Origin of the sequence: Methylobacterium sp. 1973 (assembly GCF_040545035.1) — a bacterium.
Lineage (GTDB): Bacteria > Pseudomonadota > Alphaproteobacteria > Rhizobiales > Beijerinckiaceae > Methylobacterium > Methylobacterium fujisawaense.
Genome location: NZ_JBEPLA010000002.1, coordinates 1 through 449,087, shown reverse-complemented (window position 1 = coordinate 449,087; position 449,087 = coordinate 1). Strand labels below are relative to the sequence as shown.

At 70.3% G+C, this 449,087-nt stretch carries 437 protein-coding genes, 4 tRNA genes, 1 rRNA gene, 2 pseudogenes and 2 riboswitches (1 of these 446 running past the window's edge); of the genes and pseudogenes, 225 read left to right on the top strand and 219 right to left on the bottom strand.

Going from position 1 to position 449,087, the window contains the following annotated elements; all coding sequences use genetic code 11:
• Positions 1-1,373: the 3' portion of a L,D-transpeptidase family protein gene (locus tag ABIC70_RS06135; protein ID WP_043383066.1), read on the top strand. Its footprint begins 145 nt before the window's first position; only the last 1,373 of its 1,518 coding nucleotides appear in the window; the start codon falls outside the window, past its left edge; its stop codon occupies positions 1,371-1,373.
• Between the two features lie 4 nt (positions 1,374-1,377).
• On the opposite strand, the gene ABIC70_RS06130 is transcribed toward ABIC70_RS06135, so the two are convergent.
• From ABIC70_RS06130 to ABIC70_RS06090, 9 genes are all read right to left on the bottom strand, one after another.
• The gene (locus tag ABIC70_RS06130) at positions 1,378-1,551 is read right to left on the bottom strand and encodes a YqaE/Pmp3 family membrane protein (protein ID WP_012318839.1); all 174 of its coding nucleotides are present in this window, start codon (positions 1,549-1,551) and stop codon (positions 1,378-1,380) included.
• 131 nt (positions 1,552-1,682) lie between these two features.
• Positions 1,683-3,275, bottom strand: coding sequence for a c-type cytochrome (locus ABIC70_RS06125; RefSeq protein ID WP_043353934.1), 1,593 nt, complete (start codon positions 3,273-3,275; stop codon positions 1,683-1,685).
• A gap of 31 nt (positions 3,276-3,306) precedes the next feature.
• Complete coding sequence (locus tag ABIC70_RS06120) at positions 3,307-3,660, bottom strand: hypothetical protein (RefSeq protein WP_354439206.1); 354 nt, start codon at positions 3,658-3,660, stop codon at positions 3,307-3,309.
• Positions 3,660-4,154 carry a TspO/MBR family protein gene (locus ABIC70_RS06115; RefSeq protein ID WP_043383069.1) on the bottom strand — a complete coding sequence of 165 codons (495 nt, stop codon included), beginning with the start codon at positions 4,152-4,154 and terminating at the stop codon, positions 3,660-3,662. Before ABIC70_RS06115 ends, ABIC70_RS06120 begins: the two co-directional genes overlap by 1 nt.
• A complete protein-coding gene (locus ABIC70_RS06110; protein ID WP_043353930.1) occupies positions 4,151-5,377 on the bottom strand; it encodes a geranylgeranyl diphosphate reductase in 1,227 nt (408 codons plus the stop codon). The genes ABIC70_RS06115 and ABIC70_RS06110 overlap by 4 nt, the downstream gene beginning before the upstream one ends.
• A 4-nt stretch (positions 5,378-5,381) precedes the next feature.
• Positions 5,382-6,776, bottom strand: a complete 1,395-nt coding sequence (locus ABIC70_RS06105; RefSeq protein WP_342143464.1) for a BCD family MFS transporter — start codon at positions 6,774-6,776, stop codon at positions 5,382-5,384.
• Entirely contained in the window at positions 6,776-7,660 is an 885-nt protein-coding gene (gene chlG / locus ABIC70_RS06100; RefSeq protein WP_043353924.1) for a chlorophyll synthase ChlG, read from the bottom strand. The genes ABIC70_RS06105 and chlG overlap by 1 nt, the downstream gene beginning before the upstream one ends.
• Before the next feature lie 292 nt (positions 7,661-7,952).
• Positions 7,953-9,401, bottom strand: coding sequence for a transcriptional regulator PpsR (ppsR, locus tag ABIC70_RS06095; protein ID WP_111473995.1), 1,449 nt, complete (start codon positions 9,399-9,401; stop codon positions 7,953-7,955).
• A gap of 40 nt (positions 9,402-9,441) precedes the next feature.
• A complete protein-coding gene (locus ABIC70_RS06090; RefSeq protein ID WP_354439204.1) occupies positions 9,442-10,332 on the bottom strand; it encodes a cobalamin B12-binding domain-containing protein in 891 nt (296 codons plus the stop codon).
• Positions 10,333-10,649: 317 nt separating this feature from the next.
• On the opposite strand from ABIC70_RS06090, the gene bchF reads away from it, so the two are divergent.
• The 14 genes from bchF (at position 10,650) to hemA (ending at position 26,253) form a co-directional block, all read left to right on the top strand.
• On the top strand, positions 10,650-11,156 hold the full coding sequence (gene bchF, locus ABIC70_RS06085; RefSeq protein ID WP_354439203.1) for a 2-vinyl bacteriochlorophyllide hydratase: 507 nt from the start codon (positions 10,650-10,652) through the stop codon (positions 11,154-11,156).
• Positions 11,153-12,427 (top strand): ferredoxin:protochlorophyllide reductase (ATP-dependent) subunit N, encoded by a 1,275-nt coding sequence (locus tag ABIC70_RS06080; RefSeq protein ID WP_053608302.1) that lies wholly within the window; start codon positions 11,153-11,155, stop codon positions 12,425-12,427. Before bchF ends, ABIC70_RS06080 begins: the two co-directional genes overlap by 4 nt.
• A 4-nt stretch (positions 12,428-12,431) precedes the next feature.
• On the top strand, positions 12,432-14,030 hold the full coding sequence (bchB, locus tag ABIC70_RS06075; protein WP_043383081.1) for a ferredoxin:protochlorophyllide reductase (ATP-dependent) subunit B: 1,599 nt from the start codon (positions 12,432-12,434) through the stop codon (positions 14,028-14,030).
• Positions 14,005-17,709 (top strand): magnesium chelatase subunit H, encoded by a 3,705-nt coding sequence (locus ABIC70_RS06070; protein ID WP_354439202.1) that lies wholly within the window; start codon positions 14,005-14,007, stop codon positions 17,707-17,709. Before bchB ends, ABIC70_RS06070 begins: the two co-directional genes overlap by 26 nt.
• Positions 17,706-18,599, top strand: coding sequence for a ferredoxin:protochlorophyllide reductase (ATP-dependent) iron-sulfur ATP-binding protein (gene bchL, locus ABIC70_RS06065; RefSeq protein ID WP_043346558.1), 894 nt, complete (start codon positions 17,706-17,708; stop codon positions 18,597-18,599). The genes ABIC70_RS06070 and bchL overlap by 4 nt, the downstream gene beginning before the upstream one ends.
• A 16-nt stretch (positions 18,600-18,615) precedes the next feature.
• The gene (gene bchM / locus ABIC70_RS06060; protein ID WP_043757049.1) at positions 18,616-19,368 is read left to right on the top strand and encodes a magnesium protoporphyrin IX methyltransferase; all 753 of its coding nucleotides are present in this window, start codon (positions 18,616-18,618) and stop codon (positions 19,366-19,368) included.
• Positions 19,365-20,795 (top strand): BCD family MFS transporter, encoded by a 1,431-nt coding sequence (locus ABIC70_RS06055; RefSeq protein WP_043383090.1) that lies wholly within the window; start codon positions 19,365-19,367, stop codon positions 20,793-20,795. The genes bchM and ABIC70_RS06055 overlap by 4 nt, the downstream gene beginning before the upstream one ends.
• 18 nt (positions 20,796-20,813) lie before the next feature.
• A complete protein-coding gene (gene puhA / locus ABIC70_RS06050; RefSeq protein ID WP_043757045.1) occupies positions 20,814-21,593 on the top strand; it encodes a photosynthetic reaction center subunit H in 780 nt (259 codons plus the stop codon).
• Positions 21,590-22,240: a photosynthetic complex putative assembly protein PuhB gene (puhB, locus tag ABIC70_RS06045; protein ID WP_043757042.1), complete on the top strand. Its 651-nt coding sequence runs from the start codon at positions 21,590-21,592 to the stop codon at positions 22,238-22,240. The genes puhA and puhB overlap by 4 nt, the downstream gene beginning before the upstream one ends.
• Before the next feature lie 11 nt (positions 22,241-22,251).
• On the top strand, positions 22,252-22,746 hold the full coding sequence (puhC, locus tag ABIC70_RS06040) for a photosynthetic complex assembly protein PuhC (RefSeq protein ID WP_052083600.1): 495 nt from the start codon (positions 22,252-22,254) through the stop codon (positions 22,744-22,746).
• On the top strand, positions 22,746-23,042 hold the full coding sequence (locus ABIC70_RS06035) for an O2-dependent cyclase accessory protein (protein ID WP_020095258.1): 297 nt from the start codon (positions 22,746-22,748) through the stop codon (positions 23,040-23,042). Before puhC ends, ABIC70_RS06035 begins: the two co-directional genes overlap by 1 nt.
• Positions 23,039-24,127, top strand: a complete 1,089-nt coding sequence (gene acsF / locus ABIC70_RS06030) for a magnesium-protoporphyrin IX monomethyl ester (oxidative) cyclase (RefSeq protein WP_043354266.1) — start codon at positions 23,039-23,041, stop codon at positions 24,125-24,127. Before ABIC70_RS06035 ends, acsF begins: the two co-directional genes overlap by 4 nt.
• 1 nt (position 24,128) lies before the next feature.
• On the top strand, positions 24,129-24,923 hold the full coding sequence (gene puhE, locus ABIC70_RS06025) for a putative photosynthetic complex assembly protein PuhE (protein ID WP_043354267.1): 795 nt from the start codon (positions 24,129-24,131) through the stop codon (positions 24,921-24,923).
• 112 nt (positions 24,924-25,035) lie between these two features.
• On the top strand, positions 25,036-26,253 hold the full coding sequence (hemA, locus tag ABIC70_RS06020; protein WP_354439200.1) for a 5-aminolevulinate synthase: 1,218 nt from the start codon (positions 25,036-25,038) through the stop codon (positions 26,251-26,253).
• 7 nt (positions 26,254-26,260) lie between these two features.
• Here the strand turns inward: hemA and ABIC70_RS06015 are convergent, their stop codons facing one another.
• Positions 26,261-27,772 carry a hypothetical protein gene (locus ABIC70_RS06015; protein ID WP_279897928.1) on the bottom strand — a complete coding sequence of 504 codons (1,512 nt, stop codon included), beginning with the start codon at positions 27,770-27,772 and terminating at the stop codon, positions 26,261-26,263.
• Positions 27,773-27,975: 203 nt separating this feature from the next.
• On the opposite strand from ABIC70_RS06015, the gene bchI reads away from it, so the two are divergent.
• Together bchI and ABIC70_RS06005 are read left to right on the top strand one after the other, a co-directional pair.
• Complete coding sequence (gene bchI / locus ABIC70_RS06010) at positions 27,976-28,986, top strand: magnesium chelatase ATPase subunit I (RefSeq protein ID WP_354439198.1); 1,011 nt, start codon at positions 27,976-27,978, stop codon at positions 28,984-28,986.
• 226 nt (positions 28,987-29,212) lie between these two features.
• Entirely contained in the window at positions 29,213-30,883 is a 1,671-nt protein-coding gene (locus ABIC70_RS06005) for a magnesium chelatase subunit D (protein ID WP_182592345.1), read from the top strand.
• A gap of 31 nt (positions 30,884-30,914) precedes the next feature.
• Here ABIC70_RS06005 and ABIC70_RS06000 read toward each other — a convergent pair whose 3' ends face one another.
• The gene (locus ABIC70_RS06000; RefSeq protein WP_164706391.1) at positions 30,915-31,061 is read right to left on the bottom strand and encodes a hypothetical protein; all 147 of its coding nucleotides are present in this window, start codon (positions 31,059-31,061) and stop codon (positions 30,915-30,917) included.
• Between the two features lie 219 nt (positions 31,062-31,280).
• On the opposite strand from ABIC70_RS06000, the gene bchO reads away from it, so the two are divergent.
• From bchO to ABIC70_RS05975, 5 genes are all read left to right on the top strand, one after another.
• A complete protein-coding gene (gene bchO, locus ABIC70_RS05995) occupies positions 31,281-32,189 on the top strand; it encodes an alpha/beta fold hydrolase BchO (protein ID WP_043383113.1) in 909 nt (302 codons plus the stop codon).
• A 109-nt stretch (positions 32,190-32,298) separates the two neighbouring features.
• A complete protein-coding gene (locus ABIC70_RS05990) occupies positions 32,299-33,084 on the top strand; it encodes a gamma-glutamyl-gamma-aminobutyrate hydrolase family protein (RefSeq protein WP_043757034.1) in 786 nt (261 codons plus the stop codon).
• 209 nt (positions 33,085-33,293) lie between these two features.
• Positions 33,294-33,539: a ferredoxin gene (locus tag ABIC70_RS05985; protein ID WP_043383119.1), complete on the top strand. Its 246-nt coding sequence runs from the start codon at positions 33,294-33,296 to the stop codon at positions 33,537-33,539.
• Positions 33,539-34,810, top strand: coding sequence for an NAD(P)/FAD-dependent oxidoreductase (locus ABIC70_RS05980; protein ID WP_354439196.1), 1,272 nt, complete (start codon positions 33,539-33,541; stop codon positions 34,808-34,810). Before ABIC70_RS05985 ends, ABIC70_RS05980 begins: the two co-directional genes overlap by 1 nt.
• 9 nt (positions 34,811-34,819) lie before the next feature.
• Entirely contained in the window at positions 34,820-36,073 is a 1,254-nt protein-coding gene (locus ABIC70_RS05975; RefSeq protein ID WP_043383124.1) for a cytochrome P450, read from the top strand.
• A 43-nt stretch (positions 36,074-36,116) separates the two neighbouring features.
• Here ABIC70_RS05975 and ABIC70_RS05970 read toward each other — a convergent pair whose 3' ends face one another.
• Positions 36,117-37,856, bottom strand: a complete 1,740-nt coding sequence (locus tag ABIC70_RS05970; protein WP_354439194.1) for a methyl-accepting chemotaxis protein — start codon at positions 37,854-37,856, stop codon at positions 36,117-36,119.
• A 586-nt stretch (positions 37,857-38,442) separates the two neighbouring features.
• On the opposite strand from ABIC70_RS05970, the gene ABIC70_RS05965 reads away from it, so the two are divergent.
• Positions 38,443-39,045: a hypothetical protein gene (locus ABIC70_RS05965; protein WP_354439193.1), complete on the top strand. Its 603-nt coding sequence runs from the start codon at positions 38,443-38,445 to the stop codon at positions 39,043-39,045.
• Here ABIC70_RS05965 and ABIC70_RS05960 read toward each other — a convergent pair.
• From ABIC70_RS05960 to ABIC70_RS05920, 9 genes are all read right to left on the bottom strand, one after another.
• Positions 39,012-40,784: a class I adenylate-forming enzyme family protein gene (locus ABIC70_RS05960; protein ID WP_354439192.1), complete on the bottom strand. Its 1,773-nt coding sequence runs from the start codon at positions 40,782-40,784 to the stop codon at positions 39,012-39,014. The two genes, ABIC70_RS05965 and ABIC70_RS05960, sit on opposite strands and share 34 nt — an antisense overlap.
• The gene (locus tag ABIC70_RS05955) at positions 40,781-41,551 is read right to left on the bottom strand and encodes an SDR family NAD(P)-dependent oxidoreductase (RefSeq protein WP_053608295.1); all 771 of its coding nucleotides are present in this window, start codon (positions 41,549-41,551) and stop codon (positions 40,781-40,783) included. Before ABIC70_RS05955 ends, ABIC70_RS05960 begins: the two co-directional genes overlap by 4 nt.
• Positions 41,552-41,771: 220 nt before the next feature.
• A complete protein-coding gene (locus tag ABIC70_RS05950) occupies positions 41,772-42,548 on the bottom strand; it encodes an SDR family NAD(P)-dependent oxidoreductase (RefSeq protein ID WP_075380116.1) in 777 nt (258 codons plus the stop codon).
• Between the two features lie 2 nt (positions 42,549-42,550).
• Positions 42,551-43,609: a phosphotransferase family protein gene (locus ABIC70_RS05945; RefSeq protein ID WP_354439191.1), complete on the bottom strand. Its 1,059-nt coding sequence runs from the start codon at positions 43,607-43,609 to the stop codon at positions 42,551-42,553.
• Positions 43,606-44,841 (bottom strand): acyl-CoA dehydrogenase family protein, encoded by a 1,236-nt coding sequence (locus ABIC70_RS05940; RefSeq protein WP_354439190.1) that lies wholly within the window; start codon positions 44,839-44,841, stop codon positions 43,606-43,608. Before ABIC70_RS05940 ends, ABIC70_RS05945 begins: the two co-directional genes overlap by 4 nt.
• A 295-nt stretch (positions 44,842-45,136) precedes the next feature.
• On the bottom strand, positions 45,137-46,642 hold the full coding sequence (locus ABIC70_RS05935; RefSeq protein WP_354439189.1) for an ATP-binding cassette domain-containing protein: 1,506 nt from the start codon (positions 46,640-46,642) through the stop codon (positions 45,137-45,139).
• Entirely contained in the window at positions 46,639-47,559 is a 921-nt protein-coding gene (locus ABIC70_RS05930) for a branched-chain amino acid ABC transporter permease (RefSeq protein ID WP_043345981.1), read from the bottom strand. The genes ABIC70_RS05935 and ABIC70_RS05930 overlap by 4 nt, the downstream gene beginning before the upstream one ends.
• A gap of 319 nt (positions 47,560-47,878) precedes the next feature.
• Positions 47,879-48,754: a branched-chain amino acid ABC transporter permease gene (locus ABIC70_RS05925; RefSeq protein WP_043386828.1), complete on the bottom strand. Its 876-nt coding sequence runs from the start codon at positions 48,752-48,754 to the stop codon at positions 47,879-47,881.
• A gap of 18 nt (positions 48,755-48,772) precedes the next feature.
• A complete protein-coding gene (locus ABIC70_RS05920) occupies positions 48,773-50,032 on the bottom strand; it encodes an ABC transporter substrate-binding protein (RefSeq protein ID WP_354439187.1) in 1,260 nt (419 codons plus the stop codon).
• A 314-nt stretch (positions 50,033-50,346) separates the two neighbouring features.
• Here ABIC70_RS05920 and ABIC70_RS05915 point away from each other — a divergent pair, with 314 nt between their 5' ends.
• Positions 50,347-51,372 (top strand): cyclase family protein, encoded by a 1,026-nt coding sequence (locus ABIC70_RS05915; RefSeq protein WP_354439186.1) that lies wholly within the window; start codon positions 50,347-50,349, stop codon positions 51,370-51,372.
• Positions 51,373-51,402: 30 nt separating this feature from the next.
• Here the strand turns inward: ABIC70_RS05915 and ABIC70_RS05910 are convergent, their stop codons facing one another.
• The 8 genes from ABIC70_RS05910 to ABIC70_RS05875 all read right to left on the bottom strand — a co-directional run bounded on the left by ABIC70_RS05910 (position 51,403) and on the right by ABIC70_RS05875 (position 57,864).
• On the bottom strand, positions 51,403-53,415 hold the full coding sequence (locus ABIC70_RS05910; protein WP_043757009.1) for an SDR family NAD(P)-dependent oxidoreductase: 2,013 nt from the start codon (positions 53,413-53,415) through the stop codon (positions 51,403-51,405).
• 101 nt (positions 53,416-53,516) lie between these two features.
• Complete coding sequence (locus tag ABIC70_RS05905; protein ID WP_164706392.1) at positions 53,517-53,675, bottom strand: hypothetical protein; 159 nt, start codon at positions 53,673-53,675, stop codon at positions 53,517-53,519.
• Positions 53,676-53,781: 106 nt separating this feature from the next.
• Positions 53,782-54,633, bottom strand: a complete 852-nt coding sequence (locus ABIC70_RS05900) for a DUF1206 domain-containing protein (protein ID WP_043345966.1) — start codon at positions 54,631-54,633, stop codon at positions 53,782-53,784.
• A 144-nt stretch (positions 54,634-54,777) separates the two neighbouring features.
• Entirely contained in the window at positions 54,778-55,119 is a 342-nt protein-coding gene (locus tag ABIC70_RS05895) for a hypothetical protein (protein WP_043345965.1), read from the bottom strand.
• A gap of 49 nt (positions 55,120-55,168) precedes the next feature.
• Positions 55,169-55,732: a Uma2 family endonuclease gene (locus ABIC70_RS05890; protein WP_354439183.1), complete on the bottom strand. Its 564-nt coding sequence runs from the start codon at positions 55,730-55,732 to the stop codon at positions 55,169-55,171.
• A gap of 69 nt (positions 55,733-55,801) precedes the next feature.
• Positions 55,802-56,050: a hypothetical protein gene (locus tag ABIC70_RS05885; protein ID WP_354439182.1), complete on the bottom strand. Its 249-nt coding sequence runs from the start codon at positions 56,048-56,050 to the stop codon at positions 55,802-55,804.
• A gap of 57 nt (positions 56,051-56,107) precedes the next feature.
• Positions 56,108-57,319, bottom strand: a complete 1,212-nt coding sequence (locus ABIC70_RS05880) for a M23 family metallopeptidase (RefSeq protein WP_502915950.1) — start codon at positions 57,317-57,319, stop codon at positions 56,108-56,110.
• 77 nt (positions 57,320-57,396) lie between these two features.
• The gene (locus tag ABIC70_RS05875; protein WP_354439180.1) at positions 57,397-57,864 is read right to left on the bottom strand and encodes a peroxiredoxin; all 468 of its coding nucleotides are present in this window, start codon (positions 57,862-57,864) and stop codon (positions 57,397-57,399) included.
• Between the two features lie 183 nt (positions 57,865-58,047).
• Between ABIC70_RS05875 and ABIC70_RS05870 the strand changes: the two genes are divergently transcribed.
• On the top strand, positions 58,048-61,497 hold the full coding sequence (locus tag ABIC70_RS05870; RefSeq protein WP_354439179.1) for a hypothetical protein: 3,450 nt from the start codon (positions 58,048-58,050) through the stop codon (positions 61,495-61,497).
• Positions 61,498-61,531: 34 nt separating this feature from the next.
• On the opposite strand, the gene ABIC70_RS05865 is transcribed toward ABIC70_RS05870, so the two are convergent.
• The 3 genes from ABIC70_RS05865 to ABIC70_RS05855 all read right to left on the bottom strand — a co-directional run bounded on the left by ABIC70_RS05865 (position 61,532) and on the right by ABIC70_RS05855 (position 63,527).
• Positions 61,532-63,106 (bottom strand): TROVE domain-containing protein, encoded by a 1,575-nt coding sequence (locus ABIC70_RS05865; protein ID WP_354439178.1) that lies wholly within the window; start codon positions 63,104-63,106, stop codon positions 61,532-61,534.
• A 221-nt stretch (positions 63,107-63,327) separates the two neighbouring features.
• A tRNA-OTHER gene (locus ABIC70_RS05860) sits at positions 63,328-63,459 on the bottom strand.
• Positions 63,460-63,527: transfer RNA gene (locus ABIC70_RS05855), tRNA-Ser, on the bottom strand. It lies immediately after the preceding tRNA gene.
• 646 nt (positions 63,528-64,173) lie between these two features.
• Here ABIC70_RS05855 and ABIC70_RS05850 point away from each other — a divergent pair.
• Positions 64,174-64,473, top strand: coding sequence for a helix-turn-helix domain-containing protein (locus ABIC70_RS05850; RefSeq protein WP_354439176.1), 300 nt, complete (start codon positions 64,174-64,176; stop codon positions 64,471-64,473).
• 25 nt (positions 64,474-64,498) lie between these two features.
• Here ABIC70_RS05850 and ABIC70_RS05845 read toward each other — a convergent pair whose 3' ends face one another.
• The 7 genes from ABIC70_RS05845 to ileS form a co-directional block, all read right to left on the bottom strand.
• Positions 64,499-65,272: a ferredoxin--NADP reductase gene (locus ABIC70_RS05845; protein ID WP_043346916.1), complete on the bottom strand. Its 774-nt coding sequence runs from the start codon at positions 65,270-65,272 to the stop codon at positions 64,499-64,501.
• 314 nt (positions 65,273-65,586) lie between these two features.
• Positions 65,587-66,537, bottom strand: a complete 951-nt coding sequence (locus tag ABIC70_RS05840; protein WP_354439175.1) for a ring-cleaving dioxygenase — start codon at positions 66,535-66,537, stop codon at positions 65,587-65,589.
• A gap of 291 nt (positions 66,538-66,828) precedes the next feature.
• The gene (locus ABIC70_RS05835) at positions 66,829-68,124 is read right to left on the bottom strand and encodes a M16 family metallopeptidase (RefSeq protein ID WP_043756983.1); all 1,296 of its coding nucleotides are present in this window, start codon (positions 68,122-68,124) and stop codon (positions 66,829-66,831) included.
• A 106-nt stretch (positions 68,125-68,230) separates the two neighbouring features.
• Positions 68,231-69,640 carry a M16 family metallopeptidase gene (locus tag ABIC70_RS05830; RefSeq protein ID WP_043346924.1) on the bottom strand — a complete coding sequence of 470 codons (1,410 nt, stop codon included), beginning with the start codon at positions 69,638-69,640 and terminating at the stop codon, positions 68,231-68,233.
• A gap of 159 nt (positions 69,641-69,799) precedes the next feature.
• A complete protein-coding gene (locus ABIC70_RS05825) occupies positions 69,800-70,462 on the bottom strand; it encodes a hypothetical protein (RefSeq protein WP_043346925.1) in 663 nt (220 codons plus the stop codon).
• A 160-nt stretch (positions 70,463-70,622) separates the two neighbouring features.
• Complete coding sequence (gene lspA / locus ABIC70_RS05820; RefSeq protein ID WP_043386857.1) at positions 70,623-71,138, bottom strand: signal peptidase II; 516 nt, start codon at positions 71,136-71,138, stop codon at positions 70,623-70,625.
• Between the two features lie 232 nt (positions 71,139-71,370).
• Positions 71,371-74,337, bottom strand: a complete 2,967-nt coding sequence (gene ileS / locus ABIC70_RS05815; RefSeq protein WP_354439172.1) for an isoleucine--tRNA ligase — start codon at positions 74,335-74,337, stop codon at positions 71,371-71,373.
• A gap of 333 nt (positions 74,338-74,670) precedes the next feature.
• Here ileS and ABIC70_RS05810 point away from each other — a divergent pair, with 333 nt between their 5' ends.
• Complete coding sequence (locus ABIC70_RS05810) at positions 74,671-74,940, top strand: hypothetical protein (RefSeq protein ID WP_043346930.1); 270 nt, start codon at positions 74,671-74,673, stop codon at positions 74,938-74,940.
• 30 nt (positions 74,941-74,970) lie between these two features.
• Here the strand turns inward: ABIC70_RS05810 and ABIC70_RS05805 are convergent, their stop codons facing one another.
• The 3 genes from ABIC70_RS05805 to ABIC70_RS05795 form a co-directional block, all read right to left on the bottom strand.
• Positions 74,971-75,924, bottom strand: coding sequence for a DMT family transporter (locus ABIC70_RS05805; protein ID WP_043346933.1), 954 nt, complete (start codon positions 75,922-75,924; stop codon positions 74,971-74,973).
• Between the two features lie 114 nt (positions 75,925-76,038).
• The gene (locus ABIC70_RS05800) at positions 76,039-76,422 is read right to left on the bottom strand and encodes a hypothetical protein (RefSeq protein WP_043386864.1); all 384 of its coding nucleotides are present in this window, start codon (positions 76,420-76,422) and stop codon (positions 76,039-76,041) included.
• Between the two features lie 578 nt (positions 76,423-77,000).
• Entirely contained in the window at positions 77,001-78,203 is a 1,203-nt protein-coding gene (locus tag ABIC70_RS05795) for a pyridoxal phosphate-dependent aminotransferase (RefSeq protein WP_043386866.1), read from the bottom strand.
• A gap of 201 nt (positions 78,204-78,404) precedes the next feature.
• On the opposite strand from ABIC70_RS05795, the gene ABIC70_RS05790 reads away from it, so the two are divergent.
• Both ABIC70_RS05790 and ABIC70_RS05785 read left to right on the top strand, forming a co-directional pair.
• A complete protein-coding gene (locus tag ABIC70_RS05790) occupies positions 78,405-79,430 on the top strand; it encodes an LLM class flavin-dependent oxidoreductase (protein WP_043756970.1) in 1,026 nt (341 codons plus the stop codon).
• A 108-nt stretch (positions 79,431-79,538) separates the two neighbouring features.
• On the top strand, positions 79,539-80,579 hold the full coding sequence (locus ABIC70_RS05785; RefSeq protein ID WP_354439171.1) for a fumarylacetoacetate hydrolase family protein: 1,041 nt from the start codon (positions 79,539-79,541) through the stop codon (positions 80,577-80,579).
• A gap of 239 nt (positions 80,580-80,818) precedes the next feature.
• On the opposite strand, the gene cysN is transcribed toward ABIC70_RS05785, so the two are convergent.
• Genes cysN through ABIC70_RS05770 form a run of 3 tightly spaced genes read right to left on the bottom strand, consistent with a single transcriptional unit; the run spans position 80,819 to position 84,008 of the window.
• Entirely contained in the window at positions 80,819-82,225 is a 1,407-nt protein-coding gene (gene cysN / locus ABIC70_RS05780) for a sulfate adenylyltransferase subunit CysN (protein WP_354439170.1), read from the bottom strand.
• Positions 82,225-83,187, bottom strand: a complete 963-nt coding sequence (gene cysD / locus ABIC70_RS05775; protein ID WP_043351851.1) for a sulfate adenylyltransferase subunit CysD — start codon at positions 83,185-83,187, stop codon at positions 82,225-82,227. The genes cysN and cysD overlap by 1 nt, the downstream gene beginning before the upstream one ends.
• The gene (locus tag ABIC70_RS05770; protein ID WP_345820358.1) at positions 83,184-84,008 is read right to left on the bottom strand and encodes a phosphoadenylyl-sulfate reductase; all 825 of its coding nucleotides are present in this window, start codon (positions 84,006-84,008) and stop codon (positions 83,184-83,186) included. The genes cysD and ABIC70_RS05770 overlap by 4 nt, the downstream gene beginning before the upstream one ends.
• 269 nt (positions 84,009-84,277) lie before the next feature.
• Here ABIC70_RS05770 and ABIC70_RS05765 point away from each other — a divergent pair, with 269 nt between their 5' ends.
• From ABIC70_RS05765 to ABIC70_RS05740, 6 genes are all read left to right on the top strand, one after another.
• The gene (locus tag ABIC70_RS05765; protein WP_043351854.1) at positions 84,278-84,793 is read left to right on the top strand and encodes an Lrp/AsnC family transcriptional regulator; all 516 of its coding nucleotides are present in this window, start codon (positions 84,278-84,280) and stop codon (positions 84,791-84,793) included.
• A gap of 111 nt (positions 84,794-84,904) precedes the next feature.
• On the top strand, positions 84,905-86,674 hold the full coding sequence (locus tag ABIC70_RS05760; protein WP_287089834.1) for a diflavin oxidoreductase: 1,770 nt from the start codon (positions 84,905-84,907) through the stop codon (positions 86,672-86,674).
• 262 nt (positions 86,675-86,936) lie between these two features.
• On the top strand, positions 86,937-88,769 hold the full coding sequence (locus ABIC70_RS05755) for an NADPH-dependent assimilatory sulfite reductase hemoprotein subunit (protein WP_043379496.1): 1,833 nt from the start codon (positions 86,937-86,939) through the stop codon (positions 88,767-88,769).
• A gap of 384 nt (positions 88,770-89,153) precedes the next feature.
• Complete coding sequence (locus ABIC70_RS05750; RefSeq protein ID WP_287091207.1) at positions 89,154-89,453, top strand: hypothetical protein; 300 nt, start codon at positions 89,154-89,156, stop codon at positions 89,451-89,453.
• Complete coding sequence (locus tag ABIC70_RS05745; protein ID WP_354439169.1) at positions 89,450-90,088, top strand: TetR/AcrR family transcriptional regulator; 639 nt, start codon at positions 89,450-89,452, stop codon at positions 90,086-90,088. The genes ABIC70_RS05750 and ABIC70_RS05745 overlap by 4 nt, the downstream gene beginning before the upstream one ends.
• A gap of 418 nt (positions 90,089-90,506) precedes the next feature.
• Positions 90,507-92,684, top strand: coding sequence for a TonB-dependent siderophore receptor (locus ABIC70_RS05740; RefSeq protein ID WP_354439168.1), 2,178 nt, complete (start codon positions 90,507-90,509; stop codon positions 92,682-92,684).
• Positions 92,685-92,865: 181 nt separating this feature from the next.
• Here the strand turns inward: ABIC70_RS05740 and ABIC70_RS05735 are convergent, their stop codons facing one another.
• The 6 genes from ABIC70_RS05735 to ABIC70_RS05710 form a co-directional block, all read right to left on the bottom strand.
• On the bottom strand, positions 92,866-94,074 hold the full coding sequence (locus tag ABIC70_RS05735; RefSeq protein WP_354439166.1) for a PepSY-associated TM helix domain-containing protein: 1,209 nt from the start codon (positions 94,072-94,074) through the stop codon (positions 92,866-92,868).
• A gap of 71 nt (positions 94,075-94,145) precedes the next feature.
• Positions 94,146-95,714 carry a galactarate dehydratase gene (garD, locus tag ABIC70_RS05730; RefSeq protein ID WP_354439164.1) on the bottom strand — a complete coding sequence of 523 codons (1,569 nt, stop codon included), beginning with the start codon at positions 95,712-95,714 and terminating at the stop codon, positions 94,146-94,148.
• 44 nt (positions 95,715-95,758) lie between these two features.
• Positions 95,759-96,646, bottom strand: coding sequence for a 2-hydroxy-3-oxopropionate reductase (locus ABIC70_RS05725; protein WP_354439163.1), 888 nt, complete (start codon positions 96,644-96,646; stop codon positions 95,759-95,761).
• 24 nt (positions 96,647-96,670) lie between these two features.
• The gene (locus ABIC70_RS05720) at positions 96,671-97,435 is read right to left on the bottom strand and encodes an HpcH/HpaI aldolase family protein (protein ID WP_043357688.1); all 765 of its coding nucleotides are present in this window, start codon (positions 97,433-97,435) and stop codon (positions 96,671-96,673) included.
• Positions 97,436-97,569: 134 nt separating this feature from the next.
• Positions 97,570-98,460, bottom strand: coding sequence for a LysR family transcriptional regulator (locus ABIC70_RS05715; protein ID WP_043379508.1), 891 nt, complete (start codon positions 98,458-98,460; stop codon positions 97,570-97,572).
• 141 nt (positions 98,461-98,601) lie between these two features.
• Positions 98,602-99,735 carry a branched-chain amino acid ABC transporter substrate-binding protein gene (locus ABIC70_RS05710; RefSeq protein WP_179698687.1) on the bottom strand — a complete coding sequence of 378 codons (1,134 nt, stop codon included), beginning with the start codon at positions 99,733-99,735 and terminating at the stop codon, positions 98,602-98,604.
• Between the two features lie 352 nt (positions 99,736-100,087).
• Here ABIC70_RS05710 and ABIC70_RS05705 point away from each other — a divergent pair, with 352 nt between their 5' ends.
• Positions 100,088-102,790, top strand: a complete 2,703-nt coding sequence (locus ABIC70_RS05705) for an MGH1-like glycoside hydrolase domain-containing protein (protein WP_210274700.1) — start codon at positions 100,088-100,090, stop codon at positions 102,788-102,790.
• 33 nt (positions 102,791-102,823) lie between these two features.
• Here the strand turns inward: ABIC70_RS05705 and ABIC70_RS05700 are convergent, their stop codons facing one another.
• Positions 102,824-103,147 (bottom strand): hypothetical protein, encoded by a 324-nt coding sequence (locus tag ABIC70_RS05700; RefSeq protein ID WP_043356119.1) that lies wholly within the window; start codon positions 103,145-103,147, stop codon positions 102,824-102,826.
• Between the two features lie 405 nt (positions 103,148-103,552).
• On the bottom strand, positions 103,553-104,098 hold the full coding sequence (locus tag ABIC70_RS05695) for a TetR/AcrR family transcriptional regulator (RefSeq protein WP_043379780.1): 546 nt from the start codon (positions 104,096-104,098) through the stop codon (positions 103,553-103,555).
• Positions 104,099-104,261: 163 nt separating this feature from the next.
• Between ABIC70_RS05695 and ABIC70_RS05690 the strand changes: the two genes are divergently transcribed.
• The 8 genes from ABIC70_RS05690 to ABIC70_RS05655 all read left to right on the top strand — a co-directional run bounded on the left by ABIC70_RS05690 (position 104,262) and on the right by ABIC70_RS05655 (position 110,835).
• Positions 104,262-104,825: a sugar O-acetyltransferase gene (locus ABIC70_RS05690; protein ID WP_043379513.1), complete on the top strand. Its 564-nt coding sequence runs from the start codon at positions 104,262-104,264 to the stop codon at positions 104,823-104,825.
• 595 nt (positions 104,826-105,420) lie between these two features.
• Positions 105,421-106,446: a taurine ABC transporter substrate-binding protein gene (tauA, locus tag ABIC70_RS05685; RefSeq protein ID WP_164706433.1), complete on the top strand. Its 1,026-nt coding sequence runs from the start codon at positions 105,421-105,423 to the stop codon at positions 106,444-106,446.
• The gene (locus ABIC70_RS05680; RefSeq protein ID WP_043349619.1) at positions 106,443-107,234 is read left to right on the top strand and encodes a taurine ABC transporter ATP-binding protein; all 792 of its coding nucleotides are present in this window, start codon (positions 106,443-106,445) and stop codon (positions 107,232-107,234) included. The genes tauA and ABIC70_RS05680 overlap by 4 nt, the downstream gene beginning before the upstream one ends.
• Positions 107,231-108,082: an ABC transporter permease subunit gene (locus ABIC70_RS05675; RefSeq protein WP_075380099.1), complete on the top strand. Its 852-nt coding sequence runs from the start codon at positions 107,231-107,233 to the stop codon at positions 108,080-108,082. Before ABIC70_RS05680 ends, ABIC70_RS05675 begins: the two co-directional genes overlap by 4 nt.
• 199 nt (positions 108,083-108,281) lie before the next feature.
• On the top strand, positions 108,282-108,881 hold the full coding sequence (locus ABIC70_RS05670; RefSeq protein ID WP_179698684.1) for a PAS domain-containing protein: 600 nt from the start codon (positions 108,282-108,284) through the stop codon (positions 108,879-108,881).
• Between the two features lie 310 nt (positions 108,882-109,191).
• Positions 109,192-109,701 carry a ferritin-like domain-containing protein gene (locus ABIC70_RS05665; protein ID WP_043756927.1) on the top strand — a complete coding sequence of 170 codons (510 nt, stop codon included), beginning with the start codon at positions 109,192-109,194 and terminating at the stop codon, positions 109,699-109,701.
• Between the two features lie 88 nt (positions 109,702-109,789).
• The gene (locus ABIC70_RS05660) at positions 109,790-110,434 is read left to right on the top strand and encodes a cysteine hydrolase family protein (protein WP_502915948.1); all 645 of its coding nucleotides are present in this window, start codon (positions 109,790-109,792) and stop codon (positions 110,432-110,434) included.
• Between the two features lie 203 nt (positions 110,435-110,637).
• Positions 110,638-110,835, top strand: a complete 198-nt coding sequence (locus ABIC70_RS05655; protein WP_012318739.1) for a hypothetical protein — start codon at positions 110,638-110,640, stop codon at positions 110,833-110,835.
• A 105-nt stretch (positions 110,836-110,940) separates the two neighbouring features.
• On the opposite strand, the gene ABIC70_RS05650 is transcribed toward ABIC70_RS05655, so the two are convergent.
• Positions 110,941-111,711 carry an SDR family NAD(P)-dependent oxidoreductase gene (locus ABIC70_RS05650; RefSeq protein ID WP_043756918.1) on the bottom strand — a complete coding sequence of 257 codons (771 nt, stop codon included), beginning with the start codon at positions 111,709-111,711 and terminating at the stop codon, positions 110,941-110,943.
• A gap of 152 nt (positions 111,712-111,863) precedes the next feature.
• Between ABIC70_RS05650 and ABIC70_RS05645 the strand changes: the two genes are divergently transcribed.
• Positions 111,864-112,493, top strand: coding sequence for a TetR/AcrR family transcriptional regulator (locus ABIC70_RS05645; protein ID WP_043379529.1), 630 nt, complete (start codon positions 111,864-111,866; stop codon positions 112,491-112,493).
• 301 nt (positions 112,494-112,794) lie between these two features.
• On the opposite strand, the gene ABIC70_RS05640 is transcribed toward ABIC70_RS05645, so the two are convergent.
• From ABIC70_RS05640 to ABIC70_RS05620, 5 genes are all read right to left on the bottom strand, one after another.
• On the bottom strand, positions 112,795-113,139 hold the full coding sequence (locus ABIC70_RS05640; RefSeq protein WP_043346068.1) for a DUF1330 domain-containing protein: 345 nt from the start codon (positions 113,137-113,139) through the stop codon (positions 112,795-112,797).
• A 64-nt stretch (positions 113,140-113,203) separates the two neighbouring features.
• The gene (pyrF, locus tag ABIC70_RS05635; protein WP_043346079.1) at positions 113,204-113,896 is read right to left on the bottom strand and encodes an orotidine-5'-phosphate decarboxylase; all 693 of its coding nucleotides are present in this window, start codon (positions 113,894-113,896) and stop codon (positions 113,204-113,206) included.
• A 70-nt stretch (positions 113,897-113,966) separates the two neighbouring features.
• Positions 113,967-114,584 carry a uracil-DNA glycosylase family protein gene (locus ABIC70_RS05630; RefSeq protein WP_043756914.1) on the bottom strand — a complete coding sequence of 206 codons (618 nt, stop codon included), beginning with the start codon at positions 114,582-114,584 and terminating at the stop codon, positions 113,967-113,969.
• Between the two features lie 137 nt (positions 114,585-114,721).
• Positions 114,722-116,917 (bottom strand): xanthine dehydrogenase family protein molybdopterin-binding subunit, encoded by a 2,196-nt coding sequence (locus ABIC70_RS05625; RefSeq protein WP_354439161.1) that lies wholly within the window; start codon positions 116,915-116,917, stop codon positions 114,722-114,724.
• A 50-nt stretch (positions 116,918-116,967) separates the two neighbouring features.
• Complete coding sequence (locus ABIC70_RS05620; RefSeq protein WP_043346072.1) at positions 116,968-117,423, bottom strand: (2Fe-2S)-binding protein; 456 nt, start codon at positions 117,421-117,423, stop codon at positions 116,968-116,970.
• Between the two features lie 284 nt (positions 117,424-117,707).
• Here ABIC70_RS05620 and ABIC70_RS05615 point away from each other — a divergent pair, with 284 nt between their 5' ends.
• A complete protein-coding gene (locus tag ABIC70_RS05615) occupies positions 117,708-119,243 on the top strand; it encodes a sensor histidine kinase (RefSeq protein ID WP_043346075.1) in 1,536 nt (511 codons plus the stop codon).
• A 24-nt stretch (positions 119,244-119,267) separates the two neighbouring features.
• Here the strand turns inward: ABIC70_RS05615 and ABIC70_RS05610 are convergent, their stop codons facing one another.
• Complete coding sequence (locus ABIC70_RS05610) at positions 119,268-119,684, bottom strand: EVE domain-containing protein (RefSeq protein ID WP_354439160.1); 417 nt, start codon at positions 119,682-119,684, stop codon at positions 119,268-119,270.
• A 264-nt stretch (positions 119,685-119,948) separates the two neighbouring features.
• On the opposite strand from ABIC70_RS05610, the gene ABIC70_RS05605 reads away from it, so the two are divergent.
• The gene (locus ABIC70_RS05605; protein ID WP_354439159.1) at positions 119,949-122,315 is read left to right on the top strand and encodes a bifunctional diguanylate cyclase/phosphodiesterase; all 2,367 of its coding nucleotides are present in this window, start codon (positions 119,949-119,951) and stop codon (positions 122,313-122,315) included.
• A gap of 359 nt (positions 122,316-122,674) precedes the next feature.
• Here ABIC70_RS05605 and ABIC70_RS05600 read toward each other — a convergent pair whose 3' ends face one another.
• The 5 genes from ABIC70_RS05600 to ABIC70_RS05580 all read right to left on the bottom strand — a co-directional run bounded on the left by ABIC70_RS05600 (position 122,675) and on the right by ABIC70_RS05580 (position 126,379).
• A complete protein-coding gene (locus ABIC70_RS05600) occupies positions 122,675-123,673 on the bottom strand; it encodes an NAD(P)H-dependent glycerol-3-phosphate dehydrogenase (RefSeq protein ID WP_354439158.1) in 999 nt (332 codons plus the stop codon).
• The gene (locus ABIC70_RS05595) at positions 123,670-124,527 is read right to left on the bottom strand and encodes a GNAT family N-acetyltransferase (protein WP_354439157.1); all 858 of its coding nucleotides are present in this window, start codon (positions 124,525-124,527) and stop codon (positions 123,670-123,672) included. The genes ABIC70_RS05600 and ABIC70_RS05595 overlap by 4 nt, the downstream gene beginning before the upstream one ends.
• A complete protein-coding gene (gene tsaD, locus ABIC70_RS05590; RefSeq protein WP_354439156.1) occupies positions 124,524-125,579 on the bottom strand; it encodes a tRNA (adenosine(37)-N6)-threonylcarbamoyltransferase complex transferase subunit TsaD in 1,056 nt (351 codons plus the stop codon). Before tsaD ends, ABIC70_RS05595 begins: the two co-directional genes overlap by 4 nt.
• A gap of 151 nt (positions 125,580-125,730) precedes the next feature.
• Positions 125,731-125,940, bottom strand: a complete 210-nt coding sequence (locus tag ABIC70_RS05585) for a TOBE domain-containing protein (RefSeq protein ID WP_043350594.1) — start codon at positions 125,938-125,940, stop codon at positions 125,731-125,733.
• 97 nt (positions 125,941-126,037) lie between these two features.
• Positions 126,038-126,379 (bottom strand): DUF2293 domain-containing protein, encoded by a 342-nt coding sequence (locus ABIC70_RS05580; protein ID WP_043756906.1) that lies wholly within the window; start codon positions 126,377-126,379, stop codon positions 126,038-126,040.
• 102 nt (positions 126,380-126,481) lie between these two features.
• On the opposite strand from ABIC70_RS05580, the gene ABIC70_RS05575 reads away from it, so the two are divergent.
• Positions 126,482-126,805, top strand: a complete 324-nt coding sequence (locus ABIC70_RS05575; protein ID WP_043379541.1) for a hypothetical protein — start codon at positions 126,482-126,484, stop codon at positions 126,803-126,805.
• Positions 126,806-126,916: 111 nt separating this feature from the next.
• Here the strand turns inward: ABIC70_RS05575 and rpsD are convergent, their stop codons facing one another.
• A complete protein-coding gene (rpsD, locus tag ABIC70_RS05570) occupies positions 126,917-127,534 on the bottom strand; it encodes a 30S ribosomal protein S4 (RefSeq protein WP_010686187.1) in 618 nt (205 codons plus the stop codon).
• A 192-nt stretch (positions 127,535-127,726) separates the two neighbouring features.
• Here rpsD and ABIC70_RS05565 point away from each other — a divergent pair, with 192 nt between their 5' ends.
• Positions 127,727-128,206: a GNAT family N-acetyltransferase gene (locus ABIC70_RS05565; protein ID WP_053608266.1), complete on the top strand. Its 480-nt coding sequence runs from the start codon at positions 127,727-127,729 to the stop codon at positions 128,204-128,206.
• 129 nt (positions 128,207-128,335) lie between these two features.
• Here the strand turns inward: ABIC70_RS05565 and ABIC70_RS05560 are convergent, their stop codons facing one another.
• Positions 128,336-129,970: an alpha-D-glucose phosphate-specific phosphoglucomutase gene (locus ABIC70_RS05560; RefSeq protein WP_111474008.1), complete on the bottom strand. Its 1,635-nt coding sequence runs from the start codon at positions 129,968-129,970 to the stop codon at positions 128,336-128,338.
• A gap of 219 nt (positions 129,971-130,189) precedes the next feature.
• Between ABIC70_RS05560 and ABIC70_RS05555 the strand changes: the two genes are divergently transcribed.
• Complete coding sequence (locus ABIC70_RS05555; protein WP_053608264.1) at positions 130,190-131,332, top strand: alpha/beta hydrolase; 1,143 nt, start codon at positions 130,190-130,192, stop codon at positions 131,330-131,332.
• A 204-nt stretch (positions 131,333-131,536) separates the two neighbouring features.
• On the opposite strand, the gene scpA is transcribed toward ABIC70_RS05555, so the two are convergent.
• From scpA to ABIC70_RS05510, 9 genes are all read right to left on the bottom strand, one after another.
• Positions 131,537-133,702: a methylmalonyl-CoA mutase gene (scpA, locus tag ABIC70_RS05550; protein WP_179698641.1), complete on the bottom strand. Its 2,166-nt coding sequence runs from the start codon at positions 133,700-133,702 to the stop codon at positions 131,537-131,539.
• Between the two features lie 56 nt (positions 133,703-133,758).
• On the bottom strand, positions 133,759-134,529 hold the full coding sequence (locus ABIC70_RS05545; protein ID WP_278306959.1) for an SURF1 family protein: 771 nt from the start codon (positions 134,527-134,529) through the stop codon (positions 133,759-133,761).
• A 14-nt stretch (positions 134,530-134,543) separates the two neighbouring features.
• Entirely contained in the window at positions 134,544-134,948 is a 405-nt protein-coding gene (gene cyoD, locus ABIC70_RS05540) for a cytochrome o ubiquinol oxidase subunit IV (RefSeq protein WP_043379552.1), read from the bottom strand.
• Positions 134,945-135,577, bottom strand: a complete 633-nt coding sequence (cyoC, locus tag ABIC70_RS05535; protein ID WP_043379554.1) for a cytochrome o ubiquinol oxidase subunit III — start codon at positions 135,575-135,577, stop codon at positions 134,945-134,947. The genes cyoD and cyoC overlap by 4 nt, the downstream gene beginning before the upstream one ends.
• 4 nt (positions 135,578-135,581) lie before the next feature.
• Positions 135,582-137,582 carry a cytochrome o ubiquinol oxidase subunit I gene (gene cyoB / locus ABIC70_RS05530; RefSeq protein ID WP_043346007.1) on the bottom strand — a complete coding sequence of 667 codons (2,001 nt, stop codon included), beginning with the start codon at positions 137,580-137,582 and terminating at the stop codon, positions 135,582-135,584.
• Positions 137,583-137,657: 75 nt separating this feature from the next.
• Positions 137,658-138,869, bottom strand: coding sequence for a ubiquinol oxidase subunit II (gene cyoA, locus ABIC70_RS05525; RefSeq protein WP_043379557.1), 1,212 nt, complete (start codon positions 138,867-138,869; stop codon positions 137,658-137,660).
• Between the two features lie 112 nt (positions 138,870-138,981).
• On the bottom strand, positions 138,982-140,319 hold the full coding sequence (locus ABIC70_RS05520; protein ID WP_043379559.1) for an MFS transporter: 1,338 nt from the start codon (positions 140,317-140,319) through the stop codon (positions 138,982-138,984).
• 167 nt (positions 140,320-140,486) lie between these two features.
• Positions 140,487-142,670, bottom strand: coding sequence for a glycosyltransferase family 2 protein (locus tag ABIC70_RS05515; protein ID WP_100793955.1), 2,184 nt, complete (start codon positions 142,668-142,670; stop codon positions 140,487-140,489).
• A gap of 2 nt (positions 142,671-142,672) precedes the next feature.
• Positions 142,673-143,716 (bottom strand): hypothetical protein, encoded by a 1,044-nt coding sequence (locus ABIC70_RS05510; RefSeq protein WP_043345999.1) that lies wholly within the window; start codon positions 143,714-143,716, stop codon positions 142,673-142,675.
• A 357-nt stretch (positions 143,717-144,073) separates the two neighbouring features.
• Here ABIC70_RS05510 and ABIC70_RS05505 point away from each other — a divergent pair.
• Positions 144,074-144,148: transfer RNA gene (locus ABIC70_RS05505), tRNA-Val, on the top strand.
• A gap of 102 nt (positions 144,149-144,250) precedes the next feature.
• Here ABIC70_RS05505 and ABIC70_RS05500 read toward each other — a convergent pair.
• The 25 genes and pseudogenes from ABIC70_RS05500 to ABIC70_RS05380 all read right to left on the bottom strand — a co-directional run bounded on the left by ABIC70_RS05500 (position 144,251) and on the right by ABIC70_RS05380 (position 155,224).
• Positions 144,251-145,297: a tyrosine-type recombinase/integrase gene (locus ABIC70_RS05500; RefSeq protein WP_354439155.1), complete on the bottom strand. Its 1,047-nt coding sequence runs from the start codon at positions 145,295-145,297 to the stop codon at positions 144,251-144,253.
• Between the two features lie 17 nt (positions 145,298-145,314).
• Positions 145,315-145,458 (bottom strand): annotated as a pseudogene (locus tag ABIC70_RS05495) (helix-turn-helix domain-containing protein); the annotation flags it as partial.
• The gene (locus ABIC70_RS05490) at positions 145,442-145,828 is read right to left on the bottom strand and encodes a hypothetical protein (protein WP_354439154.1); all 387 of its coding nucleotides are present in this window, start codon (positions 145,826-145,828) and stop codon (positions 145,442-145,444) included. The gene ABIC70_RS05490 and the pseudogene ABIC70_RS05495, both read right to left, overlap by 17 nt.
• 22 nt (positions 145,829-145,850) lie before the next feature.
• A complete protein-coding gene (locus ABIC70_RS05485; protein WP_354439153.1) occupies positions 145,851-146,396 on the bottom strand; it encodes an SPFH domain-containing protein in 546 nt (181 codons plus the stop codon).
• A complete protein-coding gene (locus ABIC70_RS05480) occupies positions 146,393-146,887 on the bottom strand; it encodes a DUF1643 domain-containing protein (protein WP_354439152.1) in 495 nt (164 codons plus the stop codon). The genes ABIC70_RS05485 and ABIC70_RS05480 overlap by 4 nt, the downstream gene beginning before the upstream one ends.
• Complete coding sequence (locus ABIC70_RS05475; RefSeq protein ID WP_354439151.1) at positions 146,884-147,111, bottom strand: hypothetical protein; 228 nt, start codon at positions 147,109-147,111, stop codon at positions 146,884-146,886. The genes ABIC70_RS05480 and ABIC70_RS05475 overlap by 4 nt, the downstream gene beginning before the upstream one ends.
• 1 nt (position 147,112) lies before the next feature.
• Complete coding sequence (locus ABIC70_RS05470) at positions 147,113-148,183, bottom strand: hypothetical protein (RefSeq protein ID WP_354439149.1); 1,071 nt, start codon at positions 148,181-148,183, stop codon at positions 147,113-147,115.
• Positions 148,176-148,376 carry a hypothetical protein gene (locus ABIC70_RS05465; protein ID WP_354439148.1) on the bottom strand — a complete coding sequence of 67 codons (201 nt, stop codon included), beginning with the start codon at positions 148,374-148,376 and terminating at the stop codon, positions 148,176-148,178. The genes ABIC70_RS05470 and ABIC70_RS05465 overlap by 8 nt, the downstream gene beginning before the upstream one ends.
• The gene (locus ABIC70_RS05460; protein ID WP_354439147.1) at positions 148,369-148,719 is read right to left on the bottom strand and encodes a hypothetical protein; all 351 of its coding nucleotides are present in this window, start codon (positions 148,717-148,719) and stop codon (positions 148,369-148,371) included. Before ABIC70_RS05460 ends, ABIC70_RS05465 begins: the two co-directional genes overlap by 8 nt.
• A 1-nt stretch (position 148,720) precedes the next feature.
• Positions 148,721-149,179: a hypothetical protein gene (locus ABIC70_RS05455; protein WP_354439146.1), complete on the bottom strand. Its 459-nt coding sequence runs from the start codon at positions 149,177-149,179 to the stop codon at positions 148,721-148,723.
• Between the two features lie 155 nt (positions 149,180-149,334).
• Positions 149,335-149,721 carry a hypothetical protein gene (locus tag ABIC70_RS05450; protein ID WP_354439145.1) on the bottom strand — a complete coding sequence of 129 codons (387 nt, stop codon included), beginning with the start codon at positions 149,719-149,721 and terminating at the stop codon, positions 149,335-149,337.
• Positions 149,718-150,185 carry a deoxycytidylate deaminase gene (locus ABIC70_RS05445; RefSeq protein ID WP_354439144.1) on the bottom strand — a complete coding sequence of 156 codons (468 nt, stop codon included), beginning with the start codon at positions 150,183-150,185 and terminating at the stop codon, positions 149,718-149,720. The genes ABIC70_RS05450 and ABIC70_RS05445 overlap by 4 nt, the downstream gene beginning before the upstream one ends.
• Positions 150,182-150,610 (bottom strand): recombination protein NinB, encoded by a 429-nt coding sequence (locus ABIC70_RS05440; RefSeq protein WP_354439142.1) that lies wholly within the window; start codon positions 150,608-150,610, stop codon positions 150,182-150,184. Before ABIC70_RS05440 ends, ABIC70_RS05445 begins: the two co-directional genes overlap by 4 nt.
• The gene (locus tag ABIC70_RS05435; RefSeq protein WP_354439141.1) at positions 150,607-151,224 is read right to left on the bottom strand and encodes an HNH endonuclease; all 618 of its coding nucleotides are present in this window, start codon (positions 151,222-151,224) and stop codon (positions 150,607-150,609) included. Before ABIC70_RS05435 ends, ABIC70_RS05440 begins: the two co-directional genes overlap by 4 nt.
• A complete protein-coding gene (locus ABIC70_RS05430; RefSeq protein ID WP_354439140.1) occupies positions 151,221-151,505 on the bottom strand; it encodes a hypothetical protein in 285 nt (94 codons plus the stop codon). The genes ABIC70_RS05435 and ABIC70_RS05430 overlap by 4 nt, the downstream gene beginning before the upstream one ends.
• Positions 151,502-152,197 (bottom strand): hypothetical protein, encoded by a 696-nt coding sequence (locus tag ABIC70_RS05425; protein ID WP_354439139.1) that lies wholly within the window; start codon positions 152,195-152,197, stop codon positions 151,502-151,504. Before ABIC70_RS05425 ends, ABIC70_RS05430 begins: the two co-directional genes overlap by 4 nt.
• A 2-nt stretch (positions 152,198-152,199) precedes the next feature.
• Positions 152,200-152,709: a siphovirus Gp157 family protein gene (locus ABIC70_RS05420; protein ID WP_354439138.1), complete on the bottom strand. Its 510-nt coding sequence runs from the start codon at positions 152,707-152,709 to the stop codon at positions 152,200-152,202.
• Positions 152,709-153,122, bottom strand: coding sequence for a hypothetical protein (locus ABIC70_RS05415; protein ID WP_354439137.1), 414 nt, complete (start codon positions 153,120-153,122; stop codon positions 152,709-152,711). Before ABIC70_RS05415 ends, ABIC70_RS05420 begins: the two co-directional genes overlap by 1 nt.
• Entirely contained in the window at positions 153,119-153,406 is a 288-nt protein-coding gene (locus tag ABIC70_RS05410; protein WP_354439136.1) for a hypothetical protein, read from the bottom strand. Before ABIC70_RS05410 ends, ABIC70_RS05415 begins: the two co-directional genes overlap by 4 nt.
• Positions 153,403-153,684: an XkdD/Y8K6 family phage-associated protein gene (locus ABIC70_RS05405; RefSeq protein ID WP_354439135.1), complete on the bottom strand. Its 282-nt coding sequence runs from the start codon at positions 153,682-153,684 to the stop codon at positions 153,403-153,405. Before ABIC70_RS05405 ends, ABIC70_RS05410 begins: the two co-directional genes overlap by 4 nt.
• Positions 153,685-153,687: 3 nt before the next feature.
• Positions 153,688-153,996, bottom strand: coding sequence for a hypothetical protein (locus ABIC70_RS05400; protein WP_354439134.1), 309 nt, complete (start codon positions 153,994-153,996; stop codon positions 153,688-153,690).
• 1 nt (position 153,997) lies between these two features.
• Positions 153,998-154,150 (bottom strand): hypothetical protein, encoded by a 153-nt coding sequence (locus ABIC70_RS05395; protein WP_286963891.1) that lies wholly within the window; start codon positions 154,148-154,150, stop codon positions 153,998-154,000.
• An 11-nt stretch (positions 154,151-154,161) separates the two neighbouring features.
• Positions 154,162-154,578: an HNH endonuclease gene (locus tag ABIC70_RS05390; RefSeq protein ID WP_354439133.1), complete on the bottom strand. Its 417-nt coding sequence runs from the start codon at positions 154,576-154,578 to the stop codon at positions 154,162-154,164.
• Entirely contained in the window at positions 154,578-154,838 is a 261-nt protein-coding gene (locus ABIC70_RS05385) for a DUF7352 domain-containing protein (RefSeq protein ID WP_354439132.1), read from the bottom strand. The genes ABIC70_RS05390 and ABIC70_RS05385 overlap by 1 nt, the downstream gene beginning before the upstream one ends.
• The gene (locus tag ABIC70_RS05380) at positions 154,838-155,224 is read right to left on the bottom strand and encodes a hypothetical protein (protein ID WP_354439130.1); all 387 of its coding nucleotides are present in this window, start codon (positions 155,222-155,224) and stop codon (positions 154,838-154,840) included. Before ABIC70_RS05380 ends, ABIC70_RS05385 begins: the two co-directional genes overlap by 1 nt.
• A 310-nt stretch (positions 155,225-155,534) precedes the next feature.
• On the opposite strand from ABIC70_RS05380, the gene ABIC70_RS05375 reads away from it, so the two are divergent.
• Entirely contained in the window at positions 155,535-155,741 is a 207-nt protein-coding gene (locus tag ABIC70_RS05375) for a hypothetical protein (RefSeq protein WP_354439129.1), read from the top strand.
• Here ABIC70_RS05375 and ABIC70_RS05370 read toward each other — a convergent pair.
• Entirely contained in the window at positions 155,738-156,223 is a 486-nt protein-coding gene (locus ABIC70_RS05370; protein ID WP_354439128.1) for a helix-turn-helix domain-containing protein, read from the bottom strand. The genes ABIC70_RS05375 and ABIC70_RS05370 overlap by 4 nt on opposite strands.
• Positions 156,224-156,366: 143 nt before the next feature.
• On the opposite strand from ABIC70_RS05370, the gene ABIC70_RS05365 reads away from it, so the two are divergent.
• The 35 genes from ABIC70_RS05365 to ABIC70_RS05195 all read left to right on the top strand — a co-directional run bounded on the left by ABIC70_RS05365 (position 156,367) and on the right by ABIC70_RS05195 (position 181,051).
• The gene (locus ABIC70_RS05365) at positions 156,367-156,522 is read left to right on the top strand and encodes a hypothetical protein (RefSeq protein ID WP_354439127.1); all 156 of its coding nucleotides are present in this window, start codon (positions 156,367-156,369) and stop codon (positions 156,520-156,522) included.
• Positions 156,519-156,809 (top strand): DUF2312 domain-containing protein, encoded by a 291-nt coding sequence (locus ABIC70_RS05360; protein ID WP_354439126.1) that lies wholly within the window; start codon positions 156,519-156,521, stop codon positions 156,807-156,809. The genes ABIC70_RS05365 and ABIC70_RS05360 overlap by 4 nt, the downstream gene beginning before the upstream one ends.
• Positions 156,809-157,153 carry a GIY-YIG nuclease family protein gene (locus ABIC70_RS05355; RefSeq protein WP_354439125.1) on the top strand — a complete coding sequence of 115 codons (345 nt, stop codon included), beginning with the start codon at positions 156,809-156,811 and terminating at the stop codon, positions 157,151-157,153. The genes ABIC70_RS05360 and ABIC70_RS05355 overlap by 1 nt, the downstream gene beginning before the upstream one ends.
• A gap of 136 nt (positions 157,154-157,289) precedes the next feature.
• Positions 157,290-157,514 (top strand): hypothetical protein, encoded by a 225-nt coding sequence (locus ABIC70_RS05350; protein ID WP_354439124.1) that lies wholly within the window; start codon positions 157,290-157,292, stop codon positions 157,512-157,514.
• Positions 157,515-158,060 carry a helix-turn-helix domain-containing protein gene (locus ABIC70_RS05345; RefSeq protein WP_354439123.1) on the top strand — a complete coding sequence of 182 codons (546 nt, stop codon included), beginning with the start codon at positions 157,515-157,517 and terminating at the stop codon, positions 158,058-158,060. It abuts the gene before it with no gap.
• 662 nt (positions 158,061-158,722) lie between these two features.
• Positions 158,723-159,001 carry a hypothetical protein gene (locus ABIC70_RS05340; protein ID WP_354439122.1) on the top strand — a complete coding sequence of 93 codons (279 nt, stop codon included), beginning with the start codon at positions 158,723-158,725 and terminating at the stop codon, positions 158,999-159,001.
• A gap of 20 nt (positions 159,002-159,021) precedes the next feature.
• Positions 159,022-159,477: a RusA family crossover junction endodeoxyribonuclease gene (locus ABIC70_RS05335; protein WP_354439121.1), complete on the top strand. Its 456-nt coding sequence runs from the start codon at positions 159,022-159,024 to the stop codon at positions 159,475-159,477.
• Complete coding sequence (locus ABIC70_RS05330) at positions 159,474-159,854, top strand: hypothetical protein (RefSeq protein WP_354439120.1); 381 nt, start codon at positions 159,474-159,476, stop codon at positions 159,852-159,854. The genes ABIC70_RS05335 and ABIC70_RS05330 overlap by 4 nt, the downstream gene beginning before the upstream one ends.
• 304 nt (positions 159,855-160,158) lie before the next feature.
• Positions 160,159-160,374: a hypothetical protein gene (locus ABIC70_RS05325; RefSeq protein WP_354439118.1), complete on the top strand. Its 216-nt coding sequence runs from the start codon at positions 160,159-160,161 to the stop codon at positions 160,372-160,374.
• Entirely contained in the window at positions 160,371-161,783 is a 1,413-nt protein-coding gene (locus tag ABIC70_RS05320; protein WP_354439117.1) for a replicative DNA helicase, read from the top strand. Before ABIC70_RS05325 ends, ABIC70_RS05320 begins: the two co-directional genes overlap by 4 nt.
• On the top strand, positions 161,780-162,754 hold the full coding sequence (locus ABIC70_RS05315; RefSeq protein ID WP_354439116.1) for a DUF1376 domain-containing protein: 975 nt from the start codon (positions 161,780-161,782) through the stop codon (positions 162,752-162,754). The genes ABIC70_RS05320 and ABIC70_RS05315 overlap by 4 nt, the downstream gene beginning before the upstream one ends.
• 263 nt (positions 162,755-163,017) lie before the next feature.
• The gene (gene nusG, locus ABIC70_RS05310) at positions 163,018-163,860 is read left to right on the top strand and encodes a transcription termination/antitermination protein NusG (RefSeq protein WP_354439114.1); all 843 of its coding nucleotides are present in this window, start codon (positions 163,018-163,020) and stop codon (positions 163,858-163,860) included.
• Positions 163,861-163,885: 25 nt separating this feature from the next.
• Entirely contained in the window at positions 163,886-164,404 is a 519-nt protein-coding gene (locus tag ABIC70_RS05305; protein WP_354439113.1) for a hypothetical protein, read from the top strand.
• A 601-nt stretch (positions 164,405-165,005) separates the two neighbouring features.
• Complete coding sequence (locus ABIC70_RS05300) at positions 165,006-165,152, top strand: hypothetical protein (protein ID WP_354439112.1); 147 nt, start codon at positions 165,006-165,008, stop codon at positions 165,150-165,152.
• 398 nt (positions 165,153-165,550) lie between these two features.
• Positions 165,551-165,715: a DUF3309 domain-containing protein gene (locus ABIC70_RS05295; RefSeq protein WP_354439111.1), complete on the top strand. Its 165-nt coding sequence runs from the start codon at positions 165,551-165,553 to the stop codon at positions 165,713-165,715.
• Positions 165,715-165,948: a hypothetical protein gene (locus tag ABIC70_RS05290; protein ID WP_354439110.1), complete on the top strand. Its 234-nt coding sequence runs from the start codon at positions 165,715-165,717 to the stop codon at positions 165,946-165,948. Before ABIC70_RS05295 ends, ABIC70_RS05290 begins: the two co-directional genes overlap by 1 nt.
• Positions 165,949-165,965: 17 nt before the next feature.
• Positions 165,966-166,379 (top strand): hypothetical protein, encoded by a 414-nt coding sequence (locus ABIC70_RS05285; protein ID WP_354439108.1) that lies wholly within the window; start codon positions 165,966-165,968, stop codon positions 166,377-166,379.
• Positions 166,380-166,402: 23 nt separating this feature from the next.
• The gene (locus tag ABIC70_RS05280) at positions 166,403-166,681 is read left to right on the top strand and encodes a hypothetical protein (RefSeq protein WP_354439107.1); all 279 of its coding nucleotides are present in this window, start codon (positions 166,403-166,405) and stop codon (positions 166,679-166,681) included.
• 35 nt (positions 166,682-166,716) lie between these two features.
• Positions 166,717-167,001, top strand: a complete 285-nt coding sequence (locus ABIC70_RS05275) for a hypothetical protein (RefSeq protein ID WP_354439105.1) — start codon at positions 166,717-166,719, stop codon at positions 166,999-167,001.
• Positions 166,952-168,298: a phage terminase large subunit gene (locus tag ABIC70_RS05270; protein WP_354439104.1), complete on the top strand. Its 1,347-nt coding sequence runs from the start codon at positions 166,952-166,954 to the stop codon at positions 168,296-168,298. The genes ABIC70_RS05275 and ABIC70_RS05270 overlap by 50 nt, the downstream gene beginning before the upstream one ends.
• 1 nt (position 168,299) lies before the next feature.
• Positions 168,300-169,781 carry a DUF1073 domain-containing protein gene (locus tag ABIC70_RS05265; protein WP_354439103.1) on the top strand — a complete coding sequence of 494 codons (1,482 nt, stop codon included), beginning with the start codon at positions 168,300-168,302 and terminating at the stop codon, positions 169,779-169,781.
• Positions 169,711-170,532: a phage head morphogenesis protein gene (locus tag ABIC70_RS05260; protein WP_354439102.1), complete on the top strand. Its 822-nt coding sequence runs from the start codon at positions 169,711-169,713 to the stop codon at positions 170,530-170,532. Before ABIC70_RS05265 ends, ABIC70_RS05260 begins: the two co-directional genes overlap by 71 nt.
• On the top strand, positions 170,532-171,911 hold the full coding sequence (locus ABIC70_RS05255; protein WP_354439101.1) for a DUF2213 domain-containing protein: 1,380 nt from the start codon (positions 170,532-170,534) through the stop codon (positions 171,909-171,911). The genes ABIC70_RS05260 and ABIC70_RS05255 overlap by 1 nt, the downstream gene beginning before the upstream one ends.
• 60 nt (positions 171,912-171,971) lie before the next feature.
• Positions 171,972-172,460 carry a structural cement protein Gp24 gene (locus ABIC70_RS05250; protein ID WP_354439099.1) on the top strand — a complete coding sequence of 163 codons (489 nt, stop codon included), beginning with the start codon at positions 171,972-171,974 and terminating at the stop codon, positions 172,458-172,460.
• 108 nt (positions 172,461-172,568) lie between these two features.
• Positions 172,569-173,576, top strand: a complete 1,008-nt coding sequence (locus ABIC70_RS05245; protein ID WP_354439098.1) for a DUF2184 domain-containing protein — start codon at positions 172,569-172,571, stop codon at positions 173,574-173,576.
• A gap of 13 nt (positions 173,577-173,589) precedes the next feature.
• Positions 173,590-174,084: a hypothetical protein gene (locus tag ABIC70_RS05240; RefSeq protein WP_354439096.1), complete on the top strand. Its 495-nt coding sequence runs from the start codon at positions 173,590-173,592 to the stop codon at positions 174,082-174,084.
• The gene (locus tag ABIC70_RS05235) at positions 174,081-174,476 is read left to right on the top strand and encodes a DUF4054 domain-containing protein (RefSeq protein WP_354439095.1); all 396 of its coding nucleotides are present in this window, start codon (positions 174,081-174,083) and stop codon (positions 174,474-174,476) included. Before ABIC70_RS05240 ends, ABIC70_RS05235 begins: the two co-directional genes overlap by 4 nt.
• Complete coding sequence (locus ABIC70_RS05230; protein ID WP_354439094.1) at positions 174,476-174,964, top strand: hypothetical protein; 489 nt, start codon at positions 174,476-174,478, stop codon at positions 174,962-174,964. Before ABIC70_RS05235 ends, ABIC70_RS05230 begins: the two co-directional genes overlap by 1 nt.
• Positions 174,964-175,371: a hypothetical protein gene (locus ABIC70_RS05225; protein WP_354439093.1), complete on the top strand. Its 408-nt coding sequence runs from the start codon at positions 174,964-174,966 to the stop codon at positions 175,369-175,371. The genes ABIC70_RS05230 and ABIC70_RS05225 overlap by 1 nt, the downstream gene beginning before the upstream one ends.
• Entirely contained in the window at positions 175,349-175,984 is a 636-nt protein-coding gene (locus tag ABIC70_RS05220) for a phage neck terminator protein (RefSeq protein ID WP_354439091.1), read from the top strand. Before ABIC70_RS05225 ends, ABIC70_RS05220 begins: the two co-directional genes overlap by 23 nt.
• A gap of 66 nt (positions 175,985-176,050) precedes the next feature.
• A complete protein-coding gene (locus ABIC70_RS05215; RefSeq protein WP_354439090.1) occupies positions 176,051-177,556 on the top strand; it encodes a DUF3383 domain-containing protein in 1,506 nt (501 codons plus the stop codon).
• A gap of 18 nt (positions 177,557-177,574) precedes the next feature.
• Entirely contained in the window at positions 177,575-178,033 is a 459-nt protein-coding gene (locus ABIC70_RS05210; protein WP_354439089.1) for a tail tube family protein, read from the top strand.
• A gap of 9 nt (positions 178,034-178,042) precedes the next feature.
• Positions 178,043-178,453 (top strand): phage tail assembly chaperone, encoded by a 411-nt coding sequence (locus ABIC70_RS05205; protein ID WP_354439087.1) that lies wholly within the window; start codon positions 178,043-178,045, stop codon positions 178,451-178,453.
• Between the two features lie 5 nt (positions 178,454-178,458).
• Entirely contained in the window at positions 178,459-178,641 is a 183-nt protein-coding gene (locus ABIC70_RS05200; RefSeq protein WP_354439086.1) for a DUF6889 family protein, read from the top strand.
• Positions 178,631-181,051, top strand: coding sequence for a hypothetical protein (locus ABIC70_RS05195; RefSeq protein ID WP_354439084.1), 2,421 nt, complete (start codon positions 178,631-178,633; stop codon positions 181,049-181,051). Before ABIC70_RS05200 ends, ABIC70_RS05195 begins: the two co-directional genes overlap by 11 nt.
• Here ABIC70_RS05195 and ABIC70_RS05190 read toward each other — a convergent pair.
• Both ABIC70_RS05190 and ABIC70_RS05185 read right to left on the bottom strand, forming a co-directional pair.
• Positions 181,048-181,410: a hypothetical protein gene (locus tag ABIC70_RS05190; RefSeq protein WP_354439082.1), complete on the bottom strand. Its 363-nt coding sequence runs from the start codon at positions 181,408-181,410 to the stop codon at positions 181,048-181,050. The genes ABIC70_RS05195 and ABIC70_RS05190 overlap by 4 nt on opposite strands.
• Before the next feature lie 11 nt (positions 181,411-181,421).
• A complete protein-coding gene (locus tag ABIC70_RS05185) occupies positions 181,422-181,883 on the bottom strand; it encodes a hypothetical protein (protein WP_354439080.1) in 462 nt (153 codons plus the stop codon).
• On the opposite strand from ABIC70_RS05185, the gene ABIC70_RS05180 reads away from it, so the two are divergent.
• The 18 genes from ABIC70_RS05180 to ABIC70_RS05095 all read left to right on the top strand — a co-directional run bounded on the left by ABIC70_RS05180 (position 181,877) and on the right by ABIC70_RS05095 (position 194,991).
• Positions 181,877-182,173: a hypothetical protein gene (locus ABIC70_RS05180; protein ID WP_354439078.1), complete on the top strand. Its 297-nt coding sequence runs from the start codon at positions 181,877-181,879 to the stop codon at positions 182,171-182,173. The two genes, ABIC70_RS05185 and ABIC70_RS05180, sit on opposite strands and share 7 nt — an antisense overlap.
• 25 nt (positions 182,174-182,198) lie before the next feature.
• The gene (locus ABIC70_RS05175) at positions 182,199-183,005 is read left to right on the top strand and encodes a phage baseplate protein (protein ID WP_354439077.1); all 807 of its coding nucleotides are present in this window, start codon (positions 182,199-182,201) and stop codon (positions 183,003-183,005) included.
• Entirely contained in the window at positions 183,002-183,319 is a 318-nt protein-coding gene (locus ABIC70_RS05170) for a phage baseplate plug family protein (protein ID WP_286963837.1), read from the top strand. Before ABIC70_RS05175 ends, ABIC70_RS05170 begins: the two co-directional genes overlap by 4 nt.
• Positions 183,320-183,325: 6 nt before the next feature.
• Positions 183,326-184,282, top strand: a complete 957-nt coding sequence (locus ABIC70_RS05165; protein WP_354439076.1) for a phage protein — start codon at positions 183,326-183,328, stop codon at positions 184,280-184,282.
• 9 nt (positions 184,283-184,291) lie between these two features.
• On the top strand, positions 184,292-184,930 hold the full coding sequence (locus ABIC70_RS05160; protein WP_354439075.1) for a Gp138 family membrane-puncturing spike protein: 639 nt from the start codon (positions 184,292-184,294) through the stop codon (positions 184,928-184,930).
• Positions 184,930-185,808, top strand: a complete 879-nt coding sequence (locus ABIC70_RS05155) for a hypothetical protein (RefSeq protein WP_354439074.1) — start codon at positions 184,930-184,932, stop codon at positions 185,806-185,808. The genes ABIC70_RS05160 and ABIC70_RS05155 overlap by 1 nt, the downstream gene beginning before the upstream one ends.
• A gap of 220 nt (positions 185,809-186,028) precedes the next feature.
• Positions 186,029-186,424, top strand: coding sequence for a contractile injection system sheath initiator (locus tag ABIC70_RS05150; RefSeq protein ID WP_354439072.1), 396 nt, complete (start codon positions 186,029-186,031; stop codon positions 186,422-186,424).
• A gap of 65 nt (positions 186,425-186,489) precedes the next feature.
• Positions 186,490-187,635 carry a baseplate J/gp47 family protein gene (locus ABIC70_RS05145; RefSeq protein WP_502915946.1) on the top strand — a complete coding sequence of 382 codons (1,146 nt, stop codon included), beginning with the start codon at positions 186,490-186,492 and terminating at the stop codon, positions 187,633-187,635.
• Position 187,636: 1 nt separating this feature from the next.
• Positions 187,637-188,548: a baseplate wedge 1 family protein gene (locus tag ABIC70_RS05140; RefSeq protein WP_354439071.1), complete on the top strand. Its 912-nt coding sequence runs from the start codon at positions 187,637-187,639 to the stop codon at positions 188,546-188,548.
• 73 nt (positions 188,549-188,621) lie between these two features.
• Positions 188,622-189,458, top strand: coding sequence for a glycine-rich domain-containing protein (locus ABIC70_RS05135; RefSeq protein ID WP_354439070.1), 837 nt, complete (start codon positions 188,622-188,624; stop codon positions 189,456-189,458).
• Between the two features lie 12 nt (positions 189,459-189,470).
• A complete protein-coding gene (locus tag ABIC70_RS05130) occupies positions 189,471-189,968 on the top strand; it encodes a hypothetical protein (RefSeq protein ID WP_354439069.1) in 498 nt (165 codons plus the stop codon).
• Positions 189,969-190,008: 40 nt separating this feature from the next.
• Entirely contained in the window at positions 190,009-191,421 is a 1,413-nt protein-coding gene (locus ABIC70_RS05125) for a hypothetical protein (RefSeq protein ID WP_354439068.1), read from the top strand.
• On the top strand, positions 191,421-192,407 hold the full coding sequence (locus tag ABIC70_RS05120; protein ID WP_354439067.1) for a hypothetical protein: 987 nt from the start codon (positions 191,421-191,423) through the stop codon (positions 192,405-192,407). The genes ABIC70_RS05125 and ABIC70_RS05120 overlap by 1 nt, the downstream gene beginning before the upstream one ends.
• Positions 192,408-192,413: 6 nt before the next feature.
• Positions 192,414-192,806, top strand: coding sequence for a hypothetical protein (locus tag ABIC70_RS05115; RefSeq protein WP_354439066.1), 393 nt, complete (start codon positions 192,414-192,416; stop codon positions 192,804-192,806).
• A complete protein-coding gene (locus ABIC70_RS05110) occupies positions 192,803-193,441 on the top strand; it encodes a hypothetical protein (protein WP_354439065.1) in 639 nt (212 codons plus the stop codon). Before ABIC70_RS05115 ends, ABIC70_RS05110 begins: the two co-directional genes overlap by 4 nt.
• Positions 193,438-193,887, top strand: a complete 450-nt coding sequence (locus ABIC70_RS05105; RefSeq protein ID WP_354439064.1) for a hypothetical protein — start codon at positions 193,438-193,440, stop codon at positions 193,885-193,887. Before ABIC70_RS05110 ends, ABIC70_RS05105 begins: the two co-directional genes overlap by 4 nt.
• Positions 193,888-193,890: 3 nt before the next feature.
• The gene (locus ABIC70_RS05100) at positions 193,891-194,628 is read left to right on the top strand and encodes a hypothetical protein (RefSeq protein WP_354439062.1); all 738 of its coding nucleotides are present in this window, start codon (positions 193,891-193,893) and stop codon (positions 194,626-194,628) included.
• Between the two features lie 3 nt (positions 194,629-194,631).
• A complete protein-coding gene (locus ABIC70_RS05095; protein WP_354439060.1) occupies positions 194,632-194,991 on the top strand; it encodes a hypothetical protein in 360 nt (119 codons plus the stop codon).
• A 2-nt stretch (positions 194,992-194,993) separates the two neighbouring features.
• On the opposite strand, the gene ABIC70_RS05090 is transcribed toward ABIC70_RS05095, so the two are convergent.
• The 4 genes from ABIC70_RS05090 to ABIC70_RS05075 all read right to left on the bottom strand — a co-directional run bounded on the left by ABIC70_RS05090 (position 194,994) and on the right by ABIC70_RS05075 (position 196,574).
• Positions 194,994-195,293 carry a hypothetical protein gene (locus tag ABIC70_RS05090; RefSeq protein ID WP_354439059.1) on the bottom strand — a complete coding sequence of 100 codons (300 nt, stop codon included), beginning with the start codon at positions 195,291-195,293 and terminating at the stop codon, positions 194,994-194,996.
• Positions 195,294-195,302: 9 nt separating this feature from the next.
• Positions 195,303-195,563: a hypothetical protein gene (locus ABIC70_RS05085; RefSeq protein WP_354439057.1), complete on the bottom strand. Its 261-nt coding sequence runs from the start codon at positions 195,561-195,563 to the stop codon at positions 195,303-195,305.
• Between the two features lie 176 nt (positions 195,564-195,739).
• The gene (locus ABIC70_RS05080) at positions 195,740-195,961 is read right to left on the bottom strand and encodes a hypothetical protein (RefSeq protein WP_354439055.1); all 222 of its coding nucleotides are present in this window, start codon (positions 195,959-195,961) and stop codon (positions 195,740-195,742) included.
• 82 nt (positions 195,962-196,043) lie between these two features.
• A complete protein-coding gene (locus ABIC70_RS05075) occupies positions 196,044-196,574 on the bottom strand; it encodes an HNH endonuclease family protein (protein WP_354439053.1) in 531 nt (176 codons plus the stop codon).
• 330 nt (positions 196,575-196,904) lie between these two features.
• Between ABIC70_RS05075 and ABIC70_RS05070 the strand changes: the two genes are divergently transcribed.
• Entirely contained in the window at positions 196,905-197,405 is a 501-nt protein-coding gene (locus ABIC70_RS05070) for an HNH endonuclease signature motif containing protein (RefSeq protein ID WP_354439052.1), read from the top strand.
• Positions 197,402-198,136 carry a hypothetical protein gene (locus ABIC70_RS05065; RefSeq protein WP_354439051.1) on the top strand — a complete coding sequence of 245 codons (735 nt, stop codon included), beginning with the start codon at positions 197,402-197,404 and terminating at the stop codon, positions 198,134-198,136. The genes ABIC70_RS05070 and ABIC70_RS05065 overlap by 4 nt, the downstream gene beginning before the upstream one ends.
• Before the next feature lie 485 nt (positions 198,137-198,621).
• On the opposite strand, the gene ABIC70_RS05060 is transcribed toward ABIC70_RS05065, so the two are convergent.
• A complete protein-coding gene (locus tag ABIC70_RS05060) occupies positions 198,622-198,846 on the bottom strand; it encodes a hypothetical protein (RefSeq protein ID WP_354439050.1) in 225 nt (74 codons plus the stop codon).
• A gap of 70 nt (positions 198,847-198,916) precedes the next feature.
• Here ABIC70_RS05060 and ABIC70_RS05055 point away from each other — a divergent pair, with 70 nt between their 5' ends.
• From ABIC70_RS05055 to ABIC70_RS05030, 6 genes are all read left to right on the top strand, one after another.
• A complete protein-coding gene (locus tag ABIC70_RS05055; RefSeq protein ID WP_354439049.1) occupies positions 198,917-199,405 on the top strand; it encodes a hypothetical protein in 489 nt (162 codons plus the stop codon).
• 8 nt (positions 199,406-199,413) lie between these two features.
• Positions 199,414-199,647 (top strand): hypothetical protein, encoded by a 234-nt coding sequence (locus tag ABIC70_RS05050; protein WP_354439048.1) that lies wholly within the window; start codon positions 199,414-199,416, stop codon positions 199,645-199,647.
• 9 nt (positions 199,648-199,656) lie between these two features.
• Positions 199,657-200,043 carry a hypothetical protein gene (locus tag ABIC70_RS05045; protein WP_354439047.1) on the top strand — a complete coding sequence of 129 codons (387 nt, stop codon included), beginning with the start codon at positions 199,657-199,659 and terminating at the stop codon, positions 200,041-200,043.
• Between the two features lie 283 nt (positions 200,044-200,326).
• The gene (locus ABIC70_RS05040) at positions 200,327-200,671 is read left to right on the top strand and encodes a hypothetical protein (RefSeq protein WP_354439046.1); all 345 of its coding nucleotides are present in this window, start codon (positions 200,327-200,329) and stop codon (positions 200,669-200,671) included.
• On the top strand, positions 200,668-200,988 hold the full coding sequence (locus ABIC70_RS05035) for a hypothetical protein (RefSeq protein ID WP_354439045.1): 321 nt from the start codon (positions 200,668-200,670) through the stop codon (positions 200,986-200,988). Before ABIC70_RS05040 ends, ABIC70_RS05035 begins: the two co-directional genes overlap by 4 nt.
• Positions 200,989-200,993: 5 nt before the next feature.
• Positions 200,994-201,575: a hypothetical protein gene (locus ABIC70_RS05030; RefSeq protein WP_354439043.1), complete on the top strand. Its 582-nt coding sequence runs from the start codon at positions 200,994-200,996 to the stop codon at positions 201,573-201,575.
• A gap of 158 nt (positions 201,576-201,733) precedes the next feature.
• On the opposite strand, the gene ABIC70_RS05025 is transcribed toward ABIC70_RS05030, so the two are convergent.
• From ABIC70_RS05025 to ABIC70_RS04980, 10 genes are all read right to left on the bottom strand, one after another.
• The gene (locus ABIC70_RS05025) at positions 201,734-202,075 is read right to left on the bottom strand and encodes a hypothetical protein (RefSeq protein WP_354439041.1); all 342 of its coding nucleotides are present in this window, start codon (positions 202,073-202,075) and stop codon (positions 201,734-201,736) included.
• Between the two features lie 230 nt (positions 202,076-202,305).
• Positions 202,306-202,671, bottom strand: coding sequence for a hypothetical protein (locus tag ABIC70_RS05020; protein WP_354439040.1), 366 nt, complete (start codon positions 202,669-202,671; stop codon positions 202,306-202,308).
• Positions 202,672-203,542: 871 nt separating this feature from the next.
• Positions 203,543-203,725: a hypothetical protein gene (locus ABIC70_RS05015; RefSeq protein WP_354439039.1), complete on the bottom strand. Its 183-nt coding sequence runs from the start codon at positions 203,723-203,725 to the stop codon at positions 203,543-203,545.
• Between the two features lie 158 nt (positions 203,726-203,883).
• Positions 203,884-204,333: an HD domain-containing protein gene (locus ABIC70_RS05010; RefSeq protein ID WP_354439037.1), complete on the bottom strand. Its 450-nt coding sequence runs from the start codon at positions 204,331-204,333 to the stop codon at positions 203,884-203,886.
• Positions 204,334-204,653: 320 nt separating this feature from the next.
• Positions 204,654-204,896: a hypothetical protein gene (locus tag ABIC70_RS05005; protein WP_354439036.1), complete on the bottom strand. Its 243-nt coding sequence runs from the start codon at positions 204,894-204,896 to the stop codon at positions 204,654-204,656.
• A 3-nt stretch (positions 204,897-204,899) separates the two neighbouring features.
• A complete protein-coding gene (locus ABIC70_RS05000; protein WP_354439035.1) occupies positions 204,900-205,217 on the bottom strand; it encodes a hypothetical protein in 318 nt (105 codons plus the stop codon).
• 45 nt (positions 205,218-205,262) lie between these two features.
• Positions 205,263-205,496, bottom strand: a complete 234-nt coding sequence (locus ABIC70_RS04995; protein ID WP_354439034.1) for a hypothetical protein — start codon at positions 205,494-205,496, stop codon at positions 205,263-205,265.
• Entirely contained in the window at positions 205,496-206,104 is a 609-nt protein-coding gene (locus ABIC70_RS04990) for a hypothetical protein (RefSeq protein ID WP_354439033.1), read from the bottom strand. The genes ABIC70_RS04995 and ABIC70_RS04990 overlap by 1 nt, the downstream gene beginning before the upstream one ends.
• 12 nt (positions 206,105-206,116) lie before the next feature.
• Positions 206,117-206,377 carry a hypothetical protein gene (locus ABIC70_RS04985; protein WP_354439032.1) on the bottom strand — a complete coding sequence of 87 codons (261 nt, stop codon included), beginning with the start codon at positions 206,375-206,377 and terminating at the stop codon, positions 206,117-206,119.
• Between the two features lie 51 nt (positions 206,378-206,428).
• On the bottom strand, positions 206,429-207,151 hold the full coding sequence (locus tag ABIC70_RS04980; protein ID WP_354439031.1) for a hypothetical protein: 723 nt from the start codon (positions 207,149-207,151) through the stop codon (positions 206,429-206,431).
• A 76-nt stretch (positions 207,152-207,227) separates the two neighbouring features.
• Here ABIC70_RS04980 and ABIC70_RS04975 point away from each other — a divergent pair, with 76 nt between their 5' ends.
• Positions 207,228-207,503, top strand: coding sequence for a helix-turn-helix domain-containing protein (locus tag ABIC70_RS04975; RefSeq protein WP_354439030.1), 276 nt, complete (start codon positions 207,228-207,230; stop codon positions 207,501-207,503).
• A 117-nt stretch (positions 207,504-207,620) separates the two neighbouring features.
• Here the strand turns inward: ABIC70_RS04975 and ABIC70_RS04970 are convergent, their stop codons facing one another.
• The gene (locus ABIC70_RS04970) at positions 207,621-208,103 is read right to left on the bottom strand and encodes a DUF2493 domain-containing protein (RefSeq protein ID WP_354439029.1); all 483 of its coding nucleotides are present in this window, start codon (positions 208,101-208,103) and stop codon (positions 207,621-207,623) included.
• 297 nt (positions 208,104-208,400) lie between these two features.
• On the opposite strand from ABIC70_RS04970, the gene ABIC70_RS04965 reads away from it, so the two are divergent.
• Together ABIC70_RS04965 and ABIC70_RS04960 are read left to right on the top strand one after the other, a co-directional pair.
• Positions 208,401-208,658: a hypothetical protein gene (locus tag ABIC70_RS04965; RefSeq protein WP_043379561.1), complete on the top strand. Its 258-nt coding sequence runs from the start codon at positions 208,401-208,403 to the stop codon at positions 208,656-208,658.
• Positions 208,655-208,858 carry a hypothetical protein gene (locus ABIC70_RS04960; RefSeq protein ID WP_182592195.1) on the top strand — a complete coding sequence of 68 codons (204 nt, stop codon included), beginning with the start codon at positions 208,655-208,657 and terminating at the stop codon, positions 208,856-208,858. Before ABIC70_RS04965 ends, ABIC70_RS04960 begins: the two co-directional genes overlap by 4 nt.
• Before the next feature lie 1,005 nt (positions 208,859-209,863).
• Here the strand turns inward: ABIC70_RS04960 and ABIC70_RS04955 are convergent.
• Entirely contained in the window at positions 209,864-210,118 is a 255-nt protein-coding gene (locus ABIC70_RS04955; RefSeq protein ID WP_354439027.1) for a hypothetical protein, read from the bottom strand.
• A 136-nt stretch (positions 210,119-210,254) separates the two neighbouring features.
• Complete coding sequence (locus tag ABIC70_RS04950) at positions 210,255-210,662, bottom strand: hypothetical protein (RefSeq protein WP_251982184.1); 408 nt, start codon at positions 210,660-210,662, stop codon at positions 210,255-210,257.
• A gap of 222 nt (positions 210,663-210,884) precedes the next feature.
• Here ABIC70_RS04950 and ABIC70_RS04945 point away from each other — a divergent pair, with 222 nt between their 5' ends.
• From ABIC70_RS04945 to ABIC70_RS04920, 6 genes are all read left to right on the top strand, one after another.
• A complete protein-coding gene (locus ABIC70_RS04945; RefSeq protein WP_043345988.1) occupies positions 210,885-211,394 on the top strand; it encodes a hypothetical protein in 510 nt (169 codons plus the stop codon).
• Complete coding sequence (locus tag ABIC70_RS04940; protein WP_043379571.1) at positions 211,391-211,885, top strand: hypothetical protein; 495 nt, start codon at positions 211,391-211,393, stop codon at positions 211,883-211,885. Before ABIC70_RS04945 ends, ABIC70_RS04940 begins: the two co-directional genes overlap by 4 nt.
• A gap of 593 nt (positions 211,886-212,478) precedes the next feature.
• The gene (locus ABIC70_RS04935; RefSeq protein WP_164706393.1) at positions 212,479-212,616 is read left to right on the top strand and encodes a hypothetical protein; all 138 of its coding nucleotides are present in this window, start codon (positions 212,479-212,481) and stop codon (positions 212,614-212,616) included.
• A gap of 130 nt (positions 212,617-212,746) precedes the next feature.
• The gene (locus ABIC70_RS04930; RefSeq protein ID WP_043379573.1) at positions 212,747-213,526 is read left to right on the top strand and encodes an SDR family oxidoreductase; all 780 of its coding nucleotides are present in this window, start codon (positions 212,747-212,749) and stop codon (positions 213,524-213,526) included.
• Positions 213,527-213,591: 65 nt separating this feature from the next.
• Positions 213,592-214,875, top strand: a complete 1,284-nt coding sequence (locus tag ABIC70_RS04925) for an amidase (protein WP_354439026.1) — start codon at positions 213,592-213,594, stop codon at positions 214,873-214,875.
• 793 nt (positions 214,876-215,668) lie between these two features.
• Positions 215,669-216,478: a class II aldolase/adducin family protein gene (locus ABIC70_RS04920; RefSeq protein WP_075380084.1), complete on the top strand. Its 810-nt coding sequence runs from the start codon at positions 215,669-215,671 to the stop codon at positions 216,476-216,478.
• A 195-nt stretch (positions 216,479-216,673) separates the two neighbouring features.
• On the opposite strand, the gene ABIC70_RS04915 is transcribed toward ABIC70_RS04920, so the two are convergent.
• Positions 216,674-217,573, bottom strand: coding sequence for a LysR family transcriptional regulator (locus tag ABIC70_RS04915; RefSeq protein WP_354439025.1), 900 nt, complete (start codon positions 217,571-217,573; stop codon positions 216,674-216,676).
• A gap of 141 nt (positions 217,574-217,714) precedes the next feature.
• Between ABIC70_RS04915 and ABIC70_RS04910 the strand changes: the two genes are divergently transcribed.
• Positions 217,715-219,877, top strand: a complete 2,163-nt coding sequence (locus tag ABIC70_RS04910; protein WP_354439024.1) for a malate synthase G — start codon at positions 217,715-217,717, stop codon at positions 219,875-219,877.
• Positions 219,878-220,034: 157 nt separating this feature from the next.
• On the opposite strand, the gene flhB is transcribed toward ABIC70_RS04910, so the two are convergent.
• The 6 genes from flhB to motA all read right to left on the bottom strand — a co-directional run bounded on the left by flhB (position 220,035) and on the right by motA (position 224,779).
• Entirely contained in the window at positions 220,035-221,096 is a 1,062-nt protein-coding gene (gene flhB / locus ABIC70_RS04905) for a flagellar biosynthesis protein FlhB (protein ID WP_354439023.1), read from the bottom strand.
• Between the two features lie 14 nt (positions 221,097-221,110).
• The gene (locus tag ABIC70_RS04900) at positions 221,111-222,139 is read right to left on the bottom strand and encodes a flagellar motor switch protein FliG (RefSeq protein ID WP_043348557.1); all 1,029 of its coding nucleotides are present in this window, start codon (positions 222,137-222,139) and stop codon (positions 221,111-221,113) included.
• A 14-nt stretch (positions 222,140-222,153) separates the two neighbouring features.
• Positions 222,154-222,546, bottom strand: coding sequence for a flagellar motor switch protein FliN (fliN, locus tag ABIC70_RS04895; protein ID WP_043348558.1), 393 nt, complete (start codon positions 222,544-222,546; stop codon positions 222,154-222,156).
• A gap of 91 nt (positions 222,547-222,637) precedes the next feature.
• A complete protein-coding gene (locus tag ABIC70_RS04890) occupies positions 222,638-222,979 on the bottom strand; it encodes a hypothetical protein (protein WP_236952921.1) in 342 nt (113 codons plus the stop codon).
• Positions 222,960-223,889, bottom strand: coding sequence for a flagellar motor switch protein FliM (locus ABIC70_RS04885; protein ID WP_043348563.1), 930 nt, complete (start codon positions 223,887-223,889; stop codon positions 222,960-222,962). The genes ABIC70_RS04890 and ABIC70_RS04885 overlap by 20 nt, the downstream gene beginning before the upstream one ends.
• A 2-nt stretch (positions 223,890-223,891) precedes the next feature.
• Positions 223,892-224,779 (bottom strand): flagellar motor stator protein MotA, encoded by an 888-nt coding sequence (gene motA / locus ABIC70_RS04880; RefSeq protein ID WP_043379585.1) that lies wholly within the window; start codon positions 224,777-224,779, stop codon positions 223,892-223,894.
• Between the two features lie 252 nt (positions 224,780-225,031).
• On the opposite strand from motA, the gene ABIC70_RS04875 reads away from it, so the two are divergent.
• The 16 genes from ABIC70_RS04875 (at position 225,032) to ABIC70_RS04800 (ending at position 238,654) form a co-directional block, all read left to right on the top strand.
• Positions 225,032-225,811, top strand: coding sequence for a DUF1217 domain-containing protein (locus tag ABIC70_RS04875; RefSeq protein WP_354439021.1), 780 nt, complete (start codon positions 225,032-225,034; stop codon positions 225,809-225,811).
• A 1-nt stretch (position 225,812) separates the two neighbouring features.
• Positions 225,813-226,553: a flagellar basal-body rod protein FlgF gene (gene flgF, locus ABIC70_RS04870; RefSeq protein WP_043348571.1), complete on the top strand. Its 741-nt coding sequence runs from the start codon at positions 225,813-225,815 to the stop codon at positions 226,551-226,553.
• A gap of 42 nt (positions 226,554-226,595) precedes the next feature.
• Positions 226,596-227,921 carry a flagellar protein export ATPase FliI gene (gene fliI / locus ABIC70_RS04865; RefSeq protein WP_081948567.1) on the top strand — a complete coding sequence of 442 codons (1,326 nt, stop codon included), beginning with the start codon at positions 226,596-226,598 and terminating at the stop codon, positions 227,919-227,921.
• A gap of 185 nt (positions 227,922-228,106) precedes the next feature.
• Entirely contained in the window at positions 228,107-229,315 is a 1,209-nt protein-coding gene (locus ABIC70_RS04860; protein WP_179698631.1) for a flagellar hook protein FlgE, read from the top strand.
• Between the two features lie 22 nt (positions 229,316-229,337).
• Entirely contained in the window at positions 229,338-230,795 is a 1,458-nt protein-coding gene (flgK, locus tag ABIC70_RS04855) for a flagellar hook-associated protein FlgK (RefSeq protein WP_354439020.1), read from the top strand.
• Positions 230,796-230,799: 4 nt separating this feature from the next.
• Positions 230,800-231,855 carry a flagellar hook-associated family protein gene (locus ABIC70_RS04850; protein WP_354439019.1) on the top strand — a complete coding sequence of 352 codons (1,056 nt, stop codon included), beginning with the start codon at positions 230,800-230,802 and terminating at the stop codon, positions 231,853-231,855.
• A 90-nt stretch (positions 231,856-231,945) separates the two neighbouring features.
• Positions 231,946-232,305: a flagellar biosynthesis regulator FlaF gene (gene flaF, locus ABIC70_RS04845; RefSeq protein WP_043348583.1), complete on the top strand. Its 360-nt coding sequence runs from the start codon at positions 231,946-231,948 to the stop codon at positions 232,303-232,305.
• Entirely contained in the window at positions 232,302-232,724 is a 423-nt protein-coding gene (gene flbT / locus ABIC70_RS04840) for a flagellar biosynthesis repressor FlbT (RefSeq protein ID WP_179698628.1), read from the top strand. Before flaF ends, flbT begins: the two co-directional genes overlap by 4 nt.
• Before the next feature lie 45 nt (positions 232,725-232,769).
• Positions 232,770-233,180, top strand: coding sequence for a flagellar hook assembly protein FlgD (gene flgD / locus ABIC70_RS04835; protein WP_043379601.1), 411 nt, complete (start codon positions 232,770-232,772; stop codon positions 233,178-233,180).
• 368 nt (positions 233,181-233,548) lie between these two features.
• Positions 233,549-233,830 carry a flagellar biosynthesis protein FliQ gene (fliQ, locus tag ABIC70_RS04830; protein ID WP_043348590.1) on the top strand — a complete coding sequence of 94 codons (282 nt, stop codon included), beginning with the start codon at positions 233,549-233,551 and terminating at the stop codon, positions 233,828-233,830.
• Positions 233,831-233,989: 159 nt separating this feature from the next.
• Positions 233,990-236,080, top strand: coding sequence for a flagellar biosynthesis protein FlhA (gene flhA, locus ABIC70_RS04825; RefSeq protein WP_354439018.1), 2,091 nt, complete (start codon positions 233,990-233,992; stop codon positions 236,078-236,080).
• A 6-nt stretch (positions 236,081-236,086) separates the two neighbouring features.
• The gene (fliR, locus tag ABIC70_RS04820) at positions 236,087-236,833 is read left to right on the top strand and encodes a flagellar biosynthesis protein FliR (RefSeq protein ID WP_179698627.1); all 747 of its coding nucleotides are present in this window, start codon (positions 236,087-236,089) and stop codon (positions 236,831-236,833) included.
• 1 nt (position 236,834) lies between these two features.
• Positions 236,835-237,350, top strand: coding sequence for a hypothetical protein (locus tag ABIC70_RS04815; protein WP_179698626.1), 516 nt, complete (start codon positions 236,835-236,837; stop codon positions 237,348-237,350).
• Positions 237,347-237,823: a rod-binding protein gene (locus ABIC70_RS04810; protein ID WP_043357241.1), complete on the top strand. Its 477-nt coding sequence runs from the start codon at positions 237,347-237,349 to the stop codon at positions 237,821-237,823. Before ABIC70_RS04815 ends, ABIC70_RS04810 begins: the two co-directional genes overlap by 4 nt.
• Before the next feature lie 41 nt (positions 237,824-237,864).
• Positions 237,865-238,200, top strand: coding sequence for a hypothetical protein (locus tag ABIC70_RS04805; protein ID WP_043357243.1), 336 nt, complete (start codon positions 237,865-237,867; stop codon positions 238,198-238,200).
• 4 nt (positions 238,201-238,204) lie between these two features.
• Complete coding sequence (locus ABIC70_RS04800) at positions 238,205-238,654, top strand: hypothetical protein (RefSeq protein ID WP_043357244.1); 450 nt, start codon at positions 238,205-238,207, stop codon at positions 238,652-238,654.
• A 562-nt stretch (positions 238,655-239,216) separates the two neighbouring features.
• Here the strand turns inward: ABIC70_RS04800 and ABIC70_RS04795 are convergent.
• On the bottom strand, positions 239,217-241,946 hold the full coding sequence (locus tag ABIC70_RS04795; protein WP_354439016.1) for a hypothetical protein: 2,730 nt from the start codon (positions 241,944-241,946) through the stop codon (positions 239,217-239,219).
• A 310-nt stretch (positions 241,947-242,256) separates the two neighbouring features.
• On the opposite strand from ABIC70_RS04795, the gene ABIC70_RS04790 reads away from it, so the two are divergent.
• From ABIC70_RS04790 to ABIC70_RS04705, 18 genes are all read left to right on the top strand, one after another.
• The gene (locus tag ABIC70_RS04790; RefSeq protein WP_043357246.1) at positions 242,257-242,940 is read left to right on the top strand and encodes a response regulator transcription factor; all 684 of its coding nucleotides are present in this window, start codon (positions 242,257-242,259) and stop codon (positions 242,938-242,940) included.
• A gap of 401 nt (positions 242,941-243,341) precedes the next feature.
• A complete protein-coding gene (flgB, locus tag ABIC70_RS04785) occupies positions 243,342-243,728 on the top strand; it encodes a flagellar basal body rod protein FlgB (RefSeq protein ID WP_043357248.1) in 387 nt (128 codons plus the stop codon).
• Positions 243,728-244,141 carry a flagellar basal body rod protein FlgC gene (gene flgC / locus ABIC70_RS04780; RefSeq protein WP_354439252.1) on the top strand — a complete coding sequence of 138 codons (414 nt, stop codon included), beginning with the start codon at positions 243,728-243,730 and terminating at the stop codon, positions 244,139-244,141. Before flgB ends, flgC begins: the two co-directional genes overlap by 1 nt.
• On the top strand, positions 244,141-244,473 hold the full coding sequence (gene fliE, locus ABIC70_RS04775; protein ID WP_043357251.1) for a flagellar hook-basal body complex protein FliE: 333 nt from the start codon (positions 244,141-244,143) through the stop codon (positions 244,471-244,473). The genes flgC and fliE overlap by 1 nt, the downstream gene beginning before the upstream one ends.
• A 92-nt stretch (positions 244,474-244,565) precedes the next feature.
• Positions 244,566-245,354: a flagellar basal-body rod protein FlgG gene (gene flgG, locus ABIC70_RS04770; RefSeq protein ID WP_043357253.1), complete on the top strand. Its 789-nt coding sequence runs from the start codon at positions 244,566-244,568 to the stop codon at positions 245,352-245,354.
• Between the two features lie 4 nt (positions 245,355-245,358).
• Positions 245,359-245,844 (top strand): flagellar basal body P-ring formation chaperone FlgA, encoded by a 486-nt coding sequence (gene flgA / locus ABIC70_RS04765; protein WP_354439014.1) that lies wholly within the window; start codon positions 245,359-245,361, stop codon positions 245,842-245,844.
• Positions 245,844-246,944, top strand: a complete 1,101-nt coding sequence (gene flgI, locus ABIC70_RS04760) for a flagellar basal body P-ring protein FlgI (RefSeq protein WP_043357256.1) — start codon at positions 245,844-245,846, stop codon at positions 246,942-246,944. Before flgA ends, flgI begins: the two co-directional genes overlap by 1 nt.
• The gene (locus ABIC70_RS04755) at positions 246,941-247,564 is read left to right on the top strand and encodes a MotE family protein (protein ID WP_043756838.1); all 624 of its coding nucleotides are present in this window, start codon (positions 246,941-246,943) and stop codon (positions 247,562-247,564) included. Before flgI ends, ABIC70_RS04755 begins: the two co-directional genes overlap by 4 nt.
• Positions 247,561-248,259 carry a flagellar basal body L-ring protein FlgH gene (flgH, locus tag ABIC70_RS04750; RefSeq protein ID WP_043357258.1) on the top strand — a complete coding sequence of 233 codons (699 nt, stop codon included), beginning with the start codon at positions 247,561-247,563 and terminating at the stop codon, positions 248,257-248,259. The genes ABIC70_RS04755 and flgH overlap by 4 nt, the downstream gene beginning before the upstream one ends.
• 20 nt (positions 248,260-248,279) lie before the next feature.
• On the top strand, positions 248,280-248,762 hold the full coding sequence (locus tag ABIC70_RS04745; RefSeq protein WP_043357260.1) for a flagellar basal body-associated FliL family protein: 483 nt from the start codon (positions 248,280-248,282) through the stop codon (positions 248,760-248,762).
• A 58-nt stretch (positions 248,763-248,820) separates the two neighbouring features.
• The gene (gene fliP / locus ABIC70_RS04740) at positions 248,821-249,558 is read left to right on the top strand and encodes a flagellar type III secretion system pore protein FliP (RefSeq protein WP_043357262.1); all 738 of its coding nucleotides are present in this window, start codon (positions 248,821-248,823) and stop codon (positions 249,556-249,558) included.
• A gap of 267 nt (positions 249,559-249,825) precedes the next feature.
• Positions 249,826-250,992, top strand: coding sequence for a flagellin N-terminal helical domain-containing protein (locus ABIC70_RS04735; protein WP_043357264.1), 1,167 nt, complete (start codon positions 249,826-249,828; stop codon positions 250,990-250,992).
• 169 nt (positions 250,993-251,161) lie between these two features.
• Complete coding sequence (gene fliF / locus ABIC70_RS04730) at positions 251,162-252,799, top strand: flagellar basal-body MS-ring/collar protein FliF (RefSeq protein ID WP_043379619.1); 1,638 nt, start codon at positions 251,162-251,164, stop codon at positions 252,797-252,799.
• 2 nt (positions 252,800-252,801) lie between these two features.
• Positions 252,802-253,428 (top strand): hypothetical protein, encoded by a 627-nt coding sequence (locus ABIC70_RS04725; RefSeq protein WP_354439012.1) that lies wholly within the window; start codon positions 252,802-252,804, stop codon positions 253,426-253,428.
• 2 nt (positions 253,429-253,430) lie between these two features.
• Complete coding sequence (locus ABIC70_RS04720; protein WP_354439011.1) at positions 253,431-254,708, top strand: MotB family protein; 1,278 nt, start codon at positions 253,431-253,433, stop codon at positions 254,706-254,708.
• The gene (locus ABIC70_RS04715; RefSeq protein WP_052083594.1) at positions 254,705-255,979 is read left to right on the top strand and encodes a MotC family chemotaxis protein; all 1,275 of its coding nucleotides are present in this window, start codon (positions 254,705-254,707) and stop codon (positions 255,977-255,979) included. The genes ABIC70_RS04720 and ABIC70_RS04715 overlap by 4 nt, the downstream gene beginning before the upstream one ends.
• A 467-nt stretch (positions 255,980-256,446) precedes the next feature.
• The gene (locus tag ABIC70_RS04710) at positions 256,447-257,502 is read left to right on the top strand and encodes a flagellar hook-length control protein FliK (protein WP_354439009.1); all 1,056 of its coding nucleotides are present in this window, start codon (positions 256,447-256,449) and stop codon (positions 257,500-257,502) included.
• On the top strand, positions 257,462-258,007 hold the full coding sequence (locus ABIC70_RS04705) for a transglycosylase SLT domain-containing protein (RefSeq protein ID WP_075380073.1): 546 nt from the start codon (positions 257,462-257,464) through the stop codon (positions 258,005-258,007). The genes ABIC70_RS04710 and ABIC70_RS04705 overlap by 41 nt, the downstream gene beginning before the upstream one ends.
• A gap of 288 nt (positions 258,008-258,295) precedes the next feature.
• Here ABIC70_RS04705 and ABIC70_RS04700 read toward each other — a convergent pair whose 3' ends face one another.
• Entirely contained in the window at positions 258,296-258,703 is a 408-nt protein-coding gene (locus tag ABIC70_RS04700) for a hypothetical protein (RefSeq protein ID WP_043357279.1), read from the bottom strand.
• A 199-nt stretch (positions 258,704-258,902) separates the two neighbouring features.
• On the bottom strand, positions 258,903-259,094 hold the full coding sequence (locus ABIC70_RS04695) for a hypothetical protein (protein WP_043357287.1): 192 nt from the start codon (positions 259,092-259,094) through the stop codon (positions 258,903-258,905).
• Between the two features lie 87 nt (positions 259,095-259,181).
• Between ABIC70_RS04695 and ABIC70_RS04690 the strand changes: the two genes are divergently transcribed.
• Entirely contained in the window at positions 259,182-259,445 is a 264-nt protein-coding gene (locus ABIC70_RS04690; protein ID WP_043379630.1) for a hypothetical protein, read from the top strand.
• A gap of 60 nt (positions 259,446-259,505) precedes the next feature.
• Here the strand turns inward: ABIC70_RS04690 and ABIC70_RS04685 are convergent, their stop codons facing one another.
• Both ABIC70_RS04685 and ABIC70_RS04680 read right to left on the bottom strand, forming a co-directional pair.
• Positions 259,506-260,132, bottom strand: coding sequence for a cell wall hydrolase (locus tag ABIC70_RS04685; protein WP_051045108.1), 627 nt, complete (start codon positions 260,130-260,132; stop codon positions 259,506-259,508).
• A gap of 143 nt (positions 260,133-260,275) precedes the next feature.
• Complete coding sequence (locus ABIC70_RS04680; RefSeq protein WP_043357283.1) at positions 260,276-260,602, bottom strand: DMT family transporter; 327 nt, start codon at positions 260,600-260,602, stop codon at positions 260,276-260,278.
• 364 nt (positions 260,603-260,966) lie between these two features.
• Between ABIC70_RS04680 and ABIC70_RS04675 the strand changes: the two genes are divergently transcribed.
• Positions 260,967-262,199, top strand: a complete 1,233-nt coding sequence (locus ABIC70_RS04675; RefSeq protein WP_043357285.1) for a serine hydrolase domain-containing protein — start codon at positions 260,967-260,969, stop codon at positions 262,197-262,199.
• Between the two features lie 97 nt (positions 262,200-262,296).
• Here the strand turns inward: ABIC70_RS04675 and ABIC70_RS04670 are convergent, their stop codons facing one another.
• On the bottom strand, positions 262,297-263,709 hold the full coding sequence (locus tag ABIC70_RS04670) for a DUF4105 domain-containing protein (RefSeq protein WP_043357293.1): 1,413 nt from the start codon (positions 263,707-263,709) through the stop codon (positions 262,297-262,299).
• 598 nt (positions 263,710-264,307) lie between these two features.
• On the opposite strand from ABIC70_RS04670, the gene ABIC70_RS04665 reads away from it, so the two are divergent.
• On the top strand, positions 264,308-264,736 hold the full coding sequence (locus ABIC70_RS04665) for a Ros/MucR family transcriptional regulator (protein ID WP_043357295.1): 429 nt from the start codon (positions 264,308-264,310) through the stop codon (positions 264,734-264,736).
• Positions 264,737-264,873: 137 nt separating this feature from the next.
• Here the strand turns inward: ABIC70_RS04665 and ABIC70_RS04660 are convergent, their stop codons facing one another.
• A complete protein-coding gene (locus ABIC70_RS04660) occupies positions 264,874-265,827 on the bottom strand; it encodes a PAS domain-containing protein (protein ID WP_236961451.1) in 954 nt (317 codons plus the stop codon).
• Positions 265,828-266,570: 743 nt separating this feature from the next.
• Between ABIC70_RS04660 and ABIC70_RS04655 the strand changes: the two genes are divergently transcribed.
• Positions 266,571-267,506 carry a sugar kinase gene (locus tag ABIC70_RS04655; RefSeq protein WP_354439007.1) on the top strand — a complete coding sequence of 312 codons (936 nt, stop codon included), beginning with the start codon at positions 266,571-266,573 and terminating at the stop codon, positions 267,504-267,506.
• 116 nt (positions 267,507-267,622) lie between these two features.
• Positions 267,623-268,429, top strand: coding sequence for a DUF502 domain-containing protein (locus ABIC70_RS04650; RefSeq protein ID WP_374701387.1), 807 nt, complete (start codon positions 267,623-267,625; stop codon positions 268,427-268,429).
• Positions 268,430-268,686: 257 nt separating this feature from the next.
• On the opposite strand, the gene ABIC70_RS04645 is transcribed toward ABIC70_RS04650, so the two are convergent.
• Positions 268,687-269,010: a hypothetical protein gene (locus ABIC70_RS04645; RefSeq protein WP_043357302.1), complete on the bottom strand. Its 324-nt coding sequence runs from the start codon at positions 269,008-269,010 to the stop codon at positions 268,687-268,689.
• Positions 269,011-269,295: 285 nt separating this feature from the next.
• Entirely contained in the window at positions 269,296-271,527 is a 2,232-nt protein-coding gene (gene recG / locus ABIC70_RS04640; protein WP_354439005.1) for an ATP-dependent DNA helicase RecG, read from the bottom strand.
• Between the two features lie 97 nt (positions 271,528-271,624).
• On the opposite strand from recG, the gene ABIC70_RS04635 reads away from it, so the two are divergent.
• Together ABIC70_RS04635 and ABIC70_RS04630 are read left to right on the top strand one after the other, a co-directional pair.
• Positions 271,625-272,509, top strand: coding sequence for an alpha/beta fold hydrolase (locus ABIC70_RS04635; protein ID WP_043357310.1), 885 nt, complete (start codon positions 271,625-271,627; stop codon positions 272,507-272,509).
• 536 nt (positions 272,510-273,045) lie between these two features.
• Positions 273,046-274,290, top strand: coding sequence for a UbiH/UbiF family hydroxylase (locus ABIC70_RS04630; RefSeq protein WP_354439004.1), 1,245 nt, complete (start codon positions 273,046-273,048; stop codon positions 274,288-274,290).
• Positions 274,291-274,442: 152 nt separating this feature from the next.
• On the opposite strand, the gene ABIC70_RS04625 is transcribed toward ABIC70_RS04630, so the two are convergent.
• Together ABIC70_RS04625 and ABIC70_RS04620 are read right to left on the bottom strand one after the other, a co-directional pair.
• Positions 274,443-274,787, bottom strand: a complete 345-nt coding sequence (locus tag ABIC70_RS04625; RefSeq protein ID WP_354439003.1) for a hypothetical protein — start codon at positions 274,785-274,787, stop codon at positions 274,443-274,445.
• A gap of 162 nt (positions 274,788-274,949) precedes the next feature.
• Positions 274,950-276,248: a class I adenylate-forming enzyme family protein gene (locus ABIC70_RS04620; RefSeq protein WP_279898028.1), complete on the bottom strand. Its 1,299-nt coding sequence runs from the start codon at positions 276,246-276,248 to the stop codon at positions 274,950-274,952.
• A gap of 454 nt (positions 276,249-276,702) precedes the next feature.
• Between ABIC70_RS04620 and ABIC70_RS04615 the strand changes: the two genes are divergently transcribed.
• Complete coding sequence (locus ABIC70_RS04615; RefSeq protein ID WP_043379642.1) at positions 276,703-277,479, top strand: invasion associated locus B family protein; 777 nt, start codon at positions 276,703-276,705, stop codon at positions 277,477-277,479.
• A gap of 122 nt (positions 277,480-277,601) precedes the next feature.
• Here the strand turns inward: ABIC70_RS04615 and ABIC70_RS04610 are convergent, their stop codons facing one another.
• The 3 genes from ABIC70_RS04610 to ABIC70_RS04600 form a co-directional block, all read right to left on the bottom strand.
• Positions 277,602-278,597 carry a DUF4424 domain-containing protein gene (locus tag ABIC70_RS04610; protein WP_182592172.1) on the bottom strand — a complete coding sequence of 332 codons (996 nt, stop codon included), beginning with the start codon at positions 278,595-278,597 and terminating at the stop codon, positions 277,602-277,604.
• Between the two features lie 84 nt (positions 278,598-278,681).
• Complete coding sequence (gene hspQ / locus ABIC70_RS04605; protein WP_043357318.1) at positions 278,682-279,020, bottom strand: heat shock protein HspQ; 339 nt, start codon at positions 279,018-279,020, stop codon at positions 278,682-278,684.
• A 96-nt stretch (positions 279,021-279,116) separates the two neighbouring features.
• Positions 279,117-279,860, bottom strand: a complete 744-nt coding sequence (locus ABIC70_RS04600; protein WP_043357320.1) for a DJ-1/PfpI family protein — start codon at positions 279,858-279,860, stop codon at positions 279,117-279,119.
• Positions 279,861-279,913: 53 nt separating this feature from the next.
• On the opposite strand from ABIC70_RS04600, the gene ABIC70_RS04595 reads away from it, so the two are divergent.
• The gene (locus tag ABIC70_RS04595; protein ID WP_043379649.1) at positions 279,914-280,897 is read left to right on the top strand and encodes a GlxA family transcriptional regulator; all 984 of its coding nucleotides are present in this window, start codon (positions 279,914-279,916) and stop codon (positions 280,895-280,897) included.
• 7 nt (positions 280,898-280,904) lie between these two features.
• Here the strand turns inward: ABIC70_RS04595 and ABIC70_RS04590 are convergent, their stop codons facing one another.
• From ABIC70_RS04590 to ABIC70_RS04560, 7 genes are all read right to left on the bottom strand, one after another.
• Complete coding sequence (locus ABIC70_RS04590; protein ID WP_354439002.1) at positions 280,905-281,258, bottom strand: endonuclease domain-containing protein; 354 nt, start codon at positions 281,256-281,258, stop codon at positions 280,905-280,907.
• Between the two features lie 320 nt (positions 281,259-281,578).
• The gene (locus ABIC70_RS04585) at positions 281,579-282,628 is read right to left on the bottom strand and encodes an HpcH/HpaI aldolase/citrate lyase family protein (RefSeq protein WP_043756806.1); all 1,050 of its coding nucleotides are present in this window, start codon (positions 282,626-282,628) and stop codon (positions 281,579-281,581) included.
• A 125-nt stretch (positions 282,629-282,753) separates the two neighbouring features.
• Entirely contained in the window at positions 282,754-284,130 is a 1,377-nt protein-coding gene (locus ABIC70_RS04580) for a tlde1 domain-containing protein (protein ID WP_075380065.1), read from the bottom strand.
• A 190-nt stretch (positions 284,131-284,320) separates the two neighbouring features.
• Entirely contained in the window at positions 284,321-285,649 is a 1,329-nt protein-coding gene (locus tag ABIC70_RS04575) for an AmpG family muropeptide MFS transporter (RefSeq protein ID WP_043379658.1), read from the bottom strand.
• A gap of 148 nt (positions 285,650-285,797) precedes the next feature.
• A complete protein-coding gene (gene mfd, locus ABIC70_RS04570; RefSeq protein WP_354439001.1) occupies positions 285,798-289,394 on the bottom strand; it encodes a transcription-repair coupling factor in 3,597 nt (1,198 codons plus the stop codon).
• Between the two features lie 271 nt (positions 289,395-289,665).
• The gene (locus ABIC70_RS04565) at positions 289,666-289,896 is read right to left on the bottom strand and encodes a hypothetical protein (RefSeq protein ID WP_043351867.1); all 231 of its coding nucleotides are present in this window, start codon (positions 289,894-289,896) and stop codon (positions 289,666-289,668) included.
• A 25-nt stretch (positions 289,897-289,921) separates the two neighbouring features.
• Positions 289,922-290,218: an FAD assembly factor SdhE gene (locus ABIC70_RS04560; protein WP_043351869.1), complete on the bottom strand. Its 297-nt coding sequence runs from the start codon at positions 290,216-290,218 to the stop codon at positions 289,922-289,924.
• 212 nt (positions 290,219-290,430) lie between these two features.
• On the opposite strand from ABIC70_RS04560, the gene ABIC70_RS04555 reads away from it, so the two are divergent.
• The 3 genes from ABIC70_RS04555 (at position 290,431) to ABIC70_RS04545 (ending at position 292,357) form a co-directional block, all read left to right on the top strand.
• Positions 290,431-291,408, top strand: coding sequence for a quinone oxidoreductase family protein (locus tag ABIC70_RS04555; protein WP_043379664.1), 978 nt, complete (start codon positions 290,431-290,433; stop codon positions 291,406-291,408).
• An 11-nt stretch (positions 291,409-291,419) separates the two neighbouring features.
• On the top strand, positions 291,420-292,046 hold the full coding sequence (pncA, locus tag ABIC70_RS04550) for a bifunctional nicotinamidase/pyrazinamidase (RefSeq protein WP_053608238.1): 627 nt from the start codon (positions 291,420-291,422) through the stop codon (positions 292,044-292,046).
• A gap of 110 nt (positions 292,047-292,156) precedes the next feature.
• The gene (locus ABIC70_RS04545) at positions 292,157-292,357 is read left to right on the top strand and encodes a hypothetical protein (RefSeq protein WP_043350668.1); all 201 of its coding nucleotides are present in this window, start codon (positions 292,157-292,159) and stop codon (positions 292,355-292,357) included.
• Between the two features lie 51 nt (positions 292,358-292,408).
• Here the strand turns inward: ABIC70_RS04545 and ABIC70_RS04540 are convergent, their stop codons facing one another.
• From ABIC70_RS04540 to rimO, 3 genes are all read right to left on the bottom strand, one after another.
• Complete coding sequence (locus ABIC70_RS04540) at positions 292,409-292,636, bottom strand: hypothetical protein (protein WP_179698611.1); 228 nt, start codon at positions 292,634-292,636, stop codon at positions 292,409-292,411.
• A gap of 192 nt (positions 292,637-292,828) precedes the next feature.
• Positions 292,829-293,911 (bottom strand): DNA polymerase IV, encoded by a 1,083-nt coding sequence (dinB, locus tag ABIC70_RS04535; RefSeq protein WP_354438998.1) that lies wholly within the window; start codon positions 293,909-293,911, stop codon positions 292,829-292,831.
• A gap of 259 nt (positions 293,912-294,170) precedes the next feature.
• On the bottom strand, positions 294,171-295,532 hold the full coding sequence (gene rimO / locus ABIC70_RS04530; RefSeq protein ID WP_354438996.1) for a 30S ribosomal protein S12 methylthiotransferase RimO: 1,362 nt from the start codon (positions 295,530-295,532) through the stop codon (positions 294,171-294,173).
• Between the two features lie 376 nt (positions 295,533-295,908).
• Here rimO and pabB point away from each other — a divergent pair, with 376 nt between their 5' ends.
• The 5 genes from pabB (at position 295,909) to ABIC70_RS04505 (ending at position 300,087) form a co-directional block, all read left to right on the top strand.
• On the top strand, positions 295,909-297,297 hold the full coding sequence (gene pabB, locus ABIC70_RS04525; protein WP_354438995.1) for an aminodeoxychorismate synthase component I: 1,389 nt from the start codon (positions 295,909-295,911) through the stop codon (positions 297,295-297,297).
• Complete coding sequence (locus tag ABIC70_RS04520; RefSeq protein ID WP_043379680.1) at positions 297,294-297,899, top strand: anthranilate synthase component II; 606 nt, start codon at positions 297,294-297,296, stop codon at positions 297,897-297,899. The genes pabB and ABIC70_RS04520 overlap by 4 nt, the downstream gene beginning before the upstream one ends.
• Entirely contained in the window at positions 297,886-298,749 is an 864-nt protein-coding gene (locus ABIC70_RS04515) for an aminotransferase class IV (protein ID WP_179698609.1), read from the top strand. Before ABIC70_RS04520 ends, ABIC70_RS04515 begins: the two co-directional genes overlap by 14 nt.
• Complete coding sequence (locus ABIC70_RS04510; protein WP_354438993.1) at positions 298,746-299,252, top strand: DoxX family protein; 507 nt, start codon at positions 298,746-298,748, stop codon at positions 299,250-299,252. Before ABIC70_RS04515 ends, ABIC70_RS04510 begins: the two co-directional genes overlap by 4 nt.
• A 295-nt stretch (positions 299,253-299,547) precedes the next feature.
• Complete coding sequence (locus tag ABIC70_RS04505; RefSeq protein ID WP_043756791.1) at positions 299,548-300,087, top strand: YciE/YciF ferroxidase family protein; 540 nt, start codon at positions 299,548-299,550, stop codon at positions 300,085-300,087.
• A 67-nt stretch (positions 300,088-300,154) separates the two neighbouring features.
• Here ABIC70_RS04505 and ABIC70_RS04500 read toward each other — a convergent pair whose 3' ends face one another.
• The 5 genes from ABIC70_RS04500 to ABIC70_RS04480 all read right to left on the bottom strand — a co-directional run bounded on the left by ABIC70_RS04500 (position 300,155) and on the right by ABIC70_RS04480 (position 304,839).
• Positions 300,155-300,484: a hypothetical protein gene (locus ABIC70_RS04500; protein WP_043355615.1), complete on the bottom strand. Its 330-nt coding sequence runs from the start codon at positions 300,482-300,484 to the stop codon at positions 300,155-300,157.
• Between the two features lie 331 nt (positions 300,485-300,815).
• Positions 300,816-301,193 (bottom strand): hypothetical protein, encoded by a 378-nt coding sequence (locus tag ABIC70_RS04495; protein ID WP_043379694.1) that lies wholly within the window; start codon positions 301,191-301,193, stop codon positions 300,816-300,818.
• Between the two features lie 208 nt (positions 301,194-301,401).
• Complete coding sequence (gene mazG / locus ABIC70_RS04490; RefSeq protein WP_354438991.1) at positions 301,402-302,355, bottom strand: nucleoside triphosphate pyrophosphohydrolase; 954 nt, start codon at positions 302,353-302,355, stop codon at positions 301,402-301,404.
• Between the two features lie 215 nt (positions 302,356-302,570).
• Positions 302,571-302,738 carry a hypothetical protein gene (locus ABIC70_RS04485; RefSeq protein WP_236952917.1) on the bottom strand — a complete coding sequence of 56 codons (168 nt, stop codon included), beginning with the start codon at positions 302,736-302,738 and terminating at the stop codon, positions 302,571-302,573.
• Between the two features lie 100 nt (positions 302,739-302,838).
• Positions 302,839-304,839 (bottom strand): glycosyltransferase family 2 protein, encoded by a 2,001-nt coding sequence (locus tag ABIC70_RS04480; RefSeq protein ID WP_354438990.1) that lies wholly within the window; start codon positions 304,837-304,839, stop codon positions 302,839-302,841.
• Positions 304,840-304,888: 49 nt separating this feature from the next.
• On the opposite strand from ABIC70_RS04480, the gene ABIC70_RS04475 reads away from it, so the two are divergent.
• The 3 genes from ABIC70_RS04475 to ABIC70_RS04465 all read left to right on the top strand — a co-directional run bounded on the left by ABIC70_RS04475 (position 304,889) and on the right by ABIC70_RS04465 (position 308,301).
• The gene (locus ABIC70_RS04475) at positions 304,889-305,758 is read left to right on the top strand and encodes a transporter substrate-binding domain-containing protein (protein ID WP_354438988.1); all 870 of its coding nucleotides are present in this window, start codon (positions 304,889-304,891) and stop codon (positions 305,756-305,758) included.
• A 205-nt stretch (positions 305,759-305,963) separates the two neighbouring features.
• Complete coding sequence (locus tag ABIC70_RS04470; RefSeq protein ID WP_043756775.1) at positions 305,964-307,667, top strand: lysine--tRNA ligase; 1,704 nt, start codon at positions 305,964-305,966, stop codon at positions 307,665-307,667.
• A 22-nt stretch (positions 307,668-307,689) separates the two neighbouring features.
• Positions 307,690-308,301 (top strand): pyridoxamine 5'-phosphate oxidase family protein, encoded by a 612-nt coding sequence (locus ABIC70_RS04465; RefSeq protein ID WP_043379707.1) that lies wholly within the window; start codon positions 307,690-307,692, stop codon positions 308,299-308,301.
• A 95-nt stretch (positions 308,302-308,396) separates the two neighbouring features.
• Here ABIC70_RS04465 and ABIC70_RS04460 read toward each other — a convergent pair whose 3' ends face one another.
• From ABIC70_RS04460 to ABIC70_RS04450, 3 genes are all read right to left on the bottom strand, one after another.
• Positions 308,397-309,296, bottom strand: coding sequence for a transglutaminase family protein (locus ABIC70_RS04460; RefSeq protein WP_043357963.1), 900 nt, complete (start codon positions 309,294-309,296; stop codon positions 308,397-308,399).
• On the bottom strand, positions 309,293-311,830 hold the full coding sequence (locus ABIC70_RS04455; RefSeq protein WP_043357961.1) for a circularly permuted type 2 ATP-grasp protein: 2,538 nt from the start codon (positions 311,828-311,830) through the stop codon (positions 309,293-309,295). The genes ABIC70_RS04460 and ABIC70_RS04455 overlap by 4 nt, the downstream gene beginning before the upstream one ends.
• A 262-nt stretch (positions 311,831-312,092) precedes the next feature.
• On the bottom strand, positions 312,093-315,371 hold the full coding sequence (locus tag ABIC70_RS04450; RefSeq protein WP_274927532.1) for a transglutaminase family protein: 3,279 nt from the start codon (positions 315,369-315,371) through the stop codon (positions 312,093-312,095).
• A gap of 218 nt (positions 315,372-315,589) precedes the next feature.
• On the opposite strand from ABIC70_RS04450, the gene ABIC70_RS04445 reads away from it, so the two are divergent.
• Positions 315,590-316,774, top strand: a complete 1,185-nt coding sequence (locus tag ABIC70_RS04445; protein WP_354438985.1) for a zinc-binding metallopeptidase family protein — start codon at positions 315,590-315,592, stop codon at positions 316,772-316,774.
• A 24-nt stretch (positions 316,775-316,798) separates the two neighbouring features.
• Here ABIC70_RS04445 and mntR read toward each other — a convergent pair whose 3' ends face one another.
• Positions 316,799-317,260: a manganese-binding transcriptional regulator MntR gene (gene mntR, locus ABIC70_RS04440; RefSeq protein WP_053608232.1), complete on the bottom strand. Its 462-nt coding sequence runs from the start codon at positions 317,258-317,260 to the stop codon at positions 316,799-316,801.
• A gap of 156 nt (positions 317,261-317,416) precedes the next feature.
• Between mntR and ABIC70_RS04435 the strand changes: the two genes are divergently transcribed.
• Positions 317,417-318,745: an Nramp family divalent metal transporter gene (locus ABIC70_RS04435; RefSeq protein ID WP_354438984.1), complete on the top strand. Its 1,329-nt coding sequence runs from the start codon at positions 317,417-317,419 to the stop codon at positions 318,743-318,745.
• A gap of 47 nt (positions 318,746-318,792) precedes the next feature.
• Here the strand turns inward: ABIC70_RS04435 and ABIC70_RS04430 are convergent, their stop codons facing one another.
• Together ABIC70_RS04430 and ABIC70_RS04425 are read right to left on the bottom strand one after the other, a co-directional pair.
• On the bottom strand, positions 318,793-319,236 hold the full coding sequence (locus tag ABIC70_RS04430; RefSeq protein ID WP_354438982.1) for a DMT family transporter: 444 nt from the start codon (positions 319,234-319,236) through the stop codon (positions 318,793-318,795).
• Positions 319,237-319,373: 137 nt separating this feature from the next.
• Positions 319,374-321,062, bottom strand: coding sequence for a thiamine pyrophosphate-binding protein (locus tag ABIC70_RS04425; protein WP_043756766.1), 1,689 nt, complete (start codon positions 321,060-321,062; stop codon positions 319,374-319,376).
• 288 nt (positions 321,063-321,350) lie between these two features.
• On the opposite strand from ABIC70_RS04425, the gene ABIC70_RS04420 reads away from it, so the two are divergent.
• Both ABIC70_RS04420 and ABIC70_RS04415 read left to right on the top strand, forming a co-directional pair.
• Positions 321,351-321,761 carry a DUF1236 domain-containing protein gene (locus tag ABIC70_RS04420; protein WP_043356963.1) on the top strand — a complete coding sequence of 137 codons (411 nt, stop codon included), beginning with the start codon at positions 321,351-321,353 and terminating at the stop codon, positions 321,759-321,761.
• A 122-nt stretch (positions 321,762-321,883) separates the two neighbouring features.
• Positions 321,884-322,171 carry a hypothetical protein gene (locus tag ABIC70_RS04415; RefSeq protein ID WP_043356965.1) on the top strand — a complete coding sequence of 96 codons (288 nt, stop codon included), beginning with the start codon at positions 321,884-321,886 and terminating at the stop codon, positions 322,169-322,171.
• Between the two features lie 377 nt (positions 322,172-322,548).
• Here the strand turns inward: ABIC70_RS04415 and ABIC70_RS04410 are convergent, their stop codons facing one another.
• Complete coding sequence (locus tag ABIC70_RS04410) at positions 322,549-323,433, bottom strand: LysR family transcriptional regulator (protein ID WP_081948571.1); 885 nt, start codon at positions 323,431-323,433, stop codon at positions 322,549-322,551.
• Between the two features lie 561 nt (positions 323,434-323,994).
• Between ABIC70_RS04410 and ABIC70_RS04405 the strand changes: the two are divergent.
• The 3 genes and pseudogenes from ABIC70_RS04405 to ABIC70_RS04395 all read left to right on the top strand — a co-directional run.
• Positions 323,995-325,095: pseudogene (locus ABIC70_RS04405) on the top strand (HD domain-containing phosphohydrolase); the annotation flags it as partial.
• Between the two features lie 312 nt (positions 325,096-325,407).
• Positions 325,408-326,433: a histone deacetylase family protein gene (locus ABIC70_RS04400; RefSeq protein WP_179698602.1), complete on the top strand. Its 1,026-nt coding sequence runs from the start codon at positions 325,408-325,410 to the stop codon at positions 326,431-326,433.
• A 157-nt stretch (positions 326,434-326,590) separates the two neighbouring features.
• On the top strand, positions 326,591-327,940 hold the full coding sequence (locus ABIC70_RS04395) for an MFS transporter (RefSeq protein ID WP_179698601.1): 1,350 nt from the start codon (positions 326,591-326,593) through the stop codon (positions 327,938-327,940).
• A gap of 148 nt (positions 327,941-328,088) precedes the next feature.
• Here ABIC70_RS04395 and ABIC70_RS04390 read toward each other — a convergent pair whose 3' ends face one another.
• Together ABIC70_RS04390 and ABIC70_RS04385 are read right to left on the bottom strand one after the other, a co-directional pair.
• Positions 328,089-328,799 carry a DUF1013 domain-containing protein gene (locus ABIC70_RS04390; protein ID WP_043352024.1) on the bottom strand — a complete coding sequence of 237 codons (711 nt, stop codon included), beginning with the start codon at positions 328,797-328,799 and terminating at the stop codon, positions 328,089-328,091.
• Between the two features lie 201 nt (positions 328,800-329,000).
• Positions 329,001-329,675 (bottom strand): TetR/AcrR family transcriptional regulator, encoded by a 675-nt coding sequence (locus tag ABIC70_RS04385; protein ID WP_051044827.1) that lies wholly within the window; start codon positions 329,673-329,675, stop codon positions 329,001-329,003.
• Positions 329,676-329,752: 77 nt separating this feature from the next.
• Here ABIC70_RS04385 and ABIC70_RS04380 point away from each other — a divergent pair, with 77 nt between their 5' ends.
• Both ABIC70_RS04380 and ABIC70_RS04375 read left to right on the top strand, forming a co-directional pair.
• Positions 329,753-331,027, top strand: a complete 1,275-nt coding sequence (locus ABIC70_RS04380) for an HlyD family secretion protein (protein ID WP_354438976.1) — start codon at positions 329,753-329,755, stop codon at positions 331,025-331,027.
• The gene (locus ABIC70_RS04375; protein ID WP_043357661.1) at positions 331,024-332,601 is read left to right on the top strand and encodes a DHA2 family efflux MFS transporter permease subunit; all 1,578 of its coding nucleotides are present in this window, start codon (positions 331,024-331,026) and stop codon (positions 332,599-332,601) included. Before ABIC70_RS04380 ends, ABIC70_RS04375 begins: the two co-directional genes overlap by 4 nt.
• A gap of 22 nt (positions 332,602-332,623) precedes the next feature.
• Here ABIC70_RS04375 and ABIC70_RS04370 read toward each other — a convergent pair whose 3' ends face one another.
• Both ABIC70_RS04370 and ABIC70_RS04365 read right to left on the bottom strand, forming a co-directional pair.
• A complete protein-coding gene (locus ABIC70_RS04370; RefSeq protein ID WP_111474019.1) occupies positions 332,624-333,664 on the bottom strand; it encodes an ABC transporter substrate-binding protein in 1,041 nt (346 codons plus the stop codon).
• Between the two features lie 231 nt (positions 333,665-333,895).
• Positions 333,896-334,522 carry a TetR/AcrR family transcriptional regulator gene (locus tag ABIC70_RS04365; RefSeq protein ID WP_287089547.1) on the bottom strand — a complete coding sequence of 209 codons (627 nt, stop codon included), beginning with the start codon at positions 334,520-334,522 and terminating at the stop codon, positions 333,896-333,898.
• Between the two features lie 107 nt (positions 334,523-334,629).
• Between ABIC70_RS04365 and ABIC70_RS04360 the strand changes: the two genes are divergently transcribed.
• Together ABIC70_RS04360 and ABIC70_RS04355 are read left to right on the top strand one after the other, a co-directional pair.
• Positions 334,630-335,316: a PspA/IM30 family protein gene (locus tag ABIC70_RS04360; protein WP_354438973.1), complete on the top strand. Its 687-nt coding sequence runs from the start codon at positions 334,630-334,632 to the stop codon at positions 335,314-335,316.
• 48 nt (positions 335,317-335,364) lie between these two features.
• Positions 335,365-335,640, top strand: a complete 276-nt coding sequence (locus tag ABIC70_RS04355; RefSeq protein WP_043357650.1) for a YiaA/YiaB family inner membrane protein — start codon at positions 335,365-335,367, stop codon at positions 335,638-335,640.
• 24 nt (positions 335,641-335,664) lie between these two features.
• Here ABIC70_RS04355 and ABIC70_RS04350 read toward each other — a convergent pair whose 3' ends face one another.
• Positions 335,665-336,669, bottom strand: a complete 1,005-nt coding sequence (locus ABIC70_RS04350; protein ID WP_354438972.1) for a lipase family protein — start codon at positions 336,667-336,669, stop codon at positions 335,665-335,667.
• Between the two features lie 129 nt (positions 336,670-336,798).
• On the opposite strand from ABIC70_RS04350, the gene treZ reads away from it, so the two are divergent.
• The 5 genes from treZ to glgB all read left to right on the top strand — a co-directional run bounded on the left by treZ (position 336,799) and on the right by glgB (position 352,961).
• Positions 336,799-338,604, top strand: coding sequence for a malto-oligosyltrehalose trehalohydrolase (gene treZ / locus ABIC70_RS04345; protein WP_354438971.1), 1,806 nt, complete (start codon positions 336,799-336,801; stop codon positions 338,602-338,604).
• Positions 338,601-343,502, top strand: a complete 4,902-nt coding sequence (locus ABIC70_RS04340; RefSeq protein WP_354438970.1) for a malto-oligosyltrehalose synthase — start codon at positions 338,601-338,603, stop codon at positions 343,500-343,502. Before treZ ends, ABIC70_RS04340 begins: the two co-directional genes overlap by 4 nt.
• A 371-nt stretch (positions 343,503-343,873) precedes the next feature.
• Positions 343,874-347,254 carry a maltotransferase domain-containing protein gene (locus ABIC70_RS04335; RefSeq protein WP_354438968.1) on the top strand — a complete coding sequence of 1,127 codons (3,381 nt, stop codon included), beginning with the start codon at positions 343,874-343,876 and terminating at the stop codon, positions 347,252-347,254.
• A gap of 149 nt (positions 347,255-347,403) precedes the next feature.
• Positions 347,404-350,682, top strand: a complete 3,279-nt coding sequence (gene treS, locus ABIC70_RS04330; RefSeq protein ID WP_043379728.1) for a maltose alpha-D-glucosyltransferase — start codon at positions 347,404-347,406, stop codon at positions 350,680-350,682.
• On the top strand, positions 350,679-352,961 hold the full coding sequence (glgB, locus tag ABIC70_RS04325; protein WP_053608224.1) for a 1,4-alpha-glucan branching protein GlgB: 2,283 nt from the start codon (positions 350,679-350,681) through the stop codon (positions 352,959-352,961). Before treS ends, glgB begins: the two co-directional genes overlap by 4 nt.
• Before the next feature lie 62 nt (positions 352,962-353,023).
• On the opposite strand, the gene glgA is transcribed toward glgB, so the two are convergent.
• Both glgA and ABIC70_RS04315 read right to left on the bottom strand, forming a co-directional pair.
• Positions 353,024-354,562 carry a glycogen synthase GlgA gene (gene glgA, locus ABIC70_RS04320; protein ID WP_043761084.1) on the bottom strand — a complete coding sequence of 513 codons (1,539 nt, stop codon included), beginning with the start codon at positions 354,560-354,562 and terminating at the stop codon, positions 353,024-353,026.
• 567 nt (positions 354,563-355,129) lie between these two features.
• On the bottom strand, positions 355,130-356,716 hold the full coding sequence (locus ABIC70_RS04315) for an alpha-amylase family glycosyl hydrolase (protein WP_043379732.1): 1,587 nt from the start codon (positions 356,714-356,716) through the stop codon (positions 355,130-355,132).
• Between the two features lie 446 nt (positions 356,717-357,162).
• On the opposite strand from ABIC70_RS04315, the gene ABIC70_RS04310 reads away from it, so the two are divergent.
• Positions 357,163-359,703, top strand: coding sequence for a glycogen/starch/alpha-glucan phosphorylase (locus tag ABIC70_RS04310; protein WP_075381880.1), 2,541 nt, complete (start codon positions 357,163-357,165; stop codon positions 359,701-359,703).
• A 76-nt stretch (positions 359,704-359,779) separates the two neighbouring features.
• Here the strand turns inward: ABIC70_RS04310 and ABIC70_RS04305 are convergent, their stop codons facing one another.
• The 9 genes from ABIC70_RS04305 to thrC form a co-directional block, all read right to left on the bottom strand.
• On the bottom strand, positions 359,780-360,730 hold the full coding sequence (locus tag ABIC70_RS04305; protein WP_354438966.1) for a methyl-accepting chemotaxis protein: 951 nt from the start codon (positions 360,728-360,730) through the stop codon (positions 359,780-359,782).
• Between the two features lie 39 nt (positions 360,731-360,769).
• Positions 360,770-361,495 (bottom strand): hypothetical protein, encoded by a 726-nt coding sequence (locus tag ABIC70_RS04300; protein WP_354438965.1) that lies wholly within the window; start codon positions 361,493-361,495, stop codon positions 360,770-360,772.
• Between the two features lie 285 nt (positions 361,496-361,780).
• Entirely contained in the window at positions 361,781-362,845 is a 1,065-nt protein-coding gene (locus tag ABIC70_RS04295; protein ID WP_354438963.1) for an SGNH/GDSL hydrolase family protein, read from the bottom strand.
• A gap of 88 nt (positions 362,846-362,933) precedes the next feature.
• A complete protein-coding gene (locus ABIC70_RS04290) occupies positions 362,934-363,869 on the bottom strand; it encodes a ferredoxin reductase domain-containing protein (RefSeq protein WP_085987674.1) in 936 nt (311 codons plus the stop codon).
• Between the two features lie 29 nt (positions 363,870-363,898).
• Positions 363,899-364,267 (bottom strand): hypothetical protein, encoded by a 369-nt coding sequence (locus ABIC70_RS04285; RefSeq protein WP_043352571.1) that lies wholly within the window; start codon positions 364,265-364,267, stop codon positions 363,899-363,901.
• Between the two features lie 108 nt (positions 364,268-364,375).
• Complete coding sequence (locus ABIC70_RS04280) at positions 364,376-364,615, bottom strand: globin family protein (protein WP_244538775.1); 240 nt, start codon at positions 364,613-364,615, stop codon at positions 364,376-364,378.
• A 231-nt stretch (positions 364,616-364,846) separates the two neighbouring features.
• Entirely contained in the window at positions 364,847-367,723 is a 2,877-nt protein-coding gene (locus tag ABIC70_RS04275; protein ID WP_236952982.1) for an EAL domain-containing protein, read from the bottom strand.
• Between the two features lie 302 nt (positions 367,724-368,025).
• Complete coding sequence (locus ABIC70_RS04270) at positions 368,026-369,321, bottom strand: M16 family metallopeptidase (protein WP_043379741.1); 1,296 nt, start codon at positions 369,319-369,321, stop codon at positions 368,026-368,028.
• A 175-nt stretch (positions 369,322-369,496) separates the two neighbouring features.
• The gene (gene thrC / locus ABIC70_RS04265; protein WP_043379743.1) at positions 369,497-370,909 is read right to left on the bottom strand and encodes a threonine synthase; all 1,413 of its coding nucleotides are present in this window, start codon (positions 370,907-370,909) and stop codon (positions 369,497-369,499) included.
• 210 nt (positions 370,910-371,119) lie between these two features.
• Here thrC and ABIC70_RS04260 point away from each other — a divergent pair, with 210 nt between their 5' ends.
• The gene (locus tag ABIC70_RS04260) at positions 371,120-371,458 is read left to right on the top strand and encodes a hypothetical protein (RefSeq protein WP_354438962.1); all 339 of its coding nucleotides are present in this window, start codon (positions 371,120-371,122) and stop codon (positions 371,456-371,458) included.
• Between the two features lie 42 nt (positions 371,459-371,500).
• On the opposite strand, the gene ABIC70_RS04255 is transcribed toward ABIC70_RS04260, so the two are convergent.
• Positions 371,501-371,914, bottom strand: a complete 414-nt coding sequence (locus tag ABIC70_RS04255; protein ID WP_043352578.1) for a DUF4864 domain-containing protein — start codon at positions 371,912-371,914, stop codon at positions 371,501-371,503.
• A 464-nt stretch (positions 371,915-372,378) separates the two neighbouring features.
• Here ABIC70_RS04255 and rutA point away from each other — a divergent pair, with 464 nt between their 5' ends.
• From rutA to rutD, 4 genes are all read left to right on the top strand, one after another.
• A complete protein-coding gene (gene rutA / locus ABIC70_RS04250) occupies positions 372,379-373,473 on the top strand; it encodes a pyrimidine utilization protein A (protein ID WP_354438961.1) in 1,095 nt (364 codons plus the stop codon).
• A complete protein-coding gene (rutB, locus tag ABIC70_RS04245; protein WP_043379752.1) occupies positions 373,473-374,234 on the top strand; it encodes a pyrimidine utilization protein B in 762 nt (253 codons plus the stop codon). Before rutA ends, rutB begins: the two co-directional genes overlap by 1 nt.
• 114 nt (positions 374,235-374,348) lie before the next feature.
• A complete protein-coding gene (gene rutC, locus ABIC70_RS04240; RefSeq protein WP_354438960.1) occupies positions 374,349-374,735 on the top strand; it encodes a pyrimidine utilization protein C in 387 nt (128 codons plus the stop codon).
• Positions 374,735-375,535 (top strand): pyrimidine utilization protein D, encoded by an 801-nt coding sequence (gene rutD / locus ABIC70_RS04235; protein ID WP_053608220.1) that lies wholly within the window; start codon positions 374,735-374,737, stop codon positions 375,533-375,535. The genes rutC and rutD overlap by 1 nt, the downstream gene beginning before the upstream one ends.
• 9 nt (positions 375,536-375,544) lie before the next feature.
• Here the strand turns inward: rutD and ABIC70_RS04230 are convergent, their stop codons facing one another.
• The 4 genes from ABIC70_RS04230 to ABIC70_RS04215 all read right to left on the bottom strand — a co-directional run bounded on the left by ABIC70_RS04230 (position 375,545) and on the right by ABIC70_RS04215 (position 379,139).
• Complete coding sequence (locus tag ABIC70_RS04230) at positions 375,545-376,468, bottom strand: hypothetical protein (protein WP_354438958.1); 924 nt, start codon at positions 376,466-376,468, stop codon at positions 375,545-375,547.
• A gap of 137 nt (positions 376,469-376,605) precedes the next feature.
• The gene (locus ABIC70_RS04225) at positions 376,606-377,562 is read right to left on the bottom strand and encodes a glycosyltransferase family 2 protein (RefSeq protein ID WP_354438956.1); all 957 of its coding nucleotides are present in this window, start codon (positions 377,560-377,562) and stop codon (positions 376,606-376,608) included.
• Positions 377,559-378,476: a glycosyltransferase family protein gene (locus tag ABIC70_RS04220; protein WP_342145393.1), complete on the bottom strand. Its 918-nt coding sequence runs from the start codon at positions 378,474-378,476 to the stop codon at positions 377,559-377,561. The genes ABIC70_RS04225 and ABIC70_RS04220 overlap by 4 nt, the downstream gene beginning before the upstream one ends.
• Before the next feature lie 30 nt (positions 378,477-378,506).
• Entirely contained in the window at positions 378,507-379,139 is a 633-nt protein-coding gene (locus ABIC70_RS04215; RefSeq protein ID WP_354438955.1) for a PadR family transcriptional regulator, read from the bottom strand.
• A gap of 330 nt (positions 379,140-379,469) precedes the next feature.
• On the opposite strand from ABIC70_RS04215, the gene ABIC70_RS04210 reads away from it, so the two are divergent.
• Together ABIC70_RS04210 and ABIC70_RS04205 are read left to right on the top strand one after the other, a co-directional pair.
• Positions 379,470-383,411, top strand: a complete 3,942-nt coding sequence (locus ABIC70_RS04210; RefSeq protein ID WP_354438954.1) for a glycosyltransferase — start codon at positions 379,470-379,472, stop codon at positions 383,409-383,411.
• Positions 383,408-384,127, top strand: coding sequence for a CatB-related O-acetyltransferase (locus ABIC70_RS04205; RefSeq protein ID WP_043345613.1), 720 nt, complete (start codon positions 383,408-383,410; stop codon positions 384,125-384,127). Before ABIC70_RS04210 ends, ABIC70_RS04205 begins: the two co-directional genes overlap by 4 nt.
• A 66-nt stretch (positions 384,128-384,193) precedes the next feature.
• On the opposite strand, the gene ABIC70_RS04200 is transcribed toward ABIC70_RS04205, so the two are convergent.
• The 7 genes from ABIC70_RS04200 to uvrA all read right to left on the bottom strand — a co-directional run bounded on the left by ABIC70_RS04200 (position 384,194) and on the right by uvrA (position 393,874).
• Complete coding sequence (locus ABIC70_RS04200) at positions 384,194-385,396, bottom strand: Zn-dependent hydrolase (RefSeq protein ID WP_274927550.1); 1,203 nt, start codon at positions 385,394-385,396, stop codon at positions 384,194-384,196.
• Between the two features lie 49 nt (positions 385,397-385,445).
• Positions 385,446-386,873: a methylenetetrahydrofolate--tRNA-(uracil(54)-C(5))-methyltransferase (FADH(2)-oxidizing) TrmFO gene (gene trmFO, locus ABIC70_RS04195; RefSeq protein WP_043345618.1), complete on the bottom strand. Its 1,428-nt coding sequence runs from the start codon at positions 386,871-386,873 to the stop codon at positions 385,446-385,448.
• Between the two features lie 76 nt (positions 386,874-386,949).
• Positions 386,950-387,096 (bottom strand): DUF1127 domain-containing protein, encoded by a 147-nt coding sequence (locus ABIC70_RS04190; RefSeq protein WP_012318555.1) that lies wholly within the window; start codon positions 387,094-387,096, stop codon positions 386,950-386,952.
• Positions 387,097-387,379: 283 nt separating this feature from the next.
• Positions 387,380-387,649 (bottom strand): GCG_CRPN prefix-to-repeats domain-containing protein, encoded by a 270-nt coding sequence (locus ABIC70_RS04185; protein ID WP_043345620.1) that lies wholly within the window; start codon positions 387,647-387,649, stop codon positions 387,380-387,382.
• Between the two features lie 188 nt (positions 387,650-387,837).
• On the bottom strand, positions 387,838-388,812 hold the full coding sequence (locus tag ABIC70_RS04180) for a S1C family serine protease (RefSeq protein WP_043345622.1): 975 nt from the start codon (positions 388,810-388,812) through the stop codon (positions 387,838-387,840).
• 265 nt (positions 388,813-389,077) lie between these two features.
• Entirely contained in the window at positions 389,078-390,058 is a 981-nt protein-coding gene (locus ABIC70_RS04175) for a transporter (protein ID WP_043345625.1), read from the bottom strand.
• 696 nt (positions 390,059-390,754) lie between these two features.
• The gene (gene uvrA, locus ABIC70_RS04170; RefSeq protein WP_179698590.1) at positions 390,755-393,874 is read right to left on the bottom strand and encodes an excinuclease ABC subunit UvrA; all 3,120 of its coding nucleotides are present in this window, start codon (positions 393,872-393,874) and stop codon (positions 390,755-390,757) included.
• A gap of 442 nt (positions 393,875-394,316) precedes the next feature.
• Here uvrA and ABIC70_RS04165 point away from each other — a divergent pair, with 442 nt between their 5' ends.
• Positions 394,317-395,498, top strand: coding sequence for an MFS transporter (locus ABIC70_RS04165; protein WP_342145602.1), 1,182 nt, complete (start codon positions 394,317-394,319; stop codon positions 395,496-395,498).
• 3 nt (positions 395,499-395,501) lie between these two features.
• Here the strand turns inward: ABIC70_RS04165 and ABIC70_RS04160 are convergent, their stop codons facing one another.
• Entirely contained in the window at positions 395,502-395,927 is a 426-nt protein-coding gene (locus tag ABIC70_RS04160) for a cupin domain-containing protein (RefSeq protein ID WP_053610489.1), read from the bottom strand.
• Between the two features lie 781 nt (positions 395,928-396,708).
• Between ABIC70_RS04160 and ABIC70_RS04155 the strand changes: the two genes are divergently transcribed.
• Positions 396,709-398,757 carry a methyl-accepting chemotaxis protein gene (locus ABIC70_RS04155; RefSeq protein WP_354438953.1) on the top strand — a complete coding sequence of 683 codons (2,049 nt, stop codon included), beginning with the start codon at positions 396,709-396,711 and terminating at the stop codon, positions 398,755-398,757.
• 278 nt (positions 398,758-399,035) lie between these two features.
• Here the strand turns inward: ABIC70_RS04155 and ABIC70_RS04150 are convergent, their stop codons facing one another.
• Together ABIC70_RS04150 and ABIC70_RS04145 are read right to left on the bottom strand one after the other, a co-directional pair.
• Positions 399,036-399,290 (bottom strand): hypothetical protein, encoded by a 255-nt coding sequence (locus tag ABIC70_RS04150; protein WP_043385904.1) that lies wholly within the window; start codon positions 399,288-399,290, stop codon positions 399,036-399,038.
• Between the two features lie 165 nt (positions 399,291-399,455).
• Positions 399,456-400,313: a TrmH family RNA methyltransferase gene (locus ABIC70_RS04145; protein WP_043351515.1), complete on the bottom strand. Its 858-nt coding sequence runs from the start codon at positions 400,311-400,313 to the stop codon at positions 399,456-399,458.
• 886 nt (positions 400,314-401,199) lie between these two features.
• Between ABIC70_RS04145 and ABIC70_RS04140 the strand changes: the two genes are divergently transcribed.
• The 3 genes from ABIC70_RS04140 to ABIC70_RS04130 all read left to right on the top strand — a co-directional run bounded on the left by ABIC70_RS04140 (position 401,200) and on the right by ABIC70_RS04130 (position 403,491).
• Entirely contained in the window at positions 401,200-402,294 is a 1,095-nt protein-coding gene (locus ABIC70_RS04140; protein WP_043385909.1) for a replication protein RepA, read from the top strand.
• 118 nt (positions 402,295-402,412) lie between these two features.
• Positions 402,413-403,078 (top strand): hypothetical protein, encoded by a 666-nt coding sequence (locus ABIC70_RS04135; protein WP_354438952.1) that lies wholly within the window; start codon positions 402,413-402,415, stop codon positions 403,076-403,078.
• 182 nt (positions 403,079-403,260) lie between these two features.
• The gene (locus ABIC70_RS04130) at positions 403,261-403,491 is read left to right on the top strand and encodes a hypothetical protein (RefSeq protein WP_053610472.1); all 231 of its coding nucleotides are present in this window, start codon (positions 403,261-403,263) and stop codon (positions 403,489-403,491) included.
• A 49-nt stretch (positions 403,492-403,540) separates the two neighbouring features.
• Here ABIC70_RS04130 and ABIC70_RS04125 read toward each other — a convergent pair whose 3' ends face one another.
• The 7 genes from ABIC70_RS04125 to ABIC70_RS04095 all read right to left on the bottom strand — a co-directional run bounded on the left by ABIC70_RS04125 (position 403,541) and on the right by ABIC70_RS04095 (position 410,801).
• The gene (locus ABIC70_RS04125) at positions 403,541-403,906 is read right to left on the bottom strand and encodes a hypothetical protein (RefSeq protein WP_043385916.1); all 366 of its coding nucleotides are present in this window, start codon (positions 403,904-403,906) and stop codon (positions 403,541-403,543) included.
• Positions 403,907-404,314: 408 nt separating this feature from the next.
• On the bottom strand, positions 404,315-405,883 hold the full coding sequence (locus tag ABIC70_RS04120; protein ID WP_274927553.1) for a SulP family inorganic anion transporter: 1,569 nt from the start codon (positions 405,881-405,883) through the stop codon (positions 404,315-404,317).
• Positions 405,884-405,886: 3 nt separating this feature from the next.
• Positions 405,887-406,564 (bottom strand): carbonic anhydrase, encoded by a 678-nt coding sequence (locus ABIC70_RS04115; protein ID WP_043385918.1) that lies wholly within the window; start codon positions 406,562-406,564, stop codon positions 405,887-405,889.
• 179 nt (positions 406,565-406,743) lie between these two features.
• The gene (locus tag ABIC70_RS04110; RefSeq protein ID WP_051044734.1) at positions 406,744-407,073 is read right to left on the bottom strand and encodes a hypothetical protein; all 330 of its coding nucleotides are present in this window, start codon (positions 407,071-407,073) and stop codon (positions 406,744-406,746) included.
• Positions 407,074-407,454: 381 nt separating this feature from the next.
• On the bottom strand, positions 407,455-409,371 hold the full coding sequence (locus tag ABIC70_RS04105; RefSeq protein WP_354438951.1) for a sensor histidine kinase: 1,917 nt from the start codon (positions 409,369-409,371) through the stop codon (positions 407,455-407,457).
• A gap of 180 nt (positions 409,372-409,551) precedes the next feature.
• Positions 409,552-410,418, bottom strand: coding sequence for an alpha/beta hydrolase (locus ABIC70_RS04100; protein ID WP_043385924.1), 867 nt, complete (start codon positions 410,416-410,418; stop codon positions 409,552-409,554).
• Between the two features lie 65 nt (positions 410,419-410,483).
• On the bottom strand, positions 410,484-410,801 hold the full coding sequence (locus ABIC70_RS04095) for a hypothetical protein (protein WP_043345376.1): 318 nt from the start codon (positions 410,799-410,801) through the stop codon (positions 410,484-410,486).
• Positions 410,802-410,985: 184 nt separating this feature from the next.
• Between ABIC70_RS04095 and argE the strand changes: the two genes are divergently transcribed.
• Entirely contained in the window at positions 410,986-412,218 is a 1,233-nt protein-coding gene (gene argE, locus ABIC70_RS04090; protein WP_354438950.1) for an acetylornithine deacetylase, read from the top strand.
• A gap of 63 nt (positions 412,219-412,281) precedes the next feature.
• Here argE and ABIC70_RS04085 read toward each other — a convergent pair whose 3' ends face one another.
• The gene (locus ABIC70_RS04085; protein WP_354438948.1) at positions 412,282-413,034 is read right to left on the bottom strand and encodes a glycosyltransferase family protein; all 753 of its coding nucleotides are present in this window, start codon (positions 413,032-413,034) and stop codon (positions 412,282-412,284) included.
• Positions 413,035-413,556: 522 nt separating this feature from the next.
• Between ABIC70_RS04085 and ABIC70_RS04080 the strand changes: the two genes are divergently transcribed.
• Positions 413,557-414,030 carry a DoxX family membrane protein gene (locus ABIC70_RS04080; protein ID WP_053610478.1) on the top strand — a complete coding sequence of 158 codons (474 nt, stop codon included), beginning with the start codon at positions 413,557-413,559 and terminating at the stop codon, positions 414,028-414,030.
• A 22-nt stretch (positions 414,031-414,052) separates the two neighbouring features.
• Here the strand turns inward: ABIC70_RS04080 and ABIC70_RS04075 are convergent, their stop codons facing one another.
• The 3 genes from ABIC70_RS04075 to ABIC70_RS04065 all read right to left on the bottom strand — a co-directional run bounded on the left by ABIC70_RS04075 (position 414,053) and on the right by ABIC70_RS04065 (position 415,539).
• Positions 414,053-414,658 (bottom strand): glutathione S-transferase, encoded by a 606-nt coding sequence (locus tag ABIC70_RS04075; RefSeq protein WP_053610479.1) that lies wholly within the window; start codon positions 414,656-414,658, stop codon positions 414,053-414,055.
• Between the two features lie 96 nt (positions 414,659-414,754).
• A complete protein-coding gene (locus ABIC70_RS04070) occupies positions 414,755-415,012 on the bottom strand; it encodes a hypothetical protein (RefSeq protein ID WP_043345387.1) in 258 nt (85 codons plus the stop codon).
• 191 nt (positions 415,013-415,203) lie between these two features.
• A complete protein-coding gene (locus tag ABIC70_RS04065) occupies positions 415,204-415,539 on the bottom strand; it encodes a hypothetical protein (RefSeq protein WP_043345389.1) in 336 nt (111 codons plus the stop codon).
• Between the two features lie 168 nt (positions 415,540-415,707).
• Positions 415,708-415,810: riboswitch (glycine riboswitch) on the top strand.
• A gap of 3 nt (positions 415,811-415,813) precedes the next feature.
• A riboswitch (glycine riboswitch) is annotated at positions 415,814-415,922 on the top strand.
• A gap of 65 nt (positions 415,923-415,987) precedes the next feature.
• Here ABIC70_RS04065 and ABIC70_RS04060 point away from each other — a divergent pair.
• From ABIC70_RS04060 to ABIC70_RS04030, 7 genes are all read left to right on the top strand, one after another.
• The gene (locus tag ABIC70_RS04060; protein WP_043385940.1) at positions 415,988-417,250 is read left to right on the top strand and encodes a D-amino acid dehydrogenase; all 1,263 of its coding nucleotides are present in this window, start codon (positions 415,988-415,990) and stop codon (positions 417,248-417,250) included.
• 171 nt (positions 417,251-417,421) lie between these two features.
• The gene (locus ABIC70_RS04055) at positions 417,422-418,561 is read left to right on the top strand and encodes a threonine synthase (protein ID WP_354438947.1); all 1,140 of its coding nucleotides are present in this window, start codon (positions 417,422-417,424) and stop codon (positions 418,559-418,561) included.
• 59 nt (positions 418,562-418,620) lie between these two features.
• Entirely contained in the window at positions 418,621-419,742 is a 1,122-nt protein-coding gene (locus ABIC70_RS04050; RefSeq protein ID WP_043385946.1) for a DSD1 family PLP-dependent enzyme, read from the top strand.
• A 141-nt stretch (positions 419,743-419,883) separates the two neighbouring features.
• Positions 419,884-420,822 carry an ornithine cyclodeaminase family protein gene (locus ABIC70_RS04045; protein ID WP_043385948.1) on the top strand — a complete coding sequence of 313 codons (939 nt, stop codon included), beginning with the start codon at positions 419,884-419,886 and terminating at the stop codon, positions 420,820-420,822.
• Between the two features lie 47 nt (positions 420,823-420,869).
• Positions 420,870-421,658 (top strand): precorrin-6A synthase (deacetylating), encoded by a 789-nt coding sequence (gene cobF, locus ABIC70_RS04040; protein WP_043345401.1) that lies wholly within the window; start codon positions 420,870-420,872, stop codon positions 421,656-421,658.
• 9 nt (positions 421,659-421,667) lie between these two features.
• Positions 421,668-423,374, top strand: a complete 1,707-nt coding sequence (locus ABIC70_RS04035; protein WP_354438946.1) for a DEAD/DEAH box helicase — start codon at positions 421,668-421,670, stop codon at positions 423,372-423,374.
• Between the two features lie 949 nt (positions 423,375-424,323).
• The gene (locus ABIC70_RS04030; RefSeq protein WP_043345404.1) at positions 424,324-424,773 is read left to right on the top strand and encodes a BA14K family protein; all 450 of its coding nucleotides are present in this window, start codon (positions 424,324-424,326) and stop codon (positions 424,771-424,773) included.
• Between the two features lie 69 nt (positions 424,774-424,842).
• Here the strand turns inward: ABIC70_RS04030 and ABIC70_RS04025 are convergent, their stop codons facing one another.
• The 3 genes from ABIC70_RS04025 to ABIC70_RS04015 form a co-directional block, all read right to left on the bottom strand.
• Positions 424,843-425,124, bottom strand: coding sequence for a CsbD family protein (locus ABIC70_RS04025; protein WP_251982164.1), 282 nt, complete (start codon positions 425,122-425,124; stop codon positions 424,843-424,845).
• 284 nt (positions 425,125-425,408) lie between these two features.
• Positions 425,409-426,527, bottom strand: coding sequence for a hypothetical protein (locus ABIC70_RS04020; protein WP_354438944.1), 1,119 nt, complete (start codon positions 426,525-426,527; stop codon positions 425,409-425,411).
• Between the two features lie 128 nt (positions 426,528-426,655).
• Positions 426,656-427,900 carry a sensor histidine kinase gene (locus ABIC70_RS04015; RefSeq protein WP_043345408.1) on the bottom strand — a complete coding sequence of 415 codons (1,245 nt, stop codon included), beginning with the start codon at positions 427,898-427,900 and terminating at the stop codon, positions 426,656-426,658.
• Between the two features lie 157 nt (positions 427,901-428,057).
• Between ABIC70_RS04015 and ABIC70_RS04010 the strand changes: the two genes are divergently transcribed.
• The 6 genes from ABIC70_RS04010 (at position 428,058) to ABIC70_RS03985 (ending at position 433,627) form a co-directional block, all read left to right on the top strand.
• On the top strand, positions 428,058-428,321 hold the full coding sequence (locus ABIC70_RS04010; RefSeq protein WP_043385959.1) for a hypothetical protein: 264 nt from the start codon (positions 428,058-428,060) through the stop codon (positions 428,319-428,321).
• 100 nt (positions 428,322-428,421) lie between these two features.
• Positions 428,422-428,652, top strand: a complete 231-nt coding sequence (locus ABIC70_RS04005) for a hypervirulence associated TUDOR domain-containing protein (RefSeq protein WP_043385962.1) — start codon at positions 428,422-428,424, stop codon at positions 428,650-428,652.
• A 116-nt stretch (positions 428,653-428,768) separates the two neighbouring features.
• Positions 428,769-429,260, top strand: coding sequence for a (2Fe-2S)-binding protein (locus ABIC70_RS04000; RefSeq protein WP_354438942.1), 492 nt, complete (start codon positions 428,769-428,771; stop codon positions 429,258-429,260).
• On the top strand, positions 429,257-430,300 hold the full coding sequence (locus ABIC70_RS03995) for an FAD binding domain-containing protein (RefSeq protein ID WP_354438941.1): 1,044 nt from the start codon (positions 429,257-429,259) through the stop codon (positions 430,298-430,300). Before ABIC70_RS04000 ends, ABIC70_RS03995 begins: the two co-directional genes overlap by 4 nt.
• A 10-nt stretch (positions 430,301-430,310) precedes the next feature.
• Positions 430,311-432,575, top strand: coding sequence for a xanthine dehydrogenase family protein molybdopterin-binding subunit (locus ABIC70_RS03990; protein ID WP_051976183.1), 2,265 nt, complete (start codon positions 430,311-430,313; stop codon positions 432,573-432,575).
• 116 nt (positions 432,576-432,691) lie between these two features.
• Positions 432,692-433,627, top strand: coding sequence for a dihydrodipicolinate synthase family protein (locus tag ABIC70_RS03985; RefSeq protein ID WP_043385968.1), 936 nt, complete (start codon positions 432,692-432,694; stop codon positions 433,625-433,627).
• A 94-nt stretch (positions 433,628-433,721) separates the two neighbouring features.
• Here ABIC70_RS03985 and ABIC70_RS03980 read toward each other — a convergent pair whose 3' ends face one another.
• Both ABIC70_RS03980 and ABIC70_RS03975 read right to left on the bottom strand, forming a co-directional pair.
• Positions 433,722-436,148: a membrane-bound PQQ-dependent dehydrogenase, glucose/quinate/shikimate family gene (locus ABIC70_RS03980; RefSeq protein ID WP_043385998.1), complete on the bottom strand. Its 2,427-nt coding sequence runs from the start codon at positions 436,146-436,148 to the stop codon at positions 433,722-433,724.
• 220 nt (positions 436,149-436,368) lie between these two features.
• The gene (locus tag ABIC70_RS03975; protein ID WP_043756683.1) at positions 436,369-437,640 is read right to left on the bottom strand and encodes an efflux RND transporter periplasmic adaptor subunit; all 1,272 of its coding nucleotides are present in this window, start codon (positions 437,638-437,640) and stop codon (positions 436,369-436,371) included.
• Positions 437,641-437,831: 191 nt separating this feature from the next.
• Here ABIC70_RS03975 and ABIC70_RS03970 point away from each other — a divergent pair, with 191 nt between their 5' ends.
• The 3 genes from ABIC70_RS03970 (at position 437,832) to purD (ending at position 440,846) form a co-directional block, all read left to right on the top strand.
• Entirely contained in the window at positions 437,832-439,055 is a 1,224-nt protein-coding gene (locus tag ABIC70_RS03970) for an oxalate decarboxylase family bicupin (RefSeq protein ID WP_075380023.1), read from the top strand.
• Between the two features lie 84 nt (positions 439,056-439,139).
• Positions 439,140-439,475: a hypothetical protein gene (locus tag ABIC70_RS03965; protein ID WP_354438939.1), complete on the top strand. Its 336-nt coding sequence runs from the start codon at positions 439,140-439,142 to the stop codon at positions 439,473-439,475.
• 96 nt (positions 439,476-439,571) lie between these two features.
• Positions 439,572-440,846 carry a phosphoribosylamine--glycine ligase gene (gene purD, locus ABIC70_RS03960; RefSeq protein ID WP_043385979.1) on the top strand — a complete coding sequence of 425 codons (1,275 nt, stop codon included), beginning with the start codon at positions 439,572-439,574 and terminating at the stop codon, positions 440,844-440,846.
• Positions 440,847-441,024: 178 nt separating this feature from the next.
• On the opposite strand, the gene ggt is transcribed toward purD, so the two are convergent.
• Positions 441,025-442,794: a gamma-glutamyltransferase gene (ggt, locus tag ABIC70_RS03955; protein ID WP_075380021.1), complete on the bottom strand. Its 1,770-nt coding sequence runs from the start codon at positions 442,792-442,794 to the stop codon at positions 441,025-441,027.
• A gap of 217 nt (positions 442,795-443,011) precedes the next feature.
• Positions 443,012-444,022, bottom strand: coding sequence for a 1-aminocyclopropane-1-carboxylate deaminase (locus tag ABIC70_RS03950; RefSeq protein WP_043385983.1), 1,011 nt, complete (start codon positions 444,020-444,022; stop codon positions 443,012-443,014).
• Between the two features lie 253 nt (positions 444,023-444,275).
• Here ABIC70_RS03950 and ABIC70_RS03945 point away from each other — a divergent pair, with 253 nt between their 5' ends.
• Complete coding sequence (locus ABIC70_RS03945; RefSeq protein ID WP_043385985.1) at positions 444,276-444,740, top strand: Lrp/AsnC family transcriptional regulator; 465 nt, start codon at positions 444,276-444,278, stop codon at positions 444,738-444,740.
• A 38-nt stretch (positions 444,741-444,778) separates the two neighbouring features.
• On the opposite strand, the gene ABIC70_RS03940 is transcribed toward ABIC70_RS03945, so the two are convergent.
• The 5 genes from ABIC70_RS03940 to rrf form a co-directional block, all read right to left on the bottom strand.
• The gene (locus ABIC70_RS03940; RefSeq protein ID WP_043385987.1) at positions 444,779-446,122 is read right to left on the bottom strand and encodes a replication-associated recombination protein A; all 1,344 of its coding nucleotides are present in this window, start codon (positions 446,120-446,122) and stop codon (positions 444,779-444,781) included.
• Positions 446,123-446,221: 99 nt separating this feature from the next.
• Positions 446,222-447,679: a Do family serine endopeptidase gene (locus ABIC70_RS03935; protein WP_043347519.1), complete on the bottom strand. Its 1,458-nt coding sequence runs from the start codon at positions 447,677-447,679 to the stop codon at positions 446,222-446,224.
• Positions 447,680-447,805: 126 nt separating this feature from the next.
• Positions 447,806-448,285, bottom strand: coding sequence for a Ros/MucR family transcriptional regulator (locus ABIC70_RS03930; RefSeq protein ID WP_354438938.1), 480 nt, complete (start codon positions 448,283-448,285; stop codon positions 447,806-447,808).
• Between the two features lie 536 nt (positions 448,286-448,821).
• A tRNA-Met gene (locus tag ABIC70_RS03925) sits at positions 448,822-448,898 on the bottom strand.
• Between the two features lie 107 nt (positions 448,899-449,005).
• Positions 449,006-449,087 (bottom strand): 5S ribosomal RNA (rrf, locus tag ABIC70_RS28395); the annotation flags it as partial.

Sequence of the window (449,087 nt, the reverse complement as noted above, 5' to 3'; positions counted from 1 at the left end):
TGCAATCCAAGGGGATGCAGCAATCCGACCCGATCCTGATCCGCACCTTCAAGAAGGAAGCGGAGATGGAGATCTGGAAGCGGGGCGGCGACGGCCGTTACGCCCTGCTGAAGACCTACCCGATCTGCCGCTGGTCCGGCCAGCTCGGCCCCAAGACCCGCGAGGGCGACCGGCAGGCGCCGGAGGGCTTCTATACGATCACCCCGGGCCTGATGAACCCGAATTCCTCGTACTATCTCTCGTTCGATACCGGCTTCCCCAATGCCGTCGACCGGGCCAACGGGCGCACCGGCAAGTACCTGATGGTGCACGGCACCTGCTCGTCGGCGGGCTGCTTCGCCATGACCGACGCCACCATCGCGGAGATCTACGCCGTCGCCCGCGAGGCGTTCATCGGCGGCCAGCGCAGCTTCCAGTTCCAGTCCTACCCGTTCCGGATGACGGCCGAGAACATGGCCAAGTTCCGCAACGACCCGAACATCGCCTTCTGGCAGAACCTCAAGGAAGGGTCCGACTATTTCGAGGCCCTGCACGAGGAGCCGAAGGTCGGCCAGTGCGGGACCAAATACGTGTTCGGCGGGGCCGACGCGGCGGCCGGCTCGTGCAAGCCCCATGTCGACCCGCTGGTGGCGGAGAAGAGCGCGCACGACGCCCGCGCGGTCGCCGACCTCGTCGCCAAGGGCACGCCGGCGGTGCGGGTCGTCTACCAGGACGGCGGCCAGAACCCGGTCTTCCGCCCGCAGAACACGAGCGCCTTCGCGAGCCTCGGCGGGACCGAGACGGTCCTGCCGTACGACGCCAAGGAATACGGACGGCACAATCTCGGCGACGTGAGCCGGCCCGAGACCCTGGCGGCGGGCCCGCAGGAGATCGAGGTCACGCCGAAGGGCCAGCCGGTGATGCTGGCCGGCGCCGAGCCGGCGGCCCCCGCCCGGGCCGCGAAGGCCGACGGCAAGGGGCGCGGGCGGGAGCCCGCGAAGCCGGCGGTCACGACGCTCATGGCGAACCGCGCCGATCCCAACGCGCAGGTCGAGACCACGGCGGCCCTGCCCGAGAAGCCCGCGCGGATCGCGGTCGCCGACGCGGACGGCGACCCGAGCAGCTACCAGAAGCTGTTCGGCCAGCTCTTCGCCAAGGACAAGCCGGCCCCGGCGGCACCCCCGACCCCGGCGGTCGACGCCGCGGTGGTGCCGGAGCCGGTGAAGCTCGCCCACGCCGCCGAGAAGGTCGCGCCGAAGGCCGCCAAGGCCCATGCGGTGAAGACCGCCAAGGTCGAGGGCAAGATCGACGGCAAGGCCGAGGCGAAGGCGGAGGGCAAGGTCGAGGCGAAGCCCGCCCTCCGGAAGGGCGAGCCCGAGGGCCGGAAGCCCTGACGGCTCAGACCAGCGGCCGGTCGCGGTTCATCAGCCACAGGGCGTGGACCGTGCCGGGCAGCCAGCCGAGGATCCACAGCAGGATGTTCAGCAGGAACTGCAGGCCGAAGCCCGTGGTGACGAGAACCGCGATCGGCGGAAAGAAGATCGCGAGCAGGATGCGGACGAGGCTGGACACGGACACTCCGGGACGAGGTTCCTGAGGGATCCTCGCTCAAACGACGGGCGCGCCTCTCCGTTCCCGGGACTGTTCGCGCCGCTCCGGTGCCCCGTATCGGAGCCCGGAGCGGCGGCCTGAGGCGTGGCGCCTCAGTTCTTCGCCGGCGGCGGCGTGGTCGCGGACGGCACGTTGGCCGCCTGCTTCTCCGGATGCTTCACCTGGCTGTAGGCGACGTTGGCGAAGGTGCCGATCACCGCGGGCCAGCTCGGGTTGCCGTATTGCGGATCGTCGCGGCCGACCTTGCAGAACGCCGTGGTCAGGCCGTTGACGATGTCGTCGTCCGTGACCCCCGTGGGCTCCGCCTTCACCTGCTGCACCAGCCGGACGAGCGTCGGGACGAAGTCCTGCTGCTTCAACCCCTTCAGGCTCTCCTGGATGCCGATCTTGTCGAAGGCGGCCTTGAGCTTGTCCTGCTCGATCTCCGCGCAGGGGGCGGTGCCGGCCAGCATGGTCTTGGTGGCGGCGCGCGCCTCGGAGGCCTTGTCGCCGGTCACCACCGGCGCCTTGTTGCCCCAGGAGTTGCGGATGTAGTCGGTGACGTTCCTCACCTCGACGTCGGTCATCTGCTGGCCGATCGCCACCATCGGGGCGAGGCCGCTCTGGGCCGCGAGCCCGCCATAGATCACCCGCAGCACCGTCTCGGGCCCTTCGGACTGGACCGAGGTGTTGCCGGCGAGCGCCGGCACCGCGCCCTCGATGCCCTTGCCGTCGGGCTGGTGGCAGGAGGAGCAGTAGGTCAGGTAGGTGGAGGCGCCCGGCGCGTCGGCGGTGTCGAAGGCGGCGAGATCCTTCGGCTTGTAGGTCTGCTTGGCCGGGACCGTGCGCAGGTAGGCGACCATCGCCTTCAGATCCTCCTCCTTCACCTTGGAGAGGGATTCCATGATGGTCTGGCGCATCGGCCCGGCGGCGACGCCCGGCCGGTTGCCCGGGGCGGTGCCGGTCTTGAGATAGGTCACCACCTGCTCGTCGGTCCAGGCGCCGATGCCCTGATGCCCGTCGGGCGTGATGTTGGGGGCGTACCAGCCGTCGATCACGCCGCCGCCGAAGCGCCCGGCGAAGCTCGAATTGCCGACGAGCTTGTTCTCGTTGTGGCACATGGCGCAGTGGCCGAGCCCCTCCACGAGATAGCCGCCGCGATTCACCTCGGCGCTGGCGTTCGGGTCGGGCTTGAAGCGCTCCTCGGTGAAGAAGGCGGTTCGCCACGTCACCAGCGCCGTGCGGACGCTGAACGGGAACGGGATCTGGCTCTCCTGCCGCTTCTCGCTCACCGGCGGGAGCGATTGCAGGTAGGCCCAGATCGCCTTCGTGTCCTCGTCGGTGACCTTGGTGTACCAAGCGAAGGGGAAGGCCGGGTACAGGTAGCCGACATGCTTGCTGTAGCCCTGCCGGAACGATTTCTCGAAGTCGGCATAGGTGTAGTCGCCGAGCCCGGTCTCCTTGTCGGGGGTGAGGTTGGGGGTCATGATCACGCCGAAGGGCATGTTCAGGGCATAGTTGCCGGCGAGGTACTTGCCGCCCGGCGCCGTGTGGCAGGCCGCGCAATCGCCCATGGTCACGAGGTACTTGCCCCGCTCGATCTGGTCGGCCGACCCGTCCTGCGCCAGCGCCGGCGCGGCCAGGAACAGGCTCGCTAGGATCGGGGCCGACACGCGGCCGGAGGAGAGGGCTCTCGTGCGCTGCATGCCGCGTCTCCCATCCCGAACTTAGAGTAATTCAGATTCGTGTGCCGCGCGTGAACGCGGCCGTTCGCGGCGTTGTTCCGGCCGGCGCCGGGCTGCGGCGTTGTGCCGTGGCCGTCCGGAACCGCAGGCCGAGATCGGCGAGATGGGCGACGAGCCCGGCGAGCATCCAGGCGGCGACCGCGATCCAGCCGGCGCAAACAAGCGCCGCCCGCAGGGCCAGCATCAGGGCGGCCCCGGAGGCGAGGTTCGCCAGAAGGGACGGCAGCGGCGGGCCGCCCCGGCGGCGGACGAGCCACGCGAGGACGAGCGCCTCCCCGGCGACCAGCAGGAGGATGCCGTCGACGATCCGGCCCGAGGCGAACAGGGGGGCCAGCAGACCCTCCATCACGCCGGCTGCCCGAAGGGCGCGTTGAGGCGCACGATCCGCAGGTTCAGGCAGGCGGCGACGCTGACCCAGGCGAGGTAGGGCAGGTTCATCAGCCCGGCGCCGAGGCTGACCCGGCCGGTGACCAGCATCAGCACGGCGATGGACAGCCACAGGGCCGCCACCTCGGCCAGCGCCCAGTCGGGCCGCCGGAACCGGAAGAACAGCACGCTCCAGGCGATGTTGAGAACCCCGTTCACCGCGTAGGCGGCCAGGAGGACACCCCGCGCGGCGGGATCGGCGTCGCCGTTCCAGGCGAGCACACCGGCCGTGGTGGTGAGCGCGAAGATCACCGTCCAGACCGGGCCGAAGGCCCAGTCCGGCGGCTTCCAGGCCGGGACCCGCAGGCGCCGGTACCAGCCGTCCGTGGTGGTCGCGAGGCCGCCGGCCACGGCCACCAGCACGGCGGCGGCGGCGGCCACCGCGGGCGGCCCCAGGTCGACGGCGAGGCTCACGGGGAGACCCAGCGGAACAGGTGAGCGAGATCCTTGAAGAAGATCCGCGCGTGGGCGGCGGGCTTCGCCCGGACCAGCTCCTTGTTCATGTAGCTGTCCCAGGTGAGCTGCTGGACGTCCTTGTCCCGGCAGATCGAGACGAAGCGCTCGCGCAGCCCGTCGCTGCGGTACCAGACCCACTGCATCATCCCGAGGATCCAGAACACGCGCCCGTGCAGCTTCATGAAGGCCTTGCGCGCCCCGGCCAGGGCGCGCGCGTCCCCGGTCCGCAGGAAGGCGGCGGCGGCCTCGGCCGAGAGCCGGCCGCCGAGCATCGCGTAGTAGATGCCCTCGCCGGAGGCCGGCGCCACGACGCCCGCGGCGTCGCCCGCGAGCAGCACGTCCCGGCCGTTGTCCCAGCGCTTCAGGGGCTTCAGCGGCAGCGGCGCGCCCTCGCGGCGGACGGTCTCGGCGTGGTCGAGGCCGGTCGCCGCGCGCAGGGCCCGGATCGAGGAGCGGAGCGAGAAGCCCTTCCTGGCGCTGCCGGTGCCGATGCTGAGCGTATCCCCGTGGGGGAAGATCCAGCTGTAGAAATCCGGCGAGTGGCGGCCCTGGTAGTAGACGTCGCAGCGGGTCGCCTCGACGGCCTCGGCCCCGGGGGTGCCGGCCTCCGGCACCCGCAGGATCTCGTGATAGGCGAAGACCTGCCGCATCTTGGCGTGGCCCGGCACCTCCGCCCGGCCGACCGGCGAGCAGGCGCCGTCGGCGCCGATGACGAGGCGGGCCCGGACGGCGTGGCGGGCGAGATCCGCGCCGGTCCCGGTGGTGAAGTGGACGAGCGGCACCCCGTCGTCGGGCCGGGTGATCCGGTCGTAGGCGGCGTCGCGCAGGTCGGCGCCGGCCTCTTCCGCGCGGGCGCGCAGCCACGGGTCGAAATGCTCGCGGTCGACCATGCCGACGAAGCCCTCGCCCACCGGCATGTCGACGGCCTTGCCGCTCGGCGCCACCATCCGGGCGGACCGGATCTTGGCGACGAGGAGCGCATCGGGGATCGCGAAATCGCGGATCAGCCGCGGCGGGATCGCGCCGCCGCAGGGCTTGATCCGGCCGGGCTTGTCGAGGAGCAGAACCGCGTGGCCGGCCCGGGCCAGGTCGGTGGCCGCCGTGGCCCCGGCCGGCCCGCCGCCGACCACGACGACGTCGTAGGATTCGCGACCGGAGCCGCCTTCGTCCAACCGAGCCATGGCCTCACCTCGCGCTGAAGGCAGGATCGAGCGGCACCGAATCGGGTGCCGGAGCGGGTTCGAGCCGGGCCGCCAGGACGACCGCGACGAGGAAGAGCACGCCTTCCGCGGCGAAGACCGCCGCGTAGGCCTGGACCGGTTCGGCGGTGACGAGCCGGACGGCATCCACCGCCGCCGCCCCCAGGAATCCGCCGGCCCCGAAGGCGACGCCCTGCGCGGCGCCCCAGACGCCCATGCGGGTGCCGCGCTCCCGTGCGTCGCCGCGGCCGGCCAGCGCCATCATCGAGCCGATGGCGGCCACCGCGTAGGCACCGTTGGCGACGCCCAGGGCGAACACCGTCGCGCGCAGGGGGAAGTCCGAGCCCGCCGCCACGCCGCTCGCCAGGGCGAAGAGGGCGGCCGCCGAGCCGGCGCAGCCGATCCCGATCCAGAGCCGCAGGGAGGCGAGGGCGGTGCCGCGGGCGGCGAGGGTCACCCCCGCCACCAGCAGCATGCCGGCGAGCACCCCGCCGTGCTGCAACCCGGCGAGCTTGGTGGTGGCGCCGGGGCTCATCGCGAAGACGAGGCCGGCATAGGGCTCCAGGATCAGTTCCTGGGCGCTGTAGGCCAGCATCGAGACGAAGACGAAGATCGTGAAGGTCCGGGCCACGGGATCGGCCAGCACCTGGGCCAGCACGGTGAAGAACGGCCGGCGCGCCTCCGCGGGCTCCGGGGCGCGGACCGGCAGGCGGCGCTCGATGCCGGCGACCGCCAGCGCCGCCACGCAGAAGGCGACGAGCGAGACCGTGCCCGACACCGCCACGAGCCGCAGACCGGAGAACGGATCCAGGAAATGCCCGGCGAGCGGCGCCGTGACGGCGAAGCCGACGATCATCATCACCCAGACGATGGTGGCGGCCGCGCCCCGCCGGGCCGGGGCGACGCCCCCCGACAGCAGGACGAGGAGCGAGGTCCCGGCCGCGCCGACGCCCATCCCGACGCACAGGAAGGAGAGGGCCGCGAGGGCGAGGCCCAGGGCGAGGTTCTCGGCGGCGAGCGCGGTGCCGCAGGCGGCGCCGAACCCGCCGAGGCAGAGGGCCACCATGCCGCCGACGATCCAGGGGGTGCGCCGGCCGCTGCGGTCGGACCCGTAGCCCCAGCGCGGGCGCAGGACCTGCACGGCGTAGTGCAGGGCGACCAGCAGGCCCGGCACGATGGCGGGGAGCGCCAGTTCCACCACCATCACCCGGTTGAGGGTGGCGGTCATCAGCACGACGACGCTGCCCAGCGCCGTCTGGACGAGGCCGAGGCGGACGATCTGGGGCCAGCCGAGATACCCGTCGGGCGCGACCGCTCGCCCGCCCGCCTTCGCGGGGGACGGGAGGGCGCCCGGCCGTTCCGTGCGCGAGCCGCCCGCCATCACGCCCCTCCCACCAGCGGGCGCAGCGCGAAGGCCGAGACCAGCATGCCCAGGACGTAGAGGGTGGTGCCGGTGCCGTTGTACCAGATCGCCCGCTCCCGGGGGTTCTCGAGGAACCGGACCATCAGGGCGGCCTGGCCGGCGAGCAGCGCCGCGACGAGGCCGGCATGCCAGTACCGCTCCCAGCCGACGAGGAGCGCGATCACCGCCACCTGCGGCAGGGCCATCACGAGGCAGGCGAAGCGCGCGGCGCGCTGCGAGCCCATCTGCACGGGCAGGGACAGCAGACCCATGCGCCGGTCACCCTCCACCGACTTGAAATCGTTGAGCGTCATGATGCCGTGGGCGCCGGCTGCGTAGAGCAGCGCCACCAGGAGCACCCGCCGGTCCGGCAGGGCCGCGGCCATGACGGCGGCGCCCGTGAACCAGGGCAGCCCCTCGTAGCAGAGCGCCACCGCGGCGTTGCCCCACCAGCCGTTCCGCTTCAGCCGGACCGGCGGCGCCGAGTAGATCCAGGCCAGCACCAGCCCGAACAGGGCGGCCCCGAGGATCCAGGGCCCCAGGGCGGCGGCCACCACCAGCGACAGCAGCGTCCAGCCCAAAGCGAGGTAGAGCCCCCAGCGGCCCGGGATCCGCCCGGAGGGAATCGGCCGGTTCGGCTCGTTGATCGCGTCGACGTGGCGGTCGAACCAGTCGTTGGCGGCCTGGCTGGTGGCGCAGACCAGCGGCCCGGCGAGCAGCACCCCGGCGGCGATCACCGGCCATTGGCCGCTGGCCGGCTGCCCGGAGGAGATCACCCCGCAGGCGAACGCCCACATCGGCGCGAACCACGTCAGCGGCTTGAGCAGCTCGATGACTGCGCTCGGGGCGGGCGTAGCGGCCATGGCGGGAGGCTACCGGGCCCCGCCGAAGTGTCAAGGCAGATTTACACCACGCGGCGGAATGTGCGCGGCGTTTGTCCAGCGAATACAACCCCCACGTCAGGAATACATTATCCGGCACACCGGAAAGTCGCGGGGCGCGGCGCCTCCGCGGCGGCCGGTTTTACCGGTGCGGCGGCGGTCGTGCGCGCGCGATCCGGCGGTCGTGCGCGCGGAACGCGGCCATCCTCGCGCGTCGGGCGGGGTCAGGCGCGCGGCAGTCCGCCGAGGGCCGAAAGGGAGTCCGGCGCCCGCCTCAGGCGTCGTCGGCCGGGCCGTCCAGATCGCCGACGCCGTAGCGGCGCATCTTGGCGTAGAGGCCCTGCCGGCTGAGGCCCAGCATCTCGGCCGCCGAGGCCCGGTTGTCCCGGGTGATCCGCAGCGCCGCCTCGATGCAGAGCTTCTCGATGAGGTCCGTGGTCTCGCGCACCAGGGTCTTCATCGAGACCCGGCCCACCAGCTCGGTCATCTGCTCCACCGAGCGGGGCAGCCCCCGCCCGATCGCCGAGGCGGAGCGCCCCTCGGCGATCCGCCGCGGGCCGGACCGGATGGCGAAGCCGAGGCAGGGGCGGGGGCCGGCCACCGACACGGCGGCGACCTCCACATCCTCCAGGCCGCCATAGGCGCCCCGGATGACGGTGGCGAAGCGGCGCACGGCGCCGTGGTCGACCAGGGTCGCGAACAGGGCCTGCGCCTCCATCTCGTCGCGGCCGAGCCAGTGATCGAGGGTCCGCCCGCGGGCCTGCCCCTCGGTGGCGAGCTGGGCCAGCTCCAGGAAGGCGGCGTTCGCCATGAGGACGCGCCGCGACGGGTCGGTGACGACGAATCCTTCCGGCATCGCCGCCAGCACGGCGGCGGTGGGCGCCTCCTGATCGGGCCCGGCCGCCGCCGCCGGGTCGGCGGCCAGCTGCAGCAGGGCGCTGGCGCCGCCCTCGCCCCGGAACAGCGAGGCCGACACCGTGACCTCGCCCCGCTCGTGCGGCAGGGACGCCCGGATCGCCCCGGCCTGCCCGGTCGCCCGCAGGGCGGCGAACTGCGCCTCCAGGGCCCGGGCGCTGGAGGCGTCGAACAGGTCGACGGCGTCCTGGCCGGTGATGCGCCGTGCGGGCCGCCCGAGCAGGCGCGCCGCGGCGGGATTGACCTCGGCCACCCGGCGCGTCCCGGCATCGACCACCAGCACCGGCTCGCCGGAGATCTGAAACAGCAGCCGGTAGCGGGTCTCGGCGGCGCGCAGGCGGTCGTAGTCCCGCTCCAGGGCCTGCTGCGTCTCCATCAGCCGGCGCTGAAGGGCCGCCACCGCCCGCATGTCGCGCCCGAGCACGAGGATCGGACCGTCCCCCGCCGGCCGGATCGAGGCGTAGCGGATCGGCAGGTCGATCCCGTCGGGGCAGGGATGGTTCACCTGGCGCCATCGGGTGATGCCCTCGGCCCGGGCATCCCGCAGAAGGGCGTTGACCTTCGGGCGGCTCTCCACCGTGACCGTGTCGATCCAGCGCCGGCCCAGCCAGCCCGCCACCGTCTCGGCCTTGAGATCGGCGCCGACCGTCGCGTCCCGAATCACCCCGTCGGCATCGATCACCAGCGACAGGTCCGTCGATGCCGCGACGATGCGGCCGACCGCCTCGCCTTCGAGGAGGCCGGCCACCTGCTGCAGGGCCGCGGGCGGCGACTGCGAGGTGTGGCGAGGCTGGGGCGTCACGGTCACCGCAATGTGATTGCAATGTGATATTCGGATACCAACCCTTTCAGCAGGCCAATGCCTGTCTGTCCAGCAAAGCTTCCGCCGCGGCGGGCGCCAGGCAGGCGTCCGACACGCAGGCATCTGCCCCGACGATCCCCGCCTCGCCGCCGTAGCGCGCGAAATAGGGGCCGCCGACCAGAACGCGGATCTCCCGGTTGCGGGAGTCGCGGCGCACCTCCGCCACGGCCCTCGTCAGGGCCGGCAGCAGCACGTCGCAGGAGAGCGACAGGCCGACCACGTCGAACCAGTCGGTGCGGAGCAGCGTCAGGGGATCGACCTCGGGACCGGGCACCGCCGTGGTCACGTCCCAGCCGGCCTCCCGGAAGAAGCTCGCGACGATCGACAGGCCGAAGACATGCGTCTCGCCGGGACAGGGCAGCAGCAGCACGCTGCGCCCGTTGGCCGGGATCGATTCGTCCTCCAGCTCGGCGCAGAGGCGTCGGCTCACCGCATGGAGCCGCCCAAGCGCCTCCGTCACCGCCAGGAAGTCGCAGGCATCCTCCTCCCACAGCGCGCCGAGGTGGCGGGCCGCCGGGGCGAGCAGATCGAGGAGCAGGCGGGCCAGGGGCAGGCCGCCGTCGCGCAGGACCTCCACCCGGGCGTCGAGATCGACCGGACCGGCCTCCAGGAGCAGGGCGCTGAACTCGGCGATCTCCCGGGGACTCGGCGCGCGATTGGTCGGCCGGCCGCGGCCGGCGGGCCGGTGCGCGAGCATCAGCCGGGGCAGGATCTCCGCCTCGACCACGCGGGCGAGCATGTCCGGAACGGGCCGGCGCAGATCGGACCAACCGACGGGGCTATCGCGGAACACGGAACGACCATCGCTCACAGGGTTACAGCCGGCCGCGGGCTGGCCGTGATCCAGGCGATCGCCGAAATGCCTCCAGTCTCCCATCGGCATCCCTCCCTGAGTCGGCCCTGGCCCGGGAGGACCAGCGGCACCGCTCGTGTCCTGGGTGCGGCGTTGCTCGCCTGTCTATTCTTCGCGTTCGTCAGTCCCGGATCTGACAAGTGAAACTGCGGCAGTCTCCAGCCGTCGAGCCCGACGATACGCTTCCTGGCGATCTTGGCAATGATCTTATTCGAAGAAAAAATATCTCTCACCTGTCATGTTCCGAAACCGTCAAGCGCACTTGACACTTCTGGGACCCTCGCCCTAGCCTCTGTCAACGACGGAGCCTTTGGCGCCGCCGAGCACCAGGGAGCGGATGCATGGGTCCCGAGGACCGGCCGGCACGACCGCTCTACACGCCTGCCGAACGGCGACGGCGCGACTCTTCGCCCTGGACCCTGGTTCAGGGCGTGCTGGCGCCTCTGCAATTCGCGATCTTCCTGATCAGTCTCGTCCTGGTGCTGCGCACCCTCGCCACCGGTGCAGGTCAGTTCGCCGCTGAGATCTCGGTCGTCGTGAAGACCCTGGCGCTCTATGCGATCATGGTCACCGGCTCGATCTGGGAAAAGGCGGTGTTCGGGCGGTGGCTCTTCGCACCGGCGTTCTTCTGGGAAGACGTGGTCAGCATGCTCGTGCTGGCCCTCCACACAGCCTATCTCGCGGCTCTCATCACGGGCGCACTCAGCGGGCAGGCGCTGCTGCTGCTCGCGCTGGCGGCCTACGCGACCTACGTGGTCAATGCCGGCCAGTTCCTCATGAAGCTCCGCGCCGCCCGTCTCGAGGGCGCCGGCAGCCGCGCACCGCGCCTCGCGGAGGCGCTGTCATGAACGCTCCCCTGATCCACCAGCCTCCCTGCGGCGGCATCGACCTGCACCAAGAGCAGGGGCAGAGGGCGGTGTTCTGCGGCCTCACCGGCATCGTCTGGCTCCACCGGAAGATCCAGGACGCCTTCTTCCTCGTGGTCGGCTCACGGACCTGCGCGCATCTGATTCAGTCCGCCGCAGGGGTGATGATCTTCGCCGAGCCGCGCTTCGCGACCGCGATCATCGACGAGCGCGACCTCGCCGGGATCGCCGACGCGAACGAGGAGCTCGACCGGGTCGTGACCCGGCTGATCGAGCGGCGGCCGGATATCAAGCTCCTGTTCCTGGTGGGCTCCTGCCCGTCGGAGGTGATCAAGCTCGACCTGTCCCGGGCGGCGCAACGGCTGTCGGGGCGCCTCGCCCCCGTGCGGGTCCTGAACTACTCCGGCTCCGGCATCGAGACGACGTTCACGCAGGGCGAGGATGCCTGCCTCGCCGCCCTGGTGCCGGACCTGCCCCGCGAGGTCGAGACGGCCGCGCCGTCGCTCCTGGTCGTCGGGGCGCTGGCCGACGTGGTGGAGGACCAGTTTCTTCGGATTTTTGCCGCGATGGGGATCGGCGACGTCCGGTTCCTGCCCGCCCGCCGGGCCGACACGATGCCCGCGATTGGGCGCAACACGCGCTACCTCCTGGCCCAACCGTTCCTGGCCGACACGGCCCGCGCCCTCGAAGAGCGCGGCGCCCGCCGGCTCCCGGCGCCGTTCCCGCTCGGTGCCGAGGGCACGACCGGATGGCTGCGGGCGGCGGCTGAGGCGTTCGGCGTCGCTGAGGCCGTCTTCGACCGGGCGACGGCCCCGGGCCGCACCCGAGCCGAGACCGCCCTAGCGCCCCATCGCGAAAAGCTCGCGGGCAAGCGCGTGTTCTTCTTCCCTGATTCGCAGCTCGAAGTGCCGCTCGCCCGCTTCCTTGCCCGGGAACTCGGCGCGGATCTCGTGGAGGTCGGGACGCCCTACCTGCACCGGGCGCATCTCGCCGCCGAGATCGAGCTGCTGCCCCAGGGTACGCGGGTGACCGAGGGCCAGAGCCTCGACGACCAGATGGACCGCTGCCGGGCGGCGCGCCCGGACCTCACGGTCTGCGGCCTCGGCCTCGCCAACCCGCTGGAGGCGGAGGGTCTGTCGACCAAGTGGTCGATCGAGCTGCTGTTCACGCCGGCACAGGGCTACGAGCAGGCCGGCGACCTCGCCGAGCTGTTCGTGCGCCCGCTCCGGCGCCGCGCCCTGCTGGAGGTGTAGCGCCATGCAGCTCACCCTCTGGACCTACGAGGGTCCCCCGCATATCGGCGCCATGCGCGTCGCAACGGCGATGTCCGGCCTGCACTACGTGCTTCACGCGCCGCAGGGCGACACCTACGCGGACCTGCTGTTCACGATGATCGAGCGGCGGGACGCCCGCCCGCCCGTCACCTACACCACCTTCCGCGCGCAGGATCTCGGCCGCGACACCGCCGAGCTGTTCAAGGAGGCGGTCGCCGCCGCGCACGCACGCTTCCAACCCCAGGCGATGATCGTCGGCGCCTCCTGCACCGCCGAGCTGATCCAGGACGATCCGGGTGGCCTCGCCAAGGCCCTCAACCTGCCGATCCCGGTGATCCCGCTGGAGCTGCCCGCCTACCAGAAGAAGGAGAACTGGGGCGCCTCGGAGACCTTCTATCGCCTCGTCCGGGCGCTCGCCGGTCCGCCGGCCCCGCGTCCGGCGCGCGAGCCCGGTCGGCGGCCGCTCTGCAACATCCTCGGGCCGACGGCTTTGGGCTTCCGCCACCGGGACGATCTGATCGAGATCCGACGTCTGCTCGACTCCCTCGGGATCGCCGTCAACATTGTCGCGCCGCTGGGAGCCTCTCCGGCCGACCTCGGCCGCCTCGGGGACGCCGATTTCAACGTCGTGCTCTACCCCGAAACCGCTCGGTCGGCCGCGGAGTACCTGAAGAAGAGCTTCGGGCAGCCCTTCACGCAGACACTGCCGATCGGCGTCGGCGGCACCCGCCGGTTCGTCGCCGAGGTGGCGGAGATCGCGGGAATCGATCCGGCACCCGTGCTCGACGGCCCGGGCTCGCGCCTGCCCTGGTACTCGCGGTCGGTCGATTCGACCTACCTGACGGCCAAGCGCGTCTTCGTGTTCGGGGACGCGACGCATGCCATTGGCATCGCCCGGGTCGCGGCGCGCGAACTCGGCTTCACGGTGGTCGGTCTCGGGACCTACAGCCGCGAATTCGCCCGCGAGGTCCGCGCCGAAGCGGCCGAGCACGGGATCGAGGCGCTGATCACCGACGACTACCTCGACGTCGAGGCGGCGATCCGCGCGGCGGCACCGGAACTGGTGCTCGGCACCCAGATGGAGCGCCACGTCGCCAAGCGGCTCGGCATCCCCTGCGCGGTGATCTCGGCGCCGGTCCACGTCCAGGACTTCCCGGCCCGCTACGCGCCGCAGATGGGGTTCGAGGGCGCCAACGTCCTGTTCGACACCCTGGTCCATCCGCTGATGATGGGCCTCGAAGAGCACCTCCTCGGCATGTTCCGGGAGGATCCCGAATTCCACGACGGCGTCGGCCCCTCGCATCTCGGCGGCAAGTCCTTCGGGACTCCGGCGGACGGGGCGCTCGAGGCCGGAGAACGGGCGCCGGCCGACACCCCTCCGACGTCGGCGCCCGTTCCGATCCTGCTGGACAGGCCGGTCGCGACCGCGTGGTCGCCGGAAGCCGAGAAGGAACTGAGAAAGATCCCGTTCTTCGTGCGCGGCAAGGCCCGCAGCAACACCGAGACCTTCGCCCGGGAGCGGCACCTGCCGCTCATCACGATCGAGACCCTCTACGATGCCAAAGCGCATTACGGCCGCTAGGCCGCCGATCCGCGTCGTCATCGTCACGCTCGACAATCATTTGGCGAGCGCGGTGGAACGGGCGCGCCTGCGCCTCCGGTCCGATATGCCGGGGCTGGTGCTGGGCTTCCACGCGGCAGCCGAGTGGGAGACCGATCCTGCGACGCTGGAGGCCTGCCGGGCCGACATCGCGCAGGCCGACATCGTGCTCTCGGCCATGCTGTTCATGGACGAGCATGTCCGGGCGATCCTGCCGGCGCTCGCGGCCCGGCGCGAGGCCTGCGACGCGATGATTGGCTGCATGTCGGCGGGCGACGTGGTGAAGACGACGCGGCTCGGCCGCTTCGACATGAGCGGCACCAAGCGCAGCGCCCTCGACTTCCTGAAGAAGCTGCGCGGCAAGCCCGGCCAGCAGGGCAATGCCGGCCGGCAGATGGCCCTGGTGCGCAAGCTGCCGAAGATCCTGCGCTTCATCCCGGGCTCGGCCCAGGACGTGCGCGCCTACTTCCTCACCCTGCAATACTGGCTGGCGGGCTCCGACGAGAACGTCGCAGCCCTGGTGCGTTTCCTCGTGCACCGCTACGCGGCGGGCGAGCGGGCGGCCTGGCGCGACGGGCCGGCGGCACCCGCGCCCCTCGACTACCCCGAGACCGGCCTCTACCACCCGCGCCTGCCCGGCCGAATCGGCGCGGACCCGTCTCGGCTGCCGCGCCGGGCGGACGCGACGGGCCGCGTCGGCCTCCTGGTGATGCGCAGCTACGTGCTCGCCGGCAACACCGCCCACTACGACGGCGTCATCGCGGCCCTGGAGGCCAAGGGCCTCGACGTGGTGCCGGCCTTCGCCAGCGGTCTCGACAACCGCCCAGCCGTGGATTCGTTCTTCATGCGGGACGGGCGCGCCTGCATCGACGCCCTCGTGTCCCTCACCGGCTTCTCCCTGGTCGGCGGCCCCGCTTACAACGATGCCGCTTCCGCCGAAGCAATGCTGGCCCGACTCGACGTGCCCTACCTCGCCGCCCAGGCGCTGGAGTTCCAGACGCTGGAGCAGTGGGAGGCGGGTGAGCGCGGCCTGTCGCCGGTCGAGGCGACCATGATGGTCGCGATCCCCGAACTCGACGGCGCCACCGCCCCGATGGTTTTCGGGGGCCGCTCCGCCGCGTCGGGCAGCGACAATTCCCGCGACATGCGGGTCCATCCCGAGCGGGCCGCGCGTCTCGCCGAGCGGGTCGAACGGCTGGTGTCCCTGCGCCGGACCGAGAAAGCCGAGCGCCGACTCGCCGTGGTGCTGTTCAATTTTCCGCCGAATGCCGGCGCCACCGGCACGGCGGCGTTCCTGTCGGTCTACGCCTCGCTCCTCAACACCCTGAAGGGCCTGGCGGCCGACGGCTACAAAGTCGACGTCCCTGAAAGCGTCGATGCCCTGCGCGCAGCGATCCTTGAGGGCAACGCCAAGCGCTACGGCACCCAGGCCAATGTCCACGCCCGCATTCCGGCCGAGGATCACCTGCGGCGCGAGACTTACCTCGCCGAGATCGAGACCCAGTGGGGCCCGGCGCCGGGCCGCCATCAGACCAACGGCGCCGAGATCTTCGTGCTCGGAGCGCAGTTCGGCAACGTCTTCGTCGGAGTCCAGCCTGCCTTCGGCTACGAGGGCGACCCGATGCGGCTGCTGTTCGAGCGCGGCTTCGCGCCGACCCACGCCTTCTCGGCCTTCTACCGCTACCTGCGGGAGGATTTCTCCGCCGACGCCGTGCTGCATTTCGGCACCCACGGGGCGCTCGAATTCATGCCCGGCAAGCAGACCGGCCTGTCCGAGGCCTGCTGGCCGGAGCGGCTGATCGGGGCGCTGCCGAACGTCTACCTCTACGCCGCCAACAACCCGTCGGAGGGGACGCTCGCGAAGCGCCGCTCGGCCGCGACGCTGGTGAGCTACCTGACCCCGAGCCTCGCGGCGGCCGGGCTCTACCGCGGGCTGATCGACCTGAAGAGTTCGATGGAGCGCTGGCGCGGCCTCGACCTCGAAGCCGGGACGGAGCGGGAGAGTCTCGCCCGGATGATCCAGGACCAGGGCGCGGCCCTCGATCTCGTGGCCGCCGAGCCGGCCTGGACCGGCGATCTCGGCGCCCGGGTCGGCGCCCTCTGGTCCGCCGTGCAGGAGTTGGAGCAGACCCTGATCCCGCACGGGCTGCACGTGGTCGGAGCGGGGACGCCGGAGGTCGAGCGGGTCGACCTGCTCCTGGCGCTCGCCGAGTCGGCGCACGGCGTGAGTCCGGAGCGGGCCGGGATCGAGGCCCTGGTGGCCGGGCACGGCGTCGAGGCAGCGCTGACGGCCTCCGGCCTGTCCGCCGACGAGACCAGCCGCGCCGCCTTCGCGAGTCTGGCCGAGACCGACCGGCTGCTCGCCCGGGACCACGAGGTGCCGGCGCTGCTGCGGGCCCTCGACGGCCGCTTCGTTCCGCCGGTGGCGGGCGGCGACCTGCTGCGCAACCCTGCGATCCTGCCAACGGGCCGCAACCTCCACGGCTTCGACCCCTACCGCCTGCCTTCCGCCTTCGCGGTCGCGGACGGTGCCCGGCAGGTGGCCCGCATCCTCGAACGCTTCGCGGCCGACGGAAAGCCCTGCCCGGAGAGCGTTGCCCTGGTCCTGTGGGGCACCGACAACCTCAAGAGCGAGGGCGGCCCGATCGCCCAGGCGCTGGCGCTGATCGGCGCCGCGCCCCGCTTCGACGGCTACGGCCGCCTGAGCGGCGCCGAGCTGATCCCACTGGAGACCCTTGGCCGCCCGCGCATCGACGCGGTGGTCACCCTCTCGGGCATCTTCCGCGATCTCCTGCCGCTCCAGACGAAGCTCCTGGCGGAGGCTTCGTACCTCGCCGCCACCGCGGACGAGCCGCTGGAGCAAAACTTCGTCCGCAAGCACGCCCTGGCGATCCAGGCCGAGCAGGGCTGCGACCTGGAGACGGCGGCCCTGCGGGTCTTCTCGAACGCCGAGGGGGCCTACGGCGCGAACGTCAACCACCTTGTCGATTCGGGGAGCTGGGACGACGACGCCGAGCTGTGCGAGACCTTCTCGCGCCGCAAGAGCTTCGCCTATGGCCGCACCGGCCGCCCGGCGCCGCAACGCGCCCTGATGCAGGCGGTGCTGGCCTCCGTCGACATGGCCTACCAGAACCTCGACTCAGTCGAGGTCGGCGTCACCTCCGTCGACCACTACTTCGACGGCCTCGGCGGCATGGGCCGGGCGGTGGCCCGCGCCAAGGGTGAGGCGGTGCCGATCTACATCAGCGACCAGACCCGCGGGGAGGGGCGCGTGCGCTCCCTCGAGGAGCAGGTGGCGCTGGAGACGCGCACCCGCATGCTCAACCCGAAATGGTACGAGGGCCTGCTCGGCCACGGCTACGAAGGCGTCCGCCAGATCGAGACCCACCTGACCAACACGGTAGGCTGGTCGGCCACCGCCAACGCGGTCCAGCCCTGGATCTACGAGCGGATCACCGAGACCTACGTCCTCGACCCCGCCATGCGCGAGCGCATGGCGGCCCTCAACCCCACCGCCTCCGCCAAGGTCGCCCAACGGCTGATCGAGGCCCACCGCCGCGGTTTCTGGACTCCCAACGCAGAGATGCGCGACGCCCTCGACCGGGCCGAGGAGGAGCTGGAGGATCGTCTCGAAGGCGTCACCACAGGAGTCGCCGCATGAACATCGCCATCCGCAATCCGGTCGTCGCCCGGAAGGAAGAAGGCAGCGTCCAGGTCGCCCTGGACCCGGACCTGAAGATCGAGACCGCCAAGGTCTTCGCGGTCTACGGCAAGGGCGGCATCGGCAAGTCGACCACCTCGTCGAACCTGTCGGTGGCCTTCTCCAAGCTCGGCAAGCGCGTGCTCCAGATCGGCTGCGACCCGAAGCACGACTCGACCTTCACCCTGACCAAGCGCCTCGCCCCCACGGTGATCGACGCCCTGGAGGCAGTGAACTTCCATTCGGAGGAGTTGCGCGTCGAGGACTTCGTGGTCGAGGGCTATAACGGCGTCATGTGCGTCGAGGCCGGCGGCCCGCCCGCCGGCACCGGCTGCGGCGGCTACGTGGTCGGCCAGACGGTGAAGCTCCTCAAGGAGCACCATCTCCTGGAAGACACCGACGTCGTGGTGTTCGACGTGCTGGGCGACGTGGTCTGCGGCGGCTTCGCCTCGCCGCTCCAGCACGCCGACCAGGCGCTGATCGTCACCGCCAACGATTTCGACTCGATCTTCGCCATGAACCGGATCGTGGCGGCGATCCACGCCAAGTCGAAGAACTACCCCGTGCGCCTGGGTGGTGTCATCGCCAACCGCTCGGCCAAGACCGACGAGATCGACCGGTTCAACGACGCGGTCGGCCTGAAGCGGCTGGCTCATTTCCCCGACCTCGACGTGGTCCGCCGCTCGCGGCTCAAGAAGTCGACCCTGTTCGAGATGGACTCGTCCCCGGAGCTCGACGCCGTGACCGCGGAGTACATGCGGCTCGCCGAGACGCTGTGGTCGGGCGCCCCGCCCTGCGAGGCGGTCCCAATGAAGGATCGCGACCTGTTCGAGTTCCTCGGTTTCGATTGAGTTTGGGGTCCGACCGATGGCCAGCGCCAGCTACGACGCCCGCCGGGGCGAGTTGACCACCTACTTCGACCGCACCGCGGTCGAGGCGTGGTCGCGTCTGACCTCGGACGCGCCGGTGAGCCGCATCCGCGCCACGGTGCGGGCAGGCCGCGACGCCATGCGGGCGACGCTCCTCTCCTGGCTGCCCGCCGACATGACCGGCCTGCGCCTGCTCGATGCCGGCTGCGGCACCGGGGCGCTCAGCGTCGAGGCGGCGCACCGCGGGGCGGAGGTGGTGGCGATCGACGTCTCGCCGACGCTGATCGGGCTGGCGCAGGAGCGGCTGCCGGCGATCGCCGGGGCGGGCCGCATCGACTTCCGCGTCGGCGACATGCTCGATCCGGGTCTCGGCCGCTTCGACCACGTGGTGGCGATGGATTCGCTGATTCACTACCGGGCTGCCGACATCGCCCGGGCGCTGGCGGCGCTGGGTGCGCGCACCGACGGCTCGGTGCTGTTCACCGTGGCGCCGCGCACGGCCCTGCTGACTGTGATGCACGCGGCGGGCAAGTTCTTTCCCCGCAGCGACCGTTCGCCCGCGATCGTGCCGGTGACCGAGGGCGGCCTGCGCCGTCGGATGACCTCTGAAACAGCGCTCGACGCCTTCACCTGGGCGCGGAGCCACCGGATCAACAGCGGATTCTACCTGTCGAACGCGGTGGCGCTGACGCGCGCGCGCCCGTCCGCCTCTGCTGGATCGGGGGCGGCGTCGCCCGGGGTGCGGACATGAACGCCGCATCCCAGAAACTGACCCGCGCGCTGATGCGCCTCGGCCCGGCGATCCTCCCCTTCGCGGATGCCGCAACCGTCGAGCTGCCCCTCGGGCGCCTGCTTCGGCTCGCCCTGTTCCAGGTCACCGTCGGCATGGCGGCGGTGCTGCTGATCGGCACCCTGAACCGGGTGATGATCGTCGAACTGGGGGTGCCGGCCTGGATCGTCGCGGTGATGCTGGCGCTGCCGCTGATCTTTGCGCCCCTGCGGGCGCTGGTCGGCTTCCGCTCAGACACGCATCGCTCGCTGCTGGGCTGGCGGCGGGTGCCCTACATCTGGTTCGGCACGCTGCTTCAGTTCGGCGGCCTCGCGATCATGCCGTTCGCCCTGTTGATCCTGTCGGGCGACACCACCGGGCCGCTCTGGGTCGGCAACCTTGCGGCGGCTCTGGCCTTCCTGCTGGTCGGTGCCGGTCTGCACACGACCCAGACCGTCGGGCTGGCGCTCGCCACCGACCTCGCCCCCGCGCATGCAAGGCCGAAGGTGGTGGCGCTGCTCTGCGCGGCCCTGCTGTTCGGCATGATGGCGAGCGCCCTGCTGTTCGGCCTGTTCCTCGCCCATTTCTCGCCGGTGCGCCTGATCCAGGTGATCCAGGGCGCCGCCCTGGTCACCATCATCCTCAACGGGTTCGCCCTCTGGAAGCAGGAGCCGCGCGATCCCAACCGGACGCAGACGGCGCCGCAGCGCGACTTCCGGTCGTCCTGGCGGGCCTATGCGGGTGAGGGCACCGCTCGCCGTCGCCTCGTGGCGATCGGCCTCGGCACGGCGGGCTTCTCCATGCAGGACATCCTGCTGGAGCCCTATGGCGGCCAGATCCTGCACCTTTCCGTGGGCGCGACCACGGCCCTCACGGCGCTGCTCGCCGCGGGCGGCGGGCTGGGCCTGCTGGTTGCGGCGCGCTGGCTCGGCCGCGGGGGCGATCCGTTCCGGGTGTCGGCGGTCGGCGTCGGCATCGGCATCCTCGCCTTCTCGGCGGTGGTCTTCGCCGCGCCGCTGGCCTCGGCCGACCTGTTCGCCGCCGGCGTCAGCCTGATCGGGCTCGGCGGCGGCCTCTTCGCCCACGGCACGCTCACCGCCTCGATGAACCGCGCCGGCCCCGAGGATACGGGGCTGGCGCTCGGCGCCTGGGGCGCCGTGCAGGCGACCGCCGCGGGCCTGTCGATCGCGGCGAGCGGCCTCGTGCGCGACGTGGGCGGCGCCATCGCCCAGTCGGGGGTGCTCGGCGAGGGCATGAACGAGCCCGCGATCGGCTACCTCATCGTCTACCACATCGAGATCGCCCTGCTGTTCGCGGCGCTCCTCGCGCTGGGGCCGCTGGTGCGCGAGGACGCACGGACAGAGGATCGAGACCGCATCGCCAACGGCCTTGCCGGCCGGACGGCCTGACATTCGGGGAGGACAGCCATGCCAACCGGCGCACTTACGGGTTATGTCGACGTCGCCCAGGTCGTGCTCTACGCGTTCTTCATCTTCTTCGCCGGGCTGGTCTTCTGGCTGCGCCGCGAGGACCGGCGGGAGGGCTACCCGCTGGAGAACGAGGCCGTCGGCCGCCGCAAGGCGGACGATCCGATCCTGATCCCCCGGTCCAAGGCCTTCCATCTCCCCGGCGGCGAGACCACCTACGCACCACAGGCGGTGCACGGCCGGGACGACATCGAGACCGGCATCCCGGCCCGCAAGGTCGAGCCCTGGCCCGGCGCTCCCTACGAGCGCACCGACACGTCGCTCCAGGCCGGCGTCGGCCCCGGCTCCTGGGTGCTGCGACACGACGTCCACGACCGGACCTGGGACGAGGAGATCCGCATCGTTCCCCTGCGGGTGGCGAAGAACTTCGTCATCCACGAAAGCGGCCCGAACCCGATCGGCATGACGGTGTTCGGCACCGACAACGCCGTGGCGGGCGTGATCAGCGACGTCTGGGTCGACCGCGGCGAGTCGCTGATCCGCTACTATGAGGTGGAACTCCCGGCGGGCGGCCGCCGGCTGATGCCGACCACCTTCTGCCGGGCCGGCGGCTTCACCAAGACGGTGACGACCGAGGCGCTGCTCGCCAGCCAGTTCGCCGACATCCCGACCACCCGCGATCCCGACAGCGTGACCTTCCTGGAGGAGGAGCGGATCGTCTCGTATTTCGGCGCCGGCACGCTCTACGCGACGCCGGCCCGGGCGGAGCCCCTGATATGAGCGGCGACTTCCTCCCCGAGGGCACCCCGCGGGGCCTGCCCGGTCCTCTGCCGGCGGGCGAGCGCATCCTGTGGCAGAGCAGGCCGACCACCTTGGGCCTGTTGGTCCGGGTGTTCCACGCCCGTCTGGTGATTGCGTGGTTTGCGGTCTGCGCCCTGGCCTTCGGCCTGGCGGCCGGTTCGCCCGCCTCGGCCCTGAAGGTGGTTGGACCGACCCTGGTGATCGGCGCGGGCGCCGTCGCGCTGCTCTGGCTGCTCGCATGGCTCACCCATCGGACGACGCTCTACACGGTGACCAACCGTCGTGTCGTGCTGCAGGCCGGCATCGCCCTGCCGGTGACCCACAACCTGCCCTTCGCGCAGATCGAGACTGCGGCCCTGCGCGCCTTCACGGATGGCAGCGGCGATCTCCCTCTGCAGTTGCGGCCGGGTATCCGCATCGCCTACCTTCACATCTGGCCGCATGTCCGGCCCTGGCGTCTCGCCCGGACCGAGCCCATGATGCGGTCCGTACCGGAGGCCGACGCCGCGGCGGCGCTGCTGGCACGGGCCCTCGCGGCCCATGCCGACGGCACCGCGCCGCCGGTTCGGGTGGCGCAGCTCGAGCGCGCGGACGAAAATTCCGGTCGCCTCGTCGCGGCCGAATAGGGAGGGGCACGATGGGCGAGCGGGCGGAGGGCGCCGGCCGGGCGATGGGGCCGGCGGGACCGGCACCGGCGCTGCTGATGGTCGGTGCGGGCGCACTCATGGGCTTCACCATGCTGGCGGTCCTGATCGGCCGGAGCGAGCAGGTCGGCCTCGTCGCACTGCCGCCCGCCAAAGCGGTGGCGCGGCTCGAATTCCGCGCCGAGGATCAGGTCGATGGCTCGATCGCCCTGCGGGACATCGCCGACCGGCACATCGTCGCCTGGATCCGCCCCGGCGAGGACGGCTTCCTGCGCGGGACCCTGCGGGGCCTCGCCCAGGCCCGCCAACGGGAAGGCCTGGGGCCCGAGCAACCGTTCAGCCTGACCCGCTACGAGGACGGCCGGCTCGCGCTCGCCGACGAGGCCACCGGCCGCCGGGTGCCGCTCGAGGCCTTCGGGCCGACCAATGCCGGCGCCTTCGCCCGGCTGATGCCCGCCCCGGGCGTACCCGCCACGGAGACGCGGTGATGGGCCTGTTCGGCAGCCGCACCGTCACCGTACCCTGCACGGTGGAGATCGAGCAGACCCCCGAGAGCCTGCACGCCCACGTGACCCTCGATGCCGGCTTCGAGATCGAACCCGGCGACGAGGTCCAGGTCCACGACGCGCCGACCTCGGTGCCCTACGGCGAGCGGCTGACCGTGCGCCGCACCGCCACGGTCACCCGGGCCGGGGCGCTGGAGCGGGCCTGGACCAAACTCATCGCCCATCTCGAGCTGACCGAACTCTACGAGGTCAGCTTTTCCGAGAGGAGGAAGCTGTGAACGCATCTGTCCCGCCGCCCTCCGGCCAGCCTGTCCCCAAGGTCCCGGTCAACGAATCGACGCGGGCCGCCCAGGAGACGACGTTCCTCAGCCCGCGCTTCTACACGACGGATTTCGACGAGCTCGATCGCACCAATGTCGAGCCCGTGCGCCGCGACTGGGATCTGCTCATTGCCGAGCTGCGCGCCGACCCGAACAAGCGCCACTTCACCCGCAACGAGGAGTTCGACTGCGATCTGTCGCAGATGGAGCCCGAATTGCGGAAGGAGTTTTTGGACTTCTTGGTTTCCTCGATCACGGCGGAGTTTTCCGGCTGCGTCCTCTATGCCGAGATGAGGAAGCGGGCAAAGAACAAAGATATCAAGGAATTGTTCGGCTTCATGAGCCGGGACGAGGCGCGTCACGCCGGGTTCATCAACGATACGCTCAAGGATTTCGGCATCGGCGTGGATTTGGGGTTTCTCACCAAATCCAAGAAGTACACGTTCTTTCGACCGAAATTCATATTCTACGCCACCTACCTCTCGGAGAAGATCGGCTACGCCCGCTACATCACGATCTTCCGCGAGCTGGAGCGGCACCCGGAGCGGCGCATCCATCCGATCTTCAAGTGGTTCGAACTCTGGTGCAACGACGAGTTCCGCCACGGGGAGGCCTTCGCGCTCCTGATGCGCGCGAACCCGAAGCTGACGAGCGGCGTGAACCGCTACTGGATCCGGTTCTTCCTGCTTGCGGTCTTCGCCACGATGTACGTGCGCGACCATCACCGGCCGGCCTTCCACAAGGCGCTCGGGGTCGATCCCACCGACTACGACTTCAAGGTCTTCCGGATCACCTCGGAGATCTCCCGGCAGACATTCCCGCTGGAACTCGACCTCGACAACCCGAAGTTCAAGGCGGGGCTCGACCGGCTGCTTGCCTGCTCGCGGGCGATCGCCGACGCCAAGGCGCGGGGCGGCGTCGTCGGCACGGTGCAGCACGGCGTGCAGGTACTGCGGGCGGCCACAACCTTCGCCCGGCTCTATCTCCTCCCCGTCAAGGCCAACGCCCTGCCGGCCGACATCCGCCTCCAGCCGGTCTGGTAGCATGGGGACCTACGCCGCCCCGGTGGTCTACGCGGTCCTGCTCTGGTGGTTCTCCACAGGGCTGATCCTGCTGCTCGACCACGCCCCGCGGCGGACGCATGCGTGGAGCATGGCCGGGGCGACGCTGCTGCTCGCGGGCGCCCTGTTGGCGATCCGGTCCAGCGCCGCGGACACGAGTGCCACGGGGGCCTACACGGCCTTCACGGCGGCGCTCGTCGTCTGGGGCTGGCAGGAGATGAGCTACTACATGGGCTTCCTGTCCGGCCCCAAGCCGGCCGCCTGCGCGCCGGGGGTGCGGGGGTTCGACCGGTTCCTCGCGGCGCTCGCCACCAGCCTGTGGCACGAATTCGCCATCGTGATCGGGGGTCTGGCGATCCTGGCCCTGGTCTGGGGCAGCCCCAACCGCTTCGCCCTGTGGACCTACGGCACCCTGGTGGTGATGAACCTCTCGGCGCGGCTCAACCTGTTCCTGGGGGTGCGCAACCTCCACGCCGAGTTCCTCCCGGACCATCTCGGCTACCTCGCCTGCTACCTGTCCCGGAAGCCGATGAACCTGCTGTTCCCGGTCTCCGTGAGCCTCGGGACCATCGCGGCGGCGCTGCTCGGACGCGCGGCCCTGGGGCCGGACCTGCTGGAGCACGAGCTGATCGGCCTCACGGTCCTGGCGACGCTCACGGCGCTCGCCACGCTGGAGCATTGGTTCCTGATGCTGCCGTTGCCCTCGGCGGAGCTGTGGCGCTGGAGCCTGCCGGCCCGGGCGCCCGGGGAAGCGGCCGGACCGCCGGATCACGTGTAGGCCGAGGGATCACGAACGGGCGACGCACGTCCACCAATCTGGAACTGGTCTTGTGCGAAGTCCGGTGTCACAGGCGGGATCAACCCGCAGGATTTGTTCGGGGAGAGGCGACATGGACTACGAGACCTTCTTCGGGGCTGAGATCGCCGGGCTCCACCGGGAGGGGCGCTACCGGGTCTTTACCGACCTCGAACGCCACGCGGGCAACTTCCCGCACGCCACGCACCACCATGCCGGCGGCACGCGTCCCGTGACGGTGTGGTGCTCCAACGACTATCTCGGCATGGGCCAGCACCCGGCCGTGACCGGCGCGATGCATGAGGCGATCGACCGCTGCGGCGCCGGCGCCGGCGGCACCCGCAACATCTCGGGCACCAACCACTACCACGTGCTCCTGGAGCGCGAGCTCGCCGACCTCCACGGCAAGGAGGCGGCCCTGCTGTTCACCTCCGGCTACGTGTCGAACTGGGCGGCGCTCGGGACCCTGGCCTCACGCCTGCCGAACTGCGCGGTCTTCTCCGATTCCGAGAACCACGCCTCGATGATCGAGGGCATCCGGTTCTCCCGCGCCGAGCGACACATTTTTCGTCATAACGACCCGGAGGACCTGAACCGCAAGCTCGCCCTGGTCGATCCGGCCCGACCGAAGCTCGTGGCGTTCGAATCGGTGTACTCGATGGACGGCGACATCGCCCCCATTGGAGAGATCTGCGACGTGGCCGAGGCCCACGGGGCACTCACCTACCTGGACGAGGTCCACGCGGTCGGCCTCTACGGCGCGCGCGGCGGCGGCATCTCGGAGCGGGACGGCGTCGCCCACCGGCTCGACGTGATCGAGGGGACGCTGGGCAAGGCGTTCGCCGTGCACGGCGGCTACATCACGGCCTCGGAGAAGCTCTGCGACTTCGTGCGCAGCTTCGCGTCGGGCTTCATCTTCACCACCTCCCTGCCACCCGCGGTGGCGGCGGGCGCGGCGGCGTCGATCCGCCACCTGAAGACGAGCGGCGAAGAGCGCGCCCGGCACCAAGAGCGCGTGGCGAAGGTCCGTCAGGCGCTGGAGGCCGCCGACATCCCGACCATGCCCAACGACAGCCACATCGTGCCGGTGATGGTCTGCGACCCGGTGCTGTGCAAGGGGATCTCCGACACCCTGCTCGACGAGTTCGGCATCTACGTGCAGCCGATCAACTACCCGACGGTGGCCCGCGGCACCGAACGCCTGCGGATCACCCCGTCGCCGCTGCACAGCGATGCCGACATCGCGCATCTGGTCGAGGCGCTGACCACGATCTGGGGGCGGATCGGGCTCCGGCAGAAGGCGGCGGAGTAGGGGAGCCTTACGCTCCCATCGCCTCGACGCGTTCCGCTGCGTCAGCACTGGCTTTATCTTCAACCAGTCGCTTACACAAAATATCAGTTATGGATGCGACTTGCGCATCCATATCACCGGTCGGATCGAACGGCACACCACCATAAGCTGCATCCTCAGAGAAAAAGCCAGGAGCGATATCAGTATACCTTATTGAAATAATTGCACCTTTACCGAACCTTTCTTTGAAATTATCACTTTCGAATTTCGTCCAAATCCTAGTGGGATAGTTCTCAGATTGTATAACAATCACATATTTGGCCTCAGATCTATAAATTGGAGCGAGGTAATCCTCGACATTCTGAGCAATGATGCGATGCTGCTCATTTTCATCATAGAAACTGGCTACTTCGCGCTCGCCGAGCGCCTCATGGATCCGCTTAGCGAGCTGTCTGTCTGCACCTGCGAAAGACAAAGCGAAATCATAGCGTCCCTTAAAATAGTCGGCTTTATAACCAACCTGCTGTGTAAATACACGCCAAATTATATTTTTAAGATAAAATATCAACTTTGGATCTTCAACGCTTAGAATAGACGTTGACTGTTCAAAATGAAAATATGGAGTAAGTTTTTCTTTCTTGTCCGGATCAGACAAGAGAGCTGATAGCCATCCTTTTTCAATCACCTGGCCTATGCTGCCCCGCATGTCGGGATGGGCAATAATCGCTTCACCAAGATCCAACGACCATTCTTCGCTCTCAGAAAGCCATCTTAATATATGCAGATAAGGAGCGCGCCCCTCCTTACGCAATTTTGATCCTCTTGCAAAGGTGACAGCACAATCCTTGAATTGTCGACCTAGATCATTCATAACATCTTCTACAGCGACGTTTATAGAGGTGCTTATATTTTTGTGTTCCTTGACATCTTCTGTAACTTTATCCAAAACGCACATCTTATGACATAATAATTGGACTAGCTGAAAGCTGCCTTGAGATTTTTGTGTCAGTTGAATTTTATTGGATATAGTGATATTGAGAGCTTTCTCACCTAATTCAATAACTTGCGTCAGTAGCTCATCTGGATTTGCCTCAAGGCGAAACACGTCAATGCGCAAGCCCAAGTCATGCGCAAATTTAACCAATTGCTGCCCAGCCTTGTTGATTCCTATTAGAATCAGTTTTGATTTATCACTCTCCGAATCAGCCAAAACTTTCATGAAATCGGAAAGTTTAGCCTTGATATCATCGGTCAATCTATGAAAATCATCAACTATAACGGTTCCGATATCTTCCATATCAGGAAGCGCTTCGATAAAATCGACATCTTGCTTCTTGCGCGCACTGAGCGACGTTACCGATTTATCGATGCCTAATTCAGACAAAACTTTTGTTATAGTCGTTGTTTTGCCAATCCCGGATGGCCCTTCCAACACAGAACATCGGCCCGGCGTCCTAACTGACACTTTAATTTCGTCGTATTTCTCAGGATGCACAAAGGTATGCGTCGGAATACCCGATAACCGGTAAACTTCTTCCAAGTTTGGCATAATCTCGCACCGAATAGCATATCAGCTTTATAGAATCACTATGGCTACGAATTTACTCTAGGTAAAGGGCATGGGACACCCTACCCGCGCGAATCTGGTAAGCGAGAGGCTTTCTGAAACGACAAACTCGCTGTACCGAGGTAGCCTGTCGTGGTCCGCAGAATTCGAACACACGAGCTGGATCGTCGATCGCAGTGCCCACTTTCCCCTTCTCGGCCATCGTCGGCCAGGACGAGATGCGCCAGGCGCTGCTGATCGCGGCGGTGGACCCGGCGGTCGGCGGCGTGCTGATCTTCGGCGACCGCGGCACCGGCAAGTCCACGGCGATCCGGGCGCTGGCCGCCCTGCTGCCGCCGATGCGGGCGGTGGCCGGCTGCCCCTACAATTGCGACCCCGACAGCCCGACCGCATCCTGCCCGCATTGCGCGGAAGGCGGCCCGCGAAAGAGTCACAAGACACCGGTGCCGGTGGTGGACCTGCCGCTCGGCGCCACCGAGGACCGCGTGGTCGGCACCCTCGATCTGGAGCGGGCGCTCGGCGCAGGCGTGAAGGCCTTTGAGCCGGGGCTGCTCGCCCGGGCCAATCGCGGCTTCCTGTACATCGACGAGGTGAATCTGCTCGAGGACCACCTCGTCGACCTGCTGCTCGACGTGGCGGCCTCCGGCGTCAACACCGTCGAGCGCGAGGGCCTGTCCCTGCGCCATCCGGCGCGGTTCGTGCTGGTCGGATCCGGCAACCCGGAGGAGGGCGAATTGCGCCCGCAGCTCCTCGACCGGTTCGGGCTGGCCTGCGAGGTCGTGACCCCGAAGGACATCCCGACCCGCATCGCGGTGGTGCGTGCCCGCGACGCCTACGAGCGCGACCCGGAGGGCTTCTGCGCCGCCCGCGCCCGGGACGAGGCCGCGATTCGAAAGCGCCTCCTGCTGGCGCGGGAGCGCCTGCCGTCGGTCACCGTGCCGGATGCCGCCCTGGAGCGCGCGGCGCAGCTCTGTCTCACCCTAGGCACGGACGGGTTGCGCGGCGAGCTGACCCTGATGCGGACCGCCCGGGCGCTCGCGGCCCTCGATGGCGCCGGGGCCGTCACCGACGACCACCTCCGCCGCATCGCCCCGGCCGCCCTGCGCCACCGGCTACGCCGCAACCCGCTGGACGAATCCGGATCCACCGCCCGGGTGGAGCGGGCGCTGGCGGAGATGTTTTCGTGACGGTCGCGCTGCCGGTCCGCCTGTCGTGGACCGGACGGACCGCGCCCGACCGGGTCGGGATGGCGCGCGGGTCTCCTCTCCCGTGCGGGAGAGGGACAGGGTGACGGACGTGCCCGATCCGGAAAGGTCTCCTCCCTCACCCCGACCCTCTTCCGCACGGGTGAGAGGGGGCGTCAAGTCGCGTTCCGGGCAGGCCGAACCGGCCGCCCAGGGCGAGGACGCGACTCTGCAGGACAGGCTTTTCAGCGCGTCGCATCCCTGGACCGACGCGCATCGCGCCGCCCGGCTCCTCGCCGCCGACCCGCATGGGCTCGGTGGCGCGGTGGTCCGCGCCCCTCCCGGACCGGAGCGCGAGCGCTGGCTCGAGACCCTGCGGTCCGCGTTGCCCTCCGGAACGCCCTGGCGGCGACTGCCGCCCGGCATCGGCGACGACAGCCTGCTCGGCGGCCTGGATCTCGCCGCGACCCTGGCGGCGGGCCGTCCCATCGCGCGGGCCGGTCTGCTGGCGGAGGCCGATGGCGGGATCGTCGTCGTCCCCATGGCCGAGCGCCTGCCGGCCGGCACCGCGTCCCGCCTCGCGGCCGCCCTGGATGCCGGCACCGCCGTGGACCGGCCGACCCGATTCGGCCTGATCCTCCTCGACGAGGGCGAGGCGGACGAGACGGTGGCCGAGGCGCTGGCCGATCGCCTCGCCTTCCGGATCGACCTGAACGGCCTCGCGGAGCCTCCCCCGGCTGAGCCGGAACCCGTCTCGGACGCTCCGGAGCCCGATCCGGTCGGGAGCCTCTGCGCCCTGGCCGAGGCCTTCGGGATCGCGTCGCTGCGCGGCCCGATCCTGGCGGTGCGGGTCGCGCGCGCCCTCGCGGGCGACGGGCCGATCGGCCGGGCGGAGATCGTCGCGGCCGGGCGCCTCGTCCTGGCGCCGCGCGCCACGCGCCTGCCCGCACCGGAAGAGCCGCGCCCCGAGACCGCCGAGGCGCCCCCCGCGGACGCGCCTCAGGAGCAGCCCAGGGCGGAGACGACGGATCCGTCCGCCGCGGAAACCCCCGATGACGTCGTGCTGGAGGCGGTGCGCGCCGCCATACCGCCGAACCTCCTCGACCAGTTGCTGGCGGGGGGTCGGCGGCTCACGGCCGCGAAGTCCGGCCGGGTGGGGCAGGCGGCGGCCGCCCGCACCGGGCGCCCGGTGGGCTGCCGGCGGGGCGATCCGCGGCGGGGACGCCTGGACCTGCTCGCCACCCTGCGAACGGCCGCGCCCTGGCAGGCCCTGCGGCGCACGGGGGAGGAGACGCGCCGCATCGTGGTGCGGCGGGACGATCTGCGGATCCGGATCCTCAAGCAGCGGACCGAGACCACCACGGTGTTCTGTGTCGATGCTTCGGGCTCGGCCGCCCTGGAGCGGCTGGCCGAAGCCAAGGGCGCGGTCGAGCTGCTGCTGGCCGAGGCCTATGTCCGGCGCGACCGGGTGGCGCTGGTGGCGTTCCGCGGCACCGGCGCGGAGTTGGTGCTGCCGCCGACCCGCTCGCTCACCCGGGCCAAGCGCGGGCTCTCGGGGCTGCCCGGCGGGGGCGGCACGCCGCTCGCGGCGGGGATCGATGCCGCGGTCGCGGTGGCGCTGGGCGTGCGCCGCGGCGGCAGCCGGCCGGCGATCGTGCTGCTGACCGACGGGCGCGCCAACGTCGCCCGGTCGGGGGAGGGGGGACGAGCCCGGGCGGGCGCGGAGGCCCTGCAGGCGGCCCGCACCTTGCGGGCGGCCGGGCTGGCGGCCCTGGTGGTCGATACGGGGACCCGGGGCGAGGACGCCCGGGCGGTGGCGGACGCGATGGGCGCCCGTTATCTGAAGCTGCCGCGGGCCGAGGCCGGTCAGCTCAGCGCAGCGGTGCGGGCGGCGCTCTGAGCGCCCCGCTCTTCAGCCCCGGGGCGGGGTCTCAGAGGTCGCCGCCGATGCCGCTGTCGGCGAGGCGCTGGTGATGGGCGAGCCACGAGTTCAGCATCTCGCGGATGACGGCCTTGAGGCTCCAGCCGCCGGAGACCGGGGCGGCGATGTTCTGGGTCGAGGAGGTGAACAGGATCATGGCCTTCTCCAAAGTCCGGGGACGCGTGTTGCTCTTGCTCGCCCGTGATATGCCGCCGTTGTTGCGGCGCAGCAATCCGCTTCCTCTCACCGGTGGCATGCGGCCGCCGCATAGGATTATGCAGTGCTACGAAATACTTCCGGCCATGAACGATAGCACCGCCGCCGCCTCTGGCCCCTCCGGCCTCTCCGGTCATGCCGCATTGCGGGATGCGGACGCATGTTGACCGGCGTCGCGACCGACCGACCGGACTGGGCCGTGGAGGGTCGCGACTGGCCCCATCGGGAGGCCAGCCGCTTCGTGGAGGCGGCGGGCCTGCGCTGGCACGTCCAGGAATTCGGGTCCCCGGATGCCCCGACGCTGCTGCTCCTGCACGGGACGGGGGCGGCCACGCATTCCTGGCGCGGGCTGGCGCCGCTCCACGCCCGTGACTTCCGCGTCATCGCCCCGGACCTGCCGGGTCACGGTTTCACGGATCCCCTGCCCGACGCCGACCTGTCCCTGCCCGGCATGGCCCGGGCCGTGGCGGGCCTCGTGGCGGCGCTCGGCCGGCCGCCCGTCCTGGCGGCGGGCCACTCGGCCGGTGCGGCCGTGCTGGCACGGATGTGCCTCGACGGCGCCATCGCCCCGCGGCTGCTGGCGGCCTTCAACGGCGCCCTGGCGCCCTTGCCGGGGGCGGCCAATCTGCTGTTCCCCGGCATGGCGCGGCTCTTGTTCCTCAACCCGCTCACCCCGAAGATCTTCGCCTGGACGGCGGACCGCGCCGCGGCCAAGCGGCTGATCGAGGGGACCGGCTCGCGCCTCGACCCGGAGGGCGTCGATCTCTACCGGCGGCTTTTCGCCCGGGCCGGCCATGTCCGCGGTGCGCTGGGGATGATGGCGAACTGGGATCTGGCCGGCCTGCACCGGGCGCTGCCCGGCCTCGCGACCCGGACCGTGCTGATCGTCGGCGGCGACGACAGGGCCATCCTGCCGGACACCGCCTTCGCCCTGCGTGACCGCCTGCCCGACGCCCGCGTCCGCCTGATCCGGGGTCTCGGCCACCTCGCGCACGAGGAGGCGCCGGAGCGCGTGGCCGAGGTGCTGCGCGCGGAGGCTTTGGACGCGGGCCTTCTGTCGCCGCCGTGACCCGGACGGGACTAGCGTCGGCCTTGCGTGGGTCGTAGAGCCTGCCGCGGGCAGCAAGGGCCTGCCGCTTAGACAGCACAATTAGCCAGCATAAGGAGCAGCCGGGACGATGGCGAGACCCGTGATCGGCGTCATCGGCAATGCCCGCCTGATCGACAATCGGTTTCCGGCGCAGATCGTCGGCGAGAACAACATGCGGGCGGTGGCCGCGGTGGCGGGAGCCCTGCCGCTGATGTTCGCCGCCGCCCCGGCGATCACCGACCTCGGCGACCTCCTCGATACCGTGGATGGCATCCTGCTCACGGGCGGCCGCGCCAACGTCCACCCGACCCGGTTCAACACCGAGCCCTGCGCGGCGCACGAGCCCTACGACGAGGACCGCGACGCCGTGGCTCTGCCGCTGATCGAGGCCTGCGTGGCACGCGGGGTGCCGCTGTTCGGCATCTGCCGCGGCTTTCAGGAGATGAACGTCGCCTTCGGGGGCAGCCTGCACCCGGAGATCCGCGACCTGCCGGGCCGGCTCAACCACCGCATGCCGCGCCTCCCGAACGGCGAGATCCATCCGGACCTGGAGGTGATCTTCGCCGACCGTCACGAGGTCCGCCTGACGCCCGGAGGCGCCTTCGCCCGTCTCCTCGGACGCGAGACGATCCGGGTGAACTCCCTGCACGGCCAGGGCATCCTCGAACCGGGCGGACGGATCGTGATCGAGGGGGTCGCCGAGGACGAGACGGTCGAGGCGATCCGCGTCCGCGACGCGGCGGGCTTCGCCCTCGGCGTCCAGTGGCACGCCGAGCACGATCCGGCGACCAACCCGCTCAACCGCGCCCTGTTCGAGGCCTTCGGGATGGCCGCGGCGACGCGGCACCGGGCAAGGGTGGCCGGGGGGCGCTGAGGCGCGGCATCGGCCGCGGACGGCGATCCCCTGACGGGGCGCCGATGCGGCGGGCCCAGGGTACGTCCCCACCGGCGCGGCCTGATGAAGGGGGCGGCCGCCGTCTCCACGCCGCCAGAGGCTGCCAGGCATCGGCATCCAGGGTCGGGCGAATCGGGCCGCGACGACGGCCCGCGGAACCCGCAGCGCCCGCCCGCGGTTGCCTCGCCATGTCCCCCTCTGCCGATGCGTCTTCCGGTCCCCCGTCCGGCCTGCGGGTGAGCGTCGATCTCAACCTGTGCCAGGCCTATGCCCAGTGCTGCTACGCGGCGCCGCGGCACTTCCGCATCGAGGGGCACGAGGCCCTGTTCTACGATCCCGCGCCCGCCGCGCAGGACCGGGACGACATCGAGCGGGCGCGCGTCGCCTGTCCGGTCCAGGCGATCCGGGTCGAGGATCCGGAGCGGGGCGCCTGATGGCGCAGCCCCCCGGGCGGGCCCTGATCGTGGGCGCCGGCCTCGCGGCCCTGCGCGGTGCCGAGTCCCTGCGCGCGGCGGGGTTCTCCGGCCCGCTCACCATCGTCGGCGACGAGCCCCATCCTCCCTACGACCGGCCGCCGCTGTCGAAGCATGTCCTGACCGGTGCCGTCGCGGCCGACGCGACGACGCTGCCGGGACGCCACGGCCTCGCGGCCGACTGGCAGCTCGGCACGGCGGCCGTGAGCCTCGATCGGCAAGCCCGCACGGTCCACCTCGCCGACGGGCGTGCCCTCCCGTACGATCGCCTGCTCATCGCCACCGGCACCCGCGCCCGGCCGTGGCCGAACCCCCACGAGGGCCGGCTCTCCGGCGTCTTCACCCTGCGCGGGCGGGACGATGCCGCCGCCTTGCGGCGCGCCCTGGCCGCCGGCCCGAGGCACGTTCTGGTGATCGGCGCGGGCTTCATCGGCTGCGAGGTCGCGAGCCTGTGCCGGCAGCTCGGCCTTCCCGTCACCCTGGTCGAGCCCGGCCCGACGCCCCTGTCCCGCGTGCTCGGCAGCACCGTCGGAGGGTTGATCGGCGCGATCCACGCGGGCCACGGGGTCGCGGTGCGCTGCGGCAGCGAAGTCGAGTGGCTGGAGGCGGAGGGCGGCCGGCTGGTGCGGGCCCACTTGGTCGACGGCGGCAGCATCGCGACCGACATCGCCGTCATCGCCCTGGGCGCGGTGCGCAACACCGACTGGCTCGAAGGGTCCGGCCTGTCTGCGGATTGCGGCGGGGTCGATTGCGACGCGCACGGCTATGTCCTCGACACCGACGGACAGCCCGATCCGCACATCGCCGCCGCCGGCGACGTGGCGCGCTTTCCCCATCCCCTCTACGGGGGCCGGCGCGTCGCCCTGGAGCACTGGAGCCACGCGGTGGCGCAGGGCATCCATGCCGGCCGGCTGCTCGCCGGCGCGGGACCCGAGGTGCCCTACGGCGCCCTGCCGACCTTCTGGTCGACGCAAGGAGACCTCGTGGTGAAATCCGCGGGTCTGACCGAGGGCGCCGACGCCGTGGCGATCACGCAGGGCGATGCGGCCGCCGGCCGCTTCGTCGCCCTCTACGGCCGCGAAGGACGCTGCATCGCGGCGGTCTCGGTGGATTCCGCCCGCTGGCTGCCGGCCCATGCCGAGCTGGTCGCCGCCCGGGCCCCGTTCCCGCCGCACGGCGCCGCGACCGACCGGCCGAAGGCCGTCACGATCCTCGAGCCGGGCTTGCCCTAAGGAAACCGCATGCCCGACGCCACCCTCCTCAATCAGGTCAAGGATTTCGCCAACCGGCCGAATCCCTATCCGATCTATGCGCGGCTGCGGGAGAACCCCGTCTCGCGCCAGGACGACGGCACCGAGGAGGGCACCTGGGTTGCGGCGACCCACGGCACCATCGCCAGCCTGCTGCAGGACCCGCGGGTCAGCTCCGAGACCCTGCCCCCGGCCGACCGGCCGCGTACCGGCAACCCCCTCACCGACCTGATCGTGAAGCCGCTCAAGGACTGGATGATGGACCGGCACCGGGTCTTCATCTTCCGCGACCCGCCGGACCACGATGCCCTGCGCTCGGCGGTGATGCACCAGTTCAGCCGGGAGCGCGTTCAGGCGATGCGCGCCCGCTCCGACCAATTGGTCGCCGATCTGCTCGACGAGAAATGCGGCGCCCGGGAGATCGATGCGGTCGACGACCTCGCCTACCCGCTGCCCGTGACGGTGATCTGCGAGCTGTTCGGCGTGCCCCGGGAGGACGAGCCGAAGTTCCACGGCTGGGCGACGCAGCTCGCCACCGCGCTGGAGCCCGACAGCCTGTCCGATCCCGAGATCCGCGCCGAGAACAGCCGGACCTTCGACGCGATCGGCGGCTACATGGCCGACCTGATCAAGGACAAGCGGAAGCACCCGGGGGACGACATGCTGTCGGGGCTTGCCAACCACGCGACCCCGGCCGGGGTGAAGATGGGCGATTACGACCTGATCGCCACCTCGATCCTGATGCTGGTGGCCGGCCACGAGACCACCGTGAACCTGATCACCAACGGCCTGCTGACCCTGCTGCGCCATCCCGACGAGCTGGAGCGCCTGCGGCAGGATCCGCTCCGGGCCCCGCGGCTGATCGAGGAACTGCTGCGCTACGAGCCGCCGGTGCAGTTCCGGACGCGGCGGACGCTCTCGGCCATCGACATCGCGGGCGTGACGATCCCCGAGGGCGCCGACCTCGTGCTGCTGCTGGCCTCCGGCAACCGCGACGGGGCCGTCTTCCCGGATCCCGACCGGTTCGACCCCGACCGCGCCGGACTCCGCCATCTCGGCTTCGGCGGCAGCCTGCATTACTGCGTCGGCGCGCCCCTTGCCCGGTTCGAGGCCGAGGCGGCGCTGACCGCCCTTGCCCGCCGGCTCAAGGCGCCCCGGCTCATCGAGGACCCGCCGCCCTACCGGTCGGGCGCGGCGCTCCGCGGGCCCGAGCATCTGCGGGTGGCGATCGACGGGATCGCATGAGGCGCCGCGGGGCCGGCGGGGCGGCGGCGGCGCCTGATGCCCCTCAGGCGGCCTTGACGGCGGCGAGGAAGGTCGTGACCTCCGCGCCGAGGCTCGCCGAGTAGCGGGCCAGTTCCTGCGCGGCGCTCAGGACCTGTCCGGAGGCCGTCCCGGTGTCGCGGGCCGCCTGCCGGACGTCGGCGATATCGGTGCTCACCGCCTGCGTGCCCTGCGCCGCCTGCGTGACGTTCCGGACGATCTCGCTGGTGGCCGCGCCCTGCTCCTCCATGGCGGCGGCCACGCTGAGCGCCACCGTGCGCATCTCGTCGATCGTGCCCCCGATCGTCCGCATCGCCTCGACCGCCTGCCGCGTCTCGGTCTGTATGGCCGCGATCTGCGCCGCGATGGTCTCGGTCGCCCGGGCCGTCTGCGAAGCGAGCGCCTTCACCTCGCCCGCCACCACGGCGAAGCCCTTGCCGGCCTCGCCGGCGCGCGCCGCCTCGATGGTGGCGTTGAGGGCCAGCAGGTTGGTCTGCCCGGCGATCCCGGCGATCAGGCCCATCACCTCGCTGATCTGATCGGTGCCGCGGGACAGCACCTGCATCAGGGCGTTCGTCTGGGTCACATCCGTGCTGGCCCGGTCGGCCATCGCGGAGGACTGGGCGACGCGGGCCGCGATCTCGTGGATCGAGGCGGCCATCTCCTCGCTGGCCGCCGCCACGGTCTGCACGTTGCTCGACGTCTGCTCGGAGGCAGCGGCCACGCGCACGGACTGGTCGGTGGTCCGCGCGGCCGTGCGCGTCATCTCCCGGGCGGTGGCCTCCATCTCCACCGCGGCCGAGGACAGCCCCTGCGTCAGCGCGCCGACCTGCGTGTCGAACCGGGCGGTGATCGCGTCCAGCATCTGGGCGCGGCGCATCTTCGCGTCGTTCTCCGCCACGGCGGCCGCGTCGGCCGCGCGCTTGGCGATCAGGGCGTCCTTGAACACCTGGACCGCGCGGGCCATGGCGCCGACCTCGTCGCCGCGCCGCTGGTCATCGACCGTCACCGCGAGATCGCCGTCCGCGAGGCCGCGCATCGCCGCGGTCAGGCGGGTGATCGGACGCGCCAGGCTGTTGCCGACGAGGAGGAGCAGCGCCAGGATCGGCAGGGCGAGGCCGGCGGACCAGACGGCGATGGTGACCGCCCGGTCGCGCACGGCCGCGTGGACATCGTCCCGGTACAGGCCGGTGGCGACGATCCAGCCCCACGGCTTGAACATCTGCACGCTCGCGACCTTCTCCACCGCCACGGACCCGCCGGCGCGCGGCTTCATGTAGTCGACGAAGCCGGAGCCGTCGCGCGTGGCGGTCTCGACCATCTCGGCGAAGTAGCGCTTTCCGCCCGGGACGTCGGTCTGGTCCACCACCCGCTTGCCGACGTTCTTGGCGTTGAAGGCGTTGGCGATCAGGTGACCCTGGGCATCGAGGACGAAGAAGTAGTCCTCGCTGCCGAAGCGCAGGGCGGTGATCGCCGCGAGGGCCGCCTTCTGCGCCTCGGCGAGGGGCATCTGGCCCGCGGTGGCCTGCGCCTCGTAATGGCCGAGCAGGCTCTGCGCGACCTCGGTGAGGCGCTTCGTCATCAGGGCGCGATCCTCGAGCGCCGAGCTGCGCATGTCGACGTAGCTCAGCGCGCTCAGGGCGCCGATGGCCACGAGCACCAGGACCATCACGGCCGCCAGCTTGTGGCGGAGCTTGAGGTTGGCGAGACTGTGCCACGGCACGGCACGGGCGGCGGATGGGCGGCTGGTCTGGTTGGGAATCATCCGAGCACCGGAAGAGGACGCCTGCAGCCTGCCGGAACAGGGTCGCCGTCGGCGCTGCATCGGGCCACTTTCGCGCGATCGGGTTAGTAAATCGCAAAAATTCGCGACCGAGAGCCGGAACCCTGAGGGCGGATGTCGAGAGGCGCCCCGTGAAAGCAGCCTATCTCAGTAAATTTACATAGATTAGTATCTAATTCTATTCGAGACGGGACAGCAACTCAACTGTTCACGGCTGTCCGGTCACGCTGTAGTGTACCCGCCTGAAGCAGCCCGTGTCCGGCCGCAGGGGCGAGCAGGCGGTCGGCCCGACGATCAGTCCGGTCTGCGCCACGAGCGCGAGCCTGTCCGGCCGCAGGATCCGTCATCGATCGGCAGGCTCCGATGGCGCCGGTCCGGCAGCGGCTCCCGGCCGGCAGGACCGCGGCCGCCCCGACACGGACCGCCCGAGCGGAGCGTCATCGGTATTAAACGTGCTTCGACGATCTTCATGGAAATGCAGCGACGGAATTCCCCTGTGCGGCAGTTCGATCTATTGTTGCATCGCCTAGCGGATCAGTCGGGAACGCCGCGATTTCAGGAGGGCACCATGTTGCACGGTGCGCGAACGAGCCTCGCCGCCCTCATCCTGGCCCTCGGCCTGGGCGGCGCATCCGCCGAATCCGTGGCCACGACCTGGACGGACCCACCGGCCCACAAACCGGCCACCGAAAAGGCGCCGGCCGCGGATCAGAAGGCGGCGGCGCCGGCAACGGCCGCCTCGACCCCCGCGGCGGCGACGAAGGCCCGGCCGACGCCCGCCAAACGGACGGCCGTCGCGGCGCGGCGCGAGCCGGAGCGGAAGGCGGCACGCGGCCCATCATCGACCGCCAAGCGGTTCGCCGCCGCGCCGCGCCGGGCCCGCATCACCGCGGCGCCGGCCCGCATGATCCGCAGCGGCCCGCAGATCGCCGCGGCAGCGCCCACGCCTCCGCCTCCGCCTCCGCCTGAGGGCTACGCGCGCTACCGCGCCTACAATTACGGGCCCGGCTATGGGTACGGCTACGCGCCGGGCGACACCGACGACCGCCTCGATCGCCTGAGCAGCGCGCAGGCCGCCGGCTACGTCGTGGTCCGCCGCCGGACGGTGCAGTTCCCCGACGGCCGGACCCTGCGGGTCTACCGCCCGGACCCAGAGGGTGAGCCGTTCTGATCTGACACGCCTGCGAACACCGCCCGCAGGGGGGCCCTCAGAATCTTCCCGGCGGGGTTGCGCGGCAGGAGTTCGTCCCGGATCACGATCCGCACCGGGACCTTGAACGCCGCGAGCCGCGCGGCCGCGAAGGCGCGGATCTCCGAGGCGTCGGCACTCGACCCCTCCGCCAGAACCACGATGGCGCCCGGCTCCTCCCCGAGGGTCGGATGGGGCACCGGCAGCACCACGGCGTCGATCACGTCCGGATGGGCGTAGAGGGCGTTCTCGACCTCGCAGCAATAGATGTTCTCGCCGCCGCGGATCAGCATGTCCTTGATCCGGTCGACGATGGTCAGGAACCCCTCGTCGTCGGCGCGGGCGAGGTCGCCGGTGCGCAGCCAGCCCTCGGAGAGGGCCTCGGCGGTGGCCGTCGGGTCGTCCCAGTAGCCGCGGACCACGTTGGGGCCCTTCACGCAGAGCTCGCCGACCGTGCCCGGCGGCAGCACGTCCCCGAGGGGGTCGACGATCCGCACCTCGCAGACCGGCAGGGGCGGACCGCAGGACTCGGGATGCGCGAGGTAATCCTCGCCCTGGTGATGGGTGAAGGTCGCCGAGGTCTCGGTCATGCCCCAGCCGGTCCCGGGGACGACCTTCGGCAAGGCCTCGCCGAGCGTTCGCACGAGGTCGCCGGCGGCCGGGGCCCCGCCATAGGTGACGCCCTCGAGACTCGGCAGCGGCCGTCCGGCCTCCCGGGCGGCGGTGGCGAGCTGCCACGCGATGGTCGGGACGCCGCCCGCGCTGGTGCAGCCCTCGGCTTCGATCAGGTCGAGGGCCGCGTTCGCGTCCCAGCGGTGCATCATCACCAGCCGGTGGCCGCCGTAGAGCGCCGCCCCGAGGCTCGCGTGGCAGCCGGTGACGTGGAACAGCGGGATCACCAGCAGCGCCGCCCGCTGCGGCGCGGACGGGTCGGGCTTGGGCGGGCTCTCGCCCCGGCGCAGGGCGCTGCGCGCCGCCGAGTAGGGATAGGCCATCACCGTCGTGGCGGCCGCCCGGTGGGTGCCGACCGCCCCCTTGGGCTTGCCGGTGGTGCCCGAGGTGTAGAACAGCGTCGCGTCGTCCTCCGGATCGAGAGCGATGTCGGGCAGTGGCAGCTCGGGCAGGGCGGCCCAGTCCCGGACCGGCCCCACGATCTCGGCGAGCGGCGTCGCCCGGGGGTCCGGCTCCATCCGGGTGGTGAGGACCCGCTCCAGGGCCTGGCATTCGCCCAGATGCGGGGTGAGCCGGGCGAAGCGCTCGCCGTCGGCGATCAGCACCCGCGCGCCCGAATGCTGCAGGCCGTAGGCGAGCTCGGGCCCGGTCCACCACGCATTGAGCGGCGTCGCGATCGCCCCGGCGAGCAGGGCACCGAAATAGCTCACCGGCCATTCGGGCAGGTTGCGCTGCGCGATGGCGACCCGGTCGCCCTTGCGCAGGCCGGCCTCCACCAGGGCCCGCGCGAGGGTGGTCGCCGCCCGGGCGAAGCCCGTGAAGGTCACGCGCTCGTCCTGATAGACAACGAAGGTCTTCTCTCCGTGTCCCCGGGCGATCCGGAACAGGTCGCGCAGGGTCGGCGGGGCCTTCTCCCAGATCCGGGTCGGCACGCCCCGGATCGGCACCGTGGCGATGGCGAAGGGTGCGCCCGGGGCGGTGAGCCGCGCCTCGGCCTCGCGGAAGGGCAGGGAAGGCCAGCCGGCGGGGATGCGGGGGTCGAGACTCATCGGGCGATGGTCACGCCGCCGTCGATGACCAGTGCCTGACCGGTCACGAACCGGCCCGCCGCGGAGGCCAGGAACACGGCGGCGCCGGCGATCTCGTCGGGCTCGCCGATCCGGCGCAGGGGCGCGGCGTCCGTGGTGGCGGCCAGCATCTCGGGATCCTCCCACAGGGCCCGGGCGAAATCGGTGCGGATCAGCCCCGGGCAGAGGCAGTTCACCCGCACGTTGGCGGGCCCGTACTCCACCGCGTAGTTGCGGGCGAGCTGGAGGTCGGCGGCCTTCGAGACGTTGTAGGCGCCGATCACCGGCGACCCTTTGAGCGCCCCGATGGAGGAGACGATGACGATCGCGCCGTCCCGCCGCGCCACCATGCCGGGGGCGACCCTCTGGATCAGCCAGTGGTTCGCCAGGACGTTATTCTCGAGGATCTTCCGGAACTGCGCGTCGGAGATGCCGGCCAGCGGCCCGTAATAGGGATTGCTGGCGGCGTTGCAGACGAGCACGTCCACCGGGCCGAGCCGCGCCTCGGTCTCGGTGACCAGGGCTTCCAGCTCGTCCTTCACCGAGATGCTCGCCGGGATCGCCACGGCGCGGCCGGCGCCGTGCGCGGCCTCGATCTCGGCGACCACCGCCGCGCAGGCCTCGCGCTTGCGCGAAGAGATGACCACCCGAGCGCCGTGCTCGGCCATCCGCAGGGCGATCGCCCGCCCGATGCCCCGGGAGGAGCCGGTGATGAGCGCGACCTTGCCGGTCAGGTCGAACAGGGACATGGCTCGCCTCCGCGCTGCGCAGGGCCGGACACGCCCGCCAGCTTGGTTCCGCGGGATCTGACGGTCGCGACGCGCCCCCTCTCCCGTACGGGAGAGAGTTGGGGTGAGGGGTGCGCGCTGTCCGGAAAGACCCGATCCCTCACCCTGTCCCTCTCCCGCACGGGAGAGGGGACCAGCGCCTCACGCGGCCACCGCTGGTGTCTCCGGACGCCGCCCATCCTCACGCCCCCGCCCGCATCGACCGGCGCAGGCGCGCCATGCCGGCAAGCCACCGTTCGGGATCCTCGGCCCGGCGGCGGGCGTATTCGGCCACCTGCGGGTGCGGCAGGATCAGGAAGCGCCCCGATGCCAGCCCATCCAGGGCGGCCTCGGCGACGGCCTCGGGTGACAGCACGCCGTCGCGCGACGCGGCGCTGGCCGCCCCCAGCATGGCGGTGTCGACGCCTTGCGGGCACAGGGCGGCGACCCGGATCCCGTCCGCGGCATGGGCGATGGCGAGATGCTCCAGGAAGGCCAGCGCCGCGTGCTTGGTGGCCCCGTAGGTGGCGCTGCCGATCTGGCTCAAGAGCCCCGCCGCCGAGACGGTGCCGAGGAACGCGCCCCCGCCTCGGGCGCGCCAGAGCGGGACCAGAACCCGCGCCGCGTGGACATGGCCCATCACGTTCACCGACCACGACCGCGCCCAGCTCTCCGGATCGGCGGAGGTGGCGAGATCCGGATCGGGGTCGCGCTCCAGGATGCCGGCATTGGAGCAGTAGAGCGCGATGGGACCGATCCCGGCCTCGATGCCTGCGAGGGCAGCGGCAACCGCCTCCGGGTCACCCACGTCGATGGCATAGGCCCGTCCGCCGAGTTCCGCCGCCACGGCCTCAGCCCCGGCGCCGTCGCGGTCGAGGGCGACCACGGTCGCGCCCCGGGCCCGGGCCGCCGCGGCGAGCGCCCGGCCGATGCCCCGGGCGGCCCCCGTGACGGCGACGACGCGGCCGGAAAACTCCATGCTCAGGCCCCCGCCCGCTCGGCGAAGCCCCAGGCCGCTTCGGCAAGCTTCGGGACGCGTGCCGCCATGGCGGCGGCGTGCTCGCTCGCGGCGTTGCCCGCCTTGGCGCGGGCGGCCACACCCTGCAGGATGCCGACCAGCCGGAACAGGTTGTAGGCGAAGTACCAGTCGAGGTCGGGCAGGCTTTTCCGATCCGCCGCCCGGCAGTAGAGCGCCACCGCCTCGTCCCGTGTGGGAATGCCCAAAGCCGGCAGGTCGAGCCCGCCGAGCCCGCTGCGCCCGTCGGCCGGCAACTCCCACTGCATCAGCAGGTAGCTGAAATCGGCGAGCGGGTCGCCGAGCGTCGACAGCTCCCAGTCGAGCACCGCGCTGACGCCGCCGTCGCGGGAAAAGATCAGGTTGTCGAGGCGGTAATCGCCGTGGACCACGCAGGCGCCCTGCTGCTCCGGCACGGTCCGAGGCAGCCACGCGATCAGCCGCTCGACGTCCTCCAGGCGCCCGTCCTCGGCGGCGCGGTACTGGCGGGTCCAGCGGTCGACCTGCCGGGCGAAGTAGTTGCCGGGCCGGCCGTAATCGGAGAGCCCCGCCGCCTCCGGGTCGATCGCGTGCAGGCGCGCCAGCGTGGCGATCATGCCGGCATAGTGCCGATGGCGGGCATGGGGATCGAGGCCCGGCAGCGCCCCGTCCCAGTGCACGGCGCCGTCGACCGCCTCCATCACGTAGAAGGCCGCGCCGATGATCTCCGGATCCTCGCACAGCGCGAAGGGCCGCGGGACCGGGAAACCCTCGCCGTAGAGGGCGCCGATCACCCGGAACTCCCGCTCCACCGCGTGCGCGGAGGGCAGGAGCGGGCCGAAGGGTTTTCGCCGGAGCACGTAGGCCTGGGCGGGCGTGTCGAGCCGGTAGGTCGGGTTCGACTGGCCGCCGCGGAACTGCTGGACGGTGAGCGGACCGGCGTAGCCCCGCACATGCTCTGCCATCCAGGCGGCGAGCTTCGCCTCGTCGATCCGGTGGCGCGGCTCGACCGGCTTCACGCCGGAGAAGACATCCGCGTCGCTCATGCGCCCTCGCGGGCATTGGTGTAGCGCCCGAATTCCAGCCGGGCGATCGAGCGGTTGTGGACCTCGTCGGGCCCGTCGGCGAGCCGCAGGGTGCGGATATGGGCGTACATCCTGGCGAGCCCGAAATCCTCCGAGACGCCGGCCCCGCCATGGGCCTGGATCGCGTCGTCGATCACCTTCAGCGCCACCCGGGGCGCCGCGACCTTGATCATGGCGATCTCGAGCTTGGCGCCCTTGGCGCCGACCTTGTCCATCATGTCGGCGGCCTTCAGGCAGAGGAGGCGGGCCATCTCGATGTCGATCCGCGCCTCCGCGACCCGCTGCTCCCAGACCGACTGCTCGCTGATCCGCTTGCCGAAGGCGACGCGGGAGGCGAGGCGCCGCGCCATGGCCTCCAGCGCCACCTCGGCGACCCCGATGGTGCGCATGCAATGGTGGATCCGGCCCGGCCCGAGCCTTCCCTGCGCGATCTCGAAGCCGCGGCCCTCGCCCAGGATCAAGTTCCCGGCCGGCACGCGGACATGCTCCAGCACCACCTCGCCGTGGCCCTTGGGGGCGTCCTCGTAGCCGAAGACCGGCAGCAGCCGCTCCACCCGCACCCCCGGCGTGTCCATCGGCACCAGGATCTGCGTTTGCTGCCGGTGGCGGGGGGCGTCCGGGTCGGTCTTGCCCATCAGGATCGCGATCCTGCAGCGCGGGTCGCCGACGCCGGTCGACCACCACTTGCGGCCGTCGATGACGTAGTGGTCGCCGTCCCGGCGGATCGACGTCGCGATGTTGGTGGCGTCCGAGGAGGCGACCTCCGGCTCGGTCATCAGGAAGGCCGAGCGGATCGCGCCGGCCATCAGGGGCCTGAGCCACGCCTCCTTCTGGGCGGGGCTGCCGTAGCGGTGCAGCACCTCCATGTTGCCGGTATCGGGCGCCGCGCAGTTGAAGACTTCCGAGGCGATCCCGACCCGGCCCATCGCCTCGGCGCAGAGCGCGTAATCGAGGTTGGTGAGGCCGGCGCCGCGGTATTCCACCGTGTCGTGCTCGGGGGAGGGCGGCAGGAACAGGTTCCACAGGCCCTCGGCCTTCGCCCGGTCCTTCAGCCGCTCCATCGTGGGCGAGGGGGCACGGCTCTCCGTCCGCTCGGCCGCGACCGCGGCGGTGGCCGGCAGGATCTCGGCGGCGATGAAGGCGCGGACGCGGTTCAGCCAGTGCGTCTGGGACTGGGAGAGGTTGAAGTCCACGGTGTCCGCTCCCTAGGGTTTTCCTGCCGGCCAGCGCACCAAGCTGTGCGAGCCGGCTGCCCGCCGTCCCACTGCCTTCACCCGCGGCGCGACGGGCCCCCTCTCCCGTGCGGGAGAGGGTTGGGGTGAGGGACGAGAACTCTCAGGATCAAGCAACCCAGCGACGCGCGTCCCTGGCGCGCCGCCTCCGGACAGACCTGATCCCTCACCCTGTCCCTCTCCCGCACGGGAGAGGGGACCTGCGCTCCAACCCGAATCGAACGTGGATCTTGATCGACCCGGATCACGCCACCCCTCACAGATAGGCCGATCCCATCTCGCTGGCGAAACGCTGCGGCGGCCCCTCCCAGACGATCCGCGCCTGCTCCAGCACGTAGACCCGGTCGGCGTGCGGGAGCGCGAAGGTGACGTTCTGCTCGCCGAGCAGGACCGTGATCGGCGTGGTCTGCCGCAGCTTCTCCAAGGCTTTCGACAGCAGCTCCAGGATCACCGGGGCAAGGCCGAGCGTCGGCTCGTCGAGGATCAGGAGGCGCGGCCGCATCATCAGCGCCCGGGCGATGGTCAGCATCTGCTGCTCGCCCCCCGACAGGGTGCGGGCGCTCTGCGTCTCGCGGGCCTTCAGGATCGGGAACAGCTCGTAGAGCCAGTCGCGCTGCCTGGCGCTCTCGGCCTTGGGGAAATGCTGACCGCCGAGGTCGAGGTTCTCGCGCACGCTGAGATCGCCGAACAGCTCGCGGGTCTCGGGCACCTGGACGATGCCGGCGCGCGCGATGGCGGCGGGCTTCATCCGGGACAGATCCCGGCCGTCGAACCGGATCGTGCCCCCATGCGGCACGAGGCCCGAGATCGCGTTGAACAACGTGGTCTTGCCGGCGCCGTTCAGGCCCACCACCGAGACGAACTCGCCCTCGTGGACGTGGATCGAGGCGGCGCGGAGCGCCTGCGCCTTGCCGTAGAGCACGTCGACACCCTCGACGGTCAGCAGCGAATCCAGCTTGAACGCGGCTTCCGGCCGGGCCGCCGTCTCGATGCTGCCGCCGAGATAGACCCGGCGCACGGTCGGGTCGGCCATCACGGACTCGGCCGAGCCCTCGGCGATGCGCTCGCCGAGATACATGGCGAACACCCGGTCCACGAGGGCCGCGACGCTCTTCACGTTGTGGTCGACGAGGAGCACGGCCTTGCCCTCGTCGCGAAAGCCCCGGATCAGCTCGGAGAAGGCCGCGACCTCGCCGCCGGTCAGGCCCGCGAAGGGCTCGTCGACCAGCACCACCCGGGGATCGCGGGCGATGGCCTTGGCGAGCTCGAGCCGGCGCAGATCCGCGAAGGGCAGGGTGCCGGGCCGCCGGTCGACCACGGCGCCGAGGCCGACGCGCTCGGCGATCTCCTTCGCGCGCCGCGCGACGTGGGGGTCGGCCACCAGGCGGATCAGGCTGTCGGGCAGGAGCGCGAGGCTGATATTCTCCAGCACGGTCTGCCGCTGGAGAGGCCGCGCGTGCTGGAACACGAGCCCGATCCCCGAGCGCGCCACCCGGTGGGCCGGCATCCCGCCGATCTCGGCGCCGTCGAGGCGGATCGAGCCGGCGCTCGGCCGCTCCAGCCCCATGATCAGCTTCATCACGGTGGACTTGCCCGAGCCGTTCGGGCCGATCAGGCCGAGGATCTCGCCGGGCCGCAGGTCGAGATCGACCTCCTTGACGGCGACGAGGCCGCCATAGCGCTTGGTCAGGCCGCGCACGGTGAGGCAGGGCTCGGCCAGGACGGGCGACACGGCCGGCGGGGGTGCCACGGCGACGGTCATCGGGCGCTCCGGAAGGACGCGAGGCCGAGGAGCCCCGAGGGCACGAACAGGATCACCAGCAGCGCCACCGCCGAGACCACGAAGGTCGAGAGGCCGCCCAGCGGGCGCAGCAGCTCGCCCGCCGCGATCAGGAACACGGCGCCGAGCGCCGCGCCCACGATGGTGCGCCGGCCGCCGAGGACCGCCGCGATGATCACCTGCACGCCCACCGACGTGTTGATCAGCGTGCCCACCGAGGCGGTGCCCATGTAGAAGACCACCAGCCCGCCCGCGAGGCCCGAGAAGGCGGCGCTCACCGCGAAGGCCGCGAGCTTGTGCTTGGCGACGTTGAAGCCGAGCGCCCCGGTCACCACCGGATCCTGGCCGGCGGCCTGGAGGATCAGCCCCGCGGGCGAGCGGGCGATGGCCGTGAGGATCAGGCCGGAGACCGCCATGAAGCCGAGCGCCAGCCAGTAATTGGTGTCGGCGTCGATGGAGATGACGTCGGGGACGGTCAGGCCGATCTCGCCGCCGGTGAGGCCGGAGAAGACCACGATCATGTTCTGCAGGAGCAGCACCGCCACCAGGGTGATCAGTCCGAAATAGGGGCCGCGGACCTTCAGCGCCGGCAGCGCCAGGGCGAGGCCGCCGACCACGGCGAGCACGGTCCCGGCCGCGAGGCAGTAGGGGATCGGCAGCTCGTAGCGGTTGTTGAGGATGCCGGCGCCGTAGGCCCCGAGCCCGATCAGGAAGGTCGGGCCGAAATTCACCTCGCCGGCGAAGCCGAAGAGGAGGTCCCAGGCCATCGAGAACACGCCGAAATAGTAGGCGATCGTGAGCAGGCCCAGGATGTAGCCGGAGACATACCAGGGGAGGGTGGCGGCGGCCGCGACGGCGAGGATCGCGATCCAGAAGCCGGGGGTGGTGAGGAGCTTCATGGATGAGCCGCACCAGGATTGATGATCAGGGCTTCAACGCTGATGAGGGAACGCGACGCACCCCCTCTCCCGTGCGGGAGAGGGTTGGGGTGAGGGACGGGACGCGTCAGGCTGGAGCACGTCCTCGACGCGCGTTCGCGTCCCGCCTTCTCCGGGCGCCGCACGCCCCTCACCCTGTCCCTCTCCTGCACGGGAGAGGGGACCCGCGTCTCGTCTTGCGGCCGCCGCGGCGGCGCACACGCCGTTCGAATCCGGGAGCCAGCACAGGGAAGGGCGTTCATCACGCGCCCGGCGAAGACTCTGATCTCGAGGACCGCCATCAGCGCCGCCCCAGCAGGCCCTGCGGGCGCAGGTACATGACGGCGACGAGCAGCAGCAGCGCCGGGATGACCCGGTAGGCCGGCGAGATCAGGTAGGCGGTGGCGGTCTCGAGGTAGCCCACCACGTAGGCGGCGATCAGCGAGCCGGTGACGCTCCCCAAGCCCCCCAGCACCACGATCGAGAAGGCGCTCGCGGTGAGCGGCCCCACCGAATACGAAGACACCCCGAGGAACATCCCGAGCAGCACCCCGGCGATGCCGGCCAGAAGCCCGTAGATCGCCCAGACCGCGACGTAGATCTTCGCCATGTCGTGGCCGAGCAGCGTGACGCCGCGCGGGTTCATGGAGGCGGCGAGCAGGACCTTGCCGGCCCGCGCCCGGTTCACGAACAGCCAGAGCAGCCCGATCACCACCCAGCAGATCAGCGCGGTGAAGAGCTCGTTCTTCGGCGTGCGGACGCCCGCGATCTCCACCACGCCCTCGATGAGCGGCAGCACGGTCTTCGGGTTGTCGGTGAAGAAGTAGGCCACCAGCTCCTGGATCATGATCCCCCAGAGCAGCGTGCCGGTGAGCACGAAGATTTCCTTCTCTTCGCGCGGGATCGCCCGGCTGCGCTCGATCGGCGCCACGACGGCGAAATAGGTGACGAGGGCGCCCGCGAGCCCGCACAGCACGCCGATCGCCGCGCCCGCATAGGAGCCGAGCCCGAACAGGGCCGAGGCCGCCCAGGCCGCCACCGCGGCCATGACCATCAGGGCGCCGTGGGTCAGGTTGAGGACACCCGAGACCCCGAAGATCAGGGTGAAGCCCATCGCGCCGAGGGCGTAGAGGGCCGAGATCGCGAAACCGTCGACGAGGATCTGGAGGCCGATCATCGCGCTCTCCCTGTCCGACTACGGGACCGCCGCCTTCACCGCAGTGGGCAGGATCATGGTCCCGTTGGCGGTCGCCGCCGGCCAGATCGCCACCTGCTTGCCGTTCTGCCACTGGCCGAGGACGCTGGTCATCAGGCCGGGGCCGTACTGGATCGAGTGGGTGAACGGGTCGTCCTTGCCGTAGAACTTCAGGTGCCCGACGGTGCCGACATAGTCGGTCTTCTCCAGGGCCTCGACGAGCTTGTCGGCCTCCGTGGAGCCCGCCCGCTTGATCGCCTCCGCGGTGTAGTAGACGGCGTCGTAGGCCATGAAGCCCGCGTAGGAAGGCGCCCCGCCGAAGCGCTTGGTGAAGGCCTCGGAGAACGGGATCGTCTTCTCGGTGAGCGCCACGCCCGGCAGCGCCACGCTGTCGAACAGCACGCCCTGCGTGCCGCCGTTGGTGTTGGCCCAGAAGGTCGAGGAGGTTGCCTGGCCGCTGATGCCGGTCATGGCGATCGGCACCTGCTGATTCTGCCACTGCACGGTCGGCTGCACGCCGACATGGGCGATGCCGGTGACGATCAGGTCGGGCTTGGCAGCCTCGATCTTGTTGTAGATCGGCGTGAAGTCCCCCGTGTCCGGCGAGAAGCGGACATGCTCCACCACCTTGAGCCCGGATTTCGGCAGGCATTCCTGGTAGGCGGCGTCGAGCGGCCGGGTCCAGGCGGCGTCCTCGCTCATGATCGCGGCGGTCTTGGCCTTGAGCGTTCCGACCAGCACCTCCTTGGCCGAGTCGCAGACCGCCTGCGCCAGGGCGTGGGAGGTCAGGTAGCCGTGGAAGGTGTACTTGTTCCGGGCGTAGTCCTTATGGACGTTAACGCTGATCTCGTTGGAGGCCGCGCCGGGCGTGATCATCGGCGTCTTAAGCCGCGCCGCCCAGGGCATCAGCGCCAGCACGACCTCCGAGATGTAGCTGGCAATGACGACGTTGACCTTGTCCTCGGAGACCGCCCGCTGGAAGGCGCGGACCGCGTCGGAGGCGGAGGACTTGTCGTCGTAGGTGACGACCTGGATCTGGCGCCCGTCGATCCCGCCCTTGGCGTTGATCTCGTCGGCGGCGAGCTGGACCGCCTGCGGGATCGAGGCCCCGGCGACCGACTGCGCCTCGGCGATCACCCCGATCTTGATCGGATCCGCGGCCCGGACGGGCCCGGCGGCGACCAGCCCCGCCGCGATCAGCGCGGGCAGCATGCGCCGAATCGGGGCAACCCGAGCGGCGGCGCGCACGGTCTCGGACATCGGCGCTTCCTCATCCCAGTGCCCGAATTTTATATTCGCGGGCTTGGGGAGGGACTGTACCCGCGCTCCGACGGATCACAAGGGGCCGATCGGGACCGGCCGGTGACGTTTGCACCGAGTCGTTTTCCGCCCGGGGTATCGCGGCGCGCCGCCGCGTCCTAGGCTCGCCGCGGCCCTGCGAAGCGCGGGCCCGGCGGCCTCGAAGAAGGGCACGGTCTGGTGAGGAACGCACGCTCGGCCGCGGCCGGGGTTCGCCCCGGACCGCGGCCCTGGAGCCTCGGGAAGCGGCCGGCGCGGGCAGGGGGACCACAGGCATGACCCTGCGCTGGACCCGGCGGCCCGAGGGCTCGACCTGGGGGGATTTCGGCCCCGACGACGAGCTGGGGCGCCTGAACCTGCTCACCCCCGAGAAGGTGCTGCAGGGCGTCGCCGAGGTGCGCGCGGGCCTGACCTTCTGCCTCAGCCTGCCGCTGGACCTGCCGGGCGGCAACGTCCTGAACCCGCGCCGCCACCCGCCCCAGATCACCCCGACCCGCCGCGCCGACGGCCGGCCGAACATGAACTTCCCGGTCTGCGAGGAGGTCGACGGCGCCACCGACGTGATCTGCGACGACCGGGCGCTGATCCACCTGCAATACTCGACGCAGTGGGACTCGCTCGCCCATGTCGGGTCGCTGTTCGACGCGGACGGCACGGGCGCGACGCCGACCTACTACAACGGCTTCCGCGGCGGCCGGGACATCGTCGGTCCGAGCGCGCCGGAGGCGGCGGATCAGCCGTCCCGGGCGAAGCGCCTGGGGATCGAGCGCCTCGCCGAGACCGGCATGCAGGGCCGCGCCGTGATGATCGACCTGCGCGCCCATCTCGGCGACACCAAGACCAAGGTGGGTTACGACCAGCTCGCCCGGATCCTGGAGGCCGATGGCGTCGTGATCGAGCCCGGCGACATGGTCTGCCTGCATACGGGCTTTGCCGAGCGGCTGATCGCCATGGGCGGCGATCCGGACCCGAAGCTGGTCCACAATCTCTGCGCCGGCCTCGACGGGCGGGACCCGCGCCTCCTCGACTGGATCACCCGAACCGGGCTCTGCGCGCTGATCGCCGACAACTACGCCGTGGAGGCCTATCCGGCGGGGCCCGGTCCCGCCTGCTGCGCGACGCTGCCGCTCCACGAGCACTGCCTGTTCAAGCTCGGGGTCAATCTCGGCGAACTGTGGCACCTGACGCCGCTGGCCGCGTGGCTGCGGGCCCATGGACGGAGCCGCTTTTTGCTCACAGCCCCGCCGCTGCGCCTGCCCGGCGCGGTGGGCTCGCCGACGACGCCGATCGCCACGGTGTGAGCACCGGGGCGGCCTCAGGTGCCGACCGGATCAGCCGAGGGCGGCGGGCGCGGCGGCGGCGCGCGGCGGATCGCCGACCGGCTCCGCGGCCGGCTCCGCAGCCGGCTCCGCAGCTTCCTGGGGCGGCCCGGGACGGAGGACGGCGCGCTCGCGGAAATGCGGGATGGCCGCCTCGAACACGGCCTCGGCGGCGGCCCGGTCGCCCGCCGCCACGGCGTCGCGCAGCCGCACCACCCAGCCGTCGAGCCGGGCCCGGTCGGCGAAGACCGGCCGCGCCGCCATCACCCCGTCGATGCCCGGCAGGGCGATCCGGGGCTCCTCGCGGGCGAACAGGATCTCGTTGAGCCGCTCGCCGGGCCGGGCGCCGGTATAGGCGATCTCGATCTCCGCGCCGGGCTCGAAGCCGGCCAGCCGGATCATCCGCTCGGCGAGGTCGGCGATCCGCACCGGCTGGCCCATCTTGAGCACGTAGACCGCGGCACGCTCCGCGCCCGCCCGGGCCTCGCCGTCGGCATGCGAGGCCGCCGTCAGCACGAGGTCGCAGGCCTCGCGCACGGTCATGAAGTAGCGGACCATGTCGGGGTGGGTGACGGTGACCGGGCCGCCCCGGGCGATCTGCGCCTTGAACACCGGCACCACGGAGCCGGCGGAGCCCAGCACGTTGCCGAAGCGCACGGCGATCAGCCGGGTCGCGTGGTTCGGCCTGACCGATTGTTCGGCGTCGAGGGCCTGGGCGACCATCTCGGCGAAGCGCTTGGTGACGCCGAGCTGCGAGACCGGCTCGATCGCCTTGTCGGTGGAGATCATCACGAGCGCCCGGGCGCCGGCCGCCACCGCGGCCTCGGCCACGTTGATCGAGCCGAACACGTTGGTCTTGATGCCCTCCTGCCAGTCCCGCTCCAGGTAGGGCACCTGCTTGAGCGCGGCGGCGTGGAGCACGTAGTCCGGCCGGAACGCCGCGATCACCGCGTGCGTCCGCTCCCGGTCGCGGATATCGGCCAGCACGCCGGTCACGTCCGCCTCCGCGGCCAGGATCGCGGGGTGGCTGAGGATGCCGTGGAGGGCCGGCTCGGAGGATTCGAGCACCAGAACGGCGGCGGCCCCGAAGGCCACGGCCCGCAGGCAGATCTCCGAGCCGATCGAGCCGCCGCCGCCGGTGACCACGACCCGGCGTCCGGCGAGGAACGCCTCCAGGCGCGGGCGGTCGATGGCGACGGTCGGCCGCAGCAGCAGATCCTCGATCTCGAGCGGCGCCAGTTCCGGGCCCTGCACGCCCTCGCCGAGACCGACGACGCGGGCGAGGGGCAGGCCGAGGCGCCGGGCGCGGGCGATCAGGTCGTCGGGGGCCGCCTCGGGCACGAGGGCGCTCGGAGCCGCCACCAGCCGCCGCACCGGCGCGCCGCGGTTCGCGAGGTCGGCGACCACGCGCTCGAGATCGGGGAACCCGCCCAGAACCGGAACGCCGCGCATGAACTGGCCGCGCTCGTCCGCCCGGGGCGACAGGATGCCCCGCGGGGCGAGCTTCTTCACGGAGCCCGTCTCGATCGCCCGGAGCAGCACGTCCATGTCGGCGCCACGGCCGAGGAGCAGGGTCGGGACGGTGGCGGCCCGCGCGCTCGTCTGCCGGGAGCGGGTATCCTTGAGGTAGCGGAACGCGAGCCGGGTACCGCCCAGGAAGAAGATCTGCAGGACCCAGTACAGCAGGATCGCGATCTTGCCGAAGAAGTAGAAGCCGTACAGGTCGGACGAGACCAAGACCCAGTCGGTCACCAGGAGCGCCAGCGCCAGGACGCTGGCCGCCCGGACGATGCCGGCGAGATCCTGCAGCGAGGCGAAGCGCCACTTGGTCCGGTAGAGCCGGAACCGGCCGTAGACGAGGCCTGCGAAGACCAGGAACGGCGGCAGCAGCAGGGGCAGGGCGTGCAGGCGCTCGGCGAGCATGCCGCCCTGGAAGCGGAACAGGAAGGTGAGCACCACGGCGGCAGCGGTCGCCGCGAGGTCGTGGGTCACCATCACCGCGGTCTTGTAGAGGCGCTGCTGCATCGGGTGCCGGATGGGATGCCGCGGGGTATCCGCCGCGGCACCGGCCCTGTCAACGCGCCGCCCCGGCCCCGCGCCACACGGACGCGCGACCGCTGGGCGTATTACCTGCCGAGACTGCCGCCGAACCCGGATTTGAAATTCTTCTGATAAGTGCGCCCTTTCACCGGGTCGGCCTTGTCGACCATCAGAATTTTGACGCGCTCATTGAAGTCTTCCGTGGTCACGGTCTGTGCCCGACCGGTGATCAGAATTCTAGCCATCTTCGCCTCCGCAACATCGCCCAGGGCACAGGATCGCGCGGAGGGTCTGTTTTACTTGGTGTGTGGCCAGCCGATTACAATCGGAGCAGCCTCAGAATTGCCAGGCTTAGGTCAGCGCCCGGGCCGCGGCGCCGGCCGCATCGTCCACACGGTCGATGTCCGGGGCCTCGATGTGCCGGTACCGCGCCTGAATCAGCCCGAAGGCACCGAAAGCCGCGTGGCCCGCCGCGGCGAGCCCGAGCAGCACCCAGCCGTAGGGCTGGGCCCGCAGCAGCGCGAAAGCCTCGGACAGGCCCTTGGCATCCGAGGAGCGCTGGTGCCACGCCGCCGCCACGAGGAACCCGCCGATGATCAGGAAGGCGAGGCCCCGCGCCGCGTAGCCGAACCGGCCGATCGGGCCGGCCCAGCGGTCACGGGCTTGCGGGTCGATGGCGAGTCGGTCGGTGACGTCGCCGCGCCAAGCCTTGCCGAGGAAGCCGAAGCCGCCTCCGACGACCGCGAGGCCGACGAGGGCCACGAGCCAGCGGCCGAAGGGCTTGCTCAGGAGCCACGCGGTCCCGTCATGCACGCCGTCGCCGCCGCTCATGCCCAGGCCGAGGCTGAGCGAGGCCGCGCTGGCGGCGAGACCGAGATAGAGCACGGCGCTGATCAGGTGGGCGCCGCGCACGGCGAGGCCCTTGGCCGAGGTGCCCCGCCGGTCGGCATCCGTGATGCCCTCGACGAGGCGCCAGAGGGCGAATCCGGCGAGACCCAGGGCGATCAGGCCGACGATGGCCGCGCCGAACGGCCCGGCCATCACGGCGCGGAGCGCGTCCTTGCTGTCCCCGGCCCGCCCGCCATGCCCCAGGGCCGCCAGCAAGGCGAGGCCGCCGACCACGATGTAGACGACACCGCGGGCGCCGTAGCCGAAGCGGGCGATGCGCTCGATCGTGTTGCGGCCCCCGGGAAGCGTCCTCATCGGCAGACCTGGGAAGCCGGGATACGGATGTTCGTCACGGGCTGCCTCGATGAGCGACGTCCTGAGCGACGTCCGGTGACGCTGCACCTCGTCAACGCCCGGCGGCCCGCGCGCGATCCGTTGCCGGCGCAGAGTTCCGGCCGCCTACATCGGCGTCCGCTCGGCCCGGCCCGTGAGCGCCACGTAGAAGCCCAGCCCGTCCTGGGCCGGGAGGGTCTGCAGGCGCTCGATCAGGCCGCGGCGCTTCGCGTCGAGGAGCAGGCGGCCGGCCGGCTGGAACAGGGTCTCGCCCCCGCCCTCCGGCGGCGGATCGAGCCGGATCGCCACGGTCTTGCCCTTGGCGAAGCGGCTGCGCTCCAGCATGTCCTTGAGGGAGGCCTCGGCGGTCGCCCGGTTGGCGCCGCGCAGGTCGAGCACCGACTCGGCGTCGGTCACGCCGAGGGAGCCGCGCAGCTTGGCCGCGTAGAAGTCTTCGAAATGGGGCAAGTCTCGGTGCCTTGATGCGTCGCCGTTCGATCAGGTGGGGTGCGGGCGCTCAGAAGGCGAGGCCGCGGTAGATGTCGCGCACCGGCACCGCGCCGTCGAGTTCCGGCAGCGGCACGGTGCCGTCGAGCCCGAGGGCCGCGACGCTCCGGTCGTCCCCCGCGCGCCGCCAGACCTCGACCCGTGCCGCGTCGGAATAGACGATCGGCAGCACCGCGAGGCGCGGCACGGTCCGGCAGGTATCGATCTTGCGGCCGCGGTCGAGCCTCATGGTCGCGGGAAGGAGCACCTCGGCGACGAGAAGCGGATCCGTGGCATCGCCCTCCGGCAGGGGCGGCCCGGCCCGCACCACCACATCGGGGACCGTCGCGAAATTGTCCCTCGCGGCGCGGGGGATCCCGAGATCCGGCATGGTGCGGCAGCCCCTGCCGTCCGCGAGATCGCCGATTCGTCGGATCAGGTTGGCGACGATCGCCCGATGCCGCTCCCGCGGCGGCGCCATCAGCACGGGTCCGCCGTCGAGCAGCTCCCGACGCTCGTGCGCGGGCCGGCTCTCCACCCAGAGCCTGAACTCGGACACATCCATCCGCGCGTCGCGCTTCGCGGTCAGAGCCATCGCCGATCCCCGATCCCGACCCGATCGTAGCACCGGGGCGGCCGGCCGCAACAGCGCCGGCTCAGAAGGTCATCCGGGCGCGTCATCGTCGATCGCGGCGCTGCGGATCGCGAGCCCCGGATAGGCGCCGCAGCCCCGTTCTCGGGCCATCGCGTCGAGACTTCGGGCAACCGTTGAGAACGATCCGTCGATGCCGCGCGCGGCCACGCCTTCAGCACCGTCGAGGACGTCCCCGCGCCCCTCGTCCCAGCACGGCTTCAGCCAGCGCATGTCCTCGGCGACGCCCATGCGCGCGTCGCGCTTCACGGCCAATGCCATGGCGGCCTCCGAGCGCGACGCGGAGGCTCGCACGATGCGGCCCTCCAGGGGGCGGACTCAGTCGGCTCCAAGCCGGGCCGTCGCGAAGGTCGCGCCGGCGTCCAGGAAGCGCTGCGGATCCACCGGCGCGCCGTCGATGCGGGTCTCGTAATGCAGATGCGCCCCCGTGGAGCGCCCCGTCGAGCCGACCGAGCCGATGACGTCGCCTGCGGCCACGCGCTGCCCCGGGCGCACCCCGATGCGGGCGAGATGGCCGAACCGGGTGGTCAGGCCGTGGCCGTGGTCGATCTCGACCATGTTGCCGTACCCGCCCGCAGCCTCGGCGGTGACGACCCGGCCCGGCGCGGTGGCGCGGGCGGGCTCGCCGTACTCCGCCTTCAGGTCCAGCCCGGTATGCAGGGCGAGGCCGCGGGTGAAGGGGTCGAGGCGCGTGCCGAACGGGCTCGACACGATCGAGGCCCCCCGGATCGGACGGGCCAGGGGCAGGGTCGCGGCGACCCGGCGCAGGCGCTCGCCGTCGTCGAGCGTCCGCCGGGCCAGCGCGAGGCCCTCCGCGAAGCCGCTGCCGTCCAGGGCGCGGCCATTCAGGGGGACCAGCGGGCCGCCGAGTCCGGCGGCCGGCACGGTCGCATCGAAGCGGTCGGGATCGAGGCCGGTGCGGCCGATCAGGCCGCGCAGCCCCCGCACCGCGTCCCCGGCCCGGGCGGCCAGTCGGGCGAGGCGCTCGCCCTGGGCCGCCTGCAGGCCGTCGAGCCGGGCCTCCAGCCGGATCAGCCCGGTCTCCGCCTCGCGCGCGCTCCGGCGGGGCAGGGGCTCGATGGCGGACCGCGCCGGAGCCGGCCCCTCGGTCGGACGCAGGAGAAGCCCGTCATAGCCGCCGCTGCGCGGTCCGTCGGACCGGTCGGGCAGGGCGCCGGTGGTGGAGGGCTCGGACAGGGCCTGCCGCTCGAGGTCGCCGAGAGCCGCGGTGCGCCGCTCCAGCTCGGCCTGGCGCTCCAGGGCGGCCGCGACCCGTTCGGCCAATCCCGCCTCGCTGCCCACCCTGTCGCGCCGGTCGCGGTCGAGGCGGTCCTGCAACTCGCCGATGCGCGCCTCGTAGGCGTCGCGCAGGGCGGCCTGCCGGGCGACGAAGCCGGCGAGCACGTCGTCGTGGAACACGATCAGGTAGGAGGCGCCGAGCGCCCAGACCAGCGCCAGGGCGAGGCCGGCGGCAAGCCAGGGGGCCGGCCGGCGCGGCCTGGGAAGCATGTGGAACTTCGGAGGATGCATCGGGACGGCCCCGGGGGAGCCGCCATTCAGACCTCAGTAGGGTTAAGGATCCGTCGCGGGCCGGATAGTCCGGCCGGTCAGGGCAGGGCGCGGGCGGCCGTCAGCACGGCCTCGGCATGCCCCGGGACCTTCACCTTCGGCCAGATCTTCGCGATACGCCCCTCGCGGTCGACCAGCACGGTGGTGCGCTCCACGCCCATGTACTTGCGCCCATACATGCTCTTTTCGACCCAGACGCCGTAGGCTTCGAGCACGGCCTTGTCCTCGTCGGCGGCGAGCGGGAAGGCGAGTCCGTACTTGCCGCAGAACTTGTCGTGGCTCTTCACCGGGTCCGGCGACAGGCCGACGACCCTGGCGTCCGCCTCCGCGAAGGCCGGCAGGAGACCGTTGAAGTCCTGCGCTTCCAGCGTGCATCCGCTCGTGTCGTCCTTCGGGTAGAAGTAGAGCACGACTTTGTGACCTTTGAGCGCGGACAATCCGACGCGCCCTCCGCCCGAGGCGGGAAGGTCGAAATCGGGGGCAAGATCCCCTTCTGACAGCGGCATCGTGCCTTCCTTTCGGCCGATTGATGATGTGCAACCGATCTCGTGCGCGGCCTCAAGCGATTGCGCCGCGCACGTCCGAGCCAAGCCCGGAGTCGCCGCCGCTGTAAAGCGCGGGCGTGCTTCGATCCACCGGCCGCGGTGCCCGAGGGTGCCGCGCGCAGAGCCCCCGGAACAAGGGTCCCGATGGCGGACGAGACAACGTCGGCAGGCAGGCCTCGGGGGCGGGCGCGGCGCGTGGGTGGCTTCTGCCTCGTGAGCGCCCTCGCGCTGGTGCTGCTCCTCGGCGCCGGTGTCGGCCTCGTGGCCCTGCGCCTGTCGAACGGGCCGCTGCAGATCGACGGCCTGTCGCGCCGCGTCGCCGCCGCCGTGGCCGAGCGGATCGGGCCCGGCTGGAGCATCGGGCTGCGCGGCAGCAGCCTGGAGCTCGACCGCGAGAACGCCCTGAGCCTACGCTTCTCCGGCCTCGACATCCGCAACCCGCAGGGCGACCTCGTGGTGCGTGCGCCCCTGGCGCTCGTCAGCCTCGACCTCTGGGGACTCCTGCGGCTCAACGTGCAGCCGCGCTCGATCGAGTTCCGCGAGACGCAGACCACCGCGCTGCTGCACCGGGACGGCTCCATCGCCTTCGCGGCCTCGGAGGCCAACCACCCGGTCGATATCGCGCCGCACACGCCGCCGAGCGTGGACGGGGTGCGCGGCACCGTCTCGCCGCTCTCGGCCGCGATCGCGTCGATCTTCGGTGTCGTCCTCGATTCGGGCGGCGTGGTCGGCGCCCTCGACCGCGCCCGCGTCACCGACGCGCGCCTGCGGCTGATCGACGAGGACGGCCACGAGCGCGCGGTCTTCGCGCGGGTCAACGGCCTGTTCGGGCGCGATCCGGTCAACGGGACCCGGAACTTCGAATTGCGGCTCGACGGGCCGCACGGCGAGTGGCGCTTCGGCGGCACGCTGCGCGACGACGCGGACGGGCAGGAGCGCTCGGGCGTCATCACCCTCGACGACCTGCCGGTCACGGATCTCCTGCTGCTCTCTGGCCAGTCCGGCATGCCGCTGACAACGGACCTGAAGGTCTCGGCTCGCGCCGACGTGAGCCTGACGGCCGGCCGCATCCGGACCATGAACGCCAAGCTCCATACCGGCGACGGCACGTTCCTGATCGAGGAGAAGGACTTCAACCCCGTCACCGTCGAGAGCCTCGACGCGTCCCTGGACTGGGACGAGGCCAACCGCGTGATGTCGCTCACCGGCCTGGATTATCGCGGGGCCGGCAACGCCGTGCACCTCACGGGGACGTGGAAGGGCAACCCCGCCGACGCGAGCACGGCCTGGACCGCGACCCTCGCGAGCCGCGACGCGACCTTACGCGGGGCGACCCCGCAGGACGCGCCGGTGAAGATCGACGCCCTGGACGCGCAGCTCTCCGGCCGCGACGGCGGGATCGCCATCGACGCGCTCACCCTGTCGGGCCCCGGCGTGAAGGGCTCGATCACCGGCACGATCGGCACCACCGCCGACGACGGCGGCCTGACGCTCCACCTCGCCGGCCACGACGGCGAGGTCCGCACCGGGCTGCGGCTCTGGCCGGAGCACATCGCGCCGCCGGCCCGCACCTACCTGGTGGACCAGCTCCGCCGGGGCCGGGTCGATTCCGTCGACATCAAGGTGAGGATGTCGGGCCTGGTCCTGGCCGCCGCGACCCGGGGCGACCCGGCCCCGGACGACGCGGTCCATATCGACTTCCACGTCTCGGACGCGGCCATCGACGTCACCGCCGACGCTCCGCCGGTCACCAAGGGCAACGTCACCGGTGTCATCACCGGGCGCTCGACCACGGTGCGCAACGTGACCGCCGAGGTCCACGGGCCGGACGGGCGCGGGCTCGCCATCACGGACGGCAGCTTCGTCATCCCGCAGATCACGCCGGACCGGGTCGTGGCGCAGATCGGGATGCGGCTCTCCGGCGGCGCCGACGGCATGGCCTCCGTGCTCCAGGCCAAGCTGTTCAAGAGCGTGATGAGCGTCGACCTCGACCCCGCCACGATCAAGGGCAGCGCCGACCTGCGCGTCGACTTCCCCCTCGATCTCAAGCACATCCCCGACCTGCCGGACCTGCCGGTGACGCTGATCGGCACGCTCGCCGACCTCTCGGTCGACAAGGTGATGGGCCGGGACAGGCTCGAGTCGGGCAAGTTCAACCTCGCCTACGACCGGGGTGCCTTCACGCTGAAGGGCGACGGCCGGGTCGCGGGCGCCCCCATGTCGGTCGACCTGCGCCAGCCGAAGGTCGGGCAGCCCGGCGAGGCGGTGGTCAACGTCTCGCTCGACGAGGCGGTCCGCGGCCGCAAGGGCCTGCCGACCGCGCCGCAGCTCACCGGCACGATCCCGGTCCGCGCGGTGGTGCCGATCGGCCGGCCGGGATCCGGCAAGCCACCGATCCGGGTCGAGGCGGATCTGGCCAAGGCCGGGATCGACGGGCTGATCCCGGGGCTCACGAAGCCCGCGGGCAAGCCGGGGCGGCTCAGCTTCACCCTCGTCGACAGCGGCCAGAGCTTCGACCTGCGCGACTTCGCCCTCGACGCGGCCCCCGCGAGCGCGCGCGGCACCGTCTCGATCACGCCCGAGGGCGGCCTGGAGCGGGCGGATCTCACCAACGTCAAGCTCTCCCCCGGCGACGACCTGCGCGTGAGCCTCGACCGGACCGGCGGCGGCTACAAGGTCGTGGTCCGGGGCGCGGTGGTCGATGCAAGGCCGTTCCTGAAATCCCTGGGCGCCCCCGATCCCAAGGGCGGCCGGGATGCGAAGGACGCGAACCCGAAGGATGTCGATGCCGACATCCAGGTGCCCATCGTCACCGGCTTCAACGAGGAGGCCCTGACCGGCGCCAACCTGAAGCTCGCCCTGCACGGGAAGACGCTGCGCGCCGCCACCATCACCGGGCGGTTCCGCGCCGCGCCCTTCGCCGCCACGGTCACCCGCGGCGAGCGCGGCGTGCCGACGCTCGCGGTGGACTCGGCCGATGCCGGCGCGACGCTGCGGTTCGTCGACGTGTACCGGCGCATGTATGGCGGCCGGCTCAATGCCGGGATCGGCCTCAACGACGGTCCGCAATCCGGCGTCGTGCAGATCCGCGACTTCATCCTGCGCAACGAGCCGGCGCTGTCGAGCATCATGGCGCAGGGCCCGGAGCCGACCGACACGGAGACGGCCCGCGGCCGCCGGGTCGCCCCGGGCCGGGGGGCGGGCGACGTCAGCTTCGATCGCATGCGCGCAAACTTCGTGCGCACCGGCACCCGCGTCGATTTCAGCGACGCGGCGATCTCGAACGCCGCCATGGGCTTCACCCTGTCGGGCTGGCTCGATACCGGCCGCGAGCGCACCGACATGACCGGCACCTTCGTGCCGCTCTACGGCCTGAACAACGTGGCCTCGCAGCTGCCCCTGCTCGGGCCGCTGCTCGGGGGCGGGCACAACGAGGGCCTGTTCGCGGTCAATTTCCGCGTCTCCGGCAAGCTCGCCTCGCCGGACGTGAGCGTGAACCCGCTCTCGGCGATCGCCCCGGGCTTCCTGCGCAAGCTGTTCAGCGCCGGCGGCGGCCCCTTCGCGGACGGGATGCAGGGGGTCCCGCAGCAATAGGGCGGGCAGCCCGGAAGAGCCGCCCGCCCCGGTCTCACGCGCGGATGAAATCCGCGATCACGGCCGGTGCCGCCGCGTCGAAGCCGACCACGTCGAGCATGCCGGGATCCGCCGGGTCGGCGATGCTGAAGCCGTTGGCGACCAGCCCCACGACCACCAGCTTCGCCGGGATCCCGGTCTTCTCCCGGTACGCCCGCAGGGCCTGGACCGGGTGGACCGGCCCCGCCCAGGTCTCCGAGTCCGTGTAGACCACGAACGCGTCGGCCTTCACGCCCCGCTCCAGCGCCCAGCGCATCGGCAGGGCGCAGTCGGTGGCGCCGAACGGCAGGTCGGCGGTCGCCCGCACCGCCTGATCGAGCCGCATCGACGGGCCGATCGCCAGGGGCGTCAGACCGTCGGTGAAGCCGAGCACCTGCCAGTGCTCCTCGGTCGCCGCGGTGACGAGCGCCATCGCGGCGGCCGCCTCCCGGGCCGTGAGCGTCGAGCCCACGACCGTGCTGGCGCCCATCGAACCCGAGACGTCCAGCGCCAGCACGAGGCGCCGGCCCGTGGGCTCCACCGCGCTGAACGCCGTGTAGAACGCGGCGTTCAGCGCCTCGACGATCGCGGCCACCGGCTCCCAGGCGAGCGTGCCCCGCTGACCGCGCCCGGAGGCGTAGGTCTTGAGGGCCAGCAGCAGCGCCATCGGGGGGAGGCGCGCCCGGAGGATGCGCTCCCGGTCCGACAGGACCGACCGGACATGCTCGGTGCCCTCCGAGAAGGGCGCGAGCACCCCCGCGGCCGTCAGGCGGCCGAGCTGGCGCACGAGGGCTCCGACCGGCATCCGCTCGATCAGGGCCTCGTTCACCGCGCGGCTGCCCATCAGCCCGGTCGGCAGCGCCTCCCAGGGCAGGCCGTGCGAGCGCACCAGGGCGGCGGCCACCGCCCCGTCGATGCCCTCCGCCTGCACCTGCGCGAAGGCGTGGACGATCCCGGGGGCGGCCTCGGTCACGGTGCCGCGGCAGATCCAGTCGAACAGCGCCTTCCGGGCGGGCTCCTCCGTCTCCGGATGGGCCAGCCGCAGCAGGTCGCGGTGCGACCAGCCCTGACGGGCCCGGTACTTCACCGCCTGGAAGGCCAGGGCCTCCACGGGCTTGGCGCAGTACCAGCCGCCGACGGCCCGGCGCAGGCCCCGGCCCCAGCCGCGCATCGCCTCGACGGACGCGGCGAACTGGAACAGGTGGGTGCCGGTGCGGCAGACCCGGGGCAGGGCCGCGAGCGCCGCGCGCCGGGTCGCCAGATCCGCCGAAGCGGCCGCCAGCGCCAGGGCGAAGATCGCCGGATCCTGCTTCGGAGCCCGGCCGCCCTCGCTCACCGCCACGATGGCGGCGACCGCGCGGGCGCCGTCCTGCGCGATGCACCGCTGCACGGAAGCCGCGTTCTCGGCGGTCAGGGCGCGCGGGCTCGCGTAGTACGAGCCGCCCTCGGAGCCGAGCACCAGGAAGCGGTCGAACCGCGCCCAGTCGCCGACCGCGAAGGCGTGGCCCCCGGCGGCGTTCGGCACCGTGTCGGGGATCGGCTCCGCCTGCGGGGTGGCTCGGAGCCGGAACATCTGTGCAAGCTTCGTCATGGCGGGCTCCTCTCTGTCTCTCCTCTCTCCATCGCGGCCGATCGCCGGCCGGTGGCGCGTTTCGGCGCGCGCGGACGGGCGGGGGACGCGGCCGCAGCGCGTCGTCCTCCGCCGCTGCCGGGCGGCCGGTCTCTCGTGTCGTCGGGGGCGGGTTTCCGTCCGGCTGTGGGCGTGGCGGCGACGAAGGGCTTGTCCGATGCTCTGCTTGAGCGACGGGCCTGACGGCCCGGCGGGACTTGCACCCGCACCCCTCGGATCCCGAGAACCTTCGTCTTCCGGCCCGCGTCCGGGCGATGCGGTCGTGGCGTGAGGAACGGTGTCTGGGCGCTCTATCCGGGCTGAGCTACGGGCCTCGCGGCCCGGCGGGATTCGAACCCGCGACCTCCTCCTAGGTCAGGATAACCGTTCCTCTCCGGCCCGCATCGTCGGTCGGGATCCGCGCACGGTCGGCTCCACGGTCGTCTCGCGGGGCCCTGCGGTCGTGGTGTCGGGGACGGGCATGAGCTCCGGCGACCTCGCGGCCCCCGGCGGGGATCGAACCCGCAACCTCCGCGGGACAAGCCCGCGGCGCTCTACCGATGATAACCGTCCCCTGCCGGCCCGCAGGGTCCTCGAGACGCGCGTGGGAACCGCGTCAGCGGCGCCGGGCTCCGCCCGGACGCGCTCAGCCTCTCGGGCCGAGAGCCCCGCGATACGACCGTAACGGTCGCATCAGCCCGGGACGGGCGAACGCCGCGACGCCGATTCCGTCGTGCTGTTTCATGCCAGGCTCCGTCCGAACGGGGCTGCGGGTGACGCGGGCGTGTCGATGAGGCTCGGGGGGATCCGTGACAGGGATAACCGAGCGTCTCCGGCCCGCGCCGGTGAATATCAGAGGTCTGCCGGTCATGTCCGATCGAGGCGTACTGGGCGTTTCACCCCCGCGGCTCGCCGGCCGCGGACGTCCCAAGGGTGCGATAACCTCGGATCACCGGCCCGGCAGGCCGATGGCGGGGTGGATACGGCCGCGCTCGACCTGCGTCAACCGGAAACTTGAAAATTCTTTCAGTTCGGGCGATGCCGGAGCCATGATCACTGCCGCCCAGATCCGCGCCGGCCGCGGACTTCTCAAATGGACGCAAGGGGTTCTCGCGAGCCGCGCCGCGGTCTCCGTCGTCACCCTGAACATGATCGAGAGCGAACAGGTCCAGCCCCGCAACCGGACCCTCGCGGCGATCCGCACGGTCCTCGAAGGGGCGGGCATCCGCTTCGTCGGCGACGATCAGGAGGGATACGGGGCCATCCTGCGCCCCGCCCCCGCCCCCGCGACCGGATCCGGGGACGGGCCGGCACAGAAAAGCCCGGCGCGGCGGACCGCACCGGGCTGAACCCGAAACCGACCTGCGCGGCGGGCTACTTCTCCACGAAGGCCTTCTCGATCACGTAGTGACCGGCCTCGCCGTGGTTGCCCTCCTCGTAGCCGCGGCCCGAGAGCAGCTCGCGCGTGTCGCGGATCATGTCGGGGCTGCCGCACAGCATGAACCGGTCGTTCTCGATCGACATGTCCGGCAGGCCGATATCCTCGAACAGCTTGCCCGAGACCATGAGGTCGGTGATCCGGCCGCGATTGCGGAACGGCTCGCGGGTCACGGTCGGGTAGTAGATCAGCTGGTTCGAGATCATCTCCCCCAGGAATTCATGCTTGGGCAGCGTCTCGGTGATGGTCTCGCCGTAGGCGAGTTCCTGCACCTGCCGGCAGCCATGGACCAGCACGACCTTCTCGAAGCGCTCGTAAGCCTCCGGATCCTTGATGATCGACAGGAACGGCGCGAGCCCCGTGCCGGTGCCGAGCAAGTAGAGGTTCTTGCCCGGCAGGAGGTTGTCGAGCACGAGGGTGCCGGTGGGCTTCTTGCCGACGATGATCGGGTCGCCGACCTTGAGGTGCTGGAGCTTCGAGGTCAGCGGGCCGTCCTGGACCTTGATCGAGAAGAACTCCAGTTCCTCCTCGTAATTGGCCGAGACCACGGAATAGGCGCGCAGCAGCGGCCGGCCCTCGACCTCCAGGCCGATCATGGTGAACTCGCCGTTGCGGAACCGGAACGCCGGGTCGCGGGTCGTGCGGAACGAGAACAGATTGTCGGTCCAGTGGTGGACCGACAGGACGCGCTCCTCGTAGAACTTGCTCATCGACGGATCAGCCCTCGAATCCTCTGATGCTCGGCTCACGGTCCCGACGATTCGGGGGCCGTGGTTCGGCGGATCCCCGCCGCCCCGCTCGGGCGGGGGTGGATCCTCGACGAGAGAGCCCGCCCGGATCCGGATGACACACGCGCGCTGCTTCTTTCGCAGTTGCAGCACGCCCGTCAAGGCGCGCCGGGATCACACTCGCGAAAGAAGTGAACGGCCTGGAATCGTTCGAATATTTAGCGTCTTCGCGGAAGGTCTGCAGCACCGCTCCGGACATGGGAGGGTTGCCGCCCGCCGGGCCTCGCGCGGCGCGATCAGCCGGCGGTTCCGAGGTGGAGCGGCTTCAATCCCGCCTCGATCTCGGCCCGGCGCGGCTCAAGGAACGGCGGCAGGGCGAGGCGGTCGCCCAGGGTCTCCAGCGGCTCGTCCGCGGTGAAGCCGGGCCCATCCGTGGCGATCTCGAACAGGATGCCGTTGGGCTCGCGGAAGTAGAGGCTGCGGAAGTAGTAGCGGTCCACCGGCCCGCTGGTCGGAACCCGGGCGGCCTTGAGCCGGTCGGCCCAGCCGCCGTAATCCGCATCCGGGATGCGGAAGGCGACGTGGTGAACCGCGCCCGCGCCCTGGCGGGCCGGCGCGGACCGATCGGCCAGGAGCTGGACCTCCGCGGCCGGGCCGCCGGGCCCCATGGCGTAGACCGCCACCGGCCCGTCGCCCGTCTCGAAGACGCGGTCCCGACGCATGCCGAGCACCTCGGTCAGCACCGCGGCGGTGCGGGCCGGGTCCGGCACCGAGAGCCGGATCGGGCCGAGGCCGCGGATCTGGTAGGCCGCCGGCACCGGCGAGCCGTCCCAGGGATGCTCCGGCCCGGTCCCGCCGTCATCGACCAGGGCGAGGCGCTGACCCTCCGGATCCTCGAAGTCGAGGGTGAGGCGCCCGTCGCGCAGGGCGGGCTCGGCCTCGACGATCCCGGCCTCGCGCAGCCGGGCGTGCCACCAGGCCACCGCGCCCTCGCCGGGCACACGCAGATGCGTGCGGGTGATGCTGTTGGAGCCCCGCCGCTCCGGGGGCGCCGGCCAGTCGAAGAAGGTGATGTCCGTGCCGGGGCTCGCCAGCCCGTCCGCGTAGAACAGGTGGTAGGCCGAGACGTCATCCTGATTCACCGTCTTCTTGACGAGGCGCAGGCCCAGCGTCCCGGTGTAGAAGGCGACGTTCTCGGCCGCGCGGGCGGTCACCGCCGTGAGGTGATGGAGGCCGGTGAGGTGCATGTCGATCCGGGGGTTGACGCCGATGCGTCTCAGGTAGGGATCCCCGCCGGCACTGCGAGCACCGAGGCTTCCGGGCCGATCGACATCGCGTCGGAAGGCGCCTCGTCCGGGCGCAATCCGGTCCGGAGATGCCGACGCCGTGCGCGGGGACTGGGACAGGTCTTCCAGCCAGCCGTGCGGGCCCTGGACAACACCTGGAGGCTGAACGATCGACGATCGTTCAGCCTCCAGGATGAAGGGTTGGAGCGGACGGCCTCGCGGTCGACCGCCGCGATGGTCCGCTCCGAAAGCTCAGAGCCCGACCGGACGGCCGGCGGCGACCACCAGCATCTTGCCGTCCGCGAAGGTGCGGGCGGCGGCCCGGCGGATATCCGCCTGGGTCACGGCCGAGACCATGGCGTTGCGGCGGGCGATGTAGTCCATGCCGAGCTCCTCGAAGGCGATCTGCACCAGCTGGTGGGCGATCTTGGTCGAGGTGTCGAAGCCCAGGGCGTAGGAGCCGGTGAGGTAGTCCTTGGCCTTCTGCAATTCGTCGTCGTCCGGCCCGTCGGTGATGAGCCGGCCGATCTCGTCGCCGATCACCGACAGCGCCTCGCCGACGCGCTCGTTCTTGGTGGCGGTGTAGCCCCAGGTCATCGCGGCGGACCGGTGGCTGACCAGGGAGGTCCCCACCGAGTAGGCCAGCCCGCGCTTCTCGCGCACCTCCTGGAACAGGCGGGACGTGAAGGCGCCGCCCCCGAGGATGTGGTTCAGCACGTAGGCCGGGATGAAATCCGGGTCCCGCCAGGGCACGCCGGCCATGCCGAACCGGATCACCGACTGGGGCACGTCGAGGTCGACGACGATGCGGCGGCCGAGATCCTGGACCTCGGTCCGCGGCACCGCCTTCAGCGCCCCGGCCTCGGGGAGCGCCCCGAAGGCGCGGTTCAGACCCTCGGCGAGTTGCTCCGCCCCGATGGCGCCGACGGCCGCAACCTTGACCCGGCCGCGCCCGATGATGCGGGCATGCATCTCCAGCAGGTCCTCGCGGGTGATCGCCGCGACGCTCTCCACGGTGCCGGAGGAGGGTCGGGCGTAGGGGTGGCCGGCGAAGGCCTCCTTGAAGAAGCGCCGCGAGGCCAGGACGCCCGGATCGTTCTGCTGGTAGCGCAGGCCGGCGATGATCTGGGCCCGAACCCGCTCGATCGCGTCCGGATCGAAGCGGGGCTTGGCCAGCGCCAGGGCGAGGAGAGCGATGCCCTCGTCGGCGTGCTTGACCAGCATCTTCAGCGAGCCGCCGACCGCGTCGGCGCCGGCATGGAAGGACAGTTCGATGGCCCGGGCGGCCAGCCGCTCCTGGAACAGATCGGAGGTGAGGTCGCCCGCCCCTTCATCGAGGAGCCGCGCCAGCATCTGGGCGCAGCCGGCCTTGCCCGCCGGGTCCTGCGCGGCGCCGCCCTCGAAGGTGAAGGCGAGGGCGATCATCGGCACCACCGGCGATTCGACGTGCCACGCCTCGATGCCGGGGGCGGTCGTCACCGGCAGCGCCGTCGTGGGCGACGTGGCGGCGGGGGCGGCGGTCTCGACCAGAGTCTCGGCCAAGCTCATGGGAACCTCTTGTCTCTTTCTCGGGCGACGGCGGAGCGGGCCAAGGCTCCCGTTCGGCACACGCCCCGTGCCGGCCCTCCGAGGGCCGGGCGGGACGCGCCCGGGGCTACTCGGCGGCCATCGCGACCGGGGCGTCCGGATCCTGCGCCTTGGTCAGGTAACCGGTCACCGAGCGGGCCGGCGTCAGCCAGCGCTCGGCGGCGGTCTTGAGGCGGTCCTGCGTCACCCCCTCGATATCGGTCGGCCAGCGGCGGACCTCCTCGATGGTCTCGCCGATCGCGAGCGCAGACCCGTAGATGCGCGCCAGCGACGACTGGCTGTCGGAGGAGTACACGGTCTCGGCCACGAGGCGGGTCTTGGCCCGCTCGATCGCCTCGGCGTCCAGGGCCTCGGCGGGCGCGCGGCGCAGCACCTTGTCGACGGCCTCCTCCAGCTTCTCCAGCGGCACGCCCTCGGCGGGCACCGCGTAAACGGAGAAGCGGGTGTCGTCGATCGCCGAGCCCATGTACCAGGCGCCGGCATTCACCGCGAGGCCGCTCTCCATGACCAGCTTGCGGTAGAGGTAGGAGGTCGAGCCGCCGCCCAGCACCTCGGCGAGGAGTTCCAGGTCGTGGCAGCCGCCGTCGCGGGCGGTGATGCAGGAGGGCGTGAGGTAGAGCCGCTGCAGGGTCGGCTGCTCCACCTTCGGGTCGGCCACGGCGACGCGGCGCAGCGCCTTCGGCTCCGGCTCCCGCGCCCGCAGGCGCTCCGGCCGGGCGCCCTGGGGCGTCACGCGGCCGTAGGTGTCCTCGGCGAGGCGACGCACCTCGTCCGGGGTGACGTCGCCCGCGACCACCAGGATGGCGTTCTCGGGGGTGTAGAAGCGCTTGTAGTAGGCGAGCGCATGCTCGCGGTTCAGTCCCTCGATCTCGTGCATCCAGCCGATGATCGGGATGCCGTAGGGATGGTGCACGAACAGGCCGGCGGCCATCGCCTCGGAGAGCTGCGCGGAGGGGTCGGTCTCGACCCGCATGCGGCGCTCCTCCAGCACCACGTCGCGCTCGGGCGCCACGACGGCATCGTCGAGGACGAGGCCGCTCATCCGGTCCGCCTCGAACGCCATCATGGTGCCGAGATGATCCCGGGCGACCCGCTGGAAATAGGCCGTGTAGTCGTAGCTGGTGAAGGCGTTCTCCTGGCCGCCCAGGCCCGACACCGCCTTGGAGAAGGCCCCGACGGGGTGCTTCTCGGTGCCCTTGAACATCAGGTGCTCGAGGAAGTGGGCGATGCCCGACTGGCCGAGGGGATCATCGGCTGAGCCGTTGCGGTACCAGATCATGTGGGTGGCGACGGGGGCCCGGTGGTCGGGGACGACCACCACGTCGAGGCCGTTGTCGAGGGTGAAGGCCGTCACTTCCGGTCCGCCCGCCTCGGAACGCCCGAACGGCGCGGCCTCGCCCCGGCCGGCGCTGCCGCCGAAGGACGAACCCGGACGCAGCGGGAAGAGGTGGGGCGTCGCCTTCCTGAACAGGTGCATTCCGCTTTCCTTCTGCCGGCCCCGGATCGAAGCGTTCCACGACAGGACGCGTTCGTGGTTCGGGGCCGTCCTGGTCTCCGGTGGGCAAGAGCCGTACCGGGACGATCATCTCATGTTGCCATGCCGCGTCGTCGTTGCAACGGCGACACGGCGCCCCCGTCACTGCTGCGCGCGCTTCCGGAGATACGCGCCGGGATCCGCCTCTTCGCGTTCGCGGCTGGCGTTGTTGATCGGGTCGCTCGACGGCGGGCGGGCCAGCTTCTTGGGCGACTGGCGGTATCCGGTCGGCGGATCCGTGAGCGTGTCGCGGCTCGGCTCGATGTCGGACGGCTCGGCATTGGCGCTCTTGCCCTTCAGGAGCTCGAAGGGGCTGAGCAGGCTGTCGTCGCGGTTGTTGTCGCCGGGCTTCCGCTCGGCCGTGGTCGTGAGGCCCGCCCCGGCGCGGCGGCCGCCGCGCATCTCATCCACGGAGAGCGTCGCGTTGTTGTCGTCGTAGCGGCCCTGGGCCTGGGCGCCCCTGGGATTACGCCGCTCCACGGCGGCGCGCTCGCGCTCGACGATCTCGGGATCCTTCGGCCACGCGGTGCTGGTGGAGCGCGCCCGGGGCTGGGGCAGGGCCTTGCCGTCGATCTTGGGCGGCATCACCAGCGGCGGGCGCTCGTGATAGTCGATCGGATCCTGGCGCTTCTCCAAGAGGCCGATCCCCGACAGCGCGTCGCGCATGAATTCGCCGCGCTCCTGCGCCTGCGCGGTGCCGGCGCAGAGCGGGGCCAGGACGACCGCGGCGGAGAGGAGGGGACGAAGCCTGCTATGCCCGGTCATGCTGCCTCACGGGTTCCGGACGGAGCGTCCGGCTCTGGGATGACCGCGGCGCGGCCTGATCCGACGGGTTCCGGCCTGAGACCGGTTTCCGGCGATCGTATGGCGCCTTGGCCACGTTGCGCCAGGGCAGGCATGCAGGTGGACCTGTGTGTTGCGCGGATCACAGGCGCGGCGCGGGGTCGCCCTGCGACGGAAGCGGCCGCTCCTTGCGGCTGTCCGGGGACAGGCTGTCGAGGATCAGGCCGATCACGCCGGCCACGATCGCCGCATCGGCGACGTTGAACACGTACCAGGACCAGCCGCCGGCATGCAGGTGGACGAAGTCGAACACCGCCCCGTAGGCGGCCCGGTCGATGGCGTTGCCGAGCGCCCCGCCGACGATGAGCCCCAGGGCGACGCCGAGGAGCCGCGAGCCGGCCCGGCGCATCCAGATCCCGAGGCCGATCGCGGCGGCGAGCGACAGGACCACGAGGAGCCAGCGCCCGATCCCGCCCTCCTGCTGGAACAGGCCGTAGGAGACGCCCCGGTTCCAGACCACGACGAAGTCGACGAACGGCGCCAGCCGCCAGGGCTGGGTCAGCACGAGGTCGGTGCCGAAATAGAGGCCGAGCTTGGAGGCCTGGTCGAGGACCAGGGTGAGGAGGAGGGCCAGAAGGCCGGCGCGGAAGGGGGTCACGGGCGCCGACCCCGCGACCCGTGCCGTGCGGGCGCATCGCCCTCTCCCCTCTGCGGGGGAGGGTACCCTGCGCAGCAGCGGGAGAGAGGGGAGCGACGGCGCAGAGAAAGGCTGTGGGCTTCAAGACGGTCGCGCCGCGACCGGAAGCCGGGCTCCCCTCTGCCGACCCTCGCGGACGCGAGGGCCACTCTCCCCCGCAGGGAGGAGAGGGAGAGCACCGTCGCGCGCCTCTTCACGCCGCGCTCGCCTCCGGATGCGCCGCGTCCCACTCGCGCAGGGCCCGGGCGTCGCGGGGGGTCACGTCCGGATAGTCCGGATCGCTGCCAACGCTGGGGCTCACCCGCCAGGAGCGGGCGCATTTGCGCCCCTCGGCCGGGCTCGGCACCACGGCGACGCCGCGGATCTCGTCGAGGCGGAAGGCGTCGGCCGGCCCCTCGCCCGCCACCACGGTGATGTCCGAGGTGATGCAGGTGTCGGCGAAGTCGCAGCCCTCGAGCGCGGCGAGCAACTCGGGATCCGCGACGTAGACAAGCGGGGCCGCCTCCAGGCTCGCGCCGATGCGCTTCGCCGCGCGCTCGATCTCCAGGGCGCCGGTCACGACCCGCCGCACCCGCCGGATCTTGTGCCAGCGCTCCGCGAGGGCGGCGTCGAGCCACGCGGCCGGGGTCTCCGGCAGCGTCTGGAGATGCACCGAGCCGTCCTCGGACGGGTAGCGGTCGAGCCACGCCTCCTCGGCCGTGAAGGCGAGCACCGGGGCGAGCCAGATCGCCACCCGCCGGAAGGCCTCGTCGATCACCTGCAGCGCCGCCCGGCGGCGGACCGAGGAGATCGGATCGCAGTACAGGGCATCCTTGCGGACATCGAAGTAGAAGGACGACAGGTCGCCGGTCATGAAGCCGTTGAGCAGCGCCACCACCCGCTTGGTGTCGAAGGCCGCGTAGGCCTCGCGGATCTCGCCGTCGAGCTCGGCGAGCCGGTGCAGGATCAACCGCTCCAGCTCCGGCATGTCCGCGTAGGCCACGTCGTCGCCCTGAACCCGGTGGGCCAGCGAGCCCAGCATCCACCGCAGGGAGTTGCGCAGCTTCCGGTAGGTCTCCGCGAAGGTCTTGATGATCTCCGGCCCGATGCGCAGGTCGTCGGTGTAGTCGGAGGCGGCGACCCACAGGCGCAGGATGTCGGCCCCCGAATCCTTGATGACGCTCTGCGGCGCGACGACGTTGCCCTTGGACTTCGACATCTTCAGGCCCTTGCCGTCGAGCACGAAGCCGTGGGTCAGGACGATGTCGTAGGGCGCCCGGCCGCGGGTCCCGGCGGATTCGAGCAGCGAGGACTGGAACCAGCCGCGGTGCTGGTCGGAGCCCTCCAGGTACATGACCCGATCCTGGCCGCCGTCGCGGACGCGCGTCACTCCGGCCAGGCCCGGGAAGGCCTCCGGATCGTCCAGCACGAAGGCGTGGGTCGAGCCCGAATCGAACCAGACGTCGAGGACGTCGGTGACCTTGTCGTAGGCGGCCGGGTCGTGGTCCGGTGCCAGGAAGCGCTGGGCGGCGTCGTCCTGGAACCACGCGTCGGCGCCCTCGGCCGCGAAGGCGTCGCGGATGCGGGCGTTGACGCGCTCGTCCTTCAGGATCTCGGCCGTCTCCCGGTGGACGAACACGGTGATCGGCACGCCCCAGGCGCGCTGGCGCGAGACCACCCAGTCCGGCCGGTTGGCGACCATGCCGGTGATGCGGTTCTTGCCCTGGGCCGGCACCCACTGGGTGTCGTCGATGCCCTGGAGCGCCACCTCGCGGAGCGTCCGGTCGCCGAGCAAATCCACCGGCCGGTCCATGGCGATGAACCATTGCGGCGTGTTGCGGAAGATCACCGGCTTCTTGGAGCGCCAGGAATGCGGGTATTGGTGGCGCAGCACCCCGCGGGCGATCAGCGCCCCGGCCTCGGTCAGCGCGGCGATGACCGCCTTGTTGGCGTCGCCCTTCTCGCCCTTGGCGGTGAGCACGCGGGTGCCGGTGAAGCCCGGGGCGGCCTCCGTGAGCACGCCGTCCGCATCCACCGTGTAGGGGATGGTCGTGTCGATGCCGCGCTCGCGCAGCGACCGGCCGCTCGCCATCCAGAGCTCGAAATCCTCGCGGCCGTGGCTCGGCGCCGTGTGGACGAAGCCCGTGCCGGACTCGTCCGTGACATGGTCGCCGTCGAGCATCGGCACCGCGAAGCCGTAGCCGCGCTGGGCCAGGGGATGGTCCAGGGTGAGGGCGGCGAGCATCGCCGGGCTCACGTCGCCGACGCGCGCGAACGCCTCGACGCGGGCGGCCTTGAACACGGTCGCGGCCAGGCTGTCGGCGAAGACATAGGTCTGGCCGGGGGTCGCCCAGTTGTCGGCCGGCGCCTCGGTGACCCGGTAAAGGCCGTAGGCGATCTTCTTGGAGTAGGCGACCGCGCGGTTGCCCGGGATCGTCCAGGGGGTGGTCGTCCAGATCACCACCCGGGCCTGCGCGAGATCACCCTCGGCGCCGGACCGGATCGGAAAAGCACAAAAAATCGTGTCGCTGACGTGCTCCTCGTACTCGACCTCCGCCTCGGCCAGCGCGGTCTTCTCCACCACCGACCACATCACGGGCTTCGAGCCGCGATAGAGCTGGCCGCTCATCGAGAACTTCATCAGCTCGTCGGCGATCACCGCCTCGGCCGGGTACGCCATGGTCGCGTAGGGATGGTCCCAGTCGCCGGTGACGCCGAGCCGCTTGAACTCCTCGCGCTGCACGTCGAGCCAGTGGGCCGCGAAAGTCCGGCATTCCTGCCGGAACTCGATCACCGGCACGTCGTCCTTGTTGCGGCCCTTGGCGCGGTACTGCTCCTCGATCTTCCACTCGATCGGCAGGCCGTGGCAGTCCCAGCCCGGGACGTAGTTGGCGTCGAAGCCGAGGGCGGTCTGCGAACGGACCACCACGTCCTTGAGGATCTTGTTGAGCGCCGTGCCGATGTGGATGTTGCCGTTGGCGTAGGGCGGGCCGTCGTGGAGCACGAATTTCGGCCGGCCCTGGCCGCCGGCGCGCAGCTTCCCGTAGAGGTCCATCCGCTTCCAGCGCTCGATGAACAGCGGCTCGCGCACCGGCAGGCCGGCGCGCATCGGGAACTCGGTCTGCGGCAGGAACAGGGTCTTGGAATAGTCGCGGGCGGGCGCGGTCTCGGGGGTCGTCATCGGATCTCGCATCGGCGGTCGGGCCGGCGAAAGGCCGGCGGAATCGGGTCAGGCGGCAGGAGGATCCCGGACCTCCGCGCGGCCGCGCCGAAGCGGGCCCTCAGGCGGAGGCCGGGCCGGTAATTCGGATCGGGCGGCCGAAGCCGCGCAGGGCGCGCGAAGCGTGCATGACCCGTTCTCTATCAGCCGCTCCGGCCCGAGGCCAGCGGCAGCGCGGATCACGCGCCCGTGACCGCGAATGGGACCAATCGGCGCCTGAACCGTTGAACAGGCACATCCTCCGCGCCCCGAGGCGGCGCGGAGACTCCCAGACCGTATGACCGGAGCAGACCCATGAAGAAGCTACTGATCACGACCCTCGCCCTCGCGCCCCTCGCCTTTGCCGGCGCCGCGCAGGCCCAGGGCACGGCCCGCGGCGCCCAGCGGGGTGCCGAGGATGGCGCGGCTGCGGCCGGTCCTGTGGGCGGGGTCGTCGGTGGCGCGGTGGGCGCAGCCACCGGCACGGTCGGCGGCGTGCTCGGCACCGATCCGGATCCGGCCCGGCGTGCGCGCGAGAACCGCCGCGAGGAGCGGATGGAGCGCCAGGAGCGCATGGGCCGCTGACCCGATCCGTCACCGGACCGTCCGGCCGCCTCAGGCGGCCGGACGCGTGTCCCGGCGGATCGTCTCCTGCGCCAGGAGATACAGGCCCGAGCCGACGACGATCATGGCGCCCGCCACGGTCCAGCGGCTCGGAACGTCGCCGAACAGCAGGAAGCCCAGCGTCACCGACCACAGCAGCTGCGTGTAGATGAACGGTGCCAGCACGTTGGCCGGGGCCCGGGCATGGGCCATCACCAGCAGCCAGTGGCCCAGCGTCCCGAACAGCGCGACCCCGAACAGCAGGGCCCAGTGGGTCAGGCTCGCCGGGCTCGTCCAGATCCAGGGCAGGAGCGGGGCCATCAGCGCGAGGCCCGCGAGCCCCGTGTAGAACATGGTCGTGGCGGTCGAATCGTAGGCCGCGAGCTTGCGCGTGATGATCGCGTAGAAGGCGTAGACCACGACGTTGGCGACGCACAGCAGCGCGGCCGGATGCATCCCGCCCACGCCCGGGCGCACGATCACCAGCACCCCCAGGAAGCCGACGCCGATCGCCATGAGCCGCGCCCGCGACGACCACTCGCCGAGCAGCGGCCCGGCGAGCAGCGCCACGGTGAGCGGCGCGGCGAACTGGATCGAGATCGTCTCGGCGAGTTGCAGGTAGCGCAGGGCCAGGAAGTTCAGGGCCGTGGAGGCGAAGAGCAGCAGCGAGCGGACGATCTGCAACGGCAGCCGCCGGCTCTTCACCACGCCCGGCGTGCGCACCGGGTTGATGAACAGGGAGATCATGGCGACGCTGGCCGCGTAGCGCATGAAGGTGGTGACCAGCGGGTCGACGCCGGCCCGCGCCAGGGTCTTGCCGCAGGCATCGAGGCTGGCGAAGAAGGCGACGGCCCCGCACATCAGCGCGATGCCGACGATCCGTCGGCGGCCGGCGAGGTCGACCTCCGGAGCGGCGCGCGGCGCGCCGATGTCATCGGGGACGGAGGTCGCGACCTGCGTGCTCATGCCTGACCCATCTCGGTAGAGGCCGGTTCACTGCCACGCCCGGCGCTTCGCCGGTATCCGCCGCCGCGCAGGGGAACCATGCAGCCCGCACGATCGCCCGGGCCGGGGCGGAGCTCAGCGCTTCACCGCGGCCTTCTCGGCGGAGGCCGTCTTCTCGGCGGAGGCCGTCTTGGTCGCGGTCTTGGCGAGCTTCGGCTTGGGCGGCGTGGCGCCGGCGATCAGGGCAGCCAGATGCGACTGGTCGAGCCCCGGAGCGGCGCGCGCGGCCGCCACCGGAACCGCCGCCGCAGGGGCCGGCACCGAGGCGGGGACCAGCGCGGCGGCCCGCTCGACCCGGCGCGGCTCGATGGAGCCGGTCACGGTCGGTTCGGCCGGGCGCGCCGTCGCGGTGGCGGGCGCGGCGGACTCGCGCTGCACGCGCAAAGTCCAGTGGGCGGCGGTGGAGAGCGCGGCGATGCCGAGGATCGCCTTGATGCCGCTGGTGAGCAGGGCTCGCATGGTCGTCAGGCCCGAGAGAACGCGGTTACGCGGAACCGGATCCCCGGCCCGGACGCATCATCGCGCGGGAGCGTGAACGAAGCCGCAACCGTCGCGTTCGGCCCTGTCCCGGAACGGGTCAGATCGCGGCGTCGGGACGGCTCCGGCGCTCGGTCGACGGGGAATCTTGTGGGCCTTGCGCCGAACCCGCGGTTCCTGTTCCCCGCGCTCCCGACACTCCTGCAGCGACTCGGCCCACTGAGCCTCACAGGAACGGTCCAGAGAACTGGTCCGGACCGCCCCGTCACTGCCGACCCCGCTGCCATGCAGGCCCGAGCGGGCTCGCGAAACCTTCAGGCGCATCGGCCGCTGGGGACAGCCCGTGTAGAGGGTGACAGCCGAGCCGGCAACAGAGGCGGGACCGTTTCGGTGGCCCGCGCGGCGATCCGTGCGCCGCCGCGGCCGCGGCGAAGCGTATCAGCGGGCCCCGCGGCCGACCGGAGGGCGCCCCCGAGAGCGCGGGCAAGAGCGCGGGCGCGAGCCCCGTCACGCCGAGCGCGGACCGGGGTCCGCGCCCGGGAAGGATCGCCCGGAGGGCCCTACCGCAGCGAGCCGCAGAAGCGCTGGATACGCCGGCAGGCCTCCTCCAGCACCGCGTTCGACGTCGCGTAGGAGATGCGCAGGTTCGGGCCGAGCCCGAAGGCCGAGCCATGCACCGCGGCCACGCCCTCGGCCTGGAGCAGCTCCATGACGAAGTCCTCGTCGGTCTCGATGGTCTTGCCGGCCTCCGTCTTCTTGCCGATCAGCGCCGCGCAGGACGGGTAGACGTAGAACGCGCCCTCGGGCGTCGGGCAGGTCAGGCCGTTGGTCTGGTTGAGCATCGACACGACGAGGTCGCGCCGGCCCTGGAAGGCTGCCCGGAACGTGGCGAGGTGATCCTGAGGGCCGTCGAGGGCAGCGACCGCGGCCCATTGCGCGATCGTGCTGGCGCCGGAGGTCTGCTGGCCCTGGACGAAATCCATCGCCTTGATGAGCGTCTCCGGCCCGGCCGCGTAGCCGATGCGCCAGCCGGTCATGGCGTAGCCCTTCGAGACGCCGTTCATGGTCAGCGTCCGCTCGACGAGCTGCGGCTCGACCTGGGCCGGGGTGACGAATTCGAAATCGCCGTAGGTCAGGTGCTCGTAGATGTCGTCGGTGAGGATGTGCACGTCCGGATAGCGGAGCAGCACGTCGGTCAGCGCCTTCATCTCGGCGCGGGAATAGGCGGCCCCAGACGGGTTCGAGGGCGAGTTGAGGACGATCCACTTGGTCTTCGGCGTCAGGACCCGGTCGAGCTCCTCGGGCTGGAGCTTGAAGCCGTTGGCCATGTCGGTGTCGGCGAAGACCGGCGTGCCGCCGCACAGGCCGACCATCTCCGGGTAGGACACCCAGTAGGGGCGGGGGATCACCACCTCGTCGCCGGGGTTCAGGGTGGCGAGGAAGGCGTTGTACAGCACCTGCTTGCCGCCCGTGCCCACGATGGTCTGCGAGACCTTGTAGTCGAGCCCGTTCTCGCGCTTGAACTTGCGCACGATCGCCTCGCGCAGGGGCACGATGCCGGAGACCGGCGGGTAGCGGGTCTCGTTCCGGTGGATCGCCGCGATGGCGGCCTGCTTGATGTGCTCGGGCGTGTCGAAGTCGGGCTCGCCCACCGACAGGCTGATGACGTCGACGCCGGAGGCCTTCAGGTCCCGGGCCTTCTGGGTCATCACGATGGTCGCGGACGGCTTCACCCGCGAGAGGACGTCGGCGAGGAGAGCCATGGCGTGCGGTGCTCCGGATTGCGTGGGCGAGGAATGCCCGTTCGCCGCCCCTTTTTGCGGCGCGGCGGACCCTAGGCCCGGGACGCTGAGCCGGCAAGGCGGTGCGCGGCACGAAGCCGGATCTCGCGCCGGGCGCGCGGCGCAGGTCTCGCCTGCGCGGCTGCTCTCGCTTTGCGGGATCGTCGTTACCAGATCCTGTCCATGACTCCGCTCTCCGTCCTCGACCTCTCCTTCGTCGGCGCCGATTCGACCCCGGCGCAGGCCCTGCACGACACCCTGGCGCTCGCCCGCCACGTCGACGGCCTCGGCTACCGGCGCTACTGGCTCGCCGAGCACCACGCCCTGCCCAACGTGGCGAGCCCCGCCCCCGAGATCATGATCGGCCAGATCGCCGCCGCGACCCGCGACCTTCGGGTCGGCTCGGGCGGGATCATGCTGCCGAACCACGCGCCGCTGATGGTGGCCGAGCGCTTCCGGGTGCTGGAGGCGCTGTTCCCGGGCCGGATCGATCTGGGTCTCGGGCGCGCGCCCGGCACCGACGGCCTCACCGCCCGGGCGCTGCGCCGCCGGGAGGCGCCGGGGGAGGGCGGCGGGGACGATTTCCTCGACCGCCTGCAGGAGCTCCTGTTCTGGGACGGCGGCTTCCCGGAGGGGCATCCGTTCGCGCGGATCGAGGCGAGCCCCGCGGGGGTGCCGCTGCCGCCGATCTTCCTGCTCGGCTCCTCCGATTACAGCGCTCGCCTCGCCGCCGAGATCGGCTGCGGCTTCGGCTTCGCGCAGCACTTCTCCGGGATGCCCGCGGAGCCGCCGATGCTGGATTACCGGAACCGGTTCCAGCCGACGCGGCTCGGCGCGAAGCCCCACGCGATCCTGGCGGTGGCGGCGATCTGCGCCCCCACGGATGCGGAGGCCGAGCGGCTGGCCTCCAGCGCGCGGCTGGCGACGCTGCGGCGGGAGCGGGGCGAGTACCGGCCGCTGCCGAGCCTCGCCGAGGCGCTGGCCTACCCGTATTCCGACGCCGAGCGGATGCAGATCGCGCGCGGCCGCGACCGCCTGCACGTGGGCGGCCCCGAGACCCTGCGGGCCCGGCTCGCCGACATGGTCCAGCGCACGCAGGCCGACGAGCTGATGGTCGTCACGGCGATCCCCGATCAGGCCGCCCGGCACGAATCCTACGCGCTGCTGGCGCAGGCCTGGGGGCTCGGCGCCGCCTCACAGGCGGCCTGAGCCGTCACCGGCCCCCGCCGCGGGGTCCTGGCGGCGCCGCCGCCGGCCGTGCAGGCTCCCGCCCGGATCACGCCCGCGACCAGACGGGCCGACCGGAGGAGAGGCAGCATGGGCAACCGACGCGAATTTCTGACCGCCACGGCCGCGGGCCTCGCCGCCGCCGCGGCGCCGGCCCGGGCCGCCGAGGAGCGCACGGCGGCTCCGAAGACCGCGCCCAACACCGCGCCGGCGGCGCCGCCGCCCTTCGGCATGCCTCGGGACATGATCCTGCTCAACATGCGCCGCGGCGACGGCTACGCCCTGGGCGTGAAGACCAGGGACGGCGTGCTCGACGTCGAAGCCGCCGGCCGGGCGCTCGGGATGCCGGTTCCCACCGACATGGACGACCTTCTCCAGAACGGGCGCGGCCCGGCGCTGCGGGCGCTGATCGACGCGGTCGAGGCCGCCCCCGACGGGCGCTTCATGCTGGCGGAATCCGGCATCGCCTACGCGCCGGTGGTCACGCGGCCCGAGAAGATCATCATGATGGGCTTCAACTACCGCCACCACGCGGAGGAGACCGGCACACCGATCCCCAAGGACCCGCCGCTGTTCAACAAGTACAACAACGCCCTGAACCACCACGGCGGCACGATCACGCTGCCGACCCAGGCGGCGCGGGAATTCGACTACGAGACCGAGCTGGTGATGGTGTTCGGCCGCGAGTGCCGGAACGTGTCCGAGGCGGACGCCCTCGACTATCTCGCCGGCTACTGCACGGGCAACGATTTCAGCGCCCGGGACCTCCAGACGCTGACCTCGCAATTCATGATCGGCAAGACCTCGGACGGGTTCGCGCCGCTCGGCCCCTACCTGGTGACCGCCGACCGGGTGAAGGACCCGAACAACCTCAAGCTCAAGACGCTGGTCAACGGCCAGGTGCGCCAGGACTGGAGCACCAACGACATGATCTTCAACTGCCGCCAGCTGATCAGCTTCGCGTCCAAGGTGATGACGATCAAGCCGGGAGACATCTTCTACACGGGCACGCCGCAGGGGGTGATCTTCGGCGAGAAGACTCCGCGCAAGGACCGGGCGTGGCTGAAGCCCGGCGACGAGGTGGTCTCGGAGCTGGAAGGGCTCGGGGCGCTGCAGTTCAAGCTGGTCTGATCGCGTTGCGCGACGGCGCGGTCCGCTGCGCCTTCACGGGCGCGGCGCGCGACCGGCCCCCTCTCCCGTGCGGGAGAGGGTTGGGGTGAGGGACGAGACGCCACAGGATCAAGCACGCCCTTGCCGCGCAGTCAGGTCGATCCGTCTCCGGACAGACCTGATCCCTCACCCTGTCCCTCTCCCGCACGGAAGAGGGGACCCGCGCCCGATCCTGAAACCAGTCGCGCGCCCGGCCGTCCTCAGCGCCCGAACAGGCGACCGAGACGGGCGAGGAAGCCGCCCCCGTCCGCCGGCTTCACGCCGGGCGTCGCCGCCTGCGCGGGCGCCACCTTCGGCGTCAGGACCAATCCGAGGGCCGCCGTGTCGGTGGTCTCGCGGTCGATCAGGATCAGGCTGCCGGTCTCGCGGTTCTCCGCGTAGGCGTCGACCGCCACCGCCCGGTCGAGGCGCAGGGACACGTCGGCGATGTCGTTGGCCGACAGGCGCTCGGCCGGGCCGGGCTTGCCGGTCTCCGGGTCGATGCGCGAGATGATCCGTTCCACGGTCGCGGTGACCGTGGCGGTGCCGATCTTGGCGAACAGGCTGGCACCTGGGTTGAGATCGGTCTCGGCCGCCCAGAACAGGCGGGCGTCGAGGGTCTCGGTGACCCGCATCGGTGCGTCGGTGGCCACGATCACCTGACCGCGGGAGGCGTCGATCTGGTCGGCCAGCACCAGGGTCACCGACTCGTCCTCGCCGGCCTCGGGCAGGTCGCCGTCGGCGGTGTAGATCCGCGCCACGGTCGAGGTCCGGCCGGAGGGCTGGACCGTCACGGAATCGCCCGGACGCACCCGGCCGCTGGCGATCCGGCCGCTGTAGCCGCGGAACTCGGAATTGGGCCGGTTGACCCACTGCACCGCCATGCGGAACGGCGCGTTCAGCGCCTCGGCGCGGACCGGCACCGTCTCCAGGTAGGCGAGAAGGGGGCCGCCCGTGTACCAGGGCGTCGCGATGCCCGGCTCCACGACGTTGTCGCCGTTCTTGGCCGAGAGCGGGATCGCCTTGACCTCGGCGAAGTTCAGATCCCGGGCGAAGTCGGAGAAGCCCGCGACGATGCCGTCGAAGGTGCCCTGCGCCCAGCCGGCGAGATCCATCTTGTTCACCGCCAGCACGACCCGGCGGATCCCGAGATTCGAGACCAGCAGCGCGTGGCGCCGGGTCTGGCGGGTCAGGCCCTGGCGGGCATCGACCAGGATCACCGCCACGTCCGCCGTCGAGGCGCCGGTGGCCATGTTGCGGGTGTACTGCTCGTGGCCTGGCGTGTCGGCCACGATGAACGAGCGCTTGTCGGTGGAGAAGAACCGGTAGGCGACGTCGATCGTGATGCCCTGCTCGCGCTCGGCCTGGAGGCCGTCCACCAGCAGCGCGAGATCCACCTCCTGCCCCTGCGTCCCGTGCTTGCGCGAATCGCGCTGGAGGGCCGAGATCTGGTCGTCGAAGATCTGCTTGGTGTCGTGCAGGAGCCGCCCGATCAGGGTCGACTTGCCGTCATCCACCGAGCCGCAGGCGATGAAGCGCAGCACCGCCTTGCTGCGGTGGGCCGTGAGGAAGGCCGCGTAGCCGGAGGCGCGATCGGCGAAGGCCGTGGGAGCCTGGTGCACCGTCATCAGAAATAGCCCTCCTGCTTCTTGCGCTCCATGGCGCCGGCCCCGTCCTTGTCGATCACCCGGCCCTGGCGCTCCGAGGTGCGGGCGGCGAGCGTCTCGCCGATGATCTCGGGGAGCGTCGCGGCGTCGCTCTCCACCGCGCCGGTGAGCGGGTAGCAGCCGAGCGTGCGGAAGCGGACGAGCCGCTGCTGCGGGGTCTCGCCGGGCGCCAGCGGCAGCCGGTCGTCGTCGACCATGATCAGCTGCCCGTCGCGCTCCACCACGGGCCGCTCCTTGGCGAAGTAGAGCGGCACGATCGGAATGTTTTCCTGCTCGATGTAGAGCCAGATGTCGAGCTCGGTCCAGTTCGACAGCGGGAAGACCCGCAGGGATTCGCCCCGCTTCTTCTTGAGATTGTAGAGGTGCCAGGGCTCGGCGCGCTGGCGCTTCGGGTCCCATCGGTGCTGTGCGGTGCGCAGGGAGATGATCCGCTCCTTGGCGCGGCTCGCCTCCTCGTCGCGGCGGGCGCCGCCGAAGGCCGCATCGAACTTGTGCTTGTCGAGGGCCTGCCGCAGGGCCTGCGTCTTCATCACGTCGGTGTGGACCTCGGAGCCGTGGCTCACCGGTCCGATGCCGCGGGCGAGCCCGTCCGGGTTCGTGTGGATCAGGAGGTCGAGGCCGAGTTCCTTGGCGCGGGCGTCGCGGAAGGCGATCATCTCGCGGAACTTCCACGTGGTGTCGACGTGGAGCAGCGGGAACGGCAGCCGCCCGGGCGCGAAGGCCTTGAGGGCGAGGTGCAGCAGCACCGAGGAATCCTTGCCGATCGAGTAGAGCATCACCGGGTTCTCGGTCTCGGCGACCGTCTCCCGGAAGATGTGGATGGCCTCGGCCTCAAGCCGCTTGAGGTGGCTGAGGCGGTCGGCAGAGGTCTGTGCGGACGCAGGGGCGCTCGGCGGCACGGTGGCGGCGAGGGCGGCGCTCATCGGGCGAACTCCGGCTGGCGGGCTGAATGATCTTGGTTAGTCTTTAAAGGAGTCTCGAAAACGGCGGCCTCCTGGCCGGGCTGCACCGACGCCCCGGGGCGTCCGACATGCAGGCCGCATTCCTTCTTCTCCTCCTGCTCCCACCACCAGCGGCCGGCGCGCTCGGGCTCGCCGAGCTTCACGGCCCGGGTGCAGGGGGCGCAGCCGATCGACGGGAAGCCCCGGTCGTGCAGGACGTTGTAGGGAACGAAGTTCTCGCGCACGAAGCTGTCGACCTGCGCCCGGGACCAATCGGCCAGGGGGTTCAGCTTGATCAGGCCGCGGGCGGGGTCGAACTCGGCCAGCGGCGTCTCGGCGCGGTTGGCGGACTGGCCGGCCCGCAGGCCCGTGAGCCAGCCGCTCGCGCCTTCGAGCGCCCGGCCCAGCGGCTCGACCTTGCGGAAGCCGCAGCAGGCCTGCCGGGCGGCCACCGAGCGCCGGAAGCCGTTGATGCCTTCGTTCCGAACGAACGCCTCCGCGGCCGCGCGCTCGGGCGCATAGGCGGCGATCCGGATGCCGTAGGCCGCTTCGGTCTCGGTCCAGGTGTCGTAGGTCTCGGCGAAGAGGCGGCCGGTATCGAGGGTGACGATCTCGACGCGCCCCTTCGCCAGGCCCGCCATGGCCAGGGCGTGGGTGAGCGCCTGATCCTCGACGCCCAGGCTCGTCGTGAAGACGAGGCGGCCGGGGATCTCGGCGGCGATCAGGTGGAGGCGGCCTGGAAGGTCGAGCCCGGACAGCCGCTCCGCGAGGGCTTCGGCCGTCTGTCGGTCCGGACGGGTCATCGCGCCATGTCCCGGGGTTCGCGTGGTGGGTGGAAAGGCCACGGCCTGCGCCATGCCTGTTGTCGAAGGGCGGAAATGTTCGCTATACCGAACGAAGTCAAGGCGCCCCGGCGCGCTTGACGGTGTCGGGCCGGCGGTTCGGCGTGCGGTTGCGCACAGCAATCGGCGCGGGCAACCTGGTCCCGAGGTAAAAGATTCTTCTCACCGAGACCGGTAGCCTCCTATATGCGCCCGCGCCCCGCGCGCGGCGGAAGCCCACGGAGACAGCTTTGGACGCGATCGATCTGAAGATTCTCGCCCTGCTGCAGACCGACGCGACGCTCTCCATCGCGGCGATCGGCGAACGCGTGGGCCTGTCGCAGACTCCGTGCTGGAAGCGGATCCAGAAGCTGGAGGCCGACGGGGTCATCGACCGGCGGGTGGCGGTGCTCGATCCGGTGAAGCTCGGCCTCGGGCTGACCGTGTTCGTCTCCATCGAGACCGCCGACCATTCCCAGGACTGGCTGCAGCGCTTCGCCGCAACCGTCTCGGCCATGCCGGAGGTGCTGGAGTTCTACCGGATGGCGGGCGACGTGGACTACATGCTGCGGGTCGTCGTCGCCGACATGCAGGCCTATGACAGCTTCTACAAGCACCTCATCGCGGTGCTGCCGCTCAAGAACGTCACCTCCCGCTTCGCCATGGAAAAGGTGAAATCCACGACGGCGCTGCCGCTGCCGGCGCCGCCGAAGAACGGGCGCCATCTGCCCGGGACCTCCCCGGTCCTCTCCGTGGTGGGAGAATGATATTCTCTTTTTTCGCAGTGCAGCGAATGTGATGTTCTCGTCTCCGCCCGTTCTGCAAAAAGAACGTTTCTTGATTGACACGGGCCGCGCAGGCCCCGACATGGTCTCGTAATGTCCCGCCAGAACCTCCTCCCGCGCACCGCCCCGTTCGGGGACGGCGAGCGCGCCAGCCTCGATGCGGTGCTCGGCGCCGCGAGCCCCACGCAGCGCGCATGGCTGGCCGGCTTCCTGGCGGGCCTCGACGCCGCCGGTGGCCAGCCCGCCGCTTTGCCGGCCGCGCCGCCCAAGGCCGCCGCGCCGCTGACGGTGATCTACGCGAGCGAATCGGGGAATTCCGAGACGCTGGCCGGCACCGTCGCGAAGCTCGCGCGCAAGCAGGGCTTCAAGCCGAAGGTGGTGGATTTCGCCGATCTCGACATCGCGACCCTGCCCAAGGCCGGCAAGCTCGTCGCCATCGCGGCCACCTGGGGCGAGGGCGAGCCGCCGGCCCGGGCCGTGCGGGCCTATGGCGAGCTGATGGGGGAGGGCGCCCCGCGCCTCGACGGCGTCGAGTTCGCGGTGCTGGCGCTCGGCGACACCTCCTACGCGGAGTTCTGCGCCATCGGGAAGGCCCTCGACGAACGCTTCGAGGCGCTGGGAGGCAAGCGCGCCGCGGAGCGGGCCGACCTCGACCTCGACTTCGAGAAGCCGGCGGCCGACTGGATCAAGGGCGCGCTCAAGGCGCTCGCCCCGGCGGAGCAGCCCGACAACGTCGTGGCGGTGGACTTCGCCCGCGCCGGCACCGGCGAGGAGGACGACGCCGAGCCGAGCCGCGAGCCCGTGGTGGTCGAGGTCGTCGAGCACGTGAACCTCAATTCCTCGCGCTCCGACAAGGAGACGATCCACCTCGCCCTCGCCTTCGAGGAGGGCGCCCCGGCCTACGAGCCGGGCGACTCGCTGGAAATCTTCCCCGAGAACGACCCGCAGCTCGTGGACGAGATCCTCAACGCCGCCGGGCTCTCGGGCGACGAGGCCCTGCGCAAGGCGCTGCTGGCCGAGCGGGACATCACCACGCTGTCGGCCGCCACGGTCGAGCGTTTCGTCAAGGCCACCGGCCACACGCAGGCGCAGACGCTCATCGACAGCGGCGAGGCCAAGGCCTGGATCGAGGGGCGGCACCTGATCGACCTGCTGGAGACCTATCCGGCCAAGCTCACGGCCGAGCATCTCGGCACCATCACCCGGCCGCTGCCGCCGCGGGCCTACTCGATCGCCTCCTCGCGCAAGGAGGTGGGCGACGAGGTCCACCTCGCCATCGCGGCGGTGCGCTACGAGACCCACGGCCGCGCCCGCTCGGGCGTCGCCTCGGTCCACGTGGCCGACCGGATCCGCGACGGCGCCAAGCTGCGGGTGCGGCTGAAGCCGAACCGCCACTTCCGCCTGCCGCAGGACCCGGCCACCGACATCATCATGGTCGGCCCCGGCACCGGCGTCGCGCCGTTCCGCGCCTTCGTGCAGGAGCGCCGGGCGATCGAGGCCCCCGGGCGGTCGTGGCTGTTCTTCGGCGACCGGCACTTCACCCACGACTTCCTGTACCAGCTCGAGTGGCAGGACGCCCTGGAGGACGGGTCGCTCACGAAGATCGACGTGGCCTTCTCGCGGGACCAGCCGGAAAAGGTCTACGTGCAGGACCGGATCACCCAGCACGCGCAGGAGTTGGTCTCCTGGCTGGATGGGGGCGCCCATCTCTACGTCTGCGGCGATGCCAAGAACATGGCCAAGGACGTGCGGGCCGCGGTGGTGGGCGCGTACCAGACCGTGAAGAACCTGAGCGCCGCCGACGCGGAGACCCAGGTCGCGGCTTTGGAGCGCGGTCACCGCTACCAGCAGGACGTGTACTAACGGACCGGCCTTCCGAGGCCGCAGGATCGAGATTGGAGCGGAGCAGGACGGGGCGCGGGTCCCCTCTCCCGTGCGGGAGAGGGACAGGGTGAGGGATCCAGGTCTTTCCGGAGAGGGCGCATCCCTCTCCCCGACCCTCTCCCGCACGGGAGAGGGGGACCGTCGCGGCTCCCGCCCTTCCCGTGAACCGGCACGCGTTCCGCTCGGCACCCACCCCTGACGCGTGGGGTGGGAGACGCGTTCAGACAGACGGATTCACCCCATGGACGACCACAGCCCCCGCGACGCCGCCGAGACCCCGACCCCGGCCAAGCGCGTCTACGAGACCCCGCCGACCGACCGGCCGATCACCGATGCCGAGGCCGCCCGCGCGGCCCAGCTCGCGGCGAACGAGCACATCAAGATCGCCAGCGGCTATCTCCGCGGCACGCTCGCAGACGGCCTCCTGAAGCACGCCACGGGGGCGATCTCGGAGGATGACGGGCAGCTCGTGAAGTTCCACGGGATGTACCTGCAGGACGACCGCGACCTGCGCCCCGAGCGGACCAAGAAGAAGCTCGACAAGGCCTACAGCTTCATGATCCGCCTGCGCATCGCGGGCGGCGTCATCACCCCGAAGCAGTGGCTGATCCTCGACGACATCGCCCGGACCTACGCGGGCGGGGCGCTGCGGGCGACCACGCGCCAGACCTTCCAGTACCACGGCGTGATCAAGTCGAACCTGAAGCGCACGATGGCGGCCATCGACGGCGCGCTCCTCGACACGATCGCGGCCTGCGGCGACGTCAACCGCAACGTCATGGCGGCGACGAACCCGGCCCAGACCGGCGCCCACAAGGCCGCCTACCAGCTCGCCAAGGACATCTCCGACTCGCTGCTGCCCAAGACCAGCGCGTGGCGGGAGATCTGGCTCGACGGCGAGCGCGTGGTCGGCGGCGAGGACGCGGCCGAGGTCGAGCCGGTCTACGGCCGGACCTACCTGCCGCGGAAGTTCAAGACGGTCGTGGCGGTGCCGCCCTCCAACGAGGTCGACATCTTCGCCCACGACCTCGGCTTCATCGCGATCTTGGACAAGAAGAACCAGGTGACGGGCTGGAACGTGACGGTGGGCGGCGGCATGGGCATGACCCACGGCGAGCCCGACACCTTCCCGCGCACCGCCGACGTGATGGGCTTCGTGAAGCCGGAGGACGCCCTCAAGGTCGCCGAGGCCGTGATGACGGTCCAGCGCGACTGGGGCAACCGCAAGAACCGCAAGAACGCCCGCCTCAAGTACACGATCGAGCGCTACGGGCTCGACGCCTTCCGGGCCGAGGTAGAGAAGCGGATCGGCCAGAAGCTCGGCGCGCCCAAACCCTTCACCTTCACCAACAACGGCGACCGCTACGGCTGGGTCGAGGGCGACGACGGCCGCTATCACCTCACCCTCTACGTGCCCTCGGGCCGGATCAAGGACATCGAGGGCGGGCCGCAATTCCTCTCGGGCCTGCGGCGGATCGCCGAGGTGCACGAGGGCGATTTCCGCCTCACCGGCAACCAGAACGTGATCATCGCCAACGTCCCGGCGGAGAAGCGCGCCGAGATCGACGCGCTCGTCGACGAGTACGGCCTGACCCGGGGCGCGGGCGCGCTGCGGCGCAACTCGCTCGCCTGCGTGGCCCTGCCGACCTGCGGCCTCGCGCTGGCCGAGAGCGAGCGCTACCTGCCGGACCTGATGACCGAGCTGGAGGAGAGCCTCGCGTCCCATGGGCTCGCCGAGGAGGAGATCACGATCCGCTCCACCGGCTGCCCGAACGGCTGTGCCCGGCCGTTCATCTCCGAGATCGGCCTCGTGGGCCGCGGCCCCGAGCGCTACCACCTCTATCTCGGCGCCGCCCACGACGGCTCGCGCCTGAGCAAGCTCTACAAGGAGGACGTCGCGGCCTCCGAGATCCGCAGCACCCTCGATCCGCTGTTTGCCGACTACGCGAAGGGTCGGCAGCCGGGCGAGCATTTCGGCGACTACCTGATCCGCGCCGGCCACGTGGCCCGGACCACCAACGGCCCGGACTTCCACGAGCGGACCGGCGCCCTCAAGCCGGCCGTGCTCGGCTGACGGCAGGCCTCGCGCGTCCGGGACGGGGCTCCCGGACGCGCCGAGATCGCGACACGGCCGCGGATCGCGGGTTCCGGCCCGGCTCCGCCATGACCGGATCCACCATGACCGGATCTGCGCGTCCCGATCCCGAGCCGCCGGAGCGCGGCGGGAGGGATCGGGGACCCGGAGCGGCGTCCCGCCCGCGCACCGGTCCGAACCGCCGCTCCGGCATACCCTGCACCGGCGTCGAAGACCCGGCGCCGATCGCGCCCTCCCTCCCGACGAACCGCAGGCATCGACGGCAGGCCGTCCTTCGTCCGCTGCGCGACCTCGACGAGAATGAACGTTCATTGACATGAGAATGAACGTTCATTATACGGGTGAGGCCAACAGGAGCGCACGATGGCTCTCACCCTCGAAGGCCGCTGGTCCGATCTCGATGCCGAGCGTTTCGGCGCCCGCGGCCCGGGCGCTATCGCCCAGCTCCGCACCGTCTGCACCCCCGCCAACCTGACCTTCGGCGCCGTCCTGGCCCTCGCCTGGCTGGCGCTGATCGGCTGGACCGGGGCCGGCCCGGACGGCTGGCAAGCCCGGATCTGCGCGGACCTGCATCAGGGACCGCAATCCTGCACCGTCGCCAGCCTGGGCAAGGATCAGAGCCGCATCACGCCGGTGGCCGTCGCCGCGCAGCCGGGGCAGTGACCGCCGCAGCGGACGGACTTGCGGAGGCCCGCGTCGGGCCCTCCGCCCGGCGCGAGCACATTCTCGACGCCGCCGAAGCCTGCTTCACGCGCAACGGCTTCCATCGCACCACCATGCAGGACCTCGCCCGCGAGGCTGCGATGAGTCCGGGCAACTTCTACCGCTACTTCGAATCCAAGGAGGCCCTGGTCCTCGGGCTGGTCGAGCGTGAGCGCGAGCGCGGCACGCTCCTGGTCGCCGAGATGGAGGGCAGCAGTGACCCGCGCGGGACGTTGCTGGGCCTCATCGCCCGCTACTTCATGTCGATCACCCGCGAAGCCGCAGCCCTGCGGGTGGAAATCTGGTCGGAATCGACGCGCAATCCGGCCATCGCCGCCATGACGGCGCAGACCGAAGCCGAGAGCCGGGACTGGTTCGTGGCGACCTTGTCGGCGCTCGCCACCACGCCAGCTTGCGATCCGGCGGCGCTTTACGCCCTCCTCGCGCCTCTGATGAAGGGGATCGTCGTGAGCCGCGCCGCGCTGCCCGATTACGACGTCGCCGGGGCGGTCACCCAGATCCACCAGCTCCTCCATGCCGGGCTCGACGGCCGCCTGCCGTGCCCGGCGGATGCGCGTTCGCCTGCGGGCCTCTGATCCGCGCCCGGCGCGATCGCTGCGTCCGCGCCGGACGACGTGACGGCGCACGGGAGGCCGTCGCTGCCCACGGGGCCGAGGACAGTCGCTTCCGATCGCGCGCCGAAACCGGCGCGCGGTACGCCGGCCGGCTCGCAATCCCCCCCTCTTGCGGGCCGGCCGGTCGTGTCCGCTGCTGCCGGCGCCCTCAACCCGCACGCGATTCGGGTTCAACACCGCAACTGTATACACGCACAAGTAGGCACACTGGAGGAGTTTTAATATATCGCCCCGCGATTCGTGCCATTTCAGCCACATTCCCACGACGGATGCGTGTCTCGGCGCTCCAGATGCGCATCGCTGTTGAGATGATCGGGCCGATTCATTCTAGGAGTGCTGCATCGCGCTGGCGCTTCACTCCTGAGAACGATTGTAAACTATGCTTTCTGGGCGGATCGACGAGGTCGATGGCACGCGCCGTCTCCGCGAGTACTTGAGTTTCGCCCATACGGGACTTGCGACGGCCATTCTGGTCCTGTCTTCGACGGCTGTTCACGCGCAGGCGGAGACCGACGAGGTCGCCCTCTCCGAACTCAGCGTGACCGGCACCGGGCCAGCGGCGGAGCGGGCCGGTGGACCGGTCGTCGGCTACCGGGCCACGCGCTCGGCCACCGCCACCCGGACCGACACGCCCCTGCGCGACACGCCGCAATCGGTGCAGGTGGTGCCGCGCGACGTGCTGGTCGACCAGCAGGACATCCGGTTGAGCGACGCGCTGCAGAACGTCAGCAGCGTGCAGCCCGGGGGCACGATCCAGGGCCGGAGCGACACCTTCATCATCCGCGGCTTCAGGACCCAGACCTACGCCATCGATGGCGTCCTCCTGAATCAGGCCGGCAACTTCTCCTCGGTGACCCGGGATCTCGCCGACGTGGAGCGGATCGAGGTGCTCAAGGGCCCGGCCTCGGTCCTGTACGGGCGCGGCGATCCGGGCGGCCTGATCAACATCGTCACCCGGCAGCCGACGCTGACGCCGTCCGGCGACATCAACCTGCAGGCCGGCAGCTTCGGCTTCCGGCGGGTGCAGGGCTCGGTCTCGAGCGCGATCGAGGGCGTGGAGGGCTTGTCCGGGCGGCTCAGCTTCGCCGCCCAGTCGGATCCGACGTTCCGCAACTTCTACGGCCGGGACAATGCGCGGACCTTCGTGGCCCCGGCCTTCGCGTGGACTCCGACACCGGACACGCGCGTCACGTTCCTCGGCGAGTTCACCCGGGTCGACAACCAGTACGACGAGGGCCTGATCGCGCGGAACGGCCGCGTGCCCCTGGACAATGTCGCGCGCTACTACGGCGAGCCGTTCTCCCGCTACAACGGCAGCGCCAATTTCGGCCTGCTCAAGGTCGAGCACGACCTCAATGCCAACATCACCCTGCGCGAGGTGCTCAACGCGCAGTGGGGCGGCTTCGATTTATTGGCCACCCGAGCCATCGGTCTCACCAACCGCAACACCCAGGTGACCCGGCGGGAGACTGCGGTCTACTCGACCTACGCGGCCGTCGACAGCCAGACCGAGATGGTGGCGAAGTTCGACCTCCTCGGCTTCCGGCACACGGTGCTCACCGGGGTCGAGTACACGAACGGCTACCGGCGCGCTTACCAGACGCAGAGCACGAACTTCCCGTCGGTCAGCTTCCTCAACCCGGTCCCGGGATCCCCGATCGTCGGCCTCCAGTTCCAGTCCGATCTGAAGCAGAAGAACGCGCTGACCGGCCTCTACGTGCAGGACCAGATCGATCTCGGTCTCGGCCTGCAGTTGCTGGTCGGTGTCCGCTACGATACGGGCACCCAGTACTATTTCAGCCGCGTCCCGACCTCGCGCACCATCCCGCCCGAGCAGCAATTGTCCGGCACCTCGCCGCGGGTCGGCCTGATCTACCGGCCGGTGGAGCCGCTGACGCTCTATGCGAGCTACGCGACCTCGTTCAAGCCGCAGACGGACAACGTCTACAACGCCGTCAATCCGCGTCCCGAGACCGGCGAGCTCTACGAGGTCGGAAGCCGGCTCGATCTCAACCCGGACCTGACCCTGTCGACGGCAGCCTTCCGCATCATCCGCAACAACGTCTCGGCCGCCGACCCGGTCAACACGGGCTTCTCGGTGATCACCGGGCAGCAGCGCTCCCAAGGCGTGGAGGCCGACCTCGCCGGACAGGTCTTGCCCGGCTGGAAGGTCATCGGCGGCATCAGCGTCCTCGACGCGCGGATCACGAAGGACACCACCTTCGCGGTGGGCAACCGGCTGGTCGGGGCGCCGGCCTTCAGCGGCAGCATCTGGTCCACCTACCAGTTCCAGGAAGGCTTCCTGCTCGGCTGGAACGTCGGGGCCGGGATCACCTATGTCGGGCGCCGCGCCGGCGACCTGAACAACAGCTACTCGGTGGGCGGCTACGCCCGGCTCGACGCGGCCGTGTTCTACGACTTCAGCGAGCACGCCCGGTTTTCGATCAATGCCCGGAACCTGACCGACCGCCGCTACATCGAGCAGCCGTTCAACCAGTTCAACAACCTCCCCGGCGCGCCGCTCTCCGTGCTGGCGACGATCACCGCCCGGCTCTGAGCCGGGCCGCCGCCTCGCGAAGGCGGCGGCCTCGTCGCGTCAGCGGTGGCTCGCGTCGCCGTCATGCACGCGCGGAGCGCGGCAATCCGGGACAGCGCCCCGCCGGTCGGCCGCGCGCTGCCCTGATCCCTCCTCGCCGCGCGCAGAACGCCGGGCGGCCGAAGGCCATGCCGGCACCGTCTCAGGGGCTCACTGCACGGACGGCCACCGCGGGCGCCTCGGGCTCGGCGGCCCTGCGCCGGGCACCGGCGCGGCGGCGCAGGACGTAGAGGGTCAGGCCGGTGGCCGCGAAACCCGGCATGGCCAGCGCCGCGATGCAGAACAGCAGAGCGACGAGATCGCCGAAGAAGCGGCCGCGGTGCACCTCCAGGATGTTGTCCAGGAGACGCCGGCCCAGCGGCGCATCGGTGGCGCGCTCGGAGGCCAGCAGGGCGCCCGTGAGGGGATCGTAGCGCTCCTCGTTGCGGGCGCTCGGCGCATCGACGCCCTTGGGCAGCCAGCGGATCCGGATCGCCTTCGTGTCGGCCCCCGGCAGGGTCAGGACCGCTGTCCCGGCGGCGTCACCGGTCCGCGCGCGGAAATCCGCCCAGGCGCGGTCGACGGCCGCGCCGCCATCGGCCCCGGCATCGACCGGGCGTCCGGCAGCCTTGCTCCCGGCCGGTCGCGCAGGCTTCCCCGCGTCCGGAGCGCCCGCGAGCAGCCGCGTGGCGCCGTCCTTGAACGACGGGTAGGACCATGTCAGGCCGCTGAGCGCGATGACCAGGTAGACGGGCAGCAGCCACGTCCCGACCACGGCGTGCAGCGACCACCAGCGCGGCCGGCCGGGGCGCGACAGGGCCGGCTTCAGCCAGATCCGCCAGCGATGGATCCTGGGCCAGCGCAGGTAGAGACCCGTCCCGAGGAAAGCCAGCAGCGCCAGGGTGCAGGCGCCCGTGATCGTGCGGCCCCAGCCCTTGGACCCGCCGGGGAGCAGCAGCCAGCGGTGCAGGTCCCGCACCGTGGTGAAGGCCCCCTCCAGCCGCACCGGGCCGAGCAGGGTGCCGTCGTAGGGATCGGCATAGGCGGCGGGCGGCCGCGCGCGGGTCTCGGGATCGCGGGCGAAGCGGACATGGACGCTGGCGCGCGGATCGTCCGACAGGGTCAGCACGTTGGCGATACGCCCCCCCGCCTGCGCGTCGATCCGCGCCGCGAGGGTCGCGGGAGACAGCGCCGTCCGCGCGCCGGGCGTGACCTCCAGCCGGTCGCGGTTGGCGAAGGCGGTCAGCGCCTCCTCGTAGCTCATCAGCGCCCCGGTCAGGCCCATCAGGGCGAGGACGAGGCCGGCGGTGAGGCCAAGCGCCCAGTGCAGGCGGAAGAGCAGGGTCCGGAGGGAGGGAATCGGCAGCGTCATGGCAATGCCGGCTGCCTAGCAGAACGCGGCCACGCTGACGACGCCGCAGGGCGCATGCCCCCCGGCCGCCCTCAGGTGATCGGCGCCGGGTTGAACAGGGTCAGATCATTGAACAGCCCCCACCGGTCGGACCAGGGGCGCTTGCGCCCACTCGCCACGTCGAGGATCAGGTGGAACAGCTCCCAGCCGACCTCCTCGATCGTGGCCGCGCCGGTGGCGATGCGGCCGGCATCCAGGTCGATCAGATCGGACCAGCGCTCGGCGAGTTCCGTCCGGGTCGCGACCTTGATCACCGGGGCCTGGCTGAGCCCGTAGGGCGTGCCGCGCCCGGTGGAGAAGACCTGGACGGTCATCCCCGAGGCGAGCTGCAGCGTGCCGCAGACGAAGTCGCTCGCCGGGGTCGCGGCGAAGATCAGGCCCTTCTCGCGGACGCGCTCCCCCGGCGCCAGGACCCCGGAGATCGCGCTCGTGCCCGATTTGGCGACCGAGCCCAAAGCCTTCTCGACGATGTTGTTGAGGCCGCCCTTCTTGTTGCCCGGCGACGGGTTGGCCCGCCGGTCGGCCTCGCCCTTGGCGAGGTAGGCGTCGTACCACGCCATCTCGCGGATCAGCGCCTCGGCGACCTCCGGCGTCTTGGCGCGCGGGGTCAGGAGGTGGATCGCGTCGCGCACCTCGGTCACCTCCGAGAACATCACGGTGGCGCCGCAGCGCACCAGCAAGTCGGCGGCGAAGCCGAGCGCCGGGTTGGCGGTCACCCCCGAGAAGGCGTCGCTGCCGCCGCATTGCAGGCCGACCACGAGGTCCGAGGCCGGGCAGGTCTCGCGGGTCCGGCGGTTCAGCTCCGCGAGGCGCGCCTCGGCCATCGCCAGGATGCTGTCGATCATGGCCGAGAAGCCGCGATGGCGCTCGTCCTGCAGCCGCACCACCCCGTCGCCGGCGGCGCCGTTGTCGGGCAGGAGGCGCTCCGAGACGAGCTTCTCGCAGCCGAGGCCGACGACCATGACCGCGCCGCCGAAATTCGGGTTCTGCGCGAGGCTCTGGAGCGTCCGGATCGGCACCACCGCCTCGGGGGCGTTGATGGCGACGCCGCAGCCATAGGCGTGGGTCAGGCCGACCACGTCGTCGACGTTGGGGTAGCGCGGCAGCAGCTCCTGCTTGATCCGCCGGATCGCCACGTCGAGGGTGCCGGCGACGCATTGCACGCTGATCGAGATCGCCAGGATGTTCTTGGTGCCCACCGACCCGTCCGGGTTGCGGTAGCCCTCGAAGGTGTAGCCTTCCAGCGGGGGCAGGGGGGCCGGCACGCGGGTGGCCATCTCCAGGGCGTCGAGGGCGGGGGCGACCGGCGTCGCGACGCGGGATTCCTCGACCCAGGCGCCCCGCGGGATCGCCTGCGTGGCGAGACCCACCACCTCGCCGTAGCGGCGGACCGCCCCGCCCTCCGGGATGTCGGTGAGGGCGACCTTGTGGCCCTGCGGCACGAACTCGACGAGCTCCAGCCCGTCCGGGAAGACCGTGCCGGCCGGCAGCCCGAAGGCGTTGACCACGATGGCGACGTTGTCGTCGGGGCTCAGGCGGATCGTGCGCGGCACGTCGCCGGCGGCGGGCGGGCGGGTCGGGGCTTCGATCTCGGCCTGCATCGGAGGCTCCTTCCGTGACGCGCCCGTCCGGGCTTCTGGCGTGATCAGGCGGCGTCGCCGACGGCGTGGTTCGCGAGGGACTCGAGCGCCTTCACCATCGCCGAATGGTCCCAGGCCGCGCCGCCCTGCGCCACGCAGGCCGAGAACAGCTGCTGGGCCAAAGCCGTGGCGGGCAGGCTGAGGCCCAGCGTCCGGGCCCCATCAAGGGCGAGGTTGAGGTCCTTCTGGTGCAGGCCGATGCGGAAGCCGGGATCGAAGGTCCGCTCGATCATCCGCGCGCCGTGCAGCTCCAGGATGCGCGAGGTGGCCAGCCCGCCGGTGATCGCCTGCCGCACCTTGGCGGGGTCGGCGCCGGCCTTCGAGGCGAAGAGCAACCCCTCGGCCACCGCCTCGATCGTCAGGGCGACGATGATCTGGTTGGCCACCTTGGCGACCTGGCCTGCGCCGACCGGGCCGACATGGGTGACCGTCTTGCCCATCGCGGCGAACAGGGGCTCGGCGCGCGCGAAGGTCTCGGGATCGCCGCCGACCATGATCGAGAGCGCGGCGTTCTTTGCTCCGACCTCGCCGCCGGAGACCGGCGCGTCGAGATAGGCGCCGCCCCGCTCGGCGATCCGGGCGGCGAAATCCTTGGTGGCCAGCGGCGCGATCGAGCTCATGTCGATCACGGTCTTGCCGGGGGACAGGCCTTCGGCGACGCCGTCGGCGCCGAACAGGACCTGCTCCACGTCCGGGGTATCGGGCAGCATCAGGATGATCGTGTCGGCGCGCTCGGCCACCGCGGCCGCCGTGGCGCAGGCGGTGCCGCCCGCGGCAAGCAGCGCTTCGGGCACGCTGCGCCGGGTCTTGAGGAACAGGCTGTGGCCCGCCGCGATCAGGTGTCCGGCCATGGGCGCGCCCATGATGCCGAGGCCGATGAATCCGATGTTCATGCGTGTCGATCCCGGTTGCGGTGTTCAGGCGCGGAAGCGGGCGGCCAGCGCCTCGGAGCCGCGGGCGAGCAGCCCCATGTCGGAGCCCACCGCGGTGAAGCGGGTGCCGGCGGCGATGTAGCGGCGGGCCAGCTCCTCGCTCGGTGTGAGGATGCCGGCATGCTTGCCGGCCCGGACGATCCGCGCGACCGCCGCCTCGATGGTGGCGACCACCTCCGGGTGGCCCTGCTGGCCGACATGGCCGAGGCTGGTGGAGAGGTCGCCGGGCCCGATGAACACGCCGTCCACGCCCTCGACGGCGGCGATCGCGTCCAGATTGTCGAGGGCGCGGCGGGACTCGACCTGCACCGCCACGAAGATCTCGGCCTCGCAGCGGGTGTGGTAGTCCTTGATCCGGCCGAACCGGGCGGCGCGGGGCGCCTGCGAGAAGCCGCGGATGCCGCGGGGCGCGTAGCGCGTCGCCGCGACCACCCGGGCGGCCTGCTCGGCATCGTCGATGTTGGGGATCATCAGCGACTGCGCGCCGGCATCGAGGATGCGCTTGATGGTGATCGGGTCGTCGCTCGGCACCCGCACCATCGGGTGCGTGTCGCCCTCCATCATGGCCTGGAGCTGGGCGTAGATGTCCCGGAGGTCGTTGGCCGAGTGCTCCATGTCGAGGAGCAGCCAGTCGAACCCGGCCCCGGCGACCACCTCGGTGGAGATCGGGCTCGCAAGGCTGCACCACAGGCCGATCTGCTGGCGCCCCTCGGCGAGGGCCGCCTTGAAGCGGTTGGTGAGGCTGTCCATCACGATCCTCCCTGGGCGCGCACGCGTCGCGGCGTCTGCGCGCCGTCCGCCCCATCACGCGCAGCCTTCCGGTGCGAGGTCAAAGCCAAACACTGGATCGATCGATGCCGAACATGCATCAATCGGAGGCCCCGTCAGGGTGGGGGCATCTCGGCCAGGATCGAGACCAGCCGGGCGATGAGCGGAGCGTCCGCATCGCGCCGCCACGCGAGGAGGAGTTCCACCGGGCGCGGGGCGGGCAGGGCGAGCGGCCGGAACACCACGCCCTCGAAGCGCAGGCGCTCGGCGGCGGCCGGCACCAGGGCGATGCCGAGCGCCGCCCGGACGAGGGCCAGGATCGAGTGGATCTGCGTCAGCTGCTGGACCATCGGGGGCTGGATCTCGGCCTCGGCGAGCAGGCCGAGGACGAGGTCGTGGAAGTAGCGCGCCTCGTTGGGCGCGTAGCCGATGAGCGGCTCGCGCCCGAGATCGGCGGGGGTGAGCCCGTCGCGCAGGGCCAGGGGGTTCCCGGCCGGCAGGGCCACCACGAGGGGCTCGGCCAGCGCCCGGACGGCGATCAGGTCCGGATGCGTCACCGGCGGCCGCACCAGCGCGGCGTCGATCCGGCCGGCGAGGAGTTCCTCGATCTGATCCTTGCTGACCATCTCGCGCAACGCGAGCGTCACGTCCGGCAGCGCCCGCCGCAACGCGGTGACGAGGCGCGGCAGGAAGTCGTAGGCCGAGGCCGCCGTGAAGCCGAACTTGAGGACGCCCGCGCGCCCCGCCGCCACCTGCCGGGTGACGTGGGTCGCGGTCTCGGCCAGCCGCAGGATGCGCTGCGCCTCGGGCAGGAAGCTGCGGCCGGCGGCGGTCAGCCGGACGGTGCGGCTGGTGCGCTCCAGGAGCTGCACGTCGAGGACGCGCTCCAGAACCTGGATCTGCCGCGACAGCGGCGGCTGCGTCATGTTCAGCCGGGCGGCCGCGCGCCCGAAATGCAGCTCCTCCGCCACGGCGGCGAAGCACCGGAGCTGGCTGAAATCGAACATGAAGGCTCCCTCTTCCGGACCGCGGCGCAGTCGGGCGGGAGCATAAGGCCGTCGCGGCGGCTGCGTTGAGAGGGCCGCCCTCATCCAATTAGCTGAGGCGGCGGCCTCCGGCCCCGACCGGCCTACGGGGTCACCTCGTGCCTACGGGGCCACCTCGTGCCCGGCATAGTCGATCCGGCCGTCCGGCCCCTTGGTCCACGCGTAGATGACGTAGTCGGGCCGGGTGAGGTCGCCCTTCCTGTCGTAGGCGATCGGCCCGACCACCGTGTCCACCGGCTTGCCCTGGTGCAGCCAGTCGGCGAGCGCCTTCCCGTCGCTGGAGCCCGTCTCGGCCATGGCCTTGGCCAGGACCTGCACGGCCGCGTAGGCGTAGAGCGTGTAGGCCTCGGGATCGATGCCCCGGGCGTTGAAGGCCGCCACCACGCCCTTGGCGTTCGGGTTCTTGCGGGCGTCCGGCGCGAAGGTCATCAGGGTCCCGGCCGCGCCCGGGCCGGCGATCTGGACGAATTCCTTGTCGGGGATGGCGTCGCCGCTCATCATGCGGGCGGCGAGGCCCTGATCGCGCATCTGCCGGATGATCAGCCCGGCCTCGGTGTGCACGCCGCCGAAATAGACGACGTCGACATTGGCCGACTTCATCTTGGAGACGAGGGCCGCGTAGTCCTTCTCACCCGGGTTGATGCCCTCGTACAGCACCTCCTTGCCGCCCTTGGCCCTGAACGCCTTCAGCGTCTCGTCGGCCAGCCCCTTGCCGTAGGGCGTCTTGTCGTGGACGAAGGCGATCTTCTGGCCCGGGAAGTGCGCGGCCAGATAGCTGCCCGCCACCGCGCCCTGCTGATCGTCGCGGCTGCAGGTGCGGAACGTGTTCCACATCCCGCGCTCGGTGAACTTCACGCTCGTGGAGGCCGGCGTGATCTGGATGATGCCGGCGTCGAGGTAGACGTCGGAGGCCGGGATCGTGACGCCGGAATTGTAGTCGCCGACGACCATCTTCACGCCGTCGCTGGCGAACTTGTTGGCCACCGAGACGCCCTGCTTCGGGTCGGAGGCGTCGTCGCCGACCGTGACCGTCAGCGTCCTCCCCTTCAGCGTGCCCGCCTTGTTGAGGTCTTCGACCGCCTGGCTCACGCCGTTCCGGATCTGGGCGCCGAAGGCCGCGTTCGGCCCGGTCATGGGCGCGGCGACGCCGATCTTCACCGGCGCGCCGCCCTCCTGCCCCTGCGCCGCGGTCATGAACAGCAGCCCGGCCAGGCCGGCCCTCAGTAATTGCGTCATCGTTCCCCCAGATGCGGCCGGTCAGATCGCCGACGAACGCTGAGTTCGGACAGATCAACGTGCATCGCCGCGCGTCGATTCGCAGATCATCCAGACCGATCCTGTCGCTCACCTTGCGCAGGGTCAAGTTTTCCGGGGCGGGCCCGGATGGTCCCGGGCCGGGCCCGCCGCGGGGCCGGCGGACGGGCCCTCACGGAGCCGTGCGGTGGCCGTGCGGGCGGCCGGGTCGGGATGGCGTCAATGATGCATCGGGCCGGCGCATCCGCAGCAAACCGTCGTGACCGATGGCCGCCTTCCGTCCCCGCCGCGCCCCCGTCCCCCGCCGTCCGAGACCGCGTCCGGGACGCGGCTGATGGGGCCGCGCGTGGACGAGGATCGTGCCGAGGATCGTGACGACTCCCGGGACGCGTCGGTGGGCTGGGCCGAGCGCCGCCGGATCGCCGAGCAGGGCCGGGGCGACCGGGCGTGGTCGCTCTGGGGGCCCTATCTCAGCGAGCGGCAATGGGGGACCGTGCGGGAGGATTACAGCCCCTGCGGCAACGCCTGGGCCGCCCTGACGCACGAGGACGCCCGCTCGCGCGCCTATCGCTGGGGCGAGGACGGGCTGGCGGGGATCTGCGACGAGCGCGGCAGCCTCTGCCTGGCCCTGGCCCTCTGGAACGGGCGCGACCGCATCCTCAAGGAGCGGCTGTTCGGCCTGACCAACCAGGAGGGCAACCACGGCGAGGACGTGAAGGAGGTCTACCACTACCTCGACGCGGTCCCGAGCCACGCCTACCTGAAGATGCTCTACCGCTATCCGCAGGCGGCCTTCCCGTACGAGGACCTCGTCGGCGAGAACATGCGGCGCGGGCGGGAGCAGCCCGAATACGAGATCGAGGAGACGGGCCTCTTCGACGGGAACCGGTTCTTCGACGTCACGGTGGAATACGCCAAGGCCGACGCCGACGACATTCACGCGGTGATCACCGCGCTGAACCGGGGGCCCGAGGCCGCCGACCTCCACCTCGTCCCGCAGCTCTGGTTCCGCAACACGTGGTCCTGGCAGGCCGGGCAGGCGCGCCCGCGGATCGCCTGCGCCCCCGACGGGGGCGTGATCTGCACGCATGACCGGCTCGGGCCGTACCGGCTCGCGTTCGACGGGATGCCGGACCTCCTGTTCTGCGAGAACGACACCAACCTGCGGCGGCACGGCGGGCAGCCGGACGCCGCCGGGCCGTTCAAGGACGGGCTCCACGCGGCGATCGTCGGCGGCGATCCCGCTTCGGTGCGCCGGGACACGGGCACCAAGCTCGGCCTCCACTACGCGCTGCGGCTGGCGCCCGGGGAAACCGCCCGGATCCGCCTGCGGCTGTCGGCGGGCACGCGCCCCCGGGTGGTCGACGACGGGTCGCTGGTCCGCCGCCGGGTGGCCGAGGCGGACGCGTTCTACGAGGAATTGCAGGACGGCATCGCGAGCCCGGATTCCCGCGCCATCTTCCGCCAGGCCGCCGCCGGCCTGATCTGGTCGAAGCAGCTCTACAGCTACGACGTGCGGCGCTGGCTGGAGGGCGACCCGCTCCAGCCGCCGCCGCCGCGGGGGCGCGCGGGCGGCCGCAACGGCCAATGGCGCCACTTCGCGGCGGCCGACGTGCTGTCGATGCCCGACACCTGGGAATATCCCTGGTTCGCCGCCTGGGACCTCGCCTTCCACTGCCTGCCGCTCGCCCTGCTGGACCCGGACTTCGCCAAGAAGCAGCTCCTGCTGCTCACCCGCGAATGGTACATGCACCCGAACGGCCAGCTCCCGGCCTACGAGTGGGAGTTCGGCGACGCCAACCCGCCGGTTCATGCCTGGGCCACCTACCGGGTGTTCGAGATCGACCGGGACCGGCGGGGCGGGCGCGGCGACCTCGCCTTCCTGGAAGGCGTGTTCCACAAGCTCCTGATCAACTTCTCCTGGTGGGTGAACCGCAAGGACGCGCAGGGCCGCAACGTGTTCCAGGGGGGCTTCCTGGGGCTCGACAATGTCGGCGTGTTCGACCGCTCGCGCCCGCCCCCGGGCTTCGGGGTGGTGCACCAGGCCGACGGCACCGCCTGGATGGCGATGTACGCGCTCAACATGATGCGCATCGCCCTGGAGCTTGCCCTCCACAACGACGTCTACGAGAGCACCGCGTCCAAGTTTTTCGAGCACTTCCTGCTCATCGCCGAGGCCATGACCGACATGGGCGGCGAAGGCGGCGGCGACGGCTTCGGCCTGTGGGACGAGGCCGACGAATTTTACTACGACGAGGTCGACATCCCCGGCGGCGGGATGCTGCCGCTGCGGGTCCGCTCCATGGTCGGGCTGGTCCCGCTCTTCGCCGTGGAGGTGATCGAGCCCTCCGTGCTCCACCGGCTGCCGGACTTCGCCCGGCGCCTGAACTGGGTTCTGGAGAACCGGCCCCATCTCGCCCAGCTGGTCTCCCGCTGGACCGAGGGCGGCGTGAAGGACCGCAAGCTGCTGTCGCTGCTGCGCGGGCACCGGATGAAGGCCCTGCTGCGCCGCATGCTCGACGAGGCCGAGTTCCTCTCGCCCTACGGCATACGCTCGCTGTCGAAGGTCCACCGCGACGCGCCCTACGTGCTCAACGAGCTGGGCGCCTCCTTCACGGTCCGGTACGACCCGGCCGATTCCACCTCGAACATGTTCGGCGGCAATTCGAACTGGCGCGGGCCTGTCTGGATGCCGATGAACTTCCTGATCGTCGAGGCGCTACGGCGCTTCCATACCTATTACGGCGACGACTTCCGGGTGGAGTATCCGACAGGCTCGGGCGCGATGCTGACGCTCAGCGCCATCGCGGACGCCCTCGAGGACCGGCTGATCGCCCTGTTCGCCAGGGACGAGACCGGCCGGCGGCCCGCCCTCGGGCCCCGCGAACCGATCGCCCCGGCGCCCGGCGCCGAGGAGCCGCTGCTGTTTCACGAATTCTTCGATGGCGACACCGGCAGGGGGCTCGGCGCCGCGCATCAGACCGGCTGGACGGCGCTGATCATCAACCTGCTGCACGACCGGGCCCGCGCCCGATAGGCGTGCCCGGTCGAGCGGGGTCCGGCGATCCGGTCAGCAGCTCAGACGGCGGCCCTCGCGACGCCCGAACACCCGGTAATGGGCGGCGCCCGATTCCATCTGGCCGTTGGCCACGGCGCGGCGGACATCCGGATTGCAGCGCAGGTATTCCCGCTCGTCGAAGCCGTAATTGGCGCGTCCCCGATAATCGTCCCGATCGCGGTAGCCGCGGTCGCGGTCGCGGTAATCGTAGTCGCCGCGATCACGGTAACCGCGACCGCCGTAATCGTCGTAATCGGGGCGCGGCTGTGCCGAGACCGGGCCGACGACGCCCAAGATTCCGAGGCTCACCGCGGCCGCTGCCAGAAACGCCTTCATTGTACCAATCTCCCTTTCGGTGCCTTGAAACGCACAGCGCCACGGATGGTTCGATCGTCCCGGACGTAGCGGCGCGCACCGCAGACCTCCGAGGACGGACCGGGACCATGGCCGCTCCGGCACCGGGGAGCCGCTCGCCAGGGCCGCCCGGGGGCCGCGCGTCGGGGCCGGCCCACCGCCGATCCCGGTCACAGGTAGCGCTTCTCCCGATGCGTCATGGGCGCGGTCAGGCCGCGGATGGCGCGGCCGCCCGGAAGTCTCCGGTGCCGCGCCATCTCCGGAATCCTCGGTCGGGGCTCGCCGCGGGCGGGCAGCTCACGGTGACGGGGAACGGGAGCGGACTTCCTGTCGCGGCTTGCCCGCCGCCGCGCACCGCGGCGTGGCGCGATACGGATGGACCCAGCCCTACCGCACCAGCCGCAGGACGATCGCACGCACCTGTGCCCGATCCGCCGGCTGCGGGTCGACCGAGCGGTGGATCGTCAGGCCCTCGATCATCGCGTCGAGGGCCTTGGCGGTCTCCGGTGCGAAGTGGCGCTCCAGGGCGGCGCGGCTCTTGGCCATCCAGTCCTGCATGACCCGGCGCAGCGGCGGGTTCCGGGCCGCGAAGGCGTAGAGTTCATAGCTCAGCAGCATCGTGCGCGGGCTCGCCCAGGCATCGCTCACGATGAGGTCGACCACGGCCTCGCAGGCCTCGTCGAAGGTCGCGGCCGCGGCGAGCCGGTCGGCGAACCGCGCCGAGACCGTGTCGGCGAGCCCGGTGAACGCCTCGGTCAAGAGCGCGTCCAGGCTTTCGAAATGGTAGGTCATGGAGCCGAGCGGGACGTCGGCCGCCGCCGCGACCCGGCGGTGGGTCGTGCCGGCGACGCCGTACTCGGCGACGACGTCGAGGCTCGCCTGGATGATGCGCGCCCGGCGATCCGGGTCGAAACGACGCTGGGCGGCGGGCACGGGAGCCTCCTCGGATCCGGGATCACGGCCGCCGGGCGGTAGCGCACGCGGCCAGGATGTGTACATATGTACGTATCGTTCGGTTGTGAGATGCCGGTGCTGACGTCCTGTGCGGTCTCGCCGTGCGGGAGCGGGCCGAAGAGGCTGGAGGGGAATCCTCGCCATGACGACAGAGACCATGAAGACTCAGAAGCAGAAAATGCTGGCCGGCGAATTGTACTGCGCCGACGACCCGGACCTGGCCGCCGACAACCGGCGCATCTCGGAATGGATGGACCGCTACAACGCCACGCATACGCGGAGCCAGCCCGAGCGGCAGGCGCTCTTGGAAGAGGCGTTCGCCCGCGTCGGCGCGGGCTGCAACATCCGTCCTCCCTTCCACTGCGACTACGGCTACAACATCAGCCTGGGCCGCGGCGTATTCCTGAATTTTGGATGCTGCATCCTCGACGTGGTATCGGTCACCATCGGCGACATGACCCAGATCGGCACGGCCGTGCAGATTCTGACGGCCGATCATCCCCGCGATCCGGCGCAGCGGCGGCAGATGCTGGAATTCGGCCGCCCGGTGGTGATCGGCGCGAATGTGTGGATCGGCGGCGGCGCCATCATCCTACCCGGGGTGACGGTCGGCGACGACGCGATCATCGGGGCGGGAAGCGTGGTGACGCGCGATGTCCCGCCGGGCGCGACCGTCGTCGGGAATCCCGCTCGGCCACGGCCGTGAGGCGAGGAAGCACGGGGGTGCCGCGGGAGGCTGCGATCCGGCCGCTCGGCGGCCGTGCCGATCGGGATCGTGCCGGACATCGCGTCCAGATCGAGCCGCCAGGGACGCCGAGACCCTGGCGCCGGGCGGGGCGGATGTCGGCATCGGTCCGATCGCCCGGCACGGTCCCGCCCAACGCCTGACGCGGTGCGTGGCCGTGCCGGACGATCGCCGCGTGCGGGATCAGTCCGTGTGGATGAGGGCCGCCGGGGCGACCGTTTCGCCGAAGCCGAAATCGGCCAGCCGGTACGAGACCTGTGCGAAGGCGCCGTAACGCGCGGTCCCGAACTCCATCGGGCTGGGCGGCGGCGACGTCAGCCCGCCGCCGGGTACGCCCCCGGCCCAGGCGTCCCCGGAGGATCGTGATGCCGCACGCGGCCTGAGCGGGTCGGGCGCCGTCACGGGGAAGGAGGACGCGCCATGTCCGGCCGGCTTCCCTGTCCAACGGGCAGGTCTCTTGCCTCCGAAGCAAAGCGTGTCGGACCCTCCGGGCGGCTGGCCGGCGCACGTTCGATTCGGCTGCGAGGAGGAAGAACAGGTCATGGCTCGAGAGGGTATGCTCCGCCGGTCGGTTGCAGTGGCGGCGCTGGCAACGCTGGTTCTCGGCCTCCCGGCGCCGGGCCCCGCCTGCGCGGCCGACAAGGAGGTCACCTTCGCCCACCAGGACATGGTGGTGCCGTTCCGGGCGCTGATGGCCTCGGGCGCCCTCGAAAAGGCGACCGGCTACACCGTGCACTGGCGCAAGTTCGGCGGCGGCGGCGACGTGATCCGCGCCATGGCCTCGGGCAGCGTCCAGATCGGCGAGGCGGGATCGAGCCCGATCGCGGCCGCCGCGTCGCAGGGTCTCGATATCCAGCTGTTCTGGATCCTCGACGAGATCGCCGACGCCGAGCAGCTCGTGGCCCGCGCCGGCAGCGGCGTGACGCGCGTGGCCGACCTGCGCGGCAAGACGATCGCCGTGCCGTTCGTGTCGACGGCGCATTACCAGCTGATCGCCGCCCTGGCGGAGGCCGGGCTCGGCCAAGCGGATGTCAGGATCCTCAACATGCGCCCGCCCGAGATCGCCGCCGCCTGGGAGCGGGGCGACATCGACGCGACCTTCATCTGGGATCCGGTGCTCGCCCGGGTGAAGCCATCCGGCACGGTGGTGGTCTCGGCCGGCGACCTCGCCCGCCGGGGCAAGGCGACCTTCGACGGCCTCGTGGTCGACCGCGCCTGGGCGGCCGCGAACCGGGATTTCCTGGTGACGCTCGTCAAGCTGATCGCCGCCCAGGACGCGGCTTATGCCGCCAAGCCCTGGAATGCCGACGCGCCCGAGGTGGCGGCGGTGGCCCGGATCACCGGCTCGGCGCCGGCGCAGGTGCCGGCGAGTCTCGCGGCCTACCGGTTCCCGACCCTCGAGGCGCAGGCCTCCCCGGCCTGGCTCGGCGGTGCCGCCGCCAAGGCCCTGACCGAGACCGCCGCGTTCCTGAAGGCGCAGGGGCGCGTCCAGGCGCTGGCGCCGGATTACGGCCGGTTCGTCACGACGGACGTCGTGGACGCGGCCCGGAAAGGGCCTGTCCCCGGACCGGAGGGCCGATGATCGAGATCCGCAACCTGAGCGTCCGCTACGGACAGGGTGCCGGCGCGGTCGCCGCCCTGTCGCGGATCGACCTGACCATCGGCCCCGGGGAGTTCGTGGTGGCGCTCGGCGCCTCGGGCTGCGGCAAGACCACCCTGCTCTCGGCGATCGCGGGCTTCCTCCCGCCCACCGAGGGTCAGATCCTCCTCGACGGGGCCCCGATCCGGGGCCCGGGGGCCGAGCGGGGCGTGGTGTTCCAGCGCCACGCGCTGATGCCCTGGCTGGACGTGGCCGAGAACGTGGCCTTCGGCCCCAAGATGCGGGGCGTGCCCCGGGCGGAGCGGCGGCGGATCGCCCGCGCGATGCTCGACCTCGTGGGCCTGCCCGACTGCGCCGATCGGAAGGTCTACGAGCTCTCGGGCGGCATGCAGCAGCGGGTCGGCCTCGCCCGGGCGCTGGCCGGAGACCCGCGTGTCCTGCTGATGGACGAGCCGCTGGGCGCGCTGGACGCCCTCACCCGCGAGCAGATCCAGGAGCTGATCCTCCGGATCTGGCACCGGACCGGCAAGATGGCCTTCTTCATCACCCACGACGTCGAGGAGGCGGTGTTCCTCGCGACCCGGCTGGTGATCATGAGCCCGAGGCCCGGCCGCATCGTCGAGACGCTGGACCTGCCCTTCTCCCGGGCGGCGGTCGGCGGCCGCGATACGCGGGCCGTGAAGTCGGATCCCGCCTTCATCGCCGTGCGGGAGCGCGTCCTCGAGCGCATCCGCCACGGTGCCGACGCCCGGCCCGAGGCCGTCCGATGAGCGGGCCGCCCCGCACGGCGCGGGACGCGGCCTCGGGCTCCGCGGCGGATCCGCCGGCGCGCCCCGGACCCCGTCGCCGCGGCGGGATCCCGGTGCCGGCGGTCAGCGTCGCAACCGTGCTCGCGGCCCTCGGCCTCTGGGTGGTCGCCACGGGCGCCGGCTGGGTGAAGCCGCTGTTCCTGCCGCCGCCGGAGGCGGTCCTGTCGGCCTTCGGGCAGGCCTGGCGCGGGGCGATCGACGGCGCCCCGCTCGGGATCCACATCCGCGACAGCCTCCTGCGCGTCCTCGGCGCCTTCGGGCTCGCCACCCTGGTCGGGATCCCCGTCGGGCTCGCCATGGGCACGAGCCGGATCGCCCGGGGCATCCTCGACCCGCCGATCGAGTTCTACCGGCCGCTGCCGCCGCTCGCCTACCTGCCGCTGATGATCATCTGGTTCGGGATCGGCGAGCTGTCGAAGGTGCTGCTGATCTTCCTCGCCTGCCTCGCCCCGGTGGCGCTCGCCGCGCGCGCGGGGGTGCGCTCCGCCTCGGTCGACCAGATCAACGCGGCGCGCGCCCTGGGGGCGAGCCCCTGGCAGGTCCTGCGCCACGTGGTCTTCCCGGCAGCCCTGCCGGAGATCCTGATCGGCCTGCGGATCGGCATGGGCGTCGGCTGGACCACCCTGGTGGCCGCCGAGATGGTGGCGGCCCAGGCCGGCCTCGGCCAGCTCGTCCTCAACGCGTCCAACTTCCTGCGCACCGACGTGGTGCTGATGGGCATCCTGGTGATCGGCCTGTTCGCGGGACTGTTCGAGTTCGGGATGCGGTGCCTGGAGCGCGTGCTGGTCCCCTGGAAGGGCAGGGCTTGAGAGGCGACCGACCCGCGCCCACGATCCCGGACGAGACGCCGATGCGGCGGCGGGGAGGGAATGCCGCAGGTCAATATTGCGCCCTCAACATGCGCACTTAATTGTGTCGCTTGCAGATCCCAACGGAATACGGAGTGTGTACGATCGGAGGGGGCGCGCGGCAGCGGCCGTTTTGGCGATGCGCTCGGGGATGCCACGGATGGCCCAAACGGACGAGGATGTGTCCGAGGCGGCTCTGGTCGCGGCTCTCGAAGCCTCGGGCGGCGTCGGCTTCTGGATGTGGGACATTCTCCGGGACGAGGCGCGGGCCGATCCGGTGAGCGCCCTGCTGTTCAACATCAGCCCGGCCCGGTCGCGGGCCGGCGTCAGCCTCGCCGAGCTCCTGGAGGCCGTCCATCCGGACGACCAGCCGCATATCTCGCAGGTCATCCTGGATTGCGTCCGCACGGGCGGCTCCTACACGGCCGAGTACCGCGTCTGCTCCCCGGAAGGCCGGCTGCGGTGGCTGTTCACCCGCGGGCATTTCTACCTCGATCAGGACGGCCGACCGTCCACCGGCCGGGGGGTGATCGTCGAGATCTCGGACAGCAAGTCCGCCGGCACAGCCTTCGCGAAGCGCGATGGGGCCACGATCGACGACGCCCTCAGCCGGACCGCCGACCTGTGTCTCTCGCTGCACGACACGGTCTCGCAGCTCGGCGACACCGCCCTGGTGGCGCTGACCGAGACGCTGCTGATCGAGATCGGCCGGCGCCTCGCGGACCGCCAGCGCACCGAGCGCGGCGACGCCCTGCACTGATTGGGGCCCCGTTCCCGTCGAGGCGGCGGCCAGGGCGACGACCGTGGCGCCGGAGCCGCGTCTCCCCATCGACGCCGCCGGCCGGTTGACCCGCGCCGTCAGTCCGGGGCGTCGCGGGCGCGCCCGGCCCCGGAGGGGCGCGCCGGAGGCGGTCGATCCGGAACCGCGCCGGTCCGGATCCCGAAACGGCGCAGGACAGGCTCGATCGGCGCCTCCTCCTGCGACCTTCCGACCGGAACTTGGCCGCGCGGCGCCTGTGTTTGCTGGTTGAACGAGCCATCAGGCTCACAACTGCTACGAGGCAAACGCAATGACCATGGACGTCCGCGAGATCTACGTCACGGCCCTGAAGAATACCCATGCGGTGGAGATGCAGGCGCTGCAGATCATGGAGCGGCAGGTCGAGCGTCTGGAGCGCTACCCCGAGATGGAACAGGCCCTGCGCCGCCACATCGAGGAGACGCACGGGCAGCGCCAGCGCCTGGAGGAGGCGCTCCAGAGCCTGGGCGACAGCCCCTCGGCCCTCAAGGAGGGCTTCCTGGGCTTCGTCGGGAACATGATGGCGCTCGGTCACACCCCGGCCCAGGACGAGATCCTGAAGAACACCTACGCCAACCACGCCTTCGAGAATTTCGAGATCGCCGCCTACGAGTCGCTGCTCACGATCAGCGACGCCGCCGGACAGCAGGGCCACCGGAGCGCCTTCGAGCAGTCGCTCAAGGAGGAGCAGGCCATGGCGGATGCGGTGCGCAAGCTGATCCGTCCGATCACGGAGCGCTACCTCTCCCTGACGGTGTCCGGCGCCAAGGCCGATCGCTGACGTCGCGCCGTCCCCGCCCGAAGCGGGGCGGGGACGGCCGCGTCCGACGACCCTCACACCAACGCCGACCCGGCCTGATTGCGCGCACATGGACACTGGAAGCGGTCGATCGACGAACGCTCCCCGGCCGGAGGGGAAAGCCTCTGGAGGGGCCCTGGGGAGGGGCTGCGTCCATCTCTGCATCGACATGCAGCGCATGTTCGCCGAGCCCACCGACTGGCAGACCCCGTGGATGAACCGCGTCCTGCCGCAGGTGTGCCGCCTCGCGGCGGCGCATCCGGAGCGGACCATCTTCACCCGCTTCATCCCGGCCGCCCGGCCGGGCGAGGGCCGCGGCACCTGGGCGACCTACTCGCAGCGCTGGGCCGCCATGACCCGGGAGCGCCTCGACGCCGGCATGATCGACCTCGTCCCGGACCTCGCCCGGCTGGTCCCGCCCGCGGAGGTCGTCGACAAGACCGTCTATTCGCCCTGGCTCGAGACCGGCCTCGACGCGCGCCTGCGGGCGCGCGCTGTCGATACGCTGATCGTCACCGGCGCCGAGACGGATGTCTGCGTGCTGGCCGCCGTGCTCGGCGGCGTCGATCTCGGCTACCGGATCGTGCTGGCCACCGACGCCCTGTGCAGCTCCTGCGACGCGGCGCACGACGCCCTCCTGCTGATGTACCGGATGCGTTACGGCCACCAGGTCGAGACCATGACGACCGCCGAGATCCTCGATCTCTGGCACTGACCCGGCCCGCCGCCCTCCGGACAGGGCCGAACATTCGCACCGTAATAGCCAAGCTCAGGCGAGATCTGCGCGAGCCGTCCGCGACCATCCCGGCTCTCGAACACTCGATCCGTGCGCCGCCGCACGCGAAAAACAGTCGCGCCGCGCGAACCAGCGGCCTGCGCGACCGTTATGATCCTGAACACGGTCCCGGAGGAAAGGTTATGGCCAAGCACGAGATCCTCGGCTACTTCGAGCACCGCCGCGACGGGGCCTGGGTCTGCGTCCGCCCCTTCACCCTGACCACCCGGGATGCCAGCGTCGACATCCGCCAGGGGATGCGCTTCGACTACGGCAAGCGTGTCGGGGGCGTCGACCTGGCCGAGTACCTCGAGCGGCTGGGCTCGCAATTCGGGTCCTGAGGGCCTGCCCGAGGGATTGGTGGCATCACCGGCAGCCCCGGCGCCGGTCGAAGACTATCTCGAAGTGCGGCGCCGGGACCTGAGCCCGGCGCCGCGCTTCGTCGTTCAGGCGCCACCCCACTGCATCGTCAAGCCGCCATCGACCACCAGAGTGTGGCCGGTGACGTAGGCCGCGGCATCCGAGGCCAGATACAGGATCGCCTGAGCGATCTCCTCCGGCTGGCCGGCCCGATGCCACGGGATCCGCTCCAGGGACTGGTCCAGAACCTCCGACCGCTCGAACCGGTCCGCGGTCATCGGCGTCTCGATCAGGCCCGGGGCGACATTGTTGACGTTGATCCGGTCCTCGGCGAGTTCCCGCGACAGGGAGCGGCAGAGGGAGCCGAGCCCCGCCTTCGACATCCCGTAGGGCGCGCTCTCAGGGGTGGGCAGGTGCTGGGCCACGGAGGAGACGAACACGATCTTGCCGTTCCCGCCCTGCGCCCGGCGCATCTTGATGAAGGGGCGCGCACAGAAGAGCGGTCCCATGAGGTTCACCCGCAGGATCCGCTCCAGGACTGCGTCGTCCATCTCGGCGACCGGTATCCCGCTCATGGCCTGTCCGGCATTGGCCACGAGGATGTCGAGGGTGCCGAGCTCGCTGCCGATACGGTCGAAGGCCGCCGTGACGGCCGCCGGATCGCCGACATCGAGCTGGAGCACCAGGGCCCGGCGGCCCGCGGCCTCGACCCGCGCGGCGGTCTCGCGGATGCCGTCCGCGTCGCTGTGATAGGTGATCGCAACGTCGGCGCCTGCCCGGGCGAGCAGTTCCGCCGTCGCCTGCCCGATGCCGGAATCGGCCCCGGTGACCAGGGCACGGGTGTCGGTGAAGCTCATCGGGACTCTCTCGCTGGCACCGCCATGGCGGCCGGATGCGGGGGCAATGGGTGTCGCCGGGGCGGGTTCCGGGCGCGCGCACCGGCCGCAGGGGAACCCGATCCGGGTTCGCGTCTTTGACGCCCCACGGCCGCATGGCCTAGTGAGGACGCATGTCCCTGGACGAAACGCCCCACGCGATCGCAGAGGAGTGCGCGCCCGACACGCGGAGCCGCATCCTGGCGACGGCGGGCACGTATTTCCGCGAGATCGGCTATCAGAAGACGACCGTGGCCGACATCGCCCGGACGCTCAAGATGAGTCCGGCCAACGTCTACCGGTTCTTCGAGTCGAAGAAGGCGATCAACGAGGCGGTGCTGGAGCGGCTGATCGGCGAGAGCGAGGCGGTGATCTCGGAGATCGCCGACCGGCCGGGCCTCGACGCCACCGCGCGCCTCGTGGCGGCGATCGAGACCCTGCATCGCGACTGCACCCGCCGCTGCGAGACGTTTCCCCGCCTGCACGAGATGATCGAGGCGGCGATGGTGGAGAGCTGGGACGTCTGCCGTCATCACGTGGCCCGGATCACCGCCGGGTTCGAGCGGATCATCCGCGAGGGGGTGGCCCGGGGCGAATTCGAGGCCGCCGATCCCGTCGAGGCGGCCGCCTGCATCCACGCCGCCATCGCCCGCTACACCCATCCGCTGCTGGTGGGCAGCTCCAGTCTTCAGCCGGTGCCGCCCGTGGCCGCGATGACGGCCTTCCTGCTGCGGAGCCTCGCGCCGCGGAGGCCGCTGTCGTAGCGCGACCGGACGAGATCCGGGATCGTCGCTGGCGGCATCGCAGCCGCCCCGGAGGACCCGCCTCCATGGTCCCGCTCTGACGGTCGGTCCAACGTCGGCATTCCGCCCCCCGCCTCACAGGGGCGAAGCGGCGCGCCGGGACAGTGGCGATCGCCAGCGCGGACACCGCGCCGCCGGATGCGATGGCGGCCGGGGACGACACCTCCGTCATTCCCCGACTGCGCGCAGGCCCCGAAATCCAGAGCCCCGTCCGGTGCCCGGCTCGGCCGCGCGAGACCCCGCGTGGCCCCTTCGCTGCGATCTACTCGGAAGCCGGACCGGCCTCCGGCGCCGGCTCGGAGGCGCTCGGCTGCGGGCCGTCATAGCCCTCGATCACCAGGATCTCGGCCTCGACGCCGCCGCGCTGCTTGGCCTTGGCCGCCTGGTAGAGGTCGGAGTTCCAGCAGGCGAGGGCATCGGCATAGCTCGGGAACTCGATCACCACGTTGCGGGATCGGGCCGGCCCCATCACCGCCTCGTGGGCGCCGCCGCGCACGAGGAAGCGACCGCCGAACTTGGCGAAGGCGGCACCGTTGGCCGCCACGTACGCCTTGTAGGCCTCCGCGTCGCGGACATCGACCCGCGCGATCCAGTAGCCCTTCGTCATGCTGCGTCTCCTGCCTTGCGGAGCGAAGTGGATCCGATCGGCGCGAAGGCAATCCCGGTCCGGTTCAGGCGAGTTCCGCCACGATCGCCTGCGCCACCGCGCGGGGGTCGGCGGCGCCGGTGATCGGGCGCCCGACCACCACATGGTCGATCCCGACCTTTCGGGCATCGCCGGGGGTCATCACCCGCTTCTGGTCGCCGGCCTCGGTGCCCGCCGGGCGGATGCCCGGAGTGACGATCAGCCGGTCCGGGCCGACGATGCGCCGGACCGAGCCCGCCTCGGCAGCCGAGCAGACGAGGCCGTCGATGCCGATCTCGGCGGCCTGGGCGGCGCGCTTGGCGACGAGCTCCGCCACCGGCAGGCCGTAGCCGGCCTCCGCGGCGTCGGCATCGTCGTAGGAGGTGAGCACCGTCACGGCGAGGATCTTGAGCCCCGCGCCCCGGCCGCGGACCGCCGCCCGCATGGTCTGCGGGTAGGCGTGGACGGTGAGGAAGGTGGCGCCGGAGCCCGAGGCCGAGCGCACGCCCTCCTCGACGGTGTTGCCGATGTCGTGGAGCTTCAGGTCGAGGAAGACCTTGAGGCCGCGGGCCGCCAGCCGCTCGGCCAGGGCGAGGCCGCCCGCGTAACCCAGCTGGTAGCCGATCTTGTAGAAGGTCGCGGCGTCGCCGATCCGGTCGATCAGCGCCTCGGCCGCCTGCACGCTCGGCAGGTCGAGGGCCACGATCAGGCGGTCGCGGGGGTCGGCAATCTCGGTCATCGGGGCGTCCTTCGGGGTCGCGGCAGCGATTCCGCGGAACGCCCGCGAGGTCAATGCCGGCATCGCCGCCTCACCCCGCCATCACCCGCACCACCTCGGCCCGCAGCACCGGCAGCAATTCCGCCTCGAACCAGGGCTCGCGCTTCAGCCAGCCGTTGTTGCGCCAGGACGGGTGGGGCAGGGGGAGCACCCGGGGGCGCCGGGGCTCGGCGAGGATCTCCCGCCAGCGGCGCACCGTGCCGGTGAGCCCGCCCTCCATCCGTCCGAGATGCCAGCCTTGCGCGTACTGGCCGATCACCAGGATCAGTTCGAGGTCGGGCAGGCCGGAGAACAGCTCCGCCCGCCAGCGCTCGGCGCATTCCCGGCGCGGCGGCCGGTCGCCGCCCTTGGCGTCTAGGCCGGGGAAGCACGATCCCATCGGCACGATGGCGACCCGGGCCGCGTCGTAGAACTGCGCTTCGTCGAGGCCGAGCCAGGACCGCAGCCGCACGCCCGACGGGTCGGTGAACGGCTGGCCCGTGCGGTGGGCGCGCGTGCCGGGCGCCTGGCTGGCGATGCACAGGCGGGCCGTGGCCGAGCCCTGCACGATCGGCCGGGGCTCCTGGGGCAGGGGCGGACCGTAGAGCGGGCTGTCCCGGCAGAGGCGGCAGGCGCGCAGGCGCGCGGCGGTGTCGTCGAAGGCGGGCATGCCCCGGAGATGGCGCATCGGCGCAGAAAAAAGAAACGGCGCGGTGTCGCGCCGCGCCGTCTTCAGTCGGGTCTCTTGCCTTGGGGGGAAGGCCTCTCCTCCCTACGCCGAACCGGGCCGGTGGAACGTGCGATTCCTCACGCGCCCTTCACGCCCGAGAGGTCGAGAGGCAGGGAGCGCAGGCGCCGGCCGGTGGCGGCGAAGACCGCGTTGGCGATCGACGGCCCGAGCACAGGCACGCCCGGCTCGCCGATCCCGGTGGGCGCCACCTGGCTCGGCACGATGTGAACCTCGACCGTCGGCATCTCGCTCATCCGGGTCGGCGCGTAGGCGTCGAAATTGTGCTCCTGCACCTGCCCGTCCTTGAGGGTGATGCGGTTGCGCAGCACCGACGACAGGGCGAAGCCCACCGCACCCTCGACCTGCGCGCGGATCACGTCCGGGTTGACCGGAACGCCGACATCCACCGCCGCCACGATCCGGTTCACCCGGACCGCGTTCTCCTGAGCGGTGACGTCGGCGACCATGGCGACGTACGAGCCGAAGGATTCGTGGACCGCGACCCCGAGGCCGCGGCCCGGATCCTGCGGCTTGGCGCTCCATCCGGCCTTCTCGGCGGCGAGCTTCAGCACGCCGGACAGCCGCGGCGCCTGGGTCAGGAGGGAGAGCCGGTAGGCCACCGGATCGACGTTGGCGGCATGGGCCAGCTCGTCGATCATCACCTCCATCACGTGGGCCGTGTGGGTGTGGCCGACCGAGCGCCACCAGAGCACCGGCACGCCCTCGCGGCCGTTATGGACGCCGAACCGGTAGGCCGGCAGCGCGTAGGGCGTGTCGGAGGCGCCCTCCACGGTGGTGGAATCGATCCCGTTCTTGACGATCATCGCCTCGAAGGGCGAGCCGATCATGATCGACTTGCCGACCATGACGTGGTCCCAGCCGACCACCGCGCCCTTGGCGTCGATGCCGGCCCGGACCTTGTGCAGCACGGTCGGGCGGTAATAGCCGCCGGCCATGTCGTCCTCGCGGGTCCAGACGAGGTGCACGGGGGCCTTCTCGCCCGACGCCTTCAGAACCGTCGCGGCTTCGGCGAGGTAGTCGGCGGTGGGGGTCGCCCGGCGGCCGAAGGAGCCGCCGGCCCAGTTGCTGTGGAGGCGCACCCGGTCGGGCGTCACCCCGAGGATCGCCGCCATCGTCGCCTGCTCGACGGTCTGGAACTGGAAGCCCGCGTAGACGTCGTAGCCGCCGTCGGCCGCCCGCTCGATCGTGGCGTTCAAGGGCTCCATCGCCGCATGGGCGAGGTAGGGGAAGGTGAACTCGGCCTCGACGACCTTGGCGGCCCCTCTCAGCGCCGCCTGCGGGTCGCCGCGCTCGGAGGCCGTGAGGCCGGGGCCCTTGGCCCGCTCACGGTACTCCGCGAGGATCGCGTCGGACGAGCGGGTCTCGGCGGTGCTGTCGTCCCAGGCGACGGTAAGCGCCTCGCGGCCCTTCATGGCCGACCACGTGTCGCGGGCGATCACCGCCACGCCGGTGGGCACCTGCACCACGTCGAGGACGCCGGCGACCTTGCGGGCGGCGGCGGCATCGAAGCTCTTCACGGTGGCGCCGAAACGCGGTGCCCGGGCCACGACCGCGGTGACCTGGTTGGGGCGGCGGATGTCCAGCGAGTAGATCGCCGTGCCGTTGGTCTTGGCCACGGAATCGAGGCGCGGGATCGTCTGGCCGATCAGCCGCCACTCGCTCGAATCCTTGAGCCGCGGCTCGGAGGGGACCGGCAGGGAGGCGGCCGAGGCGGCGAGTTCCCCGAACCGGGCCTGCCGGCCGGAGGGCGCGTGGCGCACGATGTTGTCGGCGACCGTGATCTCCGAAACCGGCACCTTCCAGCGGAAGGCGGCTTCGGCCATCAGCATCTCGCGGGCGGCCGCGCCCGCCTTGCGCAGCTGGAACCAGGAATTGGCCACCGCGGTGGAGCCGCCGGTGCCCTGGATCGGGCCCATCAGGCTGTTGTTGTAGAGCGTCGCATCCGCGGGGGCGAATTCGGTGCGGACCTTGGACCAGTCGGCGCCGAGCTCGTCGGCCAGGATGGTGGCGAGGCCGGTCGTGTTCCCCTGGCCCATGTCGAGGTGCTTGATCACCACCGTGACGGTGTCGTCGGCGCCGATCCGCACGAAGGCGTTGGGCTGCGCCTTGACGTCGGCGAGGTTCGGGCCGGATGCCGCGCGGGCGGATTTCGGGTCGAGCCGGAACGCGACCACGAGGGCGCCGGCGCCGGCGAGCAGGCCGCGGCGGCTGGGACGGGCGGGCAGGGGATTCGGTCGACGGGCGTTCAGCATGGCGGCGAGGCTCCGGTCGGGACCGCGGGGAAGGTGAGGCGTCAGGCCGATCAGGCGAGGCTGCGCGCGGCTTCGTGAATCGCCGCGCGGATGCGCTGGTAGGTGCCGCAGCGGCAGATGTTGCCGTCCATGGCGCCGTCGATGTCGGCGTCGCTGGGCTTGGCGTTGCCCGAGAGCAGGCCGATCGCCGACATGATCTGGCCGGACTGGCAGTAGCCGCACTGGACCACGTCGAGCTTGCGCCACGCCGCCTGGACGGCCTCGGCCACCCGGCCCGACACGCCCTCGATGGTCGTCACCTGCGCGGTGCCGACATCGCCAAGCCGCGTCTGGCAGGACCGGACCGGCTGCCCGTCGAGATGGACCGTGCAGGCGCCACACTGCGCGATGCCGCAGCCGTACTTGGTGCCGGTGGCGTCGAGCCGGTCGCGCAGCACCCAGAGCAGGGGCATGTCGGGGTCGGCGTCGACCGCGTGCGTGACACCGTTGACGGTGAGATTCGGCATGGTCGGCGACCCTTTCTCGACGCGGGCATCCGGGCAGCCCGGATCACGGCGTGCGGCCTCGCACGGGTAAGCGGTCACGCACCTTTAAATAGCGAGCCCATGCCCGGACACGATGTGCGGCACCGCACTTCAATCCGGCGGCGGCACAGCCTCGATACAGCCCCCGATGCTTAAGATTGAAGGGATGCCGGCAGCCGCTTCTTAACACATCCGCCTCATCTTTACGGCGTGCTTCCCAGCCACCGCCGCCCGTCCGCGGAATCGAGCCGAGTTTCAAGACGCGCATGCCCGATCTCACCGTCGAGATGGTCCAGCGCGGTCGCGGCCCCTCGACGGAGGAGGCGGCGCGCCGCCTCGGGGTCGCCCGGGAAATCCGCTCGGCCCGCGAGAAGCTGACCTCGCAGACCGGCCTGGAGCGGGCCTTCGACTACGAGCTGCTGCGCCACTACGCCCAGTACCGGGCCGGCGCGGGCATCCCGCTGGTGGGATTCGCGGCGGCGCTCGCCACGGCGGCGACCTTCTGGATCGCGCCGCCGGTGGCGGCGGCCTGGGCGCTCGGCGTGTTCCTGATGATCACGCTCAACACCACCTTGAGCCGGCGCTTCCTCCGCGCCGACCCGGCGACGATCCCGCTCGCCCGCTGGCGCCGGCGCTTCCTGATCGGCGAGGTGCTGCAGAGCCTGTCGTGGTCCGCGATGATCGGGCTCGGCACCACCGGCGGCTGGACCTTCGCGCTGTTCGGCCTCGTCATCGCCTCCGCCGTCACCACAATGCTGGCCGCGACGGTGCCGCTGGCCGCCATCGCCGCCCTGGTGCCGCTGGCGCTCGCCACCGTGTCCCTCGCCGCCTTCTCCCGCGGGATGGACCTGCTGATGCTGGTGGTGATGGCCGGCGGCGCGCAGGTCTTCTTCCTCGGCCTCTCCCGCCGCCTCTACACCTCGACGGTGGGCGCCCTGCGCTCCCGGGCCGAGAAGGACGCGGTGTTCGGCGAGCTGGAACAGGCCAAGGCCAATTCCGACGAGGCCCGCCGCCGGGCCGAAGAGGCCAACCTCGCCAAGTCGCGCTTCCTCGCCACCATGAGCCACGAGCTGCGGACGCCGCTCAACGCCATCCTGGGCTTCTCGGAAGTGATGAAGAACGAGGTGTTCGGCACCCACACGGCGCCGTCCTATCGGGAATACTCGCACGACATCCACGACAGCGGGATGCATCTCCTAAACCTGATCAACGAGATCCTCGACCTGTCGCGGATCGAGGCGGGGCGCTACGAACTCAACGAGGAGCCGGTGCAGCTCGCCCACGTGGTGGAGGAGTGCCGCCACATGATGGGCCTGCGGGCCAAGGCCAAGAACCAGACGTTCCACGATCTCGTGGACGGCTCGCTGCCGCGGCTCTGGGCGGACGAGCGGGCGCTCCGCCAGATCGTGCTGAACCTCCTGTCGAACGCCGTGAAGTTCACGCCGCCGGGCGGCGAGATCTGGCTGAAGGTCGGCTGGACCGCGTCGGGCGGCCAATACGTCTCGGTGAAGGACAGCGGCCCGGGCATCCCGGAGGACGAACTCGGCACGGTCCTGTCCTCGTTCGGGCGCGGCTCCCTGGCGATCAAGACCGCCGAGCAGGGCTCCGGGCTGGGCCTGCCGATCGTGAAGGGCCTGGTGGAGCTGCATGGCGGGCAGTTCCAGCTGTCCTCCAAGCCGCGCGAGGGCACCGAGGTGGTGGTGACGCTGCCGGCCTCCCGGGTCATGGACACGCTGCCGGCCGTCGAGGTCGAGCCGGAGGTGGTGGCCCCCGCGCGCAGTCCCCTCAACCGCGCGGCGTGACCCGCGCCGGTCGGGCCGCCCCGCTCAGTCGAGGCCGCCGAGCGCACGGATCCGGGCCCATTCGGCTTCGGACACCGGCTGCACCGACAGGCGGGAATTGTTGACCAGCACCATGTCGGCCAGGGCCGGATCGGCCTTGATCGCCTCGAGCGTCACAGGGCGGGGCAGCGCCCGCACGGCCTTGACGTCGACCATGCCGAAGCGGCCGGTCTCGTCCGTGTGATCGGGATAGTAGGGGCGGATCACCGCCACGATGCCGACCACCGCCTTGCCCTCGTTCGAGTGGTAGAAGAAGCCCTGCTCGCCGACCTGCATGGCCATCAGCTGCTTCTTGGCGAGGTGGTTGCGCACGCCGTTCCAGTACGTGCCGGCCTCACCGGCCGCGACCTGCTGGTCCCACGACCAGGTCGCGGGCTCGGATTTGAACAGCCAGTACGCCATCGATGAAGGTCCCGCGGACCGCCCGGCCGGGCGGCATGCCCCGCCATAGCCCAGCTTCGGCCTCCGGGAACAGGCCAGCGCCGCGCCCGGCGCGCTCGGCGCGCTCGGCGCGATCGGCGCGATCGGCGCACCGATGGACGGCGCATGAGACGTCGTTAAAGATCAGTAAAATCTCGCTTATCGAGGGATGCTGTTGGCTGAATATTAAATTCTGGATGCCAAACGTGGCATAAGAGCATCTCTTAATAATCTCCGGTTGCATACATGCTGTCACTGGTCGGCTGCTTCGCCGGAGAGCACAACTTCTGGCTGGTGGTCCTGGCGGCACTCGTCTGCACGCTGGCGAGTGCGACGGCGCTGGAACTCCTCATCCATGCCGGCCGGGCCGGCGGCCGCAACCGCTACATCTGGCTCACAGTGGCCGCCGCCGCCGGCGGGTCGGGGATCTGGGCGACGCATTTCCTGGCGATGCTCGCCTTCGAGCCCGGGCTGCCGTCGGGGTACGGCGTCGGGCTGACCCTCCTCTCCTACGTCGATGCCGTGGCGATCACCGGGCTCGGCTTCGCCCTGGCCACGACCGGCCGGAGGATCCAGGCGGCGCTCGGCGGCGCCGTGGTGGGGTGCGGCATCGCGGTGATGCACTATACCGGCATGGCCGCCTTTCAGGTGCCGGGACACCTTGTGTGGAATCCCGTCCCGGTCGTGATCTCGGTCGGGCTCGCAGCGGCGTTCGGCGCCGCCGCCCTGGTGGTCGGGCTGTCGGCCACCACGGTCCGGGGCCGGTTCGGCGGCGGCGCGCTGCTGATCCTGGCGATCTGCGGCCATCATTTCACCGGCATGGCCGCCGTGACCATCCTGCCGGACCCCACCGTGGAGATCCACGCGAGCGCCATCCGCACCGCCTGGCTCGCCGCCGCGGTGGCGGCGGCGAGCTTCCTGATCCTGCTGCTCGCCGGGGCTGCCCTGGTGCTCGACCTGCGGGACCGCAAGCGGGCCGAGTTCGAGCGCGAGCGGCTGCGCAGCCTCGCCAACGCGGCGGTGGAGGGTCTCGTCGTCTGCCGCGGCGGCGAGATCGTCAGCGCCAACGAGGCCTTCGCCCGGCTCGCCGGCACCGGGGCCTCCAACCTCGTGGGCACGAACCTGGCCCTGTACCTGCCGGGCGTCGCCGCCGGGGCCGGAACGGTCGACCAGCCCCTCGAGGCCGACCTCGTCCCGGCGAGCGGCGGAACGATCCCCGTGGAGGTGATCATGCGTCCCGTCGCCGAGTACGGGCGCCTGCCGCACCACGCCGTGGCGGTGCGCGACCTGCGCGCCCGGCGCCGGGCCGAGAGCGAGATCCATTACCTCGCCCACCACGACGCGCTCACGGGGCTGGCCAACCGCACGAGCTTCCACGCGCGGCTGGAGCGGGAGATCCGCGCCGCGGACGCCCAGGGCGGCCGCCTCGCCGTGTTGTGCCTGGACCTCGACCGCTTCAAGGAGGTCAACGACCTGTTCGGACACGCAGCCGGCGACGCGATGCTGCGCGATCTCGCCCTCCGGGCCGGCGGCCTCCTCGACGCGAAACAGCTGATGGCCCGGCTGGGCGGCGACGAGTTCGCCATCCTGACGCCGCAGGCGGAGGGGTCCGCCGAGCGGCTGGCCGAGCGGATCCTGTCCACCCTGGCCGCGGTGCCGGCCGCCTCCGGCCCGGTGATCGCCACCAGCATCGGCATCGCGGTCTATCCCGACGACGCCGCGGACCAGCGTGCGCTCCTGAGCCACGCCGACGCCGCCCTGTACCGGGCCAAGAACGAGGGCCGCGGCACCTTTCGGCGCTACGACGCCAGCATGGGTGCGCAGATCCGCGACCGGCGGCAGCTGGAGCACGACCTGCGCCACGCGGTGACCCGGGGGGAGCTGGAGCTCGTCTATCAGCCGCAGAGCGAGATCGACACCGGCGCGGTGACGGGCTTCGAGGCGCTGCTGCGCTGGCGCCACCCCACCCGGGGCAGCATCCCCCCGGCCGTGTTCGTGCCGATCGCCGAGGAGACCGGGGCGATCCTGGAGATCGGGGCCTGGGTGCTGCGGGAGGCCTGCCGGGCGGCGGCCGGCTGGCCGAACCCTCTGGCGATCGCCGTCAACGTCTCGGCGGTGCAGCTCCACAACCCGCACTTCGTCCAGTTCGTCCACGGGACCCTGTTCGAAGCCGGCCTGAAGGCGGAACGCCTCGAGATCGAGATTACCGAGACCGCGCTGATCCGGGATCCGGCCCGGGCGCTCCTCACCCTGCGCCAGCTCAAGGCGCTCGGCGTGCAGATCGCCATGGACGATTTCGGCACCGGCTATTCCTCGCTGTCGAACCTGCGCGCCTTCCCGTTCGACCGGATCAAGATCGACGGCTCGTTCATCAAGGCGGTCCACAGCAACCCGCAGGGGGCCGCGATCGTGCGCTCCGTGCTGGGGCTGGGTCGGGGTCTGGGGCTCGCCGTGGTGGCGGAGGGCGTGGAGACCGCCGAGGAGCTGTCCTTCCTGGCGCAGGAGAACTGCACCCTCGCCCAAGGTTATCTGCTGGGCCGACCCGAGCCGATCGCGCGCTTTTCCACCCACACCCACGGCGCGGCGCCGGACCGGGCGGCCGCCGTGGCCTGAGACGCATCGGGCCGGTCGCCTCACTCCGAAGAGGGGCGGCCCCGGCGCCGGCTCATCCCGGCGGAGGTGGTCGATGGCGGCCCCGCGGTCGGGCTGCCGACGCTGTCGCGGGTGCGGCCCGCGGTCCCGTCCGATCCGCGATCCGGGGAGGCGCTCCGCGCAGCGCCCCCGGCCCCGTCGTCGAGAAGAACGCGACCAGAGGGCCGAGCCCCTGGGCGGCGGATCGGGGCGGAGCCGTGACGGATCACGCAGGGCCTGCCCCCAGCGCCCGCCAGAAACCCGGATGCGCGGTCCCGGGTCCAGGCGCCGGGCGCGTCGGCAGCCTGCGCCCCGGGGAGGGCGCCCCGGGGACGGCGCCCTCAGTCGGTCTCCCCGCGCAGAGGCCGGGCCAGCAGGCCGGCGATCACGTCGTCGACGCTGGCCGAGCCCGCCACGATGGCGGCGACGGCTTCCGCCACCGGCATCTCGAGACCCTTCGCGGCGGCGAGGCCCGCGAGGGCCGCGGCGGTGAACGCCCCCTCGGCGAGCTTGCCGCCCGCGGCCTCGGCCGGGCTGGCGCCGGCGCCGAGCCGCTGGCCGAAGGCGAAGTTGCGCGATTGCGGCGAGGAGGCGGTGAGCACGAGGTCACCGAGCCCCGAGAGCCCCATCAGCGTCTCGGGCCGCCCGCCGAAGGCGCGGGCGAAGCGCATCAGTTCGGCGAAGGCCCGGGCGATCAGCGCCGCCCGGGCGCTCTCCCCGAGGCCGCGCCCCACCACGATCCCGCAGGCGATGGCCAGCACGTTCTTGCCGGCGCCGCCGATCTCGACGCCCCGCACGTCGTCGGTGTGGTAGAGGCGGAAGCTCGGCCCGGACAGCAGGGCGCTCAAGCCGGCGGCGAGGCCGGCATCGACCGCCGCCAGGGTCACGGCGGTGGGCAGGCCGCGGGCGACGTCGGCTGCGAAGCTCGGGCCGGACAGGACCGCCACGGGCACACCGGGGGGCAGGACCTGCTCGGCCACCGCGCTCATGAAACTGTCGCTGCCGCGCTCGATTCCCTTGGCGCAGAGGATCACCGGCCCGGCGCTGGCCAGGGGACCGCGCAGGGTTTCCAGCACGCCGCGCATGGTCTGGGCGGGCACGACCACGAGCGTCGCCCGGGCGCCCGCGAGGGCGTCGGCATCGGCCGTCGCGCGGATCGCGGGATGCAGCGGCACGCCCGGCAGGTAGCGCGGATTCTCCCGCTGGGCCTGGAGGGCGGCCGCGGCCTGCGCATCGCGCAGCCAGAGGGTGACGGGATGGCCGGCCCCGGCGGCGGCGTTGGCCAGCGCCGTGCCCCAGGCCCCGCCGCCGACGACGTTGATCGGGGTCTCCGCGCTCATGCCGCTTCCTCCCTGTCCGCGCAGTCCAGCCGGTAGAGCACGTGCACGCGCAGCGGCCCCTCCGGCACCGCCGGATGCGGGAATGTCCCGGCCGGCCTCAGGCCGAGGCGCTCCATCACGGCCCGGGAGCGGTCGTTGCCGACCGCCGTGAAGGCCACGACGCTCCGGATCCTGCAGCGCCCGGCGAGATCGGCGAGGGCGAGCCGCGCGGCCCGGGTGGCGAAGCCGTGGCCCCAGGCCTCGCGTGCGAGGCGCCAGGCCAGTTCGACCGTCGTTCCGGGCCGGTCGCCCCCCGGGAAGGGCAGGGGCCGCAGGATCCGCATCGGGCCAGCGAAGCCGATGAACCGGCCCGCATGCTCCAGGGCCCAGGGGCCGAACCCGTCCGCCACGAAGCGGCGGTCGCAGAGGCCGGCCTCGGCGGCGCTCTCCGCCTCGGTCCGGGGCCGCGGGAAATGAGCCATCACCGCCGGATCGGCGTTGAGCGCCGCGAAGGGCGCCGTATCCTCCGGCCGCCAGCGGCGGAGGGTCAGGTCGCCGTCCCGGAGGGCCTCCGGCACCGGGGCGGCTGCGATCTTGCCGCGCCAGGCCAGGGAGCGGCGGTTCAGGAGCGCGAGGTCCGCACGGCCGGCGAGCACCGCCTCGCCCAGCGCGATCGCGATCTCGAGCTGACCGAGCGGCATGGTGGCATAGGCGGGCGGGCGGGTATGGTCGCGCCAGGGGCCGCCGCAGGCATTGTCCAGGAGGATGCGGGCGAAGCAATGGTCGAGCCGCACCGGCCAGTCCGGACGGACGGCTTCGGGCAGGCGGCGCTCCACCAAATCCCGCCAATGCGTGCGCCGGTCCGCCGGGTTCATCCGGCCGGCACCCCCGCCCGGGCCGCCAGCGGCCAGCGGGGCCGCGCCGGGGCCGTGAGGTCGTCCACCAGCCCGAGGCGCAGGCGCTCCAGCCCGGCCCAGGCGATCATCGCGCCGTTGTCGCCGCAGAGCGGCAGGGGCGGCGCCACGAAGCTCAGGCCCGCCTCGCCGGCCAGGGCAGCCAGCGCCCGCCGGATGGCGCCGTTGGCCGCCACGCCCCCCGCCGCCACCAGGGCGGTGGGCCGTCCGGCCACGTCCGAGAAGGCGCGCAGGGCGACCCGGGCGCGGTCCACCACCACGTCGACCACGGCGGCCTGGAAGCTCGCGCAGAGATCGGCGACGTCGCGCTCGGCCAGCGGGGCGATCCGCTCGGCCTCGATCCGCACGGCGGTCTTGAGGCCCGAGAGGGAGAAGTCGGCCTCGCGGCGGCCGAGCATCGGCCGGGGCAGGGCGAAGCGCTCGGGATCGCCGGCCTCGGCCATGCGCTCGACCGCGGGACCACCGGGATAGCCGAGGCCGAGGAGCTTGGCGACCTTGTCGAATGCCTCGCCGATGGCGTCGTCGACGGTCGAGCCGAGCCGCACGTAGTCGCCGACGCCGCGCACGGCGACGAGCTGGGTGTGGCCGCCCGAGACCAGGAGCAGCAGGTACGGGAAGGCGACGCCGTCGGTGAGCCGCGCCGTGAGCGCGTGGGCTTCCAGATGGTTGACGGCGAGCAGGGGCTTGCGGGTCACGAGCGCCAGGGTCTTGGCGGTGACGAGGCCGACCAGCACGCCGCCGATCAGCCCGGGGCCGGCGGCCACCGCAATGCCGTCGAGGTCCCGGAAGCCGGTCCCGGCCCGGTCGAGGGCACGGGCGATCAGCCGGTCGAGCACCTCCACGTGGGCGCGGGCGGCGATCTCCGGCACGACGCCGCCATAGGCCGCGTGCTCGGCGATCTGGCTCAGGACCTCGTTGGCGCGGATCTGGCCGACACCATCCTCGTCGACCGACACCACGGCGGCGGCGGTCTCATCGCAGGTGGTCTCGATGCCGAGCACGGTCTTCTGCACGGGTTGAACTCCTCCGATCCGGACCGCATACTATCCGCCGGCGGTCACGGCGCGAAAGCGGAGCATGGTCTCAGCCGTCCGTCCCATCCGCCTCCTGCGGTGCCGGAGCGCAGGGCAGGCCTCGGGATGAGGGGACGGCGCGAGGACGCCCTCAGTCGACGGCGACCATGACGTCGGAAGCCTTGATCACCGCGTAGGCGGGACCGCCGGCGACGAGCTTGAGGGATTCGACGGCCTCGTTGGTGATCGAAGCGGTGACCACTTGGCCGGGGCTGATCTCGATCTTCACGTGGGAGGTGGTCGCCCCCTTGTCCACGGAGAGGACCGTGCCCTTGAGAACGTTGCGCGCGCTGATCTTCATGGTCTGCTGCCTCGCTCCATAAGCCGCACCGGAACAGGTCGCGTCGGGCGGCCTCGGGCAGGTCTCCTACAGCATGGCGGGGTCCCGCGCGACCGCCTCAGCGCGGATCGGCCTCAGGCTCGCCGGCCTCGTCCTCGGGGACCGGCGCGGCCCCCCAGGCGGCCAGCGCGGCGTTGAGATCGTCGAGGACGAAGTGCCGGGCGCTGTCCCGGTCGTATCCGTCGGCCAGGAGGTCGTCGTAATCGGTGAAGACGTGGCGCGCGTACGTGATGAGGGCGAGGCGTGCCGCGGTCTCCGGGGCGGCCCGGCGCAGGCCCGGGCTGGCCAGCGCCCGGTCGAGGGCGGCCTCCGCCTCGAAATCCGGGAGGCGCGGGGCAAGCCGGGCCAGCGCCGCGGCGACGGCGTCCCGGCGATTCAGCGGCGGCGATCCAACGCTCATCGCAGGCCTGCCGACGGCATGATTTTAACGGAGCGATCGGGTAGGATCGGCCTCAGATGAGGCGGGGCCTGCACGGGATCCTCCGCCGGGGAGATCAGGTCCATGGCAATTCTTCGTCCCGCGCTGCTTCTCGGCCTCTTCCTCGGGGCGGCGCCGGCGCTGGCCCAAGGCCCGGCTCCGGGCATGAATCCGGGCACCAATCCGGGCTCTGCCGCGTCCCCGGCCACGGCGGGTTCCCAGGTCAGCGGCCGCCGGACCACGGCCACCGGCCAGACCAAACCCCCGGGCGGCACCGCAGCCACCGGATTGCCGCAGCCCGTGAACCAGGCCGAGATGATCAAGGCTCAGAAGGCCGCCGAGGCCCGCTCGAAGGCCTGGGACAGCAAGATGCGCCACACGATGGGCTCGATCTGCCAGGGCTGCTGAGGCCCGGGCGGTCGTCCCGGACGCCGGAGACCCTCGTCCGGGACGAGGGTCCGGAAACGCGAAGGGGCCGCCCGAACGGGCAGCCCCTCCTCGGTCGCCGGGGCGACGGGATCAGCGGGAGTAGAACTCGATGACGAGGTTCGGCTCCATCTGCACCGGGTAGGGCACCTCGGACAGGCTGGGGATGCGGGTGACGCGGGCGGTCATCTTGGCGTGGTCGGCTTCGATGTAGTCCGGCACGTCACGCTCGGAGAGCTGGGTTGCCACGATGACGATCTCGAGCTGGCGGGAGGACTCCTTGACCTCGATGAGGTCGCCGGCCTTCACCTGATAGCTCGGGATGTTGACGCGGACGCCGTTCACCTTGACGTGCCCGTGGTTGACGAACTGGCGCGCGGCGAACGGGGTCGCGACGAACTTCGCCCGGTAGACCACGGCGTCGAGGCGGCGCTCGAGCAGGCCGACGAGGTTCTCGCCGGAATCGCCGCGCAGGCGGATCGCCTCGGCGTAGTAGCGGCGGAACTGCTTCTCGGTGATGTTGCCGTAATAGCCCTTGAGCTTCTGCTTGGCGCGCAGCTGCGTGCCGAAGTCGCTCATCTTGCCCTTGCGGCGCTGGCCGTGCTGGCCGGGGCCGTATTCGCGGCGGTTGACGGGGCTCTTCGGGCGGCCCCAGATGTTCTGGCCCATGCGGCGGTCGAGCTTGTGCTTGGCCTGAATCCGCTTCGACATATCTTCCGCGTCCTCTCGTGACGAGAATGAGGAACGCGCCCTCCTTTTCCCGGCCCTTCGCGGTCCGGGACGACAGGGCGGGAGGATCCCGCCCACGGGTGCGCGTGAAAACGCGACGGGGCCCCGTGCGGAGCCCCATCGACGGCGGGTCTTTAGGGGACGGACGCGCCGCGGTCAACCGTGAGAGGTCAGATGGACGAGTCAGTCGTGGTCCTGCGCGGCGCGCCCGCGGACGCGGAGGCGATCCGGGGGCTGGTGGAGGCGGCCTACACCAAATGGATCCCGGTAATCGGGCGTCTGCCGATTCCCATGCAGGCGGACTACGCCCAGGCTTTGCGGGACCACCGCTTCGACCTGCTGCGGGCCGGTCCGGATCTCGCCGGCCTGATCGAGACGCGGGCCGAGGCCGATCACCTCTTGGTCGTCAACGTCGCGGTGCACCCGGCCTTCCAGGGCCGGGGCTTCGGCAGCCGGCTGATGGGACGGGCCGACGCCGTCGCGGCCGAGGCCGGGCTCGCGCGGCTGCGCCTCTACACCAACAAGAAGTACACGGCGAACCTGCGCCTCTACGGGGCGCTCGGCTACCGGGTGGAGCGGGAGGAGCTCTACGACGGACCGGGCCGGACCCGCGACGACGACGTCACCGTGCACATGGTGAAGGACTTGGTTTGAGGCATCGACGCCGGCCTTACCGTCATCGCGAGCGCAGCGAAGCGACCCAGGGTGGCGCGCCGCCGTAGAGCGTGGCGCCTCTGGATTGCTTCGCGGCGCTCGCAAAGACGAGGCGTCTCCCGGCTCCCTTCAGGTCACCACGCTCGGCTCAGGCCGTCCGGTGCGGGGCTCGATCTCGGCGATCGCGCGGGCCGCGGCCGCCACCGGGGCCAGGACCTCGGCAACGGCCAAGTCGAGGCGGTCCGGTGCGTTCTCGTAGCGCTCCAGGTAGACCCGCAGCGTCGCCCCGGCGGTGCCGGTGCCGGAGAGCCGGAACACCGCCCGCGCATCCTCGGCGAAGCCGATCCGGATGCCCTGGCGCTCGGTGAGCGAGCCGTCCACCGGATCGCGGTAGGCGAACTCGTCGGCCGTCGAGACCGTGAGGTCGCCGATCCGCGTGCCCGGCAGACCGTCGAGTTTCTCGCGGAGCGCGTCCATCAGACCGTTGGCGGCGTCCGAATCCACCTCCTCGTAGTCGTGGCGGGCGTAGTAGTCGCGCCCGTAGGTGCGCCAGTGCGCCCGCACCAGCGCGTCAGCCCGCTCGCCCGTGGCGGCGAGGATGTTGAGCCAGAGCAGCACCGCCCAGAGCCCATCCTTCTCGCGCACGTGGTTCGAGCCGGTGCCGGCGCTCTCCTCGCCGCACAGGGTGATGAGGCCCGCGTCGAGGAGATTGCCAAAAAACTTCCAGCCGGTGGGCGTCTCGTAGGCCTTGATGCCCAGCGCGGCCGCGACCCGGTCGGCGGCGCGGCTCGTGGGCATGGAGCGCGCGACACCGGCTAGCCCGCCCGCGTAGCCCGGCGCCCGGTGGGCGTGGGCGGCGAGCAGGGCGAGGCTGTCGCTCGGCGTCACGAACAGGCCCGGGGCCACGATCATGTTGCGGTCGCCGTCGCCGTCCGAGGCGGCGCCGAAATCCGGCGCGTCCGGCCCCTGCATCAGGTCGAACAGGTCGTGGCAATGGACCGGGTTCGGATCCGGGTGGTGACCGCCGAAATCCTCTTTCGGGACCGCGTTGACCACCGTGCCCGCGGGGGCGCCGAGCATCCCTTCCAGGATCGCCGTCGCGTAGGGGCCGGTCACCGCGCTCATGGCGTCGAAGCGCATGCGGAAGCCGGAGGCGAACAGGCGCGCCACCGCGTCGAAGTCGATGAGCGTGCGCATCAGCGCAGCGTAGTCGGCCACCGGGTCGATGACCGTCACCGTCATGGCGCCGAGGCGGGTGTCGCCCAGAGTGTCGAGGTCGAGGTCCGGGGCCTCCACGAGGCGGTATTCCGTGATCGCCTTCGCCCGCTCGAAGATCGCGTTCGTCAGCGTCTCGGGCGCCGGGCCGCCATTGGCGGCGTTGAACTTGATGCCGAAATCGCCGTCCGGCCCGCCCGGGTTGTGGCTCGCCGAGAGCACGATGCCGCCGAGCGCCTTGGCCTTCCGGATGACGCAGGAGGCGGCCGGCGTCGAGAGCAGGCCGCCCTGACCGACCAGGACCCGGCCGAAGCCGTTGCCGGCGGCGAGGCGCAGCGTCTTCTGCACCACCTCGCGGTTGAGGAACCGGCCGTCGCCGCCCAGCACAAGGGTCGCGCCCGCCTTGTCGGGCAGGGTGTCGAAGATCGCCTGGACGAAGTTCTCGACGTAGTTCGGCTGCCGGAACACCGGCACCTTCTTGCGCAGGCCGGAGGTGCCCGGCTTCTGGTCGGGGAAGGGCGTGGTCGCGACGGTGGTCGGAGTCGTCATAAGCGGGCGTCTCCCGGAATCTCCCGCCTCAATGCCCGTCCGGGAGCTTGGCGTCACCAGCCCCGGCGACAGGGTCGGGCTTTTTTCACGCGGTTTCGCCGGATCGGGCGACGGAACCCGCCGCCTGTCCGCCGCCGGCCGGTCCGGAGCGTTGCGCCCGCCGACGCCCGCCGGTTGAATCGCCCGAGCCGCCAGACAAGGCGGACCGGAGGAGACATCATGGCGGACAGACCAATGCGGACGGACCCGGACGCGGCCCGGCCCGGCCGGGGCTTGGCCCGGCGCGAGCTGGTCGGGGCGCTCGCCGCCGGGGCGGCGGTCGCGGCCTCGGCGGCCCAAGCCGTTGCGGCGCCTGCCGTCGCGGCGCCTGTCGTCGCGGCTCCGGCGGCCCAGCTGACGACGGACGAGTTCCGCCTGCCCTGGAGCGAGCCGGGGGTCGAGATCTACGTGCGCAACAAGCGGCCCGCGGGAACCGAGCGGTTCCCGGGCGACCGGATCCTGCTCTACGTGCACGGCTCCACCTACCCGTCCTCCACCGCCTTCGACCTGCCGCTCGGGGGGATGTCGGCCATGGACTACCTCGCGGGCCTCGGCTTCGACGTCTACTGCGTGGACCTGCCGGGCTACGGCCTGTCCGGACGCCCGGCCGCCATGGATGCGCCGCCCGCCGACAATCCGCCGCTCATGCGGACGCCGGACGCCGCCAAGGTGGTGGGGCAGGTCGTCGACTTCATCCGGAAGCGGCGCAACGTCGAGAAGATCGACCTGATGGGCTGGTCCTGGGGGACCTCCACCATGGGGCTCTACACCAGCACCCACAACGACGCGGTCAACCGCCTCGTCCTCTACGCGCCGCAATGGCTGGCGCGCACGCCCGGCCTGATCGGCGGCGGCGGCACGGTGGGGGCCTATCGCACCGTCAGCCGGGACAGCGCCCGAGCGCGCTGGCTGACCGGCGTCCCCGAGGACAAGAAGGCCGACCTGATCCCGGCGGGCTGGTTCGACCAATGGGCCGACGCGACCTTCGCCACCGACCCGGTCGGGGCGAAGCGATCGCCGCCGGTCCTGCGCGCGCCGAACGGCACGGTCGCCGACAAGGACGCCTACTGGGCGGCGGGGAAGCCGCTCTACGATCCGGGCGAGATCCGCGTGCCCGTGCTGATCATCCACGCCGAGTGGGACGCCGACCTGCCGAGCTACCAGGCGCAGGAATACTTCACCAAGCTCACCCACGCCCCCTACAAGCGCTTCGTCGAGCTGGGGGAGGGCACCCATACGGTGATGATGGAGAAGAACCGCATGCAGTTCCTCCACGCGGTCGGGGCCTTCCTCACGGAGGCGGACCCGCAGGCGCTGAACTGAGCGGCGAGCCCCGGGGGCCGGCCGATCCCATAGCACCGCCCCATCCTGAGGTGCGCGCGTCAGCGGGCGCCGCAGGGGGGCTCCAGGGATCGCGCGGCCGGATGGAGGCCTCCTTCGAGGCCTCCGCTTCGCTCCGGCACCTCAGGACGAGGGGGCGCCAGGGCATGGGGCGAGGCGGCCGGTCCGGCCGCCTCGGGAAGCCTTCTACTCCGCCGCCTGCCGCGCCGCGTAGCCCAGCCGCTCGTTCAGCGCGCGGATCAGCTTGGCGGCCGCCTCGGCGATCACCGTGCCGGGCGGGAAGATCGCCGCCGCGCCCGCGGCCGTCAGCGCCTCGTAGTCGCCCGGCGGGATGACGCCGCCGATGGCGATCATCACGTCGTCCCGGCCCTGCTCGGTCAGCGCCGCCTTCAGCTCCGGCACCAGGGTCAGGTGGCCGGCAGCCAGGGACGAGACGCCGACGATGTGGACGTCGTTCTCCACCGCCTGCCGGGCGGCCTCCGCCGGGGTGGCGAAGAGCGGCCCGATATCCACGTCGAAGCCGAGATCCGCGAAGGCCGAGGCGATCACCTTCTGGCCGCGGTCGTGCCCGTCCTGGCCCATCTTGGCGACCAGGATGCGCGGCCGGCGACCGTCATTCTCCTCGAACGCCTCGACCAGCGCCCGGACTTCCTCGACCACAGGCGACATGCCCCCCACCTCGCGCTTGTAGACGCCGGAGATCGAGCGGATCTCGGCGCGGTGCCGGCCCCAGGCCTTCTCCAGGGCCTCGGAAATCTCCCCCACCGTCGCCTTGGCGCGGGCGGCCTCGACGGCGAGCTCCAGCAGATTCTCGGTGCCCTCGGCGGCCTTCGTGAGGGCCTCCAGCCGGGCCGTCACCGCCGCCTCGTCGCGCTCGGCGCGCAGGCGCTTGAGCTTGTCGATCTGGAGCCGGCGGACATTGCCGTTGTCGACCCGCAGCAGGTCGATGGCCATGTCGTCGTCGGCCCGGAACTTGTTCACGCCGACGATGGTCTGCCGGCCGGAATCGATCCGGGCCTGGGCCCGGGCGGCAGCCTCCTCGATGCGGAGCTTCGGGATCCCGGCCTCGATCGCCTTGGCCATGCCGCCGAGGCCGTCGACCTCGCGGATGTGCTCCCAGGCCCGGGCCACCATGTCGGCCGTGAGCTTCTCCACATAGTAGGAGCCGCCCCAGGGATCGACGATCCGGGTGGTGCCGCTCTCCTGCTGCAGGAACAGCTGCGTGTTCCGGGCGATCCGCGCCGAGAAGTCGGTGGGCAGGGCCAGCGCCTCGTCCAGCGCGTTGGTGTGGAGCGACTGCGTGCCGCCCTGCGTCGCCGCCATCGCCTCGATGTTGGTGCGGGTGACGTTGTTGAACACGTCCTGCGCGGTGAGCGACCAGCCGCTCGTCTGCGAATGGGTGCGCAGGGCCAGGGATTTCTCCGATTTCGGATCGAACCCCTTCACGAGCTTCGCCCAGATCAGGCGCGCGGCCCGCATCTTGGCAACCTCCATGAAGAAGTTGGTCGAGATCGCCCAGAAGAACGACAGGCGCGGGGCGAACTGGTCGATGGTCAGCCCGGCGGCGAGGCCCGCCTTGATGTACTCGACGCCGTCGGCGAGCGTGTAGGCGAGCTCCAGGTCGTTCGTCGCCCCGGCCTCCTGCATGTGATAGCCGGAGATCGAGATCGAGTTGAACTTCGGCATGTTCTTCGACGTGTAGGCGAAGATGTCCGAGATGATCCGCATCGATCCCTTGGGGGGATAGATGTAGGTGTTGCGGACCATGAACTCCTTGAGGATGTCGTTCTGGATCGTGCCGGCGAGCTTCTGCGGCGGCACGCCCTGCTCCTCCGCGGCGACGATGTAGAGCGCGAGGATCGGCAGCACCGCGCCGTTCATCGTCATCGACACGGTCATCTCGTCGAGGGGAATCCCCGAGAACAGCGTGCGCATGTCGTAGATCGAGTCGATCGCCACGCCCGCCATGCCGACATCGCCGGAGACCCGGGGATGGTCGGAATCGTAGCCGCGGTGGGTGGCGAGGTCGAAGGCGACCGACAGGCCCTTCTGCCCGGCCGCGAGGTTGCGGCGGTAGAAGGCGTTCGAATCCTCGGCCGTGGAGAAGCCGGCGTACTGCCGGATCGTCCAGGGCTGAGTGACGTACATGGTCGGGTAGGGGCCGCGCAGGAACGGCGCGATCCCCGGATAGGTGTCGAGGAACTCGAGGCCCTCCCGGTCCTCCGGTCCGTACCGGCCCTTCACCGGGATACCCTCCGGCGTCATCCAGGGCTCGCCCAGCGCCGGCGCCGCGACCGCGAGCGATTCGCCGGCCAGCGGGATTTCGGCGAAGTTCGGGATGCGGGAGGTCATGGCGTTGACTCGTTATGGCGTTTGTCACGCCATTATAGACACGCGCTTGACGCGGGCTACTCCCCCGCAGGTCCAGGACCGCGTCCGCCCCGCAGGACGTAGACAACCGCGCCCGCCAGCATCAGCGCCATCCCGTACCACGTGATCGCGTAGACGAGGTGGTTGTTGGGGAAGGCGATCACCGTCAGGCCGCCCACCGGCAGCCCGCCGGGATTGGGCGTCGCGTCCGCATCCACGAAGTAGGGGGCGACGCCGGTCAGGCCGCGCGCCGCCGCGATGGCGGCCACGTCGCGGGAATACCAGCGGTCGTCCTTGGGATCGTTCGAGCGCAGGAACGCGCCCCCGGGCTCGGTCAGCCGCAGGAGGCCGGTCACCGTGGTCTCCCCCGCGACCTGCCCGGGCGCCCGGGTCGCCGGATCCCGCCGGTCGCCGGGCACGAAGCCGCGATTGACCAGCACGAGGCTGCCGTCCGGACGCCGCAGGGGCGTCAGCACCCAGAATCCGCCGCCGCGCTCGGTGACGGCCTGAACCAGGGTCTCGCGATCGTGCAGGAAGGTGCCCGCGAGCCGGACGTGCCGGTAGGCGTCGTCGGGGCCGACGCGCGGCCATGCGGCCGAGTCGGGGGCCGGCACCGGCGGGGCATGGACCCGGGCATCGACCCGGGCGATCAGATCGAGCTTCCAGGCCCGCCGCTCCACCTGCCACGTGCCGAGCCCGAGCAGGACGACGAAGACGAGGCCCGCGCCGACGCCGAACACGACGCGCCGCCACAACGCAATCGGGGCCGGGGAGGGGCTCAAGCCCCCCGCCGACCCCGCGGGTCTCATCTGCGGACGCGCGCTCAGCGGGCGTTGTTCATGACGTCGTGGGCATCCATCGGCATCATGTTGTGGTTGAGGTGGTACATGACCCACACCGAGCCGGCGAGCATGATCACCACCAGCGTGATGGTGAAGATCAGCGCCATGAAGGTCCAGCCGCCCTCCGACTTCGTGCTCATGTGCAGGAAGTAGATGACGTGCACGACCATCTGGACGCCGCCGAGCGCCAGGATGACCAGGGTGGTGACGAGGCTGTTGTCGAGGACGTTGCCCATCACCAGCCAGAACGGGATCACCGTCAGGATCACCGACAGGACGAAGCCCGTCATGTAGCTCTGGAAGCTGCCGTGCCCGCCCTCGCTGTGGGCGTGCGCATCGTGCGTGTCCTGGCCGTGGCCGGTGAGGCGGTGTGCGTCGGCGCTCATTCGAGCACTCCCATCAGGTAGACGACGGTGAAGACGCCGATCCAGATCAGGTCGAGGAAGTGCCAGAACATCGACAGGCACATCAGCCGGCGCTTGTTCTCGACGATCAGGCCGCGCTTGCTGACCTGCACCATCAGCACGACGAGCCACAGGATGCCCATGGAGACGTGCAGGCCGTGGGTCCCGACCAGGGTGTAGAACGACGACAGGAACGCGCTGCGCCAGGGCGGCGCGCCCTCGTGGAACAGGTGGACGAATTCCCGGATCTCCAGGGCCACGAAGGCCACGCCGAACAGGCCCGTGATGGCGAGCCAGATCTGCGTCTGCTTCACCCGGTCCCGGTCCATCTCCAGCATGGCGAAGCCGTAGGTGATGGACGAGAACAGCAGCATGGCGGTGTTCACCGCGATGCCGGGCAGGTCGAACAGCTCCTTCGGGGTGGGGCCGGCCGCGAAGCTGCGCCCGAGCACCCCGTAGGTCGCGAACAGGGTCGCGAAGATGAGGCAGTCGCTCATCAGGTAGAGCCAGAACCCGAGCATGGTCGAGCCCTCGGAATGATGGCCCTCCTCGTCGGTCTGGTAGAAGACCGGCGCCGCGGCGCCGGGGGGTGCAGTCTCCGCGTGCATCATCGGATCACGCCATCTCCAGTTCGCGCGTCCGCTGACCTTCCGTCCGACTGACGACGTCGGCGGGAATGTAGTAGTCGCGATTGTAATTGAAGGTGTGGGCAATCGCGACGACGAAGATCGCCACGAAGGTGAGCGCCGCCAGCCACCAGACGTACCAGACCATGGCCAGGCCGAAGGCGAAGTTCAGCCCCGCCAGGATCGCGCCGGTCGCGGTGTTCTTGGGCATGTGGATCGGCTTGTAGCCCTTGAGGGGACGGTCGAAGCCGCGGTTCTTCATATCCCACCACGCATCGGAATCGTGGACCACCGGCGTGAAGGCGAAGTTGTAGTCCGGCGGCGGCGAAGAGGTGGACCATTCGAGGGTCCGGCCGCCCCACGGATCGCCGCTGAGGTCGCGCAGCTTGTCGCGGTTCCGGATCGAAACCACGAACATGATGATCTGCGAGGCAATGCCGCAGGCGATGAGCGCCGCGCCGATGGCGGCGATGACGAACCAGATCTGCAGCGACGGGTCGTCGAAGTGCTGCATGCGCCGGGTCACGCCCATCAGGCCGAGCACGTAGAGCGGCATGAAGGCGACGTAGAACCCGGTCACCCAGAACCCGAGGGCGACCTTCCCCCAGAAGTCGTCGAGCTTGAAGCCGAAGGCCTTGGGGAACCAGAAGGTCACGCCGGCGAACATGCCGAACAGCACGCCGCCGATGATCACGTTGTGGAAGTGCGCGATCAGGAACAGCGAGTTGTGCAGCACGAAGTCGGCCGGGGGCACGGCGAGCAGGACGCCGGTCATGCCGCCGATCACGAAGGTGACGATGAACGCCACCACCCACATCATCGGCACCTCGAACCGGATCCGGCCGCGGTACATCGTGAACATCCAGTTGAAGATTTTCGCGCCCGTCGGGATCGAGATGATCATGGTCGTGATCCCGAAGAACGAGTTCACGTCCGCGCCCGAGCCCATCGTGAAGAAGTGGTGCAGCCACACGAGGTAGGCGAGGATGGTGATCACCACCAGCGCGTAGACCATCGAGGTGTAGCCGAACAGGCGCTTGCCGCAGAAGGTCGAGGTGATCTCCGAGAACACGCCGAAGGCCGGCAGGATCAGGATGTAGACCTCCGGGTGACCCCAGATCCAGATCAGGTTGAAGTATAGCATGGCGTTGCCGCCGAGGTCGTTCGTGAAGAAATGCGTGCCGATGTAGCGGTCGAGCGACAGCATCGCGAGAACGGCCGTGAGGATCGGGAAGGCGGCCACGATCAGGATGTTGGTGCACAGCGACGACCAGACGAAGATCGGCAGCTTCATCATGGTCATGCCGGGCGCCCGCATCTTCACGATGGTGGCGATCAGGTTGATGCCCGAGAGCAGCGTCCCGATGCCGGCGATCTGCAGCGCCCAGATGTAGTAGTCGACGCCGACGCCGGGGCTCATCGCGGCGCCGGAGAGCGGCGGGTAGGCGAGCCAGGTGGCGCGGGAGAACTCGCCGACGAACAGCGAGACCATCACCAGCATGCCGCCGGCCACCGTCATCCAGAAGCTGAAGTTGTTCAGGAACGGGAAGGCCACGTCGCGGGCGCCGATCTGCAGCGGCACCGCGAAGTTCATGAGCCCCGTGACGAACGGCATCGCCACGAAGAAGATCATGATCATGCCGTGGGCGGTGAAGATCTGGTCGTAGTGGTGCGGCGGCAGGAAGCCCTGCTGGTCACCGAAGGCGACCGCCTGCTGCGAGCGCATCAGGATCGCGTCGGCGAAGCCGCGCAGCAGCATCACGCCCGCGAAGATGCAGTACATGATGCCGATCTTCTTGTGGTCGATCGACGTGATCCAGTCACGCCACATCGGCCCCCAGAAGCGGTAATAGGTGATGACCCCGAGCACGGCGAGGCCGACCACGGCCACGCCGGCGAAGGTCCCCTGCAGGATCGGCTCGTGATAGGGGATCTGCTCGATCGTAAATCGTCCGACGAGCAGCTGCTGTAGGTCCAGGTTTGCGAACATGGGATCGGCCCGTTCAGTGGGTTCGACGGCGACCGCCGGTCTTGTGTGTGGGTTCCGCTGGCATCACGCGCGGAATCATTGGTTCAGCTGCTTGGGCGCGATCTGCTCGCCCTCGCTCTGGCCCTGGCTGTCCGGCGCCTTCTGGCTCCGGACGTCCGGGTTGCCCATATCGGGCCGCGGCTTCATGCCCTGGGGCTGCGTCTGGCCGTGCGGGCCGGTCTCCGAGGCCGGCGACGTGGCGCCGGGGCCCTCGATCCCGCGCTCGGCGAGGCGGTTGTCATACCGGAGCCGCTTGTAGTTCTCTTCCGCCTCCGCGCCGGAGGCGCCGCCCTGCGCGTCGATCTTCACCATCTCGCCGACGCACATCTGATCGGGCCGGGGGCACATGCCGATGATCCGGTCGTAGAGGCCCTTCATGTAGGACTTGTAGAACCGCGCCGGTTCGGCCTCGCTCGGCTCCTCGAGCTTCAGGTAGGCCTCCTGGGTGAGCTCGCCGCCCTCGGCCTTGGCCTTGGCGATCCACTGGTCGAACTTGTCGTTGGCCAGGCCGTGGAACTTGAAGAACATGTTCGAGAAGCCGGCGCCGCTGTAATGCGCCGAGCGGCCCTCCCAGGCGCCCTCCCGGTTGATCACCGCGTGGAGCTGGGTCTGCATGCCCGGCATGGCGTAGACCATGCCGGCGAGGGTCGGCACGTAGAACGTGTTCATCACGTCGGTGGCGGTGATCTTGAAGCGGATCGGCCGGTCCACCGGCGCGGCCAGCTCGTTGACCGTGGCGATCCCGTATTGCGGGTAGAGGAACAGCCACTTCCAATCCATGGCCACCGCCTCGACCTCCAGCGGCACCGTGCCGGCCGGGACGTCGCGCTTCGTGTCGATCTTGCTCAGCGGCCGGAACGGATCGAGGGTGTGTGTCCCGATCCAGGTCAAGGCGCCCAGCGCGATGATGATCATCAGCGGCGCCGTCCAGATCAGCACCTCGAGCTGCGTCGAGTGGTGCCACTCGGGATCGTAGACCGCGTCCTCGTTCGTGGCGCGGTAGCGCCACGCGAAGATCAGCGTGAAGGCGATCACCGGGACGATGATCAGGAGCATCAGCCCGGTCGCCGCCAGCACGAGGTTGCGCTGCTGCTCGGCCACGTAGCCGGCCGGCTGCATGACCACGAAGTTGCAGCCGCCGAGCAGGGTCAGGAGCGGCAGGGTCAGGAGCGGCAGGAGGCGCCGCCCGCGGCCGCCTCGGCGGGTCGCGGTGTCGGTCCTGTCCGGTCGATGGGTCGTAGAGGTCACAGCACGCGTCTCGTCATCCCAGGCCGCTTGCGCGGCGCTTCTGCCGTGCCGCGCGAGGCGGCGTTCCTGTCAGCGATGGGCGGATCGGGCGGCCTGCGCCGCCGCCCGCCGACTACATCTGGCGCAGTTCCGACCGGTCGGTGAACAGGGCCACGAGGCTGCAGACCGCGCCGGAGAGGAGGTAGACGCCGATCATCGCCAAGCCGTAGCGCTGCGACAGGAACAGGGCCACGAGCGGCGCGAAGCCGGCCCCGATCAGCCACGCGAAGTCGGAGGTGAGCGCGGCGCCGGTGTAGCGGTAGCGGTTGCCCAGCCGGGCCGTCACGGCGCCCGCGGTCTGGCCATAGGCGAGCCCGAGCAGCATGAAGCCGATCGTGACGTAGATCGTCTGGCCGATGGCGCTCTCGCCGAACAGGAGCGGCGCGATGATGCTGCCGATGGCGAAGAAGCCGATCAGCGAGGCGCTCATGATCAGGGCGTTGCGGCGGCCGATCTGGTCGGCGATCAGACCGGAGGCGGCGACCGCGCCGGCGCAGACGATGGCCCCGGAGAACTGCACGATCAGGAACTCGCCGGGCGAGCGGGTGGTGCTGTTCAGCGCCAGCCACGCGATCGGGAAGATCGTCACGAGGTGGAACAGCGCGAAGGCCGCGAGCGGCACGAAGGCGCCGCGGATCACGTCGCCCGCATGGTGGCGGAACAGCTCGAGGGCCGGGACCGGACGCAGCCGGTCGAGGTCCATCATCCGGGCGAATTCCTCGGTGGCGACGAGGCGCAGCCGGGCGAACAGGGCGACCACGTTGATGGTGAAGGCGCAGTAGAACGGGAAGCGCCAGCCCCAGTCGATGAAGTCCGCCTCGTCGAGGTTGACGATGAAGAACGCGAACAGGGCGCTGGCCACCATGAAGCCCAGCGGCGCACCGAGCTGCGGGATCATCGCGTACCAGCCGCGGCGCTCCCGCGGGGCGTTCATGGCGAGCAGCGAGGCGAGGCCGTCCCAGGCGCCGCCCAGCGCGAGGCCCTGCAGGATCCGCAGGCCGGCCAGGATGTAGACCGACGCGATGCCGATACTGTCGTAGCGCGGCAGGAAGCTCACCGCCGCCGTCGAGCCGCCCAGCAGGAACAGGGCCGTGGTGAGCTTGACGCTGCGCCCGTGGCGCCGGTCGATCGCCATGAACAGCACCGTGCCGAGCGGCCGGGCGATGAAGGCGAGGGCGAAGATCGAGAAGGCGTAGAGCGTGCCCTTCAGCGGGTCGACGAAGGGGAAGAACACCTTCGGGAAGACCAGCACGCAGGCGATGCCGAAGACGAAGAAGTCGAAGTATTCGGACGCGCGTCCGATCACCACACCGATGGCGATCTCGTTGGGATGGACCTTGTGGTCTCCCACCGCCTGCTGGGCGTCGCGCTCCAGGATCGTGGCCGAGGCCATTGGGGTATTCGAACTCATTGTTGGCTGCCGCCCTCGCCGCGCGCCTATGGGGTCGCCTTGGCCGGAACCGCCTCATGCGGCATGTCCAGAGGTATCGCAACCGGCTCCGGACGCAAGTTCACCCACTGACGCATGCATAGCACCGGTGGTCGCGGCCATCGGCGGCGCCACGGGGCGTGGACCGCTCACACCCGGTAATGCGCCGAATTCCGTGACAGGTTGATGTTGTAATAGGGGTCGGCGCGCAGCTCGGGACCCCAGCGGTCCAGCATGGTCAGCACCTCGCCCTCGAAGCGCTTCCGCTTCTCGGGCGTGTCCTCGGCCCCGCGGCTCTTCGACTCGTGGTGAATCAATCTGGCGAAGGGCGTCCAGACGATCCGGTAGCCGGCCCGGCGGATCTTCAGGCAGAGATCGACGTCGTTGAAGGCGACCTTCAGGGCCTCGGCGTCGAAGCCTCCGACCGCCGCGAAGACATCCGCCCGCATGGCGAGGCACGCGCCGGTGACCGCCGAGACCTCGTGGGCGATGACCATGCGGCAGAAATAGCCCGGATCCGCGTCCGCGACGCCGAGATGGCTGTGGCCCGCGACCCCGCCGATCCCGAGGACGATGCCGCCGTGCTGGATCGTGTGGTCCGGATAGAGGAGCTTCGCCCCGACGGCCCCGATCTCCGGCCGCACCGCGTGGCGGACCAGCTCGGCGAGCCAGCCGGGCTCGAGCACCTCGATGTCGTTGTTGAGGAACAGGAGCACCGGCCCGGTGGCCGCGGCGGCGCCGCGGTTCGACAGGTCCGAGAAGTTGAAGGCGCCCGCTACCGGCACGACGCGCACCCGCGGATCGTCCCGGTAGCGGGCGAACAGGGCGGCGGTCTCGGGCTCGCGGCTGTCGTTGTCGACGATGATCACCTCGATGTCGGGGTAGTCGGTCGCGCCGAGCAAGCCGTCGAGGGTCACCGACAGGATCTCGGCCCGGTCCCGGGTCGGGATGATCGCGGAGACCCGCGGCGGCGGCGCCGGCAGCGGCCGGATCAAGCGGTTGAAGCCCCCGGGACCGCGCTCCGCCCGGCCGCCCCAGGGGGCCACGACCTCCTCCAGGGCGCGCAGGCGCGCGGCCTCCGCCCGGGCGAGGGACCGGTCGGAGAAGGTGCCGGAGCCCTGCGCGGCGCGCCAGTGATAGAGCACCCGCGGGATGTGGCGGATGCGGCCGGGATCGAGCCCGTCGGTGAGTCGCAGCAGCAGGTCGTGGTCCTGGCTGCCCTCGAAGCCCGGACGCAGGCCGCCGACGGCGCGCAGCGCCTCGGTGCGCACGACCGTGAGATGGTTGATGTAGTTCTGGGCGTAGAGCAGCTCGCGGTCGAAGCACGCCTTGAAATGCGGGTCGAACCGGCGGCCGCGCCCGTCGATCTTGTCCTCGTCGCTGTAGATCAGCACGAGGTCCGGATCGCGGCGCAGCGCCCGGGCGACCTCGTAGAGGGCGTCCTCGGTGAGCGCGTCGTCGTGGTCCATGAAGGCGCAGACCGCGCCCCGGGCCATGCCCAGCGCGTCGTTGGTCGCCCGGGCGATGTGGCCGTTCTCCGGCCGGGTGAGGACGCGGATGCGCGGGTCGGCCTCGGCCGCACGGCTCAGGATCCGCGGGATCTCGGGGCGCGTGGAGGCGTCGTCGACGGCGCACAATTCCCAGTGGGGATAGAGCTGCGCGCGCAGCGACGCCAGGGCCGCCCGCAGCACCTTCGGGTCGGGATTGTGAACCGGCATCAGCACGGAGATCAGCGGCGGATCGGTCCAGGCGGCGATCTCGGCGGCGATCCCGTCCCGCTCCGCACGGCGCAGGCTGTGGGTTCCGAGCCACGCCTCGTAGCCGCTGACGCGCCGGTGGCGCAGCGCCCGGCCGAGGAAGCCACGGGCGCGCACCTTCTTGCCGAGGATCCGCCAGGCGAGCGCCTGGGCGGTCAGGCCGGGATCGCGCAGGAGACCGCGCGCGGCCAGGATCGGCCGGGCGAGACGATGCACGGCGATCCGACGCAGCCGGACCGGGACCCGTCCCGCCGGATCGGCGACGCGCAACGCGACGACGTCCTCGGGCAGGCGGCCGATCCACGCGAAAGCGCCCCCGCCCCGGGCCTCCTGGGGCAGCACCGTGCCCGGGCGTCCGTCCGGTCCGACGAAGCTGATGTCCGGGAGGGTGTCGCGGCCCTCGGCCGGGTCGTTGGACAGGACGATCTCGACCCAGCGGCCCGCGAGGCCCGGGAGGGCGACGCGCAGGCCGTCCGAGGCCGCCCGCGCCGCGAGGTCGCGCCGCTTGCGCCAGAGCCCCGTGAGCTGCGCCGGCAGGGGCTGGAATTCGGGCACCTCCGCCCCGGACGCAGGCACCCTCAACTCCAGCTCTTGTCGACCGAGGCCTTCACGGCATCCGACATGGCGACATCGAAGACGATCATGTCTTCCACCGCCTTGACGGCCTTCAGGCGCTCGGCGAGCGCCATCGTCTCGGCCGGCACCGGGGGCAGGGCCGGGATCGGCTTGGCGATCCCCAGGCGGTCGAACAGCGTCGATGCGAAGGCGGGGAACCGGGATTTGTGCCCGACGATCCCGACGCGGGCGAGAATCTCGATCGCCGCGATGGAGTTGCCCGGATGCAGCCGGTCGTCCGGCATGCGGGTCCCGAGTTGGCGGGTCAGCGGATTGTAGAGCAGCCGGTAGGCGGGTTCGGGCAGCATGCGGAAGAAGCGCTTGAGGCTCTTCACGTCGGAGAAGTCGTACCCCTCCGCGAAGGCGGCGGCCTCGGCGAGCGGGCCCAGGCGCCAGCTGCGTGCGGGATCGGCGGCATCCCCGGCCCGAGCCTTCAGCCAGCGCATCCGGGTCGCCATCTCGATCTGCGGCTCCTGCAGCAGGATGGCGGTGATCATCAGGTCCGGCGTCAGGAAGTTCTCGTAGCGCGGGACGGTCACGGCGCCGGACAGGAAGGCCGACGGGGCGGCCGGTCCGGTCAGGACGCAGGTGAGAATCTCGTCCGGCAGCTTATGGATGCCGAAATAGCAATGCTGGAAATGCGGGAAGAGCGCCGTCTGGAGGACGGTCTCGGGCTCGATGCCGGTGTTGATCAGCATGGTCCGCAACCGCACCAGCCCCTCGGGCGGCATGCGGCGATAGACCATCACGTTGGTGTCGGCATCGTACAATTCGAGCCGCGGGATCTCCGTCAGCCCCGGCACCTCCGCCTCCGTGACCACGAAGGTGCATTGCCCGGTGGCATGCCACCCGTTGCGCTTGAAGGCCTCGTCGATGACGCTGGCCGGGACCTCGGCCACGCGTCGTCCGTCGACCGCGACCACGACCCGGCTGATGGCGAGGGGATTGTCCGGCACGATCCAGCCGCGGATCGCAACGCCCTGATCGTGGTCGATGAAGTAGCGCATGTCCTGAAGCGTGAGGCGGCGGCATGCCGGCGCCCTGTGTCCGCCATGTGTCGCGGCACGGCCTGATGCCGAGCGGCAGGGCCATAGCGCATTTTTCCGCCGGCGTGCACCAGGGCCGGCTTCGGCCTCGAACCGCATCCGAGCCGGTCGATTGAACCGGCCCGAAGATTTTTCCCGCAAACCCTTGCCCGCAAACCCTTGCCAGACATCGCCGATGCAGTCCGGCCCCGTCGCGATCCGGTCGTCCGGTGCCCGGGCCGGGCGCGATCGATCCGATCCGCGATGCAGGTTCTGCTTGCGCCCTCGCCGGCCAGCCGCTATAGGCCCCGCCCACCGGAGCAAGAACGGCTCCGGCCCGGGCGCGTAGCTCAGCGGGAGAGCACTACCTTGACATGGTAGGGGTCACAGGTTCGATCCCTGTCGCGCCCACCACTTTTCTCTAGCGGGAACAGTGGCTTAAGTTTCGAGAACGCCAACATTGGGTAGTTACCTCAGTCACGGCGTGTCAGTTGGACCGAAATGGCGCCCACCGGCTCAGGCCGAACGGCGCACTTCGGTCGGCTCCAGATCGTCAAATTCCAGGGCGTTCGCACCCTTGCTCAAGGCCTCCGGACTAAACCGCGCGTAGATCCTGCGCGTCACCTTCAGGTCTGAGTGCCCAAGGTAGCTGGCGATCTCCTCCATCGACACGCCTTCCTCAGCTTGTCGCACGGCGGCAGAGTGTCGGAGCATGTGAGCGTGGACGTGCGGCAGGCCCGCGGCTTTGGCGGCACTCGCCAGCCCTTTCTTGACCGACCCAACCTTCTGCTTCGCCCATTCGATTACGTAGTCTGACCTCGCACCTTCACGCGCCGCCAGCAGGCGTAGCTTGATCGACCGGTTCATCGGCACGACCGCGCGGCCCTTATGCGCCACTTGGATCTCTGGGTTCTCCAGATCGATCTTGTTCCGCTCAAAATCGCAGCGGTCCCACGTCAGGTCCAAGATCGCGCCAGCCCGACCGGCGGTGGCGTAGGCCAGCCAAACGAACAGCTTCAGGTGCGGAGCCGCGCAGGCATTGGCGAGCGCGCGAACCTGAGGCAGCGTCAGGTGCCCCGTGGTCGATTTCACCTCGCGTGGGCGCTCGATGTAGGGCGCCTTCTCAAGCAGGCTGTGCTTTACCGCCCAATTCAGCACCGTGCGGACACGTCCCAACTCGGTGATGATCGTGCCATCTTTGATGCCCTGCTGCCGCCGCGCGGCCGTGTAGGCCCGGCAGTCCGCGATGGTGACGTCCTCAGCGTTCATGGCACCGAACCATGGCCCAAGTGCCTTCCACTGGTGCCCCATGATGACGACGGACGGGTTTCCCTCCTTGTCCCGGCAGTAGGCGTCCCACAATTCGCGGACGCTCGTACCTGTCGGCCTCAGGGCCTCGGCGTAAAGCGCTGGCGCACGACGTTCTGCCTCAGCCTCATTATCTGTGCCGAGCCGGAGCCGGCGTCGCTTGCCCTCTTGATAGAAGGTGAGGATACACTCGCCTCGGGGGAACTGAGTGGTCTTGAGCCGTCCGATGTCGTAGTCGCGCTGAGCACGGCGCATTCTGCTGCCTCCACGGCTGAACGGGGGATCCTGAGTAGCTTGCCGCCGAGCCGGAAATGCCCGAGGTCGCCACGATTGACCATGTTGCGGACGTGCTGCTCCGAGCACCCCCACTCGTCCGCGACCTCGCGCGGCGTCAGGATGTCAGGCCTCCGGCCCATGTCGTCCTCCATCGGTCTCGGATCGGTTGAGGGGAGGGGCGGATTTGGCGGCGAGGGTGCGGTCGCCAATTTGCTTGCGGTAGGGCAGCGGCAGGCTCGACCAGTCGAACTCGTCCTTGAATTGCCCGCAGACGTGCGCGCGTTCGGTGATGACGTGGCCGGCGCGGAGGGGCATGGAGACGTTCTCAATGCCGATGGCTGCCCATCGCTCCGCACCGCCCACCATCGCGCTCTGATGACACTCGCCGACAAGCGAGCTGATCGAGTGCCACCAATCGCAGCCGGCGCAGCATGGGCCGCGCTGGTGATAGAAGGTGTCCAGCACTTCCTGGCGGGTGCCGCGCTCTCTGCGCTCGGCAGCCTCAGCCATGCGGGCTTGGACAGAGGGTTGCCTACGCATCGCCTGCCTCCTGGCTTGCTTCTGGTGCGGGGGTGAGGGCGGCGCGGGCGGGCGCTAGAGCGGCATCAAGATTTCCAGCCGGTGGGAGGCTGTGACCGGCGACAGCCATGCGGATCGTGACGACCGCCTCGTCCACACAGGTCTGTGTCGACGGTGCGAGTGCCTTGTACGAGCCGCCCATCCGCATGGCCTCAAGCGGGATCGCCGCGATGACTGCGACGCGCTTCCAAGCCTCCCCGGTCTTCTCAGCCTCGTGGAGACGAGCGCGGAGTTGGGCGGCTTCTCCTTCGGCGCGAGCGAGGCGCTTGTCCTTCTCGGCGTGGATCCATTCCCGGTAGCGGGCGGCGTTGCCGTTCCTGTTCGCGTAGCCCCGCGCCTCATCCCGCTCCTTCCGTGCAGCGATGAGATCGGCTTCGAAGCCCTTCACAAGCTTGCGTTCGGTGACGAGTTCCTGTCGCAGGACGTCGATCACAGCGCGAAGGTATCTGACCTCCTGCATCTCCTCAGCCGCCCGGCCGGGATCGGTGGCGGGGCTCATGGGCGCCTCCATTCAATCACCGGGCGCTCGTAGCCGATCATGCAAGGATGCAGCGGGTGTCCGTCCTGGGCCGTGCCAAGACACATTAGCCGCGCGCCAGCGGCGGTCGCCATGTCGTGGAAGCGCGCCCAGCGGCGCCGAAGGTTGGGCGGCAGCTTAGCGAGCGCACCCCAGGCGACGATGCAGATGTCAGCCTCACCGAGGATCCGACGCAGATGCGCGTCGTTCTCGGCGCCGATCGGGTCCGGCGCGTCTCGCAGAGCCTTGATGTCGGTGGCCCGGTAGGCGAACAGGTTGCCGACCAAGACCCGCCGAGCGCTCATCCGCCTGGCGAACCCGATCACCTTGCGGACCGTTGCGTCATCCGTCTCGGCGTCCGCGGTGGACGGGTTGACCATGACGAAGGCCACGACTTTGCTGCCGAGCAGCCCGTAGACCTCGCGCTCCAATCGGTAGCGATAGGTGCCGCACTCGGAGAGGATCGCGCTCATTCCGACGTCTCCTTGGTGGACGGGGACTCGGAGGGGGCGTTCGTGACCGAGGCCACCGTCACGCCGTAGACGGCCATGCCCATGGCATCGAGGAAGCTGACTTGGTTTGGCGCCAAGAGCACACAGGCAAGCCGGGCGCCGATCGCGTGGCCACCGTCGCCGACTTCGGCAACCGTGTCCCAGTAGACGTCGGTATCGACTTCGAAGGTGATGAGCTTCTTCATGTCACCGCACCTCCCCGGCAGCGTGAAGGGTGCGGTCATTCGCGAGAGATCGAAGCTCGGCGTCCACGATCGCCTGGACGTCGGAATACCGGTCGTCCTGCGCGTCGCCGGTTTCGGCCCATGCCCAGGGCAGAGCAGCCACCTTCGCGGCCACCGACGACGCGAAGTCGTAGCATCCAGGCCCGAACGAAAGCTCCTGAGGATCGCCTTCGGGCGTTGCGGAGGGCGGGGGTGGGGGCGTTTGGGCGGGCGTCTCGGCTTCGCCGCCGCGCTGGCAGGCTTCGCCCTCAGCCGCTATCGCGTCTTCGCCCGCAGGGTGCTCATCGCTGACGCATGGGACCGGGATTATCCGAAGTGTGGAGCAATCATGGCGGACAATACCTTCCGCCTCTTCAAGATCATAGACGAAAGCTTCAGATATGCGATCCGTGACACCTTCGTTGAACGCGCAGTAGTAATACCCGCTATCAATGACTTGAATAAGAACGCGGCTGCCAAGCGCCCCGCGCGAAGGATCGAAGCCCGCAGGGGCAGGATGCGAAGCAGCCTGATCCGAAGGACGAGAGCCTGACCCCAACGGGGTCGCGCCCGTCTTCTCCTCTCCCGCTCCCTTTTGTCCCGGTGTCGAGGCGACGATCTGGCCGGAGCGGTGAGCGATCTGGTTGGCCCGGATAAGAACCCGGCGGGCCATCTCGCGAAGCCGGCACTGCACATCGGTCGGCGTGATCGTGACGTACCCGCCGTTGCCACGGTAGCCGTCATCATCAGCGTGCTCTGGCCAGACCCACTGCCGGTCGTGATCGCCTTCCTCGTGCAGGTGCTCGGCCATCATCTCGATGGCTTCTCGTGAGGGTTCCCCCAGATCCCCGCCCGCTCCGGCTGGATCAGAAGGTGCGGGGGCGGATGCGAACGGATCTGCTACGCCAGCAGCCCGGAGCGCAGCGGCCAGTTCCTGGGTGCCGGGATCGCGGCCGTTGACGCCGTAGTAGGCGACGCGCGCCCTCGCCAGCAGGCTTGCTCCCGGCCCCGTGTCACCGGACTCGCCTTGGTGGTTGGCGTGGGGGCTAGACATGGAGAGGCTTCCTCGTCTCTTCGACGGCCTTGAGGGCGGCATTCGCCTCCCGCTCGCCGCACCGCGTGCAGAAAGTGCCGATCCGGTCGTTCCGGAAGCTCATCAGGTCGCCGGTCGCGGGCTTGCCGCAGGAGACGCACCGGCCCAGGCCACGGAACCAGCGAGCGGTTGGATAGCGAGGCGTCTTAGCCATGGGACGCCTCCCGCTGCTTGAGGGCGGCGGCACGCTTCTCGGCATGCTCCTGGCGCTCGGCAAGCTCGCGGGCGAGCATGGTCGCGTGCTCCGTCGCCGACCACGTCCAACGCCGCACGACGGCCTGCGTATGCGGGTAGTTCCCGTCAGCCGCCCAGTTCTCCTTGGCGGCCTTCTGCGCGATGGCGGTGTTCAGCTCGGCCGCCCATGCTAGGGCCGTCCAGAAGTCGGGCGCCGCGTGGACATCGTCCGGTCCCTGGATGTGCATGTACCAGAGCCGGTTGTCAGCCTGCTCAGCCTCGGGATGCGTCTCGGCCGGTGCTGTGTTGCTTGCTTCGGCCATGTCAGGCCTCCGAGGTGGTGAGAGCGGGATCGAGAAGCCGGGTGATCTCGTCAGGAAGGGTCGGCGGGGTCAGCTCGGTCGCCCGCGGGGCGGCCCAGGTCTCGCCAGCAGTCGGCTCCGGCCCCCAATCGACGACGATCTCGCCCGTCGCCAAGAACCGGTCGCGGAGGCGCTTGAGGGCGGCGATGACGCGGTGCGCGGGGTAGCGGACGACGCCTTCGCTCTCATCGAAGTAGCCGTCCGGCATGTAGAGGTCATTCGGAACGACGTCTTCGGGGTCGAAGGCCTCGCATCCAACTGCGTCGCCAAACAGCAGATCCGAGTGCGCGAGGATGCAGCCGCACTCGCCGACGATCGGGCGCTGTCGGACGGACGTAAACGCCATATTGATCCGCTCCGGCGGCTGCGCCTCCAGATGGGCGATGAGCTTGTCGAGGTTCGGGACGTTGAGGGTGGACATCTCAGTCTCCTATCGGCTGGAAGATCGAATGAGGCAGCGCAGCCAAGTCCGCCTCAAGCCTGCTGAGCGGACGAGGGGGTTGAGGCGGAAGGTGACCGCAGTGATTGCGGTGCCGCCGACCATGGCGGCGGTGAGCCAGGAGGCGTCGGAGGCGGTCATGCGGCCTCCACGCTGGTGACCGGCTTCGGCACGTAGCGATTGGCCGTCAGCAGCTTGCGGACCGCAGCTGAGTTACGGACGATGGGGCGCCCACCATTGTCGAGGCGCCAGCGGCCTTCGGTGTCGGGCTCCGAGCCAAGGCGCTCCAGAACCTCGCAGGGCACGCCGAAGCGTTCCCACGGGCCGACGTAGGCGCCGCGGCTGGCGACGTACCGGCGCCGGGTGTGGTAGCCGACCGAGCGGTCAAGCTCCTCGGCGGTGTAACGGCCGGCGCCAGACAGCGACCAGTTGTAGCCGCGGCTGTCCGGGCCCCAGAGGGTGATGTATGGCTGCCGAGTCCACTCCTTGCGGAAGTCGACGACGAAGAAGCGCTGATCGCTCATGCCGCGTCTCCACATGAACTCTGGGGATTGGCTTCGGCGACGCGACGGCGGGCGATGACGCCGGCCTCGGCGAACATCGTCTCGGCGGCCGTGAACTCTTCCGGCGGCATGGACGTGGTCCCGTCGCCGTAGACGACAGAGCGGATGCCGGCCTGGATCAGCGTGCGAGCGCAGGCGCTGCACGGGTGATGGGTCACGTAGGCCGTGCAGCCCTCGGTACGGATGCCGTGGCGAGCGGCGGTCGAGATGAGCCCAAGTTCGGCATGACAGGCGTAGAGGTACTTCGCCGGCCGCTCGCGGCGTTCGGGCAGATCGTCCACGCCGGCGGGCGGACCGTTGTAGGCCGTCAGGAGAACCGACCGGCCATTCGGGGCGACGAGGACCGCACCGACCTGCGTGCTGTCCTTGGACTTCGTGGCGGCGAGCTGCGCGAAGCTCATGAGGTAGGAGGGCCAATCGGTCATGCCGCAGCCCTCCGAGTGCTGGCAGCATCGGCCTGGATCAGGGTCGGATCTGACCAGACAATCCCGTTCTCGGCGCCCCAGGCCGTCATGAACTCCAAGAGATCCGACATTTCGGACTTGCTGAGCTTGGACGACGAAGTGCCGAGGGCGACGACACCCTTGCCGTCCAGAGCCGGCGCGAGCCTCAGCTCCTTGCCGAGCGCTGTCAGGAACAGGATCTTCCAGGCATCCGGCTCGTAGCGCTGGCCGAAGTGCTCATGCTGCCGAGCGATGTCGGTGAGCATGGCCCAGAGCTTTGCGTTTTGAGAAAGCGACCGTTGAGGCTCGCGAAACTCAAGCCGCGTCCCCAAAGGCGCGCTCCCCACCCACGACAAGGCGCGGGATCGGATCGCATCGTTGGCCAAAATCAGGAGCGCCTTGCTCACGACAAATGCCTCCAAGTCTTGCCCTTGATGATCCGAGTGATTGTCGGACGCGAAACGCCTAGGCGGCGAGCGATCTCCGAGTACGATCCGGGCATGCCCCGAACCTCTAGAACTTGTTGTTCCGTAAGCTTCGCATGGCCATGTGTTTCGCCCCTAGGGAGACGGCCGCGTCTCATTGCATCGTGAACATTGTCGCGAGGCGTGCCGAAATACAGGTGATCAGGCCGGACGCATTTCGGATTATCGCAGTCGTGACAGGCAACAAGCCCGTCAGCGTATGGGCGGCCGGCTAAGCGAAGTGCGAGGACATGAGCCCGATAGCGTCGGCCTGCATGCTCAACGAAGCCGTACCCGTAGCCATCTAAGGCGCCGGTCCATTCCCAGCAGCCGTCACCCTTGGTGAAGCGCGCCTCGAACGCCTCTCGGAGCGACGGCCGCTCAGCAGCCAATTTCGCCTTCTTCGCGAGGCCGGTGCATGCCTGCGAGCAGAACACTCTCTGCGCCCATTGCTTGGCGCTGTAGTCCTTTGGGCGAGAGAACATCTCCCCGCAGTGCTGGCAGGCACGCTCGCGCGCGGCGGCATTCGCCAGGATGAGGAAGGCGCGGCCGGTCATCGCGCGGCGCTCCGAAGCCGGAACGTCGCCACGGGCCTCTTGTGACACGTTGTGCGGATGCTGCTCTGGTAGCCGACCTTTTCCCAATCCCGGCGGAGGAACACGGCGCCCATGACGCGCGGGTCGATATGCCGAGGCGGAGGGATCTGCGCCCGAACGTCATCAATCGTGATGGCGCGTCCACCCGCTCCCAAGCGAGCAGCGACAGCCCGTGCCGCCTGCAGCCAGTCGGCGCGATGCTCCTCAAAGAGAGGCAGAACGTTCTGCTCGAACAGGCTCATCCTACGGCCCTCGGTGCGAGTTGCTGGAGACGGTCGCCGAACGCGGTCTTGAGGCTGTCCACCTCGTCCTGCGTCAGGCTGAAATCGCGACGAGCGCGCTTCTGGTCGTCGGAAGCCCACCACTGGCGAAGAGCGACCGGATCGGCCGCGTCAGCAATGTGCTGCCGGCAAGAGTTCAAGAACCGAGCGCGGCTATCGTCTTGCTCGGCCGCGGCCTCTTGCTCAAAGTCGCGCTTAATGTCGGAGACGTACTTGCTGTCGTCGTACCGGCCCATGAAGATGTCGCCGGCAAAGCCGATCATGGAGAGCGCCTTCACGAGCGCATCTGTGACGGACTTCTTCGGAGCATCCTCGTCGGTGTAGGTCTGACCGTTGTTGCGTTTGCCGCAGAAGGCAGTCTGACCGACGTGCTCGACCTGCCCGCGCTTGCCCTTCCACTCGTACCAGACCCGAACACGGGCCATGTGGATGCGTTCATGGAAGTCGGGCGCGATTAGAGCGCCGTCGAGAAGCTTTTCCTCGACGATTTCGAACCCCCACCCAAGGCCGCACGGTCCGAAGGTCTCGGTCGCCTTGAAGATCAGGAAGTGAGGCTTCGGCGAATTGCCCTTGTAGGCCTTGCCGGTGATGCCCTTGACCTGCGATGGGTCGGTGCGCTCGATCTGGCGCCAGAGGGTCAGGTTCTCGCTCACAACTACCTCGTGCGGACGGTCAGCACTGGTGCGGGGTTGCTCCACTCGGCGCCCGAGACCGGGCCTTCGGCGAGTGCAGCGGCGATGGCGGTCTTGCTCGGCTCGCGCTTGAAGACGCATACGTCGTCAGGCAGCGCGGCCGGGTCGATGACCTGAACCTTCGGCTTGCCGACAGAGAGCGAGGCGCCCAGGTCGGGACCCGCGAGCTTCTTCAAGCCAAGCTCGCCCATGGCTTGGATGACCACGCTGCGTAGGTCCTCCACCTTCTTGTCGAGGCGGGCCTTGCGCTCCCGGTTGTCTTTGATGATCTCGGCCAGCGCGTCGCTTTGAGCCTCTGTGTAGCGGGCGGCGCGAAGTACCCGCACCAGCCGGTCTTGAATGTCGGTCTCCGAGGCCATCAGCTCGGCGAAATCGGGGTCGGTCTCGTCGATACCGGCGGCGATGAGTTGAGCGGCGACGCGGCTGGCGGTCGCCATCTCGACGTGAAGCGGGACGCGAGTAGGAGCGTTCATCACCGCTTCTCCAGACCATCAAAGCCATTAAGCGGCCGTCCGACGACTTTCTTGCCCGGCCCGTAAATGGTGCCACCGTGGCGCGAGAGACGAGGCTTTGCATTGTGCTTCCGAAAGATCGGCCGCACCTGCTCGGCTATCCGCTGCAAGTCGTCCCGCTCAATGTACGGCCAGTCGTTGCGCAGTAGCGCGACCTCAACGAGAGCAGCGGCGGCATCTTCGATCTTCTCGAACGAGCCTAACTGTGTGAATGCCAGGCCGCTCGGCAGATGCGTGATGACCCAGCGTCCGGCTTCACCGCCGAGACCATTATGACAAGCCAGATCGCGGTAGCGCCACGAAGGGATTGCGTCTGGGCCATCGTGGGTTGCGACGACGATTGTCTCGCGTTCGCATAGATCGAGCGCGCTCATGCAGCTTGCGCCTCCGCACGCTGTTCGATGCCGAGGAAATCCAGAGCCGCCCCGAAGCTGGCGAACGTGTTGCCGGTCGGGCTCAGCGGGCGAGGCAGGCCAACACAATCCGCGTCCGGAAAGGCTTCCGGATCAGGGATGATCGTCCACGGCTCGGCCGGGAACATCGGGATACCGAGCCAGGACTTGGCGGGGAAGGCGGGCGTCAGGATCGCCACCTTGTGATCACCGAAATAGATCGCGTGGTAGTCGGGTTGGGTCTCTACGGCGGTAAAGGCGCTCATGACTGCGCCTCCGTAGCTTTGCGGATGACGGCCAGCGCCTTGTCTGCCTGCTGACGGCCGATCGTGCACTTGCCCGCGCCAAGCATCAGGTACTCGGCCAAAACCTCCAGCATTTCCGGCGCAGCGGAAATCAGTCGAGCATTGGCTTCGGCTTCTCCGGGAAATTCACCGTTCCCATTCGAAAGCTCGCCGCAAATCCAAGCGTCTCCAGAGATCACGCAGAGCGTGCCGCGATTGCCGATAGTCGCCATCCAAGGGCCCGGAGTATGCTTAGCCATGGCTCAGAGACTCCCGACGCTCGCGACGGCCGGCAGACGGCTATCGGGGACAGGACGGGAAGGGCGAAGACGGGCTGCCAGAGGAAGGCGTGCCAGCGGCGCCGGAACACGCTGCCGGTAGGCGTCGCGAATGGCGTCGGCATCCAGGCCGGCGGTCTTGAGAGCCGAGGCGAGGCCGTTGCACGTCAGATCGACGGTGCCGGTGGTGTGGCCGGGCTTACCGGCCGCCACGTCGTCCATCATGCGGAGCACGTTGTCGAAGTGATCGCGGATGATGTCGCGGGAACGAAGGATGTCGCTGCGATCAATCATGTCAGCCTCCAACGAGGATCAGGAAAAGCGTGCTGGCGATGCCACCGAGGCCGCCGAGGAACATGAGGACGCAGCAAAGGATCGCCGCATCGTCTAAGTCGAAGCCGGGATCGTCTTCCGGCGTGTCGAGATCTGCTGTGACAGGCTCGGCCATGATGGCCTCCGTCAGGAACGGGTCGGGAATGCTTCGCCGAACCACTTGGTGAGCGGCTTCGAGGCTCGACGCTGGGGCTCCGATTTCGCGAAGCCGCGGCTCTGGATCTTCGGTTTCGTGGCAGCGGCGGTGATGCCGAGCTGCACCCGCTTGCGCCTCTTGGCCTGGGCCGCAGCCGAGTGATCGGCCGCATCCTTCACGCGCTTGCAGGTTTCGTAATGCGCGGGGCCGCGATTGTCGGCTGTATCGGAGCCGCCATTCTCAAGCGCGATCTCGTGTTCGACGAACCAGCGCTGGCGAACCCCGTCGATCCGCTCACCACAGGTCACGCAGACGCCCTTTGTGCGCTCCCATGCGGCGAGAACGTCGCGAGGGCTCAGGCGCTTGCGGGCAGTGGTGCCAACATCCTCGCAGACAACGAAGGGCATCACATGCCCTCTTGGAAGAGGTGCAAGACGTAGGGGCCATCTTGTAGGCTACCGACGTAGCGCCAATGCTCCGGCAGGTCGTGCCCAGTCCCGACGACTTGGATGCGCCGCTCAACCTCCGGGTAATCCGGCTTTATCTTCATCCAGACGCGAGGCTTGCCGCCCTGCATGGCGAAGAACACAGCCCTCCCAAGCCCAGGAGCCTTAAGCGTCTGCGGGCCATCAATCGGCGCGACGTCGAATTTCCAGACCTGAGCCATCACGCGGCCCTCGCGATCTGCTGAGCGGCCGGCGCCTTGCCGATGGCCTCGATAGCGACCAGAGCGGCCCGAACCGCACGCTGCTCGCCACGAGCCTCGTCGTCGCCAGGAAGCGGCTGGACGATCAGCGCCGAGACCATCGCGTGGATGGTGTCGAGTGTGGCTTCGTAGGCCCCGCCAGCGGCGGCGGCAGCTTCGGCCGAGGCTTCGTCGGCCAGCTCGTCAGCGTGGTCCTGGGCGGCATAGATCGCATCAGCGCGGCACTCGTGATCCGAGAGCACGCCGAACCGCTCGTGATGGAGCGTCAGGCAGGGGGCGCCGAACTCGTCGCGGCCCGGCGCGGTCCAGTAACCCGCCGGCATGGTGAGGGCGTAGGAGACGGCCATGGCTCAGCCCTCGTACCCGAGAGCAGCCCGGCCGATGCCGAAGGCGCTAGCGACGAACAGAAGGGCCGAGAGGCCGATCTTGATGGTGATGGGATCGGTGATGATCTGAGACATCGCGGCGGCGCTCCGTGGCGGCTGCTGATGTGATGACCATAGTCCACGTTGCATGGACGTTGCAAGCCCAAATTCCATGTTCCGTGGACGAAAAATCTGTTCCCTTTTTGTTCCACAGGGAGCGGATTGCAACTTGCGCGACCAGAGTATCCCTGGTTACGATAGTTCTAGTCGAAGGGGGGAGCCTGGATAACCGATGCCGATGTCAGATCACGCCGCTAAGAAGCGGCTACAGCGGCAAAAGGCGATGGCGCTACAGATCGCTGTTCAGTTGCCGGTGGACCAAGCAGAGGCTCTTGCTCTGCTCGCGGACGTCAAATGGCTTGTCGAAAATTTTATGGTGTACGAGGAAGACTGCGTAAGTAGCTCGGAGCCGAAGCGGTTCAAGATCGTCGGCGCCTAGGCGACGCGCTTTCCGCCCATGGTCTCAGAAATGCGGACGGCAAGGTCGTGAGCTATGCCGTTCATGTCGCCGTGATAGACCCAATTGAAATCAAGCTTCGCAGCCGGAAAGGCGCGAATGATCTGCGCGACTAAATCGGGCTTGATGAGATTGCGCCCGGCCTCAAAATTTTCATAGCGGGTTTTGCTCATCCCGGCCTTCGTGGCGAATTCGGTCAATGACAGGCCGAGCGCTTCGCGAGTTAGACGTAGCCGGTGGCCAATGGCCTCCCGGCTTTCGGGCGTGAGTGCGTTCTCTGACATGCCGGAAATATCAGCGAGGCGCGATTTTCGCGCCATCAACGATTTATGGACTTGACGCGTCCATGTTGCGTGGACGATATTGGGCTCATGTCTAAGCCGCCCCCTATCGCCAGCACGGATGAGGCCATCGACGCGCTCGGCGGCAACGCCGATGTCGGGAAGATTGTCGGCGTCAGTCACAAGGCTGTCTCCAACTGGCGAAGGTGGAACCGAGGTCGGTTCCCGGCTGAGACGTATCTCGCGCTCAATGCAGCTCTCGCGAAGATCGGCCGAACGGCTGAACCGAGACTGTGGGGCATGATCGGCGCCGAGACGGAGGCCGCATGACTTTGCTTCCACTCATCATCCTCAAGCTCTGGCTCGCGTTCGGCTGCATCGCTCTCGTCTGGTGTGTCTGCCGTTGGCGCCACATCGACGGCGCGGTCATTCCTGGCGCTGCCATCCTGATCCTCTGCGGTGCTGTGAGGTACGCGCTGTGAGTGATGCGATCAGAGACGGCTCTGCCGACCAGCAGCTCGCCTCCTTCATCGACCGCATCCTTCGGCTCCGCGAGGAGATCGACGGACTGCAGCAGGACGTGAAGGAGATTTACGCCGAGGCTCGTTCGATGGGCTTCGATAAGACCGCTATGGGCGCGCTCGTCTCCGAGCTGCGCAAGGCGAGCAAGGACGCGTCGAAGGCTCAGGAAGCCGCCGCGATCCTCGACCTGTACCGCGAGGCCTACCACCGCGCTGCCTCGCATACGCATGCACGTGAGGCTGCGTGATGAGCTTCGTCTATTTCGTCCACGCCCCGTCTGTAAACCTCGTCAAGATCGGACGCTCGGTTGATCCCGAGCGCCGTTTTAGCGAGCTGCGCCTGCTTTCCCCGGTTGATTTGAAGGTGATCGGCGTCGTCAACGGCGGTTCGTTGGTCGAGGCGCAATTTCATCGGCAGTTCGACCATTTGCACAGTCACGGTGAGTGGTTCCACGCCACCAAGGAACTGATGCACTTCGCGTGGTGGGAAAGCCTTAAACACCTTTGGGAGGCTGCCCCCGACGAATGGCGCGAGCGTGCTCACGACGTGCTGTATCCCGATGTGGCGGTCATGGACCGGGGCGCCGCCTGATGGCCGACCTCGCCAACCAGATCCGGCTCATCGTGGCCGGTATCGTCCAGGGTAGTGCCCTGGCGCGAGAAGCCGGGGCGATGGTGGGCCTGGAGAGGGCTGCCACCGTCTCGGCGCCTCATTCGGCAGCTCGCTCATGAGCGCCGCCGTCCGTCTCCCAAAGGCTGATCTGGTGATCCAGTCCGAGGTCGATCCCTCGGATGTCATCACGGCCTCTGTCACCGCTTACGGCCGACACATGCGGATCAGCCTGTTCCGCGACATGCGCCTGGGCCTCGGGATGAACCTCAAGCGCTCGCAGATCACGGCTCTGATTGAGGGCCTTTCCGATCTGCACGCGAACATGCCGCCGGAGGCGTGAATGACTGGCTTCCGCACCTTTGAGACTGGCCGTGTGAGCTTCGGCAACAATCGCCCAAAGGCGCCGCTCGTCGATATCGCCTTGGTGCGCGGGGCGCATCTGAAGGCCGCCGCCCAGCCGAAAAGCCCGATCAAGTCGCCCGCTCCGAAGCCTCGGACGGAGCCGAAGATAGGCGAGAAGGGCTTCATCCCTCCGAAGCCCGTTCGCCCGGAGGACTTTGAGGATCAGAAGGCGTTCCCGATGAAGCGCCTGACGGCGATCGTATCCGCCGTGACGGGCGTTTCCGTCCTGGAGATCTGCTCGCATCGGCGCCTCGCTCAGCAGGTCAAGGCGCGGCAGATCCTCTTTTGGGTCTCTAAGAATTACACCCTCCTGAGCCTGCCGCAGATCAGCTATCGGGTCGGCAAGCGCGATCATTCCACCGCGCTTTTCGGGATACGCAAAGTGCAGAAGATCTTTGATCGACTGAATGTCGCCAAGCCCACCTGTCCGATTGCGGCGGCCGAGCTTCTGTGGGCCGCCGATTGGGCGGAGGTATCGCAATGATCCCTTCGCCATCACTTTCCATTCTCTTTGCGATCAGCCGGGTTGCAGCCCGGACGCTCGCTCACATGCGGACGGTCGTGGACCTTGCAGGGTCTGTACGCACGCCCGCTTTCTCGAACCGCGCATTCATGGTCCAGCCCGGTCCATGCGCGGTGACCGTAGTCACGTCGCGTTACCCCCTTCCTGTCGAGTCCGGCCATCTGCGACTCCTCCGTGTCGACGAGCAATCGACCACGACGGAGTTCCTACGTGCCGGAAAATCTTTCTCAGAACTCGGAAAAGCGTCGGCCAATGGCAGCCCTCGTTGAAGCCGCGATGCTGCTTCGGCAGCTCGCTGAGCCCGCCGTGCCTGGCGAGAGCATGAAGGCCGCGATCAATCGCGCGGCACGTCGGGCCGGCATTCCCGCCGGTCTCGGCAAGAGGCTTTGGTACGGCGAGGCTCGCCGCATCGACGCCGACACCATGGACCAACTTCGCGAGCGCGCCGCTCGTGACACCGACTCCCTCGGGAAGGCCCACGATGCCAGACAGACACTTCTACAAAGACTTGCCGCCTGCGAAGCGGCCTTGGGCCTACAGGACGCGGACGCGGCTCGCCCGGTGGGTGATGCTTCGTGCCGACCGCCTCGCGTTGCTCATCGCTCCCTGGCTGGGCGGTCCTGATGCCTAACGCGTCCGGCTGGATCACCGCCAGCGATGTCGTCCGGATGCGCGAGCTTCGCGAATTGGACTTCACCAACACGCAGATCGCGCGGCTGACAGGATGCGGTCGCCATGCGGTCTATCGACATCTGGGCCGGTCGAAGCGCCCGGATGCCCCGACAGACGAACAGCGCCTTCGGCGCGCTCGCCTGAAAGATCGGGCGCATCGGTATTCGGCCTTCGTCGAGAAGGCGGCCCGCTTCGGTGCGCCGCTCCTCGTCCCACCCTCGCCATTCTAACCCTCACAGCACGAGGCCCCATGCCTACGGCCGACGTCCTTCGACAGATCAAGGCAGCCAAGCGCTGGGCGAGGAAGCCGAGCGTGCCGGGCACTTTCGCCCAGCGCGCCGAGGCTGACGTCGTTCGCCTGCTGCTGCCCGTGCCGGTCTCCGTCAACGCCATCTATGAGCGTCACCCTGGAGGCGGTGTTCGTCTGTCGAAGGCTTACAGCGCCTGGCTGTCCGAGGCCGGCTGGCGGCTGACGATGCAGCGCCCTGGTCGCGTCTCCGGCCGGTATGAACTGACCCTTCGCATGCCTGTAGAGAGCGGCCTCGATCTCGACAACGCGATCAAGGCGACCTCGGATTTGCTGCAGCTTCACGGCGTCGTGCGCAACGACCGTCTGGCCTCTCGGATCGTGCTGGAGTGGCAGTCTGAGCAGCCCGTCGCGATGGTCGAGGTGATCCCCTTCATCAGCAAAGAGGTGGCGGCATGAGCATGCATTCCCCGCAGCAGCAGATCTTCGGCCTGCTCACCCCTGGATTGATGCCTCCAGACGACGCCGTACAGGCTCGTCGGCTCGCCGCATCCGTGCCCGGTATGGCGCATTGGGCCGAGACAGGCCCCGACGGCCGGACCTGTCGCGAGTGCATTCACTGGGGCAGTGGCAAGCGATTCCGTCGCGAGGAAGGGCAGCTCTGCCCCCGCCGCTTCCGGCAGTTCAGCCGCTTGATGCAGGGCGCCGAAGGTCCAGGCGTCCCGCATGGGCAAGCGTCCTGCCGCCATTTCTCGCTGCGCGATCCCGCACCCAGCATCGCACCGCGTCCGCGCAAGAAGGCAGAGCAACTGGCGGGCGATGGTGGCGATGAATGAAGCCGCCATCCGATCCGACACAGCCGGGAGCCGCTGGCTTGTTCTTCCGCACGGAGAGTCTGTCTCCTATCGGCTGGCAGCAAGAGCACGCAGCCCGAGCCCGTCTTGAGCGCTGGTGCTTTGGGTGCGGACAGAGCGCCTGCTACGGCTTCGGCGTCAGCCTGAAGGACGACGGCGTGTGGAGCTGTGCCGAGGCTGACTGCATGGCTGAGGCTGAGACGAAGGCCCGCGAGCGCGACTGCCCGTCTCCTCCCGCCAAGCCCAGCAACGCTGAAGACAACCTCGACTTGTTTGGGAGAGCCGCATGAGCGTGGTTAACCTTAACTCTGAGCGTGAGCGGCGCGAGACCGAGGCATGGGATGCCTACGTGGCGGCTCGCAACCTCGCCGATCGGACGCATCAGATCGAAGACGGTCGGCGCGCAGCGCGGGCTTGGTGCGCCTTCCTTGAACTCTATCAGACCCCGGCTCAGAACGAGTTCATGGGTGCCACCGTCACGACGTTCGGGCGGCGCGCATGAGCACGGGCGCGCCGCAGGATCAGGTTGAGCGTCCTCAGGCCCTTGGCGCGGAGGCATCGCTGCTTGGGGCGATCCTACACAACCCGGCCGCGATCGACGGCGTGCGCCACATCGTCGAGCCGTCTGACTTCTACAGCGAGATCAACGGCTGGCTGTACGAGGCCATGTGCGCCCGCCGAGATGCCGGCGAGCATGTCGATTTCCGGCTTCTGACGACGATCCTCGGCAACCGTGATCTCGGCGGCGAAACGGTCGGTAAGTACCTCGGCCGGCTCGCGACGGAAGCCACGACGGTCATTAACGCCCCGTCCTACGCCAAGGCGGTTCGCGAAGCCTCGCGCATGCGCCGTCTGTTTGAAACCGCGATTGCGGCTCAGGCTGCCATGACCACAGGCGGCGTCGCTGACCCGGCCGGGTACGCCGCGCAGATGATTGAGGATCTGGACGAGATCGCGACTGCGGCGATGCCGGATCACATGCGCCGCGTCGCCATCGGCCGAAGCGCCCTCGGCGTGATTGAGCGTGTGCAGGAAGCCCGCGCCGGCCGGGTCAAGCTCGGAGCCCCGTATGGCCTGCCAAAACTGGATCACGCTACGCTGGGCATGCGTGAGAACCAGCTCATCATCCTCGCCGGACGCCCCGGCATGGGCAAGACGACCGCCGGGATCCATTTTGGACTCTCGTCGGCGCGCGCCGGCTTCGGGGTCTGCTTCATCTCATTGGAGATGGACGCCAACGAGCTGTCGGAGCGTGCGCTGGCAGCGTGCGCCTACGATCCACGCGCCAACGAGTATCTAACCTACCGCGCCATCGCGCAGGGGCGAGACGTTAGCGACCGAGGCCTTCAGCGGCTTGTCGATGCGCAGCGCCTTTTGGACACGCTTCCTTTCGAGATTGAGCAGCAGCCTGGGCTGACTGTCGCGCAGATCGCCGCCCGCGTGCGCCAGTACCGGATGCGCCTAGAGCGCCAAGGGAATTTCCTTGGCCTAATCGTGGTCGATCACATCGGGCTCATCAAGGCTTCCAAGCGCTACTCCGGAAACCGAGTCCAAGAGCTGACCGAGATCACGGGCTCGCTCAAGGGGATGGCGAAGGAATTCGGCGTGCCCGTGCTCGCTCTGTCGCAGCTCAACAGGGCAGTGGAGAACCGAGACGATAAACGCCCGAAGCTGGCTGATCTGCGCGACAGTGGTTCGGTCGAGCAGGACGCGGATGTCGTGATCGCGCTGTTCCGGGAAGCCTACTACCTCGAACATATCCCGGAGCGGACGCCCGAGGAAGAAGACCGGCTGGATCGCGTTGGCAACATTCTTGAGGTCGAGATCCTGAAGCAGCGTGGCGGTCCGACTGATCGCATGGAGTGCTTCTGCGACATCGCTTGCAACGTCTTGGCGGAGATCGCGTCATGAAGGGCGAGTTCTACAAGATGGATTTTCGCGCCTGGGATCACGGCACGGTTGATCTGAGCCTTGAGCAGGAAGCGGCGTACCTGCGGCTCTGCCATGCGATGTACGGCGTAGGCGGCCCGGTTCCGAACAGCCCGCGGTTCCTGATGGGTATCTTCCGGTGCGGCAACGTAAAGGCCGCGTCGCTTGTCCGGCAACTTATTGAGGCGCGCAAGATCGCTGTCACAGCGGACGGACGGCTGTTTAATCACCGGGTTTCTGAGGAGCTTCAGGCCCGCGAAAAGGTCGCCGCTGTGCGCCGTGAGGCGGGACAAAAAGGGGGTAGTGCACCCCGAGTGACCCCCGAGTGCACCCCGAGTGACCCCCGAGTGCACCCCGAGTGGATGTCAAGTGACGCTCGACTGAATGCGTCTAAGTCATTGAAAAACAACAACACTGATAAAGCAAATGCTTCGACGCCGCGAAGCAGAGAAGAGAAGAGAAGAGAAGAACCCCCTAAAGCCCCCACAGGGGGCCTTGATAGGTTCGAGGAATTTCGTTCGGCCTACCCAAAAAGGAACACGGCATTCCCGACGACCGCAGCGCGTAAGCGTTGGAACGAGGCTATCCGAAAAGGCGCCGATCCGGCGGCCATCATCGTCGGTGCCAGGGCCTATGCGGTTGAGCAGACGCGCATTAGCAAGGTCGGCACCGAGTACGTCAAAACCGCGGACGTTTGGCTCAATCAGCAGCGCTGGCGGGATTTCTCAGAGCGGCCTGCACTGGCAGAGCCCCGCTCGCCGGATGCCCCTGACCCATACCTTGCAAGCCTGAGCGATGACCGCTGGCGAACCGAAGTCAGTCGATGGCGGGATCGTGTCGGCTACTGGCCGTTGAAGGCACGCACTCCGCCGCCGGACGATCCGCGCACGGCTGTCCCAAAGCACATCCTCGCCGAGATGAACCTCCTTCCGGACCGCGCGAGGGCAGCATGACGATCCCTGACCGTCTTCAAGCTCTCTCTCACCTGAGAGAAGCGGAAGCCAAAGCGAAATCCACTCAGACGGATGAGGTGAGAGCGTGACCCCGCAGGAGCGAAACGCCCGCGCCTACTGCCTCTCCATAGGGGCGAACCCGGATGAACTTGTCTGGGGCCCGGCCAACGATTTCTCCCGGCCGAAAGCCCGCATCCAGGCCCCTCGCTGGCACTGGTACGTCGGCGCCAAGATCCAGCAACAGCACGCAGCGGAGTAGACTGATGGGCGCCCGACTGTTCGGCAAGCACCTCGGCTCAAAGCCGGACAACGACAACCAGCCGAAGGCCAAGGCCAAGGCCAACGAGATCCCGCTTGAGCACGACGAGCGCCGCACGGCGCCTGTGATCGAGAAGGAGGTCGGCAAGGGCTGGTATTGCCTCATCACCGTGCCGCAGGGCGAGTACCGCTGCCAGGACGCTCTCAGCGAGGCCGGCGTTCCCAGCTACGTCCCGACAGAGACGTACTGGGAGCGGCGTCGGAAAGGCAGGGACCTTTGCTTGACCGAACTGCAGCGGCCGATGTTCCGTGGCTACGTGTTCGCTCATCTCCCGCATCCCGAGTGGCGAACCGATGCGGCCGGTGTGGAGTACCCCGTTCTTCCGGACGCCTGGGGTCCGACGATCAAGCCGCGCCATCAGCCATCATCCCCGGCCGGGGTGCTGTCCTGTCTCGGCAACAACGGCTACCCCGTCCCCATGCCGATCCGCTACATCGCCGCTGACGGCAAGCCCGGCGGCATCGCTCCCATGGCAGACGAGGAGCGGGAAGGTTGGTTCGACGAGCGCAAGCGGCAGAGCCTGATAGCCTTCCGGGAGGCGCGGACTGCCGAAGCCCTGCGTCTGGCCTCGTTACCGGCCGTCGCTAAGGGGGACCGCATCCAAATCACTGAAGGCCCGTTCGCAGGCGCCACCGGTACGGCGGACAACGACAACGACGGGCGAGGGCGGTTTCGTATCCTGACGTCGGTGTTCGGCGGTATGGCACTGATGGAGGTGTCGCTGGAGGCGGTCGAGAACCTAGATCGGCCGATGCGAGCAGCCCCGATTGCGCTTCGTCGCGCCTAACTGCATTTTGGCTCAGGAGGCACAAATGGCGCGCACGACACTAAGCAAAGAGGTTGATGAGCTTTTGAAGCCGGCGTTTAAGGCGCTCAAGCGCAACGCCATGGATGCCATACGGCAGACTCAAGAGGAGATGCGCAAGGTACTGAAAGTCCGGTACGATACTTCTGATGACGTTTGCCTGCCGAGCTTGCCCGCACCTCGGTTGCAATTGCGGTGGGAGCAACTGAGTGATTGGTCGGCTGTCTGCCATTACGAGATGGTTTTTCCGCTCGCACAACATGACGTTCGCAATGACCCTGGGTCCAATCATGGGGTCGTTGAACTCGGCCGCACCAATGTGAACGGCGAACGTCGCAACTGGGAGACGTGCGACCTTGCGAACGCGGTCCCATACCGTGACGGCGTGCATATGGATATCGACGCCGCGGTCTTCGGCGGCATGCCGGCATATGTCATCGCTCCGGACGGAAGATCCGCTCTCGTCACTCCGAATGAGAATGCTACCGCGCGCGGCAAGGAACTGATCCGGTCAGCATCCAGCTAACAGTCATAGACAACGCCTATCAATGCTTGACATTGCGATAGGTGCTTCTATAATCCGCGGCACGACGTTGTGTGGGGTAAAGGGCAGTGCCCTCCACGCTCTGGGCCATGAGGGGATACCCCGCCGCCCTCGGTCGCGTGCTCGTAGCGCTCCCTCATGGAGCCGCTTGACGGGCCACCGGTCGTATTGCCCCCAAATTCCGCCCTTGAGCGCCCAGCGCTCGGGCAATCAGTTCGACGTGTGAATGCGGGGAGGCCAATCCAGGGCCAGGAACCGCTTCTAGACAGTCGGTTAAACGGCCGCGGAAATCCGCGTAGGCGGCCACCCACAGATCTTAGATCAGGGCCGATTACGGTCACGTCGAAGCCTTCAGCCGGTAGCCTCTCATGCCCGAGACCATCCCGGCCGACATCGCTGCGGCAATCGACATTTTCCATTTGCGAGCCCTGAGAGAGGGCAAGCTTGGAATTGGCACCCAAGCCTCATCCGAGGCCGCGAACGCCGCCAGTGAAGCCCGTAAGCGATTGGAGAGGGCAATCAGCGCTCACCTCCGCGGGCATGCTGAGTTGAGGGCCGCGTTGGAAGCGATCGAGGCCGGTCGTTGAACGAAGACGATCTCTGCGACGTCCGGTTGGACCGCGACCCCGACGACCTCCTCCCCGATGATTGGGACGAGGTCGTTGATGGAGAGATCGAGCTACCCGGCATTCGGCGCCGGGTGATGGCTGAAGCCGCGGAGATCATCTGATGCCCGCCAAGCCCTTCAACTCAGGCGGATGGCGCACAACGGGCCGTACTCGTGTCCGGACAGGTTGGTTTGGCTTCGCTGTCGTTGAGGCCGAGCGGGAGTACATGGACGGCAGGAAAGTTTGGGCGCGCCTGCCGGGGCATAAGATTTTGTCCGAGGTCGCCGAGCACGCCTGATGGAAGCCTGGATGCTTGAGCATCCTGCGCTGTCCGGCTTCGCTCTCGGCGCTGTGATCGCTTCGGCTGGGCTGGTGTGTGCTCTGATTGCCATCCTCGCTGAGACCGCAGGGTTCTGACAATGCCGAACCCTGACGCCGTCCTGACCTGGCTCCTCCTACCGAGCCACTTCTCCGCAGCCTGGGGTTGCGCGGGCTTTGATCTCATGCCGGGAGCGAAGGCATGAGCCTCGTCACGATCGTCCTGATCTTGCTGATCCTTGGCGCTTTCGGCGGCGGCATCTACGGCGGCCCTGGTTATGGCGGCTATGGGTCAGGCTACGGCTTCGGCATCGGTGGCCTGCTCGTCGTCGTATTGGCGATCCTGCTGCTCACAGGCCGGCTCTGATGCACCCCACCGACACGCTCATCTCCCTCAGCCATGCCCGCATTGCCCGTGCTGCTGCTGCAGGTCCTCGCCGAGCCACACAGCCCACGCTCCTGACCGATCGCCAGCATCTGGCCCGCATCGCTCAGTCTGATCCCATCGCTGTCCGCCACAGCGTCGGCGCCGCCATCCTCCGTCTCAACACCCTCGCCCGTGCTGACGGCTTCCTCGCCCAGCGCATCGACCAATTGTAGGCCGGCAGGAGCCATCCATGACGCAGGACGCTCACAAGATCGCCCTCAGCCGCCTCTGCGCCAATGTCGCCGAGCAGCACGCCAAGGGCCTCGACCTTCTCGCGGAAGCCAATTCCGCCCCTGACATGGGCACGGTCAAGGAGAAGCTGGCTGCTGCCATGCCGCTCCTGTCCGATCTTCGCACCTCCATGGACGCCATCGTCCAGACCGCGACCGTCATGGCGACGGGTGAGATGCCCGTAGCAGCCGCAGAGACGGCCGCTGAGACAGATCCGGCTCCTGCCGCGCCTTCCCCTTCGGCCGAGACCGCCGCTGCCGCTCCTGCCTCGTCCAGCGACATGCCGGCTTCGACCGAGAGCACGGGCGACTACGTCCCGGCTGATGGCGATGCCTCGACCGAGGACTCGGCCGCCACGAAGCGGAAGCGCTAAGCCAATCTCAGGGAGAGAAGACCATGACCGAAGAGAAGCCCGGCACTGGCGCCATCGACAGCCCGCTCAACCCGGCTGCCCCGCATAACGTGTCCGAGACCGCTACCAGCGACCCGACTGGCAAGATGGCTGGCGGCCTCGTGAACAACATGGGTGACGGCGCCATGAGCACGGCCGCCCCGGGCGATGCCCCCGATCCGATGCTGCAGTCCGAAGCCGGACCCCCGATCACGGAAGACGCTCCTGAAGCGCATGAGACCGTGACCGAGAAGAGGGCCGCGGCCAAGGGCGACAAGGCCTAAGCGAGGCCGCTTGAAATCATTCAAGAGCAATCAAGATGGCCCACGGTGGTAAGCGCACGGGCGCTGGCCGTAAGCCAGGCTCCACGACGCAGAAGACCCGAGAGATCGCGGACAAGGCGATCAACGAAGGCATGTCCCCTTTGGAGGTCATGCTGACGGCGATGCGCAAGCACGCTGAGATGGGAGAGTGGAAGGACGCGGCTTCCTTCGCCAAGGACGCTGCGCCTTACGTCCACCCCCGTCTAGCCGCGATTGAGCACAAGGGTCCCGATGACGGCCCTATCCGTATCATCATCAACGGCACGGACGCCCAGCTTTAGCCTCACCGACAAGCAGGACGCGGCCAATCGCATCCTCGCGAGCCAAGCGCGGCATATCCTGCTTCGTGGCGGATCTCGGTCAGGCAAGACATTCCTGATTTGCCGGGCTCTCATCATCCGAGGGCTGAAGGCGCCGGGTTCGACGCACGCGGTTCTGAGGCAGCGGTTCAACCACCTGAAGCACTCGGTTATTTTCGACACCGTGCCGAAGGTAGCCGCGCTCTGCTACCCAGGCCTCAAGCTCCACCTCGACAAGACCGATTGGTTCCACGAGCTGCCGAATGGCTCGCGGATCATCTACGGCGGGCTGGACGACAAGGAACGTGCCGACAAGATCCTCGGCCAGGAGCACTCGTCGATCTTTTTGAATGAGGCGAGCCAGATCAGCTACTCGGCCCGGAACAAGGCCGTCACGCGATTGGCTCAGACATCGGGGTTGGCGCTCAAGGAGTACGTTGACTGCAACCCGCCGAGCGTCAGCCACTGGACGTACCGGCTGTGGTTTCAGAAGATTGAGCCCACGGGCGGCGAGGCGCTGGCGGATCCTGACAGTTACGCATCGGTGCAGATGAACCCCGGCGATAACCTCGCCAACCTGCCCGACACGTATCTTGCTCAGCTTCAAGCGTTGCCGGAGAAGGATCGGAAGCGCTTCCTCTACGGCGAATTTCTGGCTCAGGTCGACGGCGCGCTTTGGACGCTGGACCTGATCGACAAGAAGCGCGAGGCGCGCTGGAGGACCGAGGAAGAGCGACAGGCGCTGATTGAGCGCATGCAACGGATCGTGGTCAGCATCGACCCGTCTGGCTGCTCCGGCCCGGAGGATGAGCGGTCCGACGAGGTCGGCATCGTCGTCAACGGCTTGGACTACAACGGTCAGGGGTATGTCCTTGACGACCTGACAGGGCGCTTCTCGCCGGAAGGCTGGGCGCGTGTCGCGGTCAACGCATTCACGAACTGGCGTGCAGACCACATCGTCGCCGAGCAGAACTACGGCGGCGCGATGGTCGAGAGCACCATTCGCACGGCCAGCCAATACGCACCCGTAAAGCTCGTCCACGCCTCACGAGGCAAGAAGGTCAGAGCTGAGCCGGTTGCGGCGCTCTACGAACAAGGCAGGGTCACGCACGTCGGCGCCTTCCCGGACATGGAGGAGCAGATGTGCAACTTCTCCACCGCCGGCTACCAAGGCAGCCGTTCGCCCGACCGGGCAGATGCGAGTGTATGGGGCCTCACCGAGTTGATGGTCGACCACGTCTCAATGGTCGAACTCTACGCAAGGCTTGCGGGCGAATGACATGGCAGACACGCCCGCGCCTGCAAAGCGCCGTATAAGGGTGCAGGCAGGCTCACAGCCGACCTTCACCGCCGACACCTACCAGAACGTCGTCGCCCGGCTCGGCGTCGGCACTGCGAACATCCATTCCGGCAGCACCTACGGCTACAACCCGATCTCCCGCAACCGCATGTTGCTGGACTTCATGTATCGGGGCTCGTGGATCGTCGGCAAGGTCGTGGACGTCGTCGCGGAGGACATGACCCGAGCCGGGGTCAAGATCACCTCGACACTCGACCCGAAGCAGATCGACGCGATCCATGACGGTGCCCGAAATTGGGGCATCTGGGATCAGTTCGCGGACGGCATCAAGTGGTCTCGCCTCTACGGTGGTGCGATCCTCGTCATCCTGATCGACGGCCAGAACCCGTCGACCAAGCTCAACCTCAACACCATCGGCAAGGGCCAGTTTCGCGGGTTGCTCCCGCTTGATCGCTGGATGATCCAGCCGTCCTTCACCGAGACCGTCACGGAACTCGGCCCAAATCTCGGCAAGCCGCTATTCTACGACGTCACGGCGAACGCTCCCGCCTTCCAGGGCGAGCGCATCCACCATAGCCGGGTGATCCGGCTGGAGGGCGTGAAGCTCCCCTACTGGCAGAGCCAGACGGAGCAATTCTGGGGCATGTCGGTCGTGGAGCGGCTGTACGATCGCCTCGTCGCGTTCGACAGCACCACCACGGGCGCCGCGCAGCTCGTCTACAAGGCCTATCTCAGGACCTACAAGGTCAAGGGGCTCCGCGAGATCCTGGGCGGACCTGCCGCCGCTCAGAAAGGCCTGATGGCCCAGATCGACGCCATGCGCGCCTACCAGTCCGCCGAGGGCATGACCCTCATGGACGCGGAAGACGAGATGGAGGCTCTGACCTACCAGTTTGGGGGTCTGTCCGATCTTCTGGCTCGGTTTGAGGAGCAGATCGCGGGCGCGGCTGATATCCCGCTCGTGCGCATGTTCGGTCAATCGCCGGCAGGCTTCTCGACTGGTGATGCAGATCTTCGCACCTACTACGACGGGATCAATAGCCAGCAGAATGCGCGCATTCGCGGCGGGACCAAGCGGGTCTATGAGCTGCTGTGCCGTTCGGAGTTGGGCATTCGGGTCCCAGACGGCTTCGGCATCGAGTTCGAGCCTCTATGGCAGCTCTCCGCGAAGGAGAAGGCCGAGGTCGGCGAAATCAACACCCGCACGATCCTCTCTGCCGAGGCACAGGGCACTACCAGCCACGCAACGACGCTCAAGGAACTCAAGGGGCAATCCGAAGAGACCGGCGTATGGACGAACATCACGGACGAAGAGATCACGGAGGCTGAGAACGAGCCGCCGCCTCCGAACGAGACCGACCTCGTGAACCCGCCTGGCCCTGAGGAAACCAATGCAGGCCTCGCCCCGACGCGACTACCGCCTAAGGACGAACGGCTGCCCGACGTGCCTCCGATCCAGTAGCTTCACGGCAGATCGGTTTGAGGGCGTCGACATCAAGTCGGCGTTCATTCGCGCAAAGAAGCTGGAACGCACTTATGCCGCCCAGCTTCGCAAGATTGCCGGGCACATCGGCGATATCGTCAACGGGTTCAACATCCAGGACCTTCCTGGCGCTCAGATGCTCCAGGCGGTCATGGCGCGCTACTCGGCCACGCTGACGCCTTGGGCTGAAGCGGTCTCGCGGCGGATGGTGACGGAGGTCGCGGCCCGAGACGAGCGGGCTTGGGTGCGGGTCTCGCAACAGATGGGGCAGGCGCTCAAGCGGGAGATTGCCACCGCACCGACAGGTGAGGCAATGCGCTCCGCGATGGCCTCTCAGGTGAAGCTCATCACGTCGCTGCCGACTGATGCAGGTCAGCGCGTGCATGACCTCGTGATCGCCGGCATCAGCGAAGGCCGCAGAGCAGACGCCATTGCTGAGGAGATCGCTCGCACGGGCGAGGTCACGAAGAGCCGGGCAACGTTGATTGCGCGGACCGAGGTTAGCCGCACGGCAACTGAGCTGACAAAGGCGCGGGCCGAGCACATTGGGTCCACGCATTTCATCTGGCGCACGGCCGGCGATAGCGACGTCCGCCCGAGCCACAAGAAGCTGAACGGGCAGACGTTCCGCTGGGACGAGCCTCCCGAGTGTGACCCGGGGCACCACGCTTTGCCAGGCGGTATCTGGAACTGCCGGTGCTACCCGGAGCCGATCATTCCGGAGGCGTAATGCCCCACGCCTTCCTTGACCTTCTCGCCGAGCCCCCACGGCTCACATTCGCGACCCCCGTCGCGCTCACCAGCAAGCGCGAACGCACCACACAGGGCTACCTCTGGATCTATGATGTCGCCATCGCGCGAACCGGTCCTCAGGATTACCGGGCCAATGAGGTCCCGGTTGAGCCTGGCCCGATGGGCTATGTGGTCGTAGAACGCGAGCCGGAAGACGTCTTCGACCCAGCAACCCTCGCCTCGTTCGAGGGGGTTCCGATCACCAACGATCACCCGACCGTCATGGTCGGGCCTGAGAATTACCGGGAGCACCTCGTCGGCGTCATCCGCAACGTGCGGCGGGGCGAGGGGCGGCAATCCCACCTCATGCTGGCAGACGCGCTGATCTACTGCGCGGACGCCATCGCCGACATTGAGAGCGGCAAGCGACAGGTCTCAGCCGGATATGAGGCCAACTACGTTCGGCTTGAGGCTGGGCGTGGGAAACAGACGAACATCATCGGCAACCATCTAGCCATTGTCGACCGGGGCCGCTGCGGGCCGGTCTGCGCCTTCGGCGACAAGGAGAGCGAACCTATGACGACCACCGCCCCCGTCACCCCGAGCCGTGTTCCCGCCGTGCGCGCCAAGGCCATGGATCGCAAGACCCGTTGCTTTGATCGCGCCTTCAAGGCTTTCCGCGACAACGATCCGGAGGCCTTCGTCGAGGAGATCCAGGAGGCGATCGAGACGGCCGTGGAAGAGGCCACCGAGAACGCCCCCGACCAGATGGAGACCATCAAGCAGGCGGTCGCCGAGGCCATCGCTCCGATCATGGAGACGATGGACGGCCTGCGCGGTCGGATGGACGCCTTCGACGCCAAGTTCAAGGACGAGGACAAGGACGACGAAGACGACAAGGACAAGAAGAAGACCGAGGACGAAGAGATGGATCCGACGCTCGGCGAGGAAGAGCCGACCGTCGAGAGCCCGATTGAGCCGGAGCTTGTCACCGACGCGGCCTTCCGCGACACCGCGGCTCGTGCCGAGATCCTGTCCCCCGGCCTGCGCATGGCGACCGCCGACAGCCTGACAGACGACAAGGCGCGCGGCGCGGCCATCACCGCGCACAAGCGTGCCGCTCTGAAGAACTACTACCGCGATCACGCCGAGATGGCCCCCGTGCTGCTCGGCATGAAGACCGCGCCCGACTTCGGCGCCATGGCTCCGGCCGCCGTCCACCTCGCCTTCATGGGAGCCTCTGAGGTCGCGAAGGCCCAGAACAACAGCCGCGTCACGAAGCGCATTCTCGTGAGCGACGCGCAGCCGGCCGCCCGCATGACCGCAGCCGAGCGCAACGAAGCCAATCGCGCGTTCTGGGCAAAGCACAGCGCCTAACCCCATCCGCCTCAACGCCCGCCGTGATGGCGCGCTAGGCCCTCAGAAGGAACCTTTCACATGGTCGCTTACACCTACCGCCTGCCGGCCGGCATTCCTGGCACCGTGCATCGCATCGAGTCCGCGACGATCGAGCCGAACGAGATCGATCCGACGACGCCGCCCACCGTCTACGGTGCGGCTGTGAAGCTCGTCGCCGGTCGCATCCAGCCGCTCGCCTCGGGTGACGCTGGCACGCTCATGTATGGCATCAGCGTCCGCGACTTCCCCGGTGTGGCGAGCCAGGACCCGCTCGGCACCTCGACCCCGCCGACCCGCGGCAGCATCAGCGTGCTCAAGCGCGGCTACATCAACGTGCTGCTCGGCGGCGCGACTGCGGCCACCAAGGGCGGCGCCGTCTACGTGCGCGTCGCGGCTGCCGCCGCTGGCAAGCCGATCGGTGGGTTTGAGGCCGCCGCCGACAGCACCAACACTTACGCGCTGCCGGGCGCGTACTTCATGGGTCCGGCTGACGCCTACGGCAACACCGAGATCGCCTACAACATCTGAGTTCAGGGAGACGCGCCGCTTAGCGCGCAGCCCTTCGCCCTTAAAGCCACTTGGGCAGTGGCCTTGGCCCGCAGCGACTGCGCGCCCGTCCCCCTGATGGAGCCTTAAATGCACACCTTCGACCAGTACACGATCGACTCGACCGGCAACTTCCTCATCGGCCAGCTCGAAAAGCTGGACCCGAAGCTGAACAAGCCGCTGATGACCTTCACGTGGTCGCGCGACATCGACCTGCGCGAGGACATCACGATCGCGAACGACACGGCGTCGTTCCTGCTCGCGGGCTATGCCGAGACCGGCGGCATGTCGCCGAACGGCATCTCCTGGATCAGCCAGGGCACCGACTCCATCTCCGGGGTCGCGGTCGACGTGGGTAAGACCCCGCAGCCGCTGCACCTCTGGGGTAAGGAGCTGAAGTGGACCGTCGTCGATCTGGCGAAGTCCCAGGCTCTCGGTGAGGGCATCGACGTCACCTACTACGACGTGATGCAGAAGGCCTACAATCAGAACGTCGACCAGGTGGTCTACACCGGCGACACCCTGAAGGGCTTCACCGGGCTGTGCAACAGCTCCTACGTGTCGAACGTCGCCAATGTCCCGACTGCCGGCAGCACCAGCCCGACCAGCAACACCACCTCCACCAAGTGGGCGGACAAGACGCCGGTCGCGATCCTCGCCGACGTGAATGAGACCCTGAACTCGGCGTGGCAGGCCTCTGCGTGGTCGGTGTTCCCGAACCGGCTGCTGCTCCCGCCGGGCTCCATGTCGTACCTGACCTCGACCATCATCTCGGTCAACGGCCAGGCTGGCGGCATGTCGCTGCTGCGCTTCATTCGCGAGAACAACATCGCCAATGAGCAGGGCCAGGACCTCCAGATCCTCCCGCTGAAGTGGCTCAACGGCCGCGGCACGGGCGGCACGGCGGGCGATGCGACCACGGTCAACCGCATGGTCGCCTACCACAAGTCCCCTGACTACGTCCGCTACCCGCTGACCGATCTCCAGCGCACCCCGCTGGAGTACCGCTCCATCTACCAGGCCGTGACCTACTACGGCCGCCTCGGTCAGATGGAGTTCATCTACCCCGAGACGTTCGCCTACCGCGACGGGATCTAAGCCGATGGCTACCTTGCACGTCGTCAAGCCGTTCAATCTGCTTCTCAACCACGAGGAGCAGGTTGCGGCTGGAGTGGACAAGCCGATGCTGAACTTCGGCGCCGGCCGTCACGATGACGTGCATCCGGTCATCGCGGGCCACCCCTACGTGAAGCTGCATCTCGGCGACGAGAAGGCCGCCGCAGGGGCCGTCAAGCCCGTGACGGGTAATCCCCTCGCGGTCGACCTCGATGCCGCTGTGCGGCGCGCTGAAGCCGCGGAGAGGGGATTGGAGGCGGAGCGTGCTGCCCATGCCAAGACGCGAGCCAAGCTGGAGGCGGTTGGCGGCGCGGACGACGATGAGGCGGACGCCCCGTCGGGGCTCTATACGATCCGGCGCAAGGGGCGCGGCCTGTTCGCCGTGTTCCGCGGGGAGGAGCAGCTTACCGACCCGATGCCCAAGGTTGAGGCCGAGGCGCGTCGGCAGTCGGAACAGCAAGCGGACGATCTCGCCAAGCAAGGCCGATGACCGTCACGCTCGCCAGTTTCCGTCAGGCCTTCCCGGAGTTCACTCCTGAGAAATACCCGGACGGCACCGTCACCTATAATCTGGGCCTCTCGTCGCGGCTGCTGGACGCGGTGCGGTGGGGCGAGCTTTATGATGACGGCATCCTGTTCCTGACGGCGCACAATCTGGCGCTCACGGCACCTGCCGGCGCAGTGGGCGGCATCGGCGGAGGTGCTGTCGGCATCGGTGTTCCGACCGGCATCGTATCCAGCAAATCGGTCGGCCCGATCTCCAAGTCCATCGACACGTCGGTCGGTCTTCAGGACGGAGCGGGGCTTTACGGCGCCACGAGCTACGGCCGCCGCTACTATCAGCTTCTGACCATGTTCGGCGCTGGCGGGATCCAGCTCTGATGCCTGTCACCAAGACCGTTGACCGCACGAACCAGATCTTTGCCGCCGCCAACGCCTTGACGAAGCTCAAGGCCTACGTCGGCATCCCGGCTGAGGCCTCCCCTCGCCAGCCAGACGGTGCGCTTGAGGATCAGCCTCCCTCAAATGCCGTTATCGGCTACCTGATGGAGAACGGTGCTCCGGAGCGCAACCTTCCGGCCCGGCCTCACCTCCTGCCGGGCATTGAGGCGGCCATGCCGCAGATCACGCCCCGGCTTGAGGCTTTGGGCAAGGCGGCCCTCTTGGGCGATCTCTCGGCAATCCAGAAGGGTCTCACGGCGGTCGGCATCATCGGTGAGAACGCCGTCAAGGCCCAGATCACGGATGGCACCTTCGCTCCATTGTCCGAGCGCACGCTGAAAGCTCGGAAGGCGAGGGGACGGACGGGAACGAAGCCCCTCATTGACACCGGGCAGTATCGCCGGGCGATCACCCACGTGGTGAAGTGATGGCCCTTCTCAACGTCTGCGACGTCATCGACGATCCGGACTTCTGGTCGGACGCCATTCTGATCCAGGCCATCGTCACGGTGAGCCAAGTCGGGATCGCCCAGGCTTCTCAGTCAGGGGCGGCGTTCACGGGCGTCATCTGGCCCGGCAACGGTCTCGGCCTCGTTCAATCGGGAGAAGGGGATTGGGTGGAGGGCGATCTGATGATCGTCACCCGCTACCCGCTCGACACCGGCAAGCGCGAGATCGCGGCGGACGGCGTCATCTTCGGCGGCCTGCCCTACACGATCACCAACGCGCAAGCATGGCCCTTCGGGGACGGCTTCACGCAGGCCGTTTGCAAGCTAGCGACGATCAATCCGAGCCTGACGGGGCAGCAATCCAGTGGCGGCTTCCTCGGCTCCTAATAACAACACGAGCGCGACCGGCGGCCCGCTCGGGCCCACCTCGACGCCTCCGGCCGATGACCTCGACCTCGACACCATCATCGGCACGCTGATCGCGGGCGTGACAGGGCTGCCGGGCGACATGATCCGCCCGCGCTGGCAAGAGACGCAGCCACGGGTTCCCGACGTCACGGAGACCTGGGTTGCAGTCGGCGTCACCGCCACGATGGGCGACGACACACCTGCCCAGATCCACCACGGCGAGAGCGACGGCTACACCATACTGCGCACGTTCTACCGCTTGGACGTGCTGGCGAGCTTCTACGGCCCCAAGGGCGACGCCTACGCCAAGCTGACCCGGGACAGCTTCTACATCGGCCAGAACCGCGAGGCGATGCGGGCTGCCGGCCTGAACCTCGTGGACTTCGACACCATCCGGCGCGTGCCGGAGATCCGGGCCACTCGGACGCTGCGCCGTTCGGATCTGCCCTTCCGGCTGACCCAGACGATTGAGCGCCGGTACGAGATCCGGAACGTGCTCCAGGCTGACGGCACCATCCAAGCGACTGGCGGCACGCCCGCTGGTCCCAAGCAGATCAACACCCCTTTCGCGTCGCCGCTGCCGCCGGCCTGACGCTGCGCTTCTGCGCCCCAACCCACCGAAGCACCAACCAGGGACGCCGGACTGCGGCGGATCGCAATGGCTACTGGCCTGAACGTCGCCGATTTCGTTTCCGTCTCGGTCACAATCTCCCCCAAGGCCGCGCAGTACCGAAATTTCGGCGCTGGCCTGATCCTCGGCTCGACCTCCGGTGTGATCGACACCGCCGAGCGTCTGCGGCTCTACACGTCGCTCGACGGCGTGACGCAGGACTTCGGCACCACCGCGCCGGAGTACCTTGCCGCCAAGGACTACTTCAGCCAGTCGCCGCAGCCGGCCGTGCTCTACGTCGGGCGGTGGGCTCAGACGGCGACGCGTGGGCACGTTCGCGGCGCTTCATTGTCGCCAGCTCAGCAGCTCCTGTCCAACTTCACGAGCGTCACCACCGGCTCCCTCAGCATCATGGTTGATGGAACTGCGCGCAACCTGACCGGGATCAACCTGTCCGGTGCGCTGAACCTGAACAATGTCGCTTCCATCATCCAGACTGCGTTAGCCGCCGTCGCCCCAGGCGCGGTGGTGAAGTACGATGGTGTGTACAACCGATTTGATGTCGCGTCCGGTACCACGGGCCCGACATCGACGGTCAGCTATGCCACCACAGCACCGAGCGGCACCGACCTCGGCCCGCTGCTGCACCTGACCAGCGCTGATGCGTCTGCCCCAGTGGCCGGCATGGCGGCTGAGAGCCTTGTTTCCGCGGTCTCGACCCTCGCCAACCAGTCCGGGGCTTGGTACTCGCTCCAAGTCGCTACCTCGACCCCGCCGGCCGATGCTGATCATCTCGCCGTCGCCGCCCTGATCGAGGGCCTGAGCACGTCGCAGAGCCGCATCTACGGCGCGACGCTCCAGAACGCCAACGTCCTCGACAGCACGACCAGCGCGGATCTGGCCTCGCAGTTCAAGACCGGCAACTTCAGCCGCACGTTCTCGCAGTTCTCGCGCAACGACCCGTATGCGGCCGAGAGCCTGTTCGGTCGGTTCGCCACGGTCGATTACGAGGGCAGCAACACCACGATCACGGGCGCCTACAAGCAGGAGCCGGGCGTTGCCGCCGAAGTGCTGACTGAAAGTCAGTTCGGGCAGATCAAGGCGAAGAACACCAACGTGTTCGTGTCCGTTCAGAACGGCACCAACATCATCTTCCCCGCAGTCATGGCGAACGGGGACTACATCGACGAGCGCATCGGCGCGGACTGGCTCCAGAACCGCATCCAGACCGACTGCTACAATTTGCTCTACACCACTGCCACGAAGGTCCCGCAGACCGACGCGGGCATGAGCCTCATCAAGACGGTGATCGCCAACGCCTGCACGGTCGCGGTCAACAACGGCTTCATCGCGCCCGGCACTTGGCTCGGCCCCAGCGTCGGCACGCTGCGCACCTTCGATGTGCTGACGAGCGGCTTCTACATCTTCGCCCCGCCGGTTTCGACCCAGTCGCAGGCCGACCGCGCCGCCCGCAAGTCCGTGCCGTTCCAGGTCTGCTGCAAGCTGGCCGGCGCCGTCCACCTCATCTCCATCAGCGTCCTCCTGGACCGCTAAGCCCGAGGACCCGAACCCATGGCCGCGCCCGTCGCATATTCGTTCGCCGATATCGTGTGCTCGCTCACCGGCCCTGGCGGCTCGGTCATCCTGTCGGAGGGTGGCCTCGCCGACGAGGGCATCACCATCGCCATGACGGACGACAAGACCTCCATGGTGACGGGAGCGGACGGCTACGGCATGCACTCGCTGCACGCGACCAAGTCGGGTCGCGTCACGGTGCGCCTTCTGAAGAACAGCCCGCTCAATCGGATCCTGATGGATTTGTACAACTACCAGCAGACGGCGAGCGCCTACACCGGCCAGAACGTCCTGACGCTGTCCAACCCCCAGTGGGGCGACGACTATCAGTGCCAAGCCGGCGCATTCGTGAAGCTGCCCGACAACGTGAACGCCAAGGATGGCGGCACGATGGAGTGGCCGATGAACTTCATCTACATCGACGCGAAGCTCGGCGACGGCAATCTGGCTCTGTGAGGCTGATCCGTGTCTGAGTTCACGATCAAAGGCGTCACCTACCGCTCCGGCAAGATGGTGGGCCGCACGCAGATCCACGTCCTGCGCCGCGCCGCTCCGATCATCGAGCCGCTGTTCCGAAGCATCTCGTCCGGTTTCACGCCCGAAGTGGCCGGGATGGTCATTCAGGGTCTCGGCACCCTGGAAGACGAAAAGCTGGACTACATCCTTGATCGGGCCCTTGCTGTTGTCCAGAAAAAGGAGGGCACGGGCTGGCCCTCGCTCATGTCGAGCGATGGCACGCGCATCATGTTCGAGGATGTGCGCAACGATGGCGGCCTCCAGCTCGCGATCTGTGCCAACGTTCTCTACGTCAACTACTACCCGCTTTTTCTCGACGCCCCGTCTCTTTTCAACGGCGGGGCCAGCTTCCCGCAGTAGACCTCGTGTCTATGCCGGACGAAGAGGAATGGTACTTGGCCCCGATCCCGTTGGGCTACTACAGCTACCCCGACCTTCTGAACGGCGCCATTCACATCGAAGACATCGCGGAAATCAACGACGCGATGCGGGTCGAGTCCGAGAACCGCTGGCGGCTCAATGAGGCGATGAAGCCCAATGGCGGATAACGTCCTAGCTTCCTTCATGGTCGCGCTCGGGTTCAACGTGAACCAGAGTTCGCTGGGCGCTGCCAAGAAGTCGGTTTCCGATTACGAGCGCGCCGTCCGCGAGGCCGAGAAGCGCATCGAGGACGCCCGCTGGGCTGGGGCGAAGACAGAGGAAGAGGTCGCCAAGCTCACGCGCGAACTGAACCTCAAGCTCGCTCGCGAGGGGTTGGAGCGCGCCAAGGAGACCGAAAAGCGCGAGCAGGAAGCCGCCAAGCGTCGCAAGGAGCACGCGGCTTCCTTCGTGTCCGGCATGGAGCGGATGGCGATTGCCGCAACGGCTGCGGCTACAGCCATCGGCTACGCGGTGGCCAAGGTCGCCGGCTCGTTCGACAACCTGTACTTTCAGGCGCAGCGCAGCGGCACGTCCGTTCAGAGCCTTAAGGCGCTGCAGTACGCCTTCTCACAGACCGGCGGTTCGGCACAGCAGGCGTCGGCCGCGGTCGATAGCTTCACGACAGCGCTGCGCAACAACCCGGGCCTGCGCCAGTTCGTCAAAGATCTCGGCGTCGATAACAAGCTTCAGGGCGTCGACAAGCTCCTCGCCACTGTCGAGGCCTTGAACCGCGAGCCCTACGAGGTTGCCGTCCAGCACGCCGAGATGCTGGGCATCAGCGAGCAGGACTATAACCTTCTGCGCCGCCAGATGGAGGCGGTGAAGCAGTATCGCGCCGAGTACGACGCGACGGCGAAGCGGATCGGGCTCAACTCGGACGAAGCCGCTCGGGCCGCGGCCGCCTTTCAGCGCACGCTGACGCGGCTGCAGGCTACGGCCTCGGCGCTCGGTGAGAAGCTGCTTATCCAGCTTGCGCCCGCCTTGGAGCGCATTGCCAAGGGGTTCAACGACTGGATCGAGGCCAACCCCGACAAGCTTGAACGGATCCTGCAGTCGATCTCGAACGCCATCGTCTGGCTGACCGAGAAGATCACCGGCATGGTCCAGTGGTTCGCGGGCAGCGACGGCGAAGCGTTTATGAAGCGCTGGGACGCTTTCTCGGAACGCATCAAATCCATCGCCCACGCATTTGAGGTGATCTTCGGGCTTCTCCAGAAGATCGCCCGCGTCACGCACCTCTCGACGATCCTGGGCGGATACGACAAGGTCATCAACGGCATCCTCGCAGGGCCTGCCGCGTTTGAGCGCGCGAATGGGGGCCCAGGCGTTGGTGGAGGTACGCCCGGCTCCGTTCAGGACGATCGCAACTGGTGGCAGCGCCGCGCGCCCCGCTGGGCCGGCGGTCGCGATGCTCCGTCCCCACAAGGGGGCGTTCCACCTGGAAGCTCTGCCGGCAACCTGACGGCGCTCTACGAGGCGGAAGCGAAGCGGGCGGGGATTGACCCCCGCATCCTCCACGGCATCCGTGCCGGCGAGTCGCTTCACTCGGACAAGTACGACGTCAAGAGCGACGCGCAGGAAGACAGCTACGGTCCGTTCCAGCTCAACCGCCGTGGCGGGCTGGGGCAGGAGTTTGAGAAAGAGACCGGGCTCGATCTGCACGATCCCAAGACCATCCCCGCGCAGGTTCGGTGGGCCGCGGAGCACATCAAGAAGCGGCTCGCGAGAGACCCGAACTACAACCCCGGCAGTGAGTGGTACGGCTACAAGGGCCTTCGGAACGCCGATCCGAGCTGGGGTGACAGCGGCTACAAACCGAGCCAAGTTGGCGGGAACGTGGACCCTGTTAATGGGGTCGGCGGCCTAGAGCAGAGCCAAGGGGGCGCTACTCGCAACCAAGCCATCACCGACGCCCTGCAACGCCAAATCGTGGCCGCTGCGACCGCGGCTGGGGTCAACGCCGAGGTCTATTCAGGCGGCCAGGACGAGAGTGGCCCGCATCGGACCGGCAGCCATCGCCACGACCACGGCAACGCGGCCGATCTGAAGCTCTATACCCTCGGGGCAGACGGGAAGCGCCGCTACCTTGACATGACCAACGACGCCGACCGCGTCGTGATGGAGAAATTCATCAAGGAGAGCGTCAAGGCAGGCGCGAACGGCGTCGGCGCGGCCATCGACTACATGGGCGCCAACGGCATCCACGTCGGCGGCGGCTCGCCATCCGCTTGGGGTGCCGGCGGTTCATCGGCCAATGCGCCGGATTGGGTCAAGCGGGCACACGAAGAGGGGATGGCGGCTCGCAATCGGCCTTCAGCCCCGAACGTGGACCCGCAGGCCGCCCTCCGGCCGGCAGCCCCGATGGGCGCAGCCGGGGTAACGAACAACTCGACCAGCCGAGCGGTCAATCAGAACATCGTCAACAACGTGACTGTTCAGGGGAGCAACAACCCGCGGGAGCACGGGCGCATCATGGAAAGCTCGCTGTCACGCGTGCATGGCCTCGCACTGGCGAATGCGCAATCCGCGGTCGCCTAGGCACCGCAGACGTGAGGGCGGGGAAGTGGTTTCCCCGTCCTCATCTTGGCATAAAGGCTATCGACGGCCGACCCGATCGACGCCCTCGGGGTTAGCCTGCACTCGGCCTCGACGTAGGCGTTGACGTTGCATTCGCTGGGGTAGCTGTCGAACGCTCCGTGCTCGATAACGTAGCTCCGGACGCTGGAGCGGATCTCCGGCAGAATGTCGACGATATCGCCGGTCGGGTCTGACTTCGGGTTGACGTAGACCTTGCAGGGGATCTGTCGGTAGCCGTTGAAGGTGGCGGCTGTGACCTCCTGCGCTGCGACCGGGGTAGCGAACGCGGTCAGGACGAGAAGGGCGGTCGCAAAGCGCATCAGGGCCTCCGTCACCGGACGAACTTGGGAGGGGAGGCCACGTCGCGCACCATCTCGTCGTTGCGCATCGAGACCTCAAGGTACTGCTCAAGGATCTGGTAGTACGCCTTGGAATTGGTCTTTCCCGCTGCGCCCTTGAGGGCGTACCGTTTCGCGGCGTCGCTGGCCTGAGGCCAGAGCAGCGTCAGGGTGTCGTAGCTGTTCTGCTCCAGTCGAAGACAGAAGGCACGGCCACGCGGATCCTGATCCGTGGCACAGACCGCGTCGACATCGTACTGAGGGATCTCGATGCCGCCCGTCGCCACCGGCTGAGCAAGTGCGGATGTGCAGAGGCCGGCGGCAAGAAGGGCGATGGTCGCGCGCATCCCATCAAAATGGTGGCGGGTGCGGTCTCCGTCTACGGGAACGGAACTGGAACTGACGGCTCGGCCTTCCGCGCGCGATTGCTGAGTGCTACCGATACTGGATGCCATCGCTTTCCCGCCATTCTGACCGGCGCTCCGCTGAGGAGTTGGTCGAGGAGCTGCGCGAGGAGGCAGAGGAGCTGGCCCGAGACCTAAAGGGCATCCCGGCGCAAGAGACGGTCCACGGCGAAGCCGCTCAGACCCTTGAGGAATACGGCGCCGCTCTGAGCCAGATCGCGGCCGGCGTTGATGACCCAAAAGCTATCGCGACCCAGGCCCTGGCGCTTTCCAAGCCACTGCGGCCCATCGGGCAGGGCGCCGACCCGCTGCGCGACTTGCTGAAGCCGCGACGAACCTGACGCAACCGGCCGGGGAGGGCGGTGCATGTCCCTTCTCGGTGAAATCTCCTACGCGCTGATCCAGCCCAGCGCCCGCGCCATCGGCCAGATCTATGCCGATGTGACGGTCGAAGAGGTCCACCGGGACGAAGTCATCATCACCCAGCACCCGATTGAGGGCGGCGGGGTGATCACGGACCACGCCTACAAGCGGCCGGCCGAACTGGAAATCCGCTGCGGGTTCTCAAACTCCAGCGCCGGCTATGTCGGTTATGTGCAGGAGCAGTACCGCGCGCTGCTGGCTTTGCAGCTCGCTCGGCAGCCCTTCACGGTCTACACCGGCAAGCGCCGATACCGGAACATGCTCATCCGCGGCATCTCGGTCGCGACCGATGGGCACTCCGAAAACATCCTCATGGCGTCGGTCGCCCTGCAGGAGGTCATCCTCGTCTCGACCCAGACGACGCGTTCGGGGCAAGGCGGTAGCACCGGGAACGGAAGCGGAAACGGGGACAGCAGCACGGCATCCCCTGGAGCCAACGCCAACCAAGCAAGCCCGGCCTCGACTGGGAGTGTGACGAATAGCGGTTCCGTAGAGGCGACCGGTGTTGGCTCCCAAGCGTTTGCGGGATCGTTCAATCCGGGTTCTTACAGCCCTGATGGCGGCTCGGTTGGGAACGGCAGCTTCGGGCTAAACACGCCGGGCGCAGACCTGACGCCTCAAACACCGCAGCTCAGCGGCATCAGCCCGCCGGCCTCTGTTACGTTGCCCGAGATCAGCGTCGCGCCGACGATCGGCGGCCTCCAAGCTGCTGGGCCGGATCAGTACAACATGTTTGGCGGCGGCCCTTGAGTACGATCACCGAGATCCCACTCACGCCGTCTCAGGCGTGCGTCTTCACGATCACGCTCGCGGGCGTGCTCTACAACATGCGCCTGACCTACAATGTCGCGCAAGATGGGTGCTGGATCCTCGACATCGGCGATGCCAATCAAGTACCGCTCGTGGCCGGTATCCCGCTGGTCTCTGGCGTCGATCTGCTGGCGCAATACGCCTATCTGAGCTTCGGCGGCTCTCTCGTCGTGACGACGGATCGCGGGGCAGGCGAAGTGCCGACCTTCGATGGCTTAGGCGCCACGGCGCATCTCTATTTCATCGCAGACTGACCCCCGATGGGTGAGCAATACCTGCGCAACGTCCGCGTCGAGATCGCGGGCGGCAAGACCTTCGACTACGACGGCGAGGCCAATGGCGGCCAAGGGCTGCGCATCCGCTTCGATGTCCGACAGAAGGATGTCTCGACCCCGAACGTCGCGGTCATCAGCATCACGAACCTGAAGGACGCCTCGACGCAGTCGGCCTTCTTTACCGGCAAGCAGATCAAGGTCTCGGTCGGCTACGGCCAGAACCTGCAGGGCATATTCCAGGGCCAGATACGACAGGCGAGGAACCTGCGGGAGGACGTGACCGACAAGGTTTTGGTCATCATCGCGACGGACAGCGGAGATGCCCGCAACTTCGCGGTGGTGAACAAGTCCTTGGCCTCCGGCCACACCCACATGGACAGGGCGCAGGCCGCGATTGACGCTTTGAAATCCTTAGGGGTGCAGCAGGGCTACATCGACACGGCCGCCCTATCCAAGATCAAGTTCCCCCGGGGCGCCGCGCTGTTCGGCAACGCGAAGGATCTCCTCCGGCAGATCTGCGCGGCGACCGGCACCTCGTGGTCGATCCAGAACGGCAAGGTGCAGATCCTCGGCAACGACAAGGCGCTGCCGGGCGGTACGATCGTCCTGAATGGCAAGACCGGCCTTGTCGGGCTTCCCGTTCAGACGATCCAGGGCATTGAGGGCCAGTGCCTGTGCAACCCGCAGATCAAGGTCGGAAGCCTCGTCCAAATCGATCAGAAGAGCATCCAGCAGGCCGCGATCAATCCGAGCTATACGGGTGAGGCCCAGAACGCTCTGCTGCCAGAGATCGCGACGGACGGCATCTACAAGATCTACGTCGTCGATCACATCGGCGACACGCGCGGCAATGATTTCTTCACGGCCTTCGTCGGTATCAAGAAGGGCTCGCTGCCCACGCCCGCGCTGAAGACGCGCCTCATCGCCATGCCGAACGAGTGAAGACGTACGATGGCTGATCACGCGCTCGATATCCGCGAACGCTTTGAAGACCTGACCGAGGTTCTTGAGACTGTAGTCGATGGCGTCCTGTCTCGGCTTCCGAAGGCGGGCCCGGTCATGTTGGCCGAGGACAGCAAGGACGGTCACACCGCGAAGCTACAGCCAACCACCAAGGCGGTGATCCGCAAGGTGGATGGCACCACGCAGGAAGTGACGCTTCCGGTCATCCCCGACGTGCCGGTCCACTTCATGGGCGGTGGCGGGATCACCACTACGTTCGGGCTTAAGGCAGGCAACGAGGGCTTCAGCGTCCCGGCCGCCCTCGGGATCGACGGATGGCACCAGAACGGCGGCGTGCAGTCGCCCGGCGACACCCGACAGCATTCCCTGTGGGATGCGGTCTTCGTCCCTGGCGTCCGGTCTGACCCCAACAAGCTCAAGGGCGTCTCGCCGAACTCGACGCAGACCCGCACAGACGACAAGAAATCGCTGCACGACATCAGCCATACGGCGATCACCACAATCCGTGAGTTCGCGGTGCAGCAGGTCAACGGCGCGGCGATCCAGTCCGAACTGAAGGGCTCTCGGCACGTGGTCGATGCTAAGACGATCCAGCACATCGCCTCCAAGATCCTGATTAACTGCTGATGGCTGGTGGCTTCGTACCCTTCGGGCAAAATCTTCAGCTTCAGGGCGGGGCCCCGCTGGTGAGGGCGGCCACTTTCTTCGTCGAAAAGCTGGGCATCACCAAGCGGCTCGACGGCGGCCCCGGCCTCCAAGGGCTGATGGCCCAGGTGCTGAAGGACGGCAACCTGTCGTCGATCATGCAGAACCCGATGGCAGCCCTGACGCAGGGCATTCAAGGGCAACTCGGCGGGTTGGTCGCACAACTGCAGGGTATGGCCGGCGGTGGGCCTGCCGGGCTGATCTCCGCGCTCACTGGAGCGTCTGGTCTCGGCAACGCGCTCGGTGCGCTTCAAGCAGCCGGCGATAACCTCGCGGGCCTGACCAACGGTGCCTCCGGCTTCTTCTCCATGCTCGGGCATGCGGCCACAGTCGATATGGCCGGCGCGGGCCTGCCGATCTCGGCGGCGATGGAGGCGGTGACGGCCCCGCTCACGCAGGCGGGCTTTCTCGGAAATCTCGGCGGGATCCTGCCTCAGGTCGTGTCCCAAGTCGTCGGCGGCACGATGGCCCCTGACGCAGCGACGAACTTCGTTCTCGGGCAGATCGCCAGCATCGGGAGCATGACTGCGGGCTCGGCTGGCGCGCTCGCCTACGGAGCGCAGATGCACCCGCTGATCGCCACGGTGTCGAGCGTCGCGGGGGCTCTGGCTATCCCGCCGACCTTCGATGCCGATGGATATCGTCAGGAAGGGGTCGCCACAGCCTTTCAGGGCGTTCTGTCATCCATCGTGCAGGCGGCGCCCGCGGCAGCCATAGCGGCCTCTCTAGCGGCCCAAATCGCCCACACCGCACATGCGGCGGTTGATACGGCCGCGATGACCTCTCTTGGAGACGACTGATGCAGAATTTGCCGCCCGATATAACCCAGGCTCTATATCGGTTCGCATGCGCGGCAAGAGCAGCGGAAGTCCTTCGTGTCAGCGGCGCTCATGACGTAGAGGGCACTAAAGCGCGCTGTGACGCGGACGCCACCGAGCGGAAGCGTCGTAAGTCTCTGAAAGCCGCCATCCTCAAACATCTTCGTGACGGTGAGTTCGTCCAAGAAGGCGATGGCGCCTGATGCGCGTACGGAAGGTCGATGCGCAGGGCGATATGGTTTTCGGCGGCGACCAAGCCTCCATTTGGCGCGACGTGCCGGAGGCGGTCGGCGTGCTCGTCGAAGCCCGGATGAACCTCTGGCAGGAGCAGTGGTACTTGGATCGCACAGAGGGCACGCCCTACGAGCAACAGGTGCTCGGCAAGCGCACCGAGGGCCTTCGCGATCCGGCTCTGCAGGCGCGCATCCTCGACACCCCCGGCGTCGTCGAAATCGAGGACTACAGCAGCGTCCTTGATCGCCAGACCCGCGGCCTGACTGTTTCGGCCACGATCCAGACCGTCTACTCGCGAGCCTACCTCGCGGGACAGGGCGCCAATACCGCCAACATCACCGTCAAGGTCGAGAACGGTCGCTAATGGGCGCTACCCCTGTCTGCCAGATCACAGCTGCCGGCTGTGTCCGCCCGACCTTCGCGGACTGCTTGGCCTACGTGCAGGCGTCCTATCGGGCAATCTACGGGCAGGATCTGAACCTAGACCCGGCGACGCAGGACGGGCAATTGATGGTTCTGCTCGCCAACGCGATCCACGACGCGAACGGCGAGACGCTTGCGGCCTACAACTCGTTCTCGCCCTCAACGGCGCAGGGCACAGGACTGGACCGCAACGTCAAGCTGAACGGCATCCGCCGGAAGCGGGCCAGCTACTCGACGGCGCCGCTCTTGGTCGTCGGGCAAGCGGGCATCACGATCACGAACGGCATCGTCACGGATGCGGCCGGCAACCAGTGGGCGCTGCCCGCCATTGTGTTGATCCCGGACGCCGGGCAGCTCACCGTCACCATCACCTGTCAGACCATCGGCGCGGTCGCCTTGTCGGCCGGGGCAATCGACACCGCAAATGGCAAAGGCTCTATCGCCACCGTGACCCGCGGCTGGCAGTCCGCGATCAACACGGCCGCAGCGTCAGTTGGGCAGCCCGTCGAGGGCGACAGCGCCCTTCGTCAGCGTCAAGCGATCTCGACCGCCATCCCGTCGCTGCGCCTTGCAGATGGCCTCAAGGGTGCGCTGGCCGCCATCTCTGGCGTCAACCGCCTTCAGGTCTTCGACAACAGCAAGGCTACCCGCGACGCGAACGGCATTCCAGGCCACACCGTCGCGGTTGTCGTGGACGGTGGAGATGCCGCGACCATCGCCTCGGTCATCGAACTGAAAAAGGGGCCTGGTGTCTCAACGTTCGGGACGACGGTTCAGACCGTGCAGCCGACAGATGCGACATCCATCCCGCAGAACGTCGCGTTCTTCTATCTGACGCAGGTTCCGGTGACGTATGCCGTCACAGTGCAAAATCTCGGCGGCTATACGGCCTCAATCGAGGGCATCTGGAAGGCGGCGCTCGTCGATTTTGTCAATGGTTTAGCGATTGGCGAGGACGTTGAGCGCGATCAAGCCTTTGCTGCAGCCAAGAACTGCGACGGCATCGGGTCAAAGACATTCAAGATCGTCTCGTTCGCGCAGGCCCGGGATGGCGCAACACCGAGCCAGACCGACGTGCCGATCGCTTTTTATGAGGCCGCCATGTGTTCTGCGGCCAGCATCGCCGTGACCGTCTTGCCCTTGGCGTCCTGACATGACGGTCTACAATGTCACGGCAGACAGCACGACCGTCACGATCGACGGCGCCTATCCGACCGCTGACTTCGACACTTTCGCCCTTGCGCCGCCCGTTACCAAGACGGCTGACGACTACCTCGACTTCGTCACGCCATGGCAGGCTAACCCCGCCAAGGCGCGCTTCCTCGCCACCATCAGGGCGAACGTCCAGCCGCAAGCCGACGCTCAGGCCTTCGTCGCGAGCCTGCCACAAGCCTTCGACATCGACGAAGCGATTGGCGCGCAGCTGGACGTGGACGGTCAGTGGGTCGGCCGCAACCGCTACGTCCCCATCCCTCTGCCGGACACGACCCTTGCCCTCGGCATCGTCAATCGTGGCCTTGGACAAGGGTACTGGCGCACCAACTACGACAGCACTAACGACATCTCGTCCCTACCGGATAACCTGTATCGGCCGCTGCTCTACGCCAAAATCCTCGCGAACGCGTGGGATGGTACCGGCCCAGCGGCGGTCCAGATCGTTCGGACCTATCTCTCGGATCCGGCAACCCTTGTCTTCCTGAACGACGGCGCACGCGCCATCGTCCCCTATGCGGGCGATGCCATCTTCTCGCTTGGGGTCCCCGGCGCGGGACTTGGGCAGGGGCGGTGGCTCCGCTGGATGGAGTACCCCGCGACCCCCGAGCGCGCGGGCATGTCGTATAGCATCTGCATCGCCGGCAAGCTGCCGTCGCGAACGGATCTCTACATTCTCGCGAATGACCTCCTGCCCGTGAAGGCGATGGGCGTGAACGCCCAGATCGTCGTCACCTCAACGGACGGTGCCGCGGTCTTCGGTCTCGGACTGAATAACTCGCAAATCAGCGGCCTTGGGACCGGCGCTTGGGGGCGCGACCCAGCGACCGTAGCCGCGACACTGCCCGCCTAAGCCTTTCAATTCCAACCTGTTCGCCCGTCGCTGAGCCGCGGCGCGCGAACCTGTGCGCGATAGGACCCGCTGAATGGCCACCAACGGCTTTCTGCCAAACTCGACCGGTGTCGGGGCCACTGTGCTCAGCGATGCGGCCTATGCTGCCAGCAGCTCGCTCGCACTCGGTGCCCAGGTCGGAGTGCTCCCGCCTGAGTACTACAACAAGGTCAATCGGCAGAGCACGGTCATCGCCTCGATGATCGGCCAGTTCATCGTTCTGCGTGCAGGGGTTGACGCCAACGACAGCCAGAGCATTTCAACGCTGGAAGCCAATTTCGAAGCCGCCTTGGCTGCTTACGTCAACACGATTGTCGGCAGCACACAGGGGCCTCCGCACAACATTGCGCCATTCTTCACCAACGGCTCCTACACTTGGACGTGCCCGACCGGCTTGACCCGCGTCTTCGCTCAGGTCTGGGGAGCGGGCGGCGGCGGCTCCGGTGGCGGCAACAGCGCCGGCTCCGGTGGCGGCTACAGTGCAGGTTGGTTCACCGTCACACCCGGCACCTCGTACACGATCATCGTAGGCGCCGGCGGCCCAGGCAATAGCGGAACCAGCACGGGCGGCAACGGTGGGACGTCGTCCTTCGCGTCGTTCTGTTCGGCCACGGGCGGTCTTGGCGGTTCTGCCGGCCCACAGACGGGCGGCAACGGCTCCGGTGGCCAGATTAACCTGCAGGGTGGTCGCGGCGAGGATATCGAGTCCGCCAACTACTACGCCATGGGTGGCATGGCCCCTTTCGGTGGCGTCGGCTTCTATCAAGGCGCGATGAGCCCCGGCGGCGGCGGCTCGGCGACTGCGGCGTCTGCAGTCATCGGCGCGAGCGGTTCCAATGGCGCGGACGGCGCCGTTCTCCTGAGCTTCTGAGGATAGCCCTGCATGTCGCGCTACGCTCATATCGTTGACGGTATCGTCGCCGAGATCATCACGCTTCCGGACGGCGTCACGCCTGGCAAGGATGTGCTGACCGAAGAGGTCGCCGCCGCTCTGGTCGCCGCGCAGTCCGACACCGTCGTGGGCATGACCTTTGATGGCAAGGCCTTTGGCCCCGTGCCGGCGATGCCTCTGCCGCCTGTTCCTGTCGTCATCTCCGATCGCCAGTTCGGTGAGGGCCTGTGGCACGACGGACTCATCACCTTCGATGAGTACATCGCATTCGTGGGCCCTGGCACGATCCCTCCCGCCCTTCTCAAGATCCTCGACACACTGGCCGATGACGACACCGGCCAGCCGACGCCGCGAAAGATCGCCATCGGCCTCGTGACCGGCGCCAAGGAATACCAGCGCACCAACCCGCTCGTCGACATCGTCCGCGACGCTCAAGGTTGGACGACGGAACAACTGGACGAGCACTGGCGCGCTTGGGCCGCGCTGTGATCGCTCTGCCGTCTAGAACAAGAACCGGAGTGCATTGATTATGGCGCAGCAGCCGGTCAACGTCGGCGTCGCGGCTAATACCGGGACAGGCGACGCGCCGCGGATTGCATTCACGAAGCTCAACGCGAACGACGCGGAGCTTTACGCGAACGTCGCATCCCTGCAGGCGATCCTGACGGCCAGCACCTTCCTGTCACGGGCGAGCAATCTCTCCGATTTGCCGTCCGCCGCAACCGCGCGAACGAACCTTGGGCTTGGGGGCGCCGCGGTTCTGAACGTGGGCACCGCGGCAGGTACGGTTGCGGCCGGCAACGACAGCCGCATCGTCGGAGCGCTTCAGTCCGCGAACAACCTCTCCGATCTTGCCAGCGCTTCAACCGCACGGTCCAATCTCGGCGCTGCCACGCGGGGGACTAACAGCGACATCACTTCGCTGACGGGTCTGACGACCCCACTGAGCGTCGGGCAGGGCGGAACGGGCGGAAACACTGCGGCAACGGCGCGATCTGGGATCGGGGCGGCGGCATCCGGTGCCAACACCGACATCACGTCCCTTTCTGGACCGGCGCTAGGCGCCGCGACCGCAACCACGCCGGCCGCGGGGGACAATTCGACCCGTGTTGCGACGACGGCTGCGCTTCAGACAGCCATTGCGGCGGTCACGGGCGGAGCGCCGTTCCCCGTCCGCCAGACGGTCGCCGCTGGCCCGACCTCTGGCGGCTTGCCGAGCTTCCTGCCCGCCACCTCCGGCAGCCTGTCCATCACGGCCACAGGCGTCTCCTCCACAGTTCCGCTGATTGTCACGGCCGCGCAGGGCTTCGGCTCATCGGGCCCGGTGAACGTCACCTGGACCTACACGTCCAACCCGACATGGACCGGGCTCGCGGCCTCGGCCACGAATTTTCTCTACGTCAACGCCTCCACGGGGGCGGCGGGGTTCTCAACCCTCGCGCCGATATATCAGGCCGGCGGCACTCCAAGCACGGCCAACGGCCAGTTCACCTTCGATACCGTGGCCATGATTGGCTACATGGGTAATGGCTCGACCGCCACGGCGACGCCGCTCGTCTTCGTGGGTGAGGTCGTCACCTCAGCGTCGGGCGTCACGTCCAGTATGGCATATGGCTATAATGGGTACTATGACAGCGGATATACCAATACGTTGGCCAGTGGCGCCGGCAAAAATCATAACATCGGCGTCATTCCTGAAATGACAAAATACGTTATCAAGAACCTTTCGTCGGATCAGGGGTATGCAGTTGGTCAGGTCATCGTCAACGGCGTGTCTACAGCCAACGGAAATTTCGGCATAATCCCGGTTTACACCAGCAGAACAGGAATGCTGATACCGGCCGTGACGAATTTCACCCTTCCTAATGCTACGTCCGGAGCGGTCGTATCCATCACAAATGCGAGTTGGGCCTATAAGTTTGTGGCGCAGCGGGGATGGTAATGCGCGCCGCCCTCGCTTTCCTCAGCCTAGTGCTCGCCGCTCCCGCCACGGCGCAGACCCTGAGCCCGCCCTTTACGGCGAGCGTCGTCGGCTCGGGGCAACCGGGCATCGCTGGATTACCCTTGTTCTTCTGGAACGGCTTTGGTGGCTCGACCTTCGACAGCGCCTCCACTCTGCGCGTGGATCGCGACGTTGAGACCACGTCCGGCGGCGGCAAGCCCTGGTACACCTACAAGGCCATCTGGGGCCTGACGACGACGTCCTACGTGTCCCCCGGCTTCGAGTGGGCGATCACGGGCGAGTTGAACAACCGGACCAGGAAGTCGGCCGAAGCGCAGAACGTCGCCGTGAACGGCACGGCGTGGAAGAACGCCACCGACAACGGTGAGGAGACCGGCACGACCTGGGCTGGGAACTTCAACTGCGTGGACAACACCGGGCAGGTTGATCCTACGACGTCGTGCGTGGGTGCCGAGGTGGACGTCGGCGGCGCGGTCGGCACAGATGCCAATCGGCAGCGGGTCATCATCCACGCGGCCGGCGGCGGCCAGCCCGGGAGCCATGTCGGCTACGGCGTCGTCGTCTCCCCGACGCAGGGCGTGACGATTGACCGGGCGTTCTCGACGGCGAATGTCGGCGGTCAGTTCGGGATCGGCCTTGATCTGGCTGGCGGCTCGTTCTCGGGCGCTGCGATCCTGATGGGCCCCGAACAGTGGCTAGGCCTCGACGGCAAGTCGGACGGCACCTTTGGGCGCTTCCTCGGCTTCCACGACGGCAAGATCACCTTCATGACGCCTTACGGGCCAACCTTTCGCATGGGCGACGACGGCGGCGTCTATCTCGGCCGCGTCATTGAGCAGATCCCGCATGTGCCGACCTCGGCCTCGTCGCCCTGCGAGACGGGCGAGCACGCTTGGAGCGAGGCCTATGAGTATCGCTGCATCGCGCCGAACCGCTGGCGCCGCGCCGCCCTGACCGACTGGTAGCAGCCCATGGCGATCACGGCTTCATCCCCCGACGCATTCTTCGACGGGGAGGATTTCGCTTGGGATTTCATCGTTACCAACGCGGACGGCTCTCCACTGGATCTGACCGGATCCCGCCTGTTCGCTCGGTTTGAGGACAAGTCTCAGACGGTGGTCGGCATCTGCGATACCGCGCTCTCCAATCAGTCGCTGGTGATCACCAATGCGACGGCGGGCGCCCTGTCGTTCCTGATCCCGAAAGCCGGCCGGGCTTGGTCGCCGCAGTTCCTCGGCCTGCTGCGGCTCGGCATCACCGAAGATGTCTACGGCGATCTCTATCGGTATGCAGACGGCATGGCGCATCCGCAGGGCATCTGCCGGATTGGGTTCACGGTGCTGCCGGGGACTGGCTCGTCATGAGCGGCGGCGTCTCGCTCCCCCGCTTCACCGTCACCGCCCGCCAGCGTCCCAATGTGGCCGTAGCTGCGCAGGGAAGGCCGGTGGTGGCGTCCGTGACGGTTCGAGGGCAACAGGGTGCCCAGGGCATTCAAGGCGCTCCTGGAGCCAATGGCTTCGCCAAGCGCTTCGGCACCATCGACTATACCGACACCGATGCCGGGACGCCGTTCATGCTCCCGGCTGGCGAGTGGGTTCGCCTGACTCGGAACCTGACGCCTTCGGCCGCCAACTTCAATCTGCCGTCCGGACCGTGGGCCAACTTCGCCTTCTGGGACAACGCGGCTGGCCTTCTGCGGGCCCGTGCGGTCGGTGACGTGCTGCTGTTCAAGTTCAGCTACACCGTCGTTCCGCAGCAGCGGGGCGGGGGCCTGCGGTTCTCGGTTCGCCCCGGCGACGACGTCAATTTCGAGTTCGGGCCGGATCCGATCGCTCTGACGGCCGATGCCGGCCAGATGCAGCCGGGATCCGAGACCTTCGCGGAGCAGTGCCGCACCCGCTTCGTGGCATCGGGCGCTGTGGTCTACGTCATGGCGACCAGTGGGGGCACGCTGATGGAGTTCAGCCCCGAGGTGACGCCTTTGGACTTCGCGTCATGACGTTGGCCATCGGGTTTCACGCCACGTCGGGCAGTATCGTCATCGCGGGGAACGGCGCCTTTCCGGCCCGGTCCCTCGTGGCGACAGTCTCGACCGTCTTGCCGGACACGATCCAGATCAACGATCTCGGCGGCCGCGGTGAGCAGTCGGTCGCCTGGGCCGAGCTGACGAACCTTGACGGCACCTACACGCCGGCCAGCATGGCGGATGCGCTGGCTTACCTGCAAGGCGAGTTCGCGAAGTGTACGCCAGTCCGACCGATCCCCGCGTCCTATCCGCTGTCTGAGGTCGCGAGCTTCGCCGTCAGTCACGGCCTCTCCTACGCGCCGAGCACGACAATCGTCGACCCTGATGGCGCCGAGGTGGACACCGACGTCGTTCACGCGCCGGGCCTGACGACCCTGACCTTCGCCCAGCCCTTCACCGGCACTCTCTACCTGGGATAGCCCATGACCCGGAAAATCGGCAACGGCCTTGATCTCCAGAACCAGCGCATCCAGAACGTCGGCACCGGCTCTCAGCCGACCGATGCCGTCAACCTCGCGCAGCTTCAGAGCGCGCTGGCGGGCCTGTCGTGGCATGGGGCGGCTCGCGCTGCCTCGACCGGCAACGTCATCATCGCATCGCCTGGCGCGTCCATTGATGGCGTCACGCTGGCGGTCGGCAACCGCGTCCTGCTGAAGAACCAGACCACGGCGTCGGAGAACGGTATCTACGTCTGGAATGGCGCCTCGTCCGCCCTGACGCGGGCCGCTGATGGCACGGCCGGCAATCTCAACGCAGGCGCGGCCTTCTACGTGGACGAGGGCACGGTCAACGCCGACACCGCCTACACGATCACCACGGACGACCCGATCACGGTCGGCACGACGGCCATCGCCTTTGCCAAGTTCGGGGCCGGCATCGCCTACACGGCCGGGACGGGCCTCACCCTGACCGGAACACAGTTCGCCGTCGATACGACGGTTATCGCCCGCAAGTTCGCGACGAACGTCGGGGACGGCTCCTCGACCACGATCACGGTCTCTCACAACCTCGGCACGCTCGATGTCGTGGCGCAGCTCTATCTGGTGAGCACCGGAGAGACGATTGAGACCGACACCGTTCGGTCCAGCACCAGCGCCGTCGCCTTCACATTCGCGACCGCCCCCGCGGCTGGCGCCATGCGTGCGGTCATCACCGGCTAGGCGATGCCCCGCAAGCAATACGGCAGGGCGGCGGCTGCTGCCAATGATCTGATGACCCGGGCGGACGTTCTGGCACTCGCTGGGCGGCACGCCAAGTTCACCGGCACGCTGACGACGGCGCTGACAATCAGCCTCGGAGCGACGCAGACCGTGACGCTTGCCGTCTCGCCCGTGGTGGCCGGTGACAGCCTTGCAGCCGGGGAGGACATCTCCGTTCAGCCGACAGCGGCAATCCCGGGCGGGATCAACCTCGCTTGGTGGTATGTGTCGGCGACGAACCAAGTCGCCTTGGGCTTCACGTCGTCGGCGCTGATCAGCCTGCCGTCTCCGTCGATCCCATTTCGGGTGACGGTGCATCGGTAGGCCTAGGCTTTTACTGAATACGGGAAGCTCAGCCGCTCGTAGGCGACCTTGACCCCTCCATCCCGAAGCGGCTCAACGGAGCGGACGCGAACTTTCACTTCCGTCTTGCCGTCGTGGATGGTGCCCCTGGCATCAATCGGCGTCGCGCGAAGCTTGTCTGCGGTTGCGCCAGCGCGCACGTGAACAAGGATATCGTCATCCTTCTGAGCCGTAACGGTCCAGTCACCTTCGTCGGCCGGGGTTAGCCTGATAGGAATGCCGTCGGGCGGCTCAAAGCTCACATCGAAATCGGCGAATTTCATCCTTCCCTCCTATGCCTTGGCAGGCTCTGCGAGGATGAAATCGACCGCCCGTGCAATCGTCTCACCCGCATCGTAGGAAATGTACTCGCCAGCGCCGTAGAACTCGGTGCCTTCCTCGGCAGCCTTTTTGACGGCATCCGAAGGCTCTCTCAGGGCCATGAGAACCGCACGGACGATGGCTTCTCGGCAGTCCAGCGAGAAGGGCGAGCCAGACTGATCATTGTAGGCGTCCTCTGCCGCCTCGCACAGGCGCTTGAAGTCGGGGGTCATGCGGGTCTCCATGCAATAGACAAAAGCGCGAAGGCGACAGCAGCAATCCCCGAAGGAACCGGATTAGCTAAGAACAGAGCAAAAAAGATATTCAAGACACTCGACGCTGTAAAAGCACTCCTCCAAACATGGTCGGGCATAATCTCTCCTCCACCCGTTCCGTGACCTTCGTGGGGTTAGGTCCCGGGCCAAATGCGTTCCTTGAATTCCCATAAGCTTGCAGGCCACGGACGCTCATCCCCGATCTGCCAGACTACAAACGGATCAGCAGTTCCGCCGCGCTCATAACGAACATTCACCACTTGCCATCCGGGCAGAAAAGCGATCCCAAGGTTTTTGCGTCGAGCCACGTAGCAGCCCTCTTTGGTCGGCGGCCCATCAACCTTCTCGGTGTGCATCACCTATCCTCCAGCCACTCCTCAACCTTCGCCGCGTCCAGCTTCATCGCCAGCATCAGCCTGAGCAGCATGGACACGCGGTTTACTCTGCCGCGACCGCCAGCCAAGCTGGCTTCCACGGCCCATACATCTTCGACCAAACTCCGTCCCGGCACCGCATCCCGTTCAGGGCCTCACGGGGCAACGTGCCTGGGATAGGCCAAGGAAGCCCGGTGATCTGAGCGTATCTCTCAGCCGCAGCCTTGACCTGCGCGTCGGGTAGTAATTCCCCGTGTGCCTTTAGTCGGCGTCCAATGTATCCCCAAGTCAGCAACGGCGTTTTCATCTCATAGGCCTGCTTGCCGAGAGCGAACCTCTTGGATGAGCGCTTCTCAGCTTCGCGCTTTTTCGCCTTGGCCTGCCGCCCTGAGATGAGAAGTCGCTTCATCGACATGCCGTGCAATCCCATATGATCGCCGGTTTCGATTAGCACTAGGTTGGACGGGTCGTTGTTGCCATGGTCGGCGTCCAGATGGTGGACGTCAAATCCCTCGCGAAGCTTAGCCTCCAGCCACGGCGCATCTCGCTCAGGATGCTTCGACAGCCACGCATGGTGATAAGCCGATAGCGCCACGGGTTACCTCCTCTTGCTCGGCGGTGAATGCGGTCCTTCCTCGCCTATAGCCTTCATCACCTCGCCCGGCGTGATGCCTTTCGCGAGCATGTATCGGGTCAAGACAACCACTGGAGCAGGTGGCTCCTTGCCAGGGCTGCACCAGTTCGTGACGGCCCGCAGCGACACGCCGAAGAACCGAGCCGCAGCGGCCTTCGTCAGATCCAGTTGGGACAGGGCCGCAGCGAAGTCTTTGGAACGCATGGCCGGTACCATATCCTCTTAGCGCCATAAAAGCACGCACATTCTGCGTCTGCGTACGATTTCGTAAAGCTCCTCCAGGAACCCCGCATGCATCGCATTTTCGCGGCGCTCGCCCTCGCCTGCGCCCTCTCCACTCCTGCCCATGCCGCAAGCGACGGCACCGAGCCCGATCCAGTGCTGACACCGGGGGCGGTGAGGACGACGGACCGGAACGAGATCGTGGGCGTGAACACCGCGACGGTCCGCAACGTCACGGGCGCCGAGAAGCTGGCCGTCTATCGCCGCTACGGGATGAAGGGACCGCACGAAGCGATCCCTGGCACCGACCACATGGCGCCGTTCGAGATTGACCACCGGGTCCCGCTCTGTGCCGGCGGTGCGAACGACATTACCAACCTCTGGGTCGAGGCCGGCGACGGTCCGTGGACCTTCCACGACAAGGACCGGCTAGAAGACCGCACCTGTCAAAAGCTGAAGCGTGGCCTCATCACCGTTGAGCAGGCCCAGGCGGTGTTCCTCGGCGACTGGAAAGCCGGCTACGTCGCCGAGTTCGGCGGCGCTCCGCAGCATGACGGGGCCGCCCGATGACCGCCTCTCTCAACCGAGCCGCGTTCTTTGATCACGTCCGCAAGCCGCTGTTCGGCGGCAGCCTGACGGCCGAACAGGTCCAGGGCATGGACGCGATCTTCGACGCCTGCCCGGCGGCCCTGCCGACCGATCCGCTGGCCTACGTCCTCGCGACGACGATCCATGAGACGGCGCGCACGATGCAGCCGATCGAGGAGTATGGGCGCGGCAAGGGGCGAGCCTACGGGCCAACCGGCTTCTGGGGCCGCGGCTTCGTGCAGCTCACTTGGAAAGCGAACTACGCCAAGGCCACGACGGAACTGCGCAAGCTCGGCGTGCTGACGGCGAGCGAAGACCTCGTGAAGACCCCCGCGCTGGCGATGCGAATGGACGTGGCCGCCACCATCCTGTTCCACGGGATGATCTCGGGCTGGTTCACGGGCAAGAAGCTGTCCGACTACTTCGGCCACGGCAAGAGCAATCCGAAAGCCGCTCGGGCCATCATCAACGGCACCGACAAGGCGGCGCTGATCGCGGGGTACTTCAATCAGTTCAGAGCCGCGCTGATCGCCGCTAAGCATGGCGTAGGTGCCGAGCCTGCCGCAGAAGCCTCGACGCCGCCAGCGGCCTCCGTAGCCCCCGCCAAGCCCAAGCCGGTCGCGGACAAGCACGCCGTCGAGCCAAAGAAGCCTGTTCCGGTGCGGAAGAGAGCCGCGCCCGTGCATCACGTCGTGCAGCGGACGAAGCGCTGATGAGTCTGCTCAAGCCCCGCGGCGTGGAATGGGTCTTCGCCATCCTGTTCGGCTCTGCGGTGGCGTTGGCGATCCTGCTGGGTGTGGCAGGGCAGTTTCCGAGGTGAGGTCAGTGCGGGCCGCCGGGATCCGTCCTTCCGGTTGGGATCATCCCTGCACGCAGGGAAGCTGACACACGGCGGCCCGCACCGACAGATAATGCCCGCCTACGGGCGTAGCGGATTTTTCCCAACTCGCACCGACGAGGCAGCGGCAGCCTCCCCATCGGGCTAGAACATCGAAAGCGCGCCAGGCCACGCCTGTCTCCCGCGGGCAATCTGCCGGATGCCGTGACGGGATAATCGGTTCTCCAGACCATCCGTGTTTGCCAATGACCGCCAGCTAAGCGGCATCGTCGCGCACGTCGCGATCTGATCGCGCCAGCATAGCACTTCCGCGCGTCCAGGCAAAGCCTCGCGCTCCCAGTCAAATCCTTCCGAGCCAACCTACCAGCCGTCGTCGGCATAATTCACTAAGGCGCCCCAGCGCTGTTCGTCCTCGCCCCAAAGCAGCGTGCAAGCTAGGCGTGGGTCGAGCATCTCAGGGTAGCGAGCGAATAGCTCCTCAATGATGTCCGGCACCTCACGCTGCATGTAGCGACCCTCGCCGCGCAGCGCTGAAAGCTGACTGCGAAGCCATTCGACTGCTTCGTCTGTGCGCTCGTCATCCATGGCGACCTCTGACGAAGCCTAGCACGTTCCGAGCCGGCGGTCTCCGGCAACCCCCACCGCGAGAACCACCATGCTCCGCATCATTCCGCGGGCGCTGGCGCTTGGCTGCGTCGGCGTCGCCGTGTCCGCTTGCAACCTCACGGCCAGCCAGAGCCAGATCAACGACGCCTTGAACGGCGGAGTGACCACACCCTTCGGCCTCTCCGGCATCGGTCTCTCGACTGCCCAGATCCAGAAGGTCACGACCATCATCAATCAGGTCCGCACGGCCACCAAGACCGCCTGCGGCTTCCTCCCGACCGTGACCTCGGTTCAGAACATCATCGTCGCCCTGAACCCGGATATCGCCTCCGTGAGCGTGCCGGTGACGAAGGTGGCGCAGATCGCCTGCACGGCGCTGAGCAACGCGGCTCCGACCTCCTACACGGCCGGCGAGGCGCCCGAGAAGGCGAAAAAGGCCCCCGCGAAGGCTGCCGAGCCGAAAGTCGGTGAGACCGTCACCAAGACCATCATCGTGAAAGGCCAGCCCGTGGCTGTGACCGGCACCAAGACCAAGTGAGCCGCGCCATGGCTCGCCGGTATCCATTCGCACTGCCCTACACGACGTCGGCCAAGGATGGCCTCGCCATCAGCATGGGACTGAACCTCCCGCAGGTTCACGCCGCCCTGCCGCGCCTGAAGCCGGATCTCGTCGCGAAGCTCCAGCGGTGCAGCGTCTTCCACCGGGAGACCTTCACCAAGGCCGAACTCGACAGCATCCCGCAGGATCTGTGGGACGCAATCGCTCCCCATATTGGCTGAAGATCGCACATGGACCAGCAGAAGCAATCCACGCCTTCTCAGGCGGCGCCGGCAGCCTCGAAGGCCGTGATCTCCCCGCAGTTGATCGCGATGGTCTGCGTGATCATCAGCTTCATCGCGGGCATTCTGAACAGCCGCAACCTCATCTCCAAAGAGACGCTAGCCTACCTTGGCACTCCCGAGTTTCAGACCGTTGTCGGCAGCATCCTGCTCGCGGGTGCCGGCGTGTGGGGCCTGATCAAGAACCGCCCGCACGGCATCATCAAGTCAGCAGCCGACCTCCCGCAGGTCGATGCGGTCATCACCAAGGCGAAGACCGCCGACGAGATCCCGGCCGAAAACGTCGTCGGCTCGCTCCGGGAGGCCGCGAAGCTGCCGGGTGTGCCGGTTTCCTGACCTGAGCCGTCATCGCCCGGCCAAAGGCGATGCAGCGTGGGGCAAGCCGATGTGCTTGGCGGCTTACGGCTCGCCCCACTGACCACCACTAACGCGACAGAACCGCGCCAGCGATGGCTAGGCTCACCCTGTGTCAGGACCTCAGAATGCCGCAAGCCATTTCTGCTACGCAAAAAGGCGACGCGTAGTGGACCCGACCGCCGCTGTAACGACCGCTCAAAAGGCAGCAGACACATTTCTGGGGCAGGGCCCCCTAGGCGCGATCATCGTCGCAGAAGGCTTGGTGATCATCGTCCTCGCCCTCGTGATCCGCTACCTCTACAAGCGGATCGAGAACATCAGCGAGCGGGCGCTTGTGGCCCTCGCCGAGGCTTCGGCCGGCGACGAGCGGGTTCGCGAACTGCTCCAGGGCCTCAAGCAGACGCTGGAAAGCCGGACGCAGACGCTCGGCGAGCTGTCCAACCTCGTCGCGCTCAACGGCACCGAGATCCGGCACGGGTTCGCCAACACCAGCCAAGCGCTGGAGGGCATCCTGCAGATGCTCCGCGACCCGCGGCAACTCGCCTTCAACATCGCCGAGGCGATCCGCGGCTACCTACGTCGCGGCCGAGCGGGGAGCGATGCATGACGTGGCTGGATCAGGCTTTGGCCTACGTGCTCCCGGCGCGCTGTTTCGCGAAGATCCACGCCGGGCGCGTGGATGCTGCCTTCAACGAGGCGAGCGAGGCACGCAGCCGGAAAGTCGAGGCTGCCGACGCGACGATCCACGCCAATGCGCAGCTAACCGAGCGCCTTGAGGGTGAGGCCGCTTCAATCCGCGCCCGCACGGAAGAACAGGCAGCGAAATGGTCCGGCCGGCGCCCCAACGACATTCGGGCCATCGTGGAGAACATGCTGGCGGGCATGGATCAGAGCGCAGACCATCGCGCCCAGCGTAGGGACTGAGCAGCATGATCTATAACGACGACCGACCGGAGCGCATTCGTGGAACGATCTATATCTCGATCCTGCTCCTCTTTGTCGCCTACCAGTGCATCAACGTCTTCGTCCCGAATGCTGATCTGATCCTAGCGACGCGCACCCTGGCGGCCGGCTTCTATGCGACGGTCCTGTATGTCTACGGCGCAGATGCATGGAAGGCCCTGACGGCGCCAAACCCGAAGCGCACCGATTTCCTGATCGTGGGCATCTGGATCAGCTTTGCCTCCCACATGATGCAAAGCCTGTACTCGATCCTCTACCGGCTTTCGCCCTCGCAGTGGCTGCTCAACTCGGAGATCGTCTCGCCTATCGTGCTCTTGGGCGTCGTTGCGGCGATCCTCCACGTCAGCGCGCCGGGCGCTGTTGACGGAACGGTGCCGCGCCGCAATCGCGTAGCACTCGGCGTCGGGGTCGGTGCAGCGACTGTGATCGTGGCTCTACTCCTCATCACCCGGCCGGACATCGCTCCGCTGCTTGAGAGGACGCGGCCCTGGATCGGGGACTGGTGGTCGTCCTCCATAAAGGGGATCCGCCAGACGGCGCACAGCTGATGCACCACTGTCCGCCCGACATGGGCCTCGTCGTCATGTGGTGCTCATTGGCGCTGGGCGTGGGGCTCGTGCTGGGCAACCTGACGAAGCTCTGAGCGCTCTCACATTGCTGTCGTTCTACCCGCCCGCCCGGCTTGCCGTTGCGGGAATTTTTGTTTCTAGGCCTCGGTCGTGGTGCGAGCCAGCTTCAGCGTGTCCGCGTACTCGAACCACTCGGCGCCGGGCTCAGCGAACGAGGGGCCATGCACCTTGGGATCGTAAGTCGTCCGCTTCAGCAGCCCGTAGTGGACCGCCAGCGCTTGGACTGACCCGCCGTCAGCATCGGTGCCGTCAAAGGCGTAGCTGATGATTTCACGGGCGAACGAGGCAAGCCGTGCGTTCTCGCCTGGGTCAGGGATCGCATTGAGAATATCGTCGGCCGCCTCATCGGCCCCGATCAGGCCGCCAGAGGCGCCTTCGGAGCAATGCTTCTCAATGGCAGCGACGATGTTGGCTCTCACGCTTCGCATCTCGTTCTCCTACCCCTTCGCTTCCAACGCATCCGTCAGCGCCCGTGCGCAGATCCTAGCAGCTTCAACGCCTTCCTCTGGCGACAGCCGGTTGGTCTGAAGCCTACGCTCTCGCTCAGCGCAGATGTAGAAGTACGCTGCGGCCTTCCCGTTGGCATCGACGACCTTCACAGCTTCCTCCAGGCGTTCGATCCGGAGCGGGAGGACGAGGCCGAGAGGTGTCATGCCGCTAGCTGTACGGCGCGCTCGGCCCAAGCTTTGGCGGTTTCTAGCGAAAGAGTGTCGTGGACTAGCTTTTTGCCGAAACCAAACAGGCCCTCAGGCTCATAGATGTTGAACTGCGCCCCCCACGATTGGCTGCGCGGGCTTGCTTCGCACCAATATCGGCCGGCGAGTTGTGTTCGGGGATGATCGTTTACGATCTGTCGGGCCTCACGGACGTACCGTTCGGCCTCCTCTTTGTCGGAGGTTGTGAACCATGGGTTCCACGTCAGCCCAGCCGGAAAGCCCAAATCCTCATACACGGCATAGCGCACGGTCGGTCCGCTGCCTACGATCTTCGTTTTGATGACGAAATCGCCTCGCATCTGCTCTGCCTCAGGTTGCTATTGAATTCGGGAGCTGGGCGGCTCCATCAGTCCATTCCGGATCGCTAGGGCGAGCAGATCGCTATTCATTCTCTATCCTTGGGCGATAGGCGGCCCGTGATCGAGCGACCCTGTCCGGATCCTTGGGCCATGGCGTAGCAATCTCGTTTAGATGCGTCCACGTCTCGCCCTTGGCCGCAGCCTGTGCGCTTTGCCGGCTGACACCATATCGTGTCGCCAACGTTGAGAACTTCTCGCGCGGCCCAGTTCTGATTTTAATAACATCGGCTTCAGTTAGCACGGACTTTGCGTGTTGGCTGCCACGAGCTTGCCGGTTCTTTGCTTGCCTATCTGCGATGTTGTCTTGGATGGTCCCAGCGAAAACATGATCTGGGTTTACACAGGTCGGGTTGTCGCAGGAGTGGCAACCCATTTGGTCGCCGAGGGCAACGCCATGTAGAAGAAGCTTGACCAGCCGATGGGCTGCGATATTGCTGCCCTTGTGCTTTACCTGACCGTAACCCTTCCCGCCCTTCGCCCCAGTCCAAGTCCAGCAATTGCCCCATGGCCCTTGACCGGCAGTTTTGTCGACCTTTGCCATAACACGGCAGATGTCTTGGCAGTAAATGCTGCCGGACCATTCTGAATAGTACGTGGCTGCGCAATGGGCGCATATTTTTGTCCCTTTGCTTATGCCAGCCATTTTTAATCCTCCCCAACCTGCCAGAGGGCGTGATCATCGCCCCACGGCTCGACGGAATGGCCCGCGGCGATCAGGGCTTCGGCGGCTTCTGTAACGGCGTCGTGGTCGCTCATGGGTTGAGCGTAGACGGTGTGGATCTCGCGGGGAAGGGAGGATGGCCCCGCTTCACTATCCGACCCACGCCGGCCGGCTGAACAACTCCCGTTTAATGGCTTCAAGCCGCGCCTGCTGCGTCGCATCCAGAAATCCCATTGTGTCGAGACGCGACCCGGCATCCCATGCCAAACGCAGCGTTTCTGTCGTGCAGTCGGCCAGCAGCTTACGGTCAATTGTGTACTCGGCTTCCATCATTATCTCCTGACCCCTCTGCTCATCTTTCTTCCCGCTGCAAGACGGTGATCCTGGGCGGGGTCAGTCTCGGCCGTAGTTGCGCTCAAAGGCTCGGCGAGAGAGCCTGAGGCAGGCCCATCCGCCGATTGCTAATACGGCGCAGGCGAGGGCGACTTCGATCATCCCATCCATCCCTTCTGCCTCGCCGCCGCGCGCAGCACTTCCTTCGCCGGCTCGTACTTCCTGAGCAGCCGTACTCTGGTCTCTTCTGGAAGCAAGGCCAGACGTTCGGGATCGCTGTTGTCCTCCACGTCGGCGAGCTTGACGAGGATGGTGGGGAGCGGCGCTTTCTCGGCAAGCGCCTTGATCCAGTCGGCATAGCTCGGGCCTGGGCAGACGACGCCCTTGGTCAGCCATTCGACCCCTTCAACGACGCTGGCCGAGAAGCCTTCCGCGATCAGTTCGTCGTGCCCGTAATCGGTGTCTTCGATCACGTCATGCAGCCACGCGATCTGAACGGCCTCCTCGCGATCCAGGGCGGTCATGCATGGGGTGTGGTGCGCGAACGCGCTGGTGTAGGCCGCCACGGTCGCCAGATGCCTGACGTAGAGCCGCCCGGCCTTGTCCAACTGATCCTCATGGACAGTGGAGGCGAAGGACCGCGCGTCGGCGATAGTTCTGCGCAGGGGAGGGAGGGTCAGCTTCCCCCGTCCCGCGTCTGATGATCCGATAGGCATGTTAGGGCTCCGGGGTGGGGGAGGGCTCAACCCATGGCTTGCCTGGTCCTCCTTCAACGGCTCCAAAAAACCATCGGCCAATCTGCACGCCATAGAGCCGCCGCCATCGGAGATGTTTTGTTTTAGGAAGCGCCGGCATATGCACCGGAAGCCCCTCGCCTGAGAACCGAAACCAATAAAGGACCGGCCAAAGGTTGGAGATTGAGGCCATGTCACCGCTCTCCTTCTGCCTGAGTGGGGGCGAGAGCCGCGCGAACCACGCCTAGGATCCGCAAGTACTCGGCCTTGTCGCTGCGCGGGGCTACGATGGACATGCAGGCTTCGGCCTCTACCAAGGCGCTCCGGAGCCGTGCATTCTCGGCCTTAAGCTCAGCGATGCGCTCAGCTGGCCGCTCCTGTTCCTTGGTCCAAGCGACCGCCTCTCGCAGACCTGTGACGATCTTCTGGCCGCTCATCCCTCACCCCTCCTCGGCAGGAGAAGGGGAGGTGAGGGCGGCGTCGAGGCCGACTTCCCACGCTCCACGGCCGAAGCCACCCGGCACATTGCTCAACGCATCAGCGACGTGCTCGGGTGGATTGCGCATGGCGGCGATGGCGGACTTGGCCGCGTCGGTTTTGTTGGTCCAGAAACGGCATGCGCGCGGCTTGCAGGGGCCGTTGCCTTCACGGTCGCAGATGTGGACGACATAGCCGTCGCACGTTTCTCGACAAATGGCCCGAGCGACCCGCTCCACCATCGACTGCTGCAGATATTCAGGCACAGGCGTTTCGCTCATCCCCTCCTCCTTATGCATCCTTGAGCGCGTGGCGGCCGGCTTCGGTCACGGCTGATCCCGCTGAGCGCCGTTGATCGCTCCACTGATGATCCGGCCAATGAACTCGCCAGTCGCTTTCGGCTCGGTCGAGATCCGGTAGGCGAGGACGCCAATCCCGATGAATATCGACAGCATCACGATGCCGACGAAGGCGAACCAGAGCTTGAAGCCGAGCGGCATCCTGGTAAGCATCTGCGTGCGTGCTTCGGCCTGGGAAGCTCGCTTGAGACCTTGGGTCATCACTGGTCTCCTTTGGGCTGGGCTTCGGTGAGGGCTTGCCGGCATTTCAGTTCGGCATCGACGGCGACGGCCCAGGCCTTTGCCACGCTGGTCGAACGGATCTCGTTCGGTTCTGTCAGCATCGCGAGCGCAGACTGAGCGACGCCAAGCGCCTTCTCCAGCTTCTCCACGCGGGCGAGGGCGGCGTCACGAGCGGCCTCGGCTTCTTTGGCTCGCTTGGCGAACCGCAGAATGCTGTCGTGTTTGTCGGATCTCTGGCGCCGGACGTAGGCGGCACAGGCTGCCGGATCGACGCGCCAGTCGGCGCCACCGCGCCGATAGAACTCCGATCCGTCACAAGTCAGCCCGATGAGCGCTGACCCGACCTCCCGGCCGTAAGCTTCGGCTTCCTCTCGTCCGGCTTCTGCCGCAGTAAGGCGGGAGAGGGTGTCGGCCTCCCGCATCAGGATCGCCGAGACGCAGCAACGGAGCATGCCGGCCTTCAGAACAACGGGCGCATCGCTGCTCTCCAGCTTGTGCGGACGCAGGTAAGCCAGCGCCTCATCGAAGGTGGATCCTTCCTCCCGCTCACCGTCTGCGGCTGGAGGTCGGGGGTCTGTCTGGGACATGGTGAGGGTCCTTCAGGCGGGATTGGGCTCAGGGACGAACTCAATGCCACCAAGGCGCCCCATGATACGGCCGAGTTGACCGCATCCGTTTTGGTCCCAGTCGCCGCGGCAGGCGATATCGACGCCGGCAATCGAGGCCTTGTGGCAGATGAAGTGGCTGTCCCGCCGGCGGAGGTCGCGCAGGATCTCCGCGCGGCGCTCGTTGCTGACGATCTTGTCGGGGCCGAACAGGCATTGATTGCAGCGCTCGGACATGACCTTCAGGCCGCCCATCGGTTTCTCTCCTATTAGATTTGGTGAGAGGCTAGGGGAGGTTAGGTGGGGTCAGGCGGCGACCTTCGCGCTTTCAGCCCAGCGCCTGACCATGTCTTCCGACACGCCAACCTCGCGGAAGCGAGCCGGCACCATCAGACCCATCACCTGCTGCTCCAGCGTTGGGCCCACGTTCGCCCAAGCGTAAGCGCCTTGATGGAAGGCGTGCTCGGTCGGCAGCTTCGGGGTGACGACGCCGTCCTTGACGATGAAACCGCAGACCGGCTGGCTGTCTTCCTCGCAGGACTCGCCGCTCATAAGCAGCACTTCGCAGTCGACGAATGGGAATGCCTCGGCGACAGACTGCCAGTCCCGTTCAATGTCCTCGCAGGACGGCCACTTACCGACGTTGTCGCGGTAGTAGATTGTGCCCCTCGGGCTGCACCAGCCATGCGGGCCTCCAACGAAGGAGCACGACACCCAAGCGTTATGAACGTACCGGGTGTCGACGATGCCCCACGCTTCACGCCAAGCCTGCTCCGCAGCGAACTCGGCCTCCCAATCGCGTTTGGCGGCGCTTTCGTAGAAATGAGGGTCGTCCATCCCGAGCCGCATGCCGACGATGCGCTTTACCCGGATATTCCATTCGCGGTCGTTGCCGCTGTAGCCCTGCGTGAAGAACGAGTCAGTTCGACGGATGATCTCGGATGCCTGCTCCGGCGTGACCGAAGGACCTGCAACACGCATCTGTGGCCACTTTGGCAGGCCGGGGTAGGGGAACTCGCGGTCGCTCATTTGCCTCTCCTGTTTACAGAAGTAGCCTACAGGGCTATCAATACAGGCGTCAAGGCGAATAGCCCAGGAGTTCATTTTGCTCGCCCGCTCGGCTTCGTTTGTGTACGAAGCGGCCATGATTGACGCGGCGCAAATGCGGGCTGCTCGGGCTTTGCTCGGGTGGCGGATGGAAGACCTCGCCGCCAAGGCCGACGTGTCGCTGGCGAGCATCAAGAACATTGAGCGCGGCGTGACCGACCCGAGAGCGAGTACGCTGCGGGCGATCCAGTCAGCCTTTGAGGCCAGCGGCGTCATGTTCCTCGACGCCAGTCACCTGAAGTCAGCCGGCAAGGGCGTTTGGCTCAAGGACTGATCGCGCGTCGGCTCCGAACCCCTCGCAAACCCTCTTCTGTCCGCAACCGTACCAAACCCACCTAACTGCCCATCCCCACACAGGCAGACAAGGACACCAAGGACGAGGGGGAGGGGGTTAGGACTCGGTCAGGTAGACGACCTTCTCAGGCGCCAGCACTTCAACGCCAGCCTCTGTCGCAGCCGCAATCATGTCCGCCGTGCCTTTCCCGCCTTTGAACGCGATCACGACGTCGGGCTGTCCCTCGCGCAGCATGCGACGGTTCCGGCGCGGTCCGGCATTGGCATCGTAGCGACGGCCGTTCGGCAGCGTCTTGATCCGAGCGTCCGGGTGGCTGGTGTCCTGCCAATCTGCCGGGAAAGCCCGAACCTCAATCCCATTGTCGGCGGCCCATTCGGCGGCCATGCCATCCGCCCCAGACGCCGCGCCGTGGATCACGAGTTGGATACCACGCAGGCTATCGAACTTCGCCAAGGCGGCGAACAGGAACGCGCGCTCCTCCTCAGCCTGCCTCGCCGCGTTGCGCCACTCCCAAGTGTGCCGAGGCGTCCCTTTCGGGATCATGCCGTAGTAGCGGCCGCCGCAGATGAGAACCCTCATGCCAGCCTACCAGCACAGGTAGTGCTCTTTGCCATCAATTGCCGTTCGGGCATGAACGTAAATCGAACATCGCCCCGCGCATTCGGATTAGCGCAGAGCAATTTCCCTTTGTTTTGAGGCTGTTGGCTGAGGGGAATTATCTTGACATGGTAGGGGTCACAGGTTCGATCCCTGTCGCGCCCACCATCTAACCGAGCGAGGTTGGATGGTTTTTTTTAACCGAAGACGGTTTTCTACCGGGTCCCTCAGGTTCGGCGAATCTGAGGCGGGTTCAGCGGACATCAGCCGCAGGTTCGCGTGGCCACCGACCCGACCGTCTCCGAAGTCCGGAAAGCCGCTGAGGTCACCGATCAGGAGATCGATGCTGCGGTCGACGCGGTGCCGGCCGACCTCGCTACCGACGCGTACCCGCTTGCGAAGGGTTGGAGCCTCGACCTCGTCGTGACCATCCGAACGCACGCCCATGCGGCCGATGCGCTCACCACCGACACGCCGGCCTGGACGCGCACCATGGTCCGGACCGCGATCCTGCTGGCGCACCCGGTGAAGGGATGAGCGAGAGCGAGGCCGATCTGGATCGCGAAGCCACCGCCAATCGCCTGATGCAGCGCCTGAGCGGCTTCGCGCAGGGAATCGGGATGAGTGGCACGGACGCCCGCCAGATCATCGGCCGCGTGATCGCATCCGATCCGTCGGCCGGGGATGGGGAGCTGATGGCGAAGGCTCGCACCTGGATGCTGATCGCGCTGGGGTAGCGACCTGCCGACGGCCTCATCGCCGCGAGGCGCTCGGCCGCGTCAGGGCATTCGCCCACGCGTGATGGCGGCCTGTGTGGTTGAGCCGCCAGAAATCTGTCCGGCGTATCCACCCGGTGCGGGCCTGACGAGGCGGCCCAGACGTTCGATCCGGAGACTTCAAGCAGGCGGCTTGCGGGTGCTTCGCGGCGGCACCGCCCGCTTCCGCACGCCGCGAGCCAAATCACGGAGCGTGGTCAGGCGTATCGGCGTTTCCACTTCCGATCTTGCCAAGCCGACGCGATGCGGCATCGCGCGTCCACCAACGAAAACTGTGTTGCGGTGCGACAGAGATTGATTTCGCTGCGGCGGGATCAGCATTGGACCGACAGCGTTCTCACTATTGCTGGCAAAGATTCGCGGAGCGTCGTCATGGGTCTCACCGCATTTGTTGTCTTCGTCGTCCCATGGGTGGTGCTGGCGGTGTATTTCACGCGCACCCCGACGGCCCTTCGCCTGGGGGCCGCGCCCGCTCCTTGGCGGCCGCTGCCGACCCAAAGGGAGTTGGCACAGGCCCAGCGGCAGGCGACGCACCCGAACCACGGGCGCAATCCAGATCACGGCGGCATATTGAACCGGGACGGGCACGGTCCGGTGGATTTGCCTCGCGGTGGAGCGCTCGGTACGAGCGTGGAGCCCACCGAACCGGACGACAAGGTCGGTTAGCGTACCGCAGCGCGTGCGGCAGCATGCGATCACGAGGGCCGCGGACCCGCCACGCGCAGGCCACCGGCGTTTCGCTGAGCTGCGTCGCGTAGCGCAGCGAGCCCGCGCGGCCCCACGGACACCATCGGACCGCGCCGGAACAGCGTGGGGCGGACGAGCACCGCGCACAGGCCGACGAAGCCGCAGGCGGCCGCAAACAGCCCGGCGGCTCTCCAGGGCGAGCGATGGATCCCGACCACGGTCACGGCGATGCGCTCCCGTCTCCCTTCGGCCCTGTCCGACGATGCGAAACAGGGTCTCTCAGAGCGCAGGCGAAGCGTCCGGGCTTCCTGTCGCAGCGCCCACGGGGTCGGCCGCGCCGTCGGCAGGGATCGATGCCGTAGGGGTGTCCGGGCGGCGGCGCGTCCGGTCGCGTGTTTCGTCCGGCCGCATGCGATCAAGCGTCTGCGTCACCGCGTCCAGAGCGGACGAGGCGCCTGCCATGAGGGCGAGCGCCATCGCCGATCCGACCGAGGTCAGGAAGACGACCGTGGCGATGACTTGCGGAGCGGTCATGGCGCACCTGCGCGGGTGCATCGCGCTGACGATGGGCCCGGATGGCCACGGCGGAGGCTGCGGCGGAGGCTTCGGCGTCGGATGAGCACGGGCCGTGGCGGAGCGGGGTCGCCCGCAGGCCGGACAGGCGCCCGCGTCATCGCGCCCCCAGGAGCAGGCGGTCCAAACCCGAGGAGAACCTCAACTCGATCCTCCGGCCATCGCGCCCGACGACTTCGCACGGCTGATTCAGGAGCAGGGCGATCGAGATCAGGCGCAGGGTGTGCGGCGGCATCGCCTCCGGATGAAGCTCGATCATCGCACCGGATGCCCTGAGCTCCCAGATGAGACAATCGCAGCATTCCAGCGGGCGCCCGAAGAAGATCTGCCCGGTCTTGAAGGCAGGCCTCCAGGGCTCGTCCAAGCGCTCCTCGGCCATCGTGACCTCCTGACGAACCAGCCATCGCGTCCTGCGACGATCTGTATTCGCGTTCATTCCCCGCGCGATTTCGGTATCAAACGTCACATCCGGCAGCGCGGCAGCGGCCTCGGGGCGCAGGCCCACCGGGTCCGTTCGACGGCACCCGGCCGCGCGGATCCGGGCCCGGCGCGTCCCGCGCGGTCGAGCCTGCGGCGGGGGCCTCGATCGCCAGGGCCGGATCCCACGGGGCGGCGGAGCCCATCGTGTTAACATTCTACAATCGGCCAGCAGCGCATTTAATTGTTTGTTAACTATTCTAAACAGTCTAGGCGGATCGGAATTGGATCGAGAGGGAGCAGAGGATCCGTGAGCGAGCTGCAGAGGCTTCTGAACGACCCTCGGTTTCGACCCGCAGACAAGACCCAGCGCGACTCCGGCGCCGGGCCCGAAACCAACCTCGGCAACGTCCTGCGCGTCGTCTCGTCGCTGCACGCACGGGCCGAGCTTCAGAAGCCGCCGGCCTCGCCGCAGGATTGGGACGCCCTCATCCTCCGGGTCCAGGCCGCAGCCCGCCAGGCCCGCGAGATCGAGGCGCAGGCCCGTGAGCGGGAGGCGCGCATCGAACAGGTGCTGGATCAGGTGCGTGAGGAGATCCACGCCTCCAACGAGCGCGCCCGGACGGCGGAGATGCAGGCCCGCGAGGCACAGGTGCGCGCCGAGGCCCAGGTCCTCGCCGCGGAGGAACGCGCCAGGGCCGCCGAGGCCCGCGTCCGCGCCGCCGAGGACCGGGCGCGGCAGGCCGAGGAATGGCTGGAACGCGTCCAGCAGGCGATCCTGTCCGAGTTCTCGGACCTCACCGATCAGGAGGCGGCATGAGCGGCGCCGCCCGGGCGCGGGCCGAGACGATGGAGTCCCATCCCCTGACCTACCCGGTCGGGCCTCGCAACGGCGACGCCGCGCCGATCGACCGGGTCGTCGCCCTGTTCTCCGGCGCCGCTTCGGCCGGGCCCGCGGCCGAAGCGGAGGCGGATGACTGGTCGGCCTCCCTGACCGCCGTGCGCGGCGTCGCAGCGCGGGTCCGCGGCCTGCAGGCGAGCGCCCGCGAGTCCGTCCGGGAGGCGCAGCATTCGGTGCGCGCGGCCGAGACGGCACGCCGCGCCGCGGAGGACCGGGCCCGCCACGCTGAATCGCTGCTGCGGGCGGCACTCGAGCGGGCCGAGCAGGCCGAGGCGCAGGCCCGTGCGGCGGCCGAACGGGCCGAACGGGCCGAGGCCGAGCGGACGGAAGCGCGGGGGTGGCTGCGCCGGATGCACGAGTGCATGGTCAGCGAATTCGGCGCCCTGTCCGAGGCCGCGGATCAGCCGTGAGCCGGCGCGCAGCGGCCCCCCCGGCGTCCCCGGCGGGCTCGACAGGCGCGGGCCGGACGACGCGGTTGCCGGCAGGGCCGTGACACCGACCGCAGGCTGCGCCCAGCCCTAGGCACCATCCGGCCGTGAGACACGGCGATGTCCGGTTGTAGATCTCGGACGCAGGCGTCGGACAGGCGCGGCGACAGGCCGTCTCCGGCGCGATCCACGACGGGTGAGATCTCGGGGAGAGGCCGCCCCGCGACGGAGCGCGCGAACGTGGCCTGCCCGGCTTGGGGATCGCGTCGGCCTGGGGATCGCGTCGGCCTGGGGATCGCGCGGGTTGATGCAGTCGTGAGCCGGCCTCCGGTCCGTCGCTCCGCGGATCCGTCCTCGAACAGCCGTGCGACATCCCGATGCGGAGCGCCACGGCCGCAGATTCCGCCCGGACGGGGAGGCCCGACCGCGCAGTCGGTGACTGGAGCGGTGCAGCGCATGCAGATTTTGGCGCGGCCTCTTCAATATGACCGGCAACCTTAAGCTCACGAAAACAACTTTCGGACCAAAAGAGCCTGACCTCGTCGTCTCGACCTCGTCCGCCTGGCAGGATCGCCGTGACCCTCAGCCTCGTCCTCAGCACGTCCCTTCCGCTTCTCACCGGGGCGGTGGCCCTGTTGTGGGCCGGGTTCGTCGCCCCGGAGCGGGAGGAGCGTCCCGACGGGCCCGGCGCCCGCGACCTGCGCACGTGGTGAGCGGCGGGCGCCGGCCGAACACCGCCTGAGAGGCCCGCGGCCCCGTCCCGGATCGCTTCCGCGGGGGGCGTCCGGCGGGCTATGACGCGGCGGATGCCCTCGCGGCGAGGGCCGGTCACGGAGGCTCCCCATGGATCTCGGCTTGAGCGGGCGCCGGGCGCTCGTCTGCGCGGCGAGCAAGGGACTGGGCAGGGGCTGCGCCCTGGCGCTGGCCCGCGAGGGCGTCGCGGTGACGATCACGGCCCGCAACGCGGAGCTCCTGGAGCGGACCGCCGGGGAGATCCGCAGCGAGACCGGGGTCACCGTCACCGCCGTCGCGGGCGACATCGCCACCGAGGCCGGCCGGGCCGCGGCGCTCGCCGCCTGCCCCGAGCCCGACATCCTGATCAACAATGCCGGCGGGCCGCCCCCCGGCGACTTCCGCGACTGGGACCGCGACGCCTGGATCCGGGCGCTCGACGCCAACATGCTGGCGCCGATCGCCCTGATCCAGGCGACCGTCGACGGGATGATCGCCCGCAAGTTCGGCCGGATCGTCAACATCACATCCGGCGCCGTGAAGGCGCCGATCGAGCATCTCGGCCTGTCGAACGGCGCCCGATCGGGGCTGACGGGCTTCGTGGCCGGCCTCGCCCGGCAGACGGTGCGGCACGGGGTGACCATCAACAACCTGCTGCCCGGCCCCTTCGACACGGACCGGATCCGCAGCAACGCCGCAGCCGGCGCCGCCAAGGCGGGCACCACCGTGGAGGCGTTCCTGGAGGCGCGGGCGCGCGCCAACCCCGCCGGCCGGTTCGGGCACCCCGACGAGTTCGGCGCCGCCTGCGCGTTCCTGTGCAGCCGGCAGGCGGGGTTCATCACCGGCCAGAACCTGCTGATGGACGGCGGCGCCTATCCCGGCACGTTCTGACGGGCGGGGGCCCGACCGGGCCCTCCGCTTGCATCGACGGCCCGCAACATCGCGCGGTGAGGATCATGAGCGTACGCGAGACCGTCGAGGCGCGGCTGGCCCGCATCGGGGAGGGGGACGAGGCGGTCTTCACCCGGCTCTACGCCGCCGAGGCCCGCGCGGCGGCGGACGCCGCCGACGCCCGCCGCCGGGACGGGATCTCCCTCGGCCCCCTCGACGGCGCGATGGTCTCGATCAAGGACCTGTTCGACGTGGCGGGCGAGACGACGCGCGCCGGCTCGATCCTGCTGGCCGACGCGGCGCCGGCGCGGGCCGATGCCCCGGTGGTCGCCCGCCTGCGCCGGGCCGGCGCGGTGATCCTGGGCAAGACCAACATGTCCGAGTTCGCCTTCTCGGGGCTCGGCCTCAACCCGCATTACGGCACCCCCGGCAACGCTGCCGATCCGGCGCGCATCCCGGGGGGCTCGTCCTCGGGCGCCGGGGTCTCGGTGGGGCAGGGGACCAGCGACATCGCGATCGGGTCGGATACGGGGGGCTCCGTCCGGATCCCCGCCGCGCTGAACGGCGTCGTGGGCTTCAAGCCGACCGCCTGCCGCGTGCCGCTGGACGGGGCCTTCCCGCTCTCCTACGCCCTCGATTCGCTGGGTCCGCTCGCCCGGACGGTGGCGGAATGCGCGGCCGCCGACGCCGTGATGGCGGGCGCGGAGCCCGTGCCGTTGGAGGCGTTCCCCGTCGCGGGCCTGCGCGTCGGCGTGCCGCGGGGCCTGCTGTTCACCGAGACGGAGCCGCTCGTGGCCGAGGCCTTCGAGCGCGCGCTGGCCTGCCTGTCCCGGGCTGGCGCCCGAATCGTCGACCACCCGATCGACGATCTCCTCGCCGCGATGGACGCGGCCATGCCGGACGGCTCTATCGCGGCGATCGAGGCCGCGGCGGTCCATGCCGACTGGCTGGACAGCGCGGCGTCCCGCTACGACCCGCGGGTCCACCGCCGCATCCTGGCCGGCCGGACCGCGACGGCGGCGCGCTACGTCCGGACGATGCGCCGGCGGGCCGAACTGATCACCACCTTCGACCGGGTTCTCGCCCCCCTCGACGTGCTGGCCCTCCCGGCGACCGCCACCACGGCGCCGCTCACCGCCCCGCTGGAGGCGGACGACGCGGCGTTCCTGAACGCCAATCGCCTGATGCTGCGCAACACGGCGTTCGGCAATTTTTTCGATCTCACCGGCCTGTCGCTGCCGATGCCGGATCTCGCCCGGCCGGCGGGGCTGATGCTGCTCGCCCGCCACGGGCAGGACCGCCGCCTCCTGGCCCTCGGCGCCGGCATCGAGGCGGCGCTGGCGGGGTAGGGGGCTCCGCGCCGCTCCCGTCATCGCGAGCGCAGCGAAGCGACCCAGGGCAGCGTGACCTCGGTGGACGTGGCGCGACCCTGGATTGCTTCGCTGCGCTCGCAAAGACGGCCACCGTCCATCGGGAGCGCCCCCGCATCCGGACACACTATCGCGGCCCCGCGCGCTGCGCCGCCGGGGGCATGGCCCAAACCTCACGCCGCCGGTGTGACGCGGGACGCCGGGGCCGGCCTCGACCCCTGCGTCCGATCCTGCATCCGGTGTCCGTCACGCGGGGGGCTCGAATCTACGCTAAGTCCTGCGGGTTGCCCTGCGGCACCCCGGGGGCTTCCGAGCGAGCCTTCGTCGCACGCCCTCTCCTAGTGAAGGGCGCCGTAGACCTCCGCACCGCCCAGGACAGGGTCGGCCTCTGGCTTGAACGACCGGGGCATTTCCTCCGCCGGCCGCCGCCCGGCCCGAGCCGGGGGCCGTCGAGTCCCGCGCCCGAGGCTGCCGCAGCCGACGGCAGACGCAGGCCGCGCCCCGCCGCCGCCGACCCGGCGGCTGACCGGACCGACGCCCCGAGGCGCGTCACGGTGCATCGCGGCGGGCGTGGGGAGGAGCGGGCTCCGAACGCCTCGGGCCGCGGCGCCGGCCGGCCCGGTCCCGCGCATTGCCGGATGGCGTCCCATCGTGCACCCTGGCGGCGATCCCGGCCCGAACCGCGTCCTCCGGGGCTCGGCCGCGCCGGGAGACCGGGACCGCCCGCGCCGGGGGGTGATCCCGATCAGGCCGACCGGCAGGGAGCCGTCGCATGAGCGCAGCCACGCCGTCGATCGTCGCGGACCGGGACGCCGGGTCCGGCGGAGGGATTCAGGAGGCGGTCCGGGCGATGCGCGTCGATCTGGCGGCCGCCTACCGGCTGATCCATCGGCTGGGCCTCGACGACAGCATCTACACCCACATCTCGGCGCGGCTGCCGGGGGACGGGCACCGGTTCCTGATCAATCCCTACGGGATGCGCTTCGAGGAGGTGACGCCGGAGAACCTCGTCACCGTCGATATCGACGGTCACGTGCTCGCGGACCCGATGGGGCTCGGCATCAATCCGGCCGGGTTCACGATCCACAGCGCCATCCACGCCGCCCGCGCCGACGCGATCTGCGTGCTGCACACCCACACGGTGGCGGGGGTCGCGGTCTCCTGTCAGGAGGAGGGGCTGCTGCCCCTGAACCAGTGGTCGATGCAGTTCACGGGGCGCGTCGCCTACCACGCCTACGAGGGCATCGCCCTCGATCTCGACGAGCGGCAGCGGCTGGTGGCCGATCTCGGCGACAAGCCCGTGATGGTGCTGCGCAACCACGGCCTGCTGACCTGCGGGCGCACGGTCGGCGAGGCGTTCCGGCTGATGCACAACATGGAGCGCTCGTGCCGGGCGCAGTTGGCGATCCAGGCGGCCGGCGCGCCGGTGATCCGGCCCTCCGCCGCCATTGCAACCAAGACCGCCGGGCAATACGCCGCCGGCTACGACCGCGTCGTCGTCCAGGGAGCGCCCGACAACGAATGGGCGGCGTTCAAGCGGATGCTGGCGCGGACCGATCCCGATGTCTTCGCGGCGGGGTGAGGCGCGACGTCGATCGGGTGGGATCCGCGCCCCCGCTTCCGGGCGGGCGGTTTCACCCGTCTTCCGCCAGCCATCAAAGTCGTGAGCGACGAGTGCCTGTCCCCTATCCCTCGTGAGGCGAAGCGCGCGGCGCCGGCCGTGTGACGTCGGTCGCCTCTGCGGGGGAGGGGGACGCGTCGCCCCTCGGCCCACCCCTCACCACTCCGTCCAGGCCCCGCTCGACCGGTAGGTCTGCTTCAGGAACGCGATGAAGGCCCGGGTCTTGGCGGGCACGAAGGCGCGGCTCGGATAGACCGCGAAGATGCCCGCCGAGGCCGCGGCCGTGTAGGCGGGCAGCACCACCTCCAGGAGCCCGCCGCGCAGCTCCGCGTGCACGTCCCAGGTGGAGCGGAGCGCGATTCCGAGGCCGCCGATCACCGCCTCGCGCACCACCTCGTTGGAATGGGTGCGCAGGGGGCCCGACGCGGTGACCGTGCAGGGTCCTTCCGGTCCGATGAGCCGCCAGGGGTTCTGGTTCTCGGTGGCGAGGCACACATGGCCGCGCAGATCGTCCAGGGTCTGCGGTCGCCCCGCCGCATCGAGGTAGCTCGGCCGCGCGCACAGAACCCGCCGCACCGGCGCGAGGCGCACCGCCGTCAGTCCGGAACTCTCCAGCGCGCCCACCCGGATGGCGAGGTCGTAGCCGCGCTCGATGATGGACTCGAAATCGTCGCTCAGCTCCAGGTTCAGCACGAGGTCGGGGTGGAGGGCGAAGAAGGCCCCCAGATGCGGGACGATGTGCAGGCGCCCGAAGGAACTCGGCGCCGTCACCCGGAGCGTCCCCCGTGCCCGCGTGGCGTTCTGCGAGACGAGGCTTTCGGCCTCCGCGATGGCGTCGACGATCGGGGCGATCCGCTCGAAGAACGCCGCGCCGATATCGGTCGGCGCCAGCCGCCGCGTGGTGCGGTGCAGCAGGCGCACGGCGAGCCGCTCCTCCAGCCGCTTCAGCCGCTTCGAGACCACCGCCACCGACAGGCCGAGTTCCGACCCGGCCCGGGTCAGGCTGCCGGTCCGCACCACCCGGGCGAAGATCTCCAGGTCGCTCTGGTCGTTCATTCTCAACGCTGCGGAAAAAATCAAATCCCTTTTGCCGCCTTTTCGGCGGGTGCCAAGCGGTCTATCGCTGTGAGATCAAAAAAATTTCACGGGCCGTTCGACTTTTTCTGACGCACGGCGCCCCATTTCTCAGAGGATCGCATGTCGAATCTCGTCGTCGCCGAGGATCTCCGCACCTTCCTGTCCGAGGAGGCGCTGCCTGGAACCGGCCTCTCGGCCGACCGGTTCTGGTCGGGCTTCGCGGCGATCGTCCGCGACCTCGCACCGCACAATCGGGCGCTGCTCGACCGGCGCGACGGCCTCCAGGCCGACATCGATTCCTGGCACCGCGACCATCGCGGCCTGCCGCATGATCCGGCCGCCTACGCGACCTACCTCACGCAGATCGGCTACCTGCAGCCGGAGCCCGACGCTGTGCGGGTGACCACCGAGAACGTGGACGCGGAGATCGCGCAGATCGCCGGGCCCCAGCTCGTCGTGCCGATCTCGAACGCCCGCTACGCGCTCAACGCCGCCAATGCCCGCTGGGGCAGCCTCTACGACGCCCTCTACGGCACCGACGCGATCCCGCAGGACGGCGACCTCGCCCCCGGCACCGGGTTCAACCCGGCCCGGGGCGCCGCCGTGGTGGCCAAGACCAAGGCCCTCCTCGACGCGACCGCCCCGCTCAGCGTCGGCTCCTGGGCGGATGCGGTGGGCTTCTCGGTGACGGGCGGCCGCCTCGCCGTCGCTCTCGGCGCCGGACGGAGCGCCGGCCTGACCGGCACGGCGGACTTCGCGGGCTATACCGGCGCCCCCGAGGCGCCGACCGCGCTCCTGCTGCGCCACAACGGCCTGCACGTCGAGATCGTCATCGACCGGACGAGCCCGATCGGCCGCACCGACCCCGCCGGCATCGCCGACGTGGTGCTGGAATCCGCCCTTTCGACCATCATGGACATGGAGGATTCGGTCGCCGCCGTGGACGCGGCCGACAAGGTCGCGGTCTATCGCAGCTGGCTCGGCCTGATGCGCGGCGACCTCGTGGCCACCCTGTCCAAGGGCGGCCGCACCGTCGAGCGGCGGCTTGCCGCGGACCGCACCTACACGGCGCCCGACGGGAGAAGCCTGACCCTGCCGGGGCGGTCGCTGATGCTGGTCCGGCATGTCGGCCATCACATGTACACCGACGCCGTGACCCTCGACGGCGCCGAGATCCCCGAGACGCTCCTCGACGCGGCGGTGACCGCGCTGATCGCCCTGCACGACCTGAACGGGACCGGCTCCTTGCGCAACAGCCGGACGGGCTCGGTCTACATGGTCAAGCCGAAGCTGCACGGCCCCGACGAGGTCGCCTTCGCGGTGGAGCTGTTCGGGCGGGTCGAGGCCCTCGTCGGGCTCGCGCCGCGGACGCTCAAGATCGGCGTGATGGACGAGGAGCGGCGCACGACGCTCAACCTGAAGGCGGCGATCGCCGCCGCCGCGGACCGGCTGTTCTTCATCAACACCGGCTTCCTCGACCGGACCGGGGACGAGATCCACACCTCCCTGGAGGCCGGTCCGGTGGTCCGCAAGGACACGATGAAGGCGACCGCCTGGATCAAGGCCTACGAGGACGGGAACGTCGATGCCGGCCTCGCCTGCGGCCTGCCGGGCCACGCGCAGATCGGCAAGGGCATGTGGGCCGCCCCCGACCAGATGGCGGCGATGCTGGAGGCGAAGGGCGCCCACCCGGAAGCCGGCGCCAACACCGCCTGGGTGCCGTCGCCGACGGCGGCCACGCTCCACGCGCTGCACTACCACCGGACGGATGTCCGTGCCCGCCAGGCGGACCTGGCCGGCCGGGCGCCCGCCACCCGGGACGCCATGCTGATCCTGCCCCTCGCCGAGGGCGCCTTTGCGCCGGAGGCGATCCGGGAGGAGCTCGACAACAACTGCCAGGGGATCCTGGGCTACGTGGTCCGCTGGATCGACCAGGGCGTCGGCTGCTCGAAGGTGCCGGACATCCACGAGGTCGGCCTGATGGAGGACCGCGCCACCCTGCGGATCTCCAGCCAGCACATCGCCAACTGGCTGCGCCACGGGATCGTGGACCGGGCGCAGGTCGACGCGGCGTTGCGGCGGATGGCGGCGGTGGTCGACCGCCAGAACGCGGGCGATCCGGCCTACCGGCCGATGGCTCCGGGCTTCGACGGCCCGGCCTTCCGGGCCGCGGAGGCCCTGGTGTTCGAGGGCGCGCGCCAGCCCAACGGCTACACCGAGTTCGTGCTGCACCGGTTCCGCCGGGAGGCGAAGCGCCGGCAGGCCGACGGTCGGGCGGCCTGAGGCCGGGGAGCGCGGGCGCCAGGATCAGGGGCTGGGTTCCACAAGCGATCGTCGCCCCGCGGCGCGCCCTCCCGCATTTCCGAGGGCCGCCGCCCGCCGGGGGGCGCGGCCGGCCAGGCCGGGTTCCCCGATCCGCGGGCCGGTCACCCGCGGCCGCTCAGCGGCGCTTGCGCGTCATCACGTAGACGAGGAGATTCGCCACCGCCCGGTAGAATTCCGCCGGGATTGCCTGATTGATCTCCACGTGGTCGTACATCGCCCGGGTCAGGGCCTTGTCGACGACCACCTCGATCCGGTTCCTCTCGGCGATCTCGCGGATGCGCAGGGCGATCAGGTCCGCCCCCTTGGCCAGCACCACCGGGGCGTCGCTCTCGCTCTGATCGTAGCGCAGCGCGATGGCGTAGTGCGTCGGGTTCGCCAGGATCATCGTGGCGCGGGGCACCGCCGCCATCATCTGCTTGCGCAGCCGGTCCTGCGCCAGCGAGCGCAGCCTGGCCTTCACAAGCGGATCACCCTCGAGCTGCTTGAACTCGTCCTTCAGCTCCTGTCGCGACATCCGCAGGTCACGCTGCCAGCGCAGGCGGGACCAGACCAGATCGCCCGCCACCAGCGCGATGGTCGCCACGCTGACGGCCGAGATGAGGCGGACCGACAGGGTCAGCAGGAACTCGGGCAGGCCGATCGGATCCACAAACATGGCGTCCACGATCTCGTACCGGTCTGCGCGCAGAACCATGAAGGACATGCCGCCGATCGCCAGAAACTTGAAGAGACTCTTCCCGAACTCGACGAACCCCTGCGTACTGAAGATCCGCTTCCAGCCGCTCGCGGGCGAGATGCGAGACCATTGGGGCTGGATGCGATCAAACACCATGCGGGGTGCGTTCTGAAAGATCGAGGCGGCGATCCCGGCGACGAGCAGGATCACCAGAACCGGCAACAGGAACCGGCCCATTTCCAGGGCCAGGGCGTGAACGAGGCGCGTGGCGTCCGGGCTGGTCTCCACGCTGAAGTTGCGCGGCTGCTCGAGGAGCAGGGTGAGCCGCCGCACGAATGCAGCCCCCTGATCCCGCACCACGAACACGAGGAAGACCAGCAGGCCCATGATCGAGGCGAAGACCGGGGCCTCGCGCGAGAAGGGGGTATTGCCCTGCGCGACCGCGTCGCTGATCTTCTTCTCGCTGGCCGCCTCGGTTTTGCTCTCCTTGTCATCCGACATCGCGGCAGTCCCGCTCAGCGGATGTAGGTCTCATCCGAATCCGCCGAGCTGAGTTCGATCTCGCCTCGGGCAGCCATCTCGAGCGCCTGATCGGTGATCGCGCGGCGGGCCTCGTGCACATCCCGCTGCGAGGCGGGCTCGCCACCCTCGAGTTCGTGCTCCACCAGGCGCCGCGCGCGGGCCGTCAGGGCACTGAGCACGACGTTGCGCAGCTGTCCGCTCGTGCCCTTGAGCGCCAGGATGACCTTCTCGTGGGGGATCTGGTCGAACAGGGTCGTGCGGGCCCGCGGTGTCAGGTTGATGATGTCGTCGAAGGTGAAGAGCAGGCTCTTCAGGATCTCCGCCGATTTCGGGCGCGACTGCGTGAGGTTGTCCAGGACCTCCTCCATGCTCTGGCGCTCCATCTTGTTGATGATGTCGGCCATGCGCGAATGGGTATCCGCCGCGGCGTTGCGCGCCAGATTGATCATGAAGTCCTCGTGGATGGTCTGTTCGATCATCTTCATCGTGGTCTCGACGATCGGCTTGAACGTCAGCATCCGCCGCATGACCGCGTTGCGCATCGGCGCCGGGAGCTGGGCCATCACCTTGGCGGCACAGGCCGGCTTGACCTTCGACAGGATCAGGGCCGCGGTCTGCGGATGTTCCTTGATCAGGTAGGCGGCAAGAGCCGTCTCCGAGCCGTTCGAGATCCGGTCCCAGATCGACCGCTCCCCCCCGCCGAGCACATCGGCCATGATCTCGGCGATCTGCTCCGGAGGCAGGACCCCCTCCAGCAGCTTCTCCATCTCGCGGGCCGTCCCGATCAGGTTCGCCCCGTCGGCGAAGAAGGCCGCCAGCTGCTCGACGATCGTCTCGAGCTGCGGCTTGGGGACGGGCCCGAGCTGCGAGACGGCGCGCGTGATCTGCTTCAGTTCGGCCTGGTCGAAATACTTGACGAGCCGGCTGGCCGTCGTCTTCTTCATCGCGATGAGGACGGCCGCGACCTCCTCGGCAGGGGTCAGCACTCTTCGACCGACTTTGGTCATGGAACCTGCGGCCATGGCGCTGCTTCCTCTCAGCCGTTGGAATCGGCCGCTGCGGGACCGACGATTTCGGTGAGGGACACGCCGAAGCGGGAATTGTCGTCCTCGACCACGACGACTTCGCCCCGGGCGATGACGCGGCCGTTCACGACGACGTCGACCGGTTCGCCCACGCGATGGTCCAGGGGAACGATCGCTCCTCGGCCCAGCTTCATCAGGTTGGCGACCGGCATCGTGGCCGATCCGAGGACCACCTGCATCAAGACCGGAATCCGGAGGATGGAATCGAGATTCCGGCCATGGCCCAAGCGCTCGTCCTGCGCCCGCTGGCCGTCGGCATGCGCCTCGATCTTGGCGAACAGGCTGTCGCTATGCCCACTCCCGGTCCCGGACTCGACATTCACGTGGTCTGCGGGGGATGACATCAAACGCTCCTCAAGGATGGGACGACTCGCGGCCGAGCCGCACCGGGACCGGCGGTCGCGGGGGAGGGTGGCCACGTCGGCTGAGCCGGCATCAGGCGCTCGTCAGGTTGCCGCCGACGGCAGGTTCAGGGCTCGCATCGCCGGGCTGCGCCGCGTTCGCCAGCCTGATCCGCTCCGCCTTCAGCTCCGCCAGGGCCACCTTGGCGCACTCGATCTCGCGGCTCAGATCTTCGAGGACGACACGCCCGTCCTGGGCGAAGGACTGGACGGCGTTGCTCGCGCCGACGAGGGCGGACGCGCTCCAATCGACCATGTCGCGGTACTGGGCATGATACCGGTCGAGCCGCTTCAGACGCATGTACATCGGTACGAGGCAGGCGGTCGTCGCGACCAGGGCCGCGAACAGCAGGGCCTCAGCGAGAGAGAACATCATCGATAAATTCCTGATCCTGATCGATGAAGCGGTCCACGCGCAGGACGACGCCGCCCTCCTCCTGCCCGACATCGCACCAGAACAGATCGCGGTCGTTGCCGACCAGCTTGACACGGCTGCGCGGGGTCGCCCGCAGTTCTAGCACCTGGCCCACGCTGAGCTCGGCGATCTCGCCGAGCGTCAGCTGCTTCTCCTCCAGGATCGCCTTGAGGGTCACCGGCGTCTTCTGCACCTCGCCGGCGATCTGCTTCGTCCACCGGGAGTCCCGGGCGGAGGTCTCACCCACCAGGATCCGCGCCAGGCTCTGCCGCATCGGATTCAGGACGGATTGCGGGATGACGATGAACATCTCTCCGCCGCGATTGAGCGCCTGCAGGACGAATTTCGCCGCCACCGCTTGGTTGTTCCGGCGGCCGATGACGGCGAAATCCATTCGCAGCTCCGTCCGCTCGAGCTTGAACGGCGTGTCCGCCACCAGCGCGAATGCGGACTGCATCGCCTTGCCGATCTGCTCGAAGAGGCGCTGCGCGATCCGCATCTCGATATTCGAGAAGGATCGTTCCTCGTCGAGCGGCGGTTCGGAGCCGTCGGCACCGAGGAGCGCCTCCACCATCGTGAAGATGAAGTCGCGGTCGAAACCGACCAGGATGTGACTGTCCCATTCGGGCGCCTTGAAGATTCCGGCGACCGCGTTCGCCTCGTAGGGCTCCAGGATGTCTCCGAACCGCTGGCTCTCGACATTGCTCAGCGAGAAGTAGACCGGGGAGGCCGCGAGGTGGCGGAGCTGCTCCGCGCAGAACGTCGCGGCTCGGTCGAGGATCACGTGCAGCATCGGGAGGCGATCGAGGGAGAGCCCTGCGGCGTCCAGGAGCCGATCCCGGATGTCGTTGGCGACCGGTTGTTTGTCCATGATCAAGCCGCCTCACGCAGGGCGCTCTCGCTGCGCGGCGCGCCCGTGATCGTCGCGTTCTCCACCTCGTCGATCGTCGGCCGGTAGGCCGCCGTGATGGCCTTGCGGCCATGCTCGACGGCGATCTGCGGCAGCGCGCCGTTCATGAAGGCCAGCAGAGTCTGCTTGACGATGATGAAGACCCGGGCCTGCGCCTCGCGGGTCGTCTTCACCTTGTTGGCGAGCGGCGCCACGACGCTGTAGGAGACGAGAATGCCGGTGAAGGTGCCCACCAGAGCGGACCCGATCAGGCTTCCCAGCAGGGCGGGGGATTGGTCGAGCGCCCCCATCGCCTTCACGATACCGAGGATCGCCGCCACGATCCCCAGGGCCGGCAAGCCGTCGGCCATGTTCATCAGCGCGAAGTAGACCTTCAGCTTGTCGCCGCGGTGCGTCGCGATCTCCTCCTCCATCAGCGCCTCGATCTCGTAGGGCCGCGCATTGCCGACCAGAAGGAGACGGACATAGTCGCAGATGAACAGCGTCAGTTCCTGGTCGCGGGCCACGCGCGGATAGGCTTTGAAGATCTCGGACTCATCCGGTCTGTCCAAGTGACTTTCGACCTCGTTGCGCGGCTTTGACCGAAGTTCCCGTGTCAGCGCGAACAAAAGGCCGAGCAAGGAAAGGTAATCCTCCTGTCTCGGCTCCCGTGCGAACAGAGCATCCCGGACCGCACCGGCGGTGTCCATCACCACCCGCGCCGGGTTGGCGACGATGAACGCACCGATCGCGGCGCCCCCGACAATGATGAATTCGAAAGGCTGCCAGACCACCATGAGGTGGCCGCCCATGGCCCAGAAGCCGCCCGCGACACAGACCATCGCGGTCAGCAAGCCGATGATAACACCCACGTAGCGCCTCGACGTCGTATGGATCGCTACACCGGGCCGTAGACGGTCATGCTTGCGTCGGGCTGGAGCGATCTCGCGGCGCTCAAACGCAACACGTTTCGAGATCGACCGTGCAAGGCCCAGACAAGCTCCCGGCCCTAGGGCTGACGCCCATCATCCGCGGCCTGTACATCTGCAGCGTTCGATATATCGGCGATCCGAATTCTTATTAATTCGTTCTGAACCCGATCCAACAAGATCAGGAACCCGGACATGACATCAACTTATCTTAATTACAAGCTTATATCTAGAGATATTACAAAAACTCTGAGCGAAAAAGCGTCGGAAAAGGCAAATTCTCGAGAGATAAAATATTACTCTGATCATATTTCCGAAATAAAATCAGTCGATGATTTCATCGGCAATGCGCGCATCTTCAATTTCGCCATGCAAGCCTTCGGCTTAGATCACATGGCTTACGCCAAGGGATTCATGAGAAAGATCCTGGCAGGGCCGCCTGACGCGAACGGAATGCGCTTGGTCGATCGCATTCAAGATGCGCGATTTCGAGAATTTGCGAACGCCTTCGACTTCCAAACCCACGGCGCCAACACAACGCAGCGTCCCGAGGCCAGGCAGGCACCGATCGCTTCTTATGTCCGCCAGAAGCTCGAGAGCGATGCCGGCCAGCAAGACGAGGGCACACGCCTGGCCCTGTACTTCAAGCGCCAGGCGGGAACGATCAAGTCCGCGTTCGGCATCCTGGCCGACAAGGCTTTGGCGGAAGTCGTTCGAACAGCCCTTGGACTTCCTCCCGAGATGGCGATGAGCAACCTTGATGCTCAGGCCGCCCTGATAAACCGGAAGCTCGACATCGCGAGTTTCAAAGATCCGGAAAAACTCGACAAATTCATTAAGCGCTTCACGATCATGTGGGATCAGAAGAACGATACGGCGTCGACGCCGACGCTGTCGCTCTTCGGCGGGTCCGATTCGGGCTTCGACACCGGGCTCCTCCTCAAGCTGCAATCCATCCGGCTGGGGGGGCACTGACATGCAGGCGTCGCTTTACGTCACGCTGTCCGCCCAGATGGCGCTCGAACAGCGCCTGAACACCGTGGCGACCAACGTCGCCAATCTCGGGACCGCCGGCTATCGTGCGGAGGAGGTCAAGTTCGAGACGATCCTGTCCGAGGCGGGCGGGCGCGAGGTCGCGTTCACGACGCCGGGCGAGACCTTCCTGTCGCGCAAGGCCGGACCGCTCATCAAGACGGATTCGCCCCTCGACGTCGGCGTGCAGGGGGACGGCTGGCTGGCCGTGCGGGGTCCAGGAGGTCCGGTCTATACCCGCGACGGCCGGATGCAGGTCACGGCGGCCGGCGACCTGCAGGATCTGAGCGGGCGCCCGATCCTGGACCCCGGCGGTTCGCCCCTGACCGTCGATCCGGAAGGACCCCCGATCACGATCGGACAGGACGGGATCATATCCCAGGGCACCAATCAGATCGGCGCACTCGGCGTGTTCCGTCTGGACCCGGCCGCGAAACTCACCCGTGTCGCCGGCGGTGCCGTCGCGTCGGACAGGCCGGGCCAGCCGATCCTGGACTTCAATCAGCGCGACGCGACCACGGTCCGGGTTCAGCAGGGATTCCAAGAGGGGGCCAACGTCAATCCGGTGATGGAGATGTCCCGGCTCATCGAGATCACGCGCACCTTCCAGAATGCGGCCGCCGCGGTGGCCGAAACCGAATCCTCGCTGCAGGACGCGATCCGCGGCCTCGGCCCCAGCGCGTAAGCGACCGCCATCGTGGACTCCACAAGGCTGCCGCGTGCTGAGATGAGCATGAACGCCCTCGACCGGCTCGCCCGCGCGCTGGAGGACCGGGACGATCATCCCCTCGTCAGAGTCGGGGGAGTCGTCCGGGAGATCGGGTTCGGCCATTGCCGCATCCGCATCAACACCCCCCTGCTGAGGCTCGGCGATCGGATGCAGATCGAGACCGGCGGGCGGAATCTCGACGGCGAGGTCGTGCGGATCGACGAAGACGGGGCGATCCTCAAGCCGTTCGAGAGCCGGATCGGCGCCGGCCTCGGATCGCCCGCCTATCGCGTGCCGACCTCGGATCCCCGACCCTGCGAGGACTGGAAGGATCGCGTCATCAACGCCCTGGGGCAGCCCATCGACGGAAAGGGGCCGTTGGCCAAGGGCGCCCGGGCGATGCCGCTGGATGCCGATCCTCCGCCCGCGATGCTGCGGTCCCGGGTGAACCGGCCGCTTCCGACCGGCGTGCGGGCCATGGACCTGTTCACGCCGCTCTGCGCGGCGCAGCGCATCGGCATCTTCGCGGGCTCCGGGGTCGGGAAGACCACGCTGCTGTCCATGCTGGCCCGCTGCTCCGGATTCGACGCCGTGGTCGTCGCCCTGGTCGGCGAGCGCGGGCGCGAGGTTCGGGAGTTCCTCGAGGGCCCTGTCCAGGACAGCCGGTCCCGGTCGGTGGTCGTGGTCGCCACGGGCGACGAGAGCCCGATGATGCGCCGGCAGGCGCCGAAGCTCGCGTTCGCCGTCGCCGAGTATTTTCGCGATCAGGGCCAATCGGTCCTGCTCATCCTCGATTCGGTCACGCGCTTTGCGCATGCCGCCCGGGAGGTGGCCCTCGCGGCCGGCGAACCGCCAGTGGCACGGGGCTATCCGCCGAGCGTGTTCGGCGATCTGCCGCGTCTGCTGGAACGGGCCGGGCCGGGGACCGAGGGCGGCGGCACGATCACCGGCATCTTCTCGGTCCTGATCGACGGAGACGACCACAACGACCCGGTAGCAGACAGCATCCGCGGCACCCTCGACGGCCATATCGTCCTCGACCGGGCGATCGCCGATCAGGGCCGCTATCCGGCGATCAACCTGCTCGGCTCGATCTCACGCCTGGCTGACGTCGTGTGGACCCCGCAGCAGCGCGAACTCGTCCGCATGCTCAAGAGCCTGGTCGCGCGCTTCGAGGATTCCCGGGACCTGCGCCAGATGGGGGGATACCAGGCCGGAGCGGATCCGGAACTCGACCAAGCCGTCGTCTTGGTCCCGAAGATCTATGCGGCCCTCCGGCAGGATCCCACCGAGCCGCGCAGCCTCGACGCCTTCCTGGACCTCGCGAACGCGTTGCGAACCTGATCAACGGAGGCACGGGGCGGACCCGGATCCGAGGGGGAGGGTCGATCGCCCGTGCCGATGGCAGGGCGTCACGAGAAACCGCGTCGCTCGCCGGCGCGGGTTCAGAAAAGCCGCTCGGAAAGCTTCGCGCAAGCGATCTCTGATCAGAGTCGGCCGAACATGATCAAACAACGGGGACGTTCGTCATGGGACTTTATGGTGTGCTGAACAGCGGCGTCTCCGGAATGAACGCCCAAACCAATCGACTTGGAACGGTTGCTGACAATATCCAGAATCAGAATACAACCGGGTACAAGCGCGCATCAACCGAGTTCTCGTCGCTCCTGATCGACCCGAACCCGGGATCCTACGAGTCCGGATCGGTCGATACGATCGTGCGACACGCGATCACGAGCCAGGGCACGAGATCCGCGACGACGTCCGCCACCGACCTCGCCGTCAACGGCAACGGATTCTTCGTCGTCAAGGATCCCGGCGGCAGGACTTACCTGACCCGAGCCGGGAATTTCATCGAAGACGCGACAACCAAGGATCTCGTGAATGCAGCCGGCATGCACCTGATGGGCTACAGCCTGGCCTCGGGCGATCCGAAGGTCTCGCTGAACAGCTATGACGGGCTCGTGCCCGTCAACACGGCCAGCCTGTCCATGCAGGCCCGCCCCTCCACCATCGGAACGATCAGCGGCAACCTTCCTGCCGACGCGGCGATCGTCACGGGCGGGGCGAATTTCACGAAGGCGACCAGCATAACCACCTATGACAATCTCGGCCACGCCGTTGTCGTCGATCTGTACTTCTCGAAGACGGCATCCAACACGTGGCAGGTCTCGGCCTACGATTCCAGCAAACCCGCGAACTTTCCCGGATCACCGCTCGGACAGACAAATCTGACGTTCGACAGCAATGGCAAAATTCAAGGCCTGCCGAAACTGAATTTTACCGTTCCAAAGGGTCAGCCCATGTCTATCGACATGGCCAACATGACGGCTCTGGCAGGCGAATACACGATCACGGGGGGCGCCAACGGAAGCGCCCCGATGAGCGTCGTGGGAACGGACATCGACCGGGACGGGACGGTGTACGCCGTCTATCAGGACGGCAAGAAGGCGGCGGCCTTCAAGGTCCCGCTCGCCACTGTCGAGAGCCCGGACAATCTGAGTCCGCAGGCCGGCAATGTCTTCGATACCACCCCCAGTTCGGGCACGCCCCAGATCGGCTTCGCCACCGTCGGCGGCCGCGGGCAGATCCTGAAGGGCATGCTCGAAGAATCGAACGTCGATCTCGGAACCGAGCTGGCGACGATGATCCAATCGCAGACCAGCTACGGCGCCAATTCCAAAGTGTTTCAGACCGGCGCCGAAATGCTCGAACTCCTCGTGAACCTGAAGCGCTGAGCTGGAATAGAGGACGTTCCACATGGGCCTTTCCGTTGCACTGAACGCCGCGCGCGGATCCCTGCTCGCCAACGCGACCCAGACCGACGTCGTGTCGCGGAACATCGCCGGGGCCCACGATCCGGCCTATTCGCGAAAGATCGCATCGCTCGTCACGACGGACGGGCCGGTCCGGGTCGTCATCAACCGCGCCAGCAACACGGCGTTGTTCGATCGGATGATGAGCAGCACGTCGGAACTCGCCGGCTATGAGGCGATCCTGACCGGGCTCACCACGCTGGAGGGTACGGTCGGCGATACGGACGCGCAGCGCTCCATCGCCGCAAAGGTCGGTATCCTGAACTCGGCACTGGGCGATGCCGCCAACCAGCCGAACGACGTGAATCTGGCGAAGGCCGCCGTTGCGGCCGCGCGGGACCTCGCGCGCGCGCTGAACCAAGCGAGCGACACGGTGCAGGCCGCCCGGCTGAGCGCCGACCAGGAGATCGCCGAGTCCGTCGCCACGATCAACGACCTGCTCGGAAAGTTCGACGCGGCCAATAAGGCCGTCGTCCTCGGGACAGCGCGCGGGGACGATATCAGCGATGCGCTCGACAACAGGGACAAGATCCTCACCCAGTTGTCCCAGGAGATCGGCATCAGCACGGTCATCCGTGAGAACAACGACATGGCGATCTACGCCGATAACGGCTCGCCCCTGTTCGAAAGGCAGCCTCGGACGGTCACCTTCGAACCGACATCCGCCTTCGCGGCCGGGACGACCGGCAAGGCGGTGTTCATCGACGGGATGCGCGTGACCGGCAACGGCTCCCTGATGCCGCTCCAATCCGGCCGGATCGTGGGACAGATGACGATCCGCGACGAAGTCACGGTCACGTATCAGAAGCAGCTCGACGCCATCGCCGCCGGATTGATCAACGCCCTGTCGGAGACGGACAAGACGTCCGCGATCGGTGCGGCCCGGGCCGGCCTGTTCACCTATCCCGGCGGCCCGGCGCTTCCCGGGGCAGGCATTACGGGGCTCGCCCACACCATCCGCGTCAACGCCGCAGCCGATCCCGAGCAGGGCGGCAACCCGTTCACGCTGCGCGACGGCGGCATGAATGCGGGGGTGCAATATCTGTACAACGACACGCAGGCCGCCGCCTTCTCCGATCACTTGAACGCCTTGCGCGCCGCCCTCGGCGCGGAGCGGCCCTTTGCGGCGGCCTCGGAACTGCCGGCCTCGGCATCCCTGCAAACCGCCGCGGCGGCGTCGGCGAGCTGGCTCGAAGCCGCCCGCAAGGCTGCGTCCCTCCAGGTCGACAAAGAATCAGCGGTGCTGGACAGCGCATCGACCGCGCTCTCGAACACGACCGGCGTGAACCGCGACGAGGAAGTCGCCTCGATGCTGCAGCTCGAGAAATCCTACGCGGCGTCCGCCAAGCTTATCGCGACCGTCAATGCGATGATCCAGTCTCTCCTTGATGCCGTGAGGTAGCGTCATGAAAACGAGCTACATCTCTACCGCCACGCTCTGGAACTCGCCCCGCGCCGGCGCCGCCCGGCTGGAGGCGGAGATCGCGAAGGCGAATGCCGAAATGGTGCAGGGCGGCCGATACGCCGATGTCGGCCTTGAGCTCGGCCACAGGACCGGAACAGACATCAATCTGAGACAGGAGGTCGACGACCTCAAGGCGCAACAGAGCCGCAACAACATAACCGGGCTCCGGGTCAGCGGCACCTACGATGCGCTGACCCAGATCCGGACGGACAGCGAGTCTTTCCTCGCCCTCGTCACCCCTGGAAAGCTGTTCAGCAGCAACGGGGCCGAGACGGTGAAGGAGGCGTCATCGCGACTCTCGGCGCTGATCGCGCATCTGAACTCCGCCGTCGCGGGTCAATTCCTGTTCTCCGGAATCGATACCGACCGACGCCCGATCGCGGATACGCAATCCGTGCCGCCGGCGGCTGCCAAGCTAGCCTTCGCGCAGGCGTTCCAAACCGCCTTCGGCTTCGCGCCCGGAACGCTGCCGGCCGCGACCAACATCACGGCGACACAGATGCAGGCCTTCCTCGACGGCCCCGCATCCGCGCTTTTCGCCGACCCTCAATGGGGTGCGACATGGTCCGGTGCGTCGAACGTCAACATCCGCAGTGAACTCGCTGGCGGCGAAACGGCGGAGACATCCGTCAATACCAACGTTCAGGCCGTTCGACAGCTCGCAATGCTGTATACGGTCGGTTCCGAAATCGGGCTGACCAGCCTCGCCCCGTCGACGCAGTCGATCGTGTACGACAAGATGCGGGACTTGGCGAGCCATGCCGCGTTCAACCTGACGCAGATCCAAGCCAGCGTCGGCATCGTTCAATCCAGAATGAAAGCCGCCGACAACCTGCTCGATTCCAAGATAAAGTTCCTGACCCTCGGATACAGCAATCTCGAGAGCGTCGATCTCGCAGAACTCAGGACACGCCAGGAAAACCTGAAAGCCGACCTTCAGGTCTCGTACAGTCTGACGAGCGAGATGAGACGGATCAGTCTGATCGATTACGTCTGACAGTTTCGGATACGGTTTTGACCGCCGGGCGACACGCCAAGCGACGGCACATCACTGCGGCAACGCTTCAATTCGATAGGCAGATCGGCAATGTACGGCGCGTCCTACGCGGAAGCCTACACGGAAGTCTTGGACGATTCACCCACCCTCGCCCGGGAGCGGGAACGGGCGGCCTTCGATCGGGCCATCGCTCTGATGAAGGAGGCCGAGGCCGCCCCTGCATCGGCGGAACTGCGTCAGGAGGCCATCAGCTTCCTGCAGCGCCTCTGGAGCATGCTCATCGATGATCTCGCCAATCCCGAGAACGCGCTGCCGGCGCAATTACGGGCGGACCTGATCTCCATCGGATTGTGGAACTTGAGCCAGACCGACCAGATCCTCCGCGGCGATGCGACGGGGTTCGAGGCTCTCATCTACGTCAATACGCTGATCCGCGATGGTCTCCAATGAGCCGCTCGATCAATCTCAGCCTGCGAGGCCAGGAGCGCATCTTCATCAACGGGGCCGTTCTCAGAGTGGACCGCAAGGTCACGATCGAGCTGCTCAACGACGCGACCTTTCTTCTCGAAGCCCATGTGCTGCAGGTCGAGCAGGCGAAGACGCCGCTGCGCCAGCTCTACTTCATCGCCCAGGCCATGTTGATCGATCCCAGCAATGCCGGCCAAGTCCGACAGGCTTACGATAAAGTCGAGCAGGCGATCCTGGCTCAGACTCCTGATCGCGCCGTCGTTGCGGCGCTCGCAGCGGCGCGCGACCTCCTCAACAGGGGTCGGCCGTTCGAGGTCCTGCGGATGCTGCGCGGGGTCTTCGAACCGGAAGACGCGCCATCCCGACCGAACTCGAACAGTCTCACTCATCAGGTCGCCTGACGAACCGTCAGGGCATAGGCGCCGAAACCAGACGGAGGTCGATCCATGTCCATACCGGCAACCCAATCTACGAACCCGTCAACCGCGAATGTCGCGGCCCGAACGGCCCCGGCCGCGAAGCCGTCGACTCTGAACTACGACACCTTCCTCAGGCTCCTCATGGCGCAGATGAAGAACCAGGATCCCACGGCGCCGATGAAATCGACGGATTACATGGGCCAGCTCGCGACATTCTCGCAGGTTGAGCAGAGCGTGAACATGAATAGCAAGCTCGACGCCTTGCTCACCTCCTCGAGTCTGTCCCAGGCCAGCAATCTCATCGGGCACACCGTCACCTCCGCGGACGGATCGGTCACGGGAACAGTCACGTCCGCGCGGGTGACGAAGGACGGCCTGATCGTACATCTCGATAGCGGCCAGGATGTCCCCTACGAATCCGGCCTGACCGTGTCCTAGAACCGTCCCCGGCCTGACGGCAGCCGGTCGGCGGCCCCAATGCCACGGCATGCGCGATCGTTCGACGAGCCGGCATCCGCGTCATCGCAACGTCCGCGGCGATCGCAGTCGACACGCCGAACTGAACCGCCGGCCGCGGCCCAGCAGGGCGCGGCTTGGACGGGAATCGATGGCGCGCGCGGGCCGCTGCGATCCCGGCAGGCCTCCGATCCGACATCCGCAAGTGCTCGCGGAGGCGATGACGCCGGACCGTCGGCGCAGACCGAACTCACCCCATCAGACCGAGTCGAGCCCGTCTGCCGGCCAGACGGTTTCCGGCGAACGTCCGCCTCTCTCGAATGCCCCTGTGAGAATCCCCGTCCGGCCCCATGAACGAGATCGACGCCCTTGAACTCGTCCGCGCCGCCATCTGGACGATCATCGTCGCCTCGGGGCCGGCGGTCGGAGCCGCGATGGTGGTGGGGATCCTGATCGCCCTGTTCCAGGCGCTGACCCAGATTCAGGAGGTCACCCTCACCTTCGTCCCGAAGATCGTGGTCGTCCTGCTGGTGATGATCGTCAGCGGCTCCTTCGTGGGCGGCCAGATCTACGCCTTCACCGAGATGGTCTACGGCCGGATCGTGACGGGCTTCCGCGCGGTGTCGGAATGAGCGGCGTCGAAGGCGGAGGGGGGTCTGCGCGCGGCACGTCGGACGCGGCGGCGCGCAAGGCGCGCCGCGCGGGCATCGGAGCCGGGTGCGCGGACCGACGCCATGCAGGCGCAAGCTTGATGATCCAGAAGTCCCATCACGACACGAGGGGGTGAGAGCGTGGCATCGGCCGTACAAGCGCTCGCGCCGGACAGAAGAATCCGGCGGGATGTCTGGTTCGCGATCGGCATCATCGCCATCCTCGCGATCCTGTTCCTGCCCGTTCCGGCCGTGCTGATCGATATCGGGCTAGCGCTCTCGATCGCCATCTCGGTGCTGATCCTCATGGTCGCGCTCTGGATCCACAAACCGCTGGAATTCTCGTCCTTTCCCACGATCCTGCTGATCGCGACGCTGCTGCGTCTGGCCCTCGGGATCGCGACGACGCGGCTGATCCTGTCCAACGGGGATGCGGGCGTCGACGCGGCCGGCCACGTCATCCAGGGCTTCTCGCAGTTCGTGATGAGCGGCGACTTCGTGATCGGGCTCGTGGTGTTCGCCATTCTGATCACGGTCAACTTCCTCGTGATCACCAAGGGCGCCACGCGCATCGCGGAGGTCGGCGCGCGCTTCACCCTGGACGCGATCCCCGGCAAGCAGATGGCGATCGACGCCGATCTCTCAGCCGGCCTCATCGACGACAAGGAGGCGCAGCGGCGTCGGCGCGAGCTGGAGGAGGAGAGCGCGTTCTTCGGATCCATGGACGGCGCCTCGAAGTTCGTGCGCGGCGAAGCCATCGCCAGCCTGATCGTCATCGCGGTCAACATCTTCGGCGGCATCATCATCGGCGTCACCCGTCACAGCCTGCCGCTGGGCAAGGCCGCCGACGTCTTCACCAAGCTCTCGGTCGGTGACGGACTCGTCTCGCAGATTCCGGCCCTCATCGTGTCCCTGGCCGCGGGCCTTCTCGTGTCCAAGGGGGGGACGCGCGGAACTGCCGAGCAGGCCGTCCTCGGCCAGCTCGGCGCCTATCCGCGGGCGCTGTTCGTCGCCTCGGGTCTGATGCTGGTCTTCGCGATCCTGCCCGGGATGCCGTTCCTGCCCTTCGCCGTCCTGAGCGTCTTGATGGGCACCATCGCCTATCTGATCCCGCGCCGCCTCGCGGAGGCGCAATCGAAGGTCGATGCCGCGGTGAAGGCCAAGGAGCAGCAGCGTCTCCTGGAGCACCAGGAGAGCGAGGCCGTGAAGGACTCGCTGAAAACCGCCGAGATCGAGTTGCGGCTGGGCAAGCACCTCGCGGTGCAGATGCAGGGCGCGCAGAACGAACTGGCCCACCGGGCCGGCCGGATGCGCCGGAAGTTCGCGCAGCAATACGGATTCGTGGTTCCGGACATCAAGCTGGTCGAATCCCTGACGGTCCCGAGCAAGAGCTATGAGATCGCGATCCACGGAACCGTCATCGCCGCCCAGCAGATGCGCCCCGGCGAGACCATGATCGTCGTGGGTGACGGTCCGCTGCCCAGCATCGCCGGCGAGGAGGTGCGCGAGCCGGCCTTCGGCATGCGGGCCGTCTGGGTGCCGGATGCCTACGCCCAGGAGGCCCGGCGCGAGGGCTTCAGTCCGATCGACTGGCACTCCGTGATGCTGACTCATGTCAGCGAGGTGATCCGCAATAACCTGCCCCAGCTCCTCTCCTACAAGGACTTGAGGATGCTGATCGAGCGGCTCGATTCGGAATACAAGCGGCTGGTCGACGACATCTGTCCGTCGCAAATATCGTACTCAGGCCTGCAGGCCGTGCTCAAGCTGCTCCTCGCCGAGCGGGTCTCGATCCGGAACCTGCACCTGATCATCGAGGCCATCGCCGAGATCGTCCCCCATGCCCGCCGGGCGGAGCAGATCGCCGAGCATGTCCGGCTGCGGATCGCGCAGCAGATCTGCGGCGATCTTGCCGAGAACGGCGCCCTCAACGTCCTGCGACTCGGCAGCCGCTGGGATCTCACCTTCCATCAAGGCCTCAAGCGCGACGCCAAGGGCGATGTGGTCGAGGTCGATCTCGATCCGCGGCTGATCGAGCAATTCGGCGTCGAGGCCTCCGAGGCCATCCGCGCCCATTTGAAGACGTCGCACAAATTCGCCCTGGTCACGGCGCCGGAGGTGCGCAGCTACGTGCGGATGATCATCGAGCGCCTGTTTCCGACGGTCCCCGTGCTGTCGCATGTCGAGATCGCCCGCGGCGTTGAGATCAAGTCCCTCGGTACGATCTCCTGACCCCCGATGATCCCGGATACGATCCTCGGCGTCTTCGTGATCTTCTGTCGTGTCGGCGGGTGCCTGCTGGTGGCGCCGGGCCTGTCCAGTGCGCGGGTGGCCCCGCACATCCGCCTGTTCATCGCCCTGACCGTGACCTTGGCGGTGGCCCCCATGCTTCTGCCGAAACTCGGTTTGGGCCTGAGGGGTGCAGGGCCGGCCGAGATTCTCTGGTGGGTCGGATGCGAGACGCTCACCGGGCTCGCCATCGGCTTCTTCGGCCGATCCTTCTATTTCGCGCTCGAAACCATGGGCAGCGCCCTGGCGACGATGATCGGTCTGGGAGGCATCCCGGGGAATCCCGTCGCCGAACACGAGGCGGCCTCCCTCGCCGGCTCGCTGATCATGATGGCGGCGACGGTGCTGGTGTTCAGCATGGACCTGCACTGGGAACTGTTCCGCGGATTGGTCGCCTCCTACGACCGCATCCCGGCCGGGAACCCGTTCGGCGCGCGGCCCATGCTGGCCGGCTACGTCGACCGGATCACGGCGGCCTTCGTCATGGCCGTTCGTGTGACGAGCCCGTTCATCATTTACTCCGTGCTGGTCAATCTCGCCCTGGGGCTCGCCAACAAGCTCACACCACAGATTCCGGTGTTCTTCATCGCGACACCGTTCATCCTGTTCGGCGGCCTCCTGCTGCTGATGGTCCTGTCCACGGATCTGCTCGGGCAGTTCGCCCTCGAGTACGGGCATTGGCTGAAGAGAGGCTGACATGCGGACACGCCTGAGCCGGGCGATGCGGCTGCTGCGCCTGCAGGACCGCATGCACCAGCTCGCCGAGCGGGACCTTGCCGCACTGGACCGCCGGGTTCAGGCGGCCGACATGGCGCAGGCGGATCTGATTCGCGCCCTCAACGAAGCGTCTGCGTTTCACGAGCCGCTGCGCGCCACGGCGGTCGGGCGGCTGAGGCGCCTGGCGGTTGAGGCCCAGGAGCTGCGCGCGGAACGCGACATCTCTGCACTGAGGCTGATGGAACGCTCCACGCAGCACAAGCGGACCGAGCTGTGGGTCGGACGCCTGGAGACCGCCCAGCGCCAGCACGCGGAGAAGCGGGATTGGGCGGAGCGCCTCGACCATCTGGGCCTCACCACGGAGGCAAGCCTCCGGTCAGCCAAGCCGGTTAACCTGCAGGACGAGCCAAGGTCTCCCGTGGGCCCGGCGGATGTGTCCGGCCTTGACGGCTGGGCTCGTCGCGATCGCAACAATCCGGATACGAGTACGCCGTGAGCGTCCAGCCTCCCTCCGATATTGTCCTCGACGTTGCGCGCGCGGCGGATCCCGCCCGCTATCAGGCCGCGGTCACCAAGCTCACCCAAGGCGCGCCCGGAACCTTCGCGGACGCCCTGGGAACGGCCTCGGGCAACCGGACCGGGTTCGCCGTAGCGCCGCAGCCGAGCGCCGATTCCGTGCTGACGCGGTTCCGCACGGCCGCAACCCTGCCGTCGCCCCGGACGAAGGGAACCCCCGCCCAGCAATTCGAGGCCTTCGTCCTTCAGACCTTCGTCGAATCGATGCTCCCGCAGGGCGCATCGGCGGTCTACGGCAAGGGCAATGCCGGGGCGATCTGGAAGTCGATGCTGGCCGAGCAGCTCGGCGCCCAGCTGGCCAAGGCCGGCGGCATCGGCATCGCCCGGATGATCGAGGCGTCACACCCGGACACCAGAGCCCCGGCCCCCGCGTCCCGGATCCCGGCGGTCTGACGCAACCCCGCTCCGCACCACCGACACCCCGGACACGGATCATGCTGCTATCATCCCTGGCCCGCCTCGAAGCGACCATCGACGCCGAGACCACCTCTCTGACGGTGCACGACCTGCGGGATCAGGACGATTTCAACCGCCGCAAGAGTCAGAGCCTCGTAGAACTGGCTCGTCTCGGACGGACGATCAGCGCGGACCGGCTGAGCCCGCCCGAGATCGAGGGGCTGGAGCGGGTCCGCGCCAAGCTGCGACGCAACCACGAACTCCTGGGCATCCACTTGCGTGCCATGCAGGAGGTCTCGGATCTCGTCTCCACCATGATCCAGAGCGCGGAATCCGACGGCACCTACTCGGCCGTCCTGCGCTACCAGGAGTGACCGCGTGACTCGCATCGTCATCACCGGATTGTGGATCTGCGCCATCACGGTGCTGTCCAGCTACGCGGTGATCTCCTGGATGCCGGCTTTGCCGAAACCCAAAGCCGAGGAGTATCTGGAGGGGCTGACCTATCAGAAGCTGCGCCCCCTCAACATTCCGATCATCGCGGATGGGAACGTCCAGGGCTACATCCTGGCCACGATCATCTTCACGGCCGACTCGCACCTGATCAAGGGCCTGGGCGTGACCCCGGAGCCGTTCGTGATGGACGAGTCGTTCCGCCAGATCTACAGCGACGGCGACCTCGATTTCCGCAATCTCAAGAAGTACGACATCAACAGGCGCCTGGACGAGATCAAACGACGTGTCAACGAGCGTCTTGGCTCCGAGATCGTCAAGGATGTGATGGTTGAGAACTTCAACTTCATCACCAAGAAGGACATCCGGAGCTGAGGCCCGGCGTCACGGGATTCAGCCGCAAGCCGCGGCGAGGCGGCGGAAGCCGGTGAGGCGGCCGGCGGTTTTCTCGCAGCGTGGGGCCTCCGCCCGTACCGGCATGAAGCGCGCCGGAGCCGCTCGACCCCGCTGCGGCCATGGGCGTTTCACGCGGGGCAGAGGGCGGGCTGTTCGCCGCGCCCGTCTTCGGGCTCGCCGGCCGGGCCGCCGTCCTCCTGATGGGCTTGCGGAGGCCCGGGCCGAAGAACCGCGGCCGGCCACCGCACGCCCGGGACGCGATCGATCGAGGGGAGCGCGCGCGGCAGCGCACGACCCTGTCCTGGCGCGATGCGGCGGGCGACGGCACGGCCGCGCGCCTCGGCAGCCGCCTGCACCCGGCTCTTGCGATCCTACGACGGATCCCGAAGGCCCGTTCGACGCCTCCGTCCCGGGCCGAGGAGGCGATTCCTCGGGATGCCGCGGGCATCGGCGTCGGGGAGCCGGCCGAACCCACCTGTCAGGACGCCTCGGGCGACCGCAGGGACCCGGGGACGGACCCGGCCCTGCCGGCGCACGATCCTCATTCCGTGAGGCGACGCCGGAGCCCCGCCGCATCGACCGCGCGCATCAGCCGCGCGATGCCGTCCGAGGCGCCGGCGATGAGAAGGCCGCCGGCCACGCATCGCACGCCCGATAGCGTGTAGCGGAGGCAGGGACCGGGCCGCGCCCGGTGATGCGCCGCCGCGCGCGGATGCGGAACCGGCGCCGGCGGTTCCGCCCATGGGCGATGCACCCCGATATCGTCGATCCGGCCGGCGAGGCCGTGGGGTACGATGTGCAGCCGTCGCTCGCCCCGAAGGCCGAAGATCCGATGCGATGGATCCAGGGCGACCACCACGCTGGGGTCGAAGTGCAGGAACCCTTCGACCGAGAGGGGACGGTCGCCCGTCAGGAACCGGTCGAAGACGGCCATCCCGGCGAGGTCGTTCAGCAGCACGAAGGCCCGGATATGGCGGTAGTCCGGCCCGTGGACGCTCGTCTCGATGAGATGCACAGCGGCCTCGCCGAGGGTGAGGGTCGCCCGGGCCGTTCCGACGCCCGCACCCGGCTCGCGGCCCTCCGGGATGGCGATGTTGTGGGCGCGCGCCGCCGCCGGATGCAGGCCGCGCGGACCGAAGGGCTCGGCCTGCGAGCCGCCCCGTTCCGTGATCCACCGCAGACCGCCCGTGGCGAACGTGAAGGAGGTGCAGTCCCGGTGATCCTGCGGGTGGATCTGCTCGGAGAAATCCGCCGTGAAGGCGGACCAGCCTGCGGCGGCGTCCGTCCGGCGCAGGAGAATGGTTCCGGACGGAATCGGGGCGCCGGGGAGGGGCCATCCGCCGCTCGTCGGCCCCACCGCCGGACCGGTCATCCAGGGGTGGCGATGGGCGGCCGCAACGCGCCCCATCCAGCGATACCGGTCCGTATGCCCAGGCGCATCGTCGAAAGGCGGCAGGGCGCCGTCCGGCTCGAGCAGCGCGATCAGCCCGCCCCAGGCCCTCGCGAGGCGGAGGTCGAGGATGTCCGCCAGGGGGGCCAGATCCGGCCGGCCCTTCAGGACCGGCATCAGGACCAGGGCGAGCGTGAGGATCTCGAGTCTGCGGTGGTAGGATGGCTCCGTGACCGCCCCCTCGGGATCGATCATCGCCTCGAAGCCGCTGCGCAGGGCGATCATCGCGAGGTCGGTCCAGTGCCGCGCCATCGGAAAGGCCGGCAGGGTGACGCCGGCCGCCATCAGGGACGCCGCCACCTGCGCCTCCAGCAACGACCCCGCCACCGTGTGCTGGGCCAGGATCTCCGCCAGGGCCGCGGCATGCCGGACGATCTCGGCACCCAGACGCTCGACGGCCGAACGGTCCGCCGCATCGCCATCCCGCATCGCTGCGCCCAGCAGGCACAGCATCGCCTCCAGGCGCATCGCCATGCAGGCGGGATGCAGGCTCAGCGTGTCGGCCGGCCGGCCCCAGGGATTCGCGCGGGACCAGGCCAGGGCGACAGCGACCGCCCGGTCCCGAACCGCGCGCTCAGGATTTCCAGCGGCCGCACAGGTCCAGGAGAGGGACTGGAACGCAAGGCGCCACGCATGCGACCGGAACGGATCGCTCCCCCAGTCCGGCACCTCCGGGAGCGCCCAGGCCGGGCAAGACGCGAGACTGACGGAACCGTCAGCCCAGGCCGCGGCGTCCGGCCCGTCCCGCAGGAGCGCGACGCTGCGCAACGGCGACGGCGCTTCCTCCAGAAGGGCGGGGTCGAGATAGGGCAGGATCGACCCCGCGGCGGCGCCCTGGGTTGGCCGCGGGGCGCCGAGGCGGCCGAGCAGATGCGCCAGGACGGCTTCGGCGTCCGGGCCGGCTTCCTCCGCAAGATTGGCCAAGCGCAACTCGTCGTCCAGGAACATGTCCGGTGCGGCGGCCAGTGCAAGGCGCGCATCCGGATCCCAGGTGGCGAAGCCGATCTCCACCGTCGCCGCCTGGGGGGGCGGCGAGACCTTCAGGGTGAAGCGGTAGGCCTCCCGGTGGACCGGGATGTCGAGGAAGGCGGGGATCGACAGGGTGGCCAGGGTACCGGGGTAGGGCGGCGGGATCGGGTTGCCCCGCGCGTCGCGGAAGGACACCTGAGCCAGGGCACCGTCCGACTGGCCCTGCGCGATGACCTGCCCCTTGAACACGAGGGCACGCCCGGGAACCAGCCCGTGCCGCAACCAGGCGGGCCGGGGACCGAGGACGATCCGGCTGTCCTGGCCGAACCAGCCCCGCGCCGATTCGGGGCCCCCGTCCTCAGGGTGGGCCGCGTCCGGAACGGCCTGCCGGATCTCCGGCTGCACGATCCGGAACGGGTGCGTGTTGCGCCAGCTCCTGATGGTCACGCCGACTTGGGCGGCGGGCGCCGGGAGATAGAAGCGGCAGCGGATGGGAGCGCCGATCGAGCCCGCGCCGCCCTCCGACATCGGTCCGGCGATCCAGTCTCCGTGCGCGTCGATCGAGGTCCGCGCCAATCCCGGGATGCGGCCGAAATCGATCTCGGACTGATCCTGCGCGCGGAATGCGACACCGATCGCCGCGAAGTCCCGGACGCCCGGACATCCCTCGGCAGCAGCGCAGATCATGTATGCGTTGAACTCATACCAGCGGTCGCCGATCAAACGCTCGAACGCGAAGACGACCCGCGACCAGCGATTCCTGTTGCCAACCGCATGGCTCGCATCGGGCGCCTGTGCAGCGCCCGCGTCCGGTCGCGCCGAGTCAGGCGTGAAGGTGTGTCGTTCGGACATCGGCTCAAGCAGATCTCGCAGGATCGAAGCGTCGCTGGGCGCGTGCGATCATCCTAGCGGATCCTGCAATATAGGACGCACCATTCCGCAAACGCCACAAAATTCGATAAACTTTACAATGATTCCTTTATTCTTGGCTCTAATGTCTCGATTTTTGCTAAAAATGTCTACAAATTTTCTTCGATAGAACTTCATAACAGGATGTTGACGCTGTCTCATGTTTGATCCATTGAGAAAATTGGGGAATCATAGACAAAGAAAAGACAAGTTTTGATCTTTCACGCAAAAATGTCGACGGAGACTTTTGGCAATGTACGTCATTGTCGATGAGCGGCCGATGGTTACCGATGGTTACGTGGCCAACTTCAATCGTGAGGGCGTGACATCGGTTGGATTAGTGGCCGATGATTTCGAAGGCTGGATTCAGTCCGCCCCCGAGACGGATCTGGACGCCGTCCAGGGCTTCCTCCTGGGCAATTGTGAGCAGCGGCCCGATCTGCCGGAGATGATTCAGAAGCGGTCCCGCGCACCCATCATCGCGATGATCGAGACCCGCTGCCTGACCGAGACGCTGGATCTGTTCAGAGCCGGCATCGACGACGTCGTCCGCAAACCGGTCCATGTCCGCGAGATCCTCGCCCGGACCGAGGCCGTATGGCGGCGCTCGCAGCGCGAGAGGGCCAGCGACAGCGTCGTGGCGGACCGGACCGCGCGGCTGAGGGTGTACTTCGACGGCCGCGACCCCGACGTCGATGGGGAAAAAATGCCCCTGCCGCGCCGCGAACGCCAGATCCTCGAATTTCTGGTCCGCAATCGCGGGCGCCGGATGACCAAGGAGCAGGTGTTCAATGCGGTCTACGGCGCCTTCACGAGCGACGTGGACGAAAGCGTGATCGAGGGCCACATCAGTAAACTTCGCAAGAAACTCCGGCAGAAGCTGAGTTTCGATCCTATCGAAGTACGGCGTTATCTCGGGTATGCCTTCGTGAATTGATCTCTCTATCCGAGTTCTGCGGGAATCCGCTCATCACAAGGGCCGGTCTCCTGGCCGGCCCGTCGCGGACAGGCGGCCGGACGTCCATCGTCCGGTGGCCCGCATGTCCGGCATGAGAGGCAGCGCGGAGATGATCCGGCCGCAGCCTGGGCGTGCCGGACGCCGGCTCCGCGCCTCCCAGACCGCACGGGGATCAACCCGCGGAACGGCCGGACCGGACACGCGCCCCCCCCCGAGAGCGCGGCGGGAGGCCGCCACAAGCTTCGGACAAGACAGATCGAGGAAAGATCCGCCTGCAGAACAATGTTTCGCCGTACAACGAACGTTGCGGCCCAGGATACGCCCCTCGCAAGCGGGATTTTCCCGCCTCCTGACTTATCCCGTCAGAAAGCCGACAGGTCATGAACCCGATCTTTCTGTTCAACATCGCATCCCGTCAGCTGCAACATCTTGCGGCACGCCAAGCCGTGATCGCTGGCAATATCGCGAATGCCAACACGCCTGGCTATCGCGCCCGGGACCTGACCCCGTTCCGGGACCTGATGGACAAGACGGCTCTGACGATGGCGGCGACCCATACGGGCCACCTTGAGGCCAACGGTGCCGGCACGCGACCGGCGCGCGCGACGTCATCGGCCGGCTGGGACGTCGTCCATTCCGGCAACTCGGTCAGCATCGAGGAACAGATGATGAAGTCCGGCGAAGTCAGCCGCGACCAAGCCCTCAACAGCGGCGTGGTGAAGGCGTTCAACCGGATGCTGGCCCTGAGCGTGAAGGCCGGCCAATGATCGATCCGCTCGCCGCCTCATCGCGGATCGCCGGCTCCGGCATGGAGGCGCAGTCCGAGCGCATGCGCGTCATCTCGGAGAACATCGCGAACGCGCAATCCACGGGCCTCACCGCGGGAGCCAATCCCTATACGCGCAAGACGATCACGTTCCGGACGGCCCTCGACCGGGCCTCCGGGACGGCGGCCGTCGCGGTCCGCCAGATCGGGCAGGACACGGCGCCGTTCCGGGTCGAGTACGATCCCGGGAACCCGGCGGCGGACACAAACGGGAACGTCAAGCTGCCGAACGTGAACATGCTGATTGAGATGGCCGATATGCGGGAGGCCAACCGCTCCTACGAGGCCAACCTTCAGATGATCAAGCAGACCCGCTCGATGATCGCCAGCATCATCGAACTCCTGAGGCCGTGATGATCCAGTCCCTCGCCGCCCTCACAAGCGTCACCGACACGAACGCCGTCTTCGGCGCGGCCGACCTCGGGCTCACGACGCCCGGGATCCGGCAGGCGGCCCCTGCGGGACCCGCATCGAATTTCGGCGACCTCCTGACCCAGATCGCGGGTCAGATGCGCGACACGGTGAAGACCGGCGAGGCGGCCGCCATCTCCGGGATTCAGGGCAAGACATCCACCCAGGCCGTGGTGGAGGCGGTGATGTCCGCCGAGCAGACCCTCCAGACGGCGGTCGCCATCCGGGACAAGGTCGTCGCCGCCTACCTGGAAATCGTCCGCATGGCGATCTGACGCGTCCGCCCGCCACGACGGCGCCGCCCCGGGGCGGCGCTCGGCCCCTACCCGAACACCGTCACCCATTCCTCCCGCGCAAGGATCCGGTCATGAGAGCGCTCGCCATCGCGGCCACGGGCATGAATGCCCAGCAATTGAACGTGGAAGTCATCGCCAACAACATCGCGAACCTGAACACGACAGCGTTCAAGGCGGCCCGCGCGGAATTCAAGGACCTCATCTATCAGGCCGAACGGCCGGCGGGCGTCCCGATCCAGGCCGGCGAGTCGGCGATCCCCGAAGGCGCCATGCTCGGCCTCGGCGTGCGCAACACCGCGATCCGGAACCTGCACCGGCAGGGCCCGCTCAACAACACGACCAATCCCCTCGATCTCGCGCTCAACGGCCGGGGCTGGTTCCAGGTGACGATGCCCAACGGCGAGATCAACTACACCCGCGCCGGCTCCTTCAACAAGAACGCCGACGGGCGCCTGGTCACCGCGGAGGGCTACAGCGTCGATCCGGCGATCATCATCCCGCAGAACGCCGTCGACGTGGTGATCAACGAGACCGGCCAAGTGATGGTCAAGGTCGACGGACAGCAATTGCCGCAGACGATCGGCCAGCTCCAGATCGCCAACTTCACCAACGATGCCGGGCTCGAGCCCCTGGGCAACGGCCTGTACCGCGAGACCGCTGCCTCGGGACTTCCGGTCACCGGATTCGCCGGCGATCCCGGCTTCGGCAAGATCCACCAGGGCTATCTGGAGACCTCCAACGTCGACCCGGTCCGGGAGATCACCAGTCTGATCTCGGCGCAGCGGGCCTTCGAGATGAACTCGAAGGTGATCCAGGCCGCGGACGAGATGGCCGGCACGATCTCGAAGGGCATCCGCTAAAACCATGGCCCATGCAGCTCGCCCCGTCGAGATCGTGGCACGGATAGCGCTGGGCGCGGCCTGCACGCTCGGCCTCGCGTCCGTGCCGGCCGTCGCCGCGGAACAGGTCCTGCCGGTGCCGGTCGCCACGATCTACGCGGGCGACGTGATCAAGCCGACGATGCTGCGCGAGCAGGCCTATCCGGAAAGCTACCGGCCGCGTCTGCCGGTCGTCGACTCGGTGGCGCATGCGGTCGGACGGATCGCCCGGCGGACCCTCCTGCCCGGCGAGACGATCCCGTCGACCGCCCTCGAAGAGGCAAAGCTCGTGACCCGGGGCACCCCGACCGTGATCGTCTTCGAGGAGCACGGGGTGGTGATCACCACCGTCGGCCAGGCCCTGGCGAACGCCGCCGTGAACGAGGCGGTCAGCGTGCGGAACTTGGCGACGGGACGGGTCGTCCAGGGCATCGTCCAGCCCGATGGCCACGTCCGGACGGGGCAGCCGTGATGCGCCGGCTGCTGTCCCTTCTCCTGACCGCCCTCGCTCTCTGGCCGGCGCCTGCAGCGGCGACGCGGATCAAGGACATCGCGTCGCTCCAGGGCGTGCGCGACAATCAGATCGTCGGCTACGGGCTCGTCACCGGCCTGCAGAGCACCGGCGATACCCTGCGCAACGCGCAGTTCACGGAACAATCCCTGCAATCGATGCTCGATCGCCTGGGCATCAACGTGCGCGACCAGCGGCTGCGAACCCGCAACGTCGCGGCGGTCATGGTCACCGCCAACCTTCCGGCCTACGTGGAGCCGGGCTCGCGCGTCGACGTCTCCGTGAACTCCATGGGCGACGCCACCTCCCTGCGCGGCGGCACCCTGCTGATGACACCGCTCTCGGGCGGAGACGGGCAAGTCTATGCGGTCGCCCAGGGCGCCCTCGTCGTCTCCGGGTTCAGCGCCACCGGGCAGGCGGAGTCCCTGGTCTCCGGGGTGGCGACGGCCGCCCGGATCCCCAACGGCGCGCTGGTGGAGCGCGCCGTCGCCGGCACGTTCAACGAGTTGCCGGGCATGGCGCTCGAACTGAAGAACCCGGATTTCCGCACGGCCGTCCTGATCTCCGACGCCATCAACGCCTACACGCTCCAGAAGTACGGGAAGCGTGCTGCGAGCCCGCGCGACTACCGAACCGTCGTCCTGTCCCGGCCCGGCCATGTGGGTCGGACCCGATTCATGGCCGAGATCGGCGAATTGCAGGTCCAGCCGGATATTCCCGCGAAGGTGGTGATCGACCAGCGGACCGGCACCGTGGTGATCGGCCGGAACGTCCAGGTCTCCACCGTGGCGGTGACGCACGGCGACCTCACCGTGCGCATCACCGAGACCCCGCAGGTGTCCCAGCCCGCTCCGTTCTCCGACGGGCAGACGACCGTCGTGCCGCGGACCGACATCGAGGCGGGCGAGCGGATGGCACGCCTCGCGATCGTCTCGGGGCCCGACCTGCAGACCCTGATCCGGGGCCTGAACAATGTCGGGATGAAGCCGACGGACGTGATCGCCATCCTCCAGGCCGTGAAGACGGCGGGGGCCCTGCAGGCGGAGCTGGTGATCCAATGACCGGTCCAATCCGCATGCGCCGCATCGGTCAGGCCTCCGTACGGAGCTGGCGCGGCCTTTTCCTGACCTCAGCCGTCGCGCTGTCGGCAACGCAGGCGGCCGCCCAGCAGAAGCCGGGCGAGCCGGGCAAGACTGAGGAGTCCCGTCCCGCGCAGTACTGCGCCGGCATCGCGAACGCCGCCGCCGATGCCCGCTTCGCTTGGCAGAAGGAGGCGCTCACCGCGCTGTCCAAGGATATCGAGAACCGGATCAGCCAGCTCGAGGCCAAGCGTGCCGAGTACGAGGAATGGCTGAAGCGCCGGCAAGCCTTCCTCGCCAAGGCGGACGAGAGCGTCACGGCGATCTACGCCCGGATGCGGCCCGAGGCAGCGGCGCAGCAGCTGACCGCCATGGACAGCGAGGCGGCAGCCGCGATCCTGACTCGGCTCGACGCGCGCATCGCCAGCGCGATCCTGAACGAGATGGAACCGGGTCGGGCCGCGCGCCTGGCCAACGTCATCACGAACACCCCGCCGAAGAAGCCGACGCCCCAGAGGCCCGGCGAGGCCGTCAAGGCGCAGCCCCAGCCGCGTATGGACGAGGGGGACCGCCATCCGCAGGACAGCGAGACATCAGGATGAAGCGCTTGGCCGCCATCGCGGCGCTCACGGCCCTCGGGGCTTGCGCGACGCCCATCCAAGAGATCGGCCGCGCGCCGGCCTTGAGCCCGGTGGGCCTCGGCATCGATCCGAACCACGACAGCGTGCCGCCGCTCTATGTGGCGACGCAGGGTCAGGGGTACCATTCGACCTGGGCCCAGCAGAGCGCGGACCTGTTTCAGGATCCGCGCGCCAAGAATGTCGGCGACGTGCTGACCGTTCTCATCGCGATGAACGACAAGGCCCAGTTCGACAATGCCACCGACCGGTCGCGCGATTCGCGCGCCAAGTCGAGCCTGGATCTCCAGTTCGACCTGTTCGGTCTCACGCCGGAGTCGAAGAACCATTACGAGGTCAATGGCAATTCCTCGACGAAGGGGCAGGGCACCATCGACCGCAAAGAGCAGCTCCGGCTCTCCGTGGCGGCCGTCGTCACGCATCTGTTTCCCAACGGCAACCTGCTGATCAGCGGCTCGCAGGAAGTGCGGGTCAATTACGAGGTCCGTGTCCTGAACATCGCCGGCATTGTCCGTCCGCGCGACATCTCGCGCCGGAACACGATCGACTACGACAAGATCGCGGAGGCGCGCGTCTCCTACGGCGGTCGGGGGCGCCTGATGGAGGTGCAGCAGCCCGCCGTCGTCCAGCAGGTCTACGACCTGGCCACGCCGTTCTGAACCCGAGGCTGGCGAGATCCATGGCTTCCGATTCCGCATCCCGCCGCTCCAAGCTCCGCTGGCTGCTCCTCCTCGCGATGCTCACGGTCCTGGCGGTCGGGGTCGGGGGAGCGAGCGGCCTCTACATGGCCACACGGATCGAGAAGGCCGTCGACGAGCGGAAGAAGGCTGAGGAGGAGCGCGTCCAGCGGGTGGCCCCCTACGATGCGAACGCGACTGTCGCGAGTCTCGGCACCGTGGTGACGAACCTCGCCGGCCCCGGCGATGTCTGGGTCCGTCTGGAATCGTCCATCGTCGTCAAGGGTGGGGCCCTCGGCAACCCCAAGGCGATCGCCGCGGAGATCCGCCAGGACATCGTCGGCTACCTGCGCACCCTGACCGTCGCGCAGATCGAGGGACCGAGCGGCCTGAGCCACTTGCGCGAGGATCTGACCGAACGCGTCCAGATCCGAAGCAATGGCCAAGTCCAAGACTTCTTCATCGAAACACTCGTCGTCCAGTAGGGCGCTCCGTCGGCCACCTCTTCGACCCCGGCCGACAATCATCAGGATCAGTCACACCATGCTGCGTCGCGTCTGGATCGCGAGCTCGCTCCTCCTTGTCGCCACGGCGGCGCACGCGCAGAATTTCAGCCTCGACCAGGTTCTGCCCCCAGGAAACGGCTCGATCAGCGGGCGGATGATCCAGCTCATCGCGCTGATGACCGTCCTGTCGATCGCGCCGGGTCTCCTTGTCATGGTGACGAGCTTCACCCGATTCGTCGTCGCACTCTCGTTCCTCCGCTCGGGGCTGGGCCTCCAGAGCGCCCCGGCGAATCTCGTGCTGATCAGCCTGTCGCTGTTCATGACCTTCTATGTCATGGGGCCGACCTTCGATCGTGCCTGGCAGGACGGCGTCCGCCCGCTCACCGAGAACAGGATCAGCGAGGAGGAAGCCTTCGCCAAGGTGACCGCGCCGTTCCGGGACTTCATGCTGGCCCATGTCCGACCGAAGGATCTCGACACCTTCGCGGAGATGGCCGCGGCCAATGCGTCCAAGGCGCCGGATGGCGGCAGATCCGACCTGAGGATCCTGATCCCGGCCTTCATGATCTCCGAGCTGCGGCGCGGTTTCGAGATCGGCTTCCTGATCGCGCTTCCCTTCCTCGTCATCGACATGGTCATCGCGGTGCTGGTCATGTCCATGGGTATGATGATGCTGCCGCCGACGGTGATTTCGCTGCCTTTCAAGATCCTGTTCTTCGTACTGATCGACGGATGGAACATGCTGATCAGCGGTCTTGTGAAATCGTACTTCTAATCAGACCCGAAACAATTCTAAGGTCGAGTCGTCATAAATTTTTCCACGACGGATCGATTTTGACGTTGACTTGAGAAGACAGCCAGTCCATCACATCCAGGCTGCAAATGGATCGGTCGGACGCAAAGTTTACGATCCGCTCTGTACAGCATTGATAGCAGGTTGAGATCTGGACCGGATGGTCGATCTCAAAGGCATGAAGCCGCCCTGCTATGCCGGCGAGAATCCGGCATGTCCCAGAAACAACGTCTTCCAAGGGACATCGTTATGTCGAGCCTGTTTACGAACAACGCCGCGATGACGGCGCAGCTGACGCTGAAGCTCATCGGCCAGAACCTGGACAAGACCAACGACGTCATCTCGACGGGCCTGAAGATCGCTGGCGCCTCGGACAACGCCGCCTACTGGGCGATCGCCACGCAGATCCGCCAGGACAACGCCTCGCTCGGCGCCGTGAAGGACTCGATCGGCCAGGGCCTGGGCGTCGTCAACATCACGTACCAGGCCCTCAACACGATGGTCGACGAGCTCAAGGAGGTCAAAAGGAAGCTGACCACGGCGTCGGGCGTCGGCGTCGACCGCATGCTGATCCAGGACGATCTCAACGCGACCCTCTCCCGCTTCCGCGCCTATGCTGCGGATGCGTCGCAGGCCGGCGAAGCCTGGCTGTCGGTCGACTCGAGCCAGCCCACCTACTCGCCGATCCGGAAGGTCGTCTCGGGCTTCACCCGGGTGCTGGGCCAGCCGATCCTGACGACGACCGACATCGACACGAACAGGCTCAAGCTGTACGATAAGAGCACGGCCAACGGGACCGCCGGCACGAGCGCCTCGACCACGCCGCTGGCGGCCTGGACGACGGCGCAAGCCACGTACGACGCCGCCTACGCGGCCTACACCAGCAGCGGCAAGACCACCGCGGACGTGACCGCCTACACGACCGCGAAGGGCGCTTACGATACCGCCAAGGCGAAATTCGAGGGCGATCGGACGACGGAGAACGGAAAAGCCAAGGTGGGCAAGGATGGCACCGGCGGCATCCTCAACAAGGAATACTCCGTGCTCGGCGCGGACAACAACGGCTTCCTCAAGGCCTACAACCTGAAATTCGACACGATGGACATCTCGACGGTCCTTCCGAACGACCTGTCGAAGATCAACGCCTACATCTCGATGGTCGACCGGATCTCCTCCGCGATGACCGAAGTGGCGGCCAACCTCGGTGCGCTCAAGTCGCAGATGCAGTCGTTCCAGAACTACACGGAAGTGCTGTCCAAGGCCAACGACACCTCCATCGGCATCCTGGTGGACGGCAACATGGAAGAAGAGTCGACGAAGCTGAAGGCCCTTCAGGTCCAGCAGCAGCTCGGTATCCAGTCGCTCACGATCGCCAACCAGAACACGCAGCAGATCCTCAGCCTGTTCCGGAACTGATCCGGCCCACCTGATCAATATCACGACCAGATCGCCGATCTGATTCAGGCCGCGCATCTTCGGATGCGCGGCTTTTTCTTTTGCCAAAGCCGCGCGTTACGCCACCTTCGCGCAAGGTTGATCCGCCATGCGGAGGCAGAGCCACTGTGGTGGATACCGAGTCCTGCCGATGCCCGGTCGCGAACACATTGAGAAGCTGTGGAACAATATCCTGGAGCTCGGGCCCCGGCGCTTGATCGCCCTCGGACTGGTGGGACTGACCGTGTTCCTCGCCATAGGCCTGGGGGCCTATTACCTGAGCCGCCCGCTCCGGGAGACCCTCTATTCCGGCTTGAGCCGTGACGACGTGAGTCGCATGGGCGTGGCGCTCAAGGACGCCGGGATTCCCTTCGACGTCAGTGCGGACGGCACATCGGTTCTGGTCAGCTACGGGCAGACCGCGCAGGCCCGCATGCTCCTGGCCGAGAAGGGCCTGCCCCAGAGCGGCAAGGCCGGCTACGAACTGTTCAACGACCTGGGCTCGCTGGGCCTGACCTCGTTCATGCAGGACATCACCCGGGTCCGGGCCCTGGAGGGCGAGATCGCCCGCACCATCCAGACGCTCAAGGGCGTCAAGGCAGCCCGGGTCCATATCGTGATGCCCGATCCCGGCTCGTTCCGCCGCGAGCAGCAGCCCGCCTCGGCCTCAGTGGTCGTGCGCACCGAGCCCGCCAACGATGCCTCGACCGCGCCGGCGATCCGGCAGCTCGTCGCCGCCGCCATTCCCGGCATGAAGCCGGAAAAGGTGACCGTGCTGAATACCGATGGGACGGTCCTGCTCGCCGGCGACGACGCCACCACGGCGCCGGCCGGCCGGCTGACGAGCCTCGAGCAAACCGTCACCCGGGAGATCCAGGACAACGTCCGCCGCACGCTTACCCCTTATCTGGGGCCAAACAATTTCGAAATCAGCGTTGTTGCCCGGCTCAACACGGACAAGACCAAGACGGACGAGACAATCTTCAATCCTGACCAGAAGGTCGAGCGCTCGCTGCGGACAATCAAGGAATCGGAGAGTTCGCAGAACCGCGCCCCCCAGAAGCCGACCACCGCTCAGCAGAACCTGCCCGATCAGCGCGTCCGTTCCGAGGGGACCGATGCGTCGAGCTCCGAAAGCCAGCGCCGCGAGGAATTGTCCAACTTCGAGATCTCCTCGAAGACGGTCCAGACCGTCAGCGACGGCTATTCCGTGAAGAACCTGTCCGTCGCCGTTCTGGTGAACCGGTCCCGCCTCGAGGCGCTCGCGGGCAGCGTCAAAGACGGGGCCAAGGTCGATCTGGAGCCGCAGATTTCAGAGATCGAGCAACTGGTCGCGTCAGCGGCCGGCTTCAACAAGGGCCGGGGCGACCAGATCAAGGTGGCGGCCGTCAGTTTCATCGACGAAGGTCAGCCTCTCGCCCCCACGCCGGCCCTGGGTGTCGGCGACGTCCTGATGCGGCAGTCCGGAACCCTGATCAACGCGGCCACGATCCTGATTGTCGGATGCCTGCTCATCTGGTTCGGCTTGCGTCCAGCGGTCAATGCCATCCTCGCCCGCCCCTCGGAGGTCGGAACCGAACTCACCGTCGCCCCAATGGACCTCGCGGCGGCGCTCGGCGTGCCGCAAGCGGAGCAGGTCGGGGCATCCTCGGATCCCAGCCTGATCGAGGATTTGAATGAGCACGTCGCGCGCTCGCCGATCCGCAAGCTCGAGCAGCTGGTGGAACTCGACGAGGAGCAGGTCGCCAACATCCTGAAACAATGGCTCACGCGCGACGAGGCCGCGTAATGGTGGATGCACCTCCGATCTGGACCGTATTTTCGGATGCGGGTCAGCGATCGTCCCACACCCTTGCGGCCCTGATCGCCAAACGGGATCCGGCCGACGCGACCGCCCCCCCGCAGGACGCCGAAGCCATCGCGGCTGAGGCGCGCGCGGAAGGCCGCCGAGAGGGCGAGGCGCTGGCCGCTCGGGCGGCTGAGGCCGCCGCGGCGGCGGAACGCGCCGCGGCGGCTACCACCCTGGCGGAGACACGGCAGCGCTGGGTCGAAACGGAAGCCGCTGTCCTGGCGAACGGCTTCGCCGAGCAGATTCAGATGCTGGAAGCCCGTCTGGCCGGAAGCCTGACGCGGGTCCTCCAGCCCTTCTTGGCGGAAGCCCTGCGGCAGGAGGCGATCCGCGAGTTGCAGGCGACCGTGTCGACTCTTGTGGCGGACAGTCAGACGGGCACGCTCACCCTGAGCGGCCCGCCGGATCTCGTGGAGGCGCTGGCCCAACGCCTGAATCTGCCGCCTGGCCGACTCGCCTTGTCGCCGGACAGCAGACCTGACCTGCGCATTCAGACGAACTGGACGGTCATTGAGACCCGGCTCCAGGCATGGGGTGACCGTATCGCCGCCCTCATCGAGGACCGCTGAGCATGGCCAACGATCACCCCGAGATCATTATCGTCCGCCGGCCCCCGCAGGACGACAACGAACATCATGGCGGCGTCTGGAAGATCGCATTTGCCGACTTTATGACGACGCTGATGGCGCTGTTCTTGGTCCTTTGGCTGACCAAGGTCACGAACGATGAGACCAAGACCAGCATAGCGAATTACTTCAATCCGATCAGCCTTTCCCAGCCTCTCCCGCTTCGGAAGGGGCTCAGCGATCCTCAGCCGGGTTCGACGGATTCGAAGGAGGGAAACAAGGCGAGCGACACGGCGGCCGCGGCCGTCACGCGGGACAGATCCGGCACCCTGCCGCCCGGATCGGCGGGGCGGGAGCGGGAACTGTTCCAGGATCCCTATTCCGTCCTGGCGCACCTCGCGACCGAGTCCGATCCGGACAAGCCCCAGAGCACCACGATCGGCGATCTCGGCGAAGCGGGTCGGCGGGGGGGCGACGTGGCCCGGGATCCGTTCGATCCGCTGTACTGGCAGGTGACCACCCTGTCGCCGGCGAAGACCGACCGGCCCGCCCCAACCGGGATCACACCCCCGCCGGCCCAGGCCAGGCCCGATGCGCGCGGAGCCGGAGACGCGGGCAGCACGGAGGCTGAACCGCCGGTGTCTGATCGCCAAGATCGCCAAGATCGCCAAGCGGCGGAGGCGAAGGCCCCCGAGGCCAAGGCAGCAGGACAGACGGCCACAGGACACACGGCGACGGCAAACAAGGTGGCGGAGATCAGGGACACCGGCGCCAAGGCGGCGGAGGCTCCCATCGCGGGGTCGGCCCCGATCCCGGCGGCGACCGCTGCGGCCCAGGCTGCGCTGCAAGCGGAGATCGCCAAGATCTTCCCGCCCTCCGCCCCCGGCCCCCGCGTCGAGGTTCAGGGGACGTCGGAGGGGCTCTTGATCAACGTGACGGACGACCTGAATTTCAGCATGTTCGCGGTGGGTTCGGCCGAGCCCCGTCCCGAGATGGTGCGGGCCATGGAGCGCCTCGCGAAGGCGCTGGCCTCGCGCCCGGGCCGGCTCATCATCCGCGGCCATACCGACAGTCGGCCGTTCCGCTCGGACGTCTACGACAATTGGCGGCTCTCGACGGCGCGCGCCCACATGGCGTCCTACATGCTCATCCGAGCGGGCATCGAGGAGGCGCGGATCTGGCGCGTTGAGGGGGCGGCCGACCGGATGCCGCGCAACGCGCCAGATCCCAAGGCGCCGGAGAACCGGCGGATCGAGATCCTTCTCCAAGGAATTCCGGGATGAGGCGGATCCTGCTGGGTGCCCTCGGTGCGCTCGTCACAGGGCTCGTGGATCCAGCCGTCGCGGAACCGGCACCCACGGCGGTTCCGCAGGCGGACCGTCCCGCGCTTCCGGAGTCCGTGCCGGCACCGGCGGCCCTGGACTCCCAGGGCTTGAGGGCCGGTCCCGTTGCCGCGGTGCGGACGCTGCAATTGCTGCAGGACCGGGTCGCGTCCGGCTCGGTCGCCGCCCACGAGGGTCAGCCGCGGTTGATCGCCCGGATCAACGCGGATCTTCTCGCTGCGGCACCGGAAGTCTGGGCCGACGGGCATCATGTCAGAGCCGCCATCGTCTTCTCCCTGAGCGGCGGGGGGCCGGCGATCCTGCGTCGCCTGACTGCGCTGGACGGGCTGGGCGAGCGGGAGGCGACGCTGGCCCGCGGCGCTCTAGCCTTTATCGAGGGGCGGGATGCGGACGCGAACCGCCTCCTCAGGGATTTCGACACGGCGGGTCTGCCGCCGACGCTCGCCGGTGCGGTCGGCCTCGCGCAGGCCTCGCTCATCGTGACCGAGAATCCGGTCCGGGCGATCGCCCTGCTCGATCGCGTGCGGCTGTTGCTGCCGGGGACCCTCAGCGAAGAAGGAGCCCTGCGCCGCGAGGTCTTCGCCCTCGGGCAGATCGGCGATCTGCACAGGTTCGAAGCCCTGGCGATTCAGTATCTGCGCCGCTTTCCGCATTCGGTCTACGCTGGCAATTTCAGGCAGCGCCTCGCCTACCAGTTGACCCAGTTCGATGTCGGCCGGGACGAGGCGCGCTTCGGGGCCCTCAACAGGATCGTCAACGAACTGGCTGCCGGGAGCCGGCGCGATCTGTACCTGCTGATCGCCCGTACGGCGATCCAGGAGGGCAAGACGGCCTCGGCGCGCCTGGCCGCCGACAAGGCCCTGGCGCTCTGCGGGCCCGAGAGTCCGGAGGCGGCCCAGGGACGCCTTTACCGGGCGGCGGCCGAGATCGTGGACCTGGCGACCTTCGAGCCCGGGCTGCGGACCTTGCAGGCCCTCGACCGATCCAAGCTTCCCGCCCGCGACATCCCCCTCCTCAAGACGGCGCTTGCGACGGCCGAGGAGATCGGGCGCGGTCTCGTCGGCACGCGCGTGGGGCCGGTGGCCGACACGGCGCCATCGCGACAGGCGCAGGCCGCGGCGGATTCCACCGATGGCGCGGCCAGACTGATTCCCAAGGCCCAAGCCACGATCGACCAGATCGATCTGCTCCTCCAGAAGGCAACTCCGTGACCCTGATCGCCGCCACGGTTCAGAGACCCGCGCCGAAGTCCGATCGCGAGATGGCGCGGTCCCATCCGGAGACCGACCTCCGGACCCCGCCGGACAGGGGCCGGCCCGGCGCCTTCGGGGATGTCCTGCGCGAGATCGCGGAGCCCCCCTCCACGCCCTCGTCCGACGAGGACCGGGATGATGCCGCGGAGCCGCGGGGACCTGTCGCGAAGGGCCGCCCCGACGAGGCGACCGTGACACCCGCGCTCTCCCCCGCCGATCCGGCAAGCGCCGCCGCGACGGTGCTGGCCAACGTCCTGAACACCGCCCATCCGGCGGCCGCCTCCGACGCCCCCGCGACCGGCGGCTCTCCGGGGCCGCGCATGACAGCCCCCGACGCCGCAGCCCGTTCTGCACCCGCATTGGTGCGCGGAGCAGGATCCGCGCAGGGGCTGCTCGCCGGATCAGGACCCAAGCCGGACGTCACGGTGCTCGACCGCGCGGTCCATTTCAAACCCGTGCTACCCCCGGCAGCGCTACCCGAGTCCGGGGCCGCCGAAGCTGCGCCAGCGGCCTCCGGGGCACCAACCGTGGCCGGACAGAACCTCGCCCGGACGGGACTGAGCGACGTCATCGCCACCGCGGCGCGGACGCTTCAGGCCGCGACCGATCTCGCGTCCCAGGGTCCGGCAGACACGGCGATGCCCGCCGAAGCTGCGCCGGCGGCCTCCGGGGCTACCTTTGTGGCCGGACAGAACCTCGCCCGGCCGGGACTGGGCGACATCATCGCCACCACGGCGCGGACGCTTCGGGCCGCGACCGGTCTCGCGCCCCAGGATCCCGCAGACACGGCGGTGCGCGCGGCCATCGCCCCGCCCGGCACGTCCGACCTGAGCGTGCCTGCGGACAGCCATGCGGTCCCCGGAATCGCCCGTACGATCCTCGCGGCCGCAGGCCATCAGAGCCGGGCCGGCAGTTCCGTCCCGACCCCCAGGGACAGCGTCGGGACAGAGACGGGCCTGCCCGCCATCACCCTGCCGATGATCGCCGCTGCCATCGAGGATGAGATCGCGCGTGCGGTGCCGGCCCGTCCGGATGCGGTCGGCAATCACGCCGACCCGGCGACCGGGACCGCGCCCGACGGACCGCTGCGGGTGCTCAGGATCCAGCTGAGGCCGGAAGAGCTGGGAACCGTCACCGTGGAGCTGCGACTGGCGAATGGCCAGCTCGAGACGCACCTGCGCGCCTCGCGGCCGGAAACCGCCGCGCTCCTGCAGCGGGATGCGGCCATCCTCACGGACCTCCTCAAGCAGGCGCACCACCAAGCCGATGTCACCGTCGCTCAAGCGCGACCGGCCGATGCGGGAGGCTCTGCTGAAGGGGCTCCGTCGCAGGGTCAGTCCTCCTTCGCGAACGGGGGAGCTCGACCGGGTCACGGGGAGGATGGGCAACGACAGGCGGCGCATCGTTCGGCCACCGGCCGGCGCGACGGAGAGCGGATCGATGAGACGATACGTCCTCGCGACGGCGGCATTTATCTGTAGCGCGGTTCCGGCCGCCGCAAACGTGTGTGAGGCCGAGATGGGCCGCGCCTCGGCCCGTTACGGCGTGCCTCTCGGCGTCCTCTACGCCGTCGGCCTCACGGAGACGGGCAAACGCGGCTCGCTCCAGCCCTATGCCATGAATATCGAAGGAACGGCCTATTTCGCGACCGGGCCCCAGGACGTGCTCGCCCACTTCACCGAGGCGCGCCGCCGGGGCGCGCGCCTGATCGATCTCGGCTGCATGCAGATCAATCACCATTATCACGGCGGCAAGTTCGGCTCGGTCGAGGCCATGATCGACCCGCACGCGAACGTGGACTACGCGACGCAATTCCTCCGGGACCTGAAGAAGCGGGAAGGCAGCTGGACGATGGCCGTGGCGCGCTATCATGCCGGCCCGCACAACAACGCGGCGCAGAAGATCTATATCTGCCGGGTCGTGGCGAACATGGTGGTGACGGGTTTCGGCCAGTGGACGCCCGCCGCCACGCGCTTCTGCCAGTGAGAGCCGGAAGGCAGTCCGGAAGCGTCCATGGAACCAAGGGAAGAACCGGGGTCTTTCGCCAGAGGCCACCCGACACCTGACGATCACCGGGCAGGACGGCGGTCATCGTCCGTTCACCGGCCTGGAGGAGCCGCATGACCGACGCCCCAGAGCCGCCGGAAGCACCATCCGGGAAGATGGCCCTGCTGGTGGCCCTCACTCTCGCGGCCGTCGCCGCCGCCGCCTATGTCCTGATCCGTATGGATTAGTCCGGCCGTCGCCGCGCCGACGGACGATCCCGCTCCGTCGCTACAGGATTCGACAGCTCCCGTAGCTGACCTTGATCGCATTGCGCTCCTCGGGATTGAGCTGCGCCTCGACGAAGTTCAGCTTGTTCAGGTCGATCAGCAGGAAATAGACGCCGTTCTGGCATTTGATCGCGTTGCGCGGCGTGCGCTCATTCAGACGCGGCGAGGCGGTCTGACACTCGTAATAGTCGGAGCGTCCTGCCGAGATCACGGTCAGCAGGCCGCCGCTGGTGACCAGCGAGAACGTCCGGGCCTTCTGGGGCTGCGGCTTCGCCCCCTCCGGCGTGGCGGCATCGAGACCGACGGACGCCTCCTCCGTACACGTCATCGGACGGCGCAGCTGGGAGGCGGACGGCGTGATGCTCAGCAGGAGAAGCGCACCGGCGAGCGCTACCCGTTTCGCGATCATCGGCTAGGGATCCGTGATTCGTGGGTAGTTTCTACCCACAAGCTAGGCCTTTACCCGTCGGTGTAAATGCCGCCTGCTCGGGCGGAGAGGCCGATCAACAGATTTGCCCGCTCGTTCCATTTCACGGCGCGCGTGATTACGGGTCAAGCCGGTCTCGCCGAGGACGGCCACCCGGCTTCCGCGGCCGGCGAAACGGGCTCTACGCCTCCGGGACATCTGGATTGTCGTTGGCGGCCGCTTCGGCATCGCGCCGCGCCGCGATCTCCGTGCCGATTTCCATCAGCAGCAGCCGGGACAGGAGCTGCATCGTCGACGTGCCGTGTAGGGCCAGGAGTTGATGGGCCGCGATGGCCGTCTCCACCATGCGGTCAAAACCGTCTTCGTCGGACATGGCGGGGCGGTAACCTGGTTGAATGCCGAGCATACAACTTAAAGGTATGGATCGAGTTCGATCGCCCGCGCAGAAACAGGAGGCCCCATGATCCCGCCCGGCCAAGCCGACGTTCTGCTGAGGAGATTGGCCGAGGCACTCGAAAGTCCGGTCGAGATCTTCTTCCAGGAATCCGGCTCCGAAGCCGGAGGCGCGTCCGGATCGGACTGCGACCCGATGCCGACCCTGGAGCTGCTCCGCTTGTGGCATGCCTTGCGGGAGCCGCGGAGCCGGCAACGGGTCCTGGCGGCCGCTCGTCAGGAGGCCCGGAACCTGCGCGCGACCGGCGCGACGGACGCGGCGGCCGGCTGATCGAAGCCCGGCCGCGCAGCCGCCTTCAGAGGCTGCGGCGGCCGGGTCGCGCGTGCGCTGTCAATGGCTCGCGGACGGGGGCGCGGGTACGGCCGCGAAGGTCAGGACCGTCGCGGGGAGGGCGGGCGCCGCCGGTGCGGCCGGCTTGTCCTGCGGATCCGGCTTGTCCTGCTTTGCCATGCGCTTGTCGCGCTTCTCGTAGAAGGCATTGCCCCCGGCGACGGCCACGTAGTGCATGTTGGTGTAGGGGAACCGGTGGCCGGCGGTGTGGAAATACATCGCCTTCCCGACCTTCGGGTGGCGCTCGCCGGCCAGGACGGCATCGGCGGCATCGGCAACCTTCAGCAGGTCCTTCTCCTGCATCGGCTTGGTGAGCACGCCCGGCGCGAACTGTCCCGGCTGGCCGACAACCGCGCAGATGCCCCCCGGGAAGACCGCATTCTCGAGCCGGTTCATGACCACCGTCCCGACGGCGACCAGCCCGTCGCTGTCGCTCCGGTTCGATTCGAAATACATGGCGCGGCCGAGACAATCGCGCTCGGCATCGCTGACGACCATCGGCGGCTTGCGGTCGGGGATCGACCCCGTCGTGAGAACCGGCGAAGCGGTGTTGCAGGCCCCCAGGCCTCCGGCTACCGCCAGGACAATCAGTGCAGGACCGACCTTCGTCCTCTCGCTACCCTGCATGCATGTGCGCTCCGTGCTCCCCCCAGCCTGCCGCGTCGGGCGGTGTTCCGCTCCGACCAGGCGAAGGCCAAGCTTGACGGCACGTTCGCGGCGAGGATGTGGCGAGGGCGTCCCCGCCTCGGGGCCGGCCCTGAACCCGGGCCTCAGTGCTGGCCCTGGCCGGCGGCCAGGATGGTCACGCCCACGGCGATCACCGCGATGCCCGCCAGCATCGTCGGGTTGATCGCCTCGCCGTACAGCCACGCGCCGCCGAGCGCCGCGCCGATCATGCCGATCCCCGACCAGATCGCGTAGACGACGCCGATCGGCAGCAGGTCCATGCTGGTCGACATCAGCCACAGGGCGGTCCCGTATCCGAGGGCCACGATCACCGTCGGTCCCGGACGCGTGAAGCCTTCGGCGGCCTTCAGCGCCAGGGTGGCGGTGACCTCAGCGCCGATGGCGAGCCCGAGGATCAGGAACGGATTCATGGCACGGCGAACTTTCGGGCTGCACAGGCTGCGTGAATCGGGCGGTCGAGGCGTGTAGAACCTGTTTGGAATCGGACGCCCGAGCAGACGGAGGAGCGCAGGGCCGGCCCAAGTCTGCTTCGAATCGGCCGCAGGACATCGGCGGCCGCCGCCCGACACAAGGCCACAGATCCATGAACATTTCCGAACCAGCGTCCCGGACCTTCGCGGGCGCTGAGCCAGGCGCACCGCGCCCGGTTCTGCGGCCGGGCGTGGGCCGATTGGGGCTTTCGTTAAGCCCTCCTGCGCATGGTGGCTGCGCGCCGGCCCACCGCCGCGATGGCGGCCGCGCGACAGCGATGATCCAGAGCGACACAGACCCAGCATGACCGCGTCCTTGGCGATCCCGGACTCTCCGGCCCGCACGCGCCGGGGCCGCCGCTGGGGCGTGATCGCGGCGGCGGGCGGCGCCGCCGTTCTGGGTTGCGCCTGGACCGCCGCCGCGCTGATCAACGTCCCCGACCCCGTCACCCTGACGGCCCTCGCGGTCATCGAGCCGTCGTCGGTGGGCACGTGGTTCCCGAGCCGGATCGTCCAGGCCCCCGCGCGGGCGAGCGATCTGCCGGCCCGGCCGCGCCCGATCCTCGACCGCGTCCCCTGGAAGGGGAAGACCGTCCCGCTGATGGATGTGCTGGCGGCGACCCACACCAACGCCTTCCTGGTGGTGCAGGACGGGGTGCTGATCCACGAATGGCAGCGCGCGGGAACCGGACCGGAGACGCTGTTTCCCTCGTGGTCGGTGGCGAAGTCCATCGTCTCGCTGCTGGTCGGCGCCGCGGTGGCGCGGGGCCAGCTCGCCGAGACCGACCGGGTCTCCGCCCTCCTGCCCGAATTGAAGAACGGCGCGGTGTTCGGTCAGATCACCGTGCGCAACCTCCTCGACATGGCGAGCGGGATCGCGGTGCCGGAGAACTACGATCCCCGGCATCCCCTGACCGGTACCGCCGGGATGTACCTGACGCGCGACATCACGGCCTTCGTGCGCGACAACGCGCATCTGGCGTTCAAGCCCGGAAGCAAGGGCCGCTACCGCAGCATCGACACAGAGCTGCTCGGCCTGATCCTCGCCCGGGTCGAGGGCAAGCCCCTGGCCGACATCCTCTCGGAGCGGATCTGGAAGCCGATGGGTGCCCAGGCCGACGCCACTTGGAACCTCGACCGGCCCGGCGGCGTCGAGAAGGCGTTCTGCTGCATCAACGCGACGGCCCGCGACTTCGCCCGCCTCGGCCTGCTGGTGGCCGACCAGGGCCGACTGAACGCCAACCGCATCGTCCCGGCCCGCTGGATCGAGCGGATCATGACGCCGGCCCGGCGCGATGTCGATGGCTGGCAGTACTCGGCCCAGTGGTGGCACGCCCCGGGGGGCGAGGACGACGACATCTCGGCGATCGGCGTCTACGGCCAGTACATCTACGTGAACCGCGAGACCGGCACGGTGATCGTCAAGCTCAGCGATCACGGCGCCGAGCAGGACGAGATCGACACGCTCGCGGTGATGCAGACCATCGCGGCCGATCTCGCCGCCGGTCGCCCCCCCGCTTCACGCAAGGATCCCTGAGCGGGGCGCCGCGGCCAAGGCTTCGACCGAGAAGGCTTCCACCGAGAAGGCTTCCACCGAGAAGGCTTTGGCCAACAAGGCTCCGGTCGAGGCCCGGTCAGGCCTCGGTCGGTCCGCCCCCCCGCACGGAGGATTGCTGGGTGAGCGGGCTCAGCGGCGTCAGACCCCGTGCCCGCCAGTTGCGCAGGAGACGCCATCCGACCCGCCGCCACGCGATCGACGGGACCGGCGAGGCCGGATCGACGAGGGCGCTGAGAGCCCGCGTGTAGTCGAGCACGAGGCCCGGGGTCCAGGTCATCGACCGCGCCCCGTTGCGCAGGAAGGCCGCCGCCCAGAATTCCGGCGTGGTCAGCGCCGCAGCGAGCTGCCGCCAGGGATGACCGCCGCGGCTGAACGCGCCCTCGACCGCGATGTCCAAGGCCTGGGCCACCGTGGTGGAGCAGTTGCGACTGATGAAATTGTAGGTGGTGTCGGCGCTGTAGTACGCCCAGAACGCCCGCAACCGGGCGGCGTCGATGCCGTTGAGCGTCACCGCCACCGTCGCCGGGCACCAATCCGCCACCTCCGCCTCGTGGGAGGGCAGAAAGCGTCCGGGCACGTCGTTCTCGGGGCCGGCCCGCAGGCTCGACCGCAGGTTGGCAGGCGAACGGTCGATCTCCACCGCGGGATAGTGGCTGATGTAGAGGTCGTCGCCCTGCTGCAGGGCGGCGTGGCCGGTGGAGAACCGCCCCGCCTTGTCGACGGAGGCGACGTAGCGCCGGATCAGCCGCTGGCCGGCGGGGGTCGTCGCCTGCCCGGTGGGGGTCCAGACATAGACCGTCAGGCTGCCGGGCTCGGCGTTGCCGACGGAGGCGGCCGGCTCGGCTGTGCCCAGGCGCCGGGTGCGCAGCCCGGCCAGCGCGAGGTTGGCCCCGTTCAGGATTAGGAACATCCCGATGCAGTAGCCCACCGTGCCGGCATACCAGGTCGGCCAGGGCTGGAGATGGAACAGGCCGAAGGCGATGCTGAGGCCGCCCAGGGCCACCGACATCCGCCAGCCGGAAAACTTCAGCAGGCTCGCGATCGTGATCCGGACCACGCCGTCCACCGTGAAGGCGATGCCGAAGATCATGGCGAGCAGGAAGGTGCTGTGCCGGGTGGCCATCATGATCAGCACCGCCATGACCGACAGCAGCACGCCCTTGAACAGGCGCAGCCGGCGGGCGGCGCCGAGCGCGGACAGGCCGGCGGCGAGGGAACTCACGCCCTCCGCCAGCAGGATCAGGCCGAACCACCGGTCCGGAACGTGGAGCGCCCCGTCCAGGGAATCGATCGCCACGAGGATGCCGAGCGACGACCACAGCAGGCCCGTGGCGACGATCAGGTGCCAGTGGCGGCGGACCGCGGCCCGCCCGACGAGGAGCATCCAGAGGGGCGCCATCCGGCCGCCGGCGGCGTCCGCGCCGCCCGGTCCGGGCGCGTCGAGCGCCGAGAGCGCACGCGGGATGGAGGTCGAACACGGTCCGGACATAGGGGTCGCCCTCGAAAGCGCGCGTCAACGAGCCTCTCGCACAGATCCCGCCATGCCGTCACGGCCGGAGCGAGGCTCCCGACACGCACGAGGTCTGAGGAGCGCGCGAGGCGCACGATCGAGACGACGATCCACAACTTGCCTGAGGACTTTGTTAATCGCGGCCTCGCACGGGCCCCCGCGCCGGTCGCGGATGGCCGGGACGACGACCGTGCCGCCGCCTCGCCCGCGCCTCCCGCGGCCCGGCGGCATCCCGGATTGTCCCACGTCTCCGCGACTGATTCGGCCGCTGACAGCCTGTCATCGCGCGACCATTCGCAGTCATCGGCCGCAGGCCGCCGCAGCAAACGCCGCCACTGCGCAATATTTGCGAAGCCTCCCGAGATGGCAACCTCATGTTGCCTCGCAAGAACAGAATGTGTTCAAAGCACATCTTAAGATAAACCGTAGACAAATCGCACAGTTTTTGTATTGTTACGCGCCAATCTTGGCAGACTCGAAGTAATTCGGCGCATGATCGGGCGGTAAATCACGATCAAGAGTTCGGATTTGTCGGTGCGCCGATGCTCAAGCTTCGTTTCTATGCACTGGGGGATACATGAATACGATCGAATTGAACGAAAAGGCCTCAGATCTGAACACAGATCTGATCAAGTGCACGGCTTCACTGGTTGCAGCTTACGTGTCCCGGAACGCGGTGGGGGTGGGGGACCTGCCGGTTCTGATCGATCAGGTGCATACGGCCATAACGGTCCTGCAGGGGAGCGCCTCGGGATCCGGTGCGGGCTGGACCGGCCCGACCGCCGCACAGATCGAATCCTCGATCCAGCAGGATGGCCTGATCAGCTTCATCGACGGCCGGTCCTACAAGACCCTGAAGCGCCACCTGACCGCGCACGGCCTGACGCCCGAGCGCTACCGGGCCAAGTACGGCCTGCCGGCCGACTACCCGATGGTCGCCCCGGGTTACGCCGCCAAGCGCTCGGAGATCGCCAAGGCGATCCAGCTGGGCCACAAGGCGGCCTGAGCGAAACCCGGTCCGCACCGCCCCTCGACGCCCCATCCGGGCGCCGAGACGGGTGCCGAGACGGGCGGGCGCGGATCCGGGCTGCGGGCCGGCGCGGCAGGATTGCCCCGTTGGGGCCCGCCGCGCGCGGGCGCGGCTCAGACCCGGGCGACGGCCAGGGTCCCGTCATCGATGGGAACGAAGCGGACGCCCGCCCGGCGCAACGCATCGACCGCGTGCAGGCGGGACCGGCTCCCCCGATGCTCGCTGTCCTCCTCCAGGCGCCGCACCGTGGAATGCGACAGGCCGCTCGCCTGGGCGAGATCCATCATCGACCAGTCGAGCAGGGCCCGGGCGGCGCGTAGATGGTGCCCGGTGACGGAGTGCTCCAGGCCCTCGTGCGCGCCGACCGGCACGGGGGCATGGCTGCGGACAGGGTACTTGAGGCCGCCACGCCCGAGATAGGTCCCGTCCAGGTCCCAGATCGGCATCGTGAGAATCCGGAAATGCCAGAGCTCGCCGTTGGCGAGACGCTCGTGGGCCGTGCCCTGGAAGAACGCCCGCCGCTCGATCCGCTCCGCGGCCGCCGCCTGGAAGGCGCTCCGCTCCTCCGGAACGATCAGGAGATACGGATCGGCGCAGATCTCCTCGAGGGGGAGGCCGTGGACCTGGGCGACCGCGAACGGGATTTCGCGGATGCGATCGAGGCCCATCGAGAAGGTCGTGATGTGCTCCGTGAGATAGAGCGCGCCCTGGCGCCGCCGCTCCTCCTGCCGCAGGCGCGCCAGCTGCTCCCGGTCGCTCACGTCGAGCGCCGTGCCGTTGAGGGCGACGGGGCGCCCCTCCGTCGAGAACCGGATCTCCATCGTCAGCGACAGGGTGCGAACCGTGCCGTTCGGCCGGATCACCCGCACGATGACCTCGCGCGGGACATGCCCCTGCCGGATATCGGTCAGCGCCGGCATCAGGTGCCGATCCTCCGGGTGGATCAGACTGAGCAGCAGGTCATAGCGCGCCTTCGCGGCATTCGGCACCAGACCGAGCAACCGGTAGAATCCCGGAGACCAGATCTGCTCCCCACCCGCGAAGACCCAGCTCCACGCACCGCTCATCCCACGACTTTCCGTGAGAGTCAGGAACTCTCCCGAAGAAAATGTCAGAGCGCTTAAAGCAGTATGGAACATCTCAGCACCGCGCGGACCATATCATCGTTCCACACATCCGAACAAGGGATTTTTATTGCGATTAATTCATAATTAAGCTCAATGTTCAAGCAATAATGTAAAATGTTTTGCGGAATCTATTTTACAATACAGCATTCCCATCCAATCCGACCCAGATCATCGTGATGCAGCCCATGACCTGCGGGCTTGCGCCTGCCACGCTCCGCTACACGGACATTCCGCCTGCGGAACCCTCATCCGCCCCCGCGGCGCGCCGCCTGAACCGCATCGCGACCGGCTCTCGATCAGTGCACCCGCAAAAGTTGGCACCGTGTCTCGCTCACGCATGTTTCAAAACAATGATCATCCGCGATAACATTGGATCTATTCCGAGCAAGAGGCTTGGCGGCACCATATTTCCCCGAGCTATTCACTGAATATTGGATAAATCGCGATCCATATTCGTAACAAAGATATTTTAATACGCCGGGCCACAAGACGATTTCGTAAATATTACGGAGCAAATATTTATTCTCATCACCTCGCGCCGGCGGCCATGGTCGCGTGTTCAATCGGTCGCCGGTCCGCACGGAGGGGCGCGGATCCGGGATCCGGTGCGGCCGCGCCGGCGGACGGTTGACAGGTCGGGCCGAACAATGCGGGGAGGTGGGCCGCACACCGGGAGGAACCGCATGAGGGTCGCCTGCATCGGCGAGTGCATGGTCGAGCTGTCCGAACGCCCGGACGGGACCCTCGTCCAGGGCTTCGGCGGCGACACGCTGAACACCGCGCTCTATCTCGCGCGTCTCGGCGTCAGGGTCGATTACGTGACGGCGCTGGGCGACGATGTCTGGAGCGACGCGATGGCGGCAGCCTGGGGCCGCGAGGGCATCGGCCTCGACCGGGTCCGGCGGCTGCCGGGCCGGATGCCGGGGCTCTACATCATCCGCACGGATGCCGCGGGCGAGCGCAGCTTCCACTACTGGCGTGATCGCGCCGCGGCCCGGGACCTCTTCACCGGGCCCGGCGCCGCCGAGACCGAGGCGGCATTGGTCCGCTACGACCTCGTCTACCTGTCCGGCATCAGCCTCTCGCTCTACGGCGAGACCGGGCGCGCCACCCTGTTCGGGACGCTGGCGCGCCTGCGGGACCGAGGCGGTCGGGTGGCCTTCGACACCAATTACCGGCCCCGCGGCTGGCCCGACCACGACGAGGCCCGGGCGGCCTTCCGCGCGGCCCTGGCGCTGGCCGACCTAATCTTCGCCTCGGCGGAGGATCTGGACTGGCTCTTCGGCGCGGCGGGGGCGGACGAGGTGCTGCGCCAACGCGGTCGGGCCGAGATCGTGCTCAAGGCCTCCAGCGGATCCGGGCCCGTCGCCCGGGTGCTGCACGGGGCGGCCGACACCGCCGTGCCGGCCAAGCCGGCGGTGCGGGTCGTCGACACCACGGCCGCGGGCGACAGTTTCGCGGCCGGCTATCTCGCCGCGCGCATCGCCGGGCTGACACCGGAGGCCGCCGCCGGCGAGGCCCATCGCCTCGCCGGGGCGGTGATCGGGCATCGCGGCGCCGTGATTCCCCGGGACGCGATGCCGGCACCCGCCGTCCGGCAGCCCGCTCCGGAGGCCTGAGGGTCGCCGGGACCGGGGGCCGCCCTTGAGGCGGACAGGCGCAACCGCTACCTCTGCTCCCGGGGGACGATCCCCGCAGCTTCATCGCCGCGCGTGGTGCGGCCGAGAGGGCACCCGTGGCGCCGAGTCCCCCGCCGATTCCCCCGCCGATCCAGATTCCCGAGCCCGACGCCGCCGCGGGCGGCGGCGCCCCGAAGACGCGGGTCAGCGCGCGCGGCCGGCTGCGCACCTACTTCCTCACCGGGATCATCGTCGCCGGCCCCCTCGCCATCACCGCCTACATCACGTGGTGGTTCATCGCGCTGATCGATTCGTTCGTGAAGCCGCTGGTGCCGGCGAGCTACCTGCCGGACCATTACCTGCCGTTCTCGATCCCGGGCCTCGGCCTCGTGATCGCCTTCCTGGCGGTCACGCTGCTCGGCTTCCTCACGGCCAACCTCGTCGGCCGTTCGGTGATCGAGTTCGGCGAAGTCCTGCTGGCGCGGACGCCGGTGATCTCCGGCCTCTACAAGGGCCTGCGGCAGATCTTCGAGACCCTGTTCTCGGCCAACGGCACGTCGTTCCGCACGGTGGGGCTGGTGGAGTTCCCCGTGAAGGGCACATGGTCCGTGGTCTTCCTGTCGGCTCCCGCCGGCCACGAGGTCGAGGGCGCGCTGCGCGCCCGGGGCGCCCCCGCCGACGAACTCGTCGGCGTCTTCCTGCCCTGCGCCCCCAATCCGACCACGGGCTTCTTCTTCTACCTGCCCCGCGCCGAGGTGGTGGAACTCGCCATCAGCGTCGACGACGCCGCCAAGCTGGTGATGTCGGCCGGGGTGATCCAGCCCGAGGATCCGCAGGGGCGCCTCAACGCCATGGCGGCGACCCTGCGGACGGCCCAGCAGGCCGGCGGAACGGTGTCGCGTCGGGAGCCGCAGGACGCGTGAGGCCGCGCTTCCGGGCCAGGCTCGCTTCGGGCGCGGCGCCCGCCCGGCTCCGAGACCGACCCGTCACCGCGCGCGCAACACGGCGACCCGGTCGCGGCCGCCCGCGCGGCGTGACGCGCCGCCGGATTGCGTCGTCTCCCTCGCAAAGCCCCTGAAGGCGGGGCCGATGCCGCCTGCAGGGCGGACGAAAAAGGCCGGCCCGCACAGGTGCGGACCGGCCTGGAATGCCTTGGAAATCCCGTCCGTTCCGCGGCGGCTCAGCGCTGCAGCGAAGCCGTCTGCGGAGCGATGGTCGGCGGGGTCGCCTGCGCGACCGTCACGGCGCTGCGGGGGGGCGTCGGCCCCCAGCCGGCGGCGCATTGGAGCGTCAGGGCGAGACCCAGCGCGATGCACAGCCCGTTGGCGGCCAGCCAGAAGGGGCGGGCGGCCCGCCGCACGGCGGCCTGCAACTCGTCCGCGGTCTTGCCGGCCGCCTCGGCGGCGCGATCCGAGATCGGCAGCAGCCAGGGCTCGGTCGGCAGGGCTTGGATACCGGCCATCTCGTGGGAGCCCGGCAGGTTTTGGAACAGTCCGTTCGACATGTCCGTCCTCCAGATTCGTCCGTGATGTCCCGGCTTACCGGGCCATTCGTTCATCTCCAGTTAAGGGAAGAATATGGCTGATGCAAGATCGCGAGGCCTGTCCGGAGCCTGCCGGGCCGCCGCCAAGACGCGGCCAAGCTTCCGCCTAATCCCAACAAGTTCTTGATAAGATTGGTCTTTCCCGAGAGCCTGTGACATTGCGGCATCGGCCTCCCGGCTTGGCCGAGCGAGGGCGATTCCCGCCCCCACCGTTCAGGAACACCGGACTTTCCTGAACGAAACCGTTCATCCGGCGCCGATCAAGCGGATCGCAGCCTCGCGCTCGAACAGGTAGAGCAGCACCCGCAGCGCCTGCCCGCGGGGGCTCTTCAGTCCGGGGTCGCGCTCGACGATCATGCGGGCATCGTCGCGGGCGGCTTCCAGCAGGGCGGCATCGCTCTCCAGGCGGGCGAGCCGGAACGCGGCCATGCCGGATTGCCGGGTGCCCAGCACTTCCCCCTCGCCGCGGAGCTTCAGGTCGGCCTCGGCGATGCGGAACCCGTCCTCGCTCGCGCGCATCATCTCGAGCCGCGCCCGCGACACCTGCCCGAGCGGGCCCCGGTAGAGCAGCAGGCAGGACGAGGCCTTCGAGCCGCGCCCGACCCGGCCGCGGAGCTGGTGCAGCTGCGCCAGCCCGAACCGCTCCGCGTGCTCGATCACCATGATGGTCGCCTCGGGCACGTCGACGCCCACCTCCACCACGGTGGTCGAGACGAGGAGCTTGGTCTCCCCGGCGGCGAACCGGGCCATGGCGGCATCCTTCTCGGGGCCGGGCATCTTGCCGTGGATCAGCCCGACCGCATCGCCGAAATGCTGCCGCAGGTCGTCGAAGCGCTCGGCCGCGGCGGCAAGGTCGACGAATTCCGATTCCTCCACCAGCGGGCAGATCCAGTAGACCCGCTCGCCGCCCGCGATGGCCCGGGCGAGGCCGGCCACCACCTCGTCGATCCGCTCGGTGGGCAGGGTGATCGTGCGGATCGGCTGGCGGCCGGCGGGCTTCTCGTCGAGGATCGAGACGTCCATGTCGCCGAAGAAGGTCAGCGCCAGGGTGCGGGGGATCGGCGTCGCGGTCATGACCAGGAAGTCCACCGCCTCGCCCTTGGCGCCCAGCGCGAGGCGCTGATGGACGCCGAACCGGTGCTGCTCGTCCACCACCGCGAGGCCGAGATCGCGGAAGGTGACCGCCTCCTGGAATAGGGCATGGGTGCCGACCAGGATGTCGATCTCGCCCGCGGCGAGGGCGGCGAGCGTGCTCTTGCGCTCCGCGGCCCGGTCGCGGCCGGTCATCAGGCGCAGGCGCAGACCGCCGGCCAGGGGCTTGAGCCGCTCGAAATGCTGCCGGGCGAGGATCTCGGTGGGGGCCATCAGGGCGGCCTGACGGCCGGCCTCCACCGCCGAGGCCATGGCCAGCAGCGCCACCGCGGTCTTGCCCGAGCCGACATCGCCCTGGAGCAGGCGCAGCATCCGGCGGGGCGCGGCGAGATCGGCGCGGATCTCCGCCACCGCGCGCGCCTGGGCGCCGGTCAGCGCGAAGGGGAGGGCGGCCTCGATGCGGGCGCTCAGGGCGCCGTCGCCGGCATTGACCCGGCCGGCCTTGCGTCGCTGGCGGGCGCGCAGGAGGGCCAAGGCCAGTTGCGAGGCGAGCAGCTCGTCGTAGGCCAGCCGCTTCCGGGACGGCGTCGCGGGCGGCGGCTGGAGCGGATCCTCGGCCTTCGGGGGCGCCTCCTCGGGGCGGTGCTCGAGGCGGAGCGCATCCGCGAAGGCGGGCAGGCGGTTCCTCTCCAGCCAGGCCGGGTCCTGCCATTCCGGCAGGACCGGCAGCCGGTCGAGGGCCGCCACCGCAAGCTTGTTGATCGCCCGCGAGGTCAGCCCCTCCGTGGCGCCGTAGACCGGCTCGACGGCGGGCAGCTCGGCGAGTCCCGCCTCGTCCACGATCCGGGACGGGTGGACCATCTGGCGGGTGCCGTCCCAGAGGTCGATCCGGCCGGTGATGTAGCGGTGCGCCCCGAGCGGCAGCATCTTCTCCACCCGGGCGCGGGGCATGCCGAAGAAGACCAGGGAGATGTCGCCGGTGGCATCCTCCACCAGAACCCGGTGCGGGCGCCGGCCCGAACCGATCTGGGCCGGCCGATGCGCCACCACGGTGACGCCGATCGTCACCGGCTCGCCGACGGGCGCGTCGCTGATCGAGCCCATGAGCTTCCGCGCCACGCCGCCCTGGGGCAGGTGGAACAGCAGGTCCACGACCCGGGCCTCGCGCTCGGGGGTGCCGAGCAGCTTCTCGATGAGGGGCGCCATCTTCGGGCCGATGCCCGGCAGGGCGCGGGCCGGCGCGAACAGGGCGTCGAGAATGCTCGGGCGCAGGGCGGGTGCGTCGGCCGATGCGGCGGGACGCGCACGGGCGACCTCGCCCTCGGACGACTCGGCCGCGTCGGGGTCCTTCAAGGCCGGGTCCTGAGTCGCGCGTGCATCTGTCATGGCGGTTCGGCGGACATGGTGCCGGAGGCGCCTTATCATCCGGTGCATCCCGGCGCGCCAGTGCGGCCGATGAAGACCGAGCCCAGAGACCGATCCCATGGCCAGCGACTTCCTGCCGGGCTTCGACCGGCACCGGATCGAGACAGCACCGGGCGTGACGATCCATGCCCGCTCGGCCGGCTCGGGCCCGCCGGTGCTGCTGCTGCACGGCCATCCGCAGACCCTCTCCACGTGGCTCCACGTCGCCCCGCAACTCGCGGAGCGCCACAGCGTGGTGGCGATGGACCTGCGCGGCTACGGGGATTCGTCGAAGCCCCCGGGCGGGGACCGGCATACCAATTACGCCAAGCGCGCCATGGCGGCCGACGCGGTCGCGGTGATGCGGGCGCTCGGCCACGACCGCTTCGCCGTGGTCGGGCACGACCGGGGCGGGCGCGTCGCCCACCGCCTCGCCCTGGACCATCCCGCCGCGGTCGAGCGGATCGCCCTGTTCGACATCGCGCCGACCGCGACCATGTACGCGCGCACCGACAAGGATTTCGCCACCCGGTACTTCTGGTGGTTCTTCTTCATCCAGCCCCATCCCCTGCCGGAGACGCTGATCGGGGCCGATCCGGAATACTTCCTCCGCCACCACGTCGAGGGCCAGTCCAAGACGCCCGGCTCCACCCCGCCGGACCTCTTCGCCGAGTATCTGCGCTGCTACGCCGACCCCGCCTGCCGCCACGCGATCTGCGAGGATTACCGGGCGGCGGCCGGGATCGACCTGGAGCACGACGCCGCCGATGCGGAGGCGCGCGTCGCGGCGCCCCTGTTGGCGCTCTGGGGCGCGAAGGGCGTCGTCGGCCAGACCTACGACGTGCTGGCGACCTGGCGCGAGAAGGCCACCACCGTCTCGGGCCGGGCGCTGGATTGCGGCCACACCCTCCAGGAGGAGCGGCCGGACGCGGTCGTCTCGGAGCTGACGGCGTTCCTGGGCTGACGGCGGTCAGCCGCCCGGAGCAGATCGACCGCGAGGTGGGCCGACAGGGTCTCGCCCCGGTCGAGACCGCCGGGCTCGGCTGCCGCCCAGGCCTCCGTCGCGGCCAGGGCCCGGACCTCGGCCATCGCGGAGAGGGCGGTCCGGGCCCGGCGCACCTGCGCCACCGCGATGCCGTATCCCGCCACCGCGTAGCCCCCTGCGACGAGGGGCAGGGACATCGGCCCGGTGCCGCGGCCCGCGACGCGGATCCGCCGGTCTCCGGTGGCAGTGTGGCGGCGATCGGCCGGCCGCAGCAGGCGGGGCGGCGCACCTCCGGTATCCGGCGCGTGGCGGGAGGTCGGATCGAATCGCGACGGCATGCGGATCTCCGGGCGTGCGGCGCTGTGGCCTGCGCGGATCGGGCTTGGCAGAGAGAGCGGAATGCTCAGATACGGGCAAGGGCCGCGCCGACGGGAGACCGTGGCGGCGGCCATCTCCCGGGCGGGGGGCGCGGAGCCCGGCCGACCCAGGAACGAGCGGAGCGCGTGCGGGGCAACATGTCCGAAGGAGCCAAGGTCGGAGCGGGCCAGGTCGGAGGCGCCGCGACGCCGTTCGAGGTCGCCGTGGTCGGGGCCGGGGCCGCGGGTCTCGCCGCGGCGCTGGCGGTCGCCCGGGAGGGGATCCCCACGGCGCTGGTCGGCCGCCACGCCCCCGTGGCGGACGGGCGGACCGTCGCGCTCCTCGATGGGTCCGTGCGCTTTCTGGAGGCGCTCGGCGCCTGGGAGGCGGTGGCGCCGCACGCGAGTCCCCTCTGCGAACTCCAGATCGTCGACGACACCGGCAGCCTGTTCCGGCCGCCGCCGGCACGCTTCCGCGCCGCCGAGATCGGCCTCGACGCCTTCGGCTGGAACGTCGAGAGCGCCCGGCTGGTCGAGAGCCTGCGCGCCCGCGCCCGGGCGCAGGACAACCTCACCCTGGTCGAGGCGGACGCCGCCGGCGCCGTGCCCGGCGAAGCGACGGCACGCATCGCCCTGGCCGATGGCGCCGCGGTCGAGGCCCGGCTGGTGGTGGCCGCCGACGGCGCGCGCTCGCCGCTGCGGACCGCCAGCGGCGTCCGCGTGCGCGACTGGACCTACCCACAGAGCGCGATCACCACGATCCTGGCCCATGCGCGCCCGCACCGGGACGTCTCCACCGAGTTCCACACCCGGTCCGGTCCCTTCACCCTGGTGCCGCTGCCGGGCGGTCACCGGTCCAGTCTGGTCTGGGTAACCGGGGAGGGCGCGGCCCGGCGTCTCGCAGCCCTCGACGACGCCGCTCTGGGCCAAGCCGTGGAGCGGCAGGCCCGGGCGATGCTCGGCGCCATGCGGGTCGACGGCCCCCGCGGCCTCGTGCCCATGCGCGGCCTCGCGGTGACCCAGCCGGTGGCGAATCGGCTGGTTCTGATCGGGGAGGCGGCCCACGTCTTCCCACCCATCGGCGCCCAGGGGCTCAATCTCGGCCTGCGCGACGCAGCGACCCTGCGCGATACCCTGCTGGTCGCCGCCCGGGACCGCCGCGATCCCGGCAGCCGCCCGGTGCTCGACACCTATGCGCGGGCGCGCCGGGTCGACACGGCGGCGCGCACCGCCGCGGTGGATCTCCTCAACCGCAGCCTGCTCACCGGCCTGCTGCCGATGGACGCGCTCCGCGGCCTCGGCCTGCTGGCGATGACGCAGCTCGGACCGCTGCGCCGGCTCGTGATGCGGGAAGGCGTGCTGCCCCGGCTCGGCGCCCCGGAGCTGATGCGGGCGGCCCGCTGAACCGCGGGCGCCGCGACAGCCGGCGTCTTCGCGCGCGCCGCAATCCCGGGGCATTTCGGCGCCCGACGGCGCACGCGGCCCTGAGATCGCTGCGCCTGCGCGGACGAGACGGTTCAGGGACGCCCGTCAAGGCGGTACGGGGGCCTGCGGCTTCAGAGATCCGGCTGGGCGGCCACGTAGGCGCCGAGGCGGGTCGCGAGGTCCACCGGGCCGCCCGCCCGGGCCCCGCCCGGATCATTGATGAGGATCACCGGGATGCCGCGGTCGCGGAGATGGCCGCGGAGGCGGGCGGCGCGGCGGGCATAGGAGGGATCGCGGCGGGTGGGCGCCTGGAGCAGCACCGCGGCCGGCCGGGCGATCACGGCCAGCACGTCGTCCGCCGCCTCCATCGAGGCGGTCACGCTCGCATAGCCGAGGCTGGCCAGCTCGCCCGAGAGGGACCGGTCCACGGCGCGGACGCCGTCGTCGACCACGAGCACTTGTTGCAGCGCACCCATAAGCTTGAGCGGTACTCCATCCCGGACGACTTGGAAAGATAGCCGTCACGACAATCCGATGCAGAACCCGCCAACAGGCGGTTCGGATCCCGTGGGTCCGTGTGCAGATGCGAGATTATCTGCGCCGCCTGAGCGCCGGATGAACCGGCGCGGCGCCGCCGTTCAGGTCGCCGCGACCGCCACGGCCGTCCCGCCCGACAGGAGCAGGCGGTAGCCCGAATCCCGCCACGCGCGCGGATCCGTCTCCGGGTTTCCGCTCCGGGGAAGCGCCTGTGCGGCGCAGGCTGGCCCACGACAGCCGAGGCCGCCCGCGGGCCCGTGGCCGACGTCCAGGAGCGCGCGCGGCAGGAGCGCGTCCTCCGGATGGGCCAGGGTCGCGGCGAGGTCCTCCAGGCCGGGACGCGTGAGCACCAGCGCCTCGCCCAGGACCAGCGAATCGAGGCGCTGCGGGCCCGCGAGCCCGGCGCTCCGCCGGGTCAGCCGCGCGGGCGCGCGATGGACCACGTCGAGGACGCGGACGGTCCAGGGCAGCGGCAGAGCGGCAATGGCCGATTCGACCAGGGCCGGGACCACGAGCCGGGTGGGCACCGGCCGCAGGAGGGCGGCGCGGAACCCGGCCTCGTCGAAGGGCAGCACGGTCTCCAGGCCGGCGCCCGCCGCCAGGGCGGCGCCGAGGCCGGTCACGAGGCCGCGCAGGTCGTGGCCGGGCAGGAGCGTCAGGACCCGCTCGTCCGCGGACAGGGGCAGCGCGTCGAGATGGGCGGCGATCGCCGCCGCGAGCGCCGCGGCGCTGCGGTAGACGGGCCGGCCGGGATCGCCGCCCGCGAAGGTGACGAGGCCGCGGCTCGGCGCCGGTTCGACCACGCCCCGCTCCAGGGCCATCGCGTCGAGGCTGATCACGCCGTCCGGCACGCTCGGACCGAAGGCCGCGAGGTAGCGCAGGCCGAAATGGCGCATGGCCGCGCGGGTGAGGTCCTCCGCGGGCCGACGCGCGCCGCGGCGGCCCTCCGTCAGAACGGCCACGAGGCCGGCGGACTCGATCCCGGCGGAGAGCTCGGCGCAATCCCAGACGGCCGGCATCGCGCAGGGGAGGTGGCCCGCCGCCTCGACGGCGAGATGGGCGAGGGTCGATTCGGCGCCCCCCGAGAACCACAGGCCGATCCGGCTGCCGGCGGGAAGCCGCCACGCGCCGATCCCGCGGGCGAGCCGCCCGACGATCTCGGCGGCGGCCGCGTAGGTCCAGGTGATGGCCGGGCGCCCGCACCAAGCGACGCGGTCACCCGAATCACGCAGGACCGTGCGCTGGGGGCCCGTCAGAGCCGCCGCGAAGAGGCGGGCCGCGAGACCCTCGGACAGGCCGCCGAAGAAGCTTTCGGACAGGCCTTCGGGCGCGTCCTCGGATCGCGCGGACGCGTCCAGTGCGGCGTCGGCCGCCCACTCCGCCACCGCCAACGCGCTCACACCCGCCGCCCCCGCCGATCCTGCAGAACTCCTATCATCTCGGCCCGGCAGGGTTAACCGACCGCTAAGGGGGCCGCCGCCGGAGGGCGGCCGCCGGCGGCCGACGGTGCGGCCCGATCACGCGCTCGTGCCTCGCGCCCGCGCAACGTCGTGCTTGCGGCCGGGCGTATGGGGGCCTATCGGGGGCCGGGCGCGGCCAGGACGGTTCCGACAGCCTCCCCGGCCGCGGTGTCATGCCTTCGCCTCATTCAAGGGGAAAGGCAGGCCGCCCGGTCGCCGGGGTGAGGGATGCGCGCAGACGGGCGCCCGTCCCGCCCGATGGCCGGACCGATTCATCCGGAGTTCCGGGCGGCACGCCAACGCGGCGGGCATCCGGACGGTCCGGCGGACCTGCCGCCAGGCCGGCTCCGCATCCTGCCAGCCACACCACGTCTCTTCCAAGGGGTCAGAGCCGATGTCCTTCACCCGCACCGCGACGCTCGCGCGCGCCGCTCTTTTCGGCCTCGCGGGCCTCGGTCTCGCGGCCGCGCCGGCCCTGGCGCAGCCGAAGAAGCCCGCCGCTCCCGCGCCGGCCGCGCCGGCGCCGACCGCCCCGGGCACCCCGGCGGCCAACACCCCGGCCGCCCAGACCGGCCCGCAGATCGTCGCCGTGAAGTCCGAGCCGAGCCAGGCCGACTGGACCAAGGTCTGCGGCAAGGATCAGGGCTCGGGCACCGACATCTGCTACACGACCCGCGACTTCGTGTCCGACCAGGGCCAGCCCGTGCTGGCGGTGGCGGTCTACGAGATGAAGAACGCCGCCCAGAAGCAGGAGGTGCGCGTGGTGCGCTACCTGCTGCCGCTCGGCCTGCTGCTGCAGCCGGGCATCCGCTTCAGCGTCGACGGCCAGGCAGCGACCGCCGGTCGCTTCGCGGTCTGCTTCCCGAACGGCTGCTTCGCCGAGGCCGGCGGCGTCGATGCCGGCGTGATCGCCGCGATGAAGAAGGGCACGACCCTCAACGTCTCGGTCCAGAACCAGACCCAGCGCGAGGTCACCTTCGCGGTGCCGCTGACCGGCTTCGGCAAGGCCTTCGACGGCCCGGCCATCGACCCGAAGGTCCTCGAGGAGCAGCAGAAGAAGCTCCAGGCCGAGCTGGAGAAGCGCTCCGAGGACATGCGCAAGAAGCTGGAGCAGCAGCAGGGCTCCGCTCCGGCCGCCGGTGCCGCGGCGCCGGCCCCCGCCGCCAAGTAAGGGCTTCTCGTCCGCGGTCCTCCGGGACCGCGAGCGCCATCGACCCGCCGCGCGGCGGGTCCGTATCGGGGGCCGGACCGCGAGGTCCGGCCCTTCGCGTTTGAGGCGCCCGGCGCCGGGATCTACCGGGTCCCCGCCGGGCCCGAACCCGGCTGGACGATCAGCACGCGCAGATCCTGGTCGGGAACGTAGTCCCGGGCCTCCCAGCGGAACGTGGTCGGCCCGGTCTTCCGGATGCCCGTGCGGCAGAAGCTCACCACCGCCTCCGGGCTGCCCTTGTCGACCGTGAGGGTGAAGCGCCCGATCGGCGCGGCCCAGTTGCGCGCCGTGGTGACGATGTAGGGCACCACGGTGGCGCGCAGGTAGCCGCTGGGATCCGCCGCCTTCGCCTGCAGGCGCCGGATCGCCGTGAGCCCGGCCTCGTCCAGGCAGTAGGTCGCCCGGTAGCCCTCGCGGGAGGCGTCCTTGAGGTCGAGGAAATGGAAGCCGTTCACCGGCGCGTAGCTGTGCGCGATGCGGACATCCTGCCCGGGCGGGAAGGTCTGGAGCCAGTGGAACTTCGCCTCGCTGCGCCACAGGCCCTCGGTCATGCGATCGGTCATCCCCTCGGATTCGGGGAACAGGCCGGCCTTGACCAGTTCGGCCCACGCGGCGGTGCCGATCCGCTTCTCGGCCGCCTTGATCGCGTCGAAGCGCAGCGGGTTCAGGGGCAGGTCGTGGCGGCGGAGGAGGTCCGTCACCTCGCGCTCGCCCACGAAGGCCCGCTCCTCCAGCTCCGGTGCGAGCGGCTTTCCGTCCACCGTCACGGTGAAGCCAACGAAGTTCGGGCTTTCGGGCTGCGGCAGCGCGAGGGCCGAGAAGCTGAGTTCGCGCCCGTCGATGGGCGGCAGCGGGAAGGCGATCCGCACCGTGCGGGGCTCCTGCCCCTGATTGCGGAACAGGTAGGACACGCCGATCCGGTCGCTGGCGATCGACAGGTCCTCGCTCGCCAGCGCGATTCCGGGCTCGCGCCTCAGGACCAGCCCGCCGGCATCGAGTTCGGCGGCGCTATCGTTGGCGCGGGCCTGGATCGAGAGAAGGCCGGCGGCCAGAAGCGCGGCGGCGACAGGTCGGATCATGGTGTCGGGCCCGTGCGACGGCACGGGCCGTCACGGAAGGCTATCGCGGCGGCGTTGCCAGGATCTTGACGAGTCCCGGCCCGCTCAGTTCGTGGGGCGGTCCCGCATCCGGTATGCGCCGGCGGCGTCGCGCTCGAACATCTCGGCGATGCCGGCATGGCGCAGGGCTTCGCCCGACGTGTCGGGCAGGAGGTTCTGTTCCGACACGTAGGCCACGTACTCGGTCTCGGCGTTCTCGGCGAGCAGGTGGTAGAACGGCTGGTCCTTGCGCGGCCGGACCTCCTCGGGGATCGCCAGCCACCATTCCTCGGTGTTGTCGAACACCGGGTCGACGTCGAACACGACGCCGCGGAACGGGTAGATCCGGTGGCGCACCACGGCGCCGATCGCGAATTTCGCGGTTCTCAGTGTTACGTCCGTCATGGTTCAGTCCGTCCAGAACGGACAGATAGGTCCGTTGACGGGGCCTGTCACCGGGTCGGTGCCGCCGACCGGTAACGGCGCGCACCGGCCTGCGCGTCATCGGGTGACGGACGCCGGTTCGGGAGGCCGGATGCCGCGTTCGGCCGCGATCGCCCGGGCGGTGGCCTCGCGCCGAGCGGTGAGGTCGGCGGCGGCCGCCCGCGCCCGCGCCACGATGGCCGGCGGGGCCGTCCGGGGCGTGCCGCTGTCGAAGGGCGGCTCGGGGGCGTATTGCATGCCGAGCTGGATCGCCTGCGCGGCCTCGTCGCCGCGCAGCGCGGCGGCGAGCCGCAGCGCCCCGTCGATGCCCGCGGTGACCCCGGCCGCGAACACCCAGGTGCGGCCGTCCGCGTCGCGGTCGATCACGACGCGCTCATCCACCGGCTCGGCCCCGAAGAACGGGAGCAGGTGGACGGCGTTCCAGTAGGTCGTGGCCCGCCGCCCCACCAGCAGACCGGCCGCACCGAGGAGGAGCGCGCCGGTGCAGACCGAGAGGACGTGGCCGGCCCCGGCCGCCTGGTCGCGGATCCAGCCGAGCACGGCCGCGTCCCGCATCAGGGCCTCCTGGCCCTGGCCGCCCGGAACGTGCAGCACGTCGAGCCGCGGGGCCTCCGCCAGGGTGGCATCCGGCAGGATCCGGAGGCCGCGGACGTCGCGGACGGGGTCCAGGCTCGGCGCGTAGACCCGGTAGGTGCTGTTGGGCACCCGGGACAGGACCTCGAACGGGCCGGTGAGGTCGATCTGGTCCAGCCCCTCGAACAGGAGCGAGCCGATCTGCAGATGGGTGTCGGGCGGGATCATGCCGGGCCTCCGTGGTGGACAGGGACACCCTACCGCGTCAGGATCTGGCCGAAATGCCAAAGAGCCCTCGTTTCTCGCCAGATCAACCGCGACCGGTCGAGGTGCTGGCCTTCCCGTCGGTGCAGCTCCTCGACGTGGCCGGGCCGCTCCAGGTCTTCGCCACCGCCAACGAGCACGGCGGCGCCGGGACCCCATACGCGCCGCGGGTGATCGCGGCCGGCGACCCGGGGCTCACCGCCTCGGCGGGCCTGCGGCTGGTGGCCGACCCGCTGCCGGATCTCGCGGCGCCGGTGGACACGCTGGTGATCGCGGGCGGCCCCGGCGTCGTCGCGGCCTGCGACGACGCCGCCCTGGTGGCCTGGGTGCGGGCCCGGGCGGGCCGGGCCCGCCGGGTCGCCTCGGTCTGCACCGGCGCGTTCCTGCTCGGAGCGGCGGGGCTCCTCGACGGGCGGCGGGCCGTGACCCATTGGAAGCATTGCGGCGCGCTCGCCGCGCGCTACCGGCGCGCCCGGATCGAGCCCGACCCGATCTTCGTGCGCGACGGCCCGGTCTGGTCCTCGGCGGGGGTCACGGCGGGCATCGACCTGGCCCTGGCGCTGGTCGAGGAGGATCTCGGCCGCGCGACCGCCCTGGCGGTGGCGCGCCACCTCGTGATGTTCCTCAAGCGCCCCGGCGGGCAGGCGCAGTTCAGCGCGGCGCTGGCCCTGCAGGCGGGCGAGGAGCGGTTCGGGCGGCTCCACGCCTTCATGGCGGACAACCTGTCCGGCGACCTGTCGCTGCCGGCGCTGGCCGCGGCGGCCGGGATGAGCGCGCGCAGCCTGAGCCGGCACTATCTGGAGGCGACCGGCCTCACCCCCGCCAAGGCCGTGGAGCGCCTGCGGGTGGAGGCGGCCCGGCGGGCGCTCGCCGAGACGGCGCAGCCGGTGAAGCGCATCGCCCGGACCTGCGGCTTCGGCTCCGAGGAGACGCTGCGGCGCAGCTTCCTGCGGCACGTCGCGGCGACGCCGCAGGCGTATCGGGCGCGGTTCGGCGGGTGAGGGGGGACTAGACCGTGTCGCGGCGCTCAAGGGCCGCCAGGATCGTCTCGCGCACGCCGTCGCGATGGTCGTGGATGTCCGCGTTCGGGATGCGGAGCAGGGCGAAGCCGAAAGATTCGAGGATTTCGGTCCGCATGGCGTCTCGGACGAGCTCGGCATCGGTGGAATGCGTTGCCCCGTCCACTTCGACGATGAATTTGGCCTCTATGCAGGCAAAATCGACGATGTATCGGTCGATCGGGTGCTGGCGGCGGAATTTCCAGCCGTTCAGGGCGCGGTTTCGCAGAACGCGCCAGAGCTTAGCTTCAGCCGACGTCTGAGCGCGCCGCAGCGTGCGGGCGCGCGGGATCGATTTGGTCACCGCTCGGTTCCGGCAGGGCGATCGCGGATCCGGCGGATAATACGGAGGCCTCGCTTGCGCGGGCCTGACCCGAAGAAGCGCTCGGGTCCGCGACGGCACCGGTCCAGACCGGCGCGACGCGCCCCCTCTCCCGTGCGGGAGAGGGTTGGGGTGAGGGGCGAGAACGCTCAGGATCAAGCACGTGATCGACGCGCCGACAGGGCGCGCCTCTTCCGGACAGACCTGATCCCTCACCCTGTCCCTCTCCCGCACGGGAGAGGGGACCCGCGTTTCGTCCCGTCACCGCGGCGCCACACACGACGCCCGAATCCGGCAGCCGCTCACCCCAGCTTGTAGACCGCCGCCAGCTCCGGATCCTTCGCGGCCACCAGCTTGGCGAGATCCACGATGACCTTGGCCTGCTTCCAAGTGGCGTCGTCCTGCATCTTGCCGTCGAGCATCACGGCGCCGGTGCCGTCCGGCATGGCCTCGACGATCCGGGCCGCGAAGGCCACCTCGGCCGGGTCCGGCGCGAAGACCCGCTTGGCGATCGCCACCTGGCTCGGATGCAGCGTCCAGGCGCCCGCGCAGCCCATCAGGAAGGCGTTGCGGAACTGCGCCTCGCAGGCCGCGCCGTCGGAGAAGTCGCCGAACGGGCCGTAGAACGCCTTGATGCCGTTGGCCATGCAGGCATCGACCATCTTGGCGATGGTGTAGTGCCAGAGATCCTGCTGGGCGCTGGCCCGGGGCGCGTCGCCCGCCGGGTCCGCGATCACCCGGTAATCCGGGTGGCCGCCGCCGACCCGGGTGGTCTTCATGCCGCGGGACGCCGCGAGATCCGCCGGCCCGAGGCTCATCCCGTGCATCCGCGGCGAGGCGGACGCGATAGCGTCGACGTTGGCGACGCCCTCGGCGGTCTCCAGGATCGCGTGGACCAGGATCGGCTTCGTCACGCCGTGGCGCGCCTCGAGCTGGGCGAGGAGCTGGTCGATGTAGTGGATGTCCCACGGCCCCTCGACCTTGGGCACCATCACCACGTCGAGCTTGTCGCCGACCTCGGCCACGATCGTGAACAGGTCGTCGAGAATCCAGGGCGAGTTGAGGGCGTTGATCCGGGTCCAGAGGCCGGTGCCGGTGGCGGCGAAGTCGGTGGCCTGGGCCATCGCCACGAAGCCCTTGCGGGCCGCCTCCTTCTGGTCGGCCGGGACCGCGTCCTCCAGGTTGCCCAGCACCACGTCGACCGTGCCGGCGAGCTCCGGCACCCGGGCGCGGACCTTGTCGTTGTGGGGCGGCACGAAGTGGATCATCCGCTCCAGCCGCACGGGCAGCTCGCGGAACGGGGCCGGCGCGCCGGTGGCGAGGGGCTGGAAGAAGCGGCGGGGCAGTTTCATCGGGTGCCTCTTGTCAGGGCTGGCGTCTGAGCCCCGTTAAGGCAGCTGGGGCGGGCGCGTAAAGCCGCGCCGCGCCGAAGTGGTCTCGATCTTTCGGCTCAGACGGTCGTCAACCCTGTCGCGCTTCAGCCCCGGCTGCCGCGGCGCCCGGCCAGGCCGATCCGGTTGAGGATGCCGCCGGCCTCGCTGCCGGCCACCACCACGAGGCGCCGGACCTCGCCCCGCAGGAAGGCCTGCAGGAAGCGGTTGTAGTCGCGGAAGGAGACGCAGCCGTTCGAGGCGCCGGGCTGCCGCAGCATGTAGGTGTGGGCCAGCAGGCCGTCGCGGCCGTGGATCGCGGCGCTGCCGCCCACCGGGTTGAGGCGGATCGCCCGGACCCCGTGGAACAGGCGCTCGCGCTCGGTCAGCGTGTAGGTGCCGGGCGGCGTTGAGCCGCGCATGCGCAGGTGGACGTAGCGCGGGTTGTCCATGGCCTCGCCGAGGCCGGAATGGGCCTCCAGCACCTCGCCGGAGGGCAGCGTCACCGTGCGGGCGGTGATGTCGTAGACGGCCGTGCCGGCCACCGAATCGGGCTCCGGGCTGATCCGGGTGCGCGGCGCCTCCTGCGGCAGGGCGTCCGGGCTGGCATAGGCCAGCGCCTGACGGGGCTCCTGGCGGCTGTCCTGTGACGGGGCCGCGGCACCGACCCCGAACAGCTTCTCGAAGAAGGACGGCTCCTCGGCCATCGCGGCGCGGAACACGTCGCGGGTCCGGGGCAGGGCGCGGGTCGCCACCCGCGTGGCCGGGACCGCGGGCGCACGCCGCAGCTCGGGCGGACGCGACACCGGCAGCGGCACGAGGACGGAGGCGGGCGCGAGGGCGGCGGGCGTGGGCTCGGCCGCGGCGATCCGGACCGGGGCGGCCGGCGCCTCCGTGGTCGTCTCGCCCATCTTGGCCTGGGCGATCCGGCTCTGGGGCATCCGGATCTGGGCCTGCTCGGCCGTCTGCGCGGCCTTGGACTGCTCGGCCCGGGCAACCTGCCGGGCGATCTCGCGGACCGCCGGGGACGGCTCGGCACGGGCGATCTGGAAGGTGGCGGTCGGCGGGGCCTCGCCGAAGGCCGTCGCGGAACCGGAGCCCAGCGCCGGGCTCGGATCGAGCATCCAGGCGATGCTCGGCTTCGGCGCGACGTTGCGAGCGGCGTGCCGGACCGGGGCGGCGACCGGCGGGAGCCCGGACATCGCCCCGGTCGCGGCGACGGTCTGCTGGTCGATCCGGGCCGGCCCCTGCGGCTGGCTGAACACGGCCCAGCCGGCCAGGGTTATGCCCGTCAGGGAGATGAGCGCCGTCAGCCGGGCGCGGCGGCGGGCGCGCCGCATGGCGCTCGGGTAGGGCGCCCGGGTGCGGATGACGGGATCGTAGACGGTCTCGACGTAGGTGATGCGCGGCGGCGCCCGGCGCAGGGGCGCCGCGCTCGGATACGCGGTCTGGAACGCGGCTTGGGACAACGCAGCCTGGGCCATTCGGGGAACTCGCGTACGCGCTTCCCCGTGGGCAGCCGCCGCCGTTCGCCCGCGAAAGCTTGTTTCCGCGCACGTGGCCTGGGTCGCCCGTCTGGGGAGGACATCAACCGTCCACCCCATTAAGCCGTGCTGTGGTTAATCCCCGCTAAAGAGACAGTTTCCGCGCGCGTTCCCGTGTTGGGACACAGCCTCAGATCGCCTGTCCGGGCGTGTCCATGGGCCCGTGGCGGCGCGCGACCAGCAGGCAGAGCAGGGCCACCGGCACGCCGATCAGGGACGTGCCGACGAAGAACCACGTGAACCCGGTCCGCTCGATCACGAAGCCCGAGAACCCGGCGAGCAGGCTGCCCGGCAGGGCGCAGAGCGAGGTGAGCAGGGCGTACTGGCTCGCCGCGTGCGCGGTCGCCGAGAGCCGCGACATGTAGGTGATCAGCACGATCGACGCGAAGGCGTAGGCGAAGCCGTCGATCCCCACGGTCAGCGCGAAGGTCCAGAACGCCGCCCCGCCATGGCCGCCGTGCCACGCGAGATAGGCCAGCGCGAGGTGCGAGGCCGAGGCCGTCACGGTGCCGATGAGCAGGCTCGCCATCATGCCGATCCGCGGGATGATGGCGCTCGCCAGGAAGGTGCCGCCCAGCGCGATCCAGAAGCCGAACAGCTTCGTCACGGTGGCGATGTCGGTGTTGGAGTAGCCCAGCGTCTTGAACAGCGGGATCGCCATGGCGTTCGAGACGTAGCCGGGCATCCGGAAGCCCGCCACCAGGGCGAGCACCGGCACGGCCAGCGGCCCGAGCCGGGCGAGGAGGTCGCGGATCGGCGCCCAGACGGTCTCGACGAAGCCGCCGGTGGCGGGCGTCTCGGGGGCGGGGGGCTCGGGGGCGAGCAGGGCCGCGATCGTGCCAGGGGCCATCAGGGCCGCCATGCACAGGTAGGCGGCGCGCCAGCCATAGGCGTCGGACAGGTAGAGGGCGCCCGCCCCCGCCGCGAGGTTGCCGATCCGGTAGCCGATCTCCGACCACGACGACATCAGCGCCTGCCGCTCCGGGGGCGCGGCGGTGATGCGCCAGCCGTCGATCACCACGTCCTGGGTGGCGCCGGCCACGCCGAGCGCCAGGGAGAACGCCACCGTCCAGGCGAGCCAGTGGGCCGGATCGCCGAAGGCGACGCCGGCCAGCGCCAGGGCCACCAGGATCTGCGTGGCGACGATCCAGCCCCGGCGCCGCCCGAGCCAGCGGCCGATGAGCGGCGCGTCGTGGCGGTCGAGGAAGGGGGCCCAGAGGAACTTGAGCTTGTAGGCGATGGTCAGCTCGCTCATCAGCCCGATCGTGGCGAGCGGCACCTGCGCCTGGACGAGCCACGCCGACTGGGTCGCGTAGACGAGCAGGAACGGGATGCCCTGCGCGAAGCCGAGCCCGAGCACCGCGGCGACGCGCCGGTCGGTGAACAGGGGCGTGAGGAAGGCGTTTTTCTCGGATCTTGCCGGATCGGACGGGGCGCTGGCTGCGGCCGGGTTTGCCATCCACGCGTCTCCTGGGATTCGCGACGGAGAGAGCAGAGATGGGCGGGCGGTGCAACACACACGGCTTTCCAACCTGCCCCCTCATCCTGAGGTGCCGAGGCCCGCTGACGCGGGCACCTCAGGATGAGGGAGTCTATCGGGCGGATCGTTACGCCGCCTTCTTCCCCCGCTCGGCGATCTTCACGAGGCTGCGCAGCACCTCGGTGGCGGTCTTGAGCCGGGCCGGGACCGTATTCAGCTCGCGCACGAACACGACGCTCATGTCGGGCCGCACCTTCGCGAAGGAGGCCTGCTCGGCCACGTAGGCGACGAGCCCCTGCGGGTTGGCGTAGGAGCGGTCGCGGAAATGGACCACCACGCCCTTCGGCCCGGCCTCGACCTTCTCGACATTCGCCTTGAGGCAGAGGATCTTGATCGTGCCGATCTTGAGGAGTTGCTCCACCTCCGGCGGCAGCGGCCCGAACCGGTCGATGAGTTCGGCGCCGAAGCTCTCCATCTCGGCATCGTCCTGGAGGGTGGCGAGGCGCCGGTAGAGCGCGAGCCGCGCGCCGAGATCCTCCACATAGGTCTCCGGGATGGTCACCGGGGCGCCCAGCGCGATGGTCGGCGACCACGCCTCCTCGGGCACGTCCTCGATGCCGGCCTTGAGCGCCGTCACCGCGTCCTCCAGCATCTGCTGGTAGAGTTCGTAGCCGACCTCCTTGATGTGGCCGGACTGCGCGTCGCCGAGCAGGTTGCCGGCGCCGCGGATGTCGAGATCGTGGCTCGCGAGCTGGAAGCCCGCGCCCAGGGTGTCGAGGCTCTGGAGCACCTTGAGGCGCTGCTCGGCCTGGGCGGTGAGCTGGCGGTTCGCCGGGGTCGTGAACAGCGCGTAGGCCCGGGCCTTCGAGCGCCCGACCCGGCCGCGCAGCTGGTAGAGCTGGGCCAGCCCGAACATGTCGGCCCGGTGGACGATCAGCGTGTTGGCGGTGGGGATGTCGAGGCCCGATTCCACGATCGTGGTCGAGAGCAGCACGTCGAACTTGCCCTCGTAGAAGGCCGTCATCACGTCCTCGAGCTGGCCCGCCGCCATCTGGCCGTGGGCCACCGCGACCTTGATCTCGGGCATCTCGGCGTCGAGGAATTTCTTGACCTCGGCCAGATCCTCGATCCTGGGAACCACGTAGAAGGACTGGCCGCCGCGGTAGCGTTCGCGCAGCAGGGCCTCCCGGATGGTCAGCGGGTCGAAGGGTGTCACGAAGGTGCGCACCACCAGCCGGTCCACCGGCGGCGTCGCGATGATCGAGAGCTCGCGCACCCCCGTCATGGCGAGCTGGAGCGTGCGCGGGATCGGCGTCGCCGACAGCGTCAGCACGTGGACGTCGGCCTGGAGCGCCTTCAGCCGCTCCTTGTGGGCGACGCCGAAATGCTGCTCCTCGTCCACGATGATCAGGCCGAGATCCTTGAAGGCGATGTTCTTGGCCAAGAGGGCGTGGGTGCCGACCACGATGTCGACCGTGCCGGCGATGAGCCCCGCCCGCGTCTGCTTCATCTCCCCGGCGGAGGCGAAGCGGGAGAGCTGCGCCACCTGGACCGGCAATCCTTTGAAGCGCTCCGCGAAGGTCCGGTAGTGCTGGCGGGCCAGCAGCGTCGTGGGGACGATCACCGCCACCTGCTTGCCGGAGATCGCCGCCGCGAAGGCGGCGCGCAAAGCCACCTCGGTCTTGCCGAAGCCGACATCGCCGCAGACCAGCCGGTCCATCGGCCGGCCGGCATTGAGGTCGTCCAGCACCGCGTCGATGGCGTTGGCCTGGTCCTCGGTCTCCTCGAACGGGAAGCGGGCGGCGAATTCCCCGTAGAGCCCCTCCGGCGCCTTGAGGGCGGGGGCCTTCCGGACGAAGCGCTGGGCCGCGACCTTGATCAATTCGCCCGCCATCTCGAGGATGCGGCGCTTCATCTTGGCCTTGCGGGCCTGCCACGCGCCGCCACCGAGCCGGTCGAGGGCGACCTCGGAATCCTCCGAGCCGTAGCGGGTCAGGAGCTCGATATTCTCCACCGGCAGCAGCAGCAGGCCGCCGGTGTACTGCAGCTCCAGGCAATCGTGCGGGGCACCCGCGGCGTGGATCGTCTTGAGGCCGACGAACCGGCCGATGCCGTGGTCGGCATGGACCACGAGGTCGCCGGGCTGGAGCGCCTGCACCTCCAGGATCACGTCCTGGGGTCTCTTGGCCTTGCGCTTCTGGCGGACCAGCCGGTCGCCCAGGATGTCGCCCTCGGAGACGACGGCTAGCTCGCCCGCGATGAAGCCCGCCTCCAGGCCCCAGACGGCCACTGCCGCGTCGGTGCCGCGCTTCAGCGCGTAGACGTCGGTGAGCCGGGTGATCGCCACCGGCTTCTTGAGGCCGTGGTCGGTGAGCACGCCGCAGAGCCGGTCGCGGGATCCGTCGGACCAGGCGCCCAGGATCACGTGATGACCGGATCCCTGGAGGTCGCGGATATGCGCCACCGCGGCGTCGAACACGCTGGCATTCTCGTCGGCCCGCTCGGGGGCGAAGCTCCGCCCGGCCTTGGCGCCGCAATCGATCACGGCGCGCTCCGCGGATTCGGGCTGCGCGAAGGGCGTCAGCCGCGCCACCGTGTCGGTGGCGATCCGCTCCTTCAACTCGTTCGGCGTCAGGTAGAGGGCCCGGGGCGGCAGCGGCTTGTAGGGAGCGACGCCGGCCTGCGGCGTCTTCATCGCGCCCTCGCGGGCCTGGTAATAATCCTGGACGAGGCTGATCCGCTCGGCGGCGGCGTCCTCGACCTGCGGGTCGAAGACCAGCGGCACGCCGCCGAGATAGTCGAACAGCGTGTCGAGGTGGTCGTAGAACAGCGGCATCCAGTGCTCGAGGCCGGCGTAGCGGCGCCCCTCGCTCACGGTCTCGTAGAGCCGGTCGTCCCGGGTCGCCGCGCCGAAGCTCTGGATGTAGCCCTGGCGGAAGCGCCGGATCGTCTCGGTGGTGAGCTGGACCTCGCTCATCGGCATCAGGTCCAGCGAGCGGAGCTGCCCGGTGGTGCGCTGCGTCTCCGGATCGAAGGCGCGGATCGATTCCAGCGTGTCGCCGAAGAAGTCGAGGCGGATCGGCGCGGCTAAGCCCGGCGGCGACAGGTCGAGGATGCCGCCGCGCACCGCATACTCGCCGGTGTCGCGCACGGTGCCGGTGCGCAGGAAGCCGTTGGCCTCGACCCAGGCGACCACGTCGTCCATGGACACGACGTTGCCGATCGCCGCCGAGAACGCCTCCTTGGCGATGTGGGTGCGGGGCGGAACCCGCTGCACCAGGGCGTTGACCGTGGTGCAGAGGATCCGCGGGCGGTCCTCGGCGGAGCGGGTGCGGGCGAGGCGGGCGAGCGCCGTCATCCGGGCGGCGGCCGTGGCCGTGGTCGGCGAGACCCGGTCGTAGGGCTGGCAGTCCCAGGCCGGCAGGCTCATCACGTCCATCTCGGGCGCGACGAAGCCGAGCGCCGCCTGGAACGAGGCCGAGCGTCCGGAATCCCGCGCCACGTGGACCAGCACGGCCGGCGCGTCGACGGTGGGCGCCAGGGCGCGGGCGAGGTCGGCGAGCGCCAGCGCGTCGAAGCCCTCCGGGGCGTTCGCCAGGACCGGGCTGTCGCCGCGCTTCAGGGCGTCGATCGCCCGGGCGAGCGCCGAGGATTTCGGCAGGGCGAAGCGCGCGACCTGCGGCTTGGCGGCGGGGGCGGGGGGCTTCGGCTGAGGCTTGGCCATCGGGTCTTTCGCGGGAAATCCCGCCGGGCGCGTCAGGGGTAGAGGTCGGGTGGCGTTAGCCGATCGGGCCGCCGCGATAAAGCATGGCGGCGGCGGCCGGGCGGCGGGACAGAGCCTATATGGACGCTCCGTCGCGGCAGGGAACGGCCCTGCGCCGATGGGCGGCCGATCGTCGGTGAGCCGGGCCCAGGATGGCGCGCGGGTCCCCTCTCCAGCATGGGAGAGGAGACCCGCGCCGCGTCGGGGCCGGGGATACCCCGGCGCACGCCCCTCAGGCGTCCGGCCCGACGATCTCCGCCAGCGCCGCCTCGACCCGGCCGCGGAAGAAATCCGCGTTGGGCATGTGCTCGGTCATCGCCCCGGCGCGCACCGTCGCCTGCCGCAGAATCTCGGCGCGGAGCGCCGGATCGGAGCGCTCCATCATCTCCAGCATGATCCGCACCACCAGCTCGGTGGCGATCGACCGGGCCGGGTGATCGTAGTTGGGCTTGGGTTCGTCCATCGCGGGCACTCTCGACCGGTCGCTCTCAGGAATGGATCGGCGCGTCGTGCCGGTGGAACGCCCGCACCCGCCGCCAGACCGACGTGTCGTAGTTCGACGGCGTCTCGACCTCGCCGGTGAGCCACTTGAACAGGTCGCGGTCCGGCACCTCGATCAGCGCCTCGAACTGGTCGAGCTCCGCCTCCGACAGGTCGCCGATCTCGGCATCGGCGAAGCGGCCCATGATCAGGTCCATCTCGCGGATGCCCCGGTGCCAGGCGCGGTAGAGGAGGCGGCGGCGGCGCGGATCGAGGTCGGCGCTCGTGCGGGTGGTGCCGGACATGGATCTCGGACCTCGGCTGAGGAAGGGCAGGAGCAGGGACGAGGGCTAGATAGGCGCCCGGGACCGGCGGATCCAGAACGGCGGCGCCCCTGGGCGGGTTACAACCGGCGCACGGGCGGCGTACGGGGGCCCAAAAACGAATTGCCTCCGGCGGGCGCTCCGTTATCTCGGGCTGCAACGCCCCGGACGGGGCGGCGAGCGGGAGCAGGACGATGCCGAAGGCGATCCGGGTCTACGAGTACGGCGGCCCCGAGGTGATGCGCTTCGAGGACGTGCCCCTGGCCGAGCCCGGCCCCGGGCAGATCCGCGTCAAGCAGGCCGCCATCGGCGTCAACTTCATCGACATCTACTTCCGCACCGGCGCCTACAAGTCCCCGCACATGCCCTACACCCCCGGCAAGGAGGGCGCCGGCACCGTCACGGCGGTGGGCGAGGGGGTCTCGCAGTTCAAGCCCGGCGACCGGGTCGCCTACGGCTCGGTGGCGGACGGCTGCTACGCCGAGGAGCCGGTGATCCCGGCCTCCGCGGCCGTGCCGATCCCCGAGGGGGTCGACGAGAAGACCGCCGCCGCCATGATGCTCAAGGGCCTGACCGTCGAGTACCTGCTGCACCGGACCTACGCGGTGAAGCCCGGCGACACGATCCTGTGGCAGGCGGCCGCCGGCGGCGTCGGCCTGATCGCCTGCCAGTGGGCCAAGCACCTCGGCGCCACCGTGATCGGCACCGCCGGCAGCCCCGAGAAGGCGGAACTCGCCAAGCAGAACGGCTGCGACCACGTCATCCTCTACCGCGAGGAGGATGTCGCCAAGCGCGTGCGCGAGATCACCGGCGGCAAGGGCGTGCCGGTGGTCTATGACGGCGTCGGGCAGGCGACCCTGATGGGCTCGCTGGACAGCCTCGCGCCGCTCGGCCTCCTGGCGAGCTTCGGCTCGGCCTCGGGGGCGATCACCGGGCTCGACCTCGGCCTGCTGGCCCCGCGCGGCTCGCTCTACGTGACCCGCCCGACGCTGGCGACCTTCACGTCGGACCGCGCCACCCTGGAGGAGGCGGCCGCCCGCCTGTTCAAGGTGGTGCGCGACGGCGCGGTGAAGATCGCGGTGAACGCCACCTACCCGCTGGCCGAGGCGCAGCAGGTCCACCGCGACCTCGCGGGCCGGGAGACCACCGGCTCGATCGTGATGCTGCCCTGAGGCCCGCGACCGTGACGCCCGGCAACGCCGACCTGCTCCTCGTCGTCGACGTGCAGGTCGATTTCCTGCCGGGCGGGGCGCTCCCCGTCCCGGGGGGCGACGCGGTGGTCGAGCCGATCAACGCGCTCCAGCACCGCTTCCGGCATGTGGTGCTGATGCAGGACTGGCACCCGGCGGATCACGTCTCCTTCGCCGAGACCCATCCCGGTCGGGCGCCGTTCGAGACCATCGTGCTGCCCTACGGGCCGCAGGTGCTGTGGCCCCGGCACTGCGTCCAGGGCAGCCGAGGCGCCACCTTCGCGCCGGGGCTTGCCACCGACCGGGCGAGCCTAGTGGTGCGCAAGGGGCTCGATCCCCGGGTCGACAGCTACTCGGCCTTCCTCGAAGCCGACCGGGCCACGCGCACGGGCCTCGCGGGGGCGCTCAGGGAGCGCGGCATCACCCGCGTCGCCGTGTGCGGCCTCGCCACCGATTTCTGCGTCGCCTGGAGCGCGCTCGACGCCCGCGACGCCGGCTTCGAGGTCCTCGTGGTGGAGGATGCGGTGCGCGGGATCGACGTGGACGGGTCGCTGGCGCAGGCCTGGGCGCGGATGGAGGCGGCGGGCGTCCGCCGGATCGCGGCGGCGCAGATCGGCTGAGCGCCGCGGGGCGCGGGAGGCGAACCGCCGCATGCCGCGCGGGAGACCGCCCCCGCCCCGACGCGTTGGCCCGACATCGGCATCCGGCAGGATGCCAGTCAGGAGCCAGCATGTCAGGCAAGCACCCGAAGACCGACACGCCGACGGACGCCGACCTCAAGGGCAATCCCGGGATCGGCACGTCGAAGGGGATGAGCGGCGCCGACCCCGCGGATCTGCAGGCGGATTCGACCTTCGAGGGCGACGTCGACAACGAGACGAAGCGCGACGGCGGCGTCGACCCGGACCACCGGCCGCGCAAGAACGCCTGACCGAGCCGGGGTGACGGCACGCCCGGGCCGGCCCGGCCCGGGCGATCCCGGTCAGCGGGCGCGGGCCGGCGGCTTCGGCCGCTGGGGCGCCGGGCCGGTCGCGAACCCGGCGGATGGGCCGCTCGCCGGGACGTAGAGCTGGGCGGGGCTCGCGGTGTAGCCCAGGAGCTGCGCCGCGTTGGCGGCCCCGAAGGCGGCGGTGCCGTCGGCGCGGGCGGCGTCCACCGGGACGGTCAGCAGGAGCGCGGCGGACAGGGCCAGGACGGCGGGCTTCGACATGGGACGGACCCTTCGGTGCGCGCGGTCCCGGGGAATGCCGGTCCGCGCCGGATGGATCCCATGTGGGGGCGGCCGCGCGGGCCCGGCGTGCGCGACCGCACGACGATCCCGCGTCGCATCAGCGCGGGCCGCGCGACGGCGCTCCGCGACAGGGCCCCGCGACGGGGCGCCGCCCCGCGACGGGGTGCCCCGTCAGAGCGCCAGCCCGAGCTGGAGCGGCGCCTCGGGCGCGTCCTGCGCGAAGCCCGACAGCGACACCCCGATCAGCCGCGCGCTGCGCCGCAGGGGGAACAGGCCGGCGAGCAGGTCGAGGCCGATCCGCTCCAGATTGGCCCGGTCGGCCACGGGAACGGTGAGCGATTTCGCCCGGGTGACCTGGGCGAAATCCGAGAATTTCAGCTTCAGGGTCACGGTCCGGGCGCGCATGCCCTTGGCGTCGGCCCCGGTCCAGACCTTGTCGAACAGCGGCGCCAGCCGGGCGGCCAGAACCTCGAAGGCGGCCGTGTCCTCCGAGAAGGTGGTCTCCGCCCCGATCGACTTGCGCACCCGGTGGGCGCGGACCGGCCGCGCGTCGATCCCGCGGGCGACCGCGTGGTAGTAGGCGCCCGCCGATCCGAAGGTCTCGCGCAGGCGCTCGGGCGACCAAGCGCGGAGATCCGCCCCGGTCTCGATCCCGAGCCGCTTCATCTTCGCCTCGGTGACCGGACCGACGCCGTGGAACCGGCCGATCGGCAGTTCGGCCACGAAGTCCGGCCCCATGGCGGGGGTGATGACGAACAGGGCATTCGGCTTCCTGTGGTCGGACGCCACCTTGGCGAGGAACTTGTTGTACGAGACCCCCGCCGAGGCGACGAGCCCGGTGCGCTCCAGGATCTCGGCCCGGATCGCCTTCGCCACGGCCGTCGCCGTCGGGAGACCGAGGAGGTTCTCGGTGACGTCGAGATAGGCCTCGTCGAGGGCCACCGGCTCGATGAGCGGCGTGTGCCGGGCGAAGACCGCGCGGATCTCTTCCGAGACCGCCCGGTAGACCTCGAAGCGCGGCTTCACGAACAGCAGGTCCGGGCAGAGCCGCCGGGCCGTGGCCGACGGCATGGCCGAGCGCACGCCGAACTTGCGCGCCTCGTAGCTCGCCGCCGCAACGACGCCCCGCTCCCGCGAGCCGCCCACCGCCAGGGGCAGGCCGCGCAAGGACGGGTCGTCGCGCTGCTCCACGGAGGCGTAGAACGCGTCCATGTCGATGTGGATGATTTTTCGGAGCGCGACCTCCGGATCCATCGCCGCCTCGGAGATCCGCCGTGGGTTCCTACTCTGTTCCGAAAAAGCGCGGCGGGCCGGCGGGGTCAAGCCGCGCTGGACATTGCGTCAACAGAGATGTCCCACCCGCGCCCTCATCCTGAGGTGCCGGAGCGCAGCGGGCCTCGAAGGAGGGCTCCAGGGATCGCCGTGCCTTCTGGAGACCTCCTTTGAGGCCTCCGCTGCGCTCCGGCACCTCAGGATGAGGGCGCGGTTTGGAAAGTCGCTACGGCGCGCCGCCTCAGGCCACGCTGCCGTAGAGATCGTAGGCCTCGGCCCGGTCGATCTTCACGGTGACGATATCGCCGACCCGCACCGGGCGCCGGAAGGCGGCGTGGACAGTGCCGTCGATCTCCGGCGCGTCGGCCTTGGACCGGCCCCGCGCGACCCCGCCCTCGACGGCATCGACGATGATCGGCAGCCGCTTGCCGACCTTGGCCCGCTGGAGCCGCAGCGCGATCCCGTTCTGCGTCTCCATGAACCGGCGCTTGCGCTCGGCCTTGACCTCCGGCGGCACGAGGTCGCCGAGCGCGTTGGCGGTGGCGCCCGCCACCGGCTCGTACTCGAAGCAGCCGACCCGATCGAGCTTGGCCTCCTGCAGCCAGGCCAGCAGCTCCTCAAACTCGGCCTCGGTCTCGCCGGGGAAGCCGACGATGAAGGTCGAGCGGATCGCGAGGTCCGGGCAGATCTGCCGCCAGCTCCGGATCCGGTCGAGCTGGCGCTCCTGGTTGCCGGGGCGGCGCATCCGCTTGAGCACCGAGGGGCTCGCATGCTGGAGCGGCATGTCGAGGTATGGGAGCACCTTGCCCTCGGCCATCAGCGGGATGACCTCGTCCACGTGCGGGTAGGGGTAGACGTAGTGGAGCCGCACCCAGGCCCCGAGCTCGCCGAGCTCCTTGGTCAGGTCGTAGAACTTGGCCCGGACCTGCCGGTCGCGCCACGGGCTCTCGGCGTAGCGGATGTCGACGCCGTAGGCGCTGGTGTCCTGCGAGACGACGAGCAGCTCCTTCACGCCGGCCTTCACCAGCTTCTCGGCCTCGCGCAGCACGTCGGCGGCGGGGCGGCTCACGAGGTTCCCGCGCAGGGACGGGATGATGCAGAAGCTGCAGCGGTTGCTGCACCCCTCCGAGATCTTCAGGTAGGCGTAGTGGCGCGGGGTGAGCTTGATCCCCTGCGGCGGCACGAGGTCGAGGAACGGGTCGTGGGCCGGCGGCACCGCCTCGTGGACGGCGGCCACCACCGACTCGTAGGCCTGGGGCCCGGTCACCGCCAGGAGATCCGGATACTTCTCGCGGATTTCCTCCGGCTGCGCGCCCATGCAGCCGGTGACGATCACCCGGCCGTTCTCCGCCATGGCCTCGCCGATGGCCGAGAGCGACTCCGCCTTGGCCGAATCGAGGAAGCCGCAGGTGTTGACGATCACCACGTCGGCGCCGTCGTGCCGCCGGGCCAGCTCGTAGCCCTCGGCGCGCAGGTGGGTGAGGATCCGCTCGGAATCGACCAGCGCCTTGGGGCAGCCCAGCGACACGAACGAGATCTTGGGGGCCGTGATTTTGGATTCGGCTCCGGAAGCGGGGCCGCGGGGAGCAGGCGTGGCGGTCATGGCATTCGGGTCGGACAGGCCCGGCGCGGGCAACCGAGGATCGGTCGCCCGAAGCGCGAGGACGGGAATTCGGGATCGCGGTTCCTATACAAGCTCCCGCGCCGCCGCGCGAGACCGGCCGCCGCAGGGGTGACCGGACCGGCGCGCGCCGCTGACGCAGAACCGGAAACTTGGCTGTTTGACCAAGACTTTGCGCGCCTGCCCTGACATCCCACATGAAGCCGCGGGGACGCGGTCTGCGTCGGAAGCACGCCCTGTCTGCCCCCCGGGGCGGTCCCTGCGTGCAACTGCCGCTTCCCCCGCGGCATCGCCTGTGCGACGGCAGCGTGACAGGATCTGCCCCGCCCTCGCCCAGGACAACAGCCCGAACCCGGTCATGTGGACCCGAGAGATCCCCTTCATCGATCCCGTCGCGGCGGCGGCCCGGCTGCGCGCCCTGCCCGGGCTCGCCTTCCTCGACAGTGCCATGCGGCACGACTCCCTGGGTCGCCATTCGATCGTGGCCGCCGAGCCGTTCGCACGCTTCCGCTACCGCGATGGGCACGCGACCCTCGACGGAAATCCGGTGCCGGGCGGTCCCTTCGCGGCTCTGCGGGCGTGCCTCGCGCCGTACCGGATCGAACCGGACGCCGAAGAACCCTTCCCCGGCGGGGCGATCGGCTATCTGGCCTATGACCTCGGGGCATCGCTGGAACGGGTGGCGCCGCCGGCCCGGCGGGCGGGGCTCACCGACGACATCGCCCTGAACTTCTACGACACGGCCCTGGTGATCGATCACGCCGCGGGCACCTGCCGGCTCGTCGCCACGGGGTTCCCGGAGACCGCACCGGCCCAGCGGCAGGCCCGCGCGGAGGCGCGGCTCGCCCGATTCGCCGACCGGCTCGGCGGCGCGGAGATCCCGAGCGCGGCTGCCGCCGGAGCGCCGGAGCCGCTCACATGGCGCTCGAACTTCGACCGACAAACCTATGAAAAGGCCGTCGAAAAGGTCCGCGCATACATCCGGGCGGGCGACATCTACCAAGCCAACATCGCCCAGCGTTTCACCGCCGATCTCCCGGCCGGCTTCGATCCGTTCGCCCTCTACCGGCGGCTGCGCGCCACCAACCCGGCGACCTTCGGCGCCTATCTGGAGCTGGAGGGCCTGACCGTCGCCTCGTCCTCGCCCGAGCGGTTCATCCGCCTCGACGGCCGTCACGTGGAGACCCGGCCGATCAAGGGCACCGCCCGCCGCGCGGATAACCCCTCGGACGACCCGGCGGCCGACCGGGCGGCGGCCGAGGCGCTCCAGGCCAGCGTGAAGGAGCGGGCCGAGAACGTCATGATCGTCGACCTGCTGCGCAACGATCTGTCCCGGGTCTGCGCGCCGGGCAGCGTCGCCGTGCCGACGCTCTGCGGCCTGGAGACCTACGCCAACGTCCACCATCTGGTGTCGGTGGTGACCGGAGAGCTCCGCGACGGGCTCGACGCCCTCGACCTCCTGGAAGGGACCTTCCCGGGGGGCTCGATCACCGGCGCCCCGAAGATCCGCGCCATGGACATCATCACCGAGATCGAGGGCGACGCCCGGGAACTCTATTGCGGCGCCATCGGCCGGATCGGCTTCGACGGGGCGCTCGATACCGCGATCGCGATCCGCACGGTGTTCATGGACGACCGACAGGCGGTCCTGCAGGCCGGGGGCGGGGTGACCCTGCTGTCGGAGCCCGGCCCGGAATACGACGAGACCCTCGCCAAGGCCGCCCGCGTCTTCGAGGCCTTCGCATGATCCTCGTCCTCGACAACTACGATTCCTTCGTCTTCAACGTCGTCCGCTACCTGGAGGAGCTGGGCGAGGAGGTCCGGGTCGTGCGCAACGACGCCCTGGACGTCGCCGGCATCCGGGCGCTGGCCCCCGAGGCCCTGGTGGTCTCGCCCGGCCCCTGCACCCCGGCGGAGGCCGGCATCTCCCTGCCGGCGATCCGGGAGCTGTCGGGGGCGGTGCCGATCCTCGGCGTCTGCCTCGGCCACCAGGCGATCGGCGCGGCCTTCGGCGGCACGGTGGCGCGGGCGCAGCGGCCCCTGCACGGGCAGATGACGCCGATCGCCCATACGGGCGAGCGGCTGTTTTCCGGGCTGCCGGCGCCGATGCCGGTGGGGCGCTACCACTCGCTCGTGGTGACCCCCGGCCCCGAGATGGAGAAGCACCTCTCCGTCGACGCGGTCTCGCAGGAGGGCGAGGTGATGGCCCTGTCGCACCGGACCCACCCGACCTACGGCATCCAGTTCCACCCGGAATCGGTCCTGACCGAGGGCGGCCACGCCCTGTTCGCCAATTTTCTGGGGCTGGCCCGGGCCTGGCGGGAGGGACAGCGCGATGCTGTGGCGTGACGGCGCCCTCGTCGCGGGGACGACCGCGCCGCTGGACCTCACCGACCGCGGCCTGACGCTGGGCGACGGCCTGTTCGACACGGCGCTGGCGCTGGGCGGCCGGGTCGCCTTCGCGGAGGCCCACATCGCCCGGCTCGTGACCTCCGCGGACGCGCTGGGGATCCCCGCCGCGCCGGACCGGATCCGGGAGGCCATGCGGGCGCTGGCCGGCGCGAGGAGCAGGACCGGGGAGCGACTCGCGATCCGCACCACCCTCACCCGCGGTTCCGGCCCACGCGGCCTGAAGCCGCCGGAGGATCCGAGCCCGACCCTGTTCGCCACCGCGGCGCCGAGCGCCCGCAGCGCGGCCTTCGCGCCCCTGCGCCTGTGGCCGACTTCGATCGCCCGCAACGACACGTCCCCGGCCGCCCGGCTGAAGACCTTGGGCTACGGCGACGCGGTGCTGGCCGCCCGCGACGCCGCCGCGGCGGGGTTCGACGAGGCGCTGTTCTGCAACACCCGGGGACGCGTCGCATGCGCGGGCACCGGCAACCTGTTCGGCCTGTTCGGGGAGATCCTGGTGACGCCGCCGCTGACCGACGGCGTCCTCGCCGGGATCGTGCGGGCGGAGATCCTGGCGCTCGCCGCCGGATGCGGGCTCCGGGCGGAGGAGCGGTCGCTGAGCCTGCCCGACCTGATGGGCGCCGAGGCCGTGTTCCTGACCAATTCCCTGCGGCTCCTCGCCCCCGTGACGGCGGTGGGCGAGACGGCCTTCGCCAGCCTCGGGCACCCGGCGGTTGTCCGCCTCAGGGCGGCGCTCCGCGAGTCGGTGGCCCGCGCCTGCGGGGTGGCGGAGGAGTCCGTCGCGTGACCGGGCAAGCGGTCGAGACGGGCCGCCGCCGGCTCCGCTACGGGCTCGCGGCCCTCTACGCCTTCATCGGGGTGGTGCATCTCGTGGCGACCGACGCGATGCTGCCGCTGATGCCCGACTGGGTGCCGCAGCCGCGGCTCGTCATCCTGGCGACCGGCCTGTGCGAGATCGCCGGCGCCGTCGGCCTGCTGACGGGCCGGTTCCGCCGGGCGGCCGCGCTCGGCCTCGCCCTCTACGCGGTCTGCGTCTACCCGGCGAACCTCAAGCACGCCTTCGACCACATCGCCATCGCCGGCATCCCGGATTCCTGGTGGTACCACGGCCCGCGCCTGGCGTTTCAGCCGGTCTTCGTCTGGGCGGCGCTCTGGGCCGGCGGGCTGATCGACTGGCCGTTCGTCGGGGACCGCGGATCCGCCGGCGGCGCGCCCCGGACCGCCCGCGCTCCGCAGCGCCCGCCGACGCCACCGGGACGGGACGCGCAGGCCCCCATCCGGGATCCCTGATCACAGGATCCCCGGATCCCCGGATCCCGGCAGGCCCTGATCACAGGATCCCGGGCGATGGACCGGCCGCCAGGCGGCCCGGAAGACCGCCCCCCGGCCCCGAACGGCGGACGACAGGCCGACGCGTCGCGACCCGGGCCCGCCCGTCTCTGCCCGACGCGGTGGGGGGCGCCTTCGAAACCCCGAAAGGTTCCTCCACAGGCCGAAGATATCGCCCGGATACAGCCGGCCGGACCGGGGTTCACCGAGGAGGCCGCCGACACCGACGGTGGCCCTTCAACGGAGACAGACCGCCATGGCCAAGCAGAAGACGCTGCAGGACGCCTTCTATGAGACCCTGAAGGACGTCTACTATGCCGAAAAGCAGTCGGTGAAGGCGCTCAAGAAGTCCGCCAAGGCGGCGGAGCACGACGCGTTGCGCCAAGCCTTCGAGACCCATGCGGAGGAGAGCGCCCAGCAGGTGGAGCGCCTGACGCAGGTCTTCGAGATCATCGGCAAGCCGGCCCGGGCCAAGACCTGCGAGGCGATGCAGGGGATCGTCTCCGAGATGGAGGAGGACCTCGACGACTTCGCGGGCAGCCCGGCCGCCGACGCGGTTCTGGCCGCCTGCGCCCAGGCGGTGGAGCATTACGAGATCGCCCGCTACGGCACCCTGAAGACCTGGGCCGCGCAGCTCGGCTACGCGGATGCCGCCAAGCTCCTGGACGAGACCCTGCAGGAGGAGAAGACCACCGACGCGCTGCTCTCCCGGATCGCCGGGACGATCAACGCGGCGGCCGATGCCGGGGAGGGCGAGGCGGAACCGGCGAAGGGCAAGGGCAAGAAGGGCGCCTGATCGCCCACGGGGCCCGGCGCCCCTCGCGGGTGCCGGACAGCGGGGCCGCCCTCCGGCCGGGCCCGGCTCAGTTCGCCTTCTCGATGGCGCTGAGCGGCGTCCAGTAGCAGCGATCCTGCGCGTCCTTCAGGGCGAGGCAGCCGTAGCTCATCGTCCGGGACTCGAGCCGGACTTCCTCGCCGGGCTTGAAGGACCGGCACTCGCCGCTGGCGAGGCTGCCCTTCAGCAACTGCCCGAACCCGGATTCGTCGCCCGCCATGACCAGCTTGAACAGGCGGTCGGTGACCTCCTGGCTGTGGCAGCCGAACCGCTCCTGGACGACCGTCTCGGCCGCGGCGGGCCGGGACAGGGCGGCGGTGACGGCGAGGGCGGCGAGGACGGGCAGGGCGAAGCGCATGCGCGGAACATATCCGCGGACCGCCCCGTGTCGAGCCCTCGGCGCGCCGGGGAGCCGCGGAGGATCGCCGCGGGTAACCCCGGCGCGGATCGCGGCGCGGTCGATCAGGAACGTGGCACCGCTCGGCCTCGGAACCTGGACGGGGGAGGTTCCTTCAATCCGAGCCGGCGCGTCCGGAGCGGGAATCCCGGCGTCGGCGGTCCGCCGACGCGCGCCCGGAAGCCCCTTGTCGAGAGCGCGGGTGCCTCGCGGGATCAAGCCGCCCCCGGCTGCCGCGAAGGCCGCCGTCGCCGGAGTGCCGGGCGGCGAGGACGGGCAGTGCCGATTTGCCCTACGCGGCGACGGGCCTGACCACGACGTCCTCGGCATAGACGAGGGTTGCCATGACGCCGGACCGGATCCGATCGAACACCGCGTCGAGATCCCCGACGCTCTGCATCAGCACGGCGCACGAGAGGGCGACGATCTGCGGGGTGCGATCCGTCCCTTCGGCGAGGAAGTCGCGGATCGCATCGACGAGGGACGCGGTGGCGTCCGCCTCCGCGGAGGCGCCGAGGACATGCAGGCAATCCTGCCGCAGGGACACGAGATTGCCGTCAACGACCGAGACCCATTGCCGGTCGTGATCGTAGATGAGCCAGCGCACCGATCCCGCCGCCACGGGAGCCAGTCCCGCGAGATAGCGCTGAGCGGCTGCATCATCGAACATGGCGCGGGTTTAACGCCCGGCGGCCGGAACGCCAACGCGTCGGATCACCGTTGCGGAGCCCGGCGGATCCGCCGCGACGAGCCCGCAGATCGGGCCGCGGGCGTTCGAGCGGCGCGGCCTGACAGCGCCGCTCGAACGCGGACAGACGAAGGTCCCGGTCGCGGATCTCGCGAGGCGGTCGCCCGATTCGGATCCGGGCCACGCGCCGCTACGGCCCACCCCCCGCCTCGTCGCGCTTGGCCGCCTGCCACGCCGCCTCCATGGCGGCGAGGTCGGAGCGGCCGAGGGCGCCCCCGGAGGCCGCGAGGTGCCGCGCCATGGCGGCGAAGCGGCGCTCGAACTTGGCGGTCCCGTCGCGCAGGGCGGTCTCCGGGTCGATCCCGGCGTGCCGGGCGAGGTTGGCCACCGAGAACAGGAGATCGCCGATCTCCTCGGACAGGGCCTGCGGGTCGCCCGCCGCCAGGGCCTCGGCGACCTCGTCGGTCTCCTCGCGGACCTTGTCGACGACCTGGGCGGCCTCGTCCCAGTCGAAGCCGTAGGCGGCCGCCCGCCGGGAGATCTTCTCCGCCCGGGCGAGGGCCGGCAGCGCCCGGGCGACGCCGCCGAGCAAGTCCGGCGCCGGATCCGGCGCGGCGCCTGTGTCCTGCCGCGCCTCTTGCCGCGCCTCTTGCCGCTCTTCCTGCCGCTCTTTCTGCCGGGCCGCCCGTTCCTGCGCCTTGATCGCCGCCCACTGGGCCTCGACCTGGGCCGGATCGCGCAGGGGCGAGCCGGCGGGCAGGGGCGTGCCGTCCGGGGTGAAGACGTGGGGGTGGCGCCGGACCAGCTTGTCGCCGATGGCGCGGGCCACGTCGTCGAAGGCGAAGGCGCCCTGCTCCTCGGCCATGCGGGCGTGGAACACCACTTGGAGCAGCAGGTCGCCGAGTTCGTCCCGCAGGTCGCGCAGATCCCCCCGCGCCACCGCGTCGGCGACCTCGTAGGCCTCCTCGATCGTGTAGGGCACGATGGTGGCGAAGCTCTGCGCCACGTCCCAGGGGCAGCCGGCGACGGGATCGCGCAGGGTCGCCATCAGGCGCAGGAGCCGGCTCAGAGGCGCCTCCTCCGCAGCACCCGCCGCCTTCGCCCCGCCCGGCCCAGGCCGGCCCGCATCGCGTGTCTCGCTCATGCGGATGGCGTTAGAGCATGGCGCGGCGCAGGGAAATCCGCCCGCCGGCGTGCCCCTCGGGATCGCGATGCAGGTCCGGCCGCGCCAGCGGGCCATCGACGCGCGGGCCCCGGGGGCATCCGACTCCGGCGGCCGTCAGCGCGTCGCCCGGACGCAGAGCGGCTCCCGGGCCAGCGCCAGGGTGAACGACCAGAGGATCCGGCCGACCGAATCCGTCAGCACCGCGCCCCGGTCAGGAGCATGGGGCTGGCGGTCCGGCCCAGCTCCCGGGCACCACGGATCGCCGCCTCCACGCCGTCCGCCTCCAGGTGGTCGCTGGCGAAAGCGAGGCCGCAGCGGCCGTCCGCATGCTCGAGGGTGTGTCGGAGGCAGAAGGCCGGCATCGCTTGGGCCGCCGCGAGGCGAATCACCGGCCGCCCGGGGCGCGGGCACGAGCCGGGCGCCGACGTGAGCGGTGCCGCCGGTCGGCGCGACTGATCCAGATCAAGCGGAGGCGCATGCGCCGCCGTCCGGCCCGCGCGCCGTGTCGCAGGGTGTCGCAGGCCGCCCGCGCCGGGCCCGCCGCCCGCTGCGGGAGGTCCGCGCGAGGCCGTGCCGGGTCTTGTTCCAGCGCAGCGGGGCGCGGACCAGCTCGATCAGCGCCAGCCACGCGGCCAGGCTGACCAGCAGGAAGTAGACCGGCATCCACGGGACCGACTGGGCGAGGTCCCCCCAGCCGCGCCGGGCGCAGCCGGCGAGGGCGGGCAGGACCAGGGCGGCGAGCCCCGTCCCGAACAGGGTGATGGCGAGCCCGGTGGGCAGGTTGTCCAGGAAGGCGGGCGCGGCCGGGATCTCCAGGACCAGGAAGGACCACGCCGCCGCGACGAGGCAGACCGGGTAGGCGAGCGCCGAGGCCACCGTCCCCGGGACCAGCGCGACGGCGCAGAGCGTCTCCAGGCCGCCGAGGCTGCGTGCGGTGTCGAGGGGGCGCCGCCCGTGGGTGAGGCTGGTCTGGACCAGACCTTTGAGCCAGCGGGTGCGCTGGCCGAGCCAGGGTCCCAGACGGGCGGGGGCCTCCTCGAAGGTGGGGCTGGGCAGGTCGCCGACGGTGTAGCCCGCGAGCGCCAGCCGCAGGCCGAGATCCGCATCCTCGGTGACGTTGTGGGCATCCCAGCCGTGCAGCGCCCGCACCACCGCGGTGCGCAGGTGCATCGAGGTGCCGCCGAGGGGGACCGGCAGGCCGCAGCGGGCGAAGGCCGGGTTCAGCACGTCGAACAGGCCGGCATATTCGAGGGCGAAGACGCGGGCGAGATACGAATCGCCGGCATTGTCGATCACGAGCCGCCCCTGGAGGCAGGCGGTGCGCGCGGGCAGGCGCGCGAACAGGGCGGCCGCCAGCCGCAGCTGTCCGGGATCGGGCACGTCCTCGGCGTCGTAGACCGTGAGCAGGGCGCCGCGGGCCAAAGGCAGCGCGGCGTTGAGCGCCCGGGGCTTGGTGCGCGGGCCGCCCGGGGGCACCGCGATCACCTCGAACCGGGCCGGCAGGGTGTCCCGGGGAAGGGCGGAAGCGGTCTCCGCGTCGTCCGCCTCGAGCAGCAGCTTGATGTCGAGCTTGGCGGCCGGATAATCGAGGGCGGAGAGTGCCCTGAGCAGGTCCGGCACCACCGCCGCCTCGCGGTGGAGGGGGACGAGGACCGTGTAGACCGGCAGGTCGGCCTCGGCGAGGGGCGCCACCGCCTCCGGCTCCACCGGGGCCGCGATGGCGAGGGCCGCGATCCGGAGGGCCGCCATGGCCAGGAACAGGATCTGCCCGGCGATCACCACCGCGCGCGTCAGCGGGGGCGGCAGCGCCGCGCACAGGCAGAGCGCGGCGGTGACCGCGAGGGCGAGGACCAGCAGCCAGCGGAGGGCGGGCTCGGGGGCCGTCGCCCGCTCGGGCGCGCGCCGCCGCAGGTCGTGCGCCGCATGATCCGCCACCTGCTCGGGGATGGCCGCGAACACGGCCTCGCGCAGGCGCGTGGGGCTGGTGATCGCCGGCATGGCGGCGCGGCACGGAGCGCGGCCCGGGGCGTCGAGGAGGTCCGCGATCGCCCGGCCCCGGGGCGCCAGCACCCAGGGCGACACCGATCCCGGCGCCAGCGGCGCGAGACCGGCCACCAGGCTGTCGGGGAAGCGCAGGCCCAGGCCGAACGGGATCGGGCCGTCGAGGTAGGGGGCGCCGAGCGCCCGGGCCAGGGCTTCGTAATAGGCCGATTCGGCGATCAGGCCGGCATTCAGCAGAGCGGTCGCCGCGTCGGTCCCGGCCGCGGCCGCCGCGGCGGCCGCCCGGACCAGCAGCCGGCCGTCGACGCCCTCGGCCAGCAGGAAGGCGATCTCCGACGGCAGGGCCGCCGGCCCCGCGGGCGGGCGCTGGACCGACACGCCGCGCTCCCCCGGTGGCCCCAGGACGTGGTAGAGGAGGAGGGTGAGCCAGTCCCCGCCCCCACGCTCCGAGAGGAGCACCACCCCCTCCCGATCGTCAAGAGGCGATAGGACACACATCCCATCCCGGTGCATGGCGGCCGTGCTCGCCGCCGCGCTCCTCGCGGCCCCGGCCGCGCCCGCCGGTGCTGCAGCCGGTGCCACCGCCGAGGCCACAGGTGTCACCGCCACCCCCGCCGTCACGGTGCCGGATTTCTGGAACCCGCGCAGCCGGGGCGAGCGGATCGAGGCGCCCCAGACCGGCCGGGCGGTCCGCTTCCTCACAGACGACGAGTTCCCGCCGCTGCACTTCGCCGGCCCCGACGGCAACCCGACGGGCTTCGTGGTCGAGCTCGCCCGCGCCGTCTGCGAGAAGCTGACGATCACCTGCACGGTGCAGGCGCGCCGCTTCGACACCCTGCTCGATGCCCTCGACAGCCGGCAGGGCGACGTGGTCGCGGCCGCCATTCCCCTGACGGCGACGCTGCGGCAGAAATTCCTGGCGACGCGGCCGTATTTCCGCTGGCCGGCGCGGTTCGCCGCCCGGACCGACAAGGGCCTGCCCGTCCCCTCGGCGGCGGCGCTCGCCGGCCGCAGCGTCGGGGTCATCGCCGGCAGCGCCCATGCGGCCTACCTGAAGGCGTTCTTCCCGAAGGCCGTGGCCAAGGACTTCACCGACCTGGCGGCGGCCGAGGGCGCGCTCAAGCGCGGCGAGATCGACTACCTGTTCGCCGACGGCCTGAACCTCGCCCTCTATGTCGGCGGCCAGGACGCGGAGGCGTGCTGCGCGCTCATCGGCGGCGACTATCTGGAGAACCGCTATTTCGGGGAGGGGATCGGCCTGATCACCCGCCCGGAGGACGCCGCCCTCTCCCGGGCCCTGGACGACGCGCTCCAGCGGGTCTGGGACGACGGCAAGTACACCGAATTGTACCTGCGGTTCTTCCCGGTAAGCCCGTTCTGACGGACTTCCTTCCTGGGCGATGATGCCGCCGTCGACCAGTTCATGCCGGACGGGGCGGCGGAGCCGGGCGCCGCAGTCTCAGGCCACGAGCTCAGGCCACGAGCGCGGGCGCGCGATGGAACCCCGCATTGCACCGTCAGGCGTTCCGCTCCGATGCGAACCGCTCTAGGGTGCGCGCTCCCAATTCGCGTTCATCCCCGAAGACATGCAAGCCGCCCCCCCAGCCCTGACCCTCGACCCCGACATCATCGAGGCCGCCGCCAACGCCGCCGCCTGGCCCTTCGAGGAGGCGCGCAAGCTCGTGGCGCGGCTGGAGAAATCCGGCAAGACGGAGGTGCTGTTCGAGACCGGCTACGGCCCCTCGGGCCTGCCGCATATCGGCACCTTCGGGGAGGTCGCCCGCACCTCCATGGTGCGCCACGCCTTCCGGGTGCTCACCCGCGACGCGGTGCCGACCCGGCTGATCGCCTTCTCGGACGACATGGACGGGCTGCGCAAGGTTCCGGACAACGTGCCGAACCGCGAGATGCTGGCCGGCCATCTCAACCAGCCGCTCACCCGCGTGCCGGACCCGTTCGGCACCCATGACAGCTTCGGGGCGCACAACAACGCCGAGCTGCGCCGCTTCCTCGACGCCTTCGGGTTCGCCTACGAGTTCCGATCGGCGACCGAATGCTACCGCTCGGGCGTGTTCGACGCGACGCTGCTGCGGGTGCTGGAGCGCTACGACGCCGTCATGGAGATCATGCTGCCGTCCCTGCGGGCCGAGCGCTCGGCGAGCTACTCCCCGTTCCTGCCGCTCCACCCGGTCACCGGCCACGTGATGCAGGTGCCGATCGACGCGGTGAACGCCGGCAGCGGCACCATCGCGTGGCGCGATCCCGCCACGGGCGAGCGCTACGAGACCCCGGTGACCGGCGGCCACGCCAAGCTGCAATGGAAGCCCGACTGGGCGATGCGCTGGGTGGCACTGGGCGTCGATTACGAGATGGCCGGCAAGGACCTGATCGATTCGGTCAAGCTCTCCGCCAAGATCGCCCGGGCGCTCGGCGGCGAGCCGCCGGAGGGCTTCAACTACGAGCTGTTCCTCGACGAGAAGGGCCAGAAGATCTCGAAGTCGAAGGGCAACGGCCTGACCATCGACGAGTGGCTCAAGTACGGCACGCCGGAATCGCTCGCCCTGTTCATGTATAACAAGCCGCGCGAGGCCAAGCGTCTGTTCTTCGACGTGATCCCCCGGCACGTGGACGAGTATATCGGCTTCCTCGACCGCTATGCCGGCCAGGACGCGAAGCTCCGCCTCGGCAACCCGGTCTGGCACCTGCACGCCGGCACCCCGCCGGAGCCCGAGACGGTCGAGGGCGCGAGCCTGACCTTCGCGATGCTGCTCAACCTCGCCGCGGTGGCCAACACCGAGGATCCGGCGGTGCTGTGGGGCTTCATCCGCCGCTACGCGCCGCAGACCGGGCCGGAGACCCATCCGGGCCTCGACCGGCTGGTCAAGCACGCGCTGAAATACTTCTCGGATTTCGTGCGGCCGGCCAAGACCTACCGGGCGCCGACCCCGGAGGAGCGGGCGGCCCTGGAGGATCTGTCGGAGACCCTCAGGGACCATGCCGGCTCCACCGATCCGGAGGCCCTGCAGGCGGCGGTCTACGAGGTGGGGCGGCGCCACTTCCCCGACACGTCCGGCAAGGCCAAGAGCCCGGACGGGCGGCCCGGCGTGTCGCAAGCGTGGTTCACGAGCCTCTACAACGTGCTGTTCGGCGAGGCGCGCGGACCCCGCTTCGGCTCCTTCGTGGCCCTCTACGGCGTGGCGGAGACCCGGAGCCTGATCGAGGCGGCCCTCTCGGGCGCGCTGGTGGCCGAGCACGAAGCCTTCGTGGCCGGCACGGCCAAGGTCGCGTGAGCAAGGACCGCAGGAGGGCGTGATGGTCGTCGACAGCCTCGCCGCCCTGGAGGCGATCTACACCGCGCCCCCGGCGGCCGCCTCCACCGCCAAGGTGGCGGATTCGGTCACGCCGGACTACGCGGCGCTGATCGAGGCCTCGCCCTTCGCGGTGCTGGCGACGAGCGGCCCGGAAGGGCTCGATTGCAGCCCCCGCGGGGACCAGCCGGGCTTCGTGCGGGTCGCCGATCCGCGCACGCTGATCCTGCCCGACCGGCGCGGCAACAACCGGATCGACTCGCTCCGCAACATCGTGCGCGATCCGCGGGTGGCGCTGCTGTTCCTGATCCCGGGCTCGGGCACGACGCTCCGGGTGAACGGGCGGGCGGTGATCTCGGCCGATCCGGATCTCCTGGCCACGTTCCGGGTCGACGGCCACGCGCCGCGCACCGCAATCGTGATCACGGTCGCGGAGATCTACTTCCAGTGCGCCCGGGCGATCATCCGGGCCAAGCTGTGGGATCCCGATGCCCGCGTCGATCCGGCGAGCCTGCCGACGCCCGGGTCGATCCTGGCGGCGCTCACCGCAGGCGCGGTCGGCGGCCAGCGCTACGACGCGGAATGGCCGGAGCGGGCGGCCAAGACGATGTGGTGAGGGACGAGTCTGGGCGCCGGCCTGTCCGACCCGCTGCCTCATCCCGAGGGGGGTGGACGTTTCGGGCACCAGCCGGCGGGCCGCTCCGGGATCCCTCACCCCACCAGAGCGAGATCCTGCGTCTCGGTATCGGGGATGACGTCGACCTCGACCTTGAGGCGCTGCTTGCCCGAGCCGCTGACGATGCCGTCCACGGGGGCCACGTCGCCGTAGTCGCGGCCGCGGGCCACCACGATGTGGTCGTCCTGCACCGGCACGCCGTTGGTCGGGTCGAGGCCGAGCCAGCCGTCCCCGCACCAGACCGCCACCCAGGCATGGCTCGCATCCGCCCCGCGCAGGCGCGGGCGGCCCGGCGGCGGCACGGTGCGCAGGTAGCCGCTGATATAGGCCGCCGGCAGGCCCATGCCGCGCAGCGCCGCGATCATCACGTGGGCGAAATCCTGGCAGACCCCGGCCCGGAGCGCGAAGGATTCGGCGAGCGGCGTGGAGACGGTGGTGGCCTTGGCATCGAAGCGGAAGTCCCGGCCGATCCGCAGCATCAGGTCGTGGGCCGCCCCGTAGGCGCTGCGGCCGGCGGAGAAGCTCGGCCGGGCATAGTCGGTGATCGCGGGCAGCAGCGGCACCCGGCCGCTCGGGAACAGGAAATGCACCGGCGCCCGGCCGGCGAGGTCGCGCCCGGCCACCACGGCGTCGCGGACCCGCTCCCAGGCCATGCCGGATTCCGGCGGCGGCGGGGCCGGGCGCTCGACCCGCACGGTGGAGAGCGCCTCGACGCTGAAGGTGGTGTGCGGCGCCTCCAGGGTGATCGCCACGGCCTCGATCCCGAAATAGTCGCGCCGCATCACCGCGCGGGCCGGGCTCGGGTCGATCGTGACGGCGCTCGCCAGCACGCTCTGGCCCTCGCCCTCCTGCGGCTTGAGCCGCAGGGTGCAGCGGGCGAAGTGCACCGGCCGCCCGTAGCGGTAGGTTGTGCGGTGGCGCAGCGTGTAGATCACGCCAGCCCCGTCAGCTTCTCGGGGCGCAGCGCGTTCGGCCCGGTGGGGAAGTAGCGGGCCGCGATGCCGTCGGCCAGCCGCTCCAGGTCGGTCGCGAGCGCGGTGAGGCGCACGGCGTCGAAATCCGCGGCCTCGCCGCTGCGCAGCTCCGCCAGGATCCGGGTGGCGAGGCGGCAATGGGGCTCGGGGATGCCGTCCGCGGCCAGCGCCGGCAGGTCGGCGAGGTGCCGGGTGATCGCCTCGGCCTGGAAGGCGATCGAGCGCGGGTTGTAGGGATCGAGCAGCACCATGTCGCGGACCGGATCGAGGGCCGCCCCCTGCAGGTAGCGCCGCCCGTAGCTGATCTGCGAATCGCACAGCGACAGCATCACCCCGAGGCAGCCGGGCGTCGCCTCGTCGTTGGCGAAGGCGAGCGCGAAGGCGCCGGTGTTGATCGCCCGCTCGATGCGCCGGCCGAGCTCGATGAAGTGCCAGCCCTCGGCGCGGCTCATGTTCTCGTGGGTGAGGCCGGCGAGCGCCGCGAGCTGGCTCAGGGCCCGCTCGGCGCGGCCGGCGAGCTGCGACTCGGTGAAGGCCCGCTCGGTGTTGAGGGACAGGAACTCGTTCAGGTCGGCCAGCACCCGCCACGCCTCGCCGGACAGGCGGGCGCGGAGCGCGGCGGCGTTGCGGCGGGCCGCGAGGATGTGGGACCGCGCCGAGCCCGGCCGATCGCGCCCGGCGAGCGCCTCCAGGGCGAGGCGGGCGGTGGGCAGGTCGGCCGCGCCGATGGCGCCCCATTCGTGCAGGAGGGCCCGGAGCGCCAGGGCCGCGGGCGTGTCGAGGGCGCCCGAGATGTCGGTCCCGACGGCGTCGCCGACGCTGCGCAGATGGGCGAGCACCAGCCGGATCACCGCCTCGCCGCGCTCCAGGTAGCGTCCGAGCCAGAACAGGCCGTCGGCGGCCCGGGCGGGGAGATGGCCCCCGACCCGCCGCACCCGCGGGGCCGCCTGCGTGCCGATCAGGGGCGCGGCGACCGGCTTCTCGGACAGCACCCAGACATCGGCGGAGCGGATGCCGAGCCGCAGCTCGATCGGGTCGACGTCCTCGCGCTCGGAAACCCGGCAGAAGCCGCCGGGCATGACCTGCCAGCCGAGCGGCGTCCGCGTGGCGAAGACGCGGACCACGAAGGGGCGGGGGACCAGGACGAGGCCGTCCGGCCCGCGCTCCCAGCCCGGCATGGTCGAGAGCGGCGCGGCCTCCTGGGCGACGTAGTCGAAGGGCCGGTCGCGCAGGGCGGCGACGACCCGCTCCCGCTCGGCCGCCAGGACCGGGCCCGCGAGGATCGCGTCGCGCCCCGCCCCGCGCTGGGGCGTGGCGGCCGGGCGCAGGGTCAGGCTGTCGAGGTTGGCCTGGGCGTGCGCCAAGCCCTCCAGGTCGCCGCACCACCACGTGCGCGGATGGCCGAGCCGCAGGGGCTCGCCGAGAACGCGCCGGGCGATGCCGTCGAGATAGGGGGCGAGCGCGGCCGACTCGACGAGGCCCGAGCCCGGCATGTTGGTCATCACCAGGGAGCCGTTGCGCAGGGCCTCGAGGATCCCGGGCACGCCGAGCCGCGAAGCCGGATTCAGCTCCAGGGGATCGAGGAAGTCGGAGTCGATCCGCCGCCACAGGGCGTCGGCCCGCTTCAGGCCCGAGACGGTGCGCACGTGCAGGCGGCCGTCCCGCATGACGAGGTCGTCGCCCTCCACCAGCATCAGGCCGAGATAGCGGGCCAGCGCCGCCTGCTCGACATAGGTGCTGCTGTAGGGGCCGGAGGTCAGCAGGCAGATCCGCGGGTCGACACGCTCGGCCCCCAGCGCCAGGCCATCGCGAAAGGCCTGGAAGAAGGCCGGCAGGCGCTCGACGTGGAGGTCCTGGAAGAAGTCCGGGAAGGTCCGGGCCAGGACCATCCGGTTCTCCAGCGCCCAGCCGAGGCCCGAGGGGGCCTGCGTCCGGTCGGCCAGCACCTGCCACCGCCCGTCCGGGCCCCGGCCGAGATCGGCGGCGTAGAGCTTGAGGTAATGGCCGCCGGGGGGCGTGACGCCGTGGAGCGGGTGCAGGAACTCCGGCGTGCCGGCCACGATCGCGGCGGGCAGCAATCCCTCGGCGACCAGCCTTCCATCCCCGTAGACGTCGGCGAGGATCGCCTCCATCAGCTCCGCGCGCTGGACGATCCCGGCGCTGAGGGCCGCCCACTCGGACCCCTCGATCACCAGGGGCAGGCAGCCCAGCGGCCAGGGATGCTCCCGCTGGTCGCCGGCGATGCGGAACGAGATGCCCGCGTCCCGGATGTGCCGCTCCGCCGCGACGAAGCGGGCCATGATCTCCGGCTCGGTGAGGCCGCCGAGACGGTCGAGCAGGCGCGGCCACGCCCCGCGCGGAGCGCCGTCCGGGCCCAGGAACTCGTCCGGCCGGCCGGGGGCGGGGCGGTAGCCCGCGCTCCAGCGGGCGACGCGCTCCCGCGGGCCCTCCGGCCGCTCGGCCCGGCCGCGGCTGCCCGCGAGCGCCGCCTCCATCACGGCCCCCCGGTCACTGCGGCTTGCGGATCCACACAGCGTGGACGGCGACGCGGCCGCAGAAGGGAGCGCGGGTCCCCTCTCCCGTGCGGGAGAGGGACAGGGTGAGGGGTCGGGTCTGCCGGAAAGGGGCGCGTCCTGCCGGGGCGTCGACCCTGAAGCCTCTCGTCACTCACCCCAACCCTCTCCCGCACGGGAGAGGGGGCGCGTCGCGCTCTGTCGTCCGCGTCCGTGTCCGACCCAGATGTGTGGACATCGCGGATCATTGCGGGGCCGGCATCCGCAGGTCGAGGGTGAGGGGGAACTCGGCGCTCGATTCCGGCCGGGGCATGTCGATCCGGCCGGGGGTATGGCCGTGCGGCTGGAACCGGGCGAGGCGGCGCCCCTCCGCCTCGTAGGCGTTCACCGGATGGGTCTCGTAGTTGCGGCCGCCCGGATGGGCGACGTGGTAGCGGCAGCCGCCGAGCGAGCGCCCGTTCCAGGCATCGAGGATGTCGAAGGTGAGCGGCGAGTGGGCCGGGATCGTCGGATGCAGCGAGGAGGCCGGCTGCCACGCCTTGAAGCGCAGGCCCGCCACGGCCTCGCCGCCGCGGCCGGTGCCGGTCATGGGCAGCCGGCGGCCGTTGCAGGCAATAACGTGCCGCTCGGGCACGAAGCCCTCGACCTTGACCTGCAGCCGCTCGACCGAGCTGTCGACGAAGCGCACGGTGCCCCCGCTGGTCCCTTCCTCGCCCATCACGTGCCAGGGCTCCAGCGCCTGGCGCAGCTCCATCCGGACCCCGCCCTGCTCGACCGTGCCGAAGACCGGGAACCGGAACAGGGCCTGCGCCTCGAAGGCGACCGGATCGAAAGCGTACCCCGCCGCCCGGAGATCCTCCAGCACCGAGAGGAAGTCGGACCAGAGGAAATGCGGCAGCATGAACCGATCGTGGAGGTTCGTGCCCCAGCGGACACAGCCGCCGGTCTGCGGCTCCCGCCACAGCCAGGCCACGAGGGCGCGGAGCAGGAGCTGCTGCGCAAGGCTCATCCGGGCGTCCGGCGGCATCTCGAAGGCCCGGAACTCCAGCAGGCCGAGGCGCCCGGTGGGCCCGTCCGGCGAGTAGAGCTTGTCGATGCAGATCTCGGCCCGGTGGGTGTTGCCGGTGACGTCCACGAGGATGTTGCGGAACACCCGGTCGACGAGCCAGCGCGGGATGTTGGGCGCGTCGGGAGCGGGGATCTGGGCGAGCGCGATCTCCAGTTCGTAGAGCCCGTCGTGGCGCGCCTCGTCCATGCGGGGGGCCTGGCTCGTCGGGCCGATGTAGAGGCCCGAGAACAGGTACGAGAGCGCCGGGTGGCGCTGCCAGTAGAGCACGAGGCTCTTGAGCAGGTCGGGCCGGCGCAGGAACGGCGAATCGTCCGGCGTGACGCCGCCCATGACCACGTGGTTGCCGCCGCCGGTGCCGGTGTGGCGCCCGTCGGTCATGAATTTTTCCGCGCCGAGCCGGGTTTGCCTCGCCTCGGCATACAAGTCGGTGGTGATGGCGACCGCCTCCCGCCAGGAGGCGGCCGGGTGGACGTTGACCTCGATCACGCCCGGATCGGGGGTGACCTTGATCACGCCGATCCGCGGGTCGTAGGGCGGCTCGTAGCCTTCCAGCTGGATCGGCAGGTTCAGCTCGGCGGCGGCCGCCTCCAGGTGGCCGGCGAGTTCGAGATACTCGTCGGCGCGCTGCACCGGCGGCATGAACACCCGCACCACCCCGTCGCGGGGCTCGATCGAGAGCGCCGTGCGCACCGCGACGCCGGTGATCCCTGAACCGTTGACGGTGGTCGCGCCGGGACGCCCGTCGGTGAGGGGCGGGCGCGACTCCAGGGGGTCCTGCGGCTGGTAGTAGGGATAGTGCTCCGGCGGCACGTAGGGCAGGGACGACAGGGGCAGGCGGAAGCCCACCGGCGAGTCGCCCGGCACCAGGAAGGCGGCGCCGCGCCGGAAGTCCCAGGCTTCCGAGATCCAGACCCGGTCGGCATCGCCGTCCCTGCCGGTGGGCAGGCTCGCCAGCGGCAGGACGTAGCCCGCGGCCTCAGCCAAGCCCCGCTCGTAGACCCGCCTGATCCGGGCGTCGAACTCCACGGAGCCGGACCGGGCCGCGGCGGGCGTGACGTTGACCGGCAGTTCGGCGGCCTTCTTCTCCCAGACCTCGCTGTCCTCGAAGGCCGGGATGACGTAGTCGGCGAGGCCGAGGCGGCGGGCCAGCGCGTCGGCGAGGGCCTTGGCCTGCGCGATCGTGGCTTCGCCCGCCTGGCCTGCGGCCGCCTCGGGGGCGATCAGGTCCGGATCCCGCCAGATCGGCTGGCCGTCCTTGCGCCAGTACAGGGCGAAGGCCCAGCGGGGCAGGCTCTCGCCGGGATACCACTTGCCCTGGCCGTAATGCAGCAGCCCCCCCGGGCCGAACCGGTCGCGCAGGCGCCGGATCAGCGTGTCGGCGAGCCCCCGCTTGGTCGGGCCGACCGCGGCGATGTTCCATTCGGGCGATTCGAAATCGTCCACCGAGACGAAGGTCGGCTCGCCGCCCATGGTCAGGCGCACGTCCTGCGCGGCGAGGTCGGCATCGATCCGCTCGCCGAGCGCGTCCATGGACGCCCAGACCGCGTCCGAGAACGGCTTGGTGATCCGCGGCGTCTCGGCGACGCGGGTGATGCTCATTGCGAAGCCGAACTCGGTCTTGGCCGGTTCGACCGCCCCCGAGATCGGCGCGGCCGAGCGGTAATGCGGCGTCGCCGCGAGCGGGATATGGCCCTCGCCGGTGAGCAGACCCGAGGTCGCGTCCATGCCGATCCAGCCGGCGCCCGGCAGGTAGACCTCGGCCCAGGCATGCAGGTCGGTGAAGTCCGACGCGGTGCCGGTGGGGCCGTCGACCGCGACGGTGTCGGGCACGAGCTGGATCAGGTAGCCGGAGACGAACCGGGCGGCGAACCCGATCCGGCGCAGCACCTGCACGAGCAGCCACGCCGAATCCCGGCAGGAGCCGCTCTTGAGGCGCAGGGTCTCGGCGGGCGTCTGGACGCCGGGCTCCATGCGCACGCCGTAGGCGGTCTCCCGGGCGATCTGGGCGTTGAGCGCCACCAGGAACTGCACGGTGCTGGGTTCCGCGGGGAGCCGGGCGAGCAGCGCCGCCATCTCGGGGCCATCCGCATCCACCGGCGCGCGGTAGGGGGCCAGCTCCTCGGCGAGGTCCGGGTCGTACGCGAAGGGGTGGGTCTGGGCGTAATCCTCGACGAAGAAGTCGAACGGGTTGATCACCGCCAGGTCGGCGGTGAGGTCGACCTCGATCTTCAGCTCGTCGGTCTTCTCCGGGAAGACGAGGCGGGCGAGCCAGTTGCCGCTCGGATCCTGCTGCCAGTTCAGGAAGTGGTTGGCGGGCGTCACTGTGAGCGCGTAGGCCGGAACCTTGGTGCGCGCGTGCGGGGCCGGGCGCAGGCGGATCACCTGGGGGCCCAGGCTGATCGGCCGGTCGTAGCGGTAATGCGTGACGTGGTGCAGGGCGGCTTTGATCGACACGATGGCTCCGTCTGAAGGATCGAATCCGGCCTCGGCGCCGGTTCCGGACGTCACGGCGGGTCGACCATCGCCCCCCACCGCGCGGTTATGCGACACGAACCGAGACACAAGCAATTTCCGTGCGGCGGCGCCCAGGCCTCCGAACCTCTGGCCGGAACTTTGCCGCCTGGCCCCGCTTTGACCGGCAGGTGGGCCGGGTGCCGGCCCGGGACCGCGCGATGAAGATCTTCCAGTGCCAGGCCTGCGACCAGCCGGTCACCTTCGAGGCGACCGCCTGCGAGAGCTGCGCGCGGCAGCTGGGCTATACGTGCGTGGTCCACGAGGTCTCGGCCCTGGAGCCGCAGGGGGCCTCGGCGCACCCGCTGATGGGCGGCGCGCAGGTCTTTCACGCCTACGCGGATCCCGGACGGCGCTACCGCGTGTGCAACAACGCCGTTTCGGAGGCCTGCAACTGGCTGGTGCCGGAGGACAGCCCCGACATCTACTGCACCGCCTGCCGCCACAACCGCGTGGTGCCGGATCTGTCGCAGACCTGGAACCTCACCCGCTGGCGCCAGATCGAGGCCGCCAAGCGCAGGCTGTTCTATTCGCTGCTGCGCCTGGACCTGCCGCTCGCCACCCGCGCCCAGTACACGGACGGGCTGGCCTTCGACTTCCTGGCCGATCCGTCCGAGAGCTTCTCCGGCGGAATGCCGGTGCTGACGGGGCACATCAACGGCCTGATCACCATGAACATCGCCGAGGCCGACGATGTCGAGCGGGAGCGCCGCCGGATCCTGTTCGGCGAGCATTACCGCACCCTGCTCGGCCATTTCCGGCACGAGATCGGGCATTACTTCTGGTACCTGCTGGTGATGAACAGCCCCACCATGGGGGCCTTCCGGGCGCTGTTCGGCGACGAGCGCCTGAACTACGTCCAGGCGCTGCAGAACCATTACGCGCGGGGCGCGCCCACCGACTGGGACGAGGCCTACGTGTCGGCCTACGCCACGGCGCATCCCTGGGAGGACTTCGCCGAGACCTTTGCGCATTACCTGCACATCGTCGACACGGTGGAGACCGCCTCGACCTTCGAGCTGCACGTGCGCCCGCGCCTGCGCCACGGGCAGGCGGCACCGACCGTGATCGACTTCGACCCCTACAACACCCAGGATCTCGACCGGCTGATCGCGGCGTGGCTGCCGCTGACCTACGCGATCAATTCGCTCTCCCACAGCATGGGCCAGCCGGCGCTCTACCCGTTCAAGCTGACGCCGACGGTGATCGCCAAGCTCGCCTTCGTGCACGAGCGGATCTACGCCTCCCGCACCGGCATCCTGCCGGATGCCGGTGAGGCGGGCGCCGAGATGCTCCGGGCGGTGATCCTGGGCCTGCGCCAGAAGGTGCCTGCGCCGACGGTGTGAGGGCAGGGCGGACGGACGGGCGCCTCACGTCCCCCCGTGACGTTCCGCGAAGGCGCGGAACGCCGCCAGGGTCTCGGCGCTGACATGGTGCTCGATCCCCTCCGCGTCCCGCCGGGCGGTCTCGGGGCTCACCCCCAGCGCGCACAGGAAGCGTTCGACGATCCGGTGGCGCTCCCGCGCCTGGGCGGCGAGCCGGCGGCCGGCCTCGGTCAGGAACACGCCGCGATAGGGCCGCTGCTGGACGAACCCGTCCTCGCACAGACGCTTGAGCATCTTGGCGACGGTGGGCTGCGCCACGCCGAGGCGGGCCGCGATGTCCACTTGGCGCGCCTCGCCGCCGTCGCCGATCAGGTCGTCGATCAGCTCGACGTAATCCTCGACCAGCTCGGACCGCCGCGCCTCGCGGGCCTGCCGGAAGCTCTCCACGTGCCGCTCGGGATCGACCAGCGCGGTCTCGGGCGAGCCCGGCTCGGACGGTTCCTGCATCGGCTCTCCCTCTCGGCACGCACACGCCGCCCCGCCCCTGTCTAGCAAAAACCGGCGGCCGGAGGGGAGTCCCACGCGGCACGCAGAAAACCCCTTGAATCCCGCGGCCGCAGCCCTGAATATAGCCCGAGCTATATCTTTGAGGAGAGGGTGAGCATGGTGGCGCCGAACGCCGGGACGGCCCCCGGGGGCGCCCCGCCCGGGGCGATGAGCCGGCGGACGGAGAGCGCCATCCGCGACGTCCTCGAAGGGCGAGCGGCTGGACGGGGCCGGTTCCTGCTGTTCGCGGGTCCGGCCGTGACGGCGTCGATCGCCTACATGGACCCCGGCAACTTCGCCACCAACATCCAGGCCGGCGCCCGCTACGGCTACGGGCTGCTCTGGGTGGTGCTGCTCGCCAACTTCACGGCGATGCTGTTCCAGGCCCTGTCGGCCAAGCTCGGCATCGTGACCGGCAAGAACCTCGCCGAGCATTGCCGGGACGCGACGTCGCGGCCGGTGCGCCTCACCCTGTGGGGCATCAGCGAGGTCGCCGCGATGGCCACCGACCTCGCGGAGTTCCTCGGCGGCGCCATCGGCCTGTCGCTGCTCACCGGCATGCCGCTGATGGCCGGGATGGCGATCACCGCGATCGTCACCTACGCGATCCTGCTCCTGGAGCACGAGGGCTTCCGGCCCCTGGAGATCGCCATCGGGGCGATGGTCGGCACGATCGGCCTCTGCTACGCGATCGAGCTGCTGATCGCCCCGGTGGCCTGGGGCGAGGCCGCGAAGGGCCTCGTCACCCCGCGGATCCCGGACGCGGAGGCGCTCACCATCGCGGTGGGGATCATCGGCGCCACCGTGATGCCGCACGCCCTGTTCCTGCATTCCGGCCTGACCCAGGGGCGCGGCAGCCCGCGGAACGAGGCCGACCGGCGCCTTCTGGTGCGCTACTCCAACCGCGAGGTGGTGGTGGCGCTGCTGCTCGCGGGCCTCGTCAACATGGCGATGGTGATCATGGCGGCGGCGGCCTTCCATGCCGGCCACAGCGGGGTCGCCGAGATCGGCGAGGCCTACCGGACCCTGACGCCGCTGCTCGGCCCCGCGGCCGGGGCGGCCTTCCTGGTGTCGCTGCTCGCCTCCGGGATCTCCTCCTCGGTGGTGGGGACGCTCGCCGGCCAGCTGGTGATGCAGGGCTTCACCGGCTGGCGCATCCCGCTCCTCGTGCGCCGGCTCGTGACCATGCTGCCCGCCTTCGTGGTGGTGGCGATCGGCGTCGATCCGACCCGGGCGCTGGTCCTGTCCCAGGTGGTGCTGTCGCTGGCCCTGCCGGTGCCGATGGTGGCGCTGGTGGTGTTCACCCGCCGCCGGAGCGTGATGGGCCCCTTCGCCAACGGGCCGCTCACCCAGGCGGCGGCCGTCGCGGGGGCGGCCGTGGTGCTCGCCCTCAACATGGTCCTGCTGGCGGCGGCCTTCGGGATACCGGTGCCGGGGCTGGGGTAAGCCCGCGGGGCGGCCGGTCGATGTGATCGGCCGGCCCGGTTTTGCCCCTAGAACAGCGCGACGAGGGCGACGCCGGCGATCATCAGCACGCCGCCGAGGATGCGCCAGAGACTGGCGGGGTGGCGCTCGAAGCCGACCCACCCGAAATTGTCCAGCACGATCGATGTGGCGACCCCGGCCGTGACGAGGAGGCCCAGGAACGGGGCGGCCCCGATCTGGCGGGCCACGACGAACTGCGCCAGAATGATGCCTCCGCCCAGGACCCCGCCGAACCACGCCCACCAGGGCATCCCGAGGGCTTGCGCGGCCGTCGGCCAGACGAGCCTCCCGGAGATGAGCCCCACCGCGAGGATGCAACTCGCGGTCCCGGCGGCGACCACGAGGCCGGCGACCAGCGATTCGGCCAGCCCCTTCGACAGCGTCCCGTTCTGTCCGGCCTGGACGGCGTTGGCCACGCCGGCCAGCAGCGCGAAACCGTAGAGGTACCACATGGCTGAGATCCCGCCCGGTCAAACCGATCCCTAGGGCAGCCCGGGCCGGACGTCCGTGTTCCTCGGCAGCCTCTGTGTCCGAACGCCGCGACGGCCCTCAGGCCGCGCCCCTCGGAGGCCGGCGGAGGGGCGGCCCCTCACGTCGCCCGCACCACCACCTCCACGAGGTTGGTCCCTCCCGACCGGATCCCGGCCTCGATCGCCGGGGCGATGTCGGCGGCCCGGGTCACGCGCTGCGCGGGGACCCCCATCGAGGCGGCCAGGGCCGGAAAATCGATGCGCGGGTCGGTGAGGTCCATGGCGATGAAGCGGTTGGCCCGCACCGAGGCGTAGTGCGCCTGGCCCTTCATGAAGGTCTTGAGGATGTTGTACTCGGCGTTGTTGATCACCACGAAGGTGACCGGAAGTTTTTCGTGCGCGGCGGTCCAGAGGGCCTGGGGCGAGTACATCGCGGCCCCGTCACCCACGACGCAGACCACGGGCGCCCGGTCGAGCCCCAAGGAAAACCCCACCGCGGCCGGCATGCCCCAGCCGAGGACGCCGCCGCGCATCGCCGCGTATTGATGGGCCGACGGGCTGTCGAGGAAGGTGCGCAGGTGCGTGAGCGTCGCGGGCGCCTCGTCCACGATGGTGGTCTCGGCCCCGACCGCGCGGGCCACCTCCCGGGCGGCGACCAGCGGCGCGATCACCGGATCCTCGAAGGCCGCATCCGCCGCGGCGGCGAGCGTCGCCCGCCGCTCGGCCCGGGCGGTCACCGCCTGGGCGCGCAGCTGCGCGAAGGCCTCGGCCCGGTCGGCGAGGCGGGGGCGGAGCAGCGGCAGCAGGGCGTCCAGTGAGGCGCGGATGTCGCCCACGGTCGAGAGGCTCGTGGCATAGGTGCGCCCGAGGTCGCGCACGTCGGCCGAGAGCTGGAAGACCTGCACCCCCGGCGGCACCGCCGAGACCTCCGAGTAGAGCACGGTGATCAGCGACTTGCCGCCCAGCGCGAACACCGCGTCGTAGCGCCCGAGGATGGCGGCGATGGCGTCGGCCCGGGTCGGCAGGTTCCCGGCCCAGAGCGGGTGCGCGGTGGGAAAGGGGATGTGGGCCGGCCAGGACGAGCCGTAGACAGGCGCCGCCAGCAGGTCGGCGAGCGCGACCATCTGGGCCGAGGCGTCCGAGGCGTCGATCTCGTCGCCGGCGATCAGGGCGAGGCGGCCGGGCGCGATGGCGGCGAGCTTGTCCGCCAGCCGGTCGAGGGAACCCGCCACCGCCCGCTGGTCGATGGTCGAGGTCTCGCCCGCCGGTACGGCGCTCATCGCCTCCATCACGTCCATGGGCAGGGACAGGAAGACCGGGCCGGACGGGGCGGCGGCGGCATCGTGGAAGGCCCGGCGCAGCAGGATCGGGATCTGGTCCGGGCTCGTCACCTCCCGGGCCCACTTCATCACCGGGTCGGCGATGGCCACGAGGTCGCCCATCAGCAGCGGGTCGGTCAGCGCGTGGCGGAGATCCTGCTGCCCGGCGGTGACCACCAGCGGCGTGCCGGAGACCTGGGAATTCACGAGCCCGCCCATGGCGTGGCCGAGGCCGCCCGCCGTGTGCAGGTTGAGGAAGGCGGGCCGCCGGGCGCCCTGCGCGTAGCCGTCCGCCATCGCCACCGCGGTCGCCTCCTGCAGGGCGAGGATGTAGGCGATGTCCGGCGCCTCGGTGAGCGCGTCGATGAGCGGCAATTCGGTGGTGCCGGGATTGCCGAAGATGTAGCGCACCCCCTCCGAGCGCAGCACCTCCACCAGGAGGTCGGCGCCCCGGCGCCGGCCGGCGGTCTCCACGGTCTCGATCGACATGCCCTGTCCTCTCCGGCGGAATCAGCGGGAGGCTAAACCATGGGCGGGCCGGGGCAATGCCGCGGCTCCGCCCGCATCCCGAGAGCCGACCGAGAGCCGAACCGTCACGCCGAGCGTGAAGAGGGGGCCGGAAGAGGGGGCCGGCGCCCGATGCGGCCCCCTTGCGGACGGCGTGCGGCGGGCCGCAACCGATCGGCAGCCTTTCTGGCGTAACCTGCCGTGGCCGGGATGCTCCCGCCCCCTCAGGCGCAGGCCTGAAGGTCCATGCCACCGACCAGGACGACACCCATGCGGATCGCGGCTCCCCTTGCGCTCCTGGCCACGCTGGGCCTCCCCGCCATCGCGCAGGCGCAAGGCTTGGAGCGCGGCGCCCAGGAGGGCGCCTCGCGCGGCGAGGAGATGGCGGGCCCCCTCGGGGCGATCGTCGGCGGCGCGATCGGTGCCGCCGTGGGCACGGCCAACGGCATCCTCGGCGTCGACCGGCGGGAGCGATTCCGCATCTACGCCCTCGGCGAGCGCCGCCCGTCCGTCGCCCTCGCGGGCCCCGTTCGGGTCGGAACCGTGCTACCGGAAGAGGGCGTCGTGTATTACGATGTCCCGCGCGAGTTCGCTTTGCCGGAGTACAGCTACACGATCGTCAACGGCCATCCGGTGCTCGTCGAGCCGCGCACGCGCCGCATCGTGGAGGTGATCGACTGACGGTTCCCTCCCGGTGGGCGCGGCTGGCGCGGCTGAGGGATTCGGCGAGATGGCGCGGGCGATCCGCTGCGGAGGACACAGGTGGCCCAGACCGCGATCCTGTCGGCGCCCCCGGTGACGGGATGAGCGCGCGCAACACCGCAGAGGCCGATCGGAGACACTGGTTCTACGACAACCGGCTCCTGGTCTGCGCGTTCTGTCTGCTCGCGTTCGTGGTCATCTTCTGGCAGGTGAGCCGGTTCGAAGGCTTCCAGCCCATCTTCACCTGCGCCCGGGATCAGGACGTCGATCGCGGGCTGCTCTCCGCCGGGATGCGGGCGTGCATGAGCGACGCGACCTCGCAGGCCGCCCAGGCCCGCTGCATGCACGTCGTCTACGTGCTGGCCTGCACGGAGGAGCGCTGGCGCTGACGCCGCCGCGTCAGGGCGCGCCAAACGCTCCCCCAGGCCGAGCGCCAGGGACGCCGCGGGCCCGGGGGCATCGGCGAGACGGATCGCCGTGCGGGCGACGCGGTTGCGCAGGCGCCGGGCCCGCCAGAGGGCGCCGGTCTCCACCGCGAGGCCGCGGGCGTAGAGGCTGGCGCGCAGGCTGCGGGCGTCGCAGGCCGGCGGCCTCGACGGCGTCGCCGATCACCACCGACCCGTCGCGCCTCATGACCGGACGGAACGGCGGCCCCATCGGAAACCCTATGCGGATCGAGCCCGCGGACGACGCGCATCATGTCCGCGACCATCGCGGTGCTCTGCGGTCTCCCCGCCTCGGGCCCGGGGCGGAGGCCGGGCGACGCTCAGGCGCGCAGCTGTGCCACGAAGGCCCGGATGAACGGCGGCAGCCCGTCGAGGTCGCGCAGGCACAGGGTCAGGTCGCGCCGCGCCCAGGAATCGGCGAGGGGCACCACCGCCAGGGCGAGGCCCTGGGCGGCGCGGGCGGCGGCGCTCTCGGGAAGGACCGCCAGCCCGACCCGTGCCTCGACGAGCCGGCAGACGGCGTCGAAGTCCCGCAGCTGCACCCGCAGGCGCATCGGCCGCCCCTCCCGCACCGCCTGGGCGACGAGGAACCGGCTGATGGCGCTGCGCCGGTCGAGGCCGACGAGGTCGTGGCCGAGCAGCTCGGCGAACGGGATCGTCCCGCGCGCCGCCAGGGGGTGATCCCGGGCCGCCACCAGCACGAACCGGTCCTCCCGGAACGGGAAGGTCCGCAGCGAGCCGGTATCCACCGTGCCGGACAGGATGCCGAGATCGGCCGCCCCCTCGGCCACCAGCCCGACGATCTCCTCGGAGGTGCGCTCGTCGATCTCGACGCCGATCCCGGGGTGATCGGCCAGGAAGGCCGAGAGCGCGTCCGGCAGGAACTCGGTCAGCGCGTTGGTGTTGGCCAGCACCCGGATCTGGCCGAAGGCGCTCCCCGAGAAGGCCGCCATCTCCTCGCGCAACCGCTCCACCCCGGCCAGGACCTCCCGGGCGTGGACGAGGAGGGCGCGCCCGGCCGGGGTCGGGCTGACGCCCTGCCGGCCCCGGGTCAGCAGCGCCGCGCCGAGGGACTCCTCCATCAGCCGGATCCGCGTCGAGGCGGCCGCCAGGGCGAGGTTCGCCCGCGCGGCCCCGTGGGTGATCGAACCGGCCTCGACCACGTGCCGGAACAGGCCGAGATCGGTGAGATCGAACCGCATCATCGCGCAGGCGCCTCCCGACACGCCATCTGCACCGGCGCAGCCCGGAACCGGCCCTGGACCTGCCCTGGCCTGGCCCGGCCCGGCCCTGGCCCGGTCGCGCGTCGACGGCCCCGGCCGTCGCCGGGCCACGGTAGCGGGCGGCCGCCCGTCTGTCAGGAATTCCCACCGGCCGCGCCCCGGCATCGGCCCGAGCCCGAGCCCAGGGGGCGCTGCAGGAACGGCCGGGCGCGCCGGTCCCGGGCAGAGACGGACCAGTCCCGAGGTATCCGACACGGTATAGCGCGCGATTTCACCGGTCTATCGACTTAGAAAATCCGGGTCAATTTCGGAACAATCCAAATATGGCCCCCGCAAAAGTCAATAATTCTACAAATATCAGCAATCCTGTTTCAATTCAGATTTACCGGACGTTAACGCCGCATGTCTCAATGATCATCGAATAGTCTTGCAAGGCTTCGCGACGATGGCTTCTGCGTCAGAACATGGGATCGACCGGCCGTCCCGCGATCGCCTGCGGCGCTCCGGCTCCGATACGCCCGCGAACCGGTCTGGGCACCGCTGATGGACGCGCTCCTCGTCGACGACAGCGCCACCATGCGGATGCGCCTCCGCCGCCTGCTGGAGGCCAAGCCCGACATGTCCGTCACCGATTACGGCGACCCGGTCGCCGCGATGGTCGAGGCGCGGATGCGGGCCTTCGATATCGTCCTGGTCGACTGCCACATGCCCGGCATCGACGGGATCGCCTTCATCCGGCAGATGCGGACCATCCCGCATTACGCGCAGGTGCCGATCGTGATGATCACGAGCGACATCTCGGACGCGGTGCGGCTCGCCGCCCTGGAGGCGGGGGCGACCGATTTCCTCGACAAGTCCATGCAGGGCGTCGAACTCACCGTCCGGCTGCGCAACATGATCCGGCTCGCCCGGGCGGTGCGGCGGCTCGCCGAGCAGGCGGCTTGGCTCGACGGCGCGGTGGAGGCCGCCCTGCGCCACATGCGCGAGCGCGAGGAGGAGATCATCTTCCGCCTGGCGCTGGCGGTCGAGTACCGCGACAACGACACCGGCGATCACACATGGCGGGTGGCCCGCTACAGCCAGATCGTCGCCGAGGGGCTCGGGCTGGCGCCGGATGTCTGCCGCAACCTCTATCTCGCGGCGCCCCTGCACGATGTCGGCAAGGTCGGCATCCCGGACGGCGTCCTGCTCAAGCCCGGCCGGCTCGACCGGGACGAGTTCGACCTGATCAAGACGCATCCGGCGATCGGCCGGCGCATCCTGGGCGGGAGCGCCTCCGAACTGATCCGGCTGGCCGCCGAGATCGCCGAGTTTCACCATGAGAAATGGGACGGCGGCGGCTACCCGCACGGGCTCGTCGGCGCCGCGATTCCCCTCTCGGCCCGGATCGTCGCGGTGGCGGACGTGTTCGACGCCCTGACCACCGCGCGGCCCTACAAGGCTGCGCTGCCCTTCGACGCGGCCCTGGACTGCATCCGCGCCGACAGCGGCCGCCACTTCGACCCGGCCTGCGTGGAGGCCTTCTGCGCGCGCTTCCCGGACATCCGCGTCGCCGGCGGGCAGAACCGGGCGGGGGTGCGGCCGAATGCGGGGCCGGTCACCGAACCCTGGGCGCGGGTGCCGACCCTGCTCCGCGAGGTCGCCGCCCCGTCGCCGGCCCCGGCGGGATGGCGCGTCAGCAGCCCCGAGGCGCTCCTGACGCCATCGGTGAACCCGGGCTCGTCTGCGCCGTTGATCGCGGACTCGCACGGATCACGGACGGAGCCGCACCATGACCACGACCTGGAAGACGCTGCCGGAGATCGCCCTGGCCCGCCGGATCTCCCTGGACGCGGCCCGGCGCCTGGTCGACGGGGCGAAATGCCCCAAGGTGTTCCGCGCGGACGGCACCGTCTACCTCATCTGAGCGCGGGCCGGGCGGATGACGCATCCCCCGGAAGCCCCTAACCTTCCGGCATGCGCATCTTCCACACGCCCGATTCAGGCCGGCACGATCCCGAACGCTACCTGCGGCGCGGCACGCCGATCCCGCATCCCGAGCAGGCCGCCCGCTACGCGATCCTGCGCGACGCGGCCCTGCGGGGCGGCCACGACCTCGGCGAACCGGCCGATCACGGCCTCGACCCGATCCGGGCGGTGCACGATCCGGACTACGTGGCGTTCCTGGCCGAGGCCTGGGCGCGCCGGGGCGAGATCCCCGACATCGGCGACGAGATCCTGACCGGATCCTTCGCCCGGCCGCAGATGCACCGGAGGCCCGCCGGCCTCCTCGGGCGGCTGGGCCTCTACACCGCCGACACCTCGACGCCGATCCGCGCCGGCACCTGGGCGGCGGTCTACGGGTCGGCGCAATGCGCGGTCGCGGCCGCCGACGCGGCCCTCGCGGCGGGGCACGCCTACGCCCTGTGCCGCCCGCCCGGCCACCACGCCTATGCGGAGTCCGCCGGCGGCTTCTGCTTCCTCAACAACAGCGCCATCGCGGCCGAGCGGATGCGCGCCGCCACCGGCGGCCCGGTGGCGATCCTCGACATCGACGTCCATCACGGCAACGGCACGCAGGGGATCTTCTACGCCCGCGCCGACGTGCTGACGGTCTCGGTCCATGCCGACCCGTCCGACTACTTCCCGTTCTTCGCCGGCTACGCCGACGAGACCGGGACCGGGGCGGGGGCGGGGTTCAACCGCAACCTGCCGCTGCCGCCGGGCTCGGGGGACGCGCCCTGGCTCGAGGCCCTGGAGGCGGGTCTCGCGGCTGTCGCCGCGCACCGGCCCCGGGCCCTCGTGGTGGCGCTGGGCCTCGACGCCGCCGCGGACGACCCGATCGGCGCCCTCGCGGTGACCCGGGCGGGTTTCGTCGGGGCCGCGGAGCGGATCGCCCGGGCCGGGCTGCCCACGGCCCTGGTGCAGGAGGGCGGCTACCTCTGCGCGGCCCTGCCGGACAACCTCGCGGCCTTCCTCGCGGCCTTCGACGCCGCGCGCTGAGCCCCGCATCGCGTCCGCCCCCGCGGTGCAGGCGTGATGCGATCGTGATCGCCGGGGCGCCGGATCGGCTACCCGGATGTGGTCGACCCGATGCCACAACCGACCTATCAGGGCGGGGCGGGCGCCGCCGACGCGTCCCGGGCGGGAGGAACGGACGATGGGCGCGGGCGAGGTGGGCTTACGCGAGGCGGCCAGCGCTCCGTGGTACGCGGGTCTCACCCGGCGCCACTGGCGGATCCTGTGGGGCAGCTATCTCGGCTGGATCTTCGACGGCTACGAGGCGGTGGCCCTGGTCTACGCCCTGCGTCCGGCGCTGGCCTCGATCCTCACCCCCGAGCAGGCTCAGGCGCCGGCCTCCTACGTGGGGCTCGCCATCGGCATCACGCTGCTCGGCTGGGGGATCGGCGGCCTCATGGGCGGGATCGCGGCCGACTATATCGGCCGCAAGCGCATGATGATGATCTCGATCCTCGGCTACGCGGTCTTCACCGGGCTGACCGCCTTCGCCGGGAGCTTCACGCAGCTCGCGATCCTGCGGTTCATCACGGGGCTCGCCATCGGCTCGGAATGGTCCACCGGCATCGCCCTGGTGGCCGAGACCTGGCCGAACCGGGCCCGGCCGAAGGGCTGCGGCTTCCTGCAATCGGGCTTCGGCGGCGGCGCGGTGCTGGCCGCCATCGTGTGGGCTGTGCTCGCGGCCACCGAGCCCCTGGGCCCGGAATCCTGGCGGATCCTGTTCGCGCTGGGTGCCCTGCCGGCCTTCGTCTGCCTGTACCTGCGGCGGGCGCTGGAGGAATCCGAGCAGTGGATGCAGGCGCTCAAGGCGCAGCGCTGGGCCGCCACCGCGGAGGATGCCGGCCACGCCCCGCGGGCCGCGCAACGCCCCTTCACCCTGGCGGAGATCTTTCGGGAGCCGGAGAGCCGGCGGCGGGTGCTGCTGGCCACCGCCATGTCGTTCGCCACCACGGTGGGCTGGTGGGCGGTCTCGTCCTGGCTGCCGGCCTACACGGAGGGGCTGGCCAAGGCCGCGGGCGAGCCGGCCAACCTCTGGGGCCCGCGCATGGGCATCATCTACAATGTCGGGGCGATCACCGCCTACGTGATCTCGGGCTTCGTGGCCGACGCGATCGGCCGCCGCGCCTTCCTGCTCGTCACCTATGTCGGCTGCATCGTCACGTCGCTCGCCTGCTACCTCTGGACCGGCGGGCTGGTGCCGTTCATGGGGCTCGCCTTCCTGAACGGGTTCTTCACCCTGGGCTTCGCCTTCTCGTGGATGGCGATCTACCTCGCGGAGCTGTTCACCCCGGCGGTGCGGGCGACGGCGGCGAGCGTGGTCTTCAACGGCGCGCGGCTGATCGCCTGGATCTTCCCGATCCTCGCCGGGCAGATCGTGACCGCCTTCGGGGGCGTCGCCGCGGCGGCTCTGACCCTGTCGAGCGTCTACGTGATCGGCCTCGTGGTGCCGTGGTTCATGCCGGAGACGCGGGGCCGGCCGCTGCCGGAATAGATCGATCCCGGGTCCCGCCCCGCCGGCGGCCGGCGGTCCCGGGCCCGGCCAGACGCAAAGCGGCCCCCGACTCCGGTGGAGCGGGGGCCGGATCCTGCACAGGCCGCCATGGGCCCGCCCGGCCCAGGGGGCAGGGCGGAGGCCGGTCCTAGTCCTCGTCGTCCTCGTCGTGGTGCCGGCCCTTGAGCTTGGCGAAGACCGAATCGGCATCGAGCCGCTCCTCGCGGCCGCCGTGATCGTCCGCGTGCTCCCGCTCGTCCGCCTCGCGGGCCGTGGAGACCTCCGTCGGCAGCAGCGAGGCGCCGGATTCGGCCGCCACCGCGGCCGGGCGGTCGGCCGCCGCGCGCTGGACCTCGAAGTCGAGGTTGATCTGGGTGGTGAGCCCGAGGGTCACCGGGTCCATCGGCTGGAGCGAGCCCGAGTTCCAGTGGGTGCGCTCGCGGATCTGCTGGATCGTCGACTTGGTGGTGCCCACCAGCCGGATGATCTGCGAATCCTTCAGCTCCGGGTGGTTGCGCAGCAGCCACAGGATGGCGTTCGGCCGGTCCTGGCGGCGGGAGAGGGGGGTGTAGCGCGGGCCCTTGGTGGTGCGCTTCACCTCCGGCAGCTTCACCTTCGAGACGGCCGGCTTCAGCTTGTAGTGCGGCGCCTTCTGGGCCTTCTCGATCTCGTCGCGGGTGAGCTGGCCGGTGGAGACCGGGTCGAGCCCCTTGATGCCGGCCGCGACCTCGCCGTCGGCGATGCCCTTCACCTCCAGCGGGTGCAGCTTGCAGAAATCGGCGATCTGCTCGAAGGCCAGCGAGGTGTTCTCGACCAGCCAGACGGCGGTCGCCTTGGGCATCAGCGGACCCTGGGACATGTCTCTCGTGCTCCGGCCTGGCGGGACGGGGGCCGGGCATCGGGCCGCGGGCTCCGGATGACCGATCCGGATGTCCCGTCTCACGCTGTCGAATGGGGATGAGGCACTATAGGCCCGGGCGGGGAGGGGCGCAATCACGGGTTCGGCGGTTCGGAGAGCCCGCCTGCGGATTCACCGGGGGCCGGGACGACCGGCCGCCCCTCAGCGCGGCCGCACCCCGTCGAGGAACAGCCGCACCGCCGCCTGCCGCCGCCGCTCCTGCGTCTCCGGATCGGTGGCGATGCCGTAGAGGGCCGCCTGGGACGACCGGCCCAGGACGAGGCTGAGGAACAGGTCGGCCGCGATCTCGGGATCCGCCACGGCGATCCGGCCGCGCCGGGCGAAGGCGTCGAGCAGCTGCGCCACGGCGCGCACGCCCCGCAGCCAGCCCTCCTCGTGGGCCAGCCGCGCCAGTTCGGGAAACTGCAGGGCCTGGGCCACGAGGTTGCGCTTGAGCATGGCCGCCCCCGGCGACTGCCCGTGGGCCAGCAGGGTGCGGCTGAGATCCTGCAGGGCGGTCTCGACGTCGTCGCTCCCGCCCTGCGCGGCCTGGGCCTCGGCGGCGGCGGAGAGCGGCGCCAGCCACGCGGCGATCCGCTCGCGCAGGACCGCCTCGAACAGGGCCCGCTTGTCGCGGTAGCGGGCATAGACCGTCGGCTTGCTCATCCCGGCGGCCTCGGCCACCGCGTCGATGGAGGTGGCGTCGAAGCCGCGCTCCAGGAACAGGGTGGTCGCCACGGCGATCAGGTGCGCCTCGCGCCGGACCGCCTCCGCGCGCGTCGGCCGGCCGCCCCGCCGCTGTCCCGCCTCCGCTCCCGCGATCTCCGTGACCGTCACCCGCGATTCTCCTTGCCCGAAGCCGTCCCGCGCATTATCAAAACGATACCGTACCGTTTTGATTCTGGCCAGACCCGATGGACGCACGTCGCAGCGACAGCTTCAAGAGTGCCGACCCGGTCGCGGGTGCCCCGGCGCCCGCCCCGGTCGCCGCCGCGGCCCAGGTCCCGGCCCAGGTCCCGGCCCAGACCCAGACCCAGACCCCGGCCCAGGTCCCTGCGCCGGCCTCCGCATCGGCGTCGCGTCGCCGCCGCGCGCGGATCGTGCTGCCCCTCCTCGGAGTTCTCGCGCTGGGCGGCGCCGGAACCTACGGCTGGCACTGGTGGACCGTCGGCCGCTTCCTCGAGGTGACCGACGACGCCTATCTCCAGTCCGACAAGGTGACGGTGGCCCCGCGCATCGCCGGCACCGTCGCGGAGGTGCGGGTCGGCGACAACCAGCCGGTCAAGGCCGGGGACGTCATCGCCCGCCTCGACGACCGGTCCTACCGGGTCCAGCTCAAGCAGGCCGAGGCCGAGGTCGAGAAGGACAAGGCGCAGGTCCTGGGCGTCGCATCCGCGATCATCCAGCAGCAGGCGCAGGTCGCCTCGTCGCGGGCCGACCTCGCCAATGCCGAGGCCGCGCTGACCTTCGCGCAGCAGGAATACACCCGCTACCAGAACCTGCTGCAGACCGGCTCCGGCACGGTGCAGCGCCAGCAGCAGGCGGATGCCGACCTGCGCCAGCGCCACGCCGCCCGCGACAAGGCCGCCGCCGCGCTCGACGCCGCGCAGAAGCAGATCGACAGCCTGAAGGCCCTGGAGGCCAGCACCCGGGCGAGCCTCGAAGGGGCGCGGGCGAAGGTCGAGGGGGTGAAGCTCGACCTCAGCTACGCCACCATCCTGGCGCCGATCGACGGCGTGGCCGGCGACCGGGCGCTGCGGATCGGGCAGGTGGTCTCCCCCGGCACCGGGCTCCTGACCCTCGTGCCGATGGGCCGCGACATCTACCTCGTGGCGAACTTCAAGGAGACCCAGACCGGGCACATGGTCGAGGGCCAGCGCGTCACCGTCACGGTCGACGCCTTCGGCGACCATGCATTCGAGGGCCGGATCGAGAGCTTCTCCCCGGGCACCGGCTCGCAATTCGCGCTGCTGCCCCCGGAGAACGCCACCGGCAACTTCACCAAGGTGGTGCAGCGCGTGCCCGTGCGCGTCGCCCTCGATCCCGCCGACCCGCTCGTCGGCCGCCTGCGCCCCGGCCTGTCGGTGGAGGCGACGGTCCACACCGCCGACCCGGTGGAGCCGGTGGATCCCGCCCGCCGCAGGCCGAAGCCCGCCCCGGCGCTGGTCAGCGAGGCCCTGCCCCGATGAGCCCCGTGCCGGCCGTGGCCGGGCCCGAGGCAAAGGCGAGCGCCCGGGACTGGCTCGCCGTGTTCGGCGCGATCCTCGGCGCCTTCACGGCGATCCTCGACATCCAGATCACCAACGCCTCGCTCGCCGACATCCAGGGGGCGCTCGGCGCCTCCACCGAGGAGGGGAGCTGGATCTCCACCGCCTACCTGATGGCCGAGATCATCGTGATCCCGCTCACCGGCTGGCTGTCCTCGGTGATCGGCCTGCGCCGCTACCTCGCGGTGAACACCCTGCTGTTCACCGCCTTCTCGCTGGCCTGCGCGCTCTCGACCAGCTTGAGCCAGATGATCCTGTTCCGGGCGGGCCAGGGCTTCACCGGCGGCGTGCTGATCCCCACCGCCATCGTGATCGTGCGCACGCGGCTGCCGAAGAGCCAGCAGGCGGTGGGCATCGCGCTGTTCGGCCTGACGGCGACCTTCGCGCCGGCCATTGGCCCGACGGTGGGCGGCTGGCTCACCGACAACCTGTCCTGGCACTATATCTTCTACCTGAACCTGATCTTCGGGCCGATCGCCGCGGCGATCCAGCTCGGCGCCTTCGAGGCCGCGCCCGCCCGCTGGGGCGAGTTGCTCAAGGGCGACTGGATCGGCATCGGCCTGATGGCGACCGGGCTGCCGGCCCTGACCTTCGTGCTGGAGGAGGGGCAGCGCAAGGACTGGTTCGGCTCGCCCGTGATCGTCGAGGCGAGCTGGCTGGCCGTCGCCGGGATCACCGGCTTCATCGTCCGCGAGCTGACGGCGGCCAAGCCCTTCATCAACCTGCGGGTCCTGGCCAACCGCTCGGTCGGGGGCGCCTGCGTGCTGATGACCGTGCTGGGCGCGGTGTCGTTCGGGTCGATCTACATCATCCCGGTCTATTGCGCGCAGATCCAGGGCTACAATGCCGAGCAGATCGGCACCGTGGTGATGTGGTCGGGCCTGCCGCAGCTGGTCCTGTTCCCGATGATGCCCCTGCTCATGCGCGCCGTCGACGCCCGGCTGCTCGTGGTCACCGGGACGCTGTTCTTCATCGCGAGCTGCTGGATCAATGTCGGCCTGACCCACGATGTCGGCGCCGACCAGCTGATCCTGCCGCAGCTCATGCGGGCCATCGGCCAGCCGCTTTTCACGATCCCGCTCTCGCAGCTCTCCACCGTGGGCCTCGGCCCGCGCGACACCGCCGACGCCTCGGCGCTGTCCAACATGATGCGCAACCTCGGCGGCTCGATCGGCATCGCCCTGCTGTCGACCATGATCGACCGGCGTGAGCACTTCCACTTCTCGGTGCTGGCGGAGGCGATCACCGTCAACGCGACCCGCACCCAGGACCGGCTCGCGGCGCTCGCCGCCGGGATGCACGCCCGCATCGCCGACCCGCTGGCCGCCAAGGGCGCGGCTCTGGGCATGCTGGCGCAACAGGTCCGCCGCGAGGCCACCGTCATGGCCTACGCGGACGGGTTCTGGCTGGTGGGGGTGAGCCTCGTGGCGAGCCTCGCCGTGGTGGCGATCCTCAAGAAGCCCCAGCGCGCCGCCGGGCCGGTGGAGGCGCATTGACGGGCCGATGCGACGCCGGGGGCTACTTCCCCGGCAGGTTGTGGACGATCGGGAAGAACGTGTCCTTCCAGTCCTTGGGCTCGGCCTTGATGGTCTTCATCGCGTAGAAGTGCCGGGCCTGGAGCATGATCCCGTAGGGGGTGGTGGAGAAGTTCGTGCCCGGCTCCTTCATGATCGCGACCAGGGTCTCGGGGGGCGTCTTCTCGTTGGTGGCCGCGACGTAATCCTTGGCGGCCTGGAGCGGGTCCCGGGCGATCGCGGCATTGGCCTCGTCGATCGCAGCCACGATGGCGGCGGCGAGCTTGGGGTTTCGGGTGTACCAGCCGGTCCGGGCGTAGAGGATCGCGTTGCTCACCGGCTCGCCGACGAGTTCGAAGGAGTTCAGCACCGTGTGGATCGCCGGATCCTGCAGCTCGCGCTGCTGGAACGGCGGCAGCGAGAAGTGGCTGTTGATCTCGTTGTGCGGGCTCGCCAGCGCCGCCACCGCGTCGGGATGGCCGAGCTGGACGGTGAGCGGGTCGAGCTTGGTGGCGTTCTCGGGCCCGAAGGCCTTCTTGGCGGCGATCTGGAGCAGCACCGCCTGCGAGGAGACCTTCACGGAGGGCAGGGCGATCTTGTCCTTGCCGGAGAAGTCGCCGAGGGTCTTCACGTCCGGGTTGCGGGTGAGCAGCAGCATCGGCGTGGTGCCGACGCCGCACAGGCCCTTCACGTCGCCCCGCGTCCGGTCGTTGAGCAGCAGCATGTTGGTGGAGCCGCTGTCGACGATGTCGATATTGCCCGAGAGCAGCGCGTCGTTGCCGGCGGCGCCGCTCGTCAGGTTGACCCACTCCACCGCGACGTCCCCGAGGCCGGCGGCCTTGGCGTGCTTCTCGATCAGCTTGTGCTGCTCGGCGAGGACGGCGGGCAGGTAGACGAAGCCCGGCTGCCGGCTGATCCGCACCTTGGCGTCGTCGGCCCGGACGGGGGAGGCGAGCGCCAGCCCGGCCAGTAGGAGGGCCGGTCCTGCCCGCAGGAGCCGGCGGCAGCCCAGCAGCAACGCGCCCGTCCGCGACGTACCCACCATGACGCATCTCCCTGTGACCCCGGCGGATTCGTGTCCGATCCGGATGTGTCGTTGGGCGCGAGTGGACAGGTTCGGGTCGGCGCGCGCAAGGCCCCGCCGCCCCGATCCGCCGATTCCGGCGCGGCAACGTCCCCCGATGCGCGACCGGCGCGACCGGCGCGGCCGACGATCGGGCGGGCTCCGCACCGCCGGACGCAGCGCCCGCGCCGGGGCCGCCACCGTCGCGGGCACTCAGCCCGCCGAGAAGCCCCGGACCGCCGCCCGCACCAGCGCGTCGATCATCGGCCGCACGTCGTCCACGCCGAGGGGCCCGAGGCTGCCGAGATCGGCGAGATAGGTCATGCCGTGGACGCTGGACCACAGCGCCCGCGCCATCACGGGGATCTCCGCCTCGGCGAGGCGGCCGCCGTCGCGCAGCACCCCCTCCAGGATCCCGAACAGGGCCGCGATGTCGGCCTGCACCGAATCCGGCGCCGCCACGGTGCGGCGCTCGAAGATCGCCGCCCAGGCGGCATGGTGCCCCGCCGCGAAGGCGAGATACGCATCGGCCAGGCATAGGAGCCGCGCCTCCGTCCCCCGCGACGGACAGGCCGCCAGCGCCTCCGTGAGGGCGTCCCGGAGCCGCCGCATGGTGACGGCGTTGGCCTCCAGCCGCAGCACTTCCAGGCTGTCGAACTGCGTGTAGACCGAGCCCACCGCCGTGCCGGCCCGCTCCGCGACGCCGCGGGCGGTCAGCGCCGCCGCGCCGCCCGCGTTCAGGATCGCCACCGCGGCTTCGATCAGGGCCCGGCGATCCGCCTCGCGGTCGCCCGGCTCCTTCCGCGGCCGTCCGCGCACTTTTTTATGAACCTCGTTCATTTTATCCCTTGCGACGCGGCGCGCCGCGTGTTTTACCTGTTTCATGAACGACGTTCAATAAATTACGGATGCGATCCGGCCCGTCGTTCTTCGCGAGGTGAACCGTGATGAGGACCCTCTCCTTCCTGATGCGCGGCGTGATCGCCGACAACGCCCAGGCGATCCACGACGCCCATGCCGTGACGATCCTCCGCCAGCAGATCCGGGAGGCCGCCGGAGCCCTGGCGGCCGCCCGGCGGGAACTGGCCGTCGCCCTGGCCTACCACGCCGCCGAGATGCGCGCCCTCGACGCCATCGGGACCCGCATCGACACCCTGTCGGACGGGGCGCGGCGGGCGCTGGCCGACGGCCGCGAGGATCTCGGGACCGGGGCGGCGATCCACATCGCCGCGCTGGAGGACGAGCGGGCCGACCGCCGGGCCGCCGCCGAACGCTTCGCCGCCGAGGTCGAGCGGCTGAAGCGCCTCGTCGCCCAGGGCGGCGAGCGGCTGCGGGATCTCGACCGCGGGCTCCAGACCGCCCGCACCACCGAGGCGCTGCGGCGGGCCGGCCTCGAGGGCCGCCGGGTCACGACCCTGTCGGCGGGGGCCCTCGTGGAGGCCGAGCGGACGCTGGCGCGCCTGCGCGAGCGGCAGGCGGCCGAGGCGGACGTCGCCGCCGCGCTGACCGAGCTCGAGGCCGATCTCGAGGCCGGGACCGCGGGCGGGATCGAGGCCGATCTCGAGGCGGCGGGCTACGGCCGCCCCCGCACGGACCCGCGGGCGGTGCTGGACCGCCTCAGGGCCGGGGCCTGACCGGCGCCGCACGAACCCCCGTCCGATCCTTCCTCAGGAGACCGCACCATGACACCGCAGATGCCCCATACCGGCGCCTGGAAGACCTTCACGCTGGTCAGCTTCGCCGCCGCCGCCGCCATGCTGACGATCGGCATCTTCTTCCTGCCCGCGGATATCTGGATCAAGGGCTACCTCGCCATGGCGTCGCTGTTCCTCACGGGCACGACCTTCACCCTGGCCAAGACCCTGCGCGACGAGCACGAGGCGAAACGGCTGATCAACAAGATCGAGGACGCCGCCACCGAGCGCGTCCTGCGGGAGGCGGTGCCGGGCCGGCTCTGAGCCGATCCCCGAGGTCGGCGCCGCTCAGTCCGCAGCCTCCAGGAACGCGGCGACCACCCGGGAGAATTCCGGGGTCCGCAGGTAGCCGTAGGATTTGTGCCGGTTCTCGGCGCCGTCCGGCCTCCGGTAGGCGTTGATCACCGGCACGTCCCGCACCCGCACGCCGGCGGCATTCGGCGCGTAGAGGGCCGCGAGGTCGTCGCCCACCGTGGCGATGTCCTGGCGGTCCATCAGGTTGGTCCAGGCGGTGAGCGCCGCCGGCACCCGGAGGTCGCCGTGCGCGTCGGCGAGCTTCAGCTTCAGCTCGGCGAGGCCGAGGGGCGCGCCGAGGGTGACCAGGGCGCAGCGGGGCATCGGCGTCCCCTCCGCCTCGGCGGCGCGCAGAACGTCGTAGGCGATCAGGCCGCCCATCGAGTGCGCGGCGATCAGCACGGTATCCGCCGCGGCCGCCGCCAGGACGTCGCGCAGGCGCGCCCGCGCCGCCGCCCGGAAGGCCGCGTCCTCGTGGTAGCCCCAGAGATCGTCGAGACGGTATTCCAGGATCAGGTCATCCACCGGCGTCAGCCCGGCGGCCTCCTGCAGGTGCGACAGGCCGCGATAGATCCGGTCGGTGAGGGTCGGCTCGGCGCGGTCGGGCTCCCCCGCCGGGGAGGGGAACGGCCCGAGGCCGTGATCGGGGCGGTAGGGCTCGCGGTTGCGGTCGCCCGCGAGCGGCTGCGGGTAGCGCAGGTCCGCCCAGTAGACGAAGGTGAAGGGCAGGTCGGCCTCCGCCACCCGGAGCCCGCGATTGCGGTCGAGCCCCTCGCGGATCGCGGCGCGCCACCAGGCGGCCTTCTCATCCCGGGGCGGCTTGTTGGCGAGCCCGTGGATGCCGATGATGTGCGCCCGACCCAGTGTCCGCTCCCAGACCGACGCGAATGCCGGCGGCTCAAGATAGGGCCGCCCCGCACGGACGGAACTGCGGCTTAGTTTCCGCGCGCCCGTCGCCCCCGCGCGCCAACCCGTTCGTCGACCCAGTCGTCGACCCATTGCCACCCGGCCGCTCCGCCATAGCTGCGCTGCGGGAACCGGATCGGGCCCGGGGCCTTCTCCCACGACAGATGATCCTGCCGCGCTTGCATCCCGGTGCGCGCGGCCAATGACGAGGACGGTGGCCCGATGCGGCGCGCCCACAGCATGGATTTCGGGGCCGAGATGGTCGAGGGCGGCGTCCGCTTCGCCCTCTGGGCACCCACCGCCAAGAGCGTCGCGCTCGTCGTCGACGGCGCCGATCACCCGCTGCCGGAATCCGGCGGCGGCTGGCGCCGCACCGCCCTGCCCGGGGTGAAGCCCGGCGCCCGCTACGGCTTCCGCATCGACGGCGACCTCGTGGTGCCCGATCCCGCCTCCCGCTTCCAGCCGGACGACGTCTCGGGCCTCAGCGAGGTGATCGACCCGCGGGCCTTCGCGTGGTCCGACGCGGACTGGACCGGGCGGCCCTTCGAGGAGGCGGTGATCTACGAGTGCCATGTCGGCACCGCGACGCCGGAGGGCACCTATGCCGGCCTGCAGGCCCGGCTGCCCGACCTCAAGGCGCTCGGCGTCACCGCCATCGAGCTGCTGCCGCTCGCCGACTTCAAGGGCGCGCGCAACTGGGGCTACGACGGCGTCCAGCCCTACGCCCCCGACGGCGCCTATGGCCGCCCGGACGACCTCAAGCGCCTGATCGACGCCGCCCATGGGCTCGGGCTGATGGTCTATCTCGACGCGGTCTACAATCACTTCGGTCCGGCCGGGAACTACCTCCACGCCTACGCCAAGACCTTCTTCACCGAGCGCCACCAGACCCCCTGGGGCGCGGGCATCAACTTCGACGGCAAGGAGAGCGGCGCCACCGTGCGCCAGTTCTTCATCCAGAACGCCCTCTACTGGCTGGAGGAATACCGCTTCGACGGCCTGCGCTTCGACGCCGTCCACGCGATCCTCGACGATTCGCCCCGTCATTTCCTGGCCGAGCTCGGCGAGACGGTCCGGAAGACCTTTCCGGACCGCCAGATCCACCTGATGCTGGAGAACGAGGCCAACCAGGCCCGCTGGCTGGAGCGGGACGCCGCCGGGCGCCCGAAGATGCACGATGCCCAGTGGGCCGACGACCTGCACCATTGCTGGCACGTCCTGCTCACGGGCGAGGACGCCGGCTACTATAAAAGCTTTGCCGACAAACCGGTCGCGCACCTCGCCCGCTGCCTCGCGGAGGGTTTCGCGTATCAGGGCGAGCCGTTCGCCACGCTCGACAACCATCCGCGCGGCGAGCCCTCCGGGCACCTGCCGCCCTCGGCCTTCGTGACCTTCCTCCAGAACCACGATCAGGTCGGCAACCGGGCGCTGGGCGAGCGGTTGAACCACCTCGCGGATCCGAAGAAACTCGATCTCGCCCGGGCCGGGCTCCTGCTGGCGCCGCAGATCCCGATGCTCTGGATGGGCGAGGAATGGTCGGCCTCGGCGCCGTTCCTGTTCTTCGTCGACTTCGCGCCGGACGAGGACCTGAACAAGGCGGTCCGCGACGGCCGCCGCCGGGAGTTCAAGAGCTTCGCGGCGTTCGCGGACGACACCTCCAAGATCCCCGACCCGACCGAGCGCGAGACCTTCGCGGCCTCGAAGCTCGACTGGTCCGAGCGGGAGCGCTCGCCCCACCGCGAGGTGCTGGCGGAGACGACGCGCCTCCTGGGGCTGCGCCGCGACGTGGTCGTGGCGCTGGCGAAGTCCGGCTATGACGGCGCCGCCGCCACGATGCCGCGCGCGGACGTGGTCGACTGCACGTGGCGCTTCGGCGCCGGCACCCTGCGCTTCGTCGCCAATGTCGGGACCGAGGCCTTCGCGGTCGATCCGGGCGGTGCCCGGCCGGTCTGGACCAACGCCCCCGACGGGGCCGGACGCGATCTCCCGTCCTGGACGGGCGTGTTCCTGACGGAGTCCCACGCGTGAGCCCCCTCGAAAGACTCGCCGACCTCGTCGGCGTCGCCGCCGGCTACACCGACGCCTTCGGCAAGCCCGTCGAGACGCCGCTGGCGGTGCGCCGCGGCCTGCTGGCGGCCCTGGGCTTCGCGGTCCAGGACGAGCCGTCGATCGCCGGGAGCCTCGCCGAGGTCGAGCGCCTGCGCCGCGGCCTGATCCCGCCGCTCCTGCCGGTGGAGGCCCGCCGGGCCGCCCGCGTTCCGGTCCGGCTGCAGGACGGGGCGCCCCACACCCTGGTCTGGCGCCTCGTCGACGAGCGCGGCACCGCCCGGGAGGGACGGGCCAACCCGCAAGGGTCCGATCCCGGATTCGAGCTGCCGCCGCTGACCCCGGGCTATCACCGCCTCATCGTGCAGGCCGGCCAGAGCCGCACCGAGGCCTGGGTGATCGCCGCGCCGCAGCGCTGCTGGCGCCCGCGCCCCTACACGGATGAGGGGGCCTCCGATTGGGGGCTCGCCGCCCAGCTCTACGGACTGCGCTCGGCGACCAATATCGGCATCGGCACCTACGCGGATGCCGGCGAGGCCGCCCGCGAGGCGGCCCTGCGCGGGGCGGCGTTCTTAGGGCTCAGCCCGGTCCACGCCCTGTTCGGTTCCGACCGGACCAAGATCTCCCCCTACTCGCCCTCCTCGCGCCTGTTCCTGGAGACGCTGTTCATCGCCCCGCGCAGCCTGCCGGGGCTCGCCGGCTCCCGGGCCGAGGCGCTGCTCGATGCGCGCGCGGACGCGATCACGGCGCTCCGCGAGGCGGCGCTGGTCGACCACCAGGGCGTGCACGACGTGCTCGACCCGGTGCTCCGGGCCCTCTGGGAGGACTCCCCCGCCCGGGCCGGCACGGACGCGGATTTCGCGCGCTTCCGGCAGGCGGGCGGCGAGGATCTCGAATCCCACGCCCTGTTCGAGGCCCTGTCGGAGCATTTCCGGGGGCAGGGCGCGCATTGGCTGGGCGACTGGCCGGACGCGTACCGCCGGGCCGGCACGGAGGCGGTGCGGGCCTTCGCGGCGGAGCATGCCGAGGCGGTCGGCTATCACGCCTGGCTGCAATACCTCGCCGACCGGCAGCTCGAAGAGGCGTCCGCGGCGGCGCTGGGCGCCGGCATGCGGGTCGGGCTGTACCGCGACCTCGCGGTCGGCGCCGACCGGGGCGGCTCCGAGATCTGGTCCCATCCCGAGCGCTTCGCCGACAAGGTGTCGATCGGCGCGCCGCCGGATCTGCTGGCGCCCAAGGGCCAGAACTGGGGCCTGCCGGCCTTCGACCCGCTGGAGATGGAGCGCGACGGGCTCGCCGCCTTCCGGACCCTGGTCCAGGCCAACATGCGCCATGCCGGCGCGATCCGGATCGACCACGCCTTCCAGCTCGCCCGCCTGTTCCTGATCCCGCTGGGCGCGGGCGCCCAGGCCGGGGCCTACGTGGCCATGCCGTTCGAGCCGATGCTGGCGGTGCTGCGGCTGGAGAGCCACCGCAACAAGTGCCTCGTCATCGCGGAGGATCTCGGCACCGCCCCGGAGGGCTTCTCGGACGCGCTGATGAGGGCCGGGGTGCTGAGCTACCGGATCCTCGCCTTCGAGCGGGAAGGCGACGGACAGTTCAAGGCGCCGTCGGCCTATCCGCGCGACGCGCTCACCGCCATCACCACCCACGACCTGCCGACCTTCGTGGGCTGGTGGCGCGGGGTCGACACCGACACCCGCCAGTCGCTCGGCCTCTACGACCAGGAGCGGGCCGAGGGCGAGCGGGCCGAGCGCGTCGTCGAGCGCCGCCGCCTCGCCGAGGCGCTGGCCGGCGAGCAGCTGCTCCCCTCGGCCGAGCCCCCGGATGCCGCGCCCTTCGAGGCCGCCGCCCGCTACCTCGCCCGGGCGCCCTCGATGCTGACCGCCGTGCAGTACGAGGACGTGGTCTCCGAACTCGCCCAGGCCAACGTGCCGGGCTCCACCGAGGGCTACCCGAACTGGCGGCGCAAGCTCGACCGGGAGCTGGCGGACATCGCCGCCCCCGGCGGGCCGCTGGCCAAGCTGGCCGCCGCCCTGTCGGCGGAGGCACGGGGACCGCGCTCGGGGGCCGCGCGGCTCGCCGCGCCGCCGCCGCGCTCGACCTACCGGCTGCAGTTCCACAAGGACTTCACCTTCGCGGATGCGGGCAAGATCATCCCCTACCTGCACCGGCTCGGGATCAGCCACGTCTACGCCTCGCCGCTCCAGACGGCACGGCCCGGCTCGACCCACGGCTACGACATCGTCGATCACGGGGCGATCAACCCGGAACTCGGCGGCGAGGCGGGCTTCGTCCAGCTCTCCGAGACGCTCCACGCCCACGGGATCAAGCTGCTCCTCGACATCGTCCCGAACCACATGGGCGTCGGCGGGTCCGACAACCCGTGGTGGCTCTCGGTGCTCGAATGGGGCTCGCTCTCGCCCTTCGCCGACGCCTTCGACATCGACTGGCAGCGGCTCGGGGCCGGGCGCAACCTCGTGATCCCGTTCCTGGGCGAGCGCTACGGCGAGGCCCTGGAGCAGGGCACCCTGGTGCTCAAATTCGATCCCGAGAAGGGCGCCTTCAGCGTCTGGCACTACGAGCACCAGCTGCCGATCCGGCCGCTGAGCTACCCGACCATCCTCAACCGGGTGATCGCCGCCATCGGGGCGGTGGACGACGACACCACCGCGGAGCTGCTCGCCATCTCCGAGCGCCTGCGGGCCATGGCGATCGACACCGACGAGACCCGCCGCAAAGGCTTCCCCGAGGAGGCCGAGGGGCTGAAGCGCCGGCTCGCCGAGATCCACGGCGTCTCGCCGCTGATCCAGGAGGCCACCGCCAGCACGCTGGCCCTGCTCAACGGCTTCAAGGGCCGCCCGGACAGTTTCGGGCCGCTGCACCGGCTGCTGGAAGCGCAGGCCTACCGGCTCGCCCATTGGCGGGTGGCGTCGAGCGACATCAACTACCGCCGCTTCTTCGACGTGAACTCGCTCGCCGGCCTGCGGGTCGAGCTGTCCGACATCTTCCACCGCTCGCACGAAACCGTGTTCCGGCACATCCGCGAGGGCCGGATCGACGGCTTGCGCATCGACCATATCGACGGGCTGGCCGACCCGCTGGGCTACGCACGGGCGCTCCAGGCGGCGGTCGGGCCGGGCTTCTACGTGGTCGTGGAGAAAATCCTGGAGCCCGGGGAGCGGCTGCGGCCCTGGCCGGTGGCCGGGACCACGGGCTACGACGTGCTCAACCAGCTCGACGGGATCCTGGTCGACAAGGGGAAGCGCGGCAAGGTCGAGCGCCTCTACACCTGGGCCACGGGCTTCGACGAGCCCTACGGCTTCCAGCTCCGTGCCGCCAAGGCCGAGATCCTGGAGATCAGCTTCGCGAGCGAGCTGGAGGTGCTGACCACCGACCTCAAGGAGGTCGCCGATTCCGACCGGCGGACCCGCGACTTCACCGTCAACGCGCTCCGCCGGGCGCTGATCGAGATCATCGCGCGCTTCCCGACCTACCGGAGCTACCTGCCGCCGGAGCTGGAGGAGGGCGAGGTCGAGCCCGAGGACGTGCGCCTGATCGAGGGCGCCGTCGCCAAGGCCAAGCGCTGGTCGAGCCTGCCGGACCGCTCGGTCCACGACTTCGCCGCCGACGTCCTGCTCGGCCGGATCGAGACCGCCGGGGCGGGCCGGCCGGATCCGCGGGTTGCCTTGCGCTTCCGCCGCCGGTTCCAGCAGCTCACCGGCCCGGTCATGGCCAAGAGCCTGGAGGACACGCTGTTCTACCGCTACGCGTGCCTACTCGGCCTCAACGAGGTCGGGGGCGATCCGGGCGAGTACGGGATCGACGCGGAGCACTTCCACGACCTCCAGATCGCCCGCGCCCGGGACTGGCCGAGCGCCATGATCACCACGGCGACCCACGACACCAAGCGGGGCGAGGATGCCCGCACGCGGCTGCTCGCCCTCTCGGAGATCCCGGAGGAATGGGCCAAGGCCTGGGACCTGTGGCAGCGCACCGCCGGCCCGCACCTCGCCCGCATCGACGGCGAGCCGGCCCCCGACGCCAACGACCAGTGGATGTTCTTCCAGGCCATTCTGGGCGCCTGGCCGCTGGAGCTGCTGGAGCGGGACGAGGCCGGGGCGATCGAGGATTTCCGCGACCGGCTGATCGCCTACGGCGAGAAGGCCATGCGCGAGGGCAAGCGCCGGTCGAGCTGGGTCAATGTCGACGCGGTCTACGAGGGCGCGGTCAAGAAGCTGTTCACCGCGCTGATCGCCCCGGGCTCGGACTTCCTGGCGCAGCTCCGGCCCTTCGCCCGGCGGCTCGCCCATCTCGGCATGCTGGCGAGCCTCGGCCGGACGGTCCTGAAATGCACCCTGCCGGGCCTGCCCGACACCTACCAGGGCACGGAGATCTGGGACTTCTCCTTCGTCGATCCCGACAACCGCCGCCCGGTGGACTACCCGGCCCTGGGGCGGATGCTGGACCAGGGCGGCGTGCCCGCGGAGCTGCTGGCGCACTGGCCGGACGGGCGGGTCAAGCAGGCGACCCTCGCGGCGCTTCTGGCCGAGCGGGCTGAGCGACCGGACTTCTACGCGAGCGCCGCCTACGAACCCGTCCCGGCCACCGGCGCGCGGGCCGGGCACGTGATCGCCTACCGTCGGACCGATCCCGGCCAGGAGGGCGGCGACCTGTTCGTGGCGGTACCGCGGCTGGTGGCGGGCTTCGTCGGGGAGGCGGTCTGGCCGGGTGAGGCCTTTAATGGGACCCGGGTCGATCTCGGGGCGGGGACGCGCTGGCGCGACCTCGCCTCGGGGCGGATCGTGGCGGGGGAGGGGGCCGACCTCGGCGAACTCCTGCGGGATCTGCCCTACGCGGTCCTGCGGCGGGAGCCGTGAGGGGAGCGGCCGGATCCGCGGATCGTCTTCCCCCCTCCGCGGGGGAGGATGGGCCGGCCGTCAGGCCGGGTCGGGAGCGGGGAACCCGGCTTCCGAAACGGGCGGAGCCGGCATGAAGGCCGCCGCCTTCTCCGGCACCGTCGCGCCCCCGTCACGGGACTTCGGGGACCACCCTTCCCCGCAGCGGCGGGAGGGAGCGTGCGCGGGTCCGTCCCTGCCACGAAGACCATGTCGGCAGGTCCCTCGCGGTCCTGTCATGCGAATCTGCTGAGAGGCGGACGGCGCGGACCTGACAATCCCCGCCGTCCCACGCGAAGGCACGCCCGGGCGGTTCGGGCGTTACGACACAGGAACGGGAGCCAGAAGCCAGCATGAACGCACCGACCAAAGCCGCTGCGACGACCGGGGCCGAGGCCGTCCTGCCGGCCGCGCTGGCGCCCCGGGCCGAGGGGCCGCGGATCTACAACCTGTTCCCGCTCCTGGTCGGGCGCGTCGCGGACTGGACCGCCGAGCTGCCGCGGATCGCCGCGCTCGGCTTCGACTGGATCTACCTGAACCCGTTCCACCAGACCGGCGGCTCCCGGAGCCTCTACGCGGTGGCCGATCCCGAGCGGCTCGACGAGCGGTTCCGCGACCCGGACGGCACGCCGGACGACGCGCAGATCCAGCGCTTCTGCGCGGCCGCGCAGGCCCTCGGCCTGTCGGTGATGACCGACCTCGTGATCAACCACACCGCCGACAACGCCCGCCTCGCCACGGAGCGGCCCGACCTGTTCATGAAGGAGTCCGACGGCTCAATCATGCACCCGGCGGCGGTGGATCCGGACGATCCGTCGATCCGCACCGTCTGGGGCGATCTGGCCGAACTCGACTACCACACGCCGGCTGCCCGGGATGAGCTGACCCGGATCTGGGGCGCCTACGTGGCCCGGCTCCAGGACCTCGGCGTGGCGGGCTTCCGCTGTGATGCGGCCTACAAGGTGCCGCCGGAGACCTGGCGCGTCCTGATCGGGGAGGCCAAGGGGCGCGATCCCGCCTGTCTCTTCGCCGCCGAGACCCTGGGCTGCACCTTCGAGGAGGCCCGGGCCACGGCGGGCGCCGGCTTCGACTACCTGTTCAACTCCTTCGCGTGGTGGGACCTGAAGAAGCCCTGGGCCCTGGAGCAGTACGAGCGCCTGCGGGTGCTGGCGCCCTCCATCGCCTTCCCGGAGAACCACGACATGACGCGGCTCGCCGCCGGGATCGGCGGCGGCCCTGAGGCGGTGGCGGCCCATCTGCGCACCCGCTACGCGCTGGCCGCCTTCTTCTCGGCCGGCGTGCTGATGCCCATCGGCTACGAATGGGGCTACCGCCGGGCGCTGCACGTGGTCGAGACCACCCCGGGCGACCGCGAGCACGAGACCGGCATCGACATCTCCGGCTTCATCCGGGCGGTCAACGCCCTGCGGGCGGAGCTGCCCGCCGCCAATGTCGAGGGCGCGCAGATCCGGATCTCGTCTCCCGACAGCGACTGCGTGGCGCTCGCCCGCTTCGACACCGGCCACCCGGCCTCGGCCCGGCACGGGCTGATCGTGCTCTACAATCCGACCGACAAGCCGGTGCCGGTCGAGGCCGGGTCGCTCATCGCCCGCACCGGCGGCATGCTCGGCACCTTCGTCGACCGGACCCCGGAGGCCGAGCCGATCGCGTTCCATCCCGGCAGCGCCATCGACCTGATGCCGGGCGAGCTGCGCATCCTGGCGGCCAGCGCCCAGGAGGTCGCCCGGCTCCCCGAGCGCGGCACCCCGGACGGGGAGGGGCGGGTGGTGATCGAGGCGGTCAGCCCTGAGCTCGACGGCGGCCGCTCGCCGGTGAAGCGGATCGTCGGCGAGTCCCTGCGGGTCGAGGCCGACATCTTCTCCGACGGCCACGAGATCATCGACGCCGCGATCCTGTCGCGGGTCGCCGGCAGCGACGCGTGGCGCGAGGACCCGATGGTCTTCGTCGACAACGACCGCTGGGCCGGACACTTCCCCCTGGAGCGCAACGCCCGCTACGAGTTCACCCTGATCGCGTGGCGCGACGCCTTCTCGTCCTGGGTGCGCGACACCCTGAAGAAGCGCGCCGCCGGCGTCGATGTCCGCCTGGAGACGATCGAGGGCGTGGCCCTGGTCGGGACCGCGGCGTCGCTCGCCCGGACCCGCGGCGGCCGCGACGCCGAGCGCCTCGCCGCGCTCGTGGCGGCGCTCGCCGCCGAGGAGACCGGCTCGGCCGCCCAGCTCGACCGGATCCTCGACCCCGAGGCGTCGCGCCTCGTGCGCCGGAACGCCGAGCGGGTGAACCTCACCCGCTATCCCGTGACCCTGCCGGTGATCGCCGACCGCCTCGCGGCCCGGTTCTCCGCCTGGTACGAGATCTTCCCGCGCTCCCAGTCGATGGACGTGAACCGCCACGGCACCTTCGACGACGTGATCCGGCGCCTGCCCGAGATCCGCGAGCTCGGCTTCGACGTCCTCTACTTCACCCCGATCCACCCCGTGGGCCGGACCAACCGCAAGGGGAAGAACAACACCCTCACGGCCGAGCCCGGCGATGTCGGCTCGGTCTACGCGGTGGGCGCGGCGGAGGGCGGCCACGAGGCCGTGCATCCCGACCTCGGCACCCTTCAGGATTTCGAGCGGCTGGTCGCGGCGAGCCACGCCTACGGGATGGAGATCGCCCTCGACTTCGCGATCCAGTGCTCGCCCGACCATCCCTGGATCAAGAACCATCCGGAATGGTTCGAGTGGCGCCCCGACGGCACGCTGAAATTCGCCGAGAACCCCCCGAAGAAGTACGAGGACATCTCGAACGTCCACTTCTACGGCGGCGCCCTGCCCGGGCTGTGGATCGAGCTGCGCGACATCCTGCTCGGCTGGTGCGCCCGGGGCGTGCGCATCTTCCGGGTCGACAACCCCCACACCAAGCCGATCCCGTTCTGGGAATGGGTGATCGGCGAGGTCAACGGGCGCTATCCGGACGCGATCTTCCTCGCCGAGGCCTTCACCCGGCCGAAGATGATGAAGAAGCTCGCCAAGGCCGGCTACCAGCAGAGCTACACCTACTTCACGTGGCGCAACACCAAGCAGGAGCTGACCGACTACGCCCTGGAGCTGGCCGGCGAGATGGGCGAGTACTACCGCCCGAATTTCTTTGCGAATACGCCCGACATCAATCCCTACTTCCTTCAGACCAGCGGACGCGCCGGCTTCGTCATCCGCGGTACCCTGGCCGCGACCCTGTCGTCGGTCTACGGCATCTACAACGGCTTCGAGCTGTGCGAAGCCGCGCCGTATCCGGGCAAGGAGGAGTACCTGAACTCGGAAAAATACGAGCTGAAGGCCTGGGACTACGACCGGCCGGGCAACATCCGCGAGCACATCGTCAAGCTGAACACGATCCGGCGCGAGAACCCCGCCCTCTGGGATTTCCGCAACGTCGTCTTCACCGGGGCCTTCAACGACCAGATCATCGCCTACGCCAAGGCGACGCCGGAGCGCGACAACTGCATCTTCACCATGGTCAACCTCGACCCGAAGAACCGCCAGGAATGCACCTACGAGGTGCCGCTCTGGCTGTTCGGCCTGCCCGACGACGGCGCCGTCGAGGTCGAGGACCTGCTCCAGGGCTACACGTTCGAGTTGCGCGGCAAATCCCACCGCATCGCCCTCGATCCGGCCGAGCGATCCTGCGTCATCTGGCGCCTGCGGGCGCCGCGGCGGGTTGCGGGCTGAGGCCACGCGTGGCACCTGACCGTGGCACCTGACCCCGGCGGCGGGCCTCCCCGTCGCCGACCATTGCATCCGCGCGGCGGTCGTCCGCCCGCTCCCGGCCGGTTCCCACCGCCGGTCCCGTCAGATTCGACCGATGAGGCAGCGACGCGATGATCGATCGCAGCGACCCGCAATGGTACCGTGACGCCATCATCTACCAGATCCACGTCAAGTCGTTCTTCGACTCGAACAACGACGGGATCGGCGACTTCGAGGGCCTGACCCAGCGCCTCGACTACGTCCGCGATCTCGGCGTCACGGCGATCTGGCTGATGCCGTTCTATCCCTCGCCGCTCCGCGACGACGGCTACGACATCGCCGATTACCGGGACATCAACCCGTCCTACGGGACCATGGAGGCCTTCAAGGCCTTCGTGGAGGCGGCGCACGCCCGGGGCCTGCGGGTCATCACCGAACTCGTGATCAACCACACGAGCGACCAGCACCCCTGGTTCCAGGCCGCCCGCGAGGCGCCCCCCGGCTCGCCGGAGCGCAACTTCTACGTCTGGTCGGACACCGACGAGCCGTACCGGGACACGCGGATCATCTTCCTCGATACCGAGGCGTCCAACTGGACCTGGGACCCGGTGGCCAAGCAGTATTTCTGGCACCGGTTCTACAGCCACCAGCCGGACCTGAACTTCGACAACCCGGCGGTGCTCGAGGCCGTCATCGAGGTGATGCGCTACTGGCTCGACATGGGCGTCGACGGCCTGCGCCTCGATGCGATCCCCTACCTGATCGAGCGCGACGGCACGAACTGCGAGAACCTCGCCGAGACCCACGACGTCATCAAGAAGATCCGCGCCGCCCTCGATGCCAGCTACCCCGACCGGATGCTGCTGGCCGAGGCCAACCAGTGGCCGGAGGAGACCGCCCAGTATTTCGGCGACGGCGACGAATGCCACATGGCGTTCCACTTCCCGCTGATGCCGCGGATGTACATGGCGATCGCCCGGGAGGACCGGCACCCGATCACCGACATCATGCGCCAGACCCCGGAGATCCCCGAGGGCTGCCAATGGGCGATCTTCCTGCGCAACCACGACGAGCTGACGCTCGAAATGGTCACCGCCGAGGAGCGTGACTACCTCTGGTCGTTCTACGCCGCAGAGCGCCGCGCCCGGATCAATCTCGGCATCCGCCGCCGCCTCGCGCCGCTCCTCGAGAACGACCGGCGCAAGATCGAATTGATGAAGTCCCTCGTCCTGTCGATGCCCGGCACGCCGGTGCTCTACTACGGCGACGAGATCGGCATGGGCGACAACATCTATCTGGGCGACCGCGACGGCGTGCGCACGCCCATGCAATGGTCCCCGGACCGCAACGGCGGCTTCTCCCGGGCGAACCCCCAGAAGTTGTTCCTGCCGGCGATCCAGGACCCGATCTACGGCTTCGACGCCATCAACGTCGAGGCGCAGACCCAGGCGCAGACGAGCCTGCTGAACTGGACGCGGCGCATGATCGCGATCCGCAACAACAGCGTCGCCCTCGGGCGCGGCACGATCCAGTTCCTCTATCCCAGCAACCGGAAGGTCCTGGCCTGGATCCGCGAGCACGAGGACGAGCGGATCCTGTGCGTGGCGAACCTGTCGCGGGCGCCCCAGGCGGTGCAGCTCGACCTGTCGGAACTGCGCACCGCGGTGCCGATCGAGCTCACCGGCGGCACCGAGTTCCCGCCGATCGGCGATCTGCCCTACCTGCTGACCCTGCCGTCCTACGGTTTCTACTGGTTCAGCTTGAGCGCCGCGCGCTCCGGGGTGGTCGGCCCGCAGCAGGAGCCGCCGGAGCTGTTCACCCTGGTGCTCACCGGCGGGATCGAGACCCTGATGAGCGGGCGCGAGCGCGTCGCCTTCGAGCGCACGGTGGTGCCGCCGTTCCTGACGAGCCGGCGCTGGTTCGGCGCCAAGGGCTCGCGGATCAAGGCCACGAAGGTGGTCGACTGCGCCGCCCTGAAGGACGTCGACGGGAGCGCGCGCTTCCTGCTGCCGCGGCTGCAGGTGCAGCTCGCCAACGGCGAGAGCCATGAGTACTTCATGCCGGTCGGCGTCGAGGAGGGCCGCGAGGACGAGGCGCTGATGCCCTTCGCGGTGGCGCGGGTGCGCCGCGGCCCGCGGACCGGGCTGCTCTACGGCGCGGCCGGCTCCAACGACTTCGCCGCCTGCCTCATCGACGACATGCGCCAGGGCCGTGTGATCCCCACGGAGAGCGGCCGCCTCGTCTTCGCCGTCACCTCGGCCTTCGACCCGGAGGTCACGGTCGACGTGGCCGATATCCGCCGGCTGTCGGCGGAGCAGAGCAACACCTCGATCGCCGTCGGCTCCAAGATGATGCTCAAGCTGCTGCGCCGCCTGCAGCCGGGGCTGCATCCCGAGATCGAGGTCGGGCGCTTCCTCACCGAGCAGGCGGGTTTCTCCAATACCCCCGCCCTGCTCGGCACGCTGGAGCACGTCGCCGAGGACGGGACCCGGACGGCCCTCGCGATCCTTCAGAAATTCGTCGTGAACCAGGGCGATGCCTGGACCCTGATGCTGGAGGGCCTGCGCCGGGACTTCGAGACCGTCGTGCTCACCCCCGAGAGCGAGGCCGCCAGCCCCGAGGAGGCGTTCCAGGCCCACCGGCCCTGGGCGGATCTGCTCGGGCGGCGCACCGCCGAGTTGCACGCGGCGCTGGCGATCGAGACCGACGATCCGGCCTTCGCGGCCGAGCCGTTCACCGGGGACGATCTCGCGGTGCTGGCGCGCGACGCCCGCCACCAGGCGGAGCGTGCCTTCCGGGCGCTCAAGGGCCTGGCCGACCGGGGGCTCGATGCCGGCAAGCCGGCCTGCGCGGAACTCGGCCAGCGCCGGGGCGAGGTCGAGGCCCTGATCGCCGCGCTCACCGCCGAGCCGGTCCGGGGCGCCCACAAGACCCGCATCCACGGTGACTACCACCTGGGACAGGTGCTGGTCGCCGAGAACGACCTGATCATCGTCGACTTCGAGGGCGAGCCCTCGCGTCCGGCCGACGAGCGCCGGGCCAAGTCGATGCCCCTGCGGGACGTCGCCGGGCTGATGCGCTCCTTCGCGTACGGCGCCGAGACGGTGATCCGGGAGATCACCGCCCGGTTCGCCGATTCCGAGGGGCGGGCGCGGGACGCCGCCACGGCGTGGCGCGGCATGATCGAGGCGGCGTTCCTCGCCGGCTACGAGTCCGCGGTGGAGGGCTCGCGCGCCGCCGTGACCGACCTGGGAAGCCGGGCGCGGCTGCTGCGCCTCTGCCTGCTGACCAAGGCCCTGTACGAGGTCGATTACGAGGCCAACAACCGGCCGGACTGGATCGAAATCCCCGCCCGTGGGGTTCTGACCATTCTGGACACGGACGGACACGAGCCCGGAGCATTGGAATGACGGCGATCGACGAGACCTTCGCACGACGGGCCGCCCCGGAAGCGGGGACGGCGCGGAACGCGGATGTCCCGGGCTCCGGCGTCGCGCAGACGCCGAGCGTCCATCCGGACGCGATCGCGGCCCTGATGGCGGCCAATCACGGCGACCCGTTCTCGGTGCTGGGCCCCCACCGGGTCGGGCCCAAGGCCTGGGAGGTGCGCGCCGTGCTCCCCGAGGCGCGGGCCGCCACCCTGGTGATGGACGGCCGCACCGTGCCGTTCGAGAAGCGCCATCCGGACGGATTCTGGGTCGCGCGGGTCGAGGGCGAGCACCGGCCGCTCTACGAGATCGAGGTCGAGTCCTGGGACGGCACGAAGCGCCGCCGCTACGACCCCTACGGTTTCGGCTCCTCGATCGAGCAATACGACGTGGCGACGCTGCGCGAGGTCGGCACCAACCTCGTGTACCGGATGCTCGGCGCCCAGTCGGGCCAGCTCGACGGCATCGACGGCTTCCGCTTCGCCGTCTGGGCCCCGAACGCCCGCAAGGTCAGCGTCGTCGGCGACTTCAATGACTGGGACGGGCGCCGCCACCCGATGCGCCTCTGGCAGGACGGCGGCATCTGGGAGCTGTTCGTGCCGGGCCTCAAGGCCGGCGTGCGCTACAAGTTTGAGATCCGCGGCCCCGACGGCGCCCTGGTGCCGCTCAAGGCCGACCCGGTCGCCTTCGCGGCTCAGCACCCGCCGGAGACCGCCTCGGTCACCCACGGGTCGGGCGAGTTCGACTGGCGCGATTCGGGCTGGATGAGCACCCGCGGCGCCAAGGACCCGCGCCACGCGGCGATCTCGGTCTACGAGGTCCATCTCGGCTCCTGGGCGCGGGTGCCCGAGGAGGGGAACCGCTACCTGACCTACCGGGAGCTCGCCGAACGGCTGATCCCCTACGTCAAGGATCTGGGCTTCACCCATATCGAGATGCTGCCGATCACCGAGTTCCCGTTCGACGGGTCCTGGGGCTATCAGCCGGTCTCGCTGTTCGCCCCGACGAGCCGCTTCGGCACGCCGGAGGATTTCGCCGCCTTCGTGGACGCCGCCCACGAGGCCGGGATCGGCGTGCTGCTCGACTGGGTGCCGGGCCACTTCCCCCTCGACGCCCACGGGCTCGGCCAGTTCGACGGCACCCACCTCTACGAGCACGCCGATCCCCGCCAGGGCTTCCACCAGGACTGGGGCACCTACATCTACAATTTCGGGCGCACGGAGGTCGCGACGTTCCTCGCCGCCAACGCCCGGTTCTGGCTGGAGCACTACCACCTCGACGGCCTGCGCGTGGATGCCGTCGCGTCGATGCTCTACCTCGACTATTCCCGCCGCCAGGGCGAGTGGATCCCGAACCGCTACGGCGGCAACGAGAACCTCGACGCCATCGACTTCCTGCGGAAGACCAACGAGGCGACCTACAGCCACGCCCCCGGGACGATCACGGTGGCGGAGGAATCGACCTCCTGGCCCGGCGTGTCGCACCCGACCTATACGGGCGGCCTGGGCTTCGGCTTCAAGTGGAACATGGGCTGGATGCACGACACCCTGCATTTCATGCAGGAGGATCCGATCCACCGCCGCTACCACCACCACAACCTGACCTTCGGGCTGCTCTACGCCTTCTCGGAGAATTTCGTCCTGCCGCTCTCCCACGACGAGGTCGTGCACGGGAAGGGCTCGCTGCTCGGCAAGATGCCGGGCGACCGCTGGCAGAAATTCGCGAATCTCCGGGCCTATTACGGCTTCATGTGGGGGCATCCCGGCAAGAAGCTGCTGTTCATGGGCGGCGAGTTCGGCCAGGAGCGGGAGTGGAACCACGACACCAGCCTGGACTGGCACCACCTCGACGACCCGCTGCACAAGGGCGTGCAGAGCGTGGTGCGCGATCTCAACCGGCTCTACGTCTCGACGCCGGCCCTCTACAGCCGTGATGTCGAGCATACCGGCTTCCAGTGGCTGGTGGCGGACGATCAGGACAACAGCGTCATCGCCTGGGCCCGCAAGGGCGCCAAGCCCGGCGAGGTGGCGATCGTGGTCTCGAACTTCACGCCCGTGCCGCGCGAGGGCTACCGGATCGGCGTGCCCGCGGCGGGGTTCTATCGCGAGGCGTTCAACTCGGATGCCGGCGTATATGGCGGGTCCAACCTGGGCAACCAGGGCGGCCGCCGCACCGAGGATCAGGCAAGCCACGGCCAGGGGCAGAGCCTGTCGCTGACCCTGCCGCCGCTCGCCACGATGATCTTCCTGCTGGAAGGGTGAGCGGAGACTCCCTCCCCCCTCTGGGGGGAGGGGGTTGAGGCGGCTGCGTCCGCGAGAAGGCCCTACGCGGCCCGCCAGCGCAGCGCGGTGCTGTTGCCGATGGCCCGGCCGTAGAGCCCGGCATAATTGTCGGCGGCCTGATCCCAGCCGAAGCGGGCCGCCATGGCCCGCCGCCGCATGGCGTTGAGGCGCTTCTTCTGGCCGAAGGCCTCCAGCGCCCGGCGGACCGCCGCCCCGAAGGACGCGGCCGAGGCCTCCGCGAAGGTGAAGCCCGTCACCCCGTCCTCGACCGTGTCGGCGAGGCCCCCGGTGCGACGCACGATCGGCAGGGAGCCGAAGCGCTGCGCGTACATCTGGGCCAGCCCGCAGGGCTCGAAGCGCGAGGGCATCAGCAGGAAGTCGCTGCCCGCGAACATCCGCCGGGCCTGCGCCTCCTCGAAGCCGACATGCACGCCGACCGCCTCGGGATGGCGCTTGGCCAAGCCCCGGAGCGCCTGCTCGAACCGGCCCTCGCCCTGGCCGATCACCACGAGCTGGCCGCCCTCGGCCACGATCGCCTCGGCGGCCTGCAGGCTCAGGTCGATGCCCTTCTGGTGGACGAGGCGCGACACGATGGCGAAGAGCGGCCCGCGGGAAACCGCGAGGCCGAATTGCTGGCGTACCGCCTCGGCATTGGCCCGCTTGCCCTTCCAGTCGTCGATCTCGAAGCGCGTGGCGAGGTGCGGGTCGGTGCTCGGGTCCCAGGTCTCGTCGATGCCGTTGAGGATGCCGGCGAGCCGGCCCTGACCGGCGCGGGTGCGCAGCAGCCCGTCGAGGCCGCAGCCCAACTCGGGGGTCTGGATCTCCCGCGCGTAGGTCTCGCTCACCGTGGTGACCTGCGAGGCGTAGAAGATGCCGGCCTTCAGGAAGGACAGCTGCCCGTAGAACTCGGCGCCGTCGACCTGGAAGGCCGCCTCCGGCACGCCGAGCCGGGGCAGGGCGTCCCGGGGGAACAGGCCCTGATAGGCGAGGTTGTGGATCGTCAGCACGCTCGGCACCCGCCGGCCGCGCCAGGCGAGATAGGCCGGGGCCAGGGCCGCCTGCCAGTCGTTGAGGTGCAGGAGGTCGGCCGCCCAGTCGGGGTCGGCGCCGGCGGCGAGGTCCGCCGCCGCGAGGCTGAGGCGGGCGAAGCGCAGGTCGTTGTCGCCGAAATCGCCGTGCTGGTCGCCGTAGGGCGTGCCGTCGCGCTCGTAGAGGTCGGGACTGAGCAGCACGTAGATCCGCAGGCCGTCGGCCGCCTCGACCAGGCCGAGGTCGCAGGCCGGAACCCCCGCGAAGCCCTCGAGACGGGCGACCACCGGAATCTCGGGGAACGCCGCGCGGACCTGCCGGTAGCCCGGGATCAGCACGCGGATGTCGTAGTGCGGCACCAGCGCCCGAGGCAGGGCGGCCGAGACCTCGCCGAGGCCGCCGGTCTTCACGAAGTCGGCCATCTCGGGCGTGGCGTACAGGATGCGGCGGCGCAGCGAGGCCGGACGGGCCGGCACCGGTACGGATACGACGCCGTCCCCCTCGCCGGACGACCACTCGGCGAAGGAACCACCACGGCGCGTATCGAGCATCAGCATTGATCCTGGCCGGGCGGAATGCCCCGGTCTGGCAGACGATCGGGCAGGCACGGCTGTCGCGATCTCAACCACGGCTAATACTCCTCCGTCGCGACGGTTCCGCTGCGACGCACAAAATAGGCCACCGTGAGAATTAAGCTTCACTTACCTATGTGGCGTCGCAGCACGAAATCGTGGCGGCGCGGCAAATTTCGGCGGGCCGGGCGGCTTCCGGGATGGGGCGGCGTCGCCCCGACGTCGATGCACAGGGCCGCGCTGCAGCGGTACCGCCCTATCCCGAATCACGTTCTGCGCGCCTGGACCGTGTCCGGCTGGGGGCTTCGGCCCTGCCGTCTCTGCGAGCGGAGCGAGGCCATCCACCCCGCGCCCGACGGCCGACGGCGCGCAGCCCTGAGGCACCGCACCGCCGCGCGCGCGTGATGACGGTCGAGGGCCGCAGCAGCCAAAGGCTCCGGCCGCAAGCCATGTCGTGCCCCCGGCTCGGACCATGAGGCGCCGCCGGGCCGTTGGACCGGCGCCCGCGCCGAGGCGCCGCGCCCGGATGGGCGGATCCGGTCCGGCTCACCCGCCGCGGCGCAGGATCACCCCCTCGGCGGGTCCGAGCGCCAGGGTGAGGCCAACCGTCTCGCCCGCCCGCCCCGCACGGGTCGAGAGCAGCACGGTCCAGTCGCCCTCGGGCAGCGGCAGATCCTGCGACGCCGCGCCGAAGTTCAGGAGCACGCGCAGAACGGCATCGTCGGCGAAGCGCTCGTAGGCGAACACCGCGGCGATCCCCAGCGGCACCTCCCGGTAGCCGCCCACGGCGAGCGCCGCGTGGTCGCGGCGCAGGGCGAGCAGCCGCCGGTACAGGGTGAGCATCGAGCCCGGATCCGAGCGCTGGCTCTCGACGTTGCAGGCTGCCCAATCCTCCGCCAGCGGCAGCCAGGGTTCGGCCGTGGAGAAGCCGGCCTGGGGATTGTCGTCCCACTGCATCGGGGTGCGCGCCGGGTCGCGGCCGTGCCCGGGCTCGTTGTACTCCCAGGGATCGCGGGCGCGCTCCGGCGGGATCGGAACATGGCCGAGCCCGATCTCGTCGCCGTAATAGAGGGTCGGCGTGCCCCGCAGGGTCAGCAGCAGCATCGCGGCGATGCGGGCCTGCGCCTGCCCGACCCGGGCGGCGATGCGCGGCTGGTCGTGGTTGCCCAGCACCCAGTTGGGCCAGCCGCCCTCGGGCAGGGCCGCCTCGTAATCGGCCACGAGTTCGGCCACCGCGTCGGCCCGCCACGGGGTCTGGATCAGCTGGAAATTGAACGGCAGGTCGGCGCCGGTGAGGTCGGGGCCGTAATAGGCGACCAGCCGCTCCACCGGCAGGTAGATCTCCCCGATCAGGACGCGCTCGCCGTAGTCGCGCAGCACCGCCCGCATGCCGGCGATCACGTCGAAGATCTCGGGCCGGTCGGCGGAGTAGACCTGGGTGAAGCGGTTGATCTCCGGGGAACCCGGCGCGTAGTCGGGATTGGCCGGGTTGTCGCGGAACCCCGCATCCTTCATCAGGTGCCAGATCACGTCGACCCGGAACCCGTCGACCCCGCGCTCCAGCCAGAAGCGGAGCACGTCGTGCATGGCCGCCCGCACGGCGGGGTTGCGCCAGTTCAGGTCCGGCTGCTCCGCCAGGAAGGCGTGGTAGTAGTACTGGCCGGTGGCCTCGTCGCGCGTCCAGGCCGGGCCGCCGAAATTCGACAGCCAGTTGTTGGGCGGCCCGCCGTCGGGGGCGGGATCGCGCCAGATGTACCAGTCGCGCTTCGGGCTCGTGCGCGACGACCGGCTCTCGGCGAACCACGGATGCGCGATCGAGGAATGGTTCGGCACGAAGTCGAGGATCACCTTCAGCCGGCGCCGATGGGCCTCCGCCACGAGGGCGTCGAAGTCGGCCAGCGTGCCGAACAGCGGATCGATCCCGCAGTAATCGGCCACGTCGTAGCCGAAATCCGCCATGGGCGAGGGGTAGACGGGCGAGATCCAGACGGCGTCGACCCCGAGCCAGGCGAGGTAGTCCAGCCGCGCCGTGATGCCCGGCAGGTCGCCGACCCCGTCGCCGTTCGTGTCGTGAAAGGAGCGGGGATAGACCTGGTAGACGGTCCCGCGCTTCCACCAGACAGTGTCGGTCATGCTGCCCCTCCCGTTGGCGGCCCACGCTTAACCGCTGACCGGCGTGCTGGCGACCGGCGACGGATGCGCTCCGGGCGTGCTCCGGGCGCGCGCCGGGCGGGCGCCGGCGGCCGCGGATCGGCGCGCCCGACACGGAGCGCCCGTCGAGAACCGCGTCCCGGGCATGACCGTGAGCCGCATCGCCGGCGCGCATGCCCTTCGCGCAGCGCCGCCGCGCAGATCTGTGCCTGGAATGTCACGCCGCCGCGCCATATGTCTCTCAGCGTACCCGCGGGCTCCGATCGAGCGGCGCTGCCACGACTTCGCCGGAAGCCGACCGCATCGTCGGATGCTTCGGGGCACGGATCGTCCGTCCGTTCATGCGGCGGCAATCCATCAAAAGAGATAATCCGCCCACGATACCCCCGGCGCTAGAATCCGGGGCGACGACTTTGGGGGACCCGCACGTGTTGAACGATGTTCTGACCCGGCCTGTGCCACAAGATGTCGCGCGCGACGAGCGCGCTCCCGAGGCACCGGCCGCAGGCTCCTGGACCGCCCCGGTGCTGTCCGCAAGTGGTGACGCAGGGGTCGACCTGCGGGAGTCGATCCGCGCCAAGCTCACCTTCGCGCTGGGCCGCACGCCCGAGACCGCACGCCCGCGCGACTGGTTCGCGGCGACCGCCCTGGCCCTGCGCGAGCGGATCGTGGCGGCCGCCCTGGCCGCCGAGCGCAGCGTGCCGAACAAGCGCGTCTACTATCTGTCGCTGGAATTCCTCATCGGCCGGCTGATGTCGGACGCGATGAACAACCTGGGCCTGACCGAGACCACCCGCGCCGCCCTGCGGGAACTCGGGGTCGACCTCGACGCCGTGCAGGAAGCCGAGCCCGACGCGGCTCTGGGCAATGGCGGCCTCGGGCGGCTGGCCGCCTGCTTTATGGAGAGCATGGCGAGCATCGGCATCCCGGCCATGGGCTACGGGATCCGCTACGACCACGGCCTGTTCCGCCAGTCCTTCGAGGACGGCTGGCAGCGCGAGGCGCCGGAGACCTGGCTCGCCGAGGGCAATCCCTGGGAATTCGCCCGGCCCGAGGCGACCTATGCCATCGGCTTCGGCGGCACCGTGACCATGTCCTCCGCGGAGGAGGGGGTGATCCGGCGGCACTGGCAGCCGGCCGAGACCGTGCGGGCGGTGGCCCACGACGTGCCGGTGGTCGGCTGGCGCGGGCGCCACGTCAACGCCCTGCGCCTGTGGAAGGCCGAGGCCGGCGAGCCCGTGGACCTCGCCCGGTTCAACGGCGGCGATCATGTCGGCGCGGTGGCGGCGCGGATGCGCGCCGAGGCGATCTCCCGGGTGCTCTATCCGAGCGATTCCTCGGCCGAGGGCCAGGAGTTGCGCCTGCGCCAGGAATACTTCTTCACCGCGGCCTCGATCCAGGATCTCGTGGCCCGCCACGTGGCCGAGCGCGGCGACGTCCGGTCCCTGCCGGACCACGCCGCGATCCAGCTCAACGACACGCACCCGGCCATCGCGGTGCCGGAGCTGATGCGCATCCTGATCGACGCGCACGGCCTCTCCTGGGAGGATGCGTGGCACGTCACCACGCACACGCTGCACTACACGAACCACACCCTCCTGCCCGAGGCGCTGGAGACCTGGCCGGTGGAGCTGATGGAGCGGCTGCTGCCGCGCCACATGCAGATCATCTACCTGATCAACTGGATGCATCTGGAGGAGCAGGCCAAGCACGCCCGCCAGGACACCGCCTCCGACAACGCCGCCTACCTCGCCTCGATCTCGCTGATCGACGAGTCGCACGGGCGGCGGGTGCGCATGGGGCATCTCGCCTTCCACGGCGCGCGCCGGGTCAACGGCGTCTCGGCGCTCCACACCGACCTGATGCGCTCGACGGTCTTCTCCGACCTGCACGCCCTCGACACGGACAAGATCGTCAACAAGACCAACGGCATCACCTTCCGCCGCTGGTTCCACAACGCCAATCCCGGCCTCACCCGGCTCGCCGTGGAGACGGTGGGCGCCGGCGTGCTGGACAATCCCGAGCTGCTGCGGGGCCTGGAGGCCCATGCCGAGGACCCGGTCTTCGTGGCGCGCTACGCCGCCGTGCGCCGGGAGCGCAAGGAGGCCCTGGCCGACCTCATCGCCGAGCGCACCGGCATCGACGTCGATCCGGCCGCGCTGTTCGACGTGCAGGTCAAGCGCATCCACGAGTACAAGCGCCAGCTTCTCAACATCCTTGAGACCGTGGCGCTCTATCAGGCGATCAAGGCCGAGCCGCACCGGGACTGGACGCCCCGGGTGAAGATCTTCGCCGGCAAGGCGGCGCCGAGCTACGTCCAGGCCAAGCTGATCATCAAGCTCGCCTGCGACGTCGCCAAGGCGGTCAACGACGATCCCGAGGTCGCGGGCCGGCTGAAGGTGGTGTTCCTGCCGAACTACTCGGTGAGCCTTGCCGAGGCGATCATCCCGGCCGCCGACCTGTCGGAGCAGATCTCCACCGCTGGGCTGGAGGCCTCGGGCACCGGCAACATGAAGTTCGCCCTCAACGGCGCGCTCACGGTGGGCACCCTCGACGGCGCCAACATCGAGATCCGCGACCATGTCGGGGCGGACAACATCTTCATCTTCGGCCTGGAGGCCGACGGGGTGAAGGCCCGGCAGGCCGAGCCGGACTACGCGGCCAAGGCGATCCAGGCCTCGCCGCGGCTGGCGGCGGCCCTCGACATGATCGCCGCGGGGCGGTTCTCGCCGGAGGAGCCGGGCCGGTTCCGGCCGCTCACCGACGACCTGCGCCGGCGCGACCAGTACCTGCTCACCGCCGATTTCGACGATTACTGGCGGGTACAGCGCGCCATCGACGCCGCATGGCGCGATCCGCGCGGCTGGTGGGCGAAGGCGATCCGCAACACCGCCCGCATGGCGTGGTTCTCCTCCGACCGGGCGATGCGCGAATACGCCGAGGAGATCTGGCGGGTCCGCCTGGGCTGAGCCGTCGGCCGCCCGACCCGCTCCCATGCGGAAGCGGGTCGGCGCGGGGCCTGCCCGCTCCGGAAGGCTCCGGCCCTCAGGCGGCGCGAACGCCGACCAGGAAGCGGTCCATCTCCGCCGACAGCCGCTCCGACTGGCGTGACAGGGCCGTGGCGGCCGCGAGCACGTGATCGGCCGCCACGCCCGTGCGCTCCGACGCCTCGGCCACCCCGACGATGGTGCCGGTCACCGCCGTGGCACCCCGGGTCGCGTGGGCGATGTTGCGCACGATCTCCTGGGTCGCCGCGCCCTGCTCCTCCACGGCCGCCGCGATCGCGATCGCCACGCCGTTGATCTCGCGGATCCGGTCGATGATCCCGCCGATCGCGCCGACCGCGGAACCGGTCACGCCCTGGATCCGTCCGATCTGGGCGGCGATCCCGTCGGTCGCCTTGGCGGTCTTCTCGGCCAGGGCCTTCACCTCGGCCGCCACGACCGCGAAGCCGCGCCCGGCCTCGCCGGCGCGCGCCGCCTCGATGGTCGCGTTGAGCGCGAGCAGGTTGGTCTGCTCGGCGACGGACGCGATCAGCCGCACCACGTCGCCGATCTCGGAGGCCGCCTGCTGCAGTTCGGCCACGAGGCCGGCGGTCTGGTCGGCCTCGCCGACCGCCTGCTGCGCGAGGTCGGACGAGCCGCTCGCCTGATGGCCGATCGCCTGGATGGCGCTGCCGAGCCGCTCGGTCGAGGCCGCCACCGCGTTGATGTTGGCCGCCGCCGCCTCGGCCGCCGCCGCCACCGCGCCGGACTGGCTGGCCGTCTCCTGGGCGGTCGTCGTCATCTGGTGGGCGGTGCCCTCCAGTTCTCCCGCGGCCGACGAGACCTGCTCGACGATCCTGGCCACCGCCTCCTCGAAGGTCCGAGCGAGGTCCATCGTGGCCTCCTTGCGCACGGCGGCGGCTTCGGCGTCCGCCCGCCGTCGGCGCTCGGCCTCCGCGGCGGCGTTGCGGGCGACCATGGTCCTGATCGCCTCGACCGCCCGCCCGACCATCCCGATCTCGTCGCCGCGCTGCGCCTCGACGATCGCGGCCTAGACGTCGCCCTGCGCCATACGCCGCAGGACGGCGACGAGGCGCTGCAGCGGCCGCGTCGCGCCGAAGACGACGATCACCGCGGAAAGGCTCAAGGCGGCGAGCAGGCCCGCCAGGGCGGAGCCGATCAGGACCGTACGCGCCTGCTCGGCTTCCTGCCGGGACGCGCGCCTCGCCTCGCGGAGGCGGGCCGTCGCCTGCGCCTCGTAATCCTGGGCCGCCTTGTCGAACTGCGCCCGGACCTCACGGCTCGCGACGACGCCGACCTGGATCGCCGCAGACCGGTCGTTCCGGAGGGCGAGGTAGTTGGAGCGGTCGAGCAGGTCGAAATAGTCCCGGGCGATCGCCCCGATCTGGCGCTGCATCGCCGCGATCTCCTCGCGCCGCGAGCCCTCGGCCAGCGTCTCGATGCTGTCGGCCACGGCCTTGACGTCCTCGTCGAAGCGCCTGCGAAAGAGCGGGAGGTCTCCTTCCGGTCGGCCGATGATCAAATTGCGATTCATGAGCGCGGCATCGACGAATTTTTCGCGAACTTTCGCGAATATCTCGAGCCTGGCGAAATAATAATCTACCAGATATCTATTCCTTTCCTCCATATATTTGAGACCTGAAATCGAATAAAATACGACCCCCGCAGTGACGATCACCAAGAAACCGATGGGCAACGACATTTTTACATGCAGGCTCGCATTCCGTAGAAATCGCATATCGTCCGATCCCCTCATGAACTCAAAATATCCCTTAGCATAAAACCGCGACAGAGATCCATGCACTGCCACGATCATCTGGCGACGACAGATCAACAGAAGAATGAAACGAATATTTATTCATATATAAATACTGATAATATCAAAGAAATACATCAGCGCCATTGAACCGATCGAGCGGTGTGGGCGCGCGTCCGGGAGCGCCTGGCCGATCCGGGTCGGGGATGGAGCGGTCTCGCCGGCGGGCGCGGGCGGGCGCTGTGAGGCCCGGCGTCTCCTTCGCGCCCGGCCCGGGCCGGAATCTCAGGCCCCGCGGACGAGGCCGACCCGCGGCCCGAGGCGGCGCAGGCCGCGCCGCAGCCGGTGCAGCAGGCGCGCGGCACGCTGGGCGAGGCTCAGCCTGCGCCGGCAGACGACATGCGACACGCGCCCGATCCGCGGGCCCGGATCCGGCGCCCCCTTGCGCAGGGCGATGTCCGGCCGCTCCGCCGATTGCGCGATCGTCAGCGCGCGCGCCGCCGGCAGGGTGACGCTGCGGAACATCGAGCGCGTGTAGTAGGAGAACTCGTCGTAGGCGACGAGATCGTGCCCCCGTCCCTTCGCCGGGTCCTGGACCGTCAGCGTGCCCGCCTGGGGGCCGTAGGTCACGAGGAGACCGATCACGTCGCGGGGCCGCCCGATGGGGACGGTGACGCGGGTGCCCTCGGGAATCTCCAGGAAGTCCAGCGGGATGCCGTTGCGGCGCAGGGCGAACCCGCAGGTCAGGCCGGGGAGGGCGCGCAGCGGCACGGCCTCGAACCGGCCCGGCAGGGTCCGGAACCGGTCGATATAGGCGCGGCCCGGGGGCGGCGCGCGCAGGAAGCTGTAGACCAGGGTGCCGTAGAGGTCGGCGCCCACCGGCGTGACGTGGGTTGCATCCGTCAGGAGGTAGGTGATGTCGCCCGCGCCCGCGGCCGCCACCGGGGCGGCGATGTCGAGATAGGGGATCCCGTAGAGGGCGCGGTACTCCGCCAGCAGGCCGGCGACGGGCTCGGCCGCGTAGTCGACGCCGCCCTGGTGGAGGTTGAGGAAGGCGACGGGCAGGTCCCGCCGGGCGGTCGCCGCGAGGATGTCGTCGAGATAGGCCCGCATCGTCGCGCCGTCGAAGTAGCGGACGTTGCCGGTGAACAGCTCGAGGAGGACGCAGTCGCAGGGGAGCGCGTCCAGGATCTCGTCGATCAGGGCGGCGATGGAGGGCAGGGAATGGCCGCCCCAGCCGCTGCGGAGGAAGGTGACCGGACGCCCCTCGGCCTCGGCCAGGGCGTTGGCCCGCTCGACATAGCCCGGCAGCTCCGTGACGCTGTAGCCGAGGCAGAGGACGCGGACCATCGGGGCTCGGATCGGGCTCAGGATCGGCCCCGTGCGGCCGGCCCGGCGCCGGTAGCAGCCGGACGCCGCCGCGTCGAGGCGACGGCGGTCAGTCGATCACGATCGGGTAGCAGCGGGCGCCCACCGCGGCGGCGAGCACCTGCACGGCGCCGACCGTCGAGACGTCGCCCGCCACGTGGACCACGTCGGTGGCGCGCAGGCTCGGCAGGTGGGCGCTGAGCGGGCCGGAGCGCACGTCCGGCGGCCGCTGGCGGCCGCGATCGGCGCAGAGCACGATCCGGCCGACGCCGGTGCGGCGCAGCCAGTCCAGGCTCTCGCGCATGTAGAGGTCCAGGGCGTCGCGGGCGCCGACGGCCAGGGCCATCTCGCGGGCGGGTTCGACGTAGCGGGCCGCCCGGGCGATCGCCCAGATCGCGCCGAAGCCGGCGCCGGCCGCCACCAGCACGAGGCGCCCGCCCCCGGGGCGGTACTGCCCCCGGCCGACCGGCCCCTTGAGGCGCACCGGCTGGTCGAGGCGGAGCGCGTCGAGGGGATCGCCCTCGGGGTCGCGGGCGACGTGGAACACCACGTCGTTGATCTCGGTCGTGCCGTCGACCCGCAGGGTCGGGGACAGCGTCAGGGTGGGCAGCCCCGCGAAGGTCACCAGCGCCTGGTGGCCCGGCTCGCCGGTGGGGCGCCGGGTCAGGGTCGCGACGACCTCGAGGATTCCGGGGCTGAGCCGGCGGATTTCCGTGACCGTGCCCTTGCGGACGGCCACGGGCGGCGGCGCCGCCGCCTCCTGGCCCTGGATCGGGGCGCCGGGAAGGGCCGGGCGCAGGGCCTCGGCCCTGGCCCGGCGGGCCGGATGACGGCGACCGGACGGTGCGGCGCTGCCCTGAGCGAGGCCCTGGCCGGCGAGCAGGTTGCCGGGCTGCGCCTGGAGCGGGGCGATCATGCCCTCGGCCAGCGCGGCCTCCAGCGGCGTATCGCCGGTCGAGACACGCACCGACCGACCGTTGACGACGAGCGAGCAGCGCGCCCCCATGGCTCTCCCCCGCATGCGCTTGTGACGGATCAGCGGGCGCGGATCAGGAGCGAGTCGACCAGGGCCGCCCAGCGCTCGCGGGTCGCGCGGACATCGTCGGTCGGGGCCGAGTCGGTGAGGAGCTGGCGCTGCGCCCGCAGCGACTCGACCTCCTGCCGCTGGGCCCGGAGCACCGCCTTCATCACCTGCAGCTCGGTCTCGAGGCGGGCGATCTCGTCGGCCTCGTCCAGCGCATCCGACGGATCGTCGAAGGCCTCGGGGGATGGATCGGCATGGCGGGGATCGCGGAGCGGCATCCGGGTCCGGGCCTGCTGCTCCAGCCGGACCGGCCGGGCCATCAGGCGGCGCACGAGGTCGGAGCCCCCTGCCTGCTGGTAACGCCGTGCCGCCTCGGCCATCCGACCATCCCCTTCCCGGGCGCTGAAGGGCCCGTCCATCCACAGGAGCTTGGTCGAACATGGTTAAGGGTGGCTTAAGCCGATCGACGGCTTTCGCCGTTTCGGCCTTCAGGCCGCGTCCGCCTGCAGTATCGCGCGGGCGGCCAGCGCGTCGGTCTCGGTCCGGGCCTCCCGGACCTCCGGGGTGAAGTCCGCGCCGAGGTCCTGTTCCAGGGGCCACGGCAGGGCCGCGCCCACCGGCGCGCAGGGGGCGTCCTGCGTGTCGGCCACGGGCCTTGCGTCCGAAGCCTGGAGCGCCGGCGCCGCGGTCTCCGGATGGTTCGGGCTGGCCACCGCCGGCCCGAGCATGGCCGTCGGCGTCAGCGTCTGCTCGGTCCTGTCCGCGGGGAAGCGGGGATGCGATGCGCCGGCGGGGCGACCTCGAACAGGCGGCCTCAGGGCAGGTCGGCCGTCCCGGCGATGGGCCGCACCTTCGCAAAGCCGTCCCGCACGAGCCTGACGTGGTCCGGTGTCATCGCATCCCCGGCCGCCATGGTGTCGGTGGCCGGCAGCACACCTGTCGGCCCCGCAGGAGGGATCTCAGGCCGCCTCAGGCGCCGCGCCGACGATCTGGCGGGCCTGCAGCATGGTCATCGGCTCGCCGAAGGCGGGGCCCAGCGCGTATTCGCAGCCGAGCCCGGCCAGCGCCTGGGCGTCGGCTTCCGATTCGCAGCCCTCCGCCACGATGGCGAGGTTCAGTTCGCTCGCCATGCGGACGATGGAGCGCAGGATCGCGGTCTGCCCGGTGCCGATCTGGCGCACGAAGGTCGCGTCGACCTTGATCGTGTCGAAGGGGAAGCGCTGGAGATAGGAGAGCGCCGAGTAGCCGGTGCCGAAATCCGACAGGCACAGGCCGGCGCCGAGGTCGTGGATCCGGGCCAGCATCTGCGCGGCGTATTCCGGATTCTCCATTACGAGGCTCTCGCTGAATTCCAGCTTGAGCGAGCCGGGCAGGGCCCCGGAGCGGGCCAGCACGGTCTTCACGTCGTGCAGGAGGTCGTGGCGCAGGAGCTGGCGCGAGGACAGGTTGCAAGCCGCGAAGATCGGCGGCTCGACCTCCAGGGAGCGCTGCCAGGCGGCGAGTTCCAGCGCGGTGCGCTCCAGGGCGAAGATGCCGAGATTGACCACGAAGCCGCTCTCCTCGGCGAGCGGCATGAAGGTCGAGGCCGGGATGCGGCCGAGCTTCGGATGGTCCCAGCGCAGGACGGTCTCGAACCCCGCCACCGTGCGGTCCTCGAGGCGGACCACCGGCAGGAACAGCACCCGCAATTCGTTGCGCTCGATCGCCTTGCGCAGGTCGCTCTCCAGCATCAGCCGGTCGGAGCGGTCGGTGCGCATATGGGCGCGGAACACCTCGATGCGGTCGCCGCCGTTGCGCTTGGCCTGGATCATGGCGATCTCGGCGCTCTTGAACACCTCGTCGCGCTTCAGGTTGGCGCCGGCCTCGTAGAGGGCGAGCCCGATCGAGACGGTCAGAAAGATCTCCCGGTCCGCGTAGGTGATCGGCGTGGCGATCGCCCGGCGGATCATCTCGGCGAAGGCCAGGATCCGGTCGGGGTCGCGCTCCGACAGGAGGATCACCGCGAACTCGTCGCCCGCGACCCGGGCCAGGGTGTCCTGCGGCCGCAGCAGCCGGCCGAGCCGGCGCGACAGGGTCAGCAGGATCGAATCGCCGGCCGACAGGCCGATGGCGTCGTTGATGCCCTTGAACCGGTCGACGTCGAGCACGATCACGGTGGGCTTGAGGCGCTGGTCCTGCCCGGCGAAGGCGAGCGCCGCATCGAGCCGGTCGCCGAACAATTCGCGGTTCGGCAGGCCGGTGAGGCTGTCGTGCACGGCGTCGTGGAGCAGGCGCTCCTCGGCGGTCTTCACCTCGGTGACGTCCGCGATGGTGCCGACCACCCGAATCACCTCGCCGTCGGCGCCGATCACGGGCCGCGCCTTCAGCCGGTACCAGAAGAACGCGCCGGCCTCCGAGCGCAGGCGGAAATCGTGGACGATGCGGCCACGCCGCTCCTCGATCACCGTGTCGAGGGCCGCCGAGTAGCGCTCCACGTCGAAGGGGTGGAGCGCGCCGAGCCAGTTGGTGGCCGGTCCCTCCAGCGTCCCCCGGGCGAGGCCGAGCTGGCCCTCGATCTCGGGGCCCACGAAGACCCGGTCGGCGGGCACGTCCCAGTCGAACACCACGTCGCCGGCGCCGGTCAGCGCCAGCGCACGCCGCTCCGTGTCGGACACGAGGGCGTGGCTGAGCCCGCCCCCCGCGAAGGCGTGCTGGAGCACCGTGAAGCCGATCAGCATCACGATCAGCACGAGGCCGCCGATGAGCGCCGGCTGCACGAGGTCGCTGCCGATCTGGCCGGTGACCGCGAAGCCCGCCGCCGTCACCCAGACGACGAGGAGCAGCCAGGTCGGCACCAGCAGGATGGCGCGGTCGTAGCCGTTATGGGCGGCGAGGTAGACGATCAGCAGCAGGCCGATGCCGGCCACCGCCGCGATGGAGATCCGGGCCACGCCCGCCGCCACCGGCGGGTCGAACACCGCGAGCCCCACGAGGCCGGCCAGGAAGGCGAGCCAGAAGAACGCCACATGGCTGTAGCGCACGTGCCAGCGGGCGAGGTTGAGATAGGCGAACAGGAAGACCAGCAGCGTCGCCCCGAGCACCGCCTCCGCGGAGGCCCGGTAGACCCGCTCGGCCAGTTCGGTGACCGGGAAGACCCGCTGCAGGAAGCCGAAATCGATGCAGGCATAGGCGAGCACCGACCACGCGAGCGCGGCGGCGGCCGGGAAGATGATCGCGCCCTTGACCACGAACACGATGGTCAGGAACAGGGCCAGCAGGCCGCTGATCCCGATGATGATGCCCTTGTAGAGGGTCAGGCCTGCGGCCTTCCGGCGGTAGGCGTCCTGGTCCCAGAGGCGGAGCTGGGGGACGTTGGAGCCGCGCAGTTCGGCCACGTAGGTGACGGTGGCGCCGGGATCCAGCGTGATGGTGAACTGGTCGGCTTCCGGGTTCTCGTCGCGCTCCGGGCGGATGCCCTGGCTCGCCGTGATGGCGGCGATCCGCGAGCCGCCGAGATCGGGCCAGATCACCCCGGAATCCACCAGCCGGAAATGCGGGGCGACGAGGATGCGGTCGATCTGCTCGTCGGTGTCGTTGGTGAGCGCGAACACGATCCAGTCGGGCCGGGCGCCGGCGTCGCGGGCCTTCACGACGATGCGGCGGACGATGCCGTCCTTGCCGGGCGCCGTGGAGATCTGGATCAGGTCGCCGTCGGAGCGGTAGCGCTCGATCGCGGTGGTCAGGTCGATCACCGGCGCGTCGAGGGTGACGCGGACCGCTTCCACGGCCCGGGCCGGCCCCCCCAGCGCGAGGGCACCGACGAGACCGCCGACCAGGGACAGGAGGAGGGCGAGGATGCGCAAGGGTGTCTTGACTTCCGGCCGTGCGAGGTTCGGCGTCAGCCGCCCGGGCGGCCTTGATCGATAGGTGTGGGCCTCACCTGGGGCAAGGTCGCCCCGGGGCCGGTCCACCGCCCGCGGATCGCGCCCCTTTGCGGCCAAATCAAGTTGGGCGGGGCGGGGGGCGGCTCCGCGGCAGGATTCTGAGCGTCTCGGAACCGGTCCATCCCCCGCGCGCCCGCAGCCTGCGGTGCCCGCGTCGGCGGGCGCCTCGGGATGCGGGGGAGCCGGATCCCTGTTCGCGGAGATCCGACCGCCTCTCAGGCCGCTCGGAGCGCACCCGCGATCTTGTCGAGAGCGGGCAGCTTGCGGATCGGGCCGATCGCCGCCAGCGTCGGCGTGCCCTGCAGCATCGCGGCCGCCGCGGCCCGGACATCCGCCACCGTGACGGCGTCGACCTTGTCGATCACCTCTCCGGCGGGGATCACCCGGCCCCAGGCCAGGATCTGGCGGGCGTTGCGCTCGATGCGCCCGCCCGGCGTCTCCAGCGCCGAGAGCAGCGAGACCTTGAGCTGCGCCTTGGCGCGGGCGATCTCGACGGCGTCGAGGTCGCGGGCCGCCCGGGCGGTGGCCGCCAGCGTCACGTCGACGAGTTCGGGCAGGTCCGCCCCGGCGGTGCCGGCGCCGATCCCGAACAGGCCGCAATCCGAGAAGGGCCAGTGGAAGGCCTGGATCTCGTAGGCGAGGCCGCGGGTCTCGCGCACCTCCTGCCAGAGCCGCGAGGTCAGGCCGCCGCCCAGCACCTGCGCGAACATGTGCAGCGCGTAGTAGCGGTCGTCCCGGAAGGAGAGGCCCGGCAGGCCGATCACCACGTTGGCCTGCTCGAGCTTGCGCGGCATCCGCCGCTCACCGCCGCCGTAGACGCCCGGCACGGAGGCGGGGGCGGATTTGGCGGGCCGCCCCCCGAAATGGCGCTCGGCCGCCGCCACGATCGCCTCGTGGGTCACCGCCCCGGCGCCGGCGACGACGATGCGGTCCGGCGTGTATTCCCGGTCGAGATAGGCGCGGATGCCGGCCTCGTCGAAGCTCCGGATCGTCTCGGGCCGCCCGAGGATCGGCCGGCCGACCGGCTGGTCCGGGAAGGCGGCCTCCGTGAACGCGTCGTAGACCACGTCGTCGGGGGTGTCCTCGACGGCGGCGTATTCCTGCAGGATCACGCCCTTCTCCCGGGCGAGCTCGCCCGCGTCGAACACCGAATCGGTGAGGATGTCGCCGATCACGTCCAGGGCGAGGCCGGCATCCTCGCCCAGGACCCGGGCGGTGTAGCTCGTCCCCTCCGTGGAGGTGGCGGCGTTGATCTCGCCGCCGACATTCTCGATCTCCTCGGCGATCTTCTGCGCCGAGCGCGTCCGCGTCCCCTTGAACGCCATGTGCTCGATGAGGTGGGACAGGCCGGCCTCGTCGGCGCGCTCGTTGCGCGAGCCGGCCCCGACCCAGACGCCGAGGCTGGCGGTGGCGACCCCGGGCATCGGCTCGGTGACCACCGTGACGCCGTTGTCGAGCCGCGTGGTGCGCAGGGACGGCGAGGCGGCGTGCGTGGAGAAGTGCTGGTTCATCGACGGCTCGTCGCGAAGGGGGCCGGATCGGGCGCGGGTCGCCTCTCCCGTGCGGGAGCGGTCTGCGCTCGCAGAGAGCCGGGTGAGGGCGGAGAAACCTCCGGAACGGGCACGCCCCTCACCCCGCCCCTCTCCCGCACGGGAGAGGGCGCGCGGCGCGCGCCCCGGGCAACGCTCACGCCCCCCTCGTGATGCGGGCGCGCTCGCGGATGAGCGTCTCCAGAGCGGCCTGGTCGTTGGCCACCCGGGTCAGGCGCTCGGGCCGGTCCATCAGGTCGGCGAGGTGCGGGGGCAGGGCGGGGCGCAGGCCGCCCGTGGCCTTGGCGACCGCATCCGGGAATTTGGCGGGATGCGCGGTGGCGAGCGCCACCACGGGGGTCGCCGGATCCTGCTCCAGGAGCCGCCGCCCGGCCCGCACGCCGATGGCGCTGTGGGGGTCAAGCACCACCCCGGTGGCGGCCTGGGTCAGGGCGATTTCTTCCATCACGTCAGGCTCCGGCACCGCGACGGCGTCGAAGTCCGAGCGGACCGTGGCGAGAACCTCGGGGCTCAGCGAGAACCCGCCGGACTGCTTCAGCCCCGCCATCAGCCGCGACAGGGAGGAGGAATCGCGCCCCAGCGCCTCGAACAGCAGCCGCTCGAAGTTCGACGAGATCTGGATGTCCATGGAGGGCGAGGTGGTGGGCACCACGCCGCGCAGCTCGTAGGCGCCGTGCTCCAGGGTGCGCACCAGGATGTCGTTGGCGTTGGTGCCGATCATCAGCCGCCCGACCGGCAGGCCCATCTGCTTGGCGACCCAGCCGGCGAGCACGTCGCCGAAATTGCCGGTGGGCACCGCGAAGGAGACCGGGCGGTGCGGGGAGCCCAGCGCCACGGCGCTGGTGAAGTAGTAGACGGCCTGCGCGGCGACCCGGGCCCAGTTGATCGAGTTGACGCCCGACAGCCGCACCGCGTCGGCGAAATCGGCGTGCTGGAACAGGGCTTTGACGAGGTTCTGGCAATCGTCGAACGTGCCGTCGACGGCCAGCGCGTGGACGTTCTGCGCCGGCACCGAGGTCATCTGCCGCCGCTGGACCTCCGAGACCCGCCCGTGCGGGTAGAGGATGAACACGTCGACCCGGTCGAGGCCGCCGAAGGCCTCGACGGCGGCCGAGCCGGTATCGCCCGAGGTCGCGCCCACGATGGTGGCACGGGCGCCGCGCTGGGTCAGCACGTGGTCCATGAGCCGCCCGAGCAGCTGCATCGCCACGTCCTTGAAGGCGAGCGTCGGCCCGTGGAAGAGCTCCAGCAGGAACAGGTTGTCGTCGAGCTGGGTCAGCGGGCAGACCGCCGGGTGGCGGAACGTCGCGTAGGCCGCGTCGATCATCCGGTCGAGGTCCGGCCCGGCGACGTCGCCGTCGATCAGCGGGCGCAGCACGCACTTGGCGGCCTCCGCGTAGGGGCGGCCCGCCAGGGCGGCGATCTCCGGACGGCCGATCTGCGGCCAGGTCTGCGGCACGTAGAGCCCGCCGTCGCGGGCCAAGCCCGCCAGGAGCGCGTCCGAGAAGGAGAGCGGCGCGGCCGCGCCGCGAGTCGAGACGTGGAGCACAGGGTCCTCCGAGGGAAGGCGCTCCCTCTACACGATGCGGGCGGGCCTGTCGAAAGCTCCGGACGACGCGGCCGGTCCGCCCGGGGGGCCCGGCCTTTAACCGGGGCTGAACGGGCCGGTTCAGGGCCGGTTTCCCGGGCACGCCCTAGAGCCGGCGCACCCCGCGGCGCCCCAGCCGGCGGGGCGGATCGAGCCTCGGAGAGAGCCGACATGACCCGACTCATCGCCCTCGCGGGTGCCGCGGCGCTGCTGTGCGGCACCGCCGCCTTCGCGCAGGCCCCACCGCCGCCGCCCGGCGGCCCGCGGCCCGGCCCCGAGGCCGGCGCGCCACCCCCGCCGCCGCCCGGCGACCCGAGACGCGGCCCCGGGCCCGACGGGCCCCCGCCGCCACCTCCGCCGCCGCCGCCACCGCCGTCGCGGGCCGCCCATATCGTGCTGGAGCGCGGCGACGCGCGCCTCGACGTGAAATGCGCCGACGACGATTCGACGAAGGCCTGCGCCGACGTCGCCCTGCAGATGCTCGACAGGCTCGCGGCGTTCCGGCCCTGAGGCCGACAGGCCCGTGCCCGCCGCGACGGTGGCGGGCACCCCTCAGGCGCGCGCGCCGGGTGCCTTGACCAGGCGGCAGCCGGTGATGCGCCACTGCCCGTCCGCGTCCCGGGCGAGGCTGTACTCGGCCGTCCAGTCGATGCCGTACTCGTCCTGGATCGCCACCGACTGGACCACGCCCGCCTCGTCCGTGTCCCGCGCCTCGCCGAACACGAAGCTGCGGTGGCGGTAGACCGGACGATACTGGTTCCGGACCATGCCGATGAACAGGTCGGCATTCGGGAACAGGTCCCGGATCCCCGGCGCGGCCTGCTCGTAGGCGGTCTGCGCGTCGTCGCGGCCCAGCGCCTGCTCCTGCTTGGCGATCACCGCCCGGGCCGCCGCGCGCGCCGCCTCGTCGGCCACCGCCGGTCCCGCGAGGCCGAGGACGAGGAGCAAGACGGGCCACACGCGCATCGATGTCACTCCGGCAGGGTCGGATCGAGATTTATCATTGTCGTGTGAAGATGGTCTCCGCTCCGTCGACGGCAATCGATGCCCGACATCGCCGGTAATCTTGCCGCACGAAAGCTTGTCTCGGCGGGTCGGCGCGGCCGGACGGGACGCGCGCACGGGTTGAGCAGACATCGCGCCTCGGTTGTGCAAGCCGCTGGAAAGATAGGCATTTTCGCGCCGAACGGGCGCCGCGGGTTTGACCCTCCGCCGCGGTTTTGCGAGCCTCCGCGCGTCGACTCGGTTCCGGCGGAACCGACCGGACGGAGCGTGGGACGATGATGCAGAGCCATGCGGACGATCGCGCCGGCCCCCGAACCGGGCCGCCCTTGGACGCGATCCCGGACGCGATCCCGGACGCGGCCGCTCCGGACCGTGGAGCCGGGCCGGTGCCCGGAGCGGGGCCGGCGCCCGGAGCCGGGCCGGCCATGAGCGTCGGGGTGTTCATTCCGATCGGCAACAACGGCTGGCTGCTCTCGGAGAACGCCCCGCAGTACCGCCCGAGCTTCGCGCTCAACAAGGCGGTCACCCTGAAGGCGGAGGGCTACGGCCTCGACTTCGCCCTGTCGATGATCAAGCTGCGCGGCTTCGGCGGCAAGACCGAGTTCTGGGACCACAACCTCGAATCCTTCACCCTGATGGCGGGGCTCGCCGCCGTCACCACCCGGATCCGGCTGTTCGCCACCGCGGCGACCCTGTGCCTGCCGCCCGCCCTCGTCGCCCGCATGGCCGCGACCATCGATTCGATCTCGGACGGGCGCTTCGGCCTGAACCTCATCACCGGCTGGCAGAAGCCGGAATACGACCAGATGGGCCTCTGGCCCGGGGATGAGTATTTTGCCAAGCGTTACGACTATTTAGCGGAGTATGCTCAGATTCTGCGCGATCTGTGGGAGACGGGTGTCAGCGACCGCAAGGGCGCGTTCTTCCAGATGAACGATTGCCGGCTGAGCCCCCGTCCGCAGGCCCCCATGAAGATCATCTGCGCCGGCCAGAGCGGCGCCGGCCTGGCCTTCACGGCCCAGTACGCGGACTACAATTTCTGCTTGGGGAAGGGGCTCAACACGCCGACCGCCTTCGCCCCCGTGGTGGAGAAGCTGGCGGAGGCCAGCGCGCGGACCGGGCGGCGGGTGACGGCCTTCGCCCTGTTCATGATCATCGCCGACGAGACCGACGAGGCGGCGATGGCCACCTGGGCGCACTACAAGGCGGGCGCGGATTCCGAGGCGATCGCGTGGCTCGGCCTCCAGGGCGCGGCCGACACCAAGTCCGGCGGCGACACCAACGTGCGCCAGCTCGCCGACCCGGCCTCGGCGGTGAACCTCAACATGGGCACCCTGGTGGGCAGCTACGCCGGCGTGGCCGCGATGCTCGACGCCGTCATGACCATCGACGGGGTGGAGGGCGTGCTGCTGGTCTTCGACGACTTCCTCAAGGGCCTCGACGCGTTCGGGACGCGGATCCAGCCGCTGATGCGGTCGCGCCGGCACGTGACGGCGGCGCCGCTGCCCGAGGTGGCCTGATGGACGCCCCCGCCGGATATCGCGACCCGAACGGCCGCCACGGCGGCGTCATCCTGCCGGCCCGCCCGGAGCCGATCGCCTTCGATCCCGCGACCACGGTCCTGATCGTCGTGGACGTCCAGAACGCCTATGCCAGCCCGGGCGGCTATCTCGACCGGGCCGGCTTCGACGTGTCGGGCACGGGCCCGGTGATCGCCCGGATCGCCCGGGCGGTGGCGGCGGCCCGGGCCGCCGGCATCCCGGTCCTGTGGTTCCAGAACGGCTGGGACCCGGCCTATGTCGAGGCCGGAGGCCCGGGCTCGCCGAACTGGCACAAATCCAACGCCCTCAAGACGATGCGCCGGAATCCTGAAGCGAACACGCAGCTTCTCGCCAAGGGATCCTGGGACTACGCGCTGGTGGACGCCCTGAGGCCGGAGCCCGGCGATATCGTGATGGGCAAGCCGCGCTACAGCGGTTTCTACAACACGCCCCTCGACAGCACCCTGCGGGCCCGGGGCGTGACCACGCTGGTCTTCACCGGCATCGCCACCAACGTCTGCGTCGAGTCGACCCTGCGGGACGGGTTCCACCGGGAGTATTTCGGGATCGTGCTGGCCGACGCCACGCACCAGGCCGGGCCGGAGAGCCTGCACCACGCGGCGCTCGCCAATATCGAGACCTTCTTCGGCTGGGTCTCGGACGTCCCCGCCTTCGAGAGGGCCCTCGGGGCGCCTTCACCCGCTGCGGTTGACGCTGCCGGCGTCGACCTGGCCGGATAAGTGCATCGCGCATCCGGCCGGTGACCGGCAGGGTGCCCGAACGCCGCCGCGCTGCGGCCTCCCGCGCAGCCTGCAAGGGCCGGCCGACAGGTCGCGTGCGGGAGGCGCAGGGGAATGCCCAAGCAGGTCGTGATACCGCCGGGAACCGGCAAGCCGCTGGCCCCCTACGTGCCGGGCACGCTGGCCGACGGGGTCCTGTACGTCTCGGGCACGCTGCCGCTGGATGCGGATGCCCAGGTGGTCCATGTCGGCGATGCGGCGGCCCAGACCCGCCACGTGCTGGAGACCATCAAGGGTGTGGTGGAGGCCGCGGGCGGCACGATGGCCGACGTCACCTTCAACCACGTCTTCCTGGCGGACTGGGCCGACTATGCGGCGATCAACGCCGTCTACGCGGAGTATTTTCCGGGCGAGAAACCGGCGCGCTACTGCATTCAGTGCGGCCTCGTGAAGACCGAGGCCCGCGTGGAGATCGCCTCCGTCGCCCATATCGGCCGCTGATGGCCAGGCGCGCGGCGGGGGCGGCCTCCCTCCATCACGCGGTGGCGGGCCCGGCGGACGGGCGGCCGGTGCTGCTCTCGCCGGGGCTCGGCGGCGGGGCCGGCTATTTCGCGCCGCAGATGGCGGCCCTGACCGCGCGGTTCCGGGTCGTCACCTACGACCATCGCGGCACCGGGCGCTCGCCCGGCCCCCTCGGGCCGGACCACGACATCCCCGCCATGGCGCGGGACGCGTGCGCGGTGCTGGACGAAGCCGGGATCGATCGGGCGGACGTGGTCGGCCACGCCCTGGGCGGCCTGATCGCCCTCCAGATGGCGCTGGACGCGCCCGACCGGGTCGGGCGGATCGTGGTGATCAACGGCTGGGACGCCCTGGACCCGGCCACGCGCCGCTGCTTCGCGGCCCGCCGGGCGATCCTGGCGGGGGGCGGCCCGGAGGCCTTCGTGCGGGCCCAGGCGATCTTCCTGTACCCGGCGCCCTGGCTCTCCGCGCAGGCCGAGCGCGTCGCCCACGACGAGGCGCAGGCGCTGGCGCATTTCCCCGGCGCCGAGACCGTGCTGGCGCGCATCGCCGCCCTGGAGCGCTTCACGGTGGCGGAGCGTCTCGGATCGATCGGCCACGAGACCCTGGTGATGGCGGCCCGGGACGACGTGCTGGTGCCCTACACGCGGTCCGAGCGGCTGGCGGCGGCGCTGCCCAAGGCCCGGCTCGCCCTCGCCCCCGACGGCGGCCACGCCCACAGCGTCACCCGGCCCGAGGCGTTCAACCGGGCACTCTTGGACTTCCTCGACCGGGACTGAGCGTTTCTCCTACAGCCGCAGCGCGATCATCGGCAGCGCCACCGCGTCGAGAGCGGCGGCCAGCACCACGAGCAGGGCCGGCCAGCGCAGGGCCGCCGCGGTGCCGATCCGCCCCCGGGCGAAGGCCAGAATCGGCATCGGCGCCAGCGGCAGGAGGTCTCGGATCTGCAGCCCGCCGGGGCCGCCCGCCGGGGCGAGGGCCTGCGCCCCCACCATCAGCCAGAGGCCGAGCAGCGCGCCCCCCGAGAGCCACAGCCGCTCCGCCCGCGGGGGCAGGGGGCCGCGCCGCAGCGCGACCAGCGGCACCAGCAGCGCGACGGCCCAGAGCCCGGAGAGGAAACCGGGCAGCGGGACGGGCAGGGCCATGGGCCCGTGCCCGGCTCCGGCGGGGTGCGGCGTCCCGAGGCTCGCAGCCGAGAGGGCCGGCAGAAGGGCCGGCAAGAGGGCGAGTGCGGCGAGGGGCAGCCGCTCCCGGCAGGTGCGGGCAAGCCGTCCCGGCGGCGGGAACGGCACCAGCAGCATCCCGGCGAGGGGGGCGCAGGCCGGCCGCGCCAGCACCACCAGGGCGATCGCCAGCGTCGCTCCGGCGAGGCGCGCCGGCCTGTACCGGCCCGTCATCGGCCGGGGGCTGAGCAGCGCGGCGGCGAGGGCCGCCAGCGCGAGGACGAGCCCGTCCGGACCGGAGGCGGCCGCGAGGGAGGCCGGCCAGCACAGCAGCGCGAACAGCGCGGCCCGTCCCCGGGTCGCCACGGCCAGGGCGGCGACACCCAGGCTCAGGAACGCGGCGATGCGGGCGAGCCGGACGAAGGCATCGAGGGCGGACGGGGTCTCGCCGGGTAGATCGACCCACGCCAGCGCGAGGCAGACCGGGAGGCCGAGGCCCAGGAAGGCGCAGGCCCAGAAACGGCCGTCGCCGGCGAAGGTCAGGTTCACGGCCGCATCCGGTGCGGCGCCGCGGCCCCGGCCCGGCCGATGAGGCGGCAGGCGGATGTGACGGCGGATGTGAGCGGGGATGCGCGGAGGGCGCTTCGGGTCGCGTGCGGCATCGCCATCCCGCTCAGCCGGCCCGCTCAGCCGGCGGCCCGCGCGCGCGCGGACCCCAGGAGGTCCGGCACGAGCCCCGGCAGCGCCGCGGCCAGGAGGCCCGCCGCCCGCAGGACCTCCGCGGCCTCCCCGGGGGAGCGGCGGGCGAGGGCCAGGGCGAGCCGCAGGGGCACCTGCGCGCCGAAGCTCGCCGCCGTCAGGGCGAGGGCCGCGGCGACGCCGTGGTGCTTGCCGGCATAGAGGATCTGGCTGCGCAGGAAGTAGAACAGCCGCCGCGCCCGCACCTGCCGGGTCGTGCCCTGGCCGAGATGGCGGGCGACCGCCCCGGCCACGTGCCGCACGGAAAAGCCCGCCGCCCGGGTTCGGGCGCAGAGGTCGGCATCCTCCCAGTAGACGAAGAAGCGCGGGTCGAAGCCGCCGAGCGTCCGGAACAGGTCGCGGCGGATCATCAGGAAGGCGCCCATCACCTGGTCGACGGCGCGGTCCGCGGCATGGTCCCATTCGAGGAGGAAGTGCGGTCGCAGGAGGCCGAGGCGGTCCAGCGCCAGGGCGCGGCCGAGGAGGCCCAGCGCCGAGGGGGTCCGGGCGCAGGAGCGCGCGGTCCGCCCGTCGGGTTCGACGAGGCGCGCGCCGACGATCCCGGTCCGCGGGTCGGCCATCAGCGCGGCCAGAGCCACGCCGAGCGCGTCGGGCGCGACCTGCGTGTCCGGGTTGAGGAACAGGATCGCGGGGGCGTCGCCGGCGGCGGCGCCCTGGTCGCAGGCCCGGCCGAAGCCGAGATTCGTGGCGTTCCGGATCAGCCGGAGCGGGCGGGGCAGGGCGGGCAGGGTTTCGGTGGAACCGTCCGTCGAGGCGTTGTCCACCACGATGACCTGCACGGCCGCGGCGTCCTGCGCGGCCGCGAGGCTCGCGAGGCAGGCGCGCAGCAGCCCGCCGCCGTTCCAGTTGACGATCACCACGTCGAGGGCAGGGCGGTCGGTCACGGCAGATCTCTCGGCTCATCTCTGGGCAGATCCCGGGGCGGCCCGAGGCGCCCGAGGGCGCCGTCGCGGGCGGCCGCGAGGAGCCTGAGCAGCACGGCGGGCCGCCAGCCCGAATCCGCCCAGTACAGCCCGGCCTGGAGCGGCAGGTAGGCGGCCTGGGCGAGCTTCCAGCGCAGCGGCACGTGCGGCAGCCGCCACGCGTAGATCGCGTTGCGCAGATAGGTCCCCATGCGGAACAGGGGCTGGCGCGGCATCGCGATCCCGAAGGCCCGGATCGTCCCGCCGCCGACGCGGTGCGGGATCGCGACGGCGCGGGTCTGGTAGCAGCCGTAGCCGAGGCTCCAGGCGCGAAAGCACCATTCGAGCTCGACCCCGTCGATGAAGAAGTCGCCGCGGAAGGGCCCGACCCGGGCGAAGGCGGCGAGGTCGACGAGCGAGCCCGAGGTCGCCAGGAACTGCACCGGGGCGAGGTCGCCATGCCCCGGCGCGCCGGGACGGGGCGGGTAGGCGGGCGCCTTGTGGCCCGGCGCCGGTGCCGGGGCCGGGCCCACCACCGCCGCCGGGATCCCGGCCGCCCGCAGCCGGTCCTGGGCCGTCAGCAGCGCGGCGGCGAGATCTCCGGGCGGTTCGGCATCCTGGTCGAGGAGGAGGAGGGCCCCGGCGCCCGCGGCCTGGGCGGCCGCGGCGATCCGGTTGAGCGCCTCGGCGATGCCGAGATTCGTCCCCTCCGACAGCAGCGTGACGCCGGCCCGGGCGAGGCGCTCCGCCGCCCCGGCGGGGAGGCCGCCATTGTCGAAGGCGATCACCGCCGCGAAGCCGGCCGAGGCCAGGGCGCACACGCGCTCCACCTGTTCCGGACCCGGCCGGAACAGGGTGACCCCGAGCACGAGGCGGCTGAGCCGCGGGTCAGGCACCGGTCGCGTCCCGGCGGCGATCGCGATCCCTCACGCCTGTTCCACCGCGGCGGTCGCCGCCTCCAGCGCGGCCGTGACGGCGGTGGCCTGCTCGGCGCTGAGCGGACCGCGGGCGAGCCGCATCTGCAGGGCGAGCTTCAGACCCTCCTGAGCGCGCACCACCGAGGGCGGCGGACCGTCGCCCCGGGCGGCCTCGGCCTCCGCCATCCGGGCGAGGATCGCGTCGAGGACCGGGCGGTTGCCATCCAGGACGGACTGCCCCTCCGGCGTGATCGTGTGCAGCCGCTTGGTGCCCTCCCCGGGGGTGACCGTGACGTGCCCGAGTTCCTCCAGCAGGGTGAGCGTCGGGTAGACCGTCCCGGGGCTCGGGCTGTAGGCGCCCCCGACCCGCTCCTCGATCGCCTTGATGATCTCGTAGCCGTGGCGCGGCTTCTCGGCGATCAGGTGCAGGATGACGAGGCGCAGGTCGCCGTGGGCGAAGAAGCGCGCGAGGTCGCCCCGGCCGCCCCGGCCGAACATCCGGCGCTCCCCGGGTCCGCGACCGTGGTGGCCGTGCGGACCGTGCCGCCCGCGGGGATCGGCCCCCATCGGACCGCGATGGGCGCGGACGCGGAAGGCATCGAAGGGATCGGCGTGGAGGACATCCGGGCGGTGTGGGTGCATGATTTTCGACTCGATTTCGATATGTCTAAATATAAGATATATCGAAAACCGGATGCCCGCAAGGCGCCTGCCTCCGACCCGCGACGCCGCCATCCTGGGCGGACGGTGCCGGCGACCCACGGTTTACGGATTCCGCCGGTTCCGTTAGTGCGACAGGTGTCCGACAGGATGACCGCTCCCGCGCCGCCTTGCGCCCCCGACGCTGCCCGCCAGCTGCCGCCCATGACCCGATCAGAGCCCCGCGCCTCGACCGCGCCCGCCCGGCGGGCGGCCGATGGATGCCGCGCCTCGTGACGGCCCGCGGCGAACGCCCCTCCGCAGAGTCCTGAGATGCGCCGCGGCTCCGACGGGACCGGCCGGATCTCGGCCCTGACGCGGATGCGGCGCCGCCTCGGCCGGCTGCGCGATCCGCTGGCCAAGCCGGCGGCGCTGCACCGCCGCTGGGCCGGTGCGGCGACCGGTGCGGATCTCGAGGCGCGCCTGATCGGCGCCCTCGCCCCGCATGTCGACGCGGCCTTCTACGCGAGCTGGTACGGGATCACGGCCGATCCGGTGCGCGACTACCTCGTCCGCGGCTGGCGCGAGGGGCGCGACCCGCGCCCCGACTTCGACTCCGCCGCCTACCTCGCCGACCGCCCCTACCTCGCCCGGGCCGGCATCAACCCGTTCCTGCACGCCCTCACGCGCCGGCGCGCCCGGGCCGGCGGCGAGGCCGGCGTTGCGGGCGGGGCAGCCGGCGCGCCCCTGCCCAAGCCCGACACGGCCCAGGCCGAGCGCCTCGCCCGCCGCCTCGTGGACGGGGCCTTCTACCTGGCCAACAACCCCGACCTCGCCGCCGCCGGCGTCGATCCGGTCGACCACTACATGGCCTCCGGCTGGCGCGAGGGCCGCGAGCCGGCACCGCAGTTCGACACCCTGGCCTACTGCCTCACCCGCGGCCTCACCTTCGCCACCCAGAACCCGCTGGTGCACTACGTCCGCAACGGCGGACCCGCCCGGCCCGACCCGGACGCGGCGCTGGCCCTGCGGATGGAGACCCTCGCCCCCTACTTCGACGCCGCCCATTACCGGCAGCGCCTGCCCGGCCCCCAGGCCGAGGCGCTGGCCGGGGCCTCGGACGCCGCGCTGCTGCGCCACTACGTGGCGGAGGGCTGGCGGGCGCGGGTCAGCCCGCGGCCGGACTTCGACCCGGCCGGCTTCGTGCAGGCCCGCGCGGGCAGCCGGGCGGTCGGCGACGACCCGTTCTTCCGCTACGTGGCCGAGACCCGGCTGTCCGGGGGCGCGCCGTTCGCCGAGCCGCACCGGCTGAACCTGCCGGCGGTGGATGCGGACTGGTACCGGGCGACCTACCCGGACGTGGGCGGGCGGGAGCCGTACCTGCACTTCGCCGAGGCGGGCTGGCGGGAGCTGCGCGACCCGGGGCCCGGGCGCTCGACGCTGGCCGCGCTGCTGGGCGTCTGCGGCCTGCGCCCGGCGCGGGCGCCGATCGCCGATACGGGCTGGCTGGGGGCGATCGGGCAGGCGGCCTGCGACCGGGACGGGCTCCTGGACCTGCAGGCGCGGCTGGTGGCGGGGCATTTCGACCACGGCTTCTACCGGGCGCGCTACGGGCTGTCCGAGGCGGACGACGCCGTGCGCGACTATTGCGACACCGGCTGGCGGAACGGCCGCAACCCCAGGGTGGATTTCGACGGACAGGCCTATTGCGACGCGCATCCCGGGGTGCGCGAGACCGGGGTGGCGCCCCTCGTTCACGTCCTCGCCACGGCCCTCCTGCACGGCGCCGACATCTCGGCCGGTGCCTTCCACCCCCGCTACGGCACGCCGAATTCGCGGGCGGCGGCGCTGGCCGACGAGGCCCGCCTGATCGCGCCGTTCTTCGACGCCGCCTTCTACGCCAAGCGCAACCCCGACGCCGCCGACGCCCCCGGCGGACCGCTCGCTCATTTCGTCGCCTACGGCCAGCACGAGGGGCGCGATCCGAGCGCGACCTTCTCCATCGCGTTCTACAGGGAGACCTACGGCCATCTCCTGGGTGCGGGGGAGTCGCCGTTCCTGCACTACGTGCGCACGGGCCGGGCCGCCGGGCTGATGGCCGCCCCCGAGGATCTCGGCACCTACCCGCCCATGGAAGCCCCCGCGCCCGACGCATGGGACCGCCTGCCCCGGGCCCTGCCCATCGACCAGGCCCGGGTCGTCGTGATCGTCCCGGTCTACAAGGGCCGCGGCGAGACCCTGCGCGCCCTCCACGCCTGCCTGTCCCAGCCCCAGGCCACGCCCTTCACCCTGCTCGCCGTCAACGACCGCTCCCCCGACCCGGAGCTCACCGCAGACCTCGCCCGGCTCGCCGGCCGCGGCCTGTTCCACCTCGTCGAGAACGAACGCAACCTCGGCTTCGTCCGCTCGGTCAACCGCGCCCTCGGCCTGCGCCAGGGCCGCGCCGTCGTCCTGCTCAATTCCGACGCGCAGGTCTTCGGCGACTGGCTCGACCGGCTCGTCGCCCACGCAGACCCCAAGGTCGAACCCGAGGCCGAAGCCGGGGCCGAACCCGGGGCGGGGCTGCGCGTGGGCAGCGTCACGCCGCTGTCCAACAACGCCACGATCTGCTCCTACCCGCGCTTCAACGCCAACAACACCATGCCGCTGGAGATCGACCGCGCCGATCTCGACCGCATGGCCGCGCAGGTCAACCGCGGCCACGCCGTGCCCGTGCCCACCGGCGTCGGCTTCTGCATGTACATGACCGCCGCCGCGCTCGACGCCGTCGGCACCCTCGACGCCGAGGCCTTCGGCAAGGGCTACGGCGAGGAGAACGACTGGTGCCTGCGCGCCATCAAGGCGGGCTTCGTCCACCTGCTCGCCGAGGACGTGTTCGTCTACCATGCCGGCCAGATCTCGTTCGGGCTCGACGAGGGCGGCGAGTACGTCCAGGGCCAGGCGGCCCTGCTGGCCAAGCACCCCGACTACCCGGCCCGGGTCGGCCAGTTCGTCCAGGCCGATCCCGGCCGGCGCGGGCGGGCGCGGCTCGACCGGGCGCGGCTGGCCCGGCACTTCGCCGGCCGGGCGCTCCTGTACGTGACCCATTCCTGGGGCGGGGGCATCCAGCGGCACATCGACGACATGGTCGCCCAGGCCCGGGCCGAGGGCCTGAGCGTCGTGCTCCTGCAGATCGACCGGACCCGCAACCTCGAGGTCCACGTCGCCTACCGCAGCCCCGAATTTCTGTACCTGCCCAACCTCGACAGCCTGTACCTGCCGCGGGACGCGGACGAACTCGCCGGCTTCATCGCAGAGCTGGCGCCGGTCCTGATCCACGTGCACTCGCTGGCGGGGCTGCGCTGGGCGGCGGCGCGGGCGCTGATGGATCGGGTGGCGGGGTCGGGCCGGCCCTACGCCTGGACGCTGCACGACTACTCGCCGGTCTGCCACCGCAACCACCTGGTGCAGCCGGACGGGCGCTATTGCGGGCTGGCGCCGGTCAGCGCGTGCCGGGCCTGTCTGGCTTCGGACGCGGACGGGTTCGAGGAGCCGGATCCGGGCGAGCGGCGGGCGGCGTTCGGGGCGTTCCTGGCGGGAGCTTCGCGGGTGTTCGCGCCGTCCGCCGACACGGCGGGCCGGATCCGGGACGTGTACCCGGATCTCGCGGTCACGGTGCGGCCGCATGTCGAGCCGGAGCGCAGCGTGCGCTCCACCGCCCTAAAGCGGCCCGGACGCGTCCGCCGCGTCGCTGTGCTCGGCGCGATCAGCGCCACGAAGGGCGGGCTGTTCCTGCAGGCGCTGGCCACCGACGCGCAGGACCGGCAGCTGCCTTTGCGCTTCTCGATCGTGGGCTTCTCCGACCCGGCCCTGGCCGTCGGCCTGGAGCAGGTCGGGGTCGCCCAGACCGGGCGCTACGCCGGCGACCACGAGGCCCTGGACCTGGTCTGGCGGGTCTCGGCCGACCTGGTCCTGTTGCCGGCGATCTGGCCGGAGACCTACTCGTACGCGCTGACGCTGGCGCTGCGCACCGGCCTGCCGGTGGCGGCCTTCGACCTCGGCGCACCGGCCGAGCGGCTGCGCGCCTATTCGAACGGCCACCTGCTGCCCTGCGCCCTCGTCACCGACCCGGCCGCCTTCAACGACCGGCTGCTCGCCCTCGACGTCTCGGATGCGGGGCGATTCTCCGGACCGATCCGGGCCGCCGTCTACGGCGACCTGCTGCACGATTATTATGGCCTGGACCCGGCACCGGCCGGGACGGAACGCCGCCGCATCGACGAGGACGCCGCATGATCTCCGTCAACGAGGACATGAAGCAGGAGATGCTGCGGCGCGGCATCTCGGTGCTGCATCCGGCTCCGTTCGGACTGCCGGAGGACTGCACCTTCGAGCCACCGTGCAGCATCAAGTGGATGGGCATCGATTACTGCCTCACCATGGGAGCCTTCTCGTACGCGGTGAGCGGCTACTATTTCGGCGCGGACATCGCCCGCTACTGCTCGATCGGCGAGAGCGTCCAGGTCGGGCGCGGCAGCCACCCGGTCCATTGCGGCTCGACCTCGCCGCTGTTCTACACGCACCACTCGGCGGTGTTCGACCGCCTGGACCCGCGGGCGGAGGATTACGAGATCTGCGGCCCCTATCTGTGGCCCAAGCGCGTGCGCATCGGCAACGACGTCTATATCGGCCACGGCGCCTTCCTGATGCCCGACATCACGATCGGCGACGGGGCGATCATCGGCGCCATGGCGGTGGTGACCAAGGACGTGCCGCCCTACGCGATCGTGGCCGGCAGCCCGGCCCGGATCGTGAAGATGCGCTTCCCCGACGCGCTGATCGAGCGCTACCTGAAGGTGCAGTGGTGGCGCTACGCCTTCTGGGACCTGCGCCAGTGCTCGATCACCGACCCGGAGAAATTCCTCGACGCCGTGGAGGAGCGGATCGCCGGCGGGATGCAGGAATACCGGCCGGACCTGATCCCGATCCAGTCGCTGCTGCCGGGCGCCTGAGGTCCGGGGCGCCGCGACGGCCCGTTCCCTCCGGCCGATCGGCAGAGAGCCCGGGGCACGGTACGCTCACCCCGCCAGCACCCGGGCGGCCGCGTCCCCGAGCGCCCGCACCCCGAGGGCGAGGTCGGCGTCGCTCGTATCCTCCGCCCAATGGTGGCTGATGCCGCCGATCGAGGGCACGAACAGCATCGCGGCCGGCAGGATCCGGGCGACGTTCTGCGCGTCGTGTCCGGCCCCCGAGGGCATCACCTGCCATCCGCCGGGGCAGACCCGCTCGGCGGCCTCCGAGAGGGCGCGCATCAGGTCCGGGTCGCAAGGGGCGGGGATCGCCTTGGAGAGGGCCGTCAGCGTCGCCGGGCAGCGCTCGCGCCGGTTCGATTCGCGCACCAGCGCCTCCAGGCAGGCCTCCATCCGCTCCAGCACCGGCATCGCCACGTCGCGGAACTGGAAGAACACCTCCGCCCGGCCCGGGATGATGCTGAAGCCGCCGGGATCCAGGGTGATCCGCCCGGTGGTCCAGGTGCTGCGCGGGCCGCAGACCTTCGGAAACGCCCGGTCGATCGCCGCCAGGAACCGCACCGCCGAGAGGCCCGCGTCCCGGCGCTCCGCCATGGTGGTGCCGCCGGCATGGTCCTGGTTGCCCTCGAACACGATCCGGAACTGCCAGATCGCCACGATGCCGCTCACCACGCCGAGATGCAGGCCGGCGGATTCGAGCTGCGTGCCCTGCTCGATATGCATCTCCAGGAAGCCGCGGTAGCGGCCCGGATCGAGCCGCATCCGGGGCAGGCCGGCCAGGCCCGCGGCTTCGAGCGCCGCGCGCAGGGGGGTGCCGTCGGTGCGGTTGCGGGCTTCGTCGATCTCGGCCTCGGTCAGGTCGCCGATCGCCGAGCGGCTGCCCAGGAAACCGCCGGAGAAATGCCCCTCCTCGTCCGCGAAGGCGACGACGTCGACGGGCAGGCCGGCTCGGGCCAGCGCCACCCCGGCCACGACCCCCAGCGCCCCGTCGAGCCAGCCGGCCTCGTTCTGGGTCTCTATATGGCTGCCGACCAAGAGATGCGGGCCGGGGCCGCGGTGGCGCCCCAGCACGTTGCCGATCCCGTCGATGGAGGCCGCGAGCCCGCAGGCCTCCAACTTGGCCATCAGCCAGCGGCGGGATTCCATGTCCTCGGGCGAGAAGGTCGGCCGGTGGACGCCGGTGCGGAACCGGCCGATCTCGCGCAGGGCGTACAGGTCGGCCAGGAAGGCGCGGGTGTCGATCTCGATCATGCGGGGCCCGGATGCTGGAGGGCGCCCCCTGCAAGCCGCATGCGCCTTCCTATTCCGCCGCCGCAGGTCTCCAGTCCGCCGGCTGCGTCCCCGCCATCCAGGCGGCGAGGTCGGTCCGGGCCCGGTCGGTGAGCGCGCGCTTCTTCAGCGCGGCCTTCTCGGGCCCGCGCAGGCGCCGGCCGGTCTCGTTGCGGGGGGCCTGCGCGAGCGGCGGGAACAGGCCGAAATTGACGTTCATCGGCTGGAACGAGCGCGGGGCGTTGGCCTCGCCGTCCGCCGCGACGTGGCCGCCGGTGATGTGGGCGATGAGCGCGCCGAGGGCCGTCGTCTGGGGCAGGGGGGCGAGGGGCCGGCCGGCCGCCTCGGCGACGGCGAAGCGGCCGGCCATCAGCCCGACCGCGGCACTCTCCACGTAGCCCTCGCAGCCGGTGATCTGGCCGGCGAAGCGCAAGGCGGGCCGGGCCTTCAGCCGGAGGGTGGCGTCGAGGAGGCGCGGGCTGTCGAGATAGGTGTTGCGGTGCAGGCCCCCGAGGCGGGCGAACTCGGCCCGCTCCAGGCCGGGGATCGTGCGGAAGATCCGGACCTGCTCGGCATAGGTCAGCTTCGTCTGGAAGCCGACCATGTTGTAGAGGGTGCCCAGCGCGTTGTCCTGGCGCAGCTGCACGATCGCGCAGGGCTTGACCAGCGGGTCCCGCGGGTTGGTGAGCCCCACGGGCTTCATCGGGCCGTGGCGCAGGGTCTCGGGCCCGCGCTCGGCCATCACTTCGACGGGCAGGCAGCCGTCGAAATAGGGCGTGCCCTCCCATTGCTTGAACCCGATCTTCTCGCCCGCCACGAGGGCGGCCACGAAGGCGTCGTACTGCTCCCGGTTCATCGGGCAGTTGAGATAGTCCGCCCCCGTGCCGCCCGGCCCCGGCTTGTCGTAGCGGGACTGGAACCACGCCACCTCCATGTCGATCGAGTCGCGGTGGACGATGGGCGCGATGGCGTCGAAGAAGGCGAGGGATTCGGCCCCGGTGAGCCCCCGGATCCCCTCGGCGAGGGCGGGTGCGGTGAGCGGGCCGGTGGCGACGATGCAGGGGCCCCACGCCTCCGGCGGCAGCCCCTCGACCTCCCCGCGGACCAGGGTCACGTTGGGGTGCTGCTCCAGGGTCCGGGTCACCGCCGCGGAGAACCCCTCCCGGTCGACCGCCAGCGCCCCGCCCGCCGGCACTTGGTTGGCGTCGGCCGCCCGCATGATCAGCGAGCCGAGCGTGCGCATCTCCTGATGCAGCAGCCCGACCGCGTTGCCCTCCGGGTCGTCCGACCGGAAGGAATTCGAGCAGACGAGCTCGGCGAGCCCGTCGGTCTGATGGGCCTCGGTGCCGCGCACGGGGCGCATCTCGTGGAGCACGGCGCGATGGCCGGCCTCGGCCACCTGCCAGGCGGCCTCGGATCCGGCGAGGCCGCCGCCGACGATATGGATGGTCTGTGTCATGCCTGAAAATAGCGAAGGACCGCCGCCCGGATCAACGGGCAACGGTCCTTCACGGCGTTCGGCTCGGACGCTGGGATCAGACGCGGGCGACGCCGCGGATCTCGCTGCGGTTGATGCCGAGATCGGCCAGGTCGCGGTCCGACAGGCGGGACAGCTGGGAAACGGTGTCGCGGTACCGGAGATAGGCGCGGACGCGGCTCAGGACGCTACGGGCGGCGGACATGGTGTGCTGTGACCTCTGTTCGAGCAGACGACGGCGCCTCATTGCGCATCGCTGCCTCTTGTTGGTGCAACGCACATATAATCCCGCCGCAGCGCAGCAGGAGTCGCAAGGTCAAGCATCAGACCTGCGGAAAGTGCATACCGGGCTTAAGAAACCGGCAAGGTTTCCAAATGGTCATTCTTTGTGCGCATGCAGGCCCCGGAAAGCCTCCCACAACGCGCGACGGGCGCCCCGCCGGTCGGCGGGACGCCCGTCATGCCGTTCGAATCGCCCGGCGCGAGGCTCAGTAGAACGGGCGTGGCCCGTAGAAGCCGTAGGGCCGGTAGAACGGCCGCGGCCGGTAATAGCCGCCATAGCCACCATAGTAGATCGGCCGCCGCCAGTATCCGTAGGGCCGGGGCCCCCAGTTCGGCCGGCAGATGCCCCAGGGATTCGGGTGGAAGCCGGGGCCGCAGCCCCCGGCCGCCTCGGCGGTGCCCGCGAGCCCGAGGCCGCCGGCGATCGCGGCGGCCATCACGAGCGCCTTCGCGCGCGGTGCGCTCAGAACCGTCATGACTGGATCTCCTCAACGCTTCCGGCGGATCGGGAGCCGGTCGTTGCAGATTCGACGCCGCCACCTGAACAGTCGCTGAGCCGTAAGTTGTGCCCGGTACAGGCCCAAGACGGCACCCAAGACGGCACCCACGACGGCACCCGCGGCGACGCCGCCCGGAGCGCGACGGCTGCGCGCTCCGGGCGGCCTCAGTGCAGCGAGGGCGTGCGCAGGAACCGTTCCCGGTCTCCGGAGACGAGGGCGAGCTTCACGCCGCGCCCCTCGCGGCGGACCGTGAGGGGCACCCGCACCCCGGCCTCGCCGAGCGCCCAGACGCTGCGGAACAGGGCGGCGAGATCGGCCACCGGCTCGCCGGCCACCGCCTCGATCACGTCGCCGGCCTGGAGGCCGCCGGTCTCGGCCGGACCGTTGTCGGCGAGGCCCATCACCACGATGCCCTCCTCGCTCTCGGTGGCGTAGAGGCCGAGCCAGGGGCGCGGCGGCCGGTTGGCCCGCCCGCGCGTGGCGAGGTCCTCGAGGATCGGCGTCAGCAGGTCGATGGGCACCACCATGTTGATCGGCCGCGCCGCGCCGGCGCCGCCCTGCTGCAGCTGCAGCGAGCCGATGCCGAGCAGGTCGCCCTGGGGACCGATCAGCGCGGTGCCGCCCCAATGCGGGTGCGCGGGGGCGGTGAACAGCGCCTCGTCGAGGACGTATTCCCAGTAGCCGGCGAATTCCTGCCGGGCCACGACCTCGACGGCGACGCAGCGCTGGCGCCCGCCCGCCCCCGCCAGCACGGCCCGGTCGCCGGTCTTCAGCCCGGCCGAGCGGCCGAGCGGGAGGGCCGGCACGCCGAGATCGCCGAGCGCCTGGACCAGGCCGAAGCCCGTGGCGGCGTCGAAGCCGAGGACGTGGCCGGGCACCGAGCGGCCGTCCCGGGTGGTGAGCCAGACGCTCTCGGCCTCGGTGACGAGGTAGCCGATGGTGAGCACCAAACCGTCCTCGCGGATCACCACGCCGTTGCCGGCGCGCTCGGTGCCGAGCGTCTCGGCGGTGAACGCGCTCTCCGGGATCCGCGCCGACAGGGCCAGCACGGCCGAGAGCGCCCGGTCGAGGTCGTAGCCGTAATCCGCGGGCCTGGGCTGGGCCTGCGCGGGGATCTTCCACTCGCCCTGCGTCGCCATGACTTTCCTTCGGCTCGTCCGCCTGCGCTCCGGTCGGCGCCGGAGCCGCGCCATCGGCACACCATAGGATGTCAGCGCCGCCCGCGTCACCCGCGGTCGGTTGCGACCCATGGAACGGGCCCGTTCGGGGCGGCCCGCGGCGGGGCCGGCACAACAAAAAACCGCCCGGCGGTGCCGGGCGGCGCGCCGTCCCGGAGGACGGCCTGTCGGAGATCCGGGCGCCCCCGCCGCGCGGCGGCGGGGAGCCCGGTGTCTCGGGTTGGTCTCAGTACTTGCGGACCAGAGCCGCCGGGACCGGCGAGGCGGCCGGGGCCGGCGAGTAGAGCGGCACGATGAACCGGATCCAGCCGTCGGTGGAGTAGTTGTCGCGGGTGCGGCCGAAGGCGTTGGTGTACTGCGCGCCGGTCACGACGTCGCGGGCGACGTAGGCCTGGACGGTGAAGATCTTGAAGTCGTAGCCGACGAGGCCGCCGATGGCGAAGCGGCCGCGGTTGCCGGCCGCCGCGCTGGCCTGGCTGATGTCGAAGTTGTAGGTGCCGTAGGCGATCGGGCCGATCTCGAAGTTGCCGAACTTCTTCGTCGCGGTGAGGTCGAAGTTCAGGGCGTCCGAGAGGCGGATCGGGCCGATGGCGGCGCCGACCTGGCCGGGGAAGCGGCCGGGCGAGTCGTAGATGTTGGCGGTCAGGTTGGCGGTGATGTTCCAGCCGTCACCGGTGTAGCTGCCGGCGATGCCGAAGCGGTAGGTGTTGGAGGAGAGCTGCGGCAGGACCGGGGTGGCCGTCGTGCCGTTCGCGGTGATGATCGAGCCGCGGTCGCCGTTCAGGTCGTTCAGGTAGGCGCCGCCGAGCAAGCTGACGCCGAAGTTGTTGCCGAGGTCGAAGGCCCAGATGCCGCCGACGAAGGTGCCGACGTTGATCGAGATGTCCTTGTTGCGCACGCCCGCCGGGTTGCGGGTGAAGGCGAACACGGTCGGGGGCGCCACGAGCAGCTCGACGCGGCCGCCGAACGGCACGAACGGGGTCGACCAGACCAGGACCGGGATGTTGACGGCCGTGTCGGGCGAGTTTGGCGCGTCGGTGCGGCGGTAGGTGAACGTGTTGATCGCGTAGAGGCCTTCCGGCAGCGGCGCGCCGACGGCGAGGCCGACCTGCTCGCCGGGAACCGTGGTGGTCTGCGCCTGCGCGATCGTCGAGGTCATGCCGACCGTGAGCGCGACCGCGCCGGCCGCGAGCCAGTTCTTCATCATTTTCTCATTCCTTCCCAAGGTCCCACGGCTTCCGTCCCGCATTCGGCACTTCCTTGCCGGTCTGCTCGCCAATCGCGGCTGCCGGCTTCGGACCTACCGAGCGCCCCCACGGAGCCTGCCCGTCTCAACGTCTGCGACTATTCTACAGAGACCTGCGGAAAGACAGTGGAATGCTCGCCGAAACGCCACAACCGGCTGAACCGTTGCGCAAAAGCCGCATTTTTGCGGCGATGCAACACTGTCCACAGACCCGGCCCAAACGGGGGGTCCGGCAAAATATCGTTGAATGGTCAAGCTGTTGTCGCGCCGGGGCACGGGAGAATCCGGCAAGGCCGGGGAGGTGATCGGGCAGGCCGCCGGGCGGGCCGCCCGGCCGGGATCCGGACCGGAATCCGGCTTCGAACCGGCCCGCAGCTGGCCCGAACCGGCGCCCCGCGGCTCGAATCACCGCCCGGCCGGGCGGATATGCGGACGGCACCCGGCAGAAACTGCCGCGCCGGCCTGCGATCGGGCCGGTCCGAACCGCCTGCCTCGTCCCGTCGGGCTCGCGGATTCGCGCGTCCCCGGAGGGGCCGATCCTCCGGGGCCGCGCGTCCCGCCCGTCCTGTGTGGGGGAGGGCCCGCGGCCGGCCCTGTCGCCGGTGCGTCCGACGCCCGCCGCTTACCCGGAAGGTTTGGCCCGGAAGGTTTGGCGCGCTACTCGGCGGCGCGGCCTCGGCGCGCGGGCGCCGCGGGGCGCCGCTCCAGCACCTCGCGCAGGAACCGGCCGGTATGGCTGGCCTTGGAGCGGGCGATCTCTTCCGGCGTGCCCTGCGCCACGACCCGGCCGCCGCCGTCGCCGCCCTCGGGACCCATGTCGATCACCCAGTCGGCGGTCTTGATCACTTCGAGGTTGTGCTCGATCACCACCACGGTGTTGCCCTGGTCCACCAGCTCGTGGAGCACCTCCATGAGCTTGGCGACGTCGTGGAAATGCAGGCCGGTGGTCGGCTCGTCGAGGATGTAGAGGGTGCGCCCCGTGGCGCGCTTCGACAGCTCCTTGGAGAGCTTCACCCGCTGCGCCTCGCCCCCCGACAGGGTCGTGGCCTGCTGACCGACATGGACGTAGTGCAGGCCGACCCGCTTCAGGGTCTCGAGCTTGTCGCGGATCGCCGGCACCGCCTTGAACAGCTCGGCCGCCTCCTCGACGGTGGAATCGAGCACGTCGGCGATGGACTTGGCCCGGTACTTCACCTCCAGGGTCTCGCGGTCGTAGCGCTTGCCCTTGCAGACGTCGCAGGTGACGTAGACGTCGGGCAGGAAGTGCATCTCGATCTTGATGACGCCGTCGCCCGAGCACGCCTCGCAGCGCCCGCCCTTGACGTTGAACGAGAAGCGGCCGGGCTGGTAGCCCCGCGCCTTGGCCTCCGGCAGGCCCGCGAACCAGTCGCGGATCGGCGTGAAGGCGCCGATATAGGTGGCGGGGTTCGAGCGCGGCGTGCGGCCGATCGGCGACTGGTCGATGTCGATGACCTTGTCGAGGTGCTCCAGCCCCTCCAGCCGTCCGTAGGGGGCCGGGTGCTCCAGGGCGCCGTTCAGCTTCTTGGCGATCGCCTTGTAGAGGGTGTCGATCACCAGGGTGGACTTGCCGCCCCCCGAGACGCCGGTGATGCAGGTGAAGGTGCCGAGCGGGATCTCGACATCGACATCCTTCAGATTGTTGCCCCGGGCGCCGAACAGGCCGAGCTTGCCCTTGCGGCCTTTTCGGCGCGCGGTGGGCGTCCGGACTGACATCTCGCCCGTGAGGTATTTCGCGGTGAGCGAGGCCGGGTTGGCCAGGACCTCGGCGGGGGTGCCCTGCGCGATGATCTCGCCGCCATGGATACCGGCGCCCGGGCCGACATCGACCACGTAATCGGCCTGCAGGATCGCGTCCTCGTCATGCTCGACCACGATCACCGAATTGCCGAGGTCGCGCAGGCGCTTGAGCGTACCGAGCAGCCGCTCGTTGTCGCGCTGGTGCAGGCCGATCGACGGCTCGTCCAGCACGTAGAGCACGCCGGTGAGGCCGGAGCCGATCTGCGAGGCCAGCCGGATGCGCTGGCTCTCGCCGCCCGAGAGGGAGCCGGAGCCGCGGGCGAGCGTCAGGTATTCGAGGCCGACATCCACCAGGAAGCTCAGCCGGTCGCGGATTTCCTTGAGAATTCTGACCGCGATGGCGTTCTGCTTCGCCGTCAGCTTCTCCGGCAGCTCCGAGAACCAGCGATGCGCCTCACTGACTGAGAGGGCCGTGACATCGGCAATGTCGGCCATGGCGACCTTCACGGCGAGCGCCTCGGGCTTCAGCCGCTTGCCGCCGCAGGCGGCGCAGGGCGTCTCGCTCATGAAGCGCCCGATCTCCTCCCGGACGGCGTCCGAGTCGCTCTCCTTGTAGCGGCGCTCCAGGTTCGGGATCACGCCCTCGAAGGGCTTGTTGACCGTGTATTTGCGCAACCCGTCGTCGTAGGCGAAGCGGATCGCCTGCTTGCCCGAGCCGTACAGCACGATGGCACGGGCCGTCTCCGACAGGCTCTGCCACGGGACGCTGGTCTTGAAGCCGAAATGCTCGGCCAGCGCCTCCAGGGTCTGGCCGTAATAGGGCGAGGTCGACTTCGCCCAGGGGCCGACGGCGCCGCGCTTCAGGCTCAAGGCCGGGTCGGAGATCACCAGCTCGGGATCGATCCGCATCTCGTGGCCGATGCCGCTGCAGGTCGGGCAGGCACCGAACGGGTTGTTGAACGAGAACAGCCGCGGCTCGATCTCCGCGATGGTGAAGCCCGAGACCGGACAGGCGAAGCGCGACGAGAAGGTGATGGTCCGGGGCGTCTCGCCCTCGGGGGCATCCGCGAACACGACCTCCGCGATGCCATCGGCCAGCTCCAGGGCCGTCTCGAAGGACTCGGCCAGCCGCGAGCCGATATCGGCCCGGACCACGATGCGGTCGACCACCACGTCGATGTCGTGCTTGAACTTCTTGTCGAGCTTGGGCACGTCGTCGATGGCGTAGTATTCGCCGTTCACGCGCAGGCGCTGGAAGCCCTTCTTCTGGTACTCGGCGATTTCCTTGCGGTACTCGCCCTTGCGTCCGCGGACCACGGGCGCCAGCAGGTAGAGCCGGGTCTTCTCCGGCAATTCCAGCACCCGGTCGACCATCTGCTGGACGGTCTGGCTCTCGATCGGCAGGCCGGTGGCGGGCGAGTAGGGGATGCCGACCCGCGCCCAGAGCAGGCGCATGTAGTCGTAGATCTCGGTGACCGTCCCGACGGTGGAGCGGGGGTTCTTGGAGGTGGTCTTCTGCTCGATGGAGATCGCCGGCGACAGCCCGTCGATCTGGTCGACGTCGGGCTTCGACATCATCTCCAGGAACTGGCGGGCATAGGCCGAGAGCGACTCGACGTAGCGGCGCTGCCCCTCGGCGTAGATCGTGTCGAAGGCCAGCGACGACTTGCCCGAGCCCGACAGCCCGGTGAACACCACGAGCTTGTCCCGGGGGATCGTCAGGTCGACGTTCTTGAGGTTGTGCTCCCGGGCCCCCCGGACCGCGATGACCCGCCGGTCATGGGCGCTCGCCGGCGCGGCGTCGAACAGGGCCGCCAGCTTGGCGTCGATCGCGGCCTCGGCAGCCGCCCCAGGGCGGGCGGGCTTTTCGGACTTCGCGCGGGCCGGCTTGGGCTGCGGGGCCGGGGCGGCGGTGGCGGCTTTCGGAGCCTTGGACGCCGTCTGCGCGGCGGCTGTCGGGGCAGCTTGGGCGGCGCCGGCGCGGCTTGCGGCACGACTTCCAGCTTGGGCTTTGGCCATGAGGGCGGCGGTCTTTCGAGGCGTCGACGCAGTCGGATCGGATCCGGATCGGATTCGCGCGCGGGCCAGCCGCCGCTCCGACACATGTCGAGCCCGAGGGGGCCGACGGCAAGGTGGGGCCGGCGGGACGCAGGTCCGTCATGCGCCGCCCTTGCTAGAACGAAACGCGTACGGCGGCAACCGCTCGGCGAACGAGCCGCCGCCCTTGCGCGCGCGGCAAAGCGTTCCGGCAGCGCCCGAGCGGGCGTCCAACCGGTCGTCCGAGCGGGCGCGCGAGGGCGCCTGCGAGGAACCGGGCAAGTCGCCGACGCATGGGGCCGCCGGTGTCCCCTCCGGGCGCGCGGCACGGCGCGCGCGACGACGGCCCGGTGTTGCACCGCGGGAACCGAGGCCCCACGTCGCCGGGATCCACCCTCGGACTCGACTCCATCGACAGGTGCCGATGCCAGCGCTCGACCTGACCGACCCGGTCGCCCTCGGCGGGGCGGGGGACCGGAATGCGGCCCGCGGACAGAGCGTGTCCACGCGGCTGCTGTTCCTGATCGTGGGCATCGCCAACGCCACCTGGGCGCCCCTGGTGCCGCTGGTGCAGGACCGCGCCGGCCTCGACGCGGCGGGGCTCGGCCTGCTGCTCCTCACCTTCGGCATCGGCTCGATCCTGGCGATGCCGAGCGCCGGGGCGGCGGCTTCGCGGCTCGGTTTCCGGCCGGTCCTGCTCGCCGGCACGCTGGCGATCGGCCTCGCCCTGCCGGTGCTGGCCGTGGGCGATGGGCTCGTGGAGCTCACCCTGGCGCTGGTGCTGTTCGGCGCCGGGATGGGGGCGGTGGACTGCGTCATGAACCTGCAGGCCGTCGTGGTGGAGCGCGCCAGCGGGCGCCCGATGATGTCGGGCTTCCACGGCCTCTACAGTCTCGGCTGCATCCTGGGGGCGCTGATCGCCAGCGGCCTGCTGGCGGCCGGGCTCGGCGCGGGCTGGAGCGTGCTGCTCCTGGTCGCCGGGATCGCGGCCCTGTTCGCGGCCGCCTGGCCCGGGATCCTGCCGGCCGAGCGGGCAGGGGGGAGCGGAGGCCCCGCCTTCGCGCGCCCCCGGGGCGTCGTGCTGGTGCTGGGCCTGCTCTGCTTCGTGGTGTTCCTCACCGAGGGCTCGGCCCTCGACTGGAGCGCGGTGTTCCTGATCCAGCAGCGGGGCCTCGATCCGGCCTGGGCGGCGCTCGGCTACGCGGCCTTCTCGGTGACGATGACGGCCGGGCGCCTTGCCGGCGATCGGGTCGTGGCCCGGCTCGGGCGGCGGCCCGTGGTGGTCTTCGGCGGCCTCCTGGCGGCCGCCGGACTCGCGCTCTCGGTCCTGGTCCCGGCCTGGGAGGCGGCCCTCGCCGGCTACGCCCTGGTCGGGGCGGGCTGCGCCAACATCGTCCCGGTCCTGTTCACGGCGGCCGGCCGCCAGACCGCGATGCCCGCGCGCGTGGCGGTGCCGGCGGTGACGACGCTCGGCTATGCCGGGGTGCTGGCGGGCCCGGCGCTGATCGGCTTCGCCGCGCAGGCTTTGGGCCTGTCCGCCGCGCTCCTGCTCGTGGCGGCCCTGCTCCTCGCCGTGGCGGCGGCCGGGCGGTCCCTGCCGGTGTGAGGCTCACGCCTCGGCGTTGCGCGCCATGAAGGTGGCGGGGCTGCCGTCCTCCGGGTTCACGAAGACGATGTCGGTGGGCGCCCGCCGGGGGGTGTCGATCGCGAGGAACACCACCGGTTCCGCGGGATCGATCTCCGGCATGGCGTGGACCGTGCCCTTCTCGAAGACCAGGAGCTGACCGGGGCCGAATGCGGTCGCGGCGGCCGGGTCGCCCAGCCAGACCGTGCCCCGGCCCGACAGGCAGTAGAGGTACTCGTCGCAGGTGGCGTGGTAGTGCGGCGGAGTCGGCCGGTAGACCCGGAACACCCGGGCGCTCGCGGCCTCCCGGTTGGTCAGATAGGTGTCGACCAGGAGGGTCTGGGCGCTGCCGGGCAGCGCCGCCGCCAGCGCCGCCACGTCGAAGATGCCGGTCCCCGCCGCGTCCGCCATCGCCTCCGCCTCCGACATCACGTCCTCCTCACTCCGAAAACCGTCGCGCACGATCCTGTCCTCGGCCCGCCCGCTCTCGATCGGCGCCGGGGCACGCCGCGGGCTCGCGGGGTCGATCCCCCCGTCATGCTCACCCAGGGTGGTGCGCAGGCGCCCCGCGTCAACGCGGCGAGACAGCCCGTCGAGGCGTGCGCCCCGGCGGCGACGTCCTGCGGGCCGCCCATCCTGCGGGCCGCCCATCCTGCGGGCCGCCCATCGCGCGCCGGGACGGGAACGCCCGGGACCGCCACAGGCTCCGGCGCTTGCGGAGCCGGAAATCAGCCGCTCCGGGTCGTCGATCGGGGTGACGAGAGCGACGATCCCGGCCCGGGGGGCGGCGGTGGCGGAGACGACGCGGGCCGGGGCGCGGAAGGGCGCAGCTGTCGCCCTCCGCTGGAGAGGACCCGGCGGTTCAGGGCGCTCCGGCGGCGGCGGTCCCGCATGACCCGGCGCAGGGTCACGATCCCGCGCCCCGCAATAGAACCGGGGGAGCGAATTCCCCGGACGGCCTCCGCCGAAGTACCTCCGCTGATGAAAGACGGCCCGCCCCCGCACGGGCGATCCCCGGAACCGATGATCCCCGCGCTGAAGACCTGGCAAACCTGCACACCGACAGCGCCGCCCCGACCGAAACTGCCATCCGATCAGGCAGAGCTGCACCGAATCCGGGCAGGTCAGCATAACCAGATCTTTATGACCTGCGGCCAAGCTCCGTTCTGTTCTCCGAGATGTCCTGCCGCCGATGATCCTCCTCTCCTCGCTTCGCGCCCGGATCCTGGTCGTGGCGCTCGCCCCCAGCCTCGCCTTCGCGGGGGCCGCCGGCTGGACGGTGTCCGACCAGTGGGCGCGGCGCGCCGAGATGGACCGGGTGGAGAGCCTCGTCGGCCTCGCCTCGCGGATCAGCGCCTTCGTGCATGAGGCCCAGCGCGAGCGCGGCGCCTCCAGCCTGTTCCTGGGCGCGAAGGGCGCACAGTTCGGGCCCGAACTCGCCGCCCAGCGCGTGCGCACCGACGCGGCGCTCGCAGACCTTCCCGGGGCGATGGCGGCGGCCACGCAGTACGGCCCGGCCTTCGCGGCGCGCGGCGCGGGTTTCGGCCAGGCGCTCGCCGGGCTCGCCGACCAGCGGCGGGCGGTGGACGCCCTGACGGCCGGCGTCCCCCAGGCGGCCGGCTACTACACCGGCCTGATCGGCGAGGGGCTCGGGCTCGTGCGGGCGATGGGCGGGGCGATCGACGAGGCCGGCCTCGCCGCCCGGGCGAACGCCTACGCGGCCTTCCTGGCCATGAAGGAAGCCGCCGGCCAGGAGCGGGCCGCCGCCTCGGCGGTCTTCGCCTCCGGCAACCTGGACCTCGCGGCCGCGCGCCGGCTCGCCACCCTCTCGGCCGAGCAGGCGACCTATGCGGGCCTGTTCCGGGCCGGGGCCGAGGCCGCCCAGACGACCCTGCTCGACGCCGCCGAGGCGACCGAGCCGGCCCGGGCGGTCGCGCGCCTGCGCAGGATCGCCCAGGAGACGATGCCGGGGACGCCGCTCGCCTTCCGCGACGCGCCTTCCTGGTTCGGCCTCGCCACGCAGCGCATCGATGCCCTGAAGGGCGTGGAGGACCGGCTCACCGCCGATCTGGAGGCCGCCGCCGGCGCCCTGCGCGCCCGGGCGGACCGGATGCTGACCCTCTGGATCGCCGGAGGCCTCGCCCTGTTCGCCCTCTCGGCCGGCCTCGCGGTCTGGCTCGGCACCGCGATCGCGCGCCCCCTCGCCCGGATGGCGCAGGTTCTGACCGCGATCGGCCGGGACCAGGGGACGGCCGATCTGGCGATCCCGTCGGGGGGCCCGCGGGAGGTCCGGGCGATCGCCGCCGCCGCCGTCGCCTTCCGCGACAGCGTCGCCGAGCGTCGCGCCGCCCGGGCCGCGCAGGAGCGGCTCGCCGCCGAGGCGAGTGCCGCGCAGCGCGCCGCCGCCCTGGGCCTCGCCGACAGCTTCGAGCGCCAGGTCGGCGGCATCGTCGCGGCCGTCTCGGCGGCGGCCGCCCAGCTGGAGGCCTCCGCGCACGGCATGGCCCGGACCGCGCAGGACACCACGGATCTCAGCCGGACGGTGGCCGGATCCGCCGATTCGGCCGCGCGCTCGGCCGACACGGTGGCGGCGGCCACCGAGGAACTCACCGCCTCGGTCCGGGAGATCGGCGTACAGGTGGGGGCCTCGGCCGACCTCGCCGCCGCCGCGACCCGGGACGCGGACGGGACCGCCGGCGAGGTGCACCGTCTCGCCCAGGCGGCCGGGAGCATCGGGGAGATCGTCGCGATCATCTCGCAGATCGCCGGTCAGACCAACCTGCTGGCGCTCAACGCCACGATCGAGGCCGCCCGCGCCGGCGAGGCGGGCCGCGGCTTCGCGGTGGTCGCCGCCGAGGTCAAGGACCTCGCCACCCAGACCAGCCGGGCCACCGAGGAGATCGCCGCCAAGGTCGCCGAGATCACCGGCTCGACGGAGGCCTCGGTCCGGTCCATCGGCAGCATCACCGAGGTGATTCGCAACCTCGCCCGGATCGGGGCCGAGATCGCCGCCATGGTCGAGGAGCAGGGCGCGGCCACCGCGGAGATCGCCCGGACCACCGCCCAGACCTCGCAGGACACCCGCGGGGTCTCGGGGCACATGGCGGGCGTCGGCGAGGCCGCCGCCGCGGCCAGCCGGGGCTCCGAACAGGTGCTGCGGGCAGCAGGGGACCTGTCCCGCCAAGCGAGCGACCTGCGGGAGGCCGCGGAGGGCTTCCTCACCCAGATCCGGGCGGCTTGAGCCGGGGCTTCCGAAGGGCGCGCCCTCGGACGGGGTGTCGGGGCGGCGCCCCGGCGTCACCGGGCCATGCCCGACGGCAGGGCACCCCCTGCACCCGCGAAGGGTCCCGGCGCCTTCGAATCCGGGATCTGTCGTGGGTCCTGCCGCGGCCCAACGCCGGGACGCCCCGCGCCCTCAGTGCACGCCGGCCTCCGGAACCGTGCCGGAAGGTCAGGAGCGCCACATCGATCTGGCCGAGGCGGTGAGCGCGCGGATCCGGCGCGGCCGAATCGGCGGGCTCAGTCGGGAATCGCGAACCCGATCGACAGGCACAGGGCCGCGACGGCCGTCAGCGCCACGGCGGCCTGACGGACCTGATGCCAGCGCGCGCTGCGCGCGCGCTCCTCCGGGCTGGCGCCCAGCTGCAGCTCGTCGTCGAAGCCCCTCACGAAGGATTCGAAACTCGGAAAGGCACGCCGCGCGAGCCAAGTCCATACGCCGACAGCGACCAGGCCGACGGCCCAGCCGCCATAGGTCATCACATCGTCCAGCATCCGGACGCAGCCTTCCAGCCTACGCCCCCCTCATCCGCAACTCTACGGGAAGTTGCGGAAACTGCCTAGTCGGAAGAGGGGCTTCCGGCGCCGGTTCCGTGTTTCCGAACGTGTCTCGACCGGGCCGTCGGTCCGCGTCGCGGACAGGCCTCGGTCAGGTCGCGGTCAGGTCTCGGTCCGGCCGAGGGCGTAGAGGGTGATGGCGGCGGCGTTCGAGACGTTGAGGCTGCGGATCGCCCCCGCGAAGGGGATCCGCGCCAGCAGGTCGCAGCAGCTCCGGGTGCGCTCGCGCAGCCCCTTGCCCTCGGCGCCCAGCACGATCACCAGCGGCCGGGCGACCGTCACGGCGTCGAGGCTTTCCGGCGCGTCGGAATCGAGGCCGACCCGGGTGAAGCCGCGTTCCCCCAGGGCGATCAGCGCCTCGGCGAGGTTCCGGACGGTCACGAACGGCACGTGCTCCAGGCCGCCGGAGGCGGATTTCGCCAGGACCCCGGTTGCGCCCGGGGCGTGGCGCGCCGTGGTGACGATCCCCGCCACCCCGAAGGCCGCGGCGGTGCGGACGATCGCCCCGACATTGTGCGGGTCGGTGATCTGGTCGAGCGCCAGCAGCAGCGCGTCGGCGGGCAGATCGTCGAGCCCCGGGGCGGGCAGGGGCTCGGCCTCGAGATACAGTCCCTGGTGGACGGCGTCCGGTCCGAGCAGGCGGCCGATCTCGCTCGGCCGGACCAGTTCCGGGGTGATCCGCAAGGCGCCGCCGAACTCCGCCTCCAGCCGCGCCGCCGCGTTCTCGGTGGCGAGCAGCCGCTGCAGGCCGCGCTGCGCATTGCCCAGGGCCTGAACCACGGGATGCCAGCCATAGAGCACGGCCGGCCCGTCGCCGTCCGCCTCCCGCTGGCGGCCCGCCGCGCCGGGACGGCTGCCGGGGCGGTTGCCGGGCCGCAGAGCCGGACGTCGGGGCCCGTGCGGGCGATTCGGGGCGGGGCGACTGCCGGACGGACGGCCGTCATCGCGGCGGTCCGTCATCGGGATTCGATCGGGAAGGGAGGCATCGGCACGCTCTTCATCTGAGGGCCCTCTGGGACGGCTCCGAGAAACCGGGCGGCATCGCCCGCGTCAAGCCGCCATCGCGGGGATCGCGACGGTCCCCGTGACGAAGCCGGCCGGCCCGCCGCCATCCAGGCTCTGCGGATCGTCAAGCGGTGACGGCGGAAATTCGAGGGAATGTGGAAAACCATCATACATTCCCTTCGTACCCTGTGCGCTTCCGGTGCGATCAGGGTTCGTTCGTCAGAACGAACAGGCTCTCCGACACTAGGAAGATTATCTGGAAGAGTCTTTCAGAGAGTCAGTTCGGCAAGTTATATGCAGTCCGAAATTCCTCATTCTGGCCATGGGGTTGATGTGGTTTTGCGCATCCGACTCTGCGTGGGTGCGCATCGAACTCTGCGCGGCCGCGTATCGGATTCTGCGCCGGACCGGCGACGTGGCGTATCGGAATCTGCGCGGCGGCGTATCGGATTCGGCGGGGATTCCGGCCCGCGCCGGTGGATAACGGGGACGGAACGCGGGCGGGCGGGCGTATCGGACTCTGCGTGGGATCGGGCGGCGGACGGACCCCGTATCGAACTCTGCGTCGCGCGGGGCCGGAGGGGCCCCGGAGAGCCGAGAGGGGCGGAGCGGGGGCGGAGCGGGATCGAAGCAGGATTGGAGCGGGGATGGAGGGGGGCCGCGGTCACCCGGCCCCGGTCATGCGCCTGCATTCGGGGGCGGGCCGGGAGCGGGGAAGCGTGGATTGCCGGGACAAGCCCGATCGAACCGGGTCCGCGGCGTCCGAATCGTGGCATGGCAGGATCGGGCCGTTCTCCCGTTCGCCGGACGAACGCGCCCCTGTGCCGCGGACCGAGGGGCGATGAGCATCGAGGAGAAGATCGCCGGGATCCACGACCCGGACCTGCAGGCCGAGATCGAGGCGGCGCGCGGCGGCTTCCTGTTCGCGCAGATCGTGGAGCACGTGCTCCACCGTCAGCGCGAGCGCGATGCCCAGGCCGCCCTCCTGGGTGAGGAGGAGAGCCGCCGGGCCGGCCTGTCGCGCGACCAGCGCCGCCGCGACGCGGTGCGCCTCGTGATCGAGAGCGAGCCGGCGCTCCCGTCGAGCCTCCAGCACATCCATTCGGTCCTGGCGCTGTGCGGCCTGCCCTACCGCGACCCCGGGCCGGTGCGCGAATTCTCCCGCAGCTACGGGCGCAACTCCCTCAGCCTGATCGCCGGCCGGATCAAGGATCCGGAGACGGGCGCCTTCGAGCCCCAGGGGCTGCCCTACGGCCCGAAGGCCCGGCTGGTCTTGCTGCACCTCTGCACCGAGGCCGTGCGCCAGCGCAGCCCCACCGTGAAGGTGGCCGAGACCCTGTCGGGCTTCATGCGCGAGATGGGCTTCGCGGTCACGGGGGGCGAGCGCGGCACCATCCGCCAGTTCAAGGAGCAGCTGAACCGGCTGGCCGCCTGCTCCATGCAGATCGGCCTCTGGGACGGGCGCGACAGCGCCACCACCCTCAACGTTCCGCCGTTCCGCAGCCTGGAACTGTGGCGCCCCCGCGCCGGCGAGGGGGCCGACGAGGCGGGGCGCACGGTGCGCTTCGACCCCGAATTCTACGAGACCCTGATCCGGCACGCCCTGCCGGTGGACGTGCGGGCGGCCCGGGCCTTCTCGGGCTCGGCGCGCAAGCTCGACCTGCTGTTCTGGACCGGCTACCGCCTGCGGTCGCTGCAGCGACCGCTCCGCCTGACCTGGGCCAACCTCCACGCGCAGTTCGGCGCCGAGAACGCCTCGATCCGCAGCTTCCGGCAGGCGTTCAAGGCGGATCTCGCGCATCTGCGCGAGGTCTTCCCGCGGCTGCCGCTGGTCCTCGACGAGGGCGGCCTGACCCTGCATCCGGCCGATCCGAGCACGCTGCTCGTGCCGCCCAGGCCGGCCGCCAAGGGAATGCGGAAGCGGGCAAGGGAATAAGGCTCGCCGGATGGAATATTCCGACTGTCGCTCAGGCGGGACGAAATATTCCGACTCAGAGCATTCCCACCGGTGCTGAGAACGGGTAGATGTTCCCTCAGGTCGGAGGGACCATCGCGTGGGCCTGTCGGAATCCGAGATCGAGGCGCGGCTCGCCGCGTTGCGGCGCCAGCGCGAGGCCCTCGACCGGCAGATCGCCGACCTCGTGCTCTACCTCGAACTCGGCCGCCGCCTGGGAGCCGCCGGATCCGGGGCGAGGGCGGCATCGGATCCGGTCCCCGAGCCGGGGGCGCGCCTTCGCGGAGACCCGGCCGACGATCCGGCGCTGGGGGACCCGGGCGTGCCGGGGGATCGGTCCGGACCGGCGGCGGAGGATTCCGGCGCGCCGCGCGGACGACGGGGGGCGGAAGCCCGTCCGGAAGTGCGTCCGGAGGCGCGTCCCGTGGTCCGGACCGATGCCGCCGGCGCCCGCGGAGCCATCCCGCCGGCCATCGCCTTCACGGAGGATGCCGCCGGCGCCCGCCGCTACGGCCGGGCCATGGTGGAGGCGGCCTGCGCGGCGATCGGGCGCGCGGGCCGGCCGCTGCACGCGGCCGAGATCCTGGAGGTGCTCGCCGGGCAGGGCTTCACCCTGCCCGGGCGGGATCCGGTGGCGGCCCTCAACACGCGCCTGTGGAAGCGGTCCGGGCCGGGCGGGCCCCTGAGCCGGGTCGGTGAGGCCACCTACGCCCTGGCGCCGCCGGATCCGGAACCCGCCCGAGGGGGCCCGGTCACGCAGACGTGACGCCCGGCCGGGTCGCCCGCGCCCGCATGTTCGGGCACGCCGGCCGGCGCGGCCGACCGCCTGCGGGTCAAGCCGGGCATCGGCAGCCTCAGCCGGGGAGGGCGTGCCATGGACACGGTCATGAACACCGTCATGGACCCGATCGGCGTGATCGGCCGGCATCGGACGACCGGGACGCCGCGATGACGGCGGCCTTCGCGACGCCGGCCGCGCAGCTGTGCATCTTCCTTCTCGGCTGCGCGGTGATCCACGCCGCCCGCGCCCATGCGGATCTGATCACGCGGCCGCTCGCGGTCGCGGCCGTCGCAGCGGCCGTGCTGGTTCTCCTCGTCGCCTCCCTCGTCGCTTCTCGCGACCAAGCCCCGGAGGACGGCGAGACCTTCGACGCGGTCGCAGTCTACGGGGCTTCCTGAGCCGGCGACCGGGTCCGGGGCAGAGCCCGGCACGGCCCGGGCGGACCGCTCAATTGACGAGGCAGAAACCGAGACCGGTGCCGACCCGCCGCTCCTGCGCGCACCACGGCTTGGGCGTGGCGGACGGGGCCTTCAGGCTGGCGGTCGTCTGCGCGGCGTCGGCCGCGGTGCTGCGGAGCGCGAGGCTGCCGGGGGGCGTCGGGACCGGGTCGGGACGGGCCGCGTCCGGATCGGGAACGGATCCCAGGCGCAGTCCCGGCGCCACCCCGCCGTCCGGCATCGGGACGGGGGCGCTCGCCGCCACCGGCTGGGCGGGATCGGGCGGATGCAGCGTCGCAAGGCCGGGCATGTCCTGCGCCGCCGCGGCGCCGCACAGGACCAGGCATGCGGCCGAAGCCGCGAGGAACCTGATCATCGACGAAGCTCCTGACGAGTACCATTCCGCGGCCGATCCCGCGCAGCGGGCCTGCCGTAGCGGCGAGTCTGGCGGTCCGCCCGTTAAGGGGGCGCGAAGATTCAGGATTAACCGGTTGTGAAAACGATGGAATTCCGGGTTCCGACGAACCCGGGCGGCTCCCGGCCCGCGTCGGGACGGACCGGAAGGCGGCCCCGTCGACCGGTTGCCGCGACCGTCTGCCGCGACGCGGACAGGCCCGGGGGCGCCGTCCGCTCGGATCCGCGTGGAAACATCGGGGCGCCGCCGCAGGACCCACGGTCCCGCCTTCGGACCCCGCCCGCCCCGCGTCCGCTTCGGGCCCGCGTCCGCACGGCCTGCTCCGACGCGCCCTGTGCCGAAGGGTCTGCCCCTTCGGCACAGGGCTTCCTAGTGGGCCGGGGCCGCCACCGCGGCGGCGAGCCGGTCGTGCGGGACTCCCGACCCGCCGACCACGGCGATCCGGCTGCCGGCGGCGCTGCGCCGGCTCGCCCAGTCGCCGATCATCTCCAGGCAGGTGTGGTCGATGGCCGCGAGGTTGTCGGTGGCGAGGCGGACCTCGCCGCCCTCGGGGGTACGCTCCAGGGCCGCCGTGAGGCTCGGAAGCTGCAGGAAGGTCGCCGCCCCCGACAGGCGCAGCTCCGGCACGCCGGGCACCTCCGGGGCCGCCGCGTGCTCGATCCGGAGCCGGCCCTTCCGCAGGCTCGGCAAGGCCTGGATGAGGCTCAGGGCGAGGCCCGTGAGCACGCCGGAGAGCAGGTCCACCGCCACCACGGTGGCCATCGTGGCCAGCCAGATCGCGGCGGTCAGCCAGCCGTAGCGGGCCTGCAGGTGCAGGGCGTGGGCCGGGCTCGCCAGTCGCCAGCCGGTGACCACCAGGATGCCGGCGAGGCTCGCGGTCGGTACCAGGGCGAGCAGCCAGGGCAGGGCGAGCAGGAAGGCCAGGATCCAGGTCCCGTGCATCACCGTGGCGGCCCGGCTCACCGCCCCCGCCTGGACGTTGGCCGAGGAGCGTACGATCACCCCGGTCATCGGCAGCGCGCCGAGGAGTCCGCAGATCAGGTTGCCGATGCCCTGGGCGCCGAGCTCCCGGTCGAAGCGGGTGCGGGGGCCGTCGTGCATCCGGTCGACAGCGGCCGCCGAGAGCAGGCTCTCGGCGCTGGCGATCACCGCGATGACCAGGGCCATGATCAGGATCTCGGCCTCGGCGAGGCGCGCCCAGGCCTCTGCCCCCGGCAGGGCGAGTCCGGAGAAGAGCGCCTCCGGCACCGCCACGCGCTTGACGGCGAAGCCACCGAGGCCGGCCGCCAGGCTGCCCGCCAGCACGCCGACGAGCGCCCCGGGCAGGAGCCGGAGCCGCGCCGGTCGCAGCCGCTCCCAGGCGATCATCGCCGCGATGGTGAACCCGCCGACGATCACGGCGCCGGTGCGGTCGCCCGTGCCGGTGACGAAGTCGAAGAACGCGGCCGGGATCGCCACGAGGTTGTCCAGGCCGCTCGCCCGGGGGAGGGCGTCGGTCAGGACGTGGATCTGGGCCAGGACGATCAGGATCCCGATGCCGGCCAGCATGCCGTGCACCACGGCCGGCGAGATCGCCCGGAACCAGCCGCCGATCCGCAGGGCGCCGGCGGCGAGCTGGACGAGGCCCGCCACCACCAGGACCGGGCCGAGGGCGTCGAGCCCGTGCGCCTGCACGAACCCGTACACGATCACCGCGAGCCCCGCGGCGGGCCCGCTGACCTGGAGCGGCGAGCCCGCGATGAGGCCGACCACGATGCCGCCGACGATGCCGGTGACGAGACCGCGTTCCGGCGGTACGCCGGACGCGATGGCGATGCCCATGCATAGGGGCAGCGCCACCAGGAAGACCACAACGGAGGCGGGCAGGTCCCGGGCGAGGTTCGTCCGGATGGCGCCGCCCGGGGCGAGGGCGGCGGTCAGGCTGCTGGGGATCCGCATGGGTCAGGCCGCCTGCAGGCGGCTGCCGGTGGAGGAATCCTGCGCCACGGGCATGTCGGCCCCGGCGATCGGCCGGAAGCGCCCGTTCGCGCCGTCATAGGCCAGGAGGGCGCCGGTCTCGATCTCGAAGAACCAGCCGTGCAGCCGCAGGGACCCCTTGGCGAGGGCGGCGGCGACGCTCGGATGGGTGCGCAGGTTGGCGAGCTGGACCACCACGTTCTCCAGGGCCAGGGCGTGGTGACGGGCCTGCGCGTCCATCCCCTCGGGATAGGCCTCGCAGACGATCCGCTCGGCGGCCTCGGCGTGGCGCAGCCAGGACGCGACGCTGGGCATCCGCTTGAGCAGATCCCGGTTCATCAGCCCCTTCATGGCGCCGCAATCGGAATGGCCGCAGACCACGATGTCGCGCACGCCCAGCGCCACCACGGCATACTCGATCGCCGAGGAGACGCCGCCGACCACGTCGGAGGCCGGGGGCACGATGTTGCCGGCGTTGCGGCAGACGAACAGGTCCCCCGGCCCCGCCTGGGTGATGTGCTCCGGCGAGACCCGGGAATCCGCGCAGGCGATGATCAGCGCGCTCGGCTGCTGACCGTCGCGCACGAGCTGCTGGTACATCTGCCGCTGTCCGGGAAAGACGTTGCCCTGGAAGCTGGCGATGCCCTGGATGATGTTGTTCATGAAGGGGTCTCTGACGCTGGGAGAACCGGGGGAGAAACCGGGGCGGGCACACCGCTCGGGCCGCACGACCCGTCCCGAGGGGGGGCGGGTCGTGCGGCCCGAGCGTTCGGGTCGGGGTGAAGGCCCCCGGCCGGGCCGGGGGGAGGAAGGCGAGCCGTCCCGGAGCCGGGCGGGCGGTCTCAGCGTCGGGCCCGGCGGGGCTCTACGGTTCCGGACGCCCAGTGGGGATCGACCGCGCGGCGGCGCGCCACCGTGGTGCCGGCCCTCTCGTGGAGCATCGGCGCTCCGAGGAGCTGACCGGTCCCGGCGCGCTGCGAGTGCAGGGAGCGCGGGTCGTGATGGGGATCGCTGACGTAGGAACTCATGTGGCCCCCGCCGGCGGCCTGGCGGCTCCCGCCGCCGCCTTCGCCGGCCTGCGCGGCCAGGGGCGCGCCGAGGAGTCCGGCCAGGAGGCCCAGGGCGAGGCCGACGGTGGTGCCGCGGATCGGGACGTGTCGTGACTGGGGCATGGCGTTTCCTCGCGCGTTCGTCTTGTGGCCGGGGACACCGAATCCCTGCCGGTCAGTCGAACTTAGTCAAACTCTTGCAAATCTCATGTGCGTCTCAGCACATCACATCAATGAAGACTTTAATCCATCGCCAATGTACTACAGAGTGTGTTTGCGCACGTCTTTGCCTCGTCACGAAATCAGCGCCGGGATTAAAGCCGGATCTGGTTCCGATGCGCCGGATCGGGCTCTGTCGGACCGTGGGGCCGGACCGTGGGGCCGGGCTAAGGGGTCGGGCTAAGGGGCCGGGCTAAGGGAATGCGCGGCCGCTGTCCCGACGCCGCGAGGCGGGGTCGATGTCGGGGTGGAACGGGGGGGAGAGCCGATCGGGCCGGAGCGGGATCAGGCCCGTCCGGCCTGCAGACGCGGCGTGGGCTGCGCGGCCGCGCGGCCGGGGGCGGGCAGGGGATTGGCCGCCCTGTAGACGACGCCCGCAGCCTCGTAGGTGAGGCTGGCGGTCCTGTTCCCGGCAAAGCCCCGCTCCAGCAGGCGGGTGCCGAATCCCTTCCGCGTCGGCGGGACGACCGGGGGGCCGCCGCACTCGCACCATGTCACCCGGAGGGTATCGGTGTCTGGGCCGGCCTCCACCGTCCAGACCAGCGCCGCGCGACCGCCCGGAACCGACAGGGCGCCATGCTTGACCGCGTTGGTGCACAATTCGTGCAGGATCATCGTGAGCGCCAGCGCGCCCTCGGGCGGCAGCCGCAGGTCGGGACCTTCCAGGCTGATGCGCGGCGGCAGCGCACCGGACGAGGTCTGGCTCGCCAGATCGTTGCCGGACCGAGCGCCCCCCGGGACTTCCGCGCCCAGGAAGGGCCGCATCGCCTGGGTCGCGACGCCGCGCAGGTCCGCGCTCGCCCAGCTCTCGCGGGTCAGGATGTCGTGGGCCCGCGACAGGGCGAGCAGCCGCGCCTCGAAGGCGTCGCGCCCGGCCGCGGCGTCCCCGCCGAGGTTCTTCAGGCTCTGCGCCGCCATCGCCTGCACGGTGGCGAGGGTATTCTTCACCCGGTGGTTCAGTTCATCGATCAGCAGCCGGTGGGTGTCCGCGCGCCGGGCGAGCTCGTCCGCCGCCGCGCCCAGGGCGTCGGCGATCATCGCGCCTTCGCGCACGAAGGCGCGGGGCAGCGGCGGCGGCCGCTGGTCGCGGCCCAGCGTCTCGGCGGCCACCGCCAGGTCCAGCAGCGGGCGGGCGATCAGGCCGGCGAGCAGCCACGCCAGCAGTGCCGCCGCGAGCGCCACCACGCTGCCCGCCACCAGGATGTCCCCGCGCAGGGCCGCCACCGCGGTCAGGGCCCGGTCGGCCGTCTGCCGCACCACCACCTGCCAGCCGAGACCGGGATAGTCCCGGTGACCGGTCGTGGACGCGTGGGCGCTGAGATATGCCGCGGCGCCGTCGGGCCAGGGCCCGACCCGGCTCGTGCCCTGCGGATCGAGGGATCTGTCGCCGGTCAGGACCGCCCGGGGCAGGGCGGCGCCCTGCAGGGCGGGCGGACCGAGGAGCACGGTGCCGTCGCGAGACAGGATCAGGATCTCGGCCCCCTGGCGATGGCCCCGGAGCGCGCCTTCGAGGATGCGCGCCATGTCGCGCGCCCAGGTCCAGTCGAGATGGGCGGCCAGCACTCCGAGGACGCGGCCGTCCGGCGACCGGACCGGGGCCGCGACATCGACGAGGCGCAGCGGCTCCCGCGCCGCCCCGCGCGCACCGGTGTCGATTGGGGGCATCAGACTCTGGAGGAGCTTGGCCGGATGCACGTCCCCGACATAGGGTCCCTCGAGGCCGCCGCGGAAATAGTCCCGGCCGGAGACGTCCGCGCCCTCCAGGGCGCCCGTGCTGGTCGCGGATACGCGCCCGTCGGCGTCGACCAGCCCGATGATCGAATAGGCCGGGTAGGTCGCCTGGAGCCGCTCCATCACGGCGCGCTTGGCCGCCGTCGCGGTTCCGGGATCGCGCAGGCTGTCCGAGGCGGCGGCGATCTGGATGTCGCGCCAGCGCTCGAACATCCCGATATCGAGGTTCCGGGCCATCTGGCCGGCGATCTCGGTGAGCTGGCCGCCGACCTCCGCCTCGAGCCGTCGGGTCGCCTCCCGGCTCACAAGGGCGGCGAGCGCCAGGGTCGCCAGGAAGCCGAGGGTGCCGAAGCCCAAAGCCAGGACGACGCGCAGCCGCGGCGTGCCCCATCCGCGGCGGCGGTCGGCCCGGTCCGCGGGATCGGCGCGGGCCGCCGCCGCAGGGGTTTCCGATCGCGCGACCGCTTGCATCCGATCTCCCTCGGATCCGGCCGGCTCCCGGAGGAGGGAGATCGCGCCCGCACCCCCGTCTCAGCACGCGCCGCGGGCCTCAGCAAGACGGGAGCGGTCTCCGGCGATGCGAAATTTCTATCGGGAGTTGTAAATACGCCCGGATCGTCCCATCCCCGGATCGTCCCATTGCCCAGATCGTCAGCCCTCGAGGAGGGCATGGGCCGCCCGGACCAGGATCCCGCCCGGCCGGCGCAGGGCGTCAAGCACCGAGAAGTGCTCGGCATCGGGCACCGGCAGCAGGGCCCCCGGGGCGTGGGCCGCCGCCCGCAGGGCGTGCAGGTTGCGGGCGTCGTGGATCAGCGCCGGCAGTTCGCGCGAGCCGTAGGCGATGCAAAGCGGCTTCGCCACCGCCGGACGGCGCAGGGGGGACAGGGTCTCGACCTCCGCGTCGGTGAGGCTCAGCTTGGCGTCCAGCTCGGTCTGGCGGATCGGCGCGAGGTCGTAGACGCCGGAGATGGCCAGCCCCGCCGCCACCGCCGGATGGCCCAGATGCAATGCGGTGAGCAGCCCGCCGGCCGACCAGCCCGACAGGATCAGGGGGCCGCGGATCCCGTGCGCGGCCCCGTGGGCGGCGAGCCAGTCGAGGGCCGCGCCGATCTCCGCCACGATCCGGGTGAGGCTCGCCTCCGGCGCCAGGGTGTAGCCGACCATCGCCACCGACCAGCCGGCGGCGTTCGGGCCCTGCGCGAAGCAGGCGAACAGCTCCCGCGCGCCGCGCTGCCAGTAGCCGCCATGGATGAAGACCAGGCAGGGCGCCGCCCCGTCCCGGGCCGGGTAGAGGTCGAGGGCGTTGCGGGGGCCCGGGCCGTAGGGCACGTCGAGGCCCGCCGGATGCGCGGCCCGGTAGGCGGCCGAGGCGGCATTCCGGGCGGCCACCTGGGCGGCGCTGTCGGCCACCGCGCGGGTGTTGTCGTAGCAGGCGTCCCGCGCCTCCTGCGCGAGGGCGTTCCAGCGGCGGCGCGGATCCGCGGGGGTCGGATCGTCCAGGCGGAACTCCAGCACCATCGCATCCGTCTCAGGCCTTCGGTCGCCCGCACCATGGCAGGCGGTCGGGCCCGGGTCGAGGCGGATCAGAAGCCGGGCCAGGCCCCCGGGAGGGTGCCGCCGTAGCCCCAGCCCGTGAAGGGCGGGGCCGCGACCCGCTCGCGCGTCGCCGGAGCGAAGGCCGGGACGAGCGGCCGCTGCCAGACCCGCCAGTCCGGCCGGTCCCGTGCCGCCCTTCGGGCGAGGGTCCGGTCGATGTCGGACGCGACGCGATGGCGCGGCGTCCCGGCCGGTGGCCGGGCCTCGGCCGGGGCGGCCAGCAGCAGGGCCGCCGGCAACAGGGTCGCGAGGATCGGGGCGGCGCGGATCGGGGCGGCGAGGATCGGAGCGGGACGGCGACGCATGGTTCGGGCTCCCAGGGGCGGTCTCCGGCGGCCTCCCCCGAGAGCGACGCTCGGACGCCGCACCGGTTCCCGGGACCGGTCGGGCGGTCCGGGCGTTGCCCGGGATCCCCGAAGCGCCGAAAACCCCGTAGGAATCCGGGCGCCCCATCCGGGCCGATTCGCGCGCGGTTGCAGGACGCCATCCATGACAGAGCCCGCACAGACCGTCCCGCCGCCCTCCGGCCCGCCCGATCCGGTGGCGCTGCTCGGGACGCTCGTCGCCTTCGACACGGTGAGCGACCGCTCGAACCTGCCGCTGATCGACTGGGCCGAGGCCTATTGCCGGGGCCACGGCGCCGCGGTGGAGCGGGTGCCGGATCCGACCGGCCGGAAGGCGGCGCTGCTGGTCAGCGTCGGGCCGTTCGAGACCCGCCCCGGCTACGTGCTCTCCGGCCACAGCGACGTGGTGCCGGCCGAGGGCCAGCCCTGGTCGTCGGACCCGTTCGCCCTGCGGGAGGCGGGGGGGCGGCTCTACGGGCGCGGCACCTCCGACATGAAGGGGTTCCTCGCGGTCTGCCTCGCGCTCCTGCCCGAAATGGTCGCGGCGGATCTCGCCACCCCGATCCACCTCGCGATCTCGTACGACGAGGAGGTGGGGTGCCTCGGCGTGCGCCCGCTGATCGCCCGGATGCTCGAGCGCGTGCCGCGGCCGCTCGGCTGTTTCGTGGGCGAGCCCACCGGGATGGATGTGGTGGTCGGCCACAAGGGCAAGTCGGCCGCCCGCCTCACCTTCCGGGGCAGGGCCAGCCACTCGGCCCTGGCGCCCCAGGGTGTCAACGCGGTGGAATACGCCGCCCGCTTCATCGAGCATGTCCGCCTGTCCGCGGAGGCCATCGCCCGGGACGGGGCCCGCGACCCGCTCTACGACGTGCCCCACACCACCGGCCTGTCGAGCGTGGTCCGGGGCGGCACGGCGCTCAACATCGTGCCCGACACCTGCAGCGTCGCGTTCGAGTACCGGGCGATCGGCGCGGACGATGCCGCGGCGCTGGCGGCCGCGGCGATCGGGTACGCCACCGGGACGCTGGCGCCGCTGATGCGGGCCGGCGATCCGGCCTGCGGCGTCGATGTCGAGCCGCTGATCGATTATCCGGGCCTCGACACCGATCCGGAGGCCGAGATCGTGACCCTGGCCAAGCGCCTCGCGGGCCGCAACGGCCACGCCAAGGTTTCGTACGGCACGGAGGGTGGGCTGTTCGAGCGGCTCGGCGGCGTGCCCGCCGTGGTGATCGGACCGGGCTCCATCGCCCGGGCCCACCGGGCCGACGAGTACGTCACCCGGGACGAACTTGAGGCGTGCGCGGGCTTCGTGTGGCGGCTGATCCGCACCTGCACGACCGGCTCCGCGTCATCGTCCCGAGGGGCGCTCCCAGTCTGAACCAACATCCGCGCCGGTCGAGCGCGCTTCCGGCCCGCAGGGCGTCCGCCGCGTGGCGCGACCTCACCAGGGGATGCGGCCGAAGCGGTCGACCAGCCGCCGGTACTCGGCTTCGCTCTCGGCTCTCGACGTCCCGCCCTGGCCGACATCCGAGCTTCCGGAGCCGGGATGCACCAGGCGGCACACCAGCGGCAGGACGAAGTTGTGGCGCGCGAGGCATATGCTGGGCCCGCCGAGCTGAAGGACGTTGGCGAGCCACGGGCGGACCAGGCGCGCGTGCTGCAGCGTGATGGGCGCCGTCGCCTCGACGAGGTGGGCGCGGCGCAGGCCGGTCTCGGCGAGGCGGCCGAGCCACTCGTTGTCGTAATGCCATTTCGAGGCGGGGCTGATCGCGCCGACCTGCGCGAAGGTGGTCCGGCGCATCAGCCAGCCCGACGGCGTCGGGAAGTCGTTGATCCGGACGACCTCGCCAGCCTCGTCCGTTTCGAGCTGGGTCGAGGAGACGAAATCGAAGCGGTCCAGGGCGTGAAGCGCGACGGCGAGGTATTGCGGCAGCCAGCGATCGTCGTCCTCCAGGAAGCCGACGAGGTCCCAGCTGGCATCGACGGCCTGGATGGCCGCGTTCAAGGCGGGGATCTGCCCCTTGCGCGCGCCGTGCACGAAGGTGATCTGCGGATGCGCGGCAAGCCGCGCCGGGATCTCGGTCTCGGGGTCGGTCCCGACGAAGAAATGGATCGTCGCCGGCCTGTCGAGTTCCTGGGCGTTGGCGCTCTCCACCGCGTGTTCCAGGAAGTACTGACCGGATTTTCCAGCCATGGTCGATTGTTTCATCCGGGATGGAGTGATGATGGCAACTCTCATAATCGTTTACCCGAGATGAGTGTAATATAATGGTGGGTTATGTGTCTAATTTCGAACTTATCGCACCCAGTTGATGGCGTGCATCGAATTCGATAGGCATTGAAACAGTGAAATATTACCTGGGACAGTGTGTCAAGGATTAATGATGCGAGTTTAAGATCGACGTTTCAGTGCTTAAAAAATTCTACAATCGACATATCCAGAACTAAGATCGATTTTTAGTAATAGTAACTGGCTCAATTATGATTTTATAGAGTTATCATTCCAGATGAGGCGTCCGAGTCTGCGTTGCCGGGATGCCGCCCGTGATCGAAGACGCGCTGCGCACCGCCGGGGCCGGCCCGCACGGGGCGCTTCGGGGGCCAGGATCTGCACGCGGCCGGCGGGGCCGCGCGAAACCTTTGCGCCGCTCGCGGCTTGGATCAGCGCCTTGGATCGGCGGCCCGAACCGGGCCGGATCGGGAGACCGTTCAGCGCATGGCCAGCCTCAGCGTCGCAATCGCGTTCAGCGTCCGCCTGCTCCTCGTGCTGCTGTTCCTGCCGTTCAGCGCCCTCGACAAGATCCTGAACTTCCGGGGCGCGGTCGGGCAGGCGCGGGAGGCCGTGCACGCCACGGCGTTCGCAACGGTGCTGATCCTGATCGGGCTCGGCGTCGAGATCGGGATGTCGCTCTGCATCCTGACCGGGGTCGCCGACAGGGCCGCCGCCTTCGTGCTCGCCGGCTATTGCGGGGTGACGGCGCTGCTGTGGAAGCAGTTCTGGGTGCCGGGGGATTTCTGGGCGGGGGGCAAGGGCCGCGCGCTGTTCTGGGATTTTTTGAAGAACTTCGCCCTGGCGGGCGGCTTCCTGCTCATCACCTTCGGCACGGGCGCCGGGACGGTCCAGGACTTCCTCGCCGATCCCCTCGGCTCGACCCATCCCTACGCGATCGCGGACCGGGCCCGGCCGTAGCGGGGCCCGGCACGGCGGGAGCTCAGCCCTTCGGCACGGTGGCCGCCATGGAGGGCCGGCGCTCGAACTGCGCGTACCAGGCCGCGACCGCCGGACGGCCCTCCCGCCACGCGAGATCGGGAAAGCGCAGGTCCAGGTAGCCGAGCCCGCAGGCCATCGCGACCGTGCCGATATCCAGTGCCGGCATCCCGCCGACCAGGCTCTCGAACCGGTCCAGCGCCGCGCGGATCTTGCCGATCTGGCCGGCCTCCCAGGCGTCCCAGCGCTGGGGCTCGGGGCGGAGCACGCGCTCGTAGCGGGCGAGCAGCGCGGCATCGAGCAGCCCGTCGGCCAGCGCCTGCCGGGTCAGCGCGTCCCAGCGGGCGGCGCCTTCGGGGAACAGGCGCGGCCCGGACGAGAGGCCGTCGAGATACTCGCAGATCACCCGGCTGTCGTAGAGGGCGGTGCCGTCCTCCAGGACCAGGGCGGGAATCTTGCCCAGCGGATTGTGGGCGGCGACCTCCGCGGAGGGCCCGGTCGGCGAGGCCCCGGCGATGGTGACGGCGATCCGGTCGATCAGTCCCGTCTCGTGGGCGAGGACCAGCACCTTGCGGGCATAAGGCGAGGCGGGGGAGTAGAGGAGCTTCATCGGACCGTCCCGGTTGGTCTTAGGCGCCGTGGTCGCGGCGCCGGGACCTTGCACCGATGCCGCGGGGAATCCAGCCCCCGGCGCCCCGCCGGAGGCTCAGACCTTCCGGGTCATCCTGGAGCCGGCATGGACCACCCGGCTCCGGCTCCGGCTCGGGCTCGGGCGTCGCGCCCGCATCCGCGAGCGCCAGACGAGGATGGCGCTCGCCACCCGATCGAGGGCGAGCATGCACAGGCTGCCGACGATGGCCAGCACGCAGGCGGCCCCGATCAGGACGCCCCAGATCCCGGGAGCCGGGATGATCATCAGGCACAGGAGGCCGAAGACGGCCGCGCCAGGAATCCATTTCGCCATCGCGCCGTCCGCCTGAACAAGAAGGGTGTCGCTCGGACGGAACCTGCGCCGAGACCCTTAAAGAGTGCTGGATCAACTGATGTTCAGGCCTGATATTTTATCTTCAGGCTATTATAATATGTCAGTATAGGTTTATATGCGGTAAACTTGCCGTTGCGTTCGATCGGAGATTGACCTTCCGAGGCCGGGTCCTAATCCACCAGCGACATGGTGCGCCCGGTGCTGACCAGATGGTAGAAGCGGCCGTCGAACATCTCCATCACCGCCTCGGTGGCGGCGTGCGATTCCGGGCGGATCGGAGAGGCGAGGCAGGCATCCAGCGCCGCCTGATCGGGGAAGTCCATCTCCAGGATCATGGCGATCGGCCGCGCGTCGGCGTCCTTCGAGACCACGCGCTGGATCCGCACGGCGGTGACGCCCGGGAATCGCCGCCAGAACGGCTCCAGCTCGTCCCGGACCCGACGGAAGAATTCCTCTTCCCGGGCGTCGCGCACCCTGCCCTCGTAGATCGCGGTCCTGGTCAGCATCGGGGTGTCTCCCGGAGAATCCAGCGTCAACCGGCGGCGGCCGGGATCGCTCCGGCGGAGAGCGTGGGTGGCGGTGACAACGCGCAGCGGCTGTCGGTGAAATCGGCCGCCGGCGGGACGGGCGGGCTTCTCCCCTGCGGCCGATCGGCGTATCCAGGGACAGCCCATCGTGACGATGCGGGAGAGACCGGGATCTTCCCAGCAGAGGGGACCCGGCGCCGACGGAGCAACCGCCCCGGAAACTCTCAGGCACCGGAACCGTGTCGTCAGGGCGATCTGGAGAGAGGTGCAGCGGGGGAACCCGTGGGCACCCGCCGAAGGGGACGTCCGTACTTCGCCGCGCCAGGGCGGGACGGATCAAGCTCTCAGGCACCGGGACAGATGGGGCGCGCAACCGGCCGACCGCTTGAGGCGGCCTCCACGCGTCCACGTCCCGGAGTCCAAGCCCATGACCCACATCGCCGTGATCGGCGCCGGCATCACCGGCGTGACGACCGCCTATGCGCTCGCCCAGCGCGGCTACCGCGTCACCGTCCTCGACCGGCAGCGCTACGCCGCCATGGAGACCTCCTTCGCCAATGGCGGCCAGCTCTCGGCCTGCAACGCCGAGGTCTGGAACAAGCTCTCCACGGTGATGCAGGGCCTGCGCTGGATGATGCGCCGGGACGCGCCGCTGCTGATGAATCCCAAGCCCTCCTGGCACAAGCTGTCCTGGATGGCCGCGTTCGTCCGCGAGATCGCCCATTACCGCGAGAACACCGTGGAGACCGTGCGGCTGGCCCTGAAGGCCCGGGAGGCGCTGTTCGCCATGGCCGAGGCCGAGGGGATCGACTTCGACCTGAAGACCCGCGGCATCCTGCATTTCTACCGGGACCGGGCGAGCTTCGAGAAGGCGACCGGAGTCAACGCCCTGCTGCGGGAGGGCGGCCTCGAGCGCTACGCCGTGACTCCGGAGGAGATCCGGGCGATCGAGCCGACGCTGGCCGGGACCTATCACGGGGGCTTCTTCACGCCCTCCGACGCCACCGGCGACATCCACAAGTTCACCCGGGGGCTCGCCTCCGCCTGCGCCCGCAGGGGCGTCCGCTTCGTCCAGGACGCCAGCGTCGAGACGATCGCGCCGGGGGAGGGGGGCTATGACATCGGCTGGCGCGCTGCGGGCCATCCTGCCGGGGACACGCAGGTCCTGCAGGCCGACGCGGTGGTGATCTGCGCGGGCTGCGCCAGCCGGCATTTCGCCGCGATGCTCGGCGACCGGGTCAACGTCTACCCGGTGAAGGGCTACTCGATCACCGTGAACCTGCTGACTCCGGAGGCCCAGAAGGCGGCCCCCGAGGTGAGCATCCTCGACGAGGCGGCCAAGATCGTGACGAGCCGGCTCGGCGACGAGCGCCTGCGGGTCGCCGGCACCGCCGAGTTCAACGGCTTCAACCGCGACATCCGCCACGACCGGATCCAGCCGCTGGTCGACTGGACCCGCGAGCAGTTCCCGCTGGTCGACACCGACCGGGTGGTGGCCTGGAGCGGCCTGCGCCCGATGCTGCCGAACATGCTGCCCAAGGTCGGTCGCGGCCGCCGGCCCGGGGTCTTCTACAACACCGGCCACGGCCATCTCGGCTGGACCCTCTCGGGGGCCACCGCCGAGATCGTCGCCGGGGCGATCGCCGCCGAGCACGCCCCGGAGCGGACGATCCTGCCGCTCGCGGCCTGAGAGGCCCGGGTTTCCAAAGGGCTTGAAGCCCTTTGGCGGGTTGTTGGGGCGGAGCCCTGACGAGGCGGGCCCCGCCCGCCTCGGCCCGGCGTCGTCTCCGCGAGAAGGGAGGCGCGCCGACCAAGATTATTTTGTATTATCTTCCCGAACCGCCCCGGAAACCGAGCCGCGATGCCTCCATCTGCCGCCTATCTCGACCCCGCCACCGGCGCGACCTACCCGATCGAGACGCCCCGCTGGCGCTCGGAGACGGGCGGTCCGCTGATGATCACGGACCTGCCGGGGATCGGACGCGGGGAGATCGACACGGCCAAGCGCTCCCTCTGGCGCTACGCCGCCGCCCTGCCGGTGGCGGTCTCCGACCCGGTCTCCCTCGGGGAGGGCTGCACCCCGCTGGTGCACCGACCCTGGCGGGACGGCCACGCCCATTTCAAGCTCGAATGGTTCGCGCCCTCGGGCAGCTTCAAGGACCGGGGCGCGTCCGTGATGCTGTCGATCCTGCGCCAGCAGGGGATCGACGCGGTGCTGGAGGATTCCTCCGGCAACGGCGGCGCCGCGGTGGCGACCTACGCGGCCGCCGCCGGGATGCGGGCCAAGATCCTGGTCCCGGCCTCGACCTCGCCGGCCAAGACCGTGCAGATGCGCGCCGCCGGCGCCGCGGTCGAGCTGGTGCCCGGCACCCGCCAGGACACCGCCGACGCCGCCGTGCGGCAGGCGGAGGAGATCTTCTACGCCAGCCACAACTGGCAGGCCCATTTCCTCCAGGGCACCAAGACGCTGGCCTACGAGCTGTGGGAGGATCTGGGCTTCTCCGCGCCCGACGCCGTCATCATCCCCTGCGGCGCGGGCAGCAACATCCTCGGCTGCGACATCGGCTTCTCGGAGCTGCTGCGCCGGGGGGAGATCGCCCGCCTGCCGCGGCTCTACGCGGTCCAGCCGGCCCATTGCGCGCCGCTCCATGCCGGGTTCGCGGCGGGCGCCGACGATCTCGTGCCGGTGACCCCGCGCCCGACGCTGGCCGAGGGCGCCTCGATCGCCCAGCCGGTGCGCGGCCGCGAGGTCTTGGCGGCGCTCCGCCGGTCCGGCGGCGGCACCGTGGCGGTCTCCGAGGCGGCCATCGAGGCGGCCCTGATGGAGCTCGCCCGCACCGGCCTCTACGTCGAGCCGACCTGCGCCATGGCGGCGGCGGCGCTCTCCGACCTCACCGCAAGCGGCGCGATCCGGCCCGGGGAGACCACCGTGGTGGTGCTCACCGGCACCGGCATCAAGGCGACGCCGCGCATCGCCGAGCTTCTGGGCCTCGCCCCGTGACCCAGGCCCGCTGACCAAGACATCCCGATCAAGACACCCCGATCCGGAGGAGACGGACCATGCGCAACAACATTCCCGCCTGCGTCGGCATGCCGGTCGAGGAGATCGACACCCCCTGCCTGATGGTCGATCTCGACGCCTTCGAGCGCAACGTCGACACGCTCGGCCGCTTCATGAAGGAGCACGGCCTGCGCCACCGGGCCCACGCCAAGACGCACAAATCCTCCGACATCGCGACTGTGCAGATCGAGCGGGGCGGGGCCTGCGGCGTCTGCTGCCAGAAGGTCAGCGAGGCCGAGGCGCTGGTGAGCGCCGGCATCCGCGACGTGCTGGTCTCCAACCAAGTGGTGGCGCCGAAGAAGATCGAGCGCTTGGCGGCGCTCGCCAAACGGGCGCGGGTGCTGGTCTGCGTCGACGACCTCGGCAATGTCGACGACCTCTCGGCGGCCTCCGTCCAGTATGGCGTCACCCTCGAATGCCTCGTGGAGATCGATGTCGGCGCCGGCCGCTGCGGCGTCGCCCCGGGCGAGCCCGCCTTGGTGATCGCCAGGGCGATCGCGAAGGCGCCGGGCCTGCGCTTCGCGGGTCTGCAGGCCTATCAGGGCAAGGCGCAGCACGTGCGCGACTACGGCGAGCGCAAGGCCCTGATCCAGACGGCGATCGACGAGACCAGGCGCACCGTCGACCTGCTGAAGGCCGAGGGGCTCGCCTGCGATATCGTCGCGGGGGCCGGCACCGGCAGCTTCGCCCTGGAGGGCGGCAGCGGCGTCTACAACGAGCTGCAATGCGGCTCCTACGTCTTCATGGACGCGGACTACCAGCGGGTGAAGGACGCGGACGGCCGGCCGATCGCGGAATTCGAGAACAGCCTGTTCATCGTCACGGCGATCATGAGCAAGGCGAAGGCGGATGTGGCCATCTGCGATGCCGGCCTGAAGGCGCAGAGCATCGACAGCGGCCTGCCGGTGGTGTTCGGCCGCGACGACGTGGCGTACATCAAGTGCTCGGACGAGCACGGGGTGATCAGCGATCCCGGCAACGTGCTCAAGCTCAACGAGCGCCTGAAGCTGATCCCCGGCCATTGCGACCCGACGGTCAACGTCTACGACTGGTACGTGGGCGTGCGGAACGGCCGGGTCGAGGCCGTCTGGCCGGTCACCGCCCGCGGCATGACCCTGTAGGGGATTCCGAAGGGCTGAAGCCCTTCGGCGGGGTGTCGGGGCGGCGCCCCGACGCTCGGGCGTCCCCGACCGCAGGGCGCCGCCCTGCACCCGCGAAGGGCACGCCCTTTTGAAACCCGGACTCTGGAGGTCTTCGAATCCATGCGCTTCATCTCGGAAGAGGACTCCGCGGCCCTGGTCGACCACGCCATGGCGTTCGAGGCGGCCCGGGAGGCGCTGATCGCGGCGGTCGCCCCGGGCACCACCCTGTTCCCGGCGGTGCTCGGGCACGGCTCGGAGCCGACCAACCGGTTCTCGATCAAGTCGGGCTCGACGGCCGACTATGCCGGCCTGAAGGTCGGCTCGTTCTGGCCGGGCAATCCGGACCGGGGCCTGCCGCGGCACAATTCGGTGATCCTGCTGTTCGACCAAGATGTCGGCCGGGTCGACACGGTGATCGAGGCGGGCCGCGTCAATGCCTACCGGACCGCCGCCGCCGACGCGGTGGCGGCCAGCGTCCTCGCCCGGCCGGATTCGGCGGTGCTCGCCGTTTTCGGGGCGGGGAACCAGGCGGAGTTCGAGTGCGCGGCGCTCGCCCGGATCCTGCCGATCCGGACGGTGCTGGTGGTTGCCCGGGACGCCGCCAAGGTCGCGGGCTTCGCCGAGCGCCTGGCGGGGCAGGGGGCCTCGGGGATCGCCGTGCGGGCGGCCGCGCCCCGGGAGGCCTGCGCGGCCGCCGACGTGATCGTCACGGCGACGCCGGCCCGCGCGCCGCTGTTCGAGGCCGACTGGGTCCGCCCCGGCACGCATGTCGCCGCCATGGGGGCGGACGCGAAGGGCAAGCAGGAACTGCCCCCGGCCCTGCTGGAGCGGGCGCAGCTGTTCTGCGACCTGCCGGAGCAGTCGCGCACCATCGGGGAGTTCCAGCACGCCTCCGCGGGGGCTTCCGCCGGCCTGCGGGCCCTCGGCGACGTGCTCCGGACCGGGGAGGGGGGCCGGACCGATCCGGAGGCGATCACCGTGTTCGACTCCTCCGGCATCGCCCTGCAGGACCTGACCATCGCCCGGGCGATCCTCGCCAAAGCCGACGCGCGCTTGTAGGGGAGGCCGGCGCCGGCCCTCCCCCGCCCCGGCGGAGGACGGACGGCATGCAGGACAGGCAGATCCGGGTCATCGGCATCGGCACGGGCGACCCCGAGCACCTGACCCTCCAGGCGGTGCGGGCGCTTGCCGACGTCGACGCGGTGTTCGTCCTCGACAAGCGCGCCGAGACCGCCGACCTCGTCGAGATCCGCCGCCGGATCTGCGCGGCCCATATCGCCAAGCCCCATCGGGTCGTCACCGTGGAGGACCCGCCCCGGGAGCGCCGCCCGGCCGATTACGGCGGCACCGTCGCGGCCTGGCACGCGGCCCGGGCCGAGCGCTTGGAGGCGGCCTTCGCCGCGCATCTCCGGCCGGGGGAGGTGGGGGCGATCCTGGCCTGGGGGGACCCGGCCCTCTACGACAGCGTGCTCCGCATCCTCGACCGCATCGCCGACCGCGGGCGCGTCGCCGTCACCCGGACGGTGATCCCCGGCCTGACGAGCGTGCAGGTGCTCGCCGCCCGTCACGGCGTGCCGCTGAACGGCATCGGCGGGTCGGTGCTGATCACCACGGGCCGCCGCCTCGCGGCGGGCTGGCCGGCGGACGCCGAGAGCGTCGTGGTGATGCTCGACGGCGACCCGGCCTTCGGCCATCTCGACCCGGACCTGACGATCTACTGGGGCGCCTATCTCGGCGGCCCGGACGAGATCCTGCTCTCCGGCCGGCTGGGCGATACGGGCGACGCGATCCGCCGGGTCCGGGCGGAGGCCCGGGACCGCCACGGCTGGATCATGGACATCTACCTGCTGCGCCGTGACCGCGCCGCCACGGACAGGACCGGCAAACCCGCTTAGACCGCCGCCATGCTGCGCCTGCGGGACTATCAGCGCGCCAGCCTCGACGCGCTCTCGGCCGCCTGGGCGCGGGGAGGGGCGGACGACGCGGCGCCCGGCCACCTGATCGTGCTGCCCACCGGGGCCGGCAAGGCGCTGGTCATCGCGGCCCTCGCCCGGGAGACCCTGGAGCAAGACCCCCTCGCCCGGGTGGCGATCGTCACCCACAGCCGCGAACTCGTCGCCCAGAATTTCTCGGAACTGAGCCGCGCCTGGCCGGAGGCGCCGGCCGGGATCTTCTCCGCCGGGCTCGGGCGGCGGGAGGCCGACGCGCAGGTGCTGGTCTGCGGCATCCAGTCGGTGGCCGACCGGCTCGACGCGGTGGGGCCCCGCGACCTCGTGATCGTCGACGAGGCCCACCTGATCCCCCGCGCCGCCGACACCCGCTACGGCCGGTTCCTGGCGGGCCTGCGGGCGCTGACCCCCGGGCTGCGGGTGGCGGGCTTCACCGCGACCCCCTACCGGCTCGATTCGGGCCGCCTCGACGCGGGCGAGCACCGGCTGTTCTCCGGCATCGCCTACGAGGCCGACACGTTCACGCTGATCCGGCGCGGCTTCCTGGCGCCCCTCGTCTCCAAGGCGACGCTGACCCAGTTCGACGTCTCCGGCGTCGGCCGGCGGGGAGGCGACTACATCCCGGGCGAGCTGGAGGCGGCGGTCAACCGCGACTGGATCACCCGCGCGGCGGTCGCCGAACTCGCGGAATACGGAGGTTCCCGCCGGGCCTGGCTCGCCTTCTGCGCCGGCCTCGCCCATGCGGACGCCGTCCGCGACGCCGTACGGGCGGAAGGGTATGCCTGCGAGAGCGTCTCGGGCGAGACCCCGCGCCGGGAGCGCGACCGGATCGTGGCGGCGTTCCGGGCCGGACAGATCCGCTGCCTGACCTCGGTGGGCGTGCTCGGCACCGGCTTCAACGTCCCCGAGGTCGATCTGGTGGCGCTGCTGCGCCCGACCCGCAGCACCGGGCTCTACGTGCAGCAGGTCGGCCGGGCGCTGCGCTGCGCCCCCGGCAAGGCCGACGCGCTGATCCTCGATTATGCCGGGCTGGTGCGGATGCACGGTCCCGTGGACGCCGTGACGGTCCGGAGCGCCACCCAGGGCCTGAGCGGGGCAGGGGCCCCGCGCGCCAAGCCCTGCCCCGGCTGCGGCGCCCTGATCGCGCTGAACGCCTCCACCTGCGAGGCCTGCTGGACCGAGCCGGAGGTGGACGCGGACGCCGAGGCCCCGCACGAGGCCGCGGCCGATGACGAGCTGGCGATCCTCTCGGCGGATCCCGGATTGCCGGATCCCGAACCGGCCGGCCCTGCCCCCGCGCCGGAGACCGGCGGGTCCGGGGCCGCCTGGCATCCGGTCACGACCCTGAACCTGGAAGCCGCGCCGGACGGACTCGACCTCGTGCTCGGCTGGCGGGACGGCGCCGCCGAGGCCGGCTGGCGCGTGCGCCTGCGGCCGGAGCGCAGCGGCTACGAGCGGGAGAAGGCGGTGTCCTGGTGGCGGGGTCTCGGCGGCGGGCGCGACGCGCCGATGACCGCCGCGGGCTTCCTGGAGGGCGCCGGGAGCCTGGCGCGGCCGGCCGCCGTCCGTGTCCGACCGGGCCGCGTATCGGAGCAGATCGAGTGTCGCACCCGCGAAGGCCGGATCCTGGGCGAGCGCCGGACGCCCGGTCCCGCCGGCTGACGCCGTCTCCGGATGATCGCTTCGCCGCCATCGGCGCGCCGCAACGGCCCCGACGGGTCCGGAGGCCGTCCGAGGGGCGGGACCGGGGAGGGCGCTCGAACGGCCCTCGCCCGGCGCGCCGTCCCGGCACCGGTCCCGGTCGCGCCGCCGGCGCCGGCCACAGAGCCGGACAGGATCCCGGTTACGAACCGGTCCGCTCGACACGCCGAACCTGAGCGCCAAACCGGGTCGGAAGCCGAGCCAAGCCCCCTCGCCCGAGCGAGGATGACGCATATGTTCCATAATATATCTTATGCGAACTCTTGATATCACCAGAGCGATGGCCGGTCCCGGGCGGGCCGTGGAACAAAAAGCGGAATTTTGCGGAACATTTGAGCAACGGTGCCCGCGGCGGGTGCCGGTTTCTCTCACCGTCCGCGCACCGGCCCCTGCGTTCCGTGCGTCTGCCGACCGCCCTGACGCCTGACCGGTCCGACTTCAGAGCCGCACCGAGGCCGCGCACCGGCCAGCGGGACGGGCCGGGCGATCACCCGGGGAGGGCTGTTCGGGCCCCCTCCCCGCGGCACGATTGTCCGCCGCATCGCCGCGGGCGCCCGCGGTGCCGTGCGGTGCCATGCGGTGCCATGGCGTCGACGGGATCGCCCGAGGTGCGCTGGTCCAAGCAGCCCGATGCCGGCTCCTGTATTCGCGCCCCCGGGCGATGGTCATCTGCGCCGTACCGAAAGACGAGGCTGATGCGGATCCCCGCACCGAACGCCAACGGCAGCGATGAGAGAGGCCCGACGCCGCGCCCGCGTCGCTCTTGTTCGTATCGGATTGTTTCAGACCCGTCCGGTGCGACAAAAATGATCTTTCTCACGACTGGAACGGTCCTGCGGATCCATTGTTACTGGGCTTCGTGAATGCCTGATGCGGGCATTTCCACCCCTCTGGAGAATGGAGAGAACCGATGAGGATCGTGACCGGCGTCGCCACCCTGGCCGTGCTGGCGGGTCTCGCTGCCCCCGTTCAGGCCGCATCCGGACGGGCGGTTGAGGCCCTCCGGGCCGGCGCCCTTCCCACCGCGTACGCTCAGTTCCGTGGCGGCTGGCACCATGCCGGTTGGGGAGGCTGGCACCGCGGCGGGTACGGCCGCTGGGGCTACGGCGACCGCCGCGGTCCCGGCGTGGGGGCGGCCGTGGGGGCCGGCCTGCTCGGCTTCACCGCCGGCGCGGTGATCGGCTCGGCGGCGGCCAACGCCGCGGCGCGGCCCGTGGCCGTCTACGGGGCGCCCGCACCCGTCTACGCCGCCCCGGTCGTCGTGCGCGGCTCGGCGTCCTGCGCCGCCCGCTACGCCTCCTACGACCCGGCCTCCGGGACCTACCTGGGCTATGACGGCCTGCGCCATCCCTGCCCGTAGGCCCCTCTCGCTTCTACCCCGACGGGAGCGGGCCCCGGCCGCCCGGCGCGGCCGGGGCCCGCCGCATCCCTATTGGTCGAGGGCGTTCTCGCGGACGTCCTTGGCCCTGCCCCGCCCCTGCTCGGCCTGTCCACGGAGCTTCTGCGCACGGCCCTCCGCCTTGAGGGCCTCGTCCTCCGTCAGGTTGCCGACCCCGCGTTTCGCGCTTCCGATCGCCTCGTTGGTCAGGCCCTTGAGCCGATCGACCGCACCCGCCGTGGTCGGGGTGTCGTCGGCGCAGGCCGGGCCGGCGAGGGCGAGGGCGAGGGCGAGGACGCTGCCGCCCAGGGTCATCATCGATCTGCTGCGCATCCGGAATCTCCCGTTCTGTGCAAGGGAGCGCGGTTTACGGGCGGGGCGCGCCCGGGCAATGGTGCAGCCGTATCGGATCGGCCGGAATCGAACCGGTATCCCGGGACCGGCTCCCTGCGCGGGCGGCCCGATCGTCTCCGATCCCCGTCCGCATCCAGGGCTCGGCCTCCGCCCCGGCGGCCACGCGCATCGGGCCGGATGCGGGACCGACGACGCCACCTCGGCACCCTCCTCCGCGCTCTGGGAAGCGAAAGCTGAGCCCGGATCCGGGGGGGCCCGGCGGTCTATCGGATCCGCGGCCGCAGCCGTCCGAGGAGATCCTGGCCCGGGAACCGGAACGGCGGCATCCGCAGGTCCGGCGCGGGCTCATCCCCGGGGATCGGCCCCTCGGCGAAGCGCGCCCCGGCGGACCAGAATCCGTCCCGCCACGTGCCGATCATCCCGAGCCCGACGGGCTCCCGCGTCGCGTCGGGCCGCAGCCGACCCGCGGCCCAGACGCGCTGCCAGCACCGCCGCCGCGACAGGTCGGCGTCGCGCCAGCCCAGCCGCGCATAGCCGGCCGCCGCGAAGATGCGGTCCCCGGCAAACTCCTCCGGAATCCACACCCAGCTCGAGAACACGTGGACCGCATCGGCGCGAAAGCCGGCGGGATCCACCGCCCGGGTGTAGGCGCTGAGCGCCCTCGCCCGGTGCCGGCCGACATGCCGGCGCAGGCGGCCCGGCAGCGGCAGCGCCTCCGGGAAGGCGGCGGCGTCGAGGCGGCTCGGCGCCGCGCCGCGCTCCAGCGCGTAGGTGCTGTCCACGAGGTGCATCCAGGGTTCGAGGTCGACCTCCCAGGCCTGCTCCGCCGGCGCGAAGCGGCGGACCCGTCCCGCGATCAGGCGGTCGGCGACGCGCCGGGCCGGCTCGGGAGCCCAGTCCGGCCCGGCCTCGGTCACGCGCAGCAGCGTCGAGGGTCCATGCGCCCAGACCGCCTCGGCCAAGCGGGCGAAGTCGGCCTCGGGCTCGTCGCGGCCGACCTTGCGCACCAGGATCTTCGAGCCGTCGGCGAGGTCGTCCAGCATCTTGCGCTTGAGATGGGCCAGCCGGCCGTATTCCCGCTCCAGCAGCACCTCCGGCGCGATCGAGCCGGCCGGATGTCCGGTATTCGCCCAGATGTTGTAGGCCAGGCTGTGACAATAGTAGGTGCCGCCCGCGCTCACGGAGAGCCGCAGGTCGCCCGGCACGCCGAAATCCGCGAAGCCGCAGCGCAGGCCGCGGATCAGGTCCGCCATCGGCGTGTAGGAGAAGCGCAGCAGGCCGGAGGGCTCGACCCCCCCGTAGCGCTGCACGAAGCCGAACTCGCAATTGTCCCCGAGGCTCCGAAAGGCGTGGAGCCGTTCGGCGAGGGGCGCCCCCGTCATCCTGATCCCGGTCACTGCATCCGCTCTGTCTCGCGCTCTGTCTTGCGCTCTGTCTCGCCGAGCCCGTCGCCCCCGGTCGCGACGGGGCAGGGCCCTTCTCCCGTCCCCGCCCCGGCCGGGCGCCGCGCTCAGCCGTCCAGCGGCACCTCCAGGCGGAAGCAGGCGCCCTTCCCCCGGGCCGGGATCGTCAGGCTGCCGCCGAGCTGGCGCGTGAGGCTGCCGACCACCCGCATGCCGAGGCTCTTCGAGTTGCGTCCGATCTCGAATTCCGCCGGCAGCCCGATCCCGTCATCGGCGACCTCGACCACGAGGCTCCCGGGCTGGCGCTCGGCGCGGATCCGGATCTCGCCGCCTCCCGGGTGCGTCTCGGGCGGATAGGCGTATTTGAGCGCGTTGGTGACGAGTTCGTTGACCAAGAGGCCGATGGGAATCGCCCGGTCGGCCGAGATCCGCTGCGGGCAGGCCGTGCAGGCGAGCCGCTGGCCCGGCACGCCGCTGGCGAGGTTGGCCACCAGCTTCTCCAGGAAGGGCGCGAGGTCGAGTTCGCCCGGGACCCCCTCCCCTTCGCCCGCCGCCTTGTCGCCGTCCTTGTCACCTTGCCGCCAGAGCTGGTCGTGGACGCTCGCGATCGCCTCGACGCGGCTGCGCGCATCCGCGAGGGCCATCTGCACGGCCGGGTCTTCGGCGGCCCGGGCCTGGAGGGCGAGCAGGCTCGCCACGATGGCGAGGCTGTTCTTGACCCGGTGGCTCATCTCGCGGGCGAGCAGGTCCTGCCGGGCGAGGGCGGCCCGCAGCAGGCTCTCGGTGCGCTGGCGCTCGATGGCGCCGCCGAGCAGGTTGGCGAAGCCCTGCATGAAGGCGATGTCGGCCTCCTCGAACATGCCCTCCCGGGTGTCGTCCACCTCCAGCACCCCGAAGGCGCCGTCCCGGTTCTCGATCAGCACGTTGATCGCCCGGCGGATGCCGTGATCGGCCATGAGCTGCGGCGTCCGGAACCGGGTCTCGTCGGCGAGGTGGTTCGAGATCACCGGCCGCCCGGTCTTGAGGGCGAAGCCCGCCGGGGAGGCGAGGTCCGCCCCGATCCGGGCCTGCCCGATCACGTCGGGCCCCCAGCCGACACCGGCCCGGACCAGCAGGGTGTCGGCGCCGCGCTGGTACTCCAGGGCCTTGCAGAACTCGGCGCCCATGCCCTGCGCGCACAGCTCCGCAGCCCGCTGCAGCAGGTGGTCGACATCGGTGCCGCGCAAAGCCTCGACGCCGAACTCGGACAGGATCGCCTGCTGGCGCAGGCGATAGTCGAGATCGGGGGGCGCGGGGGGGCGGGCCGCCTCGGGGCTGGGTTCCACTTCGGTCTGGTCGGTATGCGCTGTCATGGGAGCTGTGAGACTAGCAGGAAGGCGGGCCCGGCGCGAAGCGTCGCCGCTCGGACGGGCGCACCCGTCGTCGCACCCCGGCCGGGGTCCGGAGCCCCCGGCCCCGTCCGGCGTTCGCCCATCGGATACGACGCGCGGAGCGCAGGAGGCGCCAGGCATGGCCGACGACGTGAACGGACTCTCCGACAAGGCCCTCTCGATCTTCGCCTTCGCGGCCTATCACCGCCTCGTCAGCGGCGAAAAGGTCACCGCGGTGATCCGCCGGGACGGCGCCGGCCACGAGGCCGATCCGGAGGGGGTCAAGGAGTTGGAGGGGCGCGGCCTCGTCACCGCCGGCGAGACCGACATCGACCTCGGCGAGACCGCGCAGGCGGCGGTCGAGACGATGGTCGCGGCCCTGCGCCGGGAGGTCGGCCGGTGAGCCGGGAACGGGTCGATCCGCCTGCGGCATTCCGGCCGTGGAAACCCGGGAACGCTCCTGCCCCGGGGCGCCTTTCCCCGCATCCACGATGGAGACGCACATGACCGCCAAGGCGAAGGTGAAGACCGGGGACGATGTCACCTACAAGTGGGGCCAGGGCACCGTCTCGGGCGAGGTGACCAAGGTCCACACCCAGGATGTCAAGAAGACCATCAAGGGCAACACGGTCAAGCGCGAGGCCTCGAAGGCGGAGCCGGCCTTGGAGATCAAGACCGCCAAGGGCAAGACGGTGCTGAAATCCGTCTCGGAGGTTAAGGTCAAGTCTGCATAAGCGCCCAACCTGTGCGTGCCGTGATCTTGCGCACATCGCTTTCTGCTTAAGGTCTCGCCGAGAGCGGGGCGGCAGCTATCTGTAACGGTTCCAGCCTTCGAAGCCGGGACCGCCGCATGACCATTCCCCTCAGGCTCACCCTGAACGGGCAGCCGCGCGAGATCGCCCTCGACGATCCGCGCGTCACCCTCCTCGATCTCCTGCGCGAGCGCCTCGGCCTGACGGGCGCCAAGAAGGGCTGCGACCGCGGCCAGTGCGGCGCCTGCACGGTGCTGGTGGACGGGCGGCGCATCAACAGCTGCCTGACCCTCGCCGCGAGCCTCGACGGGGCCGAGGTGCTGACCATCGAGGGGCTCACCGAGGGCGACCGGCTGCACCCCGTCCAGGCGGCCTTCATCGCCCATGACGGCTTCCAGTGCGGCTTCTGCACCCCCGGCCAGATCATGAGCGCGGTCGGCCTGATCCGCGAGGGTCACGCCGGTACCGATCCGGAGCGCATCCGCGAGGGCATGAGCGGCAATCTCTGCCGCTGCGGCGCCTACGCGGGCATCCTGGAGGCCGTAAAGGATGCGGCCGGCCAAGCGGAGCACCGGGAGGACGCGGCGTGAGGACCTTCGACTACATCCGCCCGGCGAGCGTGCCGGAGGCCGTGGCGGCCGGGCAGGTTCCGGGTACCGCCTTCCTCGCCGCCGGCACCAACCTCGTCGACCTGATGAAGGGCGGCGTCGCCACCCCGGAGCGGGTCGTCGACATCACCCGGCTCCCCGGCCTGTCGTCGATCGAGCGGCTGCCGGACGGCGCCACCCGAATCGGCACGCTGGTGCGCAACAGCGACCTCGCCCACGACGCGATGTTCGAAAAAACCTACCCGATGGTGGCCGAGGCCCTGCTGGCCGGCGCCTCGGCGCAATTGCGCAACGCCGCCACGGTCGGCGGCAACCTGATGCAGCGCACCCGCTGCCCCTTCTTCACCGACGCGGTCTCGCCCTGCAACAAGCGCGCGCCCGGCTCCGGCTGCGCGGCCCTGGGGCACGCCACCCGCATCCACGCGGTCCAGGGCTGGAGCGATCACTGCATCGCCACCCACCCGTCCGATTTCTGCGTGCCGCTCGCCGCCCTCGACGCGGTGGTGGAGATCGCCGGGCCGGACGGCGCCCGGGAGGTACCGCTCACCGCGTTCCACCACCTCCCCGGCGACCATCCGGAGCGGGAGACGGAGCTGCAGCCGGGCGAGTTGATCACCGGCCTGCGCCTGCCCCCCGAGGCGGCGTCCTTCCGGGGCCATGCCCGCTATCTCAAGGTCCGCGACCGCACATCCTACGCCTTCGCGGTGGTCTCGGCGGCGGCCGCCCTCACCCTGGAGGCCGGCGGCCGGATCGGGCAGGCCCGGCTCGCCCTGGGCGGGCTGGCGCTGAAACCCTGGCGGGTGGCGGAGGCCGAGGCGGTGCTCGCCGGACAGGCACCCTCCCCCGAGGCCTTCGCGAAGGCCGCCGCCGCGGCGCTGGCCGGCGCCAAGCCCACCGGCGAGGCCAACGCCTTCAAGATCGAGCTCGCCCGCCGGGTGGCGATCCGCGCGCTGACCCAGGCCGCCGCCGGGACGCCCGCCCGGATCCCGGCGCTCCCCGCCTCCCCGTTCGGCATCGTCTGAGGAGACCCGCATGACCGCGACCTCCACGCCCGCCTCGAACCGCCCCGCAGGCGCGATCCGGCACGGCTCCAGCATCGGCCAGCCGCTGACCCGGCGCGACGGCCCCCTCAAGGTGACGGGCCAGGCCCGCTTCTCCGCCGATAACCTGCCCCCCGGGACCCTCCACGCGGCGCTCTGCGTCGCCCGGATCGCCCGCGGTCGCGTCACCGGCCTCGACGTGGCCGCCGCCGAGGCCCATCCCGGCGTCGTGGCGGTGATGCGGCCGGGGCACGCCCCGGCGCTCGCCAAGGATCCGGATGCCAAGGACGGGCCGTTCACCTTCCGCCTCGACCTCCTGCAGAACGACCGGGTCCGCTACGCCAACCAGCCCATCGCCGTGGTGATCGCCGAGACCCTGGAGGCGGCCACCGAAGGGGCCCGGCTGCTCGCCCCGACCTACGCGGCCGAGACCCCGCGGATCGGGCTCGATTCCGGCGAGGCCTTCACGCCGGATTCGGTCGGCGTCGGCGCGCCGCCGGTGGAGACCGACGGCGACGTCGAGGCCGGGCTCGCGGCCGCGTCGAAGACGATCGCCGCCACCTACGAGACGCCGGCCCAGTACCACAATGCCATGGAGCCCCACGCGGCGGTGGCCAGCTGGGACGGGGACCGGCTGACGCTCCTGATGCCGACCCAGGCGCTCGCCATGTCGCAGGCCCGGCTCGCCGGCCTGTTCGGCATCCGCCCCGAGGACATCCATATCGACAGCCCCTATCTCGGCGGCGGTTTCGGCTCGAAGGGCGTGCCGGCCGGGCCGCAGGTGCTCGCCTGCATGGCGGCCAAGCTCGTGGGCCGGCCGGTGAAGCTCGTGCCGACCCGGACCCAGATGTACGGTCCCATGGGCCATCGCGGCCCGACCCGGCAGACGATCCGGCTCGGCGCCGACGCCGCCGGCAAGCTCACGGCGCTGGACCACCACATCCGCACCGCCTCGTCGAGCTTCGACGATTTCTTCGAGCCGGCGGGCCGGGCGACCAGCACCCTCTACGCGAGCCCCGCCATCGCCATCCGGCACGAGGCGGTGCGCCTCGACACCGGCACGCCGCTGTTCATGCGCGCCCCCGGCGAGGCCACCGGCAGCGTCGCCCTGGAGAGCGCGCTGGACGAGATGGCCTTCGCGCTCGGCATGGACCCGCTGGAGTTCCGGCTCGCCAACTACGCCGAGGTCGAGCCGATCACCGGCAAGCCGTTCTCCTCGAAGGCCCTGCGGGACTGCTACCGGCGGGGCGCCGAGGCCTTCGGCTGGGCCGGGCGGCCGCTCCAGCCCCGCCAGACCCGCGACAGGGACGGGTTCCTGGTCGGCACCGGCATGGGCACCGCCACCTTCCCGGCGCTGATCTTCGAGGGGATGGCCCGGGCCGAGATCCGCGCCGACGGCACCGGCACGGTGGAGCTCGGGGCGATCGACATGGGCCAGGGATCCTGGACGGCACTCGCCCAGATCGCCGCCGACGGGCTCGGGATCGGGATGGACGCCCTCACCTTCAGGATGGGCTCCTCTGACCTGCCGAATGCCGGGATCGCGGGGGGCTCCGGCCACACCGCCACCGCCGGCGGCGCGATCCACGCGGCCGCCGCCGACGTGATCCGGCAGCTCGCGGAGCTGGCCACCAACGACTCCGCCTCCCCGCTCTACGGCGCCGGCAATGCCGGCGTCACCGCGGCGGACGGGCGGCTCACCCGGCGCGACGATCCGGGCCGGAGCGAATCCGTCACGGACATCCTCAAGCGGGCCGGCCGCGCCAGCATCGAGGGCCAGGGCAAGGCCGGGGCCGATCCGGCCGCGCAGGCGTCCTACGCCATGCACGCCCACGGCGCGGTCTTCGCCGAGGTGAAGGTCGATCCCGATCTCGGCCAGATCCGGGTGAGCCGCCTCACCGGCGCCTTCGCGGCGGGCCGGGTGATCAACCCGCGCCTCGTCCAGAGCCAGTATTACGGCGGGATGATCTGGGGCCTGTCCTTCGCCCTGCACGAGCGGGCCGAGATGGATCCGCGGACCGGCCGCTTCCTCAACGACAATCTCGCCGAGTACCACGTGCCGGTGAACGCCGACGTGCCCGCCATGGAGGCGATCCTGGTCCACGAGGACGATGCGGTGGTGAACGCGCTCGGCGTGAAGGGCGTCGGCGAGATCGGCATCACCGGCACGGTGGGGGCCATCGCCAACGCGGTCTGGCACGCCACCGGCGTTCGGGTGCGCGAGATGCCGATCACCCTGGACAAGCTGCTGGGCTGACCGAACGGCCTGACCGAAGGCCGATCCCGTCCCGGGTGCGTCGCAGCGCCCGGGATTTTTGAGTATGGGCATACCCACCGGCGGCCGGCGGTCGCCGCAGCAGCACGGAGACCGGTATGCCTCTCACCAGCGACATTCGCGGCGTCGTGCCGATCGCCCCGACGCCGTTCCATCCGGATGGCCGGATCGACGAGGTCTCCCTCGACCGGATGACCGATTTCTTCGGGGCTGCGGCCGTCGACGGCCTGACGATTCTCGGCCAGCTCGGTGAGGCCGGCAAGCTCGACCACGCGGAGGGCCTCGCGGTGGCCAAGCGCGTCCTCGGGCGCACCCGGCTGCCGGTCATCGTCGGCGTCACGGCGCCGGGCTTCGCGGCCATGCGGGCCCTCGCCCGGGAGGTGATGGAGCTGGGCGCCGCCGGCGTGATGATCGCGCCGCCCAACACGCTGCGCACCGACGATCAGGTGGTCGGCTATTACCGCACCGCCGCCGAGGCGATCGGGCCGGACGTGCCCTTCGTGCTGCAGGATTACCCCCTCACCTTCTCGGTCCAGATGACCCCGGGGGTGATCCGCCGGATCGTGTCGGAGAACCCCTCCTGCGTGATGCTCAAGCACGAGGACTGGCCCGGCCTGGAGAAGATCTCGGCGCTGCGCGGCTTCGAGCGCGACGGCTCCATGCGCCACATCTCCATCCTCGTGGGGAATGGCGGCCTGTTCCTCGATTTCGAGACCGAGCGCGGCGCCGACGGGGCCAATACCGGCTACGCCTTCCCGGAGATGCTGGTCGACGTGGTCCGCCTCGGCCGGGCCGGCGAGCGCGACGCCGCCCACGACCTGTTCGACGCCCACCTCCCCTATCTGCGCTACGAGCAGCAGCAGGGCCCGCTGGGGCTCGCGGTGCGGAAATACGTGTTCATGCGCCGGGGAATTTTTTCATCCGACGCCCAGCGCAAGCCGTCGCAGGCGCTCACCGCGCAGGCGAAGGCCGAGGTCGAGTACCTGCTGGCCCGCCTCGCCCGCATCGACGCGCGGGCGCGGCTCGCGGGCTAGAACGCCCCCTGCCCGGTCGGAGAGCCGGGCCCTCCGGCGCCATCCGTTCCGGCGCGAGGCCGGCGATCCCCGGGCTCGCGCCGCGGGCGCCGGCTCACGGGAGCCGGAAGGCGATGACCGAATCGCCCGGCGTGGTGCCGAGCGAGCCGTGCCCGCCCGCCGCGATCACCACGTATTGCCGGCCGTCCTTGCCGCGATAGGTCATCGGCGTGGCCTGACCGCCGGCCGGCAGCGTCATGGACCACAGGACCGCCCCGGTCTGCATGTCGTAGCCGCGGATACGGTCGTCGAGCGTGGCGGCCGTGAACGCGACGCCGCCGGCCGTGGCCAGGGTGCCGCCATGAGCCAGCATACCCATGGCGAACGGGATCGGGACCGCGACCCCGCCGATCTTCTGCCCGGCGACGGTGCCGTTGCGGTGCCTCCAGGCGGTTGTGCCGTCCGCGAGGTTCACGCCGACCCGCACGCCCCAGGGCGGCGCGTTGCACGGGACGCCGAGGGCCGAGCGCATGTGCGCGATGGACACCGCGTAGGGGCCGCCGAGATTCTCGTTGCCCGGGGCGGAATCCGGATCGGTGGTGATGAGGCGCCGGTCGGGCTCGTTCGCCGGGCGCGGGAGCAGGCGGTAGAGGTAGGGCAGGTATTGCGGCGTCGCGATCATCCAGTGATGCACCGGATCGACGGCCACCGAGCCCCAGTTGAACACCCCGATATTGCCGGGCCAGATGATCGCGCCGCCTGACGCCTGCGGCGGCGTGAACGGGTTGCCGTCGTAGCGGTTCGACCGGAAGGTGAGCCGGCACTGGATCTGGTCGAAGGGCGTGACGCCCCACATGTCGGCCTCCCTCAGCGGAGCCGGCGTGAAGCGGAGCGACGAGACCGGCTGGACCGGAGACGGCGCCTCTCCCGGGATGTCGGTCCGGGTCGAGACCGAGACCTCGGAGACCGGCCGGATCGGAGCGCCGGTGCGGCGGTCGAGGACCCAGACATTGCCGACCTTGGTGGGGATCAGGATCGCCGGCACCGTCCCGTCGCCCTGCGGCAGGGTCAGGAGGACCGGCTGGGACGGATTATCGCGGTCCCACAGGTCGTGATACGTGGTCCGGAAGGCCCAGCGCAGCCTGCCGGTCTCCAGGTCGAGAGCCGCCAGGGCGTCGACGAGGGCCTCGTCCGCCTTCGACCGGGACACGCCGACCTGATCGGGCGCCCGGTTGCCGAACGGCACGTAGACGAGCCCCAGAGCCTCGTCGGCCGAAAACTGCGTCCAGGCCACCGCCGAGTTGGGCTCGTAGAGCGCACCGGGCTGCAGCGGTTCGGTCGCGTCGGGCTTGCCGGCGTCGAACTTCCAGACGATCGCGCCGGTGCGCACGTCGAAGGCGCGGATCACGCCCGACGGATTCTCCGCGTAGTAATTGTCGGCGATCGCGCTCCCGAGGACGACGAGGTTCCGGGTCACCAGCGGCGCCGAGGTCTGCTGATAGGCGGCACGCCGGAGGTTCGGCATCTGCGCCGTCAGATCGACGAAACCGTCCGCCCCGAAGGTCCGGCACGGGAGTCCGGTATCGGCATTCAGCGCGTAGAGCCGCGCATCGACCGAGGCGGCGATGATCCGGCGCGGGCATTCGGCGACCGCCGCCGCGACGGCGCCGGCCGTCGCCGGATCCGCCTCCGCCGGCGGCGCGTAGCCGGTCGAGTCGTTGTAGGACACGCCGCGACAGGTCTGGTGCTGGTACTGGCCGTCCCGCGCCATCTGCGGGTCGAAGGCCCAGACCAGCCGGCCGGTCTCGGGTTCCAGGGCCTGCACGATGTTGTGAGGCGTGCAGAGATAGAGCAGCCCGTTCACCTTGATCGGCGTGGCCTCGAAGGTGAATTCCTTCGAATCCGTCCGGCCGTCGCCGCGCAGGTCGCCCGTATGGTGCTCCCAGGCCACCGTGAGGCCCTGGACATTGCCCACGGTGATGTCCTCGAGGGCCGAGTAGCGCTGACCGAGATTGGTGCCGCCATAGGCGACCCAGTCGTCGGCCGGATAGGGGATGCCGCTCGGATCGACGGCGGCCCTCGCCTCCGCGACCTTCGGCAGGATGCCGCGCGTCTCGACCGGATCGACGAACCAGGAAGCGGTGCTCGCGGCCGCGATGAGCAGGACGACGGCCCGGAGGGCGAGCGGGCCGTTTCCGAGGCTCGGCGCCCAGGCCCGTTCGGGCGCGTCCCGCAGGCGATGCACCACGACGGGCAGGCAGAGGACCAGGCCGAGGGCGAAGATCAGGGCGCCGCGCGGGATCCATTGCCATTTGTCGAGCCCGACCTCGACGATCGTCCAGATGAAGGACGCCGCCAGAATCAGGGCATAGATCCAGAGGCCGCTCTGGCGGCGCCGGGCCAGCTGGATGCCGGAGGCCAGCAAACCGACCCCCAGGGCGAGGTAGAACGACGATCCCCCCGCGAAGGCCAGCTTCGCCCCGAAGAATGCCAGGGCCAGGCCAAGCAGCGCGATCGATAGTGCGAGGGTTCCGAGTGCCACGGTGATCAACCTGATCCTTGAGCCAGCCGGACATGACGGCGCCGGGGGGCGACCCCGCGGCGGAGCACCGTCTGTCCGACGGCTTATGCCGGTTGTGGCTGTCCCAAGGCTGGACATGTCCCAAGGCTGGACAGGCCCGCCTGCAGGGGGGGGCCTGACGCCCGGCAGGCAGCAGCGGCAGGCTACGGCGGCCGGATCGCCCTGGACCGCGTGCCGCCGTTCACGCCCCCGCCTTGTCCTCCGGACGCAGGACGACCCTGTCACCGTCGCGCAATGAGGCCGGCGGCCCCACGACGACGCGCTCGCCGCCGTTCAGGCCGTCGCGCAACTCCAGCAGCGTGCGCGTCTGGCGGAAGATCGTGACCGGGCGCATCCGCACCACGCCGGTCCCGTCCCCGGCCGGCTCGATCATCGCCACGCGGGTCCCGTGCTGGTCGAAGATCAGGGCCTCGTTCGGCACCGTCACGGCGGGCGAGGACCGGGGGATCTCCAAAGTGACGGTGATGTAGAGCCCGGCTCGCAACGTGCCGTCCGGATTGGGGAGGTCGACCTGGGTCGCCAGCGTCCGCGCGGTGGAGAGCAGGGTCGTCGACGAGCGCGAGACCTTGCCGGGGAAGACCCTGCCGGGGATCTGCGCCACCTCGACCCTGGCGTCGAGTCCGTCGCGGACGTCGTCGGCGGCGTAGAGCGGCACGTTCACCGCCATGCGCAGCACGTCGTCCCGCGCCAGGGTCAGGAGCGGCGCGCCCGTGTTCGTGTCCGCCGTCACCGCGTCGCCGACATCGTTGTTGCGGGTGGTCACCACCCCGTCGAAGGGCGCGCGGATCTCCTCGAAGCCGGTCAGGACCTTGAGCCGGGCGACCTGCGCCTCCTGCGCGGCGATGTTGGCCTCGGCCACCTTCACGGCCGCCTTGGCGGCGTCGACATTGGCGGTCTGCGCCAGCACCCCGGCCTGGGAGGTGTCGGCGTTCTGCCGGGTCTCGACCCCGGTGCCGGCGAGCGTCGCGGTCCGCCGGTTGGTCACGTCGGCGAGGTGACGGTTGGCCTCGGCCTGGTCGACCATCGCCCGTGCCTGAATCAGCGCCGCCTGGAGCTGAAGCGCCTGCGACTGCGCCTGGACCAGCTGCTGGTCGAGGTCGGGCGCGCTGATTCGGAACAGCAGGTCACCCTTCTTCACGTGCGTGCCGATATCGACCTTGCGCTCGACGATGTAGCCGGTCGCCCGTGGATAGAGGCCGGCGGTATCGAAGGCTTGGGTGGTGCCCGTCTGGGTCAGGCTGAAGGTGTCGGAGGCCCGGGCGGCCCGGGCGACCCGCACAGCCGGTGGCTTTGCCGCGGCAGCCGGTTCCGAGCTCGCCGCCCGGGACTGTTCCGGCCAGTGGCGGTAGCCGAGGAGACCCGCGCCCGCCAGCGCGAGCAGGGCGATCCACAGGCGGCCGTGGGACGCGGCGCGGCCGGCCTCGCCCGCGGCTGAACTGTCCCGATCCGCCATCCTCGCCCTCGGGTCGCGCCCCGTGCACCGCTCGGGCGCTCGTCCCCCAATCGGGACGCGTCTGATCGTGCATTCAAGATATAGATCGCGCGCAGGCTCCGGGCGAGATGCCGCACTGCACGATGGTGCCCCGTTGCGGATCCTCCCGGCCGGCGTCCGGTTACCCTGCGACAGAGCAGGGACCGAGTGCGATGTCCGAGATTTCCAGGCGTGCCGTCATCGCCGTCGGCGGCGCGATGGTGGCGTCCTCCGCTGCGGCGCAATCCGCCGGGCCGGCCGCGCCCCTCCCCGAGCGCCGGGGCAAGGGCGCCGATATCCTGGGGCCGCAGAATAAGCCCCGGGCCGCCGAGGAGCCGTTCACCCTGGCGCCGCCCGGCACAGACCACGGCACGATGCCGAACCTGAAATGGTCGTTCAGCGACAGCCACATGCGACTGGAGGAGGGAGGCTGGGCGCGCCAGACCACGATCCGCGAGCTGCCGGTCTCGAAGGCCATGGCGGGGGTCAACATGCGGCTCAAGGCCGGCGCGGTCCGCGAGATGCACTGGCACAAGGAGGCCGAGTGGGCCTACATGATCAAGGGCAAGGCCCGGATCACCGCGGTCGACCAAGACGGCCGCACCTTCGCGGACGATGTCGGCGCGGGCGATCTCTGGTACTTCCCGGGCGGCATCCCGCACTCGATCCAGGGGCTCGCCGCCGACGGGATCGACGGCTGCGAGTTCCTGCTCGTGTTCGACGACGGCGGCTTCTCGGAGGATTCCACCTTCCTGCTGACCGACTGGCTGGCGCACACGCCCAAGGACGTGCTCGCGAAGAATTTCGGCCTGCCCGAGAGCGCCTTCGCCCGGATCCCCGAGAAGGAGCTCTACATCTTCCCCGGGCCGAAGCCCGGCCCGCTCACGGCCGACCGGATGGGCGGCTCGGGCCCGGTGCCGAAGTCGTTCAGCCACCGGATGCTGGCGCAGGAGCCGATCCGCACCCGGGGCGGCAGCGTGCGCATCACCGATTCCACGGTGTTCCCGGCCTCCGTGACGATCGCCGCAGCGCTGGTCGAGGTCGAGCCCGGGGGCCTGCGCGAGCTGCACTGGCACCCGAATGGCGACGAATGGCAGTACTACCTCTCGGGCAAGGGCCGGATGACCGTGTTCGGCTCGGAATCGAAGGCCCGAACCTTCGACTACCAGGCCGGCGATGTGGGCTACGTGCCCTTCGCCATGGGCCATTACATCGAGAATACCGGCGACACGACACTGACCTTCTTGGAGATCTTCAAGAGCCCGCGCTATGCCGATATCTCCCTGACCCAGTGGCTGGCTCTGACCCCGCATCCCCTGGTCCAGGCGCATACCGGGCTGGATGCCAAGCTGGTCGAGACCCTTCCGGAGACGAAATCCCCGGTCGTGCCGGGTTGACGCGGCCCGGAACCCGGACCGATTCTGGCGCGTCGAGTTCGAAAGACCACGCGATACATCGCGATACGTTGCACGGAGGGACCCATGCGCCCCGCATCCCGCGCGCTCCTCGCCCTGGCGCTCGCCCTCCCGGCCGGCGCCGCCCAGGCCCAGGTGCAGCAGAACGACCCGAACGCCGCCAACGCCTCGTTCGCCCTGCAGGGTCAGATCCGGGCGCTCAACCAGCAGCGGGTCTCGGACTTCAATACGCTGAACCAGACGATCCAGCGCAACGTCCAATTCGAGTCCTTCGGACCCGTCCTGCCCTATCGCGGCATCCGAGGGGGCATCCGGGGGGGAGTCCATGGAGGCCGTCATCTCGGTCGCCACGGGGGTGGGCGGCGCGGTGGCGTCAACACGGGCGTCTGCATCGGCTGCTAAGCGGCCGGGATATCCGCGCAGAGCGGGGACAGCCCGAAAAAAACCTTTGCCCACCGGCAGGCTTCGCCCACAAGCTCGGTCCATGGTGGCGTGCGCATGAACATTCTCCTGATCGGCTCCGGCGGCCGTGAACACGCCCTGGCGTGGCGGCTGGCCCAGAGCCCCCTCTGCACGCGCCTGTTCACGGCGCCCGGCAATCCCGGCACGGCCCGCCATGGGACGAACCGGCCGGACTTGGCCGTCACGGACCACGCGGCGGTGGCGGCCTTCTGCACGGCGGAATCGATCGGCCTCGTGGTGGTCGGGCCGGAAGCTCCCCTGGTCGCCGGGCTGGTGGACGACCTGAAGGCTGCCGGGATCCGTGCCTTCGGGCCGACCCGCGACGCCGCCCGGCTCGAGGGCTCGAAGGGGTTCACCAAGGACCTGTGCGCTGCCTGCGGCATCCCCACCGCCGCCTTCGCGCGCTTTACCGAACTGGAGCCGGCGCTGGCTTATGTCCGGCAGCAGGGGGCCCCGATCGTCGTGAAGGCGGATGGCCTCGCCGCCGGCAAGGGCGTCACCGTGGCCGAGACCCTCGACCAGGCCGAGGACGCGCTGACCGCCCTGTTCGCCGAGCCCGGCGCCGAGGTGGTGGTCGAGGAGTGCCTGTTCGGCGAGGAGGCGAGCTTCTTCGCCCTGTGCGACGGCACGCGGGCCATCTCCCTCGGCACCGCCCAGGACCACAAGCGGGTCTTCGACGGCGACCGCGGTCCCAACACCGGCGGCATGGGCGCCTATTCCCCCGCCCGGGTGGTCACTCCGGAGATCGAGGCCCGGGTGATGGCCGAGATCATCGCGCCGACGCTCGCCGGCATGCGGGCGCGGGGCTGCCCGTTCACCGGCATCCTCTATGCCGGCCTGATGCTCACCGCCGACGGCCCCAAGCTGATCGAGTACAACACCCGCTTCGGCGACCCCGAGGCGCAGGTGCTGATGCCACGCCTCGCCTCCGACCTCGTGCCGGCCCTGCTCTCGGCCTGCGAGGGCGACCTCTCCGGCGTAAGCCTGGAATTCGACGCCCAGCGGGCCGCCCTCACCGTGGTGATGGCGGCGGCGGGCTATCCGGGTGCCGTGGTCCGGGGATCGGTGATCCGCGGCGTCGATGGGGCCGAGGGCGACGGGGTTCACGTCTTTCAGGCCGGCACCCGGGCCGAGGGCGGGCAGCTCCTGGCCGATGGCGGCCGGGTCCTGGCGGTCACGGCCTTGGGCGACAGCGTCACGGACGCTCAAGGTCGCGCCTACGCGGCGGTGGCCCGGATCGACTGGCCGGAGGGTTTCTGCCGGCGCGACATCGGGTTCCGGGCGGTGGCACGGGAGGCCGGAGAGGGCTGAGCGGCAGAGTCCGCGGGCGCACGAGCCCGGGCCCTCCCCCTTTTTCCGGCGCACCGCAGGCGCGCCCCGCATCGGATCGGCCGGCAGATCCGTGCCTGCACCGTCGAGGGTGCTGGTGAGCGGGTTCCGCCGCGCGGTTCCGCCACGACGGGGTTGTTCCGATACAGCCGACCGCGCCCTATTCTCCAACCGCCGCGCCGGCGGGCCTCCGGTTGTCGTTGGCGCCGTAGAGCAGTCCCGGCCGCATCCCCTGCGTGCGCGAAGCGTCGTTGCCCGAGGACGTCGCCTCGGGGAGCGCGGGCGCCGCGGCGCGTACCGCGATCAGCTCCTGCGCCCCCCAGGGCTTCTGCTCGACGAGCGTGTGGCCCATGCTCCGCAGGATCGCTTGCGTGTCCGCCGAGAGCGCGAAGGGCTCGGCGTAGACCGTGTCGGGCAGCCACTGGTGGTGGATGCGCGGGGCGTCCACGGCCTCCTGCGGCGCCATGCCGAAATCCAGCATGTTGATCAGCGTCTGCGCGGTGATCGTGATGATCCGCGAGCCCCCCGGCGAGCCCGCCACCAGCGCGACCTTGCCGTCCCGCAGCACGATCGTGGGCGCCATGGAGGAGAGCGGGCGCTTGCCGGGCTCGATCGCGTTCTTCGTCCCCTGCACGAGGCCGAACAGGTTCGGCACCCCGGTCTTGACGGTGAAGTCGTCCATCTCGTCGTTGAGGAAGAACCCCGTATCGGCGGCGATCACCCCGGCGCCGAAATAGCCGTTGATCGTGTAGGTCAGCGCGGCCGCGTTGCCGGCCTTGTCCATCACCGAGATGTGGGTGGTCTCGGCCCGCTCCCGCGTCTCCAGGCCGGGATCCGGGCGGATCTCGGCGGACGGGGTCGCCCGGTCCGGGCGGATCGAGGCCCGGAGCGTCTCCGCATAGGCCGGCGACAGGAGCCGGTCGACCGGGTTCGCCACGAAGGCCGGATCGCCGAGCAGCAGGTTGCGGTCGGCATAGGCGCGCCGCATGGCCTCGACCATCAGGTGCACGCTTCGCGCGGAGTTGAACCCCGCCGCCCGCAGGTCGTAGCCGTCGAGGATGCCGAGGATCTCGCAGAGCGTGGTGCCGCCCGACGAGGGCGGCGGAGCCGACAGGACGGTGGCGCCCCGGTAGCGGCAGGTCAGCGGCTCGGATTGCGTTACCGTGTAGGCGGCGAAGTCGGCCGCCGTCAGCAGGCCGCCGCCCGCCCGTGAGGCCGCCTCGACGGCCTCGGGGATCGCACCCTTGTAGAACGCGTCCGAGCCGTGATCGGCGATGGCCTGGAGGGTCCGGGCCAGGTCGGCCTGGACCAGCCGGTCCCCGGGGCGCCAGGGGCTGCCGTCCGGGCGCAGGAAGATCCGGGCGACGTTGGCCTGGGCTGCGAACAGCGTGGTGCCGGATTCGAGGATGTCGGTGTCGCCCCGGGTCAGCACGAACCCGTCCCGGGCGAGCGCGATCGCCGGCGCCATCACCCGGGCCAGCGGCAGGGTGCCGTATTCGGCCAGCGCGGTGTTGAGGCCGAGCACGGTCCCGGGCACGCCGGCCGCCTTCCAGCCGCGCAGGCTCGCGCCCTTCACCACGGTGCCGGTCGCGTCGAGGTACATATCCCGGGTCGCGGCGGCCGGGGCGGTCTCGCGGAAATTGACGAAGCGGCTGCGCCCGTCGGCGGCGTGCAGCACCAGGAAGCCGCCGCCGCCGAGATTGCCGCAGCAGGGGTTCACCACCGCCTCGGCATAGGCCACCGCCACCGCGGCATCCACGGCGTTGCCGCCGGCCCGGAGGATGTCGGCGCCCACCTGCGAGGCGAGGCGCTGCGACGAGACCACCATCCCGTTCTCGGCCTCCACGGCCGGCCCCGAGGCGGCCCGCGCGGCGGGGCCGCCCAGGGCGAGCAGGGCGGCCAGGAGCAGCGCGCGTGCCGGTGCGATCATCCCTGCCCTCTCCGGTGCGGGTCCCGCGCCGCCATATAGGGGACCGCAGGCCAGAGTCGCGGCCTCCACCCTCCCCCTCATCCCGAGGCGCCGGAGCGCAGCGGAGGCCTCGAAGGAGCCTTCCAGAGGACGCTGCGATCCCTGGAGCCCTCCTTCGAGGCCCGCTGCGCGGTCACCTCAGGATGAGGCGATGGATGGGAGGCGCGTTCGCCCCGGCTCAGCCGTTGCGGAACGTGTAGCTATAGCCGTTCAGGGCCGGGGCGCCGCCGAGATGGGCGTAGAGCACCTTCGAGCCCTTCGGGAAGAAGCCCTTCTTCACGAGGTCGATCATGCCCTGCATCGACTTCCCCTCGTAGACCGGGTCGGTGATCATCCCCTCGAGCCGGGCCGAGAGCCGGATCGCTTCCACGGTCTCCTGCGAGGGCACGCCGTAGACCGGGTAGGCGTAGTCCTCGTTGAGCACCACGTCGTCGGCGACGATGTCGCCCGCGCCGACCAGGGCGGCGGTGTTCTGCGCGATGTCGAGGACCTGGGCCTTGGTCTGGGCCGGGGTGCAGGAGGCGTCGATGCCGATGACGTTGCGGGCGCGCCCGTCGGCGGAGAAGCCCACCAGCATGCCGGCATGGGTCGAGCCCGTGACCGTGCAGACCACCACGTAGTCGAAGCGCAGGCCCATCTCGGCCTCCTGCTTGCGCACCTCCTCGGCGAAGCCGACATAGCCGAGCCCGCCGTATTTGTGCACCGAGGCGCCGGCCGGGATCGCGTAGGGCTTGCCGCCTTCGGCCTCGACCTCGGCGAGCGCCCGCTTCCAGCTGTCGCGGATGCCGATGTCGAATCCGTCATCCACGAGCTGCGTCTGCGCGCCCATGATCCGCGACAGGAGGATGTTGCCGACCCGGTCGTAGACGGCGTCCTCGTGGGGCACCCAGGCCTCCTGGATCAGCCGGCACTTCATGCCGATCTTGGCGGCGACCGCCGCGACCATGCGGGTGTGGTTCGACTGCACGCCGCCGATCGACACCAGCGTGTCGGCGCCGCTCTTGATCGCGTCCGGGACGATGTATTCGAGCTTGCGCAGCTTGTTGCCGCCATAGGCGAGGCCGGAATTGCAATCCTCGCGCTTGGCGAAGATCTCAACCTCGCCGCCGAGATGAGCCGTCAGGCGCTTGAGCGGCTCGATCGGCGTCGGGCCGAAGGTCAGGGGATAGCGCTCGAACTGTGCCAGCATCGGGTCTCTCCAGATCTCGGGACGCGCCCGGGGGCAGGAGCGGTCTCCGTCCGGCCCGGATGCATCGAGGCGAGGCCCCGAGAACGACCGGGCCGTGAGGTCCCGGCTCCGTCTTCGAGGCGCAGGGAAAACTACCCGATTTGCAATGAAAGGTGCTCTCGATCTTTGGGCGTCGAAGGCCGGTCTCTTGCGTTGCCAAGCCAAAATCACGCAGGAAAGTCCGGTTTTCCAGTCGAACATGAAAGAATCGTCCATGTCCGAAGGGCTCGACCGGATCGACCAGAAGATCCTGCGCCTGCTCCAGGCGGACGGTCGGATGGCCAATGCCGAGATCGCCGAGCGGGTCGGCACCAGCGCGGCCACCTGCCACCGCCGGATCCAGCGCCTGTTCGCGGACGGGTTCGTGCGGGCGGTCCGGGCGCTGATCGATCCGATGCGGGTCGGACGCGGTACCCTGGTCTTCGTCGGCGTCGTGCTCGACCGCTCGACCCCCGAGAGCTTTTCCGAATTCGAGGCTGCCGTGCGGGCGATTCCCGTGCTCCTCGACTGCCATCTCGTGGCCGGCGACTTCGACTACATGCTGAAGATCCGGGTCTCCGACATGGCCGACTTCAACCGCCTCCACAGCGCCACGCTGATCGGCCTGCCGGGGGTGCGCCAGACCCGGACCTTCTTCGTGATGAAGGAGGTGATCGACAACGCGCCCCTCGACCTGTGACGCTGTCTTCGCTGCGCTCGCGATGACGTCGGACGCCTCTACGCCTCCCCGCGCCGTTGCTTGCGCAGAGCCTCCCACCGGTCGAGGCGCTCGGCGAGGCGGGTCTCGTAGCCGCGCTCGGTGGGCTCGTAGAGGTGCTGGCGCCCCAGCGCGTCGGGCCAGTAATCCTGTCCCGAGAAGGCATCGGGCTCGTCGTGGTCGTAGCGGTAGCCCTCGCCGTAGCCGATCCGCTTCATCAGCTTGGTCGGCGCGTTGAGGATGGTCCGCGGCGGCGGCAGGGAGCCCGCCTCCTTGGCGAGCCGGGTCGCGGCCTTATAGGCGGTGTAGACCGCGTTCGATTTCGGCGCGCAGGCGAGGTAGATCGCCGCCTGGGCGAGCGCCAGCTCCCCCTCCGGACTGCCGAGGAAGTCGAAGGCGTCCTTGGCGGCGTTGGCCACCACCAGGGCCTGCGGGTCGGCGAGCCCGATATCCTCCACCGCCATGCGCACCAGCCGGCGGGCGATGAACAGCCGGTCCTCCCCGGCATCGAGCATCCGGCAGAGATAATAGAGCGCCGCGTCCGGATCCGAGCCGCGTACGGTCTTATGCAGGGCCGAGATCAGGTTGTAGTGGCCCTCCTGCGCCTTGTCGTAGATCGGCGCCCGCCGCTGCACGATGGCCTGCAGGGCCTCCGCGTCGAGAGTCTCCCCCGGTTGCGCCGAGCGCCACACCTCCTCCGCCAGGGTCAGGGCCGCCCGCCCGTCGCCGTCGGCCATGCGGACCAGCACGCCGCGCGCCTCCTCGGTGAGCGGCAGGGCTCGGCCCGTCAGCGCCTCGGCCCGCACCAGCAGCCGCGCGATGGCGCCCGGATCGAGGGCCCGGAACAGCAGCACCCGGGCTCGGGACAGGAGCGCGGCGTTCAGCTCGAACGAGGGGTTCTCCGTCGTCGCCCCCACCAGCGTGACGGTGCCGTCCTCCATGACCGGCAGGAAGGCGTCGAGCTGCGCCCGGTTGAAGCGGTGGATCTCGTCGACGAACAGCAGGGTCGCCTGTCCGGTCGCCCGGCGCTTGCGCGCGGCCTCAAACACCTTGCGCAGGTCGGGCACGCCCGAGAAGATCGCCGAGATCTGCTCGAAATGCAGGTCCGTGCCCTGCGCCAGCAGCCGCGCCACGGTGGTCTTGCCGGTGCCGGGCGGTCCCCAGAAGATCAGCGAGCCGAGGCTGCGCCCGCGCAGCAGGCGCGTGAGCGCCCCGCCCTCCCCGGTCAGGTGCTCCTGGCCGACGACCTCGGCAAGGCTCTGCGGCCGCAGGCGGTCTGCGAGGGGGCGGCCCGCCTCGGTGCCGGAGGCGCGGCCGGAATCCGGCGCGGAGGGCGGCTCCGCGGAAGCGAACAGGTCGGACATCTGCGCATCAACACCGGGCGCGGCCGGCGGCGCAAGCGGCGCGCCCGACCTTGCCCACGCTTGCCCACGGTCGCGAGCCGGTGCCGGGCTCGCCCGGGATCAGCCGCCGAACACCGAGGTCAGGACCTCGCCGTTGCGGTTGATCGCCACTTCCCAGGAATTGAGGCTGTTGCGGGTGACCCGGTCGAGATCCTTGGTGGTCGCCATCGGCACGCCGTTGACCGCTACGATCACGTCCCCCTTCTGCAGCCCCACCCGGGCGGCGATGGAGTTCTCGTCCACGGCCTGCACGGCCACACCGTCGGCGGGGAAATCGACCTGCATCTCCTCGGCCACCGCGGGCGAGGTGTTCACGAGCGTCGCGCCCAGGAACGGCGAGCGGGTCTTCACCTTGAGCATGTCCCGCGGCCGCGTCTCCGGCGCCGGAGCGAGCTTGACCGCCACCGTCTGGCGGGTCGTGCCGCGCAGGATCCCGAACCGGGCGTTGCCCTGGATGCCCTTGAGGGCGAAGCGGTAGCCGAAGGCCTCCGGGTCGGCGACTTCCTGGCCGTCGACGGTGAGGATCAGGTCGCCGCGCTTCAGGCCCGCCTCCTCGGCGGGGCTCTTGGCCTGCAGGCTCGCCACCAGCACGCCGGTCGGGTGGTCGAGGCCCATGCTGTCGGCGATGTCGGGGGTCACGCTCTGGATGCGCGCGCCGAGCCAGGGCCGGCGCACGATGCCCGCGCCGTCGCGGGCGGCATCGACCACGGCCTTGACCATGCCCACGGGAATCGCGAAGCCGATGCCGTGGCTTCCGCCCGACTGCGAGTAGATCGCGGTGTTGATGCCCACGAGCTGGCCGCGCAGATCGACCAGCGCCCCGCCCGAATTGCCCGGGTTGATCGCCGCGTCGGTCTGAATGAAATACTGGTAGTCCGCCGAGCCGACCTGCGTGCGCGCCAGCGCCGAGACGATGCCCTGCGTCACCGTCTGGCCGACGCCGAACGGGTTGCCGATCGCCATCACGAAGTCGCCGACCTCGAGGGCGTCGGCGTCGCCGAACGGCATCGGCACGAGGCCCTTCGGCGGTTCCTTGATCTTGAGCACCGCGAGATCGGTGCGGGTGTCGCGCATCACGATCGTGGCCTCGAACTCGCGCCGGTCCGCCAGGGCGATCCGAACCTCGTTCATGTTGTCGATGACGTGGTTGTTGGTGATCACGAGCCCGTCGGCATCGACCAGCACCCCCGAGCCCAGGGACCGCTGCGCCCGGTCGCCCCGGGGTCCGCGGCCGCCCTCCGGCTCGCCGAAGAAGCGGCGCATGAACTCCTCCATGGCGCTGGTGCGCGCGCTGGAGCGCTTGTCCACGTGGGACGCGTAGACGTTCACCACCGAGGGCGCGGCCCGCTTCACCACGGGGGCGAAGGAGAGCTGCACGTCGGCCTTGCTGAGGGGCACGACCTTCGCCGTGCCGTCTTTCGCAGGCTCCCGGGTCTCCGTACGCGCCATCTGCGCCGCGGCCGGGCTGGCGGCCAGCAGGGCTGCGACGAGGGCGGGCAGGGTGAGGCGGGTCAGCATGCAGGTCTCCGGCGTCGGGGCGGGCGCGCCGTCCAGGCCGAGAGAAGGCAGGCGCACCTTGTGGCCCTACGCTATCGAGGCCGATTGCGGCAGGGCGACGACACCTTCACGGCAAGCGGTGCGTCGTCAGACGGCCTCCTTGCTACGGGTCCGCCGCTTCCCGATGGGTTGCGGCGCGGGCTCAGGCTCGGGGGGCGGCGCCGCCGTGCGCGGCTGCCCCAGTCCCAGGGAGCGGGCGAGCTGCGAGCGTTGCTCGGAATAGCTCTGCGCGGTCATCGGGTAGTCGGGGGCGAGGCCCCACTTGGCGCGGTAGGCCTCCGGAGTCAGGCCGCGCAGGGTGAGATGGCGGCGCAGCGTCTTGTAGGGCTTCCCATCCTCGAAGGAGATCAGGAAATCCGAGGTGATCGAGCGCCGGATTTCCTGCGGGGTCGCCTTGGTGGCCGGGGTGGGGGCGCCGGCATCGCAGATCCCTCGGATCGCCGCATGCACCTCGTTGAGGAGGCTGGGCAGATCCGCGCTCTGCACGTGATTGTGGCTCACATAGGCCGAGACGATCTCAGAGGCGAGAGTGACGAAGCGGAGGGAACCGTCGGTCGACTGAGCCATGTCTCGTGCGTTGCCTTCTCGTGATGACGAAGCTCGCCAGAACGCAAGCACTGCGTCGCGATTCGGGCGCCTGATACAATCGCATTCCGAAGATGGGTCAAGTCTTAAATTCAGGATCGGGGTATAAGGGTCCAAACAACGCAAGAAGAGTGATTTTGATCGCTCAACCTCAAGGAGTAATGCCTGCCAGGGCGTCGCTTGTGCGCAATCGATATTGCCACTTTGTCCTTCCGAGTCGGATATGGCCGTCTTCTACAGCCGGAGGGATGCGGCGGCGCGGGCTATAGAGCTTTTAAGCCCGCGGTTACCCGTCGATTGTGCGCTCAGGATGCATTTCCAGCCGCTATCGCGAGCGGGCGAAAGCAACTCCAGCGAGCCCTCTCGGGTGATGGGCGCAATGCGGCGCGAGAGGTCCTGTGGATTCTGGACGTCGCGGCGGCCGACCTGAAGTCGGGGCAGCTCAGATCCCTCGGCGCAGAGGGGGCGGCCGAACGAAAAAACCCGCCGCGCTTTTGGGCGCGGCGGGTTTGTGTGTTTGGTTGCGGGGACAGGATTTGAACCTGTGACCTTCAGGTTATGAGCCTGACGAGCTACCGGGCTGCTCCACCCCGCGCCAAGAGTGTCTCGGCGTGTCCGGGGCGCCTGCCGCGATGGGCGGTGGCGCTGTCGTCCGGGGCCGGATCGGTGTCGTGTCGAGGGAATGGTGCTTGCGATGGGCAGGTCTGGCGGCGACCGACTCTCCCGTGTCTTGAGACACAGTACCATAGGCGCTGGCGTGTTTAACGGCCGAGTTCGAGATGGG

Coding starts and splice junctions, on each gene's coding strand:
- ABIC70_RS06125 (WP_043353934.1), bottom strand. CDS start 3,275: ATGCAGCGCACGAGAGCCCTCTCCTCCGGCCGCGTGTCGGCCCCGATC.
- ABIC70_RS06120 (WP_354439206.1), bottom strand. CDS start 3,660: ATGGAGGGTCTGCTGGCCCCCCTGTTCGCCTCGGGCCGGATCGTCGAC.
- ABIC70_RS06110 (WP_043353930.1), bottom strand. CDS start 5,377: ATGGCTCGGTTGGACGAAGGCGGCTCCGGTCGCGAATCCTACGACGTC.
- ABIC70_RS06105 (WP_342143464.1), bottom strand. CDS start 6,776: ATGGCGGGCGGCTCGCGCACGGAACGGCCGGGCGCCCTCCCGTCCCCC.
- chlG (WP_043353924.1), bottom strand. CDS start 7,660: ATGGCCGCTACGCCCGCCCCGAGCGCAGTCATCGAGCTGCTCAAGCCG.
- ABIC70_RS06090 (WP_354439204.1), bottom strand. CDS start 10,332: ATGGGAGACTGGAGGCATTTCGGCGATCGCCTGGATCACGGCCAGCCC.
- bchF (WP_354439203.1), top strand. CDS start 10,650: ATGGGTCCCGAGGACCGGCCGGCACGACCGCTCTACACGCCTGCCGAA.
- ABIC70_RS06080 (WP_053608302.1), top strand. CDS start 11,153: ATGAACGCTCCCCTGATCCACCAGCCTCCCTGCGGCGGCATCGACCTG.
- bchB (WP_043383081.1), top strand. CDS start 12,432: ATGCAGCTCACCCTCTGGACCTACGAGGGTCCCCCGCATATCGGCGCC.
- ABIC70_RS06070 (WP_354439202.1), top strand. CDS start 14,005: ATGCCAAAGCGCATTACGGCCGCTAGGCCGCCGATCCGCGTCGTCATC.
- bchL (WP_043346558.1), top strand. CDS start 17,706: ATGAACATCGCCATCCGCAATCCGGTCGTCGCCCGGAAGGAAGAAGGC.
- bchM (WP_043757049.1), top strand. CDS start 18,616: ATGGCCAGCGCCAGCTACGACGCCCGCCGGGGCGAGTTGACCACCTAC.
- ABIC70_RS06055 (WP_043383090.1), top strand. CDS start 19,365: ATGAACGCCGCATCCCAGAAACTGACCCGCGCGCTGATGCGCCTCGGC.
- puhA (WP_043757045.1), top strand. CDS start 20,814: ATGCCAACCGGCGCACTTACGGGTTATGTCGACGTCGCCCAGGTCGTG.
- puhB (WP_043757042.1), top strand. CDS start 21,590: ATGAGCGGCGACTTCCTCCCCGAGGGCACCCCGCGGGGCCTGCCCGGT.
- puhC (WP_052083600.1), top strand. CDS start 22,252: ATGGGCGAGCGGGCGGAGGGCGCCGGCCGGGCGATGGGGCCGGCGGGA.
- ABIC70_RS06035 (WP_020095258.1), top strand. CDS start 22,746: ATGGGCCTGTTCGGCAGCCGCACCGTCACCGTACCCTGCACGGTGGAG.
- puhE (WP_043354267.1), top strand. CDS start 24,129: ATGGGGACCTACGCCGCCCCGGTGGTCTACGCGGTCCTGCTCTGGTGG.
- hemA (WP_354439200.1), top strand. CDS start 25,036: ATGGACTACGAGACCTTCTTCGGGGCTGAGATCGCCGGGCTCCACCGG.
- ABIC70_RS06000 (WP_164706391.1), bottom strand. CDS start 31,061: ATGATCCTGTTCACCTCCTCGACCCAGAACATCGCCGCCCCGGTCTCC.
- bchO (WP_043383113.1), top strand. CDS start 31,281: ATGTTGACCGGCGTCGCGACCGACCGACCGGACTGGGCCGTGGAGGGT.
- ABIC70_RS05990 (WP_043757034.1), top strand. CDS start 32,299: ATGGCGAGACCCGTGATCGGCGTCATCGGCAATGCCCGCCTGATCGAC.
- ABIC70_RS05985 (WP_043383119.1), top strand. CDS start 33,294: ATGTCCCCCTCTGCCGATGCGTCTTCCGGTCCCCCGTCCGGCCTGCGG.
- ABIC70_RS05980 (WP_354439196.1), top strand. CDS start 33,539: ATGGCGCAGCCCCCCGGGCGGGCCCTGATCGTGGGCGCCGGCCTCGCG.
- ABIC70_RS05975 (WP_043383124.1), top strand. CDS start 34,820: ATGCCCGACGCCACCCTCCTCAATCAGGTCAAGGATTTCGCCAACCGG.
- ABIC70_RS05970 (WP_354439194.1), bottom strand. CDS start 37,856: ATGATTCCCAACCAGACCAGCCGCCCATCCGCCGCCCGTGCCGTGCCG.
- ABIC70_RS05965 (WP_354439193.1), top strand. CDS start 38,443: ATGTTGCACGGTGCGCGAACGAGCCTCGCCGCCCTCATCCTGGCCCTC.
- ABIC70_RS05960 (WP_354439192.1), bottom strand. CDS start 40,784: ATGAGTCTCGACCCCCGCATCCCCGCCGGCTGGCCTTCCCTGCCCTTC.
- ABIC70_RS05955 (WP_053608295.1), bottom strand. CDS start 41,551: ATGTCCCTGTTCGACCTGACCGGCAAGGTCGCGCTCATCACCGGCTCC.
- ABIC70_RS05950 (WP_075380116.1), bottom strand. CDS start 42,548: ATGGAGTTTTCCGGCCGCGTCGTCGCCGTCACGGGGGCCGCCCGGGGC.
- ABIC70_RS05945 (WP_354439191.1), bottom strand. CDS start 43,609: ATGAGCGACGCGGATGTCTTCTCCGGCGTGAAGCCGGTCGAGCCGCGC.
- ABIC70_RS05935 (WP_354439189.1), bottom strand. CDS start 46,642: ATGACCGTCGCCGTGGCACCCCCGCCGGCCGTGTCGCCCGTCCTGGCC.
- ABIC70_RS05930 (WP_043345981.1), bottom strand. CDS start 47,559: ATGAAGCTCCTCACCACCCCCGGCTTCTGGATCGCGATCCTCGCCGTC.
- ABIC70_RS05925 (WP_043386828.1), bottom strand. CDS start 48,754: ATGATCGGCCTCCAGATCCTCGTCGACGGTTTCGCGATCTCGGCCCTC.
- ABIC70_RS05920 (WP_354439187.1), bottom strand. CDS start 50,032: ATGTCCGAGACCGTGCGCGCCGCCGCTCGGGTTGCCCCGATTCGGCGC.
- ABIC70_RS05915 (WP_354439186.1), top strand. CDS start 50,347: ATGACCCTGCGCTGGACCCGGCGGCCCGAGGGCTCGACCTGGGGGGAT.
- ABIC70_RS05910 (WP_043757009.1), bottom strand. CDS start 53,415: ATGCAGCAGCGCCTCTACAAGACCGCGGTGATGGTGACCCACGACCTC.
- ABIC70_RS05905 (WP_164706392.1), bottom strand. CDS start 53,675: ATGGCTAGAATTCTGATCACCGGTCGGGCACAGACCGTGACCACGGAA.
- ABIC70_RS05900 (WP_043345966.1), bottom strand. CDS start 54,633: ATGAGGACGCTTCCCGGGGGCCGCAACACGATCGAGCGCATCGCCCGC.
- ABIC70_RS05890 (WP_354439183.1), bottom strand. CDS start 55,732: ATGGCTCTGACCGCGAAGCGCGACGCGCGGATGGATGTGTCCGAGTTC.
- ABIC70_RS05885 (WP_354439182.1), bottom strand. CDS start 56,050: ATGGCATTGGCCGTGAAGCGCGACGCGCGCATGGGCGTCGCCGAGGAC.
- ABIC70_RS05880 (WP_502915950.1), bottom strand. CDS start 57,319: ATGCATCCTCCGAAGTTCCACATGCTTCCCAGGCCGCGCCGGCCGGCC.
- ABIC70_RS05875 (WP_354439180.1), bottom strand. CDS start 57,864: ATGCCGCTGTCAGAAGGGGATCTTGCCCCCGATTTCGACCTTCCCGCC.
- ABIC70_RS05870 (WP_354439179.1), top strand. CDS start 58,048: ATGGCGGACGAGACAACGTCGGCAGGCAGGCCTCGGGGGCGGGCGCGG.
- ABIC70_RS05865 (WP_354439178.1), bottom strand. CDS start 63,106: ATGACGAAGCTTGCACAGATGTTCCGGCTCCGAGCCACCCCGCAGGCG.
- ABIC70_RS05850 (WP_354439176.1), top strand. CDS start 64,174: ATGATCACTGCCGCCCAGATCCGCGCCGGCCGCGGACTTCTCAAATGG.
- ABIC70_RS05845 (WP_043346916.1), bottom strand. CDS start 65,272: ATGAGCAAGTTCTACGAGGAGCGCGTCCTGTCGGTCCACCACTGGACC.
- ABIC70_RS05840 (WP_354439175.1), bottom strand. CDS start 66,537: ATGCACCTCACCGGCCTCCATCACCTCACGGCGGTGACCGCCCGCGCG.
- ABIC70_RS05835 (WP_043756983.1), bottom strand. CDS start 68,124: ATGAGCTTGGCCGAGACTCTGGTCGAGACCGCCGCCCCCGCCGCCACG.
- ABIC70_RS05830 (WP_043346924.1), bottom strand. CDS start 69,640: ATGCACCTGTTCAGGAAGGCGACGCCCCACCTCTTCCCGCTGCGTCCG.
- ABIC70_RS05825 (WP_043346925.1), bottom strand. CDS start 70,462: ATGACCGGGCATAGCAGGCTTCGTCCCCTCCTCTCCGCCGCGGTCGTC.
- ileS (WP_354439172.1), bottom strand. CDS start 74,337: ATGACGACCCCCGAGACCGCGCCCGCCCGCGACTATTCCAAGACCCTG.
- ABIC70_RS05810 (WP_043346930.1), top strand. CDS start 74,671: ATGAAGAAGCTACTGATCACGACCCTCGCCCTCGCGCCCCTCGCCTTT.
- ABIC70_RS05805 (WP_043346933.1), bottom strand. CDS start 75,924: ATGAGCACGCAGGTCGCGACCTCCGTCCCCGATGACATCGGCGCGCCG.
- ABIC70_RS05800 (WP_043386864.1), bottom strand. CDS start 76,422: ATGCGAGCCCTGCTCACCAGCGGCATCAAGGCGATCCTCGGCATCGCC.
- ABIC70_RS05795 (WP_043386866.1), bottom strand. CDS start 78,203: ATGGCTCTCCTCGCCGACGTCCTCTCGCGGGTGAAGCCGTCCGCGACC.
- ABIC70_RS05790 (WP_043756970.1), top strand. CDS start 78,405: ATGACTCCGCTCTCCGTCCTCGACCTCTCCTTCGTCGGCGCCGATTCG.
- ABIC70_RS05785 (WP_354439171.1), top strand. CDS start 79,539: ATGGGCAACCGACGCGAATTTCTGACCGCCACGGCCGCGGGCCTCGCC.
- cysN (WP_354439170.1), bottom strand. CDS start 82,225: ATGACGGTGCACCAGGCTCCCACGGCCTTCGCCGATCGCGCCTCCGGC.
- cysD (WP_043351851.1), bottom strand. CDS start 83,187: ATGAGCGCCGCCCTCGCCGCCACCGTGCCGCCGAGCGCCCCTGCGTCC.
- ABIC70_RS05770 (WP_345820358.1), bottom strand. CDS start 84,008: ATGACCCGTCCGGACCGACAGACGGCCGAAGCCCTCGCGGAGCGGCTG.
- ABIC70_RS05760 (WP_287089834.1), top strand. CDS start 84,905: ATGTCCCGCCAGAACCTCCTCCCGCGCACCGCCCCGTTCGGGGACGGC.
- ABIC70_RS05755 (WP_043379496.1), top strand. CDS start 86,937: ATGGACGACCACAGCCCCCGCGACGCCGCCGAGACCCCGACCCCGGCC.
- ABIC70_RS05750 (WP_287091207.1), top strand. CDS start 89,154: ATGGCTCTCACCCTCGAAGGCCGCTGGTCCGATCTCGATGCCGAGCGT.
- ABIC70_RS05740 (WP_354439168.1), top strand. CDS start 90,507: ATGCTTTCTGGGCGGATCGACGAGGTCGATGGCACGCGCCGTCTCCGC.
- ABIC70_RS05735 (WP_354439166.1), bottom strand. CDS start 94,074: ATGACGCTGCCGATTCCCTCCCTCCGGACCCTGCTCTTCCGCCTGCAC.
- garD (WP_354439164.1), bottom strand. CDS start 95,714: ATGCAGGCCGAGATCGAAGCCCCGACCCGCCCGCCCGCCGCCGGCGAC.
- ABIC70_RS05725 (WP_354439163.1), bottom strand. CDS start 96,646: ATGAACATCGGATTCATCGGCCTCGGCATCATGGGCGCGCCCATGGCC.
- ABIC70_RS05720 (WP_043357688.1), bottom strand. CDS start 97,435: ATGGACAGCCTCACCAACCGCTTCAAGGCGGCCCTCGCCGAGGGGCGC.
- ABIC70_RS05715 (WP_043379508.1), bottom strand. CDS start 98,460: ATGTTCGATTTCAGCCAGCTCCGGTGCTTCGCCGCCGTGGCGGAGGAG.
- ABIC70_RS05710 (WP_179698687.1), bottom strand. CDS start 99,735: ATGACGCAATTACTGAGGGCCGGCCTGGCCGGGCTGCTGTTCATGACC.
- ABIC70_RS05705 (WP_210274700.1), top strand. CDS start 100,088: ATGGGGCCGCGCGTGGACGAGGATCGTGCCGAGGATCGTGACGACTCC.
- ABIC70_RS05700 (WP_043356119.1), bottom strand. CDS start 103,147: ATGAAGGCGTTTCTGGCAGCGGCCGCGGTGAGCCTCGGAATCTTGGGC.
- ABIC70_RS05690 (WP_043379513.1), top strand. CDS start 104,262: ATGACGACAGAGACCATGAAGACTCAGAAGCAGAAAATGCTGGCCGGC.
- tauA (WP_164706433.1), top strand. CDS start 105,421: ATGCTCCGCCGGTCGGTTGCAGTGGCGGCGCTGGCAACGCTGGTTCTC.
- ABIC70_RS05680 (WP_043349619.1), top strand. CDS start 106,443: ATGATCGAGATCCGCAACCTGAGCGTCCGCTACGGACAGGGTGCCGGC.
- ABIC70_RS05675 (WP_075380099.1), top strand. CDS start 107,231: ATGAGCGGGCCGCCCCGCACGGCGCGGGACGCGGCCTCGGGCTCCGCG.
- ABIC70_RS05670 (WP_179698684.1), top strand. CDS start 108,282: ATGGCCCAAACGGACGAGGATGTGTCCGAGGCGGCTCTGGTCGCGGCT.
- ABIC70_RS05665 (WP_043756927.1), top strand. CDS start 109,192: ATGACCATGGACGTCCGCGAGATCTACGTCACGGCCCTGAAGAATACC.
- ABIC70_RS05660 (WP_502915948.1), top strand. CDS start 109,790: ATGGACACTGGAAGCGGTCGATCGACGAACGCTCCCCGGCCGGAGGGG.
- ABIC70_RS05655 (WP_012318739.1), top strand. CDS start 110,638: ATGGCCAAGCACGAGATCCTCGGCTACTTCGAGCACCGCCGCGACGGG.
- ABIC70_RS05650 (WP_043756918.1), bottom strand. CDS start 111,711: ATGAGCTTCACCGACACCCGTGCCCTGGTCACCGGGGCCGATTCCGGC.
- ABIC70_RS05645 (WP_043379529.1), top strand. CDS start 111,864: ATGTCCCTGGACGAAACGCCCCACGCGATCGCAGAGGAGTGCGCGCCC.
- ABIC70_RS05640 (WP_043346068.1), bottom strand. CDS start 113,139: ATGACGAAGGGCTACTGGATCGCGCGGGTCGATGTCCGCGACGCGGAG.
- pyrF (WP_043346079.1), bottom strand. CDS start 113,896: ATGACCGAGATTGCCGACCCCCGCGACCGCCTGATCGTGGCCCTCGAC.
- ABIC70_RS05630 (WP_043756914.1), bottom strand. CDS start 114,584: ATGCCCGCCTTCGACGACACCGCCGCGCGCCTGCGCGCCTGCCGCCTC.
- ABIC70_RS05625 (WP_354439161.1), bottom strand. CDS start 116,917: ATGCTGAACGCCCGTCGACCGAATCCCCTGCCCGCCCGTCCCAGCCGC.
- ABIC70_RS05620 (WP_043346072.1), bottom strand. CDS start 117,423: ATGCCGAATCTCACCGTCAACGGTGTCACGCACGCGGTCGACGCCGAC.
- ABIC70_RS05615 (WP_043346075.1), top strand. CDS start 117,708: ATGCCCGATCTCACCGTCGAGATGGTCCAGCGCGGTCGCGGCCCCTCG.
- ABIC70_RS05610 (WP_354439160.1), bottom strand. CDS start 119,684: ATGGCGTACTGGCTGTTCAAATCCGAGCCCGCGACCTGGTCGTGGGAC.
- ABIC70_RS05605 (WP_354439159.1), top strand. CDS start 119,949: ATGCTGTCACTGGTCGGCTGCTTCGCCGGAGAGCACAACTTCTGGCTG.
- ABIC70_RS05600 (WP_354439158.1), bottom strand. CDS start 123,673: ATGAGCGCGGAGACCCCGATCAACGTCGTCGGCGGCGGGGCCTGGGGC.
- ABIC70_RS05595 (WP_354439157.1), bottom strand. CDS start 124,527: ATGAACCCGGCGGACCGGCGCACGCATTGGCGGGATTTGGTGGAGCGC.
- ABIC70_RS05585 (WP_043350594.1), bottom strand. CDS start 125,940: ATGAAGATCAGCGCGCGCAACGTTCTCAAGGGCACGGTCCTCTCCGTG.
- ABIC70_RS05580 (WP_043756906.1), bottom strand. CDS start 126,379: ATGAGCGTTGGATCGCCGCCGCTGAATCGCCGGGACGCCGTCGCCGCG.
- ABIC70_RS05575 (WP_043379541.1), top strand. CDS start 126,482: ATGGCAATTCTTCGTCCCGCGCTGCTTCTCGGCCTCTTCCTCGGGGCG.
- rpsD (WP_010686187.1), bottom strand. CDS start 127,534: ATGTCGAAGCGGATTCAGGCCAAGCACAAGCTCGACCGCCGCATGGGC.
- ABIC70_RS05565 (WP_053608266.1), top strand. CDS start 127,727: ATGGACGAGTCAGTCGTGGTCCTGCGCGGCGCGCCCGCGGACGCGGAG.
- ABIC70_RS05560 (WP_111474008.1), bottom strand. CDS start 129,970: ATGACGACTCCGACCACCGTCGCGACCACGCCCTTCCCCGACCAGAAG.
- ABIC70_RS05555 (WP_053608264.1), top strand. CDS start 130,190: ATGGCGGACAGACCAATGCGGACGGACCCGGACGCGGCCCGGCCCGGC.
- scpA (WP_179698641.1), bottom strand. CDS start 133,702: ATGACCTCCCGCATCCCGAACTTCGCCGAAATCCCGCTGGCCGGCGAA.
- ABIC70_RS05545 (WP_278306959.1), bottom strand. CDS start 134,529: ATGAGACCCGCGGGGTCGGCGGGGGGCTTGAGCCCCTCCCCGGCCCCG.
- cyoD (WP_043379552.1), bottom strand. CDS start 134,948: ATGAGCGCCGACGCACACCGCCTCACCGGCCACGGCCAGGACACGCAC.
- cyoC (WP_043379554.1), bottom strand. CDS start 135,577: ATGATGCACGCGGAGACTGCACCCCCCGGCGCCGCGGCGCCGGTCTTC.
- cyoB (WP_043346007.1), bottom strand. CDS start 137,582: ATGTTCGCAAACCTGGACCTACAGCAGCTGCTCGTCGGACGATTTACG.
- ABIC70_RS05520 (WP_043379559.1), bottom strand. CDS start 140,319: ATGAGTTCGAATACCCCAATGGCCTCGGCCACGATCCTGGAGCGCGAC.
- ABIC70_RS05510 (WP_043345999.1), bottom strand. CDS start 143,716: ATGCGCTACTTCATCGACCACGATCAGGGCGTTGCGATCCGCGGCTGG.
- ABIC70_RS05500 (WP_354439155.1), bottom strand. CDS start 145,297: ATGCGCCGTGCTCAGCGCGACTACGACATCGGACGGCTCAAGACCACT.
- ABIC70_RS05490 (WP_354439154.1), bottom strand. CDS start 145,828: ATGGCTGAGGCTGCCGAGCGCAGAGAGCGCGGCACCCGCCAGGAAGTG.
- ABIC70_RS05485 (WP_354439153.1), bottom strand. CDS start 146,396: ATGAGCCCCGCCACCGATCCCGGCCGGGCGGCTGAGGAGATGCAGGAG.
- ABIC70_RS05480 (WP_354439152.1), bottom strand. CDS start 146,887: ATGAGCGCGATCCTCTCCGAGTGCGGCACCTATCGCTACCGATTGGAG.
- ABIC70_RS05475 (WP_354439151.1), bottom strand. CDS start 147,111: ATGAAGAAGCTCATCACCTTCGAAGTCGATACCGACGTCTACTGGGAC.
- ABIC70_RS05470 (WP_354439149.1), bottom strand. CDS start 148,183: ATGTCTAGCCCCCACGCCAACCACCAAGGCGAGTCCGGTGACACGGGG.
- ABIC70_RS05465 (WP_354439148.1), bottom strand. CDS start 148,376: ATGGCTAAGACGCCTCGCTATCCAACCGCTCGCTGGTTCCGTGGCCTG.
- ABIC70_RS05460 (WP_354439147.1), bottom strand. CDS start 148,719: ATGGCCGAAGCAAGCAACACAGCACCGGCCGAGACGCATCCCGAGGCT.
- ABIC70_RS05455 (WP_354439146.1), bottom strand. CDS start 149,179: ATGTCCACCCTCAACGTCCCGAACCTCGACAAGCTCATCGCCCATCTG.
- ABIC70_RS05450 (WP_354439145.1), bottom strand. CDS start 149,721: ATGAGCGATCAGCGCTTCTTCGTCGTCGACTTCCGCAAGGAGTGGACT.
- ABIC70_RS05445 (WP_354439144.1), bottom strand. CDS start 150,185: ATGACCGATTGGCCCTCCTACCTCATGAGCTTCGCGCAGCTCGCCGCC.
- ABIC70_RS05435 (WP_354439141.1), bottom strand. CDS start 151,224: ATGACCGGCCGCGCCTTCCTCATCCTGGCGAATGCCGCCGCGCGCGAG.
- ABIC70_RS05430 (WP_354439140.1), bottom strand. CDS start 151,505: ATGAGCCTGTTCGAGCAGAACGTTCTGCCTCTCTTTGAGGAGCATCGC.
- ABIC70_RS05420 (WP_354439138.1), bottom strand. CDS start 152,709: ATGAACGCTCCTACTCGCGTCCCGCTTCACGTCGAGATGGCGACCGCC.
- ABIC70_RS05415 (WP_354439137.1), bottom strand. CDS start 153,122: ATGAGCGCGCTCGATCTATGCGAACGCGAGACAATCGTCGTCGCAACC.
- ABIC70_RS05410 (WP_354439136.1), bottom strand. CDS start 153,406: ATGAGCGCCTTTACCGCCGTAGAGACCCAACCCGACTACCACGCGATC.
- ABIC70_RS05405 (WP_354439135.1), bottom strand. CDS start 153,684: ATGGCTAAGCATACTCCGGGCCCTTGGATGGCGACTATCGGCAATCGC.
- ABIC70_RS05400 (WP_354439134.1), bottom strand. CDS start 153,996: ATGATTGATCGCAGCGACATCCTTCGTTCCCGCGACATCATCCGCGAT.
- ABIC70_RS05395 (WP_286963891.1), bottom strand. CDS start 154,150: ATGGCCGAGCCTGTCACAGCAGATCTCGACACGCCGGAAGACGATCCC.
- ABIC70_RS05390 (WP_354439133.1), bottom strand. CDS start 154,578: ATGCCCTTCGTTGTCTGCGAGGATGTTGGCACCACTGCCCGCAAGCGC.
- ABIC70_RS05385 (WP_354439132.1), bottom strand. CDS start 154,838: ATGGCTCAGGTCTGGAAATTCGACGTCGCGCCGATTGATGGCCCGCAG.
- ABIC70_RS05380 (WP_354439130.1), bottom strand. CDS start 155,224: ATGGCCGTCTCCTACGCCCTCACCATGCCGGCGGGTTACTGGACCGCG.
- ABIC70_RS05375 (WP_354439129.1), top strand. CDS start 155,535: ATGCCGATGTCAGATCACGCCGCTAAGAAGCGGCTACAGCGGCAAAAG.
- ABIC70_RS05365 (WP_354439127.1), top strand. CDS start 156,367: ATGACTTTGCTTCCACTCATCATCCTCAAGCTCTGGCTCGCGTTCGGC.
- ABIC70_RS05355 (WP_354439125.1), top strand. CDS start 156,809: ATGAGCTTCGTCTATTTCGTCCACGCCCCGTCTGTAAACCTCGTCAAG.
- ABIC70_RS05350 (WP_354439124.1), top strand. CDS start 157,290: ATGAGCGCCGCCGTCCGTCTCCCAAAGGCTGATCTGGTGATCCAGTCC.
- ABIC70_RS05345 (WP_354439123.1), top strand. CDS start 157,515: ATGACTGGCTTCCGCACCTTTGAGACTGGCCGTGTGAGCTTCGGCAAC.
- ABIC70_RS05340 (WP_354439122.1), top strand. CDS start 158,723: ATGCCTAACGCGTCCGGCTGGATCACCGCCAGCGATGTCGTCCGGATG.
- ABIC70_RS05335 (WP_354439121.1), top strand. CDS start 159,022: ATGCCTACGGCCGACGTCCTTCGACAGATCAAGGCAGCCAAGCGCTGG.
- ABIC70_RS05330 (WP_354439120.1), top strand. CDS start 159,474: ATGAGCATGCATTCCCCGCAGCAGCAGATCTTCGGCCTGCTCACCCCT.
- ABIC70_RS05325 (WP_354439118.1), top strand. CDS start 160,159: ATGAGCGTGGTTAACCTTAACTCTGAGCGTGAGCGGCGCGAGACCGAG.
- ABIC70_RS05320 (WP_354439117.1), top strand. CDS start 160,371: ATGAGCACGGGCGCGCCGCAGGATCAGGTTGAGCGTCCTCAGGCCCTT.
- ABIC70_RS05315 (WP_354439116.1), top strand. CDS start 161,780: ATGAAGGGCGAGTTCTACAAGATGGATTTTCGCGCCTGGGATCACGGC.
- nusG (WP_354439114.1), top strand. CDS start 163,018: ATGGGCGCCCGACTGTTCGGCAAGCACCTCGGCTCAAAGCCGGACAAC.
- ABIC70_RS05305 (WP_354439113.1), top strand. CDS start 163,886: ATGGCGCGCACGACACTAAGCAAAGAGGTTGATGAGCTTTTGAAGCCG.
- ABIC70_RS05295 (WP_354439111.1), top strand. CDS start 165,551: ATGAGCCTCGTCACGATCGTCCTGATCTTGCTGATCCTTGGCGCTTTC.
- ABIC70_RS05290 (WP_354439110.1), top strand. CDS start 165,715: ATGCACCCCACCGACACGCTCATCTCCCTCAGCCATGCCCGCATTGCC.
- ABIC70_RS05285 (WP_354439108.1), top strand. CDS start 165,966: ATGACGCAGGACGCTCACAAGATCGCCCTCAGCCGCCTCTGCGCCAAT.
- ABIC70_RS05280 (WP_354439107.1), top strand. CDS start 166,403: ATGACCGAAGAGAAGCCCGGCACTGGCGCCATCGACAGCCCGCTCAAC.
- ABIC70_RS05275 (WP_354439105.1), top strand. CDS start 166,717: ATGGCCCACGGTGGTAAGCGCACGGGCGCTGGCCGTAAGCCAGGCTCC.
- ABIC70_RS05270 (WP_354439104.1), top strand. CDS start 166,952: ATGACGGCCCTATCCGTATCATCATCAACGGCACGGACGCCCAGCTTT.
- ABIC70_RS05265 (WP_354439103.1), top strand. CDS start 168,300: ATGGCAGACACGCCCGCGCCTGCAAAGCGCCGTATAAGGGTGCAGGCA.
- ABIC70_RS05260 (WP_354439102.1), top strand. CDS start 169,711: ATGCAGGCCTCGCCCCGACGCGACTACCGCCTAAGGACGAACGGCTGC.
- ABIC70_RS05255 (WP_354439101.1), top strand. CDS start 170,532: ATGCCCCACGCCTTCCTTGACCTTCTCGCCGAGCCCCCACGGCTCACA.
- ABIC70_RS05250 (WP_354439099.1), top strand. CDS start 171,972: ATGGTCGCTTACACCTACCGCCTGCCGGCCGGCATTCCTGGCACCGTG.
- ABIC70_RS05245 (WP_354439098.1), top strand. CDS start 172,569: ATGCACACCTTCGACCAGTACACGATCGACTCGACCGGCAACTTCCTC.
- ABIC70_RS05235 (WP_354439095.1), top strand. CDS start 174,081: ATGACCGTCACGCTCGCCAGTTTCCGTCAGGCCTTCCCGGAGTTCACT.
- ABIC70_RS05230 (WP_354439094.1), top strand. CDS start 174,476: ATGCCTGTCACCAAGACCGTTGACCGCACGAACCAGATCTTTGCCGCC.
- ABIC70_RS05225 (WP_354439093.1), top strand. CDS start 174,964: ATGGCCCTTCTCAACGTCTGCGACGTCATCGACGATCCGGACTTCTGG.
- ABIC70_RS05215 (WP_354439090.1), top strand. CDS start 176,051: ATGGCTACTGGCCTGAACGTCGCCGATTTCGTTTCCGTCTCGGTCACA.
- ABIC70_RS05210 (WP_354439089.1), top strand. CDS start 177,575: ATGGCCGCGCCCGTCGCATATTCGTTCGCCGATATCGTGTGCTCGCTC.
- ABIC70_RS05195 (WP_354439084.1), top strand. CDS start 178,631: ATGGCGGATAACGTCCTAGCTTCCTTCATGGTCGCGCTCGGGTTCAAC.
- ABIC70_RS05190 (WP_354439082.1), bottom strand. CDS start 181,410: ATGCGCTTTGCGACCGCCCTTCTCGTCCTGACCGCGTTCGCTACCCCG.
- ABIC70_RS05180 (WP_354439078.1), top strand. CDS start 181,877: ATGCCATCGCTTTCCCGCCATTCTGACCGGCGCTCCGCTGAGGAGTTG.
- ABIC70_RS05185 (WP_354439080.1), bottom strand. CDS start 181,883: ATGGCATCCAGTATCGGTAGCACTCAGCAATCGCGCGCGGAAGGCCGA.
- ABIC70_RS05175 (WP_354439077.1), top strand. CDS start 182,199: ATGTCCCTTCTCGGTGAAATCTCCTACGCGCTGATCCAGCCCAGCGCC.
- ABIC70_RS05165 (WP_354439076.1), top strand. CDS start 183,326: ATGGGTGAGCAATACCTGCGCAACGTCCGCGTCGAGATCGCGGGCGGC.
- ABIC70_RS05160 (WP_354439075.1), top strand. CDS start 184,292: ATGGCTGATCACGCGCTCGATATCCGCGAACGCTTTGAAGACCTGACC.
- ABIC70_RS05155 (WP_354439074.1), top strand. CDS start 184,930: ATGGCTGGTGGCTTCGTACCCTTCGGGCAAAATCTTCAGCTTCAGGGC.
- ABIC70_RS05150 (WP_354439072.1), top strand. CDS start 186,029: ATGCGCGTACGGAAGGTCGATGCGCAGGGCGATATGGTTTTCGGCGGC.
- ABIC70_RS05140 (WP_354439071.1), top strand. CDS start 187,637: ATGACGGTCTACAATGTCACGGCAGACAGCACGACCGTCACGATCGAC.
- ABIC70_RS05135 (WP_354439070.1), top strand. CDS start 188,622: ATGGCCACCAACGGCTTTCTGCCAAACTCGACCGGTGTCGGGGCCACT.
- ABIC70_RS05130 (WP_354439069.1), top strand. CDS start 189,471: ATGTCGCGCTACGCTCATATCGTTGACGGTATCGTCGCCGAGATCATC.
- ABIC70_RS05125 (WP_354439068.1), top strand. CDS start 190,009: ATGGCGCAGCAGCCGGTCAACGTCGGCGTCGCGGCTAATACCGGGACA.
- ABIC70_RS05120 (WP_354439067.1), top strand. CDS start 191,421: ATGCGCGCCGCCCTCGCTTTCCTCAGCCTAGTGCTCGCCGCTCCCGCC.
- ABIC70_RS05115 (WP_354439066.1), top strand. CDS start 192,414: ATGGCGATCACGGCTTCATCCCCCGACGCATTCTTCGACGGGGAGGAT.
- ABIC70_RS05110 (WP_354439065.1), top strand. CDS start 192,803: ATGAGCGGCGGCGTCTCGCTCCCCCGCTTCACCGTCACCGCCCGCCAG.
- ABIC70_RS05105 (WP_354439064.1), top strand. CDS start 193,438: ATGACGTTGGCCATCGGGTTTCACGCCACGTCGGGCAGTATCGTCATC.
- ABIC70_RS05100 (WP_354439062.1), top strand. CDS start 193,891: ATGACCCGGAAAATCGGCAACGGCCTTGATCTCCAGAACCAGCGCATC.
- ABIC70_RS05095 (WP_354439060.1), top strand. CDS start 194,632: ATGCCCCGCAAGCAATACGGCAGGGCGGCGGCTGCTGCCAATGATCTG.
- ABIC70_RS05090 (WP_354439059.1), bottom strand. CDS start 195,293: ATGAAATTCGCCGATTTCGATGTGAGCTTTGAGCCGCCCGACGGCATT.
- ABIC70_RS05085 (WP_354439057.1), bottom strand. CDS start 195,563: ATGACCCCCGACTTCAAGCGCCTGTGCGAGGCGGCAGAGGACGCCTAC.
- ABIC70_RS05080 (WP_354439055.1), bottom strand. CDS start 195,961: ATGCACACCGAGAAGGTTGATGGGCCGCCGACCAAAGAGGGCTGCTAC.
- ABIC70_RS05070 (WP_354439052.1), top strand. CDS start 196,905: ATGCATCGCATTTTCGCGGCGCTCGCCCTCGCCTGCGCCCTCTCCACT.
- ABIC70_RS05065 (WP_354439051.1), top strand. CDS start 197,402: ATGACCGCCTCTCTCAACCGAGCCGCGTTCTTTGATCACGTCCGCAAG.
- ABIC70_RS05060 (WP_354439050.1), bottom strand. CDS start 198,846: ATGGATGACGAGCGCACAGACGAAGCAGTCGAATGGCTTCGCAGTCAG.
- ABIC70_RS05055 (WP_354439049.1), top strand. CDS start 198,917: ATGCTCCGCATCATTCCGCGGGCGCTGGCGCTTGGCTGCGTCGGCGTC.
- ABIC70_RS05050 (WP_354439048.1), top strand. CDS start 199,414: ATGGCTCGCCGGTATCCATTCGCACTGCCCTACACGACGTCGGCCAAG.
- ABIC70_RS05045 (WP_354439047.1), top strand. CDS start 199,657: ATGGACCAGCAGAAGCAATCCACGCCTTCTCAGGCGGCGCCGGCAGCC.
- ABIC70_RS05035 (WP_354439045.1), top strand. CDS start 200,668: ATGACGTGGCTGGATCAGGCTTTGGCCTACGTGCTCCCGGCGCGCTGT.
- ABIC70_RS05030 (WP_354439043.1), top strand. CDS start 200,994: ATGATCTATAACGACGACCGACCGGAGCGCATTCGTGGAACGATCTAT.
- ABIC70_RS05020 (WP_354439040.1), bottom strand. CDS start 202,671: ATGCGAGGCGATTTCGTCATCAAAACGAAGATCGTAGGCAGCGGACCG.
- ABIC70_RS05015 (WP_354439039.1), bottom strand. CDS start 203,725: ATGATGGAAGCCGAGTACACAATTGACCGTAAGCTGCTGGCCGACTGC.
- ABIC70_RS05005 (WP_354439036.1), bottom strand. CDS start 204,896: ATGAGCGGCCAGAAGATCGTCACAGGTCTGCGAGAGGCGGTCGCTTGG.
- ABIC70_RS05000 (WP_354439035.1), bottom strand. CDS start 205,217: ATGAGCGAAACGCCTGTGCCTGAATATCTGCAGCAGTCGATGGTGGAG.
- ABIC70_RS04995 (WP_354439034.1), bottom strand. CDS start 205,496: ATGACCCAAGGTCTCAAGCGAGCTTCCCAGGCCGAAGCACGCACGCAG.
- ABIC70_RS04990 (WP_354439033.1), bottom strand. CDS start 206,104: ATGTCCCAGACAGACCCCCGACCTCCAGCCGCAGACGGTGAGCGGGAG.
- ABIC70_RS04985 (WP_354439032.1), bottom strand. CDS start 206,377: ATGGGCGGCCTGAAGGTCATGTCCGAGCGCTGCAATCAATGCCTGTTC.
- ABIC70_RS04980 (WP_354439031.1), bottom strand. CDS start 207,151: ATGAGCGACCGCGAGTTCCCCTACCCCGGCCTGCCAAAGTGGCCACAG.
- ABIC70_RS04970 (WP_354439029.1), bottom strand. CDS start 208,103: ATGAGGGTTCTCATCTGCGGCGGCCGCTACTACGGCATGATCCCGAAA.
- ABIC70_RS04960 (WP_182592195.1), top strand. CDS start 208,655: ATGAGCGAGAGCGAGGCCGATCTGGATCGCGAAGCCACCGCCAATCGC.
- ABIC70_RS04955 (WP_354439027.1), bottom strand. CDS start 210,118: ATGACCGCTCCGCAAGTCATCGCCACGGTCGTCTTCCTGACCTCGGTC.
- ABIC70_RS04940 (WP_043379571.1), top strand. CDS start 211,391: ATGAGCGGCGCCGCCCGGGCGCGGGCCGAGACGATGGAGTCCCATCCC.
- ABIC70_RS04930 (WP_043379573.1), top strand. CDS start 212,747: ATGGATCTCGGCTTGAGCGGGCGCCGGGCGCTCGTCTGCGCGGCGAGC.
- ABIC70_RS04925 (WP_354439026.1), top strand. CDS start 213,592: ATGAGCGTACGCGAGACCGTCGAGGCGCGGCTGGCCCGCATCGGGGAG.
- ABIC70_RS04920 (WP_075380084.1), top strand. CDS start 215,669: ATGAGCGCAGCCACGCCGTCGATCGTCGCGGACCGGGACGCCGGGTCC.
- ABIC70_RS04915 (WP_354439025.1), bottom strand. CDS start 217,573: ATGAACGACCAGAGCGACCTGGAGATCTTCGCCCGGGTGGTGCGGACC.
- ABIC70_RS04910 (WP_354439024.1), top strand. CDS start 217,715: ATGTCGAATCTCGTCGTCGCCGAGGATCTCCGCACCTTCCTGTCCGAG.
- flhB (WP_354439023.1), bottom strand. CDS start 221,096: ATGTCGGATGACAAGGAGAGCAAAACCGAGGCGGCCAGCGAGAAGAAG.
- ABIC70_RS04900 (WP_043348557.1), bottom strand. CDS start 222,139: ATGGCCGCAGGTTCCATGACCAAAGTCGGTCGAAGAGTGCTGACCCCT.
- fliN (WP_043348558.1), bottom strand. CDS start 222,546: ATGTCATCCCCCGCAGACCACGTGAATGTCGAGTCCGGGACCGGGAGT.
- ABIC70_RS04890 (WP_236952921.1), bottom strand. CDS start 222,979: ATGATGTTCTCTCTCGCTGAGGCCCTGCTGTTCGCGGCCCTGGTCGCG.
- ABIC70_RS04885 (WP_043348563.1), bottom strand. CDS start 223,889: ATGGACAAACAACCGGTCGCCAACGACATCCGGGATCGGCTCCTGGAC.
- ABIC70_RS04875 (WP_354439021.1), top strand. CDS start 225,032: ATGACATCAACTTATCTTAATTACAAGCTTATATCTAGAGATATTACA.
- flgF (WP_043348571.1), top strand. CDS start 225,813: ATGCAGGCGTCGCTTTACGTCACGCTGTCCGCCCAGATGGCGCTCGAA.
- fliI (WP_081948567.1), top strand. CDS start 226,596: ATGAGCATGAACGCCCTCGACCGGCTCGCCCGCGCGCTGGAGGACCGG.
- ABIC70_RS04860 (WP_179698631.1), top strand. CDS start 228,107: ATGGGACTTTATGGTGTGCTGAACAGCGGCGTCTCCGGAATGAACGCC.
- flgK (WP_354439020.1), top strand. CDS start 229,338: ATGGGCCTTTCCGTTGCACTGAACGCCGCGCGCGGATCCCTGCTCGCC.
- ABIC70_RS04850 (WP_354439019.1), top strand. CDS start 230,800: ATGAAAACGAGCTACATCTCTACCGCCACGCTCTGGAACTCGCCCCGC.
- flaF (WP_043348583.1), top strand. CDS start 231,946: ATGTACGGCGCGTCCTACGCGGAAGCCTACACGGAAGTCTTGGACGAT.
- flbT (WP_179698628.1), top strand. CDS start 232,302: ATGAGCCGCTCGATCAATCTCAGCCTGCGAGGCCAGGAGCGCATCTTC.
- flgD (WP_043379601.1), top strand. CDS start 232,770: ATGTCCATACCGGCAACCCAATCTACGAACCCGTCAACCGCGAATGTC.
- fliQ (WP_043348590.1), top strand. CDS start 233,549: ATGAACGAGATCGACGCCCTTGAACTCGTCCGCGCCGCCATCTGGACG.
- fliR (WP_179698627.1), top strand. CDS start 236,087: ATGATCCCGGATACGATCCTCGGCGTCTTCGTGATCTTCTGTCGTGTC.
- ABIC70_RS04815 (WP_179698626.1), top strand. CDS start 236,835: ATGCGGACACGCCTGAGCCGGGCGATGCGGCTGCTGCGCCTGCAGGAC.
- ABIC70_RS04805 (WP_043357243.1), top strand. CDS start 237,865: ATGCTGCTATCATCCCTGGCCCGCCTCGAAGCGACCATCGACGCCGAG.
- ABIC70_RS04795 (WP_354439016.1), bottom strand. CDS start 241,946: ATGTCCGAACGACACACCTTCACGCCTGACTCGGCGCGACCGGACGCG.
- ABIC70_RS04790 (WP_043357246.1), top strand. CDS start 242,257: ATGTACGTCATTGTCGATGAGCGGCCGATGGTTACCGATGGTTACGTG.
- flgB (WP_043357248.1), top strand. CDS start 243,342: ATGAACCCGATCTTTCTGTTCAACATCGCATCCCGTCAGCTGCAACAT.
- fliE (WP_043357251.1), top strand. CDS start 244,141: ATGATCCAGTCCCTCGCCGCCCTCACAAGCGTCACCGACACGAACGCC.
- flgG (WP_043357253.1), top strand. CDS start 244,566: ATGAGAGCGCTCGCCATCGCGGCCACGGGCATGAATGCCCAGCAATTG.
- flgA (WP_354439014.1), top strand. CDS start 245,359: ATGGCCCATGCAGCTCGCCCCGTCGAGATCGTGGCACGGATAGCGCTG.
- flgI (WP_043357256.1), top strand. CDS start 245,844: ATGCGCCGGCTGCTGTCCCTTCTCCTGACCGCCCTCGCTCTCTGGCCG.
- ABIC70_RS04755 (WP_043756838.1), top strand. CDS start 246,941: ATGACCGGTCCAATCCGCATGCGCCGCATCGGTCAGGCCTCCGTACGG.
- flgH (WP_043357258.1), top strand. CDS start 247,561: ATGAAGCGCTTGGCCGCCATCGCGGCGCTCACGGCCCTCGGGGCTTGC.
- ABIC70_RS04745 (WP_043357260.1), top strand. CDS start 248,280: ATGGCTTCCGATTCCGCATCCCGCCGCTCCAAGCTCCGCTGGCTGCTC.
- fliP (WP_043357262.1), top strand. CDS start 248,821: ATGCTGCGTCGCGTCTGGATCGCGAGCTCGCTCCTCCTTGTCGCCACG.
- ABIC70_RS04735 (WP_043357264.1), top strand. CDS start 249,826: ATGTCGAGCCTGTTTACGAACAACGCCGCGATGACGGCGCAGCTGACG.
- fliF (WP_043379619.1), top strand. CDS start 251,162: ATGCCCGGTCGCGAACACATTGAGAAGCTGTGGAACAATATCCTGGAG.
- ABIC70_RS04720 (WP_354439011.1), top strand. CDS start 253,431: ATGGCCAACGATCACCCCGAGATCATTATCGTCCGCCGGCCCCCGCAG.
- ABIC70_RS04715 (WP_052083594.1), top strand. CDS start 254,705: ATGAGGCGGATCCTGCTGGGTGCCCTCGGTGCGCTCGTCACAGGGCTC.
- ABIC70_RS04705 (WP_075380073.1), top strand. CDS start 257,462: ATGAGACGATACGTCCTCGCGACGGCGGCATTTATCTGTAGCGCGGTT.
- ABIC70_RS04700 (WP_043357279.1), bottom strand. CDS start 258,703: ATGATCGCGAAACGGGTAGCGCTCGCCGGTGCGCTTCTCCTGCTGAGC.
- ABIC70_RS04695 (WP_043357287.1), bottom strand. CDS start 259,094: ATGTCCGACGAAGACGGTTTTGACCGCATGGTGGAGACGGCCATCGCG.
- ABIC70_RS04690 (WP_043379630.1), top strand. CDS start 259,182: ATGATCCCGCCCGGCCAAGCCGACGTTCTGCTGAGGAGATTGGCCGAG.
- ABIC70_RS04685 (WP_051045108.1), bottom strand. CDS start 260,132: ATGCAGGGTAGCGAGAGGACGAAGGTCGGTCCTGCACTGATTGTCCTG.
- ABIC70_RS04680 (WP_043357283.1), bottom strand. CDS start 260,602: ATGAATCCGTTCCTGATCCTCGGGCTCGCCATCGGCGCTGAGGTCACC.
- ABIC70_RS04675 (WP_043357285.1), top strand. CDS start 260,967: ATGACCGCGTCCTTGGCGATCCCGGACTCTCCGGCCCGCACGCGCCGG.
- ABIC70_RS04670 (WP_043357293.1), bottom strand. CDS start 263,709: ATGTCCGGACCGTGTTCGACCTCCATCCCGCGTGCGCTCTCGGCGCTC.
- ABIC70_RS04665 (WP_043357295.1), top strand. CDS start 264,308: ATGAATACGATCGAATTGAACGAAAAGGCCTCAGATCTGAACACAGAT.
- ABIC70_RS04660 (WP_236961451.1), bottom strand. CDS start 265,827: ATGAGCGGTGCGTGGAGCTGGGTCTTCGCGGGTGGGGAGCAGATCTGG.
- ABIC70_RS04655 (WP_354439007.1), top strand. CDS start 266,571: ATGAGGGTCGCCTGCATCGGCGAGTGCATGGTCGAGCTGTCCGAACGC.
- ABIC70_RS04645 (WP_043357302.1), bottom strand. CDS start 269,010: ATGTCGAACGGACTGTTCCAAAACCTGCCGGGCTCCCACGAGATGGCC.
- recG (WP_354439005.1), bottom strand. CDS start 271,527: ATGACAGATGCACGCGCGACTCAGGACCCGGCCTTGAAGGACCCCGAC.
- ABIC70_RS04635 (WP_043357310.1), top strand. CDS start 271,625: ATGGCCAGCGACTTCCTGCCGGGCTTCGACCGGCACCGGATCGAGACA.
- ABIC70_RS04630 (WP_354439004.1), top strand. CDS start 273,046: ATGTCCGAAGGAGCCAAGGTCGGAGCGGGCCAGGTCGGAGGCGCCGCG.
- ABIC70_RS04625 (WP_354439003.1), bottom strand. CDS start 274,787: ATGGGTGCGCTGCAACAAGTGCTCGTGGTCGACGACGGCGTCCGCGCC.
- ABIC70_RS04615 (WP_043379642.1), top strand. CDS start 276,703: ATGTCCTTCACCCGCACCGCGACGCTCGCGCGCGCCGCTCTTTTCGGC.
- ABIC70_RS04610 (WP_182592172.1), bottom strand. CDS start 278,597: ATGATCCGACCTGTCGCCGCCGCGCTTCTGGCCGCCGGCCTTCTCTCG.
- hspQ (WP_043357318.1), bottom strand. CDS start 279,020: ATGACGGACGTAACACTGAGAACCGCGAAATTCGCGATCGGCGCCGTG.
- ABIC70_RS04600 (WP_043357320.1), bottom strand. CDS start 279,860: ATGATCCCGCCCGACACCCATCTGCAGATCGGCTCGCTCCTGTTCGAG.
- ABIC70_RS04595 (WP_043379649.1), top strand. CDS start 279,914: ATGCCAAAGAGCCCTCGTTTCTCGCCAGATCAACCGCGACCGGTCGAG.
- ABIC70_RS04585 (WP_043756806.1), bottom strand. CDS start 282,628: ATGAAACTGCCCCGCCGCTTCTTCCAGCCCCTCGCCACCGGCGCGCCG.
- ABIC70_RS04580 (WP_075380065.1), bottom strand. CDS start 284,130: ATGGCCCAGGCTGCGTTGTCCCAAGCCGCGTTCCAGACCGCGTATCCG.
- ABIC70_RS04575 (WP_043379658.1), bottom strand. CDS start 285,649: ATGGCAAACCCGGCCGCAGCCAGCGCCCCGTCCGATCCGGCAAGATCC.
- mfd (WP_354439001.1), bottom strand. CDS start 289,394: ATGGCCAAGCCTCAGCCGAAGCCCCCCGCCCCCGCCGCCAAGCCGCAG.
- ABIC70_RS04565 (WP_043351867.1), bottom strand. CDS start 289,896: ATGGACGAACCCAAGCCCAACTACGATCACCCGGCCCGGTCGATCGCC.
- ABIC70_RS04560 (WP_043351869.1), bottom strand. CDS start 290,218: ATGTCCGGCACCACCCGCACGAGCGCCGACCTCGATCCGCGCCGCCGC.
- ABIC70_RS04555 (WP_043379664.1), top strand. CDS start 290,431: ATGCCGAAGGCGATCCGGGTCTACGAGTACGGCGGCCCCGAGGTGATG.
- ABIC70_RS04545 (WP_043350668.1), top strand. CDS start 292,157: ATGTCAGGCAAGCACCCGAAGACCGACACGCCGACGGACGCCGACCTC.
- ABIC70_RS04540 (WP_179698611.1), bottom strand. CDS start 292,636: ATGTCGAAGCCCGCCGTCCTGGCCCTGTCCGCCGCGCTCCTGCTGACC.
- dinB (WP_354438998.1), bottom strand. CDS start 293,911: ATGGATCCGGAGGTCGCGCTCCGAAAAATCATCCACATCGACATGGAC.
- rimO (WP_354438996.1), bottom strand. CDS start 295,532: ATGACCGCCACGCCTGCTCCCCGCGGCCCCGCTTCCGGAGCCGAATCC.
- pabB (WP_354438995.1), top strand. CDS start 295,909: ATGTGGACCCGAGAGATCCCCTTCATCGATCCCGTCGCGGCGGCGGCC.
- ABIC70_RS04520 (WP_043379680.1), top strand. CDS start 297,294: ATGATCCTCGTCCTCGACAACTACGATTCCTTCGTCTTCAACGTCGTC.
- ABIC70_RS04515 (WP_179698609.1), top strand. CDS start 297,886: ATGCTGTGGCGTGACGGCGCCCTCGTCGCGGGGACGACCGCGCCGCTG.
- ABIC70_RS04505 (WP_043756791.1), top strand. CDS start 299,548: ATGGCCAAGCAGAAGACGCTGCAGGACGCCTTCTATGAGACCCTGAAG.
- ABIC70_RS04500 (WP_043355615.1), bottom strand. CDS start 300,484: ATGCGCTTCGCCCTGCCCGTCCTCGCCGCCCTCGCCGTCACCGCCGCC.
- ABIC70_RS04495 (WP_043379694.1), bottom strand. CDS start 301,193: ATGTTCGATGATGCAGCCGCTCAGCGCTATCTCGCGGGACTGGCTCCC.
- mazG (WP_354438991.1), bottom strand. CDS start 302,355: ATGAGCGAGACACGCGATGCGGGCCGGCCTGGGCCGGGCGGGGCGAAG.
- ABIC70_RS04485 (WP_236952917.1), bottom strand. CDS start 302,738: ATGCCGGCCTTCTGCCTCCGACACACCCTCGAGCATGCGGACGGCCGC.
- ABIC70_RS04475 (WP_354438988.1), top strand. CDS start 304,889: ATGGCGGCCGTGCTCGCCGCCGCGCTCCTCGCGGCCCCGGCCGCGCCC.
- ABIC70_RS04470 (WP_043756775.1), top strand. CDS start 305,964: ATGCAAGCCGCCCCCCCAGCCCTGACCCTCGACCCCGACATCATCGAG.
- ABIC70_RS04465 (WP_043379707.1), top strand. CDS start 307,690: ATGGTCGTCGACAGCCTCGCCGCCCTGGAGGCGATCTACACCGCGCCC.
- ABIC70_RS04455 (WP_043357961.1), bottom strand. CDS start 311,830: ATGGAGGCGGCGCTCGCGGGCAGCCGCGGCCGGGCCGAGCGGCCGGAG.
- ABIC70_RS04445 (WP_354438985.1), top strand. CDS start 315,590: ATGAAGATCTTCCAGTGCCAGGCCTGCGACCAGCCGGTCACCTTCGAG.
- mntR (WP_053608232.1), bottom strand. CDS start 317,260: ATGCAGGAACCGTCCGAGCCGGGCTCGCCCGAGACCGCGCTGGTCGAT.
- ABIC70_RS04435 (WP_354438984.1), top strand. CDS start 317,417: ATGGTGGCGCCGAACGCCGGGACGGCCCCCGGGGGCGCCCCGCCCGGG.
- ABIC70_RS04430 (WP_354438982.1), bottom strand. CDS start 319,236: ATGTGGTACCTCTACGGTTTCGCGCTGCTGGCCGGCGTGGCCAACGCC.
- ABIC70_RS04425 (WP_043756766.1), bottom strand. CDS start 321,062: ATGTCGATCGAGACCGTGGAGACCGCCGGCCGGCGCCGGGGCGCCGAC.
- ABIC70_RS04420 (WP_043356963.1), top strand. CDS start 321,351: ATGCGGATCGCGGCTCCCCTTGCGCTCCTGGCCACGCTGGGCCTCCCC.
- ABIC70_RS04415 (WP_043356965.1), top strand. CDS start 321,884: ATGAGCGCGCGCAACACCGCAGAGGCCGATCGGAGACACTGGTTCTAC.
- ABIC70_RS04410 (WP_081948571.1), bottom strand. CDS start 323,433: ATGATGCGGTTCGATCTCACCGATCTCGGCCTGTTCCGGCACGTGGTC.
- ABIC70_RS04400 (WP_179698602.1), top strand. CDS start 325,408: ATGCGCATCTTCCACACGCCCGATTCAGGCCGGCACGATCCCGAACGC.
- ABIC70_RS04395 (WP_179698601.1), top strand. CDS start 326,591: ATGGGCGCGGGCGAGGTGGGCTTACGCGAGGCGGCCAGCGCTCCGTGG.
- ABIC70_RS04390 (WP_043352024.1), bottom strand. CDS start 328,799: ATGTCCCAGGGTCCGCTGATGCCCAAGGCGACCGCCGTCTGGCTGGTC.
- ABIC70_RS04380 (WP_354438976.1), top strand. CDS start 329,753: ATGGACGCACGTCGCAGCGACAGCTTCAAGAGTGCCGACCCGGTCGCG.
- ABIC70_RS04375 (WP_043357661.1), top strand. CDS start 331,024: ATGAGCCCCGTGCCGGCCGTGGCCGGGCCCGAGGCAAAGGCGAGCGCC.
- ABIC70_RS04370 (WP_111474019.1), bottom strand. CDS start 333,664: ATGGTGGGTACGTCGCGGACGGGCGCGTTGCTGCTGGGCTGCCGCCGG.
- ABIC70_RS04365 (WP_287089547.1), bottom strand. CDS start 334,522: ATGAACGAGGTTCATAAAAAAGTGCGCGGACGGCCGCGGAAGGAGCCG.
- ABIC70_RS04360 (WP_354438973.1), top strand. CDS start 334,630: ATGAGGACCCTCTCCTTCCTGATGCGCGGCGTGATCGCCGACAACGCC.
- ABIC70_RS04355 (WP_043357650.1), top strand. CDS start 335,365: ATGACACCGCAGATGCCCCATACCGGCGCCTGGAAGACCTTCACGCTG.
- ABIC70_RS04350 (WP_354438972.1), bottom strand. CDS start 336,669: ATGGGTCGACGACTGGGTCGACGAACGGGTTGGCGCGCGGGGGCGACG.
- treZ (WP_354438971.1), top strand. CDS start 336,799: ATGCGGCGCGCCCACAGCATGGATTTCGGGGCCGAGATGGTCGAGGGC.
- ABIC70_RS04335 (WP_354438968.1), top strand. CDS start 343,874: ATGAACGCACCGACCAAAGCCGCTGCGACGACCGGGGCCGAGGCCGTC.
- treS (WP_043379728.1), top strand. CDS start 347,404: ATGATCGATCGCAGCGACCCGCAATGGTACCGTGACGCCATCATCTAC.
- glgB (WP_053608224.1), top strand. CDS start 350,679: ATGACGGCGATCGACGAGACCTTCGCACGACGGGCCGCCCCGGAAGCG.
- glgA (WP_043761084.1), bottom strand. CDS start 354,562: ATGCTCGATACGCGCCGTGGTGGTTCCTTCGCCGAGTGGTCGTCCGGC.
- ABIC70_RS04315 (WP_043379732.1), bottom strand. CDS start 356,716: ATGACCGACACTGTCTGGTGGAAGCGCGGGACCGTCTACCAGGTCTAT.
- ABIC70_RS04305 (WP_354438966.1), bottom strand. CDS start 360,730: ATGGTCGGGCGGGCGGTCGAGGCGATCAGGACCATGGTCGCCCGCAAC.
- ABIC70_RS04300 (WP_354438965.1), bottom strand. CDS start 361,495: ATGAGGGGATCGGACGATATGCGATTTCTACGGAATGCGAGCCTGCAT.
- ABIC70_RS04295 (WP_354438963.1), bottom strand. CDS start 362,845: ATGGTCCGCGTCCTCTGCCTCGGCTACAGCGTCACGGAGCTGCCGGGC.
- ABIC70_RS04290 (WP_085987674.1), bottom strand. CDS start 363,869: ATGGGGGCGCGCTGCTCGCTCGTCGTCAACGGTCGGTCGGTGCGTGTC.
- ABIC70_RS04285 (WP_043352571.1), bottom strand. CDS start 364,267: ATGGCCGAGGCGGCACGGCGTTACCAGCAGGCAGGGGGCTCCGACCTC.
- ABIC70_RS04280 (WP_244538775.1), bottom strand. CDS start 364,615: ATGCTCGGGCCGGCGGTGGCCAGCCCGAACCATCCGGAGACCGCGGCG.
- ABIC70_RS04270 (WP_043379741.1), bottom strand. CDS start 369,321: ATGAACCAGCACTTCTCCACGCACGCCGCCTCGCCGTCCCTGCGCACC.
- ABIC70_RS04260 (WP_354438962.1), top strand. CDS start 371,120: ATGACCCGACTCATCGCCCTCGCGGGTGCCGCGGCGCTGCTGTGCGGC.
- ABIC70_RS04255 (WP_043352578.1), bottom strand. CDS start 371,914: ATGCGCGTGTGGCCCGTCTTGCTCCTCGTCCTCGGCCTCGCGGGACCG.
- rutA (WP_354438961.1), top strand. CDS start 372,379: ATGAGCGTCGGGGTGTTCATTCCGATCGGCAACAACGGCTGGCTGCTC.
- rutB (WP_043379752.1), top strand. CDS start 373,473: ATGGACGCCCCCGCCGGATATCGCGACCCGAACGGCCGCCACGGCGGC.
- rutC (WP_354438960.1), top strand. CDS start 374,349: ATGCCCAAGCAGGTCGTGATACCGCCGGGAACCGGCAAGCCGCTGGCC.
- rutD (WP_053608220.1), top strand. CDS start 374,735: ATGGCCAGGCGCGCGGCGGGGGCGGCCTCCCTCCATCACGCGGTGGCG.
- ABIC70_RS04215 (WP_354438955.1), bottom strand. CDS start 379,139: ATGCACCCACACCGCCCGGATGTCCTCCACGCCGATCCCTTCGATGCC.
- ABIC70_RS04210 (WP_354438954.1), top strand. CDS start 379,470: ATGCGCCGCGGCTCCGACGGGACCGGCCGGATCTCGGCCCTGACGCGG.
- ABIC70_RS04205 (WP_043345613.1), top strand. CDS start 383,408: ATGATCTCCGTCAACGAGGACATGAAGCAGGAGATGCTGCGGCGCGGC.
- ABIC70_RS04200 (WP_274927550.1), bottom strand. CDS start 385,396: ATGATCGAGATCGACACCCGCGCCTTCCTGGCCGACCTGTACGCCCTG.
- trmFO (WP_043345618.1), bottom strand. CDS start 386,873: ATGACACAGACCATCCATATCGTCGGCGGCGGCCTCGCCGGATCCGAG.
- ABIC70_RS04190 (WP_012318555.1), bottom strand. CDS start 387,096: ATGTCCGCCGCCCGTAGCGTCCTGAGCCGCGTCCGCGCCTATCTCCGG.
- ABIC70_RS04185 (WP_043345620.1), bottom strand. CDS start 387,649: ATGACGGTTCTGAGCGCACCGCGCGCGAAGGCGCTCGTGATGGCCGCC.
- ABIC70_RS04180 (WP_043345622.1), bottom strand. CDS start 388,812: ATGGCGACGCAGGGCGAGTGGAAGATCCCCGCGCAGGCCCAGCCCAGG.
- ABIC70_RS04175 (WP_043345625.1), bottom strand. CDS start 390,058: ATGATGAAGAACTGGCTCGCGGCCGGCGCGGTCGCGCTCACGGTCGGC.
- uvrA (WP_179698590.1), bottom strand. CDS start 393,874: ATGGCCAAAGCCCAAGCTGGAAGTCGTGCCGCAAGCCGCGCCGGCGCC.
- ABIC70_RS04165 (WP_342145602.1), top strand. CDS start 394,317: ATGCCAGCGCTCGACCTGACCGACCCGGTCGCCCTCGGCGGGGCGGGG.
- ABIC70_RS04160 (WP_053610489.1), bottom strand. CDS start 395,927: ATGGCGGACGCGGCGGGGACCGGCATCTTCGACGTGGCGGCGCTGGCG.
- ABIC70_RS04155 (WP_354438953.1), top strand. CDS start 396,709: ATGATCCTCCTCTCCTCGCTTCGCGCCCGGATCCTGGTCGTGGCGCTC.
- ABIC70_RS04150 (WP_043385904.1), bottom strand. CDS start 399,290: ATGCTGGACGATGTGATGACCTATGGCGGCTGGGCCGTCGGCCTGGTC.
- ABIC70_RS04145 (WP_043351515.1), bottom strand. CDS start 400,313: ATGACGGACCGCCGCGATGACGGCCGTCCGTCCGGCAGTCGCCCCGCC.
- ABIC70_RS04140 (WP_043385909.1), top strand. CDS start 401,200: ATGAGCATCGAGGAGAAGATCGCCGGGATCCACGACCCGGACCTGCAG.
- ABIC70_RS04130 (WP_053610472.1), top strand. CDS start 403,261: ATGACGGCGGCCTTCGCGACGCCGGCCGCGCAGCTGTGCATCTTCCTT.
- ABIC70_RS04125 (WP_043385916.1), bottom strand. CDS start 403,906: ATGATCAGGTTCCTCGCGGCTTCGGCCGCATGCCTGGTCCTGTGCGGC.
- ABIC70_RS04120 (WP_274927553.1), bottom strand. CDS start 405,883: ATGCGGATCCCCAGCAGCCTGACCGCCGCCCTCGCCCCGGGCGGCGCC.
- ABIC70_RS04115 (WP_043385918.1), bottom strand. CDS start 406,564: ATGAACAACATCATCCAGGGCATCGCCAGCTTCCAGGGCAACGTCTTT.
- ABIC70_RS04110 (WP_051044734.1), bottom strand. CDS start 407,073: ATGCCCCAGTCACGACACGTCCCGATCCGCGGCACCACCGTCGGCCTC.
- ABIC70_RS04105 (WP_354438951.1), bottom strand. CDS start 409,371: ATGCAAGCGGTCGCGCGATCGGAAACCCCTGCGGCGGCGGCCCGCGCC.
- ABIC70_RS04100 (WP_043385924.1), bottom strand. CDS start 410,418: ATGGTGCTGGAGTTCCGCCTGGACGATCCGACCCCCGCGGATCCGCGC.
- ABIC70_RS04095 (WP_043345376.1), bottom strand. CDS start 410,801: ATGCGTCGCCGTCCCGCTCCGATCCTCGCCGCCCCGATCCGCGCCGCC.
- argE (WP_354438950.1), top strand. CDS start 410,986: ATGACAGAGCCCGCACAGACCGTCCCGCCGCCCTCCGGCCCGCCCGAT.
- ABIC70_RS04085 (WP_354438948.1), bottom strand. CDS start 413,034: ATGGCTGGAAAATCCGGTCAGTACTTCCTGGAACACGCGGTGGAGAGC.
- ABIC70_RS04080 (WP_053610478.1), top strand. CDS start 413,557: ATGGCCAGCCTCAGCGTCGCAATCGCGTTCAGCGTCCGCCTGCTCCTC.
- ABIC70_RS04075 (WP_053610479.1), bottom strand. CDS start 414,658: ATGAAGCTCCTCTACTCCCCCGCCTCGCCTTATGCCCGCAAGGTGCTG.
- ABIC70_RS04070 (WP_043345387.1), bottom strand. CDS start 415,012: ATGGCGAAATGGATTCCTGGCGCGGCCGTCTTCGGCCTCCTGTGCCTG.
- ABIC70_RS04065 (WP_043345389.1), bottom strand. CDS start 415,539: ATGCTGACCAGGACCGCGATCTACGAGGGCAGGGTGCGCGACGCCCGG.
- ABIC70_RS04060 (WP_043385940.1), top strand. CDS start 415,988: ATGACCCACATCGCCGTGATCGGCGCCGGCATCACCGGCGTGACGACC.
- ABIC70_RS04055 (WP_354438947.1), top strand. CDS start 417,422: ATGCCTCCATCTGCCGCCTATCTCGACCCCGCCACCGGCGCGACCTAC.
- ABIC70_RS04050 (WP_043385946.1), top strand. CDS start 418,621: ATGCGCAACAACATTCCCGCCTGCGTCGGCATGCCGGTCGAGGAGATC.
- ABIC70_RS04045 (WP_043385948.1), top strand. CDS start 419,884: ATGCGCTTCATCTCGGAAGAGGACTCCGCGGCCCTGGTCGACCACGCC.
- cobF (WP_043345401.1), top strand. CDS start 420,870: ATGCAGGACAGGCAGATCCGGGTCATCGGCATCGGCACGGGCGACCCC.
- ABIC70_RS04035 (WP_354438946.1), top strand. CDS start 421,668: ATGCTGCGCCTGCGGGACTATCAGCGCGCCAGCCTCGACGCGCTCTCG.
- ABIC70_RS04030 (WP_043345404.1), top strand. CDS start 424,324: ATGAGGATCGTGACCGGCGTCGCCACCCTGGCCGTGCTGGCGGGTCTC.
- ABIC70_RS04025 (WP_251982164.1), bottom strand. CDS start 425,124: ATGCGCAGCAGATCGATGATGACCCTGGGCGGCAGCGTCCTCGCCCTC.
- ABIC70_RS04020 (WP_354438944.1), bottom strand. CDS start 426,527: ATGACGGGGGCGCCCCTCGCCGAACGGCTCCACGCCTTTCGGAGCCTC.
- ABIC70_RS04015 (WP_043345408.1), bottom strand. CDS start 427,900: ATGACAGCGCATACCGACCAGACCGAAGTGGAACCCAGCCCCGAGGCG.
- ABIC70_RS04010 (WP_043385959.1), top strand. CDS start 428,058: ATGGCCGACGACGTGAACGGACTCTCCGACAAGGCCCTCTCGATCTTC.
- ABIC70_RS04005 (WP_043385962.1), top strand. CDS start 428,422: ATGACCGCCAAGGCGAAGGTGAAGACCGGGGACGATGTCACCTACAAG.
- ABIC70_RS04000 (WP_354438942.1), top strand. CDS start 428,769: ATGACCATTCCCCTCAGGCTCACCCTGAACGGGCAGCCGCGCGAGATC.
- ABIC70_RS03990 (WP_051976183.1), top strand. CDS start 430,311: ATGACCGCGACCTCCACGCCCGCCTCGAACCGCCCCGCAGGCGCGATC.
- ABIC70_RS03985 (WP_043385968.1), top strand. CDS start 432,692: ATGCCTCTCACCAGCGACATTCGCGGCGTCGTGCCGATCGCCCCGACG.
- ABIC70_RS03975 (WP_043756683.1), bottom strand. CDS start 437,640: ATGGCGGATCGGGACAGTTCAGCCGCGGGCGAGGCCGGCCGCGCCGCG.
- ABIC70_RS03970 (WP_075380023.1), top strand. CDS start 437,832: ATGTCCGAGATTTCCAGGCGTGCCGTCATCGCCGTCGGCGGCGCGATG.
- ABIC70_RS03965 (WP_354438939.1), top strand. CDS start 439,140: ATGCGCCCCGCATCCCGCGCGCTCCTCGCCCTGGCGCTCGCCCTCCCG.
- purD (WP_043385979.1), top strand. CDS start 439,572: ATGAACATTCTCCTGATCGGCTCCGGCGGCCGTGAACACGCCCTGGCG.
- ggt (WP_075380021.1), bottom strand. CDS start 442,794: ATGATCGCACCGGCACGCGCGCTGCTCCTGGCCGCCCTGCTCGCCCTG.
- ABIC70_RS03950 (WP_043385983.1), bottom strand. CDS start 444,022: ATGCTGGCACAGTTCGAGCGCTATCCCCTGACCTTCGGCCCGACGCCG.
- ABIC70_RS03945 (WP_043385985.1), top strand. CDS start 444,276: ATGTCCGAAGGGCTCGACCGGATCGACCAGAAGATCCTGCGCCTGCTC.
- ABIC70_RS03940 (WP_043385987.1), bottom strand. CDS start 446,122: ATGTCCGACCTGTTCGCTTCCGCGGAGCCGCCCTCCGCGCCGGATTCC.
- ABIC70_RS03935 (WP_043347519.1), bottom strand. CDS start 447,679: ATGCTGACCCGCCTCACCCTGCCCGCCCTCGTCGCAGCCCTGCTGGCC.
- ABIC70_RS03930 (WP_354438938.1), bottom strand. CDS start 448,285: ATGGCTCAGTCGACCGACGGTTCCCTCCGCTTCGTCACTCTCGCCTCT.